The organism is Agrobacterium sp. CCNWLW32, assembly GCF_037083425.1.
Taxonomy (GTDB): domain Bacteria; phylum Pseudomonadota; class Alphaproteobacteria; order Rhizobiales; family Rhizobiaceae; genus Agrobacterium; species Agrobacterium radiobacter.
Genome location: NZ_JBAOJM010000003.1, coordinates 57,672 through 512,995, shown reverse-complemented (window position 1 = coordinate 512,995; position 455,324 = coordinate 57,672). Strand labels below are relative to the sequence as shown.

Genomic DNA, 455,324 nt, shown 5'->3' with positions numbered 1-455,324 from the left:
ATCGGAAAAGAATCGCAAAACAGGGACTTGCTGGGGAGATATGATTCAGACCTCCAACCGGATCCACCGGAGACCGATCTGATGATCCGCAAGCACTCCGCGACGTTGCACGGCCACCGCACCAGCATTTCACTCGAGGACGCCTTCTGGGACGAGCTGAAAATCATTGCGGACAGACGCAAGATCAGTTTCGCGGCCCTGCTTGCCGAAATAGATGACAACCGCGCCGCCGACAGCAATCTGTCCTCGTCGCTGCGGGTTTATGTGCTGAACTGGCTGAAAAACCGCTGAGATTTTCTGACGTACGGTAAAGACACGCAATCGATCACGACCTGCGATGCCTCTATCCGGATTTGTCGTCCTAGACTACAAAAATTACTGCCGAAAACTCGTAACGCCGTGAAAGCATTCATTAAACATTAGCGGCCTAGTCTGCGCTGCAAGGCATTTCCCGTATTGCGTAGCCTTGCTTTCAAATACTGTTTCCAGACCTTTCCCATCCACCACGAGGCGTTCCGGGGCTCCCCCCGTTAGGGAACGAGTTTGCCGTGAGATTCTCGGCTCATGCTCGAGGATGATGCAACGTTCCGGGACAGGTTTCCGCACTTTCGCAATATGAAGGCCGATCAGCCTTACCCTGCCCGCAAGCTTACGGCGTGGCAGGAGCGTTTTCCGGCGCCAGTTGCCGGATGGCGTTTTCCGTCGGAGGCACCACCAGAACCGGCGCGGATTGCCGCTCGGGTACCGGCTGTTGCCCCTGTTCCTGCTGCTGTTGTTGCAACCGCTCCTGCTGTTCCTTTTCCTGGCGCAGACGTTCTTCGGCTGCCGCCTTCAGACGCGCCTCTTCGTCAGCCTTGGCCTTGGCTTCCGCCTCCGCCCGCTCCTTCTCGGCCTGCCGCTCGGCCGCCTGAGAGCGATAAAGCGCGACTTCGCGGCGCAGGCGCTGCTTTTCAAGAACACTCGCCTGCATGGCCTCCACCCGGCGGCGTTCCTTTTCGAAAGCCCTGAGCGACAGGTAATTGCTGAGCGCTGAAACATCGGTCGTCAAAGCCGGCGCGGCAAGCGGACCGTTATAGTTGAGACGCACCGATGGCTCGGCCCCTGCGACCGTTTCGGTACCGGGATTGAACAGAAGATCGAGGTCGCCATTCACGGTCGAAGCCGCAAGATCAACCGTCGCGTCGGCCGTCAGCGTTACGGGATCGATCCCCGCACGCAGATTCTGGAAATGAAGCGCGCCGCCATTCAGCGAGAACGGCAAGGCCACATCGCCAAGCCCGATTTCACCCTGCCACAGGCTCTGGTCCACCAGCGGCCGCACCTTGGGCGCGTCGATCGGCTGCTGCAAACCATCAGCCGCCTGCAGGATCGGCGGGAAGGCACCGGGATTAAGTCCCTTCAGCACAAGCCCGCTGGCCCTAATTTCACCCGATCCACCCGCTGATTTCAGCATCTCACCGACACTTTTGCCCGTCGATTCGGCCGTCAGGTCAACGGCCACCCGACCTGTCGCAACCGGCCCGTTGGCATTGGCCCAAAGGATCGGCTCCGGATTGGCATCGGTCACCGCGATCTTGGTGCGGAAAATGCCCGCACCTTCGCCCGTCGACATGGCAAGCCGCCCCGTCAGCTTACCGCCCATGAAGGTGCCGGCAACGTCATCGAGCGACAGACTGCCCGCATCATGCGTGACCCTGGCCGAAACACCGGTGACGGTACCAAAGGGACCGGCCTCGAAGCTTTCCGCTTTCAAGGCGAGCGAAGCCTTGAGCTGCGGGAAGGCTGGCATGGCCAGAGGCTTGGCATTGAGCGCTCCGGTTTCCGGGTCGATCACCGGCCCATAGATCGCATCCCCCAGCCAGGCGAGTTCGACGGTTCTGACGGAGAGATCACCGTCTACAGGATGGGGCGTGGCACGCTGGAATGTCAGATTGCCCGAGAAAGGGTTTCCGCCCGCCTGCCCGCCGATCGAGGAAAGTGCGATCTTTTGCCCGTCCACCGCCACTTTCGCATTGGCCTTCAGCGCCATGCCGCCGCCAAGCTGCGGCAGACCGACAGCGTTCATGATGAGGTATGGCTCGATGTCAGCGCTTTCGAGCGCCACATCGGCGCTGCCCTCGCCGAAATTGGCGGCCGAAACGGCAAAGGAACCGTTCATCGAAAAATGCGTCCGTTCCGTCGAGAAGCGCAGCTCCGTCTGGGCGGGTGAGCCGAGCGTGCCGTTGAGCTTGACCGAGAGAAGTCCTTCGCCATCCGCATCAAAAGGCAGCGGATCAAGCCCCGCCTGCCCGAACAGGATTGCGGTCGACTGGTTCTTCAGGACGGCTTCCAGCGACATGGCCGTATCATCGGTGATCGACAGGAAATCTGGCATCTTGGCAACGGCCGAGAGCCGGCTGCCATTGACGGTGCCGGAGACGGCGACATTGGCCCCGCCATTTTCGCTGTTGACGGAAACATCCATGGCAAGGTCGGAATTGGCGTACCATGGCGCGCTCGCCGCCAGACGGCTGAGGAATGGATGGTTTGGCAATTTCTGCTGCAGCATGGTGAAGAAAGGCTGCATGTCCGCAGCATGCAGGTTCACCGTGCCCTTGCCGGAATAATTCAGCAGCGAACCCTGCAATTGCCCTCTGGCCTTCACCTCCGCGCCGGCAATATCGCCGGCCGTCATGTTTTCAAGCGAGAGAATCCCGCCGGCCATGGTGAAGGCGGTTTCGACGTGATTGGCGGTCACACCGGCCATGTTGAACCGGTCGGCCTTGAATTTTGCGGTAATGCGGTGGTCGAGGACGGAACTGCCGACCTGATCGCCAAGCGCCAGACTGCCGAGCGCCCTCAGCGCATCGAGATCGATTTCGTTGCCCGACAGATCAATGGAGAGATTGGAAGTCTTGCCGTCGGAACGCCGCTCCAGCTCGCCCTTCAGCGAGGCATCGCCGATCGCAAGCTCCAGATTGTCGAAACGCTGATTGAGCGTCGTCAGTGAAACATCGGCGGAAAAACCGGCGGCATTGAGCTGGCGGATCGCCGGATCGACGGAACCGGAAAGCCAGTTCGCCAGCCCCGAAGGCTGGTTGGAGGCGAGCAGCAGATTGCCGTTGAAAGCGGGGCCGCCAAGCAGCGTCAGCGATCCCTTGGCTTCAAGCTGGGTCCTGCCCGGCAGCGTCGCCACGGCATTCACCACCTGCCAGCCACTGCCTTCCGGGCGCACATCCAGCCGGATGTCGCGGATGGTCGTATCGTCGGAAACGAGTGCGGGAAGGCTGATGCTCGCTTTGCCCGGCACCGGCGGAACCGGGATGCGGGCCACCATGGCCGCAAAGGCTTCAATGCGCTGGCGAACCGAGGCGGTGGGCTGGCGTGAGGTCTTGCCCGTTTGCACGACAGGCGGCGCGAAGCGGGCGACATCTATCTGCTGGCCGTCGGCCGTCAGCAGGAACTCTGGCTTGGCGCCGGTATCGAGCGTCGCCTCGCCCGTCACGACATAGGGATTTTCGCTGCCGCCGAGTTCCATGCGGTAACTCGGGATACGCACGCTTTCATTGGTCAGTTCAAAACTGCCGCGGGTGCGCGGCGAAGAAAACAGCGATTGGCCCGCCTGCTGCTTCTGCTTTTCATCCTCACGGAAACTGAAGGAGAAAGAACCGCTATAAGCGGGCTTTCCCGCCGTTGCAGCAATCGCACCATCGAGATCGACCTCGACCGGATGTTCGTCAGGCACCACGCGGACCCTGAGGCCCATGCGGCCGGCGGCATAATCCGGCTCGCTGCTGGAGAGCGAGAACGACCCCGGATGCCCGTCAATGGCGGCGCGCCCTTCGGCCTTCCACGGCCCGGCCAGCGAATTGGCGGACATGTCGGCGTTGAGACCGGTCACCACGCGATTGCGGCCGGATTGCTCGTCGATGAATTCGATCTGCCCGCCTTCGATCTGCACGCTTTCCAGAACCACGGTGCGGGCGGGAATTTCCGCCCGGCTGCCGCGCATCCAGTCCAGCGTGCCATCTTTCAGCAGCCTGATCTTCGCCTTGGGCTCCTCGATGCGCATGTCGAAGATGCGGGCCTCGCCCGAAAGGAAAGGCGCAAGCTCGGCATCCATGGAAAAACGCGCGACCTGAATGAGCGGCGATCCATCCGCATCCGTTCCGGCGCGCACATCATGCAGCGTTACCGAGGGGAAAGGCAGGATGCGGGCCTCAACGCGGCCATGCACAACCACCTTCTTGCCGAGAATACGGCTCGCCTGGTCTTCAAAATCGCGGCGGAAATCCGTCCAGTCGACGAAATAGGGAATAAGCAGCGCCGAGAACAGCACCACGGCCAGCAGTCCGCCCAGAAAAACCAGAATACGCCCGAGCACTGACCTGCATCTCCCTTCGCGAACGCTGCAAACCTATTCTTTTCTGCCTTAACGGCAAGCAGCCTTTTGTACCAATCAATTGTGAGGATGATCAGACAAGCCGGAACAACTTGCCCGGATTGAAGATATTATCCGGATCGAGCGACGTTTTGATGGCGCGCATCACATCCAGTGCATTGCCGGCCTCTTCGGCAAGAAAACTCATCTTGCCCTGGCCGATGCCGTGTTCGCCGGAGCAGGTGCCGTCCATAGCAATGGCGCGGCGGTTGAGACGGGCGACAAAGGCTTCGGTTTTCGCGACGCTTTCGGCATCCTTGCCATCAAACAGAATAAGGACGTGGAAGTTCCCGTCGCCCGCATGACCGACGATCGGCGCGAGAAAACCGTTCTCCTCAATATCCCGCTGCGTTTCCACCACGCAGTCAGCGAGGCGCGAAATCGGCACGCAGACATCGGTGGACAACCCATCGAGATGCGGTGCGAGCGCCCGCGACGCCCAATAGGCGTCATGACGCGCTTTCCAGAGCTTGTTGCGCTCGGCGGCATCGCTCGTCCAGCGGAAGTCGACGCCGCCGCATTCCGCCGCGATCTCGGCAAACTGCTGCGATTGCAGAGCCGCCGTCTCCTCGGTCCCGTGGAACTCCACGAAAAGCGTCGGCTTCTCCGCGTAGTTCAGGCCGGAATAGGCGTTGCACGCCCGCACCTGCACCTCGTCAAGCAATTCGATGCGGGCAACCGGAACGCCCATCTGGATCGTCATGATGACGGCATCGCAGGCCGCCTTGATCGTGTCGAAGGTGCAGACACCGCCGGCGATCTTTTCCGGAATGCCCTGAAGCCGCAGCGTCACGGACGTGATGACGCCGAGCGTCGCCTCGGCCCCCACGAAAAGCCGCGTCAGGTCGTAACCGGCGGAGGACTTGCGGGCGCGGCGCGCCGTGCGGATTTCCTCGCCATTGGCGACAACAGCCGTAACGGCAAGCACATTGTCTTTCATCGTGCCATAACGAACGGCATTGGTACCGGAGGCGCGCGTCGAGGCCATACCGCCGATCGAGGCATTGGCGCCCGGATCGATCGGGAAGAACAGGCCGGTATCGCGCAGATAGACGTTGAGGTCCTCACGCGTCACGCCCGGCTCCACCGTCACGTCAAGATCTTCGGCATTCACCTCAATGATGCGATTCATCCGGCTGAAATCGATGCAGATTCCGCCGTTGGGCGCATTGACCTGCCCTTCAAGCGAAGACCCCGTTCCGAAGGGAATGACCGGAACCTTGTATTGGGCGCAAGCCTTCACCACGGCCTTCACATCATCGGCGCTTTCGGCAAAAACGACCCCGTCAGGCGCCTGCAGGGTCAGATAGGTGGTGGTGTGCCCATGCTGCTCGCGAAACGCCTGGCCCGTCTGGATCTTATCGCCCAACTGCTGCTTCAGCACCGCGAGCACAGACGCAATGCCCTCTTCATTCCGCTCACCCGCAACAACGTCTTTCAGCGCCATCATCCATCTCCACCGCAACATCTGCCCGTAACGGATTCGATCCGTTACGAAATTCCGTCAGGTGGTATGGGATAAGGTTAACGCTTTGTCCAGCATCGCGATTGCGCCGAATGTGGTTTGGCGAAAACCCCGTCCTATTCCGCTGCGAGCAACGGCTTGTCCTCCTCCAGCGCCTTACGGCGGGCGGCAAGTTCAAGCTCGCGATGGAGGCGGATTTCCTCATCCGCCTGCGGCTTGGCAAAGCGGGCGATGAGCAGATAGGAGACCGGCGTGATATAAAGCGTCACCAGCGTCGCGAAACCGAGACCGCCGACAATGACCCAGCCGAGCGCGATGCGCGCTTCCGCGCCCGCGCCCTGCGCCAGCACCAGCGGCACGCCACCAAGAATGGTGGCGATCATCGTCATCATGACAGGGCGCAGGCGGATGCTGGTGGCCTTTTCGATGGCTTCCCGTACGGTCGCGCCCTGATCGCGCAGATGATTGGCGAATTCCACGATCAGGATGCCATTCTTGGCCATCACGCCAACAAGCAGCACAAGACCGATCTGACTATAGACGTTGAGGCTCGATCCGGTGACCAGCAGCGCGATGACGGCGCAGGCAAGGCCGAGCGGCACCGTCGTCATGATGATGACTGAGCTCAGGACACTTTCGAACTGCGCGGCCAGCACGAGGAAGATGATGGCAATGGCAAAACCAAAGGTCAGCAACATGCCGCTGGAGTTCTCCTCAAGCGTCGCCGCCTCACCGAGCGGCAGCAGGCGGGCGCCGGGCGGCAGGATGGATTGCGAAAGCTCGTTCACCTTTTCCAGCGCCTGACCGAGCGAAACCCCGTCCTTCAGATTGGCCGTGAAGCCGACGGAGGGCAGCTGCTGCTCGCGGTTGAGCTGCGGCGCAACCGCATTTTCCTTCAGCGAAGCAATGACCGACATCGGCACGATCTTCCCGTCGCCCGTTTTCAGGAAGACATTTTCAAGATCGGTCGGATCATTGATCGGCCGGGTGGAAGACAGGAGCCGCACCGGGATTGCATCGCCATCCACGAAAACGTCAACGACCGAGCGTCCTTCCAGCAACGACTGCATGGCGCGCGACAGCCCGGTGATATCGATGCCGAGATCGGAGGCGCGCTCGCGGTCGATGGAAACGGAAAGCTGCGCCTGATTGGGCTCATTGTCGAAACGCGGCGTATCGAACAGGCCGCTTTCCTCCATGGAAAGCAGCAGTTTCTGCGTCGCCGCCGTCAGCGCCGCATAGTTGCTGCCGACCATCGCCATCTGCAAACCGTTGCCGGCGCCACGAATACGCAGGCTGTTCGGCTGCATCGCACTGCCGCGCAGCGCCGGCACCTTGTTGGCGGCGGACGTGACGTCAGCGGCGATCTGATTCTGGGTGCGCTCGCGATCGGCCCAAGGGGCGAGCGTCAGCACCATGAAACCGGTATTGGAGGAACCGTTCATGCCCGTGATGGAATAGATATTGCGGATTTCCCCGCTGTCGCGCAGCGGTTGCAGATTTTCCTCGATGCGCTGCAGCTGGTCGCGGGTATATTCAAGGCTGACGCCCTGCGGCGCGGTAACCCGCATCATGATCGAGGCACGGTCCTCGCGCGGCGTCAGCTCGTTCTGGATCATGCCGAAGGCAATCCACGACAGACCCGAAAAGATCAGCGCCACGATAATCACGATCAGCGGATTGTTCAGGCAGGCTGAAAGCGTCGACTTGTAGGTGGAGGCAAAGACATTGCCAAACCAGGCGAGCGGTCCCGTCTGTTCCTTCAACCCCTCCTTCAACATGCGGGAAGCCAGCATCGGGCAGAGCGTCAACGCGACGATGGAGGACAGGCCCACGGCGAAGGCCAGCACGAAACCGAATTCGCGGAACAGGCCGCCAAGCTGGCCCGGCAGGAAGGAGAGTGGAATGAAGACGGCCGCAAGCGTCGCCGTCGTTGCGATGACCGCGAAGAAGACTTCCTGCGTGCCGAGAACGGCAGCGGCCCGCGGCCCCATGCCTTCCGCCCGGCGGCGCACGATATTTTCCAGCACCACGATGGCGTCATCGACCACCAGGCCGGTCGCCAGAACGATGGCGAGCAGCGTCAGAATATTGACCGAAAAGCCGACCATGTAGATGGCGACAATGGTGCCGATCAGCGCCACCGGCATGGTGATCGCCGGAATGAGGGTGGCGCGCCAGTCGCGCAGGAAGAGATAAAGCACGACGACGACGATGATCGCCGAAAGACCGAGCGCCAGTTCGACCTCGTGCAGCGCGCCTTCGATGAAGACGGCGTCATCACTGGTGACGACGATGCGTGTGCCTTCTGGCAGATTGGCCGACATGGCATCGACGGCGGCCTTCACGCCGGTGGAAATATTGAGCGTGTTGGACTGCGCCTGACGGATGACGCCAAGACCGACACCCTGCACGCCATTGGAGCGCAGCGAGGTGGATTCGTCATCCGCACCGAGCATGACGGTTGCCACGTCGCGAAGGCGGATATTGTTCTTGATGAGAAGGTTGGAAAAGTCCTCCGGCTTCGTCAGGCTCGCCGTGGCGCGCACGACGATGTCCTGCGTCGTGCTTTTCAGCGATCCCGCCGGCACGTCGAGTGCCGCGCTGGCGAGCGCGTTGGAAACATCGGTCACAGTCAGACCACGGCTGGCGAGTGCTGCCTGATTGAGATCGACGCGAAAAACCTTTTCCTGATCGCCATAAAGCTCGACATCGGCAACGCCGTCGACAGCAGCCAGACGGTCGATGATCTCGTCATCCACCAGCTTGGTCAGATCTTCCATGCTGAGCGTCGACGAGGTGACGGCAAGGCGCATGATCGGCTGGCTGTCGGAATCCGCCTTGATGATCTGCGGCTCGTCGGCATCATCGGGCAGCTGATTGGTGACGCGGCCGATGGCGTCACGCACATCGTTAGCCGCAACGGCCATGTCGACATTGTCGCCAAATTCCATCGTCACGCGGCTGGTGCCGAATTGCGAGTTGGAAGCGATGGATTTGATGCCGCTGACACGCGCCACCGCACCTTCGATGGTCTGCGTCACTTCCTGGTCGATCGTCTCAGGCGCAGCACCTTCATAGGTGGTCCTGACGCTGATCGACGGCCGGTCGACGTCAGGCAATTCGCGCACCTCGACGCCAACCAGAGCGGCGAGGCCAGCCACGACCAGCAGCGTGTTGAGGACCGCCGCCAGGATAGGCCGGCGCACGAACAATGCGGTGAAAGCGAGCTTGGAATCCTGACCGGAAGGCGACTGCGTCATTGGCTGGCGACCTCCTCCGGCTTCGGCTGTTCGCCGACGCGGACGGCACCGCCTTCACGCACGCGCTGAAGGCCCTCGATCACGACTGGCTCGCCTTCCGCCAGTTCCGCCTTGACGAGAACCGCATCAGGGTTGCGCTGCACGATCTGCACCCGCACCTTGTTCGATTTGTTGTCGGTGACGCGCCAGACATAGGAGCCTTCCGCATCCCACTGCACGGCCAGAGGATCGACCGAAGCATAGGTCTCCCCGGCAAAACGCATGGTAACGCCGAAGGACATGCCGGCCCTCAGTTCGTCCTTCTCGTTACCGAACTTCGCCCGGATGCGGATCGTGCGGCTTGCTTCATCGACACGGTTGTCTACAGCTTCGATTTCACCCTTGAAGGTTTCGCCGGGACGCGAAATGGAGGTCGCCTCCACCGGCATTCCGACCTTGATCACGGTTGCAAACCGCTCGGGTGCCCAGAAATTGACGAGAATTTCCGACCGGTCGTCGATGCTGACGATGGTTGACTGCGTGGTGACGTTGTCGCCAATATTGGCGGCGACGATACCGGCCACACCCTCAATCGGCGCGACGATGTCGCGGCGCCTGAGATTGAGTTCGGCAGTGCTGAGCGCCAGCTTGGCGGATTCTTCGGCAATCTGCGCATCCATCACATCGAGGCGGGAAACGGATTTCAGGTTCTTGTAGGAACTGGATTTTTCAATCGCGCTGCGCAGCGCGACCTGCGCCTTGTCGCGTTCGATCACCTGCTCTTCGTCATCGAGCCGCGCAAGCACCTGCCCCTTCACGACACGCGCGCCGGCGGCCGTGCGGATTTCTGAAAGCGTGCCCGATGTCTGCGGCATGACGACGACTGACTGGATCGCCTGGCCGTTGCCGATGGCGTTCAGCCGATCATTGACCGTGCCCTTTTTCACCGGAGCCGTCACCACCAGGGTGGCGTTGCCGTTGCGCCGCGAACCACCATTCTGGCCTGTGGGCGAACCGGCCGTTGCGACCTCTATCGCGCCTGCCGGCGTTTTGCCGAGCCCCATGCTGGCGAGCACATTGCGGGCTTCGGGCGAATAAAAGCCCCAGAGACAGAGCCCTGCCCCCACCACGGCCAGACTGACACCCACCTGTTTCCAGACCCGCATATAGTTCTCCGGTTGATCATCGCAGCATAAAGCAGCCCCTGAAGCGTAGGCTTCGGGACATCAGCAGTATTCCCCCTCGTTTAAAACGAGGCAACGCACAAATCCGTTTCTTACGTAATTGTAATTTGTGATGGATTCTCGTCGAGCACACGACGAAGGCCATTTTTATCGCAAATATTCTTCAGCGCGGTAATCTGCCCCCAGGAAAAGAGCCGGAGGAAGCCATGAGCACCGTAACGAAAGTACAAAATCCCGAAGCCGATCCGCGCGTCAAGGCGGTATTTGACGACATCCGCACCACCCGCAAGTCGGACTTCATCAATAATATGTGGCTCTACCTCGCCTTCGATCCTGACCTTCTGGAAAAGACATGGGCCGAGGTCAAGGCGGTGATGGCGACACCTTCGGCGCTCGACCCCGTGGTCAAGGAAATGCTTTATATCGCGGTGTCCGTCACCAATGGCTGCTCCTATTGCGCCCATTCCCACACGGCCGCCGCCAAAGCCAAGGGCATGACCGGCGAGCAGCACGCCGATCTCCTGCGGGTCATCGCGCTTGCCGCCAAGACCAACCAGCTTGCGGTGGCGCTGCAAGTCCCGGTGGATGCCGCTTTTGATGCCGACAGGCAGGCATGATGCAAAAAATGCCTTGGAATAGGCGTTTTGACTGACGATACCGGAATAAAAGCAGAACGCGGTTCTGGCCTTTATATCCCGAATCACTACATTGGGCCGCATGAGCAACAGTTTCGACGATATGCCGTTCTTCGATGAAGAACCCGTGACGCCGCGCAGGGCGACGAATAATGCAGGCGCAGAAAGCGCCGGCGGGCTCGGCATTGCCGCCCGCGCGATGGCTGCGCGCGATCAGACGCGTGCCGCGCCCGATTATCTTTCCGGCCTCAACCCGGAACAGCGCGACGCCGTGGAAACGCTTGACGGACCCGTTCTTGTCCTTGCGGGCGCCGGCACCGGCAAGACCCGCGTTCTGACGACCCGCATCGCCCATATTCTCGCGACCGGCCGTGCCTATCCCAGCCAGATCCTTGCCGTGACCTTCACCAACAAGGCGGCCCGCGAGATGAAGGAACGTATCGGCGTTCTGGTCGGCGGCGCTGTCGAGGGCATGCCCTGGCTTGGCACCTTCCATTCCATCGGCGTCAAGCTTCTGCGCCGCCATGCCGAACTCGTCGGCCTGAAATCGGATTTCACCATTCTCGATACGGACGACGTGGTGCGGCTGATCAAGCAGCTCATTCAGGCCGAAGGTCTCGATGACAAGCGCTGGCCGGCAAAGCAGTTTGCCGGCATGATCGACGGCTGGAAGAACAAGGGGCTGACGCCGCCGGATATTCCGGAGGGCGACAGCCGCGCTTTCGCCAATGGCAAGGGTCGCGAACTTTACACCGCCTATCAGAACCGCCTGAAAACACTGAACGCCTGCGACTTCGGCGATCTTCTGATGCACCCGATCAGCATCTTCCGCCGCCACACGGATATTCTGAAGGAGTATCACCAGAAGTTCCGTTACATTCTGGTGGACGAATATCAGGACACCAATACGGCGCAATATATGTGGCTGCGGCTTCTCGCGCAGCGCGCCAAGGACGAGCCGCAGAACGTCTGCTGCGTGGGTGACGATGACCAGTCGATCTATGGCTGGCGCGGCGCGGAAGTGGACAATATCCTCCGCTTCGACAAGGATTTTCCCGGCGCCAAGGTCATCAAGCTTGAACGCAACTACCGCTCCACCGAGCATATTCTCGGCGCAGCCGGGCATCTGATCGCCCATAATGAGGGCCGTCTCGGCAAGACGCTGTTCACCGAACGCAGCAGCCCTGACGATGAAAAGGTCGTGGTGCATGCCGCCTGGGATTCCGAGGAGGAAGCCCGCGCGGTCGGCGAGGAAATCGAACAGCTTCAGCGCAAGAACCACAAGCTGAACGACATGGCGATCCTCGTTCGCGCCTCCTTCCAGATGCGCGAATTCGAAGACCGTTTCGTGACGCTCGGCCTCAATTACCGCGTCATCGGCGGCCCACGCTTTTATGAGCGCCTCGAAATCCGCGACGCCATGGCCTATTTCCGCCTCGTCTGCCAACCGGCCGACGATCTCGCCTTCGAGCGGATCGTCAATACGCCGAAGCGCGGCCTCGGCGATACGACCATCCGCAACCTGCACGACTATGCCCGCGCCCGTGATATTCCGATGCTGGCGGCAGCCGCCGATATCATCGAGACCGACGAGCTGAAACCGAAGGCCCGCAAGGCGCTGTTCGATGTGGTGCAGGATTTCCGCCGCTGGCAGGGTCTCCTGGAAAATACCGAGCACACCACGCTTGCCGAGCAGATTCTCGACGAAAGCGGCTATACCGCCATGTGGCAGGCCGACAAGACGGCCGAAGCGCCAGGCCGGCTGGAAAACCTAAAGGAACTCATCCGCTCGATGGAAGCCTTCGAGAGCATGCGCGGCTTCCTCGAGCATGTCGCGCTCGTCATGGATGCCGAGCAGAACGAAAATCTCGATGCCGTCTCCATCATGACGCTGCATTCCGCCAAGGGCCTGGAATTCGACACCGTCTTCCTGCCCGGCTGGGAAGAAGGCCTGTTCCCGCACCAGCGGGCTCTGGACGAAGGTGGTCGCTCCGGTCTGGAGGAAGAACGCCGCCTCGCCTATGTCGGCATCACACGCGCCAAGAAGCTCTGCCATATCTGGTTCGTCTCGAACCGGCGCATTCACGGGCTGTGGCAATCCACCCTGCCCTCGCGGTTCCTTGATGAACTGCCGTCGGCCCATGTGGATGTCGCGGCATCCGACAGCAATTACGGCGGTTATGGCGGACGCGGCGGCTACGGCCAGTCGCGCTTCGACAAGGCCGACCCCTTCACCAACAACTATTCCACCCCCGGCTGGAAGCGCGCGCAGCAGAACCGCAGCGACGCCACCCGCGACAATTGGGGCACCCGCTCCGGCCATGCGGTGGAACGAATCGGTTACGGCGAAAGCGGCCCGCGCACCCGTACGATAGAGGGCGAGCTGGTGGCGAAATCCGTCGCGGACAAGCCGTCGAAATTCTTTGTCGGCGACCGCGTTTTCCACCTCAAATTCGGCAACGGCAATATTTCCGCCATCGAAGGCAACAAGCTGACGATCGACTTCGATCGCGCCGGACAGAAGCGCGTGCTGGATGGATTTGTGGAAAAGGTTTGATTCGACAACTATGAGTGCCCGCAGACCGCTTTTTCCGTAGCCCACGTCATGCGGTTGCAATAAAAGAGTTGCAATGGGGATGTGAAAACCGGGTGAGGACTGCTTTGCATATATTACCGAAAAGCCAGCGCAAGCTTGCGGTTTTCCTGATCAACATGGACAGCGCCACCAAACGCCTCGCGGATATGAACGCCCGCCTTGACGCCATGGGGCTGAAGGCGGAGCGCGTCCCCGGCGTCAATGGCAGGGAGCTGAATTACCCGATCCCGGAATTCAGCGAGATTTCGTACATGCTCATGCATGGCCGCCGCACCTCGCCGCCGGAGATTGGCTGCTACCTCAGCCATGTCGCCTGCGCCCAAAAATTCATGGCGGGCGATGCCGATATCGCGCTCATCCTTGAGGATGACGTGGTCTTCGATGATGATTTTCTCAACGCCATCGATGAGGCGGTGCTGAACGGCGGCGACTGGGATCTGCTGAGGCTGACAACGGTCAGCAATGGCCGGAAATTTCCGTTCCGCCCGCTTTCCAATGGTCGTTCGCTCGCCATTGCGATCACGCGGGAAAAAGGGTCGGGAGCCTATCTCGTCAACCGCCGCGCCGGAAAATGGATATCGAAACTGATCCCCATGCGGCTCGCCTATGACATCGCATTCGATCTGGAATATCTCGCGGGCCTCAAGGCGGCGTTCATCTCCCCGCTTTGCGCCACGCAAGATGCGGACGGAGAAAGCCAGATCCAGAACAATCTGCGCATCTACCGCCTCCCGCGCTGGCGTTATTTCACCGTACTGCCCTATCGCGCCTTTCTGGAAACCAGTCGTTTCCTGCTGCGCGGCATCCGCTTCGTCATGGCGAAGGCGAAGGTGGCTATGGGAGGCGGCAAGGGCAAGACCGCTCCAGCCAGTCATTGAATTATCTGTCTTACACTTCGCCGGGCGTGAACCCGACAAGATAGACGGCCGCGACCACGGCTGCGATAAGGAAAATCGAAACGACGAAAATCGTCATCCGGTTCAATGGTTTGCGCGTCGTTTTCTTCATGCTGCAATAATGCGCGGCAGGGTGGCTTGTTCCGCAACGCACAGGATAATGTCGCGTGAAGCAGCAAAGCGGCGCAATTCGATTCCGCTTCAGGCACATATCGGCTAAAGCTCGGGTTCCTCTTCAGCTTTCCGGCCCGCCATGACAGACACGACGCATCCACGCCTCAACCCGCTGCATCTTGCCGCCGCCTTCGCCAGCGGTTGCCTTTTGACATTGATGGTGCATTTCAACGGTCAGCTTGCCCATTACGGCAATGCGCTGTTTTCCTCCTGGACAGCGCATGGAACCGGCACGGTGGCCGCCCTGATCTATCTCGCCATCATGCGCCCGAAGAAAGACGCAGCAGCACCGGCAAAACCGAAAGCGCCGCTCTGGGCCTATTGCGGCGGGGTGGTGGGTGCCGCCATCGTCATCCTCACCTCCACCGCCGTCAATTCGCCGCTGGCGCTTTCCGGCACCATTGCGCTTGGGCTTGGCGGACAGGTGATTTTCAGCCTCCTGGCTGATCTTTTCGGCCTCTTCGGTCTGCCCAAAAGAAAGCCGGACCTGCGGGACATGGCGGCGGTGGCGCTGATCCTGTGCGGCAGCGCGCTTATCATCCTTGTGGGGAGAACGGCATGATACTCTGGATCGCCATGGCCTTTGCCGGCGGCGTCTTCGTGGCGCTGAGCCGCCAGATCAACGGCCGCCTCAGCCTGTCGAACTCGCCGCTCATCGCCTCCTTCTGGAACCACATTGTCGGTTTTGGTGTGCTGACCGTCATCGGCCTTATTGTCGGCGGCCTCATTCCGCCGGGCGCCGCCGATGCGCCATGGCTCGCCTTTATCGGCGGCCCGATCGGCGTCGTTTTCATCGCTTCGGGAAGCTGGCTCATACCGCGCATCGGTGCGGTCAATACCGCCCTTCTGGTCATCAGCGGCCAAATGGTTTCAGGCGTGGTTCTTGATCTTTTCAGCGATCATCCGCCGAAAATCTGGGCAAGCGCACTTGGGATTCTGTTGATCCTGGCCGGCATGGTGCTGACACAGCGGCGCAGTCGCTAAAGCATTTTCAGTAAAAATGCGCAGCGGTTTTACGTCCGGAAAATGCGTAGAACTTAAGAAAGCTCAGGAGTCGCTGCCTCGCGAGAACATGCCGATCAGGGTCTTGCCGCCGCTTTTACCGCCGCTGCTGGCAAGTGTCGGCCGGTTACCGTTCAGTTTCGGCACCACCACCATGCGCTTGACTTCGCCGCGTTTGAAGGCCGCAAGGAAGCGCGAATAATCGCGGAACACAACGCAGCCGTTCGATTCACCGCGTTTTGCCAGCATGTAGGTGTGCGCCAGAAGACCGTCGCGGCCGTGCGGGTTGACGCCGCTTTCCGGTGTCAGACGAATGGCTTCGACTCCGTGGAACCGCGCCTCGCGCATCGTCAGACGATAGCTGGAGGGCGGCGTCGAACCGCGCATTCTCACATGCACGTAATCGGGGTTGTCGCGCATCTTGCCGATGCCGGAATGCGCTTCCAGCTTCTCGCCGTTCGGCATGTGCACGACACCGGAGGAAATATCGTAGATCGCCGTGCCGTTGCCGCGATCCGGCCACGGAACCGCATCCATCTTGCTCGGCTCGCGTATCGGATTATCAGGCTTTGCAAAGGCGAGCATGGCGCCGGTGCTCTGCTTGGGCGGCGCAGGTGCGCGCAGGGGAACCGGCGCATCAAAAGCAGGCGCCGAAGCAACCTCGGCCCTGGACGGTGTGGCAGGACGCGGTGACGGCTCGACCGCCTGAGCCGTCGCGACTTCAGGCCGGAAACTCGGCAGCGGCACATCATCGGGCAGCAGGCTGCTTGCTTCTTCCTCGATCTGCGGCCGCGCCAGCGCCACTTCAAATGCCGGATGCTGCGGAACGGCGCTCTGATAGGCGACCTCGGAGGTGCGTCCAAGCGCCGAATCGACGATTGCCGAAGGCTTGAGCGCGGCGAGTTCCTTAACGGTCGCCTGCCCTTTCGCGTTCGCTGCCGCGCCGAAGCGCTCGCCGAATTCCTTCGCACCAATCTCGGGCATGATGCCGGCAAGGCGAACAGCCTTCTGCTGGCCGTGGCTATGGTCACTCAAACGGGAAAACTTGCGGATGTGAATATCTCGCGCGGCCGTGCGGACAATCGCCGTTTCAGCCGAATCGAGCCTCGTCACCAGGGTCTTTTCAAACTGTCCGACACCATGCGAGGCAGCGGCCATGCTATGCAGCGAGGCAAAGGCTGCGACTGCGAAAAGGCTGGCAAAAACGCCGCCGCCGAGAAGCGCGGACATCCGTCCGAGCGAAGAGGATTTGCCTCTCTTGGCGGAAGACGAACCGGCAAAGCCGGCACCATTATAGGCCGCAGCAGAAAACGCCATGATACTCGTTACTCGAACCGTTCACGCATACCCGGCCGACGCCGGAGGGATTTTGGGACATCCGAAGAGCGGGCGGACACCACGCCGGTTTCGGAATTGACTGGTTCGAAGCATGACGAATTATGGTAACCAAAGTGTTTACGAGTCCCTGCAAAAATATTTCGTTAAGGTCTGCGCATTGTAAGGCGAAGGCAAAACAATGACTTGCGCGGGTACTGCGTGCATCCGCACTGCATCGTCCCGGGAAATACCCCTTAAAGGAGCGCCATCGGCCTAAAAATTTCCGTCGCCGCATTGTCAGGTAAATTCCGACTTGGCCGGAAATTTGCTGCAAATGCGGCAGGACTGCGACAGGGCAAGCCCCTGCCGGAAACACCCATGCTTACCGGAGAAATCGAAAGGGGCTTGATCCGCCAAAGCCGGCTTGGCATCCTGCCCTCAAAAGGGAGGCACATCATGAAGGCGCTGCTGCTCATCGATATCCAGAACGGGTTTTGCCCGGGCGGCAATCTGGCCGTTGCCGATGGCGACAGGGTCGTGCCCATCGCCAATGCCCTGATCGACAATGGCGGCTACGATCTCATCGTCGCCTCGCAGGACTGGCACCCGGAAAATCATGGCAGCTTCGCCTCGCAGCATCCCGGCAAGAAACCTTTCGACATGGGCGAACTCTCCGGCAAACCGCAGATGATGTGGCCGGACCATTGCGTGCAGGGTACACCGGATGCGGAATTCCACCCTGATCTCAAGACGGAAACCTTCGATTACATCCAGCAGAAGGGCGAAAACCCCGCCGTCGACAGCTATTCCGCCTTTCGCGACAATGATCAGGGCGCGACGACGGGACTGGCCGACTATCTGAACCGCCAGGGTATCACGCAACTCGACGTCTGCGGCCTCGCCACCGATTACTGCGTCAGCTTTTCGGTGCTCGATGCCCTCGACATGCTGCCTGATGTGAAGGTGCGTTTCATCGAGGATGCCAGCCGCGGCATCGATCCGCAGGGCATCAAGGCCGCGATTACCACCATGCGGGAAAAGGGCGCAATCGTTCTCAAAAGCCGCGACATTCTGCGGGACTGAAGAACACTGGGCTTACCACTCTCCTCATCCCTGTGCCCGTCACAGGAATCCAGCCGACGCGCGTCTGCGCGGCGAGAGAGTCTTTCCAGCCCAAGGACTTGGGCTGGCTGGATCCCTGTGACGAGCACAGGGATGAGGAAGGAGAGTGCCGTTACCGCGGCTTCGGTTTCTCCAGAACGTCGATATCGCCTGCTGCATCCTCAAGGCGTCTCAGGATCGCGGCATGCGCATCCCTGAGCCCCTCATTATAAAAAACATGCCCCAGCTCCTCTGCCAGAAAGTCGACGAAGATCTCCGCCTGCAGATGGCCGATCTCGGTTTCGGTCTCACGGGCAAGATAATCCCTGATACGTGCGGCCAGCGCGGCCTTTTCCTGCTTTTCCAGCATCGATCTTCCATCGTCTGACTGTTGAGGTGCACGAGAAGACGGCGGTGAAGCCGGCCCGGCACCGGCCATATGGGGCGATACCGTAACGGAAGCTTCAAGTTAATCAATCGATCCATTCATGCAATTCGTTTGCCAGCCGGACGGGACGGCGATAGAGCGGCGGCAAGGAGTTTCCAGACATGTTCAATGCAGATTTTCGCGAGGGATTGAAGAGCGGTTTCCCGATCGCCCTCTCCGCCGCCCCCTTCGGTGCGCTGTTCGGCGCCGTCGCAGTCGATAACGGGCTGAGCGTCACCGAAGCCACGATCATGAGCGGCACCGTCTATGCGGGTGCAAGCCAGCTCGTTGGTATCGAACTGTTCGGCCAGAAGGTTGCCCCCTGGCTGATCGTTCTTTCCGTCTTCGCCGTCAATTTTCGCCATATCCTCTATTCGGCCGCCATTGCCCGGATGATCTCGAACTGGTCATTCCTGCAAAAAGCCGCTGGTTTCTTCGTGCTGGTGGATCCGCAATTCGCCGAATCGGTCAGGAAATATGAAAATACCGGCACGGTCGGCTTTTCCTGGTACATGGGCTTTGCCGCGCCCGTTTATGTGCTGTGGCTGGCCATGACCATTCTCGGCGCATCGCTCGGCAATATGGTCGGCGATCCGAAAGCCATTGGCCTCGATGTGCTGCTGCCGATCTATTTCATGGGCATGGTGCTGAGCTTCCGTCAGCGGGAGAATTTCTACCCTGTCATGCTGGCAAGCGCGGTTGGCGCAACGGTTGCCTATCACATCGTCGGCTCCCCGTGGCATGTGAGCCTCGGCGCGGTCGCCGGAATTCTCGTTGCGGTCCTTTATCCGCCAAAACCGAACGGCGCATCGAATTCTGAAAACGGGGTGGAAACGCCATGAGCGACATGCTGCACGCCGATACGCTGATCCTGATCGCGCTCGCCGCCATCGCCACCTACCTCACCCGCATCGGCGGCTATGTTCTGATGACGCGGATGAAATCCATCCCGCCACGCATGGAGGCGGGACTGAACGCCGTTCCGGTCGCGGTTTTGACCACGCTCGTCGCACCCGCCTTTTTTGAAGGCGGATACGAGGTGAAGATCGGCATGGTGGCAGCACTTCTGGTCTGTCTGCGGTTTCCCGGCCTGACGATGCTGGCCGTCGGCTGGGCCATCGTCATCGCCATCAGGCATTTCGGGCTGCTTTAAGCGACCCGCTCCAATGGCTTCGTTGCGGCAACGAGCCACGCCTTAACCTCCTCGTCGGTGATCAAGGGAGAAAGCTTCTCCAGAACCCCGGCGTGATAGGTGTTCAACCAGTCGAGTTCTTCGTCGGTCAAGAGAGCGGTGACCACCAGCCTGCGGTCGATAGGGCACCATGTCAACGTCTCGAAGGAGAACATCGGCTGGTCACCGCCGGCGACCTCTTCCGCCTCGCGCACATAGATGAGGTTCTCGATGCGGATGCCAAAAGCGCCGGGCCGGTAATAGCCCGGCTCGTTCGACAGGATCATGCCGGACAGCAGTTCCTGCGTCGAAAGCCTTGAGATACGCTGCGGCCCCTCATGCACCGAAAGATAAGAGCCGACGCCGTGGCCGGTGCCATGGGCGTAATCCGCTCCCGCTTTCCAGAGCGCGATGCGCGCCAGCGGGTCGAGATCGCAACCACGCGTTCCCTTGGGAAACCGTGCGGTGCTGATGCCGATCATGCCTTTCAGCACCAATGTGAAGAAACGCTTCTGCTCCTCCGGAACGGCGCCGATCGCAATCGTGCGGGTGATGTCAGTGGTGCCGTTGACATATTGCGCACCGGAATCGACGAGGAACATCTCCCCATCCGCAAGTGTGCGGTCCGTATCCGTCGTGACGCGGTAATGGATGATGGCGGCATGTTCGCCGGCACCTGAAATCGTGTCGAAAGATACGTCCTTGAGCGGGTTTTGCAGCCCCTGCCCCACCTTGACCCGAGCGGCCTCGAGCGCCCTGACGGCGGCAATTTCGGTGACGCTGCCGGGCTGCTGACGGTCCAGCCAGCAGAGATATTCGACCATGGCCGCCCCATCCTGCACATGAGCGGCTGCCGAGCCGGCCAGCTCCGCCTTGTTCTTGCGCGCGCGCGGCAAGCGGACAGGATCAGCCTCCTCGATCAGGGTGCCGCCCGCCGCGGTAATCGCGCCGGTCAGCGCCACCGGCGTCAGATCGGCATCCACCATGACGCGACCTTTAGCGCTGGCAATGGCATGCAGGCGGTCGGCGATTTTCGAAGGCGGCAATTGTGTCGCGAGCTGCGCCAGATAAGCCTCGGTCTCAATGCCGGTCTTCCGCTTGTCGAGAAAAATATCCGCCCTGCCATCCGCATAGATGATGGCGCGCGCGAGCGGATGCGGCGTATGCGGCACGTCATTGCCGCGAACGTTGAAAATCCAGGCAATGGACGACGGATCGGTAACCAGCAGGGCATCTGCGCCCTTTGCCGAGACCGTTTCCGCCAGCGAGGCGATCTTTTCCTTCGCCAGCTTGCCGGTAAAGGCCTCGGGCTGGATAACGACGGGCTCCAGCGGCTCGGATGGACGGTCCTGCCACAGGACATCAAGCGGGTTCTTTTCGAGGAGAACGACCGAACCGCCTTTGCCGGCAAGCACCTTTTCCAGTCGCTTCAACTCCGCGCCGGTGTGCAGCCACGGATCGATGCCGAGCCGGAAACCCTGTGGAGCATGTTCGGCCAGCCAGACGGAGGGCGGCGCGCCAACCAGATCGCCGCCGCTGAAGATCGATTGATCGACCTGCGACTTGAGTTGCGTTGTGTAACGGCCATCGACAAAAACCACCGCCTCCGCGCGCGTCACCAGCGCAATGCCGGCGGAACCGGTAAAGCCGGTCAGCCATGAGAGGCGCTCGGCGCACTCAGGCACATATTCTCCCTGATATTCATCGGCGCGCGGCACCAGAAAACCGTCGATGCCGAGGGCGTCGAAACTGGCGCGCAGCGCCTCGACACGGGCCTTGCCGAATTGCGGCGCGGATTTGTTTTCGAAGGTCTGGAACATGAGCGTCTTTCGGGAACTGTCATGAGAAAAACTGTATGATCGCGCCATCAAACCGTTGGCGCGGCACGACAATGCCATGCGGACAAAGCCGGTTTCAAGCCATATATGACAGATGGGATTGCGACGATAAATTGTGCATGTTTCGCGAAATAAGTAATACTCAAGGCAATATGTCATGCGAAAAACGCATATCTACCCTGAGATATCCCCTCTAACCAAACAAAAACACATCGCTTATCTTCAGGGCAACACAGCGAGAGAGACACTCTCATGGCAAACAAGGATTTGAAGCAATGGCAAAATCTTTCCTCCGCACCGCCTTCGATCGCGTCGTTGAAGCACGCGAGCGTCAGGTCAGCCGCCACGTCAACGCCGCCCTTCTGAACCTCGACGACAAGTCGCTGGAAGCGCTCGGCATGAACCGCGCCGATCTGCGTCGCAAGGCAAAGTCCAGCTACGTATTCTGATAGTGTCCGGTGCGGAGATCCTCCCTCCGCCGCGCCGAACAGGAATACGTCGACCCGCTTGAGCAAACTCCTCCCATCTGCTCGCGGGTTTCCAGGCGGCGCGAAAGCGCCGCCTTTTCTTTTACCCCGAAAGGGATGCTGGGGAAGCTTCAGTCCTTGCGCAGGTGCAGCGTCACCCAGCCATTACGCCAGATCGTGCGGACATGGGAAAGCCGCGCGCCATTATAGGCGGAAAGCACTTTCCAGCGCTGTGACGCCAGAATGCCCGACAGGATGACGGTGCCGCCGGGCGCCAGATGCGTGACGAGCTGCGGTGCCATCTTGATAAGCGGCCGCGCCAGAATATTGGCAATGATGAGATCGAACGGGCCATGCTTGCGGAAAGCGTCCGAGTGGAAACCCGGCGCGGTCTCCAGCGCAAGCCCGGAGACGATACCGTTCAGCCGCACATTCTCCTTCGCCACCTTCACCGCGATGGGGTCGATGTCGGTTGCAAGCACGGGAATTGGACGCATCTTGCGTACAGCAATCGCCAGAACGCCGCTGCCGGTGCCGAGATCCAGCGCATTGCGCACCGTTCTCGCCCGCAGAACTTCCTCGATCATCTCAAGGCAGCCGGCCGTCGTGCCATGATGGCCCGTACCGAAAGCCTGCCCCGCCTCGATTTCGATTGCCAGATCGTTCGCCTGCACCTTATCGCGATCATGGGCGCCATACACGATGAAGCGCCCTGCCCTGACCGGCTTCAGCCCCTCGAGCGACTTGGCGATCCAGTCAACGTCAGGAACGGTCTCCTTCTCGATGACGAGACCGGGAAAGGCAGGAGCAAGCAGCGCGCTGACACGCTCGCGGAACTCTTCTTCCTGTTCAGCCATCAGATAGACCGAGGCTTCCCAGATATCGCGCTTTTCATCCACCTCGGTGGTGGCAATCGCGACATCCTCCTCGCCGAAATAGTCCGACATGAGATCGAGGATTTCACCCGCCTGGATTTCGGTCGTGGTGACGTAAAGTCGGATTTCGCTCACGGCGGGCTGCTTTCTCTGGCTAATAGTTCTGTGTCTGCCTTTGCCACAAAACCGCAGTCAGTCCAATAAGCCGCGCGTAATTAAACCTTCGTACCCTTCAGAAGATTCTGAAGTTTCTGCTCGGCGACATCGGGATTTTCCCCATAGGCAATCGTCCCCGCAAAGCGGCCATTGGCATCGAGCAGGATGACGGACGCCGTGTGATCCATGGTGTAATCGCCATTCGGATCCTTCTCGTCCACCGGCACCTTCTTGGCATAGATGCGGTAGCCCTTCAGCGTCTCGGCAATCTTGTCGGCCGGGCCGGTGATGCCGGTGATCCGCTTCGAGACGTTGGAGACATATTGCTGCATGATCTCAGGCGTATCGCGCTCGGGATCGACGGAGACGAAATAGGCCTGCAGCTTGTCGCCGGCCGGGTCCACCTTCTCCATCCAGCCGTTCAGCTCGAACAGGGTTGTAGGGCAGACCTCCGGGCAATGGGTGAAACCGAAGAACAGCGCTGTCGGCTTACCCTGAAAGGCTTTTTCGGTAATCGGCTGGCCGGTTTGCGCCGTCAGTTCGAACGGCACGCCATAGGCCGTCTCCACCATCTGCTCCCGGGTTTTCGTCATTTCGATCGTCAACCAGCTGACGACACCGGCGAGAACGAGCACGACAGCCCACAATACGATGCGAATATTTCTCATTTTCCAATCCTACCCCGAAAGCCGGCGGCATATCGCAGGCTCTGGCAGACAGATAACGAAAGGCGGTGGCGACGGCAAATCAACTGGACGTATTTGAGCCGACCGCGCTGATTTGTCACAAATCCGCAGCCGAAAAAACGTCAGAGGCACCAGGCGATGCCGCTCTGCACCGTAGACAGGAAAATATCCGTGCCGTGCCGCACCCAGCCGTCAAAGGCAAGAAGCACGATGGCAAGCGAGGCCACAGCCGCAAGACTTGCCAGAATAAACTTCAGCGGATGGGAAACGAGCGCGTTCATATGCCTATCATAACCTGTTTGCGTGGGCGCGAAAACCGCCAAAATACTGGGTTTTGCCGGCAGGCGCGGGGCAATTGTTAGGGAAAGTTTAAAATCTTGCTGTGCATTATGACCATAGCGGTTTTTAAGCCTCGACATGATGTCTCCCGGTCCATTATCCGGCTACCGCATAAAGCTCAATCCTGCGCGGGCCTGTTAGAGAGCCATCAGAGGAAACCTGCCGTCATGTCCAACGCCATCAAGCAATCCGGCGCATATCTCGAAATCGTTTCCTTCCATCTGAGCGATCAGGAATTCTGCATCGACATCATGGCGATCCGCGAAATCCGCGGCTGGGCGCCGGTTACCCCGATGCCGCACACCCCGCCCTATGTTCTCGGCCTCATCAACCTGCGCGGCGCCGTCATTCCCGTCATCGACATGGCCGGCCGCCTTGGCATGAAAATGACCGAGCCCTCCGAACGCTCCGCTATCATCGTCACCGATATCGGCGGCAAGCTGGTTGGCCTTCTGGTGGAGCAGGTCTCCGACATGATGACCATCCGCTCCGAAGACCTGCAGCCCGCGCCCGATATCATTCCGGAAGAGCAGCGCAGCTTCTGCCGCGGCATCGTCGCGCTGGAAAAGAGCATGGTCTGCTTCCTCAACCTCGACACGGTCATTGCCGACGAGCTGGCGCGCGAAGCAGCCTGATCCAGGCATCAATAACGCAATTGCGAGGGGGCGAGCCTTACGGCTTGCCCTTTTCCCATGTGACCTGCTGGTTATAGAGCGGCACCGTGGAAATCGCCATCTTGGCCGAACCGTCAGTCAGCTCCCGTGCATGCACCAGATAGATAAGCGTGTCATTGGCCTTGTCATAGACGCGGCTGACGACCAGCTTCTTCCAGACCAGCGACATGCCCTGCCGGAACACCTCTTCCCCGCCCTTCGAGAGATCGATATCGCCGATCTCCACCGGCCCCGTCTGGCTACAGGAAATGGCGTTGTTGGATGGGTCTTCAAACCAATTGCCGTTCTTCAGCCGGTCGATCACGCCGCGCTCGAAATAGGTCACATGGCAGGTCACGCCCTTGATCTTCGGATCGGCAATCGCCTCGATGACGATGTCGTTGCCGATCCAGTCGACGCCAACCTCACCCACGACCTGCGAATGCGCGGCAGTGACCGGAAGCAATGTCAGAAAGCCCGCAAACAAACCCGACAGAGTTTTCGTCGTCATCGCATCTTCTCCGTTACGCTGCTTCAAACATAAGTGCGCGGAACGGTTACGCAACCCGGGAGACGGCGCGTTTTTTCATGCTGCAGGGCTGGTAACCGGTGGAGGTGAGACGGCCTGCGACCATGCCGATCTTTTCCGGCAGGTCGCGAACATGGGTGACGCGCAGCGCCTTGGCCGCCGCAATCGACGCTGCCGCGCAGACAACGGCATCTTCGGCGGCATTATGGTGCACGAAACGCAGCTGGAGGTGATGGGCAATGACATTCAGCTTATGCGATTCCAGCTGCGGCCAGACGTGCCGGGCGATCTTGACGCTGCACAGATAAGAAAGATCGGGATAGGACTGCCGGTACTTGTCGAACGACGCCCGCATGACACTGAAATCGAAGGCGGCATTATGGGCGATCATCGTCGCACCGTGGAAGTCGTCGATGAACTCCTCCATCACCTCAGGGAATTCCGGCGCGTCCTCGACATCGGCAGGGCGAATCCCGTGGACGGCGATGTTGAAGGGCGAAAACCGCATGTCCTTCGGCCGGATGAGACGCTCCTCGACGCGAACGATCTCGCCGCCCTCTATCCACGCAAGCCCGACGGAGCAGGCGCTGCCCCGCTCCTCATTGGCGGTCTCGAAATCGATGGCGATGGTTTTCAAGAGTGATTCCCGTTGTTTCATTCCGGCATAAACCGGATTGACCTCAAAGAGAACCGGCCTCGGCTGAACGCGCTTCCGAAAGCATCCAGTCGATGAGCGTCACCAGATCGGGATTATCGAGCATACGCCTGGGATAAACGAGGAAATAGGCAAGCGTGCTGGCCATGTCCTTGCCGAAGGGGGCGATCAATGCGCCTTCCGCAAGCTCGCGGGAAACGAGCGAACGCCGGGTCAGCGCAATGCCGTGCCCGGCCTTGGCCGCATCCAGCGCGCCGTTGCTGTCGATGAAGACGGTGCCGCCGGTGGCATCGACATCAGATGCCCCCGCCGCCTCCAGCCACCGCCGCCATTCATTGCGGTTTTCATCATGCAGCAGGGGAACGGACTTCAGATCACCCGCCTCCTGAAGCGGCCCGTATTTTTCAAGAAGCTGCGGCGAGCAGACCGGCAGCGTGCTGTCATCGATGAAGCGGATACTCTCAAGCCCTTCATACCGGCCAAAACCATGCCGCACCGCCAGATCGACGTCGTCCCTTGAAAAATCCACCAGCCGGTTCGTCACGCTGATGCGGACATCCACATGCGGGTGTTGCTGCTGGAAGGCCGGCAATCGCGGCATTAGCCATTGCACGGCGAAAGTCGGGGTGCAGCTGAGCGTCAGAACGGTGATCTCAGATCGCGCCGTCAGTTCCGCCGTCGCCTCGCGCATCATCCGGAAGGCCGTGCGAAGCGCGCCGTAATAACGTTCCCCTTCACGCGTCAGCTGGATGCTGCGCGGTTTGCGGGAAAAAAGCTGCACACCAAGCCGCGCCTCCAGCTCCCGGATTTGCAGGCTAACCGCGCCGGGCGTGACATTCAGCTCATTGGAGGCAAGCGTGACGCTGCGATACCGCGCTGCGGCCTCGAAGGCCTGCAGTCCTTTCAGAGAAGGAAGTTCGGCTGCCATGATTTAGCTCACCTCAATTATCGCACGAGAAACAATCGTTTGAAAACACCATAAAACAGGGAGTAAATAGACGCAACAAGACCTGAAATGCAGTGAAAGCCATCCAACTTCGATTTGAGCTAAACTCAACCGATATCGGGTGGATGGCGGCGGTCCCGTCTGCGATCATGTCGATGCTCATGCTTTGGGAGATGATGATGGCGATACAGAAACAGATGGATGCCCGCGAATGGGCGATGCTTGTCGCGCTTTCGCTCCTGTGGGGCGGATCGTTCTTTTTCATCGGTGTCGCGGTCAAGGAATTGCCGCCGGTCACCATCGTTACGCTGCGGGTCACCCTTGCCGCCACAGCGCTTCTAATCGTCTGCCGCATCATGGGCCTTCGCCTGCCGCGCGAAGGGGCGGTGTGGCGTGCGTTTTTCGGCATGGGCCTGCTGAATAACATCATTCCCTTCTGCCTGATTGTCTGGGGCCAGACCCATATTGCCAGCGGGCTTGCCTCGATCCTCAATGCCACGACGCCCCTCTTCACCGTCATCGTCGCGCACTTTCTGACCGCCGACGAGAAGATGACCGGCAACAAGCTCACTGGCGTGCTGATCGGCTTTGCCGGCGTGGCGACCATGATCGGCCCGGTCGCCTTTACCGGCTCATCCGGTCTCTGGGGCCAGATCGCCATTCTTGGCGCGGCCGTCTCCTATGCCTTTGCCGGCATTTTCGGCCGCCGCTTCAAGGCCATGGGCGTGCCGCCACTGATGACCGCCACCGGCCAGATTTCCTCTTCAACGCTGATGCTGATCCCGGCCGCCCTTCTCATCGATAAGCCTTGGACACTCGCCATGCCGAGCCTTGGCACCTGGGGCGCGCTGATCGGCATCGCCCTGCTGTCGACGGCGCTCGCCTACCTCATCTTCTTCCGTATTCTTGCCAGCGCCGGCGCCACCAACCTTGCCCTCGTCACCTTCCTCATCCCCGTCAGCGCCATCCTGCTCGGTTCGCTGCTGCTCGGCGAGCAACTGGAAATGAAGCACTTCGCCGGCATGGCAATGATCGCCGCCGGTCTTGCAGCGATCGACGGCAGGCTGCCGGCGAAACTCAGAAGCCTGCTGCGCAACGCACCGGCTTGACAGCGCTACACGGCAAAAGCATTCTGCGCGCATGATCGCGAAACAGAACACCACCCGTCGCCATACCATCACCGGCCACCCGGCAGGGAAAGGTATGTCGTCGCGTTAAGCGATCCATTTCCACCCTGCCATTAGAGCAGGGTTCGCAAGCCTGCTCCCATACGCCCCAAGGAGACAGGCATGCAGAACGTGAAATTTGCCGATAATGAAGATGATCAGTTCCAGTTACGCGACATCCTCCTGCGCGCACCGCGCCTGGATGATGCCGAAGCCCTGACCGAACTGTTCAACCTGCCGGGCGTCCGTCACGGCACGCTACGGCAACCTTTCCAGTCTGTGGAAAAGACCAGAAAGGCAATGGAGAACCGCGGTCCGAACGATATTTCGATCATAGGCGAATGGCGCGGAAAGATCGTCGCCAATGGCGGGTTGTTTCGCAGGGCAGGACGACAGGCCCATATCGCCGACCTGGCGATCAGCGTTCACGACGATCTCGCGGGAAAAGGGGTGGGGTCGCACCTTCTTGGGGCGCTGATCGACACAGCGGATAACTGGCACGATATCCGCCGCATCGAGCTCAACGTCTTCACGGACAATCTCCCGGCAATCCGGCTCTACGAGAAATTCGGTTTCGAGCGCGAGGGCACCCTGCGCAACGATGCCTATCGTGATGGAAAATACGTCGATGCCCATGTGATGGCACGACTTCGATAGGCGCTTTCAGCGTAGAAGGTGATCCGCAAACACTTCCCGAATGGTCCGCCGCGACCATTCGGCCATTCTTTCGTTCCGCCCGCGCTCGGCATCCAGCACGATCAACGCCTTCCACAGCGCCCAGCCGCGCCCGCGCTGCCATGTGGCATCATCAAGCTCCAGCGCCTGACGAAAAACGGCACGGCTTTCGGCATTGAGCACATTCCAGGCGAGAATGAGATCGGAAGATGGATCGCCGACGCCGGAACTGCCAAAATCGATGACGGCTGAAAGGCGGCCGTTCTGCACCAGCAGATTGCCCTCGGCAATGTCGCCATGCACCCAGACACCCTGCCCCTGCCAGCGGCTGGAAAGCGCCAGCTGCCAGATCTCCATGGCCAGCGCATGATCCACCTCATCGGCAAGGCGTGCTGCCGAGGCCCGCGCCTCCCCGTCATAGACCGAGAGGGACCCGCCGCGATGAAAGTTATGCGCGCCCGCGCGTGGGCCATCCGAAGCATCCACGCCGTGCAATGTTTTCAAAAACGCTGCAATATCAATAGCGACAGTCGAAAGATCGACGCGCTCCAGATGCCGTGCGAGAGGTTCGCCCTCAAGCCAGCGATAGACGGACCAGCAGAACGGATAGCCTTCTCCCGGCTGCCCCAGCGCCAATGGTGCAGGGATCGGAAAAGGCAGGAGCGGTGTAAGCGCCGGCAGCCACCGGTGCTCCTTTTCCACCTGCGCAACATAACGGGCGGCACTTGGCATGCGGATCAGCATGTCGCCACCAAGGCGAAAGCTGCGATTGTCCCAGCCGCTCAGTTCCACCGGCCGGACCTCGAGATCGGCCCATTGCGGAAACTGGTTGGTGACCAGCGCCCGGACCTGCTGTGTGGTGACGACGATGCGGTCATCCATGCTGTGCTCTCCGTCTCAGGCGCAAAGCTTTAGCGGCAGAGGACAACATTGCCATGACGGCGCATCAGCCGCCGATCAGCGCCAGCCACTCGTCTTCATCCATGGTCTGAACACCCAGTTCCGCCGCTTTGGCAAGCTTGGAACCGGCTCCCGGTCCTGCGACCAGAATATCGGTCTTTTTCGAGACGGAACCCGCAACCTTGGCGCCGAGGCTTTCGGCCCGGGCCTTAGCCTCATCGCGGGTGAACTTTTCCAGCGAACCGGTAAACACAACCGTCTTGCCTGCCACCGGGCTGCCTTCGGTAGAGGGCTTTTCGGCCTCCTTCGGGCGAAGCTCCCGTATCAGACGGTCGATGACATCGAGATTGCGCGGTTCCTTGTAGAACTCGATGATGGCGCGGGCCACCACCTCGCCAATGCCGTCGATGCTGTTGAGTTCGGCCCAGGCATCGCTCGCCGGATCGGCCGCCGCCTTCATGCTCTCTTCGAAATGTTCGTAAGTGCCATAGGATCGCGCCAGAAGCTTCGCCGTGGTCTCGCCCACATGACGAATACCGAGCGCGAAGATCAGCCGGTGCAGATCGATCTCGCGGCGGGCGTCGATGGCATCGAACAGCTTCCTGACGCTGACCTTGCCGAAGCCGTCGATATTCTCGAGCTTGGTGAGCGTAGACGCCTCCTGCCGAACCTTCAGCGTAAAAATATCCGGTGCGGTCTTGATCGACAGGGTGGGATCGTCGCTTTCGAAGAAGAAGTCGATCTGCTTGGTGCCAAGCCCTTCGATATCGAAGGCATTGCGCGAGACGAAATGTTTCAGGTGCTCTACGGCCTGCGCCCGGCAGACGAAACCGCCGGTGCAGCGCGTGACCGAATCGAGCTTGCCGGTCTTTTCGTTGCGCTCCCGCACCGCATGGCTACCGCAAACCGGACATTTCTCCGGGAAGGCATATTTCGCCGCCTCGGCCGGGCGCTTCTCCAACAGCACATCCAGAACCTGCGGAATGACATCGCCGGCGCGTTGCACAATGACCGTGTCGCCAATGCGGATATCATGATCCTCCGGGCGGATGCGCTCGCCGCTATTGCCGATACCTTCGATATAATCGGCATTATGCAGCGTCGCATTGGTGACAACGACACCGCCGACGGTGATCGGGGTGAGACGCGCGACCGGCGTCAAGGCGCCGGTACGTCCCACCTGAATTTCAATGTTCTCAACCGTCGTGAATGCCTGCTCGGCCGGGAATTTATGCGCGGTCGCCCAGCGCGGGCTGCGCGAGCGGAAGCCCAGTCTCTCCTGAAGGTCGAGCCGGTCGACCTTATAGACCACACCGTCGATATCATAATCGAGATCGGGCCGCGCAACGCCGATTTCATTATAATGTTCAAGCAATTGCTGGGCGGAGGTGAATCGCTTCATCAGCGGATTGACCGGGAAGCCCCATTCCCTGAACTTCTCGACGATGCCGTATTGCGTATCGGCAATCCGCGTCGGCTGGCCGCCATTCGAAACCTCACCCAGGGCATAGGCAAAGAACCTGAGTTTGCGTTTCGCCGTCACATTGGCGTCGAGCTGGCGCAGGGAACCGGATGCCGTGTTGCGCGGGTTCACATAGGTCTGCTTGCCTTCCGCTTCCATAGTCGCATTGAGCGCCAGAAAGTCGCTCTTCGCCATATAGACCTCACCACGAACCTCCACCACATCGGGCGCGTCCGAAGGCAGCTCGTTCGGGATTTCCTTGATGGTCCTGATATTGGCGGTGACGTTTTCGCCCGTCGTGCCGTCACCACGCGTCGCCGCGGTCTTCAGCCTGCGGTTCTCGTAGCGGATCGACATGGAAAGCCCGTCGATCTTCGGCTCGGCGGTAAAGGCGATGGAATCATCAGGCAGATGCCCGAGGAAGCGATAGACAGAACTCACGAAATCCCGCAGATCCTCTTCCGAAAACGTATTGTCGAGCGACAGCATCGGCCGCGCATGCACGATTGGCGCAAAGGTCGGAAGCGGCGCGAAGCCGACTTTCTTCGATGGGCTATCGGCCCGCACCAGCGCTGGAAAAGCCGTCTCGATGGCATCGTTGCGCCGCTTCAGCGCATCATAATCGGCGTCCGAAATCTCCGGCGCGTCCTTGCCGTGATAAAGGGCGTCATGGCGAGCAAGCTCGGCCGCCAGAAATGCGAGCTCGGAAGAGGCTTCAAGCTCGGTGAGGTTTTCGACGGATTTCTGGTCTTTCGACATGACGGCCTCTTTTCGGAATTACCGAACGCTTTTAGCCGAAATAACAAACATTAAAAACAGTTTTGCCGCTGGACTCACAACGCCGAAAGGCGCTCCAACGGCATTGTCGCGAACGATCAGTCCTTGGCGGCAAGCAGACGAGCGGCCGCAGCCCTCGCCTCGTCCGTTACCGATGCGCCGGCGAGCATGCGGGCGATCTCTTCGGTGCGGTGTTTCGGCTCCATGGTGGCCACGCGCGTGGCGATGCGCTCGCTGCCGTCGCCGGATGGGCCTTTGGAAATGAGGAGATGAGTGGCAGCCCGTGCGGCCACCTGCGGCGCATGGGTGACGGACAGGACCTGCACGGTTTTCGACAGGCGGCGCAGCCGCTGGCCGATGGCATCCGCCACAGCGCCGCCAACACCCGTATCGATTTCGTCGAACACCAGCGTCGGCGCCGATCCGCGATCGGCGAGCGCCACTTTCAACGCCAGCAGGAAACGGGACAGTTCGCCGCCCGAGGCCACCTTCATGATCGGACCGGGGCGCGTGCCCGGATTGGTCTGGACGTGAAACTCCACCGTATCGATACCGTCAGCCGTCGCCTGCTCGGGATCGGAGGTCACCTCGACGGTAAACCGCGCCCGCTCGAGCTTCAGCGCCGGAAGCTCGGCCATGACAGCGTTGGAAAGCGCTTCCGCCGCATTGCGGCGTTTGTCGGAAAGCGATTGGGCGGCACGGTCAAAATCGGCCTTTACGACGCCGAGATTGGCCTCGAGCTTGCCGAGTTTTTCTTCACCGGCATCGAGATCGGCGAGATCGGCCACCATTTTTTCGGCAAGAGCCGGCAGGTCTGGCACGGCGACATTATATTTACGGCCCGCCGCGCGCAGCGCAAAAAGCCGCTCTTCCACCCGCTCCAGCTCACGCGGATCGAATTCGGTGCGGCGCAATGCCGCTTCCACTTCCATCTGCGCATTGGAAAGGCTGTCCAGTGCTGCATCCAGCAATTGCACGGTGTCTTCAAGCAGGCCGGGAGCCTCGTGGCTCTTGCGCTCGAGCCGGCGCATCATCGATGCAATGACAGGCACGGGCGAGGCATTGCCGTTCAGAAACTCGCTGGCCTCAGCGATGTCGCCGGCAATGCGTTCGGATTTCTGCATCGCCGCCCGGCGCTCGGCCAGTTCTTCCTCTTCACCGTCACGCGGCGAGAGCGTTTCCAGTTCCTCAACGGAAGAGCGCAGGTAATCCGCCTCGCGCGCCGCCGCCTCCACCTTGGCGCGGTGCGTCTTCAGAGCCCGGTCAGCATCTTTCCAGGTGCGGTAGAGGCCCTGAACAGCGCGAGCCTCATCGCTCAGCCCGGCAAAGGCATCCAGCAGCGTCCGGTGTGCATCGGTGTCGACAAGCGCGCGATCATCATGCTGGCCGTGGATTTCGACCAGGAATTGACCGAGCTGGCGCATCATCTGCACGCTGATGGCCTGATCGTTGATATAGGCCTTGGTGCGCCCGTCAGAGGATTGCACCCGGCGGAAAATCAGGTCGCCGTCGTCATCGAGACCGTTTTCGCGCAGGAGAAGCCGGGTCGGGTGATTGTTCGGGACTTCGAAAGTGGCAGTAACCTGCCCCTTTTCTTCACCGTGGCGCACAAGGCCGCCATCGCCGCGGCCGCCAAGCGCCAGCGAGAGACTATCGAGAAGAATGGATTTGCCCGCACCCGTCTCGCCCGTCAACACGGAAAGGCCTGCCTCGAAACCGAGGTCAAGCCTTTCGATCAGAACGATATCGCGAATCGAGAGCTGGACCAGCATGGCCTATGCCCCGGTCTCAGGCGCCGATAAGCTTCTTGCCGGCGCGCGAAATCCAGGACCCCTTGTTTTCACGCGGCTCCAGCCCCTGACCCTTCAGCAGCTTGTAGGAATCCGCATACCATTGGCTATCAGGATAGTTGTTGCCGAGAACGGCGGCCGCTGTCTGTGCTTCATCCACCAGGCCCATAGCGTAATAGGCCTCAGTCAGACGCGCCAGCGCTTCCTCGATCTGGTTGGTGTTCTGGTACTGCTCGACGACGATGCGGAAACGCGAAACGGCGGCGAGATATTCCTTGCGCTCAAGGTAATAACGACCGACCTGCATTTCACGGCCGGCGAGCTGGTCGCGGGCGAAACGGATCTTGGCCTGCGCGTCAGCGACATATTCCGAATCGGGATAGTCATTGACGACCTTGTTCATCGCCTCGACGGTGCGCTGTGCTGCGCGCTGATCCTGCGTCACGTCGGAAATCTGCTTCGAATAGGCAAGGCCGATCATGTACTGAACATAAGCGGCGTCCTTCGAGCGTGGATATTGCCGCAGGAAGCGGCTGCCGTTCGTGATGGCCACATCGTTCTTGTTGGTGCGCGTGGCAATGAAGGTCTGCATGACAAGCGCCTTCTGGCCCCATTCGGTAAAGGGATATTGCTTGTCGATCGCCTCGAACTTGCGTGAGGCCTCCGTCATGTTGCCGGCGTTCATGTTGGCAAGCCCCTGCTTGTACAGAACGTCAGGCGGATCGGTCTCGACGCCGAGCTTGGTAATGTCGATATCCGGATCGGACTGGCAGGCCGTGACGACGACACTCGCGCCGACCAACATCAACGAAACGGCGATCCCCCGCATCGTACCCTTCATTGCACCAGACCCTACATGCTTCATTCGACAGTTCCCACTTCCCGCGCAAATACATAAGCATCGGCTTTGCACTGGCGTTCTAGCCATAAAAGCATCCGCAGGGCAACGCAATGATGACGCATTAACGCATTTTTATGGCATCGACCCATGCAATCGCATGAATATCAGACGATATAACGCAACTTCTTGTTCGCATCACGAAAAAGCCGCCCCAAGGGGAGCGGCTTTTTCTGTCAATTGATAGCCTGCGAAGGAACTCAAGCAGACCAGGGTGCGAATTCCGGCATGTTGACCGCAACGAATTCGCGGGCGCGCACCATCTGGTTGCGGGCAGCCGGAGCCTCGACGATCTCGTAAGCGGTGCGGTCGCTCAGCAGGGCCTTCAGCGCATTCGCATTGACCTTGTGGCCGCCGCGATAAGAGCGGTAACAGCCGATGAACTGCGCGCCGGCAAGCGCCAGGTCGCCCACGGCGTCCAGCGTCTTGTGACGGACGAATTCGTCCTTGGCGTAACGCAGGCCTTCCATGTTGATGACGCTGTTGTCGTCGGAGATGACGACCGAGTTCTCAAGCGAGGAACCGAGCGCATAACCGGCGGCCCACAGACGCTCCACGTCACGCATGAAGCCGAAGGTGCGGGCGCGCGACAGTTCATTCTTGAACGTATCCGCCGTCAGGTCGCCCTTCCAGGACTGCTTGCCGATCAGCGGCGTGTCGAAATCGATGTCGACTTCAAAACGCGTGCCGTCATAGGGACGGAACTCCGCCCAGGAGGCACCCGAATCGATGCGCACCGGCTTGGTGACGCGGATGTAACGGCGCTTCACGCCCAGGTTCTTGATGCCAACAGATTCGATCGCCTCGATGAAAGGTGCGGAGCTGCCATCCATGATCGGCGCTTCCGGACCGTCAACCTCAACGACGAGGTTGTCGAGGCCCATGGCGTAGATGGCAGCCATGACGTGCTCGATCGTCGCTACCGACTGGGAGAGCGAACGGCCGAGCACGGTGCACAGATCGGTATTGCCGACATTGGCCGAAACCGCCTTAAGCTCTGTAACACTGCCATTATCGTGAAGGCGGTGAAAGACGACGCCCGTTCCGGCTTCTGCAGGCTGGAAGGTCATCGAGACCGGATTGCCGGAATGCACGCCAATGCCTTTAAGCTGAACAGCATGTGCGATAGTTGTCTGAAATCCGAGCAGTCCGATAGTCATGCGTCTATGCCTTTTTTGCAAACCGCGCTGCTTCAGCCAGCGCCGTTCAAGTTTTTCAAGCCGGTTTTTAACGACCGGAAAAGTCAATCTGTTCCTTCACCCAGCCTCATACATACGCACATGTAGGTGCCACGACAAATCACTGTTCGTTTCGGATTGTTACATGCGTAAGCCATTGAAAACGCGAATTAATTTAGTATTAACAACGTAAAATAAACAAAACGCCCGGATCGTGTGATCCGGGCGTTTCAAGAGGCTTATGGAATCGCCTTTAGTTCGACTGGCGGCGCAGGAAGGCCGGGATTTCCAGCTGGTCATCGTCGTGATGGCTGGACGAGGCAGGCGTTGCACGGCCGTGGTCGTCAAGCTGGCCACGACGCGGTGCGTAGAGGCTTGCTTCCGGCGAAAGCGGTGCGCGGCGCTGCTGCGGAGCCATGCTCGGCGCATCCATCATGTCGGAAGGAACTTCTTCCTCTTCACGGCGACCAAGCGAGTTGGTGATGCGCTTCAGAAGACCCATCGGGCCACGCTCTTCCTGTGCGGCAGGAGCGGCATGGGTGCGGTGGTCCAGCTCGGCCTTCACGACCGGCGGGAAGTCTTCGACCTTCGGCATGCGAACCGGCTCAGGCTGACGGGCAACCGGCGCGGGTTCCTGGTAGACAGGAGCCTGCGGCTGCTGCATCCGCGGAGCCTGAGCGGCAACCTGTTCCGGAGCGTGATAGACCGGCGCCTGCGCAACCGGTGCCGGAGCGGCCTGCTGAACCGGCTGGGCCGGACGGAGGGCAGCCGGTGCTTCAGCCGGGGAAGATGCGAACAGCTTGCTCTGCGGACGGAAATCCTGGGCGGGCTGCTGGTGTGCGGCGAAACCGAGTTCACGTTCCATTTCGGCTTCCGCCGAACGGATGGTCTGGGCGATCGGGTCTACGGCCTTCTGTGCCTGCGAGACTGCTGCAGGCTGTACTGCGGCCGGTGCGGGAGCAACGGCCGCGGAAGGACGGATAAGCGGCTTGGCAACAGCAGCTGCGGCGCGCATCTCGGCAATGTTCTGTTCGCCAACGCCAGCAACGCGGTCAATGCCGGTTGCGACGACGGAGACGCGGATGAGGCCTTCAAGCGCTTCGTCGAAGGTTGCGCCGAGGATGATGTTGGCATCCGGATCGACTTCTTCGCGGATACGGGTCGCCGCTTCGTCGACTTCGAAGAGGGTGAGGTCGCGACCACCGGTGATGGAGATCAGGAGGCCCTGCGCGCCCTTCATCGAGGTTTCGTCGAGCAGCGGGTTAGCGATCGCCGCTTCCGCAGCCTGCATTGCGCGGCCCGGACCGGAAGCTTCGCCGGTGCCCATCATTGCGCGGCCCATTTCGCGCATGACCGAACGGACGTCGGCGAAGTCGAGGTTGATAAGACCTTCCTTCACCATCAGATCGGTAATGCAGGCAACGCCGGAGTAAAGAACCTGGTCGGCCATGGCGAAGGCGTCCGCAAAGGTCGTCTTGTCATTGGCAATACGGAAAAGGTTCTGGTTCGGAATGACGATCAGCGTATCGACGGACTTCTGCAGTTCCTCGATGCCCTGTTCGGCAAGACGCATGCGGCGGCCGCCTTCGAAGTGGAAAGGCTTTGTGACGACGCCGACCGTCAGGATGCCCTTGTTGCGCGCAGCCTGTGCGACGACCGGGGCAGCACCCGTGCCGGTGCCGCCGCCCATGCCGGCGGTGACGAAGCACATGTGGGTACCGTTCAGGTGATCGATGATCTCGTCGATGCACTCTTCAGCAGCCGCGCGGCCGACTTCCGGCTGGGAGCCGGCGCCGAGGCCTTCGGTGACGTTGACGCCGAGCTGAATGACCCTGTCTGCCTTCGTCATGGTCAACGCCTGAGCATCCGTGTTGGCGACGACGAAGTCGACGCCCTGGAGGCCAGCCGTGATCATGTTGTTGACAGCGTTACCACCACCGCCACCGACACCGAAGACGGTGATGCGTGGCTTCAGCTCTGTGATATCAGGCTTCTGCAGCTGTATCGTCATTTTAACATTCCTTCTTTCTCTGGCCGCATCGCCCCGCTGGCCGATTCTTGAAACTCAACTCTGAAACCTCCGACTTGCGCCACGAGGCCACTCAAAAACTCTCTTTCAGCCATTGCCCCACCCGGGCTATCCGGCCGCTACCGTTACCAAACGGCGAGAACATTCCGCCTTGCGCCGCATGAATTTCGATGTCCGCCACCTGCGGGTAGATCATCAGTCCGCAGGCGGTTGAAAATGCCGGTCCCTTCGCCGCCACCGGAAGACCGGCAACCCCCATGGGGCGGCCGATGCGAACGTTGCGGGCGAGAATGCGCCGTGCCGTTTCCGGCAGCCCCGTCAGCTGGCTTGCGCCGCCGGTCAGGACAACGCGCTTGCCAACGATGGGACTGAAGCCGGACTTCTGGATACGATCACGGATCAATTCCAGCGTCTCTTCGATACGCGCCCGCACGATGCGGGTTACAAGTGCTCTTGAAACTTGCGATGGTTGATCGCGATCATCTTCGCCAATCGGCGGGATCGAAATCATGTCGCGCTCATCCGCGCCATTCAGCAAAGCCGAACCATGCACCACCTTCAGTCTCTCCGCATCTTCGATTCGTGTCGAGAGGCCTCGTGCAAGATCTGTCGTGACGTGATGGCCGCCAAGGCCGATTGCGTCGGTGTGAATGAGACGGCCTTCGGCAAAAACAGAGATCGTCGTGGTGCCGCCACCCATGTCGATGGCCGCGCAGCCAAGCTCGACTTCATCGTCCACCAGAGCGGCAAGACCGCTGGCATAGGGCGTCGCCACCATGCCTTCCACGGAAAGATGCGCGCGGTTGACGCAAAGCTCGAGGTTCTTCAGCGCCGTGCGTTCGACAGTCACGACATGCATATCGACGCCGAGAAGATCGCCATACATCGACAGCGGATCACGAATGCCGCGCTCGCCATCCAGCGAATAGCCCGTCGGCAGAGAATGCAGGATCGCCCGGTCCTGACGCATGGACTGCTGGCTTGCCGCCACCAGAACCTTGCGCAGGTCACTTGCTTCCACTTCCTGACCGCCGAGATCAATGCTCGCGGTATAGATATCGCTCGCCAGTCTTCCAGCCGAAACATTGACGATCAGGCTGTCGACGGTAAGTCCCGCCATACGCTCGGCCGCATCGACCGAAAGACGGATCACGCCTTCCAACGCGTCAAGATCAGCAATCACGCCGGATTTCACGCCACGCGAACGCTGGTGGCCAATGCCGATGATTTCGACCTTATGGGTGCGGCCGGGCAGGATTTCGCTTTCCTGGCGCGGCGTCAGCCGGCCGATCATGCACACGACCTTGGTCGAACCGATGTCCAGCACCGAAACGATATGGCTGCGTTTGGAAGAAAGCGGCTTCAGGCGAGGCAGGCCGAAATGGGAAGAACCGAAAAAGCTCATGTGTTCTTCTCCGCCTTCTTGAGAGCCTTGGTGCGCGCATCGACAGCGGCCTGGCGGCGCTCCGTGGCGCCCTCGGTCAGCTGGATCGTGGTGCGGTCCGCAAGCCGGAGATCGACGGCGGCGACATCGCGCGACAGCACCTTTTCCTCGAGATCGAGCCGCGCCAGCAATTGCAGCGCCTGCGGCAGGTTTTCTTCCGGCAGCTTGACGACGATGCCGTTGTCGAGGTGCAGATCCCAGCGGCGACCGGCAATGCGCACATAGGCGCGGACGCGGTTGCGGATTTCCGGCCAGTCGGCCAGCTGCTCGACGAAACCGGCAGCGCCCGTTTCCGCGTCGCGTCCAACGAACAGCGGCAGGGAAGCGAATTTATTGTCACGCAGCGGCGCGATGACGCTGCCGCTCTTTTCGATCAGCGACAGTTCCGAGCCATGCTGCCAGATGCCGAAGGCCTGGCGTTCTTTCAGGCGAACCTCGATCGTCTTCGGGTAGACCTTGCGGATATCCACGTCTTCCACCCAGGGAAGCTGCACGAGCTTGCGGCGCGCCGCATCGATGTCGAGTGCAATCAGCGAGGTGCTGCCATCAAGGCCGAGAAGCTGGAAGACATCGATTTCGGAGGTCTGCAGATTGCCGGAGACCTTCACGTCCTCAACGGCGAAACCCGCAGCAGAGGTCGTCGCCTGCGTAACGATATTCGTGTGGCCGCCGAGCGACATGCCATAAAGGCCAGTCACCGCGTAGAAGGCGACGGCCGAAATCGTGCCGGTATGGGCGGGAATATGGATGCGTCCGGTCGCAAGGCTGACGCAGAAGCGCACGACACGACGCAGCGGGCGCGGCAGCACCATGCGATCGTCGGCATTTGCCGTCGCTGCGAATTGCTCGCGCTTTTTTGCCGTCGACTTTTTGCCGGTCACCGCAAACACGAAGCGTCCTCCACCATCCAGCTGACAAGGTTACCAAAGGAGCGGCCAGCGTGGGCCGCCATTTCCGGCACCAGGGAGGTCGGCGTCATGCCCGGCTGCGTATTCACTTCAAGCCAGATAACTTCGCCATCTTCTGAGAAGCGGTCGTCGTAACGAAAGTCTGAACGGCTTACGCCACGGCACCCGATCGCCCGATGCGCCATAACCGCCAGTGTTTGAATTTTTTGGTAAATTTTCGGTGAAATTTCTGCCGGAATGACATGTTTCGAGCCACCAGCAGCGTATTTAGCGTCAAAATCATAGAAATTGTGACCGAGCGGCACCACTTCGGTGACGCCAAGCGCCTCGCCGTCGAGCACGCCGCAGGTCAATTCGCGGCCATGGATGTAGCGCTCGACCATCACCTGATCGCCATAACGCCATTCCGACGAAGTGAGGATTTGCGGCGGATGCGATTGGTCTTCCTTGACGATGACAACGCCGAAGCTCGAACCTTCACGCACCGGCTTCACCACATAGGGTGGAGCAAGCGGATGTTCGCTGGTGAAATCGAAGCGGTTCATGACGCGCTCGGCAGCAACCGGCACCCCGGCAGCCGCAGCGACTTTCTTCGCCTGCGCCTTGTCCATGGCGAGTGCGGAAGCCAGCACGCCGGAATGTGTATAGGGAATGGCCAGATATTCGAGAATACCCTGAATGGTGCCGTCTTCACCGAAGGGACCGTGCAGCGCATTAAAGGCGACATCCGGGCGCAGCTCATCGAGCACGGCCGCGACATCGCGCCCCACATCGACCCGGGTGACCTTGTAGCCCTCGCCCTCAAGCGCGAGCGCGCAGGCATTGCCCGACGACAGGCTGACTGGCCGCTCCGACGAAAACCCACCCAAAAGAACAGCTACGTGCTTGCCGCCCATCGATACCTCTGACACCAACTCTCCGTTACGAACCACGCTCCGAACCGACCGAATTTGAAGAGCGGTGATTCTGGCACATGACCCTTGAGATCAGTTAAACGCCATTAAGGTTAATGAATCGTTTACTTTCGTTAACCACCGCGCCCAACGTGCCGAGTTCCGTTAAAGAATCAGCACCGATCCGGATTCCCTCCTTGGAATCAGAGAGTTGCATGGATTGCAACATGCAGGTTTTCAATGATCGGAAATAAAATCGCACGAGCGCAACTGCTGCTCCGCGATAAAGGCAAGATCGAAACGTTAACGGACGGGATTATTCCCCAGGGAAAATTATCTGGCGTTTCAGCGTTTTAAAACCGCAGCCTGAATCAGTCTCTCAATCGCCGAAGCGCATCCGGCAGCACGCAGCCGAGCCTGTCGCATTCATCAATCACATTATTTGCATTATTTCTTTTTTAGCATTCCATAGGAACAAAAATTGCGTTAACGCAGACATCGCCTCCCAAGGCATGACATTGCAATCATCCAAAATGGAAACAATACCATGACCGACGCGATATCTCCGGTATCGCCGACCGCTGACAATTCGAACGCTGTAAAGACAAATTCGCCTGCACGAGTTCTCACTGCCAGCCTGGTCGGCACGACCATCGAGTTTTTCGATTTTTACGTTTACGCCACGGCCGCAGTGCTCGTGTTCCCCGCCTTGTTCTTTCCGAACAATGACCCGATGACGGCGCTTCTGGCGTCCTTCGCCACCTTCTCCATCGCCTTTTTTGCCCGTCCGCTGGGTGCTGTGGTCTTCGGTCACTATGGTGACCGCGTCGGCCGCAAGACGACACTTGTCGCCGCGCTACTGACCATGGGTGTATCGACCGTCGTGATCGGCCTCCTGCCCTCCTATGAGACCGCCGGCGTCCTTGCACCGCTGTTGCTGGCGCTGTGCCGCTTCGGCCAGGGCTTTGGCCTTGGCGGCGAATGGGGCGGCGCCGTCCTGCTCGCCACGGAAAACGCGCCTCCCGGCAAGCGCAGCTGGTACGGCATGTTCCCGCAGCTTGGCGCACCTGTCGGCCTGTTCCTCTCCTCCGGCGTGTTCTGGATCCTGCTGCACTTCATGTCGCAGGAAGCGTTGCTCAGCTGGGGCTGGCGCATTCCCTTCGTCGCTTCGATCATTCTGATCGCGGTCGGCATGTGGGTTCGCCTGTCGATCACCGAGACGCCCGACTTCCAGAAGGCGATCGAGAAGGAAGAACGTGTGGCCGTTCCGGTCGCGGAACTGTTCCGCAACCACAAGCGCAGCCTCGTGCTCGGCACCTTCGTGGCGCTGGCCACCTTTGTGCTCTTCTACATCGGCACCGCCTATCTGCTGTCCTATAACGTCAAGGTCCTGAAAATCCCGTTCCTTGACGCGCTGGAAGTGCAGATTCTCGGCTCCATCGTTTTCGGCATCTTCATCCCGATCGCCGGCAAGCTCGCCGAAAAATTCGGCCGTCGTGAAATTCTGATCATTACGACGGTGCTGATCGGCCTGTTCTCCTTCCTGCTGCCCGGCCTGATGACCGGTAGCGAAGGCTCCATCTTCGTCTTCGCGGCCCTTGCCATGATGCTGATGGGCATGACCTACGGCCTGATCGGCACGGCGCTCGCAGCCCCCTTCCCGACCCGGGTGCGCTACACCGGCTCGTCGATCACCTTCAACATGGCCGGCATCTTCGGCGCATCGCTGGCGCCTTACATCGCCACATGGCTGCAGGTGAATTACGGCATGGGTTATGTCGGCTACTACCTCTGCGTATCCGCCATCATAACGCTGGCCTGCATTCTGCTTTCCCGCAAGGACGAAGTCTGAGCCACACAAGCGTTCCGAATATGGGAAGGCCCGCGAAACCTGGCGTTTCACGGGCCTTTTGCTATTCAGCATCTTTTACTGGAAACGCTCTAGGCGACGGACTGACGGATATCCCGCTGGCCCGCCACGCAGATACGATTACGCCCCGCGCCCTTTGCCTGATAAAGCGCAAGATCGGCATTATGCAGGACTTTTTCAAAGACTTCGGCGTCCTTCCGGAAAGCCACTCCGATCGATATGGTGACACCGATCCGCATATCCTGATAGTCGACCGGCACCGCCTCGATGCTCGCCCGCAGCCTTTCGCAAACATCCAGAAACGATGACGACCCTGTCTCGCGCACGACGACGAATTCCTCGCCGCCTATTCTGGCGACTTTGGCAGAGGCGTCAAAGGAAGCACGTATCCGCTGTGCGACGCTGGAAATCACCGCGTCACCGGCCAGATGGCTGAACCTGTCGTTCACCGACTTGAAATGATCGATATCGAGGAACGCGACGCAATAATGCTGACCGAGATTCATGCATCCGGCATAAAGCCCGAGCCGATTGCTGAGGCCAGTCAATGCATCGGTATGGCTCAGATGCAAAAAACGCTCGTGCGATTGCGCAAGAATCTTCACTTCCCTGGCATTGAGCCAGCAGACCAGCCACGTCATCGTGAATGCGATGACGGAACACAAGGTCACGCCGAGTATAAGACCGTTGACAAGGTCCGTCACCAGCCCGAACTGCGCCAGGAGAACCAGACCGCCGGAACATATCAGCAGAGCCAGGATCGTTGTGACACAGGCAACCCGAAACGAAAATTCCAAAGGTTCAAGCCGCCTGCGGCCCTCTGGCGTCGCAATCGAAAAACTCATCATTTCGATCAGTTTTCTCCAGAGATCCAAGACCGTCTCCAATAGTACCTAAATCAAATCACTGAAAATTCTTGTCAAACACCCTTTGATCGACGAGCGGCATGCTATCTGAGATAACATGCCGCTCGTCGCTTATGTCAAAAAACTATAAGATACAACTATTGACCGACCGTTACGGCCAACGCCAACGGTCATATGACGGAGAAGCCCCTGTAAGAAAATCGGAAGCCAAAAACTCAGCTTCCCAGAAAAGGCTCCACCTCACGGCCCGGCATGAAAAGCCCCAGCCGCTTGATTTCCCACTCCAGCCGGATACCCGACTTCTCGAACACGCGCTTGCGGATGGTCTCACCCAGATATTCCAGATCGTAGCCGGTCGCATGGCCGGTATTGATCATGAAATTGCAATGCAGTGATGACATCTGCGCGCCGCCGATGACCAGACCGCGGCCGCCCGCCTCATCGATGAGTTCCCATGCGGAATGACCTTCGGGATTCTTGAAGGTCGAACCACCAGTCTGCTCACGGATCGGCTGAACTGTTTCGCGATGGTGACGCACGGCGTCCATATCGGCGCGGATTTTCGCCTTGTCTTCCGGATAACCCTCGAACAATGCGCCGGTGAAGATCAGGCCCTTGTCGGCGCCGGAATGGCGGTAGCTGTAGCCCATATCGGCATTGGACAGCACATGCTGTTTGCCCTGACGGTCAACCGCATAGACTTCCACCACGCGCTCGCGCGTCTCACCGCCGTTTGCGCCCGCATTCATACGCAGCGCACCGCCGATGGAGCCGGGAATGCCGTAATAGAAATGGAAGCCGCCAATGCCGTTATCCATGGCCATGGCCGCAATATGCTTGTCCGGGCAGATCGCACCGGCCTTGATGCGGTTTTCGCCGGCAAGCTCCACCTGGCCGAAACCTTTGGCCGACAGACGGACGACAACGCCCGGGATGCCGCCATCGCGCACCAGAAGGTTGGAGCCGACGCCGACCACCGTCAGCGGCACGTCTTCCGGCAGAATTTTCAGGAAGGCAATCAGATCATCGGTATCGTGCGGCTGGAACATGACTTCCGCCAGACCGCCGGCTCTGAACCACGTCACGCGGTCCATGGGCGCATCCGGTGTCAGACGTCCCCTCAGTTCGTTTACCCCGTCGCCGAGCCTCCCCAGCAATTTAACCCCATCGACCTGTCTCATTCAGACTTTCCTGATATGCTCTTCAATTCCGAAGGCAGCGCTGCTGCCCATTGCGTGATATTTCCAGCCCCCAAGAGAACCACGAAATCACCCGGATTCGCAATGCCTGCAACCACTGAGGCGAGATCTTCCCGTTTCTCAAGAAAACGGGCGTCACGATGGCCGGCGGCCTTGATGGCCGAAACCAGCGCTTCCGAACTTGCGCCTTCGATCGGATCTTCGCCCGCAGCATAAACCGGGGCAAGAAGAATCGTATCCGCATCGTTGAAACAATGCGCGAAATCGTCAAACAGGCTGGAAAGGCGGCTGTAGCGGTGCGGCTGATGCACCGCGATGATACGGCCATTGCAGGCTTCCCGCGCCGCCGCCAGCACAGCCTTGATCTCGACCGGGTGATGACCGTAATCGTCGAAGACCTGTACGCCATTGGCTTCGCCCGTCAGCGTGAAACGCCGCTTGACGCCTGCGAAGGAGGCGAGACCCTTCTTGATGTCAGCTTCCGAAATACCGAGACGATTGGCGACGGCAATCGCGGCCGTCGCGTTCGAAACATTGTGTCGGCCGGGCATCGGCAGGACGAGATCCTTGAAGGAGAATATCTTGCCGGTACGACGACGGCGGATTTCCACGTCGAAAACCGAGCGTGTGCCATCGATGCGCACATTCGAAAAACGCACGTCGGCCTGCGGGTTTTCACCGTATGTGATGACCTTGCGATCCTCGATGCGGCCGACCAGCGCCTGCACTTCCGGGTGGTCAAGGCACATGACGCCGAAGCCGTAGAACGGCACGTTCTCGACGAACTGGCGGAACGCCGCGCGCACAGCATCAAAATTGCCGTAATGGTCCAGATGCTCCGGATCGATATTGGTAATGACGGCCACGTCGGCCGGCAGCTTCAGGAAGGTGCCGTCGGATTCGTCGGCTTCCACCACCATCCACTCGCCCTCGCCCATACGCGCATTGGTGCCATAGGCATTGATGATGCCGCCATTGATGACGGTCGGGTCGAGATTGCCGGCTTCCAGCAGGGTCGCGACCATCGAGGTGGTCGTCGTCTTGCCGTGGGTGCCGCCAATGGCGATGGCGTTACGGAAACGCATCAGCTCGGCCAGCATTTCGGCACGGCGAACGATCGGCAGGTGTTTTTCCCGCGCGGCGATGAGTTCCGGATTGTTCTTCTTGATGGCGGTGGAAACGACCACGACCTCGGCGTCACCGAGATTGTCCGCCGTATGGCCGACGAACACCTCGATGCCCTTGTCGCGCAGACGCTGCACATTGGCGCTGTCGGCCTGATCCGACCCCTGAACGCGGTGGCCGAGATTGTGAAGCACTTCGGCAATGCCGCTCATGCCGATCCCGCCTATGCCGATGAAATGGACAAGGCCTATGGCTTTCGGCATCTTCATGCCCCAACTCCTTCATTCTTCTTCTTGAATTCCTGTACGGACTGGCCGGAAGCAATGGCCTCCACCAAATCGGCCAGCACATCCGCCGCATGCGGTTTACCCGTTGCCTTGGCCGCCGCTGCCGTTGCCGAAAGACGATCCGGTTCCGAAAGCGCCGAGGACAGGAGGCCGGAGAGCTTCTGCGGCGACAATTCCGCCTGCTTGATGACGCTAGCCCCGCCCGCCGCCGAAAGTGCTGCCGCATTGGCGGCCTGATCGTGATCCAGCGCATGCGGATAAGGCACGAGAATGGACGGGCGGCCGATCACCGACAGCTCCGATACCGTCGAAGCGCCCGAGCGGCTGATCACCAGATCGGCCTCGCCGATGCGCGACGCCATGTCGCCGAAGAAGGGCGAAACGTCAGCCTTTACGCCAAGCTTCTGGTAGGAGGCGATGACGCTGTCCTTGTCTTCAGGACGCGCCTGCTGGGTGACGACGATGCGCTTACGCTGCTCGTCTTTCAGCAGGCAGATAGCCGCAGGCACCGCGCTCGAAAAGAACTGCGCGCCCTGGCTGCCGCCGAACACGACAAGCTGAAAAGTTTCACCCGTCTGCGACGGGGTATAGGGAATTTCAGAAGCCGCCAGCACCGCCGGGCGCACCGGATTGCCGGTCGCCACCGTCTTGTCGGAATATTGGCCATTGGCGGGCGGCAGGAAGCCGCCGGCGATCGCCTTCACACGGCCTGCCAGCGCCTTGTTAGCGCGACCCATCACTGCATTCTGCTCATGAATGATGGAAGGCACGCCAAGGCCGGTGGAAGCCAGAAGCGGCGGCACGGTGGGATAACCACCGAAACCGACAACCGCGACCGGCTTCAGTTTCGCCACCAGCCGGCGCGCCGCGCGCAGGCCAACCCAGAGCTTCCAGAGCGAACGCGCCACGGAAATCGGGTTTTTCGAGCCGATGGTGGCAGACGGCACCACATGGATTTCATCCGCCGGGAACTTGCCGGCATAACGCTCAGCGCGGCTGTCGGTGACGAGATGCACCTGATAACCGCGCGCCTTCAGCGTATGCGCGAGCGCCTCCGCCGGAAAAACATGGCCGCCGGTTCCCCCGGCGGCAAGAAGAACAATACCCTTGCTCATGATCGTTTACTCCGCGGGAACGCCGGAACCGACGCGGAAGAAACTCCGCTCCTGCGCCCGCTTTTCGGGTCTGTGGCGTGTCAGCGCCAGAAGGAAGCCGGCGGTCACGCAGATCGCCATCATCGACGAACCACCATAGGAAATCAGCGGTAGCGTCATGCCCTTGGCGGGCATCAGCTCGAGATTAACGCCGATATTGATCATCGACTGCATGCCGATCTGCAGCACGAGACCGGCCACGGCAAAGCGGCAGAAATCGTCCTTCTCCTTGAAGGCGTGCGACAGGCCGCGCAGCACGATGAAGGCGAAGATCGCAACGAGGAACATGCAGAAAACGATGCCGAATTCTTCCGCCGCCACCGAGAAGATGAAGTCGGTATGGCTGTCGGGAATGATGCGCTTGACGATGCCTTCACCCGGTCCGCGACCGAACCAGTCACCACGAATGATCGCTTCGCGTGCGGTATCGACCTGAAACGTATCGCCCTCACCCGTCCAGAACCGGTCGATACGACCGGCGACGTGCGGCAACATGAGATAGGCAGTCACAATGCCGCCGACGCCAAGGCCGCCAAGCATGATGATCCAGAACCACGGCACGCCGGCCATGAAGAACATGCCGCCCCAGACCACGGATGTCAGAATTGTCTGGCCGAAGTCCGGCTGGGCGATCAGGAGTGCCGCCACGATGCCGAAAGTGATGATGGCGAAGAGATTGCCCGGAATTTCCGGATGGCGCGCCCGCTCGGCAAAGAGCCATGCGCAGACGATGACGAAGGCCGGCTTCATGAATTCCGACGGCTGGATCGAGAAGGTGCCGATGGAAATCCAGCGCCGCGCACCCTTGACCTCGATGCCGAAGAACAGCGCGAAGATCATCATCAGCAGCGAGGCGATCAGCATGATGACCGCCACACGGCGCACCTGGCGCGGTGACAGGAAGGAAAGGCCGACCATGATCGCCAGCGACGGCACCATGAACATCGCCTGACGTTCCACGAAGAAGAAGCTGTTGAGACCGATACGCTCGGCAACCGCAGGCGACGCTGCAAAGGACAACATCAGGCCAATGCCCATCAGCGCGATGAACGCCGCCAGAAAGAAACGGTCGATGGTCCAGAACCATTCCGCGACCGGACCTCGATCAACTCGGCTTACCATGGCCTTCAGCCCCCTTTTCCAGAGTCAACCAGCATCGTCATGCCATCGAGCGCCGCGACCTGCGCGACGAACGAATCACCTCTGATTTCAAAGTTCTTATATTGATCGAAGCTTGCGCAAGCCGGAGACAACATCACGATATTGCCGGCCGTCGCATCTTTTTCCGCATCCGCCGCCGCATGCTGCACCGCTTTGTCCAGCGTGCCGGATATTTCGTATGGCACGGCCTCGCCAAGCGTTGCGGCAAATTCCGCCGCCGCTTCACCGATCAGATAGGCTTTGGCGATGCGCGGAAACAGCGGCGAAAGGCTGGTAATGCCGCCCGCTTTCGGCAGACCGCCGGCGATCCAGTAAATGCGGTCGAAACTCGAAAGCGCTGGCGCTGCCGCATCGGCATTGGTCGCCTTGCTGTCGTTGACGAAAGTGACATTGCCGCGCCGGCCGACCGGCTGCATGCGATGTTTGAGGCCGGGGAAGGATTTGAGACCGGCGCGGATTTCCTCTTCCGAAACACCCACGGCAAGGCAGGCGGCAATTGCGGCCGCCGCATTCTGCGCATTGTGGCTTCCACGAAGAGTCTGGATACCGTCGAGATCGACCAGCAGCAAGAAGGTGCCGCCATGCGCCCGCAGGATGTGGCTGCCTTCGGCATAAAGACCTTCGGAAACAACATTGCGTTTCGAAATGCGCTCGACCTTCACGCCGGCACGCTCGATGCGGTCGGCAATCAGCGTCGAATGGCTGTCATCCACACCGACGATAGCCGTGCCGCTGCCCGCCACCAGCCGTTCTTTGACGTCGGCATAATGCTGCATCGTGCCATGCCGATCGAGATGGTCAGGCGTGAGGTTAAGCAGAATGCCGGCAGTCGGATTGATCGTCGGCGCCAGATCGATCTGGTAGGACGAGCACTCGACCACGTAAAAGCGCTGCGCCTTCGGTGGATCGAGGCTCAGCACCGCCGTGCCGATATTGCCGCCGAGCTGCGTATCGCGGCCCGATGCCTTGAGAATATGCGCGATCAGCGCCGTCGTCGTCGACTTGCCGTTGGTGCCGGTGATGGCGATAAAAGGGCAATCCGGCGCATGGGCGCGCCGCTCGCGGATGAAAAGCTCGATATCACCGATGATCTCCACGCCCGCTGCCTTCGCAAGGTCGACCGACCAGTGCGGCTTCGGATGCGTCAACGGCACGCCGGGCGCCAGCACAAAGGAAGAAAACGAGGCCCAGTCTATCGTGTGCAGGTCCGCCGTGGTGATGCCTTCGGCCTCGGCCTTCGCGACGCTGTCGGGATTGTCGTCGAAAGCAACGACATCGGCTCCGCCGGCAACCAGCGCCCGGGCGGTAACGAGGCCCGAACCGCCGAGCCCGAAGAGAGCGACTTTCTTACCCCTAAACGACGTGACCGGGATCATCGCTCACCTCAGCTTCAGGGTGGCGAGGCCGAGCAGCGCAAGGCCCACGGAGATGATCCAGAAACGGATCACCACCTGGCTTTCCGTCCAGCCTTTTTTCTCGAAGTGGTGATGGATCGGCGCCATCAGGAAAACGCGCCTGCCGGTGCGCTTGAACCAGAATACCTGGATGATGACCGACAGCGTTTCCATCACGAAGAGACCACCGACAATCACCATGACGATCTCGTGCTTGGTGGCGACAGCGATCGAGCCGATCAGGCCGCCGAGCGCCAGCGAACCCGTATCGCCCATGAAGATGGCGGCAGGCGGCGCGTTGAACCACAAGAAGCCGAGGCCCGCGCCGATGACCGCGCCGACGATAACGGCAAGCTCACCCGTGCCAGGCACGAAATTGATCTGCAGGTAATTGGCAAAAACCGCGTTGCCGGCGAGATAGGCGATCACGCCGAAGGTAGCGGCAGCGATCATGACGGGCACGATGGCAAGCCCATCGAGACCATCCGTCAGGTTCACCGCGTTACCCGCACCGACGATGACGAAAGCACCGAACAGCACGAAGAAATAACCGAGATTGATCACGAGTTCCTTGAAGAAGGGAAAGGCGATGGAGCTGCCGAGCGTGCCGCCATGCGGTGCGGAAGCTAGCGCCATCTTCATCATGAAGAACACGGCAATCGCCGCAATCAGGAATTCGATGCCGAGACGGGCCTTGCCGGAAAAACCCTTGTCGCTCTGTTTCGTGACCTTGAGATAATCGTCGTAAAAGCCGATTGCCCCGAAACCGAGCGTCACCATCAAAACGGCAACGACATAGACATTCGAGAGGTCGCCCCAGAGCAGCGAACCGCCGAGGATACCGGCAAGGATCATCAGCCCGCCCATGGTCGGCGTGCCGGCCTTCTTGAAATGCGTCTGCGGCCCATCGGCACGGATCGGCTGGCCCTTGCCCTGACGCACGCGCAGCGAGTTGATGATGGCCGGTCCAAACAGGAAGACGATCAACGCAGAGGTGAACATCGCCGCCCCCGCCCGGAAGGTGATGTACCGGAAGAGGTTGAAGACTTGAATTTTATCCGACAGTTCGACGAGCCAGATCAGCATAATTGCCCTTTCAAAAGGCTATTTCAGACTTGGCGTTCCGTCTCGGGGAATGCCGGATACTTGTCAAGCAGCGCGGCGACAATCTTGCCGAAACCGAGGCCAAGTGACGATTTTACCATCAGCGCGTCTCCCGGTTGCACCCATTGCAGGGCGAAATCGGTGAGTTCCGCCGTCGTCGGGAACCAGATGACGGTCACGCTATCAGGCAGCGCATCGCGCAGCGCCGCCATTGCCTCGCCCGCAAGCCACACATGTTCGATACCGGCTGCGAGCAACGGCCCGGCCAGTTCCTCATGCAGCTGCGCGGAAAACTCACCCATCTCCAGCATATCGCCGAGAACGGCGACGCGCCGGCCGTGACCCTGCGTTTCCGTTTCCGCCAGCACGGCAATCGCGGCGCGCATGGAGGCCGGATTGGCATTGTAGCTTTCATCAATCAGCAGGAAGGAGCCGCCATTGATGGAGAGATGGTGGCGCTGGCCACGCCCCTTCACCGCCTCGAGCGATCCCAGCGCCTCAAAGGCGCGGTCGAGATTGGCGCCCGTTACGGCAACCGCGCCAAGGACCGCCATGGCGTTATCGGCGATGTGCCGGCCGGGAATATTGATGTGCAACTCGCTGGTTTCGCCGTTCAGTATCGCCCAGATCGTCGAGCCCGTCGCCGTGCTCTCGAAATCCGCGAGGCGGAAATCCGCCTTGGCGTGCTGCCCGAAGGTGAGGATATGTTCGATGCCCTGTTCCTGCGCCGCCTCTTCAAGCTGCTCGAACTGGGCATTATCGCGGTTGAGGATGACGGAACCACCCTCCTCCAAACCTTCGAAAATCTCGGCCTTGGCTGCGGCGATCTCTTCGATATTCTTGAAATTGCCGAGATGGGCAGGCGCAATCGTGGTGATGATCGCCACATGCGGGCGGACCATCTTCACCAGCGGCCGGATTTCGCCGGAATGGTTCATGCCGATTTCGAACACGCCGAATTCCGTATCGGCGGGCATGCGCGCCAGCGTCAGCGGCACACCCCAATGGTTGTTAAAGGAAGCCACTGCCGCATGCACCCGGCCGGATGGGGCCAAGGCCTGCCGCAGCATTTCCTTGGTCGTCGTCTTGCCGACCGAGCCGGTCACCGCGATGATGCGCGCTGACGTTCTTTCACGCGCCGCGATGGCGAGTTTACCGAGTGCGGTAAGAACATCTTCCACGACGATCATCGGCACCGTCAGACGGCCAAGAGCCGGCAGTTTGCCTTCGGCCACGACGAGCAGACTGGCCCCGTTGGCGACGGCAAAACTCGCATAGTCATGGCCGTCAACCCGGTCGCCCTTGATGGCGAAAAAGGCCTCGCCGGCTTTGACAGTCCGGCTGTCGATGGAAATGCCGGTGATTCCGGTCGACAGGTTGCCCACGGGGCGTCCTGCCGTAATGGCGATCATGTCGGCGACTGTCCATAACCAGCTCAAATTTTCGATCCTTCCAGCCCTGCCAGTGCAGCGCGCACCTGTTCATGATCGGAAAACGGCAGCGTCACGGAACCGACGATCTGCCCCTCCTCATGCCCCTTGCCCGCGACGATCAGCGTATCGCCATGCGACAGCATCGACACCGCATGCCGGATCGCCTCCGCCCTGTCGCCGATTTCCAATGCGCCGGGTGCCGCCGCCATGACTTCCGAACGGATCGTCGCGGCGTCTTCCGAGCGCGGATTGTCGTCGGTGACGATGACGATGTCGGAAAGCCGCGTCGCAACCTCGCCCATGATCGGGCGTTTGCCCTTATCACGGTCGCCGCCGCAGCCGAAGACGGTGACGATGCGGCCAGAGGTGAAAGGCCGGACCGAGGTCAGCACGTTCTCCAGCGCATCCGGCTTGTGGGCGTAATCCACATAGGCGAGCGCACCGTTCCCCGTCTGGCCGACAAGCTCCAGACGTCCGGCAGCACCGATCAGCTTCTCAAGCGCCTTGAGCGCTGTTGTCGCGGCAACGCCGGTGGACATGGCGAGACCTGCAGCGACGAGAGCATTCGCAACCTGAAAATCACCCGCCAGCGGGATGTCGACTTCATGGATCACGCCGTCATGATGCACTTCGATCATCTGCTTGTGACGGAAGTGCTCCACCCGTTTCAAGGTCAAATAATCACCCTTGCGGCCGACGGTGCGCACATCGAGACCCGCTTCGCGCGCCGCCCGGATTGCCTGGTCCGACCACGGATCGTCAGCAAAGATCACTGCGGGAGAGCCCTTCTCCATCAGCGTATCGAAGAGCCGCATCTTCGCGGCCATATAGTCCTCGACGGTCGGATGATAATCCATGTGGTCGCGGCCAAGATTGGTGAAACCGGCGGCTGCCAGCTTCACTCCATCGAGACGGCGCTGGTCAAGACCATGGCTGGACGCCTCCATCGCCGCATGGGTCACGCCTTCGGCCGCAAGTTCGGCGAGAAGCGCATGCAGCGTCACCGGATCGGGCGTGGTGAGCGCGCCATAATCCTCGCGGCCGGGAGCGATGACGCCCGTGGTGCCGATCTGGGCGGCGGCATGGCCGGCGAAAGCCCATATCTGCCGCACGAAGGAGGCGACGGACGTCTTTCCGGCAGTGCCGGTGACGGCGACCATGGTTTCCGGCTGTTTTCCGTAAAAACGGGAAGCGGCAAGGGAGAGATAAAGGCGTGGGTCCGTGACGGAAAGCACCGGCACATCAGCCTCCAGCGCGTGTCCGGAAACGACAGCAACCGCACCCTTGGCAACCGCGTCCTTTACATAGGCCGCGCCATCCGCCCTGGTGCCCGCAACCGCCACGAACAGGCTGCCGGGCGCAGCCTTGCGGCTGTCTGCGGTGATCCCCCCGATTTCGATCGCCCCGATCTCAGACAGGAGCAATTCTTTCAATTCCGGAAACGCATTTCCGGATATATCTCGCAAATTCATCGACTGTGTCCGTCTTGTCCCCCCGGCGCGAATCGCCGGAATATCATAAGCTAACAATCAATAAGACACGAGCAAGGCCGAGCCATCCTTGCCGAACTTCGGCTTCACGCCCAGCACCGCCGCCGTGCGGGTGATGATATCGCGCACCATCGGCGCCGCAGAGGTGCCGGCAAGCGCTGCGCCGTTGCCCTTGTCCGTCTTCGGCTCATCGATGAAAGACAGCACGACATATTGCGGATCGTCCATCGGAAAGGCCGAGAGGAAGGCGTTGAAGTTCTTGTCGTGCACGTAACGTCCGTTGACGACCTTGTCGGCCGTACCGGTCTTGCCCCCGACGTTGAAACCATCGACGCGCGCGTTGCGGCCCGAACCGTTGACACCATTCCATTCAAACAGAAAACGCATGTCCTTGCTGGCGCCGGGTTTCAAAACCTGCTTCGCCACCTGATCGGCCTGTTCGCGGGTACGCGGCAGGAAAGTCGGTTCGATCAGTTTGCCGCCATTGACGAGTGCTGCACCGGCGACTGCCGTCTGCAGCGGCGTCGTGGAAACGCCGTGGCCGAAGGAAATGGTGATGGAGTTGATCTTCTTCCATTCGCGCGGCTGCGACGGCAGCGCCACTTCAGGCAATTCGGTCTGCATGCGGGTCAAAAGGCCAAGCCGCGTCAGGAATTCCTTGTGGCCTTCCGTTCCCACGGTGTCGGCGATCTTGGCCGTGCCGATGTTGGACGAAAACTGGAAGATTTCCGGCACCGAAAGCATTCGGCCCTTGCCGTGGAAGTCCTTGATGGTGAAACCGCCGATGCGGATCGGATAACGCGCATCGAAAGTATCGCCGAGACGGACGCGGCCCGAATCGAGACCCATGGCAATCGTGAAGGACTTGAAGGTGGAACCCATTTCGAACGTGCCGTTCGACATGCGGTTGAGCCAGCCTTCCTTGGCACCTTCGGCCGGGTTGTTCGGGTCGTAATCCGGCACGGAGGCCATGGCGAGCACTTCGCCGGTATGCACATCCAGAACCACCGCGCCAGCGCCGATCGCCTGGAACTTGGTGATGGCCGAGGTCACGACTTCACGGACAATGGACTGCACGCGCAGATCGATGGATAGCTTCACCGGTTCCAGCGGCTGGTCGCTGGTCATGCCGAGCGCCGTCAGATCGGCAAGGCCCTGGCTGTCGACGTAACGTTCCATGCCGGCAACGCCACGGTTGTCGATGTTGACGTGGCCGACGACATGCGCAGCGGTCGGCCCGCCGGGATAAAAGCGGCGCTTTTCCGGACGGAAGCCGACGCCGGGAATACCGAGCGCAAGAATCTGGCTTTGCTGCTTCGGCGTCAGCTGACGGCGCAGCCACTGAAAGCGCGAATTGGAAGAAAGCTTCTGATAGGTGCCGCGCTGGTCGAGATCCGGCAGGACAGTACGCAGCTTCTCAATGGCCTCGTCGATATCGACGATGCGATGCGGTTCGGCAAACAGCGAGACGGTGCGGATATCGGTGGCCAGAACCTCGCCGTTGCGATCAAGAAGATCGGGGCGCGACGCCATCAGCCGGTCTGCGGGCGCGATGCTCGACACTGTTTCCTGTTCCGCCATGCCATATTGCACGAGACGGCCGCCCACGACGGCATAAAAGGCGACAAAACCGAAAATCAGAAGGCCAACGCGGCTTTTCGCCTGGGCGGCCCGCTTCTTGCGGGCGCCCTCAAACGCCGCATGGTCGGTATAGACACCGGTGGTGCTGGCGGAAAAGTGAGCCTTGCTCTTCAAAACCATGACGCGGGAGAGAAAAGACATCAGCGGTTCACCGATCCTGTTATGGTTTCATCCATATCGCCGGTTTCATCACCAGCGGCGGCGGAGGCGACCGGTACAGGCGCCGGTGCCGGACGTGAAACGCGCGCACGTGGCGTGGGCACCGGAACGCCGTTGACAGCGATCTGGCCCGCAGGCGGCGATTTGGGCTTCGAAGCGCCACCGAGGGTAGCCCCCGGCTTGGAGCCATTGACGGCGGCGGCGATGACATCCTCGACGCTCATACCTTCAGGCTCAGGCGGCTGCGGCAATTGCGAGCGCAGCATGGGCAACTCGCGCGGCTGCGCCAGCTGCGTCGGCAGCGTCGGCGAAAGACCGAGTTCCGTTTGATAGGCATTCACCAGACGGTGCAGACGGTTCGGCTGCGTCAAGAGCGCCCAGTCGGCCCTCAAAAGATCGATCGTATCCTTTTCAAGCTTGATCTCGGCCTCCAGCTTGCGGACTTCCTCAAGCTTCAGATCGGCCTTGTGCTTGATCGAATAGGTCACCACAGCCGCAGCGACCATGACCCCCATCAAGATGACATCGAAAGTGCGCAGCATATCAGCCTCCCATCTTTTCAAGGCTGGCGAGATCAGGAAGCTCGAAAATCGAGAAATCTGCAGCGCGCGCCGGGGCTGTGGTGCGCAGGCCAGCGCGAAGCTTGGCCGAGCGAGCCCGCGGATTAAGTTCCGCCTCCTCGTCGCTGGCGGCGATCATTGGCTTGCCGATGTTCTCGAAAATGGCCGGCTTATCCTCCACCATCGGCAGATGCCGGGAACCGGCGGCCTTGCCCGAACGGTCGGAGAAGAATTTCTTGACGATACGGTCTTCCAGCGAATGGAACGTGACGACGACCAGCCTTCCGCCGGGCTTCAAAACCTGCTCGGCGGCAAACAAAGCCTGCGCCAGCTCGCCCAGCTCATCATTGACGAAAACGCGCAGCGCCTGAAACACGCGCGTTGCGGGATGGATCTTGTCCTTCGCCTTGCGCGGCGTGACGATCTCGATAAGGCCCGCCAGATCACGGGTGGTTCGGAACGGCTCTTCCGCCCTCTTCTTTTCAATGGCGCGGGCAATGCGGCCGGGCTGCTTCTCTTCACCGAGAAAACCGAAGATGCGGATCAGATCGCTGACCTTGGCGCGATTGACGACATCGGCCGCCGAGACGCCGGAAGCGGACATGCGCATATCGAGGGGGCCGTTTTTCTGGAAGGAAAAACCGCGCTCGGCCTCGTCGATCTGCATGGAAGACACGCCGATATCGAGAACGACGCCGTCAAGCCCGCCTTCAGGCGCATGCTTCGCGAGATCGGAAAACTGAGACTGAATAAGCGAGAGCCGGCCGCCATTGGCGGCAACCATGGCCTGGCCGCCAGCGATCGCGGTCGGATCGCGGTCGAGCGCGATGACATTGGCGCCCTGATCGAGAATGGCCTGGCTATAACCGCCGGCGCCGAAAGTACCATCGAGAATGATCTTGCCGGGCGCAGGCTCCAGCGCGGCAATGACTTCGCGAAGCAGGACAGGGATGTGACGCTGAGGTCCGCCATCGGCATCAGAAGATCGTCCGCCAGAATTCGCCGCCATCCCGTGTCCCCGTCCTATGCGGGGCGAGCAGCCGAAAAACCGCGCCCCGCTCTTGCTTCCGCCTGCGCCGCCAAAAACGCATCCGGTTGCCAAAGCTGAAAATGATCCGCCCGCCCAACGAAGGTGACCTCGGTGGATATGCCGGTGAATTCCCGCACAAAATCCGTCACCATCAATCGACCTTCCTGGTCGAGCTTCATGAAAACGCCGCCGCCGTGAACCAGCAGCGACATTGCGTTCGCCTCTGGCGAGAAAGCATCCATGGACGCAATCTGCCGCTCGTAGCGCTCCAGCAAATCCGGACCGCCGACACTGATTGCCGGAAACGCAAAATCCTGGAGACAATAAAGCTCCTGAATGCCGCGCTTCGCCAGCACCGAACGAAACGGAGACGGAACCGAGACGCGCCCCTTGGCGTCGATCCTGTTCGTCACGTTCGATAAAAAGCGGTCCATTACTCAACTCGCCAAAACCGCATGCCGCAAAGCGATCCATCCGCTCCGCAGCCGACACCGGTACGCACGACACATCGCCAAGCGCCAGGGCGACATGCCCTGCAGCAGCCCCTCGTAGGCTCCTCACTCGTTTCAGCGATTGCGGGTCAAAAACACGACCCAATGTGGTGTGCATTTGGGATATCATGGGACACTATGGGCGTCAATGGGAGAAGCCGGCACGATACCGACTTCGCATCGGAAATTCATAAGCCGTTAAGTTTAACGAATGGTTTACTTGACGCGCGACGATGCGCTTTCGCTGCGTGAAAATTCGCCGCAAAACAACAATTTCTCTTTTATGAAACAACGGGATAACTAAATCCCACACGAGACCTGCACTTCAGTGCCGGAAAGGAAAATTCGCCAGTTGGCCTGTAAGCCGGGTTCTGTATGGCCCCGGTTTGACCCGGAACGTGGCAGCCATTCATCTGGGACGGCATTTGCATGCCGCCTCGCGCAACCCACCCGGATGACGGGCCTGGAAACCGGCTGTGAACGGGCTTTCGCCCATCCCGTGTCATCCCTATTCGGTCTTGCTCCCGGTGGGGTTTACCTTGCCGCCGCTGTTACCAGAAGCGCGGTGGGCTCTTACCCCACCCTTTCACCCTTACCATGCGATGCATGGCGGTTTGCTCTCTGTGGCACTTTCCCTGGGGTCACCCCCGCCGGACGTTATCCGGCACCGTATTTCCGTGGAGCCCGGACTTTCCTCACCTTACCGTCTTTCGACATTGGTAAAGCGCGGCTGCCCGGCCAACTGGCATGGGCTCCATAACCATGTTCCGGGGCGAAAGCCACCGAAAAGCGCAGGCAAGGACTAAAGAAATGCGGGTTTGAAATCCGTTGAGAAGGCCCCGTCGGCGATTTCTCCGTCCCGCAGCAGCACAGCGCCAAGCCGGCCGATCTCATCGGAGCTCTTGGCCGCCGTGCCGTTGCCGCCGGTCAGAACCGCGATGCGCGACGAGGCGGTGAAACCGATGGCCGGATAACCGCTCCCCGTTTTGGAGACGACGCAGGCGGCCATCGAGACACGCGAGAGATCAATGGAAGGCACCAGCGTTCCGACGATGTCAGAGAGATGATCCCGCACGCTTTCACGTCCGCCGGAGCGGAACCATTCCCGGATTTCCGGATCGCTGCCCAGCCTCTTGTCATCGGGATCGCCGCCGATCTTCAGGTAGAATTTGCCATCGGGATAGCGCACCGGCGGCAGCAGATAGATATGTTTTGTCGGCTCTCGCGGCTCATAGATCAGCGATGGCATGTCCGCATATTGCGCAAGGTCACCCTCGTCTATCTCGAAGAAAGCGACGGTGCGTGCATAGACATTAAGCGCCACCGGCTGCGGCAGAAGATCTTTCATGATCGAGAAGCCGCCGGCCGCCACCAGCACCCGGTCTGCGGTATAAACCGCGCCCGAGGCCGTCTGAACCGATGCCCGGCCACCCTCTTCCCGCGTCGAGACGACGATATCATCGATAAGCGAGACACCTGCCTTTTCAGCGAGAACAGCCTGCGCCTTCACCAGCGCACGCGGATTGACGTATCCGGCATTGTTCCTCTCGAACACTCCCTCACAACCCGGCTCGAAGGAGAAATAGGGAAAGCGGTTTTCGAGGTTTTCCCCGTCCAGCAGTTCCGTGGAAACGCCAAGCCGTGCCGCCGCCGTGCGGACATCATCGACAAAAGGATTATCGCCGCCCCGTTCGGGCCCCACCATCAGGCAGCCGACCGGTGCATAAAATTCAACGCCGCTTCTTGCGGCAATATCGGCATAACGCGCGATCGAGCGATTGGCGAGCAGCGCCCAGTCGGCGTCACCATCGATGGTGCGGGTAATCCGCGCTTCATCATAGTGGCTGGCGAAGACACCCTGATGCGATTTGATGTCGGCAGGTTCACCGGGACCGATCAGCGCGACGCCATCCGCCGTTTCCGCCAGATGGCGGGCGGCGGCCGCACCCATCATGCCGCGACCCACGACAATATATTTGAAATGTCCCGACATGCCGCCCTCTTTACCCGCTCACTTCCGTCGCAACCTTTTAGCCGCTTCGTCCGTAAATGTCAGACGAAAACCGGCGACATTTCAGCGGCGAATTCATCCTCGGTCAGCTGGCCGTTCAGAAGCAGCACAGCACCCAGCCGTCCAATCTCGTCCGAAGACTTGGCGGAGACGAAATTGCCGCCGGTCAGAACCGCGATATTGGAGGATTGCGTATAGCCGATATAGGGATAGCCGCTACGGGTAATGGAGGCGACACAGGAGCCGGAGGTCACGGGGCAGCCGGCAAGCTCCGGCATCAGGGATAGCGCCCGCTTTTTCAAAAATTCCACCTCACCCGGCGTACCGTCCGAGTGGAACCAGTCTACCGCTTCGGTGAGCGTTTCAAGCCTGCCCTTCTCGCTTTCTCCGCCGATCTTCAGATAGACATTGCCATCGGGATAACGCACCGGCGGCAGGATATAGACGATGTCGTCCTCGGTTTCCGCGAGCACGATGGTGGAAGGCATCGCACCGAACAGGGCCTGCCTCGCCTCATCCAGCTCGAAAAACACGATGGTACGGCCCGTTGCCGCCATATCGACCGGCGATGGAAGAAGTTCCGCCATGTTGGTAAAACCGCCCGCCGCGACAATGACCTTTTCGGCGGTATGGACGGCCCCTTCGCGGGTCGAAACCTCCACGCCATGGGAGGTGTCGCGAATATGCGCCGCCGTCTCACGCAGCAGTTTCGCGCCCTGCACCTCGGCAACGGCGCACTGCGCTTTCACCAGGGCGCGTGGATTGACGTGACCGGCATTCTGCGCCTCGAAATAACCGCTGTGATCGGCCGGCAGGGAGAACATCGGAAACCGGTCTACCAGCACATCACGGCCCAGCGTCTCTACGCCGAGATCAAGACGGTCGGCCGAGGAAAGGGCGCGCGAGACATAATCTCCCGCAAGACCCTTGCCGTTGCCGGTGAAAAGGCAGCCTGCTTCAGTGAAAAAGCGGATACCGCTTTTGGCCTCGATCTCCGCATAACGGCGGATGGAGCGTTGCGCCAGTTCCGCCCAGACCGGATCGCCGTCAAACCCGCGTGTGATGCGCGCCTCATCGTAATGACTTGAAAACACACCTCGATGGGTCTTGCGATCGGCGGGTTCGCCCGGTCCGATCAGCGCCACGCCATCCGTTTGCGCCGAAAGATGCCGCGCCGCGGCCGCTCCCATCATCCCGGCCCCGACGACGATATATTTGAAATCCGGCATGTCATGCTCCGTATCAGCTTTGCTTCTGACTACAGCATGCCGGGCCGAACCGGAATCGCTTTTCGCAATTTAACAAGCAATGCAAACCGGCCTCAGCCGGCCAGCAGCGCCTGCACCTTGCCGCAATAACGCTTGGAGACCGGGTTCATGCGGGTGGCGCCATGGCCGGCATTGTAACGCAGGATCGTGCTGCAGACCTGGCCCCCGCCCAGCTGGTGCGCCGTCGCCAGATATTGCATGCCCCAGCGAATATTGGTCTCGGGATCGTAGAGCGCCTTGGTGGTGCCGCGATAGCCCATCATCCGCGCCGTTGCCGGCTTGATCTGCATCAGCCCGACCTCGCCTGCGCTGCCGCGGGCCTTCGGATTGAACTTGCTTTCGACCGAAACCACGGCATGCGCCAGATTGGTGGGAACGCCGTAACGCTTGGCATATTTGACGATCAGATCGGAATAATCGTTCCTGAGCGAGGAAGGCAGGCTCTTTTCGGGGATGGGATAACCGGGCTTGCGGAAGAAGGTCTCCAGCGTCACGGTTTTGGTCTTGACGTCCTCGTCTTTGGCAAAAGCAATCCCCGCCTGCGAAGCGAGCATAACAACGCCCGCCACGACAGCAACAACAACCCTGTTCATATGTAGAAAAATTCTCCAGATCGGATGACCGGAACAATGAAGCGACACAAATAGTCTGCGCCCGGAAAGTCGATCGCGACCTTCCGCTGTCCAGTCTCCTTGATTGATATTGACGGTAAGTTCCCCTGAAGAACGACACCGCATGCAGTGACGTTCTTAAACTTCCTCAATGCGGATTAACTGTGGCACAAGAAAAAAAGCGACTTGAACACGCTGGAAAAGCGGGAATGCTTTTCCAGAATCGGCGGTTAAGCGCCCGAAAATCTCGGCAGGCTGGCGATCAGCCGGTGCAGCGTGTCAATGGTGGAGAAATCCGCGATGCCATCCACCAGAGCGGGGCGGAAATGCCGCTGGAAAGCAGCCACGGCGCCTTCGGTTTTTTCGCAATAAGCGCCTGTTATTTCAACGCCATAACCATAAATGGACAGCATCGACTGCAGCGCTTCGACCGGCTGGCCATGGTCCCCGCGCTGAAAAAAGCGCCCGCCACGGATCGGCGCAGGCTCCACCCAATGGCCGACACCTTGCTGCGACAGGATGTCCCACGGGAATTTTTCACCCGGATCGACCTTGCGGATCGGGGCGACATCCGAATGCGCTAACACCCTTTCAGGGGCGATATTCCAGCGCTGGCCGCAATCGCGACACAATTCGATGACGGCTTCGATCTGCTTTTTCGGAAATTCCGGCAGGCCGCCTGGATGGCCCTGATTGGCAATTTCGACACCAATAGAGCGGGAATTGATGTCTTCGTCCCCCGCCCAGGTACTTTTGCCCGCATGCCAGGCACGGCGGGTTTCCGACACGAGCTGGATGACGCGCCCGTCCTCGAAGACGAAATAATGGCTGGAGACCTGGCTTTCGGGATTGCAGAGCCATGACAGCGCACCATCGGCCGTCGTCATGCCGGTATAGTGCAGAAGAATGATGTCAGGACCGGCTACACCCAGCCTTTCGCCATGATTAGGCGAAGGCGCAACGGCTGCGCCCCCGAAATCCGGGGTAAAATCCGGCAGACATTCACTCATGCGACGCGGCGTTCTTTCTCAATGGCCGCATAAGCGGCGTTGAGAGCCGCCATACGCTCATTCGCGGCCGCATGCAATTCCATGGGAACGCCGCGGGCGATGAGCTTGTCGGGATGGTGTTCGGCAACCAGCGTTCGGTACCGCTTGCGGATATCCAGAAAATCGTCCGAAGGTGAAACACCGAGTACGCGGTAAGGGTCGCGCCCGTCCATGTGGACGTGCCGCGCCATGATCGTTTCGAAATGATCTTCGGTGATACGGAAGATTTCCGCGATCCGGCCGAGGAAGGCCAGTTCCCGCTCGTGGATCAGCCCGTCGGCCTTGGCGATGTGGAACAGGCCGTCGATGACACTTTCCAGCATCTCGCAATTGGCGTGCCCGGAACCGCAAAGACCCGCCAGCCGCTCCGCATAGGCTTCGTAACCTGCAACGTCCTGACGCGCGAGGTTATAAAGACGAGCGACGTTCTTGGCTTCTTCTTCCGGGAAATCGAAAATCTGCCGGAAAGCGCGAACCTCGGCATCGTTGACGACCCCGTCGGCCTTCGCCATCTTGGCGGAAAGTGCAATGATGGCCACGGAAAAGGAAACCTTGCGGCGGGTTTCCGGATCACCTTCGAAAAGGGTGCGGATGGCTTCCACCACGCGCCCGAGTGCACCGCCTGCCGCGTCGCCGATTGCGCCGAGCAGCCGTTCCCACAGGGATGAAATTTGCAGACACGCGAAATCGAACATCATGCGACAAGCATGACGGGATATTGCCGCGAATGCAATATGTCCAGCGGTCCGGCGGCATTAACTTTTATTCATCTTTGCGACAGTTTTGCTTCAGGAACAAGAGCGCGGCAGACGATGGGACCACGGTTTTCCACAGACGGCAGATAGCCGGCCACCGGCTATGCCGATTGAAACGATTATATTCCACCACTTTGCTCAAGCCGCTGAAAAACCGCGAGAAATCCGCGTTTTTCTTCATAAATTCACTTTACACCTACACGCGGCTGTCGCATCCATTTGCCAGACATGTCTTTGGGTATATGTGAAAAGGAGAGCCATGATGGCCAAACAGAAAGTCGCAATGCTGACCGCGGGTGGCCTTGCGCCCTGTCTCTCTTCGGCCGTGGGCGGCCTGATCGAGCGTTACAGCGACATTGCGCCCGAGATCGACATCATCGCTTACCGCTCGGGTTATCAGGGCGTGCTTCTGGGTGACCGTATCGAAATCAACAAAGACATGCGGGAAAAAGCGCATCTGCTGCACCGTTACGGCGGCTCGCCGATCGGCAACAGCCGCGTCAAGCTCACCAATGCCGCCGATTGCGCCAAGCGCGGTCTGGTCAAGGAAGGCGACAATCCGCTGCGCGTCGCCGCTGACCGGCTGGCGGCCGACGGCATCACCATTCTCCACACCATCGGCGGTGACGACACCAACACGACGGCTGCGGACCTTGCCGCCTATCTCGGCGCGAACGGCTATAACCTCACCGTCGTCGGCCTGCCGAAGACGGTGGATAATGACGTGGTGCCGATCAAGCAGTCGCTCGGCGCCTGGACGGCCGCCGAAGTCGGCGCCTCCTTTTTCGACAATGTCAGCAACGAGCAGAGCGCTGCACCGAAGACCTTCGTCATCCACGAAGTCATGGGCCGCCATTGCGGCTGGCTGACGGCCGCCACCGCCCGCGCCTATATCCAGAAGACCAGCGGCAATGAATATGTCGAAGGCCTGATGATGAACACGCAGATGAAGAACATCGACGGCATCTACCTGCCGGAAATGGCCTTCGACATCGAGGCGGAAGCCGAGCGCCTGAAGGAAATCATGGACAAAAACGGCTATGTCACGCTGTTCGTGTCGGAAGGCGCCGGCCTTGATTCGATCGTTGCCGAACGCGAAGCGTCCGGAGAGGCCGTCAAGCGCGACGCCTTCGGCCACGTCAAGATCGACACGATCAATGTTGGCGGCTGGTTCCAGAAGCAGTTCGCCAGCCTCATCGGTGCTGAACGCTCCATGGTGCAGAAATCAGGCTATTTCGCCCGCTCCGCCGCCGCCAATGGGGACGATCTGCGCCTCATCCAGGGCATGGTCGATCTCGCGGTCGAAAGCGCGCTCAACAAGGTCTCCGGCGTCACCGGCCATGACGAAGACCAGAATGGCAAATTGCGGACGATCGAGTTTCCGCGTATCAAGGGCGGAAAGCATTTCGACCTCTCTGCAAAATGGTTTACCGAAGTGATGGAACACGTCGGTCAGCCGTTCACAGCGGCCTGATTTTACGATAGTCTAAAATAAGACGGCGACAGGGAGGGCAAGGAGGAAGAGAATGTCTGGACAGGCCTGGCTGATTTTTTGTGCAGCATGTGCCGTTGTGTTCGCACTCCCCTCTCCCCTTGTATTCTCTGTTGCCTCCTATGCCGCCATCGGCGGCAAAAAGACGGTCTTCGCCTCCGCTGTCGGCGGCGCGCTCGGCATCGTCACGGCCATGATGATTTCGGCCATTCCGGTGGCCGGTCTCGCCTACCTGCCGCAATCCTTCGTGGAAATCGTGCAATGGGCCGGCATCGGCTGGCTGATGCTGTTTCTGTTGTGGACCTTCGCCACGCCGGCCGCCCAAGCGGCCAATGCCGATAATGACAATCTGCCGGGCAAATCCTGGAGCGGCATTTTCCGCGATTGTTACGCCATTGCCGCTTTGCGCCCGCGCTACTTCACTTTCTTTCTGGCGCTGTTGCCACAATTCGTTTCCACGTCAGGCAACACAATTGAAACGCTCGCCATGGCGCAGGCCGCCATCCTGCTTCTGGCGCTTGTGATTCTGACCGCGCAGGCGCTGTTTGCAGGCCCGACGCTCGCGCTGGTGCGCCGCATGTCGGGCGACAAGAAAATCCGGCCGAAATACCGCACTCACTTCATTTCCGGCCGCGCTGTCAGCGCCGGATACAGGCGCATCGCAGCCTGAAAAACCGGGCCGCCACGTCCCGGCTTGCCGCTATCCTTACAATAGGTTAATGAAGGCTCGACGGGACACTGCCTGCTTCGCTCGACGCGGGGGTATCGAAAGACAGGCATAACGAAGGCGGCAACATGCGAAATTCGGGCAAATTCCGCGGAAGAAGTGCACTTCTTCTGTCTTCCACCGTGGGTCTGGCACTGGCATTGAGCGCATGCACAAGCGTCGAATATACCGCGAAGGAAGGGCCTAACGGCCCGAAGATCGCGACGGTCAATCCCGCTACCACTCCTGCGCAAACATCGACGCAGCCGGCAACGGCCGAAGCCGCAGCGGGCGCAACCTCGGCAGCATCAGCGGTGCAGACCGCCGAAACCGCAACCTCTTCCCAGCCAGCAGCACTTCCCACTGCCGTCGCCGTCAAGGGCGGACGCGTGGCCCTGCCGCCGGCGTCCGAAATCGCAGCCGCCGCAGCCATCACCGCCCAGATGCAGCCGCACCAGACGGAAGTGGCTCAGGCCGCAGGGGCGACATCCGCACCCACCGCCGTTGCAGCACTCGCGCCGACAGGTGCCGCTCCCGCGGCAGCAGCCATCGAAACGGCGGCCAAGCCGGCTGCCCACAATGCCGCCGCCGATCTGCCGCAGGTGGTTGCCATCAAGGGCAGCTTCCCTCCCGCACCGCCGCCGCCCGGCTCGCCCTCCATCGGCACCGAACTGACGGCGGAACGCAAAGTCATTCCGCTACCGAAGCCGGACAGCACGGTTCTGGCTTATGCCGCCGGCCCCACCAATGCCGCACTTGCCGCCATCCGGCAGAACGAATCAATGACGGCGCCGCTCAATTCCGCGCCGGCTGGACGCGAAAAGCTGAGCGGCCTTATTACCAAATACGCCACCATGTATGATGTGCCGGAAGATCTGGTTCACCGCGTGGTGCAGCGCGAGAGCCGATACAATCCCGGCGCCTATAGCAGCGGCAATTTCGGCCTGATGCAGATTCGGCACGCCACGGCCCGCTCCATGGGCTTCGATGGCCCCGCCTCCGGCCTCTTCGATGCCGAAACCAATCTCAAATACGCCGTCAAATATCTGCGCGGCGCATGGGTTGTGGCTGGTAACGACCGCGACAATGCCGTCCGGCTTTACGCACGCGGTTATTATTACGATGCCAAGCGCAAGGGCATGCTGCACGTTCTGCGCAAGTGATGGCCTCTGGCGGCGCTGGGAGCGCCGTGCAGCTAAGCGGCTTTTCCAAATAAACGCCGCGACGTTTTTTCGTCATCCTCGGGACCAGCCCGAGGATGACGCCGTATCCAATGGAAGCTTATCGGCAATCCGAGATAAGGGCTGGTTTTCCACCGTCTCCTTTATTCCCCGCCTTTGCCCACAGCCCCTGTCATCAAATTGTAGTGTCACGGCTGTAGACGCCTCTCAATCGACTGAGAGGTGAACATATGACAAGTGCGGCACCCAAGACCGGCTTCAGCAAGAACACAAAACTGAAGTCCGCATTGCTCCAGCACAAGGCGCTCTCAAAAAGCGGATTGTCCGAGCGCTTCTTCGGCGTCCTCTTTTCCGGCCTCGTCTATCCGCAGATCTGGGAAGACCCTGAGATCGACATGGAAGCGATGGAGCTTGGCGAAGGCCACCGCATCGTCACCATCGGCTCAGGCGGCTGCAACATGCTGGCCTATCTCTCCCGCAACCCTGCCAGCATCGATGTGGTTGATCTCAACCCGCATCACATCGCGCTGAACAAGCTGAAGCTTGCCGCGTTTCGCCATCTGCCGGCCCATCAGGATGTGGTGCGCCATTTCGGCCGCGCCAACACCCGCAGCAACAGCCACGGTTATGACCGCTTCATCGCCGAGCATCTCGACGCCACGACCAAGGCTTACTGGTCGAAGCGCACCCTTTCCGGCCGCCGCCGCATCTCGGTGTTCGACAGGAACATCTACCGTACCGGCCTGCTCGGCCGCTTCATCGGCGCCGGCCATCTCATGGCCCGGCTGCATGGCGTGAAACTCACCGAAATGGCCAAGACCCGGACGCTGGACGAACAGCGCCAGTTTTTCGACAACAAGGTCGCACCGCTATTCGACAAGCCGGTAGTGCGCTGGCTGACGAAGCGCAAAAGCTCGCTTTTCGGCCTCGGCATTCCGCCCCGACAATATGACGAGCTGGCAAGCCTTTCCGACGACGGCACGGTTGCCTCCGTGCTGAAGGAGCGGCTCGAAAAGCTCGCCTGCAACTTCCCGCTCAGCGACAATTATTTCGCCTGGCAGGCCTTCGCGCGCCGTTACCCGGAGCCGCATGAAGGCGCACTGCCTGCCTATCTCAAGCCGGAATATTACGAGACGATCCGCAACAACACGGCGCGCGTCGCAGTGCACCACGCCACCTATACCGAGCTTCTCTCGCGCAAGCCGGCAAGCGCCGTCGACCGCTACATCCTCCTCGACGCGCAGGACTGGATGACGGACGTGCAGCTCAACGAATTGTGGTCGCAGATCAGCCGCACCGCCGCCTCGGGCGCACGCATCATCTTTCGCACCGCCGCCGAAAAGAGCGTCATCGAAGGTCGGCTTTCCCCTGATATCCGCAACCAGTGGGTCTATCTCGAAGAGCGCTCCAACGAGCTCAACGCCATGGACCGCTCGGCCATCTACGGCGGCTTCCATATTTACGAGAGGGCTATGGCATGAAAACCATCGGCGAGAATGTGGGCCTTGCAGACAGCGCGCATGCGAGCCTGATGGACCGCATGTATCGCCACCAGCGGCATATCTACGATATAACCCGCAAATATTACCTTCTCGGCCGCGACAGGACCATTTCCGGCCTCAACGTGCCGAAGGGCGGCACGTTGCTGGAAGTGGGCTGCGGCACCGGTCGCAACCTGCTGCTGGCCAGCCGCAAGTTTCCGGACGCGAAACTGTTTGGCCTCGACATTTCCGCCGAAATGCTACTGACCGCCTCCGAGAATTTCGCCGGCAAGGCGGAACGCCCCATTCTGCGCGTGGCCGATGCCACCGCCTTCCGTGCTTCTGAATTCGGCCAGTCCGAAGGCTTCGACCGCGTCATGATCCCCTATGCGCTGTCGATGATACCGGACTGGGAAAAGGCGATCGAACAGGCGCTCACGGCGGTAAAACCAGGCGGTTCGCTGCATATTGTCGATTTCGGCCAGCAGGAACAGTTGCCGAATTGGTTCCGCACGCTTCTGCAAGCCTGGCTCACCCGCTTTCACGTTACGCCCCGCGCCAATCTCCGCTATGTTCTGGCCAATATGGCCGGCCGTTTTGACGGTAACCTCGAATTCGAGGAAATCGCCCGGGGCTATGCGTGGCGGGCTGTCATCACACTTCCGGTCGTTGAAGCGCAGCAGCCGAAAATCCACCGCATATTGGCCGACGCCTGATTCCCGGGGGCGGTGCGAATCTTTGGGGGCCAAAGGGGGGGCGACCTCAAGGCTCCTGCCGGGCCAGATTTCGGCGTTAAAACCGCAAACCGCTTCGAATCCAGCGACTTGCGGGGTGCAAAAAGCACGTTGCCCCTTGCCATATCAGTTTGTTTACCATGTTATGCATAAATCGGGAGATACGGCGCGCCATTTTGCTGCCGTGGGATGGGCAACATTTTCATCAGGATTCCAATGCGGCTGCGTTTATCGGCACTATTGTCGGCTTTGCTGTTGATCGGCGGCTGCACCTCCACCAGCTATGACCTGCTGGAAACCGCATCCGTTTCCAAACCGAAATTTTCCGATACCGATCCGCAGGATTTCGGCATGAACAACCCGCACCGTCATGAGGTGCACGGCATCGACGTGTCCAAATGGAATGGTGATGTCGACTGGCAGACCGTCCGCAAGTCAGGTGTTTCCTTCGTCTTCATCAAGGCGACAGAGGGATCGGACCGCATCGATCCGAAGTTCGGCGACCATTGGCGTAGCGCGGCAGCCGCGGATATTCTGCACGCGCCCTATCATTTCTATTATTTCTGCTCGACAGCGGATGCCCAGGCGGACTGGTTCATTCGCAACGTGCCAAAGGATGCCGTCACCCTGCCGCCGGTTCTCGACGTGGAGTGGAACCCCTCCTCGCCCACCTGCAAGACGCGCCCGGCGCCGGGCGTCGTTCGCACCGAGATGCAGCGTTTCCTTGATCGTATCGAGGCCCATTATGGCAAGCGCCCGATCATCTATACCTCTGTTGATTTCCACCGCGACAACCTCGTCGGTCAGTTCAAGGATTACCATTTCTGGGTGCGTTCCGTTGCCGCCCATCCGGCCAAGATCTACGAAGATCGCAAATGGGCCTTCTGGCAATATACGGCAACCGGCGTCGTGCCCGGCGTAAACGGTCCAACCGACATCAATGTCTTTGCCGGCACGGAGAAAAACTGGCGGAAATGGATTGCTTCGGCCAAATAAGACGGCCAAGAAGCAACACTTTCGAAAAATCGGCGTTGTTCTGCAACGTCAGATCGCACGGTCCGTTTTTTTGTCGCAAACATATGGGTAAAGCGGGCTAACAACCTATCGAGGAAATTCCCATGCCCACGTTCCGGTCGCGCAGCATCGTTTTTGCCGCCGCTTTGTCGCTTCTTTCCACCGCCTCCGCCTTCGCCACCCCGCCCGTTGCCTCGCCTGAGGATCCCAAGCAGGTTGCCTGCGGCGGCGATCTCGGCGCATTCCTTGAAGGCGTGAAAGCCGATGCGCTCGCCAAGGGCATTCCGGCCGATGCTATTCAGAAGGCGCTTGCGGGCGCGCAGATCGATCCGAAAGTGCTCTCGCGTGACCGCGCCCAGGGCGTCTTCCGCCAGACCTTCCTGGAATTCTCCCAGCGCACCGTCAGCCAGGCCCGTCTGGATATCGGCCGCAAGAAGCTGCAGGAACTCTCCTCCACCTTCGCCCGCGCCGAAGGTGAATATGGTGTACCGGCCGGCGTCATCGCCGCCTTCTGGGCCATGGAGACGGATTTTGGCGCCGTGCAGGGCGATTTCAACACCCGTAACGCGCTGGTGACCCTTTCGCATGATTGCCGCCGCCCGGAACTCTTCCGCCCGCAGCTACTGGCATTGATCGAAATGGTCCAGCATGGCGATCTCGATCCCGCTGCCAACACCGGTGCGTGGGCCGGTGAAATCGGCCAGGTGCAGATGCTGCCCAAGGACATCATCGCCTTCGGCGTCGATGGTGATGGCGACGGTCACATCAACGTCAAGAGCAGCGCCCCGGATGCGATCCTGACGGCTGCGAAATTCATCCAGCATCTCGGTTTCAAGAAGGGCGAACCCTGGATCCAGGAAGTGTCGCTGCCGGAAAACCTGCCCTGGGAAAAGTCCGGCCTTGGCGGCCCGCTGACCGCCGGTGACTGGTTCGCGCTGGGCGTAACCCCGCGCGACGGCAACAAGAACTTCGCCACCCTGCCCGCGGCCCTCATCATGCCGCAGGGGCGCAAGGGACCGACCTTCATCACCTATCCGAACTTCAACATCTATCTGGAATGGAACCAGTCGTTCATCTACACGACCTCGGCCGCGTATTTCGCCACCCGCCTGATGGGCTCCCCCGTTTACAACAAGGGCAATCCGGAGCCCGGTTTCGATGACGCGACGATGAAGGAGCTTCAGACCAAGCTCGAAGCGCGCGGACACAATGTCGGCAAGGTGGATGGCATTCTCGGTTCCGGCACCCGCGTCGCCATCCAGAAGGAGCAGCAGCGTCTCGGACTGCCCGCCGATGGCTGGCCGTCTACCGCACTTCTGCAGGCGCTTTAAGCAATCTTAACGGCGCCTTCCGGCCTTTAATCTATCGGCCGGAATCAAGGCATAAAGTGTTAATCTCGACCTGATGACTGGGGATAACACCCCGGTCATTTACTTTTTTTAAACATATGAAGCACTGCGTGATAAGAAAATAATCTTTTATTTTCAATTAATTACAGAAAATCCTTTTTTATATCGCCTGGCGACGTGCTGCACTGCATCACAAAAACCGCTTTTCAACCGCCACAAAACGGTCATATTATCGAACCTGTCAACAAGAGGAGGCACCCATGGGACTTACAAAATCTCTCAATGCCTTGGCAGTCGGTTTGGCGTTTTTGTTCGTAGCGATGATGCTTTTCATCTGACGCGACGTGAAGACCAAACGCAGATAAGAACCGTAGATGACACGAGTTTAAAAAGCGCAGGCCCCGAGGGACCTGCGCTTTTTTCATGTCGGTACTCTGCTGCTTTAAGTCAGGCGGCGCTGCGGCGCAGACGCTCCAGCCCAAGATTTTCAAGCACAGCGTCGACCAGCGGCGCGCGGTTCATGGTGTAGAGGTGGAACTCATTGACACCGCGACGCTGAAGATCGGCGATCTGTTCGGCGGCAACCTCCGCAGCCACGCGGGCACGACCCTCCAGATCGTCGTCATAGCCTTCAAAACGCTCATCCAGGAAACCGGGAACGCTGGTGCCGCAACGGCCGGCGAAACGCTTGAGCTGGGTGAGGTTCTGGATCGGCATGATGCCCGGAACCACCGGTATGGTGATCCCCGCCGCCGTCACCCGCTCCATATAGCGCTCGAACACGTCGTTATCGAAGAAGAACTGCGTCAGCGCACGCGTCGCGCCATTATCCGCCTTGCGCTTCAGCATATCGATATCAACGGCATCGCTCGCGCTCTCGGGATGTTTTTCCGGATAGGCCGAAACGGAAATCTCGAAATCGCCGATCTCGCGCAGTCCCTTCACCAGAGCCGCCGCGTTCTCGTAACCTTCCGGATGCGGCTGGTAAGCCGTGCCGATGCCGGTGGAGGGATCGCCACGCAGCGCCACGAAATGGCGAACGCCGGCGTTACGGAACTCTTCTATGACCTGATGCACGTCCTCACGGCTGGCATCCACGCAGGTCAGATGTGCTGCGGTCGACAGATGGCTGTCACCGATCATGCGGCGCACCGCATCCAGTGTCGGCGCTTTTGTGGATCCACCGGCGCCATAGGTGACGGACACGAAATCCGGATCCCACTTCTTCAGCTCGGCAACCGTTTCCCAGAGCTGGGTTTCCATCTCGGCATTCTTGGGCGGGAAAAATTCGAAAGACAACCGGATATCGCCATCACGGCGTGCGGTTTCCGACCTCAACATATCATGCCCTCCCGGCAGCAAGTAAAACGGCCTCTTGCACCACATCGTCTGCCATCAGCAGCCGCTGGTCTCGGGCAACCCAGATCGTCACGTCCAGAGCTTCGTCAGACGCTTTTTCAGAATGAAGATCGACGGCGCGGTCCGGAGCAAGTCCGGCCTTTTTCAGCCATTCTTCCATCAGCGGATGCGAGAAACCGAGCCGCACATGCGCATGTTCATCGCGCAGATATTCGAAGGAATGCGGCGCAAGGTCGATGACGATCAGCCGCCCACCGGGACGCAGCATGCGCGCGGCTTCCGAAAGCGCGATTTCCGGCTGGTCGAGGAAATGCAGGACCTGATGGATAACAATCAGATCGAAATCCTGTCCTTCCAGCGGCAGATTGAGAATATCGCCATGACGGACCGAGGCATTGACCACGCCCGCCTTGTCGAGATTGGCACGCGCCACCGACAGCATGTCACGGCTGGCATCGACGCCGATCGCGCGGCGATAGATGCCGCTCAGAAGCTGCAGGATACGGCCGGTACCGGTGCCCAGATCGAGAAGCGAATCGACAGGCGTGGTGCCCACCAGCTTCAGGAGCGCGCCTTCCACGGCCTCGTCACTGACATGCAGGCGACGCAGTTCGTCCCAGGCGGAAGCATTGCGGCTGAAATAATCCTGCGCCCGCTCCGCCCGCACCCGCTTGACAGTGGCAAGCCGTTCACTGTCACGCTGGAGAACGGCATCCGACGGCGACGCGGCGCCAAGCAGCTGCCGAACGACACCCGCAGGTTCGCCATCCTGCCGCAAACGGAAATAGGCCCATGCGCCTTCCTGATAACGCTCGATAAGCCCCTCTTCCGTCAAAAGCTTGAGGTGACGGGAGATACGCGGCTGCGACTGGCCGAGGATTTCGGTAAGATCGGTAACCGTCAGATCGCCTGCCGCCAGAAGCGCAAGCAAGCGAAAGCGTGTCGTCTCACCCGCCGCTTTCAACAGATCCACCAATTTGTCCAGACCGAACGTCACTCTGCCGTGCCTCGCAAGCTAATCAAGATATAAAGATATCTTTATGTCGATGTGGCGTTCGATGCAAGCGTAAAGTGTCGTGCGAGACGATCATGTCCACTTATTACACGGAAAAAGGCCCGCTTTACGGCGGGCCTTTCTTGAAGAGATGATGAAAGGATCAGCGTGTCAGGCGCTTGTAGCTCACGCGGCCGGGCTTGATGCTTTCCGGGCCGAGGCGGCGGACCTTGTCCTTTTCGTAGTCTTCGAAGTTGCCTTCGAACCATTCCACATGGCTGTCACCCTCGAAAGCGAGGATGTGGGTGGCCAGGCGGTCGAGGAACATGCGGTCGTGGCTGATGATAACGGCGCAGCCGGCGAAGGCTTCCAGCGCTTCTTCAAGCGCTGCCAGCGTTTCCGTATCAAGGTCGTTGGTCGGTTCGTCGAGCAGCAGCACGTTGCCGCCGGCCTTCAGCATCTTGGCGAGGTGCACGCGGTTACGCTGACCACCCGAGAGGTTGCCGACCTTCTGCTGCTGATCGCCGCCCTTGAAGTTGAAGGCGCCGCAATAGGCGCGCGAGTTCACTTCGAACTTGCCGAGCTTGATGATGTCGTTGCCGCCGGAGATTTCCTCCCAGACGGTCTTGTCACCCGCCAGCGTATCGCGGCTCTGGTCGACATAACCGAGCTGAACCGTCTCGCCGACAGTTACCGAACCGCTATCCGGCTGTTCCTGACCGGTGATCATCTTGAACAGCGTGGACTTACCCGCACCGTTCGGACCGATAACGCCGACGATGCCGCCGGGCGGCAGCTTGAAGGAAAGGTTTTCGATCAGCACGCGGTCGCCATAGGACTTGGTGAGGTTCTCGGCCTCGATGACAACGCGGCCAAGACGCTCGGCAACCGGAATAACGATCTGCGCGTCGCCGGGACGGCGGTTTTCAGCTGCTTCCACCAGTTCGTCATAGGCCTTGATACGGGCCTTGGATTTCGTCTGGCGTGCCTTGGGGCTGGAGGCGATCCACTCGCTTTCGCGGCTGATTGCCTTCTGGCGCGATGCATCTTCGCGGGCTTCCTGCTGCATGCGCTTGGCTTTCGCCTGCAGGTAAGCGGAGTAGTTGCCTTCATAGGGAATGCCGCGGCCGCGGTCGAGCTCGAGAATCCAGCCCGTGACGTTGTCGAGGAAGTAGCGGTCGTGGGTGATCATCATCACGGCGCCGGGATAGTCGCGCAGGTGCTTTTCAAGCCACGCAATGGTTTCCGCATCAAGGTGGTTGGTCGGTTCGTCGAGCAGCAGCAGGTCCGGCTGCGACAGCAGCAGGCGGCACAGCGCCACGCGGCGGCGTTCACCACCGGAAAGGCCTGTTACGGCTGAGTCACCGGGCGGGCAACGCAGGGCGTCCATGGCCATTTCGACCTGGTTTTCGAGGTCCCACAGGTTCTGGCTGTCGATGATGTCCTGGAGCTTCGCGCCCTCATCCGCCGTTTCGTCGGAATAGTTCATCATCAATTCGTTGTAGCGGTCGACGATTGCCGTCTTGCTCGCCACGCCTTCCATGACGTTTTCCATCACGGTCTTGTTTTCGTCGAGCTTCGGCTCCTGCTCGAGATAACCAAGCGTCGCGCCTTCGGCCAGCCATGCCTCGCCGGTATATTCCTTGTCGAGACCGGCCATGATCTTCAAAACAGTCGACTTACCGGCGCCGTTCGGGCCGAGGATACCGATCTTGGCGTCGGGGTAGAAGGAGAGATGAACGTTCTCCAGAACCTTCTTCGCGCCATAGGCCTTGTTCAGCCCGGCCATGTGATAGATGAATTGACGTGCCATTGTAGCGAATGCTCCACATCGGATTTTTAAGAGTACGTATCGGGAAATTTGCCGCTATGTAGGGTAATTAGGGCCTTGGGGCAACCTCTGGCACGATTATGACCCCATGATTATGACAAGGGATGTTATGGCAGGACAGGCGCGATCATGAATGAAACGACCGACGACTTGGCCTTCAGCCGTATTGAGAGACTGGAAGCCCCCTCCGGCGCATCCATCGCCTTTCGCCACCAGCCCTCCGCCCTTTCCCCGGCGCGCGGCGTGCTGATGATCTGCCACGGGCTGGTTGACCATGCAGGCCGCTATCGCCGGTTCGCGGATGTGATGTCGAAGCAGGGTTTCGAAGTCTATGCCCACGACCATCGCGGCCATGGCCGCACGAGAGCGGCAGATGCGCCTCTCGGCCGTTTTGGCTGGAAGGACGGCGCGGAAAAGGTCGTTGCCGATGTCATGGCGATGCGCCGGATGGTTGGCGAAAGGCACCCCGGCCTGCCGGTGATCCTGTTCGGCCATTCCATGGGTGGCCTCGTGGCGCTTAACACCGCCGTCAGCCATCCGGATGCCTTCGACGGCCTGTCGATCTGGAATTCCAATCTCAATCCCGGCCTCATGGGCCGTGTCGCGCAGGTGCTGCTGCGGCTGGAAAAAATGCTGAAAGGCTCGGATGTGCCGAGCGCCATTCTGCCGAAGGCAACCTTCCGCGCATGGAATGCCCGAATGCCGGAAAGGCGCACCCATGCCGACTGGCTGAGCCACGACAGGGCGGCGGTGGACGCCTATGTGGAGGACCCGCTCTGCCAGTTCGAGGCCAGTGTTTCCCTGTGGCAGGATGTTTTCCAAATGTCCTTTCGCGCACCGAAACTCATCGGGCGCCTGCCAAAAGCCTTGCCGCTTCTGCTTGTCAGCGGCGATCAGGACGCCGCCACCAATGACGGCCAAGAGATCGTCTGGCTGGCGGAGCGTTTCCGGGAGGCCGGTTTCAGCCATGTCGAGCACACGATCTACAAGGGCATGCGGCACGAGACCTTGAACGAGATCGGCTGGCAGGCCGTGGCGGCGGATTTCGCCGCCTGGTGCGGGCGCGTCGTCGGCGATTGAGGCGGCCTTTGCCGAAACGGAATAAGTCCATGAGATAAAATCACATGCGACGCGGCAAGCAGCGGTCTATAAACCGGCAGACACAAATACCGGGGGACAGATGACCGACATGCCGAACAGGAAACCGCCGCTATCAGGCATTCGCGTCATCGAGCTGGCGCGTGTTCTGGCCGGTCCCTGGGCAGGGCAGATGCTGGCCGATATGGGCGCTGATGTCATCAAGGTGGAAAACCCCGAGGGCGGTGACGATACCCGCGCATGGGGCCCGCCCTTCGTCGAAGATGCCGATGGAGAAAACCTCTCCGCCGCCTACTATCACGCCACCAATCGCGGCAAACGCTCCATCGTTGCCGATCTGAAGACGCCCGAGGGTTGTGAGCTGGTGCGCCGGCTGGTGCGCACCGCCGATGTCGTCATCGAGAATTTCAAGCGCGGCGGGCTTGCCAAATATGGCCTCGATTACGAGAGCCTGCGGGCGCTCAATCCGAAGCTGATCTATTGCTCCATCACCGGCTTCGGCCAGACCGGGCCTTATGCCGATCTCGCCGGATACGACTATATCGTGCAGGGCATGTCCGGCTTCATGTCGATCACGGGCGAAGCCGACGGACAGCCGATGAAGGCGGGTGTTGCGGTTGCCGATATCTTTACCGGCATCTATTCCGTGTCAGCCATTCAGGCAGCCCTGATCCACGCCATTCGATCAGGCGAAGGCCAGCACATCGACATGGCGCTTCTCGACGTGCAATCGGCCGTGCTGGCCAACCAGAACATGAATTACCTGATTTCCGGCAAGCCTCCCGTCCGACTCGGCAACGCCCACCCGAATATTTCCCCCTATGAGGTGGTGCCGACGGCCGATGGCTTCCTCATCCTCGCGGTCGGCAATGACGGCCAGTTCCGCCGCCTCTGCAATATTCTCGGCATCGGTGCGATTGCCGATGACGAACGTTACGCGACGAACAAGGCCCGCGTGGCCCATAAAGCAGAAGTCCGGCAGATCGTGTCCACGGAAACCTTGAAATGGCAGAAGCGCGATCTTCTGACCGCCTGCGAAAAGAACGCCGTCCCGGCCGGGCCGATCAACTCCATCGAGGAAATGTTCGCCGATCCACAGGTTCAGGCACGTGGTCTTCGCATTGATCTGGAGGCCGAAGACGGCACCGTCATCCCCGGTGTCCGCACACCGATTATCATGTCGCAAACGCCGCTGCGCTATGAACGCCCGAGCCCGAAGCTCGGCGAACATCAGGCGCAGGTGCTGGCCGAACTGGAAAACATCGAAAGGACCACGACGCCATGACTGCAGCCGGAATGAAAAGAACAGGCGGGCAATTGATCGTCGAAGCGCTGAAAGCCAATGGCGTCTCCCGCGTTTCCTGCGTTCCGGGCGAAAGCTATCTCGCCGTGCTGGATGCGCTTTATGAAAGCGGCATCGAAACCGTGGTCTGCCGCCAGGAAGGCGGCGCCGCCATGATGGCCGACACCTGGGGCCGGCTGACCGGCGAACCCGGCATCTGCATGGTGACCCGCGGTCCGGGCGCAACCAACGCCTCGGCCGGCCTGCATATCGCAAGGCAGGATTCCATTCCGATGATCCTCTTCATCGGCCAGGTGCAGCGCGAAGCGCGTGAGCGCGAGGCCTTTCAGGAAGTGGAATATCGCCGCGCCTTCACCGAATTCGCCAAATGGGTGGGCGAGATCGACGACGCCCGCCGCATTCCCGAATTCGTCACCCGCGCCTTTGCCGTCGCAACCTCCGGCCGCCCCGGCCCGGTGGTGCTGACGCTGCCCGAAGACATGCTGGTGGAAGAGGTCGAAGCGCCCCAGGCGAAGCCCTACACACCCGTCGAGGCACATCCCGGCCCGTCGCAGATGGCCGCCTTCACAAAAATGCTTGATGAGGCAAAGCGCCCGGTCTTCATCATCGGCGGCACGCGCTGGTCCGAGGAAAGCGTCGCAGGCTTCAAGGCTTTTGCGGAAAAGCACAAACTTCCCGTCGGCTGCTCCTTCCGCCGCCAGATGCTGTTCGATCATCTGAGCTCCTCCTATGCGGGCGATGTCGGCATCGGCATCAACCCGGCGCTGGCGAAGGAGATCAAGGAATCCGACCTCGTGGTTCTGCTCGGCGGCCGCCTCTCCGAAATGCCGTCTTCCGGCTATACGCTGCTCGACATCCCCTACCCGTCGCAGAAACTCGTCCATATCTATCCGGAAGCGGAAGAACTTGGCCGCGTTTATCGACCGGATCTGGCAATCTGCGCCGCGCCGGATGATTTCGTTAGCGCCCTCTCCTCGCTCACGCTTTCTGCAAATGCCGCATGGGCGGACCGCACCGCCGCCATGCATGCGGCCTATCTGAATTGGTCCACGCCACCACAGACCGGCCCCGGCGCGGTGCAGATGGGTCCGATCATGGACTGGATCGAGGCCAATGTGCCCGAGGATGCGATCTTTACCAATGGCGCGGGCAACTATGCGACCTGGGTGCATCGCTTCCATCGTTTCCGTCGCTACAACACGCAATCGGCGCCAACATCAGGCTCGATGGGTTACGGCCTGCCGGCGGCGGTTGCCGCGAAGCACCTTTTCCCGGAGCGTGAGGTGATCTGCTTTGCAGGTGACGGCTGTTTCATGATGCACGGACAGGAGTTCATCACCGCCGTGCGTTACGGGCTGCCGATCATCACCGTGCTGGTCAATAACGGCACCTATGGCACCATCCGCATGCATCAGGAGCGGGAATATCCCGGCCGTGTCAGCGGCACCGATCTCGTCAATCCGGATTTCAACGCCTTTGCCAAGGCCTATGGCGGCCACGGCGAAACGGTGGAAAAGACCGAAGACTTCGCCGCCGCCTTCGAACGGGCCCGTGCAAGCGGCAAGCCGGCCATCATCGAAGTAAAGCTGGATGCGGAAGCGATCACGCCGACACGTACCCTGACGCAGATCAGGACCCGCACCTGACATTGCCCTCCGATATTGGTGATGGACACGGCTCCGGCATGGTGTAAATCCTGACTGAGACTCACAGCTTAGGATACGACATGCCGGACGCAGCCCCTCCCGTCATCACTCCACGCGGCGCGAAGATCGAACCCTCGGCCGGCGCGCCTTTCGAGGCGGTGCGCGTAGCCCGCGACGTGCTGCACACATCCCGCACGGCAGCGCTCGCCACTCTCGATCCCGTCAGCGGTTATCCCTATACGACCGCAACCAATATCGGCATCGAGCCGGATGGCACGCCGTTCTTCTTCGCGGCCGGGCTGACGCTGCACGCCCGCAACATGGAGGCCGACCCGCGCATCTCGCTGACACTCGCCCCCTTCGGCAAGGGCGATGCGTTGACGCTGCCAAGGCTGACACTGGTGGGCAAGGCGGAACAAATCGGCCCGGATGAAGTTCCACTCGCCATCGGGCGCTACATTGCCCGTTATCCCAAGGCCAAGCTCTATCTCTCCCTGCCCGATACGCGGCTTTACCGGCTGCGGACAGAGGGCGTGCAGATCAATGGCGGCCCGGCCCGCAACGCCAGCAACATCACGCCAGCCGATCTGCGCACCGATCTATCAGGTGCGGAAGAGTTGATGGCGGCGGCGGAAAGCGAAGCGACCCGCCTCAACGCCATCAAGGGCGAAGCATCCCGGCTTGCCGTTCTGGCCGGCGCAAAATCAGGCCGCTGGACGATCACCTCCATCGACCCGGATGGAATCGATCTCGCCTCGGCCAGCGATCTGGCGCGGCTGTGGTTTGCTGAGCGGGTGACGACGTTGAAGCAATTTGAGAAGGCGCTTGCTTAGCCGGTGAGGTGACAGGCGCAAGCGATTCAAAAACCATGAAATTGCTTCTACTTGGCATTTTGTGGCCATGTCGCCCCGTCACCCCGGACTGGATCCGGGTCCAGCGCGATCAAGTCTTTGATCGCAGAAGACTCTTTTTACGGCGCAGGCGCGGCGTGGCTGGATGCCGGGTCAAGCCCGGCATGACGGGGAGAGTTTTTTGACCCCATCCCATCAAAAAAGGCCGGGCTGCAATCCGCAACCCGGCCTTTTCTCAGAAATCAAACCGTTGCTCAGAGAGCAGCGGTCACGATGAATTCAACCTTGTAGTCCGGCGTCGCAAGCGCTGCTTCGCTGGTGGCGCGGGCCGGCGGGTTTGCCGGGTCGATCCAGCCTTCCCAGACGGCGTTCATTTCGCCGAAGGTGGACATGTCGGAGAGGTAGATGATGGTCTGCAGGATCTTCGACTTGTCGGAACCGGCAGCGGCCAGCAGGCGATCGACTTCAGCGAGAGCCGACTTGCTCTGCTCGGTCACACCAGTGCCTTCGCCAACCTGGCCGGCCAGGTAAACGGTGTTGCCGTGAACGACGGCGCCGCTCATGCGCTTGCCCGGCTCGATACGCTTGATGGTCATGGAAAACTCCTGTTGATTGGCATTAAAAATCTAGATGCGCGGAAAATCAGCCGCGCAGGTGATGGGTCTTTTCGTAGATCGCCGTCGAGCGCGCGCCGGAGCGGCAATAACCAAGCATCGGGCGCTGCAATTCGTCCAGCGCATCCACCATGCCCGTAACGGCATCGGCGTCGACGCCGTAACGTCCAACAGGCACATGCATGATGGTGAGGCCAAGCTGCTCGGCACGCTCGGCAATATCGGCAAAAAGCGGCTGGCCCTCTTCTTCGCCGTCGGGGCGGTGGCAGACGATCGACTTGAAGCCGAGCGCCTTGATCTCGTCCAGATCAGCAACGCTGATCTGTCCCGTTACCGAATATTCGTCGTCTATGCGCCTGATATCCATGTCATACCTCCGCTGAAACCGGCGTCCGCGCCGCTGGCTGTCATCCTTAAATCCGCATCCGATGTAAGCGGTCAAACCCCATGCGTCAATGATGCGTGGCCTTCATTCGGTACAGCTCAGAGGATGGAAAAGCGCAGGCCGAAGGAACGGCTTTCGCCCGGCTGAAGAATATTGAACTCGCCCGCCGCCTCAAGCTGGCTACGCCCCACCCAGCGATGCGAAACCGGCTCGATGCCGAGCACATTGGCGGGCTCCTGCTGGTTACGCCACATCTGCAGATAGGGCAGCGTGTCCGTGCGAAAACGCACGGTCAGCGTCTTCCCGCTGATGGCCGCAATCGGCCCAAGCTTCAATTCCGCCCATTCATCTTTTCCAGCAGAGACACAGAAAACATTGCCCGGCTCCTCGCCAAAACGCCAGCCATGGCCGCCGCCCTCCAGCATCGCGCCTTCGAGCCGCACGGCATCGTCAAACAGGCGGGCGCCGACATTCATGTGATACATCAGGAACACCGGGATCGGCCGCTCGGACGTATTGACGATCCTGTCATCAAGGCTGACTTCACCGCTTTCGCCATCGATGCTCCATGTCCGTTCCAGCAGCGCTGTGCCACCATCGGCAAGCTTCACGGGAACCTCGACACGCGCCAGCGCATTGGACTCCTGAACATCAAAGACGATGATCGTCGCGGGATGCGAGGAGAAGGAGCCATGCAGCGGATATCGACGCCCCTCACCGTCGCCGTCGATCGGTTCGGGATGGCGGATATGGTCGGGACCGCAGGTGAACAGAAAGCCTTCCAGCGAATGGTCGATACGCGCATCGCCATCATCGGGAATGGCGCGGCCGGGCGCGATATCAATGCCATCGACGACGCAGGCGCCGATATCGAAAACGGAGGTTTCATCGAGGAAAATGCGTGGCGACCTGCCAGCCTGAAACGAACGCAAGATAACCTCCCTGTGGCACTAAAAACGCATGGTTCACGGAAACGCTACTAACCGTGACGGAAATTAAGATTGCATTAACCGCGAATTCACCTTTTTCACAATAGGGTCAAGATTGCGGTGTGTTTATCGGTGAACAAGCAAGGGATAGCAGAATCGTGAAACAGTTTCTTAACGCAGCTCTGGGTCTGACGGTCGCGCTGGTGGCGGTTTTCGCCCCGCTGCAGGCTGGTGCGCAGCAGCGTTATGGCGACCAACAGCAGACAATGCTGGTCACTCCGGACGGTCGTGTGCTCGACTTCATGCCGGAGCGCGGTGATATCGTCATCAGCCGTGATGCGATGGGTCGCACGGTGTTTTACGACCAGTACGGCAATCTCCTGGCCACCGAAATGCCCTCCGGTTATCAGCAGCGTCAGCAGGCACGCCAGCGCGACACCACCTATTATCCGCCCGCCCCCGGCGGCCAGTATCGCGAGCCGCAGCGCGACTATGGCTATCAGGACAATGGCAGCGTGCGCGATTACCGCGAATATCGCGGCGACGGCTCCGACGACAATTTCTATACCGGTTCCGTTCCCGCGCCCGGCGCGGTTGAAAGCGGCCCACTCGGTCAGCCGATGCCCGGCGAGAGCACCACGGCCGCCGTTCCGCAGCCGGATCACCTGATTGAGCGGCATACGCCGGTGACCACACCGGTCAACCGCTCGCGTCAGGAAATCGTCGCGCTGCAGACCTTCCTTGATCGCGAGGGCATCTCGCCCGGCGTCATCGACGGCAAGATGGGCGACAACGTCAACAAGGCGATTGCCGCCTGGCAGGACATGACCGGCGAAAAGCTCGATCCGAACAACTCCGATGATATTCTGGAGCGGCTTCGCGCCTCCGGCGGCATGCCGATCGTGGATTATACGATTACCGCCGCCGACGCCGCCGGTCCCTATGTCGCCTCCATTCCGGACGACTATGCCGCAAAATCACAATTGCCGGCCCTCTCCTTCACCTCCACGTCCGAGGCGCTGGCCGAACGCTTCCACATGGATGAGAACTACCTGAAGGAACTGAACCCCGGCATCGATTTCTCCGTGCCCGGCACCATCATCAAGGTGGTCAATCCGGGTGAGACGAAGAAGGGGCAGGTCGCCCGTATCGTTGCACACAAGGGCATCAAACAGGTCTTCGCTTATGGTCAGGACGGCAATCTGATCGCCGCCTATCCCGCCACCATCGGCTCCACGGATACGCCGTCGCCGAGCGGCACGCATACGGTGGAGCGCATCGCGCTCAATCCGGGCTACACCTATAATCCGAAGATCAACTTCAAGCAGGGCCAGAACGACAAGATCCTGCAGATCCCGCCGGGTCCGAACGGCCCGGTCGGCACGGTCTGGATTGCCCTGTCGAAGCCGACCTACGGCATTCACGGCACGCCGGAACCGTCCAAGATCGGCAAGACCAACAGCCACGGCTGTATCCGCCTGACCAACTGGGATGCGACCGAACTGGCGAAAATGGTCCGTCCCGGCGTGGTGGTCGAATTCGCGGAATAGATTGACTGGAACAAAAAAAGAAAAAGCCCGGCGGTTTGGTCCGCCGGGCTTTTTTCGTTGATGGAGTTTCAGTCGCGCTTTTCCGTCAGGAAATATAGAAGGGCCGCCACCGGCAAGGCGAAGCCGATCCACGAGGCGGCCTGCCATTCGCCGACAGCATAGGCCCAGCCGCCCACGGCGGAACCGATCGCACCGCCCATGAAGAACGTCGCCATGTAGATGCCGTTCAGGCGGCTGCGGAATTCCGCTCCGAGCGTAAAGATCGCCCGCTGGCCGAGCACCAGATTGGTGGTGACGCCGAAATCCAGAACGATGGCAGCGACGACCAGAATGGCGAGCGCCAGATGTGAGCCTTCAGGCGCCAGATGGGTGACGGCGAAGGAGAGCGCCACCGCCACCAGTGCAAAGAAGGTGGCCGCACGCGTCCAGCCGCGATCGGCCATCCGCCCGGCGATTGGCGCGGCCACGGTGCCGGCCGCACCGGCCAGTGCAAAGAGCGCAATCTCACCCTGGCTCAGATTAAAATGCGGTCCGCTCAGATAAAGCGGCGTCGTGGTCCAGAACAGGCTGAAAGCCGCAAACAGGAAGGCATGATAGATCGCCCGCCGCCGCAGGATCGGCGTGTGAAGCGCCAGCCGGCCCATCGAGGCCATCAAGGCCCCATAGCTCAGCCGCGCATCGGGCATGCGGGTGGGCAGAAGCCGGAAAAGCACCACGGCAAGAAGCGCCATGACTGCCGCAGATGTCAGAAAAACACCGCGCCATGACACCACTTCCGACAGGAGGCTGGATACCGGCCGCGCCAGCATGATGCCGGCCATCAGCCCGCTCATGACATTGCCGACGACCCTGCCGCGAATGGCGTGCGGCGCCATATGGGCGGCATAGGGAACGATGACCTGTACCGCGACCGAACTGACGCCGACGAGAAAGGCCGCAATCAGAAACGGGGCCGCATGCGGCGCGAATGCCGCTCCCACAAGGGAAAGCACCGCCATCGCGACGGAACTGACGACCAGCTTGCGGTTTTCAACGAGATCGCCGAGCGGCACGACAAACAGCAGACCGATACCGTAACCGATCTGCGTTAGCGTCACGATAAGGCCGGTAGCGCCGGCGGAAAGACCAAGTTCCGCCCCGATAATGCCGGCAAGCGGCTGGCCATAATAAAGGTTGGCGGCAATCAGTCCGCAGGCTGTCGCCAAGAGGAAAGTCAAAGCCGGGGAAATGGATGTTGCCTCAACATCATCCCCTTCAATTACACGCGTCGTCATCATTTTCTCCAATATGGAAACAATCGTTTCCTAAATAATCACAAAAATCACTCGGCAAGCCTCATGGCGATATCCACCACGGCCACCATGTCTTTGAGGCTGCGCCCCGTCTTTCCCACCACGCGCATGCCGTACATCATGCACAACATCGCCCGGGCGAGATCATCGGGATCAGCCTTTGAACCTACGGAACCATCCTTCTGCCCTTCGGCAACGAGACGGGCGACGATGCGCTCCCTCGCCTTCACAGCCCGCTCGACCACAACTGCAATGTCGTCATCCAGGGCCGCCAGATCGGCAGCAGCACCAACCACCAGACATCCGTCAGAACCGACACCACCATGCGACCGTTCCGCATAGAACATCAGGCCTGCCCTAAGGCGCTCGTAACCGGTATCGAAACCGGCCACCGCTGCCTCGAAACGCTCGGTCTGTACGATCCTGTAGCGCTCCATCGTGGCGATGAACACGGCCTTCTTGTCCTTGAAGGCCTTGTAAAGACTGCCCTGCGCCAGTTCCATCGCATCGGTGAGATCGCCAACGGAGGTGGCGTGGTAACCGCGTCTGGAAAAGACACGGATCGCGCCATCAAGCGCATGATCGAGATCGAACTCGCGTGGCCTGCCGCGATGGCGCTGTTCCTGAGAATTGGGTTGGGCGATATTGGTCATGGCCGCAATATAGGAAACGATCATTTCCAAATCAAGCAGATAATTTGTCGCCTGCGCCCGGTTAGTCGGATGAAGCCGGGCGTCTCGCTATTTCCCGATACAACGCCTCGGCAGAAACGCCTATTTCAGCTGCGAGGCCCTTCCATTGACCCTTGGGCGGAAGCCTGCCTTCGTTGACGGTGATCCATGCATCGAGCCGCGCACTGACCGAGCGCAGCGCCAATATTTCCGCACGCGTTCTGACATTTTTCAGCTCGCCGGAAATATGGCTTATCCATTCCAGCGCGAATGCTGGCTCGCGTTCAAGCAATTGCCGCAGCGTGCCGATTGGCACGAACAATGCGCGCCCTGCCGTCATCGCAATGGCGTCGCAGTGATATTGCTGCGAGAAGACCGAGGCTTGGGCAAGAATCGCCAGGGGCCCCGCGCGCTGCAACACCGCACTATGTCCATCCGCCTGAAACCGCATCAGGTGGACGTAACCCTCGGCGACCAGCGCCAGCATGTGAATGGGGTCGCCCTGATGAAAAAGGTATTCACCTTTTTCAAAGGATCGGGAGATGGACGCCCTCGGGCGAAGCTGGTCAAAAATCGAACTCGACATGATTTCTATCATGTCCGGCAAACCGGCCGGCTGGCAAGCTCAGGGGATCGCAACAGCTCGGACAGCACCCATGAAATTCACGGTTCCTGTATTTCTCATCGCTTTTCTCCCCCTCTCCACTATTGCGGAAGAGCAGCATCGCCACCAGTCTCCCTATGCGGGCCAGCAGAGCCGAACCATCAAAAGCCTCTCGGCCGAGGATATTGCCGAACTGGAACAGGGAGGTGGATGGGGCTTTGCGAAGGCCGCCGATCTCAACGGCATGCCGGGTCCCTCACATGTCGGAAAGATGGCGACCGAACTGGCGCTGACGGCGGAGCAGACCGCCGCCGTCGAGCAGCTGTTTCAAACCATGCGAAAAGATGCCGCGACAGAAGGCAGGCAAATGATCGCCGGCGAAGCGGCGCTGGATGCGAGCTTCCGTAACGGCGCAATCGATGCGGATCAACTGCGCGCGCAGCTCGACCGTATTGAAGAAAGCCGCGCCAGGCTGAGATACATCCACCTTGCCGCTCATCTCGAAACGGTGAAGCTGCTGACCAAGGAACAGATCGCACGTTACAACAAGCTGCGCGGCTATGCGCCTTAACGAGCCGGAAAATGTCCTCTGGCCTTAAGCAGGCGGATGGAGCCGCCCTGCCCTGGGGGCAGCTCTCAGGCGGCCTGGCGGGTGAAAAGGCGCGCAGGTTGCGTGCCGAGCCGCAGAAGCCGTTGCGGCAGAAGGCCGACGACCTCCGTCGCGAAGGCTTTCGCATTCTCCACGGCCTTGTCGATATTGCTGACCTTGTCCTTGTCGAGACAGAGAAGCGTGCCGCCGTAATCGAAAATATCGCGATAGGCCGCTCTCTCGACAATCGGTGTATTGAGAACCGAGACGTTCTTTTCCGCGAGCAGCATCTTGACGAGCAGTAGGGAGCGTGTCGCCACCATGGCATTGACCCGCGTCAGCACGATGGAATGGGCTATCGCCTTGCCCATCTTGCGGTTCAGGAATTCGATATGATCGAGAACCTCGGCGGCGCCGCGCGCATCCATGGCTGAGCCCTGTACCGGGATCAGTACATGATCGGAAATACCGAGCGCCATCGTCAGAAGCGGCGTTTTCGCTCCCGGAAGGTCGATGATGAAACAGTCGGTGTTGGCCTTGTTTTCGCGAATATGGCCCTCGAGCGAGGCCATCGTCACATGCGAAATCACCGAAAGATTTTCGATCTCGCCTGATAATTCGTGCCAGCGGGAAATCCACAATTGCGGATCGGCATCCAGCACCGTCACACGGTGGCCGCTGCGGGCAAGTTCGGTTGCCAGAAGCAGTACGGCGGTGGTTTTTCCCGCGCCGCCCTTGGTGTTGGCAAAAGTAATGACAGGCATGATATTCCCGATTGATCAGAGCCGTTTAATGCTCATTCACGCACCGAAGCAATTCATGGTGCTTTCCGTAATCTTAACGAACAGGGTTAATAAAAGGCTAAGAACGGTTATGCCGCGCAACGAAAAGCCCGCGATGGAGTATCGCGGGCTGTCGATAATTGGCAGCGTCCTCTTCGGGCTTACATCGCACGGCGTGAAGGCGCGGCATATTTCCTCTCCCCGCCGGGGAGAAGCCTCTCGAGCTCTCACAAGCCTGACGAATAAAGGCTATCCCTAAAAGCAGTCCTCGAACAGTTTCCTGGTATTCTCCAGCGTCATCGGCACCGGATTGCCGCCGCAGCTCGGATCCTTGATCGCTTCCGCCGCCAGCTCATCGATGCGATCAGGCTTGATGCCCATGGCGGTCAGGTTATCAGGCACGCCGAGTTCCTTGCGAAGCTCCAGCACATAGTCATAGAACCCATCGAAACCGCCGGAAATGCCGAGATAGGCAGCCGCGCGGGCAATCTTGTCTTCGATGGCCGGGCGATTGAAGCGCAGCACCGCAGGCATGACAACAGCATTGGTCATGCCGTGATGGGTGTTGTAGACCGCACCGATCGGATGCGAGAGCGAGTGAATGGCGCCAAGTCCCTTCTGGAAGGCAACCGCCCCCATCGCTGCCGCCGCCATCATATTGGTGCGTGCTTCGATGTCAGTACCATCCTTATAGGCGCGCGGCAGGAATTCCTTGACGAGACGCAGACCCTCAAGTGCCACACCGGCACTCATCGGATGGAAGAACGGCGAGGAATAGGCTTCGAGGCAATGGGCAAAGGCATCCATGCCCGTTCCCGCCGTGATGACCTTCGGCATGCCGACCGTCAGCTCCGGATCGCAGATGACGACGCCGGGCAGCAGCTTCGGATGGAAGATGATCTTTTTCACATGGGTCTGCGAATTGGTGATGACGCTGGCGCGGCCGACTTCCGAACCGGTGCCCGCCGTCGTCGGCACAGCGACGATCGGCGCGATCTTGGCGGCGTCCGCCCGCGTCCACCAGTCGCCGATATCCTCGAAATCCCAGACCGGGCGCGTCTGCCCGGCCATGAAGGCGATGGTCTTGCCGAGATCGAGGCCCGAACCGCCGCCGAAGGCGACGACGCCGTCATGGCCGCCATCGCGATAGGCTTTGACGCCGGCTTCCATGTTGATCTCGTTGGGGTTCGGATCAACATCGGCGAAGATCGCCCGGCCAAGGCCAGCCTCTTCCAGCACGTCGAGCGCATGTGCGGTGATCGCCATGTTGGCAAGGCCGCGATCGGTCACGAGCAGCGGCTTTTTGATGCCGAGCGTCTTGCAGGCTTCCGCCAGTTCCTTGATCCGGCCACGGCCAAGCTTGACGGCGGTGGGATAGCTCCAGTTGGCGACGATATTCATTTCGTGACTTTCTTCAGATGGTAGGATTTCGGTCGGGTCAGGTTCTGGAAGCCGAGAATGGAGAGCGAGCCGCCGCGGCCCGTTTCCTTCACACCGGTCCAGCAAAGGGCGGGATCGAGATAATCGGCGCGGTTCATGAACACGGTTCCGGTTTCGATCTCACGGCCGATCCGCCCGGCGCGTGCGGCATCCTGCGTCCAGAGCGAGGCGGTGAGGCCATATTTGCTGTCGTTCATCAGCGCGATGGCTTCGTCGTCATTTTTGACCTTCATGATGCCAAGCGCGGGGCCGAAGGTTTCTTCGGTCATGAACTCCATGGAATGATCGACATTGACGAGGATTTGCGGCGCGACATATGCCCCCTCGCCGTCATCGGCGGGGAAAAGCTTCGGATCGACCAGAGCCTTGGCACCCTTTGCGACGGCGTCTGCGATCTGCGCGCGCACCACCTTGGCGAAACGTTTGTTGGCCATCGGCCCGAGCGTCGTTTCCTGTTCCAGCGGATTGCCGAGCTTGTAGTTGGACACCCAGGCGACGGACTTCTCGACGAATTCGTCATAGAGGTTTTCATTGACGTAGATACGCTCGATGCCGCAGCAGCATTGCCCGGAATTATAGGTGGCGCCATCCATCAGCGTATCGACGGCGGCGTCGAGATCGGCGTCCTCCATCACATAACCGGGGTCCTTGCCGCCGAGTTCAAGACCGAGGCCGGTGAAAGTGCCGGCAGCGGCACGCTCGATGGCGCGGCCGCCTTCCACCGAACCGGTGAAGTTGACGAAATTGAACAGCCCTTCGGAAATCAGCGCCGAGGTCGTGGCATGGTCGAGGAAGACATTGATGAAGACATCGTCAGGCACACCGGCCTCGACGAAAGCCCGCACCATGCGCTCGCCGACCAGCAGCGTCTGCGCCGCGTGCTTGATAACAACCGTATTGCCGGCCATCAGGGCAGGCGCGACGGTGTTGATCGCCGTCATGTAGGGGTAGTTCCACGGGGCGATGACGAAGACCACGCCATGCGCCTCACGCTCGATGCGGCGTTCGAAATTGCCGCTCTCCTCGATGACGAGGGGTGCCAGCGCATCGGCCGCGATGGAAGCGACATAGTTGGAGCGCTCATTGAAACCCTTGAACTCGCCACCATAACGAACCGGACGGCCCATCATATGCGCCAGCTCCGGCACAACTTCGGCCACCATTTCGTTAAGGCGCGCCACGCCTTTCAGAACCAGCTGAACGCGGTCCTCAAGCGGACGTCGCGCCCAGTCCTTTTGCGCCTTGCGCGCTTTCGAAACGGCGGCGCGCGCCGCTTCCAGCGACATCGCCTCCCGTTCGGCATAAACCGAGCCGTCGATGGGCGAGATATTCTGGATCATGGTCATGATGTTTTCCCGTAATGATTAGGCTCGTTCGAAACCGCGCGCCACTTCCCAGTCGGTCACGCGGCGGTCGTATTCTTCCTGTTCCCACCGTCCGGCATGGACATAATGGTCGATCACGTCGTCGCCGAAGGCCTTTCGCAGCATTTTCGATCCGTCCAGAAAGGCGGTGGCGTCACGCAGGGTCTTGGGTATCTCGCGCACGTCCTTGCCGCCATAGGCGTCGCCGACAAAAGCGGGCTCAAGTTCGAGTTTATTTTCGATGCCGTCAATGCCTGCCGCAAGCAAAGCCGCCATGGCGAGATAGGGATTGAGATCGGAGCCGCCGACGCGGCATTCGATGCGGATGCCCTTGGTGCCTTCGCCGCAGAGGCGATATCCCGCCGTGCGGTTGTCGAGGCTCCAGATCGCCTTGGTGGGCGCAAACGTGCCGGCCATGAACCGCTTGTAGGAATTGATATAGGGGGCGAGGAAATAGGTGATCTCGCTGGCATGAGCGAGAAGCCCGGCAACATAATGCCGCATCAGCTCCGACATGCCGTGCTTGGCGTCCTTGTCGAGGAAAGCAGGCGTCTTGCCGTCGACGCTCCACAGCGACTGATGAATATGCGAGGAACTGCCGGCGGCATTGTAGTTCCACTTCGCAAGGAAGGTCACAGCCTTGCCCTTCGACCAGGCGATCTCCTTGGTGGCGTTCTTGATGATGGCGTGCCGGTCGGCCATGGTCAGCGCATCGGCGTAACGAACGTTGATTTCCGCCTGGCCGGCGGATGCTTCGCCCTTGGAATTTTCGACCGGAATGCCGGCGCCCTGCAAGCCCTTGCGCAGCGCCCGCATGACATCCTCTTCCTTGGTCGTCTGGAAGATATGATAGTCTTCATTATAACCGCTGGCGAGGTTCAGCCCCTTGTAGCCGTTGGCGCGCGCCGCATCGAAGGTCTGGTCGAACAGGAAGAACTCCAGTTCCGTCGCCATATAGGCTTTCAGCCCCATGGCCTCCAGCCGCGCCACCTGCTTTTTGAGAAGCGCGCGCGGCGAATGCGGCACTTCTTCATGGGTGTGATGGTCAAGCACGTCGCACAGCACCAGCGCCGTGCCTTCCAGCCAGGGCACCCGCCTTAGCGTCGAAAGATCGGGCTTCAGCACATAATCGCCGTATCCCTTTTCCCAGCTTGAGGATTTGTAACCGGGAACGGTTTCCATCTCCATGTCGGTGGCAAGCACATAGTTGCAGCTATGGGTTTCCTCAAAGGCGCTTTCGACGAAGAATTCCGCCTGGAACCGCTTGCCCATCAGACGCCCCTGCATGTCGACAAGGCAGGCCAGAACCGTGTCGATGCGCCCCTCGGCGACATCCATTTTAAGCGCGTCGAATGTGTAGCTCGTCATTTTTGTCCGTTCCCTTTTATTGTGGCGATCGGGCGGCCGGGATGCGGCCGCCCGTTTGTTTGTGCATCAGGCCTTTGCAGCCGCTGCGGTAACCGCAGCCTGCTTGTGCTCCATCGCGAATTCCTCTTCCGGCGACAGGATGAGGCGATGGCGTCCGACAAAGGCAAAATAGGCGATCGCCACGGCAAACCAGACGGCGACCCAGAGCACGCCCTTGGTGAAGTTTGGATCCTGGATCTGGTAAAGCAGCGTGACGATGGCGATGATAACAGTCAGCACCGCGCCCGGAATGCCGAAGGGCGAGCGGAACGGCCGCTCGATATGCGGCAGGTTTTTCCGCAGCAGAATGAAGGAAATCGCCTGCATGATGTAGGAGAACATCGCGCCGAACACTGCCATGTTCAAAAGCACGCTGCCGATGATGCTGCCGCCCTGTTCCGCACCCAGCGAGAACCAGATGACAAGCATGACAGCGAGGCCGACAATTGCGCCGGAGATATTGGCAACATACGGTGTGCGGTATTTGGAGTGTGTGATCGACAGAACGGTCGGGAAATAACCCGCACGCGACAGCGAATAGATCTGCCGGCCCTGCGCATAAAGGATCGTATGGAAGCTGGCGATCAGGCCGGTCAAGGCAACGAGACCCAGTACCACCACGCCGCCATCGCCGTAGATCGCCTTGAAACCATCAAGCAGCGGCTCGAGCGAGGAGCTGAGATGGAAAGCGCCAACGCCCGGCAGGGATGGGTTGAGCAGCACGATCATGAAGGCCGAGACCATCAGCGTCACCATGCCGAGAATGATGCCCTTGGGCATGTCTCGTTTGGGATCGACCGATTCTTCAGCCGCCAGCGGCAGCTGCTCGATGGCGAGGAACAGCCAGACCGCGAAAGGCAGCGTGGCGAGAACGCCCGAGAAACCGAAGGGGAAGAAGGAACCGCCACCTTCCGGCAGCTCCACCGCCTTGCCATCAGGTCCGACACCGATATTGAGCGCGAAACGCGAAAAATCGATATTGGGAATGGCGCTGATCCAGAAGAACACCAGAACGGCGAGCGAAATCAGTGTGATAACAAGTGTGACCTTGAAGGAAAGCTCAAGTCCGAAGACATTGAGCGCAAGAAAGATCAGATAGAACGCTATCCACACGAAGGGTGAATAGGCCGGATCAAGGCCGAGAATGGAGTTCACATAGGCCGTGATGAAGGTGACGACAACCGCCGGCGTCAGCACATATTCGACATTCTCGCAAAGTCCGGTGATGAACCCGCCCCATGGACCCATGGCCGTGCGGGCGAAGGAATAGGCCGCACCCGTATGCGGCAAGGCCGGGCTCATTTCCGCGATCGAAAATGTCAGCCCGAGATACATGATGGCGATGATGATGCCCGCCACCAGCATGCCGCCCCAGCCACCGGTGGAAAAGCCGAAATTCCATCCGGAAAAATGGCCAGAAATAACCGCGCCGACGCCGAGTGACCAGAGTGACCACACGCCCGCATAACGGGATAGTCCGCGTTTTTCGAAATAGGATGCATCAGCCTTCTTGTAGCTGACGCCTGATGATGAACTGTCCATGCCCTTCTCTCCTGATAAGAAAAAAACAAGCCAGTCAGCCGTTATTGGCCGATTGTGCCCCAGTTTCCGGCTTCACGCGGGTGCTTCCCTCGCTCTGCCGCACGCACTTGCTGTTCCCTTGCCGCTTCGCGCCTTTCCGGCTTTATTGAATGGCGGCAGTCTCGTCTCAATGGCCGGCCCCGGTGCTTCACCATCGGCCAGCCCTTGCTCCCTCACCCGTCAATCGATGAGAGCGCCTTCTCCATGAGCTCATGGAGAAAACCGGCAATGGCCGCCTGATCTCCTTCATTGGCGATGAGATCGTTGCGGATTTCGATCATGACGTTCAAAAGCCCGTCCGGCAGCGCATGCAGCCGTAGCGTATGCGTCACACCGTCTTCCGGGCCATAAGGATCATTGCGATTGACCCTGAGCGAAGATCCTTCGGCGCCCGCCAGCATCGCATCCGCCAGGCGGCTGTCGCTATCGTGCAGGATGCCGATCTCAACCTCGCGGAACCGGCCGTGATAAACGGGCGTGAAACTGTGAATGGTTACCACAACCGCCTTGCGGCCATCCGCCTGCCGCTTAGCGATGATCTCGCTCACCCGATCATGAAACGGCACATAAAGCGCTGACGTGCGGGCGAACCGCTCCGCTTCGCTGAGCTCGAAATTGCCGGGAATATCGTAAATCTCGCTTTTCACCGGCATGGCGGAAGGCGATTCGGGCGGCCGGTTACAATCATAAACGAGACGCGAAAACCGCTGGTAGACGAGCGTGGCGTCAAATTTTTCAGAAAGCAGCCGGGCAACGGCGAGAGCGCCCGGATCCCAGGCCGCATGGCTCGAAAGCACCTCCGGCGAAAGACCCAACGTGCCGTATTTCTGCGGGATGGTGGCGGAGGCATGCTCGCAGACGAGAAGGACATCGCCTTTCGCCGCCGCATTCTCAACGCCGACGGCCTGCCCTTCCGCTTCTGTGAAAAACCGTGAACGCACCGTCATGCACGAACCCCACCCGGAAACCCCGTGTTCCGCCAATGACGAAAAGAATTCTTCACATTATTGCGAGTGTCAAATGGAATTTTGAAATTTTCTCTTCATTTTCCCCATTGACTCGATAGCTGGCACAGATGTTTATTTTAGCCATGCACCGGCAGAAGACCGGAAAGGGGAAAAATTTGCGCAGCACGACGGCGACCGTGTCGGATGTCATCCATGCCCATTACGGCGCGCTGACCCGTTCGGAAAAACGGCTGGCGGAAAGCCTGCTCGGCAACTACCCCGTCTCCGGCCTCGGCAGCATCACCACGATCGCGGAAAATGCCGGCGTTTCGACGCCAACGGTGGCGCGCATGGTGCAGAAACTCGGTTATAAGGGCTATCCGGAATTTCAGGCGCATCTGCATCAGGAACTGGAAGCAACGATCTCCGGACCCGTCGCCAAACACGATCGCTGGGCCACCAATGCGCCCGGCCTGCACATTCTCAACCGCTTCGCCGACGCCATTACCGGCAATCTGCGCGATACGCTGAGTGACCTCGACACCGCTGTCTTCGACAATGCCGCCGCGCTGCTTTCCGACCGCAAGCGCAGTATCTATTTCGTGGGTGGGCGCATCACCGGCGCGATTGCCGAATATTTCTTCACCCATATGCAGGTGATCCGCCCGAAGACGACGCTGATGTCGTCCAATTCCAGCGCCTGGCCGCAATATATGCTGAACATGAGCGCCGGCGACGTGCTCGTCATATTCGACATCCGACGCTACGAGCACGACATGACGACGCTCGCCGAGGTGGCCAAGGCCAACGGCGTGCAGATCATCCTCTTCACCGATCAATGGACATCGCCGGTGGCGCGCCATGCGCTGCACATTTTCCGCGTCAGGATCGAGGCTCCCTCGGCATGGGATTCCTCCGTTGTCACCCTGTTCGTGGTCGAAGCCCTGATCGAGGCGGTGCAGAGCGGCACCTGGGATGAAACCAAGGAACGCATGAACGCGCTGGAAGGCCTGTTTGAACAGACACGGCTGTTCCGCAGGCCGGAAAGAACATGAATTTGCATAGCCGGCATACGACTTGACGCGGATGCCGCACGCTGATTGGATACCTGTCATCGCCACCAGCACGATAAAACAGGGGAAAACACCAAGCTGGGGAACGCATCTGGTCTAACGGACGACAACGGGCAACTCCCGCAATTACAGGCATACAATCCTGATAATGGCGGAAAACGAGTGTAAAGTGGCGGAATCCGGATAAATAATTTGTAATCTGGCCGTCACATTAGCTTCATCGAGAATCCGTATCAGCGTCCGCAATATGAGAACACGAAGAGGAGAAAAAAGTGATCTCTCACTGCCGCCGACTGCTTGCTACGACCACCGCGCTGGTCATCGCCTCCACCGCGATTGCCGCCGCTGAACCGAGCGCCGAACTGATCGCCGCCGCCAAGAAGGAAGGCATGTTGACCACCGTCGCGCTGCCGCACGACTGGTGTGGTTACGGCGACGTGATTGCCGCTTTCAAGGCAAAATACCCGGAAATCACCGTCAACGAGCTGAACCCCGACGCCGGCTCCGCCGATGAAGTCGAAGCCATCAAGGCGAACAAGGACAACAAGGGCCCACAGGCTCCTGACGTCGTTGACGTCGGTCTCGCCTTCGGCCCGCAGATGAAGGCCGAAGGCCTGCTGCAGCCTTACAAGGTCTCCACCTGGGACGAAATTCCTGACAATGTGAAGGATCCGGAAGGCTACTGGTACGGCGACTATTACGGCGTCATGTCGATGTTCGTGAACAAGGACCTCGTCAAGAACACGCCGAAGGACTGGGCAGACCTGCAGAAGCCGGAATATTCCGGTCAGGTAGCGCTTGCCGGCGATCCGCGCGCCTCCAACCAGGCGATCCTCGGCGTTCTCGCCGCCGGTCTTTCCACCGGTGCGAAGTCTGGCAAGGAAGCCGGTGAAGCCGGCCTGAAGTATTTCGCCGACCTCAACAAGGCGGGCAACTTCCTTCCGGTCATCGGCAAGGCCGGCACGCTGGCCCAGGGTGCGACCCCGATCATCATCGCCTGGGACTATAACGCCCTTTCCTGGAAGAAGACGCTGAACGACAACCCGCCGACGGAAGTTGTCGTTCCTGAGAAGGGCGTTCTCGCCGGCGTGTACGTTCAGGGCATTTCCGCCTACGCACCGCATCCGAACGCTGCAAAGCTCTGGATGGAGCATCTCTACTCCGACGACGGTCAGCTTGGCTGGCTGAAGGGCTATTGCCACCCGATCCGCTTCAACGCCATGGTCAAGGCCGGCAAGGTTCCGCAGGAACTGATCGACAGCCTGCCGCCGGCAGCAGCCTATGAAAAGGCGATCTTCCCGACGCTCGAGGAAGTGGACGCCAACAAGGCTGCCGTCACAGGCGGCTGGGACAAAGTCGTCGGCGCGAACGTGAAGTAAACTGTTGAAAAAGCACCCCGGCCGATCAAAGCCGGGGTGCTTCTTTTATAATGAATACCTTAATAGACAGACCGTTTTGAAAGCGGCGTTTGGGGACAAGGCATGTCATCGACCAACACCGGCGGACCATCCGATGCGGGCAGGAAACTGCCTCTTCACTGGATAGGGATCGTACCTTTTGCCGTTTTTGTTCTGCTGTTTCTGATCCTGCCGACGATGAAGATCGTCATCGGCGCGTTTCAGCAGACGGATGGCAGCTTCACGCTGGAAAACATTGCCGGGCTTTTCACCTCATCGATCCTTGCCGCTTACTGGATTTCGATCAAGATCAGCCTTGCCTCGGCAGCGCTCGGCTGCCTGATCGGCTTTGCCGTGGCCGCAGCCGTGGTGCTGGGTGGCCTGCCGCAGCGCATCCGCGGCCCGCTTCTCACCTTTTCCGGCGTCGCTTCGCAATTTGCCGGCGTGCCGCTCGCCTTTGCCTTCATCGCCACGCTCGGTCCGGTCGGCCTGCTTACCGTTTTTCTGAAGACGCAGGTCGGCGTTGATCTCAGGCTTTTGGGCTTCAACATCCTGTCTTTCTGGGGCCTCACCGTCACCTATCTGTTCTTCCAGATACCGCTGATGATCCTCATCATCACGCCGGCACTTGATGGCCTGAAGCGCGAATGGCGCGAAGCGGCGGAAATTCTCGGTGCAACCGGCCTGCAATATTGGCGCATGGTTGCCTTCCCCATCCTTTTGCCGTCGTTGCTTGGCACCATGTCGCTGCTGTTTGCCAACGCCTTCGGCGCGGTGGCAACCGCGATCGCGCTCACCGGTTCCTCGCTCAATATCGTTCCGATCCTGCTTTTCGCGCAGATCCGTGGCGACGTTCTCGGCAATCCGCATCTCGGTTATGCGCTTGCCTTCGGCATGATCGTCGTCACAGGCATCGCCAATGCACTTTATATCTGGCTGCGCGCCCGCAGCGAAAGGTGGCTGAAATGAAGCGTTTCTTCGCCTGGGGCGCGCTGATTTTCGGCCTGCTCTATTTCGCCCTGCCGCTGATCGGCATGACCAACTTCTCGCTGAAAATGCGGCGCGGCGAATATTCCTTCGACGCCTATGCAAAGGTGCTTACCGATCCGCGTTTTCAGGAGACCTTCAGCTATTCCGTCGTGATGGCGCTGTTCACCATCGTCTTCGGCGTTCTGCTGGTCGTGCCAACGGCCTATTGGGTGCGTCTGAAACTGCCGGGCCTGCGGCCCTATATCGAATTCATTACTCTTCTGCCGCTGGTCATTCCTGCCATCGTCATCGTGTTCGGTTACATCAGGCTTTACAACACCTCCAGCTGGCTGCCGCTGACCGGCACGACCTTCGGCACAAACCTTCTTCTGATGTTCGGATATGCCACGCTCGCCCTGCCCTACATGTACCGCGCCGTCGACACCGGTCTCAGGACCATCGACGTCTCGACGCTGACGGAAGCAGCGCAAAGCCTTGGCGCGGGGTGGACGACCATCCTGTCGCGCATCATCCTGCCCAATGTTCTGGTCGCGGTGCTCTCGGGCGCGTTTTTGACCTTCGCCATCGTCATCGGTGAATTCACCATGGCGGCCCTTTTGAACCGCCCGGCCTTCGGCCCCTATATGCAGCTGCTCGGCGCCAACCGCGCCTATGAACCCGCGGCCCTTGCCGTGATTTCCTTCGGCATCACCTGGGGTTGCCTGGGTCTGATCCAACTCGTTTCACGCTACCAGAAGGGCGCGCCTCCCAAGGCCTGAGGACAAGATTTTCATGAGCTTTTTGACACTTAGCAATATCAAGAAATCCTTCGGCTCCGTGCAGGTCGTGCATGATTTCAACATGGCCATCGAAAAGGGCGAGTTCGTCTCCTTTCTTGGACCATCGGGCTGCGGCAAGACCACCGTGCTGCGCATGATCGCCGGTTTTGAAATCCCGACTGGCGGATCGATCGTCATCAATGGCAAGGACCAGACGACGCTGAGACCAAACCAGCGCAATATCGGCATGGTGTTTCAGGCCTATGCGCTGTTCCCGAACATGAATGTCTACGAGAACGTCGCCTTCGGGCTCAAAGTCGCCGGCAAGCCGAAAGCCGAGATCGATGCGCGCGTAAAGGAAATGCTCCAGCTTATCCATCTGGAACATCTGGCGGACCGCTACCCCTATCAGATGTCGGGCGGCCAGCAGCAGCGCGTGGCGCTTGCCCGCGCTCTGGCCCCGAAGCCGGAAGTTCTTCTGCTCGACGAGCCGCTTTCGGCGCTCGACGCCAAGATTCGCGTCTCACTGCGTGAGGAAATCCGCCAGATTCAGCAGAAACTCGGCATCACCACCATTTTCGTGACCCACGATCAGGAAGAGGCCCTGTCGATTTCTGACCGTATCGTCGTCATGAATGGCGGCCGCGCCGACCAGATCGGCACGCCCTTCGATATTTACAACAAGCCCGCGACCCGCTTCGTCGCCTCCTTCGTCGGTACGCTCAACCTCATCGACGCGACCATCGTGGATTCCTCCTCCAACACCATCCGTGTCGGAGAGCAGCAGATCACCCTCCACAAGCCGGTCGATGCGGCGAACGGCGAAAAAATTACTCTTGCCCTGCGACCGGAAGCGGGCTCGCTCGGCAGTGATGCGAAAGGCGATGTCGCCATTTCCGGCACGGTCACCTCCAGCCAGTTCCTCGGCTCCGTCATCCGCACCCGCCTCGATCTTGGCGGCTCGACCCTGTCTTTCGACATGTTCAACGATCCCGGCACAGCGCCCCCCGCCGTCGGTGAGCCGGTGACGCTGAAATTCGCGGCCGGCGACCTGATGGTCATCAAGGACTGAACCACCTTTCCGGATGCAAAACCGCTCCGCCCCCTTGCTGGAAATGGTAGAGCAGGTATCACTTCGAACCTGCATACCAACGATGTGAGGCCATGATGCGCGCGCTTTATTACGAACGATTCGGCGAAACCCCGGTAGTCGCATCCCTGCCCGATCCGGAACCGACCGATGGCGGCGTCGTCATCGCGGTGAAAGCGACGGGCCTGTGCCGGAGCGACTGGCACGGCTGGATGGGGCATGACCCGGATATTCGCCTGCCGCACGTTCCCGGTCATGAATTTGCCGGCGTCATCGCCGCAGTCGGCAGACACGTCACCCGCTTCAAGACCGGCGACCGCGTTACCGTTCCTTTCGTGTCCGGCTGCGGCCATTGCCATGAATGCCGTTCCGGCAACCAGCAGGTCTGCGAAGCACAGTTCCAGCCCGGCTTCACCCATTGGGGTTCCTTCGCCGAATATGTCGCCATCGACTATGCCGACCAGAACCTCGTGCATCTGCCTCAATCGATGAGCTACGCCACCGCCGCTGGTCTTGGCTGCCGTTTCGCCACCTCCTTTCGTGCCGTGACCGATCAGGGACGCCTGAAGGGCGGCGAATGGCTGGCGGTTCATGGCTGCGGCGGCGTCGGCCTCTCCGCCATCATGATCGGCGCTGGTCTTGGCGCGCAGGTCGTCGCCATCGACATCGCCGAAGACAAGCTTGAGATGGCTCGGCAGCTCGGCGCGACCGCGACAATCAACAGCCGCACGGTTGCCGATGTTGCCGAAGCCGTGCGCGAGGTGACAGGCGGCGGTGCGCATGTCTCGGTCGATGCCCTTGGCCACCCGCAGACCTGCTGCAACTCCATCAGCAACCTGCGCCGGCGTGGACGTCATGTACAGGTGGGCCTCATGCTCGCCGACCATGCCATGCCCGCCATTCCCATGGCCCGGGTGATCGCCCATGAGCTGGAAATCTACGGCAGCCACGGCATGCAGGCGTGGCGTTACGAGGATATGCTGGCCATGATCGAAAACGGCAAGCTCGCGCCGGAAAAACTGATCGGCCGGCACATTACGCTTTCCGAGGCCGCAACCGCCATCCCCGCCATGGACAGCTTCAGGGAAAGCGGCATCAGCATCATAGACCGGTTCGAATAGTCCGGGTCCTGCGGCAGTTCGCGGTCGGAGCCGGGTCAGGCTCAGGCGTTCCTGCGCCCGAAAGCCCGGACAGGAGCGCTGGCCCGGGAAGGCGCCTGCCCTGAAGAAGGTGCAGGCACACGTGCGCCGGGATTCGCCTCGCTGTCGCTCCATTGGCGGTTCAACAGTTGTTTCTTGCGAATTTCCAGCGGGTCGGACACGGCGTCCGCCGAGCCACTGTCAGTGACGGCTGGTGTCGTCAGTGACCGCGCAAACCACCGTATGATCTGTAGCCCCTTGTGGATGAACACAAAAAAGCCGACCACGAGCACGGCGATGAAAATCACGAAGCCCCAGCGGCTGTTCTGCTCGTCACGGGCTGCCCGTTCCATGCGGTGTTTGGTCGTTGGATCAAAACCAAGCGTCGCCTTCAGGCTCGTAATATCCGCATGGCTGAGCTTGGTATAACGGTCGCCGTTATACAGAACATAGCCGCTAGTGCTACCATTCAGATAACCGAGATCGAGGGCATTCCCGTCCCGAAGGAAAGCTGGAGTGTTCGGCAGATCATAGACGAGATCGATCGTCTCACCGCCGCCAAATCCGGGTATGGCAAATAATCGAACCTTCCGCGCCTCTGCCCCACTCGCGAATATCGCGGAAAAAAGGGTCACGGCGGAAAATAGTGCAATGTAATTCATCCATTCCCCACAACAGCAATGAGAATGCATGACGATTGACATCACTGTATTAATACGGAGTATATATCTGGTTTAGTCTTTTAATTACACAATAGTTATTATATCCAATCGTATATATGAAATCATACTATATTACAAGTTATGAATTATTATTTTATAATACACTAAGAAATATAGCCCTGCAAAGCCGAATTGAGACCGAACAGTCCGGCGCCATTGGCGCAGGCCGCAGACCACGTTAAACTGCAGTCCTACTGACACACCTCGGGTCTCCAAGACGCGCCGAGGCTCACCACCTCCGCACAGGATGGATATTGGCAAGGACTGCGACATGCTGTTTCTCGACAGCGTAACCATGAAGGAAAGCACGGGCGGGAGGGATGATTACCCTTTCTCGGTTCCGGCGCTGCGCCATCTGGAACGCCTCGAATTCAAGACGCCAATCACCTTTTTTGCCGGCAATAACGGCTCCGGCAAATCGACGCTGCTGGAGGGGCTGGCGGCGGGGATGACGGCTTATGCCATCGGCAATCACGGCCAGGTGGCCGGCGACCTCTATCTCCAGCATGCCGAGACCGTGGCGAAGTCTTTCTATTTCGCCCGTAAGAAATATCCGAAGATTCGCATGTTCCTGCGCGCGGAAGATGTCCTCGGTTATGTCCGTCGCCAGAATGAGGAGGCGCTGGACGATTTTCGCTGGGAGCGGGAGAAGGCTCTGAAAAAAGGCGAAGACTTTCCCGAGGAAACTCCGGAGACGTTTCGCGGGATCATCAGGAACAATGCCATAGACCGGCGGTCGCATGGCGAGGGTTTTCTCGACATTCTGCACCGGCGGGTCCATGGCGCCGGCCTCTATTTTCTCGACGAACCGGAAAGCCCGCTTTCGCCGCAAAAACAGCTCGAACTGGCGGCCCTCATCCGTGACGCCGCCGATAGTGGCGGCCAGTTGATCATCGCCACCCATTCACCGGTGCTCTTGGCCATTCCCGAGGCGACGATTTATTGTTTCGATGAGGATGGCGTCACCGAGCGCCTCTATGACGAGCTGGAGAACATCAGCTTCCTGCGACGCTTCCTCGACCGTCCCTCGAAATACCTGAGCGATTGAACATCGATAAGGCTTGAAATCGCGCTGCGCTTGCCGCATGCCCATAAGTAATACGTAATTTAGAAAAGAAGCAGCTTCATGTCTCCCACCACCACACCGGCAGCAGCCCGGCCACTCAACAGCCAGGATTACAAAACTCTCGGTCTTTCGGCCCTGGGCGGTGCGCTCGAATTTTACGACTTCATCATTTTCGTATTTTTCGCGACTGTCATCGGCCATCTGTTTTTCCCGCCGGAAATGCCCGACTGGCTGGTGATGATCCAGACCTTCGGCATCTTCGCCGCCGGTTATCTGGTGCGGCCGCTGGGCGGCATCGTTCTCGCGCATTATGGCGACCGTTATGGCCGCAAGCGCGTCTTTGCCTTCTCGATCCTGCTGATGGCCCTCTCCACGCTGGGCATGGCGCTGATGCCGACCTACGCCACCATCGGCGTCGCCGCCCCCATCCTGCTCATCATCCTGCGCATGCTGCAGGGTGCTGCCATCGGCGGTGAAGTACCGGGGGCCTGGACCTTCGTTGCCGAACACGTGCCGTTCCGCCGCGTCGGGCTTGCCTGCGGTTTTCTCACATCCGGCCTCTCTTTCGGCATCATGCTGGGCTCGCTAATCGCTTTCGCCATCAACTCGCTCTTCACACAGGAAGACGTGGCCGGTTACGCCTGGCGCATTCCCTTCCTGCTCGGCGGCATTTTCGGCCTCATCGCTGTTTATCTGCGCCGCTGGCTGGAAGAAACGCCGATCTTCATGGAGATGAAGAAGTCAAAATCGCTGACGGACAAGCTGCCGCTCGGGCTGGTACTGAAGCACCATATGCGTGGCGTAATCATCTCCGCTCTGCTGACATGGGTTCTGTCGGCCGCCATCGTCGTCACGACGCTGATGACCGCCACCTTCCTGCAGAAGCTCTATGGCTACACCCCGACGCAGGCGCTCGCCGGCACCAGCTTCGGCACGCTGTTCCTGATCTTCGGCGTCATCATCGCCGGCGCCCTGATCGACCGTATCGGCTCCGGCCTCTTCTTCATGGGCGCGAGCATCTTTTTCGGCATCGCCACCTTCACCTTCTACAGCTACGCCGGCACCTCGCTTCAGACCATGTTCGTGCTTTATGGCGTGATGGGCCTCTCTGTCGGCATGGCGGGTGCGGTGCCCTATGTCATGGTCCGCGCCTTCCCGGCATCGGTCCGTTTCTCCGGCCTATCCTTCGCCTACAACGTCTCCTATGCCGTCTTTGGCGGGTTGACGCCGATCGGCGTGACGACGGCGCTTGCGATCAATCCGATGGCCCATGCCTGGTATCTGGTCTTCATCGCCATCCTCGCCTTCGCGATCGGCCTCTACCTCTATCTGCGCGGCAGCGAGATCGAGAGCCATGTCGGCATCGAGGAACTGGCGGCGTTAAGGTCGTAAGTTCAACAGTTAACAAAAAAAGCGCGGGCAAAACCCGCGCTTTTTTATTTCAACGACGATGAGTGAAACCTCACGCAGCGCTGTCGATTTCCTCGGCAGCATTCGTCGGCACGTAGTTGAGAACAGGCCCGAGCCAGCGCTCCACCTCTTCCACCGGCATATCCTTGCGGCGTGCATAATCCAGCACCTGGTCGCGCTCCACCTTGGCGACACCGAAATAATAGCTCTCGGGGTGGCCGATATAGAGGCCTGACACCGACGAGCCGGGCCACATGGCATAGCTCTCCGTCAGTTCCACGCCCGCCGCATTGGTGGCGTCGAGCAGGGCAAACAGCGTCTTCTTTTCGGTGTGATCGGGCTGGGCCGGATAGCCGGGCGCGGGGCGGATACCGGCATAGGCCTCGCCGATCAGCTCGTCGCCGGCAAACGCTTCGTCCGGCGCATAACCCCAGAACTCCTTGCGCACGCGCTCATGCATGCGTTCAGCAAAAGCTTCCGCAAAGCGGTCGGCCAGCGCCTTGACGAGGATGGACGAATAATCGTCATTCGCCCGCTCGAAACGCTCGGCAATCGCCACTTCCTCGATACCCGCCGTCACCACGAAACCACCGACATAATCGGCAACGCCGCTATCGACAGGCGCCACGAAGTCGGACAGCGCCACATTGGGACGACCGTCGCGCTTGGAAAGCTGCTGGCGCAGCGTGAAGAAGGTCGCAAGCTCTTCCTTGCGGCTCTCATCCGTGAACAGCCTGATATCGTCGCCCACCGCATTGGCGGGCCAGAACCCGATTACCGCGCGTGGCCGGAACCAGTTCTCCTCGATGATCTTCTTCAGCATGGCCTGCGCATCGCTATAAAGCTGACGCGCCGCTTCACCCTGCTTTTCATCCTCGAGGATCGCCGGGAAACGGCCCTTCAACTCCCAGGTCTGGAAGAACGGCGTCCAGTCGATGTAACGGGAAAGCTCCTCAAGATCGTAGGTTTCGAACACCTTGGTGCCGAAGAACTGCGGCTTGACGGCGCTATAGCTCGACCAGTCGATCTTGTGCGCATTCTCCCGGGCACGGGAAAGCGGCAGGCGCAGCTTTTCGCGCTCGTTGCGGGCATGGGCCTCCGCCACCTTGGCATATTCGCTGCGAATGCCATCGATATAAGCGGGCTTCTGCTCGGCGGAGAGAAGTGCCGACACGACGCCGACCGCGCGCGAAGCATCGGTGACGTAGATCGCCTGACCCTGCTCGTAGCGCGGATGAATTTTCACGGCCGTATGCACGCGGCTCGTCGTTGCGCCGCCGATCAGAAGCGGAATGTCGAAACCCTGCCGCTCCATTTCAGCCGCCACATGCACCATCTCATCCAGCGATGGCGTGATGAGGCCCGAAAGGCCGATCACGTCAACCTTTTCGGCAATAGCCGTTTCAAGGATTTTCGTCGTCGGCACCATCACGCCAAGATCGATGATCTCGTAATTGTTGCAGGCGAGGACGACGCCGACGATGTTCTTGCCGATATCGTGCACGTCGCCCTTCACGGTTGCCATCAGCACCTTGCCGGCAGCACTACGCTCAGACCCGCCATTGAGGCGTTTTTCCTCTTCCATGTAAGGAAGCAGCACGGCCACGGCCTGTTTCATCACGCGGGCGGATTTCACCACCTGCGGCAGGAACATCTTGCCCGAACCGAAGAGGTCGCCGACCACATTCATGCCGGCCATCAGCGGCCCTTCGATGACGTGCAGCGGACGCTCCGCCTTCTGGCGCGCCTCTTCCGTATCGGTCTCGATGAAATCGGTGATACCGTTGACCAGCGCATGTTCCAGACGCTTCTCGACGGGAAGTTCGCGCCAGGAGAGGTCCTGCACCTTGGTGTCCTTGGCGCCTGTGCCGCGGAAACGCTCAGCCACCTCGAGCAGACGCTCCGTCGCGTCGTCGCGGCGGTTCAGCACCACGTCCTCGCAGGCCTCGCGCAGTTCCGCATCGATATTGTCGTAAACCGCAAGCTGCCCGGCATTGACGATGCCCATATCCATGCCAACCTGAATGGCGTGGTAGAGGAACACGGCATGCATCGCCTCACGCACCGGCTCGTTGCCGCGGAAGGAGAAGGACAGGTTGGAAACACCGCCGGAAATATGCGTGAGCGGCATGGTTTCGCGGATGGTCTTGGTGGCCTCGATGAAATCAACGCCGTAATTATTGTGCTCTTCGATACCCGTCGCCACCGCAAAAACGTTCGGATCGAAGATGATGTCTTCCGGTGACAGGCCGGCCTTTTCGGTCAGCAGCTTATAGGCGCGCGAGCAGATTTCCACCTTGCGCTGATAGGTGTCGGCCTGCCCGACCTCGTCAAAGGCCATGACGACGACCGCCGCACCGTAATTGTGAACGAGCCGCGCCTGCTGGAGAAACTTCTCCTCGCCTTCCTTCAGCGAAATCGAGTTGACGATGGGCTTGCCCTGAACGCATTTCAGGCCGGCTTCGATGATCTCGAACTTCGAGCTATCGATCATGACAGGCACGCGGGCGATGTCAGGCTCGGCGGCGATGAGGTTCAAAAACTCCACCATCGCCTTTTCGGAATCGATCAGGCCTTCATCCATGTTGATGTCGATGATCTGCGCACCGTTCTCCACCTGGTCACGGGCAACGGCGAGAGCCGCCGTGTAGTCGCCAGCGGTGATGAGCTTACGGAACTTGGCCGAGCCGGTGACGTTGGTGCGTTCGCCGACATTGACGAAGGGAATGTCCTTGGTCAGCACGAAGGGCTCAAGGCCGGAAAGCGACATGAAGGGCTTGTGCTCGGGAATCGGGCGCGGCTTGTAATCCTTGACCGCTTCGGCAATCGCCCGGATATGCTCGGGCGTCGAACCGCAGCAGCCGCCGACGATGTTGACGAGACCGTCGCGCACGAAGCCTTCCACCTGCCGCGCCATCATCTCAGGCGTTTCGTCATACTGACCGAATTCGTTCGGCAGGCCGGCATTGGGATAGGCGCAGACGAAGGTATCGGCGACGTCAGACAGTTCCTGCAGATGCGGACGCATCGCATCCGCACCAAGCGCACAGTTCAGGCCGATGGTGAAGGGGTTGGCGTGACGCACCGAATTCCAGAACGCCGAAGGCGTCTGACCGGAAAGCGTGCGGCCGGAGAGGTCGGTAATCGTGCCTGAGATCATCACCGGCAGGCGGATGCCCTTGGCCTCGAAACGCTCCTCGCAGGCGAATATCGCCGCCTTGGCGTTCAGCGTATCGAAAATCGTCTCGATGAGGATGATATCGGCACCGCCGTCGATCAGGCCGTCGATCTGCTCGCCATAGGCAATGCGCAGATCGTCGAAGGTGACGGCGCGGTAACCGGGATTGTTCACGTCAGGCGAAATAGAGGCCGTGCGGTTGGTCGGGCCGATGGCGCCGGCCACGAAACGGCGGCGGCCGTCTTCCCGCTCGGCGCGCTGGGCGGCGCGGCGGACAATCTGCGCCCCTTCGCGGTTGAGATCGTAGACCGCATTTTCCATCTCGTAATCGGCCTGCGCGATGCGTGTGGACGAAAACGTGTTGGTCTCGAGAATATCCGCACCCGCCATGGCGTAGCGGTAGTGAATTTCTTCGATGGCGTCGGGCTGGGTCAGGATCAGAAGGTCGTTATTGCCCTTCTGGTGACAGGCGCAGCCGATGAAACGGTCGCCGCGAAAATGGTCTTCGTCAAAACCCAGACCCTGGATCTGCGTGCCCATGGCACCGTCGAGAATGAGGATGCGTTCGCTGGCAGCCTCGCGCAGCGCCTTGAAAATTTCCGCGCCGTCGCGCTTTGCCCCTTCAGGGCCAAACAGATCGTCAAACACGGGCACACTCCTCATTTCGATTTGCAAGATCGCAAGTCGTCAAGTCACATAAAGATATGTTTATGTCAATATATCTTCAAGGGACAGGCATGGCTTTGCGTCGTTGCGTCACGTTACGAAATATCGCTGACAGATGACAGGTTTATACGGCAAGGATATAAGCCGAAGCAGCAAACGCATGGAGGACGCAATGCCCGAAGACGATCACAACAGCCGCAACTGGAATACCCTGCCCTGGCACCGCCAGTGGCTGGTGAAACAGGCCGAGGGACTTTTCGACTTCTTCCAGTATCGCGCCCTCAATCCCGCCGGCGGTTTCTTCGATCTCGACGCCAAGGGCGCGCCGCTGCAGGCAAACGATCCCGTGCGCGGCATCCATGCCTCTGCGCGCATGGTGCATTGCTTCTCCATCGGCCACCTGCTTGGCCGGCCGGGCTGCGGCGATATCGTCGATCACGGCATGACCTATCTCTGGAACAAGCACCGCGATGGCGAACATGGTGGTTATTTCTGGCAGGTGAACGATGCCGGCCCAGTGGACGCCACCAAGCAGGGTTATGGCCACGCCTTCGTGCTTCTGGCCGCCTCTTCCGCCAAGACCGTCGGCCACCCGCTGGCCGACCCGATGTTGGCTGATATTACCGAAGTGCTGGAAAGTCGTTTCTGGGAAGAAAAACATGGCGCCATCGCCGAGGAATTCAATCGCGACTGGTCGCCCATCGACAATTATCGCGGCCAGAACTCCAATATGCACCTCACCGAAGCGCTGATGGCCGCCTATGAGGTGACCGGCGACAATAACTATCTCAGCAAGGCCGAACGCATCGCCGATCTCGTCATCCGTCGCCGCGCCGGCGAGCTGGATTTCCGCGTGCCCGAGCATTTCGACGACAACTGGACGCTGGACAAGGACTATCGCGGCAACGAAATGTTCCGCCCCTCCGGCTCCACCCCCGGCCACTGGCTGGAATGGGCGCGTCTCATCCTGCAATTGTGGATACTGGGCGAACGCCGCCACGACTGGATGCCGGTCGCGGCCAAATCCCTCTTCGTGCAGTCCATGGCGCTGGGCTGGGACCGGGAAAAGGGCGGCTTCTTTTATACGCTGGACTGGAATGACAATCCCGACAAGCGGGCAAAGCTCTGGTGGCCCATGTCCGAGGCGGCGGGTGCGGCCCATTTCCTCAACGAGAACCTGCCGGCGGATGGCTTCTACGAAGACAGCTATCGTCGCATCTGGAGCACCATCGCCAACAACTTCATCGACCATGCCAATGGCGGCTGGCATGAAGAACTGACGGAAGATCTGGTTCCCGCCCACACGCTATTCCCAGGCAAGGGCGATATCTATCATGCGCTCCAGGCCTGCCTCATCCCGCTTTTCCCGGCGACGGGCAGCCTGACGAAGGTGATCAAGGAAAGCGGCGGGGATTATTAAGGCGCTCTGCGGCCAATAGCCCCTCTGCCGTCATGCTCGGGCTTGTCCCGAGCATCTGCGGCCTATGTATCGGACGCAAAGTGGCTGGATCCTCGGCACAGGGCCGAGGATGACGTCGAGCATAAAGCAACCCTCAAAACCCGATGGTTTCCTCGAAATCATCCCAGGACTGGTACATTTCATAGCGCCCGATTCCGGGGATCGGCACATGCCCGTAATAGGGCGAAAGCTGAAACTCGGCTGCCGCTTCGCCCTTGCCAGCCACAGCAGCCACATAGATGGCGGAGGCAAGCCCGGTGCGGTTGGCGCCATGTTCACAGTGGATGAGAACAGGCTTTTCCGCATTGCGCAGCACGGCCGCCAGCGTTTCCGAATCCTCCACCGAGACCTTTTCGCTTGAACTCAGCGGATAATCGACAAGCCGGATGCCATTGTTTTTCGCCGCGCGGCTTTCGGCTTCATACCAGCCTTCACGCTTTTCATCGCGCAGGTTGATGATCGTCTTGATGCCATAGGCCTTGGCATAGGCCGCGATGTCCTTGCCGCTCGGCTGGGCCGAACGATAGAGTTCGCCGGGAATGACTTCATGGAAATTTCCGGTCAGCTGGCCGATGCCCATATGCGCACCCGCCAGAACCGGCAGGGCGACAAGGCCAATGGCCGTTATTTTCAGAAACTTCAAAACAATACGCAAAACATCAACCCGCGACATCAATCGAATGAAGGGGGAAGTGGCATCGCAAATGGACGAAAACAAGTCAGCGACCATCCCGACCCGTTCCGGCGCGGACGATGGAAGTTGACCTTTCCGCCCGAAGCAACTGTGATGCAAGGGTTTTACGACGGCCGCTCACCGGAGTGAAAATTCTCAAAATACCGTGATCGCCGGAAGCAGTCGAACCGTTCAGTCGAATTCTGCGGATATGACGGTAACGCGCCATTCCAGACGTTGCGGCTCTACCCTTTCATTGTTGCGCAGCCTGAAGGAACGGCAGGCCGCGAACGTCTCCCCGGCCTCGATCCGTCTTTCGCTCACCTGATAGGGATCGAAGGTGACCGAGGCGCGGAAGGCCGGTTCGAACCCTTCGAGCGTATAGGTCAGCCGCTGCACCGCGACATTATTGTCGTTGCGGAAGCTGAGGCGGATTGGCAATGCCGCATCCGGGCAGGCCGCGTCGAAGCCGGCGGTCGCGACGATATGGTCAAGCCGCTGGTTGCCGCGCCGCCAGTCATAAATCACAAAGGCGGCGGTGGTCGTCCAGATCAGCAACAGGCAGATGACAACGGATTTGAGATGCCGCGGAAACGCAATGAGGGTGAGGAGAAGAATGGCGCTGAGAACGGCTCCGACAATCACGTCGTCCCTCCTCCGCTAAAATAAAGCCTCATGTGAACTCATCCTCCCATGCCCTTTCCGCCCGCAACGATCCCCCTCACCGGGAGGTCGCGACGGTGTACTCTCAGCCGCAGCTTATGCCGCTTCTGGCGCAGCGCAAAGCACCGGCCCGCCGTGGTCAACCACAACTCTATGGTCGCGTCCCCCGCTGTCAAGACAACCAAGCGTGACACCCGCCCACCACTTTTCCGGACCTTTGACGAAACACCAAAGGGAACCAAACGCGGCTGAAGGCGTTCGCAGCATCAGAACAGCATGGCGGGGCGATAAAACGCCGCGAACCGGGGCAAAGGCGGCAGCAAGGCCGGGAGGACACGAGCGCCTCTTGGAACCGCCGAACCCCGCCCCATATTAAAAGCAGCTAATCTATGCTATGGATGTCAGTCAGCTCAGGGAGAAAACCGATGAAAACGCTGATCGTAACGTCACTCCTGGCCCTGTCGGCCAGCACCGCAATGGCCGCGGATGCCGTCTACGAAACGCCCGCACCTCCGGTCGCGCAGGAAACCCTGCCGGTCTTCACCTGGTCTGGCCCCTATCTTGGTATTCAAGGCGGCGCGGGCTGGGCAAATGGCGATTTTTCGGCCGGCGGCCCGGTCGCCTCGGATAATTTCGATGGCGGCATTCTCGGCGCCTTCGTTGGTTACAATTACCAGTTCGACAATAATCTGGTGCTCGGCATCGAAGGTGATGTCGATTATAACTGGAACGACAATGACTATGCCGGCGTGCAGATCGGTACCGACTGGCAGGGTTCCGTTCGCGGCCGCGTCGGCTATGCCTTCGACCACGCCCTGCTCTATGCCACCGCTGGCTGGACCGCGACACGCGGCTTCATCGAAACGCCCGGAGCCGGCAAGGACAGCACCACGTTCAACGGCTATACCGTCGGCGCGGGTCTGGACTATGCCTTCACCGACAACGTGTTCGGCAGGCTGGAATATCGATACAACGACTATAGCGACAAGGACATCTTCGGTATCAACACCGATGTCGACCAGCACACTGTGAAAGTGGGTCTCGGCGTGAAGTTCTGATCGCGACCGAAGGATTTCGACAAGAAGCCCGGCCGTCCGCCGGGCTTTTTTATTGCGGAAAGCGTGCATCTTCCGCGATCCTGCAGTCGGAAATCAGGAAAATATGAACCGCTTGAAAATGAGATATTCACAGGCCGTTCACCCGTCCCGTGCCATCATCCGGGCATAATGAGCCTCTATCTCCCGAAGCAGGCTTATGGAGTAGCCCCCGATGAAAAAGATAATTCTTTCCACTATTGCCGCGCTGGTCGCCACCGGCAGCATTTTTGCATCCTATGGCACCGCTGCCGCGCAGGACTATCCCTATCGCCCGCGCTACGACCGGGGTTATGACCGTGGCGGCCCACCTCCGCCGCCCTACCGCGAACATCGCCGCCACAATGATGGCGCAGCGATTGCCGGCGGCCTCGCCGCAGGCGTCATCGGCGGCCTGATCGGCGGCGCCATCGCCAACGGCAACGGCGGCCCCCGCTACTACGAACCGCCACCGCCGCCCCCGCCGCGCTGCTGGTTCGAAGACCGCCGCGTTCCCAATTCTTATGACGGCGGCTGGCATACGGAGAGTATGCGGGTTTGTAACTGACCCGATAGCTGAAAACTCAATCTAGATGATCCGATCAGCCTAACCGGCTGGTCGGATTTTTGTTGGATGGAACAAAAAATCCAGAAGAGGGCGATGATCGATAAAATAGGGATCCGCTGCCTGGAATCTCGCTATTTTGTCTAAAATATGAGAAAAATGGTGGGCCCGGAGAGACTCGAACTCCCAACCAAGCGGTTATGAGCCGCCGGCTCTAACCATTGAGCTACAGGCCCTTTCGGAAAACCGATCCGAAACACCGGCTTCGCAATGGTTCGAATCCGGTGGTCACGCTCTAACGTAATTTTTTGAGCCCGACAAGCCATTGATGCTTTCCCAAAACAGCGCCGCCGTATTAGCTACACAATCTAAGGCAATACCCTTCAAAGGGACTCAATCAACGAGGAAACACCATGAAGACAAAAACGGCCCGCCTTTTCGCACTCACCGCAATGACCGCAGCTGCCATGATGCCGCTCGCCGCCCAGGTGTCTGCGCAGGAGGCTTCCCCGCGCGAAGCCACCATCAGTGTTTCCGGTGAAGGCCAGGCGGCCATTGCCCCTGATATGGCGATCCTGTCCTTCAGCGTCGTCAAGCAGGCGGAGACTGCGGCTGCGGCTCTTACCGAAAATTCCAAGGCGCTCGCCGACGTTCTGAAAGCGCTGAAAGAGGCCGCCATTGAAGACCGCGACCTGCAGACCAGCAATTTCTCCGTGCAGCCGCTCTACAAGCACTATGAACCCAAGGACGGCGTCTATGTTGCGCCCGAGATCACCGGCTATCAGGTATCCAACGGCCTGACCGTGCGGGTGCGCGACCTGAAGAAGCTCGGCACGATCCTCGATACCTCCGTCAAGCTCGGCATCAACCAGGGCGGCGACATCACCTTCACCAATGACAAGCCCGAAGCGACGGTGACCGAGGCCCGCAAGCAGGCCGTCGCCGATGCGCTGGCCAAGGCGAAGACGCTGACGGAAGCGGCGGGCGTGAAGCTTGGCCGTGTCATTCAGATCAGCGAAAACTCGCAGCGCCCGATGCCGGTACCGGCGGGCGTGATGCGTGCTTCGATGATGAAGGAAGCCGACAGCGTGCCGATCGCGTCGGGTGAGAACAGCTACAGCGTGGTGGTCAACGTCACCTTCGCTCTCGAGCAGTAAGATCGGCGGCGGGCGGCACTCCTGTGCCGCTCCTCCTCCATCCTGAATTCAGCCATTGGCATGATGCAAAACGAAATGCCCCTCGCCTGCCTTTCCGGACAAGCGAGGGGCATTTTTTAATCGTTCTGCCCGACGGGGATATCAGCAGATCGATAAGACTGGCCGCTGTTAGCGCCGGATCACCGGGCAACCGCGCTCATTGGCGAAAACGATACGATCACGGCCGCGACGGTCAAAGCCTGCCACCACGACCCGGCGCGGCGATACATCAACCACGCGGGCGCGGCGAAGACCCATGCGGCTTGCCTTTTCTTCCGCAAGCGAAACCGAGCAGCCGCGGCGCGGGCGGTCCGGACGGCCCCAGCCGGGACGATGACCATAGCCGTCCTGAACCTGAACTCTGAACTGGACATCCGAGCCTGCGGAAGCCGCTGGCGCCGTAAAGGAAATTCCACCGAGGGCTATGAGGGTAGCCAGGCCGGCTTTTGCAAAGGTGCTGAACATGAACTTCACTCCGTTTGTTTCTTTGCCGACAGGGGAACATCCCCCGGCGATTGACGAGACCCTAGACCCGCCCGTCTGAATATCAGCAGAACCGAATGTTCAGCAGGCGTTCAGAGAGGTTAACGCGCAATACATCAATCCGGATCCAGACATCACGGCGAGATATGCAGCACGATTTCCCGCCGATGCGGCTGGTCGCGATGTTCGAAAAGATAAAGGCCCTGCCAGGTGCCGAGCACAAGCCTGCCGTCGCTGATCGGCACACCGATGGAAACCGTGGTCAGCGCCGATTTGATATGGGCGGGCATATCGTCGGGGCCTTCCAGCGTGTGGATGATCCATCGCATGGAAGGATCATCGGAAGGCGGCACGAGCCGGGAGAAAAACACCATGAGATCACGCCGCACATCGGGATCGGCATTTTCCTGAATAAGCAGCGAGCAGGATGTGTGCCTAACGAAGATTGTCAGCAGGCCTTCCTCCACCCCGGCATGATTGACGAATGCCCTGGCCTCGGATGTGAACTCGTAAAGGCCCTGTCCATGGGTGGGGACGATCATCTTCTTCTGCGGCACAATTTTTCCTTCAAATAACTTGGAACAAAATCGACGCTGCCAACGTTGCAACATGTCAAATTGTATCCGATGACATCACGGATACGACAATCGCATGACGGCGGCTCATAAAAGCACAACGGAAAACCGGCGTCACAGTTGCAAAAATCGGGGAAGGGTTGGCACTATCAGAATGGACTATTCAGGCTTTCCCATCTCACGACAACCAGATTATCTTCGGCACAGACAGACACAGGGTGCGAAAGACTGATTCATGGCACCCAGTGACTATCAAGTCGACCTGACCAATTGCGACCGCGAACCCATCCACATCCCAGGCTATATTCAACCGCATGGCTGTCTCATCGCCTGCGATAACGCCATGCGCATGGTGGTGCGGCATTCCGAAAACTGCCGCGAACTGCTGGGCATTGACGGCGATATCAATGGCAAAACCGCCGAGGACGTGCTCGGTAAAAAACTCGTCCACGATCTTCGCAATGCGCTGACCGTCACCGGCAGAACCACGCGTCCCGCCATGCTGCCGGCCATGGAAATGAGCGACGGCCGCAGCTTCGATATTTCGCTTCACCGCTACAAGTCCACCACGATCATCGAATTCGAGCCCTCCGGCAGCGAAACGCAGCCGCTCGGCACGGCGCGCAAGATGGTGGACCGCATCCGCGAGGCGGACAGCGTTGAAAGCCTGATTTCCAGAACGACGCGGCTGGTAAAGGCGACGCTCGGTTACGACCGGGTGATGATCTACCGTTTCGAGGAAGATGGCGCCGGCAAGGTCGTGTCGGAGGCGAAGCAGCCGGAACTGGAAAGCTTTCTCGGGCAATATTTCCCCGCCAGCGACATCCCGCAGCAGGCCCGTGCGCTTTATCTCAAGAATACGCTGCGCATCATCTCCGATGCCAGCGGCGCCCGCGTTCCTGTCCTGCCGGCCGTCGATGCCTCCGGCGAGCCGCTCGATCTGTCCTTCGCGCATCTGCGCAGCGTCTCGCCCATCCATTGCGAATATCTCCGCAACATGGGTGTCGGCGCTTCCATGTCCATTTCGGTGATTGTCGACGGGGCCCTGTGGGGCCTCATCGCCTGTCATCACTATTCCCCGCGCGTGCTGACCATGCCGGTCCGGATCGCCGCCGAAATGTTCGGGGAATTTTTCTCCATGCATCTGCAGGTCCTGAAACAGAAGCGCAGGCTCGATACCGTCAACCACGCCCATGCCGCGCTCGACCGCTTTCTTCGGCTTGCCGCGCATCACGCCAATATTGAAGAACTGCTGATCGACAGTTTCCAGGATTTTGCCGATCTGATGCCGTGTGACGGCGTTGGCCTGTGGGTGGGAAACAACTGGCACTGCCATGGCGCAACGCCGCCGCATGACGCCATTCCAAGGCTGGCGCGTTTCGTCGCCTCGGCTTCCGAAGGCAAGGTCTGGGCGACCCATGCGCTGTCGCAGGCGATACCGGAAGCGGAAATCTACGCCGGCACCGCGGCCGGAATGCTCGCCATTCCACTCTCGCAGGTAAAGAACGACTATCTCCTGTTTTTCCGCAAGGAGATCGTGCAGAACCTGAACTGGGCCGGCAATCCGGAAAAATCCTATGAGACCGGCCCGATGGGGGATCGTCTCACGCCGCGCAAAAGCTTTGCGATCTGGAAAGAGACGGTGCGTCTGCAGGCGCAGCCCTGGTCGGAAGCCGACCGGGAAATCGCCGAAGCCGCCAGAATTGCGCTGGTCGAGGTCGCATTCCATCACAGCGAGCTGATGGCTGGCGAAAGGGAACGCGCCGAAGTGCGCCAGCGCATGCTGAACGAGGAACTCAACCACCGCGTCAAGAATGTTCTGGCCATCATCAAATCGCTGGTCGGCAATCCCTCGCAGGAGGGCAAGACCCTGCAGGAATATGTCACCGCGCTGAAGGGCCGCATTCAGGCTCTGTCCTTTGCTCATGACCAGATCATACGCGGTGAAGGCGGCGGCGCGCTTCGCGATCTTCTGGACGCCGAATTGTCGCCCCATCGCTCGCCGGAAACGACGGTGAAACTTGAGGGGCCTCAGGTCACGCTCGATTCACGCGCTTTCTCCGTGATGGCGCTGGTTCTGCACGAACTGGCGACGAATGCCGCCAAATACGGCGCGCTTTCGCAAAATGGCGGGCAATTGCATGTGCGCTGGCAGATCAGCGAAAACCGCGATTGCGAGATTGGGTGGCGCGAAATCCTGCCCACCAAACTGCCTACCCCGTCGCGCGCCGGTTTTGGCACGGCGCTCATCAGCCGCAGCATCCCCTACGATCTCGGCGGGCGCAGCACGATGCGCTATTTGCCTGATGGGCTGGAGGCGGAAATTTTCCTGCCCGCCCGTCACGTCTCATCGGCGACGGTCGCATCCAGCGCGCAAACCGAGGATGAAACCGCACCACAGCCCAGACGCTATAACCGGGAGGAGCCGTTGAAAGTATTACTCGTTGAAGATCAGATGCTGATCGCCATGGATGTCGAGAACATGCTGGAGGATAACGGCATCAAGACCATAGAAACGGCAACCTCGTCGGCAATGGCGATTGAAAAGCTGAAGAGCTATGTGCCTGACGTGGCCATTCTCGACATCAATCTCGGCTCAGACACCTCGATCCCGGTCGCGAGAGAACTTCACCGCCGCGGCGTCCCGTTCCTCTTCGCCACCGGCTATGCGGATGGCAGCATGGTGCCGGATGAATTCGGCAATGTGCCGGTTATCCGCAAGCCCTATGATGAGGATGCGCTGATGGCGGGCATTGGGCTACTGGTGGGTGATACGGAGCGGGTGTGAGATAGCTCTCTAAGCACGCACCCCTTGCAGCCACATGGAGTACGACACGATGCTTCCCGGCTGGTGTATAGGGAGGCCGTTTTGCAGCGCACTTCCCTCCCTCATCTCTGTGCTTGTCACAGAGATCCAGCCAGCCCAAGTCCTTGGGCTGAAAGGACGTTCTTCGCCGCGCGGACGCGCGCCGGCTGGATTCCTGTGACAAGCACAGGAATGAGGGAGAAGGGATGGAATCGACGAATGGAACCTTTGTTTCACTTACCCTCGCGAGGGACAAATGGTCTGCTACCGCCCCGTGAAACCTCGTTTCTTTGCTTCAGCCGCCGTAATGACATCACCTATTTTAAATCTGAAGGCCGTCACCGCGTAATTCTCGACATCCACCTCACATTGAAACGTGACATCGCGCCAGACGTCGCCGACGTTGAATGCACCTCCGGTAGCGTCAAGTAGATTGCCGGATATGCGTCCACCGGTGTCGGAAAAGCCGTACATGCCTCGGGTGGCCGTATAAACCTCTCTTATTTGGGCCAATGCTTCCGCCTGACAAAGTTGCACGATGCGACGACGGGGCGGTAGATCGCCAAAAATCTGCCGTCGCTGCGCTGGAGTTAACACAGCAGACGACAATAAGCTTTTGGCCGCCGGAAGTTTCGCGGGCTTCTCTTCCGCCACCTCCGCAGGCTTTTCCTCAACCGGCTTTGCCTGCGGCACTGGCGGCTGATCCGGCTGCGATTCTTCCTTGATAGGTGAAACCGCGATTTCCCCCTGCGCGGCGGAAGCCTGAAGATCGCGGTTGGCGGCGGGCGGCGCGGGCTTTTCCTCGGCCGCCTTTTCAGGCTGGCTTGCGGGCTCCTCGGAAGGCTCGGTCTTTTCCGCTTCTTCCGCCTTTCCCGGCTTGTCCTCGCGATCCGCCTGCATTTCCTCAGGCCTCATGGCGATGGCCGGCAACGTCGCCTGCGGCTGCGGCAAAGGTTTTGCCTCTTCCGCCGGTGGGGCCGGCGGTGGTGGCGGAGGTTGCGGCTTTTCCTCTTTCGCCTTCTCTTCACCCGGTGGCGGCGCCTCTTCCGCCTTTTTCTCCTCGGGCGGCGGCACCAGATCGACGCTGATGCTCTCCGGCTCCTGCGGTTCGACTATCCGCTCGGGCAGTTCGAAAAGGAAGATCGCAACGACGGCAAGATGCAGGAGAACGGAGACGGGCACAGCCCATCCCTTCCACCGCCATCTGCCTGCCGAAACCTGTTGCATCTCATCGAACCAAATCGAACCGGAGCATTTCCAATAAAAGCGGAATGCCTGTTTTCACACATAAGGCTTGTCGCAGAGTTCGCCAGTGCGGGAAACAAAAAACCCGGCCAGAGGTGACTGACCGGGTTCAATTTTAAAGGAAGCAAAAGCTTAGCTGTCGAGGAAGCTGCGGAGCTTTCTGGAGCGGCTCGGATGCTTCAGCTTGCGCAGCGCCTTCGCTTCGATCTGACGGATACGTTCGCGGGTAACCGAGAACTGCTGGCCGACTTCTTCCAGCGTATGGTCGGTGTTCATGCCAATGCCGAAGCGCATGCGCAGAACACGTTCTTCACGCGGCGTCAGCGAGGCCAATACGCGGGTCGTCGTTTCGCGCAGGTTCGCCTGAATGGCGGCGTCGATCGGCAGCAGCGCATTCTTGTCCTCGATGAAGTCACCGAGATGCGAATCCTCTTCGTCACCCACGGGGGTTTCGAGCGAGATCGGCTCCTTGGCGATCTTCAGAACCTTGCGCACCTTCTCAAGCGGCATGGCCAGCTTCTCGGCCAGTTCCTCCGGGGTCGGCTCGCGGCCGATCTCGTGCAGCATCTGGCGCGAGGTACGAACGATCTTGTTGATCGTCTCGATCATGTGCACCGGAATACGGATGGTGCGCGCCTGGTCCGCGATCGAGCGGGTGATCGCCTGCCTGATCCACCATGTCGCATAGGTCGAGAACTTGTAACCGCGGCGATATTCGAATTTGTCGACCGCCTTCATCAGGCCGATATTGCCTTCCTGAATGAGATCGAGGAACTGAAGACCACGGTTAGTGTATTTCTTCGCAATCGAGATCACGAGACGCAGGTTGGCCTCAACCATCTCCTTCTTGGCGATACGCGCTTCGCGCTCACCCTTCTGCACCATCGAAACGATGCGGCGGAATTCGGCGATGGAAATGCCGGTTTCCGTGGAGAGGTTCTGGATTTCCTGACGGATTTCCCGGATCGTGTTGCTTTCCTCGCGCGCGAATTCCTTCCAGCCGCGGGCGGCCAGATTGGCGATCGACTTCATCCAGTTCGGATCAAGTTCCGCACCGTGATACTGCTCGAGGAAGCTGTCGCGCTTGACGCCGTAGGATTCGGCAAGGCGCAGCAGACGGCCTTCGTTCTGCATCAGGCGCTTGGAAATGTCGTAGAGCTGCTCGACAAGGCTGTCGATACGGTTCTGGTTCAGCGACAGCGACTTGACGGCCGTGATCAGCTGATCCTTCAGTTCCTTGTAACGACGCTCCTGGCCGGAAGACAGCGTACCGGTGCAGGCAAGACGCGCCTCGACCTGCTGATCCTGAAGCTTGCGCAGCTTCTTGTAGGTATCGGCAATGGTGTCGAGCGTTTCCATGACCTGCGGACGCAGTTCGGCTTCCATCGCGGCAAGCGAAAGATTGGACTCGTCGTCGTCCTCTTCTTCCTCTTCCGGCGGAAGGCCATCGCCGCCCACATCAGTCACATCTTCGTCACCGGTCGGCGCACGCAGCTTGCGGGTCTTTTCCTTCTCTTCGGCGGCCTTGCGGTCAGCCTCGATCTTTTCCGGGCTCTGGAACTGGGGAGCCGCCTTGGCTTCCGGACCGGAATAGGTCGTTTCGAGATCGATGATCTCGCGCAGAAGCGTCGTGCCCTCATTCAGTTCGTCGCGCCAGATGATCAGCGCCTGGAACGTCAGCGGGCTTTCGCAAAGGCCCGAAATCATCGTTTCGCGGCCGGCCTCGATACGCTTGGCGATGGCGATTTCGCCCTCGCGCGACAGAAGCTCGACGGAACCCATTTCGCGCAGATACATGCGCACCGGGTCATCGGTACGGTCGGTCGGTTCTTTCTTCTTCGCGGTCGCAAGCGCGGTGCCGCCGGAGGGGGCGAGTTCGCCACCTTCGGACTCTTCGCCATCGGAATCGTTGTCGTCGTCGCTCGCGGTTGCCTCTTCGGCATCCTCGTCCTCGATGACATTGATGCCCATGTCGGACAGCATCGCCATCGTGTCTTCGATCTGCTCGGAAGTCACCTCTTCGGACGGCAGGACGGAATTCAGCTCGTCCATCGTCACATAGCCGCGCTTCTTGGCGGCCTTGATCATTTTCTTGACCGCGTCATCCGAAAGGTCGAGAAGCGGGCCGTCCGTCGCACCGTCGCGTTCGTTTTCTGCTTCTTCGTTTTCTTTGACTTTGGTTGCCATCTATCTCGTCGCTTTCCCTGACGCTAACACCTGTTCCGCCGCATCGCCGTCCGCCCCTTGAGCATCCAGCGGTTTGCCGCGAATCACTGTCAGACACCTAACGGAGTGATCTTTAATTGCCGATTAACCACGGCAGCCTCAGGCAGAATGCAAAGACAGTGCACCCGGAAATGCTTGCTCATGCAATTTCTATCCGCCAAGGCTCATTCCACCTTACTTTTCCTGAAATGGTGATTCCCGCTATTTCCCGCCCCGTCAAGCCTTTGCGGGCGAGACAGACACGGAAATTCTTAAAAAGAGCCGCATTTTGCGGGTTATCACCAAACTATCCCCTATTTAGGACGCTTGCCGCAAAAGGCAACCCCAAACACCTTTCAATTCTGCCGACCATCATCAGCCATGGCCAACAGCCGGCCCCTTCACCCGGCCGGACATGACCCCGAAACCATCGATGATCGCTTCCTGGTTTTCCATGCGGCCGATTTCCAGCTGGACCTCGGCCAGAGCGCGCACCAGAAGTGTGCCGCGCTCATCATCCGTCGCTTCGGCTATTTCCCGCTCCAGCTCGCGTTTCTGCCAGAGCAGGGATTTTGTCCGTTTGTGGAGGGAAAGCGCCTGCACGTAACCTTCACGCGCATCCTCCATCGCCGCCTGTTCAGTCGCGGTCCACAGGCGGGCATTGCGTACCTGCTGGTCCATGGCTTTCAAAAGCACCTCGAACTCGTGCTGCGACAGCCGCTCGATCAGCCCTGCTCGCGAAATCTCCGCAGCACTTTCCGCCGCATAGGTCAGCACCGTCGACCACAGGCGCTGCAGATCGCGGTTCTCGTAATCGATGGCGGCGATCTCGTCATATTCCTCGAGCAGCAGTTCGGGATGGTTGACGATGGTGATGGCGAGAACGCTTTCCCGGAGCGAAGGCTTGGTTTGATAGCCCCTGACAAGGCCCGATTGCGCCAGGCGATCGGAAATGCTGCTGGTTGGTGCTGCCATCGCCCCGCCACGCCCTGGCGCATTGCGCTGGAAGCCACGTCCCGTCGGCTGCGCGCCATTGCGGCGGAAATTGCCGTTCTGTGTCCCGCCCTGCTGAAAACGTGGCTGGAAAAAGCCATTCAGCCTGTCACGCATATCCTGCTGGTAAAACCGCCGCACGGCCTCGTCGCCGATCACGGCAACAATCTGCCGCAGCCGGCTTTCGAGCTGGGCGCGTTTTTCCGGCGTATCAAAGGCGACGCCTGACGTCTCGCGGCTCCAGATCATCGCCGCAAGCGGCTTGGCCTCGGACAATACCCGGTCAAAAGGCGCGCGCCCCTCCAGCCGCACGAGATCGTCCGGATCCTTGCCATCGGGCAAAAGCGCAAAGCTGACGGAGCGATCCGGCTTGATATGCGGCAAAGCGAGATCGGCGGCACGGTTGGCGGCGCGAATGCCGGCACCGTCACCATCAAAGCAGAGGATCGGCTGTGGCGACATTTTCCAGAGGAGATCGAGCTGGCTTTCCGTCAGCGCCGTGCCGAGCGGCGCGACGGCATTTTCGACACCCGCCTGATAAAGCGCGATGACGTCCATATAACCTTCGACGGCAATGACAGAACCGCCTGCCGCCTGCGACGCACGCCGGGCGCGGGCGAAATTGTAGAGAACATTGCCCTTGTGAAAGAGTTCAGTCTCGTTGGAGTTCAGATATTTCGCCACGGCATCCGAAGCCATCGCGCGACCGCCAAAGGCGATCACCTTTTCCCGCGAGGACAGGATCGGGAACATGATGCGATCGCGAAACCGGTCATAGGAGACCGGTACGTTCTCATGCACCACCAGCCCGCAGGCCTCCATCTGTTCCTTCGACACGCCCTTGCTCGCCAGATGCTCTTTCAGCGCATTACGGCTATCCGGCGCATAACCGAGCCGAAAGGTCTCGATGGTGCGCCCGGTCAACCCGCGATCGCGCAGGTAAGCCCGCGCCCGCGCGCCAAGCGCCGTCTGCAGCTGGTCCTGAAAGAACAGCGTCGCCATTTCCATGACGTCCTGAAGCGAGGTCCGCTCGCGCTCGCGCTTTTCCGCCTGCGGATCGGGCTGCGGCATGGAAATGCCGGCCATATCGGCGATCTGCTGCACGGCCTCCGGAAAACTCAGCCCCTCAAGCTCCGTCAAAAAACGGAAATGGTCGCCCGAAACACCACAGCCAAAGCAATGGTAGCGGCCCTTACGGTCCTCGCAGTGAAAGCTCGGGCTTTTCTCGCCATGGAACGGGCAGCAGGCCCAATAATCCCCACGCGACGTGTTGGTCTTCTTCTTGTCCCAGGACACACGTCGGCCGATCACATCGGAGATGTGCACGCGGTCGCGTATCTCATCGAGGAAAGAATTGGAAAAGCGCATGGGTTACCTGTTCGAGGCCAGTCTTTCATATAAGCGCATAACAGCCGCAATACAAAATGGAGAGATAAACAATACCCACTATTCACAGGCGGAATTGACATCGGTGTATATACAGAAGAATATACGAGTGTATATACATACTCGGTGCATGAGTGCCTATGAACTGACATCAGGTGTAGGCAGCGCATGGAAATCGTGATGAAGGATTTCATCTCCTTTGAATGGGATGAAAACAAGCGGCGAAATAACATTCAGAAGCATGGCATCGATTTCGAGGACGCAGTCGAGGCACTGTTCGAGCCTCATATCGAAGTACCTTCTGACCAAAATGGAGAGGTTCGCATACGCGCTATTTGTCCGTTCACGGGGCGCCTTATAGCTGTCGTTTACACGATGCGGGGCGAGACATGTCGGATCATATCGGCGCGCGCGGCGCGAAAAAATGAGCAACAACTCTATTACGCGAACTACCCTGGAAGAAATTCACGCTAAGCGCGCTCGCGGCGAGAAGAGCGCGACCGACTGGGCGCGCGTCGATGCCCTGACCGACGAGGATATCGACCGCGCCACGCGCGACGATCCCGACTGGGCCGGCTTTGAGGATATCGACTGGTCGAAGGCCGAAGTGGTTTTCCCTACTCCCAAACAGTCAATTTCCATTCGCGTCGATCAGGATGTCGTGGATTTCTTCAAGGCCACCGGGAAAGGTTATCAGACCCGCATGAATGCCGTCCTGCGCCACTATGTGCATGAGCAGAAAAAGCGGCAGGGCTAAGCGTGGCAACGCCCTTTGCGCCTGCTTCGGGCAAATTTGTGGCGCCGCAACCTCACCAAAAATTATGTTTTTGTAATTTGAGTGCCACGCAGCCGCGATGTAAAAACATACTTACAGACAGAGCGATGAATTTTCGCAGAAATCTGCCGACGCCCGCAGGCACGTCCCCCGAAAAAACGCCTGCGCTTGAGAGCATTCTGATCCGCCGGAATGCGTTTTCGTCGACAGAAAAAAGGCAGGGCAGCCCACATCTGCCCTGCCTTTACTTTTTTCGGCATTGCCGATTTTACTTCAGCAAGTCCTTGACGACGCCGGAGGCTTTCGCGAAGTCGATCTGGCCCGGATAACGCTCTTTCAGCGCATTCATGCACTTGCCCATGTCGCGCAGACCGGAAGCGCCGGTCTCCGTGATGACGGCCTGGCAGAGTTCGCGCACCTTCTCGGCCGGGATTTCTTCCGGCATGAATTCCTTGATGATGACGATTTCCTCGCGCTCCTGAGCGGCAAGCTCGGGACGGCCGGCACCTTCATAGATGGTGGCGGATTCTTCCCGCTGCTTTACCATCTTGGTCAGGATCTGCATGATATCTTCATCGCTGACGGGGTCCTTGCCCACGCCGCGATTGGCGATATCGCGATCCTTGATGGCCGTCTGGATGAGACGCACGGTCGATGTACGTCGGGCGTCACGAGCCTTCAGTGCATCTTTCAAAGTATTAGCGAACACGTCGCGCAGCATTTTTCTTCTCCTTGGGAAAGCCCGTTCCGCAGCTTCCTGATCGGCAAACTTTCCGCCTTATTTTTCGCAACGACATAAACGAGCAAACACGCTCAAGCAAATCAATTGCATAAGCCCTTGAATCTACGACAGCTTAAATCCGCGTAAATCTTGGACCTGCGGTTGACCGCTTGGGCTGCTTTCGTTATTTTCCGGCACCTGCACGAGATTTTAACGAAGGGTCGGAACGCGAGCTTTATCGCGCGCCCCTTTATGTCACGAAGCCTGCGACAAAAATGGCCCCTTACCCCCTGCCTTTCAAGAGGCGGGGTGCGAAGCGGCAGAAACGGAACGAGATGACCGAGACAGCGCCCTGGACTACCCGCAAACCGACCGCAATGCTTGTTCTTGCCGATGGCACAGTGATCGAGGGAACAGGCATCGGCGCAACCGGCAAGGTTCAGGCCGAAGTCTGCTTCAACACGGCGCTCACGGGTTACGAGGAAATCCTCACCGACCCTTCCTATCTCGGCCAGATCGTCACCTTCACCTTCCCGCATATCGGCAATGTCGGCACCAATGAGGAAGACATTGAAGACCTGACGCCTGCCGCCCGCCGCGGCGCTGTCGGCGTCATCTTCAAGGCCGACATCACCGATCCCTCGAACTTCCGCGCCGCCAAGCATCTGGATGCCTGGCTGAAGGCCCGCGGCGTCATCGGCCTTTGCGGCATCGACACGCGCGCGCTGACGGCATGGATTCGCGAAAACGGCGCGCCGAACGCGGTCATCGCCCATGACCCGAACGGTGTCTTCGACATCGAAGCGCTGAAGGCGGAAGCCAAGGCGTGGAGCGGCCTCGTTGGTCTCGATCTCGCCATCGAAGCGACCTCCGGCCAGTCCTCCACCTGGACTGAAACCCCCTGGGTCTGGAACAAGGGTTACGGCACGCTCGGTGAAGCCGATGCCAAGTATCACGTCGTCTGCGTCGATTTCGGCGTCAAGCGCAACATCCTGCGCCTCTTTGCCGGTTTGGATTGCAAAGTCACCGTCGTTCCAGCCCAGACTTCGGCCGAAGACATCCTGGCGCTGAAGCCGGATGGCGTGTTCCTGTCCAACGGCCCGGGAGACCCGGCCGCGACGGGCGAATATGCCGTGCCTGTTATCCAGAACCTCATCAAAAGCGATCTGCCGATCTTCGGCATCTGCCTTGGTCACCAGATGCTCGGCCTCGCCGTCGGCGCCAAGACCGAAAAGATGCATCAGGGCCACCACGGCGCGAACCATCCGGTCAAGGACTTCACGACAGGCAAGGTGGAAATCGTCTCCATGAACCACGGCTTTGCGGTCGATACCAAGTCGCTGCCCGAAGGCGTCGAAGAGACCCATATCTCGCTGTTCGACGGCACCAATTGCGGCCTGCGCATCGTCGGCAAGCCGGTCTTTTCCGTCCAGCACCATCCGGAAGCATCGCCCGGCCCGCAGGACAGCCATTACCTCTTCCGCCGCTTCGTCAACCTGCTGCGCGAGAACAAGGGTGAGGCAGCGCTCGCCGAGCGCTGATACCTCCGGAGATCAGGAAAGATTATGCGGCCCGCTTTTCAGCGGGCCGTTTGCATTTCACGCTTCACCAGAAGCACGAAGCGAATGGTGAGCAGAACAGCCGCCGTTGAAAGGCCGATCACGAAACCGAACCAGACGCCGCGTCCGCCAAAGCCGAGCGGAAAAGCCATGATCCAGGCAAGCGCCAACCCGATCGGCCAATAGGAAATCAGCGCCAGCATCGCCGGAATGCGCGCATCCTTCAATCCGCGCAGCAGACCTGCCGTCACAGCCTGAATGCCGTCGACCAGCTGGAAGATACCGGCGATCACCACGAGGCTGCTGGCATAGGCAAGCACTTCCGCCGCCTCGGGCAATTTCGCATCCAGGAACCACTTCGCCAGAAATTCCGGCACGGCCGCAAACAGGATGCCACCGCAAATCGCAATACCGCAGGCGATCGCATAAATCATGATGGCGGCGCGGATGAGATTCTTGAAATCGCCCTGACCGCGGGCGATGCCCACCCGCACGGTCGCCGCCTGCGACAGGCCGAGCGGGATCATGAAGGCGATGGAAGCAAGCTGCAGGGCAATGCCATGCGCCGCAAGCTGCACGGTGCCGATTTGCCCCATCAGGATCGAGGCGGCGGCAAACAGCGTCACTTCGGCGAGAATGGTGATGCTGATCGGCAGACCAAGCCGCAGCACTTCAAAAAGCGCGTGCCAGTCCGGCCGCCAGAAGCGCACGAACAGCTCGTATTTCCTCGTTTCCTCGCGCGTCTGCACATAGGCGACGATGAAAATGAAGCTGAAGGCATTGACGATGACGGCAACGACAGCCGCACCATTCATGCCCATCGCCGGCAATCCGAAATGGCCGAATACCAGCATATAGGCCAGCACGCCGTTCATCACGAGCATGATGATGGTGACATAAAGAATGATGCCCGCACGCCCGATGGCGCTGACGAGACTGCGCAGCACGTAAAACAACAGCGCCGGCAGGAGGCCGAACTTGGCGATGGCGAGATAATGCCCAGTCAGCGCCGCAACATTGGGGTTCTGCCCAAGCGAAACGAGAATGCGCTCCGCATTAAAGAAGATCGGCAGGGCAAGCAGCCAGTAGGCAATCGCCACCCACATGCCCATGCGAAGTGAGCGACGGGCCGCCGTCGCATCACCCTGCCCGTAGGCCTGCGCCACCATCGGCACCACGGCGACGGAAAAACCAGAGCCGAAAATGAAGACGACAAAGAAGAACTGCCCGGCCAGCACCATCGCCGCCAGTTTTTCGGCGCCAAGCTGGCCGACGATGATCATGTCAGTGGTGTGGATGCCAAGCTGCGCGAGCTGAGCGCCGATGAGCGGAATTCCCAGCACAAGCGTAGCCTTGAAATGCGAAAACCACGACCCCGATCCGGACGGAACGGTTCCTGCAACAACCGACGAAGACATTGTAATTCACCTGAACCTTGGCCGTTGCCCGCGAATTGCGCAACGGCAGCATGGTGATGAATAAAATATTCCCTTCCTGCACGCAACCTTTGCAGATCGATGATCAAAATTTACGCAAAACGGCAATCTGGCGCGCCGCGGCCGAGCCCGACTGACATAAGACAAATTTAGCTGAATTTTACCATTTCGCTTTACTTATTAGAATATCGCGTAGTTCTTCTAAACCACAAGCTGCATGACGCAGAATATTCCCGCCTTTGAGGCATGTCTTTCCCACCATTTTCCAAGATGAACCGAACGGGTTCACCCGGTTTCAAGGACGTGTAGCTTGCCCAAGAAAACCAATCTCATGACGCGCATTCTCGTTGCGGCGTCGTCACTTGTCGTCGCCGCCTTTGCCGGTTTCTCTTTCTACATCGACAGTCTTCAGCACCGGGTCACGACGGAAGCGGTGGCGGAGAATATCGATTCTTCCGGCAAGCAGGCCGCGCAAAGCATCGCCAACTGGCTGAATGGCCGCATCATGCTGACCGAAACGGTGGCAAAGACGCTCGCCAAGCTGCCTGATGACGAGGCCAAGCTGCGGTTTCTGGAAAACGACGTTCTCACCGCCCAGTTCATGTCGACCTATTTCGGCAATGCCGACACCGGCAGCTTCACCACCTTCCCGAAAACACCACTGCCTGAGGGTTATGATCCTCGCAAACGCCCGTGGTATCTGGATGCGGTGAAAGCCGGTAAGACCGTCCTGACCGAACCCTATAATGATGCATCGACCGGCGGCCTCATCATCACCGCCGCCATTCCCGTTTCCATCGATGGCAAGCTTGCCGGCGTGACGGGCAGTGACTTCTCGCTGGATTCGCTGGTGAAGATGATCAAGTCGGTGGATGCCGGCACGGATGGATACGCTTTCCTCGTCAGCAAGGATGGCAAGATCCTCATCCATCCCGATCCGAAATTCGTCGACAAGCCGCTGGCCGACCTCTTCAAGGTCGACACACCGGCTATTTCCTCCGCCATTTCCCAGACCGAGATCGACGGCAAGGGCAAGATCACCAGCTTCATTCCGGTCGCCGGCCTGCCCTCGGTTGACTGGTATCTCGGTTTCGTCGTCGATTCCGATGTTGCCTACAGCGCAATCGGCCAGTTCCGGTTGGCGGCAACCATCGCCACGATCCTCGCAGCCACGATCATGATCGGACTTCTCGCAACCGTCCTTTCACGCTTCATCGTCCGCCCCGTCACGCAGATGACCTCGGCCATGGAAGGCCTTGCAGCCGGCAATCTCGATGTCGCCATTCCCGGTCAGGAGCGCACCGACCAGATCGGCTCGATGGCGGCAGCGGTTGCCGTGTTCCGGTCGAACGCCATGGAACGTCTGCGCCTCGAAGGCGATGCCGAGCAGAACCGCACGCTTTCCGAACAAGAACGCAGCGACCGCGAGAGACTGGCGGCAAAAGACGCGGCGGACATCCAGTTCGCGGTCGATTCGCTTGCCAAGGGACTGGCTCATCTTTCGAACGGCGATCTCAACTATCGCATCGACACGCCCTTCGTGACCCGCATCGACCGCCTGCGCGACGATTTCAACAATTCCGTCGCCAAGCTGAACGCGGCGCTCAGCACCGTCGGCCAGAATGCCCGCGCCATCGACGCCGGCGCCGGAGAAATCCGCCAGTCGGCGGATGATCTCGCACGGCGCACCGAACAGCAGGCAGCCTCCGTGGAAGAAACGGCGGCGGCGCTTGAGGAAATCACCACGACGGTGAAGGATTCCGCCCACCGTGCGGAAGAAGTCGGCCGTCTGGTCGATCGCGCCCGCAACAATGCCGAACAATCAGGCGTCATCGTGGAAGATGCCGTGCGCGCCATGGAAGGCATTGAAAAGTCATCGTCGGAGATCAGCAACATCATCGGTGTGATCGACGAGATCGCCTTCCAGACCAACCTGCTGGCGCTGAATGCCGGTGTGGAAGCCGCCCGCGCCGGTGAGGCGGGCAAGGGTTTTGCCGTCGTCGCACAGGAAGTGCGCGAGCTTGCCCAGCGCTCCGCCAATGCCGCGAAGGAAATCAAGACGCTGATCAACGCCTCGACATCGCAGGTGCAGTCCGGCGTCGATCTCGTCGGCAATGCCGGCAAGGCGCTGGAAACCATCGTCCGCGAAGTGCAGGAGATCAACCGTCATATCGACGCCATCGTGACCTCGTCGCGCGAGCAGTCGACCGGGCTTCAGGAAATCAACACCGCCATCAACACCATCGATCAGGGCACGCAGCAGAATGCCGCGATGGTCGAGGAACAGACGGCGGCAAGTCATGGGCTGGCGTCCGAAGCGGCGGCGCTTAACGATCTACTCGCACAGTTCCAGCTCGCCACGGCCACGCGGCGGCAGGCGGAATATGGGCGTGCTGCTTAAGGAACCGCCTGATCGTTTGGCGGAGGCAAAGCATACAAACGCCGTCACCCCGGACTTGATCCGGGGTCCAGCGCGATCAAGTCCTTGATCGCGAAAGACTCATTCCCCACGGCGCAGACGCGCCGTGGCTGGATGCCGGATCATCCTCGGGCTTGTTCCGGGGACCGGCATGACGGAGGAGAGGTTTCAACCTCTTTCATGGCCGGAGCGATCCGGCCATTTTTATTTGCCGCGCGAACGATACCCGGTTCTCTCTACCGGCCCGATCCGCTAGAGCTTGATCGATCATGATTTGCGGAGGGATCTATGCTGGATTTGATTTGGCGCGGCATTGCCATGGGCATTGGCGGTACCGTGTTTATGGACATATGGGCAATCATACTGCACCGGTTTTTTGGCCAGTCCGCCCCCAACTGGGCGCCGGTCGGCCGCTGGTTCTGGCATGTGCCGAAGGGCAGGATATTTCACGACAGCATCGCCACGGCGGCACCTTACGAGCATGAGCTCGCGCTCGGCTGGATTTCGCATTACGCCGTCGGCATTCTCTATGGCATCATTCTTGCGCTGGTGGTCCCGGCCGCGTGGTTTGCAAACCCGTCCTTCATTGAGCCGTGGATCATCGGCATCATAACGGTGGGCGCGGGCTGGTTCCTGCTGCAGCCGGGTCTCGGCATTGGCTGGGCCGCATCGAAAACGCCGAACCCCACGAAGGTTCGCGTCCTCAACCTCGTGGCCCATACCATCTTCGCCCTCGGCATGTATGCCGTAGCGCTTTTGATGCGTTGAATGAAAAGGGGGCTGAAAAGCCCCCTCTCCTTAGATATTCGCCGAGAACGTATCGCAATCCTCGACACGGCCGCTCTGGAAACCGCGCTTGAACCATTCCGCGCGCTGTGCCGAGGTGCCGTGGTTGAAACTGTCAGGCACAACATAGCCTTGAGTCTGCTTCTGCAGCGTATCGTCGCCAATCTGGTGGGCGGCATTAAGCGCTTCCTCGAGGTCGCCGGTTTCGAGAATGCCCTTCTGTTCGGTAAACTTGCCCCAGATGCCGGCATAACAATCAGCCTGAAGCTCGACTCGCACCGACATCTTGTTCGCGTCCACCTGGCTCATGGACTGGCGGCGGCGGTTGAATTCCGGCAGAACGCCGGTCAGGTTCTGGATGTGGTGGCCCACCTCATGTGCAATCACGTAAGCCTGTGCGAAATCGCCGGCCGCACCGAAACGCTTGTCCAGTTCATTGAAGAAACTGGTGTCGAGATAGACCTTGCGGTCACCCGGGCAATAGAACGGGCCGCTGGCGGCAGAGGCATAACCACAGGCGGATGACACCTGCCCGGAGAACAGAACCAGCGTCGGTTTCTGATAGGTCTCCCCGGCGGACTGGAAGATGCCGCTCCAGGTATCTTCCGTCTCAGCCAGCACGGTGCGCACGAAAGCCGTCGTCTCGTCCGACGATTCGCCCTGCGGGCGTGTGCCGGATTGCTGGGTGCCGGATTGTTGCGTCGTGCCACCGCCGTCCATCGAGATGTCGCCACCCGTAAGCAGCGTCAGCGGGTTGATGCCAAGCACCCAGCTGATCAGCAGGATGACTACAATGCCGCCGATACCGATGCCGCCACCGCGACGCCCGATCGGCACGCGCATTCCGCCACGGGAAAAAGGATCGTTACCGCCTGGCCCCGATCCCGCCGACATGCCACGCCGATCCTCGATATTGTCCGACTGGCGGCGCCCTCTCCATTCCATGCTATTCTCCCGGCGGATACCGCCTTAACAAGCTGCCATATAACGGCACTATAATACATCTTGTTCCGGAAGAAAGCAGAGGCGGCGAACGGAGTCTCTCAAGCGGCTCTGCGTCTTTGTTTCAATACGGTCAGAAACAGGAAGGCAAACACGAGAGCGCCGGCGGAAAGGGCCGCAAAACCGGCTTTGCCATCACCAAAAGCAACCTCATGCATGAGGCGACCGGGAACGAAGGTGAAACCTCCGGCAACAACGATGCCGCCGAGATAAACGCTCTGCATGATGCGCATATGGCGTCTGATATCGCCGCGCCGGGCGAAATAGACCGATTGCAGACAGCCATAGAGGGTGAAGGCCGAGAGCAGATGGATCGGGCTGAAACCGTAAAACACCCTCAATTCATGGATGAAGAACGTCGAAACGGAAGTCGTGACCATCAGCATCACCCAGATCTTGCCGAGCAGCCGGTGGATGGCGGTTCCCTTGCGGCGCAGGAAGATGAAGGCGCCGAGAATGGCTGCGGGCACGACGGTGGCGACATGGAATTGCACGGCGAGCGGTGCGTCTAACAATGGCTGGAATGACATGGTTGCTGTTTCGGCTCGGTTGAAATCACCGGCAATTTCGGCAAAACATGCGCTCAAGAAAAACGGATTGACGCCAACCGCAGGAAAACTTCGTGGATCACCCGTATCTGCAATCCACGCTTCGTGAAATGCACGCCGTCCTGCAATCGCGCAGGCTGTGGCTGACATTTCTCGCCGTGCTGGCGATCTTCATCGTGACCGGGCCTTTCGGCACGAGCGAAACCATGAGTTTCGCCGACCGGTTGCTTTACTGGACAATCATACAGGCCGTCGCCTGGACATTCGCCATATCCTTTTCCATCATCGCCAACAGCACCCTTGCCGGCAGCATCGAAAACATGCTGACGCGCATGATGATCGGTTCGCTGACGGCCACCCTGCCGATCGGGCTCATGCTCACCGTCACGAACCGGGTATTTTCAGGTAAGGAAATGGGTTTCGGCCCCTTTTTAGAAAGCAGCCTGTCGGCCCTGCCTCTCTGTGCCATCTTCTGCCTGCTGAGTTATCTCACCACCGGCCAGTCGCTCGAAACAACGGCCAACGCCGTTACGGACACAGACGATGATACCAAGCGTGAGGTGAAAGGCGTCGCGCCGCTGCTGGAGCGGCTGCCACCGCAAAAGCGCGGAGAATTGCTGCGGCTTTCGGTGCAGGACCATTATACGCAGATCGTCACCACGCGCGGGCGTCAGCTCGTTCTGCTGCGTTTTGCCGATGCTCTGAAAGAGATTGGCGAGACGCAGGGCTTGCAGGTACACCGGTCGCACTGGATCGCCGATGCCGATGTCGTCGCGCTGCGTAAACAGGCGGGCCGTCTGCTTCTCATGACAAGGGACGGTTCGGAAATCCCCGTCAGCCGCTCTTATAATGCAGCGGTGCAGGCCCGTTTTGCGGCCCTTGCCCCAGCCCGTTAAGAGTTTCTGTCGATTCCGGAATTTATGGGGTTCCGTTCTCAAAAACATTTGCCTATAAGCCGCTTCTAGCCTGAAAACTTTGAATTGCGCGCCCCGGCCGGTGATCTTTCACCCTGGCTGGTGTTTTGCGCAACCAAAACGCGGAACGAGAGAGCCATGCCGAAGCGCCAAGATATCAAGTCCATCCTCATCATTGGCGCAGGACCGATCGTCATCGGTCAGGCATGTGAATTCGACTATTCCGGCACGCAGGCCTGCAAGGCGCTGAAGGAAGAAGGTTACCGGGTCATTCTGGTCAACTCCAACCCGGCCACCATCATGACCGACCCCGGCCTTGCCGACGCCACTTACGTTGAGCCGATCACGCCTGAAGTTGTCGCCAAGATCATCGCCAAGGAGCGCCCGGACGCGCTTCTGCCGACCATGGGCGGCCAGACCGCGCTCAACACCGCGCTTTCTCTCAAGCGCATGGGCGTTCTCGACCGCTACAATGTGGAAATGATCGGCGCGAAGCCCGAAGCCATCGACATGGCCGAAGACCGCGCCCTCTTCCGCGAGGCCATGGCTCGCATCGGCCTCGAAACGCCGAAGTCCATGCTGGCCAACGCCACTGAAATCAAGGACGCCGACCGCAAGAAGCACGAAGCTGCCCGCGCCGAACTCAAGGCGAAGCTTTCCGGTGCGGAACTGGACAAGGCGCTGGACGATCTGGAAAACCAGTGGAACCTTGGCGAGACCGACCGCAAGCAGCGTTACATGGCGCATGCGATCGCAATCGCCGCCCAGGCGATCGACCATGTCGGCCTGCCCGCCATCATCCGCCCATCCTTCACGCTCGGCGGCACCGGCGGCGGCATTGCCTATAACCGCTCCGAATTCTTCGACATCGTCTCCGGCGGCCTCGACGCTTCGCCGACCACCGAGGTGCTGGTCGAAGAATCGGTTCTCGGCTGGAAGGAATATGAGATGGAAGTGGTCCGCGACACCGCGGACAATTGCATCATCATCTGCTCCATCGAAAACATCGATCCGATGGGCGTCCACACCGGCGATTCCATCACCGTTGCGCCAGCGCTGACGCTGACCGACAAGGAATACCAGATCATGCGCAACGCCTCGATTGCGGTGCTGCGTGAGATCGGCGTGGAAACCGGCGGCTCGAACGTGCAGTTCGCCGTCAACCCGAAAGACGGCCGCCTCGTCGTCATCGAAATGAACCCGCGCGTTTCGCGCTCGTCCGCTCTCGCCTCCAAGGCAACCGGCTTCCCGATCGCCAAGATCGCCGCCAAGCTCGCCATCGGCTATACGCTCGACGAGCTGGAAAACGATATCACCGGCGGCGCGACGCCTGCCTCGTTCGAACCGTCGATCGACTACGTCGTCACCAAGATCCCGCGTTTCGCCTTCGAGAAGTTCCCGGGCGCCTCGCCGATCCTCACCACGGCCATGAAGTCCGTCGGTGAAGTCATGGCCATCGGCCGCACCTTCGCAGAATCGCTGCAGAAGGCGCTGCGCGGCATGGAAACCGGCCTCACCGGTCTCGATGAAATCGAAATCCCCGGCTTTGAGGAAGGCGAAGGCTCCAAGAACGCTATCCGCGCCGCCATCGGCACGCCAACGCCGGATCGCCTGCGCATGGTCGCACAGGCGCTGCGCATGGGCATGACAGCGGAAGAAGTTCACGAAAACTCGAAGATCGACCCCTGGTTCATCGCCCAGTTCAAGGCAATCGTGGATATGGAAGCCCGTATTCGCGAGCAGGGCCTGCCGCAGGACGCCGAGAACCTGCGCATGCTGAAGGCCATGGGCTTTTCCGACGCCCGTCTCGCAATTCTGACGGACAAGCGCCCGAAGGAAGTGGCGGAGCTGCGCAACAGCCTCAACGTCCGTCCGGTCTTCAAGCGCATCGATACCTGCGCGGCCGAGTTCGCTTCGCCCACCGCCTATATGTATTCGACCTATGAAATTCCCTTCGTCGGTGCTGCCCGCTCTGAAGCGCAGGTTTCCGACCGCAAGAAGGTCGTCATCCTCGGCGGTGGCCCGAACCGTATCGGCCAGGGCATCGAGTTCGATTATTGCTGCTGCCATGCCGCCTTCGCGCTGAAGGATGCCGGCTTCGAAGCGATCATGATCAACTGCAACCCGGAAACGGTTTCCACCGACTACGACACCTCCGACCGTCTCTATTTCGAGCCGCTGACGGCCGAAGACGTAATCGAGATCATGCGCGCCGAGCAGGAAAAGGGTGAACTGGTCGGCGTCATCGTGCAGTTCGGTGGCCAGACCCCGCTGAAGCTGGCCGAAGCGCTGGAAAAGAACGGTATCCCGATCCTCGGCACCGCGCCTGACATGATCGATCTTGCCGAAGACCGCGACCGCTTCCAGAAGCTGCTGATGAAGCTCGATCTCGCCCAGCCAAACAATGGTATTGCCTATTCGGTCGAGCAGGCACGCCTCGTCGCCTCCGAAATCGGCTTCCCGCTGGTCGTGCGTCCGTCCTACGTTCTGGGTGGCCGCGCCATGCAGATCATCCATTCGGAAGGCCAGCTGCAGACCTACCTGCTCGATACGGTTCCGGGTCTCGTGCCTGAGGACATCAAGCAGCGTTACCCGAACGACAAGACCGGCCAGATCAACACCCTGCTCGGCAAGAACCCGCTTCTGTTCGACAGCTACCTGACCAACGCCGTCGAAGTGGACGTCGATGCGCTGTGCGACGGCGAAAACGTCTTCGTTTCGGGCATCATGGAACATATCGAAGAAGCCGGCATCCACTCGGGCGACTCGGCCTGCTCGCTGCCTTCGCGTTCGCTGAGCAAGGAAACGCTCGACGAACTGGAACGCCAGACGACGGCTCTTGCCAAGGCGCTCAACGTCGGCGGCCTGATGAACGTTCAATATGCCATCAAGGATGGCACCATCTACGTTCTCGAAGTCAACCCGCGCGCCTCGCGTACCGTGCCTTTCGTCGCCAAGACCATCGGCGCGCCGATCGCCAAGATCGCCGCCCGCGTCATGGCCGGTGAGAAGCTCGATGCGGCGATTGCCGCTTATGGCAAGAAGCCGGATCCGCGCAACCTGAAGCACATCGCCGTCAAGGAAGCCGTATTCCCGTTCGCGCGCTTCCCCGGCGTCGACATTCTGCTCGGACCGGAAATGCGTTCGACCGGTGAAGTCATCGGCCTCGACACGGATTTCGCGCTGGCCTTCGCCAAGAGTCAGCTCGGCGCCGGCGTCGATCTGCCCCGCTCCGGCACGGTCTTCGTTTCCGTGCGTGACGACGACAAGGAAGGCGTTCTGCCGGCCATCCGCATTCTGGTGGAAAGCGGCTTCAAGGTTCTCGCAACCGGCGGCACCCAGCGTTTCCTTGCTGAACAGGGCATCAATGCCGAAAAGATCAATAAGGTGCAGGAAGGTCGTCCGCATATTGAGGACGCCATCCGTAACCGTCAGGTCCAGCTCGTCATCAACACCACCGACAGCAACAAGGCGATCTCCGACTCGAAGTCGCTGCGCCGCGCAACGCTGATGCAGAAGGTGCCCTACTACACCACGATGGCCGGTGCGGAAGCCGCAGCCCTCGCCATCAAGGCGCTGAAGGCCGGCAATCTGGAAGTGAAGCCGCTGCAGAGCTACTTCAACTAAGTTTCTGCGGAAAAAGTCCGCAAGATTGAAAACAAAACGCCGCGGATCGCCATGTCCGCGGCGTTTTGCATCGCGTAATCCCGCTGCAATCCGTTGCGGGTATCAAAAAGACATCATTCCCACGCGAGGCCCATGATGTCTTTTCCTACACCTGAAAAATCCGCCCCCGCCAGCGGTCGCATGATTTCCCTGAACTTGAAGCTGCAGGGTTAACTCATGGCTGGACGTCCGCCAGGCCCGGAGCGCGTGGCTTTTCCGCTGCGGATCGAACCGGCAATCTTGAATGAAATCCGCCACACCGCGAGCGATGAACTGCGCAGCATCAATGCCCAGATCGAGATATTGTTGAAAGAGGCCCTACGGCATCGCGCCGCGATGGATGCGAGTGCGCCGAGCGGCTGAGCCGCAAGCTGCCAGCCGCAGAAACGAGGATGCCCCTAGGCCGCCAGCGCCTCGCGGACGCAGTTGCGCCCTTCGGTCTTTGCCCGGTAAAGCGCACGATCCGCCATTTCGGCAAGCGTCTGGAGATCGCAGCGCATGTCGCCGGTGGCGGCAACGCCGATGCTGATCGTCACTCCGACACGCAGACCGCCGCAGTCGACCTCGCTGACCGCAATCGCATCGCGAATACGTTCGCCGATCATGCAGGCCTTGTGAACGCCGGCGCCAGGCAGATAGATGATGAATTCCTCACCACCGTAACGCGCCAGCACATCCCCACCACGAATGCTACCGCCAATGCGCTTTGCCACTTCCTGCAGCACGCTATCGCCGACGGCGTGGCCGAAACGGTCGTTGATCGACTTGAAGTGATCGATATCGAGCAACATGGCCGCGTCGGCGGGATGAGGCGTCGCGGGCATGGTCTGGAAGAAGAAGCGCCGGTTCTTAACGCCGGTCAGGGGGTCCGTATTGGCAAGAACCAGCAATTTCCGTTCCGACCGCTCGGCAACCAGCATCATCACGAACAGGGCGATCGCGAAGTTCAGCATGATGATGAAGAAAAACGCATTGACCAGATTGAGGGTGGCATAGCCGGGAAAAAGCACACTTTTCATCACCGCCAGCGAAATGAGACCGGAGACGCCGGTAATCGCACCAAGCGCCAGACGGGAAAGCAGCGGCTCCCTGCGCCATCCGGCAAAAAGCACCAACGCCCCGGCGATATAGGCCAGCGACGCGCAGCCATTGAAGAGCGCCGCGCGAAGCGCATTATTGTCCGCCACCTGATGCGCGACGACCATCGTCAGCACGGCGATAAAACATACAAAGGATAGGATTCGCCGGTCTACGGCGCGTCCATCGCTCAACGTCTTCAAGCCGAGCCAGATCAGCGCATAACCGACAACACCAAAAACGACACTGCCCAGTTGCCATAAAGCCGGCGACAATATTCCCCATTCTCCGTAACCGGCAAGCGTGGAGCCAATCGCCATCGTCGCAAAACCCGCCGCGAGAGGAATGGGACCGCGCAAATCGCGATTGGTCATTTTCAGGTAGATAAAACTCAAAAGCCCAACGATGTAGGAACACTTTTGCATCAATATGACTGTCGTAAGGTCGAGCTCACCCAACATGATTTGTCCATATAAATTCGGAGGACTTAATTATAATATTAAGTATAAAATTTTAATAAAAATAACATATAAATAATCAATAAATTATACTACTGTAAGTTAATATTCGCCCATTGAAATAAATCTCCAATCGTAGACAGAAATCTATTCGAACGTTCTAATAAAATGCATATCCTTTGTGAATCTTGCCATCTCCGCCTCTTTCGCCTGCGTATCGACAAGGCGCAGTAGATAGGACGGGTGCACAGTGACAAAAAGCGTCCGGCCCTCCTCCATTGGCAAAGGACGCCCCCGTATCTCCGTGACCTTTTCCTTGCCGCCGGTCAGCGCATAAAGCGCCGTTGCGCCCATGGCAACGATCAGTTTTGGCCGAACAAGCGCGATTTCCTGATTGAGCCACCAGCGGCATTGCTCCACTTCGCCCGCATTCGGACGCTGATGAATGCGCCGTTTGCCGCGCGTTTCGTATTTGAAGTGCTTGACGGCATTGGTGACGTAAAGCTTTTTGCGTTCGATGCCGATTTGGGCGAGAGTCCGGTCAAAGAGCTGGCCGGCCGGGCCGACGAAAGGTTTGCCGGCGAGATCCTCGTGATCGCCCGGCTGCTCGCCCACGATCATGATGTTCGCATCCTCTGGGCCAGAGCCGAAAACCGTCTGCGTGGCGTTGCAATGCAGGGGGCAGCGGGTGCAATGGCCCGCCTCCCGCGCCAGCGACGCGAGCGTACCATCCGGCACCGGTTGCGGCGTCTCCCGTGCAGCGGCCGCAGCCTGCAGGCGGTGGTGAAACGGCTGCGGCTGGCTTGCCGCTTTGGCGGCCATCTCCAGCACCCGCGCCTCTGCTCCGAGAATCAGACCGGGAATGAGATCGGCTTCCGGCAGGTTCTTCCAGTATTTCTTTGGCATCTCCGCCGTCATGGCTTTGATCTTCAGGCGGGCCGGATTGAATATATTGGCATAATAGGTCCGCCAGAGTTCATCCGTCTCGTCCGTCAGATCAGGCTTTTCCGCCGCTTCCCGCGATGTCTCCAGCGCGTTTCCGTCCCACCGTGCAGAGCCCTTCGGCGTGGCGATCAGCCAGTCCATGTCGGTAAACCGCCGCTGGAAAAACGCGGCCGTGCGCTCGACGATGAAATGGTCAGGCTCAAACCAGGCAATAAACCGCCGCCGCCCGCCCTGCCCCTGAGGCAAGGGCACTTCCTTGAAACGGACAAAAGCAGTCATCTTGTGACAATCGCGTCTGACGGATTTCTCAAGCAGCCGGACCTCTGAAACATCCGGATCGGACTTGAACTGCAACAGTGCGCGATCCTGCCTCAGCCGCCACAACAGCCGGTAAAGCAGTGCAAAACGGCCTGCATCGCTATGACAGATGACGGCCTGCGCCAGCGCCACGAACGAAGCTGGAACGGAAACCTGCCCGGACCCAGAACCGGCCGCCGGCAAGGGCTCGCCGGCAAAATCCAACAGCCCTGCCCCGTCATCCCGCAACCGCCAGTCAATCATCTCGGGTCGAATATCGGCGGCAAGCGCCGCGCGGGCGGCATCGCGCCACTCGCCGAAATCACCCCGCCCTTCCAGAACCGGGCCGTACATCACAGGAGCGACAATTGCTCGGGCTGCGGCGCAAACATCGCCCGCAAATCCGGCCGCTCGGTCAGCTTGCCCGGCGTCCAGCCCTCTGCGACGATGAAGGCCTTCACCTTTTTCAGGGAAACACCAAAGCGGGCGATATCCTCCAGCCGCAACCGCCGGAACCGTCGCGACGACAGAATGGATGCGACCGTTTTCGTACCGAAACCGGGCACGCGCAGCAGCATTTCCCGATCCGCCACGTTGACGTCCACAGGGAAACGCTCGCGATGCTTCAGCGCCCAGGCGAGCTTCGGGTCGATATCGAGATCGAGCATGCCATCGCCCCCGATCGCGGTTATCTCACCGATGTCGAAGCCATAAAAGCGATACAGCCAGTCGGCCTGATAAAGCCGGTGTTCACGCATGAGCGGCGGCTTGATGAGCGGCAGGTTCTTCGACGAATCCGGAATGGGGCTGAAGGCCGAATAATAAACGCGCCGCAAACCGTAGCTGCCATAAAGCCGGGCGCTGGTGGAGAGAATGGTGCTATCGTCTGCGCCATCGGCCCCCACGATCATCTGCGTGCTCTGACCGGCCGGCGCAAAGCGCTTGGTCTTGCGTGTCCGGACGGTCGGCTCCCCCGCCTCCTCGATCTTCAAACGGATATCGGCCATGGAGCGGCGAATATTGGCGGGCTGCTTTTCCGGCGCGAAACGGCCAATGCCGCTATCGGTCGGCAATTCGATATTGATCGAAAGACGATCCGCATAAAGCCCCGCCTCCTCGATCAGCCTGGGCGACGCTTCGGGAATGGATTTCAGGTGGATATAGCCGCGAAAACCATGGGTAACGCGCAGTTCACGCGCCACGCGCACCATCTCTTCCATCGTGTGATCGGAGGAGCGGATGATGCCGGAGGACAGGAACAGCCCCTCGATATAGTTACGCCGATAAAACTCCAGCGTCAGCCAAACCACTTCTTCTGGCGTAAACCGCGCTCGCTCGACATTGCTGGAAGAGCGGTTAATGCAATAGGCGCAATCATAGATGCAGAAATTGGTCAGCAGAATTTTCAGGAGCGAAATGCAGCGCCCGTCCGGCGCATAGGCATGGCAGATGCCCGACCCTTCCGTGGAGCCCAGACCGCCTGACACTGCGGAGTTGCGTTTTGTCGTGCCGCTCGATGCGCAGGAGGCATCATATTTCGCCGCGTCGGAGAGAATGGCCAGCCGTTGCCTGATCGACTTCTTCATAGCAATGTTCACTATATGTTCCATTGAAGAATGTCAATAATGGCAGTCAAGCCTTTGATTGAATGAGGAAATACTCACACCTCAAATTTGCTGGCATTTCGCTGTCGTCTTCTGATATAGTCGGCTCAGTTATGATTTTGGCATGGTTCCGGAGTTCCTCTCCGGAACCTGTTTCTTTTTGTGTCTGCAAGTAAAGCGACCGGAATGCGAAGGATAAAAAAATGGTAGAAAAAGTACCGATGACTCAGGGTGGATTCGTCAAGCTGCAGGAGGAGCTGCGCTTTCGCCAGCAGGAGGAGCGTCCCCGTATCATCGAGGCAATTGCGGAAGCGCGCGCCCATGGCGACCTTTCGGAAAACGCCGAGTACCATGCTGCCAAGGAAGCCCAGAGCCACAATGAAGGCCGCATCACCGAACTCGAAGACCTGACCGCACGCGCGGAAGTCATCGACCTGTCCAAGATGTCCGGTTCCAAGATCAAGTTCGGCGCCACCGTCAAGCTGATCGACGAAGATAGCGACGAGGAACGAACCTACCAGATCGTCGGCGACCAGGAAGCCGATGTGAAGGCTGGCCGCATCTCCATCTCCTCGCCGATTGCCCGCGCCCTGATCGGCAAGGAAGTCGGCGACAGCATCGAAGTCAACGCGCCCGGCGGCGCCAAGGGCTACGAGATTCTCGCGGTACAGTGGGGCTGATTGCCCCGACGTGCAATGCGCCCCACACGGGCGCATTGCTTTTTGACGTATTGAATCTCCAAACCAGCCGTAGAGACGGAAGCCCATCTTGTCCCACGTCAGTCTGAAAGATGTGCAGGTGCTTGCGCCGAACTTCAAGCGCAGGCTCTCCGGCGTCACCTCCACCATCGTCCAGCTGATACCGGTGCAGAACCGGCTGGGACAGAAGGTGGCCACCATCGGCCCCGGCCTGCCGCCGCATCTGCCGCATGTGCGTTTCCGCGATCTGTCGCGGCTCTGGCAAAACGGCCCGCAGGGTGGCCCGCGCATCTGGCATGCCCGCCGCAACCTCGAAATGCTGCCGGGTCTTCTGATGCGCGATGTGCTGCGCATGAAGGTGAAGCTGCTCTTTACCTCCGCGGCACAGAGGCGGCATTCCGCCTATACCCGTTTTCTGATTTCGAAGATGGATGCCGTGGTTGCGACCAACGCCCGCTCCGGCTCGTTCCTGGAAGTGCCCCATCGCGTCGTCATGCATGGCGTCGATACCGACCTTTTCCACCCGGCCACCGGTCCGGAAGATACGATCGCGGCAACCGGCCTGCCGGGCCAATATCTGATCGGCTGTTTCGGACGCGTGCGCCACCAGAAGGGCACCGATCTATTTGTGCGCGCCATGATCGAACTTCTGCCCAACCATCCGCAATGGACAGCTGTAGTGTCCGGCCGCGTCACGGCGGAACACAAGGCCTTCGGTGATGCGCTCAAGGCCGATGTCGCCGCAGCCGGCCTTGCCGACCGCATCGTATTTCAGGGCGAAGTTGACGACATCAAGCCCTGGTACCGGCGGCTGACGCTCTATGTCGCCCCATCCCGCAATGAAGGTTTCGGCCTGACACCGCTCGAAGCCATGGCCTCCGGGACGGCCGTTGTCGCCAGTAATGCCGGCGCTTACGAGGAAATGATCGTCACGGGCGAGACCGGGGCGGTTGTCGATGCGGGTGACTATGCCTCGCTGAGAGACGCGATAAAGACCTATCTCGCCGATCCTGCTCTGGCCAAAGCCCACGCAAGTGCCGGACTTGCGCATGTGCGCAGCACTTTTCCGCTGGAAAAAGAAGCGACAAGTCTCGGCGAAGTCTATGAGGCGTTGCGGCGGGGGTAATGCCCCCCGAAGCCGACAAAAAGCCGGCCGATCAGATTTCCACCAGACCGACGCGCTTGACCTGACGGATGGTGAGCATGGTGCGCACCGTATCGACATTTTCGTCCGCCGTCAGAACCTCGATGACGAAATCCTGAAATTCCGTCAGGTTCTTGGCGACGCAATGCAGCAGAAAGTCGCTTTCGCCCGACACCATCCAGGCCTGCCGCACCAGCGACCAGCCGGCAGTTGCCGCCGCAAAAGCCTTCAGATTGCTGTCCGACTGGCGCTTGAGACCGATCATGCAGAAGGCGACGAGGTCGAAACCGAGCTTCGGGGCGTTCAACATGGCGTGATAACCCTCGATCACGCCCGCCTCCTCCAACTTGCGGACCCGCCTCAGGCAGGGCGGCGCGGAAATACCGACCCTTTCGGCCAGTTCCACATTGGTCATACGCCCGTCGCGCTGCAATTCGCGCAGGATTTTCAGATCGATGGCATCGAGTTCGACGCTGGTCACGGAGGAGTACCTCGTTAAGCTGGAGAACTTCCTTGTACTATTCGGCGCGGGATTCGCAACATTATGCCACCTCCCGGTCACAAAATTGCGCGCGCATCCACAACTGCCTTGTTGGTAACGCAAGGCTGCCCTTGAATAAAGACACTAGACAACCTTAAATACCGGGCAATGAAGGGGTTGTGGCCTGTCCGCCGTGTTGCGGCTGGAAGGTCTTGCTGCTGAAAGGCCCCGCTACCGTAAAAAGGAATGTTTCCATGTCTGCCCGCCATACCAAGGTATTGATCATTGGCTCTGGTCCCGCCGGTTATACCGCGGCGATCTACGCGGCCCGCGCAATGCTGAAACCCGTGCTGATTGCCGGCATGGAACAGGGCGGCCAGCTGATGATCACCACCGATGTCGAGAACTATCCGGGCTTTGCCGATCCGATCCAGGGCCCTTGGCTGATGGATCAGATGCTGAAGCAGGCGACCCATGTGGGTGCGGAAATCGTCAGTGACCTCGTCACCGAAGTTGAAACCAATGTACGGCCTTTCGTGGTCAAGACCGATTCCGGTCAGGTCTGGACCGCCGACACGCTGATCATCGCAACCGGCGCCAAGGCCAAGTGGCTGGGTATCGAGAGCGAACAGCATTTCCAGGGCTTCGGCGTTTCCGCCTGCGCCACCTGCGACGGCTTCTTCTATCGCAACAAGGATGTGATCGTGGTCGGCGGCGGTAACTCCGCCGTGGAGGAAGCGCTCTATCTCGCCCATATCGCTAAATCTGTGACCGTCGTGCACCGCCGCGACAGCTTCCGCTCGGAAAAAATCCTTCAGGAACGGCTGTTCGCGAAGGAAAACGTCAAGATCCTGTGGAACACGGAAATCGCCGAAATCACCGGCGCTCCCGCCAAGCCGCCAATGCCGCCCTCCGTCTCGGGCGTGAGGTTGCGTGACACCAAGACCGGCGCGATCAGCGACACGCCGATCGACGGCGTCTTCGTCGCCATCGGCCACGCGCCGGCGGTTGAACTGTTCAAGGGCAAGGTGAAGCTCAAGGACAACGGCTATATGTGGACCGCACCCGATTCCACCGCAACCGATGTTGAGGGCATTTTCGCTGCCGGCGACGTCACCGACGACATCTACCGTCAGGCAATCACCGCCGCCGGCATGGGCTGCATGGCCGCCCTCGAAGCAGAACGGTACCTCACCGCGCAACAACCGCTCGCGGTAGCAGCGGAATAACCGAAAGGCAGGATAGGCATGGCAATGCCATTGGACTGGGATAAACTGCGCATTTTTCATGCCGCAGCCGAAGCGGGGTCTTTCACCCATGCTGCCGACAAGCTGCATTTGTCCCAGTCGGCCATCAGCCGTCAGGTCAGCGCGCTGGAACAGGATGTCGGCGTCAAGCTGTTCCATCGCCACGCCCGAGGCCTGATCCTCACCGAACAGGGCGAGCTGCTTTATCGCACCGCCCATGACGTGCTGCTGAAGCTCGAAACCGTCAAGATGCAACTGACGGAGACGACGGAGAAGCCGAGCGGCAAGCTGCGCGTGACGACGACCGTCGGTCTCGGCCAGGGCTGGCTGACGGACAAGGTGCAGGAGTTCCTGCAGCTCTACCCGGAAATGTCGATCCAGCTCATCCTCGACAATGAGGAGCTGGACGTGAACATGCGCCACGCCGATTGCGCCATCCGTCTGCGCCAGCCGCAGCAGTCGGACCTCATCCAGCGCAAGCTGTTCACGGTGCATATGCACGTCTATGCCGCGCCGTCCTACATCAACCGTCACGGAGAGCCGCAGTCGATCGAGGATCTCGACAACCACCGCATCATCTCTTTCGGCGAGCCGGCGCCCAACTATCTCCTTGATGTCAACTGGCTGGAAAATGCCGGACGGTCTTCCGACAATACGCGCACGCCGCATCTGCAGATCAACAGCCAGACATCGATCAAGCGCGCCTGCCTGTTGGGAATCGGCATCGCCTGTTTGCCTGACTATATCGTCGGGCGCGATCCCGGCCTCATCCAGCTGTCGCTCGCCGCAGATATTCCGTCATTCGATACCTACTTCTGTTATCCCGACGAGATGAAAAACGCTGCAAAGCTGAAAGCCTTCCGCGACTTCATCGTCGCCAAGGCGCGGAACTGGAACTTCTGACGTTAAAATAGACGGTGCTTGGCTATCGCGCTTTAATTTCAACAGCTTACGCAAAGCGTTGCGTGAGCGGAATGCTTGCGCTCTCCGGCAGCATTGCACATAAAATATACCGGAAATATCGAGGGCTGCGTGGTACGCATGCCTGACCTGCACAAAAAAGAGTTGTTTCGTGCACAAAAAAGCACCATATCGCTCTCAGCTGATGCACACGGTGGCTTTTCCTCCCAGTTCCACCGCATCAGCTGTTCCCCTCTGGAGGTTTTTGACCTTCACACTTAAAGGGCCCTGGATCTATCCGGCGGCCCTCTTTTTTTACCCGCAAGAATTTTCTCCAAATTGGCGAAATATCGCATGATGCAACCTTGTTTTGCATTATTGCCGCTCCCATATTTTAGTTGGCTGTCACGCTCGCCCAAGGCACGCGACAGCTGTTCCCCTCTGGAGGTTTTGACCTTCAAACTTGTCAGGCCGCGGAGACATCCAGCGGCCTTCTTTTTTGGAACCGCCTGCCCACTCCCCACGGTCCTCACAGAGACGTGACTTGTATATCGAAAATGACCGATATAAATATCGTTCATGTCAGATATTAAAGAAACCCAGATGAACCCGGAGGAAATCCTCAAGGCCCTTTCGCACCCTGCAAGGCTGAAATTTCTGGAATGGCTGAAGCGCCCGGAAAGTCACTTCTGTCAGGAGCACCCGCTCAGCATGGGGGTGTGCGCCAACCAGTTTCAGATCAGCGGCCTGTCGCAATCCACCGTCTCGTCGCATCTGGCGGTGTTGCAGACAGCCGGTCTCATCAGGTCGAAAAAGGTCGGGCAATGGGTGTTTTTCGAACGCAACGAGGAAACCATCGACGCTTTCCGCAATTATCTGCAAGCCAATCTCTGAGCCTCCCAAGCTTTGAGCCCCGGGGTGCCGGACAGGAACCGCAACGCGGGTTTCGATCCGGCACCCGACCCAGATAGCGCGCCTGCCGCGCAATTTCGCCAACCGACCAGAAAGTGAAGTCGCATGACCAGTCTTTTCGAACCGGCACAGGCCGGCGATATCGCACTCGCCAACCGTATCGTCATGGCCCCCCTCACCCGCAACCGCTCGCCGGGCGCAATTCCCAACAATCTCAACGCCACCTATTACGAGCAGCGCGCCACAGCCGGGCTGATCGTCACCGAAGGCACGCCGATTTCCCAGCAGGGTCAGGGTTATGCGGACGTTCCGGGTCTCTACAAGCGGGAAGCGATCGAAGGCTGGAAACAGGTCACCGATGGCGTGCATTCAGCCGGCGGCAAGATCGTCGCGCAAATCTGGCATGTGGGCCGCATTTCCCACACCTCGCTGCAGCCGCATGGCGGTCAGCCGGTTGCTCCTTCCGCCATTCCCGCCAAGTCGAAGACCTATATCATCAATGATGACGGCACCGGCGCCTTTGCCGAAACCTCAGAGCCCCGCGCGCTCACCATCGACGATATCGGCCTCATCCTCGAGGATTACCGCAGCGGCGCACGCGCGGCTCTGGAGGCCGGTTTCGACGGCGTCGAAATCCATGCCGCCAATGGCTACCTGATCGAGCAGTTCCTGAAATCCAGCACCAACCAGCGCACGGATGAGTATGGCGGCTCGATCGAAAACCGCGCCCGCTTCCTGCTGGAAGTTGTCGATGCGGTGGCGGAAGAGATTGGCGCGGGCCGCACCGGCATCCGCCTTTCCCCCGTTACCCCCGCCAACGATATTTTCGAGGCCGACCCGCAGCCGCTCTACAATTACGTGGCGGATCAGCTCGGCAAGCGCAATCTCGCCTTCATCCATGTGGTTGAAGGCGCAACCGGCGGTCCGCGCGATTTCAAGCAGGGCGACAAGCCTTTCGATTACGCAGCCTTCAAGGCCGCCTATCGCAATGCCGGCGGCAAGGGCCTGTGGATCGCCAATAATGGTTACAACCGCGAGAGCGCCATCGAAGCCGTCGAAAGCGGCAAAGTCGATGCCGTGGCCTTCGGCAAGGCATTCATCGCCAATCCGGATCTGGTGCGCCGCCTGAAAAACGATGCGCCGCTCAACGAGCCGAACCAGCCGACCTTCTATGGCGGCGGAGCCGAGGGTTATACCGACTATCCGGCGCTCGCCTGATAAAGGACCAAGCAAATACGCCGCACTGCTTGAGAGCGGTGCGGCGTATTTCTTTCAGCGCAGGCTTCGCGCCTGCCGTGCGGCAAAATCGGAAAACGCGCCCATGACGAAGGCGTTGGGCACATGCAGCGCCTGCAGAAAGCCATTGCCCGTTTCCCGGCCGATGCTCATCAGCGCCACCTGAAGACAATAAAGACCGAGCAGGACCAGCGCGCGGGCAAGGTTAGGCCGCAGCTCGTCATATCGCAGAGCGAGGACCATCAGCGACAGGATCGGAACGGCGATCAGGAAACCGAGCCCCTTGTGCAGCGAAAGCAGCGATCCATCATAATAGAGCGAAAGCCCGGCCAGCAGCACCTGCGCGAAGATCAGCACCGGCACGCTTGCCGAAATTACGGCAAACAGGCGACGCCGAGCCGACATTCCATTCGCAGCCGTCGCCATCACACCCTGCCCCCGGCATCCGCCGGATGAGGAAGGCTCGTCGGGTCCTGCCTCTGCTCAAGGCAGCCGAGGCTCGCCAATGTCGCGGATACCGCGACATCGATTGGTGTTTTGGGTTCCGTTCCAAGGAAATCCGTCAGCTTGCGATTGCTCATCCGGATCGGCATCTGCCAGAGATATTGCATTTCCAGCACTTCGCGGAACAGGGGAACGAAAGGGGCGGCCAATTTGATGCCCGACCAGAATAGCCGCCTCCGCTTGACCGGATGCCCCACAACCCGCTCGATCGCGTCAATCAGCTGCAGCCCATCGAAATCCCAGAAACCTTCCATGTGATAGACGGCGAAAGCCGGAAGCTCGCCTGCCCGGTCCAGCAGCCGGCCAATCGTCTCCGCCACGTCAGGCAGATAGGCCCATTGATGCCCCGCATGAGGGGCGGCGGGATTCTGGACGCTGCGGACCGGCTTTCCCGGCCTTACCAGCATCTGCGAAAACCAGTTATTTCTCGCATCCGGCCCAAAGAAATCCCCCGCCCGGACGATCAGTACCGGCACGCCACGCATCGACGCCATTTTCAGCCGCCGCTCCATTTCCACACGCAGTGTGCCCTTGCGGGTAAAGGGCTTTTGTGGGCTCTCTTCCGTCAGGAGAGGAAAAGCATCCGGGCCGAAATTATAGACGCTGCCCGGAAAGACGATCCTCGCCCCGCAGGCCTCGGCAGCGGCGATGGTATTGTCCAGCATCGGCAATACCTGCCTGTCCCAGTTGCGATATCCCGGAGGATTAACCGCATGGACGATCAGCCGCGCATCCTTTGCCGCGTCCAGAACATCCTGCCGGTTCATGGCGTCTCCGGTTACGAACTCGACATCACCATTTGTACGGGACGCCGTTTGCTGCCGTGTCATCGCCCTCACCCGCCAGCCGCGTTGCTGCAGCATCCTGGAGACCTGACTGCCGACACCGCCATTCACCCCCAAAATCAGGGCCAGAGGCCGGTCATTCGCCGCTGTATCTGCGTTGTTTTCATATATCATCGCCGTACTCCTTGTTGTGGGCTGGAGTATCGTCCCGTTCTACGATATACGAAATTATCCAAATGAGTGGAGCAGCTATACAAAATCTTATGACCAGAAGCCGTGACATCAGCTGGGATTTTTATCGCACCTTCCTCAGCGTGCTGAGCGACGGTTCGCTTTCCGCCGCCGCGCGCGAACTCGGCATCACCCAGCCGACGGCGGGACGCCACATCGGCGCTCTGGAAGAAGCCGTCGGTTTTCCGCTGTTCATTCGTTCGCCCCATGGATTGATGCCGACGGAAGCAGCGCTTGCGCTCCGTCCCTATGCGGAAAATCTAGCGGCGACGACCGCAGCCCTCATGCGCGCGGCCTCCGGTGAGGTCGGCAAGATCGAAGGCACCGTGCGCATCAGCGCCTCTGATATCATCGGCGTGGAAATGCTGCCGCCGATCATCACGGCCATGCAGGAGGTGCACCCGCGGCTTGAAATCGAGCTTTCGCTTTCCGATACGCTGGAAGACCTTTTGCGGCGTGAGGCCGATATCGCCATTCGCATGACCGAACCGCAGCAGGATGCGATCGTCATGCGTTACATCGGTAATTTCCGTCTGGGATTTCACGCGACGCGCGACTATCTCGCGAGAGCCGGCGCTCCGAAGAGCATGGAAGATTTGAACCATCACCGCATGGTCGGCTTCGACCGCAAGACGCCTTTCATCCGGGCGGCCATCCAGCGGATGCGCTCGCTCGATCCTGAAATACCCGATATTGAGGAAATTTCCTTCGAAATCCGCGCCGACAGCAACCTCGCCCAGCTTGCCATGATCCGCGCCAGCGCGGGCATCGGCGTCTGTCAGATCGGTCTGGCGCGCAAGGACCCTCGGCTTGTGCAGGTGCTTCCGAAAATCGACATCCCGCTCCACACCTGGGTCGCGATGCATGAAAATCTCAAGACTTCACCGCGATGCCGTGCCGTCTTCAGCGCCCTCGTGGAAGGCCTCAAGGGTCATCTCAAAGAAACCGATCCGGGTGCTCCGCCGAAACGGCGCTAGCGCCAGTCCAGCATCGATACCGCAAAACTCGCTCATCAAAACGGTCTGGCCGGCTGTGACGTCTTGTCGACCACCTCGGCTTCCGGCCGATCGCCGCCCTGGCTATATTCCTCATGCCAGTGGCCGCTCTCATCCTGATAGCTGATTTCCTCGTCATCGCCTCCCACCTGCTGTTCGGCGGCAACGATGCGCGCGGCCTCGACCGCATCGGCATAGGTAGGAAATGTTTCGGAATAAGCGCCGTTCATGCGGTAGGCGAAGCCTCCGTCATGTTCGACGATTTCATACACCACTTTGGTCATGCATGGTCCTCCTGTCTCGGTAGGCGACATGGCAACCACAACCGCGTTTCAAGCATTGCACCCGATGGGACAGCGCGGCATGAGCAGCATGTCCTGCGACACCACTATCCTACCAAAAGCATTCAAGCGCAAATCCTGCTTGATCTCACGGACGATACGTCACAGCCTGGGTCTGACAGGGGAAGGGAAATCAATGGCGGGTTCTATTCTGAAACAGGAGCGGATGCTGCTGCTCGCGATACCGGCGGCAATCATCGCCTATATGACCGAGCATGCCATATTCGAAGCCGGAAAAACGGCGGCGCTCATTGCCGCAATCGTGCTGATCGGACTGATCGTTCACATCTCGATGCGGGTCGCCCATCACGCCGAAATCCTCGCCGCCAAGGTCGGCGATCCCTATGGAACGATGATCCTCACCCTCTCGGCGGTCGCCGTGGAAGTGCTGATCCTCGCCATCATCATGAGCGAATCCAGTTCACCCACCCTCGTGCGCGATACGATCTATTCCGCCGTCATGATCGACATCAACGGCATTCTGGGCCTGGCCGCCCTGCTCGGCGGTCTTCGCCATGGCGAGCAGCCCTATAATGACGATTCCGGCAAGACCTATGGCGTGATGATCCTCACGGCCATGGGTATTTCGATGATCGTGCCGGAGTTCATTCCAGAGCAGAGCTGGCACGTCTATTCCGCCTTCACCATCGTCGCGATGATCGCGCTTTATGCGCTCTTCCTCAAAATGCAGGTTGGCCCTCACAGCTATTTCTTCAGCTACGCCTATCCCCGCAAGGCGCATCCGGCCGGCCAGCCGTCACACGGTCATGCCGAGGAGGAAGACGAAGGCAGCGTTCCGCTTTCCATCGGCCTCATCATCGCCGGCGTGGTGCTGATCGGCGTGCTGGCGGAATTCATGTCGACCTTCCTGAGCGAAAGCCTCGAGGGCACCAGCGCACCGCCCGCACTGATGGCGGTCGTGGTGGCAACAATCTCGGCATCACCGGAAATCCTCACCGCGCTCCGCTCCGCATTGCGCAACCGCATGCAGGCCGTGGTCAATATCGCCATGGGCGCATCGCTCTCGACTGTTATCCTGACCGTGCCTGTCATGGAGGGCATCGCGCTCTATACCGGCCAGCCCTTCATCATGGCCATGACGCCGGTTCAGACCGTCATGGTCTTCATCACCCTCATCGCCGCCGCCATCAACCTCAATGACGGTGAAACCAACGCGATCGAGGGAATGACGCATTTCATCCTTTTCGCCACCTTCATCATGCTGCTGTTTCTTGGGCTTTAAAAAACGGGCGTCGCGCCTGGATTTCAGGCATCTGACAAGGCGTAGAAACCTCTCCTCCGTCATCCTCGGATCAAGCCCAAGGATGACGTCTAGCGTGCGGAAGCCCCATCGAACAAAAAAGCCCGGCATCGCTGCCGGGCTTCTTTCAAGACTGTATCAACCGATCAGCGGCAATCGGCGCAGAAGCGCTGGATGCGCTTGCAGGCTTCTTCCAAGAGCGCTTCCGACGTGGCGTAGGAAATGCGGAAGTTCGGGCCGAGGCCGAAAGCCGATCCCTGCACGACAGCGACGCCTTCGGCTTCCAGAAGCTCGGAGACGAAATCCACATCCGACTCGATGACCTTGCCCGACGGCGCGGTCTTGCCGATCATGCCGGCGCAGGACGGGTAGACGTAGAACGCGCCTTCCGGTGCCGGGCAATTGATGCCCTTGGCCTGGTTGAGCATGGAAACGACGAGATCACGACGACCTTCGAAGATTTTCTTATTGGTCGGAATGAAATCCTGCGTGCCGTTCAGCGCTTCGACAGCTGCCCACTGTGCGATGGAGCTCGCGCCCGAGGTCTGCTGGCCCTGGATCATGTCCATGGCCTTGATCAGCGGCAGCGGGCCGGCTGCGTAGCCGATACGCCAGCCGGTCATGGCATAGGCCTTGGAGACGCCGTTCATCGTCAGCGTACGGTCATAAAGCGAAGGCTCTACTTCCACCGGGGTGACGAATTTGAAATCGCCATAGGTCAGGTGCTCATACATGTCGTCAGTCAGCACCCAGACATGCGGATGCTTGACCAGCACGTCCGTCAGCGCCTTCAGCTCGTCATGCGAATAGGCAGCGCCCGAGGGGTTGGACGGCGAATTGAAGACGAACCACTTGGTCTTCGGCGTGATCGCCTTTTCCAGCGCTTCCGGCTTCAGCTTGAAATTGTCTTCGAGCGTCGTGTCGACAAAAACCGGCGTACCACCGCAAATCGCCACCATTTCCGGGTAGCTCACCCAGTAAGGCGCGGGAATGACAACTTCATCACCCGGGTTCAGCGTGGCCATGAAGGCGTTGAAAAGGATCTGCTTGCCGCCCGTGCCGACAATCGTCTGCTCCGGCTTGTAGTCCAGGCCGTTTTCACGCTTGAACTTGTCGGCAATGGCCTTGCGCAGTTCCGGAATGCCGGAAACAGGCGTGTATTTCGTTTCACCGCGCTTGATGGCGTCGATGGCCGCTTCCTTGATATTTTCGGGCGTATCGAAATCCGGCTCGCCGGCGCCAAGGCTGATCACATCGCGGCCCTTCGCTTTCAGCTCACGGGCTTTCTGGGTAACAGCGATGGTGGCGGATGGCTTTACGCGGGAGAGAATGTCGGCAAGGAAGGCCATTTTTAATCGGTCCTATTGGGGTTGACATCAGCAGAGGTTGGAAAACTTGTCATCTGCGGCATTTTCTATGTCGAAAGACAGGCCTTCTTTCAAGGTCAAAAGCCGGCTTATGTGCCGCTGCAGAGAATTTAACCTTCCTTAACCCGGAAGTAACGCTTGATACGCTACATTCGCGAGCCTAGAGGTCGTGTCTCTATAGCTGGTTGAAAAATGGCGCTCAAAAGCATCTTTTCCAGTCTTGTCCGCGAGGTCGATGGCACATGGTCCACGGCCTATCGCACCTTTAACCTGAAATCGGCACTGCAGCCCATTTTCCGCCGCACGATGAGCGGGGTGCTCGACATCGATTCCTTCGAGGGTCTTGTGCGTCCCCACCGCAATGGCGAGCCGGTGACGCCGGGCGAATTTTTCTCGCTGGTCGCGCCGGAAGACATCGAAAATATCGACAGCATCCTGCGCACGATCCATATTCTCAACACCGGCAGGCTCAACCGTTCCCGCGCCCGCATCTTCGTCAACTTCCATCCGGGCCTGTTCCAGACGCCGGCCAAGATGCGCCAGGAAGTAGAGCGCATGCGGCTTGCCGCCCACGAGGCCGGCATGACGGCGGATCGCATCGTCTGCGAAATCTCCGAGAAAAAGGCCTCCGACACACAGATGGTCGCGGACTTCGCTTACCACATGCACGATATCGGCTTTCGCGTGGCGCTTGATGACTATGGCGCCGGCGATTCCGACATCGACCGGGTAAAACTCATCAAGCCGGATTATGTGAAATTCGAAGCGGGCTGGGTGCGCGATTTCATGCAGAATTCGGCGGGCGCCGCCCTTCTGCGCGTCATCGTCCACCAGTTCCGCGACGATGGGATTGAGCCGGTCTTCGAAGGGCTGGAAACAGGCTGGCAAGTCGATCTCTGCGAGGAACTCGGCGTCCTGCTCATGCAGGGTTACGTGCTGGCGAAGCCCGAACTTGCCCCGACCAGTTTCGACGCACGTTTCCCGGAACTCGGCAGTGAATATTTCGCCCCGTCAAGGGCGGAGAGAAACGCTGCACCACCCACATTTTCAAGGGAAGACCGCCCGGTCGATCCGCATCCTCTGCGCCAGGTCAGGACCTTCGGAAAACGCGGCCTCTGACGTCATATCCGGCCAAAAGGACGCCATATCAGGCTTTGCCACAATATTGCCGCAATAAATGCTGCGGAACGCCAGAATTCGGTCTCCAAGCCGTCCATTTCGAAGCCTCTTTTATCCTTTAAGAACAGGGACAAGAGGCGACAGCCATGTTTACCAACGATCGGACTTCCGTTGAAAGGTTAAGGGCGCAGAGAACGCTGTTTTCCCTCTGGATGGCCGTTGCGGCTTTTCTTGTCATCGTCACCATGGCCGCCGGCATCGCAACCTCGGCCAATGCGGCTGCTCAGGCGATCGACACCCCGCACACCTCCGCCATCCCTCAGGTAGCGGCAACCACGAAGGCCGGCCCTCACATCCTGCTCATCGTCCTGTCAGCCGCAGCCTTCATCGGCCTCGGCATTGGCGGCCTGACGCTCACCCGGCGCAGCCTGAAGGACGAGGCCCGCCGCTACAAATAAGCGGCCTCCCCCCTCGACTTGCGGCCTCGGCATGTTGCTGCTAAAGCACCCGGGAACAGTCGTCCGCGTCGCCGGATCGACATTCCAGAAATCCCCTGTTTGCCACGGCCGTGACTGAATGATCTCTCGGCCCTGCTCTGCTGGTGCCAACAATGACGCGTATTCAGGCCAATATGCTGCTTCTGCTCGCCGCAGCAATCTGGGGAGGCGGCTTTGTCGCGCAATCCTCCGCCATGGCCTCGATCGGCCCGTTCTGGTTCGTCGGTCTGCGTTTCGCCATTGCCGCCATCGCCGTGCTGCCCTTCGCGCTCATGGAAACACGGTCGCTGAAATCGCCGCCGCGCCGGCGCGAAATCGGCAGTTTCATTCTCGTGGGCCTCGCCCTGTTCGGCGGCGCCACCACCCAGCAGGTCGGGCTCCTGACCACGACCGTCACCAATTCCAGCTTCCTGACCGGGCTCTACGTCATCTTCGTGCCCGTGATTGCCGTCGTGCTTTACCGGCGTCATCCCCACTGGATCGTCTGGCCATGCGCGCTGATGATGCTGGGCGGCATATTCCTGCTCTCCGGCGGCGCCTTCGAGACGCTGACAACGGGTGATATTCTCAGCATCATCTGCGCCTTCTTCTGGGCGATCCAGATCACGCTGGCCGGACGCTTCGTTTCCGAAAGCGGAAGGCCGCTGGCGCTTTCCTGCACCCAGTTCGCCGTTTGCTCCCTTCTTAGTTGCATGATCGGTGTCGTGTTCGAACCGATCAGCATGGCCTCCATCGAGGCTTCGCTCGCGGAAATCCTCTATGTCGGCCTCGTCTCCTCCGGCCTCGCCTTCGTGCTGCAGGTCATCGGCCAGCGTTACACCACGGCCCCGCAGGCTGCGATATTCCTGTCTTCGGAGGCGCTTTTCGGCGCTTTGCTGGCCTCGATTTTCCTCAAAGAAACCATTTCGGGCGCCGGCTACATCGGCTGCCTGATCATATTCGTCGCGATCCTGATCGTCGAACTGGTGCCGGAACTGACGCGCAAACGGCAAAAACCCATGGCCGGAGCGGCCTGACGCAAAAAGAACTTATTTTTCTTATTCCGCCATAAATGCGGGGTACGGCATTCAAATTTTGCCGTGAAATCCTGCGGCAAACGGCAATTATTTCATCAATTGTCGCCCCTGCAGAAAAAATATGCGATTGCGCGATGTTATTCTACCGCAGGTTTTTTATCTGACAAAAAGCCCGTGAAAACTTTTGCTTGCCAATTTTTGATAAACGCATCACTCTACCGCGGTTCGGGCAATTTGCGAGCATGGGAAGGCCTATAAATTTGCGCACTGGGGACGCTATAAACCTCGGGCGGTGGGACGAAAAACGTTGGATGAGAACGCCATTACTTCCTGCTGCGAAGGTCCATTTTCTCAATAGTCAAAAACTGCCTGCCAACGCCCACGCGGGGCAAAACTGTAATGCTGCCTGTAGCTGAACGCGGGCAGAGCGAAAAGGACCTGATGCATGGCCGAAACTGGCACCGTAAAATTCTTCAATACAGACAAAGGCTTCGGCTTCATCAAGCCAGACAATGGTGGCGCTGATATCTTTGTTCACATCTCTGCTGTACAGGCTTCCGGCCTGTCCGGACTTTCAGAAAATCAGAAAGTGAGCTTCGACACGGAACCGGATCGTCGCGGCAAGGGCCCGAAGGCAGTCAATCTGCAGATTGCTGGCTGACCCTAAAACGGCTTTCTTTTCTAGTTGAAGCCCGGCAGGAATGCCGGGTTTTTTTGTGCCGTCCATAGGCGTAAATCGCCGGGACCTCAGATACCCTTGAGATAGGGATTGTTACGCCGCTCGTCGCCCAGCCGCCCACCGGGGCCATGGCCGCAGATGAAGCCGACATCATCGCCGAGCGGCAGCAGCTTGTCGCGAATGGACGCCATCAATTGTTCGTGGTTTCCGCCCGGCAGGTCCGTGCGCCCAACCGATCCCGAAAACAAGACGTCGCCGACATGGGCGAATTGCTGGTCGCGGTTGTAGTAAATGACATGGCCGGGTGCGTGGCCCGGGCAATGATAGACCTCGAAGACGTGGTCTCCGAAGGATACCTTGTCGCCATCCTTCAGCCATTTGTCGGGCACGACATTCTTCAAACCGCTGATACCGTATTTTTCGGCCTGCACCTCGATCCTCTCCAGCAGCGGCCGGTCGTCCTCATGCGGCCCGATGACTGGCAAAGAGAGCTTCTCGCGCAGTTCGTCGGCACCGCCGGCGTGGTCGAGATGCCCGTGCGTCAGCCAGATTTCCTTGAGCGTGATGCCGTTTTCAGCAACGACCTGAAGAATGATGTCCACATCCCCGCCGGGATCAACGACGACGCCCTCCTTGGTGTCCTGATCGAACAGGATGGTGCAATTCTGCTCGAATGGCGTGACCGGAATAATGCCCGCCTGCAACTTTCCCATATCCTGCATCTCCTGTCTGAAAGGTTGCGCCTCCTATAGCCCGCGACCGCCTTCGGCACAATGGCAGCGGAAATGACACCCGCTTTCAGTGACCGCCCACTCTAAAAATAACCATGAAATACAGCAAGATAACAAGAAATCCTCCGCATATCTCGGGAATTGCCGGCGAAAAATGTGGAACGCCCTGATGGCTGCGACGTTCTAGCTACAGTCTTGAAAAGGAGTGAGACACATGGACAAGACGCTTAAAATGCTCATAGCTGGCGGCGCCTTCGCCCTGATGGCAGGTTACGCGAACGCCGCCATGGTCGCCACGACAGCATCGGATATTTCCGTTCGCTCGGGCCCCGGTGAAGACTATCCCGAAGTGGGGCTGGCCACCCGCGGCAGCAATGCGGTTCTGGATGGCTGCATGGAAGGCAGCAGCTGGTGCCGCATCGAAGTCAACGGTCTGCGCGGCTGGGCTCATGCGGATTATCTGAATGTCATGTATGAGGGCTCTCCCGTCATTCTCGAACAGCGCCGCTCGGACCTCAGCGTGCCGGTGGTCACCTATGAAAAGACCTCGAGCGTGCAGGCCGAACCCAATCCCGGCGATCCAAACCTCGGTCGCGTTGGCGAGGTGGACCCGCCGCAATCGGTGATGACCTATATTGACGAGCATCCAGCGGATACCGTCACTTATGACGGCGACATAGCTGTCGGTAGTGTATTGCCGTCAGATACACGTCTCGTCGAAATCCCCGACTACCAGTATCGTTATGTCCGGGTGAACGATGTGCCGGTTCTCGTCGAACCTTCGACGCGGCGGATCGTCTACGTTTATCAGTAGAGGTTTCTGCCGGGCAAATCGCCCATCGGGCGACATGAAACAAATGAAGAGCGCGGGCTTTCCGCGCTCTTTTCTATTTCCGGTAAAGGCCACTCAGGATTCCAGTTGCACCGGCACCCGCAGCATATTATCCACCGCAACAGAAAATGATCGCGGCATTCTCCCGAGCGGACGCATTTTCGGCTATGTTTACAGAATATTGGCGCATCGACGTATGTCAGCCGCAGAATATGAAGGAACCGCAGTGCCACCGCAATCGCTCAAAACCGCAGCCGCCAGACAGACACCGGCACTTCCGAAGGTGGATGACGGCAAGATCGACTTCGACACGATCGAGGCGCTGTTTTTCGCCTATCGCGATTTCGTCTCCGATCCCGATGTCATTCTGTCGAAGCTGGAATATGGCCGGGCGCATCATCGGGTGGTCTATTTCGTCAGCCGGCAGCCGGGCATGACGGTGGCGGATTTGCTCGACACGTTGCAGATCACCAAGCAGAGCCTTGCCCGCGTGCTCAAGCAACTGATCGACGACGGTTACATCCGTCAGATGGCAGGCCCGGAAGACCGTCGCCAGCGCAGGCTTTATCCGACGCTGACGGGCCGCGAACTGGCGCTGGCGCTGAGCGAGCCGCAATCGCGCCGCATCGACCGGGCGCTGGAAGGGCTCGGGCCTGACGCCCGCGCCTGCGTGCGCAAATTCCTGGCGCAGATGCGCAGCCCGACAACCGTGGAAGGCGAGTGACGATGGCGCAAGCTCCGACAAAACGACCGCCGGCGGATGACGATGCGGCCCATCTCCTGATCGTCGACGACGACGCCCGCATTCGCGATCTCCTGCAGCGCTTCCTTGGCGACAAGGGTTACCGCATCTCCGTGGCAGCCGATGCGGCCGAAGCACGGCGTAAAATGATAGGCATCCGCTTCGATCTGCTCATCCTCGACGTGATGATGCCGGGCGAAAACGGGCTTTCACTGACCCGCTCGCTGAACGAGGACAAATCCGTGCCGGTCATTCTTCTGACCGCCCGTTCGGAGGCGGATTCGCGCATTGCCGGGCTGGAAGCGGGCGCGGACGACTATCTCGCCAAGCCCTTCGATCCGCGCGAACTCGTCCTGCGCATCAACAACATCCTGCGGCGCAACACCTCGCCAGATACGCCCAAGATCGAACAGATCATGTTTGGTCCCTACAGCTTCTCCATTCCGAAGAAGGAATTGCGGCGCGGCCCAGAAACGATCCGCCTGACAGATCGCGAACAGGAGATCATGCTGCTTTTCGCACTGCGCGCCGGCGACACCATTCCACGCCACGAACTGGTGGAAGCGGAATCGGAAGTGGGCGAAAGAACCATCGACGTGCAGATCAACCGTCTTCGCCGCAAGATCGAGGACGACCCTGCCAATCCTGTCTATCTGCAAACGGTGCGCGGCATCGGTTACCGCCTGAGCGTGGACTGACGAGCACCAAAGGAAAGGCGAACGCACGGCCATGGCGAGCCTCGATTTTCTGAGCACGGTCAAAAAAAGCGGCGTGGCCAAGGCCTGGCGCCTTTCCGGCAGATGGTTGCGCCACTGGCTGCCCACCGGCCTTTACACCCGATCCCTGCTCATCATCATCCTGCCGATGATTTTGCTTCAGGGCGTGGTCGCGGCAGTCTTCATGGAACGCCATTGGCAATTGGTGACCGAACGCCTCTCCTCTGCCGTGACGCGCGATATCGCCGCAATCATCGAGCTTCTGCAGACGGACCCCGAGGAAGACGACTATCAGCGCGTCATCCGCATTGCGCGCGACAAGCTCGGTCTGAGCGTCTATATCGAACCAAAGGCGGATCTGCCTGCTCCGAGACCTGAGCCGCTGTTTTCGATCCTCGACAGAATTCTGGCGGATCAGTTGACGCAGCAGATCGGCAGGCCGTTCTGGATCGATACCTATGGCAACGGCTCGCTGGTCGAAATCCGCGTCCAGCTGGAAGACAAGACCCTGCGCGTCTTTACCAGCCGCAGCGCGGCCTATGCCTCCAACACTCATATCTTCCTTGTCTGGATGGTGGGTGCATCGCTGGTGCTGATCGCCATCTCCATTCTGTTCCTGCGCGGCCAGATCAAGCCCATCGAAGCGCTTGCCAAGGCTGCCGAGAACTTTGGCAGAGGCCAGAAGATCACCGCCTATTCCCCGCGCGGCGCGGACGAAGTGCGGCGTGCGGGCCTCGCCTTCATATTGATGCGCGAGCGTATCGAGCGGCAGATGGAGCAACGCACCGCGATGCTGAACGGCGTCAGCCATGACCTGCGCACCATCCTCACCCGCTTCAAGCTGCAACTGGCGCTCGCCGGCGACAATCCCGACCTTGAGGGGCTCGACAAGGATGTCGAGGACATGCAGTCAATGCTGGAGGCCTATCTGACCTTTGCCCGTACTGATGTCGAAGAGGATGTCGGCACGCTGGAGCTTCCAGCCCTTCTCGAAAAAATCGGCCATGATTTCGAGCTGCACGGCAAGAAATTCAGCTACGAACTCTATAATATCGAGCGGATCATCGCGCGGCCAAATGCGCTTTCACGGCTCGTCGCCAATCTCGCCGAAAATGCGCGGCGCTATGCCAGCAACCTCCACGTCGATATCCGCAAGGCGCCACGCTCCATCATCATGACCTTTGACGATGATGGCCCGGGCATTCCGGAAATCTCACGCGAGGATGTGTTCAAGCCGTTCTTCCGGCTGGACGAGGCGCGCAACCTCAATGCCTCGGGCACGGGCCTTGGCCTCTCCATCGTCCGCGACATCGCCCGCAGCCATGGCGGCGACGTATCGCTGGATGAAAGCCCGATGGGCGGATTGCGGGTAATCGTCAAAATTCCGGCTTAGCGGCATAGCGCCGGTCAGCACATCTTCTCGCCGTTCGGCACCGGCCGCTCAACCGCGGCAAGCACGATATCGCCATTGGCATCGGCAAAACCTAGCGTCAGCACTTCGGACCGGAAAGGGCCGATCTGGCGCGGCGGAAAATTCACTACGCCCAGAACCTGCCGCCCGACAAGACTTTCCGGCGTATAATGCACCGTGATCTGCGCCGAGGATTTCTTGATGCCGATGTCCGGCCCGAAATCGATCTTCACCTTGAAGGCCGGCTTGCGCGCTTCGGGAAAAGGTTCTGCTTCGACAATGGTGCCGACGCGGATATCGACCTTCTCGAAATCGGCATAGGAAATTTCACCGCTCATCGCTCGCCCCTTCAGCCCGCCAGCTCTTCGGCGCGCGTTTTCGCGGCAGCGACCGCCCTGTCGAACAGGGGCTGCATGCCGTCCTCAGCCATCAGCACGGACAGCGCCGCAGCTGTTGTGCCGCCCGGCGAGGTCACATTCTGGCGCAGGCGCGCCGCCTCGTCGGAAGACTGGTGCAGGAGTTCGCCAGCACCGGCCACGGTTTCACGCGCCAGACGCATGGCGACATCCGCCGGCAGGCCGGCCTTGCGCCCAGCCTCGGCCATGCATTCCACGAGATAAAAGACATAGGCAGGGCCACTACCCGAAACCGCAGTCACCGCGTCGATATCGCTTTCGGCATCCACCCATTCAACCGGACCGCTGACCTTCAGCAACCCGTCCACAACGGTTTTAAGCTCGGGCGTCACCAGGTCGTTGGCATAGGCCCCCGTCACGCCGCGGCCGACCATGGCCGGCGTGTTGGGCATGGCCCGCACAGCGGCAACCGAACCGAAATGCGAAACGAAGGTGGCAATGGTGGTGCCCGCCGCGATGGAGACCACAACCGTTTCCGGGCCCAGCAGAGGCTTCAGCGACGGCAGCACGGCTTCCATCATCTGCGGCTTCACCGCCACGAAAAGAATGCCGGCCTTCACGCCCCCAGGCACGCTTTCGGCGTGGGTGGCGCCGGCTTCCGCAATCGTCGTGCGCATGGCGTCGGAAGGGCGCGGGTCGATGACGATGACCTGCGATCCCGGCACACCCTTTTTCAGCCAGCCTGAAAGCATGGCGCCGCCCATATTGCCGGCGCCAACGAGGACGAGAGGCCCGGAAGCCTTGTACACCATGTTACGCTTCTCCCACGGTCTCAAACATGACCGCTTCGATTGCACTTTTCGCATCCAGCCCCGACCAGACGACGAACTGGAATGCCTGGTAATATTGCTCGCAGGCCTCAAGCGCGCTGGAAAGCAGCACTTCAACCTGCTGGTTGTTCGGTTCGGCGCCGCCGGCCAGAAGCAGGGACTGGCGGAAGATCACCACGTCTTCCTGCCGCCACAGATCGAAATGACCCATCAGCACCTGACCATTGACCTGCGAGAGCAGACGAATGACTTCGTTGACGCGCTGGTCCGGCACCTTGATATCGAAGGCGCAGGCCAGATGCAGCGCCTCGAATTCTTCCATCCATGAAAAGGAGACGTGATAGTCCGCCCAGTGACCAGCGACAGTCATGGCGATCTCGTCTTCACCGGAGCGCTCGAAAGACCAGTCGTTCGAGGCAGCGACAATCTCGATCATGTCCACGGGATTGGACTGACGCTCAATTTCAAATTCTATCAGACTCATGCGGCACCTTCTCAGCCGGTAGGGATGTCCTGTTTTGAACGCCGGGCACAAAACGCACATACAAACCGGGATAAACATTTGAGACGATTGCCCGACACCACCAGAATTACGCATTCACCCTGTCTGGAGCTTACCAGGTCTTTTCGAATCATCATTTAAAATCAGTGTATAATGGCCGAGTCCTGCTGCCACCCCTTCCCCGCCATTTTTGCTTTTTGAACAGTGGATATCTTCTCCCCCATCACCTCAGGCGAGATACATAAGCGACTCTGCCGACTGCGTTTTTTGGAAGTGTCCACAGGCCCAAAAAATTCGCGTCCGAGGCCCGTTTTTTAACAACCGGGAGTCATTTCGGGCGCTATGAGCCGCAAATAAAAAGTCCCGGAATCGCAAGCGATCCGGGACCCGTCAGAAAAGGCGCTAAAAAAATCAGTCCTTGGCGGCGGAAAGCTTCGCTTCCAGAGCCTCGATACGGGCGCGCAGCGCGTCGTTTTCATCACGCGCCTGAATGGCCATTTCGCGAACCGCATCGAATTCCTCGCGGCGGACAACGTCCAGACTGTTCAGCCAGCGATCCGCCTGGGCATGAAAAGCCGCTTCGGCTTCCTTGCGCACGCCCTGCGCCGCGCCGGCCGCGTCGGTCATCAGCTTGGCGAATTCATCCAGAAAACGATTGGTGCCTGTCGTGCTCATGGCGCTTGTCCTTCGTCGGTTCAGGGGCATCGTCTTGCCCGCTGTTGATAGTCTTCAGGTAGGCACTCCACCGCCGCCTTGCAAGCGAAATCGAAAAATCGCAAGAGCTTGCGTGGCCTTCGGTATCTTAAGCAGCAGCTTGAAGAATCACCTTGACCGCCGCCACCGCAATCGCCATTTTCCTTGGCGTCAGGGAGACCGGTGAGCATCATCGCCCGGCCCCTCTTGAGGCAATGGATCGTTCCGTTGTCCGCCCAGCAACGATGACGGAATATACGGATTGTTAGCCGCTCCCACCCAACTCGCCATCATGCCCTTCCCCAATATCGATCCGGTGGCGCTGTCCCTCGGCCCGCTCTCGATCCACTGGTACGGCATTGCCTATGTTGCCGGCATCATGCTCGGCTGGTTTTACGCCCGCCGCCTCGCCCGCACGGATCGCCTGTGGCCGAACGATGTGTCGCCCGTCTCGGCGCAGCATCTTGATGATTTCATCCTCTGGGCAGCCGGCGGCATCGTACTCGGCGGGCGCATCGGTTACATCCTGTTTTACGATATGGCAGCCGTGGCCGCCAACCCCATCAGGGCGATCGAGATCTGGAACGGCGGCATGTCGTTCCATGGCGGCCTGATCGGCACGACCATCGCCATGATCCTCTTCGCCCGCAAGAACGGCATTCCGGTCTGGAGCATGTTCGACGTCGTCGCCGCCGTCGCGCCCATCGGCCTGCTGTTCGGGCGCATCGCCAATTTCATCAATGGTGAATTGTGGGGCCGCATTGCCGACGTGCCATGGGCGGTCGTGTTCCCGACGGGCGGCCCCTTTGCGCGGCACCCGAGCCAGCTTTATGAAGCGGGCCTCGAAGGGCTCGTGCTCATCATCATCCTGGCAATCGCCATCTACGCCTTCAGGGCGCTGAAGACGCCCGGCACCGTCACCGGCATCTTCGTCTGCGGTTACGCGCTGTCACGCATCTTCGTGGAATTTTTCCGCGAGCCAGACGCCCAGATCGGTTATCTCGCCGGCAACTGGCTGACAATGGGCATGGTGCTCTCCACCCCGATGTTCGCTCTCGGCCTCTGGGCGGTCCTGCGGGCGCGCAGCGCGACAAAAAGCGCCTAAGCGGTATGATTGCCCATGACGACACCGCTTGCGCAACGTATCAAATCACTTATCCGGCTCAACGGTCCGCTCAGCGTTACCGACTACTTTTCACTCTGCCTCGCCGACCCTGAACACGGTTATTACAAGAGTCGCGACCCCTTCGGCCGTTCGGGTGATTTCATCACCGCGCCAGAGGTCAGCCAGCTTTTCGGCGAAATGCTCGGGGTCTTCGTGGTGCATGCCTGGCAACGGCATGGCGCGCCCGCACAAACGCAACTAGTGGAAATCGGCCCCGGTCGTGGCACCATGATGTCGGATATGCTGCGCGTCATCCGCCGCATCGCGCCGCCGCTTTATGAGACGATGCGGGTGCATCTGGTCGAAACCAGCCCCCGCCTTTCCACTATCCAGAAGGAAACGCTGGCCGAACATGCGGACAGGCTGACATGGCATGACAGTTTCGACGACGTGCCGGATGGTTTCCTGCTGCTTGTCGCCAACGAACTCTTTGATGCCATTCCGATCCGGCAATTCGTCAGGACGCCGCAGGGTTTCCGCGAGCGCGTGGTCAGCCTCGATGCCAATGACGAACTCGTCTTCTCGACGGGTCTTGCCAGCATAGACCCATCCCTGCTGCCGCCGCAGCCCGAACAGCAGCCGCTCGGCGCCATATTCGAGATTGCACCGGCCCGCGAAGCCGTGATGACCGCAATCTGCCAGCGCCTGTCCGCCCATGGCGGCACGGCGCTCGCCATTGATTACGGCCATCTGGTCGCCGGTTATGGCGACACGCTGCAGGCCATGCGCAACCACGCCTTCGACCCGGCGCTTGCGCATCCCGGCGAAGCCGATCTCACCAGCCATGTCGATTTCGAAAGCCTTGTGAAAACAGCCGAAGCGACCGGCGTGCATGTCAACGGCGCGCTGCGACAGGGCGATTTTCTGTATGGCCTCGGCCTCAAGGAAAGAGCAGGCGCGCTTGCGGCGAAGGCGACGCCCGACCAGACGCTTGAAATTGCCGAAGCGGTCAATCGCCTCGCCGGTGAAGGCGCCGGCAAGATGGGGGAACTTTTCAAGGTCATCGCCGTTTCAAGTCCCGCGCTTCATCTTCTGCCGTTTCGCGCGGTGGATTGACAGCGCAACAACCTCTGGGCCAACATCGCCGCGACACACGAAGCAGGCACACTGCATCACACGCGCCGCGCAACGCCGCGGCAACCGGAAACATCTCGCTTAACCGTAGCTCACTGGCCAACAGCGATATTCTCCAAGGAACTCCCGCACCATGCAGAACGCAACGCTGCCGCTCCCGCTCCAGTCCCCCCTGCTCGCCGCGTCAGGTGAAAACCGTGTCCGCCACGGTTTCTTCACACGGCAGGGCGGCGTCTCGGAAGGGCTCTATCAGGGCCTCAATGTCGGCCTCGGCTCCCAGGATGAACCCGAAAAGGTGCAGGAAAACCGCCGGCGCGTGACGCAATGGTTCGGCCTGCCCTCAGGCCGCCTCGCCACCGTGCATCAGGTCCATTCCCCCGATGTCCTCGTGGTCGATGACACCTATGACGGCAGCCGCCCGCAGGCGGACGCCATGGTGACGGCAACGCCGGGTTTCGTGCTGGGCGTGCTGAGCGCCGATTGCGGCCCGATCCTGTTTGCCGACGTGGAAGCGGGTGTCGTGGGTGCCGCCCATGCCGGCTGGAAGGGCGCGCTCTTCGGCGTGCTTGAAAATACCATCGAGACCATGACGAAGCTCGGCGCCAGCCGCGAGCGCATCGCTGCCTCGCTCGGGCCTTCCATCAGCCAGAGCAATTATGAGGTCGGGCCGGAATATGTGGCGCGCTTCACCGATATCGATCCGGCCTATGCGGATTATTTCGCCGAGACGGAGAAACAGGGCCACGCCCTGTTCGACCTCAAGCAATTCACCATAGACCGCCTGACCAACGCCGGCGTGAAGGCGGAAAATCTCGGCCTCTGCACTTATCCGGACGAAGAGCGGTTCTATTCCTATCGCCGCACGACCCACCGCGCCGAACCCGATTATGGCCGGCAGATTTCCGCAATCGCAATTCTGGAGGACTGATATGGCCCTGCATTTCGAGCTTTCGGAATTCGATGCCCGTCGCGAGCGGCTGCTCGCGAAAATGGCCGACGAGAAGCTGGACGCGCTGCTGCTTTTCGCGCAGGAAAGCATGTATTGGCTGACCGGCTATGACACTTTCGGCTACTGCTTCTTCCAGACGCTGGTGGTCAAGTCGGACGGCTCCATGACGCTGCTGACCCGTTCAGCGGATCTGCGGCAGGCCCGCAATACCTCCATCGTCGAAAATATCCTCATCTGGGTCGATCGGCCAAATGCCGACCCGACACTCGACCTGAAGAACCTGCTGAGCGATCTCGACCTGCTCGGCGCAAAGATCGGGGTGGAGTACGACACCCATGGCATGACCGGCCGTGTCGCCCGGCTGCTGGACAACCAGCTCGCCAGCTTCTGCCAGATGAGCGACGCCTCCTATCTCGTCAGCACGCTCAGGCTCGTCAAAAGCCCCGCCGAGATCGCCTATGCGCGCAAGGCAGGCCAACTGGCCGACGATGCGCTGGACGCGGCTTTACCGCTGATCAAGCCCGGCGCGGACGAAGCCGCGATCCTGGCGGCGATGCAGGGCGCGGTGCTGGCCGGCGGCGGCGATTATCCCGCCAATGAATTCATCATCGGCTCCGGCGCGGATGCGCTGCTGTGCCGTTACAAGGCAGGCCGTCGCAGGCTCGACGCCAAGGATCAGCTGACGCTCGAATGGGCTGGCGTCAGCGCCCACTACCATGCCGCCATGATGCGCACGGTGGTGATCGGCGAACAGGATTTCCGCCAGAAGGAGCTTTACAGCGCCTGCTTGCAAAACCTCACCGCCATCGAAGAAGTGCTCCACCCCGGCAAGACTTTTGGCGATGTCTTCGACGTCCATGCCCGCGTCATGGACGAACGCGGATTGACCCGCCACCGGCTGAACTCCTGCGGTTATTCGCTGGGTGCGCGTTTCTCGCCCTCCTGGATGGAGCATCAGATGTTCCACGCCGGCAATCCGCAGGAAATCACCGCCGACATGACGCTGTTCGTGCATATGATCGTGATGGATTCCGATTCCGGCACGGCCATGACACTTGGCCAGACCTATCTGACCACCGACGGCGCGCCGGAGCCACTCTCGCGACACAACCTCGATCTTCTCACAGCTTAAATCGCCACCGGGTTTGACAGAGCGGGAAAACCGCCCTTACATTGCGCCACCTTGGGCAAGAAGGAGCGGAACATGAGAGGGAAAATCGCATGAGCCGGACGGGGTACCCCCCCCTTTGTCTGGCCGTCATTGTTCCAGCGCTTGTCCTGGCCCTGTCAGGCTGCAACACGACGGAAGCGCTGACACCGCAGGTGGATGTCGGCCATAACGCTTCGCAATCGACGCCGGTAACGCAGGGCGATCTCGATCAGATGGCGGCCGCAGCCGACCGCGCCCCCACCGGCACCCCGGCAACCGCGACATCCGTTCCCGCCTATGCACCGCAAAACTCGTTGCAGGCGCAGGCACAGGCGCTGTCCAATGGCAGCCAGTATGGCGAACCGCTTCGCCAGAACCAGACCGCAGCCCAGCCCGCCGCAACCGCGCAATCCGCCCCCTCGCAGCAGACGGCGTCACTTGCGCCCGCCTCCTCGGCAAACTCGATCCGCTTCCTGCCCATCATCGGCGCACCCGTTCAGGCGGTGACGCCGCTATCGCGTCAGCTCGGGGCCGAAGCGCGGGCGAAGGGGTTGACCATCCGCGCCTCAAACGACAATTCGGCCGAAAATATCCTGAAGGGATATTTCTCCGCCTTTGCCGATGGCGGCAAGGTCAATATCGTGTACGTCTGGGACATTCTCGACGCCAATGGCGTGCGGCTGCATCGCCTGCAGGGACAGGAGGCGGTGGCGGCAAAAGGCAGCGATCCATGGGCCGCCGTGACCGACAGGGTCATGCAGGATATCGCTGCAAAAACACTCAACGATTATTCGTCATGGAAGCAATCTCAACGCGGATGAGGTGAATCGACGGGAGAAGTCACAGAGATTTCACGAAAATCATTGCGAAAGCGCGGAGTCCTCTTGCAATCGGAAGCAACAGCGCTATTAAGGCGCGCATGGCAACAAGGCGTATCCGGCAAAGGCTTTTCAGCCGGATGTTCCTCCCCTTGAACGACGCTTGGTTACGGTGGATTGAGCCCCGTGGCGCAAGGCGATGGCATGGAAACAGGCGGCCGCAATGAAGGTTTTCGCAGGCAATTCGAACCGGCACCTTGCCGAAGCGATCTGCAAGTATCTTAATGTTCCTCTCGGAAATGCCACTGTAAAGCGGTTTGCTGACCAGGAAATATTCGTAGAAATCAGCGAAAATGTGCGTGGTGAGGACGTTTTTATCGTCCAGTCCACCTCTTTCCCGGCAAATGATCACCTGATGGAACTTCTCATCATGATCGATGCCATGCGCCGCTCCTCGGCCAAGCGCATCACGGCGGTGCTACCCTATTTCGGTTACGCCCGCCAGGACCGCAAGGCCGGGCCCCGCACCCCGATTTCCGCCAAGCTCGTTGCCAATCTGATTACCGAAGCCGGCGCCGACCGCGTTCTCACCCTCGATCTTCATGCCGGCCAGATTCAGGGCTTCTTCGATATCCCCACCGACAATCTCTTCGCAGCACCAATTCTCGCCCGCGACGTGAAGGACCATTACGACACCAACAATGTCATGGTCGTTTCACCAGACGTCGGCGGCGTGGTCCGCGCCCGCGCACTCGCCAAACGTCTCGACTGTCTTCTGGCCATCGTCGACAAGCGCCGTGACCGTCCGGGCGAATCCGAAGTCATGAACGTCATCGGCGATGTCTCCAGCAAGGACTGCATCCTCATCGACGATATCGTCGATTCCGGCGGCACGCTCTGTAACGCCGCGGAAGCATTGCTGAAAAAGGGCGCGACCAGCGTCACCGCCTATATCACCCACGGTGTGCTTTCCGGCGGCGCGGTTGCGCGTGTGGCTTCCTCGAAGCTGCGCGAACTCGTCATCACCGACAGCATCCAGCCGACCACCGGTGTCCAGTCCGCGCATAATATCCGCGTGGTCAGCACCGCAGGCCTGCTCGGCGAGGCAATCAACCGCACCGCACAGGAACAGTCGGTTTCCGGCCTGTTCGACTAAAGAACTTCGCCAATCGCCCTTAGCGCTGCCAACTGCTGTCCGGTTTAATTTCCGGGCAGGCTGCCGATCGGGCTAACATTCTCTCGGCGTCATCCTCAGCCCTGTGCCGAGGTTTCAGTCACGTTGAATAAAATCATTAGGTTGCAAATCCTCGGGACAAGCCCGAGGGTGACGCAGGAGCGTCTGGCGTTCGTCGCCATTCATCGCATGGATGCAGCGCCCGACCTTCCGCTTAAGACGAGGCCGCACCCGCATCCGGCGGCCGCTGCAGACGGGAGGCGGCGGCCTTGATTTTCGGCCACCAGCGCCGAACCCGGGTCAGGACGGCATGGCGACCATTGCGCCAGATGCTGACCGTATCGGCCGAGACGGCATTACCCGTGAACAGGTGACGGTGGCGGTTTACCGCCAGCACCCGGTAGAGAAACAGGGTCGTCAGGGCGGAAAACAGGATGGACATCACCACATCGCTGAGGAAATGCCCACCGGCCGCGATGCGCAAGCCGGACATGAGGATGATCATGCCGGCGGCAGTGCTTCCCATCACGAACCGTCCGCGCCATTGCAGCCGGGGCCAGACGAGCACGCAGAGCGGCAGGAAGAAACTGGCGATCAGGGCGGTTTCACCTGAGGAAAACGAGCAGTTTGAATAACATTGCGTGCTGAACTGGAAAGGCGGCGTGAAAAGCTGCTGCCCGCCGAACTCGGTAATGCTGAACGGGCGGGCGCGACCGATGGTCGCCTTCAGCACGCCATTGACGAAAAGACCGGCACAGAGGATCACGGGCCCGCACAGGAAGGCCCAGACGCGCCATCCGGTTCTCTGTAGAGTACCCAGCCGCAGATTGCCGACAAGGATCACGAAAACCAGAAGAGTGGCAAGCTCCGTACCTTCACGCAGCGTATCCCGCAGCCATTCGGGAAACGGTTCACGGCCGGACCATGGCTGCTCGACGGGAGAGAAAAACAGCGCGGAGAACCTGAGATCGATGGAGGGAAAAGTCGCAAACAGGATGACGATCGCCAATGTGGCGAGTGTCAGCCAGATCGTGATCCGCATATGCGAAAGATCATTGTCCATTGCTGCCCTCCGGCATGCATTTCGGTAGCAGGCGCCAGAGGCCGATTTCCCTGCCCTCGAGGAAACCCGGCCCGGCGGTCCAGCGCGCAACCGGCGCTTCGCCGACAAGGCAGGCCGGCAGGCCATCCGCGCTTGCCAGGAACAGGGGATTTTTCGCCTCGCCAGCTTTCAGCGGATAAAGAAGAGCATAGTGACTGGAGGGCACGCCGGTTTCGGGCAATGCCCGCGTCAGCACCTGTTTTTCGTCCCGCAATTGATAAAAAAGCTCGGCCAGTATCGAACGATCATTGGCGACGATGGCATCCGCCCCCGCCTCACGCGCCCGTGACAGGCCGGTCGACACCAGCTCGGCGCGCCCGAGATACCGCGCCATCGCCAGTTCACCTTTCGGCAGGCGCAATTGCGTTCCGGCAATGGTCATCAGCGGCAGCACGACGGCCACGATGCCACCAAGCACGAGGGTGGACACGGTGAGCCAGCGCCGCGACGCCAGCACCGGCACCGCCAGAAGCACGCCGGCCGCATAGGCTCCGACCGCCCAGTTGGCGAGCGCCCGCGACATCAAACCCTGCGCGGTGATCAGCAGAACGATCGGCACCGAAAGCGCGACCAGCGCCCGGGCTTCACCGGTCCTGGCGCGGATTGTCGCGACGATCATGCCAGCGAAAACGAATGGTCCGACCACGCCCGCCTGCGAGAAGAAGAACTCCAGCGCGGAGCCGATCTTCAACTGGACGCCATGCCAGTTCGCATTGTCGGCCGTGTGGCGTGCGGTCATGAAATCATGCGCAGCGTTCCACCACAGATTGGGCGCGATGACGGCAACGCAGACCAGTGCCGCAATCGCCGCGTCACGCAGCCGGATGCGCCATGCCTCGCAAAGCCAGCCGGCGGCGATGAAGCAGGGCAGAAAATAGATCATCGCATATTTCGACATCAGCCCGAGGCCGAAAGAGAGACCGAGAGCGATGCTCCAGCCCAACGCCGGCCTGCCCTCGCCGCGGACGAGCGCAAGCTTGCGCACGGAGATCATCGACAACGCGATGAACAGCATCATCGGCGTATCGGTCGAGATCAGCAGGCTGCCGAGCGTCACGGCCGGCAAGGTCAGATAGATCACCGCAGCCAGCGAGCCCAGCCTGACATCGTAGATCATACGCCCCAGCACAAGGATCGCCGCCGCCGCCACGCCGTGCACCACGGGTGCGGCCAGCCGCACCTGAAAAGTGCCCTCGCCGCCGCCCAGAATGGTTGCCGCGCGAATGAGCCAGCCGATCAGCGGCGGCTTGGAATAGGCGCCGAGCGCCATCTCGCGGCCCCAGAGCCAATATTGCGCCTCATCGACAAAAAGGTCGGTGCGGTTGAAGGCCAGACCAAGGACGCGCAGGGCGGTTACGAGGACAATCGCTGAAAACGCAAATGTCAGCCATCGGCGCTCATCGCCTGCCTGCGCATAAGGCATCGTCGCCGCCTCATGCATGCTGGCGGCGTTCTGCATGAATCAACCAGAGATTTCGGGCATAGATGAAAAGGCCGGAGGCCTGCCCGATGATAAAGACCGGATCGCGCCGCCAGATGGCGTAGGACAAAAGCACCAGACCGCCAATAACGGAAAAATACCAGAACGCCACGGGAATGACCGAGCGGTTGGCCCGTTCCGAGGAAATCCATTGAACCAGAAAACGCATGGTAAACAGCATCTGGCCCATGAAGCCGGTGCAGACCCACAGAAATTCCTTCCAGCTGTTCACATGCAGCATGGACCATAAAGCCGGTGCATTCACGGCAATGTCTCCGTTTTGAAAGTTTCAGCCCAGCTTGACCGCTTGCGCCGGCGCAAAAGCCAGGCGACACCGATCAGATCGTGGATGCCGACAAGCGCGCGGCCGATATTGGTGTAATGGGAATTTCCATGTAGCCGCGCCCGGTGCGTGACGTCGACATGGGCAACCTGCCAGCCGTCGCGACTGAACAGCGCCGGAAAATAGCGGTGGTGATGATCGAAATAGGGCAAGGCGAGATAGGCGTCGCGGCGGAAGGCCTTGAGACCGCAGCCTGTATCGCGCGTGCCATCCTTCAATATCCGCGCCCGAAGCCCGTTGGCGAAGCGGGAGGAAAGGCGTTTTCCAAGCGTATCACGCCGGCCGACACGCTGGCCGGCGACGAGGCCGAGCCGGCTCGAGGCGCTGGCGGAGAGAAGCGGCGCAAGAAGTGCCGGCAGATTGTCCGGCGGGTTTTGCCCGTCTCCATCAAGCATGCAGATGACAGCCGCTCGCGCCGCCTGCACGCCGCTATGGATCGCCGCCGATTGCCCGCCCTGGCGGTCATGCCGGACGAGCCGCAACATCGGATAACGGTCACCGAGCGCAAGCACCGCCTGAACCGTGCCGTCGGCAGATGCGTCGTCCACCACCACGATCTCGAAGGCGCCAACCGGCTGGCAGGCAGCAACGATCTCAGCCACGAGCGTTTCGACGCTCGCTTCCTCATTGTGCATCGGCACGACAACGGCGAAATCCGGCCTCGGTCTCACGCTGGCTCCGTTATATCCGTCTGCATTCAGTCCGCAGACATCATTGATAGTGGCGAGAGAAGGAGCGCGAAAAGCTTGCATGAACATGAACAGCCGTTGAACTTCACCCGATATGCGCCCGTTCTATTGCAGTTTTATTACGGGAAACGCCTCAGTGGCGGCCGGTTATTTTTTCACGGTATGCGGGAAATAATCGTACAATTCGCAGTGCTTTTAACGCGGCCGTAAGCAATTTTTGTCACCGTGCGCTCACGTTTTTTTGGGGGAGGAAACAGGATGCCGGGTGGGAATCCGACTGCTGTAAAAGCTAAATCATTGTCGATAAAAGCTAAATTTGCTGCGCTCGTCACGGGTGCAACGCTGGTTTCATGCCTGTCCGTGGGGTTATTGTCCTACGAGATGGGCAAGTCGGGCCTGATCGACGCCAGCGAAATCAGGCTCGAAACGGTTGCAAGCAACCAGTCCAAACAGCTTGACGCCTATACTTTGCGTGTCGAACAGAGCATTTCCGAACTGTCGCAAAATGCCGCGGTCGCGCAGGCGCTGGAGACGATGACCACGGTCGTGCCGACGGAAAGGGATGCGATCCTTCAGGCGTTCCGTCGCGAGGGCGTCTCCGAGGAGGAGCGCGCCTCCTTCAACGGCGAAGGTCTGCGACTGCTTTACGCCATTCGCCATGCCACCATCAACTCCACCATCGCCAGCGTCTGGCGCAACACCCGCGTCAGCGACATCTATGTGATCGACAAGAGCGGTCTCATTATCTACACCGTGACCAAGGGGAAAAACTTCCTGACCAGCGTGACGGAACCGCAGAACGCCGCGATCAAGGAGCTGTTCGACCGCATCGAGGCCGGCAAGGACGGTGTCGTCAGCACCACCGGCTTCAGCGGCGGGGAAAATGATTCGGCCATGATCGGCATGCCGCTCGCCGTCTCCAACTGGGGCCAGCTGCAGCGCAAGGGCGCCGTCATCATGCGCATCGCCGCCGATCGCATCGGTGCGGTCGTGACGCCTGAGGAAACCGGCAAGACCATCGATGACGCCGTTCTTCTGAATGCCGACGGCAAACGACGGGCTGGCGTTCTTTCGGGCGGCGCGGATGCCGCCGTTTCCGAAAGCCTCGCGGCTCTTTCCAACGCAAACGACGCCGGAACGGTGATGGCGCAGACACCTGCGGGCAACATCTTCTATGCCTATCGCCCGGTCTCCGTCTTCGGACAGAAACATCTTCTGGCCATCGGTCAGCAGGAGAGCAAGGTTCTCGCCGCCGCCAACGATCTCGCCTTCTGGGCGACGCTTGCGACACTGGCCGTGCTTGCGATCATGACGCTGATCGGCATTTTCGTTTCCGCTGGTCTCACAAAACCGCTGACCGGCCTTGCCGGGCTGATGGAGCGCCTGAACGGCGGCGAGAACAATATCGAGATCAAGGCCGTTACGCGCGGCGATGAGATCGGCACCATGGCGCGCGCGCTGGAATCCTTCCGCCAGGGCATTCTGGACAAGCAGCGCATGGAAACGGAAGCCCATCGCAAAGGCGAGGAACTGGATGAGGAACGCGCCCAGCGGGAGATGGAAAAAGCAACAAGCGCCAGGGAACTGGAAGAAGCCGTCGATGCCCTTGCCACCGGCCTTGCCAATCTTGCCGCCGGCAGGCTCGATCTTCGCATCGAGAAATCCTTTGTGCCGTCACTCGATCACCTGCGCGTCGACTTCAACAACTCCATGGCGGGCCTGGAAGCGACGATCTCCAATATTGGCGAAAGCGCAAACGCCATCCGCTCTGGCTCCGGCGAACTGAAAAGCGCATCGGAAGACCTGTCGCGGCGCACGGAACGCCAGGCCGCAGCCCTTGAGGAAGCGGCCGCCGCACTGGGAGACATGACGCAGGCTGTCAATGTGTCCTTGTCGCGCTGCAATGTCGCCGTCGAGGCGACGGCGGGCACGATGCAGGACGCCCATAAATCCACGGCTGTCGTGAAAGAAGCGATCGTCGCGATGGAACGCATCGAGACCTCGTCGGCAAAGATCCGCCAGATCATCGACGTCATCGACCAGATCGCCTTCCAGACCAATCTGCTGGCGCTGAATGCCGGCGTGGAAGCCGCCCGCGCCGGCGAAGCCGGAAAGGGCTTTGCCGTTGTGGCGCAGGAGGTTCGTGAGCTTGCCCAGAAATCGGCAGCCGCCGCCCGTGACATCACGACGCTGATCGCCACATCTGCGGGTGACGTGGAAAGCGGCGTGGCGCTGGTGCTGAAGACCGGTGAAAGCCTGGAGCAGATCCAGAAGCGCATCCAGTCGGTCAATGACCAGATCGGTGAAATCGCCACCGCATCACGCGAACAGTCCGGCCGCCTCAGCGAAATCAATGCTTCCGTCAACGAACTCGACCATGTGACGCAGCAGAATGCGGCCATGGTGGAAGAAACGACGGCCGCAGCCTTCTCGCTATCCAGCGAGGCGGACGGCCTGACGGAACAGGTGGGGCAATTCTCCGTCGCCGCCATACGGCAGCGGGACCAGCGTTACGCGGCATAAACCGCAACGAAAAAGGCCGGAGGCAAAACCTCCGGCCTTTTATTTTGCCTGACAACCCGATCCGGGCTCCCAGGGGCCGGAGCCCCTGGGAACACGCCGGCTTGATCGTGATGATCCGTCGCCGGCTTCCGGGGAGGAACTCAGAAGAAGCCGACCTTGTTCGGGCTATAGGACACGAGCAGGTTCTTGGTCTGCTGATAGTGATCGAGCATCATCTTGTGGGTCTCGCGACCGATGCCCGACTGCTTGTAACCGCCGAAGGCGGCACCTGCCGGATAGACGTGATAGCAGTTCGTCCACACACGGCCCGCCTCGATGCCCCGGCCGGCCCGGTAGGCAATGTTCGTATCGCGGCTCCACACGCCCGCGCCCAAACCGTAAACCGTGTCATTGGCGATTTCGAGCGCTTCTTCCACCGTCTTGAAGGTGGTGACGGAGACAACGGGACCGAAGATTTCCTCCTGGAAAATCCGCATCTTGTTGTTGCCTTCAAAGACGGTTGGCTGAATGTAATAGCCATCCTTCAGATCACCCGTGAGCGTCTTGCGGTCGCCGCCGGTCAGAACCTTGGCGCCTTCCTTCTTGCCGATCTCCAGATAGCTCATGATCTTGTCGAACTGTTCCTGCGACGCCTGCGCGCCCAGCATGGTCGACGGATTGAGCGGATCGTCCTGGCTGATGGCCTGAACTCGCTTGATCGCCTTTTCCATGAAGCGGTCATAAATCGATTCATGAACCAGCGCTCGTGAGGGGCATGTGCAGACCTCACCCTGGTTAAGCGCAAAGAAAGCGAAACCTTCGAGCGCCTTGTCGAGGAAGGCGTCGTCCTCGTTCATCACGTCGGCAAAGAAGATGTTCGGCGACTTGCCGCCAAGCTCCAGCGTGATGTTGGTGACGTTATCGGCTGCATAGCGCATGATTTCCTTACCGACCGAGGTGGAGCCGGTAAACGCGATCTTGGCGATGCGGTTGCTCTGCGCCAGCGGCTTTCCGGCTTCCAGGCCCGTGCCGTTGACGATGTTGAGGACGCCGGGCGGCAACAGATCTTCGATCAGTTCCATCACGACAAGAATGGAGGCCGGCGTCTGTTCGGCCGGCTTCAGCACCACGCAATTGCCGGCGGCAAGCGCCGGCGCAAGTTTCCACGCGGCCATCAGGATCGGGAAGTTCCACGGAATGATCTGGCCGACGACACCCAGCGGCTCATGGAAGTGATAGGCGACCGTGTCATTGTCGATTTCGCCGATCGTGCCTTCCTGTGCACGAATGCAGCCCGCGAAATAACGGAAATGGTCGATCGTCAGCGGAATATCCGCATTGGTCGTCTCGCGCAGCGGCTTGCCATTATCCCAGGTTTCGGCCCGTGCGATGAGATCGAGATTGTCCTCGATACGCTGGGCGATCCTGAGCAGGATGTTGGAGCGTTCGGTTACGCTGGTCTTGCCCCACTTCTCTCTTGCCTTGTGGGCGGCATCCAGTGCGAACTCGATATCAGCCGCATCCGAGCGGGGAACTTCGCAGATCTTGTGGCCGGTGACCGGCGAAAGATTATCCATGTAGCGGCCGGATTTCGGCTCCACCCATTTGCCGCCGATGTAATTGCCGTATTTCAGCTTGAAGGGCGCTTCGCCCGCTTTCTGCTGAACCTGAATATTCATGATTTCATCCTCCCTGATGAAAACGATCCGCGACGGACCGCATGGGAGAAAGGTGGGCCTAGATGGCGCTGTTCGGTAGAGGGGCGGCGCTGTTCCGCAGCGCACATTGTCTCACATCTGCGACAAAGGCGCTCCGATCCGGCATGATTGGCCGGATCGCAACCGCCTGGACCTCAATGCACGTCGAATTTCTTCATCTTGCGATGAAGCGTGGCGCGGCTGATGCCGAGCAGCGAGGCGGCCTGCGTGACGTTGCCGTTGGTGCGAGACAACACACGCCGAAGCGCCGAGCGTTCCGCTTCCGCAAGGTCGGAACCGCTGTCGTGGCGCTGCTCCTGCAGAATATCCGCAGCGGGCAGGCCCTGCGCGATCAGGGTATCATCGAGCTTCAGCGCAAGGCGTGCGGCGCGGGTTGCACCCAGCACAAGATCGTCCTGATCCACCGCAAGCAAAGAAAGCGCCGCGCCAAAACCACTCGGCACCACAACGATGCGCGCGCCCGGAAAGGCGCGACGGAAAAGATTGCCCTCGATGCGCTGCGCCGCATCCTTCACCGCCTGGGTGACGAAAGAGAAGGTCATCTCGTTGATGTCATCGCGGCAGGTGGAAATATCGAGTGCGCCCGTCACCCGGCCGGTATGGTCACGAATGGGCGCCGTGGTGCAGCAGAGTTCGGTATTCGACGTGAAGAAATGCTGGTCGCGATAAACCACCACCGAACGCTCATCGACGAGCGCCGTGCCGATGCCGTTGGTGCCCACGCTCGCCTCGCTCCAGACAGCGCCGGACCAGAGACCAAGCGCTCGGAACTCTCGGTCATCGCCGGCCGCACCGCGTCTTTCCAGGGCAACACCATGCGCATCGGTCAAAAGCAGGCAGCAGCCGGATTTGCCGACACTTTGGAAAATGCGGTCAAGTTCATCCGTGCTTTCGGCAATCAGGCCGGCCGCACTTTCACGGGCGCGGCGGAATTCATACTCGCTGAGAAAGATCGGCTTGCGGTTTTCCTCCGGTGCAAGATGATGTTTGACCATGCAGCGACGCCAGGAGGCGACAATCGGAGAACTTGCGGCGGCGGAACGGTGGCGCGCAGTTTCATACACGCGTTCCGCATGGGCGATGTCTGTCGGCATACGCTCCTCCCAAAGCTTTTCGGCGATGGTGCGCTGGAAGCGTTCACGTTTCAACAAAAAATTTCGCGACCACCATTGCCGGGCGCAACCGCGGGCTGCGCCAGACTATCGGACCGCCTTGAAATAACGCCGGCCGGCGCTCGCTTCCGTTTCATCCTCGGTCGAGAGAAACGTATCGTCCACGAGATTGGCGATGGAGGTCAGCGGTCCGGGCTTGCCGAAGAAGAAGCCCTGAACCTGCAGGCAGCCTTCGCGCCGCAGGAACTCGATATGGGCCTTCGTCTCTACCCCTTCCGCAAGCACCGGAATATTGAGGCTGTGCGCCAGAATGAGCGTCGAGCGAACGATCGCCTCCGACTGCACGTTGGTCGACAGGCCATCAATGAAGGCGCGGTCGATCTTGATCTTGTCGAAGGGGAAACTCTGCAGGGTCGAAAGCGAGGAATAACCCGTGCCGTAGTCGTCCATCGCGATCTTGACGCCGAGCGACTTGAGTTTGCGGATGGTAAGGAGCGCGTGGCGATGGTCGGCGATAATGCTGCCTTCGGTGATTTCCAGCTCGAGCCTTTCCGGCGCAAGCCCCGTCTCGACAATAATTTTCTCAACCTTGTCAGGGAAATCATTATCCGCAAGCTGCTGCGGCGCGACGTTTACGGCGATGGCAAGCGATTTTTTCCACTGAGCGGCCTGCACGCAGGCTTCTCGCAGAACCCATTCGCCCAGTTCGACGATAAAGCCGGTCTGTTCCGCGATCGGAATGAATTCGGTCGGGGAGACCATGCCGCGTTCCGGATGGTTCCAGCGCAAAAGCGCTTCGAAACCAACAATGCTGCCGCTTTTGGTGTCGTTCTGCTGCTGGTAATAAAGCTCGAACTCGTTATTGGCGAGGCCGCTGCGCATGGCGACGGCAAGCACGTTACGCTCACGCGCGGCCTCGTCCATGGATTTGTCGTAAAAGCAGATCGTATCGGAAGTACCGCTTTTTGCCCGGTACATGGCGACGTCAGCCTGGGCCATCAGCGTATCGGCATCGATGGAGCCGGTATTGCGAACCGATATGCCGACACTTGCGCCGACCGAAAATGTCTGCCCGTTCCATTCCACCGGCTTGCTGATCTGCTCGATCAATCGCTGGGCGAACTCCGCACCGTCGGCGCGGGTATAATAGGAATGGGTCATCGCCACGAATTCATCGCCGCCCATGCGGGCCAGGAACTCCCCGGCTTTCAGCACGGAACTCGCACGGTCGGCGATGGCGCGCAGCACCGCGTCGCCCGCCGCATGGCCATGCACGTCATTGATTTCCTTGAAACGGTCGAGATCGATGGACAGAAGCGCGGTATGCGCGCCCAGCGAGACATGGCGCGTGCGACGATTGAGATGCTCGATGAATGCCGCCCGGTTGGGAATGCCCGTCAGCGGATCGTGCAGCGAAAGATGACGATAGCGGGCAACCGCCTGCTGGGTGGACTGGGCGTCGATGACATAGGTGGAAAGCCCGAGCGCCAGAAGCAGCAGCGTCACCGCAATGGCGCCTCCGCCCATGATGGCCGGCGGCAGCAGATTTTCCGGAATGATGATGCGCGGGTCAAACGCGAAGGACATCGAGGCCATGCCGGTATAATGCATCGAGGCAATGGCGAGGATGAGAAACGCCACCGCGCTATATTGGCAGAAACGGTTGAGAGGCCGGGCAATGCGATTGACCGCAATGGCGCCGAACACCGCCCCTAGCACCAGCGAGGCGATGACATAGGCCTGATCCCAGAAAATCATGCCCTGAACATTATAGGCCGCCATGCCGGTGTAATGCATGGCCGCAATGCCGAGGCCGAGGATCATGCCGCCAGCTTCCACCAGCACGCTGCGCCCGCCATAGGCGGAAATGCCGAAGCCGGCAGTCGTTGTGGTAATGGCGATCAGAAGCGATAGCCCGGTCAAATAGGGATCGTATCCTACATCACCCGCGGCGACATAGCCCAGCATCGCCACGAAATGGGTGGTCCATATCGCCGCCCCGCCGTTGACGCCCGCCAGAAACAGCCAGTTGACCTTCTGCACCCCCGTTGCCAGACGTGCTTTCGAAAAAAGGCGCATCGAAACGAAACTACCCAGCATGCAGACGAAGACCGCTGCGACGGTGTATCGATAGTCGTGATCGATGGTGAGGCACTGGAGAACTTTGAGCATTGTCATCTACGCAATTGGAATTCTGCGCAGCCATATCATTCGCCAAGTTTTCACCCGGTTTATGTGGATGGATAAGCATATATTAAAAGTTGCAACACACGGATGAATTAGTGAATACTAATAAAATTATAAAGCGGCACCCGTGAAAACGGGGCCACTCTTGTCTTTGGCTTCCGTTTGTATTATAGCGCCCGCACCCGTGTAGACACCCTTGGAGGCAACGCGGGCGGGATGGCCCTTGGCCTCTCCGGTTCAGGCCGCTTCGTTCGGCATGAACTCTCCATATAACCTCGAAAGGAATTGCCATGAGCAAAGAATCGTATGAGCTCAAGGCCGAGGCGCGCGAACGAGTTGGTAAGGGGTCCTCTCGTGAACTTCGCCGCAACGGTTTGATTCCCGCTGTCATCTATGGTGACAAGCAGGCCCCCATTTCCATCGCCCTGTCGACCAACGAAGTCACCAAGCGTATCCATGCTGGCGGTTTCATGACGACGGTTGCGATCATCGACGTCGACGGCAAGAAGATCAAGGTTCTCCCGAAGGATTACCAGCTTGATCCGGTCCGCGACTTCACCATGCACGTCGACTTCCTGCGCGTTTCGGGCAACACGCTCGTCAACGTTGAAGTTCCGGTTCACTTCGTCAACGAAGAAAAGTCGGACATCAAGATCGGCGGCGTTCTGAACATCGTTCGTCACACGGTGGAATTCCACTGCCCGGCCAACGACATTCCGGAATTCATCACTGTTGATCTCGCTGGTCTGAAGATCGGCGACAACGTTCACATTTCGAATGTGAAGCTGCCGAAGAACATCACGCCGGTTATTGCCGACCGTGACTTCACGATCGCAACGATCGTTGCTCCGGCTGGCGGCGTCGCAGAAGAAACGACTGAAGAAGCTTCCGAGGAATAATCGGCGGCCGCAAGGCCCGATAGCTTTGAAGAATGAGGCCCGTTCCGTTTTCGGAACGGGCCTTTTAGTTTTTATGAACTTTAAAACCAGAAAGCTTGCCGCCCACGCATGATACGGAACCCGTTTCAGCGTCGATTAACACTTCCATGAAACGATACCCTTGCGCTGTCGTGGAACACCGGCCGGGCTGAGGAAATGGGATGGGAAAACAGGCTCTTGCCGAAAACCTTCGCAAAACCTCTCCGGACAGACGAAACGGGCGCAGCAAGTCTGGGGCAAAGGGTAGCTGCAATCGAACATGGCTCATTCCGTCGAAAGTCGCTTTATCGCGATTGTTTCCGGCGCACTTCTTACAGTGGTCGCCCCGCTCTTCACGCTTTTGCTGACGCTTTCCTACCACGAAGCCATTCGCAGCCAGCGTAACCACCTTGAAATTCTGCTGTCGACCAATGCACAGGCGCTTGCCCGCCCCCTGTGGGACCTTGATGACGACACCATAAACCAGATTACCGGCACCCTCGTTTCCGACCCCGTGATCCGCATGGTCGAGGTCAAGGACACATCCGGCCAGCTCGATATCGTCCAGACCGCCGGCAGCGACATCATTCAGGATGCCGCCTCGACGACGCGTGAGGTGACCTACAAGACCACGAAAGGCTCCGTCACGGTCGGGCAACTCACGGTCTATTATGACGATATCAGCCTTCTGACCTCTCTCAGCCGCAACGAACTGGCCTTCATCACGATTTTCATCCTCGCCGTCCTCGCCATCGTTCTTGCCGCCATCGCCGGCAACCGCTTCATGGTCATCCGCCCGCTGATGCGGCTGGCGGCCGCGATAGAGGCAACGCGGCGTCTCGGTTCGCGCCATCACGTCGACTGGCGCTCGAAGGACGAAATCGGCCGGCTGGCGAAAAGCTTCAACGAAATGCAGACACAGCTCGAAAAGGAAGAGCTGGAGATCAAGAACGCGCACGAGCGAAAGACGGAAATCTACAACCGTACACCCGCCATGCTGTTCTCACTCGACAGGCACGACCGCATCGCCGCCGTCAGTGACTATTGGGTACAGGCGACCGGCTACGACCGCACCCGGATACTCGGGCTGAATTTTGCCGATCTCATCCATCCCGATGACCGGCTTCTGTTTCAGCAGCGCAAGATGGCGCCCCCCTTGCCCGATACTTCGCATAGCGGCATCACCGTGCGTTTCCATTGCATGGATGGCAGCGTCATGGACGCACTCATCCTCGAAAAGGCCCTTGATTCCGGCGATGCGGCGCATCAGAGCACATGCCTCTGCGTCATGACCGACGTGACCGAACTGCGCCAGTCGGAAAAGCGCAATCGCCAGCAGGCCATTTCCGACCATCTGACCGGCCTCTTCAACCGTCAGGGCTTCGAGGCCATTCTCGATCTGCAGATCCGCGATGCGGACCGCAACGGCAGCGAACTCGCCTGCCTCTTCATCGACCTCGACCGGTTCAAGGCGATCAACGACAATCTTGGCCATGCCGCAGGCGACGCTGTTCTCAAACAATTCACGCTGAAGCTCGAGCCGCTGCTGACGCCGCTGGACAGCGCATCGCGTCTTGGCGGTGACGAATTTGCCATTCTTCTGGCCGGCGACAAGGTGGAAGAGCGCGCCCTGCAATTCTGCGAGCGTATCTGCACCATGCTGGATACGCCCTTCGAGATCGAGAACAACAGCATACGTCTCAGTGCCAGCATCGGCATGGCGGTCTATCCCCTGCACGCCTCCAGCGCGTCAGAGCTTTTGCAGAATGCCGACATGGCGATGTATACCCGCAAGCGGACGGGCAAGAACGGCTCGCAGGTCTTCGACAGCTCGATCATGGACCGGGCCCGGGAACATGCAGAACTGGAGCGGGATATCGCACAGGCGCTTTCCGAGGACTGGTTCGAGGCCTATTTCCAGCCGATTCAAGATCTTTCAACCGGCCGGACGGCTGGTTTCGAGGCGCTGCTGCGCCTCAACCACCCGGACAAGGGCCTGCTTTCTCCGGCCGCCATTGTCAGCCTCGCGGAAGAAAACGGCACCATCCAGCGCATCGGCAATGTCATTCTCGATCAGTCGATCGCCAATCTCGCCAGATTGTCGCGCCTGCCGGGCATGGAACAGACCTATGTGGCCGTGAATTTCTCGCCGCTGCAGTTCGAGCCGGGATTGCCGACGCGCATCGCCGGTGTTCTGCACCGCTACGGCATTCTTCCCAGACGGCTGGTGGTCGAGATCACCGAAGCCGTCATCATGAAGGACGATCCGCAAATCCGGGCGATCCTCAATGCCATCCACCAGTTGGGTTGCCGCATCGCACTGGATGATTTCGGCACGGGTTATTCCTCACTCAGCTATCTCAGCCGTTTTCCGGTCGATATCGTCAAGATCGACCAGTCCTTCACCCGCTCGATCTGTGATGACACGATGGAAATCAGGCAGCGCAACCGCATGCTGGTCGAAGGCATCGCGGCCATCTCGCACAAGATGAATTGCGTCGTCATTGCAGAGGGCGTCGAGACGGAAGAGCAGAAGGGACTTCTGACCGATATAGGCGCGGATTTCGGGCAGGGTTATTTCTTCGCACGCCCGCAGCCGGTCGAAAGGCTGATCACCTCCCTCGACATCGCGTCCGGGAAAAGCCGCATTGCGGCGCGGCAAGCGTGAACCGGCAGGGGGCCGCAATGGGATTGATCCGCTTTTGCCTGATCTTTCTTGCTCTCGCCGCTCCGGCCAGCGCGGCCAAGCTCTTCCTGACGACCGAGGTCTACCCACCCTATAATCTGCAGGCGAGCGACGGCAGCGTGCGCGGCGTCTATTTCGACCAGCTCAAGATCGTGCTCGAGGATACCGGCACCAGTTACGAGGTCGCCGTCATGCCCTGGGCGCGAGCCATTGCGTTGGCCAGCACACAGGCCATGCATTGCGTCTTTGCCGCTGCGAGAACACCGGAGCGGGAAAAGCAATTCAAATGGGTCACGCCGATCCATATCGACCGCAATATCCTCGTGGCGCGCCGCAAGGCGAATGTCGAAGCCTCCAGTCTTGATGAGGCCAGGAAATATCGGGTGGGAACCCAGCGTGGCGACTACACTGAAGCGCTGCTGCAAAAGCTCGGTTTCCCGCAGGTGGATGTCGGTGCGGATTTCGAGATCACGCTTCACAAGCTGGAAGCCGGCCGCATCGACCTGATGCCCATGTCTGAAAGCACTTTCAAAAGCCTGCCCGCCGACACGTTCAGGGAGGTGATAACGTTTACGCGGCAACAGCTTGGGCTTGCCTGCAACAAAAGCGTGCCCGACGAGGTCATCGCAAAATTACAGGCTCGGCTGGACCGGCTGATCGCCGATGGAACGCAGCAGCGGATATTCGACCGCTACAATCTCGTCAGCCCCTGACCCATCCAAACTGCATAAAAAGCCCTAAATCCATAAAAAGATTGACAGCCGGCGGATTTCGGGGTGGTGACAACAGCATCATCTGGCAACATGCGGACATGCCCCATGAAGATCATCGCAGGACTCGGCAATCCCGGCGCGCAATATGCGGGAAACCGCCACAATATCGGCTTCATGGCCGTCGATGCGCTGCAGCGCCTGCCTTCTTTTGCGCCCTGGTCGAAGAAATTCAAGGCGGAGATTTCCGAAGGCGAGATCGGTGGCGAAAAGGTCCTGCTGATGAAGCCGCTGACCTACATGAACCTTTCGGGTGAATCCGTCGGCGAAGCCATGCGCTTCTTCAAGCTTGCACCCGCAGACATCATCGCCATTCATGATGAACTTGATTTGCCGGCCGGCCGCGCCCGCATCAAGACTGGCGGCGGTCATGGCGGCCACAACGGCCTGAAATCGCTCGACGCCCATTGCGGCAAGGAATACCGCCGTCTGCGCCTCGGCGTCGGCCATCCCGGCGACAAGGAGCGGGTGCACGGTCACGTCCTCGGGGACTTCGCCAAGGCCGACCGCGTCTGGCTCGATCCGCTTCTGGACGCCATTGCCGACAATGCCGCAATGCTGGTGAAAGCAGAGGATTCGCAACTGATGAACAAACTGGCGCTCGCCACGGGCAGTAAGCCGGAAGCCGAGAAACCGGCCAAGGCAGCCAAACCCGCCGCGCAATCCCATATCCATCAGGCACGCAACAGCGCCCAGCCGAAAAAACTGCCGGAAACCGGCCCGATGGCCGAAATGTTGAAGCGTATGTTCGGCAAGAAGGACTAGATCACGAATGTCTTCGGAGACCATCGTCCTGCGCGAAGCCCAAGCCGGCGATCTGGCTGGACTGCTTGAACTTTACCGGGCGCTCAGTCCGTCCGATCCGGAAATGACGACAGAAGAAGCAGATACGGCTTTCGCGACCATGCTCGCCCAGCCGGGCCTGACCGTGTTTCTTGCGACCGAAGGCGGAGAAGCGGTCGCCACCGCCACGCTGCAGATTGTTCCGAACCTGACGCGCGCCGCCCGTCCCTATGCCCTTATCGAAAACGTGGTGACGCTGGAAACCCGTCGCGGCCGCGGATATGGCCGGGCGGTCGTGCGCCATGCCGTCGAGGTCGCTTTTGCGGCGAATTGCTACAAGGTGATGCTGCTGACCGGCCGGCAGCGCCCGGAGGTCCATGCATTTTATGAAAGCTGCGGCTTCGTGCAGAACAAGACGGGTTTCCAGATAAGGCAGGATTAACGCTCACTCCTCGGGCTCGGTGGTGAACATCAGCGGAAATCCCGCTTCCTTGCCGAGATCGGTCGCTTCCTTGGCCTTGGTCTCGGCAATATCGCGCTCGCAGACGACGACAACCGCGCTGCCGAAGCGATGCGCCGTCATCATCACCCGGTGGCCGGTCTCCTCGCTCATACGGAAGATGGCCTTCAGGACCACGGTTACGAAATCGCGCGGCGTATAGTCATCATTCAACAGAATGACCTTGTAGAGCTTCGGCCGCTCCAGCTTTGGTTTGACTTTCGGTTTTGGCTTGAGATCGACAGGACTGTCACTCATCATGGCCGCTCGTGCCTGTCGCTCATCGCGGTTGTTCATGGGAAACCCCGTTGATGACGAAAGATCGATCTCTTGACCCGCTTATATTGCGCCGCAACCACGCCATCGGCAAGCCTGCCCGAAATTCCTCACCATTAAAGGGGCTTTGCCCACCCAAATCGGCGCGCGGGCTTGACCTTGCCCTGCCCTTTCCGCAAAAGGCTCCTCAACGAATTCTTTCAAACGGACAGGTTTCAAGCCATGGGCTTCAAATGCGGTATCGTTGGATTGCCAAATGTCGGCAAGTCCACTCTCTTCAACGCGCTGACGAAAACGGCAGCGGCACAAGCCGCCAACTATCCCTTCTGCACCATCGAGCCGAATACCGGCGAAGTGGCGGTTCCGGATGCGCGCATGAAAATCCTCGCCGACATTGCCGGCTCGAAGGAAATCATCCCTACCCGCATCTCCTTCGTCGACATCGCCGGCCTGGTACGCGGTGCATCGAAGGGCGAAGGCCTCGGCAACCAGTTCCTCGCCAATATCCGCGAAGTGGACGCCGTGGTTCACGTTCTGCGCTGCTTCGAGGATGATGACATCACCCACGTCGAAGGCCGCATCAACCCCGTGGCCGATGCCGAAACCATCGAGACCGAGCTGATGCTCTCCGATCTCGAAAGCCTTGAGCGCCGCACGGAACAGACCCGCAAGCGCGCCACCGGCAAGGACAAGGAATCGCTGGCGCAGCTGCCGCTGATGGAAGCTTCGCTGAAGCTTCTGAACGAAGGCAAGCCGGTCCGCACCCTGCTCTCCACGCTCGATGCCGAAGAACTGCGCATCCTTCAGGGCCTCAACCTCCTGACTGCGCACCCGGTTCTCTACGTCTGTAACGTCGCGGAAAGCGACGCCGTCGACGGCAACGAACACACCAAGGCCGTTGCCGAAATGGCGAAAGCCCAGGGCGCAGAATCCGTCGTCATCTCCGCGGCGATCGAATCCGAAGTCGCACAGCTTCCCGATGAAGAGTCGAAGGAATTCCTCTCCGCCCTCGGCCTCGAAGAAGCGGGCCTCGACCGTCTGATCCGCGCTGGCTACAAGCTGCTTGACCTCATTACCTATTTCACCGTTGGCCCGAAGGAATGCCGCGCCTGGACCATCGAGCGCGGCACCAAGGCCCCGCAGGCCGCCGGCGTCATCCACTCCGATTTCGAACGCGGCTTCATCCGCGCCAATACCATCGCTTACAACGACTATGTCGCCTTCAAGGGCGAAGTCGGCGCGAAGGAAGCCGGCAAGGCCCGCGATGAAGGCAAGGAATATGTGGTTCAGGATGGCGACGTCATCCACTTCCGCTTTAATACCTGATCCGGCCCGGAGCAGGGAAAGGCCAAGTCGTTTCTTTTAACGTCCAGGGTGGCACCGCGTCGCCACCGTTTCTTCTCCCGCCGGGGAGAAGGTGGCCCGAAGGGTCGGATGAGGGGGCTAGCTCTCCTGATATCACGACCCTTGCCCCCTCATTCCGCTGCCGCGACCTTCTCCCCCTCGGAGAGAAGGCGAAAGGCGCACCCGCTCGCCCAAACGCCTCTTCACGAATATGACCGCACCCTAGATTTGACCTTTACGTAAAGGGAAAAATCATCTTAGATGCGCCGACCTTGACTGTGCGAAGGGAGGACGCCATGACGCCGGTCGCGACTTATGCCTATGAGGATTTTCCCGTAGGGCAGGAATTTCCCCTTGGACCGCAATCGATTTCCGCAGAGCAGATCGTTGCTTTCGCCAGTGAATTCGATCCCCAACCCATGCACCTGTCCGAAGAGGCCGGGCGCCAGAGCATTCTCGGCGGGCTCGCCGCTTCCGGCTGGCACACCTGCAGCCTGCTGATGCGGATGATGGCCGACAGCTATATCTCGGACTCGACCTCACAGGGCAGCCCCGGCATCGACTACGTCGACTGGAAGAAACCGGTTCTGGCTGGTGATACGCTTTCGGGAAAATCCATCGTGCTGGAGCAGCGCCCTTCCGCTTCGCGCCCCGGCATCGGCCTCGTGAAATTACGCCACGAGCTTTATAACCAGCGCGGCGTTCTGGTGTCGCACGGGGAAAACACCGTCATGTTCCTGATGCGCGGTAATGGAGGCGTTACGGCATGAAACTGGCAGAACTTTCCCCGATCGGCGAACGCGTCACCCTCGATACGCTGCATTTTTCCGCCGAAGACATTATTCGCTTCGCCCGCGATTTCGATCCGCAGCCTTTTCACCTCGATGCCGAAGCAGCCAAGAACAGCGTTTTCGGTGGGCTTTGTGCTTCCGGCTGGCACACCGGTGCAGGCTGGATGAAATGTTTTCTCTCTCACTGGATGAAAGAGGTAAAAAGGTTGAAGCAACAGGGCCTGGAGCCGCCAAAACTCGGCCCCTCCCCCGGCTTTCGCGAACTCAAATGGAAAAAACCGGTCTTCGCCGGAGACGATGTCACCTACTTCGTCACCCTGCTCGACACCCGCCCATTGGAATCAAGGGCCGGCATCTGGTTAAACACGACCTTCAATGAGGGCGTGAACCAGTCTGGAGACACGGTGCTGACCTTCCGCAGCGGCGTGCTGGAGTTCGAATAGGGGCTGGCCCATATCACCCCGCCGCGATAGCTTCAAAGCAGGCATCACGGCGGGCAAGTCAATATGGATGATATTCTCAAGGGTTATGCCGAGGCGGCAACGCCGGAGCTGATTTCCAGATTCGATAATCTGGACTGCCGGGAGATTTACACGCCCGTCATCGACCTGCTGCCGTCGACACCGTGCCGGATCGCAGATATCGGCAGCGGCACCGGCCGCGACGCCGCATGGTTCGCAGCGCAGGGTCACGATGTTCTGGCAGTCGAGCCCGTCAGCGAGCTTCGCGAACCCGGCATGCAATTACATCCATCGGATAAGATTACGTGGCTGGATGACAGCTTGCCCGGCCTCGCGAAAGCCCGTCTGCACGGCGTCTTCGATCTGGTCGTCCTGTGCGGCGTCTGGCACCACGTCGACTACGAGGCAAGGCCAGCCGCGATGGAGAGCCTTGCGGAAATGACGGCGACGGGCGGCTTGCTGATCATGTCGCTGCGTCACGGCCCCGCCCCCGAAGGTCGCCGCGCCTTTGCCATTTCACCGGCGGAAACGACAGGCGAAGCCGCCCGTCTCGGTTTCACGCTAATCCGGCACGCGGAAGTCGCCTCCATTCAGGCAGGAAACCGCGCTCTGGGCGTCCGCTGGACTTGGATTGCCTTACGGAAGACGGGATGAAAAGAGCGGGCTGCCGCAGCAGCCCTGATCAGTCTTTCACCTTAATGGCCGGAAAATTCCACCAGCGTCCGCACCTCGACACCAAGGTCTTCCAGCTTCTTGCGGCCGCCGAGATCAGGCAGATCAATGACGAAGCAGGCGGAAACGATCTCCGCACCCATCTGCCGCAAAAGCTTGACCGCGCCTTCAGCGGTGCCGCCGGTGGCAATCAGGTCGTCAACCAGAATGACCTTTTCGCCCGGCTGTACCGCGTCCACATGCATTTCCATTTCGTCGACGCCGTATTCAAGGCTGTAGGCGACACGCACGGTGGTGTGCGGCAGCTTGCCCTTCTTGCGGATCGGCACGAAACCAGCCGACAGCTGATGCGCCACCGCCCCGCCCAGAATGAAGCCGCGTGCTTCCATGCCGGCAATCTTGTCGATCTTCGTTCCCGCATAGGGCTGCACGAGTTCGTCCACCGCGCGGCGGAAAGCCCGTGGGTTGCCGAGCAGTGTCGTGATGTCCCTGAAGATGATGCCCGGCTTCGGATAGTCGGGAATGGAACGGATGGCAGCGGAAAGCTCCGAAGCGATAACGGTCATGGTATTTCCAGTTAAGACAAGGGAAGTGGATCAGAAGGTTCGGATTACCCTATCAACTTGACGGCTGCGGACCAACTAAAAAGGACCGGCGCTCACTCCGCCGGTGACATTCCCTTGATCCGCGCCCAGGCCGGGCAGACATCCTCGAAGGAATGCGACAGGGGCCGCAACGCCTCATCATCTCTGTCATCGAAGCTTCCCGAGACCAGCGCGACGGTCGGTGCGTCATCAATGGCGCCGAGCGTGCTGCCGCAGACCGGGCAGAAAGCCCGGCTGGAATAATCGGAGGATCGGAAAGTCGAGGGCGCGCCGCCCTCTCCCGTCCATGTCACCGCATCCCTCTCGAACTCCACCCAGGCAAGGCTGGGGGCGCCGGAATGCCGCTGGCAGATATCGCAGGAGCAGGTGTGTGGATTGCCGGGCTCGCCCGTCACTTCAAAACGGATGGAGCCACACAGGCAACCGCCGCTGCGAATTTTCGTCATTTCCACCATCTCCCCCTGAACACATGAAAAGGCCCCCGCGGAAGACCGTGGGGGCCGATGATTGGCAGGCATCTGAATGCCGATCAATGTTCCTTGTTGGCGTAGACCGATTTCTTGGTGAGATAGATCAGCGCCGTGAAGATGAACAGGAACACCATGACCATGAAACCGGTGCGCTTGCGCTGTTCCAGATGCGGCTCTGCGGCCCACATCAGGAAGGCGGAGACATCCTTGGAATATTGGTCCACGGTCTGCGGCGCGCCATCGTCATAGGTCACCTGATCGGCACTGATCGGCGGCGCCATCTTCAGCGACGCCGCGCTGACGAAATACGGGTTGAAATGCGTGCCTTCCGACACTTCAACACCGGCCGGCGGGTCCTGATATCCGGTCAGCAGCGCGTGGATATAGTCCGGGCCGCCTTCCTGATAACCACCGATGATCGGGATCATGTCGATGACGAATTGCGGGAAGCCGCGCTCCACGCCGCGCGCCTTGGCGAGCAGCGACATGTCGGGCGGCGCAGCGCCACCATTGGCGGCAGCGGCCGCCTCATGGTTCGGGAACGGCGAAGGGAAATGATCTGATGGCACGGCCTTGCGATTATACATTTCGCCGTCGGCGTTCGGACCGTCCTGGACTTCATATTCCGCGGCGAAAGCCTTCACCTGCTCGTCCGAATAACCGAGATCCCCCAGCGTGCGGAAGGAAACGAGGCTCATGGAATGGCAGGCGGAGCAGACTTCCTTATAGACCTTCAGGCCGCGCTGCAGCTGGCCCTTGTCATATTTGCCGAAGGGTCCGGCAAAGGACCAGCTCTGCTCTTCGGGCTTGATCACCGGGAAGTGGCCCCCGGCAATCGCATGTTCCGTCTTGGTGGCGAGATCATGGCTCTCCTCCGCCGCCGAGGCGACGGTGACGGAACAGCCGATGGCGGCGAAAAGCGCGATGCTTGTTACAAGCTTCTTCATTGTCGTCATCCTTCCTTCGCGCTCAGACTTCTGTGGCCGCAGGCGCGGCACCCGTCTTGGCGGCGTTCTTTGCAAGAACGGCCTCGGTAATCGAATTCGGAATACGCCGCGGCGTTTCGACCAGACCGAGGATCGGCATGATGACGAGGAAGAAACCGAAGTAATAAAGCGTGCCGATCTGCGACATGATGACGTAGATGCCTTCCGCCGGGCGCGAGCCCAGCCAGCCGAGCATGATGGCATTCACCACGAACAGCCAGAAGAACATCTTGTACCAGGGACGATAGACGGCGGAACGAACCTTCGACGTATCGAGCCAGGGCAGGAAGAACAGCACGATGATCGCGCCGAACATGACGAGAACGCCGCCGAGCTTGGAATCGATGATCCAGATGTTGAAGGTGATGGCGCGCAGCATGGCGTAGAACGGCAGATAATACCATTCCGGCACGATATGCGCCGGCGTCTTCAGCGGGTCCGCCATGATGTAGTTATCAGGGTGGCCGAGGAAGTTCGGCATATAGAAGATGAACCACGCATAAGCGATGAGGAACACCGAAACGCCGAGCGCATCCTTCAGCGTCGCATAGGGCGTGAAGGGAACCGTGTCGGTCTTGCTCTTCACTTCCACACCGGTCGGGTTGGTCTGGCCGGTCACATGCAGCGCCCAGATGTGCAGGACGACGACACCCGCGATCATGAAGGGCAGCAGGTAATGCAGCGCGAAGAAGCGGTTCAGCGTCGGATTATCCACGGCAAAGCCGCCGAGCAGGAACTGCTGGATCCATTCACCCACGAGCGGGAAAGCCGTGAAGAAGCCGGTGATGACGGTCGCGCCCCAGAAGGACATCTGACCCCAGGGCAGAACGTAGCCCATGAAGCCCGTCGCCATCATCAGGAGATAGATCACACAGCCGAGAATCCAGAGGATTTCGCGCGGCGCCTTGTAGGAGCCGTAATAAAGGCCGCGGGCAATGTGCAGGTAAACCGCGATGAAGAAGAACGACGCGCCATTGGCATGCATGTAGCGCAGCAGCCAGCCGTGGTTGACGTCACGCATGATCTTTTCGACGGAATTGAAGGCAACCGTCGTTTCGGCCGCATAATGCATGGCCAGCACGACACCGGTGAGGATCTGAACGATCAGCATCACGGAAAGCATCGCGCCGAAGGTGTAGGCGTAGTTCAGGTTACGCGGGACAGGATAGGCAACGAAGCTGTCATAGATCAAGCGCGGCAAGGGAAGCCGCGAATCGATCCACCTTTCGATGCCGGTGGACGGCTGATAACTGGAATGACCACTCATGAATAACTGTCCCCTTATCCGATCTTGATCACGGTATCGGATGTGAATGCAAATGTCGGGATGGCGAGGTTTTCCGGCGCCGGACCCTTACGTATGCGGCCCGCCGTATCGTAGTGCGAGCCATGGCAGGGACAGAACCACCCGCCGAAATCGCCGGCCTGGCCGAGCGGAACGCAACCGAGATGGGTGCAGGAACCGATCATGACGATCCAGTTTTCCTTACCCTCGCCGGCGGAACGGTCGATATCCGTCGCCTGCGCATCGGGGGCAACATTGGCATTGCGCGCCACGGGATCCTTCAGATCGCCGAGAGCGACGGCCTTGGCTTCCTCGATTTCCTTTTCCGTGCGGTTGCGGATGAAAATCGGCTTGCCGCGCCACTTGACGGTGAGCGACATGCCCGGCTCGACCGCCGTGACATCCACCTCGATGGAGGCGAGCGCCAGCGTCGATGCATCGGGACGCATCTGGTCAATAAAAGGCCATGCAACTGCGGCGGCACCGACGGCGCCCGCCATTCCCGTCACTAGGTAAAGAAAATCGCGACGGGTCGGTTCACCCGAAGCGTCGTGATTGGTTACGTGCTCGCTCACCGCTACACCATCCTCTGCGCTGTTTTTGCCGTAAATCGCATGAGTCCTCCCGCTATGATTTGATCCAGGACAAACTCCGTCCCATCGTCCTGGACACAACTGCGGCATTAAGAAACCGCGTCACTCTGTTTGATCGCAAAATATTGACCGACTTGGCAAGAGCAAAGCACACAAAGCCGCCGTAATTCTGCCGGAGGGGGCCGATTTGGCTCGCATTTTTTCGCCGCCCTTGGCAGGCGGGCAACATTGTGCGCATCCATGCCCCATGTTAGGAGACTTCAAGGGAGAGCTCGGAAAGCAGGGATTCGGATGACGGCGAAGCTCTCTTGCATGGTCTCCACGGCAGTGGCTGCCGTTCTGTTTATCGCCAGCCTGCGCTACGTCACCGATTTCTGGCTTCTCGCCTTCGTCACCAGCTTCCAGCTTCACATCGCGCTCGCCTGTATCCTGCTGTCATGCCTCGTCTTCTGGCTGACGCGCGATGCGGTTTCGGCTCTGCTTGTGGTCTGGTCGCTGGCGCTCGCCATCCATGCCGTGGCGATGCTGATGGAATTTTCCACATCCGCCACCGCTGCGCCTGATGCAAAGCCGTTTCGGCTGCTATCCTTCAACGTCTTGATGGACAATGCCGCCAATGCGGATGCGATTGCCGACAAAATTCTCGAATCGGGCGCGGATGCCGTCTATCTCTTCGAGGCGGCGGCATTGCAATCGGTTCTGCCCCGTCTGCAGCAAACCTACCCGCACAGGCTGGGCTGTTACACAGGCACATCCGGATGCGATCTGGTCATCCTGTCAAAAAGACCATTGCAGGAAGGCCGTTTCCACAGTCTCAGCGATCTGCGTCGCGACCGGTTTGCCATCGCCCATATCGACCTCGACGGCACGGAACTGACGCTTGCCGCCGGGCATATCACCAAGCCTTATTTCGACGATTATCATCGCGATGAACTGGATGAAGTCAGCGAAATCCTCTTTCGCGTCACCGGCCCGCTCATTCTCGCCGGAGATTTCAACTCGTCCAGCATAGCGCCCGATATGCGCGCCTTTCTCGCCGCCAACGACCTGAAGAAAGCCACCTTCGAACCCGCCACATGGCCGACGGAGGCCGGTCGTTTCGGCATCGCCATCGACCATATCTTCGCCCGCGAACCGGCAACGCTCATGAAAATCACCCGCCTGCCCGATAGCCTCGGTTCCAATCATTATGGCCTGATGGCGGATTTCATGATCGGGAAATAGTCGAAGGCCTTACTGCGCCGCCTCGTCCGCAGCGAGGAAGCCGCCCGACTGCCGCGCCCAGAGTTCCGAATAAAGACCGCCCTGCGCGACCAGATCGGAATGGCTGCCCTGTTCCACGATGCGCCCCTGATCCATCACGATCAGTCGGTCGAGAGCCGCGATGGTCGACAGGCGGTGGGCGATGGCCAGAACCGTCTTGCCCTGCATCAGCTCATCCAGATTGCTCTGGATCGCCGCTTCCACCTCCGAATCGAGGGCCGACGTCGCCTCATCGAGCACGAGGATCGGCGCGTCCTTCAGCATCACGCGGGCAATGGCGATGCGCTGGCGCTGGCCGCCGGAAAGTTTCACGCCGCGTTCGCCCACATGCGCGTCGAACCCTTTGCGCCCACGTTGATCCTCGAGCCTTGCGATGAAGTCGTCCGCCTTGGCGCGGCGCGTCGCCTCCTGCAATTGCGCTTCGGTCGCGTCGGTGCGGCCGAACATGATGTTGTCTCTGATAGAACGGTGCAGCAGCGACGTATCCTGCGTGACCATGCCGATATGGGCGCGCAGCGATTCCTGTGTCACCCCGGCGATATCCTGACCGTCGATCAGGATACGGCCTTTTTCGACATCGTAGAAACGCAGGATGAGATTGACGAGGGTGGATTTTCCAGCGCCGGAGCGCCCGACGATGCCCACCTTTTCACCCGCCCTGATATCGAGATTAAGATGGTCGATGACGCCGTTCGCCCGCCCGTAATGGAAACTGACATTTTCGAAACGGATGCTCGGCTTCTTGACCTCCAGCGCCTTCGCGTCAGGCCCATCGACGAGACCGATCGGCTGCGAAATCAGCTCGGCGGCATTCTGCACCGTGCCGAAATTGCGCATGATGCCGTTGAACTGCGTCATCAACCGTCCGAGCAGGAAGTTGAGGCGCAGCACCAGCGCCAGCGTGAAGGCGACCGCACCCGAACTGATCCTGCCGGAAAGCCACAGATCGATGCAGAGCGCCGCCATGGAAGTGATCATCACGCCAGACAGCAGCGCCATGGAAGCGCGCACGCCGGTGATGAAGCGCGTGAACGTCATGGTCGCATGCTGGAAAATATCGAAGCCCTGCCGCATGTAGCGGTCATTGGCATCATCGCGCCCGAACAGCCGGAGCGTCTGGATATTGCTATAGGCATCCACCATGCGACCGGAAAGCATGGAGGCGGCTTCCGCCGTTTCTTTGGAATGGTAGCGGATGCGTGGCACGAAATAACGCGCCAGCAGCGAGAAGATCGCCACCCAGACGAGGACGACGACCGCAAGCCGCCAGTCCAGCCCACCGATCAGGAACAGCATGGAGACCGAATAAATGCCGACGAACCAGACGCTTTCCATCAGCGAAGTGACGAGATCGCCCGCCGCCTGCCCGCCCGACCAGACCTTGGTGACGATGCGGCCTGAAAAATCATTCTGGAAGAAGGTCAGCGATTGCCGCGCCACGTGCATATAGGATTGCCAGCGCACCAGATTGTAAAAGCCGGGCGTGATGATCTGCTGGTCCACCAACGCCGTCACCATGGTGACGATAAAACGCACGATGCCGATCAGCACCAGCATGCCGACCAGCTCGCCGCCGTGGGCCGCAAGCAGCCCTGCCCAGCCCTCTTCCGGCTTCACGGTGGCGAGAATATCGACGAGACGTCCGACGAACCAGAAAAGCGCCGCCTCGATGGCCGCCGTCAGCCCGCCCAGCACCAGCATGGCGAAAAAGGGCGCCTTGGCCTGCGAGATATAGAACCAGATGAAGGCCAACGTGCTTTCAGGCGGCCGCAAATCGTCCTTGCGGGCGAAGGGCTTTATCCAGTTCTCGAAAAACTCGAAGATGCGGGTAATAACCATGATCCGGATATAGGAGGATTCCCGGAGCGGGAACAGCCGCCGAGGCTGCGGGAAGAGATTATATTTCGGTAACATTGCCCAAATGAAAAAGAGCGGGGAATGTTCCCCGCCCTTTCGCTTTTCCTCACTCAGCGGCCACTTCCGCCTCATGGTCGGCGATGAAGCCGCCGGACTGGCGCCGCCACAGGTCGGCATAAATGCCGCCCATTGCCGCCAGTTCCGCATGGCTGCCCGCTTCCACGATCCGGCCCTTGTCGAGAATGATGAGCCGGTCCATCTCGGTCAGCGTCGAAAGGCGGTGGGCGATCGCAATCACCGTCTTGCCTTCCATCAGCGAGAACAGGTTCTCCTGGATCGCCGCCTCGACTTCGGAGTCGAGCGCCGATGTCGCCTCGTCCAGCACCAGGATCGGGGCATTCTTGAGGAAGACGCGGGCGATCGCGATACGCTGGCGCTGACCGCCGGAGAGCTTGACACCACGTTCACCCACCTGGGCATCGAGGCCCTGACGACCGTGCATGTCGACAAGCGTCTCGATGAAGTCCCAGGCATTTGCCCGCTTCGCCGCCGCAATCACCTGTTCGTCGGTGGCCTCGGGGTGGCCGTAGGCGATGTTGTCGCGGATCGAGCGGTGCAGCAGCGAGGTATCCTGCGTCACCACCCCGATCAGCTCGCGCAGGCTGTCCTGCGACACCTTCGAGATGTCCTGGCCGTCGATGGTGATCCTGCCGCCTTCCAGATCGTAGAAGCGCAGAAGCAGGTTCATCAGCGTCGTCTTGCCCGCACCCGAGCGCCCGACCAGACCGACCTTCTCGCCCGGCTTGATATCGAGCGTCAGCCCGTCGATCACGCCCTTGTTCTTGCCGTAGTGGAAGCGGACGTTGTCGTAACGGATGGCGCCCTGCGGGGCGGCAAGCTCAGGCGCCTTGGGAACATCTACGATATCGTGCGGCTTCGTCATCATCGACATGCCGTCATAGACCGTGCCGATATTTTCGAACAGCGAGGTGACTTCCCACATGATCCATTGCGACATGCCGTTGACGCGCATGGCAAGGCTGATGGCGATGGCGACCGAACCGGCCGTGACCGAACCCTGCATCCAGAAATAAAGACCGAGCGTTGCAGTGGAAAACAGCACGACCGCATTGTTGAGGTCGATCAGGATGTTGAAGCCGGAAATCTTGCGCATCTGGCGGTGAACGGTCCCGAGAAACACGTTCATGCCCTCGCGCGCATATCTTTCCTCGCGGCCCGCATGGGAAAACAGCTTTATCGTCGAGATGTTGGTGTAGCTGTCGACGATCCGCCCCGTCATCATCGAGCGCGCATCGGCCTGTTCCTGCGCCAGCCGGCCGAGTTTCGGCACGAAATAAGCAAGAATTCCCATATAGATGCCGAGCCAGACCAGCAGCGGAATGACCAGCCGCCAGTCCGCCGCCGCAACCATGAACAGCATCGAAACGACGAAGCTGATCGCGTAGACGAACACGTCGATCACCTTCAGCGCCACTTCGCGGATCGCCAGCGCCGTCTGCATCACCTTGGTCGAAACCCGGCCGGCAAACTCGTTGGCGAAGAAGTTCATGGAGTGGCGTAGCAGGAAACGATGCATCTTCCAGCGCGCGATCATGCCGAAATTGCCGGCAAGCGTCTGGTGCATCGTCATGGTATGGATCGCGCCCATCAGCGGCAGCAGGAATAGCACCAGCCCGGCCATGACGATCAGATGCCACCCCTCGTCGGCAAAAAACGTCTCGCGATTGGCCGTGGAAAGCCAGTCGACGATATTGCCGAGGAATTTATAGAGCATGGCTTCGGCAATGGCGATGCCCATGGACATCAGGCCAAGCAGCAGCAGCCATGGCCATGCGGGCTTCACATAGTGCCACAGGAACGGCAAAAGCTTCTTTGGCGCCACGGAGGGCGCCGAAGCGGGAAAGGGATCGAGGCGTTTTTCAAACCAGCCAAACATAGGCCAAGCTCCGGCAATCAATCGCTCCATCGTGACATGGTGAGCGGACACAAATATGGCTCACGACGGAACGGAAAAGTCTTTGAACATGGCCGCAACAGCCACATGGTGAGTCGAAATATGGGAAACGCGGCCGGGCCGCAGAGTAACACCTAGGCCAGCAGCGGAACTACTGGGGCCGGGAGGCGAATACGAATGTCATTTGGCATGAGAACCTCCCTTGGCTGGTGTTGAAGACATGGCCTTGTAGCGCAAAAATTAAGCAATGACCAGCCGGAAAGACACCGAATACGCGAGAAAACACGCAAGTGCATCCTATATGGCGAACGGACGGAGATGACCCGCAAGGTCTCCGCCCGTTAAACGATGCCGACATCGCCTTATTCGGCTGCGTCCTGCGCTTCGCCGCTTTCATAGTCCGCAATCAACTCGGCCATTCCGGCCTGCGTATGACGCTTCAATTCCCGACGATCGCTGGGCTGGGGCGCAAAAGTCACGGTCAGGCCCGTATCCCTTATCGTGCCGATGGCGAAAGACGCGCCGGACACCATGCGCACGCCCTCATGCAGCCATAGCGGGTCAGTGGCGAAATGCTGGCCGATGCCGACCACGACGGGAATACCCTGCCAGTGCGACATGCGGTCGTAATGGATGTGGCCCGCCAGAATGCCGACGACATCATGCTCGAACAGCAGCTCGTCCAGAATCTCGGTATCGTCAAAGGAGAGGGATTCCCACTCCGCATCGGGACGGTCGAAATCAAGCGCCGGCGCATGGTGCATCACCAGCAGCTTCGGCAGTTCGGGGTGGTTTTCCAGCTCATCCTCGAGCCATTCGATCTGCCCGGGCTCGAAAGCCCCGCCGACCTTGCCGGGAATGCTTGTATCCATGACGATGATGTGGATGCCGGCAATGACTTCGGCATGATCATAGGGCTCATCCAGATCCTCATGGCGACCGAGCATCACCGGATAAAAACCATCGCGACGATCGTGATTGCCGAGCGCGAAGAGCACCGGCACATCCAGTTCGGCTTGCGCCATCAGGCGCTTGAGTTCTTCATAGCTGCCGGCATCGCCCCTATTGGTCAAATCGCCGCTGACGACGATGAATTCAGGCGGCGGCACGAGCGCCTTGATCTGCGCGAGCGTCGCGGAAAGCGTGGCCGAGGTCTCGGAATAAAGATCATCATCCTGCACCTGCGGATTGCCAATATGCAGATCGGTCAGATGGACGAAATTCACCCGTTCGGACATGGAATCCTCCTGTTGTCGCGTGCAGAAAATCCGACTCGAAATGGCCTGTCCCGACCATTCATGATCGTCCGGACAGACCTGACAATGTGTTGGTGAATGGGTAGCTGCGCTGTGTGTCACGCGAATGAATATCCGCTCGGGAACAACGCCTGGGAGGGACTTTTCCCAACGCACCTGTCGCTCGCCCCGCGCCCGTGATAATCGGACGGACGCTCCAACCGCAGTGAGAAGTCCATGCCCGACATCAGGATTGCCCTTTACCAGCCCGATATTCCCGGCAATACCGGCACCATCCTGCGGCTGGCCGCGTGTCTAGGCCTCGGCGTGGACATCATCGAGCCGGCCGGTTTCGATATTTCCGACCGCAATCTGAAACGGGCGGGCATGGATTATATTGCAGCGGCGGCGCTCACGCGCCATGTCAGCTGGGACCGTTTCGAGCAATGGCGGGCAACCACCGGCCGCCGGCTCGTTCTCGCCTCCACCAAGGCCGCCCTGCCCTATACTGACATCACTTACCGCACGGATGATATCCTGCTTTTCGGCCGTGAAAGTGCTGGCGTACCGGACCATGTGCATGAAAAGGCGGATGAGCGAATCATCATCCCGATGGTCGAGGGCCAGCGCTCCATCAACGTCGCCATGTCGGCGGCGATGATCACCGGCGAGGCTTTGCGCCAGACGGCATGGGCGTAAGCGCCATCTTTAACGCCAATTTTTCGGGCAAATACAAAATTTGACCGTTTTTACTTCAAAACTGTCGCAACCCGGCCTGTACCGGGGGCGTTGAGGCTCCTATACTCTTTAGCCGGACAATAAAAATCGCCCTCGCCGGAACCATGCCCCGGCGGGTGTGAGGAGACGTCGCATGCAATCCACCATTGTCATCGTCAACCTTCTCGGCGCAGTCGCACTGCTGCTGTTCGGTCTGTCCCAGGTCAAGGACGGCGTTACCCGCGCTTTCGGCATGAAACTGCGAAGCGTGCTGGCCACCGGCACCCAGAACGGTCCACGTTCCTTCTTTTCCGGATTTTTTGCGACGGTAGCGCTGCAAAGCTCGACGGCGACCGCGCTCACCGTCGCCTCCTTTGCCGAGCGTGACCTCATCAAGCCGCGCATGGCGCAGGTGGTGCTGCTCGGCGCCAATGTCGGCACCGCCGTTACCGCATGGATCGTGGCGGCCGGGGTGGAATGGCTGTCGCCGTTGCTGATCCTTGCCGGCATCGTACTGAAAAAGGGCAGTTCCAACGCCAGACAGGGCGGCGGGACAGCGCTGATCGGCATCGGCCTGATGCTTCTGTCGCTGCATCTTCTGAGCGGCGCGACCGAGCCGATGCGGGCCTCGCCGGCGCTCGGCGTCTTTATCGGGCTCCTTGATGGAGCATGGCCCGTCGCGCTGATCTTCTCCGCCGTGCTCGCCTTCGTCTCCTCTTCCAGCCTCGCGGTCGTGGTGCTCATCCTGTCGCTGGCCGCCACCGGCACGCTTTCCACCGGCCTCATCATCGTTCTCATTCTCGGCGCCAATCTCGGCGGCGCCATTCCGCCTGTTATCGCCACGCTTTCCGGCCCCGCCTCGGCGCGGCGCATCACCATCGGCAATCTTGTCGTGCGCACCATCGGCTGCCTCATTGCCATGCCGCTCGCCTCCTATGGCGCGGAACTCCTGCAGCAATTGCCGCTTTCGCCCACGAAATTGCCTGTTGATGCCCACCTCATCTTCAACGTCATTCTGGCGGCGCTGGCCTGGCCCTTCTCTGGCCTGATATCCGACCTGATGGCGAAACTGGTGCCGGGCGATCCCAAGGCTGAAGACGGCCCGAATTTCCTCGACCAGCAGGCGCTGGATATGCCGGTTGTCGCGCTTGCCAATGCTACCCGTGAGGTCCTGAGCGTCGGCGACAGCATCGAGCGGATGCTGATCCGCGCCGAAAACGCCTTCAAGCACAATGATCTGGCGCCGCTTCAGGAAGTCTCCCTGCTCGAAAAAAAGGTCGACCGCCGTCAGCAGGAGGTGAAGGTCTATCTGTCGCAACTGGGGCGCAAGGGGCTTTCCGACGAGGAAGCCCGCCGTTCGATCGCCATCATCGATTACGCGATCAATCTCGAACATATCGGCGATATCATCGAAAAGGGCATCTGCGAGCAGATCCGCAAGAAGGTGCTGAACAGCTTCAAATTTTCCGACGACGGTTATGAGGAGCTGAAGACGCTGTTCGACATGACCATCGAAAATCTGCGCGCTGCCCAGAGTATTCTGGTGACTGGTGATTTCGATCTCGCCCGCCGGCTGATGGAAAGCAAGGTGGATATACGCCGCCTCGAAAAGCTGTCCTCAAACCGCCATCTGGAGCGGCTGCGCGACGGACTGACGGAAAGCATGCAGACCAGTTCGCTGCATCTAGACATGCTGCGGGATTTGAAGCGCATCAACGCCCATATTGTTTCGGTGGCGCATCCCATTCTGGATGAAAGCGGCGTGCTGATCGAAAGCCGCCTGCGTTACGCCGAACCTCACTCCTGAAGGAAAATCTCAGTCAGCCGAGGGAAGCCGCCGCATGGTGAATTCTATGCGGTCGCCTTCCAGCTGCCGCCAGCTTTCCACTTCCGTCCAATAGGCCGCTTTGGGAAAGCTGTCGAACCATTCGCGCGCCTTGGCGCGGGCTTCCTCGCGGCCGAGACAGAAGGTCTGGCGCACGAACATGCCGTCACGCTTTTGTTCACCGCCGGCGCTTTCGCGTTCCTTGCGATGATTGGCGATCCTGCGCCTCAGCCCATCAAGGGGCGGCGGTCCGGCAAATTTCGTCATGATATTCACCTCTGGCACCTACATCGATAAAGATAGTGTCGGCGCGCCGCCTTGGCGAGTCGTATTTGTGCGCGGCGCAAACACCTGCTAGAGGCGGCGGGAGCAGACTTCACCGCAGGAGAAAGAAGATATGGAACGGCCAATCTTGCCGAAGGGCTTGCCCGAGGACATCGAAGACAAGAAGGCCACAGCCGAAGCCTGGTTCCAGCATCTGCGCGACACCATCGTCGCCTCCTTCGAGACCCTGGAAAACGATCTTACCGGCCCTCTTTCCGATCAGGAGCCCGGCCGTTTCGTGCAGAAAGACTGGCTGCGCGACAATGGCGAAGGCGGCGGCGGCAAGATGTCGATGATGGAAGGCCGCGTCTTCGAGAAGGTCGGCGTGCACACCTCCACCGTCCATGGCGAGTTTTCGCCCGAGTTCCGCAAGCAGATACCGGGTGCGGAAGAAGACCCGCGCTTCTGGGCCTCCGGCCTTTCGCTCATCGCCCATCCGGTCAATCCCAATGTGCCCGCGGTACATATGAATACCCGCATGGTCGTCACCACCAGCCACTGGTTCGGCGGCGGCGCGGACCTGACGCCGGTTCTCGGTCGTCGGCGGACGGAACAGGACCCGGACACCCAGCTTTTCCATCGCGCCTTCGAAATCACCTGCAACCGCCATCCGGTTGCCGATTACCCGCGATACAAGACGTGGTGCGACGAGTATTTCTTCCTGAAGCACCGCAATGAACCACGCGGCACCGGCGGCATCTTTTTCGACTGGCTGCACGCTGATGAGGAAAAAGGCGGCTGGGACGCCAATTTCACCTTCGTGCAGGATGTCGGCCGCGCCTTCAATCTCGTTTATCCGAAAATCGTCCGCGCCAATTTCAACCAGAACTGGACGGAAGAGGACCGCGACGAGCAGCTTATCCGCCGCGGTCGCTATGTGGAATTCAACCTGCTTTATGACCGCGGCACGATCTTCGGCCTGAAGACGGGCGGCAACGTTGAATCGATTCTGTCCTCGCTGCCGCCGGTGGTGCGCTGGCCTTAAAAAATCTCACGCAAATTTGACGCTCATCAGCCATTTTGTCGCAAATAGCGCAAATTAGGACTTATGGAAAAATCAAGGCAGTGGTAGTCTCCTCCCGCAGACGTACTGGAGGAGCTATCGTCATGATTACTTCGAACAGCATGCCTATCTCTGCTTCCGTCGAGGAAGCGCCGCAATCCATCGATACCCCTGATCTGATCGACCGTCTGGCAGCGGAAATGCGCGCCACGGGTGATCGTGAACTGCCGCATTCCTTTTATGTCGAACAGGTGAAACGCTCCCTTGCCGGACAAAAAACGGCACGGCGGGCAGCCAATGACGAAATGCCTCGTACAAAAATTCCGGCAGCTGGCACATCCTCTGTGTTCCAGTGCTGGGCAATGCCCGAATAGGGGGCCCGAATAGGGGCCCGAACAGGGTTGAAGGACGCCGCTCTGGAACATAAGCGGCGAACTTTCGTTTCATGACCGAAGGACAGCATGTCACTTCAATGCTGTCCTTCGCTGAAACAGGGAGGCAAGACCATGAGACTTTTTGAATGCGGAACGCTCGTGCCCGGCTGTGCCTGGCATACGCGCGCAGATGACGACGCTGAAGTCGTCCGCCGCACGGTGGAGCACATGCGCTCGGCCCACGGCGAAACCGTCATCCGCGAAAACATGATCGAGAACATCAAATCCCGCATCCGCGACGAAGCGAATGCGGCGTAAGCCGCAACGCCTTCGTTGCTGCGACTTCAATTCTCCAGCATATCCTTCAGCCGGGCGGTCAGCGCTGCCCGGTCAAGGGAGAAATTGACGTCGATCCACTTTTCCTCAAGGCTTTTCAGCACTTCGCCCACCTTCGGGCCAGCCTCGACGCCTGCCGCCATCACATCCACGCCGCTCAGGGGGAATCCGGGCTTGTGGAATTTTTCCGCCCGCGCCAGCAGGGTCGAAAGCCGCGCCACCTTCTGCATGGCCGTGTCGCCAGCCGAAACATCTGCACGGGCGGCGGCAAGCGCAAGCTTCAGCCGTGTCTTCACCCCTTCTACACCCTGACGGTAAAGCAGCCGGTCAAGCGCCGTCTCCTTCAGTTCGGGGTCAGCCGCCGGTGCCGAAGCCCAATGGGTAAGATAGGCAGCTTCGGCCTTTGACAGCCGGAGGCGCGCGGCAAGGGCGACCAGCCTGTCCCTATCGGGCGGCAGGATGGCGGAAAGCCGCAGCATCGGGTCCACCGCCCAGCCAAGAGCCTGTTCCGTCGCCACCAGCCCGTGAATGGCGTCGATACCCCATTTCTCGGTCTCGGGAAGAATTTCCGTCAGCACACCCGATTGCCGCATCCATAAAAGAGCGCGGGAGGGATCGCGCGCGGAAAGCAGCTTTTTCAGCTCGCTCCAGACCCGCTCGGCCGAAAGGGTGCCCAGCTTGTCCTTGGCCCGCGCGCTGGCCCGCAAGCCATCGGCATCAGGACGGCCGGAGCCGTAGTGGGCGAAAAAGCGGAAAAAGCGCAGAATCCGCAGGTAATCTTCCGAAATCCGCATCGCCGCATCGCCGATGAAGCGCACGGTTCCGGTTTCGATATCGGGTAGCCCATTGATAAGATCGATGATCTCGCCCTTTTCATCGGCATAAAGAGCATTGATGGTGAGATCGCGCCGCTCGGCGTCGGTCTGCCAGTCGGTGCCGAAAGCCACCTGTGCATGACGCCCATTGGTCTCGACATCACGGCGCAGCGTCGTTACCTCGAAACCTTCGCCATCGATCACCAGCGTTACCGTGCCGTGCTCTATGCCTGTTGGAACCGCCTTGATGCCCGCAGCCTTCGCCCGCGCCACCACCACATCGGGGGTGAGCGTCGTCGCCAGGTCGACATCGACGACCGGCAGGTCCATCAGCGCATTGCGCACCGCGCCGCCGACGATCCGCACCTCGCCGCCATCGGCATTCAGAAGCGCAAAGATGCGCTTCAGCGCCGGTTTTTCGAACCAGTCCCGCCCGGCAAGGCTGCTCATGAATAAAACCTCTCGTAAATCGTCCTGACGATGCCCGCCGTAATGCCCCAAATGTAGCGTTCGCCATAGGGCATTTCATAGAAAAACCGCTCCTTCCCCTGAAAGATGCGGCTGCCGCGCCCGTGATTGGCCGGGTCCATCAGGAAGGACAGCGGCACCTCGAAAACCTCATCCACTTCCGTTGGATTAAGCGTCAGGTCAAAACCGGGACGGACGACCGACAGTACCGGCTTGATGCGAAAACCCGTCCCGGAAATATAGTCCGGCAGGCGCCCCACCGTTTCCACGAAAGACCTGGAAAGGCCGATTTCCTCTTCCGTTTCGCGCAGGGCCGCCTCCTCCGGCGTGCGGTCTTCGGCATCGATGCCGCCGCCCGGAAAGGAAATCTGGCCGGAATGTTTGCGCAAAGTGGAGGTGCGCTGGGTGAAGATCACCCGCGCATCGTTGCCGTCATCGATAACGGGCACCAGCACGGCGGCATCCTTCAGCCTGATGCCGTTCCCAGAGAGAACCACGCCCGGATTGAGCACATGGTCGCCATTTTCGCGCTCGGCCACGCCCTCGCCTTCCTGCAACACCCGGCGGCGGAAATCGCTAGCGGTAAAAGCCTTGAGGCCCGTTGTCGTCATAGTCATTGCGAAAGCCGTTCCAATTCATTGGCGGGCATCACCGGAAAGACGACCCCGCCCGAGCGTACGGCGAACATGTCGATACCATCAACGTCGATCACTTCACCGAGCGCAACGAGATCATACATCACCGCCCGCGAGATCAGTGCCTCCAGCCGGCCGCGCACCAGAAGATAGGGTTTCAATTCGCGGTTCTCACCGAAAATTTCAAACCGCAGCGGATACTCCGGCCCCGCCTCCACCACATCACCGACATTGGTGCGGAAGGTGAGCAGCGGCTCGCCATCCTTCTCACCCGCGGTCACCTTCATTTCGACGGCGACGAAAGGCGCATCGACGACCCGGATGCCGACTTTTTCCACAGGAGTTACGAGATAGGTTTTGCCGTCCTCATCCTTGCGCAGAACGGTGGAAAACAGCCGCACCAGCGGCGCCCTACCAATGGGCGTGCCGAGGTAGAACCATGTGCCGTCGGCGCGGATTTCCATGTCGAGATCGCCGCAAAAGGGCGGATTCCAGCGTTCCACCGGGGCCGGCCCGCGTTTGGCATCGCCAGTCTGTTCGGCGGCGCGGGAAATCATCGCCGCCAGCCCCGCCGCATCACCTGCCGAATTTATCGTCTCCGCTGCCATATTCGAGTCTCGCTTTGCCGATAAGGAAATACTAAGTCACGACATAGTCATTCGAATGGCGCTTGTCAGCGGCCAAGAGAGCAATAAGCTATATGCAGCGCAAAATCCGTCCCGGCCAGCGGCCAGCAAAACCGGGATGCGACTGTGACAGCGGCGAAGGTATGAGGAGAGCGACATGGGCGTGATGAATACCGGCGAAACCCTCGATGAAAAGGCCATCGTCGCCTCGGCCGAAAAGGCGCTTTCCGACATTGCGGCCATCCGCACGGAAGTCTCCAAGGTCATTTTCGGCCAGGAAAAAGTGGTGCAGAACACGCTTCTCGCCATCCTCTCGGGCGGCCACGCATTGCTCGTCGGTGTTCCCGGCCTTGCCAAGACCAAGCTCGTCACCACGCTCGGCACCGTGCTCGGCCTCGATGCCAACCGCATCCAGTTCACGCCTGATCTCATGCCGTCGGATATTCTCGGCTCCGAAGTCATGGATCAGGACGAAAACGGCCGCCGTTCCTTCCGTTTCATCAAGGGCCCGGTTTTCGCGCAATTGCTGATGGCCGATGAAATCAACCGCGCCAGCCCGCGCACGCAGTCCGCTCTTCTGCAGGCCATGCAGGAATATCACATCACCATGGCCGGCCAGACCTATGAGCTGCCGAAGCCGTTCCACGTCCTGGCCACCCAGAACCCGCTGGAACAGGAAGGCACCTATCCGCTGCCCGAAGCCCAGCTCGACCGCTTCCTGCTTCAGGTGGATGTCGGTTATCCCGAACTTGCCGCGGAGCGCCAGATCCTGCTCGATACGACAGGCACCGCCTCTGGCGAAGCACGCGGCGTGATCGATGCCGAACGCCTGATGGAAGTTCAGGCCCTCATCCGCCAGATGCCGGTCAGCGACAAGGTCGTGGACGCGATCCTTTCGCTCGTCCGTTCCGCCCGCCCCGGCCATGGCAACAAATTGACCGACAAACACGTTGTCTGGGGCCCGGGCCCGCGCGCAGGACAGTCGCTGATGCTGACCGCCCGCGCCCGTGCGCTCTATGAAGGCAGGCTCGCACCGTCGCTGGACGATGTCTATGCGCTCGCCGAGCCGGTGCTGGAACACCGCATGGCGCTGACGTTTGCGGCCCGCGCCGAAGGCATGTCGGTGCGCGATGTCATCGCAGCCCTCGTGGAGCAGGCGAAGAACTGAACGCACGTTCGCGAAAGGACTGCATGTGGCATCCATCGGCCAGATCGTAGACAAGACGCCGGGTAGCGAAGTTCTGGCGCGTGCGCGCCAGCGCGCCGCACTGGTGCCGGACTGCATGGTCGAGGCAAAACGCATCGCCAACACCGTCACCGCCGGCTGGCACGGCCGCCGCAAGCGCGGCACCGGTGAGAATTTCTGGCAATTCCGCCCCTATGCCGAAGGCGAGAGCCTGTCGCGCATCGACTGGCGGCGCTCGGCCCGCGACGATCATACCTATGTGCGTGACCGGGAATGGGAAGCCGCCCACACCATCTGGCTCTGGGCCGACATGTCGCCGTCGATGATGTTCAAATCCACCCTCGGCTCCGTTTCCAAGGAAAGCCGGGCGCTGGTGCTGATGCTGGCGCTGGCGGAAATCCTTGCGCGCTCGGGCGAGCGCATCGGCTGCCCCGGCATCATGGAGCCGGTCTCGGCCAGAAATGCCGCCGAACGGCTGGCCACCGCCATCATGCATGCGCCGCTGACAACAGGCATGCCGGAAACGGGCATGATCCGCGGCGCGAGCGATATCGTCCTCATCGGCGATTTTCTCGATGATGCGAAAAATGTGATGGAGCGGATTTCGCCACTCGCGCGGCGGGGCTTACGTGGCCATGTGGTGGAAATCGCCGATCCGGCCGAGGAAACCTTCCCTTATTCCGGCCGCACCGAATTCACTGATCCGGAAACCGGCGAAAAACTCGTGTCCGGCCGCGCCGAAACCATTCGCGAGGACTACACTCGCGCCTATCTCGCAAGGCGCGAGGCCTTGTCCTCATCGCTGCGCCGTCTCGGCTGGAACTTCGTGTTCCACCGCACCGATCACCTCGCTTCCGAGGCGCTCGTCGCTGTTCACATGTATCTTTCCGGCGCGCCCGCGCAAGGCGGTGGCCATCGATGAGCGCGTTGCCTTTCGTGTTTACCAGCCCCTACATCCTCTTCGGCCTTCTGGCGCTGCCCGCCATCTGGTGGCTGCTGCGGCTCACGCCGCCGCGCCCCAAGGCGGAAGTCTTTCCGCCGCTGAAGATTCTGGCGACGGTGCTGAAACGCGAGGAAACGCCGTCGAAAAGCCCGTGGTGGCTGACCCTTCTGCGCATGGCGCTCGCCGCCGCCGTGATTTTTGCCTTGGCGGACCCGGTCGTGAACCCGCGCAACAGCAGCATCGCCGGCAGCGGTCCGCTGGTGCTCGTGGTCGATAATAGCTGGGCCTCCGCGCCCGACTGGGAGCGGCGCGTGGCAACCGCGCAAGCTCTGATCGGAGATGCCGAACGGGCTGAACGCCCGGTTTCCATCGTTTTCACCGCCGACGCCGAACATGACGCCGTGCCGGGAACGACAGCCGTGGCGCTGGACAAGCTCGCCGCAGCAAAACCGAAGCCGCTGGTTCCCGATCGTATCCGCACGGCAGAGGCCATCACCGAAGCGCTGAACGGTACGCCCCCCGGCACGCTCGCCTATATCACCGATGGCGTGCAGAGTGCGCAGGATGAAAGCGCGATGAGAACGCTTGCCAGCCTCTCGCCCGCCGAATTCCGCATCGTGAAGGGCGATGGCAAGGCGATCACCGCCATATCAGGCGCCACCAACAATGCCGACGCCATGAGCGTCACGCTTTCACGGCTGGATACCGCCGAAGCCGCGCGGCTGACCGTGAATGCGCAGGACAGCCAGGGCCGCATCCTCGCCAATGGCACCGCCAGCTTCGCGCCCGGCGAGGCCGAGACGACGGCGACGGTGGAAGCGCCCTTCGAACTGCGCAACGATTTCGCCCGCCTTTCCCTCGAAGGTGTCTCGACGGCGGGTGCGGTGCATCTTCTCGATGACGGCTTCCGCCGCCGCCGCGTGGCGCTGCTGGCCGGCGAAACCGGCAATGATTTCCAGCCGCTGCTGCAGCCGCTTTATTATATCAGCCGCGCCCTGCAGCCTTTTGCCGATCTCATTCCGCAGCGGCAGGCCGATCTGGCGCAGGCGATCCCGGAAATCCTGCAATCCAACCCCTCCGTCATCGTCATGGCTGATATCGGCCGCCTGCCGCAGGAAACCTATGAGCCGATGCAACGGTGGCTGGCCGGCGGCGGCACGCTGATCCGTTTTGCCGGACCGCGCCTTGCCGCGGCCCCAGCCGACGATCCGCTGGTGCCGGTAACACTCAGGCAGGGCGAGCGTGCGCTCGGCGGCGCGCTCTCCTGGGCCGAGCCGCAGCCGCTTGCCGATTTCCCGAGTTTTGGCGCCTTCGCCGGCATGCCGAAGGCCGATGGCATTCTCGTCAAACGCCAGGTTCTGGCCGAACCGACACCGGATCTGGCTGAGCGCACCTGGGCCAGCCTTGCCGATGGCACGCCGCTCGTCACCACCCGTAACGTCGAGGCAGGCCGCATCGTGCTCTTCCATGTCAGCGCCGAAGCAAGCTGGTCCGACCTGCCGATCTCAGGCCATTTCGTCGATATGCTGCGCCGTATCGTGCAATTGTCGAAGGCGGGCGGCGCTTCCGCCAACGCCAATGCCCCGGCGGCCGCCCTGCCGCCCTTCCGGCTGCTCACGGCCGAAGGCGCACTGTCGGCCGAAATCGGCACTGCCCGGCCGCTCGAAATGCGCGCCGGCCAGCCGCCCCGCACCGGTTTCGACAATCCCCCCGGCCTTTACGGCACAGAGGATGGTTTCGTGGCTCTCAATCTCTTAGCCGCTGGTGCGACGCTGCGCCCCCTCGACACGTCGGCCGCCGGTATCAGCACGTCAAACGAAGCGCTGATCGGCGAAACGGCAAAATCCCTGCGCCCCGCCCTCTTCATCGCCGCCTTCCTGATGCTGATTGCCGATAGCCTGATCGTGCTCTTCATGAACGGCGCATTCGCCCGCCTGCCAAAAGCCCGCAGCGCCACCGCCGCCACCCTGCTTCTGGCGCTTGGCGCCTTTGCCACCATGTCGCCAACGGACGCGCGCGCCGACGATCCGAAACCCGGCGACGAGCAGATATTCGAGCGGCTGGACACTACGCATCTCGCCTATGTCCACACCGGTGAAGACGATGTCGACCGCATTTCCGAGCAGGGCCTGCAGGGTCTCAGCGAATTCCTGACCTGGCGCACGACGCTGGAGCCCGGCCAGCCGGTCGGTCTCGATATTTCCAAGGATGAATTGTCCTTCTATCCCATCATCTACTGGCCGGTTTCCGCCACGGCACCGATGCCGTCAAGCGCCGCCATCTCGCGTATCGACGCCTACATGCGCGCCGGCGGCACGGTACTGTTCGATACGCGCGACCAGTTCTCTTCGCTCGACACCGGCGCGACCAGCCCTAACGGCGAACGCCTGCAAGCGATCCTCGCCAATATCGACATTCCGCCCTTGGAGCCCGTGCCGGAAGACCATGTTCTGACGCGCTCTTTCTACCTGCTCACCAATTTCCCCGGTCGTTACAACGGCTCGCCGCTCTGGGTGGAATCGCGGCAGGGCGCGGCCAAGACCACGTCGGGCCTTTCCTCCTCCGGTGATGGCGTGACGCCGATCATGATCACGGGCAATGATTTTGCCGGTGCATGGGCCGTCGATGCGCAGGGCGCGCCGGTTCTGCCCACCGTGCCGCCGGACGAGATGCAGCGCGAACACGCCTTCCGCTCCGGCGTCAACATCATGATGTATATGCTGACCGGCAACTACAAGGCCGATCAGGTCCACGTTCCCGCACTTCTCGAACGGTTGGGGCAGTGACATGACATTGACCTTCGCCCCCTTCCTGCCGTGGATCGTAATCGCCGTTCTGGCAGTCGCAGCCCTCGCCCTTTCCTTCATCGGCCTGTGGCGCGGCGTGCGCGGTGCATGGCTGCGCGGGCTGGCGCTTGCCGCGCTGCTTGCCGCCATCGCCAATCCGCTCCTGACACAGGAGGAGCGCGAGCCGCTCTCCACCATCGTCCCCGTCATCGTCGACCGCTCGCAGAGCCAGGACGTGCAGGACCGGCCGCAGATGACCGATACGGCGCTGGAGACGCTGAAAGACCGGCTCTCGCGCTTCCCGCGCATCGAACCGCGCATTGTTGAAGTCCGCGACAATGGTGAGAGCGATTCCCCCTCGACACAGCTTTTCTCGGCGCTTTCCTCTGCCGTCTCGGATGTCTCACCATCCCGCGTCGGCGGCGCGATCTTCCTCAGCGACGGCCAGATTCACGATATTCCCAACGCCTTGCCCAATGCCGAACAGGCGCTGGGCTTCCGCGCGCCGGTCCATGGGCTGATCACCGGCAAGGCCGATGAATTCGACCGCCGTATCGAGATTGTCCGCGCCCCGCGCTTCGGCATCGTCAATGAAGAACAGCAGCTGACACTGCGCGTCTTCGATGACGGCCGCCCCGCCGGCGGCGGTTCCGCGGAAGTGACCGTGAAGATGAATGGCGAAGAAATCGCCACGCTGCAGGCCACGCCCGGCCAGCCGACGCCGTTCAGCTTCAAGGTTCCGCGTGGCGGCAACAATGTCATGGAGTTTTCCGTCGCCGAGCTTCCGGGCGAAGTGACGGCCGCCAATAACCGTGCCGTTCACCTCATCGAAGGCATACGACAGAACCTGCGCGTGCTGCTCGTTTCCGGCGAACCCCATGCCGGTGAACGCGCCTGGCGCAACCTCCTGAAATCCGACGCCTCGGTCGATCTGGTGCATTTCACCATTCTGCGCCCGCCCGAAAAACAGGACGGCACGCCCATCAACGAACTCTCGCTGATCGCCTTCCCGACCCGCGAACTGTTCGTTGAGAAGATCAATGATTTCGACCTCATCATCTTCGACCGCTACCAGCATCGCGGCGTGCTGCCGATCCTTTATTACGATTACATCGCCCAATATGTCGAAAAGGGCGGCGCGCTTTTGATCGCCGCCGGGCCGGAACATGCCGGTCAGGATTCGATCGCCATGACGCCTTTAGCCTCCGTGCTGCCGGCGCAGCCGACGGGTCAGGTGCATCAGGCCGCTTTTTACCCCCGTCTTTCGGAGGCGGGCAAGAAACACCCCGTCACTCGCGGGCTGGAAGGCTCCGGCAACGAGCCGCCGCAATGGGGCCGCTGGTTCCGCACCATCAGTGTCGACCCGCCGCAGGGCCAGACCGTGATGCTGGGCGACGGACAGGACCCGCTGCTGGTGCTGAACCGGCAGGGCGAAGGCCGTGTCGCCATGCTGCTGTCGGATCAGGGCTGGCTGTGGGCGCGCGGTTACGAAGGTGGTGGCCCGCATGTGGCGCTTTACCGCCGCATCGCCCACTGGCTGATGAAGGAGCCGGAGCTTGAAGAAGAGGCGCTGACGGCGCGCGCCAACGGCCGCACCCTGCAGATCACCCGCCAGACCATTGGCGACGATCCCGGTCAGGCGAGCGTGCGTTTCCCTTCCGGCAAAACGGAAAATATGGCCTTCACCAGCGCCGAGCCCGGTCTTTACAGGATCGAGCGCCGCATGGATGAAACCGGCCTGTTCGAAATCAAGAACGGCGATTTCACCACCCTCGTCCATGTCGGCGCGGTGGATGCACCGGAATTCAAGGCGATGATTTCGACGACCGAAACCCTGAAACCGCTGGCAGACGCCACCAAGGGCAGCGTGCACCGTGTCGCCGATAGTTCCGGCCGTATCGCGCTGCCCGATATATTGCCCGTCCGCGGCGATATCAGGGTTGCCGATGAGGATCGCATGCTGATACGCATGACCGACGAGACGGTGCTGAAAGGCGTCAACACCCTGCCGCTCTTTGCCGGTTTTGCCGGGCTTGCCGCCCTGCTGCTCGCCTTCTCCGCGCTCTGGTGGCGTGAGGGCCGGTAAGGGCGTTTCGGCCCGGCGGCAGCGCCGGGCTTTCCCGTCTCCGATTGGAAATCGAAAGCGGTCGCCACCCCGGCGTCTGGAGAGAAACCATGAATTTCATTTTGAGCGACGTCGCGGATCCAGAAGCCGAAAAGGCCATCCGCGATCCGCTGGTGGCCTATAATCTCGCCCGTTTCGGCGAAAGCGACAAACGCGAACTCATCATCACCATCCGTGACGACGAAAACATTGTTACCGGCGGTCTGGTTGGCCATACCGCCCGCGGCTGGCTTTACGTGCAGCTTCTTTTCATACCGGAAACCATGCGCGGTCGGGGCACGGCCCCCAAGCTGCTTGCAATGGCCGAGGAAGAAGCCAGAAAACGCGGCTGCATGGGCGCCTATATCGACACGATGAACCCGGATGCCCTGAGAACCTATGAACGCTACGGCTTCACCAAAATCGGCTCGCTTGGCCCCCTTTCCAGCGGCCAGTCGATCACCTGGCTGGAGAAGCGGTTCTAAATTGCATAAAGCTGCTAAGCCGCGATCCCCGATACCTCACCATCCACCGTCCGGCCCATAGCCTCGCGAATCTGCTGGCGAAGCCACACGGCCCCGGCATCCGCGTCGGTCTGCAGGGCCCAGACCATGGCGACGGGTGGGAAATTCAACGCCACCGGCACCGGGCTTATTTCCAGCCCCAGCAACGGCGCATAACGCAGCGCGATACGCGAGGACACGGTGGCCAGCACCGCCGAAGATCGCGCCGTTGCCAGTACCGAAAGAAAATCCGGCGCGGCGGCAACGACGTCGATCTCCAATCCGCTCAGCTCCAGCGCGTCCTTGATGCAGCCGTGCAGGCTGTCCGTCTGCGATATGACCGCATGTTTGGCCGCCACATAGGCGTCCAGTCCCACGGGATTGGGCAGATCAAGGAGAGCCGGGTTGAAACAGCAGAATACGCTGGAAGAATAGAGCGGTTCGCAATGGTGGCGCTGCTCTTTCGAATAGGTGCATCCGACAGCCATGTCGATCACACCCGTATCCAGCATCGCCGTGATTTCCTGCTCCTGCCCGTTGCGGGCGAGAATACGGATACCGGGCGCAATCTCCCGCAGCCGCGCCGTCAAATCCGGCAAAAGCAACAGTTCCACCTCGCTCGACATGCCCAGCCGGAATGTGCGGCGCTCCGTTGCCGGATCGAACACATCCGCCGTCAGCACCGCCGCCTGCGCCTGCCTGAGCGCCTGTCTCACCGGCCCGGCCAGATTGAGCGCCCGCGCCGTCGGCTTCATCTCCTGCCCCACGCGGATGAAAAGCTCGTCTTGAAACAGGGTCCGCAGGGTGGAGAGATTATGGCTCATGGCCGGCTGCTGGATTTTCAGCCGCCGCGCGGCGCGCGTGACATTCATTTCCTCCATCATCGCATCGAAGGCGATGAGAAGGTTGAGGTCGAAAGAACGAAGATTGAAATGATCGATAGTTTGCATAAGTCACATCGATTTGATTGCTGACCTCTCTACACTTAGCTGGAGTACGGAAAGTTTCAAGACGTTCCCCAACCCAGGAGCCCTCAATGCCGTCACGTCGCTCACTTCTCAAAGGCGCCGCCAGCGCCATCATCGCCGCCCCCTTCGTTGCACCCTCCCTCGCCTTCGCCAAGGCGCCGCTCGCCGCCACACAGGCACCCGGCTTTTACCGGCTGATGGTCGGCAAGGTGGAAGTCACCGCGCTTTCGGACGGCGTCATCGCGCTGCCGCTTGCCAAAATCTACACCAACACCACGCCGGAACATGCGACAAAGGTGCTGCAGGATGCCTTCCTGCCGGAAGAAACGCCCACCTCGGTCAACGCGTTTCTCGTCAACACCGGCGACAGGCTGGTGCTGATTGATGCCGGCACCGGCACCTATCTCGGCCCAAGCCTCGGCCGGCTCGTCGCCAATATCGAGGCCTCAGGCTACAAGGCGGGGGAGATAGACGATGTTATCCTCACCCATATCCATACCGACCACTCCGGCGGGCTGTCTGCGGATGGCAAACGCGTCTTTGCCAATGCGACCCTGCACGTCAACAAGCGCGAAGCCGCTTTCTGGCTTGATGAGGCAAAGGCCAAGGCGGCGCCCGAAGCGCTGAAGAAGGGTTATGCCGAAGCGAAGGAAAGCATCCAGCCCTATATCGATGCCGGCAAGTTCGAGACATTCGGTGATAGTGCCGCGCCGGTTCCCGGCCTCGGCTCTATCCTTTATGCCGGCCATACGCCGGGCCACAGCGGCATCGTTCTGGAAAGCGACGGCCAGAAAATCGTCTTCTGGGGCGATATCACCCATGGCGATATCCTCCAGTTCGATGAACCTGATGTCGCGATCGAATTCGACGTCGACCAAGAGGCTGCCGTCGCCGCCCGCGATCTGGCATTCCGGCAGGCGGTGGAAGGCAAATATCTGGTGGCAGGCGCCCATATCGCCTTCCCCGGCATAGGCCATGTGCGCACCGACAGCACCAATTACGATTGGCTTCCGGTCAATTACACGACGCTTTAACTGCAGAGCGGAATGGCCTGATCGTGGATCGGATCAGGCCATCACCCCTGAGCGGCAATCAGGTCAGCGCTACCTGCCGCGTTTCCGCATTGATCATCGTGGCCGCAATGGCGGCCAGCACCAGCAGCCCGGCAAATATGCCGATTGCGACACCAAAACCCTGCGCAATGGCATAACCAAGCAGAGACGGCGCAAGCAGGCCGCCAAGCCGCGCCATGGCGCCCGCGGCCCCCATGCCGGTCGCCCGGGATTCGGTTGGATAAAGCTCCGGCGTATAGGCATAAAGCGCTCCCCAGGTGCCGAGCAGCGCAAAGCTCATAATAAGCAGTGAGGCGGCAATCATTGCGCCGGCCGAAGCGAGCGTGAAGAGCAGGCATCCGAGCGCGGAGAGCAGGCAGAAGCCGATCAGTGTCGGCTTGCGGCCCCATTTTTCAACGCCATAGGCGGCAAGCGCATAACCGGGGATCTGCGCCAGCGCCACCAGCACTAGAAAACCATAACCACGCACGAAGCCGAAACCATCACCCGCCAGTTTCGCCGGCATCCAGGTGAAGACACCGTAATAGGAGACCGAAACGAGGAACCAGATGGCAAGGATCATGATGCTGCGCTGCCGGAGTGCGGGTGAAAATATCCCCTGCCCCTTGGCCACGTCAGGCTGGAAAAGCCCGGTTCCGGCATCGAGCGGCGCGCGGCCATTCGTCACCAGCATGCGGTTGACGACAGCCTTTGCTTCCTCTGACCGACCGCTGCGCAAGAGGTAAAGCGGCGATTCCGGCACCAGAAAGCGCAGGCCGAGACCGAGGACGGCCGGAAAGGCCGTCACGGCAAAAATATAACGCCATGCATCGGCGACACCGGCAAGGCTGGCGCCCCAGGCCGCAAGCGCCACGATCAGCGTTCCGACAGCCCAGAAGCCTTCCAGAAAGACCAGCCAGCGCCCGCGATTTTTGGCGGGCAGGAATTCCGCCATCATCGCATAATCCACCGGCAGCGTGCCGCCCACGGCAGCCCCGGTAAGAAAGCGCAGAACGAGCAGAATGGTGAAATCAGGCGAGAATATCGAAAGCACACCGAACAGCGCATCACAGGCCACGGTGACGATCAGCACCCGGCGACGCCCGTAACGATCCGCCAGCCGCCCGAAACCGGCAGCGCCGAGAAGCATGCCGAAAAAGAACGCCGTGCCGGTCTGCAGCGCCTGCGGCACCGTCAGGCCGAAGGTTGCGGCAATCGAGGCGGCGGTGAAGCCGACGGCCAGAACCTGCATGGCATCCGCCGCCCAGACGAGACCGAAAATGCCCATCAGCCTGCGCTGATAGGCGCCTGCGCCCGCGCGCTCCAGCGCCTCATTCATGGTGATTGCCGTCATGCCCCGCCCCTCTGCAGAAATCGACTTTCACTTGCTATCGCATGGGGGGAGGAAACGGAATTGAATTCTGTGGAGGGGTGCGCACGGTTGGAACGAAATGCTCGGCGCAACGATAGGCGAACCCCTGCGCCTCCGCCCTCATCCCTGTGCTTGTCACAGGGATCCCGCCAGCCCAAGTCCTTGGGCTGAAAAGAGTCCTCTCGCCGCGCAGATGCGCGTCGGCTGGATTCCTGTGACAAGCACAGGAATGAGGGAAGACAGAAGCGCTGGCGAGAAAAGGCAAAGCTGCCTTGCAGAAAGACCCTCAGCCGTAAACCCGAAGAGGCTCCTCAAAACCCTCATCTTCCGCAGCTGCGGCAGGCATCACGGCCTCGCAGTTGCGCCAGCCGATCTTGCCCTTCAACCGCTGATGAACGTCATTGCCAAGCGGCGCCACCAGCACCCGGTTCGGATCAACCGGTCCCGGAAAATCGAGCGCCGCATAAGCGACCTTCTCAAAACCGAGCGGCATGTAATAGGGCGGATCGCCGATCAGGATCACGGCCTCGGAGCCCTTCCGCCTTGCGGCCGCAATGGCGATCCGGACGAGTTCCCGGCCTATGCCCTTGTTTTTGTGCGAAGGCCGAACCGCAAGCGGGCCAAGCATATGGCCCTTCACCCCGCCGGCCAGGACGGGCGTCATGCGCACCGAAGCGATCGTCTCACCATCATCAGCGCAGACGAAGGACAGCGACCGGTCATGCGGACCCTGCTCACGGATGCGCGCCGCCGCACGGGTGTGCCGGCCGGGACCAAATGCTTCTTCGTTGATGACTTCGATGATGGCGTCGTGCGACGCGTCCTCGGTGAGGTAGACAAGATCGTGCTTGGACATAAAGAGACCGAAACTTCCAGAATGCGGATGCGACAATAGATGACGGCTGCGCCGGTAAGGGCGTTCAGGAGCGTCAGCGTCGTCGGAGCATCCGTGGTTCGATCATAGCCTGCAATTTCCTCAGATTTGTGAAAATCGCAATTATCAGGAAAATCACCCCCCGTCCAGAACAAATCTCGACGCTCCTCCTTTCAGCCTGTGCGGGACCGGAAACGCATTGTTCAATGCCTTGCGGGTTCGCGGGATTGAGCGAAACGGGTAGTATCGCCGTCAAGGAAACAATCAAGGAGATCATCATGGGCATGCTGGTGGAAGGTGTGTGGAAGGACGTCTGGTACGACACCAAGGAAACCAAGGGGCATTTCAAGCGCAGCGCCTCGCAATTCCGCAACTGGATCACAGTGGATGGCGCACCCGGCCCTTCCGGAGAAGGCGGTTTCGAGGCGGAGAAAGATCATTACCACCTCTATGTCTCCTTCGCCTGCCCCTGGGCGCACCGCACCCTGATCTTTCGCAAGCTGAAAAAGCTGGACGACCTGATCTCGGTCTCCGTCGTTGATCCGCTGATGCTGGAAAACGGCTGGGAATTCAAGCCGCCGGGCGAACGCACGCCGGGCGCGACCGAGGATCACCTGTTCGGCTCCTCCACGCTCTGGCAGGTCTATACCAAAGCGGACCCCAAATATTCCGGGCGCGTCACCGTGCCGGTGCTCTGGGACAAAAAGCGGGGCACCATCGTTTCCAATGAATCCGCGGAAATCATCCGCATGTTCAATACCGCCTTCAATGACCTCACCGGCTCGCAGGAGGATTATTATCCCGAAGCGTTGCGCGCCGAGATCGATGCGCTGAACGACGTGATCTATGACACCGTCAATAACGGCGTCTACAAGGCCGGCTTCGCCACGACACAGGACGCCTATCAGCAGAATGCCGTGAAGGTCTTCGAAACGCTCGATATGCTGGAAGATCGCCTGAAGGACCGCCGTTTCCTGTTCGGCGCGGAGCAGACGGAAGCGGACTGGCGTCTGTTCACCACTCTGGTGCGGTTCGATCCCGTTTATGTCGGCCATTTCAAGTGCAATATCCGCCGCATCCACGACTATCCGCACCTGACGGGTTACCTGCGCGATCTTTACCAGACACCGGGCGTGCCTGACACGGTCGACATGCGCCACATCAAGGAACATTATTACCGCAGCCACCGCACCATCAACCCGACCGGCATCGTGCCCGTCGGTCCGGAGCTGGACCTGACCATGGCGCATGGACGCGAGACGCTGGTCTGACGAAATACGCCGCTACCAGTAGTCGGCAATCGCCGCTTCGCCGGCAAGTTCGGCAAGGCGGCGGCGGGTTGCCGCCGTCACCCCTTCGGGCAGATTTGAAAGATCGAAAAAGCCGCTCTCGGCAATCTCATGATCCGGCTTTTTCGGTTTGGTCTGGGTGACATCAAGCCGATAAAGCGCGACATGGTCGCGATTGCTGCCTTCCAGATTAAGGTAAACGTGGAAAAGCTCCGGCTTTGAGGCAGCTTCGAGATTGCCTTCCTCGCGGATTTCCTTGTGCAGCGCCGCGAGCAGGGTTTCGCCGCGCTCCACCCCGCCGCCCGGCAGATACCAGCCCGGAAGATAGGTGTGCCGCACGAGAAAAATCCTGCCCTTTTCATCGAAGCAAGCCGCACGCACACCAAGAGTTGCGCCGCGCGTGAACAGAAAAACGAAATGCAGAAAGCGGATGAAGACACGCATATGGAACGGACGGGCCTGCCGCCCGGTTGTTTCGTCATTCACCCTGGTTTCTCCCCGCCTGCCGGCTTTTATTGGACGCGCGGCATATCATAGGTTATCTCTGCCGCCATGTTCAAACTTGCCCATATTTCAGACGTCCATTTAGGGCCACTGCCAAAACTCACTTTCCGGGAACTTGCATCGAAACGGATTACCGGTTTCGTCAACTGGCACCGCAACCGCCGCAAGCATCTCTTTACCGATACACTGGAAAAGCTGCTCGACGATCTCGAGGCAAAATCACCCGATCATCTGGCTATTACCGGCGATCTCGTCAATCTTGCGACGGGCATCGAAATCCGCGCCGCCGCCGACTGGCTTGAGGAAGTGGGCGACCCTGAGAGAACCTCGGTGGTCCCAGGCAATCACGACGCCTATGTTTCCGGCGCGCACGACAAGGCCATGCAGGCCTGGTATCCATACGTGCGTGGCGATGGCGACCCAGCGGAATGGGACGACGACCGCAAGATTTTCCCCTATATGCGCGTGCGCGGCCCCGTGGCGCTGATCGGCTGCTCCACCTCGATTGCGACACCACCCTTTTCGGCCACCGGCTATTTCGGCAACCGGCAGGCGCGTGCCACGGCGGAACTCTTAAAAAAAGCCGGTGAACAGGGGCTGTTCCGCGTGGTGATGATCCATCATCCGCCCATCCGGGGCGCTTCCCCCACCCACAAACGCATGATCGGCATTCGCCGTTTCGCGGCCGCACTCGGCGTCGGCGGTGCGGAACTCGTGCTGCACGGTCATACCCATCTCAACACGGTTTACTGGTTGAATACCCACCACGGGGAAGACCACATCCCGGTCGTCGGCATTTCCTCGGCCAGCCAGGGGCCGGGCGGTGAAAAACCGCGCGCGGCCTATAATCTCTTCCATATTTCCGGTGGGCCCGGCACATGGAATGTCGCCTGCGAACGCCATAGCCTCGATGAGACGGCGACGGGTGTGGCGCTGGAAGATGTGCGGGTGTTTTATGAAAACGGGCGACCGCTGGGGTTTTCTCTACCGAGGGAATAAAACCCGCGTGCGTGGAGCGGAGGAGGGCTTTACCCCCCTCTGCCCTGCCGGGCATCTCCCCCTCAAGGGGGGAGATCGACCTGAGGCTAGGTCTTGCCCATATCAAAGCCCGAGAATGAAGCTGCGGGAAAGCGTCTTGCCGATCTCCCCCCTTGAGGGGGAGATGTCCGGCAGGACAGAGGGGGGCCTCCCCCACCCTCAAAGCAAGCTTACTTAGCCCGCTCTTCCAGCACCCGGTTGGCCGCCGAAACAATCGCTTCCAGCGACGCACCGACGATATTCGTGTTAACCCCGGCGCCAAACAGCTTGCCGCCCGGATGCTCCATCTCGACATAGGCAATGGCCGAAGCATTCGAGCCATGCTGCAGCGAATGCTCGGAATAATCGTTCACCGACAGGTCGATGCCGAGATAGACCGACAACGCATTGATGAACCCGTCGATCGGACCGGTGCCCTTGCCCTCGATACGCTTCACCTCGCCATTATCGGTGATCTCGGCGGCAACGATGCGCACGCCCTTGAAATCGCCGGCCGGATAGGTGTGGTGATCGACGAACTTGATGCGCGCATTCGGCTGCGTCACATAACGCTCCATAAAGCGCTCATAGATGCGCTTGGCCGGCAGTTCGACGCCCTCTTCATCGGTAATGCGCTGGATGTCCTCGCGGAATTCCACCTGCAGGTTGCGCGGCAGGTTGATGCCGTAATCCTGCTGGAGAATATAGGCGATGCCGCCCTTGCCGGATTGCGAGTTGATGCGGATGATCGCCTCATAGGAGCGGCCGACATCCTTCGGGTCGATCGGCAGATAAGGCACTTCCCAGACGGGGTGATTGGCGACCTTGATCGCCTTCATGCCCTTGTTGATCGCATCCTGATGCGAGCCGGAAAACGCCGTGTAGACCAGTTCGCCGACATAAGGATGGCGCTCGGGGATCGTCATCTCGTTGGAATATTCATAGACCGCCTTGATGCGTTCGATATCGCGGCAATCCAGCTCGGGGTCGACGCCCTGCGTATACATGTTCAGCGCCAACGTCACGACGTCGACGTTGCCGGTGCGCTCGCCGTTGCCGAACAGCGTGCCTTCGACGCGGTCCGCACCGGCCATCAGAGCCAGCTCGGTCGCGGCAATGCCCGTGCCGCGGTCGTTATGCGGATGCAGCGAAATGATGACGTTTTCGCGGTTGTCGATATTGCGGCACATCCATTCGATCTGGTCGGCATAGATGTTCGGTGTCGCCATTTCCACCGTCGACGGCAGGTTCAGGATCAGCTTGTTGTCGGCCGTCGGCTTTACGACCTCGACCACGGCGTTGCAGATTTCCAGCGCCACTTCCAGCTCGGTGCCGGTAAAGCTCTCAGGCGAATATTCGAAGCGGAAACCTCCGCCGGCCTTGGCGGCCATGTCGGTGATCATCTTGGCGGCATCAACGGCAATCTGCTTGATGCCATGCACATCCTTGCCGAACACCACGCGGCGCTGCAATTCCGAGGTGGAATTGTAGAAATGGATGATCGGCTTGTTGGCGCCTTCCAGCGCTTCAAACGTGCGGGTAATCAGCTCCGGGCGGCACTGCACCAGCACCTGCAGGGAGACATCGTCAGGCACATTGCCTTCCTCCACGCACCAGCGGGCGAAATCGAAGTCCGTCTGCGAGGCGGAAGGAAAACCGATCTCGATTTCCTTGAAGCCCATTTCGAGCAGCAGCTTGAACATGCGGGCCTTGCGGTCGTGCCCCATGGGGTTGACCAGCGACTGGTTGCCGTCGCGCAGGTCCACCGAACACCAGATCGGCGCCTTGTCGATGGTCTTGCCCGGCCATGTACGGTCAGGAATATTGATGGTCGGGTAAGGGCGATACTTCACGCTCGCGTCCGACATGCCCTTGGAAATATTGGTGATCTTGCCGTCCATTTCGCTTCCTCCTTGCGCAGTCCGCGGGCTTCTCGAGCCATCGGCGGATGCGCGGCCCTCAAGGGCCTAAATCCAGTATAAAATGAGATTTCGAGATGAGGAGCGTTTGCGCCAGCGGGCTTTCGGCCGCCGGGCGCTCCTCACTGGACCCGGCAACCGCGTGTAAGGTCGAGGCTAAGAAGCGAGAGTGCACCGCGCGGAGAGGCGTTCGCAGAAATCTGCGCGCTCATGCCGGAAATGGTTGCGATGCTGTTGCTCATGGCGATGTGTATAAACAGCGGCTGGCGGTCTGACAAGTGATCTTGTGCCGTGCGCCGGTTATTTTCCCTGCCTGCCGCTCTCAAGCCTTTCTGCCTAACCGCGCTTCACCACCCGCTGCAACGCCATCATCAGCCCCCCGCCGATCAACCCCCAGAAGGCCCCGGAAACGCCGCCGAAGGAGAGGCCGGAGGCTGTGATGAGGAAAGTGATGGCCGCCGCCTCGCGGGTTTCCGGCTCCTTGAAGGCTGCCACTGCGGAGCCGGAAAAGGCGCCGACCAGCGCCAACCCCGCCACCGCCTGAATGAGGATGGGCGGCGCCAGCGCCACGAAGGCCGTGACCACGCCGGCCAGCAGGCCGAAGATGATATAGCCGACGCCTGCGATGATCGCCGCCCAGTAACGCCGTCTCGCATCAGGATGGGCATCCTCGCCCGCGCACATGGCCGCCGTGATGGCGGCAAGATTGACCGCATGGCCGCCAAAGGGCGCGGAAAGCAGGGAGAAAAAGCCGGTCGCCGCGAAAAGCGGGCCGGGCTGCGGGTCGTAGTGATTGACCTTCAGCACCGCGATACCGGGAATATTCTGCGAAGCCATGGTGACGATGAAGAGCGGCAGCGCGATGGAAACGACGGCGTGCAGGCTGAAGACGGGCGTTACCCACTCAATCGGCGGTGTCAGCGATTGCGCCACGCTATCGAGCGCGCCCTCGGGAATATCGACACCGAAGATCATGACAAGCACGAAGGCGGCAAGGGCCGCGGGCACGGCGAACAGCCGTTTAAAGGCACCAACAACGATCCAGGCGAGAATGATGGGTAATCCGAGCGCCGGGTTGAAGCCGATTGCCTTGATCGGCGCGAAACACAGGCCGATGATGACGCCTGACAGCATGGCATTGGCAAGCGGCGCGGGAATGGAGGCGACCGCCTTTCCAAGTGGCCTGAACAGGCCTGCGATGATGATCAAAATGGCGCAGATGACGAACCCGCCAACGGCTGCCGGGAAGCCACCCTCAATGACGCCGGTGGTGGCAAGCAGCGCGGCGCCCGGCGTCGACCACGCGATGCTGATGGGAAGCCGGGTTGTGACGGAAAGAGCTATGGCGCAAAGCCCCATCGCCACCGAAAGCGCCATCAGCGCCGACGCCGCTTCGAAATCCGTCGCACCGACGGCTTTCAGCCCCTGCAACACAACGGCGAAGGAGCTGGCGAAACCGACAAAGGCGGTAAGGCAGCCCATGAACAGGCTCTGGACGGAAAAATCTTTCAGCATGAAGCACTCTGCGGCCTGCGGCCTGTCGCAAACAACCGCAGCGGTCTGCATTGGCGACAGGCAGAAAAATTGAAGCGTGATGCGCGAATCCGGGGATGGCGACACGCCTTGGATGAAGCGTGGTTATATTCAGGATCAAAAAAGACGCGACTTGGCAAGATGGGCCACCAGACTTCAGGTACGGCGGCATGGAAAACGTCATCAAAGTTTAGCGGCGAGGCGCTAATCCTGCCCGCATCACAACAGGTCATCCGCCACGAGAGGGACCCTCGCCATGCTCCGCATCGTCACCATTGCCGCCTGCTGTTTTGCGGCTCTTCCCGCCACTGCCCAGACCCCGCCTGCGCCGGCCTTCCTCGGCCAGATCGTCATTCCCTCGGGCCTCTCCATCAATGGCGTTACCTTCGGCGGCATTTCCGATCTCGCCTTTGACAGCGAAACGGGCCGTTATTTCGCAATTTCCGATGATCGCGTGGAAAAAGGTCCGGCCCGCTATTACGAGCTGGAGCTGGCCGTAACGGAAGGCGCCGCCACGCTCAACATCGCCGCCATCCATGAATTGAAAGACGAGACCGGCGCGGCCTTTGCGCCGAAGAGCATCGATGCGGAAGGCATCGCGCTCGACCGCAAGGGCGGCAAGCTCTATTGGTCCTCCGAACGCGACCTGAAGAACCAGCCGGCGCTTTACGTCTCGGACATCGACGGCGGCAATGTGAAGCGGCTGGAACTGCCGGACGCCTATCTCGTCGACGACGCGAAGACCAAGGGCGTACAGAACAACCTCGCTTTTGAAGGCCTGGCCCTGATGCCCGGCCGGCTGATCGCCGCCACCGAAAACGCTCTCATCCAGGACGGCCCCAAGGCAACGCCGCAGGCGGGCAGCCCGGCCCGTATCCTCGTCATCGACACGGCGACGCTGAAACCGGTCGCCGAGCATGTCTATGTCACCGAGGCGATCTCCAAGACCCCAACCGCCGCCGAGCCGAAATATAACGACAACGGCCTTTCCGCCATTGCAGCCCTGCCGGATGGCCGTTTTGTCGCCGTCGAGCGCAATTTCGCCTCCGGCGTCGGCAACCACATCCGCTTCTTCATCGTCGACATGTCCCGCGCCGACAATATTCTCGGCAAGGACAAGATCGATCCGGCTTCCGTGGCTACCGTATCGAAATCACCCTGGTTTGAAATCAACGAAGGCGATTTCGGCCTCGATATCGACAATATCGAGAGCTTCGCCTTCGGCCCTGTGGTGGATGGCAAGCAGCTTTTTGTCATCGCCTCCGACGACAATTTCAACACAGGCAAGCAGTTCACCCAGTTTGCGGCATTCGCAATTCCCGCCAATCTGGGTCAGTGAAATCCACCGAAACAGAATGCCGGCTCTGGACAATGTCCGGGCCGGCATCGGCAACCGAGACGGATGCCTGCCTTACCAGCGGAGCAGACGTGAACCGGCGAAAGCGCCGATGATACCGGTCAAGAGAATGCCCAGGGAATACCAGATCAACACGAAAGCCATGCCGTTTTCGGTGCAGAACCACGAATAGACCCACGCCCCGGCCGCACCTGCGGCGATGCCAGCGGCAAAACCCGCAAGCGTGGGATCAGCGGGGGCCGACCGCCTGAGAACCGCGAAATTCGCCAGAAACAGCGGCAGCGCGAAAGCAACGATCAAAAACGGGCAATGCAGCGCCGACGATCCGAGAATGAGGGTGCTGTAGGTGCTGGGCACGGCAAATCCAAGCTGGACGAGCGCGATCAGCGCCATGGCGGCAAAAATCAGCGCAAGCCACACAAACAGGCAACCCCTCTCGCCTTCCGGCCGCGCAAGACGCATGACGGCAAAAAATGCAATGAGGGCCAGTAGGGCATTATAGGCGGATTTGACCCAGAAACCCGGCTCGGTCATGGCCTCGCTCATGTCGACGCGAAGCCCCAGAATGACGACCATCAGCACGAGCGAAAGGCCGAGCGCGGGCAATGCCGCGAATGCCAGCCTGCGCTCCAGCGCGAAAGCGGGGACAGGTTTCAGATCACCCGCCAGTTGTTCGATGATGTCTTCCGTTTTCCTCACCTGTCCCCCCGCAACTTCGCCGCCAGGACTTTCAGCGTTCTGTGAATGCCGACCCTTGCCGCAAGCTCGGTCTGGCCGGATTTTTCCGCCGCTTCGGCAATTGACTGGCCTTCGAGTTTCACTCTTCGAATGAGATCGCGTTGCCGCTCCGGCAGGTCGTCGAGCAGCCGCTCCACATCCATGCGGGCCATGACCGCATCGACGGAGGGTTCCGCCTCCAGCGTCTCATCGAGTTCGACTTCCGCCAGCATTCGGGCGCCCCTGCCCCGATAATGATCGATGAGCTTGTAGCGCGCTATCGAGAAGAACCACGCCGTGAAAGGTCTTGCACGGTCATAGGTCTCCCGCTTGGCGTGAAGCGACAACAGGGTTTCCTGCACAAGATCTTCGACATCGCCTCTGGAGGCGGCCGCCATGCGCCGGCTGAAATAGGCGATCAGCAGCCGCCTCAGGGCATGAAGCAAATGCCGGTAGGCGCCTTCGTCCCCATCGAGGGAACGCAGCATCAGCATTTTTAATGTCTCTTCCGAAAGGCTGCCTGTCATCGTCACTATCGGGTTATTCGCAGTCGGCAGGATATTGTTACATAGTGGCTTTAAAAAAATCTCGCCCGAACTTGTCGTCACAAGCGCGTGAAGATGTAACGGGCGGCGGGTCGCGCCCGAATGGACAATCGTGAGCCCCGGCACAATGCCGGCGGACATGCAACGACGTCCAGAGGAGACCCTTCATGACCCGCATTCTTACCGCCATTGCCGCCGCTTCCCTGTTCTCCGCTCTTTCCTTCGCAGGCATCGCCCATGCCGACAGCATGAAAACCGATACGATGAAGAAGGACACCATGCATAGCGACGCCATGAAGGCCGAGACCATGAAAAAGGATGGCATGTCCATGGCCAGCAAGAAGGACTGCATGGACAAGGCCGGTATGGAAATGGACAAGATGAAAAAGGCCGACATGATGAAGGCCTGCGACATGATGAAGTAAGGCCGGCCTGAACGAAAAAAGCCCGCACCGGTTTTGACCGATGCGGGCTTTCTCAAATGAAAATCGAAAACTCAGAGTTCCGACTGGCTTTCGACGATCTTGCCGACGAGGCCGTAATCCTTGGCCTCTTCCGCTCCGAGCCAGTAATCGCGATCGATGTCCTTGGCGATCTTTTCTTCGCTCTGGCCGGTGGCCTTGGAGAAGATCTTGATCAGGCGCTGGTTCATCTTGATGATTTCGCGGGCCTGGATTTCGATGTCGGATGCCATGCCGCGCGTGCCGCCGGAGGGTTGATGCAGCAGGAAGCGGGTGTTCGGCAGGCAAAGGCGGCGTTCCTTCGGTACCGAAACGTAAATCAGCGCACCGGCGGAGGCGACCCAGCCCGTGCCGATGATGTAGACCTTCGGCTTGATGAACTTGATCATGTCGTGGATGGAATCACCCGATTCGACATGGCCGCCCGGCGAATTGACGTAAACGCGAATGTCGTCGTCACTGGCGGCGGCAAGAGCCACGAGCTGCGTGCAGACCTTCTGCGCCAGTTCCTGCGTGATGCCGCCATAGATGAAGATCGAACGCGACTTGAAAAGATTCGCTTCCGTTTCCTTGCCGATCGGCAGTTCCTTGCTCTTGTCGTCTTCGTCTTCGTTCATCAACGGCTCTCCAGCGTAATTCATGCATGCCCTTCGGACATAGTGCGACTTGTTACGTAAGGCAATGAGCGAAAAAGGCAAGGTTTGCCCGCCAACAATAAACACCACCCCCGGCAGATGACGCATGGACAGCCTCTTGGCCTTCGCGATATCGTCAGCGCCTCATTGCAGCGCCGCCCGCCGCGGGAAGCCCAAGATCCCGCCGCTGACGGCAACAATTTCAAGAGGGAACCATGCTGAAAAGACTAAGCCTCGCCGCCGCCGCGCTCGGCCTCACCACCCTGCCCGCTTTCGCCCATCTGAACCCGGAAGAACACGGTTCCTTCATGGCCGGTGTCTCCCACCCCTTCTTCGGTGCGGACCATATTCTGGCGATGGTGGCCGTCGGCATCTGGGCCTCGCAGATCGCCTTTGCCCGAAACGACCGCAAGGCGCTGTGGATCGTGCCCGCCGCTTTCGTCGGCACCATGGCCGCAGGCTTCCTGATGGCGGTTTACGGCATTGACCTTCCCTTCGTCGAACCCGCCATTCTCGCCTCCGTCATCGGCCTTGGCCTGCTGGTTGCGATGGCGGCAAGGCTTCCCACGGCAGCGGCAGCGGCCGTTGTCGGCGCTTTCGCGCTTTTCCACGGCCATGCCCATGGCGGTGAACTCGGCAGCGCGGGCACACTTCAATTCGGCATCGGCTTCATGATCGCCACCGCCATCCTGCATGCGGCCGGCATCGCGCTCGGCCTCGGCATTGCCCGTTTCGGCTCGGCCGCAAGCCGCACCGTCGGCGCGCTGACGGCGATTGCGGGTCTCTCGCTCGCCTTTGGCGGCTGAGGATCATTACCGAAATTTAAAATTTGGACCGCTTTGAAAAGCCTGAATTCTGGCCTACCTCCTTATCGTGGATTTACGCTTCACGGTAAGGAGGCAGCATATGTCACCGGAAGAAAGCCAGCTTCTCAAGGCCCTGTTCGACAGGACCAAAACCGCATCCGCCACCCCGCGTGACCGCGAGGCGGAAACTTTGATCGCAGACGCCGTGCGCGATCAACCCGCAGCCCCCTATTATCTCGCCCAGGCGGTGATCGTTCAGGAAAAAGGTCTGGAAGCGGCAGCAGCCCATATCAAACAGCTCGAAGACCGCATCCACGCACTGGAAAGCGGTAATAGCGCCCCTCAGGCGGCGGCGCAGGGCGGTTTCCTCAGCTCCATCTTCGGCACCGGCCAGCCGCAACCACCCGCACCGGCACCAGCCCCTGCGGCCGCGCCGAGCTCATGGCGCAACGATACCGCCGGCCAGACGGCCGGCCCTTGGGGAGCGGCAGCCAATCAGCAGCAGCCCGGTGGCCCATGGAGCCAGGCCGCCGCAGGTGGACGTTCAGGCGGTGGTTTTCTGCAAGGCGCGCTCGGCACCGCTGCCGGTGTTGCGGGCGGCATGCTGCTGGCCAATTCGCTGAGCGGCATTTTCGGCAGCCACATGTCGTCGCTCGGCCTTGGCTCGCCCTTCAGCGGCGGCAATGCCGCTGGCAACGCACCCGTCGAGGAAACCGTCGTCAACAACTATTACGGCGACAGCGCAAGCCCGCAGAATAACGACGATGACGATATCCAGCAGGCCGATTACGACGACAGCGCCGATGATGCGGATGCTGATTCAGGCGACGACGGTTCGTTCGCCTGAACCTTGCATCACATAAACAGCCGGATCAGCCGCGGCCGCGATAGGTGGCAACGCCCTGATCCGGCAGCCACACGCCTTCAGGCGCCGGTCCGGTCTGCCAGAACACGTCAATCGGAATGCCGCCGCGCGGATACCAGTAAGCACCAATGCGCAGCCATTTCGGCTGCAGCAGTTCTACCAGCCGCTTGGCGATATAGACCGAGCAATCCTCGTGGAATGCGCCGTGGTTGCGGAAGGACTGCAAAAACAGCTTCAGCGACTTCGACTCCACCAGGAAATCGCCCGGAATGTAATCGATGACGATATGGGCGAAATCCGGCTGGCCGGTCATCGGGCAAAGCGAGGTGAATTCGGGCGCGGTGAAGCGCACGACATAATCGGTGCCGGCATTGCCGTTCGGCACTTTTTCGAGAACAGCCTTCTCCGGGCTCTCTGGCGTATCGACCTTCGTGCCCAGCTGCGACAGGCCGGAAACATCCGTCACGGACATGGAAAACTCCTGTTTATTTAAACAATCACTTTGACGCCATGCGCCTTTTCGCCTTCCGGCTCGACGTGAATGGCAAGGCTGGCGCCCGGTATGACGTCCCTTATGGCATCTTCAAGGCGGTCGCAAATATCATGCGCCTCCCGCACCGTCATGACGGCGGGAACGACGACGTGAAAATCGATGAAAGCGGCCGAACCGGCGCGGCGGGTTCTAAGATCATGCACGCCGATGACGCCGCCGGAATTTTCCGCGATCGCCTTCTTGATCGCCTCGTCCTCCTCCGGCTCCACCGCACGGTCCATCAAGCCGCCAAGCGAATGCAGAATGACTTTCGAGCCCTGGAAGAGGATGTTGACGGCCACCAGAATGGCGAGCAGCGGATCGAGAATGGCGTAACCCGTAAAAAGCGCCAGAACGAGGCCGACGAGAACGCCTGCCGAGGTCACGACGTCAGACATGATGTGATGGCCGTCAGCCGCGAGCGCCGGTGAGGCATATTTCTTGCCGACGCGAATGAGGATCGTAGCCCAGACAGCATTGATCGCACCCGCCGCCGCATTGATGACCAGACCGAGAACCGGCGCTTCCGGCAGCCTCGGATTGAAAAGAGCACCCCAGGCCTCCTGTACGATCAGGAGCGCGGCAACCACGATCAGCACACCCTCCACGACGGCAGAAATATACTCTGCCTTGTGGTGGCCGAACTGGTGGTCGTCATCGGCGGGCTTCTGCGCATAGCGAATGACGAAATAGGCGATGAAGGCCGCGACCACATTGACGGTCGATTCCAGACCGTCAGATAAAAGCGCGACCGAGCCCGTGACCCACCAGGCCACGAGTTTGAGGCCCAGCACACCGAAAGAAAGCGGAATGCTCCAGAATGCGAGCTTCCTTACCAGCGCATTGCCTTCACTGTTCATTTTTGCCCCCGTGCGGATGCGAACGAATTGCATGACCGACTGCCAAAACGCACGAACCGCGCGCACGGGGTCTCCGTGCGCGCGGTTCGCTATTTGAGCGTTCTATCGTTCAAACGGAGCACAAGGTCAAGGGCATTGCGCTCACGCCAAAAGCATCACTCTTCGCTCTTCTGCTCGCAGAAACGAATGCGGTTGCCGAATGGATCGGTCACTTCCATCACATCGCCCCAGGGCAGTTCTTCAACACCCGGTTTCAGGAAGCGATAATCCTTCGCCGCCAGTTCCTGTTGATAGGTGTGAACGCCGCGCATGGTAGCGAAAATGTTGGAGCCCGGCGTCGCATCACCGTGATGACCGCTGAGATGAAGGCCCATTCCGGCCCGTGAAACCTGCATGTAGAGCGGGAAATTATCGCCGAAGCGGTGTTCCCAATCGACCTCGAAACCGAGAAAATCGACATAGAACTCCCGCGCCTTGGCTTCGTCGAATATCCTGACGATCGGGAATATCCGCTCGAAGCTGATGTCTCCAGCGTTTTGTGTCCCGGCATCACCCATGCTGCCTCAACCTCTTTTCGGACCCATAAAATGAAACCGGCCGCAACAGGTGCGGCCGGTACAGTCAGCTTATTCGGCTGCGACGATCTTGCCGTCCTGCCACTTGAACAGCGAGAAGGCCTGCGACGTCAGGTCGCCGTTTTCGCCATAGGTGACCTTGCCGATTGCCGTCGGGAAAGCGTCGCCGCTCTTCAGGGCCGTGGCGACCGCTTCGGAATCCTTGGCGCTTCCGGCTTTCTCGATGCCGGCCTTCAGGACTTCAACGGCAGCGTAAGCGTTGAGCGTGAAGGCTTCCGCCGGAATGTTGGCGGCCTTCAGCGCTTCGGCAGCAGCCTTGGAGTCGTCGTTCTTCAGCGCGTCGGAAGCGTTGGTGAAGATCGTGCCTTCGCCAGCCTGCGAACCGATGTTCCAGAACTCGCTGTTGGACAGGCCGTCACCGCCGATAACGGCAGCCTTGGAACCAATGTCCTTCAGCTGGCGCACCAGAAGACCTGCTTCCGGGTGGTAACCGCCGAAATAGACGATGTCGGCATTGTCGGACTTCAGACGAGCCGTCAGCGCGCCGAGATCCTTTTCGCCTGGTGTCAGCGCATCATAGAGAACTTCGGTCACGCCACCGGCATTCAGCGTCGCCTTGAAGGAGTCTGCCAGACCTTTGCCGTAAGCGCCCTTGTCGTGAATGATGGCGATCTTCTTGTCCTTGAGGTTGGAAAGAACATATTTCGCCGCAACCTCGGCCTGCTGGTCGTCACGGCCGCAGGTGCGGAAGACGTTGGCAAGGCCGCGGTTGGTCAGGCCCGGCGCGGTCGCCGTCGGCGTCACCATCAGGACGCCATTTTCGGCAAAGACATCCGATGCCGGAATGGCGACGCCCGACGTCACCGGACCGACGACGAAGTGGATGCCTTCGGCAACAAGCTGGTTGGCAGCGGAAACGCCCTGCTTGGGCTCGCCGCCATCATCAGCGAGCTTCAGCACGACCTGTTCGCCGAGGATGCCGCCCTTTTTGTTGATTTCATTGACTGCCGTCTGGGCGCCGTTCTTGACCTGGTCGCCATAGGCGGCGACAGGACCGGTGAGCGGCGCAATCAGGCCGATGATGATTTCGGCATGAGCAAGGGGTGCGAATGCGAAGGACGCTGCGAGCGTCACGCTGGTCAATGTCTTCAGTTTCATCCTGGTGTCTCCTTAAAGGGGGTCGCGGACCCGGTGAGCGCCATGGGCGCCGACCGAATGAAACTATCGGACGCCTCCCGGCGAAAACTCGTTCCATTTTTGAATTCCGAGCCTTCCACTCAACTCATACGGAAGGTTTGATGATTTATGCAAGTCACTTTGCTGGATTAGGTCTATTAGCGGTAAATCATTCGCCGGATCGGCCGTGATTGCGCCGTCTGAACGGACAAATCGACCTTCCGTAAACGCTTGGCGTTTGGCCGCCGCTGGAGGATAATACGCCATGATCGCAGCAGATGAAGAATTTCTGGCGGGCCTTCCCGTCTTCCGGCATTTTGAAGACGTGGCCGACCCGGCGCTTTATCGCGCCCTGCCGCCGGGATGGGGGCTGGCCATCGCCGATATCGTTGATTCGACCGCGGCGATCGGTACTGGCCGATACAAGGCCGTCAACATGGCTGGTGCGGCGGTCATTTCAGGCGTTTCGAACAGTCTCGGACGTCACGACCTGCCCTTCGTTTTCGGCGGCGACGGCGCCGCCGTTGCCGTACCGCCCCAGGGGCTGCCTGTGGCGCGTGCAGCACTTTCGAATGTGCAGCGCTGGGTGAAGGATGACCTCGATCTTGCAATGCGCGTGGCCCTGGTCCCCGTCGAAGATATCCGCAAGAATGGTTTCGATATTCGCGTCGCCCGCTTTCAGGCAAGCGAGGATGTTTCCTACGCCATGTTTTCGGGCGGCGGTAACAGCTGGGCGGAAGCCCGGATGAAGGAGGGACAATATGCCCTGCCCGCAGCCGAAGCAGGCGAGCGCCCGGACCTGACGGGACTTTCCTGTCGCTGGAACCCCATTCCCGCCACCCGCGGCAAGGTGGTATCGATCATTGCCGTGCCGGGGCCGTCGCGGGACATGCCTGCATTCCGCCAGCTGGTCATCGATCTCGTCGATCTCGCCGAGCAGGACGCAAGACACGGCCATCCCGTGCCGGAGGATGGCCCAAAACTCGGTTTCGTGGGTGAGGGTCTCGGTCTGGAAGCCCGGGCCGGGGCTGCCTATCACGATGTCTGGGGCAAGATGCGCCGCTCGTTTCGCATTCTCGGCGAGTCCCTGCTCGTCAATCTTCTCAGCGTGACGGGGCTGTCGTTCGGACCGTTCAATGCGGTGCGCTATCGGCGCTCGGTCGCAAGCAATACTGATTTCAGAAAATTTGATGACGGACTGAAGATGACGGTGGATATCGACGCCTCACGGCTCGAAAAAATCCGCACGCGGCTCGAACAGGGTCGCCTATCGGGAAGCTGTTATTACGGCCTGCACGAACAGGATGCCGCCTTGATGACCTGTATCGTGCCGTCCCCGCTTTCCAGGGACCATATGCATTTCGTGGATGGCGCGGACGGCGGATATGCGGCTGCGGCAAGCCGCCTCAAGCAGCAGATACAATCTGCTGCGACGGGCTGAATACCACGCCGATACCAGCCCTCAATCTCTGTGCCTGGATGCACTACAGCGAAAGCCGACGAAAAGAAAAAACCGGCGTCGTGCGCCGGTTTCAATGGAGTGATGCTGCCGGACCTTAACACGGCCGTGGGATCAGGCTGCGGTCTTGCTGCTCTTCTGCGCCTGGCAGTAAATTTCCTCGAGGGAGGCGAGGATTTTTTTCACGGATTCGGAGTTGCTGGAATAGTAGATGGTCTGCGCATCGCGTCGTGTCTTCACTAGTCGCTGGGCACGCAACTTCGAAAGATGCTGCGAGAGAGCGGACTGGCTGAGACCAACCTGTGAAGCGAGAACACCAACCGGCACTTCCGTATCCACCAGCGTGCACAAGATCATCAGGCGCTTTGGATTCGCCATAGCTGAGAGCAAGTCTGCAGCGGCGATGCTATGTTCCGACAGAGATTGGTTATCCATACGCTCAAGTCTCCTGATGACAGTCGAAAAAGACGGTCATGGTGGCTATTATAGGTGTTCCAAAAGGTGTTTTTATAATTCAGTTGATACGTTGTATATACCTAAATCTTGCTTATATCGTGTCCCTTTCAAAGACTATTCTTCATCGGTTATTTACTTAAGATATTGTGATAAAATTATCAGCTTTTTGCTCGTTTTTTCACAGTCTAAGGATAAAAACATGTATTAGCAGCAGTATTTATAAGCAATAAACGATCAAAATTTGAGCGCTTCAATCTTAACACCCGGCGCCGGATTTTGGGGTGACAATCTATTACCACCTTAAATTTAGCAGCGAGCTAAAGAATCTAGATTAACTTTGCGCAATTTTCTCTAAGTTTGCAATATGATTTTTATTAGTAATTATTTTCATGCATAACTTGTGATATCAAAAATATTCTTTGCTACCGTGGGAAGGTATAACTTGCGCTGCAAAGATCTTGTAGAAACAGAAAAAGGGCCCTCCATGAAGGCCCTTTCTTTTTTCAGACGGGCGAATCACTATTTTTTGCGGTGACGCGTCAGCCCTGCCACGACTTCATCTGCGGAAATCGTGCCTATGATCGCGCCATTGTCGACGACGCCGATCGCTCCGGAGTTTTTTGACAGCGCATCGAGAATATCGATCAGCGGCGATGATGGACGGGCGGTGGCGGCGACGTTCATCTGGCCGTTGCGTTCGTCCACGCCCCGCTTCATCACATCGGCAGCAGTCAGCATGGAAATCGGGTTCATGTTCTGCACGAAATCCGCGACATATTGCGTGGCCGGCTGCTTGACGATCTGCTGCGGCGTTCCGCACTGGATGATGCGTCCGCCTTCCATCATGGCGATACGGTTGCCGATACGGAAGGCCTCGTCCAGATCGTGGCTGACGAAGAGGATAGTTTTCTTCAGCCTGCTCTGGAATTCCAGAAGCTCGTCCTGCAGGCGGCTTCTGATGAGGGGGTCAAGCGCCGAGAACGGCTCGTCCATCAACAGGATCGGCGCGCCGGTGGCAAACGCTCTCGCCAGCCCCACACGCTGCTGCATGCCGCCGGAAAGCTCTCCCACCTTGCGGTCGGCCCATGCGGAGAGATTGACCAGTTCCAGCTGCTCGGCCACCATGCGCTTGCGCTCGGCTTCCGGCACGCCGGAAAGCTCAAGCCCGAAGCCGACATTGTCGGCCACATTGCGCCAGGGCAGAAGACCGAACTGCTGGAAGACCATGGAAACCGTGTGCATGCGCAGATCGCGGAGCGATTTCGCCGGGCAGCGATAGGGATCGACATAGCCGGACTTGGTCTTCACGCCGACATTGCCGCGCACCACGGGCGCAAGCCCGTTGACGGCCCTGAGCAGGGTCGATTTGCCGGAGCCGGAAAGCCCCATCAGCACGAGTATCTCGCCTTCGCTGACCGAGAGCGAGGCATTGGCGACACCGAGAACCAGTCCGGTTTCGGTATTGATCTCGTCCCGCGTGCTGCCCTTGTCGATCAGCGGCAGCGCCGCATCGGGCCGGTCGCCGAAAACGATATCGACATTTCCGAAGATGATGGCGTCACTCATAGATCATCCTCCGCGCCGGGAAGGCGGAAAAGCCGGTCGAGAACGATCGCCAGGATGACGATGCACAGTCCCGCTTCGAAGCCCATGGCGATATTGACGGTGTTCAAGGCGCGCACGACAGGCACCCCGAGACCATTGGCGCCCACCAGCGCGGAAATGACCACCATCGACAGCGACAGCATGATCGTCTGGGTGAGGCCGGCCATGATCTGCGGTGCGGCGAAGGGAAGCTCCACCTTGCGCAATACTTGCGAAGGCGTCGCACCAAAGGCGACGGCCGCCTCGACCAGCGACGGCGGCGTCGAGACGATGCCGAGGCGGGTGAGGCGCACGGGAGCCGGAATGGCGAAGATGACGGTGGCGATGAGGCCCGGAACCATGCCGAGACCGAACAGCACCAGCGCCGGAATGAGATAGACGAAAGTGGGGATGGTCTGCATCAGATCCAGCGCCGGGCGCATGCCGGCATAGATCCACTTGCGTCGGGCCGCCAATATGCCGAGCGGTATACCGATGATCATGCACACGGCGCTGGCGGCGATGACCAGCGCCAGCGTTTCCGTCGTCGCTTTCCAGTAGCCGAGATTGATGATGAGCAGCAGCCCGAGCGCGGTAAAGATGGGCATGCCGACGGAGCGGCGCGTCCAGGCCGAAAGCGCCGTCAAGATCACGACGATGACCAGCGGATGCGGTGCCTGCAGCACATAAAGCAGGGCGTTGATGACGCTTTGGAAAATGAAGGAAAGCCAATCGAAGAAAAAAGCGAGATTGCCGGTCAGCCAGTCAATGGCCTCCTTGGCATATCGGCCGACGGGCAGGCGGTTTTCAGGAGCGCTGAGCCATTCCACGGTAAGAAAAGACCTTTCGTGAATTAAAACAATTCCAGCAAAAATGCGTAGCGGTTTTGCGTCCGGAATTGCGCAGACAACAAAGGAATGGAGCATCGTCATCCCGTTTTACCGGAATTGCTCCAATGCAGAAATGACGGCCGGCAATAAAACTGCCGGACGCGGTGCTGGCGCATGACCTTCAATGTCTGAAAATTCACAGGCAAGGTCATGCATGGGCATCGTTATTTCCCGCTGATCCGGCCTGCCATGCAGGCCGGATGCAGTCATGCATAGTCTTGCGGTTTAAAGGCCGAGAGCCTTCTTTACGGTGGGCAGGGCGTCGGCGCTGCCGTCCTTGGTCTTGACGTTGGCGAGCCAGGGTTCGATCGCCGCCGGGTTGGCCTTCAGCCAGGCGGTTGCAGCCGCCTCGCCCTCAAGGCCGTCATTCAGGATCTTGCCCATGATCTCGTTTTCCATGGGCAGGGAAAATTGCAGGTTCTTGAGGAAAGCGCCGACATTCGGGCATTCCTCGACGTAACCCTTGCGGACATTGGTATGGATCGTCGCGCCGCCGAGGTTGGGGCCGAAGACCTCGTCGCCGCCGGTCAGATAGGTCAGCTTGAAATTCGCATTCATCGGATGCGGTTCCCAGCCGAGAAAGACGATCGGCTCGCCGGATTTTTCCGCGCGGGCCACCTGGGAGAGCATGCCCTGCTCGGACGATTCGACCACCTCGAATGATTTCAGTCCGAAACTGTCCTTGGTCACCATGTCGAGAATCAGGCGGTTGCCGTCATTGCCGGGTTCGATGCCATAGATCTTACCGCCAAGATCAGCACTGTGGGCGGCGATATCCTTGAAATCCTTGATGCCGAGTTCGGCGCCCTTGGCGTTGGTCGCCAGCGTGTATTTGGCGCCGGTCAGGTTTTCCCGAAGCGTCTCGACAGACTTGTCTTCGCGATAAGGCGCAATATCGCCTTCCATGGTCGGCATCCAGTTGCCGAGGAAGACGTCAATGTCCTTGTTTTTGAGGGACGTGTAGGTAACGGGGACGGAGAGAAGCTTGACGTCCGTTTCATAGCCAAGGCTTTTCAGAAGGACGGTGGCTGTCGCCGTTGTGGCGGTGATGTCGGTCCAGCCCACATCGGAAAAACGCACCGTGCCGCAACTTGCCGGTTCGGCGGCGCTGGCCGCGCTGAACGTCATGGAGGAGATTGCTGCGGCCAAGACCAGACAGCGACTTCTATTTGCAAACATCGCTTGCTCCCTGTTTTTTCGTTCCCTTGCCATTATCAATATCTGCCGGACACAATCAACTCGCGTGCATTTGCGTGCTTTGGCCCACCGTTTGCGACAAAATGGTGAAAATGTCGGTATTCAGCGGTGCAATGTCGAAAAAGGGCAGGCCGTAGAAATCTGTGTTTTTCCCACGGCCATACTTTTCAATCCGCGTCTTCCTCGTCAAAAGACGCTGTATGCAACATCGGCTGGAGAACCGGAACCGGTTTGTGAGGCGCGGTGTGCCGATTGAAGAGGTTGGAGCATTCAAACGCGGGTGCTCCGGGAGTGGATAATGGCAAAACTCTATTTCAATTATTCGACGATGAATGCCGGCAAATCGACCATGCTGCTGCAAGCGTCCTATAATTATCACGAACGCGGCATGCGCACGCTGATCTTCACGGCGGCCTTTGACGACCGGGCGGGCGTCGGTCGCGTTGCCTCGCGCATCGGCCTCTCCTCCGACGCCCTGACCTTCGATGAAAATACCGACCTGTTCGCCGAGGTATCGGCCCACAATGCCGAAGGGCCGGTCGCCTGCGTTTTTGTCGATGAGGCCAATTTCCTCTCCGAACACCATGTCTGGCAGCTTGCCGAGATTGTCGACCAACTGAACATTCCGGTCATGACCTACGGCCTGCGCACGGATTTCCAGGGAAAGCTTTTTCCTGCCTCGAAAGAACTCCTCGCCATTGCCGACGAGCTTCGCGAAATCCGCACCATCTGCCATTGCGGCCGCAAGGCAACGATGGTGGCCCGCTTCGACAATGAAGGAAAGGTCGTGACCGAAGGCGCGCAGATCGATGTCGGCGGCAACGAGAAATATGTTTCCTTCTGCCGCCGCCACTGGGTGGAGACGTTCAAGGGCGAGTGAGCATCTGCGTCCGGTTGCCGCATTTGATTTTCCGCAAAGATGGCTGCCCTGCTCCCGGGCTAAGACGACAGCGACACATTCGCGTGGATGTGCTTTCTCTCAGGAGCAAAATTATGCAGAACAGAACTGCCAAATTCGCCGGCCTCGCCATTCTCGCAGGTCTTTTCGCCTTTCCCGCCCTTTCTGCCGAAATCGAAGTGAAGATGCTCAACAAGGGCAGCGACGGCCAGGCGATGGTTTTCGAACCCGCGACCGTCAAGGCCGCCATCGGCGACGTCATCACCTTCGTCCCGGTCGACAAGGGTCATGATGCGGCAGCCGTGAAGGACATGATCCCTGAGGGTGTCGCCGACTTCAAGGGCAAGATGAACGAGACGGTGAAGGTGACTGTCGAGAAGGAAGGCGCCTACGTCGTCAAATGCACACCGCATCTCGGCATGGGCATGATCGCGCTCGTCGTCGTTGGCGATGCGGCACCGGCCAATCTGGACGCCGTCAAGAACGGCAAACTGCCGAAAAAGGCGCGCGACCGGCTGAATGACGAGATCGCCAAGCTCGGCCTCTAACCGCATATCCCTTCGGTTCCGCGGCGGCCGTTGTTCCACAATCGGTGTGGAAAGCCATAACGGCCGGCGCGGACCGCAGGTTGAGAAAAGTTTCGCAATCATGTTGTATCCCGGTTGACCGGGACATATCTGGAAGACAGTAAATGACCGCGGTTTATACGAAGCGCCGAAGGGTGCGGCCGGACCGAGGTTCTTTCTTCCGGCGTCCAGCCCCACGGGCAGAGGAGACTATGACGACATGATCGACCGGATCACCGCCTGGATTCAGGCAGCCTTCAGCGCCATCGGCAGGGCCGCCGGTCTTCTCGTCGCCTGGCTTTTGTGGCCCTTCATGGCTGCCCATGGCTGGTATCAAGGCCGCAACTGGATCATCAAGGGCCCGATCGCTCTGGTTCTCATCCTGCTTGCCGGCTTTTACGGATATTTCGTCTGGCAAACGCAGGTCTGGAGCAATTTCGATCCGGATTACATTTCCCGCTACAAGCTTGCCGAACGTACCGTGCCGCCCGGACAGGAATTGCCGGCCGCCAGCCCGACTTCGCCCGCCGGCGCAACGGGTGCCGCCGCCAACACATCCGCGCCTGTTTGCCAGCGTTCGGCCATCGTCGACGCCGCCGCGGATCTCACCGATTTCAACGTCAACCAGAACGCCTGGATTTCCTCCATGCTGCTCTATCGTCTCGGCCTCTTCGGCATGGACTGGGACAGCACGCCGTTTCTGGACAACAAGGCCTCGTTCCAGCGCGGTGTAAACCAGGCCGTGCGCCGCACCTCTGTTGAACTGGTGGATACGCTCGGCCGCGTGCGCGGAACCTCCGGCATCAATAACAATCTCCAGGAAGCGCGCGGCAACATGCAGTTCAGCGAATATTCCTGGTATTTCGGTCTCGATCCCTTCGGCCCGAAGACGCCGACCCCCAGCTATTACCGCGCCGCCATCCGCAGCTTCCAGGCCTTCAACGGCGAACTCACGGCCTGCAAGGCGGTCTTCGATACCCGCGCCGACAACCTGATCCAGTTCATCGACCGTATCGCCGGCGACATCGGTTCGACATCGGCGATCCTGCGCGAGCGTTCGGAAAACTATAATGGCGGCTGGTTTGACACCCGCGCCGATGACCGTTTCTGGTTCGCTTATGGCCAGCTCTACGGCTATTATGGCGTGCTTTCCGCCGCTGGATCGGACTTCGCACAGGTCATCCGCGAGCGTAACCTGACCAACCTGTGGAACGACACGCTGTTGCAAACCCGCGCGGCGCTGCGCATCCAGCCGGCGATCATTTCCAATGGTGAGGAAAGCGGCTGGATCATGCCGTCGCACCTCGCCACCATGGGATTTTACGTTTTGCGGGTGCGCTCTAATCTCGTCGAGCTTCGCTCGGTTCTCGACCGGTAGGGCAGAGGCCTCCCCCGGACGACAGGATCGATCAGTCTATCAGGCCAAGGCGTATGGCCTTGGCCACGAGCTGGGTGCGGTTGACGCAGTCGAGCTTGCGGATGGCGTTGTTCATATAGGCATTGACGGTATGTTCCGAGATGGAGAGAAGCTCGGCGATCTCCACGGAGGTCTTTCCCTGCGCCGTCCAGCGCACGACGTCGAGTTCCCGTTTCGTCAGTGGCGAGGGACCCCTGGAATTGGCGCGACAAAGGCGGTCATAAACCTCCAGCGCATGCAGCACGATCATGCTCAGCTCGTTCAGCGAGGCTTGCGGCAGGACATCGCGATCGCCTGCGAAATTCATCAGATGCCGGTTGCCGTACATGCCGTGCACCGGCACCATGAGACCGGAGGTAATGCCCATGCTGCTTAGCGAGGCCGCCGCATGCAGCAGCGGTCCACCGGCAATATCCGGGTCCTGCAGCGACCAATATTGCGGCATCATCGATGACGCGCCGCGCTTGATGACGGGACAATCCCCAAGTGCGCCATCCTTGGTCATCGCATTCACAACCCAGATCGGCAGGCTGCTTTCAACGACCGTGGGCAAGGCATAAACATTTTGGCCGCCGGGTAACCGCAGCAGGGTCACATAGGCGTAACCGAAGGCGCGCATCACCTCCCGCAGCGCCTCCAGCCATTGGGATTTGTCGGCCGCAGCCGACAGATCGTCACAAAGTCTGGCCTGGCGCTCCGTCTTCGCCATTCACGCGCCCTCGCCGCGCCGGGACGCGCTGCCCGGAGCGAGAAACATGCAGCATGGCCAGGACGGGATTGCGACCTTCATATCGGCTGGACCATCCTGATCAAAGCACCGGCTTTTCGGATTTGTCCTTCGGCTTTGCCATCAGTTTTTCGAGGAAACCGAGCATGACCGCCGAGACGACAAAAGCCAGATGAATGATGGTGAACCACATCAGCTGGCTGTCCGTATACTGGCTGGCGTTGAGGAATATCTGCAGCAGGTGGATCGATGAAATCGCCACGATCGACGACGCGACCTTGATTTTGAGGCTGCCCGAGTCGAGCTTGCCCAGAAACGAAACCTCGGCATCCGACTCGTCGAAGCGGCTGACGAAGTTCTCGTAACCGGAGATCATCACCATGACGATCAGGCTGGCGACCAGCGCCGCATCGATCAGCCCGAGCATGGCAAGGATCATATCCGCTTCGTCGTAAGTGAAGACGTTTTTTGCAACCTTCAGAAACTTGAGCATGAAGGAAAATGCATAAACCGCGAGCGCCGCGACGAGCCCGAGATAAAAGACCACAAGCAGCCAGCGGCTGGAGAGAATGATCCGCTCGACGAGCAGTTCAAGAGACTTCATTTCCGTATCCGATTAATAATCTGTTTATTGTTTCGCCATGTAAACTGGCTGCGAATATCCTAGCAAGCGGCAATGTCGGGACTTTGACCGTATCGCGGCGTTTTCGCACCCATTCACCAGCCGGACTCCGCCGAGGATAGGCGTCGTATTTTTGCAACATACCGTTATGCTTTAAAACATGATGTAAAAAGTCATATATAATATGTTGACAGTTATCATCATGTTTTTTAGTCCTCGCTTATCGGCTCGCCCGTAACAATCAAAACAGTTTCAGCCGCGGCGGCAAACGCGGCGTGCTTTCGCACGCCGTGGCCCATTCGCGCGCCTACCTGGGGGTACTTCATGTCCATTTCGCGCACGCAGTCTGCGTTGCTTCTGTGCACTGCCATCTCTCTCCTGCCGCTTGCCGGCCCCGCACGGGCACAGGATGCCGCTTCGCAGGCGGACGGCACCACCGCGCTTGAAAAGATCGTGGTCAAGGGCAAGCGTGTCAAAAGCGCCAATGCCGTCGCCGACACGCCGCTGGCAAGCCAGACCACAGCGGAAGACATCCGCAAGAAGGACATCGCCAGCATCAAGGACCTCGGCAACAGCACGGAACCGGGCGTCGATTACGTGGATGCCAAGCCCGGCAGGCCCGGCGGATTGTTCATTCGCGGCCTCGGCGGCGCGCGCGTCGTCACTTTGATCGATAATATTCCTGTTCCCTACTTCAACAATTTCGCCCGTCAGGGCCAGGCCACCACCACTCTCAGTGATACGAATTCGAGCTTCGATTTTTCCTCGCTTTCGACTGTTGATGTGGTGCGCGGCGCCGATTCCAGCCGCATCGGCTCCGGTGCTCTCGGCGGCGCGCTCGTGCTGCGCACGCTCGAGCCGGAAAACCTGATCGGCGAAGGCAGGGACTGGGGTGGTGTGGCCAAGACCACCTATGACAGCGAAGACAGAAGTGTCGGCGGATCGATCGCCGTCGCCAAGAAGATCGAGAACACCTCGGTCCTGTTCCAGGGTTCCTACAAGCGCGGCAACGAGACGGACAACAAGGGTACGGCCGACGTCTACGGAACGCGCCGCACCAAGCCCAACCCCGCCGATACCTATGAAAGCAACCTGATGTTCAAGATCCGCCAGGATCTTGAAGGCGGTCACCGCATCGGGCTGACGGCCGAGCGTTATTCGCTGAGAGACCGCAGCGACATGAGGACCCTGCAGGGCGTCAGCGTATCGGGATCGACCTACCGGATCGGCGACTACCGGGGCTACGAGGACACCGAGCGTGACCGCGTATCGCTCGATTATGAATACGAGGCGCCCTCGACCGACGGCGTGATCGACGCCGCCAATCTCTCGCTTTACTGGACGCGCCTTTCCAAGGAGTCCGGCGCGGGCGACCGCCTGACCAACAATTCGCTCTATATTCGCGAAGACAGCATGCGCAATAGCGCATTCGGCATCGTCGGCGGCCTCGAATCCGGTTTCGAGCTTGGCGGCGTGCAGCACACAGTCCGCTTCGGCGGCAACGCCATGACGACCGATTTCAGCCAGGAACTGTTCGCCAATACGGCCGGATCGACCTCGTCTTCGCAATCGGACATGCCTGACGTGAGCGGCAAGAGCCTCGGCCTTTATCTCGATGACGAAATCGCCTTCGGCAACGGCTTCCGTCTTACCCCTGGCCTGCGCTTCGATTCCTACGACTACGACCCTGACGGTTCGGTTTCCAGCAATGGCGGCTACAGAACCTTCGGCCTGCCGAGCGGCAACAGCGGCTCGCGCTTCTCGCCGAAGCTTCTTGCAACTTACGACGTCACCCCGGAACTGCAGCTCTTCGCACAATGGTCGATGGCCTATCGTGCCCCGACGATCAACGAACTGTACCTGAACTTCTCCAACATCAGCTCCGGTTACGCTGTTGTCGGCAATTCCGCCCTCAACCCCGAGACCAGCAATGGTTTCGAAATCGGCGCGAACTATGCCTCCGGCGACCTTACCGGAAGCCTGACGCTGTTCCACAACAAGTACAAGAACTTCATCGAGCAATACACGACCTCGACCACCCTGTTCCCCGGCTTCGGCGGCAGGGGCAACGGATCGCTCTTCACCTATCGCAACCGCAACAATGTCGAAATCTCCGGTGTCGAAGCCAAGGTCCGCAAGGATCTCGCAAACGGCTTCTTCGCCCATGCCTCGCTTGCCTACGCCTATGGCAAGGACACCGATACCAACGAGTTCATTCGCACGGTCGCGCCGTTCAAGTCCGTCCTCGGCGTCGGTTATGCGCAGGATGTCTGGGGTACGGAACTGACCGGCGTCTTCTCGTCCGGCGTGCGTGACGACAGGGTGGCCAACACCTTCGATGCCCCCGGCTACGGCGTCTTCAACCTGACCGGCTGGTGGGAGCCGGAACAGACCAAGGGCCTGCGCATCCAGGCCGGCATCTACAACCTGTTCGACAGGAAATACTGGAATGGGGTCGGCGTCCGCGACGTGAACCCGAATTCCGTCAGCACCGTCAACCAGCCGGTCGATTTCTATACGGAAGCAGGCCGCACCTTCAAAATCTCCCTGACCCAGAAATTCTAAATCCGGGCGGAAATATCATCTCCAGTCGGGGCGGCCTTCGGGTCGCCCCTTTTTTGTCAGCGGCAATAGAGATAGCTGCCCTTGCGTTCCAGCACGTCGAGATGCAGGTGATCCTGATGGGTCGCGTCGCTGCCGGGCGAAAGAACCGTGCGGAAGAACAGGCAGGCGGCGGCCGTAATCGTGCGCTGGAAAGCGCCTTCCGGCGTCCCGTCCTCGACCCGCGGCTTCATCACCAGCGGCTCGCCCTTGTCGAAGGAAATGGTGGAAATATCCACGGCATTGCCCTTGGCATGTTCGGAAATCTTGCCGTTTTCCGCGCTGTTGCGGTTGCGGCAGATATAGGTCGAGGCATTGGCGATGGCCGTCACCTTTTTCTCCGGCAAAGCGAGAGCCGCCGCCGGCAACATCATCTCCTTGGTCCAGCGGGAAAGCGCAAGCGCGGTTTCGCAACGCATGGTGCCCGATGGTTCCAGCTTGATACCGGGCAGAACCACGGAAAGCTCGACAGGCGCTTCGATGCCGCAGCCCTGCTCGGCATCGCGGATCGGCTCAAGCTGCTTGAACTCAGCGCCGATCTCCTTCAACGCGCCAAGGCATGCCTGAAGTGCGGCCGGATCTTCCGGTTTCACCGGCTCCGGTGGTTTCTCGTCGGGTTTGGCCGCCTCGTCACCGGGCTTCTTACGCTCCCCGTCGTCCTTGCCCTCGCCTTCCTTTCTGGCGTCATCGGAACCTTTATCAGCGGGTGTCTTTTCATCATCCGATTTCTGCTCCTCCGAAGCCTGCGGCTTCGCGTCCGGTTTCTGCTCTTCCGGGCGCTGCGGTTTAGGGGCCGGTTTCGGCGCTTCCGCCGGGCTTTGCGGCATCTCGTCCGATGGTTTTTCAGAGGGGGTGGAGGATTGCCCCTCGCCCGGTTTTGGCTGCGGCACCGGTACCTGCGCCGGCGGTTCAGAGGCGGAAATCAATGCGAGGGTGGCTACCAGAAGACACAGACGATGAAGCATTTTTCGGGGCACTCCTGACCGTTTCGGCAGGAGAGCAACGCAGCGGCGGCCGGTAAGGTTCACTCCCTTGCCGAAATCCGCTTGCCAAGGCGGATCGTGCACGCTAACAATTTTCCCATGAATATCGTGTCTAAGAACATTGCTAACTGGTGGTGGGGCAGCTTTTCGCGGCCTTGACCAGTCATGTCTTCAGACAAAGTCCAAGCCGCCCGAATTTTCAGGCGGCTTTTTTGTTATTTTGCCGCCTGTCATCGGGCCTGAACAACAGGAAGTACGAAAGAAATGGTAACGATCATTCAGGATGACGGAGCGGAAACCTACGAGACGAAAGGCGGCATCAAGGTCAGCCGAAAACGCCGGCCCGCCGACTATGCCAACGCCATCGATAATTATATCGAAAAGCTCGATTCCCATCGCGGCGCGGTATTCTCGTCCAACTATGAATATCCCGGCCGTTACACCCGCTGGGATACGGCCATCATCGATCCGCCGCTCGGTATCTCCTGTTTTGGCCGCAAGATGTGGATCGAGGCCTATAATGGCCGTGGCGAAGTGCTGCTTGGCTTCATCACCGAAAAGCTGAAGGCGACGCCCGATCTCACGCTTGGCGCTTCCACCACACGCCGCCTCGATCTCACCGTCAACGAGCCGGACCGCGTCTTCACCGAAGAAGAACGCTCGAAGATCCCGACCGTCTTCACCGCACTGCGCGCCATCGTCGACCTCTTCTATTCGAATGCGGATTCGGCCATCGGCCTGTTCGGCGCTTTCGGTTACGATCTCGCTTTCCAGTTCGACGCGATCAAGCTGTCGCTGGCGCGGCCGGAAGACCAGCGCGACATGGTGCTGTTCCTGCCCGATGAAATCCTCGTCGTTGACCACTATTCCGCCAAGGCCTGGATCGACCGCTACGATTTCGAAAAGGCCGGCGTGACGACGGACGGCAAGTCCTCCGAAATCACACCCGAGCCGTTCAAGACCACCGACACGATCCCGCCCAAGGGCGATCACCGTCCCGGCGAATATTCCGAACTTGTCGTGAAGGCCAAGGAAAGCTTCCGCCGCGGCGATCTGTTCGAGGTCGTTCCCGGCCAGAAGTTCATGGAACGCTGCGAAAGCAATCCATCAGCGATTTCGCGCCGCCTGAAGGCGATCAATCCCTCGCCCTATTCCTTCTTCATCAATCTCGGCCATCAGGAATACCTGGTCGGCGCGTCGCCGGAAATGTTCGTGCGCGTCTCCGGCCGCCGCATCGAGACCTGCCCGATCTCAGGCACCATCAAGCGCGGTGACGATCCGATTGCTGATAGCGAGCAGATCCTGAAACTGCTCAACTCGAAAAAGGACGAATCCGAGCTGACCATGTGCTCGGATGTGGACCGCAACGACAAGAGCCGCGTCTGCGAGCCAGGTTCGGTGAAGGTCATCGGCCGCCGCCAGATCGAGATGTATTCGCGCCTCATCCACACGGTCGACCACATCGAGGGTCGCCTGCGCGACGATATGGACGCCTTTGACGGCTTCCTCAGCCACGCATGGGCCGTCACCGTCACCGGTGCGCCCAAGCTGTGGGCCATGCGCTTCATCGAAGGCCATGAAAAGAGCCCGCGCGCCTGGTATGGCGGCGCGATCGGCATGGTCGGCTTCAACGGCGACATGAATACCGGCCTGACGCTGCGCACCATCCGCATCAAGGACGGCATCGCAGAAGTGCGCGCCGGTGCGACGCTGCTCAACGATTCCAACCCGCAGGAAGAAGAAGCCGAAACCGAACTGAAGGCATCCGCCATGATATCAGCCATTCGCGATGCAAAGGGCACCAACTCGGCCGCCACCAAGCGCGATGCGGCCAAGGTGGGCAACGGCGTCAAGATCCTGCTCGTCGATCACGAGGACAGTTTCGTGCACACGCTGGCGAATTATTTCCGCCAGACGGGTGCCACGGTTTCCACTGTCAGATCGCCGGTCGCAGCTGATGTGTTCGATCGCTTCCAGCCCGATCTGGTCGTGCTCTCGCCCGGACCGGGCAGCCCGACGGATTTCGACTGCAAGGCGACGATCAAGGCCGCCCGCGCCCGTGACCTGCCGATCTTCGGCGTCTGCCTCGGCCTTCAGGCGCTGGCGGAAGCCTATGGCGGCGAGCTTCGCCAGCTTGCGGTGCCGATGCACGGCAAGCCCTCGCGCATCCGCGTGCTGGAACCCGGCCTCGTCTTCTCCGGTCTCGGCAAGGAAGTGACCGTCGGCCGTTACCACTCGATCTTCGCCGACCCCGCCACCCTGCCGCGTGATTTCATCATCACAGCGGAAAGCGAGGACGGCACGATCATGGGCATCGAACACGCCAAGGAACCCGTTGCCGCCGTTCAGTTCCACCCGGAATCGATCATGACGCTCGGCCAGGACGCCGGCATGCGCATGATCGAGAATGTCGTGGTGCATCTGACCCGCAAGGCGAAAACCAAGGCGGCATGATGGTGGCTACCGACGCCATCAGCATCGAACCCATCCGGGCGGAGCACGTTGAAAGCTTTCACCGTGCTCTCGATGCGGTATCGCGCGAGCGGAAATATCTGAGCTTCCTGGAGGCGCCGCCGCTCGATTCGGTTCGCGCCTTCGTTCTCGACATGATCGAAAACGACCATCCGCAATTCGTGGCGATTGCGGATGGGGAGGTGGCCGGCTGGTGCGATATTCGCCGCCAGAGCAGAGCAACCCGCGCCCATTGCGGCACGCTCGGCATGGGCATCCTGCCCGCCTATCGTGACAAGGGACTTGGCGCGCGGCTGATGCGGCGGACACTCGATGCCGCCCGTCAATGCGGGCTGCATCGTGTCGAGCTAAGCGTACATGCGGACAATGCGAGAGCAATTGCGCTTTATGAAAAGATCGGTTTTGTGCATGAAGGCCGAGCGCGCGACGCCGTCCTGATCGACGGGCGTCACATCGACAGCCTCAACATGGCGATCATCTTCGGCAGCTAACCCCTCGGCAGCGAGGCCGAAATACACAGGGCAAACTTTTTCAGAAGCTGCATGTCGAAATGCCCCTCCCGGCGCAGCATCCATGTCAGCGCTTCATTCGCCGTCCACGGCTTCTTGTAGGGCCTGACCGAGGTCACGGCGTCATAGACGTCGCAGACCGCCGCGATACGGGCGTAAAGGCTGATCTCGCCACCCGCACGGCCACTCGGATAACCGCCGCCATCCATCCGCTCATGATGATTGAAGCAGACATCAAGCACCATTGATGGCATCTGCGCGTTGCGCGACAATATATCCCGGCCGAATGCCGGGTGAAGATTGATGATCTCCCGCTCGCTGGCGCTCAATCCTTCCGCCTTGTTGAGGATCGATGAGGGGATTTCCACCTTGCCGATATCATGCAGCAACCCGCTGATGCCGAGCAGATTGACTGTTCCCCTGTCGAGCCCGAGATAATTACCGAAAAGAATCATCAGGCCGCTGACGGAGACCGAGTGCACAAAGGTCGTTTCGTCTTTCGATTTCAGGCGGGTGACGCCGATGAAAATCGCCGGGTTCGACTGCACGGCATCGGAAATCTTGCCCGCCGCCGCAGCCATGCCCTTCAGCGAGACACTGCCGCCGGCTTCAGCGGAGGCAAAGGTTTCGGCAATGGTATCGGCGGCCGAGCGTACGGCATGAGTAACGGCAGCCACGGTTTCCGGGCAATTGCACAATGGCGGTGAAACGGCTGCAGAACGCTTGCTGCCTTCGGTGTCGTGCCCCTTGGCCGTGTTGATGACGATGCTTTCGGCGCCGCTCAATTTCAATTGACGCATTAATTCCTCATGCCGCAAAAGAAAGCGGTGCCGCTTTAAAAATCCCTGGTTCGAAAGCGTTCCTTCGACCGCTTCGATAAACATGCCAAGCGTCAGTTGCTGGGTGGAAATTCGTTTGAGCATCAGATGCTTTTATTTTCCTTCCCGGGAATGATAGCCTGAAACCGTAATTCGTAAAAATGCCGGCGTGTAACCGGTTAAACTACAAAGGTGAAGTCAAGCCTTCCCAATTTGCCTAAACTTGAACCTCGAAAGATTAGATAACACAAATATGAAAATTTTTTACTCCGGATATATTTAAAACCCAAAGAATCAATCCAAATAGACCAAGAAACAACCTTAGAATGTAAATAGTGAAAACTATCGCATACGACGCAAACCAGGAGCCGAAGAAACCCGCATGAATTCCAGACTTGAAACGCGCATCGACCAGGGTACGGGCCGTGAACCGGCGGACATGGTTCTCAAGGGCGGACGCTTCTTCGACCTCGTTACCGGAGAACTCGTCGCGTCGGATATCGCCATATGTGGCGACACCATCGTCGGCACCTGCGAGAACTACAAGGGCCGACAGGAAATCGACATTTCCGGAAAAATCGTCGTTCCGGGTTTCATCGATACGCATCTCCACATCGAATCGTCACTGGTGACACCGCACGAATTCGACCGCTGCGTTCTGCCCTATGGCGTTACCACCGCCATCTGCGACCCGCACGAGATCGCCAATGTTCTCGGTGTTGAGGGGCTTCAGTTCTTCCTCGACAGCGCCATGGAAACCATCATGGACATTCGCGTGCAGCTCTCCTCCTGCGTGCCCGCGACCCATCTGGAAACATCAGGCGCCGATCTGCCGATCGAAAAGCTGCTGCCGTTCCGCGATCATCCGAAGGTCATCGGCCTTGCCGAATTCATGAATTTTCCCGGCGTCATCCACAAGGACCCGGTGTGCATGGCAAAGCTCGAGGCCTTCCAGGGCCAGCATATCGACGGGCACGCGCCACTTCTGTCCGGAACGGCGCTGAACGGTTATCTCGCCGCCGGCATCCGCACCGAACATGAATGCACCAGCGCCCCGGAGGCGCTGGAGAAAATCCGCAAGGGCATGCATATTCTGGTGCGCGAAGGCTCGGTCTCGAAGGACCTGCACGCCCTGATGCCAATCATAACCGAGCGACTGTCGCCCTATCTGGCGCTCTGCACCGATGACCGCAACCCGCTCGATATCGCCGAACAGGGCCATCTCGACTATATGATCCGCACGGCGATCGCCAGCGGCGTCGAGCCGCTCGCCATCTACCGCGCCGCCTCGATTTCCGCCGCCAAGGCCTTCGGTCTACGCGATCGTGGTCTCGTTGCACCGGGCTGGCGCGCCGATCTCGTGGTCGTCGACAGCCTGCAGAACTGCAAGGCCAGCATGGTGCTTTCCGGCGGCCGGATCGTCGATGACGCCCTGTTTGCCACGCGCAAACCAGTTGCACCCGTCGGTCTCGACAGCGTCAAGGCAAGGCCGGTGCTGGCGGCCCATTTCGGCGTGCCGGTCACGGAGGGCGAAAGCCCGGTCATGGGCGTGCTTCCCGGCAAGATCATTACCGAGCACCGCCGCTACAAGCTGCCGACGGATGGCAACCAGACCACCGTCGATCTTGAGAACGACATCATCAAGGTTGCCGTCATCGAACGCCATGGCAGGAACGGCAACCACGCCAATGGTTTCGTTCAGGGCTTCGGCCTGAAGAAGGGCGCGATCGCCTCAACCGTCGGCCATGACAGCCACAATATCTGCGTCGTCGGTGTCAACGAGGACGACATGGCGCTGGCCGCCAACCGGCTCGGCGAAATCAAGGGCGGTTTCGTGGTGGTGGAAGACGGCAGGGTCACCGGCGAGATCGCTTTGCCCGTGGCCGGGCTGATGAGCCTCGAACCCTATGAGACCGTTCGCGATACGCTGCACACACTCAGAAAAGCAGCCTATGCGCTCGGCACGACGCTGGAAGAACCCTTCCTGCAAGTGGCCTTCCTGCCGCTACCCGTCATTCCGCATTTGAAGATTTCGGATATGGGCATGGTGGATGTGGATCGGTTTGCGCTGATCTGATTGGCGGAAAATGCCTCGGCGGAAGACGGGAAACACGCATGAAACGCCAGCCTCATTCCTGTGCTTGTCGCAGGAATCCAGTCGACGCGCGTCTGCGCGGCGAGAGAGTCTTTTCAGCCCAACGACTTGGGCTGGCTAGATTCCTGTGACAAGCACAGGAATGAGGGAAGCATCTGCTGTGCCTCTGCCCCTCAATCCGAAGGCAGAAGCTTGCGGAAATAAACCACCCGCTCCGTTTCCTCAAATCCCAGCGCCGCATGCATGCGATGGGAATCGACATTTGCAATATCGGCATCGGATGCGAGTTCGGTGACGCCCTGGCTGATGGCCCAGCGGGTTACTTCGACCACGAGCGCTGCGGCAACGCCCTGTCTGCGAAACGTCTCCTCGACATAAATTCCCTCGAGAAACGCCACGGGCGACGTGTCGCAGCCGTTGACGTAATCCCGCCGCAGACTGACCTCGGCAAAACCAATGGCCGCTCCCGCCGGATCGTGGACAATAAATCCAGCCCCGGCGTCGGAGACGTCCTGCAACTCCGCCCTATGTTCGTCAGGCGTGGTATCCGGCCACAGGCGGTGTCGCAAAAGACACCAGTCATCCCGATAGTCGGCAGCGTTTCCGATGACGAATGGACCGCTCATACAACTGTCCCGCAAAACACATCCAGCCCATCGAGCTTGACAATCCCCGCATCGAACAGCGGCGCGAAACCCGGCATCGGCAGGATATCCGTGACCCGCATGCCTTTCGGTATCGGAAATTCCAGGGCGTCGCGCGTCAGGTTGAAAACGAACAGCAGTTTTTCGTCGCCCTTCTGGCGCGTGAAGGCCAGCACATCGAGATTGGTCTTGATGAAGTGCATGTCCCCATCGCGCAGCGCGCCGTGACCTTTGCGGAAAGACAAAACCGCACGATAGTGGTTCAGAACCGAATCCGGCTTGCGCTCCTGCGCATCCACGGCCTGCATGGCATGGACATAGGGCACCGGCAACCAGGGCTTTTCAGCGCTTGAAAAGCCGGCATTCGGCTTGCCGGTCTCCCACACCATCGGCGTGCGGCACCCGTCACGGCCCTTAAAGGCGGGCCAGAAGCGGATGCCGTAGGGATCGCGCAAATCCTCGAAGGCAAGTTCGGCCTCGGTCAAACCCAGCTCCTCGCCCTGATAAAGGCAGATGGAGCCGCGCAGGCTGGCGAGGACACAGATGGCGAGCTTCGCAACCCGTGTCTGTTCTTCAGTACCTTCAGAAAACCGGCTGAGGTGTCGCACCACGTCATGGTTGGAAAAGGCCCAGCAGACCCAGCCATCCGTTACCACCTTGCCGAAGGTCTCGACCGAACCGCGTAAGTGTTTGGCGCTGAAATCCGGTCCCAGCAGATCGAAGGTGTAGCACATGTTAAGCTTGTCGTTGCCGGACGTATAGGCCGCAACCGTCTTCAGCGACCGAGCCCCGTCACCCACCTCGCCCACCGTGGCGCGGCCTTCATATTCATCGAGCAGCGCGCGGAAACGCTTCAGGAAAGCCACGTTTTCCGGCCGGGTCTTGTCGTAGAGATGATCCTGCATGCCATAGGGATTGACGTCGGACGCATCGAGACCAAAACTTTCCTCGTCGAAAAGCGGCGGGTTGTCGCGCAAAAGCTTGTCGTGGAAATAGTGGTTGACGGTATCGAGCCGGAAACCGTCCACGCCGCGATCCAGCCAGAAGCGCACGGTTTCGAGAAGAGCATCCTGAACCTCGGGATTGTGAAAATTCAGGTCCGGCTGCGAGGCGAGGAAGCTGTGCATGTAATATTGCTTGCGCACGCCGTCCCATTCCCAGGCCGGTCCGCCGAACACGGAAAGCCAGTTTGTCGGCGCCGTGCCATCCGGCTTGGGATTGGCCCAGACATACCAGTCGGCCTTGCTGTTGGTGCGGCTGGCACGGCTGTCCACGAACCAGGGATGCTGATCTGAGGTGTGCGAAATGACCTGATCGATGATGACCTTCAAGCCCAGCCGGTGCGCCTCGGCCATCAGGGCGTCGAAATCGGCAAGCGTGCCGAACATCGGATCGACATTGCAATAATCGGAAACGTCATAACCCATATCGGCCATGGGCGAGGTGAAGAAGGGCGAGAGCCAGATGGCATCGACACCGAGCGAGGCGATATAGGGCAGACGTTTCGTCACCCCGGCAAGATCGCCATATCCGTCACCGGTCGTATCCTGAAACGAGCGCGGATAAACCTGATAGATCACCGCTCCCTTCCACCAGTCCGATTGCGCTTGGGGTTTGTGGACCGGGGCATGGGTTAGCGGCATGGGCGATCTCCTGATGGTTTGAGCGGAGAATATAAAGCCGACGCGGCCGCGTAAACCGGAACTTCGCACATGCACAAACGGCCAAAACCGCCCTTGTCAGCGGCACGCACTCGTCGTAAGCCGCATGGCTGGAAAAAACGGGAGGATGACAGCGTGGGCGGACGGTTTCTGTCGATTGGCGAATGCATGGTGGAACTGTCGCAGGCCGGCGACGGGCTGCTGCGCAAGGGTTTTGCGGGCGATACGTTCAATACCGCCTGGTATGCCCGCGCCTGCCTGCCGGAAGACTGGTCGGTCGATTATTTCACCGCACTCGGCGACGATCCGCTTTCGGAAGACATGCTGGCCTTCATTGCCGATGCCGGCATCGGCACCGAAAAAATCCGCCGTATCAAGGGCGGCACACCCGGCCTTTACCTCATCAACCTGAAGGATGGCGAGCGCACCTTCAGCTACTGGCGCAACGCCGCCGCGGCAAGACAGCTGGCCGCGGACGCGGATCATCTGCGCAAAACGGTCGAAAGCGCCGATGTTGTCTATTTCTCCGGCATCACGCTCGCCATTCTCGCCTCCGCGCATGATGTCGATACGTTTCTGGCGGAACTGCGCCGCGCCAAGGCGGCGGGCAAGCTCGTGGTGTTCGACCCCAACATCCGCCCGCGCCTGTGGGCGGACAAGGACAACATGCTCGAGACCATTTCCAACGGTGCGCGCGCCGCCAAGCTTGTCATGCCGAGCTTCGATGACGAGGCGAGCCATTTCGGCGATGCTTCCGTTGAAGCGACCATCGACCGCTATCGTTCACTCGGCGTCGAAAACATCGTGGTCAAGGACGGCGCCAAGGGTGCGACGCTCGATTTCGGCGGCAGCCGCAGCCACGCCCCGGCGGAAAAGGCCGTGGACGTGGTGGATACGACAAGCGCCGGTGACAGCTTCAACGGCGCGTTCCTCGCCCGTTATGTGACCGGCAGTTCCCCGGAGGAAGCGGCCACCTTCGCCGCAAGGGCGGCGGCAACCGTCATCGGTCACCACGGCGCGCTGATCAGCCCCGAGCTGCTTCCGCTGGTGGGATAGCCCCCTATCTGCCCCTCATTCCTGTGCTTGTCACCGGAAACCGGCCGACGTGCGTCTACGCGGCGGAGAGCCTCCTCTCAGCCGCTTCCCCGCTGTCAAAAGCCCTGACATGATCCTGTAACACGCACGCCGCATATACGGACAGAAGCCGGGCAATGGGGATTCGCCCGCGCGCAGATGAGCAGGATCAGTGTTTCATGACGAGAATCACGATTGTCACAGATGCCTGGCACCCGCAGGTCAACGGCGTGGTTCGCTCGATAGAAAATACCAACACCGAACTGGCGCGGCTGGGTGTGGATGTGCGCATGGTCACGCCGCAGAGTTTTTACAGCATCCCCTGCCCCACCTATCCGGAAATTCGCCTCTCCGTCGCCGGCTATCGCCGTGTGGCGGCGGAGATCGAAAAAAGCCAGCCCTCCTTCGTGCATATCGCGACGGAAGGGCCGCTGGGCTTCATGGCGCGGCGCTGGTGCGTGAAGAACCGCATGCGTTTTTCCACCAGCTATCACACACGCTTTCCCGAATATGTGGCGGCGCGTTTCCCCGTCCCGGAAAGCTGGCTTTATGCCTTCGTGCGATGGTTCCACAATGGCGGCAACACCTGCATGGTGGCCACCCCGAGCCTTGAGACCGAGCTGGAAGCGCGCGGCGTGCGCAACCTGAAGCGCTGGAGCCGCGGCATCGACGCCGAGCTTTTCCATCCCCGCCCGAAGGCAAAGCTGCCTTTCGACCTGCCGAGGCCGATCTTCATGACGGTGGGACGTGTGGCGGTGGAGAAGAACCTGCCGGAATTTCTCGACCTCGACCTGCCGGGCTCGAAGATCGTCATCGGTGACGGCCCGGCCCGCCATGAATTGCAGGAAAAATATCCTGATGTGCTGTTCACTGGCGTCAAGACCGGTGAGGACCTCGCCGATGCCTATGCGCAGGCCGATGTCTTCGTTTTCCCCTCGAAGACCGACACATTCGGCAACACCATTCTGGAAGCGCTGGCAAGCGGCGTGCCCGTGGCCGCCTTCCCCGTTACCGGACCGATCGACATTCTTGGCGGCAACCCCGCCGCCGGCGCGCTGGACGACAATCTTCGCGATGCCTGCCTGGCGGCGCTTCATTGTTCGCCACAGGCGGCGCTGGCGCTCTCCAAAAGCTACAGCTGGGAAAAGGCCTCAAGGCAATTTCTCGACAATGTCATCCACGCCGCCGGGAAATCGCTGCCGCTGTTATCCCGTTCCCAACTTGCATGAAGGCAATCCCCGAGATTTTCTTTGGGAACAGTGGACGAAACCGAGCGGGAATGTCACAAGGCGATCAGGACGCGACTGCCGTTATCTTTAGAACGGGGTCGGGCTGCTGATTGACGTCAGGCGGCTGCCGCGAGAACACGCTGGCCGTCCTTTTTGCGGATGATACCCCGCCACATCCCTCGAGATGCCGCTTCAGGATAAGGGCAGAAGCTCTTTTTGCTGGGCAGCGCACCAGTGATTGATCTTCTCGACAACATCCTTTGGCGCGATCGGCAAGGCACTGCTGGGTATCACGACCACCGTCCCATGGAAAACCAGCACCAGACTATCCGGTGGCGTGATTGCGAGATGATAGCGCGCCCAGCTCAGTTGCACGGTGTCCAGCCGTGTGACCTGCTTGTAGCCCTGAGGCCCGATCTCGATCTGCGTTTGAGGTGAATACATTCGCTCGTGGGCGATATTCCAGTGAGCGAGAACCTCATAATAGGATTTCGCCTCCCGTCTCGCGCCCTGCCAGATAATAAACCAGATGGCGAGAGCCACGATCGGTGCGGGGGCGAACACCCAATAACCGACCACCGGCCAGACGCCCGGAAACCACGGCAGGCTTATGGAATAGATGAAAGCCGCAGCCAGCCCCGAAAATATCGACAGCTTGACTCGCGCTGAGGAAAAATGGCGAGCCCAGGACTTGTCGAAAATCATGCTGTAATTTTCATAAGCCTGATTTTGATAGCCGTAGACATAGGAAGGGACATGTTTCGGGTCGGGCGTGAAGCTTATTGAAATGGTGTCATCGGCCATAGGAGCACGTCGATCCCGTTCCTGTTGCAGCTCAGTCTGCGTAGCACCGGCGCCCTTATAAATCAAAAGGCCTTTCCCTACCAAACCTTCGGGATCGACGCCGTACCGCGTAACCTGCCTTCACCATGCTCCGGCAAGCGTTTGGCCGGACAGCGGCACGGTCCGCGCCTTGCCATCCCGATCCGTTACCGAGAGCGACGCCGCCATCTGTTTGGGCGATTTGCGGAACCAGTTGGCGGCAACGCTCGCCATATCGCCGATCATCGCCTGTTTGTGCCAGTCGGCGAAGCGCTTGGCCGTGGCTTCCGGCTCGGAGCGGTAAAAGAAATCGCCGGATTGCCCGAGATCGTTGATGGAGGCCGCCATGGCCGAGAGCGGCCGCTGGAACATCTTTGCCGGTACCGCAAGCGTATCGGCCCCTTGCGAAAAAGCGGGCGCCATGAAATCGATCGCCCATCCATCCGCCTCCACCCAGCAGTGGAAATTCTCGCCCGCGCCAGTCACATAACCGTCTTCGCGATGATCGGCGAACAGCAAAACCGTTCCGCCGAGATTATAGGCCGCGAGCCCGCCCTTCGGCACCGCCTTCACCTTGTAATGCTGCTGCAGGATGAACGCGCCGAAGGTGCTGAAATACATGGAGGCCGAAGCAGGATCGGCATTCTGGCTGAGGAGCAGGCTGTTGATGACCCGGTAAATCCTGAAATAGTCGGTCTGCTTGATCAACATGGTTTTTACTCTTCAAAACCGGACAGTGAAATTGGAGCGAGCTGGTGCCCCTTGTTTCTTCTCCCCGCCGGGGAGAAGGTCGCCGCAGTGGGATGAGGGGGCGACGGTCGTGATATACGGAGAGGTTGCCCCCTCATCTGACCCTTCGGGCCATCTTCTCCCCACGGGGAGAAGAAATACGCCGCAGCGCCGAGCTTCAAAAGCGGCGGCCGATTACCGCCTCTTCTTCGCCTTGCTCTCAAACGGATTGTCCGACCCGCGATAATGCACCCGGATCGGCACGCCCGGCATGTCGAAATCCTTGCGCAGACCGTTGACGAGGTAACGCGTATAGCTCTCGGGAATGGCTTCCGGCCTCGTGCAGGAAATCATGAAGGCCGGCGGGCGGGCCTTTACCTGCGTCATATATTTCAGCTTCAGGCGGCGGCCGGAAACGGCCGGCGGCGGATGCTGCGTCGTCTGCGAATCCAGCCAGCGGTTCAGCTTGGCGGTCGAGATGCGGCGGTTCCAGATCTTGTCGGTATCGATGATATTCTGCATCAGCCGGTCGAGGCCATAGCCCGTCTGGCCGGAAATCGGCACGGCGCGGATGCCGCGCGCCTGCGGCAGAAGCCGCTCGGTCTTTTCGCGCAGATCGGCAAGATAGGCCTGCGGGTCTTCGACCAGATCCCACTTGTTGAAGGCGAGCACGGCGGCGCGGCCTTCGCGGATGACGAGGTCAACCAGCTGCAGATCCTGCTTTTCGAACGGGATGGTGCTGTCGAACACGATGACGACGGTTTCCGCAAAGCGGATGGAACGCAGCGAATCCGCGACCGAGAGCTTTTCCAGTTTCTCCGTCACCTTGGCCTTGCGGCGCATGCCCGCAGTATCGAACATCTTGATGGTGCGGCCGCGCCAGTCCCATTCGACCGAGATGCTGTCGCGGGTAATGCCGGCTTCCGGGCCGGTCAACAGGCGGTCTTCACCGAGGAAACGGTTGATGAGCGTCGACTTGCCTGCATTTGGCCGGCCAATGATGGCGACGCGCAGCGGCTTGGTCTCGTCATAAACCGGCTCTTCGTCTTCTTCGTCCTCGCTGCCCGGCTCGCCGCGTGGCAGAACGATATCCGTCTCCGCCTCATCCACCTCAGGCGGGAAAGCGGCGTCTTCGCCGATTGCCTCGACAATGGCGTCACGCAGGTCGATCATGCCCTGGCCATGTTCGGCCGAAATCGGGCAAGGGTCACCGAGACCCAGCGTGAAGGCATCGTAGAAACCGGCGTCGGAACCGCGCGCTTCCGACTTGTTGGCCACCAGCACCACCGGCTTGCCGCGACGGCGCAGCATTTCGGCCAGCGTCTCATCGGCCGGTGTCAGGCCCGCCTTGGCGTCCACGACAAACAGCGTCACATCGGCTTCGTCAATCGCCGCTTCGGTCTGTGCCCACATGCGGCCCTGAAGCGTTTCCGGCCCGGATTGCTCCAGACCGGCGGTATCGATGATGGTGAAACGCAGGTCGACCAGCTTCGCCTCGCCGGGGCGGCGGTCACGGGTGACACCCGGCGTGTCGTCCACCAACGCCAGTTTCTTTCCGACCAGACGGTTGAAAAGTGTGGACTTGCCGACATTGGGGCGCCCGACTATGGCGACGGTGAAGCTCATTGATCTTGGTTCCCTAGAGCAAGTCTGCCCAAAACGTTACCTGTTTTGGGCAAAAGACATGCGTAAAATAAAGAGTTGGATCGCTTTGGCAATGCGAAGAAATGCCGGAGCGATCTTACGTGGCGAAGCGGCTTTAAGCAGCCTTGCCCGAAGCGGTGATGTTGTCGAGCATGATCTGCGCGCGGTTCGTCACGTTGCGCGGCGCCTGCGTGTCGCTGATGATCTGCTCGAACCATTGTTTGGCCTTGGCGAAATCGCCAGCCTTATAGGCGGCAAGACCCAGAGCCTCACGGGCAGACGCCCGCATGGTCTGGCCGTCGGTGCTCAAGGGCTCCGCAAGGGCGACGACCTGGTCATAGGTGCCGTTGTCCACCAGCAGCCATGCCGCACGCACCTTGGCGGTATCGCGGAAGACCTGCGGTGCGGAGGTGTCGTTGCCGATGGCGGTGAAGGCGGCGATGGCGCCGGCCGCATCGCCCTTCTGCGAAAGCAGCGTGGCCGAGCGGAACTTCGCCAGAACAGGGTAATTGCCGTGACCGGAGGTTTCGAGATCGGCGAAGGCCTTCAGCGCCTCATCCGTCTTGTTTTCCGAGGCAAGTTTCAGCGCCACGAGGAACTGGTCGCCGGAGTTGGAAGCGCGGCTGGTGTTCCAGTATTCGTAGATACCGGCGCCGGCGGCGCCCACAACCACGAGAATGGCGGCGCCGACGACCACGATACCGTAACGGCCCCAGAAGCGCGACAGCTGCTCGGAACGGATCTGCTCGTTCACTTCGCGGATAAAGGTATCATTTTCGTTTGCCATCAAATTCTCCGTTACCCGCGCGGAGATCGTCGCCGATCCATCCGTTCGCGGACATACCAAGCCGCTTACCCGGGTCAACGAAAGTCAGGCCAACCGGGTCATGGTCGGCCTTCTAGCCTATTTTGCCTGATATGTAAGGGGGAAACGTTGATTTCCTACATGGCGATGGGCTGAACGCCGATCAACCATTCGTGCAGTTTCAGGATGAAAGCACCCCACAGAACGATGCCGCCGACAACGGCCACCAGATCATAGCGGCTTGAAACGAAGTCGCGGACCACTTTTTCACCCGCGCGTTCCCGGCGCTTCAGCGAAATCCGCATCACCACGCCCCAGGCGAGAAACGATGCGAAGAGGAGGATCGAAGACGTCTCGCCATTCGCCAGAAGATGGGCGAGCGCCCAGATCTTGACGGAAAGGACCATCGGATGCTTGGTCTTCGTCGCAATATGGCCAGCCGGTATGAGGCTGGCGATAAGACAGATCATCGCGGGCAGCATCAGGGTCACGGCGATATGGCTCATCCAGACCGGCGGATACCACAACATGCCCGTCTCCTGCCTTGCTTCGCCGAAGGCATAGATGACAAGCCCGAGCGTGACGAGGCTGACGACGGAATAAACGCCCTTGAAAGGGCCTTCGCCCATCGTCGCGATCATGCGGGCGCGAAATTGCGGCGCGACCACCTTCAAAAGATGCGTCAGCAAAAACAAGGCAAGACAGAGTGCGAGAAAAAGCATGGAACACGGTCCCCCGGTGGAACGAAGCGGCCCTATCACCGCAGTTGAGAACAGGAATTAGGCCGAAAGTCATGAAAACGCCAGACTATTCAAAGCTTCGCCTTATTCCACCCGCAAAAGGCCACGGTGTTTCATATGACGGATAACTGATGTTTCGCCCATTTACCGCTTTTTCCCTGTCGCTTCTCGCCGCCCTTCCCGCATTTGCCGAAGAGGCGCAGAAGCCGAAGCAGCTCGTCATCGTGTCCTTCGACGGTGCGGGCGACAATACGCTGTGGGAAAGAAGCCGGGCGACGGCGAAGGAGGTCGGCGCGCATTTCACCTATTTCCTCGCCTGCACGCTGGTGATGGACAGGAAGACCAGCGCCAAGACCTATCAGGGTCCCGGCCAGAAGGCCGGCCGTTCCAATGTCGGTTTCGGCCAGTCGCCGGAAGAGGTGGAGACAAGGCTTAGAAACATCTGGGCCGCCTATCGCGAAGGTCACGAGATCGGCAACCACACCTGCGGCCATTTCGATGGCGGCCAGTGGACCGCGGAACAATGGGATGGCGAATTCACCACCTTCACAAGCACGCTGGAAAACGCCTGGCAGATGATCGGCAAGAAGGGCGAAGAGCCCGAAGGCTGGCGCGAGATGGTCAAGAACATCAACGGTTTCCGTGCGCCCTATCTCTCACAGGGCCCGGCGCTGACCGCCGCGCAGAAAAAACACGGCTTCGTTTATGACGCCACCAGCATCACCAAGGGACCGGAATGGCCGGTGGAGCGCGAAGGCATCGAACATTTCGGCCTGCCCCTCGTTCCCGAAGGACCGGGCAACCGCCCGATCATCGCCATGGACTACAATCTCTTCATCCGCCACTCCATCGGCATCGAGACGCCGGATCGTTCGAAGGAATTCGAGGAACGCGCCTATGCCGCCTTCCGCACCGCTTTTGACAGGCAGTATAATGGCGAGCGCATTCCCCTGCAGATGGGCTTTCACTTCGTGAAGATGAATGGCGGCGCCTATTGGAATGCCTATGAGCGGCTGCTGCGCGAGGTCTGCCACAAGACCGATGTCGCCTGTGTGAGCTATGCCGAAGCCATGCCGATGATCGAGGCGCGCAAGAAGCAGAAGACCGAAGGTTAAACCCGACCGCGGATCATCCTCGGGCTTCTTCCTTGGACCGAAGCAACAGGTGCAAAAGGCGGCCGAGGGGCCGCCTTTTCTTACTCAGGGCTTGTTGGCCGCCAGTTCACCGGCTTCCGCTTCCCGCTTCAGATAACGCTCATCAATATCCGGCAGGGGCTTGTCGTCAATCGCAGCCTCAAAGGCCACAAGACGCTTGTGGATTGAAAGCAGCTCGATGATCGTCGTCCAGGAATTGACGAGATACTGGAACGAATTGCTGACCTGACCGAAGGCCGTGGCGATCTGCTGGTAGATACCATAGGTGATCTTGCCCGCCACGATGGTCGGAACGAGCATCAGAAGCAGGAACACCGCATCGGCCTGAATGTAGAAATATCGTGCGACGTTGAAATAGAGATAGTGCCAGTACATGCGGAAATAATTCTTCCGCACATTGGAGTAGAGTTCCTTGACTGTCGGCGGCTGAGCGCGGTCGGCGTGGTCCTCGCCATAGACGAGCTCCTTGCGGTAAGCCGCTTCCACACGCTGGTTGCGGAAGTTCAGGCCGGGCAGTTTGATGCCGACCGTCGCCAGAAGCACCGTACCGAACACCGACCAGACAATCGCCAGCCAGAACAGCGCATGCGGCACTTCGCCGAGGATCGGCAATTCAGAGACATAGGACGACAGCGCAAACAGGATCGGCAGGAACACAACGAGCGTCATCACCGAATTGATCAGCGTGATGCCCAACCCTTCGAGCGTCGAGGAGAACCGCATCGTATCTTCCTGAACGCGCTGGGACGCACCTTCGATGTGACGCAGCTTTTCCCATTTCGACATGTAGAAGTCGTTCATCGCGGTTCGCCAGCGGAAGATATAATGGCTGGTGAAGAAATCCGTCAGGATCGAAACGGCCATGCTGAGAAAGGCGATCTTGGCGAAGACGATTTGAAGACTGTAGAAATCCCAGACCTCGATACCCGGCTGTTTCGAAAGGGCATTTTGCAGAAGATCGCCGAAAGGCCGCCGGAAATTGTTGATCACGACGGAAATCTGAACGCCGAAATAGGTCACCGCGATAATCAGCAACGATCCCCAGATGGACCAGTATTTCCAGGGATGATCCTTGGCGATAACGGTCCACACGCCGCCGAACGCCGCCAGGCACAAGGCGAGATAGCCGTAAAAGAACAGATTCGCCGGGACCAGGAAGTAGCTGAGATCGTAGGGTTCCTGTTCAGGCATTACATAGCCCCAAGACCGACCTAACCCTTCAACGATGAAGTACCATCCAAGAATGGCGAAAAAAGCCCAGATAATGGCCGACGTGAAGAAGATTTTCGGTTTGGGAAAGAAGGAATGAAACACGTTTCGAACTCACGCGCGTTTGAAATCAGCCATTATTGGCGAAGCACTAGATGGCCCGAACCTAGGGCAGAAATTTGTGCACAGCAATGAAGAAGCGCTGACCTTAACAAGATGTAAGGCGTGCGCGGCGGACAATCCCCAAGGGAAACACCAGATTAAAGGCAGGAAAAGACGACCCGTGGCCTAGCTCCGCCGCTCCGTGGCGAGCACCGGCAGCATCAGGAGAATGCTGACGACGAGCACGGCCGAAGCGAGAATGCTGGGCGCGGTAAAACTTCCCGTCACCTCAGCAATCCAGCCGGCGGCAAGCGGCCCGACAATCTGGCCCGTGCCGAAAGCGGCCGTCATCAGCGCAAAGGCGCGGCGCGGGCTCGGCCCGGCAAATTCCCGGCCGAGCTGCAGGCCATAGGCGGTGATGACCATGAAGGTCAGTCCGAGAAGCAGGCCGCCGGCGAGAACACCCGGCACGGGCGGCAGCATCACCGAAGCGAAGACGCCGACGGCTTCCAGCGCCAGCACGATCACGAAAGCACGTTTCAGCCCCTGCGATTTCAGCACCGGTTTCCAGAGGAAAAGCGAAATGGCGGCGGCGCAACCGGTGATGAACCAGGCGAGAAACTCAACGAAAGCACCGGCGGCGGCCATGCGCGCTATCGCCACGATGAAAGTGGCGGTGATGACGTAACCGAAGCCGAAAAGCCCGTAGGCGAGCGTCGTCAGAACCAGCGGCCGTGTCCAGCGAAGCGGCGGCTCCGCCACCGCGGATGCATGCCGCGGCGGGCCAGCGGGAAGCACGCGAAAGACGAGAAGAAATGTGACGAAGGAAAAGACCGCGCCCGCAATCCATTCCTCTCTCCACGAGGAACCACCGCCGTCAAAAACGACGCCGATCAGATAGACCGCAAGCGAAGAAATCGCGATACCCGCGCCGACGCCGCCATAATGCAGCGCCTGGATCGTGTCCCTGCCCGCCTTCATGGCGTGGCCGATAACGATTTGCGAGGTGAAGATCATGGTCATTGCACTGGCGACACCGGCAAGAAACCGGATGACGGTGAAAGCCGCGACGGAACTGAAAGCGGCCATGGCAAGAAGCAGCGCAGCGGTGGAAAAGAGGCCGCAAAGGGCCACCAGCCGCTCCCGCCCCGACCCCCATGAATAGGCGGCCAGAACCGCACCCGCCAGATAACCGGCGAAGTTGCCAGCAGCCACGATCCCCGCATCCCCCGCCGAGAGCGGAACATCCGCCATCATGCCGGGCAGGATGGGCGTGAAGGAAAAACGGCCGAAACCCATGGCGGAGGCCATCATCAGCGCCCCGGAAAATCCGAGTGCGGTCAGATGTTTGGCGGAAAGTGGCTTGTCGATGCTCATGCATGGCTTATCGCAACGGGGCAGATAAGGGACAAGCGAGTTATTTTGATCGGCGTCATAAGCGGTCGTTATCGGTGCGAGACCTCAGGTGAAGGATACGGCACCGCGCCCTCCAACCCTCATTCCTGCGCTTGTCACAGGAATCCAGCCGACGCGCGTCGGCGCGACGAGAGGGCTCTTTTCAGCCCAAGGACTTGGGCTGGCTGGATCCCTGTGACAAGCACAGGGATGAGGAGATGGAAACCCGACAGCCCCACCCTCACTCGGCCAGCGTCAGCACCAGCGGCCCGTTCTTCGTCGCCACAACCGTGTGCTCATACTGCACCGTCGGCGCACTCGGATCGCTATAGAGCGTCCATGGATCGTCATCACCGTCCTCGGCCCAATAAGCTCCCGTCGACAGAAATGGCTCGACGGTGAACACCATGCCTTCCTGCATGATGCGGCGCTCGTCCTTGTCCGGCCAGGTCGCCAGCTCCTTCGGCTCCTCATGCAGCGAGCGGCCGATGCCGTGGCTCGCCAGATTGGTGATCAGCGTATAGCGGTTCTTTTTCGCGAAAGCGCCGATGGCATTGCCGATATCGGCAAACGGCCTGCCGGTCTTCACCTGCTGAAGACCCGTCCACATGGCGCGTTTGCCATCGCGGCAGAGGCGCTCGATTTCCTTCTTCACCGGCGGCACGGCAAAAGACGAACCGGTATCGCCGAAGAAACCGTTCTTCACGGCCGAGACATCGATATTGACGAGGTCACCCGCCTTGATGATACGCGGTCCCGGAATGCCGTGGGCCACTTCCTCGTTAACGCTGATGCAGGTTGCCCCGGGGAACTTGTAGCAGAACTCCGGCGCCGATTGCGCGCCATTATCCTCCAGCACCTTGCGGCCGATAGCATCCAGCTCGGCCGTGGTGATGCCGGGTTCCAGCGCGTCCGCCATGGTCTGCATGGCAACGGCGCAAAGGCGACCGATATCCTTGAGCAGAACCAGTTCTTCTTCGGTGGAAATGACCATGTCTCTGTCCGTCGTTCTGTCTGGCGGGTCTGAAAGCGCCCGCCTTGTAATAATCAGGCCGTGGCTTTCACCGGATCGGCGCTCCCCGTCAATTCTTTTCTGACGATCGGGGCGACTTTCGTACCATAAAGCTCGATGCCGCGCATGATCTGGTCGTGCGGCATCAGGCCGATGGCCATCTGCAGCAGGAAGCGATCATTCCTGAACACGCCATGCGCCTTGATGATCTTTTCCGCCACCAGCTCCGGTTCGCCGAGGAAGAGATTGCCCTCCGGTCCGCGCGCCGCATCGAAATGGGCACGGTTCGTCGGCCCCCAGCCGCGTTCGCGACCGATGCGGTTCATCACCTCCGCCTGCGGGCCGTAAAACTGGTCGGCCGCCTTGTCGGTGGTGTCGGCAATGAAACCATGCACGTTGATGCTGGTGCGCAGCTTGGTCTTTTCCTGACCCGCCCTGCGCGCAGCCTCATGGTAAAGATCGAACAGCGGCGCAAAGCGACGATATTCACCGCCGATGATGGCAAGCGCCACCGGCAGCCCCATCGCGCCAGCCCGCGCCACCGATTGCGGCGTGCCGCCGACGGCGATCCACACCGGCAGACGCTCCTGCAACGGACGCGGATAAACCCCACGCCCATTGATGGCCGGGTGCTTGGTGCCGGACCAGGTGATGATTTCCTGTTCGCGCAGCGCCAAGAGCAGATCGAGCTTTTCAGCGAAGAGCACGTCGTAATCTTCGAGATCGTAACCGAACAGCGGATAGGATTCGATGAAGGAACCACGCCCGGCCATAATCTCGGCCCGGCCGTTCGACAGGAGATCGACGGTTGAGAATTGTTGGAACACCCGCACCGGATCATCCGAACTCAGCACCGAAACGGCGCTCGTCAGGCGAATGTTCTTCGTCTTCACGGCGGCTGCCGCCAGCACAGTTGAGGGCGAGGACACGACATAATCCGGACGGTGATGCTCACCGAGGCCAAAAACATCGAGCCCGACCTGATCGGCAAGCTCGATTTCCTCCAGCAGATGTTTGAGACGGCGCGCGCCTTCCGGCCCGCGACCATCGGCGGGGTTGGGATTGACATCCGCGAATGTGTAAAGACCGAGTTCCATAAACGATACCTCTGTTTGCTTGCCTCAGAGATAGGGGCCGACGCCCCCGCAGGCAAATGCAAAATCTGGCGCAAAATCTGGATGCTTAGCTTCGAAAAAATGGATGGGCGTGGCCGGATTCACCCCTCTGTCACCCTCACCCGAAATCGCGATTGCCAGCCCGCCCCCTTTGGGCATACGCTGCTTAAACATGTGCGAAGTAATGCAAAAAGGGGAAAGCATGCATCGGACAGTTATCGTGACAGGCTCTACAAGCGGTATCGGTCTTGCCATCGCGCAGAGATTTGCGCGGGAGGGCGCCAATATCGTACTGAACGGCTTCGGCGACGAAGACGAGATCGAAAAACTGCGGCTGTTGCTGGAAGCCGAAAGCGGCGGGCGTGTGCTTTACCACCCCGCGGATATGACGAAACCGGACGAGATCGCCGACCTCATCCAGTCCTCGCACGAAAAACTCGGCTCGGTGGATGTGCTCGTCAACAATGCCGGCATCCAGCATATCGCGCCCATCGAGGAGTTTCCGACGGAAAAATGGGACTGGATCATCGCCATCAATCTGACCAGTTCCTTCCATACCATGCGCGCCGCGATACCGCTGATGAAGAAGGCCGGCAAGGGCCGCATCATCAACATTTCCTCGGCCCACGGTCTCGTCGCCTCACCGTTCAAATCGGCCTATGTGGCGGCCAAACACGGTATCATGGGCCTGACGAAGACGGCAGCGCTTGAGCTTGCCCAGACCGGGGTTACCGTCAACGCCATCTGTCCCGGTTATGTACTCACGCCGCTCGTCGAAAAGCAGATACCTGAGATGGCCAAGGTGCGCGGCATCAGCGAAGAAGCGGTGAAGAACGACGTGATGCTGGAGCTGCAGGCGACCAAGCAGTTCGTCACCGTCGATGACGTGGCCGCCGCCGCCATATTTCTGGCCAGCGACGCCGCAAGCAACATCACCGGCACCCATATTTCCGTGGATGGCGGCTGGACGGCGCAATAATTGCCAGATTTTCTTTCCGTTATGGAAACAATGAATTGCCAAAACGGAAATCGATATGCGCGCAAGAGCGTGCATAGATACGTCAAGATAATCACAAGAAACCGGCTCGGCAGCTGGTCAAAACAGCAGGGCATTGCATGAAGGACGCGATCAGCTTCATCCTCAACAACGAAACGGTTTCGTTGAAGGATTTCGGACCGACGGACACGCTTCTCGATTACCTCCGCATCAGCAAGCGGTTGACCGGGACCAAGGAAGGCTGCGCGGAAGGTGACTGCGGCGCCTGCACGGTGCTGGTCGGGCGGCTGCTTGATGGTTCTCTGCGTTATGAAAGCGTCAACGCCTGCATCCGCTTTCTGGGCTCGCTGCACGGCACCCATATCGTGACCGTTGAGCATCTGGCCGCCCGCGACGGCACGCTGCACCCCGTGCAGCAGGCCATGGTGGATTTTCACGGCTCGCAATGCGGTTTCTGCACGCCGGGTTTCATCATGTCGCTTTATGGCCTGTGGCTTACCAGCGAAAACCCCGGCCGCGCTGATATCGAAAAGGCGCTGCAAGGCAATCTCTGTCGATGCACGGGCTATGAGCCGATCGTGAAGGCCGCCGAAAAGATCGCCACTGCGCGCCCAAGCGCGCTGTTCGACCCGCTGCAGCGCGACCGCACCGACATCATGGCAAGGCTCTGGGCGATCCGCGAAAACGAGACGATCACCGTCGTCAGAGGCGAGGATCGCACCATCATTCCGGCAACGCTTTCCGATCTGACCGAGATTTACGCTGCCGAGCCGAAGGCGACCATCGTTGCCGGCTGCACCGATGTCGGCCTATGGGTGACGAAGCAGATGCGGGCGCTGAACCCTGTCATCTTCATCAACAATCTCGGGGATCTGCAGACCATCGCTGTGGATGAGAACGGCATCACGCTCGGTGCCGGCGTTACGTACAGCCAGGCCTTCAAGACCATTGCAGAACATTTTCCGCCGCTTGCCCGGCTGTTTGACCGGCTCGGCGGCGAGCAGGTGCGCAATATGGGCACGATCGGCGGCAATATCGCCAACGGTTCGCCCATTGGCGACACGCCCCCCGCCTTGATCGCACTCGGCACGACGCTCACCCTGCGCTCGTCTTCCGGCAACCGCAGCCTGCCGCTGGAAAGCTATTTCGTCGATTACGGCAAACAGGACCGGCTGAGCGGCGAATTCGTCGAAAAACTCTTCATTCCGTTCCGGAAGCCGGAAAGCCGTTACGCCGTCTACAAGATTTCCAAGCGGCGCGACGAGGATATTTCCGCGCTGTGCGCCGCCTTCAACCTGACGCTTGACGCCGATGGCGCGGTCGAAGATATCCGCATCGCCTTCGGCGGCATGGCCGGCACGCCGAAACGGGCCGCGCATCTGGAGGCAGCGCTTCTCGGCAAAGAGTGGTCGCAGGAAACGATCGATGCGGCGCGCGATGCGCTGGATGAGGATTTCACGCCACTGACGGACTGGCGTGCGACGGCCGAATATCGGCAACTGACGGCCAAGAACCTGCTGACGCGGTTTTTCCTTGAGACTTCAGGGGAGAAGCAGGAACTAACACGCTTCACTTTGGAGGAGGCTTGAACCATGGACACCACAAGCTTCGACAAGACGAAGACCGAAATCGACGGCCCGATGCATGCCTCGCTCCGGCACGATTCCGCGCATAAGCATGTGACCGGCAGCGCCGAATATATCGATGATATTCCCGAACCCGCCGGCCTCGTTCACGGCGCGCTCGGCCTTTCCGACCGCGCGCATGCCGAAATCGTCTCCATGGACCTGTCAGAGGTAGAAGCCACACCGGGCGTGCTCTGGGTGATGGTTGGCAAGGATGTGCCCGGCGAAAACGATATATCTTCCGGCGGCCGTCACGACGAACCGCTGCTGGCCGAAACAAAGGTGGAGTTCCACGGCCAGCCGATTTTCGCAGTCTTCGCCGAGACCCGCGATATCGCCAGAAAGGCGGCCCGCAAGGCGAAGATCACCTATAAGGACCTGCCGCATTTCACCGATATCGACACGGCGATTGAAAATGGCGGTGCGCTCGTCATCGATCCGATGACGCTGACACGCGGCGATGCCAAGCTGGAAATGGATGTGGCGCCCCGCCGCCTCACCGGCACGATGCGGATCGGCGGGCAGGAGCATTTTTATCTCGAAAGCCACATTGCCATGGCTGTGCCCGGTGAGGATGACGAGGTAACGCTGTGGAGCTCCACCCAGCATCCCAGCGAAATCCAGCACATCGTCAGCCATATGCTTCAGGTGCCGTCCAACGCCGTCACGGTGCAGGTGCGCCGCATGGGCGGTGGCTTCGGCGGCAAGGAAACGCAGGGCAACCAGTTTGCCGCCCTCTGCGCCATTGCCGCCAAGAGGCTGAACCGAGCCGTTAAAATCCGCCCCGATCGCGACGAGGACATGACGGCGACCGGCAAGCGCCATGATTTCCGCGTCGATTACGAGCTGGGCTTCGACGAGGAAGGCCGCATCCACGCCGTTGACGCCACCTATGCGGCGCGCTGCGGTTTTTCCTCCGATCTGTCAGGCCCGGTAACCGACCGCGCGCTCTTCCATGCCGACTCCAGCTATTTCTATCCGCATGTACACCTCACCTCCCGGCCGCTGAAAACCCATACGGTTTCCAACACCGCCTTTCGCGGTTTCGGCGGTCCGCAGGGCATGCTCGGGGCTGAACGTTTCATCGAGGAAATCGCCTATGCCGTCGGCAAGGACCCGCTTGATGTCCGCAAGCTGAATTTCTACGGAGAGACCGGCTCCGAGCGCACCACGACGCCCTATCATCAGGAGGTCGAAGACAACATCATCGCCCGCATCGTCGAGGAACTGGAAGCTTCCAGCGAATACCGTGCGCGCCGGCAGGCAATCGTCGAGTTCAACAGGACGAGCCCGATCATCCGCAAGGGCATCGCGCTCACCCCTGTCAAATTTGGCATCTCCTTCACCATGACCGCATTCAATCAGGCGGGTGCCTTGGTGCATATCTACAATGACGGCTCGATCCACCTGAACCATGGCGGCACAGAAATGGGCCAGGGCCTTTATACCAAGGTGGCGCAGGTGGTGGCCGATGCCTTCCAGGTGGATATCGGCCGGGTGAAAATAACGGCCACGACCACGGGCAAGGTGCCGAATACCTCGGCCACCGCCGCCTCCTCCGGCTCCGATCTCAACGGCATGGCGGCCTATGACGCCGCCCGCCAGATCCGCGAGCGGCTCGTCAAATTCGCCGCCGAGAACTGGAACGTGCCGGAAGAAGAAGTCGTCTTCCTGCCGAACCGGGTGCGGATCGGGCTTGAGGAAATCGCCTTCAACGACTTCATCAAAAAGGCCTACTTCGCCCGCGTGCAGCTTTCCGCCGCCGGTTTTTACAAGACCCCGAAAATCCACTGGGATCGCGCCGCCGGTCGCGGTACGCCGTTTTATTATTTCGCCTATGGCGCGGCATGCTCGGAAGTGTCGATCGATACGCTGACCGGCGAATATATGATGGAACGCGCCGATATTCTCCACGATGTCGGCAAGTCGCTGAACCCGGCCATTGATATCGGCCAGATAGAAGGCGCCTTCGTGCAGGGCATGGGCTGGCTGACGACCGAGGAATTATGGTGGGACGGCAAGGGGCGGCTGCGCACCCACGCTCCCTCGACCTACAAGATCCCGCTCGCCTCCGACCGGCCGAAGAGCTTTAACGTCAAGCTGGCGGAATGGTCGGAAAATGCCGAACCCACCATCGGCCGCTCCAAGGCCGTGGGCGAACCGCCCTTCATGCTGGCGATCTCGGTTCTCGAAGCGCTCTCCATGGCCGTCGCCTCCGTCGCCGATTACAAGGTCTGCCCACGGCTTGACGCGCCGGCAACGCCCGAACGGGTGCTGATGGCGGTGGAACGGCTGAAGAAGGTGTGAGGGGGCCAGCGCCAATGCCTGATATCCCCCTGTCCGCGTTCCTCGCCCGCCTTGTCCCCGCAATCCTCGTGGAAATCGAGGCTGTGAAAGGCTCATCGCCGCGTGAGGCTGGCACCTTCATGCTGGTCTCGCAAGACGGCATGTGGGAAACCATCGGCGGCGGGCAGTTTGAATATATGGCGATAGACCACGCCCGCGCGATGTTGAGGAGCGGTGCCGCCGAAGACCGCATGGATATTCCGCTCGGCCCGGAAATCGGCCAATGCTGCGGCGGGCGCACCCTGCTCCGGTTCCGGCGCGTAACAGCGGAACTCGCGGCAACGCTCGAGGCAAGGCTGAAGGGCGAAGCCGCACAACAGCCGGCCATCTTCATTTTCGGGGCGGGTCACGTCGGCAAGGCACTGGCGCAGGCTCTGTCGCTCCTGCCCTTGACCCTGACTGTTGTGGAAACCCGTGAAAACGAGTTGCACGGTCTTCCGCAGGAGGTCACATCCGTGCTGACCCCCATGCCGGAGGCGCTCGTTGCGAGAATTCCGGCAAACGGGGCTGCGATCATCGTCACCCACGATCACGCCCTTGATTTCCTCATCGCCAGGGAAGCGCTGGCCCGCGACGATCTCGCTTATGTCGGCATGATTGGCTCCAAGACCAAACGCGCCACCTTCGCCCATTGGCTGGAACGGGAGGGAGAACCCCCTTCCCGCCTTGAAAAACTCGTCCTGCCCATCGGTGGCAATGGCGTCAGGGACAAGCGGCCTGCAATCATAGCGGCCCTTGTGGCAGCCGAGTTACTGCAAGCATTTTCCGCTGCCGAAACCCGTCGCAACGAAAATCAACGCGGCCATCCTCAAGACCAAGATCACGCCTGAGCCCATCCGGCAGACTTTCATCCGCCAGATTGTCTGGCGCAAGGCTTTCAAGGGTAAACCGTTCCGCTGTCCGCAGACCCGCACGCAGGCGGGACCACGCGCGCAAAAGTGCTGTGCGCATGTTCGTCTCCATTCAAAAATGTCAGAAGCTCAGTTGATGAATTGAGCTAAAAATGCTCTGTTTTCCGAATAAAAACCAATGAAACCTTTGGCCGCTGACATAAAGAGAACTTATCCATGAAAATGTCCCGCCAGTTCCCCCTGAATGCCCTGCGCGTGTTCGAAGCCGCAGCGAGGCATCTGAGCTTCACCAAGGCCGGCGAGGAACTGGGCATGACGCAGACGGCGGTCAGCTATCAGGTGAAACTGCTGGAGGAGAATGTTGGCGAGCCGCTCTTCATCAGAAAGGCGCGGCAGGTTGTGCTGACCGAGGCCGGGCAGAAACTGGCGCCGAAGGTTGCGGAAGCCTTCAACACTTTGCGGGAGGCCGTCGATAATGTGCGCGACACCTCCGACACGACCCTGACAATCCATTCCACCGCGACTTTTGCGTCGCGCTGGCTTTCGCGGCATCTGGGCGCCTTCCAGCTGGAACACCCATCAATCGCCGTGCGGCTCGACACATCAAGCACATTGATCGATTTTTCCCAGTCAGACTGCGATGTCGCCATTCGCTGGAGCAAAGATAACGGCAAAGGGCTGATCTACCATCAACTGCTGCGCGGCGTTTATACGCCGATGCTGCATCCGAGCCTTGCCGAAAGCATCGGCGGATTGCACAAACCGGAAGACCTGCTGCGCCTGCGCATTATCGATCCCGGCGATGTCTGGTGGAGCCAGTGGTTTCAGGAAGTGGGCGTCGAAAATCCCGGCCTCGACCGTTATCCCCGCAGCCGCCTCAATGTGCAGGCCTTCGAAGCCGCCGCGGCAATCGCCAGCCAGGGCGTGGCCATGCTCACCCCTGAACTCTACGCCGATGAGATTGCCCTCGGTCGACTTTATCAACCCTTCGAGCACCTCAGCAGCGAAGGAAAGAACTATTGGCTGGTCTACCCTGAAAACCGTAGGAACATTCGCAAGATAAGGCTGTTTCGCGACTGGATACTGAAGCGGATCGAGGAAAGCCGGCAGCAACAACCGCCTCAAAACCCCATGTCCGGCGCATAGAAACAGCGCGGCGTATCCTCATCCGGAAACAGGCAGAGATGATATTCGCCATCTTCTGATCGTCTTGCCTCGCGCTGCGACCAGCTGAAAACGTGGCGTCGGGTGACCATGCGGTGATCGCCGGGTGCGAGCGAGACCTCATAACCGTCAGGCGTCACACGAACGCTTCGCGTGGGAATCATCTGGCAGTCGCCGGTTTCGGCGTCACCATTGCAGCAGTAGCTTTCATATTTGAACCCCTTGTGGGATTCATGCGCAAGCGCGGTGGCGCTGAATGCCAAAAGCAGGAAGAGGACCGTCAGAACAAGGCGCATCGGCATGGTCTCCGTTGAAACAACGGCGGCCGCCGGAAGATCATTGCGTCCCTTTATTCAAATTTCACATCAACACCCACCCGGACACAACGGCACCGGGAACTGCGATACCTGCCCCCTGATCTGCCCCACCCAGGGTTCGCAGCGCCCGCTTTCGGAAGAACCGCCAGCGAAACATGTCATTGAAACCCTGCGCATCGGCGTAAAACCGGAATGGATTTCCGACGAGGCGCGCCCGCGGGCTCCGCAGCCTTATATTTTAGCACATCAGCAGACTGCACAAAGGATAATAGCTGAGTCGCGTTAGCCAGCTAAGCACAAACTGCGACAGGAATGAGCGGCTGCAACTTTACCGGGCCAGCCCGCGTGCATGGGCGAACCGAAACGAGATTGCGGACACAAAGGCATCGGATTGTGAACAATCACGTTCCAACCTTTGCTTTTCACTTTCCTAACGGTCAAATTTCTCGCAAGGTGCGCTGCACAAGGATCAGGGGAACCGCATGTACGAATACGCCATTGCGTGGGAATGGATGGCTTTTGCCGTCCGCTGGCTCCACGTCATCACCGCCATCGCCTGGATCGGCTCATCCTTTTATTTCATCGCGCTCGATCTCGGGCTGGTCAAACGGCCGCATCTGCCGCCGGGGGCCTATGGCGAGGAATGGCAGGTACATGGCGGCGGTTTCTATCACATCCAGAAATATCTGGTCGCCCCCGCCCAGATGCCCGAGCACCTGACATGGTTCAAATGGGAAAGCTACGTCACCTGGCTTTCCGGCTTCGCCATGCTCTGCATCGTTTATTACGGCGGCGCGGATCTCTTCCTGATCGATCATTCGGTACTGGCGCTTACCCAGTTCCAGGCCATCTGTCTTTCGCTCGCTTCGCTTGCCATCGGCTGGCTGTTTTATGATTTCCTCTGCAAATCGCCGCTCGGCAACAATACCTGGGGCCTGATGATCGTGCTCTATGTCGCGCTGGTGGCGATGGCGTGGGGTTATACTCAGGTTTTCACGGGCCGCGCCGCCTTCCTGCATCTCGGTGCGTTTACCGCCACCATCATGTCGGCGAATGTGTTCTTCATCATCATTCCCAACCAGAAGATCGTGGTTGCCGATCTGATCGCCGGGCGCACGCCGGACCCGAAATACGGCCGCATCGCCAAGCAGCGCTCGCTGCACAACAACTACCTGACGCTGCCCGTCATCTTCTTCATGCTGTCGAACCATTATCCGCTGGCTTTTGCCACGCAGTTCAACTGGATCATCGCCGCACTCGTCTTCCTCATGGGCGTCACCATCCGCCACTGGTTCAACACCACCCACGCCCGCAAGGGCAAACCGACATGGACCTGGCTGCTGACTGCGCTGATCTTCATCGTCATCATGTGGCTTTCCACCGTGCCGAAAGTGCTGACCGGCGAAGAGGAACAGAAGGCCGCCACCCTCTCCCCCATGCAGCAGCAATTCGTCAGCGACGCCCATTTCGCCAAGGCGCGTGATGTGGTTCAGGGCCGCTGTTCCATGTGTCATGCGGCCGAGCCGGTGTGGGAAGGCGTGCCCTTCACACCCAAATCCCTGAAGCTCGAAACCGACGAACAGATCGCCGCCCACGCGCGTGAAATCTATTTGCAAGCCGGGCGCAGCCATGCCATGCCTCCCGGCAACATCACAGCCATCACCCCGGATGAGCGCAAGGTGCTGACCGCCTGGTATGAAAGCGCGGTGTCCGGGACAGGAAAAGCCGAAGGAAAGACTGAATGAGCATGGTTCTGCTGCGTGGCCGCCTGCTGAGCTTCCGCCGCGCGCCGCTCTCGATCGACGATACGCAAAGCTATCTCTATATCGAAGATGGCGGCCTGCTTCTCGAAAACGGCAAGATTGCCGCCATCGGCGATTATGCCGATATTCGCAGCCAAGCGCCTGATGACATCGAGGAAAAGGATCACCGGCCGCATCTCATCGTGCCCGGCCTTATCGACATGCACCTGCATTTTCCGCAAATGCAGGTCATCGGCTCATACGCTGCCAATCTGCTGGAATGGCTGAACACCTATACCTTCCCGGAAGAATGCCGTTTCGTTGAAACCGCGCATGCCCAGCGCATCGCCACGCATTTTTACGACGAACTCCTGCGCCACGGCACCACCACTGCCGCCGCCTATTGCTCCGTGCACAAAACCTCCGCCGACGCCTTTTTTGCCGAAGCCATGAAGCGCGACATGCTGATGGTTGGCGGCAAGGTGATGATGGACCGCAACGCCCCGCAGGGCCTGCTCGACACGCCGGAGACCTCCTACGACGAGACGCGGGCTGTCATCGCCGACTGGCACGGCAAGGGCCGCAACCACGTCGCCATCACGCCCCGCTTCGCCATCACCTCCACGCCGAAGCAGATGGAAGCAGCCCAGGCGCTGGCGCAGGAATTTCCCGATCTCTTCATCCAAACGCATCTCTCGGAAAATCTGGACGAGATCAAATATACCTGCGAGCTTTACCCCGAAGCGACTGATTATACCGATATCTACGTGCGTTACGGCCTGATGGGCAAAAAGACCCTGCTCGGCCACGCCATCCACCTCTCCGAGCGCGAAGCGGACGTGCTCTCGGAAACTGGCGCCGTGGCCGTGCATTGCCCCACCTCGAACCTGTTCATCGGCTCCGGCCTCTTCCCGATGAAAAAGCTGCAGCGTCGCGAAAAGCCGGTGCGGATCGCGGTTGCGACCGATATCGGTGGCGGATCGAGCTATTCCATGCTGCGCACCATGGATGAGGCCTACAAGATCCAGCAATTGCTGGGCGAACGCCTGAACCCGCTGGAAAGCTGGTATCTGATGACGCGCGGCAATGCCGAGGCGCTTTCCATGGTCGACCGCATCGGCACCCTGGAAGCCGGCACGGACGCCGACATCACGGTGCTCAACGCCTCTTCCACCCCCGCCATGGCGCTGAAGATGGAAGTAGTGAAAAGCCTGACGGAAGAACTGTTCCTGATGCTCACCATGGGCGACGACCGCACCGTCGTCGAAACCTACGTGGCCGGCAAGGCGATGAAAAGCACGCTTGCATAGTTCGGCTTGGGCCGAAGCACTTAGCCACAAACTCATTTACACAGTCACATATTGAATCGAGCGGGTGCCGCGTCTTTCTTCTCCCCGCCGGGGAGAAGTCCGCGGCAGCGGGATGAGGGGGCAAGGGTGGTGAGATACGGCAACGTCGCCCCCTCATCCGACCCTTCGGGCCACCTTCTCCCCGGCGGGGAGAAGAAACCGTGCCGCACCCGCTCGCTTTCTATGTCTGGCTGGCACCCCCGGCCAAAATGCGAATGACCTCTGGAGTGCGCCCGTGCCGGATTTAGACACAACCACCATGCTGATGGTTTTTGCCACCTTCACCGTCGCAGGCATCGTCAAGGGCGTCACCGGCATGGGGCTGCCCACCGTCGCCATGGGCGTGCTCGGCCTCTTCATGCCGCCGGTTGTTGCCGCAGGGCTGCTCATCCTCCCTTCCTTCATCACCAATATCTGGCAATTGCTGGCCGGCCCGGATTTCAGGGCTATCGTGGCGCGGCTCTGGCCGATGATGATCGCCATCGCCGCCGGCACGCTTCTCAGCGTCCGGCTGATGACGGCAGGCGCCGGCATCTGGACCACGTCGGCGCTCGGTTTGTGCCTTGCGGCGTACGCGGCCTACAGCCTCTTCGCAAAGCCCTTCGCCATTCCTGCGAGACTGGAACCGAAGCTCTCCCCGACCATTGGACTGGCGACCGGCCTGCTGACCGGCGGCACCGGCATTTTTGTTGTTCCCGCCGTGCCCTATATCCAGTCGCTCGGCTTCAGCCGCGACGATCTCGTGCAGGCGCTCGGCCTTTCCTTCACTGTTTCCACCGTCGCACTCGCCGCAGGCCTCGCCTCGCAGGGCGCCTTCCATGTCGAGCATCTGTCGCTGTCCGCGCTCGCCATCCTGCCGGCACTTCTCGGTATGTGGCTTGGCCAGAAGATCCGTAACATCGTCAGCCCTGCGACATTCCGGCGCTGGTTCCTCATCTGCCTGCTTTTATTGGGAGCCGAACTGTTTTTGCGGGCTTTCTGGTGATCAACCCCGTCGATTTTGATGTTGCAGCCATCCCATTCATGTTATGTGAAGCCATCATTCAAATGTGAAGGCTTTATCCATGGGCAAAATCCTGACCATAGCGGACCTGAAGCAACAGGCTCAGCGCCGTGTGCCAAAAATGTTTTTCGACTACGCCGATAGCGGCGCTTGGACGGAAGGCACCTACCGCGCCAATGAGGATGATTTTTCGAAGATAAAGCTGCGCCAGCGTGTGCTGGTTGACATGACCGACCGGTCGCTGGCGACCGAAATGGTCGGCCAGAAGGTCTCCATGCCGGTAGCGCTCTCCCCCACCGGCCTCACCGGCATGCAGCATGCCGATGGCGAAATGCTGGCCGCCAAGGCTGCGGAGGAGTTCGGCGTGCCCTTCACGCTCTCCACCATGAGCATCTGCTCCATCGAGGATGTCGCCTCCGTCACCTCGAAACCCTTCTGGTTCCAGCTTTACGTGATGAAGGACCGGGACTTCGTCAACAATCTGATCGACCGCGCCAAGGCCGCCGGATGCTCTGCGCTGGTGCTGACCCTCGACCTGCAGATTCTCGGCCAGCGCCATAAGGATCTGCGCAACGGCCTGTCCGCCCCGCCGAAATTCACCCCGAAACACATCTGGCAGATGGCCACGCGGCCGAAATGGTGCATGGACATGCTGCGCACCAAGCGCCGCAGCTTCGGCAACATCGTCGGCCACGCCAAGAATGTCTCCGACCTGTCATCGCTCTCCTCCTGGACGGCGGAACAGTTCGATCCGCGCCTGTCCTGGAAGGATGTCGAATGGATCAAGCAGCGCTGGGGCGGCAAACTGATCCTCAAGGGCATTCTTGACGAGGAAGATGCGCGCGCCTCTCTCGATACCGGCGCCGACGCCATCATCGTCTCCAACCATGGCGGCCGCCAGCTCGACGGCGCGCATTCCTCCATCGCGATGCTGCCGAAGATCGTCGACGCCGTCGGCGATAAGGTCGAGGTGCATATTGATGGCGGCATCCGCTCGGGTCAGGATGTGCTGAAAGCGGTCGCGCTCGGCGCCAGGGGCACCTATATCGGCCGGCCTTTCCTTTATGGCCTCGGTGCCGATGGCAAACAGGGCGTGACGACAGCGCTCGAGATCATCCGCAAGGAGATGGATGTCAGCATGGCGCTTTGCGGCAAGCGGCTGATTACGGATGTGGATCGCAGTATTCTGGCGTGATGGTGACAGAGGGCGGTAGTCTCTCTTCCGTCATGCCGGACTTGATCCGACATCCAGCCACAGCGCGTCTGCGCCGTGAGAAATCAGCCTTTCGCGATCAAGGACTTGACCGCACTGGACCCCGGATCAAGTCCGGGGTGACGGAGTGTGTATATCGCCCTCTGTCACCAATCCCACATGCAAATAACCACCCTCAATGCCCCACCGTCTTCGAAAACACATTCACTATCACCACGCCGGTGATGATGAAGCCGAGGCCGACCACGGCGGCGAGATCAAGCGTCTGCCGGAAAACAAAATACCCGATGCCGGAAATCAGCACGATGCCGAGCCCGCTCCAGATCGCATAGGCCACACCGACCGGCAGCGCCCGCAGCGTGAATGACAGCAGATAAAATGCCGCACCGTAAAACAGCGCCATCAGCACTGTCGGCAGCAACCGGGTGAATTGCTGCGACTGCTGCAGGAAAGAGGTGGCGATGACCTCGCAGACAATGGCCGCGACGAGCGCCCCATAGGTGAAGATTGCCGCGTTCATCGTTCCATTTCCTTCTTCGTCTGGGCGATCATCCGGGCCTTGAGAGCCGCCCTGTCGCCACCTGCCCTGCCGTCATCGGCCAGAAGATCGGCAAACCAGATGCCGTCAGCTGCAAGCCTTACGAGCTCCAATACCACCCCCTCATCCGTTTCCTTGTGACGGATGAGACGTCCTTCGTACCAGCTGGTCCACATGCGCCGAAGCGACGGTTCACCGACCATCGATACCGATAGCGCAGCCCACTGCCTGCCCGATTCCCGGTCGCGATCGGCAAAAACCGCGTTCACATAGGCCCGGGTGAAGCATCCATGGGCTTCACGATCCTGTGAGATGAGCACGTCGATTTCCGCATCCAGCGCCGAAAGAAGGTCCGCCATGACAGCTTCCAGCAACGCCTGCTTGGAGGCGAAATGGTGAAACAGCCCACCCTTCGTCACCCCCGCCGCGTCCGCCACCGCCTGCACGGAAAGCGCCGCAACACCTTGGTCAGCAGCAAGTTTCGCCGCGCAATCGAGAAGATTGCGGCGCACGATCTCAGGCTGCTTCTTGCGTTCATGTGCATTTGTCATGACAGTAAACATACCGGATGGTTGGTTTCTTTTCAAGAAAATTGTGAGGGCAGCCATCGGGTTGAAATTCATACTTAATTAAGCATGAAAACGATCTCTAAAGTTTTAGCGGTTTTGTTGCCGGAAAGTGTCAGTAAAACTTCGTCCATCGCGGCGATCGAACAAAAAGGGGTGGATTATGTCGGGAACGGTCAAACGGGGAATGGCGGGTGCATGGGTTTTCGCACTCACCTTCTTTTGCGCGATCCTCTCATTGCAGGCATCCCCTGCGCAGGCCGGCTATGCCCATTTCATCATGGATGCCAATACCGGCAAGGTTCTGGCCTCCCGAAATGCCGATGTGCTGAACCACCCGGCATCACTCACCAAGATGATGACGCTTTACATGACCTTCGAGGCGCTGCACGCCGGGCGGCTTCGCTGGGACCAGAAGATAACGATGTCCAAGAATGGTGCAGCCGTTATCCCCTCGAAGCTCTATGTGCGACAGGGCAAGACCTTCACCGTGCGCGAGGCTGTTTATGGCATGATCGTCAAATCCGCCAATGACATGGCCGAAGGCATGGGCGATCACCTCGGCGGCTCCGAAGCGCGGTTCGCCGACATGATGACCCGCAAGGCCCGCCAGCTCGGCATGACCAAGACGGTGTTCCGCAACGCCTCCGGCCTGCCCAGCAAATCGCAGGTGACGACCGCGCGCGACATGGCCAAGCTCGGCCTTGCGCTGCAGCGCGACTTTCCCAAGGAATATGGCCTCTTCGCCATGGAATCCTTCAGTTTCCGGGGAAAACGCATCCGTGGCCACAACAATCTGATGTATCGTTATCAGGGCATGGACGGCATCAAGACCGGTTATACCAATGCCTCCGGCTTCAACCTCGTCAGCGCCATCAATCACAATGGCCGCCGCGTCGTCGGCGTCGTGCTGGGCGGCAAGACCGCGCGCAGTCGCGATGCGCAGATGGCCGCCCTTCTCGACAAGGCCGTGCCGCAGGCATCGAGAAGCCGCAATACCGAACAGCTCGTCGCCAGCGCCAGTGTCAGCCGCACCTTCGATGTGCCGCCCGCAGCCGTGCCGCTCCCCATGTTCGCCGAACGCCGCTCCGACCCGGTCGCCATGCAGATCGCCACGGCCAACAACCAGATGGCCGACATGATCCAGGTCTCCGCCATTCCGAAACCCGCACCCGCCGCTGCCATTGGCCAGCCCACGGGCCAGAGAAGCCGCTGGGAAGTGCAGATTGCCGCAACCGACAGCGAAGCCGCCGCACGCTCGCTGCTCGCCAATGCCCGTTCCAACATCGGCAGCTATGCCGGGATCGCTCCCTATACCGAAGCAGTACAAAGCGGATCGGCGACGCTCTACCGCGCCCGGTTCACCGGCTTCGAAGATCAGTCTTCGGCCGTTTCCGCCTGCAAGGAACTGAAGGCGCAATCCTACGCCTGCGTGGTGATGACCAGCGAGGGGTGATGACTAGCGCTTCAGCCAGCCGTTCTCCAGTGCATCAGCCAGATAGGGAATGCCGTTGACCCGCGCCATTTCGGACATGGCCAGATTGTCGTAACGGATATTCCGGAAATAGACCTGCCAACCGCGCCCGGTCTCTTCCAGCACGGCATAGGTGGCGAGCGGATGGCCGGCCTCGACGTGATGGTCGAAAGGCGTGTCGTCCTTCCAGCCGGGGCAGCCGACGCTGCCGGGATTGACGATCAGCCGGCCATCGGAAAGCTGCACGGCACGGGGAATATGCGTGTGGCCGCACAGCATCAGCGGCTGGGTGATACCATCAGCCATGGCTTCGATTTCGGCGAGCGGCCGCAGTTTCAAAACGCCTTCCGGCGAAAGCGTCTCGAGCCAATATTCCAGATCGCCGCGCGGTGAGCCGTGGCAGCAATAGGCGACGTCCTTGAACACCATGCTGAACGGCAGCGTTTGCAGCCAGTCCATATGGGCTGGGCTCAGCTGCGCATGCGCGGGTCGTTCCCAGCTCCCCATCTCCTCCGGCGCGCGCTCGATCAGCTCGCGGTCATGATTGCCGCGAATGCTGGGTATCCAGTTGCCAACAAGCACATCGCCGGTAAATCCCGCTTCCAGCGGACCGCTGAAACAATCACCGAGATTGACGATGTCCTTGATGCCAAGCCTGGCGATATCCTCCAGCACGGCTTCGAGTGCGGCGCAGTTTCCGTGAATATCGGCAATGGCGGCAAAGATCATGGCGATCAGCTTCCTCGATAGGTGGAATAGCTATAGGGCGAAAGCAAAAGCGGCACATGGTAATGGCCGCTCTCATCAGCAATGCCGAAACGGATCGGGACAATGTCGAGAAAGGCCGGTTCCGGAAGCGCGATGCCCTTGCCGCGCAGATAATCACCGGCATGGAAAACCAGTTCATATTCGCCGGCCTTGAAACTGTCGCCGACAAGCAGCGGCCCGCCATCGACACGGCCGTCGCTATTGGTCTTAACCGTCTTCAGCTTCTCGCGGCGATCACCGGAGAGCCGGTAGAGCTCGATCGTCAGCCCTTCGGCGGGTGTGCCATGGGCGGCATCGAGGACATGGGTTGTCAAACCGGTCATAGGCTGGGCTCCGCGATCATATAGGGCTTATCGAAAAAATACTCTTCCAGATTGTCGCCCGGTCCCTCGCGGTCGGCAACCAGAAAATCCGAAACCGCCTGCAACGGCATCAGCGGATAATGCCAGACATTGCGGCGGTAATTCACACCCTGGTCCCCGCGCGCCAGAAATACCTGCGGCCGCGCCGGACGGCCTCCGTCATCTTCCGCAACGACGACGAGGAAAGGCCTGCTGGACAGCGGCGAAAAACTCTGGCTGCCGAGCGGATGCCGCTCCATCATCTCGATGTTATGCGGGAACACCCGCGGCTGCCCCCGGAAGATGTTGAGGATGATGCATGCGCCCTCGCCCGCAGCCTCGGGTGCGGCAAGCGCATGATGCCGTTCGGTCTGGCCGCCATTGATGTGCCGCATGGAGGAAGGCGTGATTTCGATCACATCGCCGAAGGATGCGAATGCCTCTTTGGTGAGGGGTTTTACGTCGAGAAAATCGGTCAAATGTCATTCACCTTGGGCATGCCAGTTTTGCAGAAGTAAGAGTCTGTCCAGAAGATCCGGTATCGCCGTCTGTGTCGTATCCCAAACGGTTTCCAGATTGATGCTCAGATATCCGTGCGCGATCCTGTTCCGCATGCCGCGCATCTTGACCCACGGGATATCCGGAAAATCCGCCACGAAAGCCGGAAACTCTTCCATTATCCGCGCCGTCGTTTCGCCGATAATCAGAAGGTTCATCGCCACCGCCCGTTGACGGACCAGGTCAGCCAGAAATTCGTCCTTTGTCTTCAATCGAACGAAGTCGATGGTTTCCGAAGCAATCTGTCTGATGTCCTGAAGATAAACATGCAGTCGCTCGGCGCTCATACGGGCTTCGCTTCCTGTAGAACCTTCACACGGACGCGCTCGGGAAAGTCCCCCGGCGTCAATAGATGAATTTCCGTGCCGCGCATGATGGCCGATAGCTCTTCCAACAGGCCGCCCAGATCGAACAAGGTTGCCCCCGGCAGCGCATCCACGAGAATATCGAGATCGCTGTCCGGCCGGTCCTCGCCACGGGCGACGGAGCCGAACACGCGCGGGTTTGCCGCGTTGAAGCGCTTTGTCGCTTCGCGGATCGCTTCCCTGTTCTTTTCCAGCACCTCGGAAGGTCTCATGATCTCCATCTCCAGTCAGCGCGATTCTAGCAGAACGACCCCAACTCGCCAATTCAGCCTTCCGGCAGCATCGCGGAAAGACGCAGCCAGGCGATCTTTTCCACCTGCGCCGTCGCAGTCTCAAATTCTTCGGCCGCATCATTGCCGATACGTGTCTCGAACGCCGAGAGAATATCGTGCCTGTTCAGCCCCTTGACCGCGATGATGAAGGGAAAGCCGAATTTTTCGGTATAGGCGCTGTTCAATTCGGTAAAACGGGCATGTTCTTCCGGGGTAAGACGGTCCAGCCCCGCACCGGCCTGTTCGTTGCGGCTGTCGGCTGTCAACTCGCCCGCGATCGCCAGCTTGCCGGCAAGATCGGGATGCGCCCGCAACACGCCGAGCCTTTCCGCCTCGGAAGCGACGCGAAACTGCCCGCTAAGCGCAGCGTGAACCGCCTTCGCCGTCAGTTCCAGGCCCGCTCCGCCGGCATCATAGGCCCGTTCTGCGATGAAGGGCGAATGTTCGAACACGCCGCCGAAGCGGGCGACAAAGTCCTCACGGGTCACCATCAGAGCGCCTCCGGCTTGTGATGCTCATGCCAGTGACGGGCGATCTCGATGCGCTGCGGGATCCACACTTTCTCGTGGCCGAGCACATATTCGATGAAACGGCGAAGCGCCGCCGCACGGCCGGGGCGGCCGACAAGACGGCAATGCAGGCCGACGCTCATCATCTTCGGCGCGCCTTCAATACCTTCCTGATAAAGCACGTCGAAAGCATCTTTCAGATAAGTGAAGAACTGGTCGCCGGAATTGAAACCCTGCGGCGTGGCGAAACGCATATCGTTGGTTTCAAGCGTATAGGGAATGATCAGGAAAGGCTCGTCCTTCACGCCCTTCACCCAATATGGCAGATCGTCGGCATAGGAGTCCGACGAATAGAGGAAACCGCCATCTTCCATGACAAGACGCAGCGTGTTGTCCGAGGGCTTGCCCTGATACATGCCATAGGGACGCTCGCCGGTAACCTCCGTGTGCAGACGCACGGCCTCGACTATATGCTTGCGCTCTTCCTCTTCGGAAAAATCCTTGTATTCCAGCCAGCGGTAACCGTGGCTGGCGATTTCCCATCCCGCTTCCTTCATCGCCGCAACGGCTTCGGGGTTGCGGGCCATGGCTGCCGTCACGCCATAAACGGTGGTGGTGACGCCGAGACCGGTGAACATGCGCCACAGCCGCCAGAAGCCGGCGCGCGAGCCATATTCATAGATCGATTCCATGTTCAGGTTGCGCTGGCCGGGCCAGGGCTGCGCACCGACGATTTCCGACAGCAGCGATTCCGACGCCTTGTCATTATCGAGAATGCAGCTCTCGCCGCCCTCCTCGTAATTGATGACGAACTGCACGGCGATGCGCGCACCGCCCGGCCATTTCGGATCGGGAACATTGCGGCCGTAGCCCACCAGATTACGGGAGTAATTTTCGGAAATCATGCAGCCACCCAGAACATCTCTCCCAAAGCGGAAACCGATTAGGGAGACATAAAACAGACCTCCAAAACGCGACGACCCGGAAAGGGCACAACAGACGCTTCAGATATGCGATATCCGAACGGTAGCATCCGCATCCGGAATGTCGAGATCAATCTTGCCGACATTCCGATGCTTTTTTGTATACGATTGCGGCGATGTGCTCTTCAGGCAATCTTGCGGGCGGAAACGCGACCCATGGGGTGAAGCGAGTGTACGCGGAAAGGCGCGCCCGGTTCATCCTCGATGAAAAGCGCAAGGCTGGAGAACTGCAGGGACCGGGTCAGCAACGGCTCGAAAACCTTGCGCACGGCCCGCTCGATCCTCTGGGTGCTGGAAGCTTCCACTCCGCCCGTCAGCGACATCTGGAACCGGAACTCGTCCATCACATGCGGGCTGCCCCAGCGATGCAGATTGGTGAGCTGCGAGGCCGAAAGCCGGTCGGGATCCGCCCGCTCGATTTCCGCCTCGGAAAGCGGCGCACGGTAGCGGTCGAATTCCTGCACCACGCGGGCGGCAAAAAAATGCAGCACTTCGCAGGGACGCTCGGGAACAAGACTGAAGACATTATCGTGCCTTGCCACCACCAGTTGTGGCAACATGAAAGGATCCTGCCTGCCGGAAAAATACATCAGGTCCCGCAAAAGCGCTGCTTCGGAATGGCCTTCGGCAAGGCGGAAGGGAGCCTTGATCGTGCCATGGAAACCATACCGGCGCGGCAGGGCCGTATGGTAGGAAATCTCCTGCATGCCGAGGTCGATCGTGCCGGGCGGCTCCACCGCCTGACCGGAATAGACATCGCGCCCCAACCACGCGGCGGCCGCCTGCGTCAGGGGGTCATTGGGGGAAGGCGTGAAATGAATGGCGTATCGCATGCGCTGTCACCTCGCCGCAAATGCGGACAAACCGGCCTCTTTGCAGGCCAGCAGATAAGTGATTTGCGTGACAGATTAACGACGTGGGCGGCCTGATCAGAACTTTCTAAAGTCCGCGACGGCAATACTCACGTGTTGTTGAAGGTGAAAGCCTGAGGGGATGACAGGCGTGTGACCACACACGGTCTGCAATGCCGCATCGGCAAGAAAATGCGCAAGACCGAAGCTGACCTTGAAGCCACCGGTCAGCGCAACGAGCTTCGGATGGCCGGGGATCGCGCCCACCATCGGGTCCCTCCCCACCGCCTTCGGCCGCAGCCCGGCCCAGCGTTCCAGCACCGGCGCGCCGGCAAGCGAGGGAACAACGGCAGACGCGTCGGCAAGCAGTTTTTCAAGCTTTTCATCGGTACTTAAGGGATCGGAAAAACAATCTTCGCTGGTACTGCCGATCGCAACGGTGCCGTCTTCATGCGGCACGATATAAAGTCCGTTCAGGAACACGACCGGCATCGCCGGGTCGACCGCCGCGTCGAGAAGCGCCGCCTGCCCCTTCACCGCCTGCCCGAGCGTAACGCCCGCCTCCAGACCGAGAGCATCGCGGATCAAGGGAAAAGAATCATGCCCGTTGGCAACAATGACATGGCCGAAAGCAACCTCGTCGCCTGACGACAGCACCGCCCGCCCGGCATCCGCGTCAAGCGAAAGGACGCGGCAACCCTGCGCCAGCCGCACATGCCGCGTCTTGCCAAGAAAAGCCGAAAGAAGGGCGATCATCGCACGCGGCGAGACCCGCGCCGCCAGCGTATCGAACACGAAACCTGCCTCACCCGCCGCATCATCCACCCAGCCCGCGACCGAAGGGCTGTCGCCGACATGCCAATGGAACCGGCGCTCACCCGACACCCAGTTCTCCAGCGCATCCCGTTCGTGTCGCCCGGCAATGGCGCGCAGATGCGGCTTCGGCAGTGGAATGATCCGGCCTGAGCGGCGGTAGCCCGCCGAAAGCCCGGTCTCCGCCTCCAGCCCGGCGATCTCTTTTTCCAGCGCAACGAGGGCATCGAACTGGAACTGCTTCTTGTCCGACCAGCGATCCGGCATATGCGGCATCAACGCGCCCAGCAGCCCGCCGCTGGCGCCGCCGCCGGGGCGATCCGCCTCCACCAGCAACGTCTCGATGCCGAGCCTTTCCGCCTTGACGGCGGCCCACAGCCCCATAATGCCGCCGCCGATGATGAGGAGCGGCATGGAAGCCGGCAATCTTGGCGATTGACCCTGTTCGAAACCGGGATTATCGGCTTTAGCCATGAAACATTCCAACGACACTTTCACAGATACTGGCCCAGAGACCGGCGCTGCGACCGGTTCACCGGCCGGAGAAAGCCACACCGCGCTCGACTGGCGTGACGGGGATATGCCCTATTCACTGGCCTTTGACGACCATTTTTATTGCCAGACGGACGGCAGGCTGGAATGCGGCCATGTCTTCCTGTCCGGAAACGGCCTGCCAGAGCGCTGGCTCGAACGGGAGGGTGTCTTCCGCATCGGCGAACTCGGCTTCGGCACCGGGCTTAACCTCTGCGAGACATGGCGCCAATGGAAAGAGGCCCGCAACGGCCGCTCCAGGCTGCATTTCATCTCCTTCGAACTCTACCCGATGAAGGCGGAGGAAATCGACCGGGCGCTTTCCCGATGGCCGGAAGTGGATGCCGAACGCAAGGCGCTCACCGCCCTCTGGCCTGCCGAGCCGAAAGGCCGGGTCGAGATCCAGCTCGATGACGAAACGCAGCTGACGGTGGTTTGCGGCGAGGCGCTCGCCGGCATTTCCGCAAGCGCGGAAAGTTTCGACGCCTGGTTTCTCGATGGCTTCGCACCCGCGCGCAATCCGGACATGTGGTCGCTGGAGATCATGCAGGCGCTTTTCGCAAAGACGATGCCGGGAGGCACATTCGCCACCTATGCCGCCGCCGGATTCGTTCGCCGCAACCTCATCGCCGCCAGTTTTGAGCTGGAGCGCCGGAAAGGATTTGCCGGGAAGCGCGAGATGCTCTGCGGCACCAAGCCCTTCGGCTGACGCCAGGCAGAAGCATATTCTAGTCGGAAACTCAGACGCCCGGCGCGTCGCGGCGCGGCATGTTTTCGCCCAGCCATTGCGCGATCTTGTCTTCAAGCGTTTCCGGGCTGATGGGCTTCGACAGATAATCATCCATGCCCGCCTCCAGGCATAGTTCCCGATCCGCCTCCTGCGTATGGGCGGTAACGCCGATGATCGGCACATGCCTGCCGTCGGCGGCGGTCTGTTCGGCCGCGCGGATGGCCTGCGTCGCCTGATGCCCGTTCATGACCGGCATCGAGACATCCATCAGGATGATGGCAGGATTTTTCTCCTGCCACGCCTGTACGGCTTTCTTGCCATTACCGACGATCAGAAAACGCAGACCCGCCTGCTGCAATATCTGGGTGAAAACAATCTGGTTGACGTCATTGTCCTCGGCCACCAGCACATCGACAAGGCTGGGCCGATGCCGCGCCGGCACCGCCGGTGATATATCAGCCCGCTGTTTCCTTTCGACGGCGCCGTTTTCCGGCCGGATGGCGCCCTCACCGCGGCCTGTCTCACGCGGGGACGGAGCCTGCCGGGCGCGCTTCAGCCGCACATCCCGCACCACATCGAACAGAGTGGAGCGCAGGAGCCGCGCCCGCGCCGGCTTCATCAGATGCGCCTGCACGTTGAGATCGGTAAAGAGCGTCTCGTCACCGACAACATCCATGGAGGTCAGGAAAACAATGGCGATGTCGTCAAAGCGCGCATCCGCCCGGATGCGCTCCACTACATCCAACCCGTTCATGACGGGCATATGATAATCGAGAATGATGGCGTCGAGGGAAAATCCGAGCGAAGCTGCCTCCTGCAGCACGGCGATGCCGGAAGGCCCGTCTTCCACCGCATGGCCGTCTACGCCCCAGCTTCTCAGCTGCTCCGTCAATATGCGGCGATTGACATCGTTATCGTCGATCACGAGCACACGGATATCGTCGATCGCCACGGAAAGAAGCGGAAGCTCGCGCTGTCTCTCGATCACCTGAAACGGAATATTGACCTCGAAGGTCGATCCCTTGCCGACGCCGCTGACGACATTGATCGCGCCATCAAACAGACCGACGAGGCCGACCGTGATCGCCAGGCCCAGCCCCGTTCCCTCGTGCCGGCGCGTCGCGGAGCCATCGACCTGGCTGAACTTGTCGAAGATGGTTTCGAGCTTGTCGGCCGGAATGCCAATGCCGCTGTCTTCGACGCGCAGCGACAGGATGGCCTCGGACGCTTCCGCCGACCGCGCCGAAAGCTCGACCAGCACATGCCCCGTTTCCGTAAACTTGACGGCGTTTCCAACGATATTGGTCACGATCTGCCGAAAGCGCCCGGCATCGCCGATGACCTTGCCGAAAACCGAAGCATCGATACGGACGATCAGCTCGATGTCCTTTTCCAGCGCCGCCGAGGACAGGAGGGACACCACATCCTCGACCGCCTCCGCCGGATCGAAAGGCACGCTGCGCAGCCTCATCTGCCCGGCCTCGATCTTCGAGAAATCGAGAATATCGTTGATGATCGTCAGAAGCGCGTTGCCTGACTTGACGATGATATCGGTAAAGGTCTTCTGCCGCGTATCGAGATTGGACTTGGCCAGAAGCTCCGCCATGCCGAGAACGCCATTCATCGGCGTGCGGATTTCATGGCTCATATTGGCCAGGAATTCCGATTTGGCCCGATCGGCCGCCTCCGCGCGCGACAGCAGCCGCTGCAACTCCTCTTCACGCAGCTTCATCTCGGTCACATCGGTGACGATGATGAGCCAGTAATTGCCGGAACTGTTGGTGGCTTCCAGATTGAGCCAGCTTTTGCCGGCGACATGGATCAGCCAGGAAAACGGCCGGTTGGCGGCGATATTCTCCCTCCAGGCGGCAAGCGTCCCGGCCGCTTCGTCAGTCGTGCCGAAATCCCCGCGCCCGGCGCAATGGGCGAAGAAGCCCGACCAGTTGCAGCCCTTTTCCAGGAGATGCGGCGGCACGTCGAACATGCGCGCCATCGCCTCGTTGGACATGATGATCGTGCCCTGCTCGACCAGCACCAGCCCCTGCGCCATGGCGCGCGTGGCGCCCTGCATATATTCGCCGACCCGCTCCAGTTCGGCCTTTGCCTTGCTGATCTCAACATCGCGCATGCGCACATCGGTGACATCGGCATAGGTGCTGAGGATTTTCCCGCCTTCGAGCCGGGTTTTCGAAATGACGGTAACCTTGCCGCTTTTGCTGCGCACCTCACGTGGCGCAAAAACCTCCTCCTGCAGAAGCCGCTGCACCCGCTCGCCATAGACCTCATCGAAAGGTCTGTCGCCATAGTCATAAAGGCCGCTGTCGAAATTCATCTCCATGAATTCGCGATAACTTTTGCCGACCAGCGACTTCTCGCCGCCGATCTCGCCCCAGACCTCATAGAAGAACGGATTGACATATTCGATGACGAGATCGGCGCTGAGCAGCAGCACGCCCACCGGCAGGGCATGGAGAACCGCTTCGAGCTGGCGGTGCAGCGCCTCAGCCTCGGCCTGTGCCGCGATCAGCGCCTTTTCCCGGTCCTGCAACAGGCTGGCATCGGTGACCGAGCCCACCAGATAATATTCATCGTCAGGCGTCGCCACCCGGCCGAGCCTTGTGATGACGGGAACGACCCTGCCATCCGAAAGCGGAACGCTTCCCGTCTTTTCAACGGCCTCTCCGGTTCGCAGAATATGCTCGTTTTCCCGCTGGAACTGCAGGCCTTCCTCCGGAAACATCTCGCATTCGGTCTTGCCGATATGGTCGGCGAGGCTGCCGCCCAGATATTTCTCATAGGCCGCATTGGCAAAGGTCAGCCGCCTGTCCTGATCCCTCAGGAACACGCCGACCGGCAATTGCTCCAGTGCGGCGCGCAGAAGCCAGGTCTCGCGGATCTGCGTGCTCAGAAGCGTCTCATGCGCCTTGAACTCGGTGACATCCACCCGCAGCCCGACAAGCATGCCGTTTTCCAGCCGCTTGTTGACCATGCGCACCCAGCGGCCATCGGCAAACTGCTCCACCCTTTCGAGATAGGGCAGGGAAAACTCCCGCAACTGCTCCTGCATCCACCCTTCGAATGCCGGATCGTCTTCTTTCGCATCGCGGTAGCCGCTCGAAAAATAAATGGCCCTCATCAGCGTCTCGAGCGGGACGCCGGCCTTCAGTTCGACACCGAGGGCGCTGTAGAACTCCCTGAACCGGGCGTTGCAGTAGACCAGCCGGTTTTCGCGGTCATAAATGACGATACCCGCATCAACGAGATCGATCACGCCGCTGTCAAACAGCAGGTCCGAAGCGCTGCCGGCGTCAGGAAAAATCTCCACGACGGCGGACGGCATGTCCTCGAACACTTCGAACAGGAACAGATTGCCATCGTCACCGGTGAAACGTTCGCAACGAAGCGTATATGGCCCGGACGAATCCGCGCCATGGCAGGCGATCATCTCATCCGTGGCGAAGACCAGCGAGCGGCGCTCCCTGTCCTCCCGCTCGGCATCGCGAATATCGGCGGAAAGGGAAAGGCTGGTGTATCCTTTGAACGCTCCGGACGGGCGTCCCATGACCCGGCCATAGGCGGCGTTGACCGCGACATAGCGCAGCTCGCTGTCCTTGATGCACGCGGGCAGGTCCAGGGCGGCCACAGCCCTGCAAGCCTTTTCCAGCAACCCGCAGCCTTCGGTCAATCGATACTCCACACCCTGCAGTCCATTCTTGTCGAATCAAATAGTTCTGGACGCCGTCGCAAAAACGTTATGTGAGAAAATCGATCTTTGCTATGTATCCGACGGTGCCGTTACCCTTTTTTAACCATAATTCTTCGCCTGCGCCTGTGCCGTCACGGTATTCGCCGGCCACCGAGATGCATGGCTGCCATGCGCCCTCCTGCGGCCGTGTTACAAAACTATTGCTTGACTTTGACGCACAAAACGCCCACATGCCCCTCAAGCTTTCACCTTTGGCAGCCGCGTGAGCTGCAGCGTATGACCAGAAAAACTTCCTTAAAAAAGGAATCTGGCCCGCATGAAGGAAAAGCGCAAAGAATACAGAAGACGGCATGTGCCGCACTGATGCGCAGAAAGTTATTCCAACCCACAAGTTCCCAATTCACGCGGGGTTCTTGACGCCGAGACCACCGGACAGCAGCCCTGCTCCGGATGAGTTTGTTTTGGCGCCCCGAAAGGCATTATATTGACCAGTTTTAGCGAACTCGGCCTCTCCGAAAAGATCGTGGCCAGCGTTACCCAGCTTGGCTATACGACCCCTACTCCCATTCAGGCAAAGGCCATTCCGCTGCTGCTCGAAGGCCGCGACCTGATCGGCCTCGCACAGACCGGCACCGGCAAGACCGCCGCTTTCGGCCTGCCCATCATCGAAATGCTGATGAAGCAGGCGGACCGCCCGGCAAACCGCACCTGCCGCACCCTTATCCTCGCCCCGACGCGCGAGCTGGTGAACCAGATCGGTGAAAACCTGCGCTCCTTCGTGAAGAAGACGCCGCTGCGCATCAACCAGGTGGTCGGCGGCGCATCGATCAACAAGCAGCAGCTCCAGCTCGAAAAGGGCACGGACATTCTGGTGGCGACCCCCGGCCGCCTGCTTGATCTCATCGCCCGCAACGCCATCTCGCTCTCCAAGGTCACCTATCTGGTGCTTGATGAAGCGGACCAGATGCTCGATCTCGGCTTCATCCACGACCTCCGCAAGATTTCCAAGATGGTCCCGGCCAAGCGCCAGACGCTTCTGTTCTCGGCCACCATGCCGAAGGCGATCGCCGATCTGTCGCATAACTACCTGACCGATCCGGTCAAGGTCGAAGTGACGCCTCCGGGCAAGGCTGCCGACAAGGTCGAGCAGTACGTGCATTTCGTGGCCGGCAAGAACGACAAGACCGATCTCCTGAAGAAGTCGCTCAACGAGAACCCTGATGGCCGCGCCATCGTGTTCCTGCGCACCAAGCACGGTGCCGAGAAGCTCTACAAGCATCTCGAACATATCGGCTTCAAGGTCGCCTCCATCCACGGCAACAAGAGCCAGGGCCAGCGCGAGCGGGCACTGAAGGGCTTCAAGGATGGTGAGATCAAGGTACTGGTCGCAACCGACGTCGCTGCCCGCGGCATCGACATTCCGGCCGTAACGCATGTCTTCAACTATGACCTGCCGGAAGTGCCTGACGCCTATGTCCACCGCATCGGCCGTACCGCCCGCGCCGGCCGCGACGGCATCGCCATCGCATTTTGCGCACCGGACGAAACCCGTCTGCTGCATGACATCGAAAAGCTGATGAAGATCGATATTCCGGTCGCATCCGGCGAACGTCCGGCCGGTCTCGCCAGCCCGACGCGCCCCAACAACAACCGCGGCGGCCGCAACAACAATGGTGGCCAGCAGCGCGGCCCGCGTGAAGGCGGACGTCACAATGGCGAGTCCCGCCCGTCCCGCCACCATGCACCGCGCGATGCCGACAACGATCTGGAAGTCACCTCCGACTTCAAGCGCGTCAAGACGGCGGAAGGCGATGCAGGCCGCCCGGCCGGCCCGCGCAAGCAACGCCGCCCGGCCCGCAAGCCCGGCGGCAGCGGCGCCAACCGCCACGCCCCTGCCGGCGGCAACGGCCAGGAAAAGCGCGCTTCCGGCAACGGCCATCGCGGCCGCAACCGCTAAGTTGCACGGAGTGGATTGAGGACGCGCGGCATTGCCGGGCGTCCTTCTCCCCGACGGGGAGAAGGTGGCCCGAAGGGTCGGATGAGGGGGTAACGTTGCCGTATCTCACCACCCTTGCCCCCTCATCCCGCTGCCGCGACCTTCTCCCCGGCGGGGAGAAGAAACAAGCGGCACGCACTCGCCAATAATCTAGCCCCGCAGCCACAGCCGACCAGCGGATCTTTGCTTTACCCTCACCCACCCTGCACGACCCGACGACGCCTTGACGGCAGGGTCATGGCCAGCACACCGGCAATGACGCAGACAAGACCGACCCACATGGCAGGCGTCGGCATCTCCCCCAGAAACGCCATGCCGATGGCGACGCCGACCGGCACCCTGAGATAGGCCTGCGAGGTGGTGCCGACCGAACCAAGCGTCTGCATCAGCCGGAAATAGATCATGAAGGCGAGCGCGGTCGAAAAGACGCTGAGGCACACCAGTGCGGTCAGTGACGCCGCCGAAGGCGACAACGTCCAGGGTCGGTCAACGATCAGGCTCACGGGCAATAGCAGGACAGCACCGCAGATGAGTGAACCGGCGGCCGGCATGACCGGATCAAGCCCTTTGAAATTTTTACTGAAAATGGCCGCGCAGGCATAGGAAAAAGCTGCCGTCAGCACGGCGAGCTGGCTCCATATCGCCTCCCCCGCACCGCTTAAGGCTTCGACACCGATGATGAGGCACACGCCCGTCATGCCGGCGATGGTGCCAAACAGCTTGCGCCCGCTGACCGGCTCGTGCCGGATCACAAGCGCTGTGAGAAGAAAGGTGAAGATCGGCGTCGTCGCATTGAGAATGACGGCGAGACCGGCATCGATGCTCTGTTCCGCCCAGGCAATCAGCGTGAAGGGCAGAACGCTGTTGATACAGGCTTGAATGAAGAACAGCCGCCACGTCGCAAAATCCGTGGGCAGGCGCAGCCCGCGCAGCCGGATCACCACGTAGAGCAGCAGACCGGCAATCAGCGTGCGCAATGCGATGAAGGTGATGGGCGGTATCGTCTCCACCCCGATCTTGATGAAAGTGTAGGATGCAGCCCACAGCGTGGACAGCAGGGCGAGAAGCAGCAATTCGCGGGTGATAGTGTTCTGAGGGGTCACGGATCAATTTTCCTACTGCGTTCAGGATGGCGCGTTCTAACCTGAAAACAAGCTTCTATGCTTCGGCCGCGGCCGAAGTTTCAATCCTTTTCAAAAAAAGAAGCTCCGCATGGCGTGACCATGCGGAGCTTCGGCAAAAGAGATCGATGACAGTTCGGGCAGATCAGGCCCGGCGCTCATCCACCGAGAAGGCGCCCGGACCGGCAACGAACAGATAGAGGAAGATGAAGCAGAACAGGATGGCGGCATCACCACCGTTCAGGGCCGGGAAGAAGTTGCTCGGCGCGTGCGCCATGAAATAGGCGACCGCCATCTGGCCGGACAGGATGAAGGCGACCGGGCGCGTGAACAGGCCGATCAGCACGAGAATGCCGCCGATGAGTTCCAGAAGCGCCGCCACCAGCAGCATCGTCGGCAGGGAGCCATCCATCTGCGATGCCGGAAAACCGAACAGCTTCTGCGTTCCATGCGCAATGAAAAGCAGCGCCGTCATGATGCGCAGCGCTCCGAGTGCCTGCGGGCGATAGCGGGAGAGAGAGTCGAAAGTTGCCATGGTCATGTGTCCCCGTTGAAGTGATGCCGCGCTCGATACAGCGCATTTAAGCCTTTATGGATACACGTCTCGAACACCGGAAATCACGTTTCCGATATAGCAGAACTCCCTTAAATACCTAAAGAGAGGCATTCTACACATGGTTGATTCTTCAGCATAAAATTGGCCTTCCGCCGAAAAAATCAACCCAAGGGTACAGGCATTTTCTTGCGTGGAAAAGGCGGAAAAATCCGCCTTTACGTCACGCCTGCAAGACGACGACCTTCGAACCCACCGGCACGCGGCTGTAGAGATCGATGATATCGTGGTTCAGCATGCGGATGCAGCCGCTCGACATGGCGTGGCCGATGGATTGCGGCTGGTTGGTGCCATGCAGGCGGAACATGGTGTCGTTGCCGCCGCGATAGAGGTACAGCGCGCGCGCGCCGAGCGGATTGCTGGGGCCACCGGGCATGCCGGCTGCGAATTTCAGATTGCGCGGATCACGGCGCATCATATTGGCGGTCGGCGTCCAGGACGGCCATTCCGCCTTGCGGCCGATATAGGCATCGCCCTTCAGCGCAAGGCCCTGACGACCGACACCGACGCCGTAGCGCATGGCGCGACCATCGCCCAGAACGTAATAGAGCCGCCGCGCCGGCGTATCCACCACAACCGTTCCGGCCGGGTGTCTGGTGTCGTAAGTGACTTCCTGCCGGCGGAGCTCCGGCTTGACCTTATCGAGATGCATGGCGGGAAGCGGGAATTTCTCTTCCGGCTTTGCCCCATAATTCAGCCTTTGCTGGCCAATACCCGTATTGGCGCAGCCGGCCAGAAACAGCGGCAATCCGAACAGAACACCACGACGTGAAATAGACATGTAACCCCCGCCAAATCTTTGGATTAACGAGAGGTATAATTTTATGGTTAACAAACCCCTAATATGCGGTTGTAGTAATTAACGTACAACAACCGTTGCGGCAGGTTTGCGGTTGGCGAGATAGACCCCCGTCACCGCCAAAACAGTGCCGGCAATCATGGCCGGTGTCAGTGTTTCGCCGAAAAGCAGCGCAGCTTCCACGGCCGCAAGCGGCGGCACGAGATAGATCAGCGAAGCGGCCCGCGAGACCTGCCCGCGCCGGATCAGATAAAGAAGCAGCGCCACGGCGCCAATGGAGATCGCACCCACGGACCAGGCGAGCGTGGCAGCAAGGCCGAGGCTCCAGTCCACATGTCCATCCTCCAGCAAAAGCGCGAAGGGAACCGTCACCAGCAGCGCACCGACATATTGCAGCGTTGCCACCGCCATGATGTTTCCGCCATGGACATATTTCTTCTGGTAGAGGGTGCCATAGGTAACCGACGTCATGCCCAGCACATTCACCGCCACGGCGTAAAGCGGCACGGAGAGGCCAAATGCGCCCGTCGCCATGACCTTCGGCAGCACGGCAATGGCGATGCCCACAAATCCAAGCAATAGGCCCGCGCGCTGCAAGGGCGAGATTTTCTCGCCGATCATGTAGCGGGCAGCCACCGCCGTCATCAGCGGCTGCAGACCGGCGATGATGCCGCCGATCGCCGCCGGCACGCCCTGCCCGATCGCCCACCAGATCATGCCAAGATAAAGACCGTGCAGGAAGACGCCGGACAGGATCGCCCGGAAAAGGTCGACGCGCCGCTGCGGCCACTGGATGGAGGAAAAGCGGCAGATCGCCCACAGCAGCGCTCCCGCCAGAAGATAGCGCAGACAGAGAAAGGTCAGCGGCCCGGTATAATAGACCGCATATTTGGCGGTGACCCAGCCGGTCGACCAGAGAAAGACGAAGATGGCCGGAGCCAGACGGTCGAGTGACATGGGAACATCCACTGTGCCGCATGATGCCGTAACCGGGACAGGCGGCGAATTGATATTTCTGCGGCTTCACGCAAACCGGCGAATGATCGAACCGGGTATCAGCATGGCGGTATCCGCATCCCGACCCAAGGTCAAAGGCGTTTTCGTGATCGCATCTTTCAGATTTTCTGATGCGACGCCGGATATTCATCAACCGAAAGCGAACGAACAAAATTTATGCATTCGCCCACGGCGCACACAGCGACACCACCCCATTACACCCCTCGTCACCGCGCAACCAATTTGCCGATGCCGCATTTATAGGCTGAAACCGAAAAAACGCTTCTTTTTTAAAACTCTAGGGCGGTAAAAAATCTTCTCGGGGAGGCCTGCATAGTTCTTGCATTGCATTTGGCGTTGTATTCATATGGCAAAAAAGGGGACATCGAAGTTGGCATTTGACGAAATGATAAATGCGGACGACACGCCGCGAAGCCCATATGAAAACTATAACGAGTGGTACAGCCGACAGGACAGGGCTCACCTGATCCAGAAATCAAAAGACGCGGAAAACATCTTTCGGAAAACCGGTATTACTTTCGCAGTCTATGGCCATGCCGATAGTTCAGAAAAACTGATCCCCTTCGATATCATCCCGCGCATCATCTCCGGCCGCGAGTGGCGCAAACTGGCCCAGGGCATCGAACAGCGCGTTCTCGCCCTCAATGCTTTCCTCGACGATATCTACCACAAGCAGGAAATCATCCGCGCCGGGCGCATTCCCCGCGAAATCATCGAGAAAAACGAAGCCTTCCTGCCGGAAATGATCGGCTTCACTCCGCCCGGCGGCGTTTATACCCATATTGTCGGCACTGACATTGTCCGCACCGGCGAAGACCAGTTCTACGTTCTGGAAGACAATGCCCGCACCCCCTCAGGTGTCAGCTACATGCTGGAAAACCGCGAGACGATGATGCAGATGTTCCCGGAACTCTTCCACGAAAACCGCGTGCGCCGGGTGGAGGATTACCCCTATCTGCTGCGCCAGTCGCTCGCTTCGCTCGCACCGCCCGGCTGTTCCGGCAAGCCGCGCGTCGCGGTGCTGACGCCCGGCATCTATAATTCCGCCTATTACGAGCACTCCTTCCTCGCCGACATGATGGGCGTGGAACTGGTGGAAGGCTCCGACCTGCGCGTCATGGACGGCAAGGTCAAGATGCGCACCACGCGCGGCTACGAAGCGATCGACGTGCTCTACCGCCGCGTCGATGATGATTTCCTCGATCCGCTGACCTTCCGGCCGGATTCGGCGCTCGGCGTGCCCGGCATCATGGATGTCTATCGCGCCGGCAACATCACCATCGCCAATGCGCCCGGCACCGGCATTTCCGATGACAAGGCTATCTATTCCTACATGCCCGAGATCGTCGAGTTCTATACCGGCCGCAAGCCGCTTCTCGAAAACGTGCCGACCTGGCGCTGTTCGGAGCCGGACAGCCTGAAATACGTACTCGACAACCTCGCCGATCTCGTTGTCAAGGAAGTCCACGGTTCGGGCGGTTACGGCATGCTGGTTGGCCCAACCGCGACGAAACGCGAGCGCGCTTTGTTTGCAGAAAAACTGAGGGCCCGCCCCTCCAACTATATTGCGCAGCCGACGCTGTCGCTGTCCACCGTGCCGATCATGGTGAAAAACGGCATTGCGCCGCGCCATGTCGATCTGCGTCCCTATGTGCTTGTCTCGGACAAGGTGCAGATCATTCCCGGCGGCCTGACCCGTGTTGCCCTCAAGCAGGGCTCGCTCGTGGTCAATTCCAGCCAGGGCGGCGGCACCAAGGATACATGGGTACTGGAGGATTAAGCCATGCTGGGCAGAACGGCAAACGGGCTCTACTGGATGTTCCGGTATATCGAGCGCGCTGAAAACATCGCCCGGCTGATCGATGCGGGCCTGCGCGTTTCACTGACACGCAGCGGCAGCGGCGATGAGGATTGGGACGGCGTGTTGCAAAGCGCCGGCGTGCACGACGAATTTCTCGAAACGCGCGAGAAGGTGACGGCGGCGAATGCGATCGATTATCTGTTGCGGGACAAGGCCAACCCTTCCAGCGTCATGTCCTGCATCGAGGCGGGCCGTAACAATGCCCGCATGGTGCGCACGGCGCTGACGCGCGAGACATGGGAAGCCACCAACGAATTCTGGATCGAGCTGAAGAACATCCTCGGCCGCAAGCTCAGCCACGCCGAGCTGCCGCAGACCATCGATGTCATCAAACATCGCGCCGGTCTGGTGCGCGGCGCTTTCCACGGTTCAATGCTGCGCAACGATCTCTATAATTTCTCCCGTATCGGCACCTTCATCGAGCGCGCCGACAACACCGCCCGCATTCTCGATGTCAAATATTACGTGCTGCTGCCGGCGGTGGCGCATGTGGGGTCGTCGCTCGACAATGCGCAGTGGGAATCCATCCTGCGCTCGGTCTCGGCCCACCGCTCCTATGGCTGGGTCTATGATGCGGAATACAAGCCGTCCAATATTGCCGACTTCCTCATTCTCAACGGCCGCATGCCGCGCTCGCTTGCCTATTGTTATGAAAAGATCGCCAGCAACCTCAACTACATCGCCGAGGACTACAGCGAGAGGCACAAGGCGCATGACACGGCCGAGAGCATTCGTGACAGCCTGCGCACGACCACCATCGGCCGGGTGATGGATGAGGGCTTGCACGAATTTCTGGAGAGATTTGTCAACCGCAACGGACAATTGGGACAGGAAATCACGGAAGGCTACCGCTTCTATCAATAAGCGCGTGGACGGGGACAGCTTATGCGTCTGAAAATCACCCATACGACGGAATATGTCTATGACGAGCCGATGCCCTATGCTTTGCAGCGGCTGCGCCTGACACCGCAGACCGGCCCAAGCCAGACGGTCGAAGACTGGGATGTCTCGGTCGATGGCGCCACCGTCGAAGTGAGCTATGACGACCATTTCGGCAACCGCGTCGCGCTGGTGGAAACCGAAGGCCCGCAAAAGCGGGTGAAGGTCGTGGCAAGCGGCACGGTGAGCACGCAGGACAAGGCCGGCGTTGTCGGGCACCACATCGGCAATGCACCGCTCTGGCTGTTCCTGCGGGAAACACCGCGCACGAAACCGGGAAAGCTTGTGCGCGAACTGGTGAAGGTGAGCGTGGGCGAAACCGAGCTTGCCCGCCTGCATAACCTCATGGAGAATATTCACGACAAGGTGGACTATGTTCCCGGCTCGACCGACATCGAAACCACGGCGGAAACGGCGCTGGAAGCGGGCAAGGGCGTCTGCCAGGACCATGCCCATATCCTGATTTCCGCCGCCCGGCTGATGGGCCTGCCCGCGCGTTATATTTCCGGTTATCTGATGATGGAAGAGGTGGAGGAACAGACCGCCACCCACGCCTGGGCCGAGGTGCATCTTCAGGGGCTGGGCTGGGTGGGCTTCGACGCCGCCAACAATATCTGCCCCGACGACCGTTATGTGCGCATCGCATCCGGTCTCTGCTACCGCGACTGCGCGCCGATATCAGGAATGCGCATCGGCCCGGCGGGCGAGACGCTGAGCGTTTCGGTCACCGTGCAGCAGTCGCAGAGCCAGTCACAGAGCTGAGATGATGGCCGGCAAGGACGACGATACAATCGGCTTTTATACTGATAACGCCGCAGCCTATACATCACGGGGACAGGCGGCGGACCGCCCGTATCTGGAGACATTTCTGGCGCGCTTGCCAGAGGGCGCAAGCATTCTCGAACTGGGATGCGGCGGTGGTCAGGACAGCGAATTCATGCTGGCCGCCGGTTTCGACGTTCATCCCACCGATGGAACGCCTGACATCGCGAAAGCGGCGGAAATCCGGCTCGGCATTCCCGTCAGGACATTGCTGTTCGAGAATATCGATGAGCGTGAGCGATATGACGGTGTCTGGGCCAATGCCTGCCTGCTGCATGTGCCCCGTCCCGCCCTGCCGGGCATTATCGGCCGCATCCACACGGCGCTGAAACAGGGCGGCGTTTTTTATGCCAGCTTCAAGGCGGGAGAGACGGAAGGACGCGACATGTTCGGCCGTTACTACAATTATCCTTCGAAGCCTTGGCTGAAAGACGTTTACGGACAGTTTGACTGGACGGCGGTGGAGATTGAGGCGCGGCAGGGCAGCGGTTACGACAATCTCCCGACCGCATGGCTGCATGTGACGGCAACGAAATCCTGATCCGGCGCGACAAGTTGGCGGTTGCGAAACCCCTTCCTACCCGGTTTAATCTCCGCATCGATTTGAAAGCATGATCCGGCTTCCGCCCGCGGGAGGAAAGCCGGCCAGGAGACGGCCTTGTACAGCATTTCCGACTATCGCGACTGCCAGTCGCATGGACCCGTCATCGCCGAGCGGGTCTGGACGGCATGGTGGCAGGATAGCGGTCTTCAGGTGGGCGACGTCGCCGAGCACCTGAAAGACATGACCAACCCCCATACGCTGCCCACCGGTTTCGTTGCCCATGACGGCGACGACTATGTCGGCTCCGCCTTCCTCATCCATTGCGATCTGGAAGAGCGGCCGCAATATCTTCCCTGGGTCGCCGCCCTTTGGGTGGAGGAAGATCGCCGGCGCTCAGGCGTGGCCCGGGCGCTCATGCAGGCGGCAACACAAAGGGTCGCCGAACTCGGCCACGAGACCAGCTATCTCTGCTGCCAGCGCGGTCTGGAAACTTATTACACCGGTTGCGGCTGGACCGTTCTGGAACGTGGTGTCGGCAAACACGATCTGACGGTGCTCACCTACAGCGCGAAAATTTAAAGCCGTCTGTCCCCGCACCGGACAGCCCATGGACTACCGGAGGAAACCATGCGCCCACCAGCCGCCCTTATGGAAACCGCGATTTACGCCGATGATCTCGATGCCGCCGAGGCCTTTTATCGGGATGTCTTCGGGCTGGAGGTGGTGCGCAGGCTGCCCGGGCAATTCATCTTCTTCAGATGCGGGCAGCAGATGCTGCTGATCTTCGACCCGCAGCAATCCCGCCGGGCCGACCCCGACAATCCGATCCCGCGCCACGGTGCGGTGGGGCAAGGCCATTTCTGTTTTTACGCGAAGGACAAGTCGGAAGTGGACGGCTGGAAGACTCGTTTCGAAAAGCTTGGAATTCCCATCGAACATTACCACCGTTGGCCTAATGACAGCTATTCCGTCTATATCCGCGATCCGGCGGGTAATTCGGTGGAGGTTGGGGAAGGCAAACTGTGGGGGTTCGGATGAGGCAAGCGCCTGAAAGTTACCCGACGCGAAAGGGACAATGAATGGGATGAAAGAGCTATCATCTTGCGTCATCCTCGGGCTTGTCCCGAGGATCTATCCACGTCGCGTAAAATCAATCGGTCGCAGATCCTCGGGACAAGCCCGAGGATGACGTCGAGGGAGGGATGACCCACCCCCGACCATTTTTCACGCGCAGTCCGCAGATCAGATCTGGCGAACGGTGATCTCTTCTTCCGCATCAACCGCAAGCGGGTTCTTCAGCGGCAGGCCGAAACCGGCGGCCTCGATCTCGAAGACATCGCCCGCTTCCGGCTTGATGCCTTCTGCGAAGGAGAGCGTCGCCGTTCCGAACATGTGCACATGCACATCGCCCGGTGCACGGAACAGGCCGTATTTGAAGTGGTGATATTCAAGGTTCGCGAAGGTGTGGGACATGTTGTCCTCACCCGAAACGAACGGCTTTTCGAAAATCACCTTGTCGCCGCGGCGGATGCGCGAGGTGCCGCGAATATCGGACGGCGGAGCACCGACGCGGATTTCCGGGCCGAAGCTTGCCGGGCGCAGCTTGGAATGGGCGAGGTAGAGATAGTTGATCCGCTCGGTGACGTGATCGGAAAACTCGTTCGAGACGGCAAAGCCGATGCGCACCGCCTCACCCTTGTCCGAGATCACGTAGATGCCGGCCATTTCCGGCTCTTCGCCGCCATCGAGCGCAAAGGACGGAGAGGTGAGAGCCGCGCCGGGCGCCGCCGCCACATGGCCGTTGCCCTTGTAGAACCATTCGGGCTGAACGCCCTTTTCGCCGGCCTTGGGCTTGCCGTTTTCGAGACCCATGCGGAACATCTTCATGGAATCCGTCAGGCTTTCCTCGGCGGCTTCCGTGGTCTTCTTGTGCATGCTGTCACGGGTCGCAGCCGAACCGAGATGGGTAAGGCCAGTACCGGTCAGATGCAGGTGCGCCGGATCGGGATGGGTGATCGGCGGCAGGAAGCGACCTTCGGCGTAGGCCTTTTCAAGATCGACAGCATCGCCCAGACCATGGGCGGAAATGACATCGGCAAGGCTCTTGCCGCCATTGGCGGCTTCCATGGCGAGTGCGTAAACCGACTCCGCACCTTTGACGGCGTGCGCCTGCCCGCCCTCTTCGCGAACCGCTACGGTGATTTTGCCACTGGCATCTTTGATCTGTGAAATGAGCACGGGATTTCCTTCCTCCGGCGCAAAGCGCCTTGTCTCTTCTACGCGGCGCATAACGCCTGCATCTTATGAAAGTGGCCGGAAACCGGCCACTTTTTTGACTGCGATAGGGTTGGGGCCGATCAGCCCTTGTTCTTGTTGTAGACGTCGAAGAACACGGCGGCGAGCAGCACGAGGCCCTTGACCATCTGCTGGAAATCGATGCCGAGGCCGACAATCGACATGCCGTTGTTCATGACGCCCATAATGAAAGCGCCGATAACCGCGCCGGTAATCTTGCCAACGCCGCCGGAAGCCGAAGCACCGCCGATGAAGCAGGCCGCGATCACATCGAGCTCGAAGCCCACGCCAGCCTTCGGCGTTGCCGAATTGAGGCGTGTCGCGATGATCATGCCGGCAAGACCGGCCAGCACGCCCATGTTGACGAAGGTCAGGAAGCTCAGGCGTTCGGTGTTGATACCGGAAAGCTTGGTCGCCTTCTCGTTGCCGCCCATGGCGTAAACGCGGCGGCCGATGGTCGTGCGGCGCGTCACGAAGCTGTAGAGCGCAATCAGAACCAGCATCACGATCAGAACGTTCGGCAGGCCGCGATAGGTGGACAGCTGGTAACCGAGGAACAGAATAGCACCTGAGATCAGCAGATTCTGCACAATGAAGAAACCGAACGGCTCGACGTCGATGCCATGCTTCACGTTCACCACGCGACGGCGCCAGGCCAGATAGAACAGCACGACCGTAATCAGCAATGTCAGGATCATCGAGGTGGTGTTCAGACCTTCGATACCACCGATATCAGGCAGGAAGCCGGTGCTGATGATCTGGAAATCGGTGGGGAACGGGCCAATGTTCTTGCCACCCAGCACGAACAGCGTCAGGCCGCGGAACACCAGCATGCCCGCCAGCGTCACGATGAAGGACGGAATGCGGTGATAGGCGATCCAGTAACCCTGGGCAGCACCGATAATGCCGCCGATGACGAGACAAATCAGCGCCGCAAGAAACGGGTTCATGCCCCATTGCACGGTCAATATGGCCGCGATCGCACCGACGAAGGCGACGATGGAGCCGACCGAAAGGTCGATATGCCCGGCCACGATGACGAGCAGCATGCCCAGCGCCATGATGACGATGAACGAGTTCTGCAGGATGAGGTTGGTCAGGTTCACAGGGCGGAACAGGATGCCGCCGGTGTAGAACTGGAAGAAAACCATGATAGCGACGAGCGCGATCAGCATGCCGTATTCGCGGATATTGGAGCGAATATACGACCCGACCGAGATGACGTTGCTTTCTTCGTTTGTGGTGTTTGCCGAACTCATGAGTTCTTCTCCCCTGAGCGCATGATAGCGCGCATGATGCTTTCCTGGCTCGCCTCTCCCTTCGGCAATTCAGCGACGATGCGGCCTTCGTTCATGACGTAGATGCGGTCGCAATTGCCGAGCAGTTCGGGCATTTCCGATGAGATCATCAGAACGCCTTTGCCGTCGGCAGCGAGCTGGTTGATGATGGTGTAGATTTCGTATTTCGCGCCGACATCGATACCGCGGGTCGGTTCATCGAGGATCAGCACGTCAGGATTGGAGAACAGCCACTTGGAGAGCACAACCTTCTGCTGGTTGCCGCCCGAAAGATTGACCGTTTCCTGGAAGATGCCCGACGAGCGGATGCGCAGGCGCGTGCGGAAATCGCTCGCCACCGTCATTTCCTTGATGTCGTCGATGATGCTGGCATTCGACACGCCGGCCAGATTGGCGAGCGTGGTATTGTGCAGGATGTTGTCGTTGAGCACGAGACCGAGATGCTTGCGGTCTTCCGTCACATAGGCGAGACCGGCATCGATCGCCTTGCGCACGGTGCTGACGTCAACGGGCTTGCCGTCGATCAGCACTTCGCCGCTGATCTTGTGGCCATAGGACTTGCCGAAAACGCTCATCGCAAATTCGGTTCGCCCTGCCCCCATCAGACCGGCAATGCCAACCACTTCGCCCTTGCGCACGGTGACATTGATATCATGCAGAACCTGACGGTCGCGATGCTGCTGGTGATAGGCGTTCCAGTTCTTGACTTCGAGAATGGTCTCGCCGATCGGCACATCGCGCGGCGGATAACGATCTTCGAGATCGCGCCCCACCATGTTGCGGATGATGACATCCTCGCTGATTTCTTCCTCGTGACAGTCGAGCGTCTTCACCGTCATGCCGTCGCGCAGCACGGTGATCTGGTCGGCCACCTTGCGCACTTCGTTGAGCTTGTGGGTGATGATGATCGAGGTCATGCCCTGCTTGCGGAATTCCATCAACAGGTTCAGCAGCGCCTCGGAATCGCTTTCGTTGAGCGAAGCCGTCGGCTCATCGAGGATGAGCAGCTTCACGCTCTTTGACAGCGCCTTGGCGATTTCGACCAGCTGCTGCTTGCCAACGCCGATATCGGTGATCAGCGTCTCCGGCGATTCCTTCAGACCCACCTTCTTCAGAAGTTCGCGGGTACGGTTGAAGGTCTGCTGCCAGCTGATGACGCCGTTCGAGGCGACCTCGTTACCAAGGAAGATGTTTTCCGCAATCGACAGAAGCGGCACGAGCGCCAGCTCCTGGTGAATGATGATGATACCAATATCTTCACTGTCGTTGATGGCGCGAAAATTCCGCACTGCGCCTTCATAGTGGATTTCGCCCTCATAGGTGCCGGCGGGGTAAACACCGGAAAGGACCTTCATCAAGGTCGACTTCCCCGCGCCGTTCTCACCGACGAGTGCGTGGATCTCACCCTCCTTAACCTTGAGGTTGACGTTCTCAAGCGCTTTCACGCCCGGAAACGTCTTGGTGATGTTCCGCATTTCGAGAATGGTATTGGCCATATCGCAATCCAGCGCCCGATTAATTCCGGCGTTTTTATTTTTATGGAAAAACGGGGATGACGCCAAGTCATCCCCGCATGTGTCTTCAGCTTATTTCAGCTGGTCTTCCTTGTAGTAACCGCCATCGACGAGAACCTGCTTGTAGTTCTCCTTGGTAACGGCAACCGGCTTCAGGAGGTAGGACGGAACGACCTTGACGCCATTTTCATAGGTCTTGGTGTCGTTCACTTCCGGCTCCTTGCCCTGCAGAACAGCGTTGACCATGTTCACGGTCACCTTGGCGAGTTCGCGGGTGTCCTTGAAGATGGTGGAATACTGTTCGCCTGCAATGATCGACTTGACGGAGGGAACTTCAGCGTCCTGACCGGAAACGACTGGCAGCGGCTGGTCCTTCGTGCCATAACCAACGCCCTTCAGCGAGGAGATGATGCCGATGGAGAGACCGTCGTAAGGCGACAGAACGGCGTCAACCTTGGCGTCGGTGTAATAAGCGGACAGAAGGTTGTCCATGCGGGCCTGGGCCGTTGCCGGATCCCAACGCAGCGTGCCGACCTTGTCCATGCCGGTCTGGCCGGACTTCACGACGAGCTTGCCGCTGTCGATGTAAGGCTGGAGAACCGACATTGCGCCGTCATAGAAGAAGAACGCATTGTTGTCGTCAGGAGAGCCGCCGAACAGCTCGATGTTGAACGGGCCCTTGCCGTCCTTCACGCCAAGCTTGTCGACAATCGAAGTCGCCTGCAGAACGCCAACCTGGAAGTTGTCAAAGGTTGCGTAGTAGCTGACATCGCCGCTGTTGCGGATCAGGCGGTCATAAGCGATGACCTTGATGCCCTGCTCGCCAGCCTGCTTCAGGACGTCCGACAGCGTCGTGCCGTCGATCGATGCGATCACGAGGACCTTGACGCCCTTGGTGACCATGTTTTCGATCTGGGAAAGCTGGTTCGGAATATCGTCATCGGCATACTGCAGGTCGGTCGTGTAACCGGCTTCCTGAAGCTGCTTCACGATGTTGTTGCCGTCGTCGATCCAGCGTGCGGACGACTTGGTCGGCATGGCGATACCAACGGAACCCTTGTCCTGTGCAAAAGCCGGCACTGCGAAAGAAGCAGCACCGATGGCACAAGCCGCCATCAGCGAAATAATGGACTTCATTAACTCTCTCCCTTGAGCCCTTCTCTGGAGCCCGCATGTTGCGGTGCACCATGAAATTCATGCCGTCAGAGGAAGAAGCCGCGTTGCGCTCACCCCGATTTCGCAATTGCGAAATGGAACAGCTGCCGCTCCTCCCCGGCATTCCGCAAATTGTTCTGAATCCATATAACTGTCAAATAGAATAAATCAGTTTCCATATATCAATTATGATATATTAAATCGATACAAAAACCGATGAGGGGTATAAAACCACGAATGAACAACCAAAAAGTGTATGAGCAGGCGCAAACAACAGAGGCCCTTTTCGTCTTTGAGGACAACCCTTTGCTGCGGGCCGGATTGAAGATGAGCCACCTGCGCATGCTGGTCATGATCGAGGAGCACGGGCAGGTCAGCGCAGCGGCGGCCGCCATGAACATGACGCAGCCAGCAGCCTCGCGCATGCTCGCGGAAATGGAGGCGATCGTCAAATCACCCCTTTGTCAGCGGGCCTCGCGCGGGGTGGTGCTGACGAAATTCGGCGAGGCGCTGGCGCGCCGCGCACGCACCATCCTGCTGGAACTGCGCGAGGCGAGCCGCGAGCTCAACCAGATGAAGTCAGGCAGCGGCGGCTCGGTCTATATCGGCGCCGTCACCGCGCCTGCCATCAGCCTCGTGGTTCCCGCCATAAGGCGCGCCATGGACACCTATCCCGGCATTGAAATCAACGTGCAGGTGGAAAGCAGCAACGTGCTGGCGCGCGAACTGCTGGCCGCGCGCCACGATTTCATCATCGGCCGCATTCCCGATGATTTCGACCCCGGCCTCTTCTCCATCCATGAAATCGGCATCGAGCGCGCCTGTCTTGTCGTGCGCGAAGGCCACCCCCTGCTGCGCGGCGAGCCCGTGACCCTGCAGGATCTCTCCGGTTACGACTGGGTTTTCCAGCCGCCCGGCGCGCTTTTGCGCAGAACCATGGAGGATGTCTTTCTGACCCACGGCGTCACCATGCCGCGCAACATCATCAACACGCCCTCCATGCTTTTGACGCTCGCCCTCATCTGCAACACCGATGCGATTGCGCCGATCGCCCAGGACATGGCCGAATTCGTTGCCGGCCAGCAGGCCGATATCGGCCGAACCCGCATATTGCCGACAGATTTCGAACTGGTTGTGAAGCCCTACAGCATCATCACCACCAAGGGCCGGGTTTTGCCGCCCAGCGCCCGCCTGCTCTACGATCTGGTTCTGGATGAGAGCCGCAAGCTGACCGGCCCGTAACGGCGGCAAGCCAGACACCACCTTCACAGTGCATAAAGGCCGGATAGTCAGACCGGCGAGGGAACAGCCGCATGCTCTTCGGACAATCCGTTTTCCAATCGGTCGTCGAAAGGCTGAAACAGGAAAAAGAAGAGGAAGGCGTGGAACCGCCACCGCCCGCCGGTCACCGCATTGCCGGTTTCAGCTCGGGTTTCGTCCTCGACACGCATATCGAAGCGCCGCTGCCCTCGAACGGCAATCTCGATGCCTATCTCGCCTTCATGGCTGAGCCCGCGCCACCGCCGGAACCTCAACCGGAGCCCGAGCCGGAAGCAATGCCGGCTCATCTCGAAAAGACCTCGCTTGCCGATGTCTCCGCGGAACTGGCGATCCACGAAACCGACACGGCCGCAACGCTTGCGGAAAAGCGGCGCGCTTTTGCCCGCCTCAATCATCCCGACCGGGTGAAGCCGCAATTCCGGCACAATGCGACGCTGCGCATGACGGCGGCCAATCTCCTGATCGACCAGGCGATCCGGATGTTGCGAACGCGCGAGCATTTCCGCTGAAAATGCCGGGTCGCCTTATCTCGGAAAATATATAAAACGGAAGATGAGCGGCGCTTCAGCCCGCATCGTTCTTATCGGTGGGCGTGCTTTCGGCGGCGGGCTCATCCGTGCCATTCCCGCCCTTGTCGGCATCGCTTGCGGGTTTGAACTTCAGCAGCAATTCATAGGCCGCATAAGCCCCGACGCCGGCAACGATAGTTCCCCAGAAAAACTCGCGATTGACGAATTCGATGACGGCCCATGCGGCGCAAAAGCCGACAATGAGCAACCGGACCCACAGGGGGCGATAAAGCGGATGACTCGTATCGATATTCAGCATGGCGTTCCCGTCCCGGGCCTTTCCAGTCGATCGCATGATTGCGCCTTCACGCCACAAGACGTGAAGATGCTTATGCGTCTTGGCGGTTTCGCGGGAGAATTGCAACGCAATTCGGCCCGCTGCCGATCAGGCTGACGTGAAAGACCAGCGCGGGAAGATGGTTGCCGATATCGCAAACCATGGAAAGACGGGAACATCAGGCCGCACCCTGCAGCCGCCCAGCACCCGGACTGCCCAAGGCTCTCTTCGACGGTCAGTCGCGCAGGCGTCCGAGCAGAGCCAGAAGCTGATCGCGCGCCTTCTTGCCGCCGATCCGGTCGATGAGCTTTTCCTCACGGTCCCGCCAGGTATTGGAAAGCCGGTCGAGAAGGCTGCTGCCTTCCTCCGTCATGTCGAGGAAATGAACGCGCCTGTCCTCTTCCGATTTGCGGCGGACAAGCAGCCCCTTCTCTTCCATGCTGTCGACGATCGCGACGAAATTGGCCCGCTGTATGCCGAGCGCTTCAGCCACATCGCTCTGTTTGAGGCCCGGATTACCGCCGACGATGACGAGCACGGAAAAATCGGCGGGCCGCAATCCCTGCTCGGCCAGCACATCGGCAAAGCCATTTGCCACGGCAAGTTGCGAGTGCCGCAAGTGATAGCTGATCGCAGTCGTCAGCAACCCATAGTCGATCGCCGTGAGGTGCGCCGCTTCCGCGCTGCCGCTTTCGGCCTTTTCCGTCCGCGGCCCGTTGCTGTGTGCCAATCGCAAAGCCATCCGATCCCCCGCCTGATTCGTTCCTTTACCTTGCCGAAATCATAACCGACAACGTTGCGAAACTGTATCCCAAATAAATGTAGATGATACTAATATTGTATAATAATTTGACAGTTAATCGCCGGCGAAGCAACCACGGACTCCGGATCGCGGTTGGCAAAACAGAAAAAGTATGACTATTTACCCACCAATTTTGAGGGGCTAAAATCGACTCCCGCGCCGTGTTTGAAAGGCATTGCAGCAATCCGGCCGCCACTTCGATAATAGGGCAGGACAACGGTCTGGCTCGGCGATAACATACTACTTATAAGGGAAAATCTATTCCGGTAAAAACACAATACGTCAAACGACGTAACGCCCCGCCGCCACGGAAAAGCGTGCGATGACCTCACAACACGCCCTCACGCCCGGCCCCGCCCGAAAACAGGCTAACTTTCGCAAATCTTTGATTTTTAGACGTTGATGCGGAAACAAAGCTGAGGTATGAACCAACCGCTGCACGCGATTCAAGCGTGACTGCTGCACCCGTAGCTCAGCTGGATAGAGTGTTGGATTCCGATTCCAAAGGTCACAGGTTCGAATCCTGTCGGGTGCGCCATTTATCTTACCCTGACATCGTTTATGGCAATCCTCCACTTAGAAGGCTGCATAGAGCTTTATGCCTGTCTTCCAAAGCGACTAACCCCTTCGGCGCGGGTTCTGTGAACATATTCCTGTAATCACCCGGATGTATTTGCCGCAATATGGCTACAATACTCCTGATCGACGGGTCTGGTTGGGTTGCTCCAGCATGAGCCATCTGGCGGGGTAAAAGGGAAAGTTAATCCATGAAAATCAAGGCAATTATTGCTGTATCCGTATCAGTTCTCATCCTTTCAGGGTGCCAGACGAACCCCAGTTTCGAAAGGGATCAGGAAGTCATAGGAGGAAGTCCCGCCGTCAAACGCAGGGCGGTTCAAAATTGCTATGAAACAACCAAGAAAAAGTCCAAGAGTTCCAAGATTGCCGTGGCTGAAGCCATGAATGTCAGCCCGAACAGCAACGTCGACATGATCTTCTGCACGCGATTAATCGACGCCATCGCAAGCAAGCGAATTACATACAACGATTTGGATAGCGGAAGCCCAGCCTTTATTCGCGCCATGCAGGCCAGATAATTTCCGATCCGGCAAATCTTTCGGATAGGAACGGCGGTCTGCGGAAAAGTAAATAATTCCGACATGCAGCGCTCAAAAAATGCCGCGCGGGAGATCAGGCCCGTGCGGCATTTTTCGTTCTCAGGCGGGCGGGCGATATCAGGCCCGCCAACCCCAGTCATACACAACCCGGCGCCAGGACCATGGAAGCGCCCTGAAATAGCGATCAGAACTCCTGCCAGTCGCCCTTTGTATCGACAGCGGCGTTGCCCGAAAACGCCGAGGCGATCTTGCGACCCAGCGCGCGGACGGGGGATGCCACATATTTGTCGTTGCCGGCGGCGCTGCGAACCGGAGCAGGCTGGCTTTTTTGCTGATAAGCGCCATCGGCGAGCCTGAACTGGGAGAGCAGCTGGTTGAGCGACGCCACTTCCTTGGCCAGGCTGTGGCTCGCGGCATTGGTTTCTTCCACCATCGCCGCGTTCTTCTGCGTGTCCTGGTCCATCTGGTTCACGGCCGTATTGATCTGCTGCAGGCCGGAGGATTGTTCCTGCGCAGCCTCCACGATGGAGACGACGTGCCGGTTGATTTCCTGCACTTCAGAAACGATGGTCTCCAGCGCCTTTCCGGTGTCACCGACCAGCTGCACGCCCTGCTGCACCTGGTCGTTCGATGTGGTGATCAGGGCCTTGATCTCCTTCGCCGCGTTGGCGGAGCGCTGGGCAAGCTCACGCACCTCCTGCGCCACCACGGCAAAGCCCTTGCCGGCCTCGCCCGCACGGGCGGCTTCCACACCGGCATTCAGCGCAAGCAGGTTGGTCTGGAAGGCGATCTCGTCGATCACGCCGATGATGTTGCTGATCTCATTGGCCGATTTGGCGATCTGCTCCATGGCGACCACGGCGCGGCGCACCACCTGGCCGGATTGTTCGGCGCCCGCCTTGGCGCGGCTGACGATCTGGCCCGCCTCCTGCGCGCGTTTGGTGGAATCCCTGACCGTCGTGGTGATTTCTTCAAGCGCAGCGGCTGTTTCCTCCACGGCTGCGGCCTGCTGCTCGGTGCGCTTGGCCAGATCGTCGGCGGCAGACTTGATCTCGTCCGCGCCCGCACCGATGCCGCTGGCGTTCTGCGCCACCTTGGTCAATGCCGCCTGCAGCTTTTCGGCGGACGTGTTGAAATCGTTGCGAACGCCATCCAGCGTCGCGGTAAAAGGCTGGCCGATGCGATAGGAAACATCGCCTTCCGAAAGCTTCGAGAGGCCGGCTGCGAGATTGTCGACGGCGAATTTGACATCGGCCGCCTCCGTTGCCTTCTGCTGCTCCCGCTCGATCCGGTCTTTCTCCGAGAGGCTGCGATTGGCTTCGGTTTCCTGCTCGAGACGAATGCGCTCGACGGCGTTTTCGCGGAACACCTGAACGGCTTTCGCCATCTGGCCCACTTCATCCCGGCGCGCCGTGCCGTCAATCTCCGAGGCCGTTTCACCGCCGGCAAGCGACACCATGCGCTCGCGCAGACGGGCAATCGGCGTTGTGATACCACGAGACGCCACGAACAGCGCCAGAATGATGCCGATCGCAAAAGCAATGCCGACAACCACCAGGGAAGTGAAGATGGTCGAATTGGTCTTGTCGGTCAGATCGTCGCTTCCCTTGACAACACCCTTGGCAAGCTTGTCCAGAAGGGCAGAGATTTCATTCCCGGTCGAGCGGATCAAAGCGTCGGCCTTCATAAGTTCAGCGGCAGATTCCTTGTTGCGATCGGTCGAACCGAATTCCACGGCTTTGTCGGTCGAGGTGATTATGCCCTGAGCCTGGCCCAACAGCTTGTCCAGCCCCGCAGCTTCCTCCGGAAAAATGGTTTTGACATGGTTGAGGCGCGATATCAAAGCCACCTTGTCTGTCTCGTATTCGTGCTTGACGATCTTGAAGTCAGGAATGTTGGTGTCGTAAGCCATGACCTGATAGGCGCCATAAGCCATGGCCTGCAGGTTGCGGTTTGCCCGCGAAAGCTCCACCAGAGCGGCGTTGTCGTTGGCAATAAAATACGAATAGGCCGTGTCCGTCCGCTTGTAGTGCATGGACATGAAGGCTGTGGCGCCAAGGCCGACAATGCAGAGCGGGAGAATGAGCGACAGGATTTTGATGCGGATACTGGCGTTTTGAAGAAAAGACACGGGAACCTCAGGTCATTGAAAAACCGCTCCTTCCCCGTGCCGGAGGTGTTCGGCGAGACTGACATTGCACGTCAAGCGCCTCGATCATCGAAGCTCCGCTAGCCGTATCATCGGCTCTCAACGCATCTGCTTCATGCATGCGCCGGGAAAGCCGCCTGTCCCTTCAAATACGGACAGGCCGCGCCGCCCTAGATGGCATGGCGGCTCCGCAAGCAAAGCGGAAACGCCACGCCGAATTTCGAGGAAGGGAATGAAATCAACCGGTTCTTCAGCCGGTGCACCTTCCGTTTGTTTTCCAGAAAAATGATTATAGTCAAAAACTTTATAATTCCTTCACGACCACCGGTGTCAGCGGCTAGAGGCAAAAGAACGCGATCTTCGTGCGTCGCTCCGTCGCTGGAAGATCAGGGCGACAAGGGCAAGCCCGGCCATGGCGGCGAATATCAATGCTATGTCGCGATAGGCGCCTGCAAAACCGACCCGGGCAATCCATGGCTGGCTTGCCAGCGGCGAGATGAAATGCCCGAGAAACATCGAAGCGGTGACGATGCCGGCGATACGCCCGCGCAGTCTGAGCGGCGCCAGCATGATGGTGGTGGACATGATGCCCGGCATCACCACGCCAAGGCCAAACCCCACCACCGCAAGCGATGACAGCATGGCAACCAGCCCTTCGGCCATGGCAAGCAGCGCAAAACCCGTCGCCATCGACACCAGCCCGGCGGCAATGATGGCGGTCACGCTGACCCTTGCCCGCAATCGCCCGAAATTGAGCGCCGCCAGCGCCCCGGCCAGATTGAAAATGCCGATGGCGTATCCCGCAATGCTGCCGGAAAACACTCCGAGCTCCCGCAGGAAGAACGGCAATTGCGAGGGAATGGTGTAAAACAGGGCATTGACGAGAAACACCGCCAGCGCCAGCACACCCACCAGTAGCCAGTTGACCGCAAAGTCCTGTTCGCCGCCGGCTTTTATACGGCTGTCGCTCCTCACCGGTTCCGACAGAAAGAACAGGGCCGCCGGCAGAATGAACAAGGCGACGGCATAGACCGCGAAGGGCGCACGCCAGTGCAGATCCGCCAGCAAACCGCCCGCCACCACAAAAACCACGCCGCCGATCTGGGTGAAGGCCTGTTGCAGGCCGAGATAACGCTCCCGCGCCGGGCCTTCGAAATAATCGCCCACCAGCGCCGTGCCGATCGTCATGATGGCGCCGATCGCCAACCCCAGAAAAGCGCGCCCGACGAGCAGGCCGACAAGGCTATCGGCAAAAAGGCCGGACATGCCGGAAAGGCTGTAAAGCAGGATCGCGCCGAGCAGCAGCCGCTTGCGGCCGAAGCGATCCGCCAGCACACCGGCAATGGGCGCGCAGAAAGCCACGAAGACCGAGGGCAATGTCAGCACCATGCGGCTCATGATATCCACATGCGGCGTCGACAGGAAAGTCTGCTCGATGGCCGGCAGCGAAGGTGCGACCGTGGTTCCGGCCATGATGGTGAGCGTGGCGACGAACAGGAGCGTCACTTTCAACGCGAAGGATTTTTCGGTCATTCTCACGCCCCCTTGTAAGGTGTTGCGGACCGCGCCTGTTTCAGCGCCCGCGCCCACCAGCCAAGCTTGTTCATCATCGTCTCCAGCGCGCCTGCCGCCGCCGCGCCGGCATCGAGCTGGCCGGCGGCATCGACACGATCCCAGGGATTGGCGAAGCTGACGACATCGCGGATCGTTACCGCATGCAGTTCCGCAAAGACGGGGCGAAGCTGCTCGGTGGCGCGCAGGCCGCCGGAAATCCCGCCATAGGACACGAAGGCCACCGGCTTGGCGCCCCATTCGTCATAGGCGGAATCGATCAGCACCTTCAGCGCGCCGGGGTAACTGCGGTTATATTCCGGGGTGACGACGATGAAGGCATCGGCGCCATCGAGGCTTTGCCGAAGCTGCCGCACCGAGGCGCGCTCGGGCGCGTGGTCCTGCGGCAGATCGAGTTCGCGCGGGTCGATGACCGCCAGCTCCAGTCCCGGCAGAGCCCTCAGCTGGTCAAGCAGCCATTGGCCGACAACATCGCAGAAGCGCGGGTTGCGGGCGCTGCCAAATATGATCCGTATGGAAAGTGTATCATCGCTCATGGAACGTCCTTCAACAGTGTTCCATGTCCTGATAATTCCTCAACTATAGTTGAGGTCAATAGCCGCGTACAAAAAAAGCGGCAGGTTTTGAAACTGCCGCTTTGATTTATGATGGTGGCGTTGAAAAGCGACGCCGGGCTTCAGGCCGCCGCGCGCCGCAACGCTGTGGCAACCTTGTGGATATGCGCCGCACCAATGCCGCAGCAGCCGCCGATCATGGTCGCGCCCGCATCCGCCCAGGAGCAGGCAAAACGGGAATAAACATCGTCTGTCAGATCGGCGCGCGTGTCATGCAGCCCTTCATTGGCGGCGGAATCACCCTGCTCGCCTTCAAAGGCATTGGCATAAACGCCGATTTCCAGTGACACACCCTTTTCCGCGAAGACGGCGGCGGCCGTCTCAACCGCGGCTTTCATGACTTCCGGCTTGCTGCAATTGAACAGAAGGGCGGCCGCGCCCGATTGCGCCGCCCATTCGGCGGCCGCCTTGACCGTTTCACCGGAGCGAAGCGCAGGCTCGCCGCCGGTCGCAGCCGCATCATCATTGAGCGTGAAGGAAATCCAGAACGGTTTGCCAGTCGCGGCAACGGCTTCACGCACCGCCTCGCCCTCGGCGATCAGGCTGAGCGTCTCGCCGAGCCAGACGTCGACATGAGGCGCGAGATTATCGACCAGCACCTTCAGATAGGCCTGCACCCGGCCCGCATCGAAATTCTGCGGCTCATAGGAACCGAAGATCGGCGGCAGCGAACCCGCCACCAGCACCTTGCGGCCGGAGGCATCCACCGCTTCGCGCGCCAGCTTACCCGAAAGGGCGATCAGCGATGCGCCGTCCTTCTGGAAACGCTCTTCGCCGATGTGGAAGGGCACCAGCGCATAGGAATTGGTGGTGACGACATCGGCGCCGGCTTCGATGAATTCCTGGTGCACCTGCCGCACGATCTCAGGCGCGTCGATAAGCGCCAGCGCAGACCATTCCGGCTGTTTCAGCACGGCGCCGAGCCGCTGCAATTCGCGGCTCATGCCGCCGTCGAGGATACGGATTGTGCTCATGGTCATAACTCCCTGAATATTTATCGCCGGACGGGCACCTGCTGTTCGATAAGGCCGAAACAGCGGGCGATGATGGCGGTGAGAATGAGATAAAAGACGGTGACGACGATCAGCGGCTCATAGACGAGCAGCGTGTCCTGCCGCACCTTGTAGGCGACGGCGTAGAGATCCATGACAGTCACGGTGAAAGCAAGCGGCGTCGCCTTCAGCTGCATCACCACCTCGCCGGCAATGGTCGGCAGCGCGATGCGGATGGCGCGCGGCAGCCAGATGCGGCGAATGAGGGTGAAGCGGCCCATGCCGAAAGCCCTGCCCGCCTCCAGCTCGCCTTTCGGCACGGCCAGCAGCGCGCCGCGCAGAACTTCCGCCTCATAAGCCGCATAATTCAGCGTGAAGCTGACGGCCGCGAAGAAGAATCCTTCACGCAGCACCGGCCACATGAAGCTTTGCCTGATGCCGGGGATCATCGGCAGAAGCGAGCCGACGCCGTAATAAAGCAGCCAGAGCTGGATGAGCAGCGGCGTGCCCCGGAAGAAGGTGCAATAAGCCCGCGCCAGGATTTTCGTCGTCCGCCCGCCGCTCACCTGTGCGAAGGCGAGCCCGATGGCCAGAAGAAACCCGATGCTGACGGAGATGACAAGCAGCGCCACCGTCTGCCATGCACCCGAAAGAAGAAGCGGCCAATATTTCGCGACCCATGAAAAATCCATGCCGTCCCCTCCTCAGGCCAGGGCCGGCTGGCCGCGCCGCACGCGGCGTTCGACCAGCGAAAAAACGAGGTTCGAAACAAGCGTGATGGCAAGGTAAAGCAGGGCGGCGGCAAGGAAGAACAGGAAATATTGCTTGGTGCTGGCCCCGGCCAGCCGCGTCGCGAGCGCCAGTTCCTGATAACCGACGACCGCCACCAAGGCGCTGTCCTTGGTCACCGCAAGCCAGAGATTGCCAAGCCCCGGCAAGGCGTTGGGCAAAAGCGCCGGCAAGACCACCCGGCGGAACCGTAGGGCGGGTGACATGCCGAAGGCGCGCGCCGCCTCGATCTGCCCGCTCGGAATGGCAAGGATCGCACCGCGCAGCACCTCGGTCATATAGGCGCCCTGCACGAAGCCCAGAACCGCAACGGCGGCAACGAAACCGTTGACCTCCAGCGGCGGCATACCAGCCAGCAGCAGCAGCCGGTTGAGACCGTCAGTACCGGCATAATAAAGCCCGACGATGAGGATCAGCTCGGGAACTGCGCGGATCGCGGTGGTGTAGAGGCTGAGCAGCAGGCCAAGCGGCCTGTTGCCCGAAAGCTTGCCGAGCGCCCCCGCCATGCCGATGGCAAGGCCGATCAGATAGGCGCCGGCGGAAATGGCAAGCGTCGACGCCGCACCCTTCAACAGGGTGCCGCCCCATCCCGGAGGATAGGGAGACAGAAGTTGCAACGTGGTTTCAAGGCTTGCCATATGCGTGACCGATCAGATCGAATTACTGCCCGTAAATATTGAAGCTGAAGTACTTCTTGCTGATCTCGTCATATTTGCCGCTGGCGCGTACGGCGGCGATTGCCGCATTCAGCTTGGCCTTGAGTTCGGTGTCTTCCTTGCGCAGGCCACCCGAAACGCCGAGACCGAGGATTTCCTTGTCGTCGGCGACATCGCCCATGTCGGCGCAGCAATCCTTGCCCGCATCGCTCTTCACGAAAGCGTCGAGGACGATGGAATCGCCGAAGACATAGTCGATACGGCCAGCCGCGAGATCCTGAAACGCCTCGTCCAGCGTCTGGTAGGTCTTCTCATCGGCGACACCGGCGAAGTACTTCTTGTAATATTCAGACTGGATCGTGGCCACCTGAATGCCGATGGTCTTGCCCTTGACGTCCTCGGCCGTCGCACCCGCCTTTTCGCCCTTGGCGCCGATCAGCTTGCTCGGCGTGTTGTAATATTTATCGGTGAAATCGATGATCTTCTGACGCTCTTCCGTGTTCGACATGGAGGACCAGATGACGTCGAATTTCTTCGTCTGCAGCGCCGGGATGAGACCATCCCAGGACAGTTCCACGATCGAGCATTTTTCCTTCATTTCGGCGCAGACGGCGTCCATGAGGTCGATTTCCCAGCCCTGCCACTTGCCGCTGGCGTCCTTGGCGAAGAAGGGCGGATAGGCCTCGTTCATGATGCCGAAGCGCACATCGGCGCTGGCGGTGAAGGCGGAAAACGCAAATGCCGTTCCGGCAAGCAGCGTGGCGAAGAATTTCATTCAAGTCTCTCCTGTTAAAACGGACTGTCAGGCAAAAGGGTCAATTGGCCAGCGCGCCGGTGAATTCCCGGCAGCGGGCGCTCGTGGGGTTGCCGAACACCTGCGCCGGCGGCCCCACCTCCTCCACCCGGCCCTGATGCAGAAACACGACCTGGGAGGACACATCGCGCGCAAAGCGCATCTCGTGGGTGACGAGCAACATGGTGCGGCCTTCCTCGGCCAGATCGCGGATGACCTTCAGAACCTCTCCCACCAGTTCCGGATCAAGCGCCGAGGTGGGTTCGTCGAACAGCATCACCGCCGGTTCCATGCAGAGAGCACGCGCAATGGCGGCGCGCTGCTGCTGTCCGCCGGACAGGAATGCCGGATAGGCGTTTTTCTTGTCGTAGAGCCCGACCTTGTTCAGCAGGGCTTCGGCCTTTTCAACCGCCTCCTGCCGCTTGACGCCGAGAACATGAACGGGCGCCTCGATGACGTTTTCCAGAACGGTGCGATGGGCCCAGAGATTGAAATTCTGGAACACCATGCCGAGACCGGTGCGCAATTTTTCCACCTGCCGCCAGCTTTTCGGCACGGCCTTGCCGTCGCGGCCGGTTTTTGTGGCGATTTCCTCGCCATTGATGATGACACGGCCGCGATCCGGCGTTTCGAGAAAATTCATGCAGCGCAGAAAGGTGCTTTTGCCGGAACCGGAAGACCCGATGATCGAGATGACATCGCCCTTATGGGCCTGCAACGAAACGCCCTTCAAAACTTCATGCGTGCCGAAGCTCTTGTGGATGTCATCCGCTTCGAGCGCGCAGGCGCCTGTATCTGCCATCGATTGACCTAGCCGATCCGTTTTTTAGTGCCGCCGCGTCGATACCCCCGGGGGTTGCGATGCGACTTGCACAATAACAAAGACTTGAGCCGCGCATGTTTAGCGAAAATAGCTGCAGACGCGCGCAACAATCGGCTCTTTTACATATTCGCAACGAAAAATCATTTCAAAATATCACCTGGAACGAACAACCGGGGAAACCTGCCGCCGTTGGGGTATCGGGGCCGCCCCAGTTCTGTCCGGTTCCCCCTCCGCCTCGTCCTCCACGAGGCTGGCATTGGCCTGCAGATGCAGGCCCATCACCGCCACGATGAGGAAGAACCAGACGAACCCGGTGCTGAGGAAAAACAGCGTTTCCAGAAAGCCGTAGAGCAGCACGTAAAGCCATACACCGACATAAAGCCGCGTCAGCGGACTGTTGCGCGTGGCGTCATTCATTTTGCCGAGATACTGCAGCGGCAGGAGATAGATCCACACCATCACCAGCATCAGACCCGGCACGCCGCCGGCCAGCAGAAGGTCGAAATAACCATTGTGCGAATCCGGCGCGGTCGTCGCCCAGGTATTGTTCTCGGTAAAACTCGACATCAGGGCGTCGCTGCGCCAAAAGGCCTGATAGCCATATCCGAGGAGCGGGCTTTGCCTGATATAGTCGATGGCGACGGTCCAGATATCCCTTCTGCCGGTAAAGCTGGCATCAAGCCCCAGCTTCGTCAGCATCTGCGAAAAGACAGGATCGACGGTGGTACCGACGGTCACCAGCGCGAAGACCGCCAGAAACAGGGTTACGACCGGGTAGCGCCAGCGAGGCCAGCGCAGGATGAACCAGCCTGTCGCAATGATGATCGGCATCAGCCCAAGCGCGGTCTTGCCGCCGGACTTGACCAGAAAGACCAGCGACAGCAACAGCACCGACAGCCCGCCGATGAAAGACCAGCGCTTGCTGAGATAAATGCCGACGATGATCAACACCGCCATGACCGAGGCGGCCTCGTTCTTGTGGCGGAAAACCCCGCGCCAGTCTCCCGCCAGAAGCGGTTCCAGCGCATCGCTTGCCTGGTGGATCGAGCGCGAGGGCAACACGGTGATTCCGAAATAGCACAGGAACAATATGATCAGCGCGCATGTGGCGAGCAGCGTCGTGAAATGCCGCTCCGTGCGCGGCAATTGCAGGAAACCGCCGGCAAGCACACAGATAATGGCGCACATGACAAGCCGCCTGAGCGAAAACAGCGGCGCTTCGCCCGCCACCGAAGTCAGGACAAACCAGCCGAAAATCGCCGCCATCAGCAGGCGCGGCATGAAGAGGATGGAAAACGACCGCTCCTTCGCCATGAAGGCCAGGAAACTGAAAAACAGGATGATCGCCGTCAACTGGTTGAGCAGGTTGGACCCGGCCGCCATGGCGGAGCCCTGATAGGTCGATGAGAGCGAGATATAGGGCGAAAAGCCGACCGTGAAATACAGGAAAGTCACGTAAAACAACGCGTCCCGCCAATAGCCCCGCCGCTGTTCTTCATGCGCTGCATCCATAAGGGGTTTTTCTCTCCCTCTTTCCTGAAGCCACCCGCATTAAAACTCGTGCTTCTCATATTCGATAATACGAATATCCCCCGCAAATCCTATTTTTTAGTTATCCGTGATGCACGGGCAAATAGCACCGCGATCGTCCGCTTTTTTCTCAGGAAACCGAAAGCGGGAGGCAAAGGACGAGACAGTCATTTCCAAAAGTTAAACTTCAAAACCCAAAAAAGCGTCCGCGAAAATTGGTCCATATTTCATCCTTCGGTTGCTTAACTAAGTATATTTTGTTAACCTCAAATGAGGCAGGGCCAGTAAAGTAACAAGCTGATATAATAACATTTTATCTTAATACGAACATTTCCGGACCTAGTGGATTGCCGGTTTTATATCTATATTAATACATTCAAATATACGCTTCCTATGGTTGATTTCATCAATGCGCGAAAGCTGGAGGCCGAGGGTGGACGTTCCGATACACACCAATATGGGCGATGGCGATAGTGGGCAGTCGCCACAACGCCCGGTTCAGCCAGGTGTCTCCGGTGTTCGCCCCATGCGCAGGGACGACGTTCCCGCAGTCGAGGCCGTGCTCAACAGCGCTTTCAAGAAGAACGGGCAAGAACGGAACTTCAATTTCCGCTCCTATATCGAGAAACTGTTTTTCGGCAGTCCCGCCTTCAGCCCGGAGAACGGCAGCGTTGTCTACGACGCCGGGGAGAACAGGGTCACAAGCGTCATCCTCGCCGTGCCCATGCGTTTCGTCGCGAACGGGAAAACCATTACCGCAAGGCTGCTCTGCGCCTTCGCATCTGATGGGAAACAGGGTGCGCTCGGCGCGGCGCGCCTGTCTCGGGGCATGCGGGCATCCAAACACGACATGCTGTTCTCGGACACGGCTTCACCCGTTAGCGCCGATCACTGGGTGGCGACCGGGGGCAACATGTTGCCGATTGAAAGCCTGCAATGGCACAAGGCGCTCAAGCCCTTCTGCACCATTGCCCTGCGCATGCCGCGCCGTTCCAAACTGGCCAAAACCACACTTGCCCTGACCACGCTCGGTTTCGTGGATGGAATCCTCAGACGCTGGAAAAAGGGTCTGAGACCGCAGGAGGCGGCCGGCGCCACGGTAAAAACCGTTGACTACGAAACCTTCCGCCGCAGGGCGCTCACGATGATCGAGCGTTTTTCCATTCGCCCGGAATGGTCTCACGAGGAATTCCACTGGCTGATAGAGATGAGCAGGGCCAATGAAAGCCTCGGTGAACTGAAGGGCGTGATGATCGAGAATGCCGAAGGCCATGCCATGGGTGCTGCGCTGTTTTTCGGCCAGCGGGGACGAACGGCCTATGTGCTCAATCTCGTCTGCGATGCCGGCTGCGAAAACGATGTGCTCAACACCCTGTTCCGCCATTTCGATGACGAGAACTATGCCCATGTCACCGGCATGTCGCAGCCGTTTCTCATCAACGCGCTTTACCGCCAGAACCACATGAGCTTCCGCCATGACGGTTATTTCTGCATGGCGACCCGGGATGACGAGCTGAGGGAAAAGGCGCTGGCCGGCGATATCTATATTGGCGGGCTGTGCTCGGAAAGCTGGAGCAAGCTCATAACAGACTACTGAGGCCTCCACCCGGCAACGGGACGGAGCGCCGACTGGGCACCCTCAAGCCTAGCTGAACCGCCCGACGTTGGCCGAGATGAGATGGCGCAGCGCTTTCGCATAACGTTTGGAGCGCGTCTTGGCAGCCAGCGCGCTGGTCCAGTCCACCATCGACCCGTTGATATCGAAATCGCCGAGCTGTCCCTCGGGAATATCGCCCTTTTCGATGCGCTCGACGATGGACGCGAGTGCCGCATAAAATTCCGGCGAGCGATAGGGCGGATGCAGCGAATACATGCCCTTGCCCGTGCCGAGAAAATCGAGCCGGTGGACGCCGCTGCGCATCATGTTGGTGCTCAGCACTTCCTCGGCGGGCATGGAGACCGGCTGCTGGTTATAGGCATAGGAGCGGATGCGCCGTTTGACATCGGGCCGCAGCAACTCCAGCGAACCGATCCGCTTCGCAAAACGATCCATGTCGATCAAGAAAAGGCGGGTGGACACCGTGGCGAAACGCCAGGTGGGAATGCGTGACGGCAACTTGCGCGGCTCAGGGATGTTCTTCACGCCGGGCATGCCGACATGGCGGGAAATATCGAGATCGCCGCGCACCGTCGGCGGCCCCGAAAAGGGCGTGATGCACAGCGCATCCGGATTGGCCTTCTGCAGCGCGATCGCCTCGGCGAACCAGCTCTGGCTGCCGCCGCCGAACATCATGTCGCTGTCCATATGCAGCACATAACGGGCATTGGCGCGTTTGATACCATGGAAATAGACATGGAAAGGCCCGCCGTCGAAAGCCTTGGCGGGATAGGGAATGGGTGAGCGGGAAAAGAAGGTCTGCGTCACCGCGCTGCGCGCCGCATCGCTGTAATCGACGATATCCACATGCAGATGCGGATAGTTGGTCTGCATTTCCTCCAGCATGTCGAAGAGACGCTGGCGCGCCGCATCAAAACCGTTGCCCTTGTAGCGGCCTGCCCCCACCTGGCCCGTATCGACGGTCAGGAGAATGCGATCCACCTGTCCGCCCCAGACCCTGAGCTGATGCGGCAGGGTCAGGGCCGCATGCGGAGCATCGAAGGGATGGAGGTTGATTTGCAGCGCCTTTTGCACGGGAGGAAGCGGCATTTCAGCATTCATAGTCATGCACCACGGTTCCGGAATTCATTGATGACGGCCATCATGGGTTTTTCGTTGAAACTCCAGTCGAGCGGCAGCGGCCGGTTGGCGGTGCCGTCGCGACGCGGATAGGCCCAGCGGATCCAGCTATATTGATCCGAAATGCCCCATGTGGTGATGGAGGAAAGCGGGCCGCCTGCAGAAGCTGCTTCCAGAAACTCGCGGACCTGGCCGGTGATCAGCATGTCGCGCTCGGCCTCCGGCGCCGGCAGCGTCTGGTCCATCACGTCAAGTTCCGTCACCAGAACGGCAAGACCGTAACTGCGCATTTCCGTCGTGAAGGCGGCAAGCTCGTCCTTGGCGATCGGCCAGCCGCCGCGCAAATGCCCCTGGAGGCCGATCGCGTTGATCGGCGCGCCCTTTTCGAGCAGTTCGAGGATGAGATTGCGGAAAGCGGCGCGTTTGGCCGGCGATTTCTCGGCGGCAAATTCGACGTCATATTCGTTGAGCACGAGCTGCGCCTTCGGATCGACCGCATGGGCGATCTCGAAAGCCTTCTTGATGGCATCAGGCCCCGCGCCATAATACCAGGCATCACGCCGCGCACGCACATTGCCCGGCACGTCGGGGATCGGTTCGTTGACCACGTCCCAGCTGTGGATCACGTCCTTGTATCGCTCCATCACGGTAACGATATGGGTCTCCATCAGCTTTTCGACCTTCATGCCGCCGCCGATGCTCGCAAGCCAGGGCGCGTTGGAGGCATACCAGATCAGCGGATGGCCATGCATGGAAAGCTTGTGCTGACGCGCGAAGTTGGCGATTGCATCCGCAGCGGTGAAATCGAACGCTTCAGCCGAAGGCCGCAGAACCTCCCATTTCATTTCGGTGACGGGGGTGATGCGCGAGCAATATTTCACCACCGCCTCGCCGATGCGGCTATCGGCGGTGAGGTCAGGCAGGTAGACGGCCGCGCCATAGGGGGCGGTTTTGATCGTGGCTTTCTTCTGCGCGGCAAAGGCCGGGCCGGCCACGGCATGCAGCAGGCCAGCGCTTGCCGCACCACCCAGAAAATTCCGCCGCCCGATCCGCATCAACCCGCCTCCGCAACCCCGGCGCATCGGCGTCCGGAAGGACGCACCGCGCTTTCATTCTCAAAACATAACATTCCAATCATGCCAAAAGGATATTAAAGATTTGCAAGGTTAACCGACGCTATACCACGTCATAATTGGTGAGCTCCGCTTAATGCGGTAGTAACTTCACTGTGAGAATGCTTGGGCCGCCCCTCATGGAGTTGAAAAGCTTGGTCTCCGTTTCGATTGTCATTCCCGTTCGCAATGGCGAGCGTTACATCGTGGAAGCGATCGAAAGCGTGTTGCTGCAGGGCGAGACCATCCGCGAAGTGCTTGTTGTCGATGACGGCTCCACCGACACCACCGCGCAAAAGGTGGAAGGTTTTTCCGATCCGCGCGTGAAACTTCTGGCCCGGCCGCAGGGAAGACAGGGCGTTTCCGCCGTGCGCAATTTCGGCCTGTCGCAGGCGCGCGGCGAATGGACGATGTTTCTCGATGCCGACGACCGTCTGAAACCGGGCGCCATCGCAGCGCTTTGCGCCGGCATTTCCGGCCCTGAAGTCGTCGCCGTCTATGGCGATTACGAGCGCATCGATGAAAACGGCGTCAAGATCGGCCGGCGCAATCTCATTCGCCGCCGGGAAAAGCCTGACGGTTTTATTCTCCAGCCGCTGCTCGGCGGAAACTTCATCGTCAACGGCGGCATCATGCTGGTCAGGACCCGCATCTTTCAGGACTTTGGCGGTTTCGACGAGACCTTGCGTTATGCGGAAGACTGGTACGGCTGGTGCAGGCTCGCCGCCGCCGGCCGTTTTGCCTATCTGCCCGGCCGCCATGTGCTCGACTACCGGGTGCACAGGACGAGCGTGATGATGAACAGGCTTTTGACCTTCCGGGATTGTGAACCGGCCATCGAAGCCGTGTTTTCCGATCCCGCCATCATCGCAGCCGTCTCCCCGCAGGAACTGCGACGGCTTCGCCGCAAGTCCGAAAACCACATGAATGCCTATACCGTGGCGCAGGCCTTTCGCGCCCGCCGCTACCGCGAGGCCTTTTCGGCGCTTGCCGATACCTTCCTCAACCGCCCGCGCCAGAGCCTCAGGGCCGTCGTTTTTTCCGCCGCCGCACTTGCCGGAATTTAGGAGTTTCCATGTCCGAGATCATGCCGGAAGCGGTGGTGTGCATTCCAAGTTTCCGCCGGCCGGAAGGCCTGAAAAAGACGCTCGCATCGCTCGCAGCCCAGAAGGTCGATTTTCCCTTCGCCGTCGTCGTTGTCGATAATGATGGCGCAGGCCAGCAGGGTCTCGCCGTCGCGCGCGCCTTTTTCGCCGAGAGCGGCATGGCCGGTCAGGCGCTGGTGGAACCGACGCAGGGCAATTGTTACGCCATCAACACGGCCTTCCGTACCGCCCGGCAGACTTATCCTTCGGCTGAGTGGTTGCTGATGATCGATGACGACGAGGCCGCCTCCCCCCAATGGCTTGCCGAAATGGTTTCGGCTGCAAAGTCCTTCGGCGTCGATATCGTCGGCGGACCGGTCAACCGCGAATTCGACGCCCCGGCTTCGAAGGCGGTTTTATCGCATCCACTGTTCGGCTCCATCGAAGCGCCGACCGGCCGGGTCGAGCAAATCCACGGATCGGGCAATTGCCTGATCTCCCGGCGGGTGTTCGAAACCCTGCCGAAACCGGAATTCGACGTGCAGTTCAACTTCCTCGGCGGCGGCGACATGGACTTCTTTACCCGCTGCCGCAAGGCCGGTTTTAAATTCGCCTGGAATGCGCAAGCCGTCATTATCGAATATGTGCCGGAAAGCCGCATGGCGCCGCGCTGGATCATGGAGCGCTCGCTCCGCACCGGCATCATCAATTACAGCATCGACCGCGCCCGCCGCCCCGGCCTGAAAGGCGGACTGCAGCTTGCCGCCAAAAACGCCGTCAGCCTGTGCCTGTCGCTGGTGCGCGCCGTTTCCGCCGGGTTGAAAACCGGCGCACTGCTGCCCGCCACCCATCCGCCGCTGATGTCCATCGGCCGGGTGATGGCAAGCCTCGGCATCACGCTGACGCCTTACAAGGCGCCGGCGAAGAAGACCTGAAGTCTCCAATCACTCCAGCCGTGGTTAGCTCAGGGTCTTTTCCCTGCCGAGCGAGATTGTATTTATAAGCCGTTTCTGCAAACCGAACGACGAAAAGGCCGTCGCAAGGACGAGCAGCGGCACGAGCACCGGCCAGAAGAAACAAAGGACAATGCCGGTTACCCGATAAAAATCCCAGCTCTTATCGCGGCGGGCGCCTTCGATATAGGTCATGGCGAGAGAGGTAACGGTGCCAATTCCATATATGAAAAGAGAAATGGACGTAATCACCATTGGTGGCCTCGAAATATCTCTGATTCGAATAAATTTATAATATTTGTGCAGTGTAGCGCACCCGTTCGCAGTTGCAACGGGTTTCGGCGGCGAAGCGCATCGATTCAATATGTTAGAGAAATCTCAAATTATCGGGCGGGAGAGGCGCAATGCTCTAGCGATTTTGCCCCGACGCCCCGAAGCGGTACTTCAGCAGCGAATATATGGCGATCGGATTGGTCAGCAGGTAACGTTTTCCAAGACGCTTCGGCTCAAGCATCGCCCGGTAGAGCCATTCCAGCCCCATATCCTGCATCCATTGCGGCGCCCGGCTGTTCTTGCCGGCGAGAAAATCGAAAAGGCCGCCGCAGGTCTTGATGACAGCGATGCCGGAAAGCCTGTCCAGATTGCGCGAAACGAAACGCTGCTCCAGCGGTATGCCGAAACCAACCCAGAGAATATCTGTCCCGGATGCGGCGATATCGGCGAGGATCGCCTCTTCCTCGGCCCGGCTGAAATAGCCGTTGCGCCGCCCGGAAAAGACGAGGCGCGGATAAAGTCTCTGCATTTCCTCGACCGCCGCACGGTTCACCTCTTCGGAGCCGCCGAGGAAATAAAACCGGCTGCCCGTCTCTTCGGCGCGCTTCGCCACCGCATGGACGAGATCAGTCGTCGCGACTCGTTCCCTCAATGCCCTGGGGCAGAATTTGCGGGAGAAGATCACCAGCGACATGCCATCGGCGTGGATCTGGTCCGCCTGCCGCAGCATGGCGTCGAATTCCCGATCGTGATGGCAGAGCGCAATGACCTGGCCGTTTGCCGACGTCGAATAAAACGGTCTTGCACCGGCGGCGCGCGCCGTCGTCGCACGCAGGATGAAATCCCGCGCCGTTTCATCGATGGTCGCGTCAGTGATGGGTAACGCCGCAAGCGGAATAACCGGCCAGACCTGACCAGTCCCCTCCGCATCCGGCATCTCTCTCCCTGTCATGATCTGTCCGGTGTCCAATATAGGCATCGTTTCATTGTTATATTCACGCTTATGCATAGGGTATAAGGCTTCAAACACTACGAAGAACTATCATTAATATTTTTATAAATCCCCGTATGCCGCAGGCATTTTACACGCCTGAAGGTTGTGCGCCACATTTTCTGCCTATTCCGGTTTTCCAGCCGATGGGTTAAGGGACGCGGAAATCAAACCACGGAAGGGCTCCGGCCATGGAAACAATCTCGATCGACAATCGCGGCGATTTCGGCCTCTGGGCGATAGAACGGGCAAAAGAAATCGTGGCCAACGAGGCCTCCGATCTTGCGATTTCGGTTCGCGACGGTGACGAGGCCGGCATTCGCGATGCCGGCAATGCGCTGGGTGCTGCCATCGCCGCCGCCCTGCTCGAAGTTTATGACGGTCTTATCTCGGAAGAATAACTCGGCACGAGCCGCCTTACGGCTTAACGCGCCACGGCTTCCGCATGATCGTCCCGGCGCAGATAACCCCAGAGGCCGAGAGCCACGGCAATTCCGAGACCGAGGAACAGGCCCCCGACGCCACCGGCAATCAGGAAGGTCAGCTTGCCGGGCGGCCAGCTTCTGGAATTGGGTGCGACCGGCTGCGAAATCACCCGCACATTGGTGGAATCGATCGACTGCTGTTCGGCCAGCTGGCGCGAGCGGGTCAGATAGGTCTCGTAGATCGCCGCCGCCGAGCGGGCGTCGCGATCAAGATCACGCAGCCGCACCTGGGCGTCATTGTCGGTAAAGACATTGGCGCGTTCCGCCACGGCCTTCAGCCTCAGCGCATCCAGCGAGGAGCGCGCTTCGGCGACATTGATCTTGGCCGCCTGCAGGATGCGCCGCGCCTCGTCCGCCATGCCGCGTTCCAGCATCGCCCGCTCCGCACCCGCGGTTGCAAGACGCGGATGGCGGGCGCCATAGGTCAGCGTCATCGCGCCGATCTGCTGCTGCAGGGTACTATATTGGGCGCGGATGGTGTTCATGGTCTGGCTGTCGAAGATGGCGTCGCTCTGGGTGCGGTTCTGGGCAATCGCCGCCTCCATCTGCTTGAGACGCGATTCTTCCTGAATGAGGCGCTGCTGGGTCGCAAGCACCTGCGCATTCAGCTCGCCGGATGCGAGATTGCTGACGAGCTGGCCATTATTTTCCTGCAGGCCGTTCTCGCGACGGAAATCGGCCACGCGCTTTTCGGCGATGGTGACATTCTCGCGCATTTCCTCGAGCCGCTTCTTGAGATCGTCGACGACGCGCTGGCTGCTATCCGAGGTCGTCTGGAACAACTCGCTTTCGAAGGCCTTCACGATGGCCTTGGAAACCGTCACGGATTTTTCCGCATCATTGGTCCAGACCGAAAGCGTCACGACAAAGGAACGCGGATCGCGTTCCGCCGCCACCCTGTCGCCAAGCGAGCGAAGCGCACCGACCCGGTTGTCGCCATCGTCAGGCGCGGAAGAGAACATCGCCTTCAACCGGGCAAGCAGTGGTGGCGTTATGAATTCACGGTCCTGATCGAGCTTCAACTCGTCCACCACCCGCGCCAGCACGTTGCGTGAGGTGATGGTGCGCAGCTTGCTTTCCACCTCGAGGATCTGCGTGTCGCGCTGCTGGTTGGGTGAAAACACCCCGTCATTGACGACATTCAGATTGGAGGGATTAACGACGATATCCGTATAGGCCTTGTAGCGCGGCGGCGTCATATAGGCGTAGGTAAGTGCGCCGGCGACGCAGAGAATGATCGCCAGCACGACCCAGATGATGCCTTTGCGAAGCCAGAGGATGACGTCATCCACACCGATCCTGTCGATATATTTCAGACCGGGCAGCGCAGCCGCCAGACTGCCGCTCGGCGAAGTCGTCTTCACCGGCGTCTCGGCCGGAGCCGGCTCGGCAGCAGTCGCCGCCGGTTTCGGCTCAAGATGCTCCTTCAGCACCGTGCGCTCGAAAACCTCGTCCTCATCCACCAGATCGTCCAGCAGGGAACCATGGGGTTTCGCGGCGGGCGCCGTTTTTTCATCGAGCGGACGTGCCTGCTTATGTCCCGCCTTTTGAAGCCTGTACATCAGCCAATCCAACTCGAACGAACCACAAAAAAGGCCGGCAACACATGGTTCTCATCGTCGCCAGAGCCGCTATCGACAGACAAGTTTAAATATGACGGGTGAATTTTAGGTTACCCGCATTTGTTTGCACCATCATCGCCTATTCGCGGCCGCCATGAAAGGGATGATTGACTTGAATGGATCGATACGGTTCTTTCAACCGTTATATTTTTGCATTATCCATTTGACCCTCAAAAGATTTTATCGAAACGGAGTTTGGCATGAGCCTGAAATTTGGAACGAGCGGCCTTCGCGGCCTCTCTGTCGATCTGAAAGGAAAAGCCTCGGCCGTCTATGCCACGGCATTTGCAAGGCACCTTCTCACATCGGGTCAGGCAAAGGCGGGTGATCCCATTCTCGTCGGCCGCGATTTCCGCGATTCGAGCCCGGATGTTTCCGCCACCTGCATCGCTGCGCTGAAAAAAGCCGGCCTGACCCCGTTCGATTGCGGTGCGGTGCCGACACCAGCGCTGGCGCTTTATGGTCTTTCGCTGAAGGCGGCAGCGCTGATGATAACAGGCTCGCATATCCCGGCCGACCGCAACGGCATCAAGTTCTACCGCCCGGACGGCGAAATCGACAAGCAGGACGAGACGGCGATTGCCGCTCTCGCTGCTGAAATCGAGGCGGAGGGCGTAAGCGCCGAGGCGGCGACGGCGGAGGACCATTCCGCCATCGCAGCCGAACTATTCTACGAGCGCAACATCGCGCTGCTGCCTGAAAAAGTGCTCGCCGGCCTCAAGATCGGCGTTTATCAACACAGTACCGTGGCGCGCGATCTCTTTGTCGATGTGCTTGCCCACTATGGTGCGGATGTCGTTCCGCTCGGCCGCTCCGAAACCTTCATCCCCGTCGATACCGAAGCGGTTTCGCCGGAAACGCTGGCGCTTCTCAAAAAATGGTCGCCGGAGCACGGTCTCGACGCCATCGTTTCCGCAGACGGCGACGGCGACCGCCCGCTGCTGACCGATGAAAACGGCGTGCCGCTGCGCGGCGACCTCATCGGCCTGATCACCGCCAATTTCCTCGATGCCGGCGTGGTCGTCACCCCCGTGACCTCCAATTCGGGCATCGAGGCAAGCGGCTCCTTCGAGGTCATCCGCACCAAAGTCGGCTCGCCTTTCGTCATCGCCGGCATGACTGAGGCGCTCGCCGCCGGCAGGAACGGCGTCATGGGTTTTGAAGCCAATGGCGGCCTGCTGACGGCCTCGGCCTTCACACTCAACGGCAGGCCGCTTTCACCATTACCGACGCGGGACAGCTTCCTGCCGATCCTCGCCGTGCTGCTTCTCTCGGCCGAACAGAAAAAGCCGCTGTCGCAGATCGCCGCCGCCTATAATCTGCCGGTGGCCGCCGCCGACCGTCTTGAAAATTTCGCCCAGGAAAAAAGCGCCGCCCTGATGACGCATCTGCGCGCCTCGCGGACCAATCTCGACGCCTTCCTCGCCCCGGTCGGCTCCGTCAAAGCGCTGAGCGACATTGACGGCCTGCGCGTGGCGCTCACCGACGGCAGCACCATCCACTTCCGCCCTTCCGGAAATGCTCCGGAAATGCGCTGCTACGTCGAGGCCGCCAATCAGGATGAGGCCGAAACGCTTCTGAACAAGGGGCTCGATCTCATCCGTAATTTCGGATGATGTTTTGCATGATGCCGGGCTTGCCCGGCATCTGTCCTCTTTGACCTGTCGCAAATGTCGCACCCCGCCAGTGCCCTGTTGCTCTTCCGGCTCTGCGGAGCGATAAGGACCGGAGGGCCACAAGAGGCGGATTATGAGCGGCGAGACCATTACCCTTTATGAAGCGATCGGTGGCGATGCGACCGTCAGGGCGCTCACCCGGCGCTTCTACGAATTGATGGATACCCTGCCGGAGGCAGCGCGCTGCCGCGCCATCCACCCTGCCGATCTCTCCGGCAGCGAGGCGAAGTTCTACGATTATCTGACGGGATATCTTGGCGGACCGCCCGTCTATGTCGAGAAACACGGCCATCCGATGTTGCGGCGACGCCATTTCGTCGCCCCCATCGGCCCCGCCGAGCGGGATGAATGGTTGCTCTGCTTCCGCCGCGCCATGGACGAAACCATCGAGAACGTGAAGCTGCGCGAGATCATCTGGACGCCGGTGGAACGGCTGGCCTTTCACATGCAGAACCAGGAGGCAGACAGCCAATGACCACGCAGAGCGCGACCATCGCAAGCGTTCCCCGTGAAAGATTGCGGGCCTTCATTCTGTTGCTGGGCGGCCTGCTGGGCGCGGCCGGGGTCATGCTTGCAGCCGCAGCCACCCATACCGGCGAAACCTATATGCTCGGCAATGCCTCGGCGATGGCGCTGGCCCATGCGCCGGTTCTGGTGGCGCTGCATATCGGTGCGGGTCGCATCAGAACCGCCATTCCGGCGGGCCTGATCCTCGGCCTCGGCACGGCGATCTTTGTCGGCGATCTCGTTGTCAGGCATTTTTCCGGCCACAGCCTGTTTCCCTACGCTGCACCAACGGGCGGCCTCGGCATGATCGTCGGGTGGCTGGTACTCTGCGCGGGAGCGTTTCTGAAGCCGAAGGGCTAGCTTTCAGCCCTAACGCCGCTTCCAGCGAAACGATAGAATATTGCGGCCCTCTTCAGCCGCCGCGCCTATTTCGAAAGCCGGTGTTTCACCCGGCTGGCGGGTAAGCAGATGGGGAAAAATCACAACATTGCCGCCGCTTCTGGCAACGCGGTTGCGTCTCTCCCGTTCACCGACGATTTCATAGATGTCCGTCAGGACGGGGTCGCCGGCCTGCTCGGCCATCTTGTGCAGTTCCACACGGCAGGCTTCTGCTACCGCGGGATCTTCATCGTGGAAATTACTGCGCTCGTCGCTCATCGCTGGAGGTCCGTTCATTCATCGTCTGCAGCGCCCGCTCCAGACTGGATTTGCTGCCATTGCGCAGCGGAATGAACGTCTTGCCGAATTTCTTGCAACCCGACTTCACCCGCAGACACGCATCGTGGCTGATACAGTCGATCGGGCAGAAAACGCAGTCGACGGAGGGAAGGACGGTATCGATGCGGGAGACGGCCTCGCGCAGGCCGCCATCATGATGAATGAGTTCCGCACCGAAATTGCTGGCGATCTGGCGAAGATGCGCAACCTGACAGTCACGGCCGCCGACATAAAGAAAGCTTTTCGGCCCGGAAAGCTGCTGTTCGGCCACGTCCTTTTCGGTCTGTGGCGCGCCCTTGCCCTGCTTGCCGCCGCGTTCGGCCTTCTTCTTTTCCTTGCGTGCCATTCCCTCACCTGCCGGTTGATTTTTCAATGCCCCGGACGTTCGGGATGCCGGCACCATAATAAAGATGAGTTTTGGAGTAAAGTATAAAGGTGATAATTTTCCTCATGTTTTGACATAAAGAATCGATCACATATTCGCGAGAACGGTCCCGTTCAGCCGTTTATCCGCAATCCGCCCATGAAAAGCTGCTCCAGATGCCGGGCCGCATCTTCGAAACGGCCTTCGCCACCATTCTTGTCACCCAGCACCGCCCGCACCTGCACGTCGAAATCCGCATAATGCTGGGTGGTCGACCAGATCGAGAAAATCAGGTGGTAGGGATCACATTTGGCCATCCGTCCGGCCTTCACCCAGGCGCGGATGACCTCGGCCTTCTCATCCACCAGTTGTTTCAGCGGTCCTTTCAGCTCGTCCTCAATATGCGGCGCGCCCTGCAGGATCTCATTGGCGAACAGGCGGCTCTCACGCGGAAAATCGCGCGACATTTCCAGTTTGCGGCGAATATAGGAGCGGATCTCGCTTTCGGGATTGCCCTTGGCGTCGAAAGCCCTGAGCGGGTCAAGCCATGTATCCAGCACCCGCTCGATCAGCGCGCGATGCATCGCCTCCTTGGTGCGGAAATAATAAAGCACGTTCGGTTTCGACATGCCGGCGGCCTCGGCAATCTGGTCGATGGTGGAGCCGCGAAACCCGTTCGTGGAAAAAACACTGAGCGCGGCTTCAAGAATCGCTTCCTGCTTTTCTTCCTGAATGCGGGTCCGCTTCTGTGTTTTCGCTGCTCGCGGTATGGCCATTCTCAGCTCTCTGTTTCTTTTCAATGCAATTGCCGCTACAGTATGATTAAAAAATAATCGCCGCGTACAGTTTAGGCAAAATTAGTGCGATTCGTCACGAAAATCCCTTGCTGACGCCATGGCGAATTTGCAATGTTTACCAGCCGGTCAATTTATCCCCCATCGCCATCACAAGGCAATGGCTGTTATCTTAACCGGCAAAAAAGGGAACGGCACAAGCTTTGCTTCGATAAAAAACAAAACAGGTGAGGACGACACTGCATGACGGCGGGTAAAAACTTGACGGTCAATGGCGACCGTCTGTGGGACAGTCTGATGGACATGGCGAAAATCGGCCCCGGCATCGCCGGCGGCAATAATCGCCGCACGCTGACGGATGAGGATGCGGAAGGCCGCCGCCTGTTCCAGCGCTGGTGCGAGGCGGCGGGCCTGACGATGGGCGTCGACCGCATGGGAACCATGTTCGCCACGCGCCCCGGTGAGGACCCGGAGGCTTTGCCGGTCTATATCGGCAGCCATCTCGACACCCAGCCGACCGGCGGCAAGTTCGACGGCGTGCTCGGCGTGCTGGCCGGGCTGGAAGTGGTGCGCAGCCTGAACGATCTGAACATCAAGACCAAACACCCGATCGTCGTCACCAACTGGTCCAATGAGGAAGGCGCGCGCTTCGCGCCCGCCATGCTGGCCTCCGGCGTCTTTGCCGGCATTCACGATCTCGATTACGCCTATAGCCGCACCGATACCGACGGCAAGACCTATGGCAACGAACTGAAACGCATCGGCTGGCTGGGCGAAGAAGAGGTGGGCGCACGCAGGATGCACGCCTATTTCGAATATCATATTGAACAGGGGCCTATCCTCGAAGCGGAAGGCAAACAGATCGGTGTCGTCACCCATGGTCAGGGCCTGTGGTGGCTGGAAGTTACGTTGACCGGCAAGGAGGCGCATACCGGCTCGACGCCGATGGCGATGCGCGTCAATGCCGGCCTAGCTGCCGCCCGCATCCTCGAAAAGGTGCAGGAAGTGGCGATGGCCCACCAGCCGGGCGCTGTCGCCGGCGTCGGCCAGATGATCTTCACGCCCAATTCCCGCAACGTGCTGCCCGGCAAGGTGGTCTTCACCATCGACCTCAGAACGCCCTCACAGGCGAAACTCGACAGCATGCGCGCCATCTTCGAACGCGAGGTGCCCGCAATCGCCGAAGAACTCGGCGTCGGCTGCTCGATCGAAGCCATCGGCCATTTCGATCCCGTCACTTTCGACGCCGTTCTGGTCGGCCGCGTGCGCGCCGCCGCCGAAAGACTGGGCTACAGCCACATGGATATCATCTCCGGCGCCGGCCACGATGCCTGCTGGACGGCAAGGGTCGCCCCCTCCACCATGATCTTCTGCCCCTGCGTGGACGGGCTTTCCCACAATGAGGCCGAGGAAATTTCACCGGAATGGGCAGCCGCCGGCTGCGATGTGCTGCTGCATGCGGTGCTGGAGACTGCGGAGATCGTGCAATGATCGTACCCACGATGGCAAGCCCCCTCATCCGGCCCTTCGGGCCACCTTCTCCCCGGCGGGGAGAAGAAACGCGCGGCAATGTTTTCGCCACCACCACCGACGTCATAAAAACCTGCAACGGTGTCTCCCATTTCTTCTCCCCGCCGGGGAGAAGGTGGCCCGAAGGGTCGGATGAGGGGGCAAGCATCATGGCCGATCACACCGGCAAAAAAGCATCGAAACGCCATTCCGGCAAAACCCCGCAAGCCCGTAAACTCCGCCGCGAGGAAACCGATGCGGAATACCGCCTCTGGTACGAACTGAAAAATCGAGGACTCAACGGCTTCAAATTCAGCCGGCAAGTTCCTCTTGGCCATTACATCGCGGATTTCGTCTGCCGCGAGAAAATGCTGATCGTCGAGCTGGACGGATCGCAACACGCCTCTTCCACACATGATCGGCAGCGGACGCTATGGCTGAATAAACAGGGCTATTCGGTGCTGCGGTTCTGGAACCATGAGGTTTTTGAAGAGCGTTCCTCTATGCTCAATACCATCCTGGCCGTCCTGAACGCCGAGACTTTCCTGCCCGATCATCCCGACCGTTATTCGCCAGTCCTCGTTACCGGGAACATCCACCAATGACCGCCACCATCATCAAGAACGGCATCATCGTCACCGCCGACCTCACCTACAAGGCCGATGTGAAGATCGAAGGCGGCAGGATCACCGAGATCGGGCCCGATCTGACCGGCGGCACGGTGCTCGATGCCACGGGATGTTACGTCATGCCCGGCGGCATCGATCCGCATGTGCATCTGGAAATGCCCTTCATGGGCACCTATTCCGCCGATGATTTCGAGAGCGGCACGCGGGCGGCCCTTGCCGGCGGCACAACCATGGTGGTGGATTTCTGCCTGCCCGAGCCCGGCCAGTCGCTTCTGGACGCGCTGGCGCGATGGGACAACAAGGCGACCCGCGCCAATTGCGATTACTCCTTCCACATGGCCGTCACCTGGTGGGGCGAACAGGTCTTCGACGAAATGAAGACGGTGGTCCGGGAAAAGGGCATAAACTCCTTCAAACACTTCATGGCCTATAAAGGCGCGCTGATGGTGAATGACGACGAGATGTTCGCCTCGTTCTCGCGCTGCGCCGAGCTTGGCGCCATTCCTTTCGTGCATGCGGAGAACGGCGATATCGTCGCACAGATGCAGGAAAAGCTGATGGCGGAAGGCAATGTCGGACCGGAGGCGCATGCCTATTCCCGCCCGCCCTCGGTGGAGGGCGAGGCCACCAACCGCGCCATCATCATTGCCGATATGGCCGGTGCGCCGCTTTATGTCGTCCACACATCCTGTGAGCAGGCGCATGAAGCGATCCGCCGCGCCCGCCAGAACGGCATGCGGGTCTATGGCGAACCGCTGATCCAGCATCTGATCCTCGATGAAAGCGAATATGCCAACCCCGACTGGGATCACGCCGCCCGCCGCGTGATGTCGCCGCCCTTCCGCAACCGGCAGCATCAGGACAGCCTCTGGGCGGGTCTTGCTTCCGGTTCGCTGCAATGCGTGGCGACCGACCATTGCGCCTTCACCACCGAGCAGAAACGCTTCGGCCTCGGCGATTTCCGCAAGATACCGAACGGCACCGGCGGGCTGGAAGATCGCATGCCGCTGCTCTGGACCCATGGCGTAACCACCGGCCGCCTGACGATGAACGAATTCGTCGCCGTCACCTCCACCAACATCGCCAAGATCCTCAACATCTATCCGAAAAAGGGCGCTATCCTCGTCGGCAGCGATGCGGATATAGTCGTCTGGGATCCGCAGCTGGAAAAGACCATCAGCGCGGCAAGCCAGCAATCGGCCATCGATTACAACGTATTCGAAGGGCGGAAGGTCAAAGGCCTGCCGCGCTACACCCTGTCGCGCGGCCTCGTCAGCATCGAGGAGGCCACCATCGAAACACAGCCGGGCCACGGCCAGTTCATTGCCCGCGACGCTTATCCAGCCGTCAGCCGGGCGCTTTCCACCTGGAAGGAACTCGTTTCGCCGCGCAAGGTGGAACGCGCAGGCATTCCGGCATCGGGTGTATGACCGTGAACACTGAGCCGAAACGCGAAATCGTCATCGCCGCAGCCGTTCTCCTCAACGAGCGGCGGCAGATGCTTGTCGTGCGCAAGCGCGGCACCACGCAGTTCATGCAGCCGGGCGGCAAGATCGATCCTGGCGAAACGCCGGAACAGGCGCTTCACCGCGAACTTGCCGAGGAAATCGGCCTGATGCTTCCCGAAAATGCCGTGCGTTACGAGGGCGTCTTTCGCGAGGAAGCCGCCAATGAAACCGGCGCCGATGTCGTCGCCCATACCTTCATCGCAAGGCTCTATACCGATGTCACGCCACAGGCGGAGATAGAGGAAGTGCGCTGGCTCGATCTCGACCGCCACCCCGGCGTGACGATCGCCAGGCTTACGGAAACCCAAATGCTGCCGCTGGCGCGCGCGGCGCTCACGGAAAGCGACAATCAGCCAAGATGAACCAGGCCTCTCCCTATTCCGTCGTTTCCGCCAGAAAACTGGGCCTCACCTTCGAAACGGGGGATGGCCCGGTCCATGCATTGTCCGATGTCGATCTGGATGTGGGAAAGGGCGATTTCGTCTCCTTCATCGGCCCTTCCGGCTGCGGCAAGACCACTTTCCTGCGGGTCATCGCCGATCTTGAAAAACACACGTCAGGAGAAATCACCGTCAACGGCACGACACCGGAAAACGCCCGCAAGGACCGCTCCTATGGCTATGTCTTTCAGGCCGCCGCGCTTTATCCCTGGCGCAGCATCGAAAAAAACATCGCCCTGCCGCTTGAAATCATGGGTTACAGCAAGGCGGAACAGCGCGAGCGCATCGACCGCACGCTCGATCTCGTCAACCTCAGCGGTTTCGGCAAGAAATACCCCTGGCAGCTCTCGGGCGGCATGCAGCAGCGCGCCTCCATCGCCCGCGCGCTCGCCTTCGATGCCGACCTGCTGCTGATGGACGAGCCTTTCGGGGCGCTGGATGAGATCGTCCGCGATCACCTGAACGAACAGCTGCTGAAGCTGTGGGACAGGACCGGCAAGACCATCTGTTTCGTCACCCACTCCATTCCCGAAGCGGTCTATCTCTCGACGAAAATCGTCGTCATGTCGCCTCGGCCGGGGAGAGTGACTGACGTGATCGAATCCACCCTGCCGCGGGAAAGGCCGCTGGAGATCAGGGAGACGCCGGAGTTTCTGGCGATTGCGCACCGCGTGCGTGAAGGGTTGAAGGCGGGGCATGGCTATGAGGGGTGAGGTCAGCGCCAGCATTACCCCCCTCTGCCCTGCCGGGCATCTCCCCCTCAAGGGGGGAGATCGGCAGGAGGCGCGATCACCGCTTCATTCGCAAACATTGAGATGGTTGAGACCCAACCGCGAGTCGATCTCCCCCCTTGAGGGGGAGATGCCCGGCAGGGCAGAGGGGGGTAAGCCGCACCCACGGAGTAAGCGTAAATCCCACCCACAGAGGGCTCCCCAATGACCCTCCTCCGCCACCGCATCCTCCCCATCCTCACCGTCCTCCTCGCCATCCTCATCCTCTGGCACCTCGCCGTCATCTACCTCAACATGCCCTTCGCCCGCGACCAGGCCACCCGCGCCGGTCAAACGCCAAGCTTCTCCGAACTCCTGCCGCAAACCTTCGCGCAGGAGCGTCCGGTCCTTCCCGCCCCGCACCAGATCGTCGCGGAACTCTGGGACACCACCGTCAACAAGGCCATCACCTCCAAGCGCAGCCTGATCTACCACGCCGGCGTCACGCTCTCCGCCACCCTGCTGGGTTTCGCCATCGGCGCTGTCCTCGGCATCCTCTTGGCCGTCGCGATCATTCATAACCGCGCCATGGACCGCTCCGTCATGCCGTGGATCATCGCCAGCCAGACCATCCCGATCCTCGCCATCGCGCCGATGATCATCGTCGTCCTGAATTCCATCGGCATTTCCGGGCTTTTGCCCAAGGCGCTGATCTCCACCTACCTTTCCTTCTTCCCCATCGTCGTCGGCATGGTGAAGGGCCTCCGAAGCCCGGAAACCCTCCAGCTGGACCTGATGCACACCTATAATGCCTCACCGGCGCAGATCTTCTGGAAGCTGCGCTGGCCCTCGGCGCTGCCCTATCTCTTCACCTCGCTGAAGATCGCCATCGCCATTGCGCTGGTCGGCGCCATCGTCGGCGAATTACCGACCGGGGCTGTCGCCGGGCTCGGCGCGCGCCTGCTTTCCGGCTCCTATTACGGCCAGACGGTGCAGATATGGGCGGCGCTGTTCATGGCAGCCGGCGTCGCGGCCCTGCTGGTGTCGATCATCGGCATCGCCCACGCAGCCGTCCTCAAGAGAATGGGAGCCCGGCCATGACGAATCCCTTCTGGTTTTTTGGCGCGATCCTGTTCTGGCTTGCCGCCTGGGCCTTCAACGAATGGCTGGTGCGCCACAGCTTCTCGTCACCGGCGGCAAAGCGCATGAGCCGCATGGCAGTGCCACTCCTCTTCGGGCTGGCCATTCTCGCCTTGTGGGAAGGCGTGGTGCGCGGTTTTGCCGTGCCGCCAATCCTCTTGCCGGCACCGAGCGCCATTCTTGCCCGCCTTCTCACATCCCTGCCGATCCTCTGGGCCGATTTCCGCCAGACCTTCCTCAAATCGGTGCTGACAGGCTATGTGCTCGGCTGCGGTCTTGGCTTCATCGTCGCCATCCTCATCGACCGGTCTCCCTTCCTCCAGCGTGGGCTGCTGCCGATCGGCAATTTCGTCTCCGCTCTGCCTGTTGTCGGCATCGCGCCGATCATGGTCATGTGGTTCGGTTTCGACTGGCAGTCGAAAGTGGCCGTCGTCGTCATCATGACTTTCTTCCCGATGCTGGTGAACACGGTTCAGGGACTTGCCGCTTCCAGCCACATGGAACGCGACCTGATGCGCACCTATGCCGCCGGCTGGGGGCAGACGTTGATAAAACTGCGCCTGCCCGCCGCCTGGCCTTTCATCTTCAACGCGCTGAAGATCAATTCCACGCTGGCGCTGATCGGCGCCATCGTCGCGGAATTTTTCGGCACGCCGATCGTCGGCATGGGTTTCCGCATCTCGGCGGAAATGGGCCGCAGCAATGTCGATATGGTCTGGGCCGAAATCGCCGTCGCGGCGCTTGCTGGTTCAGGCTTTTACGGTCTGGTGGCGCTCGCGGAGCGGGCCGTCACCTTCTGGCATCCGTCCGTCCGTGGGGGACGAACGTAAATAACGAAAAAGGGAACAGCGATGAAAATGAAACTTGCATCCATGCTTCTTGCCGGCGCGTCACTTCTGACGGCGGTGAGCGCCGAGGCCGCCGACAAGATCACCCTGCAGCTGAAATGGGTGACCCAGGCGCAATTTGCCGGTTATTACGTCGCCAAGGACAAGGGTTTCTATGAAGCAGAGGGCCTCGATGTCGATATCAAGCCCGGCGGCCCTGATATTGCGCCGGCGCAGGTTCTGGCCGGCGGCGGCGCGGATGTCATCGTTGACTGGATGCCCTCGGCACTTGCCACCCGCGAAAAGGGTGTTCCGCTCGTCAACATCGCCCAGCCGTTCAAATCGTCAGGCATGATGCTGACCTGCCTGAAAGAAACCGGCATTACCAAGCCGGAAGATTTCAAGGGCAAGACGCTCGGCGTCTGGTTCTTCGGCAACGAATACCCGTTCCTGTCGTGGATGGCGCACCTGAAAATCCCGACCACCGGCAGTGCGGATGGCGTCACGGTTTTGAAGCAGGGCTTCAACGTCGATCCGCTGCTGCAAAAGCAGGCCGCCTGCATTTCCACCATGACCTATAATGAATATTGGCAGGTCATCGATGCCGGCATCAAGCCGGAGGAACTCGTCACCTTCAAATACGAGGCGGAAGGCGTGGCAACGCTGGAGGACGGGCTTTACGTTCTCGAAGACAAGCTCAAGGACGCCAAGTTCAAGGAAGACATGGTCAAATTTGTCCGCGCTTCCATGAAGGGCTGGAAATGGGCGGAAGAAAACCCTGACGATGCCGCCGATATCGTTCTCGAAAACGACGCCTCCGGCGCCCAGACCGAAAAGCACCAGAAGCGCATGATGGGCGAAGTCGCCAAGCTGACGGCCGGCTCGAAAGGCGCGCTGGACAAGGCGGATTACGAGCGCACCGTCAAGACGCTGCTCGGCGGCGGCTCCGATCCTGTCATCACCAAGGAGCCGACAGGCGCCTACACCACCGAAATCACCGATGCGGCGCTGAAGTAGTCGAATTTACCCTGGATGCATGGAACGCGCGGCACCGTCCGCGCGTTTTTTTCACTGGTAACCCTTTTGATGAATTGCAATATCCCGACCTATACAAAAATGTATACCAACCATCGCGGCTATGCGGATTGATTTGTACGACAACAAGAATTACAGTCCCGCCCACAAGACTGCCAAATTTGATCTTGTAAAGAAAGCACTCGGCAAAGGTGCTTGAGATTCGCGTTGAGGGGCGTTTGAATCGGGAGGATCGAAAAGGAAGTATTGTGATCCCTTGTTTCACATTCGCTATCGCATGACCTTCTAATATACGCCGCAAGGCTGCAGGACATGCGATCGAATATTGCGCGAGCCAAGACACATGCAGCATAAATTCACGTTTAACCGCTTTGTATTCCTTCTTCTTTCCGCAACGGCGCTCCCCCTTTCCGCAGCAGCCGAGGGAGAGGCGCAGGCACCGGTCAAACAGCAGAACCTGCCTTCCATCGTCGTCGCACATGCCGCAAAACGCGATCTCGTGGACCGTATCATCGCGACAGGCACGATCCGCCCCGTGGACGAAATCTACGTCCAGCCGCTGGTCGATGGCCTGTCGATCGACACGCTGAACGTTGATATCGGCGACAGGGTGGAAGCGAATGCGGTTCTGGCCGTGCTTTCTTCCGACAGCCTCATCCTGCAGAAAAGCCAGCTGGAAGCCAACAAGGCAAAGGCAGAAGCTGCCGTCGCCCAGGCCAAGGCGCAGGTGCTGGAAGCCGAAGCGAGCGCGAGCGACGCGAACCGCCAGCGCGACCGCGCCGCAAAGCTCGGCCAGAGCGGCTCCGGTTCGGTTTCGCAGGTGGAACAGACCCAGGCACAGGCCGAAGTGGCCGCCGCCAAGCTCAACGCCGCCCGCCAGGCCGTCTCCGCCGGCGAAGCCGACATCAAGGTGGTTGACGCCCAGATCGCCGACATTGATCTGAAGCTGACGCGCACCGGTGTAAAAACCCCGGTCACCGGTATCGTCTCGGCCAAGAACGCCAAGGTCGGCGCGATTGCCAGCGGCGCCGGAAACCCGCTTTTCACCGTCATCAAGGACGGCGCGATCGAACTCGTCGCCGATCTGTCCGAGACCGATATCCAGAAGGTGAAGGTCGGCCAGAAAGCTTATTTGACGGTTGCCGGCGGAGCTGAGAAAATAGAGGGCAAGGTGCGCCTCGTTTCGCCCACCGTCGATCCGACGACGCGCCTCGGTTCCGTGCATGTCGTTCTGCCCGAAAACAGCCCGGCGCGCTCGGGCATGTATGCCAGCGCGGCGATCATCGTCGAGGAGACGAATGCGCTCGCTTTGCCGCTGTCGGCCGTCACCTCCGGGCGCGAAGGCTCGACCACCCGCAAGGTGGAAGGCGATATCGTCAAGCAGGTGAAGATCGAGACCGGCATTGAAGACGGCGGTTTTATCGAGATTGTCAGCGGTCTTGCTGCTGGAGACAAGGTTGTCGAGAAAGCTGGAGCATTCGTGCGTGATGGTGACCGGATAAGACCGGTGGAAGCCCCTGCGGCTGTGTCCAACTGACTGAGGGAATGAAATGAACTTCTCCGCATGGTCAATCCGTAACCCGATTGCGCCGCTGCTTGGCTTCGCGCTTTTGATGATCCTCGGCATGCAGGCGTTCAACACCCTGCCGATCACCCGTTTTCCGAACATCGACGTTCCCGTCGTGGCCGTCACCGTGACCCAGAGCGGCGCTTCGCCCTCCGAGCTGGAAATGCAGGTGACGAAGGAGATCGAGGATGCCGTCGCCGCCATCAGCGGCGTCGACGAAATCCAGTCCACCGTGGTCGACGGCCAGTCGACGACGACAGTTGTCTTCCGCATCGAAAAGCCGACGGAAGAAGCGGTTCAGGACACCAAGGACGCCATCGACAAGATCCGCAGCGATCTGCCTTCCGATATCGAAGTGCCCGTCGTCAGCAAGATCGACGTCGAGGGACAGGCGATCCAGACCTTTGCCGTCTCCTCACCGAACATGACGCTGGAAGAACTGTCCTGGTTTGTGGATGACACGATCAAACGCTCGCTGCAGGGCCAGTCCGGCATCGGCAAGGTCGACCGCTATGGCGGCGCCGACCGCGAGGTGCGCGTTTCGCTGAGCCCCGAAAAGCTCGACGCCTATGGCATCACCGCAACCGAGGTGAACAGCCAGCTGCGCGGCACCAATATCGACCTCGGCTCCGGCCGCGGCCAGGTCGGTGGCAACGAGCAGACCATCCGCACGCTCGGCGACACACGCGATGTGAGCCAGCTTGCCAACACCACGATTGCGCTTTCCAACGGCCGTTTCGTCAAGCTTTCCGAGCTCGGCACGGTCACAGACACCTATGAGGAGCAGAAGTCCTTCTCGCGGTTCAACGGCAACCCCGCCGTCACCTTCGCGGTGTTCCGCTCCAAGGGCGCCAGCGAGGTCTCGGTCGCCGAAACCGTGGCGGCAAGCCTCGATCAGGTGCGCAAGAACCATCCTGATGTCTCGATCGAAATGGTCGATGACGCCGTCTATTTCACCTATGGCAACTACAAGGCGGCGCTCGACACGCTGATCGAAGGCGCTATCCTCGCCGTCATCGTGGTCCTGCTCTTCCTCCGCAACTGGCGCGCAACCCTGATTGCCGCCGTGGCGCTGCCGCTCTCCGCGATCCCGACCTTCTGGATCATGGATATCATGGGCTTCTCGCTCAACCTCGTCAGCTTCCTCGCGCTCACGCTCGCCACGGGTATTCTCGTGGACGACGCCATCGTGGAAATCGAGAACATTGCCCGCCACATCAAGATGGGCAAGACGCCCTATCGCGCGGCACTGGAAGCGGCGGACGAAATCGGCCTCGCCGTCATCGCCACCAGCTTCACCATCATCGCCGTCTTCGTGCCTGTCTCGTTCATGCCCGGCATTCCCGGCCAGTACTTCATCCAGTTCGGTCTGACGGTCGCCTTCTCGGTATTCTTCTCGCTCGCGGTCGCCCGTCTCATCACGCCGCTGATGGCGGCCTATCTGATGCGCGCCGAAGACGCGATGGACGATCACCACGATAATGACAGCCGGCTGATGAAGGCCTATACGCGCATGGTGACCGCCACCACCCGCAAATGGTGGGCGCGGTATCTGACGCTGCTCGGCGCGATCGCGTTTCTCGTCGCCTCCGTCATGCTGTTGAGCCAGGTACCCGGCAGCTTCCTGCCGCCGGACGACGCCTCACGCGTGACACTTTCGGTGGAACTGCCGCCCAATGCGACGCTTGACGAGACAGATCGGACGACGACGCAGATCTATCACGCGCTGCGGGACATCAACGGCGTGGAAAGCGTCTTCATCCTTGGCGGCGCGTCGCCCAAGGGGGACCTGGAGCTTCGCCGCGCCACCGTTAACGTCATTCTGCAGCATATCGACCATTCGCTGCTCAAGCTGGTGGTCAACAAGGGGCTCGGCTCCATTCCGCTCATCGGCCAATATCTGCCGAAGGTGGAGGAAAAGGGCCGCGTACGTCCGCAATGGGATGTGGAACGGGATATTTTCGCGCAGGTTCGCGGCATTCCGGATGTCCGCATCATCAAGCTGAACGACCGTGCGGAACGCGAACTCTCCTTCAACTTCCTCTCCACCAATGAGAAGGACCTGAACGACGCCGTCGGCATTCTCGAAAGCCGCCTGCGCGCCTCGCCCATCCTTGCCAATGTCAGCTCGGAAGGTGCATTGCCCCGCCCCGAACTGCAGATCCGCCCGCGCAAGGACGAAATCGCCCGCCTCGGCATCACGCCGCAGCAGATTTCGCAGACGGTGCGTGTCGCCACCATCGGTGACATCGACGCCCAGCTGACGAAGATTTCGCTTGATGACCGGCAGATCCCGATCCGCGTGCAGGCCTCGCTCGATACACGTCGCGATCTCGCCACCATCCGCGCGCTGAAGATCAAGACCGCCTCCGGGTCGCTGGTGCCGCTCTACAGCGTTGCCGATATCGACTATTCGGAAGGTCCAAGCTCGATCAAGCGCAACGACCGCAACCGCGTGGTCTCCATCGGCTCCGACGTCCCGTTCGGCACGGCGCTGGATACCTCGACGGCTGAGTTCAAGCGCATCGTCTCGGAAACCGACCTGCCGGCAAGTGTTCGCCTTGCCGAAAGCGGCGACGCCAAGGTGCAGGGCGAAATGCAGCAGGGCTTCGTAAACGCCATGCTGCTTGGCCTGATGCTGGTGCTGGTCGTGCTCATCCTGCTGTTCAAGGATGTCATCCAGCCCTTCACCATCCTGTTCTCGCTGCCGCTTGCCATCGGCGGCGTGGCCGTCGCACTCATCATCACGCAGAACGCGCTCTCCATGCCCGTTCTCATCGGCATCCTGATGCTGATGGGCATCGTGACGAAGAACGCCATCCTGCTGGTGGATTTCGCCATCGAAATGCGCCGACACGGCATGGAACGGGTGCATGCCATGGTGGAGGCCGGCCGCAAGCGCGCCCGCCCGATCATCATGACCTCCATCGCCATGTCCGCGGGCATGTTGCCCTCGGCGCTCGGCGTCGGCGAAGGCGGTTCGTTCCGCGCGCCGATGGCGATTGCGGTGATCGGCGGCATCATCGTTTCGACGGTGCTGTCCCTGATCGTGGTCCCGGCCTTCTTCCTGATCATGGACGACCTGTCGCGCCTGCTCGCCCACCTCTTCGGCCGCTTCGTCGGCAAGAAGGAAGAGGAGGAAGAAGCGCTCTCTAACGAGAAACTCTCGGAGATCGCCCGCGAAAACAGCCTCGCTCTCTCTTCGCTGGAGGCACGGGTGGCCGGCATGGAAAAGGGCAGCGGCGACAAGGCCGGTGACAAGGGCAGCAATATATTGCGGTTGCCGCCGCTTGCTGCGGAGTGAAGTTTGCAGCGTAACGATTGAGACGCCGGGCCATGTGCCCGGCGTTTCTTTTTGGGTGGACGTTTAAGGACAAAGCGCCGCCTCTTGTTTCTTCTCGCCGAGGGGGAGAAGGTGGCCCGAAGGGTCGGATGAGTGGGCAAGCTCTCCGGACATCGCTACCCTTGCCCCCTCATCCCGCTGCCGCGGACTTCTCCCGGCGGGGAGAAGAAATATGTGGCACTCGCCCGCTCCATATTCCTCCTCACATTCTTGAGCAGGAATGGTCTCGCAGCATTCCCGCTGTCCCAAATGACAACTCAAATCCTGTTTGATCGAAATCAATTCGCTTTCCAGGTGAACTGCTAATCTCCCTCGCATCGGGAATTGCCGGTCGAGGGATAATGCGATGAGTTCTGTGCAGATAGGCGTGAGGGAGAAGGAACTTCCCCGGTTTCGTATCGCTTCGGACAGCCCGGCAAAAGGTTTGAGCGGGAGCCGAATGGACGTGAACAAGACCGTGAAGCTGAGCAACAGGGACAGGAACATTCTGCTGCGCGCGCCCTTGATCGGGATAGCGGATGATGCAGCGGCGCTGAAGCTGATGGAAGCGGCGACCATCACCAATGTGAATGCCCGCCATGTGCTCTTCAAGGAAGGCGAAGCCGCGCAGCATTTCTACTGCGTGCTGTCGGGTTACATCAGGCTTTACCGGCTGGACAGGCACGGGCGCGAGGCGGATGTGCGCGTCAGCGGCCCCGGCGATACCTTCAACGAATGCCTGATTTTCGGCAGCGATACCTATCGTTACAGCGCGCAGGCGGCGGAAAGCTGCACCGTGGCGCGGTTCGAACTCACAAGAATCCGCAGCCTGATCGATCAGGAACCGGCAATCGCCAAGGCCGTCATGCGCTGCCTGTCCAACAGCCTGCTGGCCAGCATGGACTGCATCGCCAATGACCGGTTGCAGACAGCGCCGCAGCGTGTCGCCCATTACCTCATCAATCAGGGACCGCGCGACGCCACATCCTTTTCGCTGCGGCTGCCGTTCCAGAAAAGCCTGCTTGCCGGCAAGCTTGGCCTTGCACCGGAAGCACTCTCACGCGCCTTCTCGGCACTGAAGAAAGCTGGCGTCACCGTGCGCGGCCGCATCGTGCAGGTCAATGATGTTGCGGCGCTGAAGCAGATCTGAAGACACCGGGAGAGGACGAAGGGCGGGATGCCTTAGGGTATTCCGCCCTTCTGCATGTCCGAAATCGAAAAATCAGTCCGGCTGCGACACAAAGCGGAAGCTGTCACCCTGCCGCTCGACACGGAAAAATCCACCGAGATGACCGCCGGAAACCAGCCAGCCGTGATCGGCGGCCTCGGCCAGCGCCTCAAGGCGTGTTTGGTAAGCAAGCGCAGAATCGATATCGTAGACGAAACCGACACCGGGATCCTTCACCTGCAAGTCGCTCACATGCAGAACATCGCCCCATAATAACAGCCGCTCATCACCATTGCCGATCAGGTACCCGGCATGTCCCGGTGTATGGCCGGGCATGGCGATGGCTTCCACGTCCTCGGCAATCCTGCCTGTCGGGATCGGCCGCAACATCGGGCCACAAATGTCGAGCAGCCGCGCGGCAAGATCGAAGCCGCCCTGCCGGGCCGGCGGCAGGGTCTTGCGCGCCTCCGCACTGCTGAAAAATCCGAGATCGGCCTCGGGCACCCAGATATCGGCATTGGGAAAATAAGGCCGGTCGCCATCGATGAGGCCAAGCGCATGATCGCCATGAATATGGGTGAGGATGACACGCCCTACATCGGCCGGCTGAATACCGGCGGCTACCATCGCCGCGCGGGCATGGCCATAGGCAGCACCCCAGGCGGTGCCGCAACCGGCATCGATCAGCCAGATGCCGTCAGGCCCGGACAATGCGAAGCAGTTGACGTCCATATCCACCGTTTCGCCCTGATGGCCGGCAAGGGCAGCGGCCAGCGCTTCGGCACCCTGACGGTGGATGAGATGGCCGACCGGCGCCTTGTAGACACCGTCGACAAAACGGGAAACCTCGTAAGCGCCGAAACGGCGGGATATTGCCATATTTCAGAGACCGCCCTGCTCTTTCAGGAAACCGACGATGCGCTCCACGCCATCGCCGCGTTTCATATCGGTGAAGACGAAAGGCATGGCGTTGCGCATGCGGGTCGCATCGCTGTCCATGACGGTCAGATCGGCCCCGACATAGGGCGCTAGGTCCTTCTTGTTGATGACCAGCAGGTCCGAGCGGGTGATGCCCGGCCCGCCCTTGCGCGGAATTTCCTCGCCCTGACAGACGGAGATGACATAGATGGTGATATCGGCAAGGTCGGGCGAAAAGGTCGCGGCGAGATTGTCGCCGCCGGATTCGATGAAGACCACGTCGAGATCGGGAAAGCGCGCATTAAGCCCGGCAATCGCCTGCAGATTGATCGTCGCATCCTCGCGGATGGCCGTATGCGGGCAACCGCCCGTTTCAACGCCGACGATACGCTCGGAAGGCAGCGCCTGCATGCGCACCAGCGCCTCCGCATCTTCCTTGGTATAGATATCGTTGGTGACGACGGCGACGGAATAATCGGCGCTCATCGCCTTGCAGAGCTTTTCCGTCAGCGCCGTCTTGCCCGAACCGACTGGCCCGCCAATACCGACGCGCAGCGGGCCATTGCCCGATTTCATGCCCGATTTCACCGCTCTGTTCCCTTCGATATGCTTTGGTATTATTTCACCATAGTCCGCCAGCCGGACGCTTCAAGATATGCAAGGATCGTGCCGCTTGTTTCTTCTCCCCGCCTGGGAGAAGAAACTCGTGGCACCCGCTCGCTCGTCAGGACCGGAAAAGCCGGGTGCCCTGCGTTTCATGCCGCATGGCCGCCGTGTCAGCGATGATCGTCGCACTGCCGAGATCGTCGAGCGTGGACTGCATCGCCCGCGCCGCCATCTCCGCGATGATCGCTTCACTTGCAGCCAGAATGGCGACGCCATCCTTCTGTCCCGCGACCCCGAGGCGGATGCCCGCCGACACGATCTGCGAGACGCCGGCATGCAAAAAGGCGGCAATCGTGTCCCTGAGCGGCACCGCATGACCGGCGGCGACTGCCCCGACAGCGATGGGATAGGGAACGTCTTTGGGCAACACGTCCAGAACCGCATGCGGCCAGGCACCGGCGGCGGCAACGAAGGCATCGCCCAGAAGCACCGTCTCGCGGTATCGCTCCGCCGAACCGGCCAGCGCCCGCGCCAGATCGGCCGTTTCGCTCAAGACGGCGGCGTCCTCGGCATTGCGCCAGGCATGTGCCAGAAACACCGCATCGTTCCAAAGGCTGCCGCAGCGCAGAAGCGTTTCGAGCCAGTCGCGCAGAGCCGCTGCATCCCCGACGCGCCGATCCTCCACCGCCTTTTCAAGTCCACCGGAATAGGAAAAACCGCCAACCGGAAAGGCAGGCGACATCCAGGCCATGAGCCGCAGCAGCGCGGCAACGCCGCGATCTTCGCTCACGGCTCAGCCGTGATCGTGATGGTGGTGGCCGTGATCATGGCCGTGGGAATGCCCGCCATGGGCATGATAAGCGCCACGGGCCGGCTGGAAAGGCTCTTCGACATCACGCACGGTAGCGCCAAGACCTTCCAGCATGGCGCGGATGACGTGGTCACGCAGGATGAGAATACGCTCCTCCTCGATCTGCGCGGAAAGATGCCGGTTGCCCAGATGCCAGGCAAGCTCGATCAGGTGAAGGCGATCCTTCGCCTTGATTTCGAAGAGCTTTTCGTCAGCCGCGCGGACCTCGATCAGGTCGCCGTTTTCCACCACGAGAAGATCGCCATGGGCAAAAAGCACCGCTTCCTTCAGGTCCAGCATCACCATCTCGTCATTCTGCAGATGCAGCAGCTTGCGGCGAAGATGCCGCTGGTCATGCGCCAGAGTGACATAACCGGAAGGTTCGTCGGCAGGGGTTCCGGCCGGATGATAGGAGGTGACGCGCAGCATGGGATGATCCGTTTCAGAAACAGTCTTGGGGTCTGATTTTTGACGGATAGACGGGGGGATTTCAAGGCACGATTTAGGGACACATGGCCGCCAGAACGACAAAGCCCGGCATTGCTGCCGGGCCAAGCGTAAACCTTTCTCCGCCTTCGACGTCATCCTCGGGCTTGACCCGAGGATCCACGCCTCGGGCGCTTATGGATCCTCGCCTCAACGGCGAGGATGACGGAGGAGAGATTTTCGCCTCCTGCCGATAGCCCGAAGACACGACATCGCTGCCGGGCCTGCGCAAACCCACAATCAGGCCGCAGCGCGGCTCTTGAGGTTTTCCAGAATGTTCTGCGGCGCGGAAACGCCATAGGGGTCGGATTCGCAATTGTCCTGATAGCCCTCTTCCTCGAACCACTGCTCGACGACGCCATCATTGACGACGGCGGCGTAACGCCAGGAGCGCATGCCGAAACCGAGATTGTCCTTGGCGACCAGCATGCCCATCTTGCGGGTGAACTCGCCCGAGCCGTCAGGGATGACCTTGACGTTTTCGAGGTTCTGGCCCTTGGCCCAGGCATTCATGACGAAGGCGTCGTTGACCGACAGGCAATAGATTTCATCAACGCCGAGCGCCCGGAATTCCGGCGCCAGCTTTTCGAAATCGGGGAGCTGGTAGGTCGAGCATGTCGGCGTGAAAGCGCCGGGCAGCGAAAACAGAACGACCTTCTTGCCCTTGAAATAATCGTCGGAGGTCATGTCCTGCCAACGGAAGGGGTTCGGGCCACCAACGGCCTCATCACGAACGCGCGTGCGGAAGGTAACGGCGGGCACTTTTTTGCCGAGCATGTCTTGTCTCCTGTTCTGGCGTTTTACAGGGATCACTTGGGATCGATCCCTGCATAATTCTTTTGCCGTTTCCATAACGCAAGACGCGCTGCGGTGCAGCATAAAAATAGGCTTTGTCAGAGGAAAACCACGGCTTGCGAGGATCAATCATGCAGCGCCACCGACCAGCGCAGAAACGGCGGCAATGGTGTCCACCAGCCGGTGCGAATGCCGGCCTCACGCAACATGGCAGCCGACCATGTATTGCAGCCGACAAGGGCGTTGAACCGGCCATTCGCCTCGAAAAACGCATCCGTCAGGCCATAAGCGACGCCCGGTATCAGCCGCACCTTGCCATTGTCGCGCGAAAAGCTGGCGCGAATGGCCGCCACGAGGCGCTGATATCCGGCTTCGGAAATGCGAAGGCGCTTTACCCCGGCAAGATCGGCGGGAAAATCTCCCGTCACATCCACATGCATCACCGACTGGTCAAGCGTCAGCGAGCGCAAGACCGGCATGGGCTTCAGATCGGCCCAGGTGGGTGTCTCGGTATAAAACGACCGGCCGCCCCAGCCGAACACCAGATAAGCGGCCGCCGGGTGGTTGACGGCAATGCCGTCCTCCTGCAATTCGGAAAAGACCCGCCGCAGATCGTCATCGATCGGCAACGCAATATCGGTGTGGATCGGGTTGGATAACAGCAGGATTTCGCGGTCTTTCACGCCCCCGCTCACCTCATCGGCGAAAAACGGGCGCGGCAGGACAGTACCGAGCAGAAGGAGCAGGAGGAGCAGCAGCATGCCGCCGCCGATCCACCTTGTGATAAATCTCACCATGAAATGCCGTTAAAACAGGAAATAACGCTGCGCCATTGGCAGCACCGTGGCCGGCTCGCAGGTCAAAAGCTCGCCATCCGCCCTCACCTCATAGGTTTCCGGATCGACCTCGATATGCGGCGTCAGCGAATTATGGATCATCGACGCCTTGGAAATGCCGCCGCGTACATTCTTCACCGGCAGCAGCTTTTTCGCCACGCCGAGGCGTTGGGCAAGGCCGGCATCCAGCGACGCCTGCGAAACGAATGTGACCGAGGAATTGGTGCGCAGCTTGCCATAGGCGGCAAACATCGGCCGGTAATGCATCGGCTGCGGTGTGGGAATGGAGGCGTTCGGATCGCCCATCGGGGCCGCGGCAATGGAGCCGCCGAGCAGCACCATCTCCGGCTTCACGCCGAAAAAGGCCGGGTTCCACAATACCAGATCGGCGCGCTTGCCGACTTCGATCGAGCCGATCTCATGGCTGACGCCCTGGGCGATGGCCGGGTTGATGGTATATTTGGCGATGTAACGGCGGACACGGAAATTGTCGTTTTCGCCGGTCTCTTCCTTCAGGCGGCCGCGCTGGCGCTTCATCTTGTCGGCTGTCTGCCAGGTACGGATCGCCACCTCGCCGACACGGCCCATGGCCTGACTGTCGGACGAAATGATCGAAAACGCGCCGATATCGTGGAGAATATCCTCCGCCGCAATGGTTTCCTTGCGGATGCGGCTTTCGGCAAAGGCAATGTCTTCAGGGATTGACGGCGACAGGTGGTGGCACACCATCAGCATGTCGAGATGTTCGGCCAGCGTATTGACGGTATAGGGCCGCGTCGGATTGGTGGAGGACGGAATGACGTTCGGGTTGCCGCAGACCTTGATGATATCAGGCGCATGGCCGCCGCCCGCACCTTCTGTATGGAAGGCATGGATGGTGCGACCTCTGATGGCGGCGACAGTGTCTTCCACGAAACCGCTTTCGTTCAGCGTATCGGTGTGGATCATCACCTGCACGTCGTATTCATCGGCCACCGTCAGGCAATTGTCGATGGCGGCAGGCGTCGTGCCCCAGTCCTCATGCAATTTCAGCGAGGAAGCGCCGGCAAGGATCATCTCTTCCAGAGGCGCTGGCAGCGAGGCATTGCCCTTGCCGGCGAGCGCGAGATTCATCGGGAAGGCATCGAAGCTCTCGATCATGCGCTCGATATGCCATGCGCCGGTGCAGGTGGTGGCGAGCGTGCCGTGCGCCGGGCCGGAACCGCCACCGAGCATGCAGGTGACGCCGCTCATCAGCGCCTCTTCGATCTGCTGCGGGCAGATGAAGTGAATATGCGCATCCATGCCGCCGGCGGTCAGGATCTTGCCTTCACCGGCAATCGCCTCCGTCGAGGGACCGACGATGATCGTCACGCCCGGCTGCGTATCGGGGTTTCCCGCCTTGCCGATGGCGTGAATGCGGCCGTTCTTCAGGCCCACATCCGCCTTGTAGATGCCGCTATGGTCGACGATCACCACATTGGTGATGACGGTATCGACCGCCCCTTCGGCCCGCGTCGCCTGACTCTGGCCCATGCCGTCGCGAATGACCTTGCCGCCGCCGAATTTCACTTCCTCGCCATAGGTCGTGTGGTCCTTCTCGATCTCGATGAAGAGTTCGGTATCGGCAAGGCGCACCTTGTCGCCCACGGTCGGGCCAAACATGCCGGCATAGGCGGCGCGGGAAATCTTGTAAGGCATGGGCTCAGGCTCCTTCGGACGCGGAGAAAATCGATGTGGGAGAAATTCGTGTGAGCTGGCCCTCGCCCGCAAGGGCTTCTACCAGCTGTTGTTCGGCAGCAAATGGATGGCCGCTCCAGCCCTGATGGCCGAAGCCGGCAATCGCCACTTCGTCACCATCGCCGCTCACGTTCTCAAGAACATGGGCGATGGTGACAAGGCCTGTGCTGGGGCAGACATAGGGCGCGGGCGCATAGGCTTCGAGCGCAACATCGAGCCTTTCATGCACACCGCGCGGAATGACGATGTGGCTCTTGCCGGTCTCGCGGGCGATGGCGGCAAAGCTTTCGGTGTAATCGGCGCAGAAATCGGTCAGTTCGGGCCAGCGTGCGCGTATGTCCGGTTCCATTTCGGAAAATTTTGCGGGATCCCGCACGGACCAGATGGCAGCGGCCTGTCGCACACCGTCACTCTCGCGCCATTCGGTTCCCTCGGTCATTTCGAGGCCCGGCCGCCCGGTGTTGCACACGGCCACCACATCGGTGCGCGTGCCACCCAGCCCCAGCGACCGGCAATCATTGAAGCGGATGACGATGTCGGAACGGTCGATGAAATCAGCCACGCCCGGCGGCAGTTCCCCGTTTCCGACGATCGTGATCCGCCGCCCCATGCGTTCAGAAGCCTTCCGACAGCTGACGCAGTTCTTCCGCCCGCTTGCCGCTCATATCGGCCATGCAGGAAGAAATCAGCATCGGTTCCATCGAGCCGCCGCGCGCCTGAAAGCCTGAAAGAGCACAATTGGCGTCACGAAACGCCACCCAGGCGCGCTGGGCAGCCACCAGAGCGTCGGTCGCACCCTTGCCGTCCGCATCGGCTGTCTTGTCGCGCTCCGCGAGCAGCTTGCGCAGCTTCTGATATTCGGCGTTCAACTGCTTGTCGGCCTTTTCGTAATCCTTGCCGGCGCAGATGGTCATGTCCGCCTGCGTCTGCGGCGCCTTGCAGTCCGGCTCGCTCTGCGCTGCGGCCGGCATGGAAAATCCGGTGGTCGCGCTGAGAAGCACGGCCGCCATGAAGACGTTGTTTCGGCTCATCTCCATCGCTCAGGCCGCCGCGCCATCGAAAGCCTGTGGCTTCAGCGCCCGGGGATCAACACCATCGAGACAATTGGCGTTCACTGCCACCATCGGCGTTCCATCCGGCCCGTCGGCATAAGCAAAACTCTCGATGCCGCAGGTGGAGCAGAAAAGATGATGGATCTTGTGTTTGTTGAAGAGATATTCCGCCAGCTTGTCCTCGCCGGAAAGCAGCGTGAACTTGTCACGCGGCGCGAAAGCGAGCGTGGAGCCAAGACGCTTGCAGCGCGAGCAATTGCAGACAACAGTGTGATCGAGATCGGCATCGACCTCGAAGCTGACGCTGCCGCACTGGCAGCTTCCATGATAATGCGCCGTCGCCATTTCATAACCTCCCCATGACCTGTTGACGGAAACCATAAACCTCACGCTTGCCGGAAAGCGGCACCAGCGTCACTTCCCGCTTCTGGCCGGGTTCGAAACGAACCGCCGTGCCCGCGGGAATATCGAGACGCATGCCGCGCGCCCTGTCGCGGTCGAAGATGAGACCCGCATTGGTCTCGAAGAAATGATAATGGCTGCCCACCTGCACCGGCCGGTCGCCCGAATTGGCCACCTCGATCGTCACGGTCGGCTGGCCGGCATTGAGTTCGATGGTGCCTTCTGCGGCAATGATTTCGCCTGGTTTCATGGTGCTCCCCTTGTCTTTCTCACGCGGCCGTGGCTGCCGCGCAGCCTTCCGCTTTCAGCACCCGCTTCGTCGATGCCGGGTTGTTGATGAGCCTGGCCGCCGGACGAACGGGCCTGCGAACCAGCTCGCCGCCGCAATTCGGACAGGCGCCATCAAGCACGCCGGTCACGCAGTCGACGCAGAAAGTGCATTCGAACGAGCAGATCATCGCATCCCTGTTATCGGGCGCAAGATCGCGGTCGCAGCATTCGCAATTGGGCCGAAGTTCCAGCGCCATATCAACCCCTCAACGGATCGGTTCGTGAACGGTCACCAGCTTGGTGCCGTCAGGAAAGGTCGCTTCCACCTGCACATCATGGATCATCTCGGCGATACCATCCATCACCTGATCGCGGGTAATGACATGCGCGCCGGCTTCCATCAGGTCGGCCACAGCGCGACCATCGCGGGCGCCCTCGACCACGAAATCGCTAATCAGCGCAATCGCTTCGGGATAGTTGAGCTTCACGCCGCGTTCCAGCCGGCGGCGCGCCACCATGGCGGCCATGGAAATCAGCAGCTTGTCTTTTTCTCTTGGGCTAAGGTTCATCGTGGTCCCGCAGCTTGGCGCCTGCCCCGCAAACAGCGCGATTGCGGCAGGCAGATCCGACGTATTGACAGACCCCGAAGGACGCCTGTCGCGGGGCAACCTTAAGGGTTTACAGATTCCAGACTTTCGGCACTGGCGCGCCGTTTCGCAAGAGCGAAATGATCGGAAAAAGCAATTTTCTCAAGGAGAAACCATCTTCGGCAGAGACGCGAACGACAAGCTTGCCCTGCCATTCGCTGGCGCCGCCGCTTTCACCGGCAATAGCCCGGATTTTAGGCAGAAGCGCCTCAGCCAGCGGCCCGATATAAAGAAGCGTGGCAAAGGCGACCTGACCAGCCAGAACCGCCGGTTTCGCCGTCAGCGCCGCCACCTCGCCCTGAAGCACAAGTTCTTCCGCATGCACCAGCCTGCCTCCATGGCGAATACGCCAGCGGTCACGAAAGAGACCATGCGTCATCGCCTCGCCCATGGCCTTACGGCCGAGCAGCACGGCTTCGACAGCGATGAATTCGGAGGATTGGTCGAGATCGGCTTCCAGCCGGCGGGTCAAGGAAGCACGGTCGAAGAGGATGGTTTCCTGCGGCAGCCAATGCAGCTTCGCACCCGGCCCGGCGGAAACGCGGGCGGTCACGGTGGCGGTGCCTGATGATGCCTTGTAGACCTTTTCGCAGGCCTGCGTGGTCACAACAAGCGAGGTGCCGGCGCCGGCCGTGGCCTGCCATTCGATTTCGTCTCCGCCGGTCAGGCCGCCGGAGGAATTGATGAGGATGGCTTCCGCTTCGTTTGAGAAGGTTTCCGGCAGGCGGATTTTCGCGCAGCCTTCCTGGAACAGTTCGTCCAGCCGGCTGCGGCCCTCAACAGCCTTTGTTACAACGCGTCCTCTGCCACGGGCGCGTTGCTGCCGGACAGGTTGAGCGTCTTGGCGACCGGAAGGGCCGATGGCTTGCTGTTGCTGCTGCACGCGGTCTCCGAAACAGTTGCGGAAGCGGACGAGGTCTTGACGCCACAATCCTTCTTGACGACGGCATCCACGACAAGCTGCCCTTCCGTATTGCGGAAGAAATCCCACATTCTTTCGGCCGCATCAACCGTGCGCGTCACTTCGCCTGTGGGCATCTTGCGCTCCACGGCCGGTTCCGCCTTCGGTGTCTGCTCGCCGCCCGGCTTGCGGGTGACAACGGCGTTAGCGGCCAGAACCTCGGCCTTCATGGTGGCGCGCGGCCAGGCGTGGTCCCAGTCGTTGATGACATAGGACTGGATGCGTGCGCCAGCCTTGCAGACATCATAGGAATTGACGGTGAAGCTCTCTCCCACCTTGCTTTTGGCAGCGCCCTTGCACCCATCCATTTCGGCCCAGCGCTTCAACGCCGTTTCGCCGCCATATTGCCAATAGGACTTGCCGCCGCCCTGATAGGGATTGGCGGGGTCTTTCAGCCCGGCAAAGGCGATGATCGACATTGGCCGCACAGGCTGGCAGCTTGCCGCATCCGGTCCCCATTTGCCTTCCGTCTCCAGCGGATAACCGGCGCGCAGCGAAGCAACGAAGCCGGCAGCGTTAAAGTCCGCGTTGCCGCTGCAGATGAATTGCGACAGCATGCGCCCGCCGCCGGAATAACCGGAGCCATAAAAACGCTCCTCATCCACGCAGAACTTGCCCTTCACCATGGTGATGGCATCGCGGATGAAACCGACTTCATCGAGCCCGCCCGGCCGCTTGGTGACGCCGGGAACATTCCAGGCACGGGTGCCCGGCAATTCGCCGCTCAGGCTGCCGGCCAGCGCCACGACCATGAGACCGTCACGCTCGGCAAGCTTGTCCCAGCCGCTGCGGTTCAGCTGACCATGCGGATTGCTGTTGGAACCATGGAAATCGAACACGACCGGCAGCGGCTTATTTCCATCATAGGCCGATGGAACAAAATAGACGCCGTCGCGTTTTTCACCGTTGGAGAGAATGGAAAAGTCGTGCCGACCCGGTTCCATGCCGGGGCCAATACCCTGACCGCAGGTCGATGCCGACGCTGCGGCCCCTGCGCTTGCGCTGATCACCAGCCCGAGGAACAGGCTGCGTGCGGAACGCACCAACCGGGAAGCCCGGCCCACTGCAAAGTCTTGAATCATTGACACGCCTTTATTGGCACAGTTTCCCGACGATACGTCGAGCGTGCAGGAAATGTAAGGGATCAACAGTCGCGGCGTGCGAATAGACTTCTTCTGTGTCTCGCATGCAGCATTTCATGCGCCCAATACCATAGGCTTTTACTTAATGAAACGCTAAAATTACGCATGAAAGCCATGCACAGGCGCATAGACTTTCAAAATATTAATCGGCCGTTTTTATGCCGTGATCGGCGTGCTCAACGTTACACTGTCAGATGCCGCCGCGCTTCCGGCGTATCCAGCGTTTCGGCCAGCCCCTCATGCACGATTTCACCGCGGTCCATGATGTAGACGTAATCGGCAAGCTCGCGGCAGAAATCCAGATATTGCTCGACCAGCAGGATCGCCATGCCGGTGGAGTCGCGCAGATATTTGATCGCCCGGCCGATATCCTTGATGATCGACGGCTGAATGCCCTCGGTCGGTTCGTCGAGAACAAGGATTTTCGGCCGCGTCACCAGCGCCCGGCCAATCGCAAGCTGCTGCTGCTGGCCGCCCGAGAGATCGCCGCCGCGCCGCGACAGCATGGTTTGCAACACTGGAAACAGGCTGAAAATATCGTCCGGGATGAAACGCTCCCTACGCGGCAGCGGCGCATAACCGCTCTCCAGATTTTCCTGCACGCTGAGCAGCGGAAAGATTTCCCGTCCCTGCGGCACGTAACCCACCCCGCGCTTAGCCCGCTGGTAAGGTGCGAGCCCGTCGAGCGCCGCATCGCCGAAACGGATGGTGCCGGCGCTGGTGGCCTGCTGGCCGGTGACGGCACGGAGCAACGAGCTTTTGCCGACGCCGTTGCGGCCGAGAACACAGGTGATCTTGCCCATCTCCGCTTTCAGCGACACGCCGCGCAGGGCCTGCGCCGCGCCATAGTGGAGGTTGATGTTTTCGACTGTCAGCATGATAAAACTCCATTGGCGGTATGGTGGGCGGCGTTACCCCCCTCTGCCCTGCCGGGCATCTCCCCCTCAAGGGGGGAGATCAGATGCCGTTCCCGCTCGTCCCATCGCCTACTGGTCATGAGGCAGGGTGTTAGCCGCTTGCCGATCTCCCCCCTTGAGGGGGAGATGCCCGGCAGGGCAGAGGGGGGTAACGCCGCAAACACCACCATCACCGCCCCAGATAATTCTCGATCACCTTCGGATCGCTGGACACAAAATCGATCGACCCTTCGGCCAGCACCGAGCCTTCGGCAAGACACGTCACCTTCACGCCCAGCTCGCGGATGAAGCCCATATCGTGCTCCACCACGACAACCGAACGGGTCTTCGCGATCTCCTTCAAAAGCACGGCGGTTTCCGCCGTTTCCGCATCCGTCATGCCGGCGACAGGCTCGTCCACCAGCAGCAGTTTCGGTTCCTGCGCCAGCAGCATGCCGATCTCAAGCCACTGTTTCTGGCCATGCGAAAGGTTGGCGGCGAGATCGCCGCGGCGGTGGCCGAGACGCACGGTGGCGAGGATTTCCTCGATGCGCGCCTTGTCCTCCTGCGTCAGCCGGTAGAACAGCGTGGCGAAAACGCCGCGCTTGCGGTTCAGCGCCAGTTCCAGATTGTCCCAGACGGTATGGCTTTCAAACACCGTTGGCTTCTGGAATTTACGCCCGATGCCGAGCTGGGCAATATCCGCCTCATCCTTTTTCGTGAGGTCGATGCTGTCTTCGAACAGCACCGTGCCGGTATCCGGCCGGGTCTTGCCGGTGATGATATCCATCATCGTCGTCTTGCCGGCGCCATTCGGGCCGATGATGGCCCGCAGCTCGCCCGGCTCCACCACGAAGGAGAGCGAATTGAGCGCCCTGAACCCGTCGAAGGAAACGGAAACACCGTCGAGATAAAGCAGGCTTTTGGTTCTGTTTTCGGAAACCGTGTTCATGTCAGCCTCACTCCGCCGCCTGTTGCGCCGCTGTTGCAGCACTGTCATTACCCGGTTGTCCGGCTGCACTTGCCGCCCGCGCGACCCGCTTTTCACGACGCCCGACGAGATAATGCTGCACGGTGCCGACAATGCCCTTCGGGAAGAACAGCGTTACCGCGATAAAGAGACCGCCCAGCGCAAACAGCCAGAATTCGGGGAAAGCACCGGTGAAATAGCTCTTGCCGCCATTGACCAGAACCGCGCCGATGATCGGCCCGATCAGCGTGCCGCGCCCGCCCACCGCCGTCCACACCACCACCTCGATGGAGTTGGCGGGGGAAAATTCGCCGGGGTTGATGATGCCCACCTGCGGCACGAACAGCGCACCGGCAATGCCCGCCATCATGGCTGACACAACAAAGGTGAAGAGCTTGATGTTTTCCACCCTAAACCCAAGGAAGCGCACCCGGCTTTCGGCATCACGCACGCCCACCAGCACCTTGCCGAATTTGGAATTGACGATGCCGGAGGCAATCAGCAGCGAAAGCGCCAGCATCACCGCCGTCATGGCGAACAGCACGGCGCGCGTGCCATCCGCCTGCACGGAAAAGCCGAGGATATCCTTGAAATCGGTAAGGCCATTATTGCCGCCGAAACCCATATCGTTGCGGAAGAAGGCAAGCAGCAGGGCATAGGTCATGGCCTGGGTGATAATCGAGAGATAAACGCCGTTGACGCGCGAGCGGAAGGCGAACCAGCCGAACACGAAGGCGAGCAGGCCCGGTACGACAAGCACCATCAACGCCGCAAACCAGAACATGTCGAAGCCGTGCCAGAACCACGGCAGTTCCTTCCAGTTGAGGAAGACCATGAAGTCAGGCAGCACGGGATGGCCATAGACCCCGCGCGTACCGATCTGCCGCATCAGATACATGCCCATGGCATAACCGCCGAGCGCGAAGAAGGCGGCGTGGCCGAGCGAGAGAATGCCGCAATAACCCCAGACAAGATCAAGCGCCAGCGCAAGCAGCGCATAGGAGAGATATTTGCCGAGCATCGACATGATGTAAGTCGGGATGCGGAATGCGCTGTCTACTGGCAAAAGCAGGTTGGAGGCGGGCACCAGCACGGCGATGGCCAGGATGATGCCGATGGCGATGGAAATGCGGCGATCGAGCGCGCGCAGGAGGAAGCCGGTAATCATGCTTCGATCGCCCTTCCCTTGAGTGCGAAGAGACCACGCGGCCGCTTCTGGATGAACAGGATGATGAGGACAAGCACGAGGATCTTGCCGAGCACGGCGCCCACCGTCGGCTCAAGGAACTTGTTAAGCACGCCGAGCGACAGCGCACCCACCAGCGTTCCCCAGAGATTGCCGACACCGCCGAACACCACCACCATGAAACTGTCGATGATGTAGCTCTGACCAAGATTGGGCGAGACATTGTCGATCTGCGACAGCGCCACGCCGGCAAGACCTGCAACACCCGAACCGAGCGCGAAAGTGAAGGCATCGACCCAGGGTGTGCGGATGCCCATGGAAGAGGCCATGCGGCGGTTCTGGGTCACGGCACGCATCTGCAACCCGAAGGAGGAGCGCTTCAAAAGCACCAGCAGCGCGAAGAAGACCGAGAGCGAGAAACAGACAATCCACACCCGGTTCCAGGTGAAATTGAGATAACCGACGCTGAAGGAGCCGGACATCCAGCCGGGGCTGCCAACTTCCCGGTTGGTCGGGCCGAAGATGGAGCGCACGCCCTGTTGCAGGATGAGTGAAATGCCCCAGGTGGCCAGCAGCGTTTCCAGCGGCCGCCCGTAAAGGAAGCGGATGACGCCACGCTCCATGATGAGACCGACGAAGGCCGTCACCAGAAAAGCAGCTGGCAGTGCGATGGCGAGCGACCAGTCGAACAGGCCGGGGAAATGGCTGCGGATCACCTCCTGCACCATGAAGGTGGAGTAAGCGCCGATCATCACCATCTCGCCATGGGCCATGTTGATGATGCCCATCACGCCGAAGGTGATGGCAAGGCCGATGGCGGCCAGCAGCAGCACGGAACCGAGCGACAGGCCGTACCATACATTCTGCGCGTAATCCCAGAAGGCGAGCGCGCTTTCGATGCTGGAAATGGCCTCGTCTATATCGGGTTTCAGGCTTTGATCGACGGAAGCGGAGGCCGCCATCAGAATGCCGATGGCGTCGCGCCCTCCCAGCTTCTTGATGGTCGCGATCGCATCCTTCTTCTCAGCGAGCGACCGGTCGGAGGAGAGCAGCGAGACAGCCCGCGCCTCCTCCATCCGGGTCCGCACCTCACTGTCGGTTTCCTTGGCGATGGCCGCTTCCAGCAATTCGAGATTTTCGGCGCTCGGCGCTTTCAAGACGGCATCCGCCGCCGAAAGCCGCACGGATTTTTCCGGGCTGAGCAGGGTCAGACCGCCGAGAGCGGCACGGATGACGCGGCGAAGATTGTTGTTGATCTTGATCTTAGAGACGGCGGCCTTGGGCGCTTCGCCGGCGCTTTCTCCCGAAAGCGGATCGATCAGTGTGAAACTCGACCCTGCCGGCTTCGTCATGAACACCAGATTATCGGTCTTGCGCACGTAAAGATCACCCGCCGCGAAAGCCTCGAGCGCCGGCACGACCCGCGCATCGCCGGTGGCGGCGATCTGCCCGATCAGCGTTTCGGCCTGTTTGAAGTCCGCCGTGCCGAGTTGGTCGATCAGCGCCTTCGGATCGCTTTGCGCGAAGGATTGCGCCGCGATCCCGAGGGTGAGCCAGAGAAAGATGGCTCCGAGAAAAGATCGGATCGTCATGTCGGGTTCCTTGGAGCGTTTCCGATAAAAGCGCCGTCTGTGGGTGCCGCCACCCCCCTCTGCCCTGCCGGGCATCTCCCCCACAGGTGGGGAGATCGGCAAGGGGCGCCTGCATCGCTCTATCTCAACCGATGAGGAGGGCGGGGCGCCTTGCCGCGAGTCGATCTCCCCACCTGTGGGGGAGATGCCCGGCAGGGCAGAGGGGGGCATGCTTGTTCAGTTCGGGCGATAGGAGTGCAAAGTCACCGCCCCCGACAAGGGGCGGCAACCAACCGTCGCTATCAGCTACCCTTGCCGCCGCACTTGCCACTGGCCACATTGAAGTTGCCGCAAGACATCGGCTTCCTCCAGTCCGAGATCAGATCCTTCGAGTCCGGCAGGTAATCCGACCATTCATCACCCACCACCTGCGGCGTCTGCTGCACGATCTCAAACTGCCCATCGGCCTGGATTTCGCCGATCAGCACCGGCTTGGTGATGTGGTGGTTCGGCATGACGGTGGAGTAACCGCCCGAAAGGTTCGGCACCGAAACGCCGATGATCGAGTCCAGAACCTTGTCCGTATCGGTCGTGCCGGCGGATTCGACGGCCTTTACCCAGGCGTTGAAACCGATATAGGCCGCTTCCATCGGGTCGTTGGTCACGCGCTTGTCGTTTTTCGTAAACGCGTGCCAGGTCTTGATGAACTCGGCATTGACCGGAGCATCGACAGACTGGAAGTAGTTCCAGGCGGCAAGGTGGCCGACGAGCGGTGCGGTATCGAGACCGGCAAGCTCTTCTTCGCCAACAGAGAAGGCGACGACCGGAATGTCTTCCGCCTTGATGCCCTGGTTCGCCAGTTCTTTGTAGAAGGGCACGTTTGCGTCGCCGTTGATGGTGGAGACCACGGCGGTCTTCTTGCCGGCCGAGCCGAACTTCTTGATGTCGGAGACGATCGTCTGCCAGTCGGAATGACCGAACGGCGTGTAGTTGATCATGATGTCCTCTTCCTTGACGCCCTTCGACATCAGGTAGGCCTTCAGGATCTTGTTGGTGGTCTGCGGGTAGACATAGTCCGTACCGGCCAGAACCCAGCGCTCCACACCTTCGGTGCTGGCGAGATAATCGACGGCCGGAATGGCCTGCTGGTTCGGTGCCGCACCCGTATAGAAGATGTTGCGCGAGGATTCTTCACCCTCGTACTGAACCGGGTAGAACAGGATCGAATTCAGTTCCTCGAAAACCGGCAGCACGGATTTGCGCGAGGAAGACGTCCAGCAGCCGAAAACGGCGGCGACCTTGTCCTGCGAAATCAGCTGGCGGGCCTTTTCGGCAAACAGCGGCCAATCGGAGGCCGGATCGACCACGACGGCTTCGAGCTTCTTGCCGAGAACGCCGCCCTTCTTGTTCTGCTCGTCGATGAGCATCAACATGGCGTCCTTCAGCGTCGTCTCTGAAATCGCCATGGTACCGGAAAGCGAATGCAGCACGCCGACCTTGATCGTGTCATCAGCTGCAAACGCGCCGTGGAAGGCGGTGGTGGACAGGATCGCGCCAAGCAGCGCGGCACTAAGCGTCTTGCGGAACATCATCGGAAGAACCCCTCTCCTTGTTGGCCTCTCATCGAGGCTCAGCGGCATCTGCGGCCGCTGCTGGGAGGGACTATCGATCTCGCGGACGCGAAACCGTATACGTCAATTGACGTAGGCGGGGTGGCGAAAGATGCAGGGAAGGAGATTTGGGAGAAAGCTCGGTCTAAACATCCGCCGGCTTTTATGTTCGACCGTCCCGCCTATTCGACGTCATCCTCGCCCTTGAGGCGAGGATCCATAGGCGCTCCCATCGTGGATCCTCGGGTCAAGCCCGAGGATGACGCAGAGTGGGCCTGAAGAGTTGAAGACGCAAACGTGGCTAGGCCCACCGCAATCGGTAAAACTTCACAAGAAGCCAGATCAGGAATGCGGCTTGTCGTTCCGTTCTTCGTCGCGGATCGCATCATCGTGATACCAGGAACCGAAGTCGATATGCGGTTCCTGCGCCTGGCGCTCGAGGTCGTTCAGGCCGCTGCTGCGGAACTTCGAAAGACCCGCGCGCCCGCCGACCGGGAATTGATAGATCGTTGCCGTCTCGCGATGAATGCCAGTTGCCATTTCGATCATCTCACTTTGTTTGCATCGAAGCACTTTTTGTATGGAGCAAACCCGCAAGCGCCGGATTCGCTCCGTTTGATTAAAAAAAAATCACGTTGCGAAAAATATAGGCATTAATCGTCTCATATACAAGAAAAACCATTCCGAAAGCGCCGGTTTTTGGGGCAAATGCCGATCCCTCGCGCGCAATTGAAATCATTGCACCGCAGCAGGGCATTTCCCCGCCAGACGTCGGCTATCTATCAGGATTCAATGATGAAACATGAGGGGTGAATTTGCCTGCCGCAGTGCAGCAGAAGCGGACCGAGGTGATACCGCAGCCCCTGCATGACAGGGCCCCTGAAAGATTTTTCGAAGAATTCGCCCGATATCGCCAATCTGGCACGCGGCATGCATCTAACCCGTCAGCCCTTGAACGCGAATGCGCTTCCGGTGGTCAAAGCCACGGGAGGCCTCAAGGCTTCGCATTGTTACCTATGAGAGGTTCGTAATGACTAAGTTCAAACTCGAGTACATCTGGCTGGACGGATACAAGCCGGTCCCCAACCTGCGCGGCAAGACACAGGTCAAGGAATTCGACGAATTCCCGACGCTCGAGCAGCTGCCGCTTTGGGGTTTTGATGGCTCGTCCACCCAGCAGGCCGAAGGCCACTCGTCGGATTGCGTGCTGAAGCCCGTTGCGATCTATCCCGATCCGGCCCGCACCAACGGCGTACTCGTCATGTGCGAAGTCATGATGCCTGACGGCGTCACCCCGCATGCATCGAACAGCCGCGCGACCATCCTCGATGATGAAGACGCATGGTTCGGTTTCGAGCAGGAATATTTCTTCTACCAGGACGGCCGTCCGCTTGGCTTCCCCGAGCAGGGCTACCCGGCTCCGCAGGGTCCGTATTACACCGGCGTCGGCTTCAAGAACGTCGGCTCGGTTGCCCGCGAAATCGTTGAAGAACATCTCGACCTCTGCCTCGAAGCCGGCATCAACCACGAAGGCATCAATGCCGAAGTGGCCAAGGGCCAGTGGGAATTCCAGGTATTCGGCAAGGGCTCCAAGCGCGCCGCCGACCAGATCTGGATCGCCCGTTACCTGCTGCTGCGTCTTTGCGAACAGTACGGCATCGACGTCGAATTCCATTGCAAGCCGCTCGGCGATACCGACTGGAACGGTTCGGGCATGCATTGCAACTTCTCCACCAAGTTCATGCGTGAAGTTGGCGGCAAGGAGTATTTCGAAGCCCTCATGGCCGCTTTCGCCAAGAACTGGCAGGAGCATATCGACGTTTACGGTCCGGACAACCACCTGCGCCTGACCGGCAAGCACGAAACCGCTCCGTGGAACAAGTTCTCCTACGGCGTTGCCGACCGTGGCGCCTCGATCCGCGTTCCGCACTCCTTCGTCAACAACGGTTACCGTGGTTACCTCGAAGACCGTCGTCCGAACTCGCAGGGCTGCCCTTACCAGATCGCTTCCGTTGTTCTGAAGACGATTGCAGAAGTGCCGCTCGCAAAGTCGGCTGCTGCCTGATAACCCAAGACATGGCGTCGCCCGCAACCGGGCGACGCCATTTTTATGTCCACCGAACGGCCGGACCGGACAGGCGACCTTTCGCCCTCTGCCCTGCGTGGAATATTCTTGCCTATGCGCAAACTCGAAGACGTTGCGTGGCTTTGACCAACCGCATCGGCTTTTCCGAAACCGCGACACGGTTTTCGGTCCGATGCTCTAAAGCAAGAAGGTGAGCGATGGGCATTCTCAAAAAATTCTCTCTCGAAAACCGCATCGCCATCATCACAGGCAGCGGCCGCGGCCTCGGTTTCGAAATCGCCAGGGCCTTTGCCGAGGCTGGCGCCCATGTGTGGCTGACCGGCCGTAACGCCGAGGCGCTGGAACAGGCAGCAGGCACACTTCGGCAAGCCGGCGGAAAAGCCGATTATGCCGCTTTCGACATTGCCGATACCGCCGCCGGAACTGCCCTCGTCCACCGCATCATGGACGAATTCGGCCATCTCGATATCCTCGTCAACAATGTCGGCGCACGCGACCGCCGCCCGCTTTCCGAATTCAGCGACGAGGACGTGCTGGAGCTTATCCGCACCGACCTCACCTCCTCCGTCTCGCTGTCGCGAGACGCCGCGCAAGCCATGAATTCCAACGGTTACGGCCGCATCATCACCATCACCTCCATTCTCGGCCACATCGTCAGGCCGGGCGATGCGATCTATCCCGTTGCCAAGCAGGGGCTGACCGGGCTGATGCGCGCAATAGCTGTCGAATATGGTGCGCGCGGCATCACCAGCAACGCCATTGCACCCGGCATGTTCGCCACGGAAACCAATGCGGCCCTTGCCGAAAACCCTGACATGGTCGCATTCGCCAAACTGCGCGTGCCGCTGGAACGCTGGGGCAGGCCGGATGAAATCGCCGGTGCAGCCCTGTTTCTGGCCAGCGACGCCTCCTCCTTCGTCAACGGCCATGTGCTGACGGTGGATGGCGGCATGTCGGTGCGGCTGTGAGAATGGCAAAACACCTTTTGCGGAAAGGGGCTGGATCCTAGGCATGGCCGCACGGCAACGCATCATCCCCGTCAGGCGCGAATATAACCGCTGGGTCGCCAACCAGACGCTGGAAGATTATGCGCTGCGCTTCACCGCTAAAAGCGCCCGGCAATTTTCGTCCAACCGCATCTCCCACACCGCCATCGGCGCTATTTCCTTTCTGGCACTCGAAGCCATCGGCGGCGCGATCACGCTGTCATACGGCACCACCAACGCCTTTTACGCCATCATCGTCGCGGCCATTGCCATGCTTGCCGTCGGCCTGCCGATCAGCCGTTACGCCATCCGTCACGGCGTCGATATCGATCTCCTGACACGCGGCGCGAGCTTCGGTTACATCGGCTCCACCATCACCTCGCTGATCTACGCCGCCTTCACCTTCATGCTCTTCGCCATAGAGGCGTCGATCATGTCCGGCGCGCTGGAGCTGGCGCTCGGCATTCCGCTCTGGATCGGCTACATCATCTCCGCCGTCATGGTCATTCCGCTCGTCACCCACGGCGTGCGCCTCATCAGCCGTTTCCAGATCATCACCCAGCCCTTCTGGATCGTGCTGAACGTATTGCCCTTCATCTTCATCGCTTTGATGGACTGGGAAAAATACGATCTGTGGCGGGCCTTTTCCGGCATTCATCACGCCTCCGGTCCGCCGGGCACCGTGGCCCATTTCAATCTGGTGGAATTCGGCGCGGCGTCTGCCGTCATCCTCGCGCTGATGTCGCAGATCGGCGAACAGGTGGATTTCCTGCGCTTCCTGCCCGCCGAGGGACAGAGCCGCCTGCGCCATCGCATCGCGGTCTTTCTGGCGGGTGCCGGCTGGGTCGTCGTCGGCGTGCCGAAGCTGCTGGCCGGTTCCTTCCTCGTGGTCTTGACCTTCAGTTCCGGCGTCTCGGTGGACCGCGCCGCCGATCCGGCCCAGATGTACCTGACCGCCTTCGGCTACATGATCCCCAACCATACGGCGGCTATGCTGCTGATGGTCGCCTTCGTGGTGGTCTCGCAGCTGAAGATCAACGTCATGAACGCCTATGCGGGCTCGCTCGCCTGGTCCAACTTCTTTTCCCGCCTCACCCACAGCCACCCCGGCCGCGTGGTCTGGCTGGTCTTCAACGTAGTGATCGCGCTGCTGTTGATGGAACTCGGCATCTATCGCCTGCTGGAAGAAACGCTCGGCATTTTTTCCATCGTCGCCATGGCCTGGCTCTGCACCATCTCGGCCGATCTGTTCATCAACAAGCCGCTCGGCCTTGCCCCACCGGGCATCGAGTTCAAGCGCGCCCATCTCTACGATATCAATCCCGTCGGCGTCGGCTCCATGGCGCTTTCGGCCACCATTGCGCTGATGGCGCATTTCGGCACCTTCGGCGCACTCGCTGCCTCGCTTGCGCCCTATCTCACCCTCATCGTCGCCTTCATAGCCTCGCCGCTGATCGCCTGGGGCACGAAGGGCAAATTCTATCTGGCCCGCAAGCCGCGCCAGAAATGGCGCGAGCTGAGCGCCATCACCTGCTCCATCTGCGAACACCCGTTCGAGCCGGAAGACATGGCATGGTGTCCAGCCTATGCGGCGCCGATCTGTTCGCTCTGCTGCTCGCTGGACAGCCGCTGCCATGACATGTGCAAGCCGAAGGCCAAGCTCAACTATCAAGTCGCGACGGTCGCAAAATCTTTCCTGCCCCACCAATTGGTTGCAAAACTCGCCACAAGGCTCGGACGTTATGGCATGGCGGCGGCCATCGCCGTCACCGCCATTGGCGGCATATTGGCGCTCATCGCCCATCAGGTCGGCACCGCCTCGCCGGCAACGGCTGACGTGGTCAACCGCACCATCCTCATCGTGTTTTTCGTCTTTGCCGTCATTGCCGGCATCGTCTGCTGGTTTCTGGTTCTTGCCCATGACAGCCGGGTGGTTGCGGAAGAGGAATCCTCACGCCAGAACACGCTGCTGTTGAAGGAAATCGCCGCCCACAAGAAGACCGACGCCGCCCTTCAGGACGCCAAGGAAACGGCTGAGGCCGCCAACCGCGCCAAGAGCCGCTACGTGGTCGGCCTCAGCCACGAATTGCGCACGCCGCTCAACGCTGTTTTGGGCTACGCCCAAATCCTCGAACGCGATGAGACCATTCCCGCGCCGCGGCAATCGGCCATCAAGGTCATTCGCCGTTCCGCCGACCATCTCTCCGGCCTGATCGACGGGCTTCTGGATATTTCCAAGATCGAGGCTGGCCGCCTGCAGGTCTATTCCAACGAGATCAATATTCAGGATTTCCTCGACCAGATCGTCGACATGTTCCGCCCGCAGGCGCAGGCCAAGGGGCTGGAATTCCGGCACGAACGCGCCCATTCCCTGCCGCAATATGTCCGCACGGATGAAAAGCGTCTGCGCCAGATTCTCGTCAACCTGCTCTCCAACGCCATCAAGTTCACCGATGAGGGCAGCGTCACCTTCGATGTCGCCTATCGCAGCCAGGTGGCAAGCTTCACGGTGTCGGATACCGGGCGCGGCATTGCCGAAAAAGACCTCGCCCGCATCTACGAGCCTTTCCAGCGCGGCGAGGCCGAAAGCGTGCGCCCCATGCCGGGCCTCGGCCTTGGGCTGACAATCACAAGGCTTCTGACCAACACGCTGGGCGGCGAGATTTCCGTCTCCAGCGAGAAGGACAGCGGCTCCACCTTTCGCGTCCGCCTCATGCTGTCTGCCGTGCATCGGCCAAGCACCGCGCCTGCGGCAGAAAAGACCATCCGCTCCTATTCCGGCCCGCGCCGCACCATCGTGGTGGTTGATGACAATGAGGATCACCGCGAGCTGATGCGGCAGGTGCTTTCGCCGCTCGATTTCGTGGTGCTGACCGCCCAGAGCGGACCGGAATGCCTGACACTCATCGAAGGCGTGCAGCCCGACCTCTTTCTCATCGATATCTCCATGCCCGGAATGTCCGGCTGGCAGCTTGTGACGAAGTTGCGTGAAGCAGGGCAGACGGCTCCGCTCATCATGCTCTCGGCCAATATCGGTGACGGCACCGTAGCGGGTGCCGGAGAAGACAATCACAACGACGCCATCGCCAAGCCGGTCGATATCCGCCACCTGTGCGACAGGCTTGCGGTGCATCTCGGCCTGAAGTGGATTTACGATACCGACCTTCCCCCGGCACCCATCCCCCAGCCGCCGGCGCAGATCGTTCATCCCGGCGTAATTCATATCAAGGATTTGCAGAGGCTCGGCGAAATAGGCTACATACGCGGCATAGAGGCAAAACTCGCAGATCTCGCCCGCAACACCAACAACCTGCCCTTCACGCAAGAGCTTGGCACCTATGTGCAGGCCTTCGATCTGGCCGGTTACGCCCATTTTCTAAAGCGGTTTGAAGAGAACGACAGGGGAGACGGCAAGGCATGAGCGGGCAAGGCGCAGCACTGCCGAGAGACATTGTATTGCTGGTGGATGACAGTCCCGAAGCGCTGGGGTTCCTCACCGATGCGCTGGAACAGTCAGGCTTTTCGGCGCTGATCGCCACATCCGGTCAGGCCGCGCTCAACATTGCCGAACGCATCACGCCCGATATCATCCTGCTCGATGCGGTCATGCCGGCCATGGACGGTTTCGAAACCTGCCGCCGCCTGAAGGCCAACGCCGCCGTGGCCCAGGTGCCTGTCATCTTCATGACCGGGCTGACGGAGACCGAACATGTGGTGCGGGCGCTCGAATCCGGCGGTGTCGACTATCTGACCAAGCCGATCAACATCGATGAGCTGCGCGCCCGCATCCGTGTGCATCTCTCCAATGCCCGCTCGGCGCAGAGCGCCCGCGTGGCGCTGGATGCCGCCGGTCGGCACCTGCTCGCCGTGCGCGCCAACGGCGCGATCCACTGGTCCACACCACAGGCAACCCGGCTGGTCAACGCCGCCACCGGCCGCGATGATGGGCTGGAGATTGTCGTTGCCCATATTTCCGGCTGGCTGGCCGACAGGACAACGGTGGATTCCGCCCGCGATGCACCGCTGACGATCACCGAGGCCGGGCGGCCCGCTTTGCAGCTATCCTTCCTCGGCGCAATGGGACCGGACGAATATCTCTTCCGTCTGACAGCCGCCAATGAGAAATCCGACGACCACCTGCTGAAGGACCACTTTGCCCTGACAACGCGGGAATCGGAAGTTCTGCTGTGGATTGCCAAAGGCAAATCCAACCGCGATATCGGCGATATTCTCGGCCTTTCCGCCAGAACCGTGAACAAACATCTGGAACAGATCTATGTGAAGCTCGGCGTCGAAAACCGCGCTTCGGCGGCCGTCAAGGCGGCGCATATTTTGCATCAGGGCTGACGAGCACAATTAGTGCGGTAAGGTTCAGCAAACATATATTTTCTGCTTGAATGCAGAGTATCCGCTTCCGGCCGAGCGGATGCCCCTTGTTTCTTCTCCCCACCGGGGAGAAGTCCGCGGCAGCGGGATGAGGGGGCAAGCGTCGAGATATTCGGAGAGCTTGCCCCCTCATCCGACCCTTCGGGCCACCTTCTCCCCGACGGGGAGAAGAAACCTGCCTCACCCCTGCCTGCCGAAAAATCACCACCCGATCCACCTGATCCCCAACACAGGAGAAACGCCCATGAACCGTTTCATCATCCTTTCCGGCTGCTCCGGCGGCGGAAAATCCACCCTCCTCGCAGAACTTGCCCGGCGCGGTTTCGTAACCGTCGAGGAGCCCGGTCGGCGCATCGTCATCGAAGAAACCCGCAATAACGGCACCGCCCTGCCCTGGATCGACATCGAGGCCTTCGCCCGCCGGGCGATCACCATGGCCCTGGAAGACCGGCAAAAGGCGCCAGCGGATGGCCTCGTCTTTTTCGATCGCGGCCTGATCGACGCCGCCTCTGCGCTACGCCATGTCGGCGGCGATGGCTTCATCGATACGCTGAAAAACACGCACCGCTATAACCGTCTGGTTTTCCTCACCCCGCCCTGGCCTGAAATCTATCGGGGCGACGATGAACGCCGGCATGATTTCGACGCGGCGGTCGAGGAGTATGAACGTCTTGTCCGGGACTATGAAGCGCTTGGCTACGATAGCGTCGTGCTTCCAAAATCAGGCATCGAGGAACGTGCCGACTTTATTCTGGCGCGGATCGGCTGAACAGCCACAGGTTCGGCAGCGATATCAGAGCAATTGCGCGACGGTAACAAACTCGAACCCGCGTTGACGAAGGCCATCTATGATCAGGGGCAGCGCCTGCCGGGACACCTCGCGGCTTCGATACATGACATGCATGATGATGATCGAGCCGTTTCTCGTTTGCTCGATGACGTGACTGGCGAGGGCGGCCGCATCGTCGGCGACATCGGGAAACGATTCCGGTTCGACATCCCACATGATGGTTTTCCGGTCATGCCGTGAAAGATACCAGGGCAAGGTGAGCAGCTTCTTGCCATAGGGCGGCCGGAACATGATCTCGCCTTCGTAGCCCGCAGCGCGAATAGCCGCATCGGTGCGCTCGATCTCCTCCCTGATCCGCGCCGGCCCCATGAACATCATGTTGGAATGCGTATAGCTATGGTTGCCGAGCTGATGCCCCTCGCTCACGATCATGCGCGCCTGCGGCAGGTTTTCTTCGGTCTCCTTACCGGTCAAAAAGAAAGTCGCTTTTACCCCGCGCTCCCTCAGGATCGTCAGGACATCAGGCGTAAAACGCACCGACGGCCCATCGTCGAAGGTCAGCGCCACCACCGGCCTTTCCGTTTCGACCCTTGCGATGATGCCACCAAATAATTGCGTCGTTCGGGATTTGCTGAAGAAATGCACGCCTATCAGCACCGCCGCCAGCCCAGCAAGAACAAGGAATAGAGACACGGTTCGCTTTATCGTCATTGCTACCCCTCATTGCAGTTTTCCCGAGAGGCTTTGTTTCCCGCCTTGTTGTCTCCAGTATGGCAAGCCGGACCACAAAAAGAAAAAGCCCGGCATCGCTGCCGGGCTTCGATAGGAAGTCACAGAAGAGCTTAGCTGCCCTGCTGGATGTAGGTGAACTTGCCGTCCGGACCCTTCTTCCATTCGTACATGACGTAGCCGGGAAGCTTCGGGTCGCCCTTCTCGTCGAAGGAGATGTCGCCAAGCGCGGTCGGGAAGGTGCCGGACTTCAGGGCCTCGGCAACCTTTTCCGGCTCCACGGAACCGGCAGCCTTCGCCGCACCGGCAATCGCCTGCATCGCGGCGTAGGAGTAGAGCGTGTAGGCTTCCGGGTTGAAGCCGGCGGCCTTGAACTTCTCTACCAGCTCCTTGTTTTCCGGGCGCAGCGTCGGATCGGGGCCGAAGGTGTTGAGCGTGCCTTCAACGGCGTCGCCGGCGATGGAAGCAAGTTCGTTCGAGACGATACCGTCGCCCGAAACGAGCTTCGCCTTCAGGCCCTGGTCAGCCGCCTGGCGGATGATGAGACCGGCTTCGGTGTGCAGGCCGCCCCAGTAAATGATGGAAACGCCGGCTTCCTTCATCTTGGAGATCAGCGCGGAGAAGTCCTTGTCGCCGACGTTGACGCCTTCATACATGACCTCAGTCACGCCGGCGGCATTGGCAGCCTTCTTGGTTTCATCGGCAAGGCCCTGACCATAAGGTGTCTTGTCGTGAATGATGGCGACCTTGGCGTCCTTGAAGTGGTCGGCCAGGTACTTGCCGGCGATGCCGCCCTGCTGGTCGTCACGGCCGCAGGTGCGGAAAGTGTTCCACAGGCCGCGTTCGGTGAAAACAGGGTTGGTTGCGGCAGGCGTGATTTCGAGAATACCGTTTTCGGCGTAAACTTCAGAGGCCGGAATGGAAACGCCGGAGTTGAAGTGACCGACAACGAATTTCACGCCGTCAGCAACGAATTTGTTGGCAACCGAAATACCCTGCTTGGGGTCGGATACGTCGTCGCCCAGCACGATCTTGATCTGCTCGCCATTGATGCCGCCGGCGGCATTGATGTCTTTCGCAGCCTGTTCGGCACCCTTCTGGATCTGAGCGCCGAAAGCAGCGTTTGGGCCGGTCAGCGGTGCGCCGACAGCGATCACGACATCGGCCCAGGCCGAACCGCCAAACGCGACCATGGCGGTCAGCGCAACAGCGGAAAGAAGAGACTTCTTCATTACTTTACTCCCAGTTCCTTTGGATGGGTTGATTGCAAGGACCTGTTCAGTACCCACCTTCACTGAACAGGAAACCGTTCCACTCTGACGAGCATTGTGCAGTCGGAAAAATCCGCCTGTCAATCTTTCTTCTTGTAGGAAAATGCCGACGTCCGGTCGTAGAGCCAATAGTAATTATTGACCATCTGGCTCGTCCTGCGCATGCGGAAACCGATGCTGGAAAAGACCAGAAGAAGAACGACGTCAAACACGTAATAGAAGCCGTTGATGAACGGCCCGTTGAAGAGCGCGTAATGCAGAAACCGCATGACGAGCCCCAGTGCGAGCGTATAGATCACCACCCGCGTATAACCGCCCCAGCCATCGGCCACCGATCTGCCCGTGCGCCACGCCGTCCAGAAACCCAAGAGAACAACCAGTGCGCGCAGAACATAACGCACGCCGTTATCGGTTTCGAAAAAAAGGCCCTGCATCTCTTTCCCCATCAGTGCCGGGCGGAAACGCCCTGGCCCTGCCTTGTCTGTCGTCCCGTCGTTTCCCGCCGGGCATTTTATTGTTTACGCCCCACCAGGGATCCTTAAGGTTTGGCCGAAAGGACGGCAGGCCGCCGTTTGCAGTCTTGCGCCGCAAGATTTCCGGCGCAAGTAAAATCTTTCAGTGCCGTCCGCCTTCGAGATAGGCGGCGCGCACCTGCGGATCGGCGAGCAGTTCCCTGCCCGAACCACTCATCGTCACCTTGCCGTTGACCATCACATAAGCGCGGTCGGAAAGCTTCAGCGCGGCAAAGGCGTTCTGCTCCACGAGGAAGACGGTCAGCCCCTCTTCCTGGTTGAGTTTCTTGATCGCCTCGAAAATGCCCTTGACGATCAGCGGTGCAAGACCGAGTGACGGTTCATCAAGCAGCAGCAGCTTCGGACGCGCCATCAGCGCGCGGCCGATGGAGAGCATCTGCTGCTCGCCGCCGGAAAGCGTGCCGCCGCGCTGGCTCTGGCGCTCTTTCAGACGCGGGAACATCGTGAAGATCTTCTCGACGTCCTCTTTGAAATGCTTGAGATTATCGAGATTGGCGCCCATCTGCAGGTTTTCCAGCACCGTCATGCGCGGGAAAATCCGGCGGCCTTCGGGAGACTGGGCGATGCGCTTGCGGGCGATGAGATGCGTTGGCAGATGGGTAATGTCCTCACCGTCGAAGATCACCTGACCGGCGCGCGCCTGCGGGCTGCCGCAGATGGTCATCATCAGCGTCGACTTGCCGGCGCCATTGGCGCCGATCAGGCTGACGATCTCACCCTTGTTGACCTCGACATCGACACCGGCCAGAGCCCGGATATTGCCATAATAGGTTTCGACACCCTGGACTTTGAGAAGCGATTCACCGGGCATCAGGCCGCTCCTCCGTCGAGTTCTTCCGCAATCACGTCTTCCACTTCATCATCCTCGACACCCAGATAGGCGGCGATGACCTTCGGGTCGTTCTTCACATGGTCCGGCGAACCGTCGGAAATCTTCTGGCCATATTCCAGAACCACAACATGGTCGGAAATCTGCATGACCACGGACATGTCGTGCTCGATAAGAAGCAGCGACGTGCCTTCATCGCGGATGCCGCGCAGCAGCGCATTGAGCGCCAGCGATTCCTTCGGATTGAGACCGGCGGCCGGCTCATCGAGGCACAGAAGCTCCGGCCCCGTGCACATGGCGCGGGCGATTTCCAGACGGCGCTGCGCGCCATAGGGCAGATCGCCGGCCGGATCGTCGGCGCGGTCGGTCAGATCGGCCTTGTCCAGCCAGTATTTGGCCTTTTCGATCGAATCATCCACCGCCCGCCGGTAAGCGGGCAGGCCGAGAAGGCCGAGAATGGTGTAACCCGAGGCCTTCATCAGCGCATTGTGCTGCGCCACCAGCAGGTTTTCCAGAACCGTCAGACCCGAAAACAGGCGGATGTTCTGGAAGGTGCGCGCCACCTTGGCCTTCTTGGTGATCTCGAAATCCGGCAGGCGCTCGAGAAGATGCGCCTCGCCACTCTGCTGGCGCATGGTGATCATGCCCATCGTCGGCTTGTAGAAGCCGGTGATGCAGTTGAAGACCGTGGTCTTGCCCGCACCGTTGGGGCCGATCAGCGCCGTGATCTCGCCGCGCTTCGCCTCGAAGGAGAAGTCGTTGATGGCCATCAGGCCGCCGAAGCGCATCGAGAGATGTTCGACCTTGAGGATCGTATCGCCAGTGGTGTTTGGTGTCATGTTCGTCATTCCGGAAGCCATCAACCGTGACCTTCCTTGGTAAAGCTGCCGGAGACGGCCTTGCGTTCTTTAAGGAAGGCCGTGGGTTCACGCGAGCCGACGAAACCGCGCGGCTTGAACAGCATGACGATGACCATGGCGAGACCGAAGAGCAGCATGCGGTAAAGTTCCGGTGTGAAGTCAGGCCCGAAGACATGCTTCAGGAACTCCATCTCACGCAGAAGCTCGGTGCCGCCGACCATGACGAGGGCGGCGATGGCGATGCCTGTCAGCGAACCCATGCCGCCGAGAACGACGATGGCGAGGATGACGGCCGATTCCAGGAAGACGAAGCTTTCCGGCGAAACGAAACCCTGCCGCGCGGCGAAGAAGGAACCGGCGAAACCGCCGAACATCGCGCCCGTGGCAAAGGCGGTGAGCTTGGTGATGACGGTGTCGATGCCGAGCGAACGGCAGGCGATTTCGTCCTCGCGCAGCGCTTCCCATGCACGGCCGATCGGCATGCGGCGCAGCTTGATGGTGACGTAAGCCGTCAGCATGCACAGAAGCAGGATCACGTAGAACAGGAAGATCTTGTAATAGGCCGACGACATCGACAGGCCGAAGGCCTTGGCGAAATTGTTCGGCGCGGCGACATCGAAGGACCAGATGCCGAAGACCGAAGCCTTGGCGATGCCGGAAATGCCGAAGGTGCCCTTGGTGACGGCCGTCCAGTTCAAAAGCACGAGGCGGATGATCTCACCGAAGGCCAGCGTGACGATCGCCAGATAGTCGCCGCGAAGGCGCAGAACCGGGAAACCGAGAATGATGCCCCAGAAGCCGGCGAGAATGCCCGCGACCGGCAGGAGCACCCAGAAGGACAGGCCGAAATGGCTTGACAGCAGCGCATAAGAATAGGCGCCGACCGCGTAAAAGGCCACATAACCGAGATCGAGCAGGCCGGCGAGGCCGACGACGATGTTCAGGCCCCAGGCCAGCATCACATAGATCAGGATCTGGATGCCGAAATTGTCGACGAATTTCAGCGAGCCCTGAAAGCCGAACAATTGCACGGCGATAACAGGATAAAGCAGCAGCAGGACGAGCGCCAGCTTCAGGAAGTGCTTGTGGAAAAATCCTTTTTCCTCGGAGATTTCCAGAATGCCACTTTTCGCCTTGGCAAGCCGGCGGCGGTCCAGCGACGGCTTGATGAAGCCGACCACGAGAAAGCGGCCGACCGCGGCAATGCCGACGAAGATCGCCAGAAGCCCCCAGCGGGTGCCCCAGATCAGCTGGTTGTTGATATCCTGATAGGTGACGATGCCGACATAAAGAATGAACATGCCGAACGAGATGAGGCCCGCAATCAGGCCCTCCTTCACGGCCGTCGCCATCAGGCTCGGGCTGGAAGCGGCGTTTTCGGAAGCGATATTGGTCATGGGATCACACCTTCTCGACTTCCGGACGACCGAGAATACCGGTCGGCTTGAAGATCAGCACGAAAGCCAGAATGCCGAATGCCGCGACATCCTTGTAGGCGATGGAGAAATAGGCCGACCACAGCGATTCAATGAGACCGATCAGCAGACCGCCGAGAACAGCGCCCGGAAGCGAGCCGATGCCGCCGAGAACGGCCGCGGTAAACGCCTTGACGCCGGGAATGAAGCCGTCGCTGAACGAGGCAACGCCATAATACATCAGATACATGGTGCCCGCGACCGCAGCCAGCGCCGCACCCATGATGAAGGTGATGGAGATGGTCTTGTCGACATCAACGCCGAGCAATGCGGCCATCTTGCGGTCCTGTTCGGTGGCGCGCTGCGCCCGGCCGAGCGGGGTCTTGTTGACGATATACCAGAAGGCGAAGAGCAGCACCGAGGTGACGACCATGATGATCAGCTGCTTCAGCGAGACGGTAATGGCGCCGAAATGATAGCTTTCCGTCACCATGGACGGGATCGGCTTGTTGCGCGGACCCTGGGTGACCTGGATGAAGTTGGACAGCGCGATCGACATGCCGATGGCAGTGATCAGCGGTGCAAGACGGAACGAACCTCTGAGCGGGCGGTAGGCGACGCGCTCGATCACCCAGTTCCACAGGCCGGTCATCAGCATGGCGACGACCATCATCAAAAGCAGAAGAAGCGCCACCGGAATGCCGGCGACAAAAGATGTCACGATCAGGAAAACGATCAGGGCGGCGAAGCCGCCAAGCATGAAAATATCGCCATGGGCGAAGTTGATCATGCCGATGATGCCGTAAACCATCGTATAGCCGATAGCGATGAGGCCGTAGATCGATCCAAGAGTCAGCCCGTTGATGAGCTGCTGGATAAAATACTCCATGTCTTTCCCCCGGGCACGACCTCGAATGGGTCACGCCTCGTTATGTTAATTATAGGGGAAGCCTTTCAGGCAGACCCCCACCCTCAAAATGCATATCGTGTTCGTTAAAAATGTGAAGTCAAAAACGGGCGATCCTGCACAAAATTTGGAATTTCCACATGGACTGCCGCTTTCCCGGTCAAAAGAGCCATGATTTTGGCAGGAAGTGCTGAAAAAATGACGGTTGGATGCTTATTTTAGCATTGTCCAATGCCATTATTTGACGGGCAGCGGGCAAAGGAGTAGCGAATATCGGAACGGCGATATCCCGCAGACGGGATACAATTGGCAAAGAGATGATCGACATATTGACGAAAGCGGCGCTGGACGCCGGGCAGGCCATCATGGCGGTCCATCGCGCCGGCCCACATGTGTCATACAAGGACGACTGTTCGCCCGTGACCGAGGCCGACCAGCGTGCCGAGGTGATCATCCTTGCGGCGCTGGCCCTCCATTTTCCTGACATCCCCGTGGTGGCCGAAGAGGCTGTCTCAAACGGCATCCTGCCGGAAACCGGTGCGGAATTCTTTCTCGTCGATCCGCTTGACGGCACCAAGGAATTCATTGCCGGCAAGGACGATTTCACCGTCAATATCGCGCTCATCCGCAATGGCATTCCGGTGGCCGGCGTCGTTTACGCCCCCTGCCGTGGACAGGCGTGGACGGGTGAAGAAAACGCCGCCGAAAAGCTCGCAATATCAGGCGAAGGCGCAATCCTTTCGCGCCACCCCATCCGGGCGCGTCAGCGCGGCGCTTCGCCCGTGGCGCTGATCAGCCGCTCGCATTGCACGGCGAAGACGGAAGCCTTCGTGGCCGAACACGGGCTGAAAGACTGCATTTCCGTCGGCTCCTCGCTGAAATTCTGCATGCTGGCGGAAGGCGCTGCCGATATCTACCCCCGCTTCAGCCGTACCATGATGTGGGACACGGCCGCCGGCGACGCCGTGCTGCGCGCCGCAGGCGGCAGGACGCTCGATTGCGAGGGCAGGCCCCTTGTCTATGCGGTGAGGGGCGATGGCGAGGATGCGCTGGCCAATCCGGACTTCATTGCCGAGGGGGCGATGGCGGTGGAACACGCGGGGTAACAGGCGCTCGGCGCGTTTCCTCGGCTCTTGCAAAGCGCGGATCGATCTCCGCTTCGGCGTATGAGGCTTCACCCCCCTCTGCCCTGCCGGGCATCTCCCCTTCAAGGAGGGAGATCAGCCGGAGGCACTACCACCACTTCATTCGCAGATGCTGAGATGGGCGAAGCCTGCCCGCGAGTCTATCTCCCCTGTTGAGGGGGAGATGCCCGGCAGGGCAGAGGGGGTAAGCCGCGCCCACCAAGGCCCAACAAAAAATAATCCATCCCCACTCATCCCCACCCCACGTCCCCCCGTCACAATGCCCCGCAAGGAAACACAACAACGCGGAAGGCACATCATGACGGAACAGACGGCGAGACTTCGGCTTCCTTACATCCTACCCTCACAGGCCCAAAAACACGTCACCCACAACGAAGCCCTGCAAAGGCTGGATGCAATCGTGCAGCTCACCATCAAGGCTGCCGTTGCCGCCCCGCCCGAGAATGCGTCCGAAGGCGATTGTTTCCTGCTGACGCCGGGCGCCACCGGCGATTGGGTCGGCAAGGGCGGCAGGCTCGCGTTCCGGCAGGATGGCGCGTGGCTCTTTATAGTACCGCAGCCGGGCTGGACGGCATGGTTTGCGACCGAGAGCAAATATCGCCTGCTGCAGGACGGGAGCTGGCGCGACCTGCCGCTGCCGGCCACCGGCCGGCAGGAGCGGCTGGGGATCGGCGCGGAGGCCGATGACACCAACCGGCTGGCGCTCGCCTCCCCCGCCAGCCTCTTTACCCATGCCGAGGAAGACGGCAGCCACCGCATGACGATCAACAAGGCGGCAAAGGCCGATACCGCCACGCTGCTGTTCCAGTCCGGCTGGAGCGGCCGGGCGGAAATGGGCCTTGCCGGCCATGACGGGTTTTCGATCAAGACCAGTGTGGATGGCACCTCCTGGCACACGGCGCTTCTGTGCAGCGGCGATGGCCGGGTCTCGATGCCCAACCGTCCGCTTGCCGTCGCCGGCATGCCCTCTGGCACGACGAAACCCACCAATGGCTCGGCGGCGGGTTTTTCCGTGCTCTTCATCGCCGAGGGCGGATTTGCGCTCGGGGAAACCCTGGGAACCGGTGGGCGTGAACTCGTCGTTCCGGCAAAGGGCCTTTATCTGGCAGCATTGTCGCTCGCCGTGGTCTCCTCCTCCGGCCACCGGGTGACGCTTTTCATCAACGGTGCGGCGGCCAGTTTCGGCATGGCAGGAAATGCATCGACCTCAGGCACACAGCAGTCGGCAACATCGATCCTTCCGCTCGATGCCGGCGACCGCCTGCGGCTGCAGCATGAGGGAACGGCGGAATTTACCCAGGGCAACGGGAAAACGTGCCTTTCGCTTGCGGCACTCTGACGGAAACAACCGATGAGAGAGAAAAAATGCGATTTTTGGAAAAATTTTTTCCCGGCAAAATAAGGCGACTCGAACAAATCAGGCGAAACCGTTCAAATTCTTAATAAATTGTCACGAGCTGCTTAGGCAATTTTTAAAGGTACCGGGATAGAGTTCCCGTCATATGGTCTTGAGTTTGTATAGAGTGTCCAATGACCGAAATGATACGCCCACGAGTTAAATATGTCATCGGCCCCGATGGCAGCCCTCTGACGATTGCGGATCTTCCGCCTGCCAATACCCGTCGCTGGGTCATTCGCAGAAAGGCGGAGGTGGTTGCCGCGGTACGCGGAGGACTGCTGAGCCTCGAGGAAGCCTGCGAGCGTTATACGCTCACCGTTGAAGAATTCCTGTCCTGGCAGTCCTCGATCTCCGATCATGGCCTCGCCGGTCTGCGCACCACGCGCATTCAGCAATATCGCCACTAAACAGTGCGCCGGCGCGGTAACGCGCCCCAAACCGAATTCCAGAACGCCCCGCCGGATCATCGACGGGGCTTTCGGTTTGATTTCGGATTTCTCCTGAAAACTGCCCGACAGAGCCGGTGATTGTCGCCGGTTTGTGTCCGCTGCGTTCGCTATCGCGCTGTTTCAATTCAGGCGCAAGCCGTTAGAGTGGCGAAAACGAACAGCAATGCGGAGGCAGAGACCATGGACATCAAGACCACCGAAACCGGATCGCGCGGCGAATATTCGGCGACCATCGACGGCCACAAGGCGGAGATGACCTATTCGCGCACCTCCCCTTCCCTCATCATCATCGACCATACCGGTGTGCCCGATGCGCTGCGCGGCAAGGGTGTCGGCCAGACGCTCGCCGCCCATGCGATTGATGAAGCCCGCAAGGGCGGCTGGAAGATCATTCCGCTCTGCCCCTTCTTCAAGGCCCAGACATTGCGCCATGCCGAATGGGCGGATGTGATCCAGGGGTAAAATGGCAGACATAAAGAGCCTTATGGCAGCTATCTACGGGTGTTTTGGCCAAAACGGAGCATCCACACTCCGTCACCCCAGCCTTGAGCCGGGGTCCAGCAAGCTCAAGTCATTGAGCTGAAAAGACACTTCTCGTTGCGCAGGCGCGCGTCGGCTGGATGCCGGATCAAGTCCGGCATGACGGCGGAGAGATTTTCAGGTGTACCAGCAATCACGCCACCTTCAACGGCGGCGTCCCGGCATGCATGCTCCGGCGGACTTCTTCACGGAATTCCAGCGTATCCTCTGCGCCATGCACCGCCACGGCATGTTGCACGGCCGCTTCCATAAGCTCTTCTTGAGAATCGGCGGAAATGGCAACGGTGCATCTGCTGTCACTGGGGAATTCACGGCAATCGATATATTGGCGGGCCATTTTTTCCTCCCTGCAATAGCCGCCCGCGCCTGCACGGGGCGCGTGCGCGTAAAAGCCTCCGGCTCACGGTCGGAACCCCCGTAAAATACGCCTTTCCCAACTTCCGGACAATCGAAATCGGGCATGACCGTCCCGGCGGGAAACACCGGCGACGCCGCAAAACAAAAGGCCGCCCTTAAGGAGCGGCCTTTTAAAAAAATGCATGGCGTCCCGTCATTGAAAGCCGCCTCCTGATCCACCGGCAGCCGTCAATGAGGACGATCATTCGTCAGCTTTTGCGCCTGTGGTCAGGCGCGGGCGCGGATGGCTCCGTCGCGGTTTTCCAGTGCGGCGGCCTTTTCATATTCGGCCTGCACCTCTTCCAGCGAAGCCTCGGCGGCCTCCTGCTGGGCCTTCAGCTCCCGGATCGAGACCTGAAGATTATCCGCCCGCTGGCGCGCGGCCTTGGCGAAGGTCGGATAGGCGAAATGTGTCGGATCGGTAATGCCCGACTTGCTCTCTTCCAGAGAGATCTGATGCACCAGTTCCTTTGCCATCCGCTCAAACTCGGACATCATCTGCTGCAGCTGGTTAAGCTGCCGGCGTTTTTCATTGACCTGAAATTCCTTCAGGCGAACCAGGCTGTCACGCGACTTCATACGCAATACTCCATGGATAGCGAGACCCGGATCAAAAAAGGCACTATGCCCCCTGACCGGCCCGTTTAACCCGCCCGTTTTTCCGTAAGGGTTGACCCCTGTCCCGGAATGATTCCCAAAAGTTACCCGACGTTAATAAAAAACCGCCGTCGTTAACCTTTCGTTTACGGGCATCGTTAATGATAAACACGATCATTTAAGGGTCGGTAAATGCCAGGTCCAAAAAAACGGGCCAGACGATGTAAGAGTCGATTGAATCACTTAGCGGGAAATCCTCACGTTGAGCTTCAATTTTGGCGATGGTGGATTCACGTGCAAAAACAGCGAAATGCCTTCTTTGCTTAATAAATTCGATACACCTTGCCAAAGGCAATTAGAATTTGTTAACCATTTGGTGGCAGCCTGCAAATCAGGCAACGTCTGGATCCGCATCGCGCGAGGCAATGATTTACCGGTTCGCGGGCGGCAAAGGGGATAATTATGCGGGTTCTACTTATTGAAGACGACAGCGCAACAGCGCAGAGCATTGAACTGATGCTCAAGTCGGAAAGCTTTAACGTCTACACGACCGACCTCGGCGAGGAAGGCGTGGACCTCGGCAAGCTCTACGATTACGATATTATTCTTCTCGACCTCAACCTGCCCGACATGTCGGGTTACGAGGTTCTGAGAACGCTTCGCCTCTCCAAGGTCAAGACGCCGATCCTCATCCTGTCCGGCATGGCCGGCATCGAGGATAAGGTTCGCGGCCTCGGCTTCGGCGCAGACGATTACATGACGAAGCCGTTCCACAAGGACGAACTTGTTGCCCGCATTCATGCCATCGTCCGCCGTTCCAAGGGCCATGCGCAGTCGGTCATCGCCACCGGCGAGCTTATCGTCAATCTCGATGCCAAGACGGTTGAAGTGGGCGGCCAGCGCGTTCACCTGACCGGCAAGGAATATCAGATGCTTGAGCTGCTTTCGCTGCGCAAGGGCACGACGCTGACCAAGGAAATGTTCCTGAACCACCTCTATGGCGGCATGGACGAACCGGAACTGAAGATCATCGACGTCTTCATCTGCAAGCTGCGCAAGAAGCTCGCAAACGCCGCCGGCGGCGCAAACTACATCGAAACCGTCTGGGGCCGCGGCTATGTTCTGCGCGAGCCTGACGGCGCCACGGAATTCCTCGAAACCGCCTGATCCAATCCGGAACAGGACAGTTTTTAAAAGACCCGCTGGAAACGGCGGGTTTTTTGTTGCGATTTTCTCTCCCTCATTGCTGTGCCTGTCACAGGAATCCAGCCATCCCAAGTCCTTGGGTTGAAAGGACTCTCCGCCGCGCAGACGCGTCGACCGGATTCCTGTGACAAGCACAGCAATGAGGAGAGAAAGACCTGGCCACGCATCGCCAAAGGACGCCGGTACATGAACCACGCCATCCCAACCCTCAAGACGGATCGCCTGACGCTGCGCCCGCTGACCATGGCGCATTTCCCCGCCTATCGGAACTTCATGACGTCGCCGCGCTCCATCGGTGTCGGCGGACCATACGACCTGCCCTCAACATGGGGCGTGTTCTGCCACGATCTCGCCAACTGGTACTTTTTCGGCCATGGCGCGCTAATGATCGAGCTTGGCGAAACGGGGGAATGTATCGGCCAGGTCGGCATCAATCACGGTCCGCTGTTTCCGGAAAAGGAACTTGGCTGGCTGCTTTACGAAGGCCATGAGGGGCGCGGTTATGCCGCTGAAGCCGCCTCGGCGCTGCGCGACTGGGCCTTCAGGACCCTGAGCCTGCCCACGCTTGTTAGCTACGTCTCGCCGCAAAACCGCAAATCAGCGGCCGTCGCCGAACGAATCGGCGGAAGGCTCGATCCGGCAGCACCTCGTTCCGATCCCGAAGACCTCGTTTATCGGCACTATCAGGTAAACGCTGTTTGAAAGAGGGACGCCTTGCGGCCATTACGGTCGCGAGGCGTCCCGAAAATCCAACTTAGCGCATTTCCACTTTCAGAAAGCCGAGGATTGCCTCCGCGATCTGCGCATGGATGGCCACGCGGTCCCTGCCGCCGCCATCCCGGCAGACGAAACCCTCACCCGGTGAAAGTTCCTCCACGATCTTTTCGCCGTTCGGCTTGCAAATCTGCATGAAGCTGAAATGGCTGGCATCCGGTATGTCCCGATAAACCGTCGTCGCCTTTGGCAGATGCCGGGCGATATATTCGGAATCGGCCTTGATAGCGGCGATCTCTGGTGTCTCCACACCTGCCGCCAGAACCAGAACCGGTACGCTGACGGCCTGCAGCGTTTCCGGCAGGAAACCCGCGGCCGGCCCGAGATCCAGCGCGATGGCAGCGCGGATGCGGGCATCCTTCAAATCCATCGAAAGCCGCGGATCGGCCTTGCCGTCACCGACAACCCCGACTTTGGCTAGCAGCCGGGGAGCCTTGCATTGCGGCGGGCGCTTCTCTGCGCCGCAATCCCTCAGGGCAAGATCGGCGCTGTATCGCGCGCCAACCAGTTCCATCGCGGTCCAGCCGCCGAGGGAATGGCCGATAACCGCGATGCGCGTCCCATCGATCCTGCCGGCGAATCGATCATCGCCAAGCAAGGCCGTCAGCGTTCTGCTGATGTCGCGCGGCCGTTCCCACAATGGAACGATCTCGGTCGCATTTTCTTCGGTAAATGATTCGCCGCCGTGATCCGGAGCGGCCACGACATAACCTTCCCGAACAAGCTCGCCGGCAATCCAGTTCAGGTTGCGCCAGCTACCGCCAAAACCGTGCGACAGCAGCACGAGCGGACGAGAATCCTTAAGAAAAGAGGCACCCGGTTGAACCTCAAGACCGTAAAATGCGGCATTTTCGCCGACGATCTCGCTTTTGCCCGAGGGCGCGGCCGGGTACCATAATGAAACGGCAAGCGTTCTCGCGCCCCCCTCATCCGGCAATTCGATCTGTTTAAAGCCGATACCGCTTTCCGCCCTTGCGGCCTGAGCAGTGGAAAAGATGACGAGTATCGCCAGAATGAAATAGCGCATGGGATGCTCCAGGAGTTGATATGGACCAACCCTTGGTTCAAACCGCCGCCTGCCGAGACCTCAAACAGGTTTCAGGTCGTCCTGAAACGCAATCGAGACAGCGGCTCGCTCGCAAACGCTTCCTGTTATGCCGAGCGCTAGATATCCGCGATCCGCTCGAAAAGCCGCACGGGACTGTCGCGGAAGGTCGTTTCCCGGAAAGGACAGAAGCCGAAACGGGCGGCGATCGCGAGCGACGGCGCATTCAGCGGATCGATCATGCAGACGATCCGGTTCGATATGCCCTTGGCATCAAACCAGCCAAGGGCGGCCTGTACCGCTTCGCTGGCCACACCCTTGCCGGTCAGATCCCTGTCAATCTTCCACATGGCCTCCGGCGCGGTGTCGAAATCCGCGCCATGTCCACGGCGCATATGGGCCAGCCCCACCTCGCCGACGATTCGTCCCGTGGCGGTTTCCTCCACCACGAAGGGGCCGAAACCGAAGACGGACCAGTGGCCGATGAAACGCAGAAGCCGCGCGAAGGCGAGTTCGGGATCGAGCGGCGCGATCGAGCTCACGCCCGGGATCGGATGAACATCCGCGCTCCAGAAGGAGCAATAACGTGCTTCGTCCTCGATGGCATGCGGCCGCAGCAGGAGACGCGCGGTTTCGACACGGATCATGAGACCTCCTCCTCTGAAAAGAAAAAGGCCGGGCACTGGCAAAAGCCGGCCCGACCCCTGATGGCGTCACTGTCGCATCGAAACGATCACTCCGTAATCGTCTTCGCCGTAAACACGATGCGATCGTCATGCACCTTGTATTCCACCGCCATATTGGCCTCTTCGGCCAGAAGCAGCGTGTAATAGGGCTGGACGGAATGGGCGTCGACCGCCTCTTCCAGCCTGCCTTCATAAATTTCCGCGAACTTGGCCGGCACGCGCATCATCCGGCCCTTGACGGTGATTTCGAACCTGGCGTCGCCGTCGGGGCTTTCCAGCAGCACATCCACATTGCCGCCACGCGGAATGGCGCCGTAAGCCACGAGGAAAAGGTTGAGCAGAAGTTTGACACGATTCTTCGCAACGATGGCGCGCGGGCCGTTCCAGCTCACTTCCGCCTTCTTTTCGGCGGCAGCGAAATCCTGGGCAGCCTTTTCGGCCTCACCGGTGTCGATGGACGCGCCGGCGGAGCCGGAAGCACCGAAAGCAAGGCGGGCGAACTTCAACCGCACGGATGCGTTAAGGGCTGACGTGCGGATGAGATCGAGCGCATCGTCATCCGTGCCGCCCTCGTCCAGAAGTTCGAGGCCGTTATTGATGGCGCCGACAGGAGAAATAACGTCATGGCACACACGGCTGCACAGAAGAGCCGCCAGATCGGGACCGGACAGCGTGATATTGAGTTTGCTGGTCATAAAATTCTCTCCTGCGCAAGGGAGGCGCGGACGGTGTGGAAATTGTTAAGCCATAATGACACCATATTTGGTAAACCGATTGTTAATAGGATGGTTTCAAAATGCCAAATGCCTTAACAGGCCACACTGGAGCCCCGTGTATCCGCAAGGATGCGCGAAACATGCTGTAGAACTTTGACTCTGCGCGACCGGCCCTTTCGAAAACCGATTCGGATTTTCGGGCTTATGCGCTAACGAAACAGACGGACGGACATGACGATGCGCCTTACGAAAACCCGCACCATTGCACGCCTCGGACTGGGAAAGATTGTCGCGCTCCTTGCGAGCCTCTTGATGTGGGTCGCACCGGCCTCGGCCCAGAACAGCGATCAATATTCGTTCCAGGAAGTCGTGGATGCAGGCCACGGATTCTTCGGTGAAACCACCGGCGGTCTTGCCAAGGTGGTGGAGCGCGCCTTCCAGCAATACGGTCTTCCAAACGGTTACATTCTCGGGCAGGAAGGCTCCGGCGCTTTCGTCGCGGGCCTCACCTATGGCGAAGGCACGCTTTACACCAAGAACGCCGGCCAGCACCCCGTCTTCTGGCAGGGCCCGTCGCTCGGCCTCGATTACGGCGGCCAGGGCACCCGCGCCATGATGCTGGTCTATAACCTGCCCTCCGTCGATGCGCTTTACCGCCGTTACGGCGGTGTGAGCGGCTCCGCCTTCATCGTCGCCGGCGTCGGCATGACCTATCTGAAGAGCAGCGACGTGACCCTCGCGCCCATCCGCACCGGCATCGGCGCGCGCCTCGGCATCAATGTCGGCTACCTGAAGCTCACCCAGCAGCCGACCTGGAACCCCTTCTGATTCGCTAAAGCCGGGGCGGGAGGAAATAACGGGCCGGTTTTGACGGTGCGACACCCCTCCCCACGGTTGCAATAATAGCGTAACGTGCTTTCGCGCCCCTCTTTCCGAATGCGCGCGTATCTGAGTTTCGGAGACTGTCCCGCGTGATCGAATATGCCATTCTCTTCGGATTGGGTTTTCTCACCGCAACCCTGCTGGCCCTGCTGATCGCACCCGCGATCCATCGCCGCATCGTCGCCTATACGGAAAACCGCATACGCGCGACAATGCCCATCAGCCCGCAGGAAGTCCGCGCCCAGAAGGACATGGCGCGTGCGCTCTACGCCGCCGAAAACGCCAAGGTCCGCCAGGAACTGGATACGGAACGGGAAAAGAACACCTCGCTGCGCCTCGCCAACGAAGCCGCTTCCAGCGATGCCTATCGCCTTGGCGAGCAGAATCGCAGCTTCTCCCTGAAAATCGAGGAGCTGACGCTGGAAATCGGCGAATTGCGCGCAGCGCTTGATGCCAGCGAAGAACGCGCCGGCATCATACAGGCGAACCTCGCACAACAGGAGCAGGCCGCCAACGAGCGCGCCAGCCAGATGTCCGATCTCACCGCCCGCCTCACCAATCTGACGCGCGAACTGGATGATTCGAAAATCCTCGCTGCCACCCGCGATCTGGAGGCAGAACAGGCCAAGCAGAGCGCCACGCGCTTCCGCAAGGAAGGCGAGACGGCGACCCGTGAACTGCAGGACGTGGCGGCCCGTAACAAGGAAGCCATGACGGCGGTTGCGCGCGAAAGCCGCAAGGTCACCCGGCTGGAAGAACAGGTCGCTACGCTCATGGCGAAAAACGCCGATCTCGACACGATGCTGACGCTGCGCAACCAGGAAGCCGCCCGTCTCAAGGAACAGCTTGCCGCAACCGGCGGCCGCGCCAACGACATGATCATTCGTCTGCCGAACCCTGCCGTGCCGGTTGAGAAGGCGGTAAACCCGCCGCCACAGCCGGCCCCAGCCGCCGCGCTTGAAGTCGCACCCGTCGCCGAAGCAGAGGCGACACCGGCGGTCGCCGCCGAGGAGGCAGCCATCTCACCGGTTGAGAAGACAACGGCGCCGGCGTCAGAAGGTCTGGAACAGGAAATCGAGGATATCCGCAATCAGGGCACCGCGCTCACCGAGCGCCTGCTGAATGTGCGCGGCACCGGCAATGACGAACCGATCCGCCGCGAAATCGCCCGCATCGCCGCTGAGATGATCGCGCTCACGGCGGCGCAGGAGGGCGAGACATCGCCCATTCCAGGGCTGCTTGCCAAGGCCTCCGGCTCATCGGGGCGGGACAGCCTTGCGAAGCGGGCGAAGGTGGTGATGGAGAAGCGGAAACACTGAGGGTGTGGTTTTACCCCCCTCTGCCCTGCCGGGCATCTCCCCCTCGGGGGGGAGATCGGCAAGAAGCACTAACATCACTTCATTCTCAAACGTCGAGATGGCCGAAACCTGGCCGCTTGTCGATCTCCCCCCTTGAGGGGGAGATGCCCGGCAGGGCAGAGGGGGGTAAACCACACCCACCGATGGCCTAAACCCGCCCGATCACCCCCGCCATCTGATAAAGCGCCAGCCCCGAAGCCGTCCCCGCATTCAAGCTATCCAGCTGCGGCGACTGCGCGATCCGTGCCGTATGAAACCGCGAGAGCACCGATTGCGGCAACCCCTCGCCTTCCGTGCCGATGACAAGCGCCATGCGCTCGGAGCGGGGGATATTGCGGATCTCGGTCTCGCCACCAGGCGAAAGGCTCCAGATCGCAAACCCGGCCTCAGAAAGCCGCTCCAGCATCTCCACCGCACCGCCGCCGCGATGATAGGGAACCGAAAGAACTGATCCGACGGAAACACGCAGCGCCTTGCGATAGAGCGGATCGCAGCAGGTCTCGTCGAGAAACACCGCATCGGCATAAAAGGCCGCCGCATTGCGGAACATCGCCCCGAGATTATCGTGATTGGAAATGCCGCAGCCCACGAGCACCAGCGAAGACGGAGGAAGCGCCGCCGTCATTTCGGTGAGCCCGCGATCCTGAACCCGGCGGCCGAGCGCCAGAATGCCGCGATGCAGGTGAAAACCGACAATGCCGTCAAGCACCGGCGCTTCAGCCACGTAAACAGGCACATCATCAGGGAAATCGGCAAGAATATCCGCAACACCGGACAGCCGGTTGCGCAGGATGAGGATGCTTTCCGCCGCAAAGGCACCGCCCGCTTTGTGGGCGGCGGCCAGCATGCGCAGCACCACCGTGCCTTCGGCAATGAAACGGCCCTGCCGGCCGGTGAGGTCGCGCTCGCGAATATCGCGAAAGGCGGCGATGCGCGGATCGGCGGGATCTTCGACCGGGATCAGCGCCCGCCCATCCAGCCGGTCAGCGCCCTCACTGGCCATCAACAGTCACATCGGCAAGGAACCGGCCGGCCGCGACGTTGAAGACCAGCGCCTTGCGGGTGCCATTGGCCAGCCGGCCGTAAAACAGCATGTCGCCGCCGGAATAGCTGACATTGTCGATCACAAAGCCTTGCGGCAGGCTCGCGGTGACGGCAAGCGGGCCATTACCGGTCGGGACGGCAAGGTTTGGCGCTTCGTTCTGGGTCTGAACCGCTTTCGACGGCCCCATCGCCTTGTAGACAACCGCACCGAAGACGGCCATAAGGCTGATAAACATCACGGAGCCCGACACGATCTGCAAACGGATCATCTTGCGGCGAACTTTTTCCATGGCCGGATCAAGCGGCTTGTCTTCCTGTTCGTCTTGCTCGATCTGCGTCATCGGGTTCCCTGAAATGCTGATGGATCGGAAAAATAAGAATGAACGACCCCTTTAAACAAGGCGGAGACGCAAGGAAAGTCCTGATTGCCGGGGAAGACGCCGAAGGCCGCCTCGATTCCTGGCTGGCGGGCGAGGTGAGCGGCGACTTCTCCCGCAGCCGCCTGAAGGCCCTGATCGAGCAGGGCGCGGTTTCTCTCAACGGCCAGCCGGTGACGGAGCCGAAAAAGAAGGTGCATCCCGGCGATCGCATCGAGATCGTGATGCCGGAACCGGAAGACCCGGAACCCAAGGGCGAGGACATTCCGCTCGACGTGGAATATGAGGATGAAGACCTGATCGTGCTCATCAAGCCCGCCGGGCTCGTCGTGCATCCGGGCGCCGGCAACTGGACGGGAACGCTGGTCAACGCCCTCATCCACCATTGCGGCGACAGCCTCTCCGGCATTGGCGGCGTCAAGCGGCCGGGCATCGTGCACCGGCTGGACAAGGAAACGTCAGGCGTCATGGTCGTGGCGAAGAACGACAATGCCCACCGGCATCTCGCCGCGCAATTTGCCGATCACGGCCGCACCGGACCTTTGGAGCGGGCCTACAAGGCCATCGTCTGGGGCCGCCCGCGCACCCTGCGCGGCACCATCGACGCAGCACTCGGCCGCAGTGCCGACCGCACCAAACGCGCCGTCAAACACGAGGATTCGGATGACGCCCGCGAGGCGATCACCCATTATGAGGTGATGGAGCGTTACCATGAACGACCGGACGCCACCTGCCTCGCCTCGATGGTGGAATGCCGCCTGGAAACCGGCCGCACCCACCAGATCCGCGTGCATATGGCCCATATCGGCAATCCGCTGATCGGTGATCCCGAATATGGCGCCGCCTTCCGCACCAAGGCGAACCTGCTCGAAGAACCGGCAAAAAGCACCGTTGGCCGCTTTCCGCGCCAGGCGCTGCATGCCTATCTGCTCGCCTTCGAACATCCCCGTACAGGCGAGGTGATGGAGTTCGAAACCGACCTGCCGGATGACATGGAAGCGCTGCTCGCCGCATTGCGCGGCTGAAAAACCTGCATGGCGCGGTCAAAAAAACTGCGCCATGTATTTCGCCGGAAGCCCCGGATAATAAAAAAAGATTAGCGGATAGCGATATTCCGCAGTCGGTCCTTTTTATAGACCGCCCCAATTTCGCTTCAATCGTCACACCTCCTCGGCCCCGCAAAGCTTGAAACCGCCGCCGTGAAAACCGTGGCCGCACAAGAGCTTGGCGACCACTGACGCCGCAGGAAACGCCGAACGTTCAATTCGCCTCCCTCGAACGGAACCGGCATGATGACGGGATCTCTCGCGAATGAATATCGAAGACCGCCGGTTTATATTTCAGGAGTTGCGCAGCGTCGAAGGCTATATCGATCCGCCCGATGCGCTTGTCTTCAAGGCGCTGTTGCAGGCGCAGACGAGCCGGGGGCTCGATGGCGGCATGGCGGAAATCGGCGTTTATTATGGCCGCTCCTATTTCCTGCTGCGCAAATTCGCCCAGGCACAGGAAAAGGTACTGGGCGTCGACCTGTTCGATCTCGACCCGCCCGAAGATGGCAGCCTCGATCAATATGAGCGCCTGATGGAAAACGGCCGCCGGCTGGGTTTTGCGATGGATAAGGAACTGATCATCAGGGGTGACAGCACCCGGCTGGCACCCGCCGACATCACCTCGAAGATCGGCCCGGCCCGTTTCTTCAGCATCGATGGCGGCCACCACCTGCACCATGTGCTGGCCGATGCAAAACTGGCGATGGAGGTGATCGCGCCGCACGGCGTCATCGTCTTCGACGACACCTTCAACCCCGCCTGGCCGGAGGTGACGGTGGGCGTCGCCGATTTCCTTCGCACCCATGGCCATAACCTCGTCTGCTTCGGCATGACCAAATACAAGACCTATGTCTGCCGGCGGGAATTTCACGCGACCTATGCCGGCGCGATTGCCGCCGATCCCGATCTGCAGGGGTTGGGCCATGTCGAGACGCAGTTCCTCGGCTCGAAGGTGGTTCGCCTTCATAATCCCATGCGCCGGCGGGTCATGTATGAGCTGATGGTGCGCTCCGGCCTTGGCGGTTTTTCGGAACGAATCTACCGTTCGAAAGTTAAACAGGTCAAAGAGGGTGTCGCCCCAACATAACGCATGTGTGAACGCAGCGTTCGCTTGAAACGCGGCGGACGCGTACATATCTGTCACATGGGTTCGTGCGGGGTCGGTAACGACCCGCCACTAGCGGTGTGCCTTGGGCGAGTAATCGCCAATCCATGAGGGTGCCGTTCCAGACCATAGATAAGGGGGTGCTTTATGGCCCGCAATAGTTTGCCTACGATTACGGCCGGCGAAGCCGGTCTCAATAGATATCTCGACGAAATCCGCAAATTCCCGATGCTGGAGCCGCAGGAAGAGTACATGCTTGGCAAGCGTTACGCCGAGCATGGCGACCGCGACGCCGCCCATAAGCTCGTCACCAGCCATCTGCGTCTCGTCGCCAAGATCGCCATGGGTTACCGCGGTTACGGCCTGCCGATCGGCGAAGTCGTCTCCGAAGGCAATGTCGGTCTGATGCAGGCGGTCAAGAAGTTCGATCCGGAACGTGGTTTCCGTCTGGCCACCTATGCCATGTGGTGGATCAAGGCTTCGATCCAGGAATATATCCTGCGCTCGTGGTCGCTGGTGAAGATGGGCACGACGGCCAATCAGAAACGCCTGTTCTTCAACCTGCGCCGGCTGAAAGGCCGCATCCAGGCGATCGACGACGGCGATCTGAAGCCGGAGCACGTCAAGGAAATCGCCACCAAGCTGCAGGTTTCCGAGGAAGAAGTCATCTCGATGAACCGCCGCCTGCACGGCGACGCGTCGCTGAATGCGCCGATCAAGGCGTCCGAGGGCGAATCCGGCCAATGGCAGGATTGGCTGGTGGATGACCATGAAAGCCAGGAAGCCGTGCTGATCGAGCAGGACGAACTGGAAACCCGCCGCCGCATGCTGGCCAAGGCCATGGGCGTGCTGAACGACCGCGAACGCCGCATCTTCGAGGCCCGCCGGCTTGCCGAAGACCCGGTGACGCTGGAAGAACTCTCCTCCGAGTTCGACATCAGCCGCGAACGCGTGCGCCAGATCGAGGTTCGCGCCTTCGAGAAGGTGCAGGAAGCGGTGCAGAAGGAAGCGCTGGAAGCCGCGCGTGCTTTACGCGTGGTGGATGCTTAAGGCGGCACTCTCTTAAGGAGAGCACGCCATCCACGAACGACATCATCCTCGGCCCTCGGCCGAGGATTTTTTATGTGTGAAAGCCAAACGGGGATAAATGTCCGGCAACGCCCGTTGCCAACCGTTGAGTCCTCACCATGACAACCCATCGACCGTCATACCGGCCTTGAGCCGGAATCCAGCCGACGCGCGTCTACGCGGCGAGAAGAGTCCTTTCAGCCCAAGGGCTAGGGCTGGCTGGATACCGGCTCAAGGCCGGTATGACGGAAGAGGGAATCTCGCCGGGCAATAAGCCAGTGCTTGGATATGTTGAAATGTTAAGGGCGGCCTGAGCCGCCCTTAAATCATCACTGTCCGGTCGCCGGCGCTGCCGCCGCCCATTCGCTGAGCGCCTTGTCGAAGGCGGCGATGCCGTCATTGCCCTTTTGCAGGGTCAGCAGCGCACGCCGGCCATTGCGGTACGACACCGGAATGTCGATCCAGTTGCGGCTCTTCAGCAGCTCCAGATTGGTCTTCATCGCATCCGGGAAGTCGTTGAGCGCGATCATGTGGAAATCGTCGGTGATCTTGGCCGGAACCGCGATCAGCGCGTTGCCGCGATCCTGCTCGGTGCTCTTCATCGCAATGCGCTGGACACTGTCGATGGCCCCACCTTCGAAGCCGGGCGAAACCGAGAAGACGATCTCGATCAGATGGCTCGCCGGCAGCGACGGATCGGTATTGCGCTTGAAGGTGATGAGCGCGCTGAGGCCACGGCCAGGAACCGTGATCTGGCCCTGCACGGTGGGCGAAGGTTTGCCTTCGCCGTCACTTTCCTGCTGCAGCGACCAGGAAACGCTGCCCTGAATGGCGGTCGGCACCGTCTGGCCCAGCACTTCCTCATAAAGGAACATGCGGTCACCGGTGGCGGCAGCGGCAGGCTGCTGTGCCGGCGGCGTACCCGCTGGGGTTCCGGCGGGTACGCCGGCATTATTGGCCGGAGCCTCGCCCGCGGGCGGCGGCGCGACATTCTGCTCATAGACCGACTGGCCTTCGGCCGTCACCGGCTGGCCGTTCGCACCGGCGGCAGGTCCCTCGTCACGCTCGGTGCCATCGGCCAGAAGCCGCTGGGTAAACTTGGTGCCGGTGACGGAGCCGTCATCGCCATGGGTCGGGGTCTGATGGTTGGTCGGGGTTGTCGGCTGCTGCCCGGTGGCGGGCGGCTGCTGGGTCGCCGGCGGTGTCGGCGTCTGCGCCTCACCCGTGCCGTTCGAAGAGGTCTGAGTGTTGCCGCCGTTCTGTGCGGAACTGACCAGCCCGCCGACCATATCGTTCAGCGCATCGCGGTTCATCCACACGGCATAACCGCCGCCGGCAAGCAGCGCCACGCCGACAAGGGCAAGCACCAGCGACGCATAGTTGCGACGCGGCTTCTTCTTGACCATATAGGCGGGCGTCGCGGCGGCAGCGCCCACGCCATTCGTTTCGTCCGAAGCCTGACGGGTGGACGGCGACGCGCCGTCATAACCGATCAGCTCGTCCAGATCGTCCCAGGGTGTGCGTTCCTTATTGTCCTTTGCCGCGGCCTGATCACCGAAGGGATCGTTATCCGCGCGCGGCAGCGCCGGCGCGTCCTTGGCGGGAATGGCAATATCCGCATCCTGGAAATAGGACGAGAAATCCTCGACCACGGCTGCCTTTTTCGGAGCCTGCTCTTCCGTCTGGCGATGTTCGTCAAAATCGTGCCGGCCACCAAAGGCGGGCGCGTGCTCCACGGCGGCAGGGCCCAAATGGTCGTCCGCCTCGCGACGCTCATCGTCTTCGTAAGGGGCCGGCTCGAAGCTTACTTCCGGTTCCTGATAATGCTGCGCAGCGTAACCGGCAACGAGCGGACGTTCGTCGGTCTCGTTGCGAACCTCTTCATATTCCTCGGCGGCCGGACGCAGATCGTCATCCCGCGCTTCATCGAGCTTGCGCCAGTCATCCTCATCCACCGGCTGTGCCCAATGGGAAGGAACGGAATCATCGGCGGGGCCGGGCGCCGTTTCAGGCTCCGGCTGTTGAGCCGGCTCTTCATCCGCCCGCGTGAAATAGGTGCCAACGGCCTCGTCGGAAACGTGTACCGGGGCCGGAGCGGCATGAACCGTTTCCGGCGCATCATAAAGCTCTTCCGGCTCGTGTTCGCCGTGACGCTGCTCCTCATCGGCAACGGCTTCGACGTGCCGGGGCTCTTCCTCTTCAGCCGGTTCTTCGTAAACCGGCTCCGGCTGTGCAGGCGCGGGCTCTTCATAGACCGGCTCGTGCCGTTCCTCTTCCTGCTCAGCCTGTTCCACAGGTTCGGCAGCGCGGGCCTCGTCTGCGTCGGCAGCATCCTGCTGGTAGTAGGATGCCGCCGTCTCTTCGGCTGCCGGGGAGATAGCGTCATCATCCTCAAGCGCGGGAAGCGCCTCGGCATATTCGCTGTCCACCTCGGCGATGGCGGCGTCCAGCTTGGCGATCTGCCGGCGCAACAATTCTTCCGGCGGACGTGGCTTCATATTCTCGAGTTGGCGCACAACCGCACTGCGCGCCTTGTCGTAAACCTTCGCCCGGTTTTCGGGAGTATTGTTCGCCAAGCCATCCACGGCCTTGCGAATGACTGCTACAAAATCCGCCATAAGCACTTTCTCGTCGTGACCGGCGACGTACCGGCCCGATATGGTTTATGAATCTAGATCGCCGAGGACATTAATCCTCAAACGGATCAGTCACAAGTATGGTGTCGTCACGCTCCGGACTTGTCGACAGAAGCGCGACAGGTGCCCCGATCAATTCCTCGACCTGACGGACATATTTGATTGCCTGAGCAGGCAAATCCGCCCATTTTCGGGCACCGACGGTAGATTCCTTCCAGCCTTCCAGCGTGACGTAGATCGGCTCGACGCGCGCCTGCGCGCCCTGGCTGGCCGGAAGATGATCGATTTCCTGCCCGTCCAGCTTGTAGCCGACGCAGATTTTCAGCTCATCGAGACCGTCAAGCACGTCAAGCTTGGTGAGTGCGATGCCGGTAATACCATTGGTGGCGACCGACTGGCGCACCAGTGCGGCGTCGAACCAGCCGCAGCGGCGCTTGCGGCCGGTGACGGTGCCGAATTCATGACCCTTTTCGCCCAGGAACTGGCCGATCTCGTCATTCAGTTCGGTCGGGAACGGGCCTTCGCCAACACGGGTGGTGTAAGCCTTGGTGATGCCGAGAATGTAACCCAGCGAACCCGGCCCCATGCCCGAACCGGCAGCGGCCTGGCCGGCAACCGTGTTGGAAGAGGTCACATAAGGGTATGTGCCATGGTCGATATCGAGCAGCGAGCCCTGCGCACCTTCAAACAGGATGCGCGCACCGGCGCGGCGCTTCTTGTCGAGCAGCAGCCACACGGTTTCGCTGAACGGCAGGATGCGATCGGCAATCGAGCTCAACTCTTCCATGATGGTTTCATGCGACACTTCAGCGGCGCCGAAACCACGACGAAGCGCATTGTGATGCGTCAGGATACGATCGACCTTGGCGGAAAGCGCCTCCATGTCGGCGAGATCCATGACGCGGATGGCGCGACGGCCAACCTTGTCTTCATAGGCCGGGCCGATGCCGCGGCGGGTGGTGCCGATCTTGGTGCCGCTGTTGGAGGCGGCGTCTTCGCGCATGCCGTCCAGTTCGCGGTGCAGCGAAAGAATGAGCGTGGCATTGTCAGCGATACGCAGGTTTTCCGGTGTCACCTTCACGCCCTGCGCTTCCAGACGGCCGATTTCGGCGATCAGCGCATGCGGATCGACCACGACGCCATTGCCGATGACGGCAAGCTTGCCGGGACGCACGACGCCGGACGGCAGAAGCGAAAGCTTGTAGCTGACACCGTCGATGACAAGTGTATGGCCGGCATTATGACCGCCCTGATACCGCACGACGACATCTGCCCGCTCGGACAGCCAGTCGACAATCTTGCCTTTGCCTTCGTCGCCCCATTGCGAGCCGACCACCACAACATTCGTCATTTCTTGCTTTCCTGCTCATGGCGCTTGCGCGCCCGATAACCCGATGGGAAACCCAAACCCGCGAATGTATACTGTGTTGTTTTACGGAAAGCGACCCTGTTTCTTATGGAGAATTTTGCTTTTTCCGTGACAAGGCGCGGATTTCCCGCATTATCTCGCCCCGTGGGGGCCAAGCGCGGGCGCAAGACCGCCATTCACCCCTTAGCCGTTTTCCCGCCCCGTGAAGAAGCGAAACATCAGCGTGCCCTCCAAAGCCTATATCGCCCTCATCATCGCCACGCTCTGCTGGGGCGGCAACACCGTTGCCGGCAAGCTCGCCGTCGGCCACATCAGCCCCATGGCCTTCACCTTCCTGCGCTGGGTCTTTGCCGTCGCCATCATCTTCGCCATTTCCGTGCCGCAGCTCATCAAGGACTGGCCGGTGGTGAAAAAGCGCCTGCCCTATTTCCTCGTGCTCGGCAGCGTCGGTTACACAGCCTTCAACGTGTTTCTCTACACGGCCCTGCAGCACACCTCGGCCATCAACGCCGCCGTCATCCAGGCCGGTATTCCCATGGTTATCTTCGTGCTGAACTTCATCCTGTTCCGCACCCGCGTGCTGTTCGGCCAGATCGCCGGTTTCTGCCTCACCATTTCAGGCGTGGCGCTGCTCGCGTCGCATGGCGATCCGGTCTCGCTGCTGCAGCTGGAAATGAATGTCGGCGACGCCGTCATGCTGCTCGCGGTTCTGGTCTATGCCATCTACACCGTCATTCTGCGCTGGAAACCCACGGTTGACTGGCGCACGCTGATGGCCATCCCCGCCTTTTTTGCCCTTCTCACCTCCGTCCCGCTGGTTTTCTGGGAAATGTCGCGCGACAGCGTCATCTGGCCGGATCAAAAGGGATGGGTGCTGGTGGTCTATGCCGCCATTTTTGCGTCCCTCATCGCGCAGATCCTCTACATCAAGGGTGTGGAACAGATCGGCGCCAACCGCGCCGGCCTCTTCATCAACCTCGTGCCCGTCTTCGGCACGCTGCTGTCCGTCTTCGTGCTCAGTGAAACCCTGCACACCTATCAGATCATGGCGCTCATCATGGCGCTGGCCGGCATTGCCGTGGCGGAACGAAAAAAATCGCCGGCTTCCTGAACCCATACGGGTCAGGAAAACCGGCGTAGTCTGGCAGGCATGAAAGAATGGAGCATCGGATCGAAAACTGTTTCCGATGCTCAAACCAAAGGTCAGAGCGCGGTTTCGCGCTCAGCCGGAGAAAGGACGGCGTTGCCGAGGACGATATCGCCCTTGTCGGTGGTAACGATCAGCACTTTTTCGAGCGATCCGTCATTGTTCAGCGAAAAGGCAAGGCGCAGGGCGCTCGAAGACCAGCCGGCGCCGGCGAGCGCAGCACGCTTGATCGCGGCGCAATCACCGCAATCGCCAAGGCTTAACGACGGCGTTGCCGGAACATCGGCTGCAAAACCGGAAAAATAATCATCGAGCGCACCCATTGTGGCGTTCACATCGCGGTTGACGCGCAGCAGTTCCTCGCGACGCTCGCCCGTCAGCGGCGCGGCGATGGTGGAAACGCATTGGCCGGCGGAAAGAACGCAGCCATCAAAACCGCCCTGCGCGGAAATGCCGATCTGTGTCACGGCGGACTTCTCGACGGCGGCAAAACCACGGGCAAAACCGGCAGCACCGGCCGCATCGGCATGGGTGGACATGGAAGCAACGGCAATTCCGCAGATGGCGGCAGCAATAATCTTCTTCAGCATTTCATACCCCGTTTTGCGATCCGCCGGCTTGTGCCGGTCTCGATTTCTGTTTCGTGGAAGCGTCTCTTTCAAAGGCCGCTCCCCGTCTGTGATCCCACAATGGCACACGACTGTTTTCAGCCGCTTTAAGCCGATTGCTACAATTTTATCGGTTTTCATTTTTGTACAGAGAACGCTTTTTTCGAATATGCGCCGGTATCGTTGCCGCGAATTCCGGGGCAACGTCGGGAAGCGATAAAGGGGCCGCATCGCTGCGGGGGTATCAAAGGGTAGTGCAGGGTTTGCAGACGATGCGGCCCCGGCTTCACATATGACCCGCCCGCCAAACCGGTTCCTGTTTGGAGGATGGGCATATGCCGGCCGCCTCAACCGTGACATCGGGAAACTCCCCGGTTTCGGCCGCCTGCCCCGCCCATCCTGCGCCGCGCGCACGCCTGATGACCGGGATGGGCCGAGTATAGCCGGGCCGGCGGGACCGGGGATGCGCGGGGATAAACGCATCTTGAAAAAGGCGCTCGGGAGGCGGTTTCGCCCCATCCCGGACACAGGAATTTTCAGCGGGTTAACAGGCCCTTGATCGGCGGCATTTGAATTAACCTTGTCTTAAAACCCGACGTTAATGGTTAGCAATTTAAGAATAGCGGAACGAAAGGGTTCCGTTATGCGTGGCGTATCTGCCGTTGTTTTCCTGATGCTCGTTCTCGCCGGCTGCGCCACCGCACCGTCGCAGGTGACCAATGCCTGTGCGATTTTCGAGCAGCGGAACGGCATCTTCAACAATTGGCGGCGCGATGCAAAAGCGGCCGAGCGCGAGTTCGGCGTGCCCGTGCCTGTCATGATGGCGACGATCTACACCGAATCCGCCTTCCGCCCCTATGCACGGCCGCCCCGCACCAAGCTTCTGGGCTTCATTCCGTGGAAACGCCAGTCGACGGCCTATGGTTATGCGCAGGCGCTTGATGGCACATGGAGTGTTTACCAGCGTGAAACAGGCCGCTGGTCGGCGAGCCGCACCGATTTCACCGACGCCATCCACTTCGTCGGCTGGTATCACGCCAAGAGCCGGCGCGAAAACGGCATTTCGCTGAACGACCCCTACAATCTCTACCTCGCTTATTATTCCGGCCATGGCGGTTATGCGAAGGGCAGCTGGCGCAACAATTCCGCGGTCCAGAAGGCCGCCCGCCGCTCCGCCAACATGGCGATGCGTTACGAGGCGCAGCTGCAGCAATGTGGATATCGCTGAGGCTGGGGCGGGAATAGCCTAGTCTGCGGTTGCTAGTGCCCAAACCTCTCCTCCGTCGTCCTCGGATCAAGCCCGAGGATGACGTCGAGTTTGTGTGACGCTTTGTCAGGAACTGACATGCGCCTGAGTTCCCCACCTGAGGGAGAAAGCCGATAGTAGCGGCGCACTTTACGCCCCATAAGCCGCCAGAAAACCCCTGACCGCATCGATCTCGCCGGAGCGGATTTCATGCCCACCCGGGTGCCACACGGTTTCCACCGTGCCGCCCTGCGCCTTGAGGTTCTGTTCCAGCGCCTTGGTCAGCGGTACGGGGCAGATCGGATCGCGCTCACCGGCGGTGATCAGCACCCGGCGCGTGGCTTTGGCGGGGGAGGTCTTCGGCTCGAACGGGATGAGCGGATGCATCAGCACCGCAGCATCGAAAAGCTCGGGCTGTTCGATCAGCACATTAGCAAGAATATTCGCGCCATTGGAAAAACCGAGGCCGATGACCGGACCGGCCTGATAATGCTCCCGGTTCGCCTTGACGAAATCGGCGAGCTTTTCGGTTGCGCGCTGAAGGTCGGCCATGTCGTAGACGCCCTCGCCCGTACGCCGGAAAAACCGCGCCGCGCCGTGTTCGGAAACATCGCCGACCGGCGAGAGAATGGTGGCCTCAGGCAACAGACGCGAGCCGAAATCGAAGAACTGGTTTTCATCACCGCCGGTGCCGTGCAGCAAGACGAAAAGCGGAGCACCCGCAACGCCGGCGCGGGATTTGTGGAAATAGCTGTCCTTGGTCATGGGAGAATCCTTTCTGAAAGGAGGAGATTCAACGGCTTCCGCGCGGCCTCTTCGGCCAGGCGGGGCGATCAGATGGAGCAAACGGATGCGGCTTGTTTCTTCTCCCCGCCGGGGAGAAGGTCGCGGCAGCGGGATGAAGGGGGCACGGGTGCGATCTATAGCTGACGTTGCCCCCTCATCCGACCCTTCGGGCCACCTTCTCCCCAAACGGGGAGAAGAAATACGTGGCAATGTCCTGCCAAACGCTATCGAGCGGTTAAACCGCCTTCTCGTCGCCCAGCGGCTCCAGATGCTCTTCCAGCACGGAGCGCAGATGCGCATGCTGGGTCGGCAGCTTCAGCGCCTCGCCGAGATGGGCGGTGTCCTCGTCGCGGTCGAAACCGGGCTCGTTGGTGGCCACCTCGAACAGCACGCCGCCCGGGGTGCGGAAATAGATCGCCCAGAAATAATCGCGGTCGATGACAGGCGTCACCTGATAGCCGGTATCCATCAGCGCTTTGCGCACCTCCAGCTGCTTTTCGCGGTTTTCGACCGCAAAGGCGATGTGGTGCACGGACCCTGCACCCAACCGCGCGCCAGAGATATTCGGCATGGTTTCGATGTCGATAAAGTCAGCACCGTTACCGCCGGGCATACCGAGGCGCAGAACGCCGTCCTGGCGATCCACTTCCTGATAGCCCATGAATTTCAAGAGCTCGGCCGTCGCACCTTCATCGCGAAGTCGCAACGAGGCACCCTGAAAGCCGTGGATCGCCTGATCCGCGCCGACGCCGTTGCCGATCCACTGCGCACGATTGTCGTCCCTGACTTCAACCAGCGCAAAACCGTCTCCATCGGGACCTGCGAAATGCAGGCGCTTGTTGCCAAAGGCTTCATCGGCCTTCAGGCCATCCACGCCGGCCTTGGAAAGACGGTCCTGCCAGTAGCCGAGCGATCCCTCGGGAACGGAAAACAGCGTCGTGCCCACTTCGCCGGTGCCGGGACGGCCACGAGCGATATGCGGGAACGGGAAATAGGTCATGACGGAGCCGGGCGTGCCGACTTCATCACCATAATACAGGTGATAGACGTCAGGCGCGTCGAAATTGACCGTCTTCTTCACCCGGCGCAGGCCGAGCGTATCGGTGAAAAAACTGTTGTTCTGACGCGCGCTCGCCGCCATCGACGTGACGTGGTGCAGGCCCTTGATCTGGTTGAGCATGATAAACCCCTTTTTGCCTGGCGAGCCTCATGGTTGGGCCTGCCCTGTTCATGGCGTAAAGATGGGGTAACAGCGCTCTCAGGCATAGAGTGGACAACGGGAACGGATTGTTCCCGAATGGTGAACGATAAAACCGACTGTTCAACGAGCCCGATGGGGCAGTTCAATGATCGTCAGCGACGCCCAGGGTCCAGTAGCCGACGGCGCGCAGCGACGCTTTCGGGAAAGAAATCTCGTCGGTGAGGAAGGATTTTGCCGCCCTCGCCTCGGATTTTTCGCAGGCGACAAAGACGTGCAGGCCTTCATGATCCGCGCTCCAGGCATGGTCGCGCAACGCCTTTTCAATGAGGCCGGCGGTGCCGGCGGGCTTGCCGCGGCGATAAAGCCATGTCCACTCGACATTCGCCGCGCAGACGATCTCCTGCCGCTCGGCTTCGTCATCGACTTCAGCATAGACGTTGAGCTTTTTCCCAGCCGGCATTTCGGCTGCCATGCGCAGCATCACCGGCAGCGCCGTCTCGTCACCGGCGAAGACATAACGCCCGGCTTCCGGGCAAACACCGCTCGGGCCGATGATGCCGAGAACATCGCCGGGCTTCGCCGTCGCACCGAAGGTCGCGCCCGGCATGTGGTCGCCCTCATGCATGACGAAGTCGATATCGACTTCACCACGCGCGATATCGCCAGAACGGATGGTGTAGACGCGCCGTGTGAGAAGATCATCGCCCGCCGGCCAGACGATCGCCCCGGTGGGCGCAAGATAAGGCCAGACCGGTGCGCGGGCCTGATCCGGCACCAGAAGCAGGCGCACATGCATGCCGCCGGTCAGCAGCCTTTCGATGCCGCTTTCGACCGATACCACCAGCCGGCGCATATGCGGTGTCAGATTATAGGCGCGGGCGACCTTGCCGACGAAAAGATTGGGCAGTTCACGCTGCTGCGCGCCATGGCCGCTCCAGCGGAAATCCAGCCCCGTCTCGCCGGAGAATTCGACGATATGCTCGGCCACCATGGCCTTTACCGACATCAATATATGTTCGGAAATGCAGCTGACCCTTGCAGCGAAATGGCCGCCTTCGGCGCTGAAGCTGCCATGGCCATATTCGGTCTTGAACCGCACTGTCGCACCGTCGCGTTCCATCTCCATATGCTCGGAAAAATGATCCTCAAAAGCATCGACGATCGACAGCGGATCGGACAGCGAGACAGAGGTTTCGGCAGACAGGAGAGACACGGGCATAATCCTTCACTTTGTAGTCCGGTTATCTTTAATCCCGACAACCGCAAAGCGTAAAGACATTTTATGAGTATCTAGAGAAGGTTTTTGTCACTGCCCGCCGTTTCAGGCAATTGCCAGTCGATCGGCTGGCGGCCATGGGAGACGAGAAAGGCGTTTGCCTTGGAAAAATGGCCATTGCCGAAAAAGCCGTTATGGGCCGAAAGCGGGGACGGATGCGGCGAGCGCAGCACGAGGTGCTTGCGCTGGTCCACGAAGGCCGCCTTCTTCTGGGCATAGGAGCCCCAGAGCAGGAAGACGACATGGTCGCATTCGTCGTTGACAGCGCGGATGACGGCGTCGGTGAATTTTTCCCAGCCCTGCCCCTGATGCGAGGCGGCGCGGGACTCTTCCACTGTCAGCACGCTATTGAGCAGAAGCACGCCCTGTTTCGCCCAGCTTTCCAGAAAGCCGTGACCCACCGGGCGAATGCCGAGATCGGCCTGCAATTCCTTGTAGATATTGACGAGCGAAGGCGGAATGCGCACGCCTGGCTGGACGGAAAAGCACAGCCCATGCGCCTGGCCAAGCCCGTGATAGGGATCCTGGCCTAAAATGACGACCTTCACCTCATCGAGAGGCGTGAGATCGAGAGCGCGGAAATATTCCGCGCCCTTCGGGAAGATGCGCTTGCCGGCGGTCTTTTCGGCAAGCAGGAACTCTTTCAGCTTGAGCATGTAGGGGCTGGCGAATTCGCCGGAAAGAACGCGCTTCCAGCTGTCTTCGAGTTTGACGCCTGCCTCTGCCATGCCTGCCTCCATCAGAGCTTATTTGAACCGGTTGCCGCGCTGCAGCACTTCGATCTTGTAACCATCGGGATCGCAGATGAAAAAGTATTTTGCGAAAGGCTGGCCCTTATAATCGGCCTCGATGATCTTGCCGGGAGAAAGGCCGACCTCGATGAAGCGCTGGTGTTCGGCGTCCACATCGGCAACGCTGACGGCAAGGTGGCCATAACCGTCGCCCAGCGCATAGGGCACTTCGCGGCCACGGTTGACGGTCAGTTCCAGCTCGAAATCGCCCTCGGCATTGCTGAGATAGATCAGCGTGAAATTCTCGAACTCGGCGCGTTCCGCAATTTCAAGGCCGAAAGCCTGTTTGTAAAATTCCACCGAACGCTTTTCGTCCAGCACCCGGACCATCGAGTGGATCAGCTTGGCCATGGTGTTTTCCTTCTTCTTCCTGTTGACGGCCCGGTTATGCTCCGGGCATCGCGGCCCAAGGGGATAAAGACTGAGCGTCGCGCTTTCAACCCTAAAGGCACTCTGCGACAGGACGTAGCGGCCCGATCACGGCAAATGTGATGGCAAAAAACCCTTGGTTTTTCAGGTGCGGCCGGAACCTGCGGCAACGGGACCGCATGGTTTTGGGCCCGCCGCTCTATCCTGAGTGCTGAACTCATGATACCGGCTAGGCATGCGCCTTTTATACCTCTGTCTTGGCTGGCTAATGGTCGCGACCGGCATTGTCGGCGCGTTTCTTCCCGTTTTGCCCACCACGCCGTTCCTGCTTCTGGCGCTCTGGTGTTTTTCGCGCTCTTCACCAAAACTCGAGGCGTGGCTGCTGGCCCACCCCAGATTCGGCCCTTCCCTGCAGCGATGGCGCGAACGCGGCGCAATCGCCCGCAACGCCAAGATCGCGGCGCTTTCGGCCATGTCCGTCAGCTACGCCGCTTTCTGGTTCCTGAGCGAGCCGCCGCCGCTACGGGCAGCCATCGTCGCCGCCGTCATGCTGGGCTCTGCGCTCTTCATCGCCACGCGCCCGGAAAGCTAAGAGCGCTCCTAACGATGCCGCGACTGCGGCAGCACGTAGGGAATACGCCGCGCGGGCAACCGGCCGACGACGCCGCCAATGCCATAAACCCTGGCGATGGTCTCGTCGTTGATCGTTTCCAGCGAAGGACCGCTCGCCGTCACCCGGCCGCCATGCATGACGATAAGTTGATCGGCAAATTCCGCCGCAAGATTGAGATCGTGGAGGATGGCGAGCACCAACCCACCGCCGCTTGCAAAGTCGCGCGCCGTTTCCAGCACGGCGATCTGGTGGCCGATATCGAGGCTGGCCGTCGGCTCGTCGAGGAAGAGCGCCCGCGCCTCACCATTTTCCACCGGAAAAGGCACCTGCGCCAGCGCCCGGGCAAACTGCACCCGCTGCTGCTCGCCGCCTGAGAGCATGTTGTAGGACCGCTGCTCGAAACCGCGCAGCCCGGCCTTGGCAAGCGCCCGGCGGGCCTGCTCTTCCGGCGCGCGCGACCCCTGTGCGACAGCCCCCATGCGCACGATTTCGAGCGCCGTGAAAGGAAACGCAAGCTGGGTGCTCTGCGGCAGCACGGCCCTGAGACGCGCAAGCTGGACCGGTGTGAAGGCCGGCAGGTCGATGTCATTATAGGCCACCGAGCCGCTCTCGGCGCGCATCTCGCCCGAGAGAACCTTCATCAGCGTGGATTTGCCGGCACCGTTGGGGCCGATGATGACATTGACCTTGCCGGGCTTCAGATCGACGCTGACCGTGTCGAGCAGCCGGCGGCCGGAGCGGATGAGGGTGAGGTTTTCGGCCCGGATCATGACATGTTCCGCATGGAAAAGCCGCCGCGTCCCAAGAGCAGGAACAGGAAGACCGGCGCGCCGATGAGCGCCGTGACGACGCCGATCGGCAGTTCCGCAGGTGCGGCCACCGTGCGGGCGAAACTGTCGGCCAGCAGCAGAAGCGCCGCCCCGCCAAGTGCCGACGCCGGCAGCAAAAAGCGGTGCGACGGGCCAATGGCAAGGCGAAGCAGATGCGGCACGACGATGCCGACGAAGCCGATGGAACCGGCCGCCGCCACACTCGCCCCGCAGGCGGCGGCAACGGCCAGAATGACGATCCGTTTTAGCCGCTGCACCGGAATGCCCATGTGAAAGGCAGCCGCATCCCCGAGGATCAGCGCATCGAGCCCGCGGGCAACGAAGGGAATGATGGCGAGAACGACGATGATGAAAGGCAGGGTCGCGAGCACCTTGGCGGGCGTTGCACCGCCGAGCGAACCGAGCGACCAGAAGGTGATGTCGCGCAGCGCCCGGTCATCCGCCACGAAAATCATCAACCCGGTCAGCGCGCCGCTGATTGCCGCCACCGCAATGCCGGCCAGAATGAGCGTGGTGGTGGAGGTCGCGCCGTCCTTGGTGGCGATCAGGTAAAGCACCCAGGTGTTCAGCAGCCCGCCGAAGAATGCCATGATGGGCAGGAAATGCGGGCCGAAAAACACCGCCACCGTGGCAAGCGCGCCTTCCCCAAGGGAAATCGCCGCGACCGCAAACAGCGCCGCACCCGAGGTGACGCCGACAATGCCGGGATCGGCCAATGGATTGCGGAACAGGCCCTGCATCATCGCCCCTGAAACGGCAAGCCCGGCGCCGATCAACATGCCGAGCGCGGTGCGCGGCAGGCGCACGGCCTCGAGAATGATCCTGTCGCGCGCATCGAGCTGATCCGCGCCGCCGGTAAGATAGGCAATGAGCTCTGAAATGCCGACGCCCGTGGGTCCGCTGACAAGCGACACGCCACAGGCAAACAGCAGGATGCCGACGAGCACGGCAAGGGCGACAACCCCCTGGCGGGATCTGTCGCCGGCAACGCCGCCCTCGGTGGAACTCAAGATCGCAAGGCTCACGGCTTCACCACGTCAGGGTAGAGCTTGTTTGCCAACTCGCGACCGGCGGCAGGCGTGCGCGGGCCGAAACCGATGAGATAAAGCCCATCCATGCTGATGAGCGTCTTGCTTGCGGCAGCAGGCGTGGACTGGAAAGCGGGAAGCGCGAAAGTCTCATCCGCCTTGGCGGCGTGGTCGCCGCGCGCCATGGTCAGCACCACGTCGGGTGCCGCAGCAATGACCGCCTCATCCGTCAGCGGCTTGTAACCCGTGATCTCCTGAGCCGCATTGATGCCGCCCGCCATTTCGATGATCGCCGCCGCTTCGGTATCCTTGCCCGCCGCCATGATGCGGCCGCCGGCGGTGGAGAGCACGAAGAGAACACGCTTCCTGCCCTTTTCCGGGATGGCGGAGACATCCTTGGCGAGTGCATCGAGCCCAGCCCTGGTCTCGGCAGCCAGCGCCTTCGCCTTGTCCGAGAGACCCACGGCCGCGCCGACATCCTCGATCTTCTTGGGAATGGCGTCGCCGCTCGGCGGCGTATCGACGGTGACGAAAGGCACCGCACTTGCCTTCAGGATGGCGATGACATCGGCCGGGCCGGAGCCGTCTTCCGAAAGAATGAGATCCGGCTTCTGCGACAGGATGCCTTCCGACGACAGCGCTCGCATGTAACCGATGTCAGGCTTGGCGAGCGCATCGGCCGGATAGCTGCTGGTGCTATCGCGCGCCACGATACGATCTCCTGCACCCAGCGCATAAAGGATTTCCGTCACCGTGCCGCCCACTGCGACGATGCGTTTCGCCTCCGGATTACCCTTGTCCGAAGCCATGGCAGCCGGCGCGGCAAAGGTGATTGCGGCGGGCACGAGGGCGGCGAGAACGAAGGAACGAAGGCGGGAATTCAACATGGCGTTATCCTGAAACACGACCCGGCGCCGGTTTGCCCGCGCCACTAATCTTGAGTTCTTTACACATGTTTATACACCGCGCAATCGATAAGTGGAGTAAATTTGTTCGCTTTGTCGTGAACCCCTTCCCAACCCCATCCGGGCCGGATATCCTGACTGAAACAGGAAACTTAAAGGGAGACTTTCATGTTTATCGCAATGAACCGCTTTCGTGTCGTGCCGGGTTATGAAGACACCTTCGAATCCATCTGGCGCGAGCGCAAATCGCACCTGAGCGAATTGCCGGGCTATATCGAATTTCACATGCTGAAAGGCCCGAAGGCGGACGACCATACGCTTTACGCCTCGCACACCGTCTGGGCCACCAAGGACGACTTCCTTGCCTGGACGAAATCCGAACAGTTCCGCGCCGCCCACGCCAAGGCCGGCGAAAACCGCGGCAAGGTGGAATATCTTTCCGGCCCGCATTTCGAAGGCTTCGACGTCATCATCCATGAAGACAAGAATGGCGAGCGCCGTTCGATTGCCGCCTGAGGCCGTCCGATGAGCATTGCAGCCCAGAAGACCGATGACGACAGGCAGGCCCGCGCCGCATCAGCCCTTGCCGAAAAGCCCGATGGCATCGTGGAGGCCATTGCCGCCAAGGCCGAGGTGACGCCTGCCGAAATCCTGGCGATCCTGCCCGAAGGTGCGGCCGTTTCCGCCGCCGCCGACCAGTTCGACGCCATCTGGAACGAGATGCGCGGATGGGGCGAAGTCCTGATGATCGTGCAGACCGGCGACATCGTGCTGGAAGTGCCCGGCCACCTGCCGGAAGGCAGCGAAAGCCATGGCTGGTTCAACATCCACGGCGACAGCCCCATCGGTGGTCACATCAAGAAGGACAATTGCGCCGGCATCACCTTCGTCGATCGCGGCTTCCACGGTCGTCGCTCCTGTTCCGTCTGGTTCATGAACGCCGCCGGCGGCGCCATGTTCAAGATTTTCGTCCGCCGCGACGAGAACAAGGAACTGCTGGCCGGGCAACTCGCGAAGTTCGAAGCGCTGCGGAACGGTTTCCGCGGCTGAGCAGGCGCAGGGCTGCCACGGCAAAGTAGCAGCCTCTTCCGAGATCGATTATCCACCGACGGAAGGACACTGCCTCAAAATAAATAATTATCGTTTTACAATAAAAAATGTTGAAAAATCGATGTTCCTGATTGAGATTGGCCGCCGTCGGCCGATCCAGCCGTCATTTGAAAAAAGGAATCTCGATGATGAAGAAATTATTCACCGCCGCCGTGGTGAGCGTGGTGCTGCAGGCCTGCCTTGTCTCACTCCCCGCGCAGGCAGCGGGTGGTCAGGACCCGGCCTCCGCGGAACGCACACTCAGAACCGTTCTCGAGGAAGCACGCAGCGGCAACCTCAACCTCTCGCGCTTCGAAGATGACATCGTCGCCGATGTCCGGGCCAATGCGGGCGCGGTTTCGGATGAAATCAGACGCCGTGGCAAGGTGACGGCCATGCAATATCTCGGAAGACAGGCGACCGAGGCGGGTGATCTTCACAGATTCAAGGTCACCTTCGAAAAGGGCCAGATGCGCTGGTCGCTCATTCTCAACACGCGCGGCCAGATCGCCAATATCGACATGGAAGCCCCCTGACCCCTTTTTCGTGTGCCGGTGGGATGCAAAGCGCGCCCGCCGGCAGGCATGAGCGGCATCATCAGCCCAGCAAGATGGCCTGCGGTCTCGATTGACGTTATAAATTTATCGTCTTACAGGAATTAAAGGACAAAAAACCACCGGATCACCTGATGACAGACCCATCCATCAGCCGCCGCATCGCCCGTGTCAGCCGTATCCTGATATGGCTTTCCTTCGTTTTTGCAGGCACCCTCATCGCCGCTTATGTCGCCATATGGGCCGATACGGAAACCCTGCGGACGGTGATTGAAGGGCAGATCCTGCCGCCTGCCACACCTTACCTGCTCACCGACACCGTGCGTGTCACCGGTTTTGTCGTCGGGCTTCTGCCGCTTCTGGCCGTGCTTAGCGGGCTCTGGTTTGCCGTCCTTCTTTTCCGGCTTTTCGAAAGGGGCGAGGTCTTTACGCAGACGTCAGGCAAAAGGCTGATCCAGGTCGGTGTCGCGCTTGCCGCATTGCTGCCGGCACAGATCGTCATGACCGGCTCTGCTTCCTTTCTGCTGACGGTGGGCAATCCCGTTCCGAGCATCTCCTTTTCTTTTGAGAGCACGCAGATGCTTGTGGGCTTTGCCGGCGGGTTGATGATTGTCGTTGGCTGGGTGCTGGGGGAAGCGACGCGCATCGCCGACGAAAACCGCGAATTCATCTAGGAAACGACCGTGCCGATCATCGTCAATCTGGATGTCATGCTTGCAAAACGGAAGATGCGATCAAAGGAGCTCGCGGCCCGTATCGGCATTACCGAACAGAATCTTTCAATCCTGAAATCCGGCAGGGCGAAAGGCGTGCGCTTCGAAACCCTCGAAAAGATCTGCGAGGCGCTGGACTGCCAGCCCGGAGACCTTCTCGAATACAGGCACGGCCCCTCTGTCGTCACCGAGGAGGTGACGGACGAAACCTGAAAGCGACGGGCAGTCCCGTCGGTTCATCGCCCGTTCAGTGCCGTTTTCTATCATCCGTTGAAATTCGAACGGAACCAGCACGGAGCAAGCACCATGACCGACCACCGACCTCTTCTTTCGCGCCGCAGTTTCGCCGGGCTTGTCGCGCTTGCGCCGCTTTTTGCGGCAAGTGGTGCGGTCGCCGCGCCGGCAAGCCTGCGTGGCAGCGTCTCCTATCGCGAGCGCATCGCCCTGCCGCCGGGCGCGACCGTCACCGTGCGCCTGATCGATGTTTCGCTGGCGGATGCGCCGTCGCAGACGATTGCCGAAACCACCATCCGCCCGCGTGGCCAGGTGCCGGTGCCTTTTGTACTGCGTTATGACGACCGCGACATTCGTGGCCGCCGTTCCTATGCGCTGAGCGCCGAAATCCGCGACCGCGACCGTCTGCTCTTCACCACCACCCGCCGTTACTCCGTCCTGACCGGCGGTCGCGACGATACCGATCTCGTGCTGGAGCGTGTCGGCGCGGGTCCGGGCAGACCGGAGCCGGAAGCCGGCATCGATGGACGCTGGCTGGTGCAGGAGATCCGCGGCGAACGGATTCGCGGCCGCCGCCAGGCGACACTGGAAATTACCCGCGAGGGCCGCGTTTCCGGCAATGCCGGCTGTAACGGCATCGGCGGCGAGGTGAAGATCAGCCGCAACCGCGTCGATTTCGGCCGGATGATCTCCACCCAGATGGCCTGCGCGCCCGACATCATGCGCCAGGAGCGGCAGTTCATCGAAGCTCTGGAAGGCGCGCGCTCCTTCCGGCTGGAACCGCGTCGCGGCACGCTGGAACTGATCGACGGCCGCGGCCGCCCGGCCATGCGTCTGCGCCGCGCCTAACCGGCGCAGCCCTCCCCCTCAGAATGCCGGCGCCGCCGTGCTGGCCATGGAACATTCCATGTCGCTTCCGGCACGGCGCGCGCCCGTTTCCCGCCCTATGACTTTGGCTACGTCGCCTTGGCGCTTTGCTCCGCCGCCAAGCTGCGCTATGGAACGCGCCGAACTGTGCCGGCCGATGCCGGCGTGAAGTCTTTGAGGGAAAACGAATGACATCCTATGTTCTGACCGTAGCCTGCAAATCGACCCGTGGCATCGTCGCCGCGATTTCCGGTTATCTGGCGGAAAAGGGCTGCAACATCGTCGACAGTTCGCAGTTCGACGACCTCGAGACCGGCAAGTTCTTCATGCGCGTCTCCTTCATTTCGGAAGAAGGCGCTTCCCTTGAAGCCATCACCGAAGGCTTTCAGCCGGTGGCGAAAAAATTCGGCATGGAAGCGGATATCTATCCGGACGGCCAGCGCATGAAGGCAATGCTGATGGTGTCGCGTTTCGGCCATTGCCTCAATGACCTCCTCTATCGCTGGAAGATCGGCGCGCTGCCGATCGATATCGTCGGCGTCGTCTCCAACCATTTCGATTACCAGAAAGTGGTGGTCAACCACGACATTCCCTTCCACCACATCAAGGTGACGAAGGAGAACAAGCCGAAGGCCGAAGCGCAGCTGATGGACCTGGTCGAAACGAGCGGCACGGAACTCGTGGTGCTGGCCCGTTACATGCAGGTTCTGTCCGATGACCTCTGCCGCAAGATGTCGGGCAAGATCATCAACATCCACCACTCCTTCCTGCCGAGCTTCAAGGGCGCAAACCCCTACAAGCAGGCCTATGAGCGCGGCGTGAAGCTTATCGGCGCAACGGCGCATTACGTCACCGCCGATCTCGACGAAGGCCCGATCATCGAGCAGGACACGGTGCGCATCACCCATGCACAATCGGCCGACGACTATGTCTCGCTTGGCCGCGACGTGGAAAGCCAGGTGCTGGCTCGCGCCATCCACGCCCATATCCACCACCGCACCTTCATCAACGGCAACCGCACGGTCGTCTTCCCGCCGAGCCCCGGCAGCTATGCTTCCGAGCGGATGGGGTGAAACCTTCGTCATTGACGAAATGACAACCACAGTTTACATTGCACCATGCTCACGATCCGGGAAACAAGCGAGTTTGCCGACTGGCTGGCGGGTCTGCGCGATGTGCAGGCGCGCGCCCGCATCGCACGCCGCATTTACCGGCTGGCGGACGGCAATCCCGGAGACGTGAAACCGGTTGGCGAAGGCGTCAGCGAACTCAGGATCGACCTTGGACCCGGATATCGGGTCTATTTTGTCCGGCACGGCGATGTCGTCATCATATTGCTGTGTGGCGGCGACAAGGCATCGCAACCCCGCGACATCGCCAGAGCCAAGAAACTGGCCAGAGCGCTCAAGGAGTGAGACCATGCCACTTGTGACACGCGATTACGATGCTGCCCGCTACCTTGATAGTGACGAATCGCTTGCCGCTTACATCGCCGACGCCACAGAGAGCGGCGATGCACAGGAGCTCGCCCATGCGCTGGGCGTCGTGGCGCGGGCCAAGGGTATGACTGACCTTTCGAGACAAACCGGCCTTCCCCGCCAGACCTTGTACAAGGCGCTGAGCGGCGAGGGAAATCCGGAACTGGCGACGATTGCCAAGGTCGCCGACGCGCTGGGCTACAGGCTCTCGCTGGTGGCGAAACCGCCTGCAGACACGGCCGCCTGATAAACCCGGCGGGCTACGGCGCCTTTTCCACGCCACCAAACACCACCCGCGCCCTCAAACCGCGCCCGCCCGCGCCGTCCTCCAGCATCAGTCGCCCGCCAAAAAGCCCGGCGATCTCCTCGATGATCGCAAGGCCGAGGCCGGCGCCGGGGGCGGCGTTGGCTTCGCCGCGGGCGAAGCGCTGGCGCACCATGGCGCGTTTTTCCGGGGGTATGCCGGGGCCGTTATCTTCCACTTCCAGCCAGACAGCGCCCGCTTGCCTGCCGACGCGCACGGTGACTTCCGCCCCGCGCCCGGCATAATTGATGGCATTGGAAACGAGATTGCCGATCAGTTCGCCGATTAGGAGCGGCTCGGCGGGAATTGTCGCTTCGCCTTCACCTTCGAAACCGAGATCGATGCCGGCGTCGGCCGCGCGCGGCACGAAATCGGCGGTTACGTTCTGCGCGACGGCCACCAGGTCTATCGCGGAAAAATCATGTTTTTCGCTCGAACCGGCGGCATCGATATTGGCCATGCGCAGCAGCTGGGCGAGGATATGTTCGGCATGGGCCACCGAAGCGCCGCCCTTCAGCGCCGCCGCCTGCGCCTCTTCAAGGCTTGCGGCGCGGGCGGAAAGGGCCAGCTGGGTGCTGATGATGGCGAGCGGCGTGCGCAGCTGATGGCTGGCATTGCCGGTGAAATGCCGGAGCGCATCGAGCGCCGATTGCAGCCGCACCATGAAGGAATTGACCGTCTCAACCAGATTTTCCACCTCCACCGGCACGGATTGGCGGATGGGGTGCAGGTCGTTCGGGCTGCGCTCGGCAATGGCTTCGCTGAGCCGGTAAAGCGGCCGGAGCGAAATCGTCACCGCGATCCAGACGATGATCGCAGCCCCCACGATCATCAGAAGCAGGCGAAGCGCGGACCGCAGGATGATCGCCTGCGCCAGCTGGCTGCGGGCAATCGTGGTTTCGGCAACGGTGACGGAAAAGGGCACGGAATTGATGCCGGTGGAAGCGAAACGCCTGATAGCGGCGATGCGGATCGGTTCATCGCGGAACACGGTATCGCGATAGGCGGGCGTATCACCCGCCGGGTTCGCAACCGTCGGCAGGTTCTGGTAACCCGTGAGGAATTGCCCGTTCGGCCCATCGACGCGGTAGAATACCCGGTCCTGCGCCGCCGATGTCAACATCTCCAGCGCGACATAGGGAATATCCACTTCCAGTGACCCGTCCTCGGCAACCACCACGCGTTCGGCAATGGCCAGCGCCGAACCTGAGAGCACCCGGTCGGAGACGACATTGGCGGTGTTGACCGCCTCCCGCCAGGTATCGGTGAGCGCAACGCAGCCGATAATGGCGGTGGAGATGAGAAGCCAGCCTAGAAGTCGCCGCCTGAGCGAATAGGCGGCCTGTATCATTCAGCCATCTCCGGCAGCTTTTCGAGATAATAACCGATACCGCGCGCCGTCTTGACCGTCAGCCCGTGGGGCGCGAGCCGCTTGCGCAGGCGGCTGACATATTGCTCGATGGCATTGGCGGAAATATCGTCGTCGAAGCCGGTCAGCGACTGCACGATCGCCTCCTTGGCGACAACCTTGCCGGCCCGCATGAACAGCACCTCAAGCAGCGCCACCTCGCGCGCCGGAATATCGAGCGGGCGCCCATCTGCGGAAAAGGTGCGGGAATTGAGATCGAAAAGCACCTTGCCGAAACTGAGGGCGGAGGAACGCAAGCCGGCATTGCGGCGCAGCAGCACCCGCACACGGGCCTCGAATTCCGTGATGTCGAACGGCTTGATCATGTAGTCGTCGGCGCCGAGATCGAGCCCCTTGACCTTTTCTTCCGGCGTGCCGCGCGCCGTCAGTATCAGCACCGCCGCCTTGTCCTGACGCGAGCGCATGGAGCGCAGCACCTCGATGCCATCCATTTCCGGCAGGTTGAGATCGAGAATGACGAGGTCGAAACTTTCCGCTGCAATCGCCGCATCGGCGGAAGCGCCATCGGAAACCACGTCCACCGCATAACCGCTGCCGCGCAGAAGTGCGGAAAGCCCTTCCGACAGCACCTGATTGTCCTCGACCAGCAAAATACGCAAATCTTCCTCCCGCAATCCGCCGAATTTAACCAAGCCCTTGCCGCTTGTGAATGGCAAGCGCGTGCGGCATGATCTTTTCCATGCGTATCTGCCTTTTTCTCTGCCTCTGTCTTTGCATGGCCTCGCCCGCGCTTGCGCAGGTCGCCATTTTTCCCGCCCCATCAGGCAAGGCGGGTGCGGAAACGCTGGTGGTCTATTCCTCGCTGGATGAGCCGCTGGCGACGCCGATGATCGAGGGTTTCCAGAAGGCCAATCCCGATATCGCCGTCCACTACGAGGATATGCTAACCGGCGAAATCTACGACCGCATCGTGAAAGAAACCGATGCGGGCAAGAAGACCGCCGATTTCGCCTTTTCCTCCGCCATGGATCTGCAGGTGAAGCTGAGCAATGACGGTTATGCGCAGCGCTCCGATCTTGCCATGAGCGCCCGCTGGCCCGCCTGGGCGAACTGGCGCAACACCGCCTATGCGCTGACCTTCGAGCCGGCTGTTTTCGTCTATCACAAGCCGAGCTTCACCACGGAAAAGCCGCCCGCCACCCGCGCCGAATTTGTCGATTATCTCGAACGCCACGCCAGGCAAGTGCATGGCCGCATCGCAACTTACGACATCGAACGCTCCGGTGTCGGCTTCCTGTTCATGTCACGCGATCAGGAGCAGTTCGGCGATATATGGAACGTCATCAAGGCCATGGGCGCGGCGGGCGTGAAGGTCTACTCCACCTCCTCCGCCATTCTGGAGCGGGTCTCCGACGGCCGCTTCGTGCTGGGATACAACATTCTTGGCTCTTATGCGGCCGACTGGGCCTCGCGCCACCCCGATGTCGGCATCGTGCTGCCGAAAGACTATACCGTGGTCATGTCGCGTATCGGGCTGGTGCCGGAAGCCGCCGCCAACCCGGCGCTCGGGCGTCGTTATCTCGAGTTCTTCATGTCCAAGGAGGGCCAGACGATCATGGCCCGGCAATTGCAGATTCCCGCCGTCAGCCCTGAGGTGGCGGGCGAAAACACCGCCAACACCATGCAGGCCATCCACGGCGCACAATTGCGCCCCGTACCCGTCAGCCCCGGCCTGATGGTCTATCTGGATCAGGTGAAACGCAGCCGCCTGATCGAGCGCTGGAACGAGGCGCTTCGCTCACAGTAGTTCGAGGATGCCGGGTGCGCTCACCTCCCTCATCCCTGGGCTTGTCACAGGGATCCAGCCAGCCCAAGTCCTTGGGTTGAAAGGAGTCCTTCCGCCGCGCCGGCGCGCATCGGCTGGATTCCCGTGACAGGCACGGGAATGAGGGTGGAGCAAGCTTCAAAAGCGCAAAACAAAGTCGCCCACACACGCCACAGTAGACGTCCGACGGAAATTAATAGAGAGTAAATGAGCAAGGACTTGCGTAGCGTCAGTTAGATGACAGCTTTTTGTGATGCTCTGCAATCCTTCTTCATTCCGTGGAGGCGGAAGAAGATGCGGGAGGAAATCCAGGACGATTGCCAAGCACCACGCTGACTATTCAGCGCCGGCACAGACGCGTCCTGAAAGCCCCCCGCATAAACGAAAAACGACGCCCAAAAAGGGCATCCTGAGGAGGGTTTTCTACGTGAAACATTTTCTTATCGGCACATTTCTGGCGGGCATGATCGCTCTTCCGGCCGCTGCAGCGGATTACACCATCATTGCCCCGGCCAATCCCGGCGGCGGCTGGGACCAGACCGCGCGTTCCCTGCAGAGCGTGCTGCAGGAAGAAGGCATTTCCAAGAGCGTTCAGGTACAGAACGTACCGGGCGCCGGCGGCACCATCGGTCTTGCGCAGTTCGCCAGCCAGCAGAAGGGCAACCCGAACGCCCTCATCGTCGGCGGTTACGTGATGGTCGGCGCCATCCTCACCAACAATGCGCCCGTCACGCTTAAGGAAGTAACGCCGATCGCCCGTCTGACCGGCGAATATGAAGCCATCGTCGTTCCGGCATCCTCGCCGCTGAAGACCATCGGCGACCTCGTCGACCAGCTCAAGAAGGACCCGGGCAGCGTTTCCTGGGGCGGCGGTTCCGCCGGCGGCACCGACCATATCGCCGTTGGCCTGATCGCCAAGGCGGCCGGCGTCGATCCGACCAAGATCAACTACATCGCTTACTCCGGCGGCGGCGAAGCGCTTGCCTCGATCCTCGGTTCGCAGGTAACGGCCGGCATTTCGAGCTACGGTGAATTCGAAAGCCAGGTGAAGGCCGGCACGCTGCGCCTGCTCGCGGTTTCCAGCGAAGAGAAGCTGGAAGGTGTCGACGCACCGACCTTGAAGGAAAGCGGCCTTGATGTCGTCGTCCAGAACTGGCGCATGGTCGCCGCTCCTCCCGGCCTGACGCCGGAACAGGAAAAGGCCGTTAATGCGGACATCGAGAAGTTGGTGAAATCCGCCAAGTGGCAGGAAACCCTGAAGACCAAGAGCTGGATGGACACCTATCTTGCCGGTGACGAATTCAAGGCGCAGCTCGCCAAGGATACCGACGCCACCGCCGCCATCCTCAAAGACATCGGACTGGTAAAATGAGCCAGGGTTCCAACCCTTCTGAGCATCAAAAGCGCCGCCCTGACTGGGCGGCGCTGGCGATCGCCGTCTTCCTCGTCCTCATCGCAAGCGTGATCTTCTGGGACAGCGCCCGTCTCGCCAGCGTCACCGGTTATTCGCCGGTCGGCCCGGCAACCGTGCCTTACGCCATCGGCTTCTGTCTCATCGGCCTGGCGCTCTGGACGGCCATCGAAGCATGGCGCGGCGATTTTCCCGAACGCGACAGACAGGAAATTGCCCCTGTTATCTGGGTTGTCGCCGGTCTTGCCGCGCAGATGCTGCTGCTGAAGGTGGCGGGTTTCTCCATTGCCACCGGCCTGCTTTTTGCCTTCACGGCGCGCGCCTTCGGCAAACGCAAGCTCTGGTATTCGATCCCCATCGGCATCGCCCTCAGCTTCGTCATCTGGTTTATTTTCGCGCGGCTGCTGCAGCTTTCACTGCCCGCCGGGCCTCTGGAACGGCTGTTCTTCTGACGGCCATTCCGACCAAAATTCGAGATCACAGGAAACCGCAGGCGCGCGATGACGCATACGCCAGCCGTTCCGCCCGACAGGGGGACATCTGTCCATGAGTACCTTTGAATTCCTGCTGCACGGTCTTGAGGTTGCCGCCCAACCCATGAACCTGCTCTATGCGCTGATCGGCGTCACACTCGGCACCGCCGTCGGCGTTCTGCCCGGCATCGGGCCGGCGCTGACCGTCGCGCTGCTTCTGCCCGTCACCTACAGGCTCGATCCCGCTGGCTCGCTCATCATGTTCGCCGGCATCTATTACGGCGGCATGTATGGCGGATCGACCACCTCGATCCTGCTCAACACGCCGGGCGAAAGCGCCTCGATCGTCACCGCGCTCGAAGGCAACAAGATGGCCCGCAAGGGCAGAGGCGGCCCGGCCTTGGCCACCGCCGCCATCGGCTCCTTCGTCGCCGGCCTCATCGCCACCATCGCGCTCGCGTTTATCGCGCCATACATCGTCAAGCTGGCGTTGGTCTTCGGCCCGCGTGAATATTTCGCGCTGATGGTGCTGGCCTTCGTGACCGTTTCCTCCGCTTTCGGAGATTCGGCGTTGCGCGGCCTCACCTCGCTGTTCATCGGCTTTGCCCTTGCCATCGTCGGCATCGACCAGCTGACCGGCCAGACCCGCATGAGCTTCGGCATTCCCGATCTGCTTGACGGCGTGGAAGTAACGACGCTTGCGGTGGCCATGTTCGCCATCGGCGAAACACTGTTCATCGTCGCGCAGGGCAGCACCGGCCCGGACAAGGTCGAGGCCGTCAAGGGTTCGGTCTGGATGAGCGCGCAGGACTGGGCGCGTTCCTGGAAAGCCTGGCTGCGCGGCACGCTGATCGGCTTTCCTATCGGCGCCATGCCAGCGGGCGGTGCTGAAATCGGCACCTTCCTGTCCTATGCCACCGAAAAGAAGCTGACCAAATATCCGGAAGAATTCGGCCATGGCGCCATTGAAGGCGTGGCTGGTCCGGAAGCCGCCAACAACGCGTCCGCCGCCGGTACGCTGGTGCCGCTGCTGACGCTCGGCCTGCCGACGACGGCGACCGCCGCCATCATGCTCGCCGGTTTCCAGCAATACGGCCTGCAGCCCGGCCCGCTGCTGTTCGCCACCAATCCGCAGCTGGTCTGGGGCCTGATCGCCAGCCTGTTCATCGCCAACCTGATGCTGCTGGTGCTCAACCTGCCGCTGGTCGGCCTGTGGGTGAAGCTGCTGACCATTCCGAAGCCATGGCTCTATGCGGGTATTCTGTTGTTCGCGACGCTCGGCACCATCGGCGCCAACCCGTCCGTGTTCGAACTCGGCATGCTGCTCGCCTTCGGTATCCTCGGTTACATCATGCGCATCTTCGGTTATCCGATTGCACCTGCGGTGGTCGGTCTCATCCTCGGCCCGCTTGCGGAACAGCAGCTGCGCCGCGCGCTCGCCATCGGCCAGGGCGACCCGACGGTGCTGTTCACCTCACCGATTGCCGTTGGCCTGTTCCTTGTCGCGGCAGCCGCCTTCATCATTCCGCTGATCATGCGTATTCGCGGCCGCGGCGAGGTGCTGACGCAGCTTGCCGCCAACGAGGACTGATAAACCGGAAACCTCCCAGGGCAACTGGCCCCGTATCTTCGGATGCGGGGCTTTTTTATTCACGCCAACGGGATGTGTGGCGCAGACGCGGCCATGATATGATTCCGCTCCAAACGCAGGAGAAAAACATGCGCAAGATCGCGATCTTGATGGTTCTGGCCCTCGTCGGCTGCGCCACCGCCGCACCCGACGTGGAGCCCATTCCCGGCAGCATCACCTATGGCGGACAGCCCCGCACCAAATTGACCAAATCTCCCATCGGCAGCACGCTCAGTAATGAATTCGTCATGGGCGACGGACGGCTGGCGATTGAGACCTACCGAATACAGCCAGACCGCTCCCTGAAGCTGGAGAGACGCGAAATCGTTGGTGACTGGCCGCCGGAGTGAGCGCGGCTGTCGTGACGGGTAAAACAGACGGATAAAAGGGCACCCACGACATTGGCCCCGGCCTCTCCTCACCCTCAACGTCATCCTCGGGCTTGACCCGAGGATCCATCACCCCAGCACAGTGGATCCTCGGGTCAAGCCCGAGGATGACCGGGAAGAGGTTTGAGCAAATGTTTCACTGTCCCCACATTTCCCGCTCACCGCAATTCAGAACCGTTCTAAAACATATTTTTGATTTCCGCATACCTTGCCAATAAAGCTGATAGCGAACGTCAAGTTAACCCTGCGGGAGCACTTCCGCCGGTTCAGAACCATATTGCAAGGGACATATAAGTGGCCATCAACTTCACCTTCCCCGTTCGGCTGCTGGCGGCAGCGGCCTTCAGCCTTGGCGCGATGACTGCGGGCGCTGAGGAAATGACGATCAAGCACGCGCAGGGCGAGACCGTGCTGAAGGCGGCACCGAAGAAGGTTCTGGTTCTCGATATTCCCTCGCTCGACAATCTCGATGCGCTCGGCGTCGAGCCAACAGGCGTCGTCGGCTCCAACCTGCCGACCTACCTGCAGAAATATGCCGACGGCAAATATCTGAAGGTCGGCACGCTGTTCGAACCCGACTACGAGGCTATCAATGCGGCGGAAGCCGATCTCGTCATCGTCGGCGGCCGTTCGCGGGCGAAATATCCTGACGTTGCGAAGATCACGCCCGCCATCGACATGTCGATCGATTCCAAGGAATTCATCAACAGCGTCAAAGGCAACATCACCAAGCTCGGCGATATCTTCGGCAAGCAGGAAGAAGCAAAGAAGCTGGATGCCGTCATCGATGAGAAGGTCGCGAAGCTGAAGGAGATCGCTCCCAACTCCGGCACGGCGATGATCCTCGTCACCAATGCCGGCAAGGTCGGCGTTTACGGTCCAAGCTCGCGCACCGGCTGGCTGCACACCGAAATCGGCTTCAAGCCCGTTGCCGCCGATATTGACGACCGCTTCGACCGCGGCGACGTCGTGTCCTTCGAATATCTGGCCGAGGTCAACCCCGAATGGCTGTTCGTGATCGACCGCGATGCCGGCATCGGCCGCGCCACCGATCCGGGCAAGGCAGCCGCGCAGGTGCTGGATAACGAGCTGGTGCACCAGACCAATGCCTGGAAGAAAAAGCAGATCGTCTATCTCGACCCGCAGGCGGCCTATATCGTCAGCAGCGGTTATACGGCGCTCACCACCCTGCTCGATCAGGTCTACAAGGCCGTTTCCGAGAAGAAGTCGTAAAAACTGCTGGGCACTCGCTCCTGAAGGCTGCTCCACACTCCCAGTCATCCTCGGGCTTGACCCGAGGAGGACCAAGGAGAGGTCGGACGCCTGTTTCGGCAGCCTGCCAAGCCACCGGGAGCTTTCGCTATTTTCGAAATACCACCAACGTGAAATCCCTGTCTCTCATCCTTGCCCTTCTTCTGGCGCTGACACTCGCAATCGTCAGCCTGTTCGTCGGTGTGAGCAACGTTTCTCTGGCCACGCTTTTTGCACCTGACACAAGCACGGATGCACTGCGCGTGCTGCTCGTCAGCCGCATTCCGCGCACGCTGGCGCTGATACTGGCCGGAAGCTCGATGGCGATTGCCGGTCTCATCATGCAGATGCTGGTGCGCAACCGTTTCGTGGAGCCTTCGACGGCGGGCACCACCGAATCCGCCGGTCTCGGCCTGCTCACCGTCACCCTGATTGCACCCGACACGCCGATCTTCGGCAAGATGCTGGTGGCCGCCGTTTTCGCGCTCGCCGGCACCGCGCTGTTCCTGCGTATCCTGAGACAAGTGCCATTGCGGGACGTGCTGCTGGTGCCGCTGATCGGCATCATGCTGGGCGGCGTCATCTCCGCCGTCACCACCTTCTTCGCCTATCGTTTCGATCTCTTGCAATCGCTCGGCGCATGGATGACGGGGGATTTTTCCGGCGTGCTGCGCGGCCGCTATGAATTGCTCTGGGTCGGTTTCCTCTTCGCCATTGCCGCCTATCTCGCCGCGGACCGGTTTACGGTGGCTGGCATGGGGCGCGACTTCACCACCAATCTCGGCCTCAACTATCGCCGGGTGATGGCGCTCGGCCTCACCATCGTCTCGCTGGTCAGCGCCGTTGTCGTCGTCACCGTCGGCATGATCCCCTTTCTCGGGCTGATCGTGCCGAACGTCGTCAGCCTGATGATCGGCGACAATATGCGCCGCTCGGTTCCATGGGTGGCGACGCTTGGCGCAGTCTTCGTTCTCTCCTGCGACATCATCGGCCGAACCGTGCGCGCGCCTTATGAAATACCGATCGGAACCGTGGTCGGCGTCATCGGCAGCGTGCTGTTCCTTTATCTCCTGCTGCGGAAACGCCACCATGCGTGAGAGAAACCCCGAAAGGCGCGCAAAAACCGTTCTGCTCGTGCTTGCGGCATTCGCGCTCCTCTCCATGGCCGCCTTCATGACGCTCGGCGCAAAGGGAAGCTGGAGCTTCGTGCTGCCGTTTCGCGGCATCAAGCTTCTGTCGCTTTTGCTGGTGGCCTATGCCATCGCGGTCTCCACCGTGCTGTTCCAGACGGTCACCAACAATCGTATCCTCACCCCTTCGGTCATGGGCTTCGATTCGCTTTACGTGCTGATGCAGACGGGGCTGATTTTCGTCTTCGGCTCGGCAACCGTCGTGATGATCGATCCGCAACTGAAGTTTCTCGTCGAAACCGGGCTGCTCGTCGCCTTTTCCGCCCTGCTCTATCGCTGGCTGTTCGTCGGCGCGGAACGCAGCCTGCATCTTCTCGTACTGGTCGGCATCGTCTTCGGCGTGTTTTTCCGCAGCCTCTCGGGCTTCATGCAGCGCGTGCTCGACCCCAATGAATATACGGTGCTGCAGGATGTGCTGTTCGCCAGCTTCAATTCCATCGATCCAACCCTTCTCATGGTCTCCGCCGTCATCATCGGCGTGGTGACCATCATCGGGCTGAGGCTCATGCACACGCTCGATGTCCTCTCGCTCGGCCGTGCGACGGCCATCAGCCTCGGCGTCGAATACAAGCGCACGGTCACCATCATCCTCGTTCTGGTCTCCGTGCTCGTTGCCGTCTCCACCGCGCTTGTCGGCCCGGTCATGTTCTTCGGGCTGCTGGTTGCGGCCCTTGCCCATTATCTCACCGGCAATGGCAAGCACGCATATGTGCTGCCGGCCGCGATCCTCATCGCCGTGATCTGCCTCGTGGGCGGTCAGGTGGTGCTGGAGCGGATATTCGCCTTCGATACGGCGCTCTCGATCATCATCGAATTTCTGGGCGGCATCGTCTTTATCGGTCTTATTCTGAAACGAGGTGCGCGATGATCATCGCCAATCAGATCAGCAAATCCTATGGCGACACGGTTGTGATAGACGGCGTCTCCGTCTCCATTCCGGCAGGCGGCGTCACCTCCATCATCGGGCCGAACGGGGCGGGAAAATCGACGCTGCTTTCCATCGTGGCGCGGCTGATGTCGATGGATGCCGGGACCGTCACGGTCGACGGGCTCGATGTTACGAAAACCGCTTCCGACACGCTGGCGAAGCGGCTTTCTATCCTGCGGCAGGACAACCACATCTCCTCGCGCCTGACGGTGCGCGACCTCGTCGATTTCGGCCGCTACCCCTATTCAAAGGGCCGCCCCACCATCGAGGACAAGGTCCATATCGACCGGGCGTTGGAATATCTGCATCTCGAACCCCTTGCCGGCCGGTTTCTGGATGAGCTTTCCGGCGGCCAGCGCCAGCGCGCCTTCGTGGCCATGGTGCTGTGTCAGGATACGGATTATGTGCTGCTCGACGAACCGCTCAACAATCTCGACATGAAACACGCCTCCAGCATGATGAAGATCATGCGCAAGGCCGCCGACGAGCTGAAAAAGACCGTGGTTCTGGTGCTGCACGACATCAACTTCGCCTCCTGGTATTCCGACACCATCATCGCCATGCGCGAGGGCCGCATCTGCCATCACGGACCTGCAGAAGAGATCATCCGCCCCGAGATTCTCCAGGAAATCTACGACATGCCGATCCGCGTCAATGAGATAGACGGCCGGCGCATCTGCCTGTTTTACGAATGACATGATGATTGTGCAGGATTTTTACTGTCCCAGTGCTTAGCATGGAACAGGGCCACAGGCCCGGACGTTAAACGACGGACTTTTCCAAAGCGGCATTCCGTCCGCAACTTCAGGAGACATCGATGAAGACGCACAAGACGAAGAACGACCTGCCTTCCAACGCCAAGTCGACCGTAATCGGCATTCTGAATGAATCGCTCGCTTCCGTCATCGACCTTGCGCTCATCACCAAGCAGGCGCACTGGAACCTCAAGGGCCCGCAATTCATCGCCGTCCATGAACTTCTCGATACGTTCCGCACACAACTCGACAATCACGGCGACACGATTGCCGAGCGCGTCGTCCAGCTTGGCGGCACGGCGCTTGGCAGCCTGCAATCCGTCTCCTCGACGACCAAGCTCAAGGCCTATCCGACCGATATCTACAAAATCCACGACCATCTGGATGCGCTGATCGAGCGTTATGGCGACGTGGCGAACATGATCCGCAAGGCCATCGACGATTCCGACGAGGCCGGTGATCCGACGACGGCCGACATCTTCACCGCCGCCTCGCGCGATCTCGACAAGTCGCTTTGGTTCCTGGAAGCGCATGTGCAGGAAAAGAGCTGAGCGGAAAAATCCGCCACCCCAACAACAAAGCGCCCGGATGATCCGGGCGCTTTTTTCTCGTATTCAAGCGTCAGTGGCGCCGCAGAACGGCAAGCCCGATGTCCCGCAGCATCTCGTGATCGAGAATGCCCCGCTGGGCGCTGCGGATAAGAACCGCTGCGCACTCATTGGCAACGTGGCTACTGCGATCTTGAAAACACTCGAAACATACGCCATCGAAAATATTCTGCAGATCGGTAATCTGCTCCGGCGACAATTGTGCGCCAACCCGTTCAAAAGCTGCGTACGACAAGGCTCATCCTCCTGATGATATGCCAAGTATCGTTTCTTTTTTTTCGTGGACATCAAATTTGTACACCCGAACGAATCACTTGTCGAATCAGATTTTAACCAAATGTAAATAGGTTATTTTCTGGCCTCCTCCACCGCCATATTCCGTAGGAAGGAGATAAAACCCAATCGAAACAACATCTTCTCCCTGGCGCGCTCTTGTTTCGGTTCCCGGCCGCCCTTGCACTGCGGAAAAACGTGCAGCCGCGTGGATTTCCACCGAAACCGCAAAAGAAACTGTTGCATTCCAAAAACGATTGAGCGATATAGCACCCGTCGCCGCTTCGGTGGCCCACGGTTCAGCGAACTACCCCGGACCGGTGGATTTGAGCGGGTGTAGCTCAGGGGTAGAGCACAACCTTGCCAAGGTTGGGGTCGAGGGTTCAAATCCCTTCGCCCGCTCCAGTTTTCCCAGCAGATACAGAACTATCAAAAAAGAATTTCAGCTCTGCACCATGATTGGCTGTGCCACAGGCATGGCGTTCAGCCGCATTGCGCGTTGAACAGAGGCCGGAAGATGCCACTGATCACCTCACTCCATCAAAGTATTATTCATTACTTTTACATAATTTATTCAAAGTAAAAATGAATATTAAATGCATATCCGCTAATAATACATAATTATTTCTTAATTTGCCAAGTATATAATTCCCCATCAAAGTGCATGATGCCGACACAGAACCCATGAAGGGATCAATTTCCTATCGGAGTTGTTGCCATGAGAAATATTCCTGTCGTTGGAAAATTCCTGACGGTATTTGCGCTGTTCGGCATTTGCGCAATCTTGATCGCGGCTTATTCCGCAGTGCAGATCAAGACAATCGACAAGAGCTATAGCGACCTTATCGAGCATGACAGCGCGGCAGCCCTCAACCTGGCACTGGCAAACCATGCCTTGTTGAACGGACGCGCCGCTTTGGCCGATATGATGATTGCCTTTACGGAAGAGGGCAATGCCGCCGCCGAAGTCGAGGCAAAGGCCACGCGTGGGGAATTTGCCCAGTTGATGGATAAGGCCATCGCCTCGGTCCCCGGTGACAGCCGTCTGCCCGCACTCAAGGACGAAGCGCTGAGACTCTACAATGTTACGTGCAAGAATGCCTGGAATCTGGGCCGCACCGCATCGAACGTGGAGGAGGCACTGGCATCGCAAAAGGCATTCGGCATGGAATGCCAGCCGGTCTTCGCCAGGATCGGCGCGAAACTGACGCAGATCGCCACGGAAATCACAACCCGCAACGACACGGAGAGCGGCGCTCTGACGGAGACGAGCGACCAGACCGCGCTGATTACCGTCGTAGCGGTCATCCTCGGTTTCCTTACGGTGGTCGTCGCCGGATATTTCGCGATCCGCACCTGGCTTGTCACGCCGATGCAGGGGCTTGCCGGCACCATGCAGAGGCTTGCCAATGGCGACCTTTCCGCCAACATCGACGGAACGGACCGGCGCGATGAGGTCGGCACCATGGCCAAGGCCGTGCAGATCTTCAAGGACAACGAGCTGAAGGCCCGCCGGCTGGAAGCGGATGCGGCCCAGGTGCGCGACCAGTCCGAAGCGGACCGTCAAAGGGCCGCCGATATAGACCGCAGGCGCGCGGCGGAAATGGCGGAGGCGACAAGCGGTCTGGCAGGCGGCCTGAAGCATATGGCCGACGGCGACCTCTCCTATCAGCTGACGACGCCTTTCGCGGCGGATTTCGAAAGCCTGCGGGCGGACTTCAATATGGCCGTCGGTCAGTTGAACAAGACATTGCTCTCGGTTGCCGAGGTCACGGCGACGATCGATGGCGGCTCGCAGGAACTGAATTCGAGTGCGGGAGACCTGTCGCACCGCACCGAAACACAGGCCGCTTCGCTGGAGGAAACAGCCGCCGCGCTCGACCAGATAACCAGCAACGTCAGCAATTCGACGAAGCGCACGGAAGAGGCGCGAAGCGTGGCGGTGGAGGCGAACCGATCGGCGCAAACCTCCGGTCAGGTCGTCGCAAATGCGGTTGACGCCATGAAGCGCATCGAGAGCTCCTCAAGCCAGATTTCCAACATCATCGGCGTCATCGACGAGATTGCGTTCCAGACCAACCTTCTGGCGCTGAATGCAGGAGTCGAGGCAGCCCGCGCGGGTGAGGCGGGCAAAGGTTTTGCGGTTGTCGCGCAGGAAGTGCGTGAGCTGGCGCAGCGTTCGGCGCAGGCGGCCAAGGAAATCAAGGAGCTTATCCGCAACTCCGCCGACGAGGTTCAAAACGGCGTCAAACTCGTGACCGCCACGGGCGATGCCCTGAAGGTTATTGAAGGCCACGTCATCGCCATCAATACGCAGCTCGACGCCATCGCAACCTCCGCAAGGGAGCAGTCGGTCGGCCTGGCCGAGGTCAACAGCGCGGTCAACCAGATGGATCAGGTGACACAGCAGAATGCCGCGATGGTCGAAAGGGCCAAGGCCTCCAGCACATCGCTTGCCGGCGATGCCGAGACGCTCCGCGAAATCATCGGCCAGTTCAGGCTCGACGGCACCGCCGCAACCGCCCGCAAAACCCGAAACGCCCATCAGCCATCGACGCAGCTGCGCGTTGCGGACAATGCCCAGCCGAGACCATCGCCGGCACGGCGCATGATGGGCCAGGTGGCCGCGGCACTCGGCGTATCGACCGCGTCAAAAGAGCAGAGCTGGGCGGAATTCTGATCCCACCCGCTCAAAAGACACCCGGATCACTATCCGGGTGTCGTGAAGTTGGTGACAAAGGTTGAAAACCTCCTCCGTCATGCCGGGCTTGACCCGGCATCCAGCCATGGCGCGTCGGCGCCATGAAAGGAATCTTCCACGATTAATGACTTGATCGCACTGGACCCCGGATCAAGTCCGGGGTGACGGCACTAGGAGTTCCCATGCCGGCCCTGATAATCAGGCAGCCTCGTCCCACTCAGGCGCGAGCCCATCCGGCGAGACAATGCGGCCATCCTGCTTGGCGAGCGCATGGATCGCCGCCATTTCATCGGCCGAAAGCTCGAAATCGAAGATGGCGAGATTTTCATCGACACGGGCTTCGCTGACCGTTTTCGACAGGGCGACGACACCCTGCTGCTGCACGAGCCAGCGCAGCACCACCTGCGCCACCGACTTGCCTCGGCCTGCGGCGATCTCGTTCAGCACCGGGTCGGCAAAGACCTTGCCATCGGCCATGCCGTAATAGCCCGTTACCGACATGCCGGCAGCCTTGGCGGCAGCGATAACCACATCCTGATCGATATAGGGGTGGTATTCGATCTGGTTGGTCACGATCGGAGCCTTGGAAAGCTTCACCGCCTCGGCCATCAGCGCCGTATTGAAGTTGGAGACGCCGATATGGCGCACCTTGCCGGCTTGCCTCACCTCGTTCAGCGCTCCGATCTGTTCGGCAAGCGAGACCGCGTCGTTCGGCCAATGCAGCAGCAGCAGGTCGACATAATCGGTCTTCAGCTTTTTCAGGCTCTCGTCGACGGAGGCGAGGAAGGCCTCGTGCTTGTAGTTCTCGACCCAGACCTTGGTGGTGAGAAACACCTCGCCGCGTGCAATGCCCGAAGCAGCAATGGCTTCGCCGACCTCGGCTTCGTTGCCATAGATCTGGGCGGTATCGATATGACGGAAACCGGCCTTCAGCGCATGCGGAACGATGCGCAGGACATCGGGGCCGGGAATGCGGAAGGTGCCGAAGCCGAGCGCCGGGATCGAAGCGCCATTTGCGGTGACATCAAACATATATTTTCTCCTTTGAGGTTGCCCGGCCAGCCTGGGACATGGCCGGGAATTTTGTGAAAAGCTCAGGCGGTTTTCAGCGTCAGCGCGGCACGGCGGTCGAGCGCGCTGCTCCAGAGGGTCAAAAGCAGGGCGATGGCGACGAGGATGGCGCCGACCCAGGGCGTTGCAGCAAGGCCCATCGGCGATTCCACCACCAGACCGCCGAGCCATGCGCCAATCGCGATGCCGAGATTGAAGGCGGCGATATTGAGCGCCGAGGCGACATCGACCGCGCCGGGACGGTGTTCCTTGGCAAGCTGCACGACATAAAGCTGCAGGCCGGGAACATTGGCGAAGGACAGGAAGCCGAGCGCGGCAAGCGTGATAAGCGTCAGCACCGGCGAGAAGGCCGTGAAGGAGAAGACGAGCAGCACGATGGCCTGCGCCAGGAAGAGACCGATCAGCGCCTTGGCCGGGTTATGGTTGGCGATCCTGCCGCCGCCAATATTGCCGGACGCAATGGCGATGCCATAGAGCACGAGGATCAGGCTGACGCTCTTTTCCGAAAAGCCGGTCACATCCTGCAGGATCGGCGCAAGGAAGGTGAAGGCGACGAAGGTGCCGCCGTAACCGAGCGCGGTCATGGCGAAAACGATGAGCAGGCGGCCGGAACCGAGAACGCGGACCTGATCGAGGAGGCTTGCCGGCGGCGCTTTCTTGAGCGTGTTCGGCAGAAGCGTGGCGATGCCCAGGAAGGCAATCACGCCAAGGGCGGCAACAGCCCAGAAGGTTGCGCGCCAGCCGAAGACCTGCCCGATATAGGTGCCGAGCGGAACCCCGGTGACGATGGCGACCGTCAGCCCCATGAACATCATGGCGATGGCCGAGGCGCGGCGGTTTTCCGGCACGAGATCGGCGGCGATGGTGGAGCCGACCGAGAAGAAGACGCCATGGGCGAAGGCGGCAATGACCCGGGCGACGAGCAGCATCTCATAGCTCGGCGACAGGGCCGCAGCGCTGTTGCCGACGATGAACAGGGCCATGAGGCCGAGCAGCAGCGGCTTTCTTTCGATCCGGCCGGTCAGCGCTGTCAGGATCGGCGCACCGAAGGTGACGCCAAGCGCGTAGACGCTGACGATGAGACCGGCCAGCGGCAGGGTGATGTGAAGATCGTTGGCAACCGTCGGCAGCAGGCCGACGATGACAAATTCCGTTGTTCCGATCGCATAGGCCGCGATCGTCAGGGCAAATATGGCCAATGGCATGATGACTACCTCTCCGCCCGGAGCGGGATCGCGGGCGTTCTGGACAGCAGGGCTGTCGGTTTGGATCATTTGGACAGCGGCGCTGTCCGGTTGGATCAAATCTATGGATGCAATATGGGCGAAGGGGACTTGCATGATAATCGGCAAGATTGGATAAACGCCTTTGAATTGATTTCACAGATGGTGAGGTGATGGACAACAGGGCCGGAGAAATGGAAGTCTTCGTGGCAGCGGCGGAACTCGGCAGCTTTTCCGCGGCCGGGCGCAGGCTGAAGCTTTCCCCCTCGGCGGTGAGCAAGCTTGTCACACGCATCGAAGACCGCCTCGGCACGCGACTGCTGGCCCGCTCCACCCGGCTTGTCACGCTCACACCGGAGGGCGAAGTCTATCTGGCTAGGGCAAGGCGCATTCTCGCCGACATCACTGAAACGGAGCAGATCGTGGCGAGCGGCGGCAAGGTGGTGCCGCGCGGGCTGCTGCGCGTCAACGCGACGCTGGGCTTCGGGGAACGTTATCTCCTGCCGCTTGCGCCGGAATTTCTGTCGCTTTATCCGGAGATCGAACTGGATATCTCGCTTACCGATGGCGTCATCAGCCTGATCGAGGAGCGCACCGATATTGCGATCCGCTCCGGCGCCATGGGCGATTCATCCCTGAAGGCAAGAAAGCTGAAAGAAGTCCGCCGCGTCATCGTCGCCTCCCCTGCCTATATCGAAAAACACGGCATGCCGGAAAAACCGCAGGATCTGGCGCAGCACAATTGCCTGAGCTTCAATTTCAGCCGCAGCCTCAACGAATGGCCCTTCCGCGATCCCGGATCGACGGAAGTGTATCGCCTCCCCATCACCGGCAATGCATCGGTCAATAGCGGCATGGCGATGCGCAGGCTTTGCCTGGCGGGGCTGGGGCTCGGACGTGTTGGTGAATTCCACGTCGAGCCCGATATCAGGGCCGGCCTGCTCGTTCCCGTGCTGGAGGAGTATAGCGCCGAGGACATGGAGGTGATCCACGCGGTTTATGCCGGCCACGAGCATCTCGCCGCCCGCGTGCGCGCCTTCATCGATTTCCTCGCCACAAGGGTCGGGCGCTGATTGGGCCGGAAGGTGATTGGCCGTCTCACACCAGGCCGTGAACGAGCTTTGCCAGCCAGTCGACGAAAACGCGGACCTTGTTGGTCACATGCCGGGTTTGTGGATAGACCACATAGATCGGCATGGCCTCGCGCCGCCATTCGGAAAGCACCGGCACCAGTTCACCCCGCGAAAGCGCATCCCTCACCATGAAGACGGGAAGCTGCACGATGCCCATGCCGGCCAGTGCCGCGTTGAGATAGGTACGGCTGTCATTGACCGAGACGACATAGTTCGGGGTCAGTTCAACGCTGCGCACACCATTGTCGAAGGAGGCCGGCATGATCTGGCCGGTGGTGGCATTGAGGTAGCCCACCGAATAATGATCCTTCTCCAGATCCTCCGGTTCTTGCGGCATGCCGAAGTTTTCGATGTAGGATGGCGAGGCAAATGTCTCGAACCGGAGTTCGCCCACTTTTCGGGCAATCAGCGACTGATCGCGCAGCACGCCGACGCGCAGCGCACAGTCGACATTCTCCGCTATATAATCGACCAGACGGTCGCCGACACCGAGATCGAGACGGATATGCGGATAACGCTGGTAAAATTCGCAAAGATGTGGGATAACCACCAGGTCCGCGAAGACACCGGCCATTTCCACCCGCAACCGGCCGGATGGCTGCACCTGTGCGCTGGACATGCTGCCGTCAAGTTCTTCGATTTCCGATAAAATCTGTGAGGCCCGCTCATAATAGAGAGCGCCGTCCGTTGTCAGCATCACCCGGCGCGTGGTGCGGTTGAGAAGTGTGGTGTGCAAATGCGCCTCAAGCGCCTGCACCATGTTGGTGACAGTGGTTTTCGGCATGTTCAGCGCGGTGGCGGCGCGGCTGAAATTGCCGGTTTCCACAACTCGCGTAAAAACCCGCATGGCGGAGAGCTGATCCATTCACTGCCTCGGAGATGTGATTATCCGTGATTTCGGAATAGTGTTTTCAAATTTGCATGCTTGATCGTTTCGATCCGAACAATAATATGGATTTCAGATTTTGCAATACGATCCGCCTATTGGTGGCGGCGCAAAGGATCTGGAGTCATGAACGCGCATTGGGAAAACATCGGCAGCAGCGAGGCGTCCGCGCCGAAGCTCTCCGTGCGCCGTTATGAAGGTTCCTGCCTCTGCAGCCATCCGCCTGTCGTGCTTTATCTGCGCGGCGGATCCTTTCTGGAACCCGGCCTCGAGCCGGGCGGCAATTGCCCCGAGCTTCCGGTGGCCCGCGCGCTTGCGGAAAGCGGTGCAGTGGTCGTGGAAGCCGATTACAGCAAGCCGTCCGGCAACGAGTTTCCGATGGTGATCGACTGCGCCTATGAGGCGCTCGATCATCTGAGCCGGGATCGCAAGCACTATGGCGGCGCGAAATCGCTGCTGTTTGTGGCCGGCGAAGAAGCAGGCGGCAATGTGGCGGCGGGGCTTGCCTTGAAGGCCCGTGACCGCATGCCGGGCAAGCTCGCAGGCCAGATTCTTCTGTCGCCCATGATCGACCCGATGATGACGACGGAATCCTTCCGTGATGCGGACAGGATCGGCATGCGCCAGCGTTGGGCCGATGGCTGGAGCCATTACCTTGCCAAGGCGTGCGGGTTCTTCCACCCCTATGCCGCGCCCTGCCAGTGCACGCGGCTGAACCGGGTGGCGCCGGCGCTGATCTTTACGGCCGAGGACGACCCTCTGCGCGACGAAACGGTCAATTATGCAGACCGCCTCATCGCCTCAGGCGTCAGCGTCCGGCAGCATGTTTTTCCCGCCGGCGTCGGCTGGACGGGGCTCTATCAAGGAGAGGGCGGCGGATGGGTCTCATCCGTCTGTTCGGAATTCAAGACCTTTGTTGACCAGTTGAAACACTGAATACCGCATTTATTGAGAAACTGACCGGCTCCTGATCCGAGCCAAGGAGAAACCCATGACGCTGAACACCAAGCGCCGGGCCCTGACGGGTGCCGGTTTCGGGCTGGCTATGTCTGTTGCAGCCGCAGCATTGTTTTTCGACCTCCCCACCAGCCGCGATGCAACGGCCGCTTCCACCCCGGCTGAAACACCGGCGATCCCGGTTACCGTCGCCAAGGTGGAAAGCCGTGACGTGATGCGCTGGGAAGAATTTTCCGGCCGTCTCGAAGCCGTTGACCGGGTGCAGATCCGCTCCCGCGTCGCCGGCCAGATCAAGGCCGTGCATTTCCGCGAAGGCGCGCTGGTGAAGGAAGGCGATCCCCTCTTCACCATCGATCCGGCCCCCTATCAGGCTGCCGTTGCAGGCGCTGAAGGACAGGTCGCTTCGGCCGAAGCCAAGGTCAGCCTTGCCAAGACCGAACTCGACCGTGGCCGCAGGCTTTCCGACAATCGCACCATCTCCCAGAGCGATCTCGACCAGCGCCAGAGCTCGTTTGCGGATGCCGAAGCCCAGCTTCGCGCCGCCCGCGCAGCACTGACCACGGCCCAGCTTGATCTCGGTTATACCGAAATCATCGCACCGGTTTCCGGCAGGGTCGGCCGCATCGAAATCACCGCCGGCAACCTCGTCGCCGCCGGTTCCACCTCGCCTGCGCTGACGACGCTGGTATCGGTCAACCCGATCTATGCCAGCTTCAACGCCAGCGAAGGAACGGTTGCGAAGGCGCTTGCCGAACTGCCGAAAACCGATGGCGCCCTGCCCGCTCTCGAACAGATCCCTGTCGAAATCGGCACGCTTTCGGATGAGGGCACGCCGATCAAGGGCACGCTGCACCTGATCGACAACCAGGTGGATTCGGCAAGCGGCACCATCGGTGTCCGTGCCATCTTCGACAATCCGGACGGCAGGCTCATCCCGGGCCAGTTCGTGCGGGTGCGCATGGGCGAACCGAAACCGGAAAACCGCATCGTCATCAGCGACCGCGCCATCGGCACGGATCAGGACAAGCGTTTCGTCTTCGTGGTCGATGCCGAAAACAAGGTGAGCTACCGCCAGATCAAGCCGGGTGCACCGGCTGATGGCCAGCGCATCATCGACAGCGGCCTTGCCGCCGGTGATACGATCGTCGTCAACGGCCTGCAGCGCATTCGCCCCGGTGCAACCATCGCACCACAGGCGGAGGACAAGGTTGCTGCCTCGCAGTAAGTAACCCGCCTTTTTGATCAATAAGCGTCCCGCCCTCCCGCGAGACGCCCCTTCAGACAGAACCGGCCTTCACCGGCGGCAGAAAAGCCGCCGGAACGGCCTTTGCATTCCAAAATATACCCGGAGAGGGACTGGATATGAATATTTCCAGATTTTTTGTCGACAGGCCGGTATTCGCCGGCGTTCTGTCGATCCTGATTGTGGTGGCAGGCCTTCTTGGCATGCGCGCCCTGCCGATTTCCGAATATCCGGAAGTCGTTCCGCCATCCGTCGTCGTCCGCGCCACCTATCCGGGTGCGAACCCGGCCGTTATCGCTGAAACCGTCGCCACGCCGCTTGAAGAACAGATCAACGGTGTCGAAGGCATGCTCTATATGGGCAGTCAGGCGACATCCGACGGCGTGCTGACGCTGACCGTGACCTTCAAGCTCGGTACCGACCCCGACAAGGCGCAGCAGCTGGTGCAGAACCGCGTTTCGCAGGCCGAACCGCGCCTGCCGGCGGAAGTCCGCGCACTCGGCATCACGACGGTCAAGAGCTCACCCGACTTCATCATGGTCGTCAATCTGGTGTCGAAAACCGACGCCTATGACATCACCTACCTGCGTAACTACGCAACGCTGAACGTCAAGGATCGCCTCGCCCGCATCGAAGGCGTGGGCCAGGTGCAGGTCTTCGGCGCAGGTGACTATTCCATGCGCGTCTGGCTCGATCCGCAGAAGGTCGCCGAACACGATCTGGCTGCCAGCGACGTCTCCGACGCCATCCGCCAGCAGAACGTACAGGCGGCAGCCGGTGTCATCGGCGCTTCGCCGAGCCCCAACGGCGTCGACCTGCAGCTCAACGTCAATGCCCAGGGCCGTCTGACGACGCCGGAAGAATTCGGCAACATCATCGTCAAGAGCGGCGCCAACGGCGAAATCACCCGCCTGCGCGATGTCGCCCGCATTGAACTCGGTGCTGCCGATTACACGCTGCGCTCGCTGCTCGACGGTGAACCCGCCGTGGCTGTGGCAGTTCTCCAGGCCCCCGGCTCCAACGCCATCGAAATCGCCGACAATGTCCGCGCCACGATGGACAATCTGCAGCTGGCAATGCCTGACGGCGTGAAATACGAGATCGTCTACGACACGACGAAATTCGTGCGCTCCTCCATCGAAAAGGTCGTTGATACACTCCTCGAGGCCGTTGGCCTCGTGGTGCTGGTCGTCATCCTCTTCCTGCAGACATGGCGCGCATCGATCATTCCGCTGATCGCCGTTCCGGTCTCGATCATCGGCACCTTCGCCGTCATGTATGCTTTCGGGTTTTCCATCAACGCGCTAACGCTGTTCGGGCTGGTGCTCGCCATCGGCATCGTGGTGGATGACGCGATCGTGGTCGTCGAAAACGTCGAACGAAACATCGAAAACGGGCTCTCGCCGCGTGACGCCACCTATAAGGCGATGCGTGAAGTGTCCGGACCAATCATCGCAATCGCGCTGGTTCTGGTTGCGGTCTTCGTGCCTCTTGCCTTTATCTCCGGCCTCTCAGGCCAGTTCTACCGGCAGTTCGCACTGACCATCGCCATCTCCACCGTCATTTCGGCGATCAATTCGCTGACGCTGTCACCCGCTCTCGCGGCACTGCTGCTCAAAGAGCACGGTGCACCGAAAGACTGGCTGACCCGCTTCATGGACCGGATTTTCGGCTGGTTCTTCCGCGGCTTCAACCGCGCCTTCGGCGCCGCCTCAAACGGCTATGGCAAGACCGTGGGCGGGCTGGTGACGCGCAAGAGCCTGGTGATGCTGGTCTATATGGCGCTGGTGGCTGCAACCTACGGCATGTTCACGACCGTTCCGAGCGGCTTCGTGCCGGCGCAGGACAAGCAGTACCTGATCGGCTTTGCCCAGCTTCCTGATGGCGCAACACTCGACCGGACGGAAAGCGTCATCAAGCGGATGAGCGATATCGCCATGGAAACGCCCGGCGTCAGCCACGCCATCGCCTTCCCGGGCCTGTCGATCAACGGCTTCACCATCGGCTCCAACTCCGGCATCGTCTTCGCGATTCTCGATGACTTCGAAAAGCGCAAGACGCCGGAACTGTCCGGCGGCGCCATCGCCATGCAGCTGAACCAGAAATATGCGGGCATTCAGGATGCCTTCATCGCCATGTTCCCGCCGCCGCCGGTCAACGGTCTCGGCCAGACGGGCGGCTTCAAGCTGCAGATCGAGGACCGCGCCGGTTACGGCTACCAGACGCTTGACGAAGCGGCGAAAGCCGTGATCGCCAAGGCATACCAGACGCCGGAGCTGGCGGGCATCTTCTCCAGCTTCCAGATCAACGTGCCGCAGCTCTTCGCCGATCTCGATCGCGCCAAGGCCGAGCAGCTGGGCGTTTCGGTCAGCGACGTCTTCCAGACGCTGCAGATCTATCTGGGTTCGCTCTATGTCAACGACTTCAACGCCTTCGGGCGGACATACAGCGTGCGTGTGCAGGCGGATGCGCAGTTCCGCGCCCATGCGGAAGATATCGGCCGCCTGAAGGTTCGCTCCGCAACGGGTCAGATGATCCCGCTTTCGACGCTGCTGAAGGTGGATGCGACGACGGGACCGGAACGCACCAACCGTTATAACGGCTTCCTTGCAGCCGATATCAACGGCGGTCCGGCACCGGGCTATTCCTCTGGACAGGCGCAGGCGGCGATGGAGAAAATCCTCGCGGAGAACCTGCCGGCCGGGATTGACTACGAATGGACGGACCTGACCTACCAGCAGATTCTGGCCGGCAACTCCAGCATCGTGGTCTTCCCGCTGGCGCTGCTCTTGGTTTACCTCGTGCTGGCTGCGCAATATGAAAGCCTCACATTGCCGATCGCGATCATTCTGATCGTGCCACTCGGTGTGCTCGCGGCCCTGACCGGCGTCTGGCTGACGGGAGGGGATAACAACATCTTTACGCAGATCGGCCTTGTCGTCCTTGTGGGCTTGTCGGCGAAGAACGCGATCCTGATCGTGGAATTCGCCCGCGAGCTGGAATTCGAGGGACGAACGCCGCTTCAGGCGGCGGTCGAGGCAAGCCGGCTTCGCCTTCGCCCGATCCTGATGACCTCGCTCGCCTTCATCATGGGCGTGGTGCCGCTGGTCGTCTCGACAGGTGCGGGTGCCGAAATGCGCGCGGCCATGGGTGTCGCTGTCTTCTCCGGCATGATCGGCGTGACGTTCTTCGGCATCTTCATGACACCGGTCTTCTACGTGCTGGTGCGCAAGCTGTCGGGCAACCGCCCGCTCATCCAGCACAAGCAGGAAGAACCGGCCAATTCGGACTACAAGCTCGAAAAGGCCGGCTGAGACCATACTCCCATCCACCGCCACCTTCGACGCAAGCCCGCCGCGCATCCCCCCGGATGCGCGGCGTTTTTCATGGGCGGGAACGTCTATGCAACCATCCTGAAATAGAATCAGATTCAAATGCTTAAGTGACAAATACGCCTATATTGTCCCACTTTAAAACCGTCAAAAATCAATATAGCGCCATCACACGAAGAGAACCGCAAGAAACAGCGCTATTTTATGCTTTGTATTTTGTGGTAATTTCCAAGAACAGGGTGATTCGGACTAAATGATTTAGTTCAGGGGCTACATGATGGAGCAGGACTACGAAAGCTGGGCAACGACCGTTGCCTATTCGATAGTGATGCATGAGGGTCTTGATCTCGCGCTTTCCGCGCAAAATCTCGACAGAGGCAAGACCAGAAACAATCGCGAGCGGTTGATGGAAGCCATTCGCACATCCTTGCTGGAAGCGCGCTCGCGTAGCCACTTGACGGCGGTGCAGCGGATTTAACGCCGGCCTGGCTCCGGACTTTGCCTGCGGCATAGCTTGCCGTGGCAAGATCAGATCGGAAGCAAGTCGGTCCGAACCGCGGCCTTCAGCGGCAGATGGTCCGAGGCGATACGCGCCAGCGCGCTGTCATGCGCCTCCACCTGCTCGATCAGCCCTTTTCGATTGGCGATGATCCTGTCGAGCGCCAACACCGGCAGGTTGGACGGAAAACTCGGCACCGCCGGAGGCAGGGCGCCGAAAGCATCCCGGAACGTATTGAGCGACGAACCGTTGCCGAGACGCCATTCATTCAGGTCTCCCATGAGAATGGTCGCGCATTCGTTGCGCGCTTCCAGAAGGCCGATCAGCGCTTTCGCCTGCTGGGCGCGGGAATGCCTGAGAAGGCCGAAATGGGCGGCGATGACCCGCAGCGTGCCGCCGCTTTTCAGATCCAGTTCCACGACGAGCGCGCCGCGCGGCTCCAGCCCCGGCAATTTCAGCGTATGCACATCCCTGACGGCGCCTTCCTTGAACAGGACGACATTGCCGTGCCAGCCATGGGCCTTCACACCGGCCAGCACCGGCACTGGGATGAGGCCGCTTTCCCGCTCCAGCCGGGCGAGATCAAGCAGGCCGGTGCGTTCGCCGAAACGGCTATCCGCCTCCTGAAGCGCGATGATGTCAGCACCGATTTCCTGAATGACGCGGCTGGTGCGATCGGGATCGAACTTGCGGTCACGGCCAACGCATTTATGCACATTGTAGGAGGCGATCACCGGAAAGGAGTGATCTTTCGTCGCCGGTGCCGCACTCTGCCGCTGACGGCGGTCGCGCAGCGACTGCATGACGAAAGCGGACAGGCTGGTGTTTTTCGTCAAAGCCGTTTTTTCATCCTCCAGCAAACCGTTCTTTTTCACGCGTTTATGCCTCCGGTCTCGCGCTGCGCCCTGTCGGACGCACCGCACTCTAAAGATAAGGCGAAGCGAGCCACAGGACACGCTCCACAAAACGGACAACGAATGGCCGCGCATTCAGTTCGCTGAGCCGCACGGGCAAGGCGGTCGCACGTGCATCCCGGATGCGCTTCCCGATCGTTGCTGCGAATTCCTCATCCATAACTTCGAGATCGATCTCAAAGTTCAACCGCAAAGAACGCGGATCGAGATTGGAAGAACCGATGTAGCTCCAGCGCCCGTCGATCACCAGAAGCTTGGAATGGTTGAAAGCCCCCGTCGCCCGCCAGATGCGGCAATAATTCTTCAGCATCTGGTCGAATTGCGCCGTCATCGCCCTGTCCACAAGCACCAGATTGTTGCTTTTCGGCACGATGATATCCACCACGACCCCCCGCCTCGCTGCGGTAATGAGCGCCGAAATAAGCTCCCGATCGGGGAGAAAATAGGGCGACATGATGAGAATGGAGGAACGGGCGACGGAAAATGCCCCCATCAGCATCTTGTGACTGGTCTCGATGCTCCTGTCCGGCCCCGAGGAGCAGACGCGGGCGACGATCTGCGAGCCCGGCACGCCGTCGGGAATGGCGATATCCCAGACCGGCGCATCCAGAAGCTCCTTTGTCGTGAAGCGCCAGTCCTCCGCCGCGATGGAGAAAAAATCCGATACCACCGGTCCGGTGATCTTGAAATGCGTGTCGTGCGACTGGCTTTCGCCGCCAAATTCCAGCGTGAACCCCTCGCGGATATTCATGCCGCCGCTAAATGCAATGCGCCCGTCCACCACGAGGATTTTGCGGTGGGTGCGCAGATTGGCATAGGGCAGCCGCAGCCCCATGATGACATTGCCGTTGAAGACATCGCAGACGATGCCCTTTTCCCTGAGCGTCGGCAGGATGCTCGGCACGGAATAACGCGCGCCCACCGCATCCACCAGCACACGCACCTCCACGCCGCGAAACTTCGCTCTTTCGAGCGCCGCGACAAAACGGGCGCCGATCCGGTCATTGTCGAAAATATATGTTTCGAGAATGATCGACCGCTTCGCCTCCCCGATCGCCTCCAGCATGGCGGCATAGGCCGCGTCTCCGGTCACAAGCGGCTCGATACCGTTGCCGGTCGTCAACGCATGGCGCGTCACCCGGTCGCCCAGCGTCTTCATAGCCTCGAAACGCCGTCCGAAGCGCGCGGCGATCATGTCCCCGCTCGCATCCAGACGCGCCACGCGATCCATGATCTCGTCCAGCATGAAGGACCGCTTCTGCGTGATATTGGACCGGCGGATGCGGTTGATGCCGGCAATCGCATAGATGACCGCGCCGACGATGGGCGACAGCACGATAACACCGACCCAGCCAAGCGCGGAGCGGACCTCCTCCTTCGTCATCGTGGCATGCACGGCCGCCACGGTTCCCATCAAAATCGAGAGAACGGCAAGGATATGCGGCCAATAGGCAATGACGAGATCAAGCATGGTACAACTATAGAGTACTTCGGCAATCCCGCAATGACACGCAGGTGACGCTGGCAGAGACAAAGAACCTGACCGCGCCATGCTTTTGCGGGACAGACCCTTGCGGGATTAACGGTGGAAACCGGGCTTGCGATATGTCATGAGAGCGCATCTTGATCTTTGGCAGTGGCAGGGCGAGGTGCACTTGCGGGCTTTCTGCCTCGTTTGAAAGCAAGAAGGCCGTGATGCAGGAAAATACACAGGGCGCTGTCATCGTCATTTCCAGCCATGTCATGCGTGGCTCCGTCGGCAACCGCGCGGCGGTCTTTGCGCTTGAGACGCTGGGTTATCCGGTCTGGGCGGTGCCCACCATCGTCATGCCCTGGCATCCCGGCCACGGCCCGTCCACCCGCATGCGCTTTCAGGACGACGATTTCGACAAGGCAATGACCGACCTCGAAAACGCCAAATGGATCGGCGAGGTCAAGGCTGTCCTGACCGGTTATTTCGGCAGCGCGGCGCAGGTGCGCTCCGTCGCAAGGCTGATCCGCAATCTGAAGGAAAAGAACCCGTCGCTGATTTATGCCTGTGACCCGGTCATGGGCGATCTGGGCGGGCTTTACATTCCCCTTGAGACTGCCGAAGCCATCCGTGATCACCTCATCCCGCTTGCCACGGTCGCCACGCCAAACCGTTATGAACTGGCCTGGATGAGCGGCGCCGAGCTTGAGACCAACAATGCCATCATGGATGCCGCACTTTCCCTCGGCCCGCCGAAAATGCTGGTCACCTCAGCCGTGCCGATGATGACGGGCGGCACCGGCAACCTCTACCTCAGCGGCCGCCACGCACTGCTTGCCGAACATCGCGCCATCGAAAATGCGCCGAACGGTCTCGGCGACCTGATGTCGGCGCTGTTCCTCGCCCGCCTGCTGGAAGGTCTCGATGATGAAAAGGCGCTGCAGCTGGCAACCGCCAGCGTCTTCGAAATTCTGGCCCGCACCAAAAAACGCGACATGAACGAACTGACGCTGGAGACCGACTCTTCAAGTCTCTCCACACCCATGGCCATGGTGCAGATGCGTCATCTCTTGCATCCTTCGCGCAGCAAGCGCAAATAGCGACTAGAGCATTTCCAGGAAAAGTGGCCCCCGGTTTTCCGGCTGGAAATGCGGAAACAAGGAGTTGGAGCGGCTTCGCGGTTCGAAGAAAAGCGAAAATGCTCCAAAGGATTGGTCTTCAACGCACCGAGTTCTTCTCTTGATCTTGGTCCAAGCACAACGGTACTGCGATAGATGAAAGATTTTCCGGAAAACCTTCTCAACGGCTACAAGAACTTCATGAGCGGTCGTTATGTCGACGAACGCGAAAGATATCGCGTTCTGGCCGAGACCGGACAGAAACCGCAGACCCTGTTCATTGCCTGTTGTGACTCCCGTTCGGCGCCGGAAACCATTTTCGACTGCGGACCGGGAGAGCTTTTCGTCATGCGGAACGTCGCCAACATGGTGCCGCCCTATGAGCCGGATGGACAGTACCACGCCACCTCCGCCGCCATCGAATATGCCGTGCAGGTTCTGAAGGTGAAGGACATCGTCGTCATGGGCCACGGCCGCTGCGGCGGCATTCAGGCAGCACTCGATCCCAATCTCGAGCCACTATCACCCGGCGATTTCATCGGTAAATGGATGAACATGGTCAAGTCGGCGGCCGAACAGATCCAGAGCAACGACATCATGACCGCCTCCGAGCGTCAGACGGCACTGGAGCGCGTTTCCATCCGCAACTCCATCGCCAATCTGCGCGGCTTCCCCTTCGTCAAGGCGCAGGAAACCGCCGGCAAGGTGAAGCTGCACGGCGCATGGTTCGATATTTCGACCGGAGAATTGTGGGTGATGGACAGCAAAACGGGCGACTTTCGCCGCCCGGACCTGTGATTGAAGCGGATTGAGAGAGCGAGACGTCCTGGGTGGCCATTAATCTGCCCGGCAATCAAACCTCTCCTTCGTCATCCTCGGGCTTGACCCGAGGATGACGTCGGTTATGCGGGAAACCTCTGTCGGACGCTACGTCGCCGGATGCCGGATCAAGTCCGGCATGACGAAAGCGAAATTTTAGTCCGCAGAAACAGCCTTATTGGCCGTCGATCGCCTTGCCGATGAACGCAATGGCCTGCTGGTAGACGCTTGCAGCGTTCCAGCCCTGAATGGCGGCATAGTTCGCCTGACCCTGCTGATAGCCCGCACCACGCTGCCAGCCATGGCCGACGAGGAAGTTCGCGGTGGAAGCCAGCGCATCGGCGCGCGAGCCGACGAGATCGATACGGCCGTCGCGGTCGAAATCCACGCCATAGCGCACGACGTTCAGCGGCAGGAACTGCGTCTGGCCGATTTCACCATGGGCAGCGCCCTTGGCGTTGACGTTCAGCGAGCCGCTGCCAACGAGCTTCAGCGCCGCATAAAGCTGCTCGGTGAAATAATCCGAACGACGGCAGTCGAAGGAAAGCGTCGCAACGGCGGAAAGCGTATGCTGGTTGCCCATGAAGCCGCCAAAACCGGTTTCCATGCCCCAGATGGCGAGCAGCGGACCAGCCGGCACGCCGTAAGCGCGTTCGATGGACGCAAACAGAGCTGCATTGTTCTTCTTCATGGTCTTGCCGCGTGAAATGATCGTCTGACCACCGCGCTTCTGCATGAACTGTTCGAAGGACAGCTTGAAGCTGTGCTGACCGCGATCGGCGCGGATCGTCGCCTGGTTGTAGGAGACGCCGGAGAAGGCACGGTCAAGCACCGAGGCGCTGACGCCGCGGCCCGCGGCTTCCTGCTTGAAGGCGCCGACCCAGGCATCAAAGCCCGCCGAGGTGTTGCTGCATTGTGCAGCCATAACCGGCGTCGCTGCCAGAACCGAAACCATGGCCACACCAGCCAGAATTACCTTCATTGCCCGCATCAAAATCTGCCTTCGATATCCTTTGGGGAATTTTTCCCGAGAACCAAACCGTCAATACTGTATGATTCAGGTGCCAAAACTGTCTTTTGGCGGCCTAAATTGCCTTTCGACAGCAAGGCCTGCAAATAAACTGGCCGTGATCTCGCCAATTATAAAACCCGCCTGCCCCACACAGAACAGACGGGTTATACTTAACGAACCTTAAAAAATCGTATCGTAGATCAGGCAGCCGCCTTGCGGGGCTTGATGAGACCACGATTGACCAGGAGTTCGGCGATCTGGATGGCATTGAGGGCAGCGCCCTTGCGCAGATTGTCCGAAACAACCCAGATGTTGAGGCCGTTTTCAACCGTCGCATCTTCGCGGATACGCGAGATGTAGGTTGCGTCCTCACCGGCGGATTCGACCGGGGTGATGTAGCCGCCATCTTCATGCTTGTCGATGACGAGGCAACCCGGCGCTTCGCGCAGGATGTCACGCGCCTGATCGGCGGTGATCTCGTTTTCGAACTCGATGTTGACAGATTCCGAATGACCGATGAAGACCGGAACGCGCACAGCCGTGCAGGTTACCTTGATCTTCGGATCGAGCATCTTCTTGGTTTCCGCCAGAACCTTCCACTCTTCCTTTGTATAGCCGTCTTCCATGAAGACATCGATATGCGGAATGACGTTGAAGGCGATACGCTTGGTGAACTTCTTGGTTTCGACCGGATCGGCCACGAAGACGGCGCGGGTCTGCTGGAACAGCTCGTCCATGCCTTCCTTGCCGGCGCCGGAAACGGACTGGTAGGTGGAGACAACGACGCGCTTGATCTTGGCGAAGTCATGCAGCGGCTTCAGCGCGACGACGAGCTGTGCCGTGGAGCAATTCGGGTTGGCAATGATGTTCTTCTTGGTGAAGCCCGCTACCGCATCAGCGTTGACTTCGGGAACGATCAGCGGAACGTCCTGATCGTAGCGCCATGCGGACGAGTTATCGATGACGACGCAGCCCTGCTGGCCGATCTTCGGCGACCACTTCTTGGACACATCACCGCCGGCAGACATCAGGCAAATATCGGTGTCGGAAAAATCGTAGTTTTCGAGGTTCGAGACCTTCAGCGTGCGATCGCCATAGGAGACTTCCGTGCCCTGCGAACGGGCGGAAGCAAGAGGCACGACTTCATCGGCGGGAAAACCGCGTTCGGCCAGGATATTGAGCATTTCGCGACCGACGTTGCCGGTGGCGCCTGCAATTGCAACTTTGAAACCCATGATCAAGCTCTCTTTCTGTCTCTCCTCTTTTTGGTGAGGTGGGAACCCGCATTAGATCGCGGCTTCCACGATCCCCGGCCAAACCGGGGAGAGAGCGGTGGCCAGAGACGTCAGACGGTTTTAATCGTCGTTTTGGCCGTAATTCGGATAGAATAAGAAAGGCGCGGATCATCGCCGGCGGATTGTGCCGGTCCTTCCATGACGAACATGTCTGCAACATGCATGCGCAAGGTGATGCTCCTTCTTCGCCAGAAGCTATTAGAAGGTTTCTTGTTTGTGTCAAGAAAAAAGGCGCGTTTCAGGCCATCCGGTGCGGGCAGGCCAAAACCGCCCTGCGACATTTTTGCACATTATACATTAGACTAAAGTCATAATCCGAAAGCATCGCTCTTATTGGGGTTAATTTTCTGTCACTCTGACATCACGCGCATTGCAGCCGCAAGGTTTGCCCGGAGGAGAGAGATGGGCTCCGCAATGCGCCGATTGGGACATCTGTGGAGGACAGACAATGGCAAATGTTGCAGCCGTAAGCGGCGCAGCCCGTCCGATGACGGGTGAAGAGAAGAAGGTGATTTTCGCCTCTTCTCTCGGAACGGTCTTCGAATGGTATGACTTCTATCTATACGGCTCGCTCGCGATCTATATCGGCGCGAACTTCTTCAGCCAATATCCGGAAACGACACGTAACATCTTCGCGCTTCTGGCTTTTGCCGCCGGCTTCCTCGTGCGCCCCTTCGGCGCGCTGGTATTCGGGCGTCTGGGCGATATCGTCGGCCGCAAATATACCTTTCTGGTCACGATCCTCATCATGGGCGTCTCGACCTTCCTCGTCGGCGTGCTGCCCAGCGCATCGCAGATCGGCATTGCCGCTCCGATCATCCTGATCGCGCTGCGCATGCTGCAGGGTCTGGCGCTTGGCGGTGAATATGGCGGTGCTGCAACTTACGTGGCCGAACACGCGCCCAACGGCCGCAGGGGCTATTACACCTCGTGGATCCAGACGACGGCGACGCTCGGCCTGTTCCTCTCGCTGGTGGTCATCCTCGGTGTGCAGTTCGCACTCGGCAAGGAAGCCTTCGCCGCCTGGGGCTGGCGCATTCCCTTCCTCGTTTCCGTTCTGCTGCTCGGCGTATCCGTCTGGATCCGTCTGAAAATGAACGAATCCCCCGCCTTCAAGAAGATGAAGGAAGAGGGCAAGACCTCCAAGGCCCCGCTCAGCGAAGCCTTCGGCCAGTGGAAAAACGCCAAGATCGCCCTGCTTGCCCTCGTCGGCGCCGTCATTGGCCAGGCCGTCGTCTGGTACACCGGCCAGTTCTACGCGCTGTTCTTCCTGCAGAGCATTCTGAAGGTGGACGGGCAATCGGCCAACATCATGGTCGCGGCAGCGCTCATCCTCGGCACCAGCTTCTTCGTGATCTTCGGCTGGCTTTCCGACAAGATCGGCCGCAAGCCGATCATCATGGCCGGTCTCGTTCTCGCAATGCTGACCTACTTCCCGCTGTTCAAGGCGCTCACCTGGGCGGGCAACCCGGCACTTGCGCAAGCGCAGGCCAGCGTTCGCGCCACCGTGACCGCAGCTCCGGGCGACTGCAAATTCCAGTTCAATCCGACAGGCACGGCGAAATTCACCACATCCTGCGATATCGCCACCTCGTTCCTGACGCGCAACTCCGTTCCCTATGACGTCGTTGCGGGAGCGGCCGGCGAACCGGCGAGCGTCAAGATCGGCGACGCCACCATCGCCAGCTACGACGCCATCGCAGCCGGCGCGGATGCATCTGCAAAGGACAAGGCCTTCCAGAAGCAGGTCAACACCGCGTTGCACAACGGCGGCTACCCGCTGGTGCGCGGTGCGGCACAGGTGCCGGATGCGAAACTGGACGCCTTCATCGCAGCCAACCCGGAGCTCAACCTCAATGCGGTAGCCGTTCGTGCCGCCGACAAGAAGATGGTCGCAACCGACAAGCTGGTGGCGGACAAGCTGCTGACGCCGGCCGAGACCGCCGGAGCGACTGAGATGGCCGTCTACACCATTGCCGGCGGCGGCGCCTTCGCCATGGTGGCCGATCCGGCCGCCGTGAACTGGGTCGTCATCATCGCGGTCCTGACCGTGCTCGTCATCTATGTGACGATGGTCTATGGCCCGATCGCGGCCCTGCTGGTCGAACTGTTCCCGACCCGCATCCGCTACTCCGGCATGTCGCTGCCCTATCACATCGGCAACGGCTGGTTTGGCGGCCTTCTGCCTGCCACCGCCTTCGCGATGAGCGCGGCGAAAGGCGACATCTATTACGGCCTCTGGTATCCGATCGTTTTCGCAGGCATCACGCTCGTCGTCGGCCTGCTGTTCCTGCCGGAAACCAAGGATCGCGACATCCACACCATGGATTGAGCGACAACCTGAAGGACATTTTCGGAACCCGGCGCGCAGGCGCCGGGTTTTTTTATTGCGCCACGGGCCAGCATATCGAACGAGCCTGTCGCAGGGGGCTGTCATTCCGTCGCAGGCAAGACAAAATCAATATGGAGACAAAGCCCCCCTGAATGGGTTATGACCCCCCTGTATTTTCAGGCAGAGGGAGAGCCATTTTGAAGATCGGGACGCCTAAGGAATTATATGAGGGCGAAGCGCGCGTCGGCATGACGCCCGACAGCGCCCAGGCATTGCAGAAACTCGGATATGATTGCATCCTCGAAACCGGTGCAGGCAAGGCGGCGGGATTTTCCGACGACGCCTATCGCGCAGCCGGTGTCACCATCGTCGATAGCGCCGAAGCGCTTTACGCCGGCGCTGATATCATCGCCAAGGTTCGCCCGCCGGAAACGTCGGAGATTGATCGCCTGTCTTCGGACAAGACGCTGATCTCGTTCTTCTATCCCGCCCAGAACAAGGACCTTCTGGAGCAGGCCAAGGAAAAGGGCGCAAATGTCATCGCCATGGACATGGTGCCGCGCATTTCCCGCGCCCAGAAGATGGACGCGCTGTCCTCCATGGCCAACATCGCCGGTTATCGCGCCGTCATCGAGGCGGGCAATAATTTCGGCCGCTTCTTCACCGGTCAGGTGACCGCCGCCGGCAAGGTGCCGCCCGCCAAGGTGCTGGTCATCGGCGCTGGCGTTGCCGGTCTTGCCGCCATCGGCACGGCCACCTCGCTCGGCGCCATCACCTATGCCTTCGACGTGCGCCCGGAAGTAGCCGAACAGATCGAAAGCATGGGCGCTGAATTCGTCTATCTCGATTTCGCCGAACAGAGCCAGGATGGTGCCGCCACCGGCGGTTATGCCGCCCCCTCCTCGCCGGAATTCCGCGAGAAGCAGCTCGAAAAGTTCCGCGAACTCGCTCCGCAGATCGATATCGTCATCACCACCGCGCTCATTCCGGGCCGCGACGCCCCGAAGCTGTGGCTGGCCGACATGGTGGCGGCAATGAAGCCGGGTTCGGTCATCATCGACCTTGCTGCCGAGCGCGGCGGCAATTGCGACCTGACGGTTCCCGACCAGCGCGTCGTTTCCGACAACGGTGTCATCGTCATCGGCTACACGGATTTCCCGAGCCGCATGGCGACGCAGGCCTCGACGCTCTATTCCACCAACATCCGTCACATGATGACCGACCTGACGCCCGCAAAGGACGGCAAGCCGGTTCACAACATGGAAGACGACGTCATCCGCGGCGCGACCGTCACCTATCAGGGCGAGATCACTTTCCCGCCGCCGCCGCCGAAGATCCAGGCCATTGCCGCGCAGAAACCCAAGGAAAGAGCAAAAGAGCTTACGCCTGAGGAAAAGCACGCCAAGGAACGCGCCGAGTTCAAGGCGCAGACGAAAAGTCAGGTCGGCCTGCTGGTCATCGGCACGGCGGTTCTGCTTCTTGTCGGCCTCTATGCGCCGGCAAGCTTCATGAGCCATTTCATCGTCTTCGTGCTCGCCTGCTTTATCGGCTTCTCTGTCATCTGGAATGTCAGCCACTCGCTGCACACGCCGTTGATGGCGGTGACAAACGCGATTTCCGGCATCGTCATTATCGGCGCGCTGCTGCAGATCG

At 60.0% G+C, this 455,324-nt stretch carries 427 protein-coding genes, 3 tRNA genes, 1 other RNA gene and 1 pseudogene (1 of these 432 only partly in view); 200 read left to right on the top strand and 232 right to left on the bottom strand.

Annotated elements, in window-relative coordinates; all coding sequences use genetic code 11:
* The first annotated feature begins 81 nt into the window (after positions 1-81).
* Complete coding sequence (locus V6R85_RS09735) at positions 82-291, top strand: ribbon-helix-helix domain-containing protein (protein WP_003507527.1); 210 nt, start codon at positions 82-84, stop codon at positions 289-291.
* 358 nt (positions 292-649) lie between these two features.
* Here the strand turns inward: V6R85_RS09735 and V6R85_RS09730 are convergent, their stop codons facing one another.
* The 4 genes from V6R85_RS09730 to V6R85_RS09715 form a co-directional block, all read right to left on the bottom strand.
* On the bottom strand, positions 650-4,363 hold the full coding sequence (locus V6R85_RS09730; protein ID WP_111834742.1) for an AsmA family protein: 3,714 nt from the start codon (positions 4,361-4,363) through the stop codon (positions 650-652).
* 91 nt (positions 4,364-4,454) lie between these two features.
* Complete coding sequence (locus V6R85_RS09725) at positions 4,455-5,867, bottom strand: FAD-binding oxidoreductase (RefSeq protein ID WP_111834741.1); 1,413 nt, start codon at positions 5,865-5,867, stop codon at positions 4,455-4,457.
* A 134-nt stretch (positions 5,868-6,001) separates the two neighbouring features.
* Positions 6,002-9,148, bottom strand: coding sequence for an efflux RND transporter permease subunit (locus tag V6R85_RS09720; protein ID WP_003507521.1), 3,147 nt, complete (start codon positions 9,146-9,148; stop codon positions 6,002-6,004).
* Positions 9,145-10,293 (bottom strand): efflux RND transporter periplasmic adaptor subunit, encoded by a 1,149-nt coding sequence (locus V6R85_RS09715; protein ID WP_003507520.1) that lies wholly within the window; start codon positions 10,291-10,293, stop codon positions 9,145-9,147. Before V6R85_RS09715 ends, V6R85_RS09720 begins: the two co-directional genes overlap by 4 nt.
* 224 nt (positions 10,294-10,517) lie before the next feature.
* Between V6R85_RS09715 and V6R85_RS09710 the strand changes: the two genes are divergently transcribed.
* The 5 genes from V6R85_RS09710 (at position 10,518) to V6R85_RS09690 (ending at position 15,596) form a co-directional block, all read left to right on the top strand.
* On the top strand, positions 10,518-10,928 hold the full coding sequence (locus V6R85_RS09710; protein WP_003507518.1) for a carboxymuconolactone decarboxylase family protein: 411 nt from the start codon (positions 10,518-10,520) through the stop codon (positions 10,926-10,928).
* 100 nt (positions 10,929-11,028) lie between these two features.
* Positions 11,029-13,503: an ATP-dependent helicase gene (locus V6R85_RS09705; protein WP_107675916.1), complete on the top strand. Its 2,475-nt coding sequence runs from the start codon at positions 11,029-11,031 to the stop codon at positions 13,501-13,503.
* 104 nt (positions 13,504-13,607) lie between these two features.
* Positions 13,608-14,420, top strand: a complete 813-nt coding sequence (locus V6R85_RS09700) for a glycosyltransferase family 25 protein (RefSeq protein WP_111834740.1) — start codon at positions 13,608-13,610, stop codon at positions 14,418-14,420.
* 271 nt (positions 14,421-14,691) lie between these two features.
* Positions 14,692-15,174 carry a DMT family transporter gene (locus tag V6R85_RS09695; protein ID WP_111834739.1) on the top strand — a complete coding sequence of 161 codons (483 nt, stop codon included), beginning with the start codon at positions 14,692-14,694 and terminating at the stop codon, positions 15,172-15,174.
* A complete protein-coding gene (locus tag V6R85_RS09690) occupies positions 15,171-15,596 on the top strand; it encodes a DMT family transporter (RefSeq protein WP_111834738.1) in 426 nt (141 codons plus the stop codon). The genes V6R85_RS09695 and V6R85_RS09690 overlap by 4 nt, the downstream gene beginning before the upstream one ends.
* Positions 15,597-15,659: 63 nt before the next feature.
* Here V6R85_RS09690 and V6R85_RS09685 read toward each other — a convergent pair whose 3' ends face one another.
* The gene (locus V6R85_RS09685; RefSeq protein WP_099086068.1) at positions 15,660-16,931 is read right to left on the bottom strand and encodes a DUF2778 domain-containing protein; all 1,272 of its coding nucleotides are present in this window, start codon (positions 16,929-16,931) and stop codon (positions 15,660-15,662) included.
* Between the two features lie 456 nt (positions 16,932-17,387).
* On the opposite strand from V6R85_RS09685, the gene pncA reads away from it, so the two are divergent.
* Positions 17,388-18,014, top strand: coding sequence for a bifunctional nicotinamidase/pyrazinamidase (pncA, locus tag V6R85_RS09680; protein ID WP_111781808.1), 627 nt, complete (start codon positions 17,388-17,390; stop codon positions 18,012-18,014).
* 151 nt (positions 18,015-18,165) lie between these two features.
* On the opposite strand, the gene V6R85_RS09675 is transcribed toward pncA, so the two are convergent.
* Positions 18,166-18,402, bottom strand: coding sequence for a DUF2164 domain-containing protein (locus tag V6R85_RS09675; protein WP_004430806.1), 237 nt, complete (start codon positions 18,400-18,402; stop codon positions 18,166-18,168).
* 179 nt (positions 18,403-18,581) lie between these two features.
* Here V6R85_RS09675 and V6R85_RS09670 point away from each other — a divergent pair, with 179 nt between their 5' ends.
* Both V6R85_RS09670 and V6R85_RS09665 read left to right on the top strand, forming a co-directional pair.
* Positions 18,582-19,301, top strand: a complete 720-nt coding sequence (locus V6R85_RS09670; RefSeq protein WP_060725086.1) for an AzlC family ABC transporter permease — start codon at positions 18,582-18,584, stop codon at positions 19,299-19,301.
* The gene (locus V6R85_RS09665; RefSeq protein ID WP_004430802.1) at positions 19,298-19,612 is read left to right on the top strand and encodes an AzlD family protein; all 315 of its coding nucleotides are present in this window, start codon (positions 19,298-19,300) and stop codon (positions 19,610-19,612) included. The genes V6R85_RS09670 and V6R85_RS09665 overlap by 4 nt, the downstream gene beginning before the upstream one ends.
* Here V6R85_RS09665 and V6R85_RS09660 read toward each other — a convergent pair.
* Entirely contained in the window at positions 19,609-21,450 is a 1,842-nt protein-coding gene (locus V6R85_RS09660; RefSeq protein ID WP_111834737.1) for an aminopeptidase P family protein, read from the bottom strand. The two genes, V6R85_RS09665 and V6R85_RS09660, sit on opposite strands and share 4 nt — an antisense overlap.
* A gap of 293 nt (positions 21,451-21,743) precedes the next feature.
* Here V6R85_RS09660 and V6R85_RS09655 point away from each other — a divergent pair, with 293 nt between their 5' ends.
* Positions 21,744-21,917, top strand: coding sequence for a hypothetical protein (locus V6R85_RS09655; protein ID WP_003522343.1), 174 nt, complete (start codon positions 21,744-21,746; stop codon positions 21,915-21,917).
* Between the two features lie 149 nt (positions 21,918-22,066).
* Here V6R85_RS09655 and V6R85_RS09650 read toward each other — a convergent pair whose 3' ends face one another.
* From V6R85_RS09650 to V6R85_RS09640, 3 genes are all read right to left on the bottom strand, one after another.
* The gene (locus tag V6R85_RS09650) at positions 22,067-22,945 is read right to left on the bottom strand and encodes a 50S ribosomal protein L11 methyltransferase (protein WP_004430796.1); all 879 of its coding nucleotides are present in this window, start codon (positions 22,943-22,945) and stop codon (positions 22,067-22,069) included.
* 80 nt (positions 22,946-23,025) lie between these two features.
* Complete coding sequence (sco, locus tag V6R85_RS09645) at positions 23,026-23,634, bottom strand: cytochrome oxidase assembly protein Sco (RefSeq protein WP_004430794.1); 609 nt, start codon at positions 23,632-23,634, stop codon at positions 23,026-23,028.
* 140 nt (positions 23,635-23,774) lie between these two features.
* Entirely contained in the window at positions 23,775-24,071 is a 297-nt protein-coding gene (locus V6R85_RS09640) for a hypothetical protein (protein ID WP_223564867.1), read from the bottom strand.
* Positions 24,072-24,158: 87 nt separating this feature from the next.
* Between V6R85_RS09640 and V6R85_RS09635 the strand changes: the two genes are divergently transcribed.
* Complete coding sequence (locus V6R85_RS09635) at positions 24,159-24,626, top strand: chemotaxis protein CheW (RefSeq protein ID WP_004430791.1); 468 nt, start codon at positions 24,159-24,161, stop codon at positions 24,624-24,626.
* A 37-nt stretch (positions 24,627-24,663) separates the two neighbouring features.
* Here the strand turns inward: V6R85_RS09635 and V6R85_RS09630 are convergent, their stop codons facing one another.
* Genes V6R85_RS09630 through gcvA form a run of 3 tightly spaced genes read right to left on the bottom strand, consistent with a single transcriptional unit; the run spans position 24,664 to position 26,756 of the window.
* A complete protein-coding gene (locus V6R85_RS09630) occupies positions 24,664-25,155 on the bottom strand; it encodes a CreA family protein (RefSeq protein WP_004430787.1) in 492 nt (163 codons plus the stop codon).
* A 46-nt stretch (positions 25,156-25,201) separates the two neighbouring features.
* The gene (locus tag V6R85_RS09625) at positions 25,202-25,810 is read right to left on the bottom strand and encodes a 3'-5' exonuclease (protein ID WP_004430786.1); all 609 of its coding nucleotides are present in this window, start codon (positions 25,808-25,810) and stop codon (positions 25,202-25,204) included.
* Positions 25,811-25,853: 43 nt separating this feature from the next.
* The gene (gene gcvA, locus V6R85_RS09620) at positions 25,854-26,756 is read right to left on the bottom strand and encodes a transcriptional regulator GcvA (protein ID WP_020809655.1); all 903 of its coding nucleotides are present in this window, start codon (positions 26,754-26,756) and stop codon (positions 25,854-25,856) included.
* A 197-nt stretch (positions 26,757-26,953) separates the two neighbouring features.
* Between gcvA and V6R85_RS09615 the strand changes: the two genes are divergently transcribed.
* Entirely contained in the window at positions 26,954-27,883 is a 930-nt protein-coding gene (locus tag V6R85_RS09615; protein WP_162695564.1) for a DMT family transporter, read from the top strand.
* A gap of 180 nt (positions 27,884-28,063) precedes the next feature.
* A complete protein-coding gene (locus V6R85_RS09610) occupies positions 28,064-28,597 on the top strand; it encodes a GNAT family N-acetyltransferase (protein ID WP_020809657.1) in 534 nt (177 codons plus the stop codon).
* Between the two features lie 6 nt (positions 28,598-28,603).
* Here the strand turns inward: V6R85_RS09610 and V6R85_RS09605 are convergent, their stop codons facing one another.
* From V6R85_RS09605 to V6R85_RS09565, 9 genes are all read right to left on the bottom strand, one after another.
* Positions 28,604-29,497 carry an aminoglycoside phosphotransferase family protein gene (locus V6R85_RS09605; protein WP_111834736.1) on the bottom strand — a complete coding sequence of 298 codons (894 nt, stop codon included), beginning with the start codon at positions 29,495-29,497 and terminating at the stop codon, positions 28,604-28,606.
* Positions 29,498-29,561: 64 nt separating this feature from the next.
* Positions 29,562-31,736, bottom strand: a complete 2,175-nt coding sequence (gene ligA / locus V6R85_RS09600) for an NAD-dependent DNA ligase LigA (protein ID WP_111834735.1) — start codon at positions 31,734-31,736, stop codon at positions 29,562-29,564.
* A 116-nt stretch (positions 31,737-31,852) separates the two neighbouring features.
* Positions 31,853-33,526 (bottom strand): DNA repair protein RecN, encoded by a 1,674-nt coding sequence (gene recN / locus V6R85_RS09595; RefSeq protein WP_111834734.1) that lies wholly within the window; start codon positions 33,524-33,526, stop codon positions 31,853-31,855.
* Positions 33,527-33,542: 16 nt separating this feature from the next.
* Entirely contained in the window at positions 33,543-34,409 is an 867-nt protein-coding gene (locus tag V6R85_RS09590; protein ID WP_060725092.1) for an outer membrane protein assembly factor BamD, read from the bottom strand.
* A 233-nt stretch (positions 34,410-34,642) separates the two neighbouring features.
* The gene (gene lpxC, locus V6R85_RS09585; protein ID WP_004430769.1) at positions 34,643-35,602 is read right to left on the bottom strand and encodes a UDP-3-O-acyl-N-acetylglucosamine deacetylase; all 960 of its coding nucleotides are present in this window, start codon (positions 35,600-35,602) and stop codon (positions 34,643-34,645) included.
* A gap of 271 nt (positions 35,603-35,873) precedes the next feature.
* Positions 35,874-37,631 carry a cell division protein FtsZ gene (gene ftsZ / locus V6R85_RS09580; RefSeq protein WP_020809663.1) on the bottom strand — a complete coding sequence of 586 codons (1,758 nt, stop codon included), beginning with the start codon at positions 37,629-37,631 and terminating at the stop codon, positions 35,874-35,876.
* 91 nt (positions 37,632-37,722) lie between these two features.
* Positions 37,723-39,054 carry a cell division protein FtsA gene (ftsA, locus tag V6R85_RS09575; RefSeq protein WP_004442783.1) on the bottom strand — a complete coding sequence of 444 codons (1,332 nt, stop codon included), beginning with the start codon at positions 39,052-39,054 and terminating at the stop codon, positions 37,723-37,725.
* A complete protein-coding gene (locus tag V6R85_RS09570) occupies positions 39,051-39,983 on the bottom strand; it encodes a cell division protein FtsQ/DivIB (RefSeq protein ID WP_004430763.1) in 933 nt (310 codons plus the stop codon). The genes ftsA and V6R85_RS09570 overlap by 4 nt, the downstream gene beginning before the upstream one ends.
* Positions 39,971-40,897, bottom strand: a complete 927-nt coding sequence (locus V6R85_RS09565; RefSeq protein WP_004430761.1) for a D-alanine--D-alanine ligase — start codon at positions 40,895-40,897, stop codon at positions 39,971-39,973. The genes V6R85_RS09570 and V6R85_RS09565 overlap by 13 nt, the downstream gene beginning before the upstream one ends.
* Before the next feature lie 544 nt (positions 40,898-41,441).
* On the opposite strand from V6R85_RS09565, the gene V6R85_RS09560 reads away from it, so the two are divergent.
* Positions 41,442-42,746, top strand: coding sequence for an MFS transporter (locus tag V6R85_RS09560; protein WP_004430756.1), 1,305 nt, complete (start codon positions 41,442-41,444; stop codon positions 42,744-42,746).
* Positions 42,747-42,835: 89 nt separating this feature from the next.
* On the opposite strand, the gene V6R85_RS09555 is transcribed toward V6R85_RS09560, so the two are convergent.
* The 19 genes from V6R85_RS09555 to V6R85_RS09465 form a co-directional block, all read right to left on the bottom strand.
* Positions 42,836-43,639, bottom strand: coding sequence for a GGDEF domain-containing protein (locus V6R85_RS09555; protein WP_111834733.1), 804 nt, complete (start codon positions 43,637-43,639; stop codon positions 42,836-42,838).
* Positions 43,640-43,845: 206 nt separating this feature from the next.
* Entirely contained in the window at positions 43,846-44,811 is a 966-nt protein-coding gene (gene murB / locus V6R85_RS09550; RefSeq protein WP_004430753.1) for a UDP-N-acetylmuramate dehydrogenase, read from the bottom strand.
* Complete coding sequence (gene murC, locus V6R85_RS09545; RefSeq protein WP_004430751.1) at positions 44,808-46,223, bottom strand: UDP-N-acetylmuramate--L-alanine ligase; 1,416 nt, start codon at positions 46,221-46,223, stop codon at positions 44,808-44,810. Before murC ends, murB begins: the two co-directional genes overlap by 4 nt.
* On the bottom strand, positions 46,220-47,356 hold the full coding sequence (gene murG / locus V6R85_RS09540) for an undecaprenyldiphospho-muramoylpentapeptide beta-N-acetylglucosaminyltransferase (protein WP_004430750.1): 1,137 nt from the start codon (positions 47,354-47,356) through the stop codon (positions 46,220-46,222). Before murG ends, murC begins: the two co-directional genes overlap by 4 nt.
* A 6-nt stretch (positions 47,357-47,362) precedes the next feature.
* Positions 47,363-48,517: a putative lipid II flippase FtsW gene (gene ftsW / locus V6R85_RS09535; RefSeq protein ID WP_004430748.1), complete on the bottom strand. Its 1,155-nt coding sequence runs from the start codon at positions 48,515-48,517 to the stop codon at positions 47,363-47,365.
* 5 nt (positions 48,518-48,522) lie between these two features.
* The gene (murD, locus tag V6R85_RS09530; RefSeq protein ID WP_336377049.1) at positions 48,523-49,932 is read right to left on the bottom strand and encodes a UDP-N-acetylmuramoyl-L-alanine--D-glutamate ligase; all 1,410 of its coding nucleotides are present in this window, start codon (positions 49,930-49,932) and stop codon (positions 48,523-48,525) included.
* A gap of 3 nt (positions 49,933-49,935) precedes the next feature.
* Positions 49,936-51,036 (bottom strand): phospho-N-acetylmuramoyl-pentapeptide-transferase, encoded by a 1,101-nt coding sequence (mraY, locus tag V6R85_RS09525; RefSeq protein WP_004430746.1) that lies wholly within the window; start codon positions 51,034-51,036, stop codon positions 49,936-49,938.
* A 23-nt stretch (positions 51,037-51,059) separates the two neighbouring features.
* A complete protein-coding gene (locus tag V6R85_RS09520) occupies positions 51,060-52,493 on the bottom strand; it encodes a UDP-N-acetylmuramoylalanyl-D-glutamyl-2,6-diaminopimelate--D-alanyl-D-alanine ligase (protein WP_004430744.1) in 1,434 nt (477 codons plus the stop codon).
* A complete protein-coding gene (locus V6R85_RS09515) occupies positions 52,490-53,959 on the bottom strand; it encodes a UDP-N-acetylmuramoyl-L-alanyl-D-glutamate--2,6-diaminopimelate ligase (protein ID WP_060727410.1) in 1,470 nt (489 codons plus the stop codon). The genes V6R85_RS09520 and V6R85_RS09515 overlap by 4 nt, the downstream gene beginning before the upstream one ends.
* A 57-nt stretch (positions 53,960-54,016) precedes the next feature.
* On the bottom strand, positions 54,017-55,759 hold the full coding sequence (locus V6R85_RS09510; RefSeq protein WP_004430740.1) for a peptidoglycan D,D-transpeptidase FtsI family protein: 1,743 nt from the start codon (positions 55,757-55,759) through the stop codon (positions 54,017-54,019).
* Positions 55,759-56,319 (bottom strand): cell division protein FtsL, encoded by a 561-nt coding sequence (gene ftsL / locus V6R85_RS09505; protein ID WP_004430738.1) that lies wholly within the window; start codon positions 56,317-56,319, stop codon positions 55,759-55,761. Before ftsL ends, V6R85_RS09510 begins: the two co-directional genes overlap by 1 nt.
* A 1-nt stretch (position 56,320) precedes the next feature.
* A complete protein-coding gene (gene rsmH, locus V6R85_RS09500; RefSeq protein ID WP_004430736.1) occupies positions 56,321-57,346 on the bottom strand; it encodes a 16S rRNA (cytosine(1402)-N(4))-methyltransferase RsmH in 1,026 nt (341 codons plus the stop codon).
* A 14-nt stretch (positions 57,347-57,360) separates the two neighbouring features.
* The gene (gene mraZ / locus V6R85_RS09495; protein ID WP_004430734.1) at positions 57,361-57,801 is read right to left on the bottom strand and encodes a division/cell wall cluster transcriptional repressor MraZ; all 441 of its coding nucleotides are present in this window, start codon (positions 57,799-57,801) and stop codon (positions 57,361-57,363) included.
* Between the two features lie 401 nt (positions 57,802-58,202).
* Positions 58,203-58,604: RNase P RNA component class A (rnpB, locus tag V6R85_RS09490), an RNA gene on the bottom strand.
* 56 nt (positions 58,605-58,660) lie between these two features.
* Positions 58,661-59,851 (bottom strand): FAD-dependent oxidoreductase, encoded by a 1,191-nt coding sequence (locus tag V6R85_RS09485; RefSeq protein WP_111834731.1) that lies wholly within the window; start codon positions 59,849-59,851, stop codon positions 58,661-58,663.
* A 59-nt stretch (positions 59,852-59,910) separates the two neighbouring features.
* Positions 59,911-61,098 carry an FAD-dependent oxidoreductase gene (locus tag V6R85_RS09480; RefSeq protein WP_080866298.1) on the bottom strand — a complete coding sequence of 396 codons (1,188 nt, stop codon included), beginning with the start codon at positions 61,096-61,098 and terminating at the stop codon, positions 59,911-59,913.
* A 92-nt stretch (positions 61,099-61,190) separates the two neighbouring features.
* Entirely contained in the window at positions 61,191-61,730 is a 540-nt protein-coding gene (locus tag V6R85_RS09475) for a lytic transglycosylase domain-containing protein (protein WP_003522187.1), read from the bottom strand.
* A gap of 248 nt (positions 61,731-61,978) precedes the next feature.
* Complete coding sequence (locus V6R85_RS09470; RefSeq protein ID WP_035263585.1) at positions 61,979-62,758, bottom strand: N-acetylmuramoyl-L-alanine amidase; 780 nt, start codon at positions 62,756-62,758, stop codon at positions 61,979-61,981.
* On the bottom strand, positions 62,755-63,495 hold the full coding sequence (locus V6R85_RS09465) for a J domain-containing protein (RefSeq protein ID WP_004430712.1): 741 nt from the start codon (positions 63,493-63,495) through the stop codon (positions 62,755-62,757). The genes V6R85_RS09470 and V6R85_RS09465 overlap by 4 nt, the downstream gene beginning before the upstream one ends.
* 319 nt (positions 63,496-63,814) lie before the next feature.
* Here V6R85_RS09465 and V6R85_RS09460 point away from each other — a divergent pair, with 319 nt between their 5' ends.
* From V6R85_RS09460 to V6R85_RS09430, 7 genes are all read left to right on the top strand, one after another.
* Positions 63,815-65,026, top strand: a complete 1,212-nt coding sequence (locus V6R85_RS09460) for a pyrophosphate--fructose-6-phosphate 1-phosphotransferase (RefSeq protein WP_004430709.1) — start codon at positions 63,815-63,817, stop codon at positions 65,024-65,026.
* 52 nt (positions 65,027-65,078) lie between these two features.
* Entirely contained in the window at positions 65,079-65,714 is a 636-nt protein-coding gene (locus V6R85_RS09455; RefSeq protein ID WP_111834730.1) for a LysE family translocator, read from the top strand.
* Positions 65,715-65,839: 125 nt separating this feature from the next.
* Positions 65,840-66,913: a lytic transglycosylase domain-containing protein gene (locus tag V6R85_RS09450; RefSeq protein ID WP_020009278.1), complete on the top strand. Its 1,074-nt coding sequence runs from the start codon at positions 65,840-65,842 to the stop codon at positions 66,911-66,913.
* Between the two features lie 248 nt (positions 66,914-67,161).
* Positions 67,162-68,412, top strand: a complete 1,251-nt coding sequence (locus V6R85_RS09445) for a DUF3419 family protein (RefSeq protein ID WP_060727415.1) — start codon at positions 67,162-67,164, stop codon at positions 68,410-68,412.
* Complete coding sequence (locus tag V6R85_RS09440) at positions 68,409-69,128, top strand: class I SAM-dependent methyltransferase (RefSeq protein ID WP_004430702.1); 720 nt, start codon at positions 68,409-68,411, stop codon at positions 69,126-69,128. Before V6R85_RS09445 ends, V6R85_RS09440 begins: the two co-directional genes overlap by 4 nt.
* Positions 69,129-69,362: 234 nt before the next feature.
* A complete protein-coding gene (locus V6R85_RS09435) occupies positions 69,363-70,142 on the top strand; it encodes a glycoside hydrolase family 25 protein (RefSeq protein ID WP_060725255.1) in 780 nt (259 codons plus the stop codon).
* A gap of 122 nt (positions 70,143-70,264) precedes the next feature.
* Positions 70,265-71,491: a lytic murein transglycosylase gene (locus tag V6R85_RS09430; RefSeq protein WP_004430698.1), complete on the top strand. Its 1,227-nt coding sequence runs from the start codon at positions 70,265-70,267 to the stop codon at positions 71,489-71,491.
* A 465-nt stretch (positions 71,492-71,956) separates the two neighbouring features.
* On the opposite strand, the gene metF is transcribed toward V6R85_RS09430, so the two are convergent.
* From metF to ettA, 3 genes are all read right to left on the bottom strand, one after another.
* Positions 71,957-72,850 (bottom strand): methylenetetrahydrofolate reductase [NAD(P)H], encoded by an 894-nt coding sequence (gene metF, locus V6R85_RS09425; protein ID WP_004430696.1) that lies wholly within the window; start codon positions 72,848-72,850, stop codon positions 71,957-71,959.
* Position 72,851: 1 nt separating this feature from the next.
* Complete coding sequence (locus tag V6R85_RS09420; protein ID WP_004430694.1) at positions 72,852-73,865, bottom strand: ArsR/SmtB family transcription factor; 1,014 nt, start codon at positions 73,863-73,865, stop codon at positions 72,852-72,854.
* A 160-nt stretch (positions 73,866-74,025) separates the two neighbouring features.
* Positions 74,026-75,675, bottom strand: coding sequence for an energy-dependent translational throttle protein EttA (ettA, locus tag V6R85_RS09415; RefSeq protein ID WP_004430692.1), 1,650 nt, complete (start codon positions 75,673-75,675; stop codon positions 74,026-74,028).
* Between the two features lie 147 nt (positions 75,676-75,822).
* Here ettA and V6R85_RS09410 point away from each other — a divergent pair, with 147 nt between their 5' ends.
* From V6R85_RS09410 to V6R85_RS09395, 4 genes are all read left to right on the top strand, one after another.
* Positions 75,823-76,773 carry an alpha/beta fold hydrolase gene (locus tag V6R85_RS09410; RefSeq protein WP_162692596.1) on the top strand — a complete coding sequence of 317 codons (951 nt, stop codon included), beginning with the start codon at positions 75,823-75,825 and terminating at the stop codon, positions 76,771-76,773.
* 100 nt (positions 76,774-76,873) lie between these two features.
* Positions 76,874-78,076 carry a CaiB/BaiF CoA transferase family protein gene (locus V6R85_RS09405; RefSeq protein ID WP_111834728.1) on the top strand — a complete coding sequence of 401 codons (1,203 nt, stop codon included), beginning with the start codon at positions 76,874-76,876 and terminating at the stop codon, positions 78,074-78,076.
* Positions 78,073-79,740 carry a thiamine pyrophosphate-dependent enzyme gene (locus tag V6R85_RS09400; RefSeq protein WP_162695563.1) on the top strand — a complete coding sequence of 556 codons (1,668 nt, stop codon included), beginning with the start codon at positions 78,073-78,075 and terminating at the stop codon, positions 79,738-79,740. The genes V6R85_RS09405 and V6R85_RS09400 overlap by 4 nt, the downstream gene beginning before the upstream one ends.
* A gap of 80 nt (positions 79,741-79,820) precedes the next feature.
* Positions 79,821-80,573, top strand: a complete 753-nt coding sequence (locus V6R85_RS09395; protein WP_004430685.1) for a HugZ family pyridoxamine 5'-phosphate oxidase — start codon at positions 79,821-79,823, stop codon at positions 80,571-80,573.
* A gap of 272 nt (positions 80,574-80,845) precedes the next feature.
* Here V6R85_RS09395 and V6R85_RS09390 read toward each other — a convergent pair whose 3' ends face one another.
* The 3 genes from V6R85_RS09390 to V6R85_RS09380 form a co-directional block, all read right to left on the bottom strand.
* The gene (locus V6R85_RS09390) at positions 80,846-81,187 is read right to left on the bottom strand and encodes a RidA family protein (RefSeq protein ID WP_006310481.1); all 342 of its coding nucleotides are present in this window, start codon (positions 81,185-81,187) and stop codon (positions 80,846-80,848) included.
* Between the two features lie 46 nt (positions 81,188-81,233).
* Positions 81,234-81,572 carry a TIGR01244 family sulfur transferase gene (locus tag V6R85_RS09385; RefSeq protein WP_004430682.1) on the bottom strand — a complete coding sequence of 113 codons (339 nt, stop codon included), beginning with the start codon at positions 81,570-81,572 and terminating at the stop codon, positions 81,234-81,236.
* A gap of 116 nt (positions 81,573-81,688) precedes the next feature.
* A complete protein-coding gene (locus tag V6R85_RS09380; RefSeq protein WP_111797218.1) occupies positions 81,689-82,522 on the bottom strand; it encodes an aldose 1-epimerase family protein in 834 nt (277 codons plus the stop codon).
* Between the two features lie 155 nt (positions 82,523-82,677).
* Here V6R85_RS09380 and V6R85_RS09375 point away from each other — a divergent pair, with 155 nt between their 5' ends.
* The gene (locus V6R85_RS09375) at positions 82,678-84,069 is read left to right on the top strand and encodes a L,D-transpeptidase family protein (protein ID WP_004430680.1); all 1,392 of its coding nucleotides are present in this window, start codon (positions 82,678-82,680) and stop codon (positions 84,067-84,069) included.
* A gap of 68 nt (positions 84,070-84,137) precedes the next feature.
* Here V6R85_RS09375 and V6R85_RS09370 read toward each other — a convergent pair whose 3' ends face one another.
* The 3 genes from V6R85_RS09370 to V6R85_RS09360 are packed head-to-tail and all read right to left on the bottom strand — an operon-like array spanning position 84,138 to position 86,630.
* A complete protein-coding gene (locus tag V6R85_RS09370) occupies positions 84,138-85,343 on the bottom strand; it encodes an MFS transporter (RefSeq protein ID WP_004430678.1) in 1,206 nt (401 codons plus the stop codon).
* Between the two features lie 47 nt (positions 85,344-85,390).
* Positions 85,391-86,038: a TetR/AcrR family transcriptional regulator gene (locus V6R85_RS09365; protein ID WP_111834727.1), complete on the bottom strand. Its 648-nt coding sequence runs from the start codon at positions 86,036-86,038 to the stop codon at positions 85,391-85,393.
* Positions 86,039-86,075: 37 nt separating this feature from the next.
* The gene (locus V6R85_RS09360; protein WP_004430675.1) at positions 86,076-86,630 is read right to left on the bottom strand and encodes a Crp/Fnr family transcriptional regulator; all 555 of its coding nucleotides are present in this window, start codon (positions 86,628-86,630) and stop codon (positions 86,076-86,078) included.
* Positions 86,631-86,688: 58 nt separating this feature from the next.
* Here V6R85_RS09360 and V6R85_RS09355 point away from each other — a divergent pair, with 58 nt between their 5' ends.
* Positions 86,689-87,207, top strand: coding sequence for a Spy/CpxP family protein refolding chaperone (locus tag V6R85_RS09355; protein ID WP_111834726.1), 519 nt, complete (start codon positions 86,689-86,691; stop codon positions 87,205-87,207).
* A 65-nt stretch (positions 87,208-87,272) separates the two neighbouring features.
* Here V6R85_RS09355 and V6R85_RS09350 read toward each other — a convergent pair whose 3' ends face one another.
* The 6 genes from V6R85_RS09350 to V6R85_RS09325 form a co-directional block, all read right to left on the bottom strand.
* Entirely contained in the window at positions 87,273-87,989 is a 717-nt protein-coding gene (locus V6R85_RS09350) for a ParA family protein (protein ID WP_099086046.1), read from the bottom strand.
* Between the two features lie 273 nt (positions 87,990-88,262).
* Complete coding sequence (locus V6R85_RS09345; protein WP_080866307.1) at positions 88,263-89,408, bottom strand: iron-containing alcohol dehydrogenase; 1,146 nt, start codon at positions 89,406-89,408, stop codon at positions 88,263-88,265.
* Positions 89,405-90,793, bottom strand: coding sequence for an aldehyde dehydrogenase family protein (locus V6R85_RS09340; protein ID WP_080866308.1), 1,389 nt, complete (start codon positions 90,791-90,793; stop codon positions 89,405-89,407). Before V6R85_RS09340 ends, V6R85_RS09345 begins: the two co-directional genes overlap by 4 nt.
* A gap of 18 nt (positions 90,794-90,811) precedes the next feature.
* Complete coding sequence (locus V6R85_RS09335) at positions 90,812-92,179, bottom strand: glutamine synthetase family protein (RefSeq protein WP_004430664.1); 1,368 nt, start codon at positions 92,177-92,179, stop codon at positions 90,812-90,814.
* Between the two features lie 66 nt (positions 92,180-92,245).
* Positions 92,246-93,760: an amino acid permease gene (locus V6R85_RS09330; protein WP_004430663.1), complete on the bottom strand. Its 1,515-nt coding sequence runs from the start codon at positions 93,758-93,760 to the stop codon at positions 92,246-92,248.
* Positions 93,761-93,972: 212 nt separating this feature from the next.
* Entirely contained in the window at positions 93,973-94,746 is a 774-nt protein-coding gene (locus tag V6R85_RS09325) for an N-formylglutamate amidohydrolase (RefSeq protein ID WP_020813584.1), read from the bottom strand.
* A 176-nt stretch (positions 94,747-94,922) separates the two neighbouring features.
* Here V6R85_RS09325 and V6R85_RS09320 point away from each other — a divergent pair, with 176 nt between their 5' ends.
* From V6R85_RS09320 to V6R85_RS09295, 6 genes are all read left to right on the top strand, one after another.
* Positions 94,923-95,801 (top strand): MurR/RpiR family transcriptional regulator, encoded by an 879-nt coding sequence (locus tag V6R85_RS09320; protein ID WP_026363416.1) that lies wholly within the window; start codon positions 94,923-94,925, stop codon positions 95,799-95,801.
* A gap of 290 nt (positions 95,802-96,091) precedes the next feature.
* Positions 96,092-97,198: an ABC transporter substrate-binding protein gene (locus tag V6R85_RS09315; protein WP_004430660.1), complete on the top strand. Its 1,107-nt coding sequence runs from the start codon at positions 96,092-96,094 to the stop codon at positions 97,196-97,198.
* Between the two features lie 102 nt (positions 97,199-97,300).
* A complete protein-coding gene (locus tag V6R85_RS09310; protein WP_004430658.1) occupies positions 97,301-98,185 on the top strand; it encodes an ABC transporter permease in 885 nt (294 codons plus the stop codon).
* Positions 98,182-98,964: an ABC transporter permease gene (locus V6R85_RS09305; RefSeq protein ID WP_004430656.1), complete on the top strand. Its 783-nt coding sequence runs from the start codon at positions 98,182-98,184 to the stop codon at positions 98,962-98,964. The genes V6R85_RS09310 and V6R85_RS09305 overlap by 4 nt, the downstream gene beginning before the upstream one ends.
* Positions 98,965-98,977: 13 nt before the next feature.
* Positions 98,978-100,036, top strand: coding sequence for an ABC transporter ATP-binding protein (locus tag V6R85_RS09300; protein ID WP_004430654.1), 1,059 nt, complete (start codon positions 98,978-98,980; stop codon positions 100,034-100,036).
* A gap of 95 nt (positions 100,037-100,131) precedes the next feature.
* Complete coding sequence (locus V6R85_RS09295; RefSeq protein ID WP_111834724.1) at positions 100,132-101,175, top strand: zinc-dependent alcohol dehydrogenase family protein; 1,044 nt, start codon at positions 100,132-100,134, stop codon at positions 101,173-101,175.
* A gap of 41 nt (positions 101,176-101,216) precedes the next feature.
* Here V6R85_RS09295 and V6R85_RS09290 read toward each other — a convergent pair whose 3' ends face one another.
* Positions 101,217-101,855, bottom strand: a complete 639-nt coding sequence (locus V6R85_RS09290) for a hypothetical protein (RefSeq protein ID WP_111834723.1) — start codon at positions 101,853-101,855, stop codon at positions 101,217-101,219.
* A 331-nt stretch (positions 101,856-102,186) separates the two neighbouring features.
* Here V6R85_RS09290 and V6R85_RS09285 point away from each other — a divergent pair, with 331 nt between their 5' ends.
* Positions 102,187-102,963 carry an AAA family ATPase gene (locus tag V6R85_RS09285; protein ID WP_060725257.1) on the top strand — a complete coding sequence of 259 codons (777 nt, stop codon included), beginning with the start codon at positions 102,187-102,189 and terminating at the stop codon, positions 102,961-102,963.
* Between the two features lie 78 nt (positions 102,964-103,041).
* A complete protein-coding gene (locus V6R85_RS09280) occupies positions 103,042-104,373 on the top strand; it encodes an MFS transporter (protein ID WP_111834722.1) in 1,332 nt (443 codons plus the stop codon).
* A gap of 70 nt (positions 104,374-104,443) precedes the next feature.
* On the opposite strand, the gene metH is transcribed toward V6R85_RS09280, so the two are convergent.
* The gene (gene metH, locus V6R85_RS09275) at positions 104,444-108,217 is read right to left on the bottom strand and encodes a methionine synthase (RefSeq protein ID WP_111834721.1); all 3,774 of its coding nucleotides are present in this window, start codon (positions 108,215-108,217) and stop codon (positions 104,444-104,446) included.
* Between the two features lie 178 nt (positions 108,218-108,395).
* On the opposite strand from metH, the gene V6R85_RS09270 reads away from it, so the two are divergent.
* Positions 108,396-109,655, top strand: a complete 1,260-nt coding sequence (locus V6R85_RS09270) for an AGE family epimerase/isomerase (protein ID WP_004430639.1) — start codon at positions 108,396-108,398, stop codon at positions 109,653-109,655.
* A 133-nt stretch (positions 109,656-109,788) separates the two neighbouring features.
* Here V6R85_RS09270 and V6R85_RS09265 read toward each other — a convergent pair whose 3' ends face one another.
* Complete coding sequence (locus V6R85_RS09265; protein ID WP_035212709.1) at positions 109,789-110,349, bottom strand: dual specificity protein phosphatase family protein; 561 nt, start codon at positions 110,347-110,349, stop codon at positions 109,789-109,791.
* Between V6R85_RS09265 and V6R85_RS09260 the strand changes: the two genes are divergently transcribed.
* A complete protein-coding gene (locus V6R85_RS09260; protein ID WP_162690287.1) occupies positions 110,242-110,517 on the top strand; it encodes a hypothetical protein in 276 nt (91 codons plus the stop codon). The two genes, V6R85_RS09265 and V6R85_RS09260, sit on opposite strands and share 108 nt — an antisense overlap.
* Before the next feature lie 42 nt (positions 110,518-110,559).
* On the opposite strand, the gene V6R85_RS09255 is transcribed toward V6R85_RS09260, so the two are convergent.
* Positions 110,560-111,012: a hypothetical protein gene (locus tag V6R85_RS09255; RefSeq protein WP_080866314.1), complete on the bottom strand. Its 453-nt coding sequence runs from the start codon at positions 111,010-111,012 to the stop codon at positions 110,560-110,562.
* A 443-nt stretch (positions 111,013-111,455) separates the two neighbouring features.
* Here V6R85_RS09255 and V6R85_RS09250 point away from each other — a divergent pair, with 443 nt between their 5' ends.
* Both V6R85_RS09250 and V6R85_RS09245 read left to right on the top strand, forming a co-directional pair.
* Positions 111,456-112,088: an outer membrane protein gene (locus V6R85_RS09250; RefSeq protein ID WP_004430633.1), complete on the top strand. Its 633-nt coding sequence runs from the start codon at positions 111,456-111,458 to the stop codon at positions 112,086-112,088.
* Positions 112,089-112,299: 211 nt separating this feature from the next.
* Positions 112,300-112,671, top strand: coding sequence for a hypothetical protein (locus V6R85_RS09245; protein ID WP_004430631.1), 372 nt, complete (start codon positions 112,300-112,302; stop codon positions 112,669-112,671).
* A 157-nt stretch (positions 112,672-112,828) separates the two neighbouring features.
* On the opposite strand, the gene V6R85_RS09240 is transcribed toward V6R85_RS09245, so the two are convergent.
* A tRNA-Ile gene (locus tag V6R85_RS09240) sits at positions 112,829-112,904 on the bottom strand.
* 177 nt (positions 112,905-113,081) lie between these two features.
* Here V6R85_RS09240 and V6R85_RS09235 point away from each other — a divergent pair.
* Entirely contained in the window at positions 113,082-113,825 is a 744-nt protein-coding gene (locus tag V6R85_RS09235; protein WP_004430464.1) for an SIMPL domain-containing protein, read from the top strand.
* Positions 113,826-113,993: 168 nt separating this feature from the next.
* Here the strand turns inward: V6R85_RS09235 and V6R85_RS09230 are convergent, their stop codons facing one another.
* Together V6R85_RS09230 and V6R85_RS09225 are read right to left on the bottom strand one after the other, a co-directional pair.
* Positions 113,994-114,329 (bottom strand): hypothetical protein, encoded by a 336-nt coding sequence (locus V6R85_RS09230; protein ID WP_004430463.1) that lies wholly within the window; start codon positions 114,327-114,329, stop codon positions 113,994-113,996.
* 152 nt (positions 114,330-114,481) lie between these two features.
* Positions 114,482-114,904: a secondary thiamine-phosphate synthase enzyme YjbQ gene (locus tag V6R85_RS09225; RefSeq protein ID WP_060725123.1), complete on the bottom strand. Its 423-nt coding sequence runs from the start codon at positions 114,902-114,904 to the stop codon at positions 114,482-114,484.
* Positions 114,905-115,157: 253 nt separating this feature from the next.
* Here V6R85_RS09225 and V6R85_RS09220 point away from each other — a divergent pair, with 253 nt between their 5' ends.
* Positions 115,158-117,710, top strand: a complete 2,553-nt coding sequence (locus tag V6R85_RS09220; RefSeq protein WP_111834720.1) for an HWE histidine kinase domain-containing protein — start codon at positions 115,158-115,160, stop codon at positions 117,708-117,710.
* Between the two features lie 282 nt (positions 117,711-117,992).
* Here V6R85_RS09220 and V6R85_RS09215 read toward each other — a convergent pair whose 3' ends face one another.
* The 3 genes from V6R85_RS09215 to dnaG all read right to left on the bottom strand — a co-directional run bounded on the left by V6R85_RS09215 (position 117,993) and on the right by dnaG (position 123,539).
* Entirely contained in the window at positions 117,993-118,910 is a 918-nt protein-coding gene (locus V6R85_RS09215) for a DUF930 domain-containing protein (RefSeq protein ID WP_060725258.1), read from the bottom strand.
* Between the two features lie 195 nt (positions 118,911-119,105).
* Positions 119,106-121,160: an RNA polymerase sigma factor RpoD gene (rpoD, locus tag V6R85_RS09210; RefSeq protein ID WP_060727426.1), complete on the bottom strand. Its 2,055-nt coding sequence runs from the start codon at positions 121,158-121,160 to the stop codon at positions 119,106-119,108.
* Positions 121,161-121,553: 393 nt separating this feature from the next.
* Positions 121,554-123,539 carry a DNA primase gene (gene dnaG / locus V6R85_RS09205; protein ID WP_087744632.1) on the bottom strand — a complete coding sequence of 662 codons (1,986 nt, stop codon included), beginning with the start codon at positions 123,537-123,539 and terminating at the stop codon, positions 121,554-121,556.
* Between the two features lie 198 nt (positions 123,540-123,737).
* Here dnaG and V6R85_RS09200 point away from each other — a divergent pair, with 198 nt between their 5' ends.
* Both V6R85_RS09200 and V6R85_RS09195 read left to right on the top strand, forming a co-directional pair.
* Positions 123,738-124,031, top strand: a complete 294-nt coding sequence (locus tag V6R85_RS09200; protein ID WP_087744634.1) for a BrnT family toxin — start codon at positions 123,738-123,740, stop codon at positions 124,029-124,031.
* A complete protein-coding gene (locus tag V6R85_RS09195) occupies positions 123,982-124,314 on the top strand; it encodes a BrnA antitoxin family protein (RefSeq protein WP_099086038.1) in 333 nt (110 codons plus the stop codon). Before V6R85_RS09200 ends, V6R85_RS09195 begins: the two co-directional genes overlap by 50 nt.
* Positions 124,315-124,600: 286 nt before the next feature.
* Here V6R85_RS09195 and V6R85_RS09190 read toward each other — a convergent pair whose 3' ends face one another.
* Positions 124,601-125,053 (bottom strand): GatB/YqeY domain-containing protein, encoded by a 453-nt coding sequence (locus tag V6R85_RS09190; protein WP_004430448.1) that lies wholly within the window; start codon positions 125,051-125,053, stop codon positions 124,601-124,603.
* A gap of 335 nt (positions 125,054-125,388) precedes the next feature.
* Here V6R85_RS09190 and carA point away from each other — a divergent pair, with 335 nt between their 5' ends.
* Complete coding sequence (gene carA / locus V6R85_RS09185; RefSeq protein WP_004430447.1) at positions 125,389-126,594, top strand: glutamine-hydrolyzing carbamoyl-phosphate synthase small subunit; 1,206 nt, start codon at positions 125,389-125,391, stop codon at positions 126,592-126,594.
* Between the two features lie 38 nt (positions 126,595-126,632).
* On the opposite strand, the gene V6R85_RS09180 is transcribed toward carA, so the two are convergent.
* On the bottom strand, positions 126,633-128,030 hold the full coding sequence (locus V6R85_RS09180) for an MATE family efflux transporter (RefSeq protein ID WP_020808732.1): 1,398 nt from the start codon (positions 128,028-128,030) through the stop codon (positions 126,633-126,635).
* Positions 128,031-128,358: 328 nt separating this feature from the next.
* Between V6R85_RS09180 and mcpU the strand changes: the two genes are divergently transcribed.
* Both mcpU and V6R85_RS09170 read left to right on the top strand, forming a co-directional pair.
* Positions 128,359-130,449: a methyl-accepting chemotaxis protein McpU gene (mcpU, locus tag V6R85_RS09175; RefSeq protein ID WP_111834719.1), complete on the top strand. Its 2,091-nt coding sequence runs from the start codon at positions 128,359-128,361 to the stop codon at positions 130,447-130,449.
* Between the two features lie 306 nt (positions 130,450-130,755).
* Positions 130,756-131,235 (top strand): DUF2938 domain-containing protein, encoded by a 480-nt coding sequence (locus V6R85_RS09170; RefSeq protein WP_020808734.1) that lies wholly within the window; start codon positions 130,756-130,758, stop codon positions 131,233-131,235.
* 30 nt (positions 131,236-131,265) lie between these two features.
* Here the strand turns inward: V6R85_RS09170 and ypfJ are convergent, their stop codons facing one another.
* Positions 131,266-132,198, bottom strand: coding sequence for a KPN_02809 family neutral zinc metallopeptidase (gene ypfJ / locus V6R85_RS09165; protein WP_004430442.1), 933 nt, complete (start codon positions 132,196-132,198; stop codon positions 131,266-131,268).
* A 98-nt stretch (positions 132,199-132,296) separates the two neighbouring features.
* On the bottom strand, positions 132,297-132,785 hold the full coding sequence (locus tag V6R85_RS09160) for a DUF2306 domain-containing protein (protein WP_060725259.1): 489 nt from the start codon (positions 132,783-132,785) through the stop codon (positions 132,297-132,299).
* A 92-nt stretch (positions 132,786-132,877) separates the two neighbouring features.
* Here V6R85_RS09160 and V6R85_RS09155 point away from each other — a divergent pair, with 92 nt between their 5' ends.
* From V6R85_RS09155 to V6R85_RS09145, 3 genes are all read left to right on the top strand, one after another.
* The gene (locus V6R85_RS09155) at positions 132,878-133,699 is read left to right on the top strand and encodes a LytTR family transcriptional regulator DNA-binding domain-containing protein (protein WP_162695562.1); all 822 of its coding nucleotides are present in this window, start codon (positions 132,878-132,880) and stop codon (positions 133,697-133,699) included.
* A gap of 156 nt (positions 133,700-133,855) precedes the next feature.
* Positions 133,856-137,344, top strand: a complete 3,489-nt coding sequence (gene carB / locus V6R85_RS09150; RefSeq protein WP_111834773.1) for a carbamoyl-phosphate synthase large subunit — start codon at positions 133,856-133,858, stop codon at positions 137,342-137,344.
* A 216-nt stretch (positions 137,345-137,560) separates the two neighbouring features.
* Positions 137,561-137,746 (top strand): hypothetical protein, encoded by a 186-nt coding sequence (locus V6R85_RS09145; RefSeq protein WP_020011319.1) that lies wholly within the window; start codon positions 137,561-137,563, stop codon positions 137,744-137,746.
* Positions 137,747-137,781: 35 nt separating this feature from the next.
* Here V6R85_RS09145 and V6R85_RS09140 read toward each other — a convergent pair whose 3' ends face one another.
* The 3 genes from V6R85_RS09140 to V6R85_RS09130 form a co-directional block, all read right to left on the bottom strand.
* The gene (locus V6R85_RS09140) at positions 137,782-138,921 is read right to left on the bottom strand and encodes a GGDEF domain-containing protein (protein WP_111834718.1); all 1,140 of its coding nucleotides are present in this window, start codon (positions 138,919-138,921) and stop codon (positions 137,782-137,784) included.
* 144 nt (positions 138,922-139,065) lie between these two features.
* Positions 139,066-140,514 carry a UdgX family uracil-DNA binding protein gene (locus tag V6R85_RS09135; RefSeq protein WP_111834717.1) on the bottom strand — a complete coding sequence of 483 codons (1,449 nt, stop codon included), beginning with the start codon at positions 140,512-140,514 and terminating at the stop codon, positions 139,066-139,068.
* A complete protein-coding gene (locus tag V6R85_RS09130) occupies positions 140,514-141,746 on the bottom strand; it encodes a putative DNA modification/repair radical SAM protein (RefSeq protein WP_111834716.1) in 1,233 nt (410 codons plus the stop codon). The genes V6R85_RS09135 and V6R85_RS09130 overlap by 1 nt, the downstream gene beginning before the upstream one ends.
* A 221-nt stretch (positions 141,747-141,967) precedes the next feature.
* Between V6R85_RS09130 and greA the strand changes: the two genes are divergently transcribed.
* Positions 141,968-142,444 (top strand): transcription elongation factor GreA, encoded by a 477-nt coding sequence (gene greA / locus V6R85_RS09125; RefSeq protein WP_004430419.1) that lies wholly within the window; start codon positions 141,968-141,970, stop codon positions 142,442-142,444.
* Positions 142,445-142,532: 88 nt separating this feature from the next.
* Entirely contained in the window at positions 142,533-143,588 is a 1,056-nt protein-coding gene (locus V6R85_RS09120; protein WP_111834715.1) for a glycosyltransferase family 4 protein, read from the top strand.
* Positions 143,589-143,619: 31 nt separating this feature from the next.
* Here V6R85_RS09120 and V6R85_RS09115 read toward each other — a convergent pair whose 3' ends face one another.
* Positions 143,620-144,087 carry an Lrp/AsnC family transcriptional regulator gene (locus V6R85_RS09115; RefSeq protein ID WP_004430414.1) on the bottom strand — a complete coding sequence of 156 codons (468 nt, stop codon included), beginning with the start codon at positions 144,085-144,087 and terminating at the stop codon, positions 143,620-143,622.
* 254 nt (positions 144,088-144,341) lie between these two features.
* Between V6R85_RS09115 and trxB the strand changes: the two genes are divergently transcribed.
* The 4 genes from trxB (at position 144,342) to V6R85_RS09095 (ending at position 148,364) form a co-directional block, all read left to right on the top strand.
* The gene (gene trxB, locus V6R85_RS09110) at positions 144,342-145,316 is read left to right on the top strand and encodes a thioredoxin-disulfide reductase (protein WP_004430412.1); all 975 of its coding nucleotides are present in this window, start codon (positions 144,342-144,344) and stop codon (positions 145,314-145,316) included.
* Between the two features lie 24 nt (positions 145,317-145,340).
* Positions 145,341-146,237, top strand: coding sequence for a LysR family transcriptional regulator VtlR (locus V6R85_RS09105; RefSeq protein WP_020011327.1), 897 nt, complete (start codon positions 145,341-145,343; stop codon positions 146,235-146,237).
* 600 nt (positions 146,238-146,837) lie between these two features.
* Positions 146,838-147,128, top strand: coding sequence for an ArsR/SmtB family transcription factor (locus V6R85_RS09100; RefSeq protein ID WP_004430405.1), 291 nt, complete (start codon positions 146,838-146,840; stop codon positions 147,126-147,128).
* A gap of 123 nt (positions 147,129-147,251) precedes the next feature.
* The gene (locus V6R85_RS09095) at positions 147,252-148,364 is read left to right on the top strand and encodes an alkene reductase (protein ID WP_060725136.1); all 1,113 of its coding nucleotides are present in this window, start codon (positions 147,252-147,254) and stop codon (positions 148,362-148,364) included.
* Positions 148,365-148,418: 54 nt separating this feature from the next.
* On the opposite strand, the gene V6R85_RS09090 is transcribed toward V6R85_RS09095, so the two are convergent.
* Both V6R85_RS09090 and V6R85_RS09085 read right to left on the bottom strand, forming a co-directional pair.
* Complete coding sequence (locus V6R85_RS09090; RefSeq protein WP_004430402.1) at positions 148,419-148,808, bottom strand: DUF6220 domain-containing protein; 390 nt, start codon at positions 148,806-148,808, stop codon at positions 148,419-148,421.
* Positions 148,808-149,845: an NAD-dependent epimerase/dehydratase family protein gene (locus tag V6R85_RS09085; RefSeq protein ID WP_111834714.1), complete on the bottom strand. Its 1,038-nt coding sequence runs from the start codon at positions 149,843-149,845 to the stop codon at positions 148,808-148,810. Before V6R85_RS09085 ends, V6R85_RS09090 begins: the two co-directional genes overlap by 1 nt.
* Positions 149,846-149,934: 89 nt before the next feature.
* Here V6R85_RS09085 and V6R85_RS09080 point away from each other — a divergent pair, with 89 nt between their 5' ends.
* A complete protein-coding gene (locus tag V6R85_RS09080) occupies positions 149,935-150,879 on the top strand; it encodes a LysR family transcriptional regulator (RefSeq protein WP_004430398.1) in 945 nt (314 codons plus the stop codon).
* A 35-nt stretch (positions 150,880-150,914) separates the two neighbouring features.
* On the opposite strand, the gene V6R85_RS09075 is transcribed toward V6R85_RS09080, so the two are convergent.
* On the bottom strand, positions 150,915-151,181 hold the full coding sequence (locus V6R85_RS09075) for a DUF2188 domain-containing protein (RefSeq protein WP_004430396.1): 267 nt from the start codon (positions 151,179-151,181) through the stop codon (positions 150,915-150,917).
* A gap of 193 nt (positions 151,182-151,374) precedes the next feature.
* Here V6R85_RS09075 and V6R85_RS09070 point away from each other — a divergent pair, with 193 nt between their 5' ends.
* Positions 151,375-152,481: a calcium:proton antiporter gene (locus V6R85_RS09070; RefSeq protein ID WP_112958660.1), complete on the top strand. Its 1,107-nt coding sequence runs from the start codon at positions 151,375-151,377 to the stop codon at positions 152,479-152,481.
* Between the two features lie 164 nt (positions 152,482-152,645).
* Here the strand turns inward: V6R85_RS09070 and V6R85_RS09065 are convergent, their stop codons facing one another.
* Positions 152,646-153,848, bottom strand: coding sequence for a pyridoxal phosphate-dependent aminotransferase (locus V6R85_RS09065; RefSeq protein ID WP_004430390.1), 1,203 nt, complete (start codon positions 153,846-153,848; stop codon positions 152,646-152,648).
* A gap of 210 nt (positions 153,849-154,058) precedes the next feature.
* Between V6R85_RS09065 and V6R85_RS09060 the strand changes: the two genes are divergently transcribed.
* The 4 genes from V6R85_RS09060 (at position 154,059) to V6R85_RS09045 (ending at position 157,159) form a co-directional block, all read left to right on the top strand.
* Positions 154,059-154,985 (top strand): EAL domain-containing protein, encoded by a 927-nt coding sequence (locus tag V6R85_RS09060; RefSeq protein ID WP_087744662.1) that lies wholly within the window; start codon positions 154,059-154,061, stop codon positions 154,983-154,985.
* A gap of 146 nt (positions 154,986-155,131) precedes the next feature.
* Entirely contained in the window at positions 155,132-155,443 is a 312-nt protein-coding gene (locus V6R85_RS09055) for a hypothetical protein (RefSeq protein ID WP_111834712.1), read from the top strand.
* Positions 155,444-155,595: 152 nt separating this feature from the next.
* Positions 155,596-156,498, top strand: a complete 903-nt coding sequence (locus tag V6R85_RS09050) for a DMT family transporter (protein ID WP_060725141.1) — start codon at positions 155,596-155,598, stop codon at positions 156,496-156,498.
* 445 nt (positions 156,499-156,943) lie between these two features.
* Entirely contained in the window at positions 156,944-157,159 is a 216-nt protein-coding gene (locus V6R85_RS09045; protein WP_003494703.1) for a cold-shock protein, read from the top strand.
* Between the two features lie 86 nt (positions 157,160-157,245).
* Here V6R85_RS09045 and V6R85_RS09040 read toward each other — a convergent pair whose 3' ends face one another.
* Positions 157,246-157,890, bottom strand: a complete 645-nt coding sequence (locus tag V6R85_RS09040) for an MBL fold metallo-hydrolase (RefSeq protein ID WP_111834711.1) — start codon at positions 157,888-157,890, stop codon at positions 157,246-157,248.
* Between the two features lie 232 nt (positions 157,891-158,122).
* Here V6R85_RS09040 and V6R85_RS09035 point away from each other — a divergent pair, with 232 nt between their 5' ends.
* The 4 genes from V6R85_RS09035 to V6R85_RS09020 all read left to right on the top strand — a co-directional run bounded on the left by V6R85_RS09035 (position 158,123) and on the right by V6R85_RS09020 (position 161,591).
* Positions 158,123-158,722 carry a DUF1236 domain-containing protein gene (locus tag V6R85_RS09035; protein ID WP_111834710.1) on the top strand — a complete coding sequence of 200 codons (600 nt, stop codon included), beginning with the start codon at positions 158,123-158,125 and terminating at the stop codon, positions 158,720-158,722.
* Between the two features lie 214 nt (positions 158,723-158,936).
* A complete protein-coding gene (locus tag V6R85_RS09030) occupies positions 158,937-159,464 on the top strand; it encodes a MarR family winged helix-turn-helix transcriptional regulator (protein WP_020011340.1) in 528 nt (175 codons plus the stop codon).
* A gap of 2 nt (positions 159,465-159,466) precedes the next feature.
* Positions 159,467-160,180 carry a response regulator gene (locus V6R85_RS09025; RefSeq protein WP_020011341.1) on the top strand — a complete coding sequence of 238 codons (714 nt, stop codon included), beginning with the start codon at positions 159,467-159,469 and terminating at the stop codon, positions 160,178-160,180.
* A 31-nt stretch (positions 160,181-160,211) separates the two neighbouring features.
* Complete coding sequence (locus V6R85_RS09020; RefSeq protein WP_004430353.1) at positions 160,212-161,591, top strand: ATP-binding protein; 1,380 nt, start codon at positions 160,212-160,214, stop codon at positions 161,589-161,591.
* 14 nt (positions 161,592-161,605) lie between these two features.
* On the opposite strand, the gene V6R85_RS09015 is transcribed toward V6R85_RS09020, so the two are convergent.
* From V6R85_RS09015 to V6R85_RS09000, 4 genes are all read right to left on the bottom strand, one after another.
* Entirely contained in the window at positions 161,606-161,947 is a 342-nt protein-coding gene (locus tag V6R85_RS09015) for a tRNA-binding protein (protein WP_060725144.1), read from the bottom strand.
* An 11-nt stretch (positions 161,948-161,958) separates the two neighbouring features.
* The gene (proC, locus tag V6R85_RS09010; protein ID WP_060727431.1) at positions 161,959-162,777 is read right to left on the bottom strand and encodes a pyrroline-5-carboxylate reductase; all 819 of its coding nucleotides are present in this window, start codon (positions 162,775-162,777) and stop codon (positions 161,959-161,961) included.
* A 1-nt stretch (position 162,778) separates the two neighbouring features.
* The gene (locus V6R85_RS09005) at positions 162,779-163,279 is read right to left on the bottom strand and encodes a YbjN domain-containing protein (protein WP_003522870.1); all 501 of its coding nucleotides are present in this window, start codon (positions 163,277-163,279) and stop codon (positions 162,779-162,781) included.
* Positions 163,280-163,708: 429 nt separating this feature from the next.
* A complete protein-coding gene (locus tag V6R85_RS09000) occupies positions 163,709-163,972 on the bottom strand; it encodes an accessory factor UbiK family protein (protein ID WP_003522871.1) in 264 nt (87 codons plus the stop codon).
* Between the two features lie 310 nt (positions 163,973-164,282).
* Between V6R85_RS09000 and lgt the strand changes: the two genes are divergently transcribed.
* From lgt to V6R85_RS08970, 6 genes are all read left to right on the top strand, one after another.
* The gene (gene lgt / locus V6R85_RS08995) at positions 164,283-165,095 is read left to right on the top strand and encodes a prolipoprotein diacylglyceryl transferase (RefSeq protein WP_162695566.1); all 813 of its coding nucleotides are present in this window, start codon (positions 164,283-164,285) and stop codon (positions 165,093-165,095) included.
* A 15-nt stretch (positions 165,096-165,110) separates the two neighbouring features.
* Positions 165,111-166,211, top strand: a complete 1,101-nt coding sequence (locus V6R85_RS08990) for a class I SAM-dependent methyltransferase (protein WP_060727432.1) — start codon at positions 165,111-165,113, stop codon at positions 166,209-166,211.
* Between the two features lie 151 nt (positions 166,212-166,362).
* Positions 166,363-167,157, top strand: a complete 795-nt coding sequence (gene pgeF / locus V6R85_RS08985) for a peptidoglycan editing factor PgeF (protein ID WP_004430337.1) — start codon at positions 166,363-166,365, stop codon at positions 167,155-167,157.
* 1 nt (position 167,158) lies between these two features.
* The gene (locus V6R85_RS08980; protein ID WP_065695263.1) at positions 167,159-168,310 is read left to right on the top strand and encodes a M24 family metallopeptidase; all 1,152 of its coding nucleotides are present in this window, start codon (positions 167,159-167,161) and stop codon (positions 168,308-168,310) included.
* Between the two features lie 89 nt (positions 168,311-168,399).
* Positions 168,400-169,149, top strand: coding sequence for a hypothetical protein (locus tag V6R85_RS08975; RefSeq protein ID WP_111834708.1), 750 nt, complete (start codon positions 168,400-168,402; stop codon positions 169,147-169,149).
* Positions 169,150-169,369: 220 nt separating this feature from the next.
* On the top strand, positions 169,370-170,302 hold the full coding sequence (locus V6R85_RS08970) for a ribose-phosphate pyrophosphokinase (protein WP_111834772.1): 933 nt from the start codon (positions 169,370-169,372) through the stop codon (positions 170,300-170,302).
* A gap of 232 nt (positions 170,303-170,534) precedes the next feature.
* Here V6R85_RS08970 and V6R85_RS08965 read toward each other — a convergent pair whose 3' ends face one another.
* From V6R85_RS08965 to V6R85_RS08950, 4 genes are read right to left on the bottom strand one after another with little or no spacing between them, the layout of a single operon-like run.
* On the bottom strand, positions 170,535-171,383 hold the full coding sequence (locus V6R85_RS08965; protein WP_111834707.1) for a phosphatase PAP2 family protein: 849 nt from the start codon (positions 171,381-171,383) through the stop codon (positions 170,535-170,537).
* Positions 171,373-172,881 (bottom strand): ArnT family glycosyltransferase, encoded by a 1,509-nt coding sequence (locus V6R85_RS08960; protein ID WP_162695561.1) that lies wholly within the window; start codon positions 172,879-172,881, stop codon positions 171,373-171,375. Before V6R85_RS08960 ends, V6R85_RS08965 begins: the two co-directional genes overlap by 11 nt.
* Positions 172,856-173,143, bottom strand: coding sequence for a lipid-A-disaccharide synthase N-terminal domain-containing protein (locus V6R85_RS08955; protein ID WP_020011353.1), 288 nt, complete (start codon positions 173,141-173,143; stop codon positions 172,856-172,858). The genes V6R85_RS08960 and V6R85_RS08955 overlap by 26 nt, the downstream gene beginning before the upstream one ends.
* A gap of 20 nt (positions 173,144-173,163) precedes the next feature.
* A complete protein-coding gene (locus tag V6R85_RS08950) occupies positions 173,164-174,003 on the bottom strand; it encodes a glycosyltransferase family 2 protein (RefSeq protein ID WP_035212672.1) in 840 nt (279 codons plus the stop codon).
* Positions 174,004-174,192: 189 nt separating this feature from the next.
* Between V6R85_RS08950 and V6R85_RS08945 the strand changes: the two genes are divergently transcribed.
* Entirely contained in the window at positions 174,193-176,457 is a 2,265-nt protein-coding gene (locus V6R85_RS08945) for a methyl-accepting chemotaxis protein (RefSeq protein WP_336377048.1), read from the top strand.
* 140 nt (positions 176,458-176,597) lie between these two features.
* Here the strand turns inward: V6R85_RS08945 and adh are convergent, their stop codons facing one another.
* The 3 genes from adh to V6R85_RS08930 all read right to left on the bottom strand — a co-directional run bounded on the left by adh (position 176,598) and on the right by V6R85_RS08930 (position 181,438).
* The gene (gene adh, locus V6R85_RS08940) at positions 176,598-178,115 is read right to left on the bottom strand and encodes an aldehyde dehydrogenase (protein WP_004430297.1); all 1,518 of its coding nucleotides are present in this window, start codon (positions 178,113-178,115) and stop codon (positions 176,598-176,600) included.
* A 173-nt stretch (positions 178,116-178,288) separates the two neighbouring features.
* The gene (locus V6R85_RS08935; RefSeq protein WP_111834770.1) at positions 178,289-179,248 is read right to left on the bottom strand and encodes a helix-turn-helix domain-containing protein; all 960 of its coding nucleotides are present in this window, start codon (positions 179,246-179,248) and stop codon (positions 178,289-178,291) included.
* A 105-nt stretch (positions 179,249-179,353) separates the two neighbouring features.
* On the bottom strand, positions 179,354-181,438 hold the full coding sequence (locus tag V6R85_RS08930) for a putative bifunctional diguanylate cyclase/phosphodiesterase (RefSeq protein ID WP_111834705.1): 2,085 nt from the start codon (positions 181,436-181,438) through the stop codon (positions 179,354-179,356).
* A 305-nt stretch (positions 181,439-181,743) separates the two neighbouring features.
* Here V6R85_RS08930 and V6R85_RS08925 point away from each other — a divergent pair, with 305 nt between their 5' ends.
* The 5 genes from V6R85_RS08925 to V6R85_RS08905 all read left to right on the top strand — a co-directional run bounded on the left by V6R85_RS08925 (position 181,744) and on the right by V6R85_RS08905 (position 187,051).
* Positions 181,744-182,352, top strand: a complete 609-nt coding sequence (locus V6R85_RS08925) for a 50S ribosomal protein L25/general stress protein Ctc (protein WP_004430287.1) — start codon at positions 181,744-181,746, stop codon at positions 182,350-182,352.
* Positions 182,353-182,650: 298 nt separating this feature from the next.
* Positions 182,651-185,038, top strand: coding sequence for an EAL domain-containing protein (locus V6R85_RS08920; protein ID WP_111834704.1), 2,388 nt, complete (start codon positions 182,651-182,653; stop codon positions 185,036-185,038).
* A 17-nt stretch (positions 185,039-185,055) separates the two neighbouring features.
* A complete protein-coding gene (locus tag V6R85_RS08915) occupies positions 185,056-185,769 on the top strand; it encodes a substrate-binding periplasmic protein (protein WP_004430279.1) in 714 nt (237 codons plus the stop codon).
* A 105-nt stretch (positions 185,770-185,874) separates the two neighbouring features.
* Positions 185,875-186,591 (top strand): aminoacyl-tRNA hydrolase, encoded by a 717-nt coding sequence (gene pth, locus V6R85_RS08910; protein WP_020011362.1) that lies wholly within the window; start codon positions 185,875-185,877, stop codon positions 186,589-186,591.
* Between the two features lie 7 nt (positions 186,592-186,598).
* On the top strand, positions 186,599-187,051 hold the full coding sequence (locus V6R85_RS08905) for a GNAT family N-acetyltransferase (RefSeq protein ID WP_111834703.1): 453 nt from the start codon (positions 186,599-186,601) through the stop codon (positions 187,049-187,051).
* Between the two features lie 3 nt (positions 187,052-187,054).
* On the opposite strand, the gene clpS is transcribed toward V6R85_RS08905, so the two are convergent.
* Positions 187,055-187,366 carry an ATP-dependent Clp protease adapter ClpS gene (clpS, locus tag V6R85_RS08900; protein ID WP_026363868.1) on the bottom strand — a complete coding sequence of 104 codons (312 nt, stop codon included), beginning with the start codon at positions 187,364-187,366 and terminating at the stop codon, positions 187,055-187,057.
* Positions 187,367-187,606: 240 nt separating this feature from the next.
* On the opposite strand from clpS, the gene ychF reads away from it, so the two are divergent.
* The 4 genes from ychF to V6R85_RS08880 all read left to right on the top strand — a co-directional run bounded on the left by ychF (position 187,607) and on the right by V6R85_RS08880 (position 190,634).
* On the top strand, positions 187,607-188,710 hold the full coding sequence (gene ychF, locus V6R85_RS08895; protein WP_004430264.1) for a redox-regulated ATPase YchF: 1,104 nt from the start codon (positions 187,607-187,609) through the stop codon (positions 188,708-188,710).
* A gap of 314 nt (positions 188,711-189,024) precedes the next feature.
* Complete coding sequence (locus V6R85_RS08890) at positions 189,025-189,498, top strand: MaoC family dehydratase (RefSeq protein ID WP_004430261.1); 474 nt, start codon at positions 189,025-189,027, stop codon at positions 189,496-189,498.
* Positions 189,495-189,962, top strand: coding sequence for a MaoC family dehydratase (locus tag V6R85_RS08885; RefSeq protein WP_004430258.1), 468 nt, complete (start codon positions 189,495-189,497; stop codon positions 189,960-189,962). The genes V6R85_RS08890 and V6R85_RS08885 overlap by 4 nt, the downstream gene beginning before the upstream one ends.
* 63 nt (positions 189,963-190,025) lie before the next feature.
* Complete coding sequence (locus V6R85_RS08880; RefSeq protein ID WP_111834702.1) at positions 190,026-190,634, top strand: class I SAM-dependent methyltransferase; 609 nt, start codon at positions 190,026-190,028, stop codon at positions 190,632-190,634.
* A 41-nt stretch (positions 190,635-190,675) separates the two neighbouring features.
* Here V6R85_RS08880 and V6R85_RS08875 read toward each other — a convergent pair whose 3' ends face one another.
* The 5 genes from V6R85_RS08875 to petA all read right to left on the bottom strand — a co-directional run bounded on the left by V6R85_RS08875 (position 190,676) and on the right by petA (position 194,573).
* On the bottom strand, positions 190,676-191,218 hold the full coding sequence (locus tag V6R85_RS08875; RefSeq protein ID WP_003494623.1) for an adenine phosphoribosyltransferase: 543 nt from the start codon (positions 191,216-191,218) through the stop codon (positions 190,676-190,678).
* A gap of 92 nt (positions 191,219-191,310) precedes the next feature.
* On the bottom strand, positions 191,311-191,703 hold the full coding sequence (locus tag V6R85_RS08870; RefSeq protein WP_020809884.1) for a GFA family protein: 393 nt from the start codon (positions 191,701-191,703) through the stop codon (positions 191,311-191,313).
* A gap of 83 nt (positions 191,704-191,786) precedes the next feature.
* Complete coding sequence (locus V6R85_RS08865; RefSeq protein ID WP_004430247.1) at positions 191,787-192,674, bottom strand: cytochrome c1; 888 nt, start codon at positions 192,672-192,674, stop codon at positions 191,787-191,789.
* A gap of 22 nt (positions 192,675-192,696) precedes the next feature.
* Positions 192,697-193,980: a cytochrome b gene (locus tag V6R85_RS08860; protein ID WP_004430245.1), complete on the bottom strand. Its 1,284-nt coding sequence runs from the start codon at positions 193,978-193,980 to the stop codon at positions 192,697-192,699.
* A gap of 14 nt (positions 193,981-193,994) precedes the next feature.
* Positions 193,995-194,573 (bottom strand): ubiquinol-cytochrome c reductase iron-sulfur subunit, encoded by a 579-nt coding sequence (petA, locus tag V6R85_RS08855; protein ID WP_035212667.1) that lies wholly within the window; start codon positions 194,571-194,573, stop codon positions 193,995-193,997.
* Between the two features lie 309 nt (positions 194,574-194,882).
* Between petA and V6R85_RS08850 the strand changes: the two genes are divergently transcribed.
* Positions 194,883-195,815 carry an endonuclease/exonuclease/phosphatase family protein gene (locus V6R85_RS08850; protein WP_111834701.1) on the top strand — a complete coding sequence of 311 codons (933 nt, stop codon included), beginning with the start codon at positions 194,883-194,885 and terminating at the stop codon, positions 195,813-195,815.
* Between the two features lie 9 nt (positions 195,816-195,824).
* Here the strand turns inward: V6R85_RS08850 and V6R85_RS08845 are convergent, their stop codons facing one another.
* From V6R85_RS08845 to V6R85_RS08835, 3 genes are all read right to left on the bottom strand, one after another.
* A complete protein-coding gene (locus tag V6R85_RS08845; protein ID WP_336377047.1) occupies positions 195,825-197,693 on the bottom strand; it encodes an ABC transporter ATP-binding protein in 1,869 nt (622 codons plus the stop codon).
* A gap of 124 nt (positions 197,694-197,817) precedes the next feature.
* Positions 197,818-199,668, bottom strand: coding sequence for an ABC transporter ATP-binding protein (locus V6R85_RS08840; RefSeq protein WP_111834700.1), 1,851 nt, complete (start codon positions 199,666-199,668; stop codon positions 197,818-197,820).
* 380 nt (positions 199,669-200,048) lie between these two features.
* Positions 200,049-200,924, bottom strand: a complete 876-nt coding sequence (locus tag V6R85_RS08835) for a phosphodiesterase (protein ID WP_111834699.1) — start codon at positions 200,922-200,924, stop codon at positions 200,049-200,051.
* Between the two features lie 234 nt (positions 200,925-201,158).
* Between V6R85_RS08835 and V6R85_RS08830 the strand changes: the two genes are divergently transcribed.
* Positions 201,159-201,620, top strand: a complete 462-nt coding sequence (locus tag V6R85_RS08830; RefSeq protein WP_020808686.1) for a tRNA (cytidine(34)-2'-O)-methyltransferase — start codon at positions 201,159-201,161, stop codon at positions 201,618-201,620.
* Positions 201,621-201,792: 172 nt separating this feature from the next.
* Positions 201,793-203,445 (top strand): Na/Pi cotransporter family protein, encoded by a 1,653-nt coding sequence (locus V6R85_RS08825; RefSeq protein ID WP_111834698.1) that lies wholly within the window; start codon positions 201,793-201,795, stop codon positions 203,443-203,445.
* A gap of 9 nt (positions 203,446-203,454) precedes the next feature.
* Here the strand turns inward: V6R85_RS08825 and V6R85_RS08820 are convergent, their stop codons facing one another.
* A complete protein-coding gene (locus tag V6R85_RS08820; RefSeq protein ID WP_087744717.1) occupies positions 203,455-203,730 on the bottom strand; it encodes a hypothetical protein in 276 nt (91 codons plus the stop codon).
* Positions 203,731-203,860: 130 nt separating this feature from the next.
* On the opposite strand from V6R85_RS08820, the gene hemF reads away from it, so the two are divergent.
* From hemF to V6R85_RS08805, 3 genes are all read left to right on the top strand, one after another.
* A complete protein-coding gene (gene hemF, locus V6R85_RS08815) occupies positions 203,861-204,772 on the top strand; it encodes an oxygen-dependent coproporphyrinogen oxidase (RefSeq protein WP_111834697.1) in 912 nt (303 codons plus the stop codon).
* Positions 204,773-204,894: 122 nt separating this feature from the next.
* The gene (locus V6R85_RS08810) at positions 204,895-205,164 is read left to right on the top strand and encodes a hypothetical protein (protein WP_020011380.1); all 270 of its coding nucleotides are present in this window, start codon (positions 204,895-204,897) and stop codon (positions 205,162-205,164) included.
* A gap of 132 nt (positions 205,165-205,296) precedes the next feature.
* Positions 205,297-205,482, top strand: a complete 186-nt coding sequence (locus tag V6R85_RS08805; protein ID WP_003523091.1) for a DUF1059 domain-containing protein — start codon at positions 205,297-205,299, stop codon at positions 205,480-205,482.
* A gap of 26 nt (positions 205,483-205,508) precedes the next feature.
* Here the strand turns inward: V6R85_RS08805 and V6R85_RS08800 are convergent, their stop codons facing one another.
* Genes V6R85_RS08800 through V6R85_RS08790 form a run of 3 tightly spaced genes read right to left on the bottom strand, consistent with a single transcriptional unit; the run spans position 205,509 to position 208,026 of the window.
* Positions 205,509-206,765 (bottom strand): CCA tRNA nucleotidyltransferase, encoded by a 1,257-nt coding sequence (locus V6R85_RS08800; protein ID WP_111834696.1) that lies wholly within the window; start codon positions 206,763-206,765, stop codon positions 205,509-205,511.
* Positions 206,762-207,400, bottom strand: a complete 639-nt coding sequence (locus V6R85_RS08795; protein ID WP_004430201.1) for an NUDIX hydrolase — start codon at positions 207,398-207,400, stop codon at positions 206,762-206,764. Before V6R85_RS08795 ends, V6R85_RS08800 begins: the two co-directional genes overlap by 4 nt.
* Complete coding sequence (locus V6R85_RS08790) at positions 207,397-208,026, bottom strand: DUF1285 domain-containing protein (RefSeq protein WP_060725159.1); 630 nt, start codon at positions 208,024-208,026, stop codon at positions 207,397-207,399. The genes V6R85_RS08795 and V6R85_RS08790 overlap by 4 nt, the downstream gene beginning before the upstream one ends.
* Positions 208,027-208,201: 175 nt before the next feature.
* On the opposite strand from V6R85_RS08790, the gene V6R85_RS08785 reads away from it, so the two are divergent.
* The 5 genes from V6R85_RS08785 to V6R85_RS08765 all read left to right on the top strand — a co-directional run bounded on the left by V6R85_RS08785 (position 208,202) and on the right by V6R85_RS08765 (position 215,548).
* Positions 208,202-209,212 carry an AAA family ATPase gene (locus V6R85_RS08785; protein WP_004430195.1) on the top strand — a complete coding sequence of 337 codons (1,011 nt, stop codon included), beginning with the start codon at positions 208,202-208,204 and terminating at the stop codon, positions 209,210-209,212.
* Between the two features lie 25 nt (positions 209,213-209,237).
* Positions 209,238-210,152 carry a DUF58 domain-containing protein gene (locus tag V6R85_RS08780; protein WP_111834695.1) on the top strand — a complete coding sequence of 305 codons (915 nt, stop codon included), beginning with the start codon at positions 209,238-209,240 and terminating at the stop codon, positions 210,150-210,152.
* The gene (locus V6R85_RS08775) at positions 210,149-212,959 is read left to right on the top strand and encodes a DUF4159 domain-containing protein (protein WP_111834694.1); all 2,811 of its coding nucleotides are present in this window, start codon (positions 210,149-210,151) and stop codon (positions 212,957-212,959) included. Before V6R85_RS08780 ends, V6R85_RS08775 begins: the two co-directional genes overlap by 4 nt.
* Before the next feature lies 1 nt (position 212,960).
* On the top strand, positions 212,961-215,045 hold the full coding sequence (locus V6R85_RS08770) for a hypothetical protein (protein WP_111834693.1): 2,085 nt from the start codon (positions 212,961-212,963) through the stop codon (positions 215,043-215,045).
* Positions 215,046-215,134: 89 nt separating this feature from the next.
* Positions 215,135-215,548 (top strand): GNAT family N-acetyltransferase, encoded by a 414-nt coding sequence (locus tag V6R85_RS08765; protein ID WP_087744731.1) that lies wholly within the window; start codon positions 215,135-215,137, stop codon positions 215,546-215,548.
* 14 nt (positions 215,549-215,562) lie between these two features.
* Here V6R85_RS08765 and V6R85_RS08760 read toward each other — a convergent pair whose 3' ends face one another.
* Positions 215,563-216,516 carry a LysR substrate-binding domain-containing protein gene (locus V6R85_RS08760; protein ID WP_020808569.1) on the bottom strand — a complete coding sequence of 318 codons (954 nt, stop codon included), beginning with the start codon at positions 216,514-216,516 and terminating at the stop codon, positions 215,563-215,565.
* 86 nt (positions 216,517-216,602) lie between these two features.
* Between V6R85_RS08760 and V6R85_RS08755 the strand changes: the two genes are divergently transcribed.
* Positions 216,603-217,568, top strand: coding sequence for an MBL fold metallo-hydrolase (locus V6R85_RS08755; RefSeq protein WP_111834692.1), 966 nt, complete (start codon positions 216,603-216,605; stop codon positions 217,566-217,568).
* A gap of 58 nt (positions 217,569-217,626) precedes the next feature.
* Here the strand turns inward: V6R85_RS08755 and V6R85_RS08750 are convergent, their stop codons facing one another.
* Together V6R85_RS08750 and V6R85_RS08745 are read right to left on the bottom strand one after the other, a co-directional pair.
* Positions 217,627-218,940, bottom strand: a complete 1,314-nt coding sequence (locus V6R85_RS08750; RefSeq protein ID WP_020808571.1) for an MFS transporter — start codon at positions 218,938-218,940, stop codon at positions 217,627-217,629.
* Positions 218,941-219,244: 304 nt separating this feature from the next.
* Positions 219,245-219,814: a GNAT family N-acetyltransferase gene (locus V6R85_RS08745; RefSeq protein WP_004430175.1), complete on the bottom strand. Its 570-nt coding sequence runs from the start codon at positions 219,812-219,814 to the stop codon at positions 219,245-219,247.
* Positions 219,815-220,110: 296 nt separating this feature from the next.
* Between V6R85_RS08745 and V6R85_RS08740 the strand changes: the two genes are divergently transcribed.
* On the top strand, positions 220,111-221,103 hold the full coding sequence (locus tag V6R85_RS08740) for a glutathione S-transferase family protein (RefSeq protein WP_111834769.1): 993 nt from the start codon (positions 220,111-220,113) through the stop codon (positions 221,101-221,103).
* 12 nt (positions 221,104-221,115) lie between these two features.
* On the opposite strand, the gene V6R85_RS08735 is transcribed toward V6R85_RS08740, so the two are convergent.
* On the bottom strand, positions 221,116-221,607 hold the full coding sequence (locus V6R85_RS08735; protein WP_111834691.1) for an NUDIX domain-containing protein: 492 nt from the start codon (positions 221,605-221,607) through the stop codon (positions 221,116-221,118).
* Positions 221,608-221,673: 66 nt separating this feature from the next.
* Between V6R85_RS08735 and V6R85_RS08730 the strand changes: the two genes are divergently transcribed.
* Entirely contained in the window at positions 221,674-222,624 is a 951-nt protein-coding gene (locus V6R85_RS08730) for a metallophosphoesterase family protein (protein ID WP_004430171.1), read from the top strand.
* Between the two features lie 209 nt (positions 222,625-222,833).
* On the opposite strand, the gene leuA is transcribed toward V6R85_RS08730, so the two are convergent.
* Positions 222,834-224,543 carry a 2-isopropylmalate synthase gene (leuA, locus tag V6R85_RS08725; RefSeq protein WP_111834690.1) on the bottom strand — a complete coding sequence of 570 codons (1,710 nt, stop codon included), beginning with the start codon at positions 224,541-224,543 and terminating at the stop codon, positions 222,834-222,836.
* A 354-nt stretch (positions 224,544-224,897) separates the two neighbouring features.
* A complete protein-coding gene (locus V6R85_RS08720; protein WP_111834768.1) occupies positions 224,898-226,076 on the bottom strand; it encodes a benzoate/H(+) symporter BenE family transporter in 1,179 nt (392 codons plus the stop codon).
* A gap of 274 nt (positions 226,077-226,350) precedes the next feature.
* Between V6R85_RS08720 and V6R85_RS08715 the strand changes: the two genes are divergently transcribed.
* The gene (locus V6R85_RS08715; protein WP_020808577.1) at positions 226,351-227,433 is read left to right on the top strand and encodes an esterase-like activity of phytase family protein; all 1,083 of its coding nucleotides are present in this window, start codon (positions 226,351-226,353) and stop codon (positions 227,431-227,433) included.
* Positions 227,434-227,505: 72 nt separating this feature from the next.
* Here V6R85_RS08715 and V6R85_RS08710 read toward each other — a convergent pair whose 3' ends face one another.
* Both V6R85_RS08710 and V6R85_RS08705 read right to left on the bottom strand, forming a co-directional pair.
* Complete coding sequence (locus tag V6R85_RS08710) at positions 227,506-228,150, bottom strand: NrsF family protein (protein ID WP_004430161.1); 645 nt, start codon at positions 228,148-228,150, stop codon at positions 227,506-227,508.
* On the bottom strand, positions 228,147-228,662 hold the full coding sequence (locus V6R85_RS08705) for a sigma-70 family RNA polymerase sigma factor (RefSeq protein ID WP_031233355.1): 516 nt from the start codon (positions 228,660-228,662) through the stop codon (positions 228,147-228,149). Before V6R85_RS08705 ends, V6R85_RS08710 begins: the two co-directional genes overlap by 4 nt.
* 218 nt (positions 228,663-228,880) lie before the next feature.
* On the opposite strand from V6R85_RS08705, the gene V6R85_RS08700 reads away from it, so the two are divergent.
* Entirely contained in the window at positions 228,881-229,138 is a 258-nt protein-coding gene (locus V6R85_RS08700; RefSeq protein WP_087744748.1) for a pentapeptide MXKDX repeat protein, read from the top strand.
* Positions 229,139-229,209: 71 nt separating this feature from the next.
* Here the strand turns inward: V6R85_RS08700 and V6R85_RS08695 are convergent, their stop codons facing one another.
* Positions 229,210-229,791: an ATP-dependent Clp protease proteolytic subunit gene (locus V6R85_RS08695; protein WP_003523060.1), complete on the bottom strand. Its 582-nt coding sequence runs from the start codon at positions 229,789-229,791 to the stop codon at positions 229,210-229,212.
* 233 nt (positions 229,792-230,024) lie between these two features.
* Here V6R85_RS08695 and V6R85_RS08690 point away from each other — a divergent pair, with 233 nt between their 5' ends.
* Both V6R85_RS08690 and V6R85_RS08685 read left to right on the top strand, forming a co-directional pair.
* Complete coding sequence (locus tag V6R85_RS08690) at positions 230,025-230,615, top strand: HupE/UreJ family protein (RefSeq protein WP_087744751.1); 591 nt, start codon at positions 230,025-230,027, stop codon at positions 230,613-230,615.
* Between the two features lie 100 nt (positions 230,616-230,715).
* The gene (locus tag V6R85_RS08685) at positions 230,716-231,462 is read left to right on the top strand and encodes a DUF2076 domain-containing protein (protein ID WP_004430152.1); all 747 of its coding nucleotides are present in this window, start codon (positions 230,716-230,718) and stop codon (positions 231,460-231,462) included.
* A gap of 25 nt (positions 231,463-231,487) precedes the next feature.
* Here the strand turns inward: V6R85_RS08685 and queF are convergent, their stop codons facing one another.
* The 4 genes from queF to V6R85_RS08665 all read right to left on the bottom strand — a co-directional run bounded on the left by queF (position 231,488) and on the right by V6R85_RS08665 (position 234,605).
* Positions 231,488-231,952: a preQ(1) synthase gene (queF, locus tag V6R85_RS08680; RefSeq protein WP_004430149.1), complete on the bottom strand. Its 465-nt coding sequence runs from the start codon at positions 231,950-231,952 to the stop codon at positions 231,488-231,490.
* Between the two features lie 17 nt (positions 231,953-231,969).
* Complete coding sequence (locus tag V6R85_RS08675; protein WP_035212697.1) at positions 231,970-232,872, bottom strand: cation diffusion facilitator family transporter; 903 nt, start codon at positions 232,870-232,872, stop codon at positions 231,970-231,972.
* 155 nt (positions 232,873-233,027) lie between these two features.
* Positions 233,028-233,429: a glyoxalase superfamily protein gene (locus V6R85_RS08670; RefSeq protein WP_004430143.1), complete on the bottom strand. Its 402-nt coding sequence runs from the start codon at positions 233,427-233,429 to the stop codon at positions 233,028-233,030.
* A 69-nt stretch (positions 233,430-233,498) separates the two neighbouring features.
* Positions 233,499-234,605, bottom strand: coding sequence for a branched-chain amino acid ABC transporter substrate-binding protein (locus tag V6R85_RS08665; protein ID WP_004430140.1), 1,107 nt, complete (start codon positions 234,603-234,605; stop codon positions 233,499-233,501).
* 283 nt (positions 234,606-234,888) lie between these two features.
* Between V6R85_RS08665 and V6R85_RS08660 the strand changes: the two genes are divergently transcribed.
* Positions 234,889-236,064, top strand: a complete 1,176-nt coding sequence (locus tag V6R85_RS08660) for a DUF3095 domain-containing protein (RefSeq protein WP_004430138.1) — start codon at positions 234,889-234,891, stop codon at positions 236,062-236,064.
* A 132-nt stretch (positions 236,065-236,196) separates the two neighbouring features.
* Here the strand turns inward: V6R85_RS08660 and V6R85_RS08655 are convergent, their stop codons facing one another.
* The 4 genes from V6R85_RS08655 to V6R85_RS08640 form a co-directional block, all read right to left on the bottom strand.
* Positions 236,197-236,517, bottom strand: coding sequence for an ArsR/SmtB family transcription factor (locus V6R85_RS08655; RefSeq protein ID WP_003524068.1), 321 nt, complete (start codon positions 236,515-236,517; stop codon positions 236,197-236,199).
* Between the two features lie 540 nt (positions 236,518-237,057).
* Entirely contained in the window at positions 237,058-238,104 is a 1,047-nt protein-coding gene (gene choV / locus V6R85_RS08650) for a choline ABC transporter ATP-binding protein (protein ID WP_004430131.1), read from the bottom strand.
* Positions 238,101-238,952, bottom strand: coding sequence for a choline ABC transporter permease subunit (gene choW, locus V6R85_RS08645; RefSeq protein ID WP_035212696.1), 852 nt, complete (start codon positions 238,950-238,952; stop codon positions 238,101-238,103). The genes choV and choW overlap by 4 nt, the downstream gene beginning before the upstream one ends.
* Positions 238,953-239,237: 285 nt before the next feature.
* Complete coding sequence (locus V6R85_RS08640) at positions 239,238-240,191, bottom strand: choline ABC transporter substrate-binding protein (protein WP_060725174.1); 954 nt, start codon at positions 240,189-240,191, stop codon at positions 239,238-239,240.
* Between V6R85_RS08640 and V6R85_RS08635 the strand changes: the two genes are divergently transcribed.
* The 4 genes from V6R85_RS08635 (at position 240,094) to V6R85_RS08620 (ending at position 243,051) form a co-directional block, all read left to right on the top strand.
* On the top strand, positions 240,094-240,465 hold the full coding sequence (locus tag V6R85_RS08635; protein ID WP_162686907.1) for a hypothetical protein: 372 nt from the start codon (positions 240,094-240,096) through the stop codon (positions 240,463-240,465). The genes V6R85_RS08640 and V6R85_RS08635 overlap by 98 nt on opposite strands.
* A 42-nt stretch (positions 240,466-240,507) precedes the next feature.
* On the top strand, positions 240,508-241,089 hold the full coding sequence (locus V6R85_RS08630) for a thymidine kinase (protein ID WP_004430120.1): 582 nt from the start codon (positions 240,508-240,510) through the stop codon (positions 241,087-241,089).
* Positions 241,090-241,202: 113 nt separating this feature from the next.
* Positions 241,203-241,655 (top strand): pseudoazurin, encoded by a 453-nt coding sequence (locus tag V6R85_RS08625; RefSeq protein ID WP_060727445.1) that lies wholly within the window; start codon positions 241,203-241,205, stop codon positions 241,653-241,655.
* Between the two features lie 238 nt (positions 241,656-241,893).
* Positions 241,894-243,051, top strand: coding sequence for a DUF2333 family protein (locus V6R85_RS08620; protein WP_004430117.1), 1,158 nt, complete (start codon positions 241,894-241,896; stop codon positions 243,049-243,051).
* A gap of 31 nt (positions 243,052-243,082) precedes the next feature.
* On the opposite strand, the gene V6R85_RS08615 is transcribed toward V6R85_RS08620, so the two are convergent.
* Both V6R85_RS08615 and V6R85_RS08610 read right to left on the bottom strand, forming a co-directional pair.
* Entirely contained in the window at positions 243,083-243,799 is a 717-nt protein-coding gene (locus V6R85_RS08615) for a helix-turn-helix transcriptional regulator (protein ID WP_004430116.1), read from the bottom strand.
* Positions 243,800-243,899: 100 nt separating this feature from the next.
* Entirely contained in the window at positions 243,900-244,421 is a 522-nt protein-coding gene (locus tag V6R85_RS08610; RefSeq protein ID WP_004430114.1) for a TIGR00645 family protein, read from the bottom strand.
* Between the two features lie 342 nt (positions 244,422-244,763).
* Between V6R85_RS08610 and V6R85_RS08605 the strand changes: the two genes are divergently transcribed.
* The gene (locus V6R85_RS08605) at positions 244,764-247,004 is read left to right on the top strand and encodes a TonB-dependent hemoglobin/transferrin/lactoferrin family receptor (RefSeq protein WP_112958657.1); all 2,241 of its coding nucleotides are present in this window, start codon (positions 244,764-244,766) and stop codon (positions 247,002-247,004) included.
* Between the two features lie 56 nt (positions 247,005-247,060).
* Here the strand turns inward: V6R85_RS08605 and V6R85_RS08600 are convergent, their stop codons facing one another.
* On the bottom strand, positions 247,061-248,005 hold the full coding sequence (locus V6R85_RS08600) for an extensin-like domain-containing protein (protein WP_111781823.1): 945 nt from the start codon (positions 248,003-248,005) through the stop codon (positions 247,061-247,063).
* 282 nt (positions 248,006-248,287) lie between these two features.
* Between V6R85_RS08600 and V6R85_RS08595 the strand changes: the two genes are divergently transcribed.
* On the top strand, positions 248,288-250,477 hold the full coding sequence (locus tag V6R85_RS08595; RefSeq protein ID WP_065695268.1) for an anthranilate synthase: 2,190 nt from the start codon (positions 248,288-248,290) through the stop codon (positions 250,475-250,477).
* A complete protein-coding gene (locus V6R85_RS08590; RefSeq protein ID WP_162695560.1) occupies positions 250,474-250,986 on the top strand; it encodes a GNAT family N-acetyltransferase in 513 nt (170 codons plus the stop codon). The genes V6R85_RS08595 and V6R85_RS08590 overlap by 4 nt, the downstream gene beginning before the upstream one ends.
* On the opposite strand, the gene V6R85_RS08585 is transcribed toward V6R85_RS08590, so the two are convergent.
* A complete protein-coding gene (locus tag V6R85_RS08585) occupies positions 250,983-251,927 on the bottom strand; it encodes an HD-GYP domain-containing protein (protein ID WP_080866346.1) in 945 nt (314 codons plus the stop codon). The genes V6R85_RS08590 and V6R85_RS08585 overlap by 4 nt on opposite strands.
* A 277-nt stretch (positions 251,928-252,204) precedes the next feature.
* Here V6R85_RS08585 and ade point away from each other — a divergent pair, with 277 nt between their 5' ends.
* Entirely contained in the window at positions 252,205-253,899 is a 1,695-nt protein-coding gene (gene ade / locus V6R85_RS08580; protein WP_004430092.1) for an adenine deaminase, read from the top strand.
* Positions 253,900-254,090: 191 nt separating this feature from the next.
* On the opposite strand, the gene aac(6') is transcribed toward ade, so the two are convergent.
* Entirely contained in the window at positions 254,091-254,543 is a 453-nt protein-coding gene (gene aac(6') / locus V6R85_RS08575) for an aminoglycoside 6'-N-acetyltransferase (protein ID WP_111784868.1), read from the bottom strand.
* On the bottom strand, positions 254,540-256,204 hold the full coding sequence (gene bglA, locus V6R85_RS08570; RefSeq protein ID WP_111792264.1) for a beta-galactosidase BglA: 1,665 nt from the start codon (positions 256,202-256,204) through the stop codon (positions 254,540-254,542). Before bglA ends, aac(6') begins: the two co-directional genes overlap by 4 nt.
* A 153-nt stretch (positions 256,205-256,357) precedes the next feature.
* Between bglA and V6R85_RS08565 the strand changes: the two genes are divergently transcribed.
* Positions 256,358-257,278, top strand: a complete 921-nt coding sequence (locus V6R85_RS08565; protein ID WP_004430082.1) for a sugar kinase — start codon at positions 256,358-256,360, stop codon at positions 257,276-257,278.
* Positions 257,279-257,475: 197 nt separating this feature from the next.
* Positions 257,476-258,525, top strand: a complete 1,050-nt coding sequence (locus tag V6R85_RS08560; protein WP_004430079.1) for a bifunctional monoglucosyl/glucuronosyl diacylglycerol synthase — start codon at positions 257,476-257,478, stop codon at positions 258,523-258,525.
* Between the two features lie 192 nt (positions 258,526-258,717).
* Here V6R85_RS08560 and V6R85_RS08555 read toward each other — a convergent pair whose 3' ends face one another.
* The 5 genes from V6R85_RS08555 to V6R85_RS08535 all read right to left on the bottom strand — a co-directional run bounded on the left by V6R85_RS08555 (position 258,718) and on the right by V6R85_RS08535 (position 263,247).
* Entirely contained in the window at positions 258,718-259,329 is a 612-nt protein-coding gene (locus V6R85_RS08555) for a hypothetical protein (RefSeq protein WP_162695559.1), read from the bottom strand.
* A gap of 120 nt (positions 259,330-259,449) precedes the next feature.
* Positions 259,450-260,058 (bottom strand): DUF2026 family protein, encoded by a 609-nt coding sequence (locus tag V6R85_RS08550; RefSeq protein WP_111834688.1) that lies wholly within the window; start codon positions 260,056-260,058, stop codon positions 259,450-259,452.
* Between the two features lie 213 nt (positions 260,059-260,271).
* Positions 260,272-261,702, bottom strand: coding sequence for a ribosome biogenesis GTPase Der (gene der, locus V6R85_RS08545; protein ID WP_111781828.1), 1,431 nt, complete (start codon positions 261,700-261,702; stop codon positions 260,272-260,274).
* A 133-nt stretch (positions 261,703-261,835) separates the two neighbouring features.
* Complete coding sequence (locus V6R85_RS08540; protein ID WP_003510369.1) at positions 261,836-262,507, bottom strand: tetratricopeptide repeat protein; 672 nt, start codon at positions 262,505-262,507, stop codon at positions 261,836-261,838.
* Positions 262,508-262,662: 155 nt separating this feature from the next.
* Positions 262,663-263,247: an NnrU family protein gene (locus tag V6R85_RS08535; protein WP_060725187.1), complete on the bottom strand. Its 585-nt coding sequence runs from the start codon at positions 263,245-263,247 to the stop codon at positions 262,663-262,665.
* Between the two features lie 149 nt (positions 263,248-263,396).
* On the opposite strand from V6R85_RS08535, the gene V6R85_RS08530 reads away from it, so the two are divergent.
* Positions 263,397-264,380: a polysaccharide deacetylase family protein gene (locus V6R85_RS08530; protein WP_111834687.1), complete on the top strand. Its 984-nt coding sequence runs from the start codon at positions 263,397-263,399 to the stop codon at positions 264,378-264,380.
* 84 nt (positions 264,381-264,464) lie between these two features.
* On the opposite strand, the gene sbmA is transcribed toward V6R85_RS08530, so the two are convergent.
* From sbmA to V6R85_RS08510, 4 genes are all read right to left on the bottom strand, one after another.
* Positions 264,465-265,733 carry a peptide antibiotic transporter SbmA gene (gene sbmA / locus V6R85_RS08525; protein ID WP_060727457.1) on the bottom strand — a complete coding sequence of 423 codons (1,269 nt, stop codon included), beginning with the start codon at positions 265,731-265,733 and terminating at the stop codon, positions 264,465-264,467.
* Between the two features lie 183 nt (positions 265,734-265,916).
* Positions 265,917-267,107, bottom strand: coding sequence for an MFS transporter (locus V6R85_RS08520; RefSeq protein ID WP_111834686.1), 1,191 nt, complete (start codon positions 267,105-267,107; stop codon positions 265,917-265,919).
* A 259-nt stretch (positions 267,108-267,366) separates the two neighbouring features.
* Entirely contained in the window at positions 267,367-268,119 is a 753-nt protein-coding gene (gene map / locus V6R85_RS08515; RefSeq protein WP_003510360.1) for a type I methionyl aminopeptidase, read from the bottom strand.
* 53 nt (positions 268,120-268,172) lie between these two features.
* Complete coding sequence (locus tag V6R85_RS08510) at positions 268,173-269,234, bottom strand: LLM class flavin-dependent oxidoreductase (RefSeq protein ID WP_003510358.1); 1,062 nt, start codon at positions 269,232-269,234, stop codon at positions 268,173-268,175.
* A 220-nt stretch (positions 269,235-269,454) separates the two neighbouring features.
* Between V6R85_RS08510 and V6R85_RS08505 the strand changes: the two genes are divergently transcribed.
* The 5 genes from V6R85_RS08505 (at position 269,455) to V6R85_RS08485 (ending at position 276,217) form a co-directional block, all read left to right on the top strand.
* Positions 269,455-270,231 carry a 3-hydroxybutyrate dehydrogenase gene (locus V6R85_RS08505; protein WP_003510356.1) on the top strand — a complete coding sequence of 259 codons (777 nt, stop codon included), beginning with the start codon at positions 269,455-269,457 and terminating at the stop codon, positions 270,229-270,231.
* 137 nt (positions 270,232-270,368) lie between these two features.
* Positions 270,369-271,838, top strand: coding sequence for a xanthine dehydrogenase small subunit (gene xdhA / locus V6R85_RS08500; RefSeq protein WP_111834685.1), 1,470 nt, complete (start codon positions 270,369-270,371; stop codon positions 271,836-271,838).
* 3 nt (positions 271,839-271,841) lie between these two features.
* Positions 271,842-274,181, top strand: a complete 2,340-nt coding sequence (gene xdhB / locus V6R85_RS08495) for a xanthine dehydrogenase molybdopterin binding subunit (protein ID WP_162695558.1) — start codon at positions 271,842-271,844, stop codon at positions 274,179-274,181.
* A 14-nt stretch (positions 274,182-274,195) separates the two neighbouring features.
* Positions 274,196-275,050, top strand: coding sequence for a xanthine dehydrogenase accessory protein XdhC (xdhC, locus tag V6R85_RS08490; RefSeq protein WP_162695557.1), 855 nt, complete (start codon positions 274,196-274,198; stop codon positions 275,048-275,050).
* Between the two features lie 237 nt (positions 275,051-275,287).
* Entirely contained in the window at positions 275,288-276,217 is a 930-nt protein-coding gene (locus tag V6R85_RS08485; RefSeq protein WP_060725195.1) for a LysR substrate-binding domain-containing protein, read from the top strand.
* On the opposite strand, the gene V6R85_RS08480 is transcribed toward V6R85_RS08485, so the two are convergent.
* On the bottom strand, positions 276,193-276,531 hold the full coding sequence (locus V6R85_RS08480) for a hypothetical protein (RefSeq protein ID WP_003510346.1): 339 nt from the start codon (positions 276,529-276,531) through the stop codon (positions 276,193-276,195). The genes V6R85_RS08485 and V6R85_RS08480 overlap by 25 nt on opposite strands.
* A 503-nt stretch (positions 276,532-277,034) precedes the next feature.
* Between V6R85_RS08480 and puuD the strand changes: the two genes are divergently transcribed.
* The 4 genes from puuD (at position 277,035) to V6R85_RS08460 (ending at position 281,841) form a co-directional block, all read left to right on the top strand.
* Positions 277,035-278,297: a urate hydroxylase PuuD gene (gene puuD, locus V6R85_RS08475; protein WP_111834683.1), complete on the top strand. Its 1,263-nt coding sequence runs from the start codon at positions 277,035-277,037 to the stop codon at positions 278,295-278,297.
* Positions 278,294-279,604, top strand: coding sequence for a guanine deaminase (gene guaD, locus V6R85_RS08470; RefSeq protein ID WP_111834682.1), 1,311 nt, complete (start codon positions 278,294-278,296; stop codon positions 279,602-279,604). Before puuD ends, guaD begins: the two co-directional genes overlap by 4 nt.
* Before the next feature lie 304 nt (positions 279,605-279,908).
* Positions 279,909-280,628 carry a sulfite exporter TauE/SafE family protein gene (locus V6R85_RS08465; protein ID WP_111834855.1) on the top strand — a complete coding sequence of 240 codons (720 nt, stop codon included), beginning with the start codon at positions 279,909-279,911 and terminating at the stop codon, positions 280,626-280,628.
* 79 nt (positions 280,629-280,707) lie between these two features.
* Complete coding sequence (locus tag V6R85_RS08460; RefSeq protein ID WP_162695579.1) at positions 280,708-281,841, top strand: alpha-hydroxy acid oxidase; 1,134 nt, start codon at positions 280,708-280,710, stop codon at positions 281,839-281,841.
* Positions 281,842-282,034: 193 nt separating this feature from the next.
* On the opposite strand, the gene V6R85_RS08455 is transcribed toward V6R85_RS08460, so the two are convergent.
* Positions 282,035-282,379, bottom strand: a complete 345-nt coding sequence (locus tag V6R85_RS08455) for a DMT family transporter (protein WP_003509523.1) — start codon at positions 282,377-282,379, stop codon at positions 282,035-282,037.
* Entirely contained in the window at positions 282,376-282,960 is a 585-nt protein-coding gene (locus V6R85_RS08450) for a TetR/AcrR family transcriptional regulator (protein WP_111834852.1), read from the bottom strand. Before V6R85_RS08450 ends, V6R85_RS08455 begins: the two co-directional genes overlap by 4 nt.
* A gap of 190 nt (positions 282,961-283,150) precedes the next feature.
* Here V6R85_RS08450 and V6R85_RS08445 point away from each other — a divergent pair, with 190 nt between their 5' ends.
* Positions 283,151-284,419, top strand: a complete 1,269-nt coding sequence (locus tag V6R85_RS08445; protein WP_031233541.1) for a D-alanyl-D-alanine carboxypeptidase — start codon at positions 283,151-283,153, stop codon at positions 284,417-284,419.
* Positions 284,420-284,422: 3 nt separating this feature from the next.
* Here the strand turns inward: V6R85_RS08445 and V6R85_RS08440 are convergent, their stop codons facing one another.
* The 9 genes from V6R85_RS08440 to V6R85_RS08400 all read right to left on the bottom strand — a co-directional run bounded on the left by V6R85_RS08440 (position 284,423) and on the right by V6R85_RS08400 (position 290,371).
* Positions 284,423-285,166, bottom strand: coding sequence for a metallophosphoesterase family protein (locus V6R85_RS08440; protein WP_060725201.1), 744 nt, complete (start codon positions 285,164-285,166; stop codon positions 284,423-284,425).
* Between the two features lie 5 nt (positions 285,167-285,171).
* Positions 285,172-285,528 carry a hydroxyisourate hydrolase gene (gene uraH, locus V6R85_RS08435; protein WP_111834850.1) on the bottom strand — a complete coding sequence of 119 codons (357 nt, stop codon included), beginning with the start codon at positions 285,526-285,528 and terminating at the stop codon, positions 285,172-285,174.
* Positions 285,525-286,025 carry an ureidoglycolate lyase gene (locus tag V6R85_RS08430; RefSeq protein ID WP_111834849.1) on the bottom strand — a complete coding sequence of 167 codons (501 nt, stop codon included), beginning with the start codon at positions 286,023-286,025 and terminating at the stop codon, positions 285,525-285,527. The genes uraH and V6R85_RS08430 overlap by 4 nt, the downstream gene beginning before the upstream one ends.
* A gap of 3 nt (positions 286,026-286,028) precedes the next feature.
* Complete coding sequence (locus tag V6R85_RS08425) at positions 286,029-286,391, bottom strand: HepT-like ribonuclease domain-containing protein (protein ID WP_111792579.1); 363 nt, start codon at positions 286,389-286,391, stop codon at positions 286,029-286,031.
* Entirely contained in the window at positions 286,388-286,681 is a 294-nt protein-coding gene (locus tag V6R85_RS08420; protein WP_003509513.1) for a nucleotidyltransferase family protein, read from the bottom strand. Before V6R85_RS08420 ends, V6R85_RS08425 begins: the two co-directional genes overlap by 4 nt.
* 53 nt (positions 286,682-286,734) lie before the next feature.
* A complete protein-coding gene (uraD, locus tag V6R85_RS08415) occupies positions 286,735-287,232 on the bottom strand; it encodes a 2-oxo-4-hydroxy-4-carboxy-5-ureidoimidazoline decarboxylase (protein WP_060725203.1) in 498 nt (165 codons plus the stop codon).
* Positions 287,232-288,155 carry an allantoinase PuuE gene (gene puuE / locus V6R85_RS08410; RefSeq protein ID WP_111834848.1) on the bottom strand — a complete coding sequence of 308 codons (924 nt, stop codon included), beginning with the start codon at positions 288,153-288,155 and terminating at the stop codon, positions 287,232-287,234. Before puuE ends, uraD begins: the two co-directional genes overlap by 1 nt.
* 203 nt (positions 288,156-288,358) lie before the next feature.
* Complete coding sequence (locus V6R85_RS08405; RefSeq protein ID WP_020011455.1) at positions 288,359-289,066, bottom strand: DUF1045 domain-containing protein; 708 nt, start codon at positions 289,064-289,066, stop codon at positions 288,359-288,361.
* Between the two features lie 96 nt (positions 289,067-289,162).
* On the bottom strand, positions 289,163-290,371 hold the full coding sequence (locus V6R85_RS08400; protein ID WP_162695578.1) for an NAD(P)/FAD-dependent oxidoreductase: 1,209 nt from the start codon (positions 290,369-290,371) through the stop codon (positions 289,163-289,165).
* Between V6R85_RS08400 and mnmD the strand changes: the two genes are divergently transcribed.
* A complete protein-coding gene (gene mnmD / locus V6R85_RS08395; RefSeq protein ID WP_111834847.1) occupies positions 290,370-291,137 on the top strand; it encodes a tRNA (5-methylaminomethyl-2-thiouridine)(34)-methyltransferase MnmD in 768 nt (255 codons plus the stop codon). The genes V6R85_RS08400 and mnmD overlap by 2 nt on opposite strands.
* A gap of 31 nt (positions 291,138-291,168) precedes the next feature.
* On the opposite strand, the gene V6R85_RS08390 is transcribed toward mnmD, so the two are convergent.
* A complete protein-coding gene (locus V6R85_RS08390) occupies positions 291,169-294,843 on the bottom strand; it encodes a PAS domain-containing hybrid sensor histidine kinase/response regulator (RefSeq protein WP_162695577.1) in 3,675 nt (1,224 codons plus the stop codon).
* Positions 294,844-295,348: 505 nt separating this feature from the next.
* On the opposite strand from V6R85_RS08390, the gene V6R85_RS08385 reads away from it, so the two are divergent.
* Positions 295,349-296,821 (top strand): DEAD/DEAH box helicase, encoded by a 1,473-nt coding sequence (locus V6R85_RS08385; protein ID WP_080866364.1) that lies wholly within the window; start codon positions 295,349-295,351, stop codon positions 296,819-296,821.
* Between the two features lie 233 nt (positions 296,822-297,054).
* Here the strand turns inward: V6R85_RS08385 and V6R85_RS08380 are convergent, their stop codons facing one another.
* The 4 genes from V6R85_RS08380 to V6R85_RS08365 all read right to left on the bottom strand — a co-directional run bounded on the left by V6R85_RS08380 (position 297,055) and on the right by V6R85_RS08365 (position 300,350).
* On the bottom strand, positions 297,055-297,963 hold the full coding sequence (locus V6R85_RS08380) for a DMT family transporter (RefSeq protein ID WP_020809410.1): 909 nt from the start codon (positions 297,961-297,963) through the stop codon (positions 297,055-297,057).
* Between the two features lie 163 nt (positions 297,964-298,126).
* Positions 298,127-298,516, bottom strand: a complete 390-nt coding sequence (locus tag V6R85_RS08375) for a DoxX family protein (RefSeq protein ID WP_031233598.1) — start codon at positions 298,514-298,516, stop codon at positions 298,127-298,129.
* A gap of 241 nt (positions 298,517-298,757) precedes the next feature.
* Positions 298,758-299,375, bottom strand: a complete 618-nt coding sequence (locus tag V6R85_RS08370; protein ID WP_003509494.1) for a L,D-transpeptidase — start codon at positions 299,373-299,375, stop codon at positions 298,758-298,760.
* Between the two features lie 78 nt (positions 299,376-299,453).
* Positions 299,454-300,350, bottom strand: a complete 897-nt coding sequence (locus V6R85_RS08365; RefSeq protein ID WP_003509492.1) for a DMT family transporter — start codon at positions 300,348-300,350, stop codon at positions 299,454-299,456.
* 430 nt (positions 300,351-300,780) lie between these two features.
* On the opposite strand from V6R85_RS08365, the gene V6R85_RS08360 reads away from it, so the two are divergent.
* The 6 genes from V6R85_RS08360 to V6R85_RS08335 all read left to right on the top strand — a co-directional run bounded on the left by V6R85_RS08360 (position 300,781) and on the right by V6R85_RS08335 (position 305,614).
* Positions 300,781-302,190, top strand: a complete 1,410-nt coding sequence (locus V6R85_RS08360; RefSeq protein WP_003509490.1) for a circularly permuted type 2 ATP-grasp protein — start codon at positions 300,781-300,783, stop codon at positions 302,188-302,190.
* 3 nt (positions 302,191-302,193) lie between these two features.
* Positions 302,194-303,135: an alpha-E domain-containing protein gene (locus tag V6R85_RS08355; RefSeq protein WP_003509488.1), complete on the top strand. Its 942-nt coding sequence runs from the start codon at positions 302,194-302,196 to the stop codon at positions 303,133-303,135.
* Positions 303,136-303,156: 21 nt separating this feature from the next.
* On the top strand, positions 303,157-303,972 hold the full coding sequence (locus tag V6R85_RS08350; protein ID WP_003509486.1) for a transglutaminase family protein: 816 nt from the start codon (positions 303,157-303,159) through the stop codon (positions 303,970-303,972).
* A gap of 4 nt (positions 303,973-303,976) precedes the next feature.
* The gene (locus V6R85_RS08345; RefSeq protein WP_020809406.1) at positions 303,977-304,573 is read left to right on the top strand and encodes a class I SAM-dependent methyltransferase; all 597 of its coding nucleotides are present in this window, start codon (positions 303,977-303,979) and stop codon (positions 304,571-304,573) included.
* A 117-nt stretch (positions 304,574-304,690) separates the two neighbouring features.
* Positions 304,691-305,155, top strand: coding sequence for a GNAT family N-acetyltransferase (locus V6R85_RS08340; RefSeq protein WP_111834147.1), 465 nt, complete (start codon positions 304,691-304,693; stop codon positions 305,153-305,155).
* Positions 305,156-305,203: 48 nt separating this feature from the next.
* A complete protein-coding gene (locus V6R85_RS08335; protein ID WP_111834148.1) occupies positions 305,204-305,614 on the top strand; it encodes a VOC family protein in 411 nt (136 codons plus the stop codon).
* Positions 305,615-305,818: 204 nt separating this feature from the next.
* Here V6R85_RS08335 and araD1 read toward each other — a convergent pair whose 3' ends face one another.
* The 4 genes from araD1 to chvE all read right to left on the bottom strand — a co-directional run bounded on the left by araD1 (position 305,819) and on the right by chvE (position 310,820).
* Complete coding sequence (gene araD1, locus V6R85_RS08330; protein ID WP_162691836.1) at positions 305,819-306,814, bottom strand: 2-keto-3-deoxy-L-arabinonate dehydratase AraD1; 996 nt, start codon at positions 306,812-306,814, stop codon at positions 305,819-305,821.
* Between the two features lie 119 nt (positions 306,815-306,933).
* Positions 306,934-308,130, bottom strand: coding sequence for a sugar ABC transporter permease GguB (gguB, locus tag V6R85_RS08325; protein WP_020809403.1), 1,197 nt, complete (start codon positions 308,128-308,130; stop codon positions 306,934-306,936).
* Complete coding sequence (gene gguA, locus V6R85_RS08320) at positions 308,127-309,665, bottom strand: sugar ABC transporter ATP-binding protein GguA (protein ID WP_111834150.1); 1,539 nt, start codon at positions 309,663-309,665, stop codon at positions 308,127-308,129. The genes gguB and gguA overlap by 4 nt, the downstream gene beginning before the upstream one ends.
* Positions 309,666-309,755: 90 nt before the next feature.
* Positions 309,756-310,820, bottom strand: a complete 1,065-nt coding sequence (gene chvE, locus V6R85_RS08315; RefSeq protein ID WP_060725212.1) for a sugar ABC transporter substrate-binding protein ChvE — start codon at positions 310,818-310,820, stop codon at positions 309,756-309,758.
* Positions 310,821-311,075: 255 nt separating this feature from the next.
* Between chvE and V6R85_RS08310 the strand changes: the two genes are divergently transcribed.
* Together V6R85_RS08310 and V6R85_RS08305 are read left to right on the top strand one after the other, a co-directional pair.
* Positions 311,076-312,080: a LysR family transcriptional regulator gene (locus V6R85_RS08310; RefSeq protein WP_003509470.1), complete on the top strand. Its 1,005-nt coding sequence runs from the start codon at positions 311,076-311,078 to the stop codon at positions 312,078-312,080.
* 71 nt (positions 312,081-312,151) lie between these two features.
* Positions 312,152-312,628 (top strand): hypothetical protein, encoded by a 477-nt coding sequence (locus V6R85_RS08305; protein ID WP_111834151.1) that lies wholly within the window; start codon positions 312,152-312,154, stop codon positions 312,626-312,628.
* 55 nt (positions 312,629-312,683) lie between these two features.
* Here the strand turns inward: V6R85_RS08305 and V6R85_RS08300 are convergent, their stop codons facing one another.
* Both V6R85_RS08300 and V6R85_RS08295 read right to left on the bottom strand, forming a co-directional pair.
* On the bottom strand, positions 312,684-312,947 hold the full coding sequence (locus V6R85_RS08300) for a hypothetical protein (protein WP_107675885.1): 264 nt from the start codon (positions 312,945-312,947) through the stop codon (positions 312,684-312,686).
* Between the two features lie 253 nt (positions 312,948-313,200).
* Positions 313,201-313,707, bottom strand: coding sequence for a MarR family winged helix-turn-helix transcriptional regulator (locus tag V6R85_RS08295; RefSeq protein ID WP_020809385.1), 507 nt, complete (start codon positions 313,705-313,707; stop codon positions 313,201-313,203).
* Between the two features lie 521 nt (positions 313,708-314,228).
* On the opposite strand from V6R85_RS08295, the gene V6R85_RS08290 reads away from it, so the two are divergent.
* Both V6R85_RS08290 and V6R85_RS08285 read left to right on the top strand, forming a co-directional pair.
* Positions 314,229-314,305 (top strand) — tRNA-Arg (locus V6R85_RS08290).
* Between the two features lie 229 nt (positions 314,306-314,534).
* The gene (locus V6R85_RS08285) at positions 314,535-314,864 is read left to right on the top strand and encodes a hypothetical protein (protein ID WP_060725215.1); all 330 of its coding nucleotides are present in this window, start codon (positions 314,535-314,537) and stop codon (positions 314,862-314,864) included.
* Positions 314,865-315,069: 205 nt separating this feature from the next.
* Here the strand turns inward: V6R85_RS08285 and V6R85_RS08280 are convergent, their stop codons facing one another.
* The 9 genes from V6R85_RS08280 to uppW form a co-directional block, all read right to left on the bottom strand.
* Positions 315,070-317,016 (bottom strand): methyl-accepting chemotaxis protein, encoded by a 1,947-nt coding sequence (locus V6R85_RS08280; RefSeq protein WP_060725216.1) that lies wholly within the window; start codon positions 317,014-317,016, stop codon positions 315,070-315,072.
* Between the two features lie 348 nt (positions 317,017-317,364).
* Positions 317,365-318,567 carry an MFS transporter gene (locus V6R85_RS08275; RefSeq protein WP_111834152.1) on the bottom strand — a complete coding sequence of 401 codons (1,203 nt, stop codon included), beginning with the start codon at positions 318,565-318,567 and terminating at the stop codon, positions 317,365-317,367.
* Between the two features lie 2 nt (positions 318,568-318,569).
* On the bottom strand, positions 318,570-319,142 hold the full coding sequence (locus V6R85_RS08270) for an NADPH-dependent FMN reductase (RefSeq protein ID WP_003509456.1): 573 nt from the start codon (positions 319,140-319,142) through the stop codon (positions 318,570-318,572).
* A gap of 140 nt (positions 319,143-319,282) precedes the next feature.
* On the bottom strand, positions 319,283-320,194 hold the full coding sequence (locus V6R85_RS08265) for a homocysteine S-methyltransferase family protein (RefSeq protein WP_111834155.1): 912 nt from the start codon (positions 320,192-320,194) through the stop codon (positions 319,283-319,285).
* Between the two features lie 20 nt (positions 320,195-320,214).
* Entirely contained in the window at positions 320,215-320,904 is a 690-nt protein-coding gene (locus V6R85_RS08260) for an ABC transporter permease (protein WP_020809379.1), read from the bottom strand.
* 12 nt (positions 320,905-320,916) lie between these two features.
* Positions 320,917-321,639, bottom strand: a complete 723-nt coding sequence (locus V6R85_RS08255) for an ABC transporter permease (RefSeq protein ID WP_035213481.1) — start codon at positions 321,637-321,639, stop codon at positions 320,917-320,919.
* A 22-nt stretch (positions 321,640-321,661) separates the two neighbouring features.
* Positions 321,662-322,432 carry a transporter substrate-binding domain-containing protein gene (locus V6R85_RS08250; protein WP_003509438.1) on the bottom strand — a complete coding sequence of 257 codons (771 nt, stop codon included), beginning with the start codon at positions 322,430-322,432 and terminating at the stop codon, positions 321,662-321,664.
* Positions 322,433-322,472: 40 nt separating this feature from the next.
* A complete protein-coding gene (locus V6R85_RS08245) occupies positions 322,473-323,252 on the bottom strand; it encodes an ABC transporter ATP-binding protein (RefSeq protein ID WP_111834153.1) in 780 nt (259 codons plus the stop codon).
* Positions 323,253-323,426: 174 nt separating this feature from the next.
* Positions 323,427-324,785 carry a Wzy-type polysaccharide biosynthesis protein UppW gene (gene uppW / locus V6R85_RS08240; RefSeq protein ID WP_020809376.1) on the bottom strand — a complete coding sequence of 453 codons (1,359 nt, stop codon included), beginning with the start codon at positions 324,783-324,785 and terminating at the stop codon, positions 323,427-323,429.
* Positions 324,786-325,329: 544 nt separating this feature from the next.
* Here uppW and V6R85_RS08235 point away from each other — a divergent pair.
* Positions 325,330-326,400 carry a hypothetical protein gene (locus V6R85_RS08235; RefSeq protein WP_060725220.1) on the top strand — a complete coding sequence of 357 codons (1,071 nt, stop codon included), beginning with the start codon at positions 325,330-325,332 and terminating at the stop codon, positions 326,398-326,400.
* A 48-nt stretch (positions 326,401-326,448) separates the two neighbouring features.
* Here the strand turns inward: V6R85_RS08235 and uppG are convergent, their stop codons facing one another.
* Together uppG and uppI are read right to left on the bottom strand one after the other, a co-directional pair.
* Positions 326,449-327,522 carry a polysaccharide biosynthesis glycosyltransferase UppG gene (uppG, locus tag V6R85_RS08230; protein ID WP_060725221.1) on the bottom strand — a complete coding sequence of 358 codons (1,074 nt, stop codon included), beginning with the start codon at positions 327,520-327,522 and terminating at the stop codon, positions 326,449-326,451.
* Between the two features lie 2 nt (positions 327,523-327,524).
* Positions 327,525-328,595, bottom strand: coding sequence for a polysaccharide biosynthesis UDP-hexose transferase UppI (uppI, locus tag V6R85_RS08225; protein WP_003509427.1), 1,071 nt, complete (start codon positions 328,593-328,595; stop codon positions 327,525-327,527).
* Between the two features lie 212 nt (positions 328,596-328,807).
* On the opposite strand from uppI, the gene uppH reads away from it, so the two are divergent.
* Positions 328,808-329,719, top strand: a complete 912-nt coding sequence (gene uppH, locus V6R85_RS08220; protein ID WP_236762497.1) for a polysaccharide biosynthesis endo-1,4-beta-xylanase UppH — start codon at positions 328,808-328,810, stop codon at positions 329,717-329,719.
* 8 nt (positions 329,720-329,727) lie between these two features.
* Positions 329,728-330,672, top strand: coding sequence for a polysaccharide biosynthesis UDP-hexose transferase UppJ (uppJ, locus tag V6R85_RS08215; RefSeq protein ID WP_065695276.1), 945 nt, complete (start codon positions 329,728-329,730; stop codon positions 330,670-330,672).
* Between the two features lie 24 nt (positions 330,673-330,696).
* On the opposite strand, the gene V6R85_RS08210 is transcribed toward uppJ, so the two are convergent.
* Positions 330,697-330,945 (bottom strand): hypothetical protein, encoded by a 249-nt coding sequence (locus V6R85_RS08210; RefSeq protein WP_060725224.1) that lies wholly within the window; start codon positions 330,943-330,945, stop codon positions 330,697-330,699.
* A 154-nt stretch (positions 330,946-331,099) separates the two neighbouring features.
* On the bottom strand, positions 331,100-331,900 hold the full coding sequence (gene uppL / locus V6R85_RS08205) for a polysaccharide biosynthesis UDP-hexose transferase UppL (protein ID WP_111834154.1): 801 nt from the start codon (positions 331,898-331,900) through the stop codon (positions 331,100-331,102).
* Between the two features lie 245 nt (positions 331,901-332,145).
* Here uppL and V6R85_RS08200 point away from each other — a divergent pair, with 245 nt between their 5' ends.
* Positions 332,146-332,355 (top strand): hypothetical protein, encoded by a 210-nt coding sequence (locus V6R85_RS08200; protein WP_003509414.1) that lies wholly within the window; start codon positions 332,146-332,148, stop codon positions 332,353-332,355.
* 23 nt (positions 332,356-332,378) lie between these two features.
* Here V6R85_RS08200 and uppM read toward each other — a convergent pair whose 3' ends face one another.
* Positions 332,379-334,001, bottom strand: a complete 1,623-nt coding sequence (gene uppM, locus V6R85_RS08195) for a polysaccharide biosynthesis protein UppM (protein WP_162695499.1) — start codon at positions 333,999-334,001, stop codon at positions 332,379-332,381.
* Positions 334,002-334,261: 260 nt separating this feature from the next.
* Between uppM and uppO the strand changes: the two genes are divergently transcribed.
* The 3 genes from uppO (at position 334,262) to V6R85_RS08180 (ending at position 336,604) form a co-directional block, all read left to right on the top strand.
* Entirely contained in the window at positions 334,262-335,677 is a 1,416-nt protein-coding gene (gene uppO, locus V6R85_RS08190; protein ID WP_174054492.1) for a polysaccharide biosynthesis phosphomannomutase UppO, read from the top strand.
* Positions 335,678-335,810: 133 nt separating this feature from the next.
* Complete coding sequence (locus V6R85_RS08185; protein WP_060725227.1) at positions 335,811-336,212, top strand: globin domain-containing protein; 402 nt, start codon at positions 335,811-335,813, stop codon at positions 336,210-336,212.
* The gene (locus V6R85_RS08180; protein WP_060725228.1) at positions 336,209-336,604 is read left to right on the top strand and encodes a DUF423 domain-containing protein; all 396 of its coding nucleotides are present in this window, start codon (positions 336,209-336,211) and stop codon (positions 336,602-336,604) included. Before V6R85_RS08185 ends, V6R85_RS08180 begins: the two co-directional genes overlap by 4 nt.
* 9 nt (positions 336,605-336,613) lie before the next feature.
* Here the strand turns inward: V6R85_RS08180 and V6R85_RS08175 are convergent, their stop codons facing one another.
* From V6R85_RS08175 to rutR, 3 genes and pseudogenes are all read right to left on the bottom strand, one after another.
* Positions 336,614-336,901 (bottom strand): hypothetical protein, encoded by a 288-nt coding sequence (locus V6R85_RS08175; protein WP_111834101.1) that lies wholly within the window; start codon positions 336,899-336,901, stop codon positions 336,614-336,616.
* A pseudogene (locus tag V6R85_RS08170) lies at positions 336,882-337,205 on the bottom strand (DUF2325 domain-containing protein); the annotation flags it as partial. The gene V6R85_RS08175 and the pseudogene V6R85_RS08170, both read right to left, overlap by 20 nt.
* A 254-nt stretch (positions 337,206-337,459) precedes the next feature.
* A complete protein-coding gene (gene rutR, locus V6R85_RS08165) occupies positions 337,460-338,101 on the bottom strand; it encodes an HTH-type transcriptional regulator RutR (protein ID WP_003509395.1) in 642 nt (213 codons plus the stop codon).
* A 261-nt stretch (positions 338,102-338,362) separates the two neighbouring features.
* Between rutR and V6R85_RS08160 the strand changes: the two genes are divergently transcribed.
* The 11 genes from V6R85_RS08160 to V6R85_RS08110 all read left to right on the top strand — a co-directional run bounded on the left by V6R85_RS08160 (position 338,363) and on the right by V6R85_RS08110 (position 351,956).
* On the top strand, positions 338,363-339,610 hold the full coding sequence (locus tag V6R85_RS08160; RefSeq protein ID WP_060725231.1) for a Zn-dependent hydrolase: 1,248 nt from the start codon (positions 338,363-338,365) through the stop codon (positions 339,608-339,610).
* Positions 339,607-340,233: an endonuclease domain-containing protein gene (locus tag V6R85_RS08155; RefSeq protein WP_245364689.1), complete on the top strand. Its 627-nt coding sequence runs from the start codon at positions 339,607-339,609 to the stop codon at positions 340,231-340,233. The genes V6R85_RS08160 and V6R85_RS08155 overlap by 4 nt, the downstream gene beginning before the upstream one ends.
* Complete coding sequence (gene hydA / locus V6R85_RS08150) at positions 340,230-341,687, top strand: dihydropyrimidinase (RefSeq protein ID WP_060726797.1); 1,458 nt, start codon at positions 340,230-340,232, stop codon at positions 341,685-341,687. The genes V6R85_RS08155 and hydA overlap by 4 nt, the downstream gene beginning before the upstream one ends.
* On the top strand, positions 341,684-342,127 hold the full coding sequence (locus V6R85_RS08145) for an NUDIX hydrolase (protein ID WP_162695495.1): 444 nt from the start codon (positions 341,684-341,686) through the stop codon (positions 342,125-342,127). The genes hydA and V6R85_RS08145 overlap by 4 nt, the downstream gene beginning before the upstream one ends.
* Positions 342,124-342,918, top strand: a complete 795-nt coding sequence (locus tag V6R85_RS08140; protein WP_112958708.1) for an ABC transporter ATP-binding protein — start codon at positions 342,124-342,126, stop codon at positions 342,916-342,918. The genes V6R85_RS08145 and V6R85_RS08140 overlap by 4 nt, the downstream gene beginning before the upstream one ends.
* Before the next feature lie 222 nt (positions 342,919-343,140).
* Positions 343,141-344,016, top strand: a complete 876-nt coding sequence (locus tag V6R85_RS08135) for an ABC transporter permease (protein WP_003510111.1) — start codon at positions 343,141-343,143, stop codon at positions 344,014-344,016.
* The gene (locus V6R85_RS08130; protein ID WP_107675894.1) at positions 344,013-344,885 is read left to right on the top strand and encodes an ABC transporter permease; all 873 of its coding nucleotides are present in this window, start codon (positions 344,013-344,015) and stop codon (positions 344,883-344,885) included. Before V6R85_RS08135 ends, V6R85_RS08130 begins: the two co-directional genes overlap by 4 nt.
* Before the next feature lie 21 nt (positions 344,886-344,906).
* Positions 344,907-345,899 carry an ABC transporter substrate-binding protein gene (locus tag V6R85_RS08125; RefSeq protein ID WP_060725234.1) on the top strand — a complete coding sequence of 331 codons (993 nt, stop codon included), beginning with the start codon at positions 344,907-344,909 and terminating at the stop codon, positions 345,897-345,899.
* A gap of 361 nt (positions 345,900-346,260) precedes the next feature.
* Positions 346,261-347,454 (top strand): efflux RND transporter periplasmic adaptor subunit, encoded by a 1,194-nt coding sequence (locus tag V6R85_RS08120; protein WP_111784205.1) that lies wholly within the window; start codon positions 346,261-346,263, stop codon positions 347,452-347,454.
* Positions 347,455-347,467: 13 nt separating this feature from the next.
* Entirely contained in the window at positions 347,468-350,788 is a 3,321-nt protein-coding gene (locus V6R85_RS08115; protein ID WP_060725235.1) for an efflux RND transporter permease subunit, read from the top strand.
* Positions 350,789-351,266: 478 nt separating this feature from the next.
* Positions 351,267-351,956: a Crp/Fnr family transcriptional regulator gene (locus tag V6R85_RS08110; protein ID WP_111834098.1), complete on the top strand. Its 690-nt coding sequence runs from the start codon at positions 351,267-351,269 to the stop codon at positions 351,954-351,956.
* Positions 351,957-352,028: 72 nt separating this feature from the next.
* On the opposite strand, the gene aidB is transcribed toward V6R85_RS08110, so the two are convergent.
* From aidB to V6R85_RS08000, 21 genes are all read right to left on the bottom strand, one after another.
* Positions 352,029-352,853 carry an AidB family quorum-quenching N-acyl homoserine lactonase gene (gene aidB, locus V6R85_RS08105; RefSeq protein WP_111794464.1) on the bottom strand — a complete coding sequence of 275 codons (825 nt, stop codon included), beginning with the start codon at positions 352,851-352,853 and terminating at the stop codon, positions 352,029-352,031.
* A 3-nt stretch (positions 352,854-352,856) separates the two neighbouring features.
* The gene (ureG, locus tag V6R85_RS08100) at positions 352,857-353,468 is read right to left on the bottom strand and encodes an urease accessory protein UreG (RefSeq protein ID WP_020813394.1); all 612 of its coding nucleotides are present in this window, start codon (positions 353,466-353,468) and stop codon (positions 352,857-352,859) included.
* 148 nt (positions 353,469-353,616) lie between these two features.
* Complete coding sequence (locus V6R85_RS08095; protein WP_020813393.1) at positions 353,617-354,288, bottom strand: urease accessory protein UreF; 672 nt, start codon at positions 354,286-354,288, stop codon at positions 353,617-353,619.
* Between the two features lie 3 nt (positions 354,289-354,291).
* Positions 354,292-354,777: an urease accessory protein UreE gene (ureE, locus tag V6R85_RS08090; RefSeq protein ID WP_020011584.1), complete on the bottom strand. Its 486-nt coding sequence runs from the start codon at positions 354,775-354,777 to the stop codon at positions 354,292-354,294.
* Positions 354,778-355,074: 297 nt separating this feature from the next.
* Positions 355,075-355,611 carry a peroxiredoxin gene (locus V6R85_RS08085; protein ID WP_003510133.1) on the bottom strand — a complete coding sequence of 179 codons (537 nt, stop codon included), beginning with the start codon at positions 355,609-355,611 and terminating at the stop codon, positions 355,075-355,077.
* A 143-nt stretch (positions 355,612-355,754) separates the two neighbouring features.
* A complete protein-coding gene (locus V6R85_RS08080; RefSeq protein WP_162695494.1) occupies positions 355,755-356,426 on the bottom strand; it encodes a TIGR02117 family protein in 672 nt (223 codons plus the stop codon).
* A gap of 9 nt (positions 356,427-356,435) precedes the next feature.
* Positions 356,436-358,145 carry an urease subunit alpha gene (gene ureC / locus V6R85_RS08075; protein ID WP_020813390.1) on the bottom strand — a complete coding sequence of 570 codons (1,710 nt, stop codon included), beginning with the start codon at positions 358,143-358,145 and terminating at the stop codon, positions 356,436-356,438.
* 4 nt (positions 358,146-358,149) lie between these two features.
* Entirely contained in the window at positions 358,150-358,794 is a 645-nt protein-coding gene (locus V6R85_RS08070) for a Urease operon accessory protein (RefSeq protein ID WP_111781863.1), read from the bottom strand.
* A gap of 4 nt (positions 358,795-358,798) precedes the next feature.
* On the bottom strand, positions 358,799-359,221 hold the full coding sequence (locus V6R85_RS08065) for a lysozyme inhibitor LprI family protein (protein ID WP_111834097.1): 423 nt from the start codon (positions 359,219-359,221) through the stop codon (positions 358,799-358,801).
* Between the two features lie 3 nt (positions 359,222-359,224).
* A complete protein-coding gene (locus tag V6R85_RS08060) occupies positions 359,225-359,581 on the bottom strand; it encodes a GFA family protein (RefSeq protein WP_003510140.1) in 357 nt (118 codons plus the stop codon).
* Position 359,582: 1 nt separating this feature from the next.
* The gene (locus tag V6R85_RS08055) at positions 359,583-359,888 is read right to left on the bottom strand and encodes an urease subunit beta (RefSeq protein ID WP_003510142.1); all 306 of its coding nucleotides are present in this window, start codon (positions 359,886-359,888) and stop codon (positions 359,583-359,585) included.
* 19 nt (positions 359,889-359,907) lie between these two features.
* Positions 359,908-360,165: a DUF1272 domain-containing protein gene (locus tag V6R85_RS08050; RefSeq protein ID WP_003510145.1), complete on the bottom strand. Its 258-nt coding sequence runs from the start codon at positions 360,163-360,165 to the stop codon at positions 359,908-359,910.
* Between the two features lie 9 nt (positions 360,166-360,174).
* The gene (locus tag V6R85_RS08045; protein WP_111834096.1) at positions 360,175-360,477 is read right to left on the bottom strand and encodes an urease subunit gamma; all 303 of its coding nucleotides are present in this window, start codon (positions 360,475-360,477) and stop codon (positions 360,175-360,177) included.
* Positions 360,478-360,586: 109 nt separating this feature from the next.
* The gene (locus tag V6R85_RS08040; protein ID WP_162695493.1) at positions 360,587-361,438 is read right to left on the bottom strand and encodes an urease accessory protein UreD; all 852 of its coding nucleotides are present in this window, start codon (positions 361,436-361,438) and stop codon (positions 360,587-360,589) included.
* Positions 361,345-362,598, bottom strand: a complete 1,254-nt coding sequence (locus V6R85_RS08035; RefSeq protein WP_111834095.1) for an alpha/beta hydrolase family esterase — start codon at positions 362,596-362,598, stop codon at positions 361,345-361,347. Before V6R85_RS08035 ends, V6R85_RS08040 begins: the two co-directional genes overlap by 94 nt.
* Positions 362,599-362,840: 242 nt before the next feature.
* Positions 362,841-363,536 carry an urea ABC transporter ATP-binding subunit UrtE gene (gene urtE / locus V6R85_RS08030; RefSeq protein ID WP_003510152.1) on the bottom strand — a complete coding sequence of 232 codons (696 nt, stop codon included), beginning with the start codon at positions 363,534-363,536 and terminating at the stop codon, positions 362,841-362,843.
* A 208-nt stretch (positions 363,537-363,744) separates the two neighbouring features.
* Positions 363,745-364,506: an urea ABC transporter ATP-binding protein UrtD gene (gene urtD / locus V6R85_RS08020; protein WP_006314997.1), complete on the bottom strand. Its 762-nt coding sequence runs from the start codon at positions 364,504-364,506 to the stop codon at positions 363,745-363,747.
* Between the two features lie 7 nt (positions 364,507-364,513).
* The gene (gene urtC, locus V6R85_RS08015; RefSeq protein ID WP_111834783.1) at positions 364,514-365,692 is read right to left on the bottom strand and encodes an urea ABC transporter permease subunit UrtC; all 1,179 of its coding nucleotides are present in this window, start codon (positions 365,690-365,692) and stop codon (positions 364,514-364,516) included.
* Positions 365,689-367,302, bottom strand: a complete 1,614-nt coding sequence (gene urtB, locus V6R85_RS08010; protein WP_111834782.1) for an urea ABC transporter permease subunit UrtB — start codon at positions 367,300-367,302, stop codon at positions 365,689-365,691. Before urtB ends, urtC begins: the two co-directional genes overlap by 4 nt.
* Before the next feature lie 281 nt (positions 367,303-367,583).
* Positions 367,584-368,873 (bottom strand): urea ABC transporter substrate-binding protein, encoded by a 1,290-nt coding sequence (gene urtA, locus V6R85_RS08005; RefSeq protein ID WP_003510158.1) that lies wholly within the window; start codon positions 368,871-368,873, stop codon positions 367,584-367,586.
* Positions 368,874-369,233: 360 nt separating this feature from the next.
* On the bottom strand, positions 369,234-369,440 hold the full coding sequence (locus V6R85_RS08000) for a DUF2735 domain-containing protein (protein WP_003510163.1): 207 nt from the start codon (positions 369,438-369,440) through the stop codon (positions 369,234-369,236).
* Positions 369,441-369,921: 481 nt separating this feature from the next.
* Here V6R85_RS08000 and V6R85_RS07995 point away from each other — a divergent pair, with 481 nt between their 5' ends.
* The 5 genes from V6R85_RS07995 (at position 369,922) to V6R85_RS07975 (ending at position 377,118) form a co-directional block, all read left to right on the top strand.
* Complete coding sequence (locus V6R85_RS07995) at positions 369,922-370,956, top strand: glutamine synthetase beta-grasp domain-containing protein (RefSeq protein WP_003510168.1); 1,035 nt, start codon at positions 369,922-369,924, stop codon at positions 370,954-370,956.
* A 218-nt stretch (positions 370,957-371,174) separates the two neighbouring features.
* Complete coding sequence (locus tag V6R85_RS07990) at positions 371,175-371,945, top strand: SDR family oxidoreductase (RefSeq protein WP_065687522.1); 771 nt, start codon at positions 371,175-371,177, stop codon at positions 371,943-371,945.
* Positions 371,946-371,988: 43 nt separating this feature from the next.
* Entirely contained in the window at positions 371,989-375,384 is a 3,396-nt protein-coding gene (locus V6R85_RS07985) for an ATP-binding protein (protein ID WP_111834781.1), read from the top strand.
* Positions 375,381-376,310, top strand: coding sequence for a response regulator (locus V6R85_RS07980; RefSeq protein ID WP_013636721.1), 930 nt, complete (start codon positions 375,381-375,383; stop codon positions 376,308-376,310). The genes V6R85_RS07985 and V6R85_RS07980 overlap by 4 nt, the downstream gene beginning before the upstream one ends.
* A gap of 283 nt (positions 376,311-376,593) precedes the next feature.
* Positions 376,594-377,118, top strand: a complete 525-nt coding sequence (locus V6R85_RS07975) for an AAA family ATPase (RefSeq protein WP_111834780.1) — start codon at positions 376,594-376,596, stop codon at positions 377,116-377,118.
* Between the two features lie 24 nt (positions 377,119-377,142).
* Here V6R85_RS07975 and V6R85_RS07970 read toward each other — a convergent pair whose 3' ends face one another.
* The 7 genes from V6R85_RS07970 to V6R85_RS07940 form a co-directional block, all read right to left on the bottom strand.
* Positions 377,143-377,850, bottom strand: coding sequence for a polysaccharide deacetylase family protein (locus V6R85_RS07970; protein WP_004430067.1), 708 nt, complete (start codon positions 377,848-377,850; stop codon positions 377,143-377,145).
* A gap of 131 nt (positions 377,851-377,981) precedes the next feature.
* Positions 377,982-379,100 carry a branched-chain amino acid ABC transporter substrate-binding protein gene (locus tag V6R85_RS07965; RefSeq protein WP_004430064.1) on the bottom strand — a complete coding sequence of 373 codons (1,119 nt, stop codon included), beginning with the start codon at positions 379,098-379,100 and terminating at the stop codon, positions 377,982-377,984.
* A 119-nt stretch (positions 379,101-379,219) separates the two neighbouring features.
* Positions 379,220-379,573, bottom strand: coding sequence for a DUF6867 family protein (locus V6R85_RS07960; protein WP_004430061.1), 354 nt, complete (start codon positions 379,571-379,573; stop codon positions 379,220-379,222).
* Positions 379,574-379,754: 181 nt separating this feature from the next.
* Positions 379,755-380,483, bottom strand: a complete 729-nt coding sequence (locus tag V6R85_RS07955; protein WP_004430059.1) for an ABC transporter ATP-binding protein — start codon at positions 380,481-380,483, stop codon at positions 379,755-379,757.
* Positions 380,483-381,361 (bottom strand): ABC transporter ATP-binding protein, encoded by an 879-nt coding sequence (locus V6R85_RS07950; RefSeq protein WP_004430053.1) that lies wholly within the window; start codon positions 381,359-381,361, stop codon positions 380,483-380,485. The genes V6R85_RS07955 and V6R85_RS07950 overlap by 1 nt, the downstream gene beginning before the upstream one ends.
* Positions 381,361-382,758 carry a high-affinity branched-chain amino acid ABC transporter permease LivM gene (livM, locus tag V6R85_RS07945; RefSeq protein ID WP_004430051.1) on the bottom strand — a complete coding sequence of 466 codons (1,398 nt, stop codon included), beginning with the start codon at positions 382,756-382,758 and terminating at the stop codon, positions 381,361-381,363. The genes V6R85_RS07950 and livM overlap by 1 nt, the downstream gene beginning before the upstream one ends.
* 4 nt (positions 382,759-382,762) lie before the next feature.
* On the bottom strand, positions 382,763-383,665 hold the full coding sequence (locus V6R85_RS07940) for a branched-chain amino acid ABC transporter permease (protein WP_004430050.1): 903 nt from the start codon (positions 383,663-383,665) through the stop codon (positions 382,763-382,765).
* A gap of 335 nt (positions 383,666-384,000) precedes the next feature.
* Between V6R85_RS07940 and cysQ the strand changes: the two genes are divergently transcribed.
* The 4 genes from cysQ (at position 384,001) to V6R85_RS07920 (ending at position 387,138) form a co-directional block, all read left to right on the top strand.
* Positions 384,001-384,789, top strand: coding sequence for a 3'(2'),5'-bisphosphate nucleotidase CysQ (gene cysQ / locus V6R85_RS07935; protein ID WP_004430047.1), 789 nt, complete (start codon positions 384,001-384,003; stop codon positions 384,787-384,789).
* 337 nt (positions 384,790-385,126) lie between these two features.
* Positions 385,127-386,167: a DUF2793 domain-containing protein gene (locus V6R85_RS07930; RefSeq protein WP_004430045.1), complete on the top strand. Its 1,041-nt coding sequence runs from the start codon at positions 385,127-385,129 to the stop codon at positions 386,165-386,167.
* Positions 386,168-386,358: 191 nt separating this feature from the next.
* Positions 386,359-386,634 (top strand): CtrA inhibitor SciP, encoded by a 276-nt coding sequence (gene sciP / locus V6R85_RS07925; RefSeq protein ID WP_004430042.1) that lies wholly within the window; start codon positions 386,359-386,361, stop codon positions 386,632-386,634.
* 222 nt (positions 386,635-386,856) lie between these two features.
* Positions 386,857-387,138, top strand: coding sequence for a GNAT family N-acetyltransferase (locus tag V6R85_RS07920; protein WP_004430028.1), 282 nt, complete (start codon positions 386,857-386,859; stop codon positions 387,136-387,138).
* Between the two features lie 211 nt (positions 387,139-387,349).
* On the opposite strand, the gene V6R85_RS07915 is transcribed toward V6R85_RS07920, so the two are convergent.
* Positions 387,350-387,553 (bottom strand): DUF1059 domain-containing protein, encoded by a 204-nt coding sequence (locus V6R85_RS07915; protein WP_004430026.1) that lies wholly within the window; start codon positions 387,551-387,553, stop codon positions 387,350-387,352.
* 287 nt (positions 387,554-387,840) lie between these two features.
* Positions 387,841-388,191, bottom strand: coding sequence for a flagellar export protein FliJ (locus V6R85_RS07910; RefSeq protein WP_003491821.1), 351 nt, complete (start codon positions 388,189-388,191; stop codon positions 387,841-387,843).
* A 480-nt stretch (positions 388,192-388,671) separates the two neighbouring features.
* On the opposite strand from V6R85_RS07910, the gene ctrA reads away from it, so the two are divergent.
* Together ctrA and V6R85_RS07900 are read left to right on the top strand one after the other, a co-directional pair.
* A complete protein-coding gene (gene ctrA / locus V6R85_RS07905) occupies positions 388,672-389,376 on the top strand; it encodes a response regulator transcription factor CtrA (RefSeq protein WP_003522926.1) in 705 nt (234 codons plus the stop codon).
* 225 nt (positions 389,377-389,601) lie between these two features.
* Positions 389,602-390,117 (top strand): GNAT family N-acetyltransferase, encoded by a 516-nt coding sequence (locus V6R85_RS07900; RefSeq protein ID WP_087744881.1) that lies wholly within the window; start codon positions 389,602-389,604, stop codon positions 390,115-390,117.
* 52 nt (positions 390,118-390,169) lie between these two features.
* On the opposite strand, the gene V6R85_RS07895 is transcribed toward V6R85_RS07900, so the two are convergent.
* The 3 genes from V6R85_RS07895 to chpT all read right to left on the bottom strand — a co-directional run bounded on the left by V6R85_RS07895 (position 390,170) and on the right by chpT (position 392,615).
* Positions 390,170-391,216, bottom strand: a complete 1,047-nt coding sequence (locus tag V6R85_RS07895) for an alpha/beta hydrolase family protein (protein ID WP_161974130.1) — start codon at positions 391,214-391,216, stop codon at positions 390,170-390,172.
* A 137-nt stretch (positions 391,217-391,353) separates the two neighbouring features.
* Positions 391,354-391,881, bottom strand: coding sequence for a GNAT family N-acetyltransferase (locus V6R85_RS07890; RefSeq protein WP_004430003.1), 528 nt, complete (start codon positions 391,879-391,881; stop codon positions 391,354-391,356).
* A gap of 86 nt (positions 391,882-391,967) precedes the next feature.
* Positions 391,968-392,615, bottom strand: a complete 648-nt coding sequence (gene chpT / locus V6R85_RS07885) for a histidine phosphotransferase ChpT (RefSeq protein ID WP_060723657.1) — start codon at positions 392,613-392,615, stop codon at positions 391,968-391,970.
* Between the two features lie 252 nt (positions 392,616-392,867).
* On the opposite strand from chpT, the gene V6R85_RS07880 reads away from it, so the two are divergent.
* Both V6R85_RS07880 and V6R85_RS07875 read left to right on the top strand, forming a co-directional pair.
* A complete protein-coding gene (locus V6R85_RS07880; RefSeq protein ID WP_020011624.1) occupies positions 392,868-393,464 on the top strand; it encodes a DUF1134 domain-containing protein in 597 nt (198 codons plus the stop codon).
* 143 nt (positions 393,465-393,607) lie between these two features.
* On the top strand, positions 393,608-394,837 hold the full coding sequence (locus V6R85_RS07875) for a hypothetical protein (RefSeq protein WP_112958707.1): 1,230 nt from the start codon (positions 393,608-393,610) through the stop codon (positions 394,835-394,837).
* Positions 394,838-395,024: 187 nt separating this feature from the next.
* Here V6R85_RS07875 and V6R85_RS07870 read toward each other — a convergent pair whose 3' ends face one another.
* On the bottom strand, positions 395,025-395,879 hold the full coding sequence (locus V6R85_RS07870) for a TrmH family RNA methyltransferase (RefSeq protein ID WP_111834093.1): 855 nt from the start codon (positions 395,877-395,879) through the stop codon (positions 395,025-395,027).
* Positions 395,869-396,261, bottom strand: a complete 393-nt coding sequence (locus tag V6R85_RS07865) for a membrane protein (RefSeq protein ID WP_020011627.1) — start codon at positions 396,259-396,261, stop codon at positions 395,869-395,871. Before V6R85_RS07865 ends, V6R85_RS07870 begins: the two co-directional genes overlap by 11 nt.
* Positions 396,262-396,299: 38 nt before the next feature.
* Here V6R85_RS07865 and V6R85_RS07860 point away from each other — a divergent pair, with 38 nt between their 5' ends.
* The 3 genes from V6R85_RS07860 to rpoH all read left to right on the top strand — a co-directional run bounded on the left by V6R85_RS07860 (position 396,300) and on the right by rpoH (position 399,501).
* Complete coding sequence (locus tag V6R85_RS07860; protein ID WP_004429992.1) at positions 396,300-397,322, top strand: RluA family pseudouridine synthase; 1,023 nt, start codon at positions 396,300-396,302, stop codon at positions 397,320-397,322.
* A 286-nt stretch (positions 397,323-397,608) separates the two neighbouring features.
* Positions 397,609-398,433, top strand: a complete 825-nt coding sequence (locus V6R85_RS07855) for a class I SAM-dependent methyltransferase (protein ID WP_111834092.1) — start codon at positions 397,609-397,611, stop codon at positions 398,431-398,433.
* A gap of 165 nt (positions 398,434-398,598) precedes the next feature.
* Positions 398,599-399,501 carry an RNA polymerase sigma factor RpoH gene (rpoH, locus tag V6R85_RS07850; RefSeq protein ID WP_003491840.1) on the top strand — a complete coding sequence of 301 codons (903 nt, stop codon included), beginning with the start codon at positions 398,599-398,601 and terminating at the stop codon, positions 399,499-399,501.
* Positions 399,502-399,848: 347 nt separating this feature from the next.
* On the opposite strand, the gene V6R85_RS07845 is transcribed toward rpoH, so the two are convergent.
* Together V6R85_RS07845 and V6R85_RS07840 are read right to left on the bottom strand one after the other, a co-directional pair.
* A complete protein-coding gene (locus V6R85_RS07845; protein ID WP_162695492.1) occupies positions 399,849-402,137 on the bottom strand; it encodes a hypothetical protein in 2,289 nt (762 codons plus the stop codon).
* 70 nt (positions 402,138-402,207) lie between these two features.
* Complete coding sequence (locus tag V6R85_RS07840; RefSeq protein WP_060723663.1) at positions 402,208-403,506, bottom strand: adenylosuccinate synthase; 1,299 nt, start codon at positions 403,504-403,506, stop codon at positions 402,208-402,210.
* Between the two features lie 241 nt (positions 403,507-403,747).
* On the opposite strand from V6R85_RS07840, the gene V6R85_RS07835 reads away from it, so the two are divergent.
* Positions 403,748-404,635 (top strand): DMT family transporter, encoded by an 888-nt coding sequence (locus tag V6R85_RS07835; RefSeq protein ID WP_162686294.1) that lies wholly within the window; start codon positions 403,748-403,750, stop codon positions 404,633-404,635.
* Between the two features lie 92 nt (positions 404,636-404,727).
* Here V6R85_RS07835 and V6R85_RS07830 read toward each other — a convergent pair whose 3' ends face one another.
* Positions 404,728-405,261 carry a transglutaminase-like cysteine peptidase gene (locus tag V6R85_RS07830; RefSeq protein ID WP_111834090.1) on the bottom strand — a complete coding sequence of 178 codons (534 nt, stop codon included), beginning with the start codon at positions 405,259-405,261 and terminating at the stop codon, positions 404,728-404,730.
* Between the two features lie 661 nt (positions 405,262-405,922).
* On the opposite strand from V6R85_RS07830, the gene V6R85_RS07825 reads away from it, so the two are divergent.
* Positions 405,923-406,507 carry a transglycosylase SLT domain-containing protein gene (locus V6R85_RS07825; protein ID WP_004429977.1) on the top strand — a complete coding sequence of 195 codons (585 nt, stop codon included), beginning with the start codon at positions 405,923-405,925 and terminating at the stop codon, positions 406,505-406,507.
* 168 nt (positions 406,508-406,675) lie between these two features.
* Here the strand turns inward: V6R85_RS07825 and V6R85_RS07820 are convergent, their stop codons facing one another.
* From V6R85_RS07820 to V6R85_RS07800, 5 genes are all read right to left on the bottom strand, one after another.
* A complete protein-coding gene (locus V6R85_RS07820; RefSeq protein ID WP_111834089.1) occupies positions 406,676-407,290 on the bottom strand; it encodes an alpha/beta hydrolase in 615 nt (204 codons plus the stop codon).
* Between the two features lie 256 nt (positions 407,291-407,546).
* Positions 407,547-408,491: a VOC family protein gene (locus V6R85_RS07815; protein WP_004429973.1), complete on the bottom strand. Its 945-nt coding sequence runs from the start codon at positions 408,489-408,491 to the stop codon at positions 407,547-407,549.
* A gap of 163 nt (positions 408,492-408,654) precedes the next feature.
* Positions 408,655-409,731: a siderophore-interacting protein gene (locus V6R85_RS07810; RefSeq protein WP_111834088.1), complete on the bottom strand. Its 1,077-nt coding sequence runs from the start codon at positions 409,729-409,731 to the stop codon at positions 408,655-408,657.
* Positions 409,732-409,802: 71 nt separating this feature from the next.
* Entirely contained in the window at positions 409,803-410,516 is a 714-nt protein-coding gene (ung, locus tag V6R85_RS07805; RefSeq protein ID WP_031233587.1) for a uracil-DNA glycosylase, read from the bottom strand.
* 18 nt (positions 410,517-410,534) lie between these two features.
* Positions 410,535-410,930, bottom strand: a complete 396-nt coding sequence (locus tag V6R85_RS07800; RefSeq protein ID WP_004429967.1) for a VOC family protein — start codon at positions 410,928-410,930, stop codon at positions 410,535-410,537.
* Positions 410,931-411,183: 253 nt separating this feature from the next.
* On the opposite strand from V6R85_RS07800, the gene V6R85_RS07795 reads away from it, so the two are divergent.
* Positions 411,184-411,540, top strand: a complete 357-nt coding sequence (locus V6R85_RS07795) for a YbaN family protein (RefSeq protein WP_020809365.1) — start codon at positions 411,184-411,186, stop codon at positions 411,538-411,540.
* Between the two features lie 8 nt (positions 411,541-411,548).
* Here V6R85_RS07795 and V6R85_RS07790 read toward each other — a convergent pair whose 3' ends face one another.
* From V6R85_RS07790 to V6R85_RS07780, 3 genes are read right to left on the bottom strand one after another with little or no spacing between them, the layout of a single operon-like run.
* Complete coding sequence (locus V6R85_RS07790; RefSeq protein ID WP_111834087.1) at positions 411,549-412,331, bottom strand: heme ABC transporter ATP-binding protein; 783 nt, start codon at positions 412,329-412,331, stop codon at positions 411,549-411,551.
* Positions 412,328-413,416, bottom strand: coding sequence for a FecCD family ABC transporter permease (locus V6R85_RS07785; RefSeq protein WP_060723669.1), 1,089 nt, complete (start codon positions 413,414-413,416; stop codon positions 412,328-412,330). Before V6R85_RS07785 ends, V6R85_RS07790 begins: the two co-directional genes overlap by 4 nt.
* Positions 413,413-414,306: a heme/hemin ABC transporter substrate-binding protein gene (locus V6R85_RS07780; protein WP_111834086.1), complete on the bottom strand. Its 894-nt coding sequence runs from the start codon at positions 414,304-414,306 to the stop codon at positions 413,413-413,415. Before V6R85_RS07780 ends, V6R85_RS07785 begins: the two co-directional genes overlap by 4 nt.
* Positions 414,307-414,492: 186 nt before the next feature.
* On the opposite strand from V6R85_RS07780, the gene V6R85_RS07775 reads away from it, so the two are divergent.
* The 9 genes from V6R85_RS07775 to V6R85_RS07735 all read left to right on the top strand — a co-directional run bounded on the left by V6R85_RS07775 (position 414,493) and on the right by V6R85_RS07735 (position 419,506).
* Positions 414,493-414,840 (top strand): antibiotic biosynthesis monooxygenase family protein, encoded by a 348-nt coding sequence (locus tag V6R85_RS07775; protein ID WP_004429958.1) that lies wholly within the window; start codon positions 414,493-414,495, stop codon positions 414,838-414,840.
* A 9-nt stretch (positions 414,841-414,849) separates the two neighbouring features.
* A complete protein-coding gene (gene hutX, locus V6R85_RS07770) occupies positions 414,850-415,374 on the top strand; it encodes a heme utilization cystosolic carrier protein HutX (RefSeq protein WP_020809370.1) in 525 nt (174 codons plus the stop codon).
* Positions 415,375-415,559: 185 nt separating this feature from the next.
* Positions 415,560-415,949, top strand: a complete 390-nt coding sequence (locus V6R85_RS07765; protein WP_233282764.1) for a hypothetical protein — start codon at positions 415,560-415,562, stop codon at positions 415,947-415,949.
* Between the two features lie 152 nt (positions 415,950-416,101).
* On the top strand, positions 416,102-416,641 hold the full coding sequence (locus V6R85_RS07760; protein WP_060723673.1) for a DUF2975 domain-containing protein: 540 nt from the start codon (positions 416,102-416,104) through the stop codon (positions 416,639-416,641).
* A gap of 9 nt (positions 416,642-416,650) precedes the next feature.
* Positions 416,651-416,893 carry a helix-turn-helix domain-containing protein gene (locus tag V6R85_RS07755; RefSeq protein ID WP_080866411.1) on the top strand — a complete coding sequence of 81 codons (243 nt, stop codon included), beginning with the start codon at positions 416,651-416,653 and terminating at the stop codon, positions 416,891-416,893.
* Positions 416,894-416,986: 93 nt separating this feature from the next.
* A complete protein-coding gene (locus V6R85_RS07750) occupies positions 416,987-417,763 on the top strand; it encodes a YbaY family lipoprotein (RefSeq protein WP_020809374.1) in 777 nt (258 codons plus the stop codon).
* Positions 417,764-417,969: 206 nt separating this feature from the next.
* The gene (purU, locus tag V6R85_RS07745; protein ID WP_087744912.1) at positions 417,970-418,854 is read left to right on the top strand and encodes a formyltetrahydrofolate deformylase; all 885 of its coding nucleotides are present in this window, start codon (positions 417,970-417,972) and stop codon (positions 418,852-418,854) included.
* A 45-nt stretch (positions 418,855-418,899) separates the two neighbouring features.
* Positions 418,900-419,196 (top strand): type II toxin-antitoxin system RelE/ParE family toxin, encoded by a 297-nt coding sequence (locus tag V6R85_RS07740; protein ID WP_020011654.1) that lies wholly within the window; start codon positions 418,900-418,902, stop codon positions 419,194-419,196.
* A gap of 4 nt (positions 419,197-419,200) precedes the next feature.
* A complete protein-coding gene (locus V6R85_RS07735) occupies positions 419,201-419,506 on the top strand; it encodes an addiction module antidote protein (RefSeq protein WP_004429917.1) in 306 nt (101 codons plus the stop codon).
* A gap of 13 nt (positions 419,507-419,519) precedes the next feature.
* Here V6R85_RS07735 and V6R85_RS07730 read toward each other — a convergent pair whose 3' ends face one another.
* Both V6R85_RS07730 and V6R85_RS07725 read right to left on the bottom strand, forming a co-directional pair.
* Positions 419,520-420,914, bottom strand: coding sequence for a sensor histidine kinase N-terminal domain-containing protein (locus V6R85_RS07730; protein WP_111834085.1), 1,395 nt, complete (start codon positions 420,912-420,914; stop codon positions 419,520-419,522).
* Complete coding sequence (locus V6R85_RS07725; RefSeq protein ID WP_003491888.1) at positions 420,911-421,591, bottom strand: response regulator; 681 nt, start codon at positions 421,589-421,591, stop codon at positions 420,911-420,913. Before V6R85_RS07725 ends, V6R85_RS07730 begins: the two co-directional genes overlap by 4 nt.
* Positions 421,592-421,641: 50 nt before the next feature.
* On the opposite strand from V6R85_RS07725, the gene V6R85_RS07720 reads away from it, so the two are divergent.
* From V6R85_RS07720 to dps, 10 genes are all read left to right on the top strand, one after another.
* Positions 421,642-422,739 (top strand): ABC transporter substrate-binding protein, encoded by a 1,098-nt coding sequence (locus V6R85_RS07720; RefSeq protein WP_371412712.1) that lies wholly within the window; start codon positions 421,642-421,644, stop codon positions 422,737-422,739.
* A gap of 481 nt (positions 422,740-423,220) precedes the next feature.
* Positions 423,221-424,129 (top strand): Bug family tripartite tricarboxylate transporter substrate binding protein, encoded by a 909-nt coding sequence (locus tag V6R85_RS07715; protein ID WP_153463847.1) that lies wholly within the window; start codon positions 423,221-423,223, stop codon positions 424,127-424,129.
* A complete protein-coding gene (locus tag V6R85_RS07710; protein WP_004429909.1) occupies positions 424,126-424,620 on the top strand; it encodes a tripartite tricarboxylate transporter TctB family protein in 495 nt (164 codons plus the stop codon). The genes V6R85_RS07715 and V6R85_RS07710 overlap by 4 nt, the downstream gene beginning before the upstream one ends.
* A 94-nt stretch (positions 424,621-424,714) precedes the next feature.
* A complete protein-coding gene (locus V6R85_RS07705) occupies positions 424,715-426,232 on the top strand; it encodes a tripartite tricarboxylate transporter permease (RefSeq protein ID WP_004429907.1) in 1,518 nt (505 codons plus the stop codon).
* A gap of 128 nt (positions 426,233-426,360) precedes the next feature.
* Positions 426,361-426,621, top strand: a complete 261-nt coding sequence (locus tag V6R85_RS07700) for a hypothetical protein (RefSeq protein ID WP_060723731.1) — start codon at positions 426,361-426,363, stop codon at positions 426,619-426,621.
* A gap of 333 nt (positions 426,622-426,954) precedes the next feature.
* On the top strand, positions 426,955-427,893 hold the full coding sequence (locus V6R85_RS07695; RefSeq protein ID WP_020808784.1) for a siderophore ABC transporter substrate-binding protein: 939 nt from the start codon (positions 426,955-426,957) through the stop codon (positions 427,891-427,893).
* 149 nt (positions 427,894-428,042) lie between these two features.
* Positions 428,043-429,008, top strand: coding sequence for an ABC transporter permease (locus V6R85_RS07690; protein WP_004429900.1), 966 nt, complete (start codon positions 428,043-428,045; stop codon positions 429,006-429,008).
* A complete protein-coding gene (locus V6R85_RS07685; protein WP_099085885.1) occupies positions 429,001-429,969 on the top strand; it encodes an iron chelate uptake ABC transporter family permease subunit in 969 nt (322 codons plus the stop codon). Before V6R85_RS07690 ends, V6R85_RS07685 begins: the two co-directional genes overlap by 8 nt.
* Positions 429,966-430,724 carry an iron ABC transporter ATP-binding protein gene (locus V6R85_RS07680; protein ID WP_111834084.1) on the top strand — a complete coding sequence of 253 codons (759 nt, stop codon included), beginning with the start codon at positions 429,966-429,968 and terminating at the stop codon, positions 430,722-430,724. The genes V6R85_RS07685 and V6R85_RS07680 overlap by 4 nt, the downstream gene beginning before the upstream one ends.
* A gap of 122 nt (positions 430,725-430,846) precedes the next feature.
* A complete protein-coding gene (gene dps, locus V6R85_RS07675; protein ID WP_004429894.1) occupies positions 430,847-431,335 on the top strand; it encodes a DNA starvation/stationary phase protection protein Dps in 489 nt (162 codons plus the stop codon).
* A 70-nt stretch (positions 431,336-431,405) separates the two neighbouring features.
* Here the strand turns inward: dps and V6R85_RS07670 are convergent, their stop codons facing one another.
* Positions 431,406-431,627, bottom strand: a complete 222-nt coding sequence (locus V6R85_RS07670) for a hypothetical protein (protein WP_004429892.1) — start codon at positions 431,625-431,627, stop codon at positions 431,406-431,408.
* A gap of 368 nt (positions 431,628-431,995) precedes the next feature.
* Between V6R85_RS07670 and V6R85_RS07665 the strand changes: the two genes are divergently transcribed.
* Positions 431,996-432,070 (top strand) — tRNA-Gly (locus V6R85_RS07665).
* A 313-nt stretch (positions 432,071-432,383) separates the two neighbouring features.
* Entirely contained in the window at positions 432,384-434,345 is a 1,962-nt protein-coding gene (locus V6R85_RS07660) for a methyl-accepting chemotaxis protein (RefSeq protein ID WP_111798237.1), read from the top strand.
* A 219-nt stretch (positions 434,346-434,564) separates the two neighbouring features.
* Here the strand turns inward: V6R85_RS07660 and V6R85_RS07655 are convergent, their stop codons facing one another.
* Both V6R85_RS07655 and V6R85_RS07650 read right to left on the bottom strand, forming a co-directional pair.
* Entirely contained in the window at positions 434,565-435,398 is an 834-nt protein-coding gene (locus V6R85_RS07655) for an aldo/keto reductase (RefSeq protein WP_080866417.1), read from the bottom strand.
* A gap of 62 nt (positions 435,399-435,460) precedes the next feature.
* On the bottom strand, positions 435,461-436,642 hold the full coding sequence (locus V6R85_RS07650; RefSeq protein ID WP_112958741.1) for an MFS transporter: 1,182 nt from the start codon (positions 436,640-436,642) through the stop codon (positions 435,461-435,463).
* A 191-nt stretch (positions 436,643-436,833) separates the two neighbouring features.
* On the opposite strand from V6R85_RS07650, the gene V6R85_RS07645 reads away from it, so the two are divergent.
* Positions 436,834-437,733: a LysR family transcriptional regulator gene (locus V6R85_RS07645; protein WP_111834248.1), complete on the top strand. Its 900-nt coding sequence runs from the start codon at positions 436,834-436,836 to the stop codon at positions 437,731-437,733.
* Between the two features lie 25 nt (positions 437,734-437,758).
* On the opposite strand, the gene V6R85_RS07640 is transcribed toward V6R85_RS07645, so the two are convergent.
* Positions 437,759-438,658 carry a LysR family transcriptional regulator gene (locus tag V6R85_RS07640; RefSeq protein ID WP_060726767.1) on the bottom strand — a complete coding sequence of 300 codons (900 nt, stop codon included), beginning with the start codon at positions 438,656-438,658 and terminating at the stop codon, positions 437,759-437,761.
* A gap of 147 nt (positions 438,659-438,805) precedes the next feature.
* Here V6R85_RS07640 and V6R85_RS07635 point away from each other — a divergent pair, with 147 nt between their 5' ends.
* From V6R85_RS07635 to V6R85_RS07620, 4 genes are all read left to right on the top strand, one after another.
* The gene (locus V6R85_RS07635; RefSeq protein WP_020011674.1) at positions 438,806-439,615 is read left to right on the top strand and encodes an alpha/beta hydrolase fold domain-containing protein; all 810 of its coding nucleotides are present in this window, start codon (positions 438,806-438,808) and stop codon (positions 439,613-439,615) included.
* Between the two features lie 55 nt (positions 439,616-439,670).
* On the top strand, positions 439,671-440,861 hold the full coding sequence (locus V6R85_RS07630) for an efflux RND transporter periplasmic adaptor subunit (protein ID WP_003504056.1): 1,191 nt from the start codon (positions 439,671-439,673) through the stop codon (positions 440,859-440,861).
* A 137-nt stretch (positions 440,862-440,998) separates the two neighbouring features.
* Entirely contained in the window at positions 440,999-444,193 is a 3,195-nt protein-coding gene (locus V6R85_RS07625; protein ID WP_003504054.1) for an efflux RND transporter permease subunit, read from the top strand.
* Positions 444,194-444,485: 292 nt separating this feature from the next.
* Positions 444,486-444,689 carry a hypothetical protein gene (locus V6R85_RS07620; RefSeq protein WP_162692635.1) on the top strand — a complete coding sequence of 68 codons (204 nt, stop codon included), beginning with the start codon at positions 444,486-444,488 and terminating at the stop codon, positions 444,687-444,689.
* Positions 444,690-444,739: 50 nt separating this feature from the next.
* On the opposite strand, the gene V6R85_RS07615 is transcribed toward V6R85_RS07620, so the two are convergent.
* Both V6R85_RS07615 and V6R85_RS07610 read right to left on the bottom strand, forming a co-directional pair.
* Positions 444,740-445,585: an endonuclease/exonuclease/phosphatase family protein gene (locus V6R85_RS07615; RefSeq protein WP_111835092.1), complete on the bottom strand. Its 846-nt coding sequence runs from the start codon at positions 445,583-445,585 to the stop codon at positions 444,740-444,742.
* Between the two features lie 49 nt (positions 445,586-445,634).
* On the bottom strand, positions 445,635-447,095 hold the full coding sequence (locus V6R85_RS07610) for a phospholipase D-like domain-containing protein (protein ID WP_111835093.1): 1,461 nt from the start codon (positions 447,093-447,095) through the stop codon (positions 445,635-445,637).
* 224 nt (positions 447,096-447,319) lie between these two features.
* Between V6R85_RS07610 and pdxY the strand changes: the two genes are divergently transcribed.
* Both pdxY and V6R85_RS07600 read left to right on the top strand, forming a co-directional pair.
* Positions 447,320-448,195 carry a pyridoxal kinase PdxY gene (gene pdxY, locus V6R85_RS07605; RefSeq protein ID WP_003504045.1) on the top strand — a complete coding sequence of 292 codons (876 nt, stop codon included), beginning with the start codon at positions 447,320-447,322 and terminating at the stop codon, positions 448,193-448,195.
* Positions 448,196-448,369: 174 nt separating this feature from the next.
* Complete coding sequence (locus tag V6R85_RS07600; RefSeq protein ID WP_003504043.1) at positions 448,370-449,011, top strand: carbonic anhydrase; 642 nt, start codon at positions 448,370-448,372, stop codon at positions 449,009-449,011.
* Positions 449,012-449,207: 196 nt separating this feature from the next.
* Here the strand turns inward: V6R85_RS07600 and V6R85_RS07595 are convergent, their stop codons facing one another.
* From V6R85_RS07595 to V6R85_RS07585, 3 genes are all read right to left on the bottom strand, one after another.
* The gene (locus tag V6R85_RS07595) at positions 449,208-450,023 is read right to left on the bottom strand and encodes a lytic murein transglycosylase (RefSeq protein ID WP_003504041.1); all 816 of its coding nucleotides are present in this window, start codon (positions 450,021-450,023) and stop codon (positions 449,208-449,210) included.
* Between the two features lie 221 nt (positions 450,024-450,244).
* The gene (locus V6R85_RS07590; RefSeq protein ID WP_003504038.1) at positions 450,245-451,279 is read right to left on the bottom strand and encodes an aspartate-semialdehyde dehydrogenase; all 1,035 of its coding nucleotides are present in this window, start codon (positions 451,277-451,279) and stop codon (positions 450,245-450,247) included.
* Between the two features lie 110 nt (positions 451,280-451,389).
* Complete coding sequence (locus tag V6R85_RS07585) at positions 451,390-451,620, bottom strand: hypothetical protein (RefSeq protein ID WP_003504036.1); 231 nt, start codon at positions 451,618-451,620, stop codon at positions 451,390-451,392.
* A gap of 167 nt (positions 451,621-451,787) precedes the next feature.
* Between V6R85_RS07585 and V6R85_RS07580 the strand changes: the two genes are divergently transcribed.
* On the top strand, positions 451,788-453,671 hold the full coding sequence (locus tag V6R85_RS07580) for an MFS transporter (protein WP_003504034.1): 1,884 nt from the start codon (positions 451,788-451,790) through the stop codon (positions 453,669-453,671).
* Positions 453,672-453,868: 197 nt separating this feature from the next.
* Positions 453,869-455,324 carry the 5' portion of a Re/Si-specific NAD(P)(+) transhydrogenase subunit alpha gene (locus tag V6R85_RS07575; RefSeq protein ID WP_111834176.1) on the top strand. The gene runs 119 nt beyond the window's last position, so 1,456 of the gene's 1,575 nt are visible here — the first part of the coding sequence; its start codon is at positions 453,869-453,871; the stop codon falls past the right edge of the window.

What these genes read in the sequence shown, in the direction of transcription:
- V6R85_RS09735 (WP_003507527.1), top strand. Translation starts at nt 82, where the DNA reads ATGATCCGCAAGCACTCCGCGACGTTGCACGGCCACCGCACCAGCATT.
- V6R85_RS09725 (WP_111834741.1), bottom strand. Translation starts at nt 5,867, where the DNA reads ATGGCGCTGAAAGACGTTGTTGCGGGTGAGCGGAATGAAGAGGGCATT.
- V6R85_RS09720 (WP_003507521.1), bottom strand. Translation starts at nt 9,148, where the DNA reads ATGACGCAGTCGCCTTCCGGTCAGGATTCCAAGCTCGCTTTCACCGCA.
- V6R85_RS09715 (WP_003507520.1), bottom strand. Translation starts at nt 10,293, where the DNA reads ATGCGGGTCTGGAAACAGGTGGGTGTCAGTCTGGCCGTGGTGGGGGCA.
- V6R85_RS09710 (WP_003507518.1), top strand. Translation starts at nt 10,518, where the DNA reads ATGAGCACCGTAACGAAAGTACAAAATCCCGAAGCCGATCCGCGCGTC.
- V6R85_RS09705 (WP_107675916.1), top strand. Translation starts at nt 11,029, where the DNA reads ATGAGCAACAGTTTCGACGATATGCCGTTCTTCGATGAAGAACCCGTG.
- V6R85_RS09695 (WP_111834739.1), top strand. Translation starts at nt 14,692, where the DNA reads ATGACAGACACGACGCATCCACGCCTCAACCCGCTGCATCTTGCCGCC.
- V6R85_RS09690 (WP_111834738.1), top strand. Translation starts at nt 15,171, where the DNA reads ATGATACTCTGGATCGCCATGGCCTTTGCCGGCGGCGTCTTCGTGGCG.
- V6R85_RS09685 (WP_099086068.1), bottom strand. Translation starts at nt 16,931, where the DNA reads ATGGCGTTTTCTGCTGCGGCCTATAATGGTGCCGGCTTTGCCGGTTCG.
- pncA (WP_111781808.1), top strand. Translation starts at nt 17,388, where the DNA reads ATGAAGGCGCTGCTGCTCATCGATATCCAGAACGGGTTTTGCCCGGGC.
- V6R85_RS09675 (WP_004430806.1), bottom strand. Translation starts at nt 18,402, where the DNA reads ATGCTGGAAAAGCAGGAAAAGGCCGCGCTGGCCGCACGTATCAGGGAT.
- V6R85_RS09670 (WP_060725086.1), top strand. Translation starts at nt 18,582, where the DNA reads ATGTTCAATGCAGATTTTCGCGAGGGATTGAAGAGCGGTTTCCCGATC.
- V6R85_RS09665 (WP_004430802.1), top strand. Translation starts at nt 19,298, where the DNA reads ATGAGCGACATGCTGCACGCCGATACGCTGATCCTGATCGCGCTCGCC.
- V6R85_RS09660 (WP_111834737.1), bottom strand. Translation starts at nt 21,450, where the DNA reads ATGTTCCAGACCTTCGAAAACAAATCCGCGCCGCAATTCGGCAAGGCC.
- V6R85_RS09655 (WP_003522343.1), top strand. Translation starts at nt 21,744, where the DNA reads ATGGCAAAATCTTTCCTCCGCACCGCCTTCGATCGCGTCGTTGAAGCA.
- sco (WP_004430794.1), bottom strand. Translation starts at nt 23,634, where the DNA reads ATGAGAAATATTCGCATCGTATTGTGGGCTGTCGTGCTCGTTCTCGCC.
- V6R85_RS09640 (WP_223564867.1), bottom strand. Translation starts at nt 24,071, where the DNA reads ATGTCGAGGCTTAAAAACCGCTATGGTCATAATGCACAGCAAGATTTT.
- V6R85_RS09635 (WP_004430791.1), top strand. Translation starts at nt 24,159, where the DNA reads ATGTCCAACGCCATCAAGCAATCCGGCGCATATCTCGAAATCGTTTCC.
- V6R85_RS09630 (WP_004430787.1), bottom strand. Translation starts at nt 25,155, where the DNA reads ATGACGACGAAAACTCTGTCGGGTTTGTTTGCGGGCTTTCTGACATTG.
- gcvA (WP_020809655.1), bottom strand. Translation starts at nt 26,756, where the DNA reads ATGGCAGCCGAACTTCCTTCTCTGAAAGGACTGCAGGCCTTCGAGGCC.
- V6R85_RS09615 (WP_162695564.1), top strand. Translation starts at nt 26,954, where the DNA reads ATGGCGATACAGAAACAGATGGATGCCCGCGAATGGGCGATGCTTGTC.
- V6R85_RS09610 (WP_020809657.1), top strand. Translation starts at nt 28,064, where the DNA reads ATGCAGAACGTGAAATTTGCCGATAATGAAGATGATCAGTTCCAGTTA.
- V6R85_RS09605 (WP_111834736.1), bottom strand. Translation starts at nt 29,497, where the DNA reads ATGGATGACCGCATCGTCGTCACCACACAGCAGGTCCGGGCGCTGGTC.
- ligA (WP_111834735.1), bottom strand. Translation starts at nt 31,736, where the DNA reads ATGTCGAAAGACCAGAAATCCGTCGAAAACCTCACCGAGCTTGAAGCC.
- recN (WP_111834734.1), bottom strand. Translation starts at nt 33,526, where the DNA reads ATGCTGGTCCAGCTCTCGATTCGCGATATCGTTCTGATCGAAAGGCTT.
- V6R85_RS09590 (WP_060725092.1), bottom strand. Translation starts at nt 34,409, where the DNA reads ATGAAGCATGTAGGGTCTGGTGCAATGAAGGGTACGATGCGGGGGATC.
- lpxC (WP_004430769.1), bottom strand. Translation starts at nt 35,602, where the DNA reads ATGACTATCGGACTGCTCGGATTTCAGACAACTATCGCACATGCTGTT.
- ftsZ (WP_020809663.1), bottom strand. Translation starts at nt 37,631, where the DNA reads ATGACGATACAGCTGCAGAAGCCTGATATCACAGAGCTGAAGCCACGC.
- ftsA (WP_004442783.1), bottom strand. Translation starts at nt 39,054, where the DNA reads ATGAGCTTTTTCGGTTCTTCCCATTTCGGCCTGCCTCGCCTGAAGCCG.
- V6R85_RS09565 (WP_004430761.1), bottom strand. Translation starts at nt 40,897, where the DNA reads ATGGGCGGCAAGCACGTAGCTGTTCTTTTGGGTGGGTTTTCGTCGGAG.
- V6R85_RS09560 (WP_004430756.1), top strand. Translation starts at nt 41,442, where the DNA reads ATGACCGACGCGATATCTCCGGTATCGCCGACCGCTGACAATTCGAAC.
- murB (WP_004430753.1), bottom strand. Translation starts at nt 44,811, where the DNA reads ATGAGACAGGTCGATGGGGTTAAATTGCTGGGGAGGCTCGGCGACGGG.
- murC (WP_004430751.1), bottom strand. Translation starts at nt 46,223, where the DNA reads ATGAAGATGCCGAAAGCCATAGGCCTTGTCCATTTCATCGGCATAGGC.
- murG (WP_004430750.1), bottom strand. Translation starts at nt 47,356, where the DNA reads ATGAGCAAGGGTATTGTTCTTCTTGCCGCCGGGGGAACCGGCGGCCAT.
- ftsW (WP_004430748.1), bottom strand. Translation starts at nt 48,517, where the DNA reads ATGGTAAGCCGAGTTGATCGAGGTCCGGTCGCGGAATGGTTCTGGACC.
- murD (WP_336377049.1), bottom strand. Translation starts at nt 49,932, where the DNA reads ATGATCCCGGTCACGTCGTTTAGGGGTAAGAAAGTCGCTCTCTTCGGG.
- mraY (WP_004430746.1), bottom strand. Translation starts at nt 51,036, where the DNA reads ATGCTGATCTGGCTCGTCGAACTGTCGGATAAAATTCAAGTCTTCAAC.
- V6R85_RS09515 (WP_060727410.1), bottom strand. Translation starts at nt 53,959, where the DNA reads ATGAATTTGCGAGATATATCCGGAAATGCGTTTCCGGAATTGAAAGAA.
- V6R85_RS09510 (WP_004430740.1), bottom strand. Translation starts at nt 55,759, where the DNA reads ATGTCTTTTCTCTCCCGCGTCATGGTTTTGAAGAGCAAGGCTCACTTT.
- ftsL (WP_004430738.1), bottom strand. Translation starts at nt 56,319, where the DNA reads ATGCTGCGCACTTTCGATGTCATCTTGATGGGGGTCATGGTCGCTGCG.
- rsmH (WP_004430736.1), bottom strand. Translation starts at nt 57,346, where the DNA reads ATGGCGGCGAATTCTGGCGGACGATCTTCTGATGCCGATGGCGGACCT.
- mraZ (WP_004430734.1), bottom strand. Translation starts at nt 57,801, where the DNA reads ATGGACCGCTTTTTATCGAACGTGACGAACAGGATCGACGCCAAGGGG.
- V6R85_RS09485 (WP_111834731.1), bottom strand. Translation starts at nt 59,851, where the DNA reads ATGTCGGGACATTTCAAATATATTGTCGTGGGTCGCGGCATGATGGGT.
- V6R85_RS09480 (WP_080866298.1), bottom strand. Translation starts at nt 61,098, where the DNA reads ATGCCGGATTTCAAATATATCGTCGTCGGGGCCGGGATGATGGGAGCG.
- V6R85_RS09475 (WP_003522187.1), bottom strand. Translation starts at nt 61,730, where the DNA reads ATGAACAGGGTTGTTGTTGCTGTCGTGGCGGGCGTTGTTATGCTCGCT.
- V6R85_RS09470 (WP_035263585.1), bottom strand. Translation starts at nt 62,758, where the DNA reads ATGAGTGAATGTCTGCCGGATTTTACCCCGGATTTCGGGGGCGCAGCC.
- V6R85_RS09465 (WP_004430712.1), bottom strand. Translation starts at nt 63,495, where the DNA reads ATGATGTTCGATTTCGCGTGTCTGCAAATTTCATCCCTGTGGGAACGG.
- V6R85_RS09460 (WP_004430709.1), top strand. Translation starts at nt 63,815, where the DNA reads ATGGCCAAACAGAAAGTCGCAATGCTGACCGCGGGTGGCCTTGCGCCC.
- V6R85_RS09455 (WP_111834730.1), top strand. Translation starts at nt 65,079, where the DNA reads ATGTCTGGACAGGCCTGGCTGATTTTTTGTGCAGCATGTGCCGTTGTG.
- V6R85_RS09450 (WP_020009278.1), top strand. Translation starts at nt 65,840, where the DNA reads ATGCGAAATTCGGGCAAATTCCGCGGAAGAAGTGCACTTCTTCTGTCT.
- V6R85_RS09445 (WP_060727415.1), top strand. Translation starts at nt 67,162, where the DNA reads ATGACAAGTGCGGCACCCAAGACCGGCTTCAGCAAGAACACAAAACTG.
- V6R85_RS09440 (WP_004430702.1), top strand. Translation starts at nt 68,409, where the DNA reads ATGAAAACCATCGGCGAGAATGTGGGCCTTGCAGACAGCGCGCATGCG.
- V6R85_RS09435 (WP_060725255.1), top strand. Translation starts at nt 69,363, where the DNA reads ATGCGGCTGCGTTTATCGGCACTATTGTCGGCTTTGCTGTTGATCGGC.
- V6R85_RS09430 (WP_004430698.1), top strand. Translation starts at nt 70,265, where the DNA reads ATGCCCACGTTCCGGTCGCGCAGCATCGTTTTTGCCGCCGCTTTGTCG.
- metF (WP_004430696.1), bottom strand. Translation starts at nt 72,850, where the DNA reads ATGTTGAGGTCGGAAACCGCACGCCGTGATGGCGATATCCGGTTGTCT.
- ettA (WP_004430692.1), bottom strand. Translation starts at nt 75,675, where the DNA reads ATGGCACGTCAATTCATCTATCACATGGCCGGGCTGAACAAGGCCTAT.
- V6R85_RS09410 (WP_162692596.1), top strand. Translation starts at nt 75,823, where the DNA reads ATGAATGAAACGACCGACGACTTGGCCTTCAGCCGTATTGAGAGACTG.
- V6R85_RS09405 (WP_111834728.1), top strand. Translation starts at nt 76,874, where the DNA reads ATGACCGACATGCCGAACAGGAAACCGCCGCTATCAGGCATTCGCGTC.
- V6R85_RS09400 (WP_162695563.1), top strand. Translation starts at nt 78,073, where the DNA reads ATGACTGCAGCCGGAATGAAAAGAACAGGCGGGCAATTGATCGTCGAA.
- V6R85_RS09395 (WP_004430685.1), top strand. Translation starts at nt 79,821, where the DNA reads ATGCCGGACGCAGCCCCTCCCGTCATCACTCCACGCGGCGCGAAGATC.
- V6R85_RS09390 (WP_006310481.1), bottom strand. Translation starts at nt 81,187, where the DNA reads ATGACCATCAAGCGTATCGAGCCGGGCAAGCGCATGAGCGGCGCCGTC.
- V6R85_RS09385 (WP_004430682.1), bottom strand. Translation starts at nt 81,572, where the DNA reads ATGGATATCAGGCGCATAGACGACGAATATTCGGTAACGGGACAGATC.
- V6R85_RS09370 (WP_004430678.1), bottom strand. Translation starts at nt 85,343, where the DNA reads ATGACGACGCGTGTAATTGAAGGGGATGATGTTGAGGCAACATCCATT.
- V6R85_RS09365 (WP_111834727.1), bottom strand. Translation starts at nt 86,038, where the DNA reads ATGATCGTTTCCTATATTGCGGCCATGACCAATATCGCCCAACCCAAT.
- V6R85_RS09360 (WP_004430675.1), bottom strand. Translation starts at nt 86,630, where the DNA reads ATGATAGAAATCATGTCGAGTTCGATTTTTGACCAGCTTCGCCCGAGG.
- V6R85_RS09355 (WP_111834726.1), top strand. Translation starts at nt 86,689, where the DNA reads ATGAAATTCACGGTTCCTGTATTTCTCATCGCTTTTCTCCCCCTCTCC.
- V6R85_RS09350 (WP_099086046.1), bottom strand. Translation starts at nt 87,989, where the DNA reads ATGCCTGTCATTACTTTTGCCAACACCAAGGGCGGCGCGGGAAAAACC.
- V6R85_RS09345 (WP_080866307.1), bottom strand. Translation starts at nt 89,408, where the DNA reads ATGAATATCGTCGCCAACTGGAGCTATCCCACCGCCGTCAAGCTTGGC.
- V6R85_RS09340 (WP_080866308.1), bottom strand. Translation starts at nt 90,793, where the DNA reads ATGACCATGATCCAGAATATCTCGCCCATCGACGGCTCGGTTTATGCC.
- V6R85_RS09335 (WP_004430664.1), bottom strand. Translation starts at nt 92,179, where the DNA reads ATGACGAGCTACACATTCGACGCGCTTAAAATGGATGTCGCCGAGGGG.
- V6R85_RS09330 (WP_004430663.1), bottom strand. Translation starts at nt 93,760, where the DNA reads ATGGACAGTTCATCATCAGGCGTCAGCTACAAGAAGGCTGATGCATCC.
- V6R85_RS09325 (WP_020813584.1), bottom strand. Translation starts at nt 94,746, where the DNA reads ATGACGGTGCGTTCACGGTTTTTCACAGAAGCGGAAGGGCAGGCCGTC.
- V6R85_RS09310 (WP_004430658.1), top strand. Translation starts at nt 97,301, where the DNA reads ATGTCATCGACCAACACCGGCGGACCATCCGATGCGGGCAGGAAACTG.
- V6R85_RS09305 (WP_004430656.1), top strand. Translation starts at nt 98,182, where the DNA reads ATGAAGCGTTTCTTCGCCTGGGGCGCGCTGATTTTCGGCCTGCTCTAT.
- V6R85_RS09300 (WP_004430654.1), top strand. Translation starts at nt 98,978, where the DNA reads ATGAGCTTTTTGACACTTAGCAATATCAAGAAATCCTTCGGCTCCGTG.
- V6R85_RS09295 (WP_111834724.1), top strand. Translation starts at nt 100,132, where the DNA reads ATGCGCGCGCTTTATTACGAACGATTCGGCGAAACCCCGGTAGTCGCA.
- V6R85_RS09290 (WP_111834723.1), bottom strand. Translation starts at nt 101,855, where the DNA reads ATGAATTACATTGCACTATTTTCCGCCGTGACCCTTTTTTCCGCGATA.
- V6R85_RS09285 (WP_060725257.1), top strand. Translation starts at nt 102,187, where the DNA reads ATGCTGTTTCTCGACAGCGTAACCATGAAGGAAAGCACGGGCGGGAGG.
- V6R85_RS09280 (WP_111834722.1), top strand. Translation starts at nt 103,042, where the DNA reads ATGTCTCCCACCACCACACCGGCAGCAGCCCGGCCACTCAACAGCCAG.
- V6R85_RS09270 (WP_004430639.1), top strand. Translation starts at nt 108,396, where the DNA reads ATGGAGGACGCAATGCCCGAAGACGATCACAACAGCCGCAACTGGAAT.
- V6R85_RS09260 (WP_162690287.1), top strand. Translation starts at nt 110,242, where the DNA reads ATGGAAATTTCCGGTCAGCTGGCCGATGCCCATATGCGCACCCGCCAG.
- V6R85_RS09250 (WP_004430633.1), top strand. Translation starts at nt 111,456, where the DNA reads ATGAAAACGCTGATCGTAACGTCACTCCTGGCCCTGTCGGCCAGCACC.
- V6R85_RS09245 (WP_004430631.1), top strand. Translation starts at nt 112,300, where the DNA reads ATGAAAAAGATAATTCTTTCCACTATTGCCGCGCTGGTCGCCACCGGC.
- V6R85_RS09235 (WP_004430464.1), top strand. Translation starts at nt 113,082, where the DNA reads ATGAAGACAAAAACGGCCCGCCTTTTCGCACTCACCGCAATGACCGCA.
- V6R85_RS09230 (WP_004430463.1), bottom strand. Translation starts at nt 114,329, where the DNA reads ATGTTCAGCACCTTTGCAAAAGCCGGCCTGGCTACCCTCATAGCCCTC.
- V6R85_RS09220 (WP_111834720.1), top strand. Translation starts at nt 115,158, where the DNA reads ATGGCACCCAGTGACTATCAAGTCGACCTGACCAATTGCGACCGCGAA.
- rpoD (WP_060727426.1), bottom strand. Translation starts at nt 121,160, where the DNA reads ATGGCAACCAAAGTCAAAGAAAACGAAGAAGCAGAAAACGAACGCGAC.
- dnaG (WP_087744632.1), bottom strand. Translation starts at nt 123,539, where the DNA reads ATGCGCTTTTCCAATTCTTTCCTCGATGAGATACGCGACCGCGTGCAC.
- V6R85_RS09200 (WP_087744634.1), top strand. Translation starts at nt 123,738, where the DNA reads ATGAAGGATTTCATCTCCTTTGAATGGGATGAAAACAAGCGGCGAAAT.
- V6R85_RS09195 (WP_099086038.1), top strand. Translation starts at nt 123,982, where the DNA reads ATGAGCAACAACTCTATTACGCGAACTACCCTGGAAGAAATTCACGCT.
- V6R85_RS09190 (WP_004430448.1), bottom strand. Translation starts at nt 125,053, where the DNA reads ATGCTGCGCGACGTGTTCGCTAATACTTTGAAAGATGCACTGAAGGCT.
- carA (WP_004430447.1), top strand. Translation starts at nt 125,389, where the DNA reads ATGACCGAGACAGCGCCCTGGACTACCCGCAAACCGACCGCAATGCTT.
- V6R85_RS09180 (WP_020808732.1), bottom strand. Translation starts at nt 128,030, where the DNA reads ATGTCTTCGTCGGTTGTTGCAGGAACCGTTCCGTCCGGATCGGGGTCG.
- V6R85_RS09170 (WP_020808734.1), top strand. Translation starts at nt 130,756, where the DNA reads ATGCTGGATTTGATTTGGCGCGGCATTGCCATGGGCATTGGCGGTACC.
- ypfJ (WP_004430442.1), bottom strand. Translation starts at nt 132,198, where the DNA reads ATGGAATGGAGAGGGCGCCGCCAGTCGGACAATATCGAGGATCGGCGT.
- V6R85_RS09160 (WP_060725259.1), bottom strand. Translation starts at nt 132,785, where the DNA reads ATGTCATTCCAGCCATTGTTAGACGCACCGCTCGCCGTGCAATTCCAT.
- carB (WP_111834773.1), top strand. Translation starts at nt 133,856, where the DNA reads ATGCCGAAGCGCCAAGATATCAAGTCCATCCTCATCATTGGCGCAGGA.
- V6R85_RS09145 (WP_020011319.1), top strand. Translation starts at nt 137,561, where the DNA reads ATGGCTGGACGTCCGCCAGGCCCGGAGCGCGTGGCTTTTCCGCTGCGG.
- V6R85_RS09140 (WP_111834718.1), bottom strand. Translation starts at nt 138,921, where the DNA reads ATGTTGGGTGAGCTCGACCTTACGACAGTCATATTGATGCAAAAGTGT.
- V6R85_RS09135 (WP_111834717.1), bottom strand. Translation starts at nt 140,514, where the DNA reads ATGTACGGCCCGGTTCTGGAAGGGCGGGGTGATTTCGGCGAGTGGCGC.
- V6R85_RS09130 (WP_111834716.1), bottom strand. Translation starts at nt 141,746, where the DNA reads ATGAAGAAGTCGATCAGGCAACGGCTGGCCATTCTCTCCGACGCGGCG.
- greA (WP_004430419.1), top strand. Translation starts at nt 141,968, where the DNA reads ATGGTAGAAAAAGTACCGATGACTCAGGGTGGATTCGTCAAGCTGCAG.
- trxB (WP_004430412.1), top strand. Translation starts at nt 144,342, where the DNA reads ATGTCTGCCCGCCATACCAAGGTATTGATCATTGGCTCTGGTCCCGCC.
- V6R85_RS09105 (WP_020011327.1), top strand. Translation starts at nt 145,341, where the DNA reads ATGCCATTGGACTGGGATAAACTGCGCATTTTTCATGCCGCAGCCGAA.
- V6R85_RS09100 (WP_004430405.1), top strand. Translation starts at nt 146,838, where the DNA reads ATGAACCCGGAGGAAATCCTCAAGGCCCTTTCGCACCCTGCAAGGCTG.
- V6R85_RS09095 (WP_060725136.1), top strand. Translation starts at nt 147,252, where the DNA reads ATGACCAGTCTTTTCGAACCGGCACAGGCCGGCGATATCGCACTCGCC.
- V6R85_RS09090 (WP_004430402.1), bottom strand. Translation starts at nt 148,808, where the DNA reads ATGGCGACGGCTGCGAATGGAATGTCGGCTCGGCGTCGCCTGTTTGCC.
- V6R85_RS09085 (WP_111834714.1), bottom strand. Translation starts at nt 149,845, where the DNA reads ATGATATATGAAAACAACGCAGATACAGCGGCGAATGACCGGCCTCTG.
- V6R85_RS09080 (WP_004430398.1), top strand. Translation starts at nt 149,935, where the DNA reads ATGACCAGAAGCCGTGACATCAGCTGGGATTTTTATCGCACCTTCCTC.
- V6R85_RS09075 (WP_004430396.1), bottom strand. Translation starts at nt 151,181, where the DNA reads ATGACCAAAGTGGTGTATGAAATCGTCGAACATGACGGAGGCTTCGCC.
- V6R85_RS09070 (WP_112958660.1), top strand. Translation starts at nt 151,375, where the DNA reads ATGGCGGGTTCTATTCTGAAACAGGAGCGGATGCTGCTGCTCGCGATA.
- V6R85_RS09065 (WP_004430390.1), bottom strand. Translation starts at nt 153,848, where the DNA reads ATGGCCTTCCTTGCCGACATTCTCTCCCGCGTAAAGCCATCCGCCACC.
- V6R85_RS09060 (WP_087744662.1), top strand. Translation starts at nt 154,059, where the DNA reads ATGGCGCTCAAAAGCATCTTTTCCAGTCTTGTCCGCGAGGTCGATGGC.
- V6R85_RS09055 (WP_111834712.1), top strand. Translation starts at nt 155,132, where the DNA reads ATGTTTACCAACGATCGGACTTCCGTTGAAAGGTTAAGGGCGCAGAGA.
- V6R85_RS09050 (WP_060725141.1), top strand. Translation starts at nt 155,596, where the DNA reads ATGACGCGTATTCAGGCCAATATGCTGCTTCTGCTCGCCGCAGCAATC.
- V6R85_RS09045 (WP_003494703.1), top strand. Translation starts at nt 156,944, where the DNA reads ATGGCCGAAACTGGCACCGTAAAATTCTTCAATACAGACAAAGGCTTC.
- V6R85_RS09040 (WP_111834711.1), bottom strand. Translation starts at nt 157,890, where the DNA reads ATGGGAAAGTTGCAGGCGGGCATTATTCCGGTCACGCCATTCGAGCAG.
- V6R85_RS09035 (WP_111834710.1), top strand. Translation starts at nt 158,123, where the DNA reads ATGGACAAGACGCTTAAAATGCTCATAGCTGGCGGCGCCTTCGCCCTG.
- V6R85_RS09030 (WP_020011340.1), top strand. Translation starts at nt 158,937, where the DNA reads ATGTCAGCCGCAGAATATGAAGGAACCGCAGTGCCACCGCAATCGCTC.
- V6R85_RS09025 (WP_020011341.1), top strand. Translation starts at nt 159,467, where the DNA reads ATGGCGCAAGCTCCGACAAAACGACCGCCGGCGGATGACGATGCGGCC.
- V6R85_RS09020 (WP_004430353.1), top strand. Translation starts at nt 160,212, where the DNA reads ATGGCGAGCCTCGATTTTCTGAGCACGGTCAAAAAAAGCGGCGTGGCC.
- V6R85_RS09015 (WP_060725144.1), bottom strand. Translation starts at nt 161,947, where the DNA reads ATGAGCGGTGAAATTTCCTATGCCGATTTCGAGAAGGTCGATATCCGC.
- proC (WP_060727431.1), bottom strand. Translation starts at nt 162,777, where the DNA reads ATGGTGTACAAGGCTTCCGGGCCTCTCGTCCTCGTTGGCGCCGGCAAT.
- V6R85_RS09005 (WP_003522870.1), bottom strand. Translation starts at nt 163,279, where the DNA reads ATGAGTCTGATAGAATTTGAAATTGAGCGTCAGTCCAATCCCGTGGAC.
- V6R85_RS09000 (WP_003522871.1), bottom strand. Translation starts at nt 163,972, where the DNA reads ATGAGCACGACAGGCACCAATCGTTTTCTGGATGAATTCGCCAAGCTG.
- lgt (WP_162695566.1), top strand. Translation starts at nt 164,283, where the DNA reads ATGCCCTTCCCCAATATCGATCCGGTGGCGCTGTCCCTCGGCCCGCTC.
- V6R85_RS08990 (WP_060727432.1), top strand. Translation starts at nt 165,111, where the DNA reads ATGACGACACCGCTTGCGCAACGTATCAAATCACTTATCCGGCTCAAC.
- pgeF (WP_004430337.1), top strand. Translation starts at nt 166,363, where the DNA reads ATGCAGAACGCAACGCTGCCGCTCCCGCTCCAGTCCCCCCTGCTCGCC.
- V6R85_RS08980 (WP_065695263.1), top strand. Translation starts at nt 167,159, where the DNA reads ATGGCCCTGCATTTCGAGCTTTCGGAATTCGATGCCCGTCGCGAGCGG.
- V6R85_RS08975 (WP_111834708.1), top strand. Translation starts at nt 168,400, where the DNA reads ATGAGCCGGACGGGGTACCCCCCCCTTTGTCTGGCCGTCATTGTTCCA.
- V6R85_RS08970 (WP_111834772.1), top strand. Translation starts at nt 169,370, where the DNA reads ATGAAGGTTTTCGCAGGCAATTCGAACCGGCACCTTGCCGAAGCGATC.
- V6R85_RS08965 (WP_111834707.1), bottom strand. Translation starts at nt 171,383, where the DNA reads ATGGACAATGATCTTTCGCATATGCGGATCACGATCTGGCTGACACTC.
- V6R85_RS08960 (WP_162695561.1), bottom strand. Translation starts at nt 172,881, where the DNA reads ATGCAGAACGCCGCCAGCATGCATGAGGCGGCGACGATGCCTTATGCG.
- V6R85_RS08955 (WP_020011353.1), bottom strand. Translation starts at nt 173,143, where the DNA reads ATGCTGCATGTGAACAGCTGGAAGGAATTTCTGTGGGTCTGCACCGGC.
- V6R85_RS08950 (WP_035212672.1), bottom strand. Translation starts at nt 174,003, where the DNA reads ATGTTCATGCAAGCTTTTCGCGCTCCTTCTCTCGCCACTATCAATGAT.
- V6R85_RS08945 (WP_336377048.1), top strand. Translation starts at nt 174,193, where the DNA reads ATGCCGGGTGGGAATCCGACTGCTGTAAAAGCTAAATCATTGTCGATA.
- adh (WP_004430297.1), bottom strand. Translation starts at nt 178,115, where the DNA reads ATGAATATTCAGGTTCAGCAGAAAGCGGGCGAAGCGCCCTTCAAGCTG.
- V6R85_RS08935 (WP_111834770.1), bottom strand. Translation starts at nt 179,248, where the DNA reads ATGCCGACAGACATCGCCCATGCGGAACGCGTGTATGAAACTGCGCGC.
- V6R85_RS08930 (WP_111834705.1), bottom strand. Translation starts at nt 181,438, where the DNA reads ATGCTCAAAGTTCTCCAGTGCCTCACCATCGATCACGACTATCGATAC.
- V6R85_RS08925 (WP_004430287.1), top strand. Translation starts at nt 181,744, where the DNA reads ATGAGCAAAGAATCGTATGAGCTCAAGGCCGAGGCGCGCGAACGAGTT.
- V6R85_RS08920 (WP_111834704.1), top strand. Translation starts at nt 182,651, where the DNA reads ATGGCTCATTCCGTCGAAAGTCGCTTTATCGCGATTGTTTCCGGCGCA.
- V6R85_RS08915 (WP_004430279.1), top strand. Translation starts at nt 185,056, where the DNA reads ATGGGATTGATCCGCTTTTGCCTGATCTTTCTTGCTCTCGCCGCTCCG.
- pth (WP_020011362.1), top strand. Translation starts at nt 185,875, where the DNA reads ATGAAGATCATCGCAGGACTCGGCAATCCCGGCGCGCAATATGCGGGA.
- V6R85_RS08905 (WP_111834703.1), top strand. Translation starts at nt 186,599, where the DNA reads ATGTCTTCGGAGACCATCGTCCTGCGCGAAGCCCAAGCCGGCGATCTG.
- clpS (WP_026363868.1), bottom strand. Translation starts at nt 187,366, where the DNA reads ATGAGTGACAGTCCTGTCGATCTCAAGCCAAAACCGAAAGTCAAACCA.
- ychF (WP_004430264.1), top strand. Translation starts at nt 187,607, where the DNA reads ATGGGCTTCAAATGCGGTATCGTTGGATTGCCAAATGTCGGCAAGTCC.
- V6R85_RS08890 (WP_004430261.1), top strand. Translation starts at nt 189,025, where the DNA reads ATGACGCCGGTCGCGACTTATGCCTATGAGGATTTTCCCGTAGGGCAG.
- V6R85_RS08885 (WP_004430258.1), top strand. Translation starts at nt 189,495, where the DNA reads ATGAAACTGGCAGAACTTTCCCCGATCGGCGAACGCGTCACCCTCGAT.
- V6R85_RS08880 (WP_111834702.1), top strand. Translation starts at nt 190,026, where the DNA reads ATGGATGATATTCTCAAGGGTTATGCCGAGGCGGCAACGCCGGAGCTG.
- V6R85_RS08875 (WP_003494623.1), bottom strand. Translation starts at nt 191,218, where the DNA reads ATGACCGTTATCGCTTCGGAGCTTTCCGCTGCCATCCGTTCCATTCCC.
- V6R85_RS08870 (WP_020809884.1), bottom strand. Translation starts at nt 191,703, where the DNA reads ATGACGAAAATTCGCAGCGGCGGTTGCCTGTGTGGCTCCATCCGTTTT.
- V6R85_RS08865 (WP_004430247.1), bottom strand. Translation starts at nt 192,674, where the DNA reads ATGAAGAAGCTTGTAACAAGCATCGCGCTTTTCGCCGCCATCGGCTGT.
- V6R85_RS08860 (WP_004430245.1), bottom strand. Translation starts at nt 193,980, where the DNA reads ATGAGTGGTCATTCCAGTTATCAGCCGTCCACCGGCATCGAAAGGTGG.
- V6R85_RS08850 (WP_111834701.1), top strand. Translation starts at nt 194,883, where the DNA reads ATGACGGCGAAGCTCTCTTGCATGGTCTCCACGGCAGTGGCTGCCGTT.
- V6R85_RS08845 (WP_336377047.1), bottom strand. Translation starts at nt 197,693, where the DNA reads ATGGTTATTACCCGCATCTTCGAGTTTTTCGAGAACTGGATAAAGCCC.
- V6R85_RS08840 (WP_111834700.1), bottom strand. Translation starts at nt 199,668, where the DNA reads ATGTTTGGCTGGTTTGAAAAACGCCTCGATCCCTTTCCCGCTTCGGCG.
- V6R85_RS08835 (WP_111834699.1), bottom strand. Translation starts at nt 200,924, where the DNA reads ATGTCCGAACGGGTGAATTTCGTCCATCTGACCGATCTGCATATTGGC.
- V6R85_RS08830 (WP_020808686.1), top strand. Translation starts at nt 201,159, where the DNA reads ATGCCCGACATCAGGATTGCCCTTTACCAGCCCGATATTCCCGGCAAT.
- V6R85_RS08825 (WP_111834698.1), top strand. Translation starts at nt 201,793, where the DNA reads ATGCAATCCACCATTGTCATCGTCAACCTTCTCGGCGCAGTCGCACTG.
- V6R85_RS08820 (WP_087744717.1), bottom strand. Translation starts at nt 203,730, where the DNA reads ATGACGAAATTTGCCGGACCGCCGCCCCTTGATGGGCTGAGGCGCAGG.
- hemF (WP_111834697.1), top strand. Translation starts at nt 203,861, where the DNA reads ATGGAACGGCCAATCTTGCCGAAGGGCTTGCCCGAGGACATCGAAGAC.
- V6R85_RS08810 (WP_020011380.1), top strand. Translation starts at nt 204,895, where the DNA reads ATGATTACTTCGAACAGCATGCCTATCTCTGCTTCCGTCGAGGAAGCG.
- V6R85_RS08805 (WP_003523091.1), top strand. Translation starts at nt 205,297, where the DNA reads ATGAGACTTTTTGAATGCGGAACGCTCGTGCCCGGCTGTGCCTGGCAT.
- V6R85_RS08800 (WP_111834696.1), bottom strand. Translation starts at nt 206,765, where the DNA reads ATGAGCAGCCTTGCCGGGCGGGACTGGTTCGAAAAACCGGCGCTGAAG.
- V6R85_RS08795 (WP_004430201.1), bottom strand. Translation starts at nt 207,400, where the DNA reads ATGACTATGACGACAACGGGCCTCAAGGCTTTTACCGCTAGCGATTTC.
- V6R85_RS08790 (WP_060725159.1), bottom strand. Translation starts at nt 208,026, where the DNA reads ATGGCAGCGGAGACGATAAATTCGGCAGGTGATGCGGCGGGGCTGGCG.
- V6R85_RS08785 (WP_004430195.1), top strand. Translation starts at nt 208,202, where the DNA reads ATGGGCGTGATGAATACCGGCGAAACCCTCGATGAAAAGGCCATCGTC.
- V6R85_RS08775 (WP_111834694.1), top strand. Translation starts at nt 210,149, where the DNA reads ATGAGCGCGTTGCCTTTCGTGTTTACCAGCCCCTACATCCTCTTCGGC.
- V6R85_RS08770 (WP_111834693.1), top strand. Translation starts at nt 212,961, where the DNA reads ATGACATTGACCTTCGCCCCCTTCCTGCCGTGGATCGTAATCGCCGTT.
- V6R85_RS08765 (WP_087744731.1), top strand. Translation starts at nt 215,135, where the DNA reads ATGAATTTCATTTTGAGCGACGTCGCGGATCCAGAAGCCGAAAAGGCC.
- V6R85_RS08760 (WP_020808569.1), bottom strand. Translation starts at nt 216,516, where the DNA reads ATGCAAACTATCGATCATTTCAATCTTCGTTCTTTCGACCTCAACCTT.
- V6R85_RS08755 (WP_111834692.1), top strand. Translation starts at nt 216,603, where the DNA reads ATGCCGTCACGTCGCTCACTTCTCAAAGGCGCCGCCAGCGCCATCATC.
- V6R85_RS08750 (WP_020808571.1), bottom strand. Translation starts at nt 218,940, where the DNA reads ATGACGGCAATCACCATGAATGAGGCGCTGGAGCGCGCGGGCGCAGGC.
- V6R85_RS08745 (WP_004430175.1), bottom strand. Translation starts at nt 219,814, where the DNA reads ATGTCCAAGCACGATCTTGTCTACCTCACCGAGGACGCGTCGCACGAC.
- V6R85_RS08740 (WP_111834769.1), top strand. Translation starts at nt 220,111, where the DNA reads ATGGGCATGCTGGTGGAAGGTGTGTGGAAGGACGTCTGGTACGACACC.
- V6R85_RS08730 (WP_004430171.1), top strand. Translation starts at nt 221,674, where the DNA reads ATGTTCAAACTTGCCCATATTTCAGACGTCCATTTAGGGCCACTGCCA.
- leuA (WP_111834690.1), bottom strand. Translation starts at nt 224,543, where the DNA reads ATGGACGGCAAGATCACCAATATTTCCAAGGGCATGTCGGACGCGAGC.
- V6R85_RS08720 (WP_111834768.1), bottom strand. Translation starts at nt 226,076, where the DNA reads ATGCTGAAAGATTTTTCCGTCCAGAGCCTGTTCATGGGCTGCCTTACC.
- V6R85_RS08715 (WP_020808577.1), top strand. Translation starts at nt 226,351, where the DNA reads ATGCTCCGCATCGTCACCATTGCCGCCTGCTGTTTTGCGGCTCTTCCC.
- V6R85_RS08705 (WP_031233355.1), bottom strand. Translation starts at nt 228,662, where the DNA reads ATGCTGATGCTGCGTTCCCTCGATGGGGACGAAGGCGCCTACCGGCAT.
- V6R85_RS08700 (WP_087744748.1), top strand. Translation starts at nt 228,881, where the DNA reads ATGACCCGCATTCTTACCGCCATTGCCGCCGCTTCCCTGTTCTCCGCT.
- V6R85_RS08695 (WP_003523060.1), bottom strand. Translation starts at nt 229,791, where the DNA reads ATGAACGAAGACGAAGACGACAAGAGCAAGGAACTGCCGATCGGCAAG.
- V6R85_RS08690 (WP_087744751.1), top strand. Translation starts at nt 230,025, where the DNA reads ATGCTGAAAAGACTAAGCCTCGCCGCCGCCGCGCTCGGCCTCACCACC.
- V6R85_RS08685 (WP_004430152.1), top strand. Translation starts at nt 230,716, where the DNA reads ATGTCACCGGAAGAAAGCCAGCTTCTCAAGGCCCTGTTCGACAGGACC.
- queF (WP_004430149.1), bottom strand. Translation starts at nt 231,952, where the DNA reads ATGTCCGTGACGGATGTTTCCGGCCTGTCGCAGCTGGGCACGAAGGTC.
- V6R85_RS08675 (WP_035212697.1), bottom strand. Translation starts at nt 232,872, where the DNA reads ATGAACAGTGAAGGCAATGCGCTGGTAAGGAAGCTCGCATTCTGGAGC.
- V6R85_RS08670 (WP_004430143.1), bottom strand. Translation starts at nt 233,429, where the DNA reads ATGGGTGATGCCGGGACACAAAACGCTGGAGACATCAGCTTCGAGCGG.
- V6R85_RS08665 (WP_004430140.1), bottom strand. Translation starts at nt 234,605, where the DNA reads ATGAAACTGAAGACATTGACCAGCGTGACGCTCGCAGCGTCCTTCGCA.
- V6R85_RS08660 (WP_004430138.1), top strand. Translation starts at nt 234,889, where the DNA reads ATGATCGCAGCAGATGAAGAATTTCTGGCGGGCCTTCCCGTCTTCCGG.
- V6R85_RS08655 (WP_003524068.1), bottom strand. Translation starts at nt 236,517, where the DNA reads ATGGATAACCAATCTCTGTCGGAACATAGCATCGCCGCTGCAGACTTG.
- choV (WP_004430131.1), bottom strand. Translation starts at nt 238,104, where the DNA reads ATGAGTGACGCCATCATCTTCGGAAATGTCGATATCGTTTTCGGCGAC.
- V6R85_RS08640 (WP_060725174.1), bottom strand. Translation starts at nt 240,191, where the DNA reads ATGTTTGCAAATAGAAGTCGCTGTCTGGTCTTGGCCGCAGCAATCTCC.
- V6R85_RS08630 (WP_004430120.1), top strand. Translation starts at nt 240,508, where the DNA reads ATGGCAAAACTCTATTTCAATTATTCGACGATGAATGCCGGCAAATCG.
- V6R85_RS08625 (WP_060727445.1), top strand. Translation starts at nt 241,203, where the DNA reads ATGCAGAACAGAACTGCCAAATTCGCCGGCCTCGCCATTCTCGCAGGT.
- V6R85_RS08620 (WP_004430117.1), top strand. Translation starts at nt 241,894, where the DNA reads ATGATCGACCGGATCACCGCCTGGATTCAGGCAGCCTTCAGCGCCATC.
- V6R85_RS08615 (WP_004430116.1), bottom strand. Translation starts at nt 243,799, where the DNA reads ATGGCGAAGACGGAGCGCCAGGCCAGACTTTGTGACGATCTGTCGGCT.
- V6R85_RS08610 (WP_004430114.1), bottom strand. Translation starts at nt 244,421, where the DNA reads ATGAAGTCTCTTGAACTGCTCGTCGAGCGGATCATTCTCTCCAGCCGC.
- V6R85_RS08605 (WP_112958657.1), top strand. Translation starts at nt 244,764, where the DNA reads ATGTCCATTTCGCGCACGCAGTCTGCGTTGCTTCTGTGCACTGCCATC.
- V6R85_RS08600 (WP_111781823.1), bottom strand. Translation starts at nt 248,005, where the DNA reads ATGCTTCATCGTCTGTGTCTTCTGGTAGCCACCCTCGCATTGATTTCC.
- V6R85_RS08595 (WP_065695268.1), top strand. Translation starts at nt 248,288, where the DNA reads ATGGTAACGATCATTCAGGATGACGGAGCGGAAACCTACGAGACGAAA.
- V6R85_RS08590 (WP_162695560.1), top strand. Translation starts at nt 250,474, where the DNA reads ATGATGGTGGCTACCGACGCCATCAGCATCGAACCCATCCGGGCGGAG.
- V6R85_RS08585 (WP_080866346.1), bottom strand. Translation starts at nt 251,927, where the DNA reads ATGCTCAAACGAATTTCCACCCAGCAACTGACGCTTGGCATGTTTATC.
- ade (WP_004430092.1), top strand. Translation starts at nt 252,205, where the DNA reads ATGAATTCCAGACTTGAAACGCGCATCGACCAGGGTACGGGCCGTGAA.
- bglA (WP_111792264.1), bottom strand. Translation starts at nt 256,204, where the DNA reads ATGCCGCTAACCCATGCCCCGGTCCACAAACCCCAAGCGCAATCGGAC.
- V6R85_RS08560 (WP_004430079.1), top strand. Translation starts at nt 257,476, where the DNA reads ATGACGAGAATCACGATTGTCACAGATGCCTGGCACCCGCAGGTCAAC.
- V6R85_RS08555 (WP_162695559.1), bottom strand. Translation starts at nt 259,329, where the DNA reads ATGGCCGATGACACCATTTCAATAAGCTTCACGCCCGACCCGAAACAT.
- V6R85_RS08550 (WP_111834688.1), bottom strand. Translation starts at nt 260,058, where the DNA reads ATGTTGATCAAGCAGACCGACTATTTCAGGATTTACCGGGTCATCAAC.
- der (WP_111781828.1), bottom strand. Translation starts at nt 261,702, where the DNA reads ATGAGCTTCACCGTCGCCATAGTCGGGCGCCCCAATGTCGGCAAGTCC.
- V6R85_RS08540 (WP_003510369.1), bottom strand. Translation starts at nt 262,507, where the DNA reads ATGGCAAACGAAAATGATACCTTTATCCGCGAAGTGAACGAGCAGATC.
- V6R85_RS08535 (WP_060725187.1), bottom strand. Translation starts at nt 263,247, where the DNA reads ATGCTTTTTCTCGCACTCTGTCTTGCCTTGTTTTTGCTGACGCATCTT.
- V6R85_RS08530 (WP_111834687.1), top strand. Translation starts at nt 263,397, where the DNA reads ATGTTTCGCCCATTTACCGCTTTTTCCCTGTCGCTTCTCGCCGCCCTT.
- V6R85_RS08520 (WP_111834686.1), bottom strand. Translation starts at nt 267,107, where the DNA reads ATGAGCATCGACAAGCCACTTTCCGCCAAACATCTGACCGCACTCGGA.
- map (WP_003510360.1), bottom strand. Translation starts at nt 268,119, where the DNA reads ATGGTCATTTCCACCGAAGAAGAACTGGTTCTGCTCAAGGATATCGGT.
- V6R85_RS08510 (WP_003510358.1), bottom strand. Translation starts at nt 269,234, where the DNA reads ATGGAACTCGGTCTTTACACATTCGCGGATGTCAATCCCAACCCCGCC.
- V6R85_RS08505 (WP_003510356.1), top strand. Translation starts at nt 269,455, where the DNA reads ATGCATCGGACAGTTATCGTGACAGGCTCTACAAGCGGTATCGGTCTT.
- xdhA (WP_111834685.1), top strand. Translation starts at nt 270,369, where the DNA reads ATGAAGGACGCGATCAGCTTCATCCTCAACAACGAAACGGTTTCGTTG.
- xdhB (WP_162695558.1), top strand. Translation starts at nt 271,842, where the DNA reads ATGGACACCACAAGCTTCGACAAGACGAAGACCGAAATCGACGGCCCG.
- xdhC (WP_162695557.1), top strand. Translation starts at nt 274,196, where the DNA reads ATGCCTGATATCCCCCTGTCCGCGTTCCTCGCCCGCCTTGTCCCCGCA.
- V6R85_RS08485 (WP_060725195.1), top strand. Translation starts at nt 275,288, where the DNA reads ATGAAAATGTCCCGCCAGTTCCCCCTGAATGCCCTGCGCGTGTTCGAA.
- V6R85_RS08480 (WP_003510346.1), bottom strand. Translation starts at nt 276,531, where the DNA reads ATGCGCCTTGTTCTGACGGTCCTCTTCCTGCTTTTGGCATTCAGCGCC.
- puuD (WP_111834683.1), top strand. Translation starts at nt 277,035, where the DNA reads ATGTACGAATACGCCATTGCGTGGGAATGGATGGCTTTTGCCGTCCGC.
- guaD (WP_111834682.1), top strand. Translation starts at nt 278,294, where the DNA reads ATGAGCATGGTTCTGCTGCGTGGCCGCCTGCTGAGCTTCCGCCGCGCG.
- V6R85_RS08465 (WP_111834855.1), top strand. Translation starts at nt 279,909, where the DNA reads ATGGTTTTTGCCACCTTCACCGTCGCAGGCATCGTCAAGGGCGTCACC.
- V6R85_RS08460 (WP_162695579.1), top strand. Translation starts at nt 280,708, where the DNA reads ATGGGCAAAATCCTGACCATAGCGGACCTGAAGCAACAGGCTCAGCGC.
- V6R85_RS08455 (WP_003509523.1), bottom strand. Translation starts at nt 282,379, where the DNA reads ATGAACGCGGCAATCTTCACCTATGGGGCGCTCGTCGCGGCCATTGTC.
- V6R85_RS08450 (WP_111834852.1), bottom strand. Translation starts at nt 282,960, where the DNA reads ATGTTTACTGTCATGACAAATGCACATGAACGCAAGAAGCAGCCTGAG.
- V6R85_RS08445 (WP_031233541.1), top strand. Translation starts at nt 283,151, where the DNA reads ATGGCGGGTGCATGGGTTTTCGCACTCACCTTCTTTTGCGCGATCCTC.
- V6R85_RS08440 (WP_060725201.1), bottom strand. Translation starts at nt 285,166, where the DNA reads ATGATCTTTGCCGCCATTGCCGATATTCACGGAAACTGCGCCGCACTC.
- uraH (WP_111834850.1), bottom strand. Translation starts at nt 285,528, where the DNA reads ATGACCGGTTTGACAACCCATGTCCTCGATGCCGCCCATGGCACACCC.
- V6R85_RS08425 (WP_111792579.1), bottom strand. Translation starts at nt 286,391, where the DNA reads ATGAGCGCCGAGCGACTGCATGTTTATCTTCAGGACATCAGACAGATT.
- V6R85_RS08420 (WP_003509513.1), bottom strand. Translation starts at nt 286,681, where the DNA reads ATGAGACCTTCCGAGGTGCTGGAAAAGAACAGGGAAGCGATCCGCGAA.
- uraD (WP_060725203.1), bottom strand. Translation starts at nt 287,232, where the DNA reads ATGGTGACCCGTGAGGACTTTGTCGCCCGCTTCGGCGGCGTGTTCGAA.
- puuE (WP_111834848.1), bottom strand. Translation starts at nt 288,155, where the DNA reads ATGATTTCCGAAAATTACTCCCGTAATCTGGTGGGCTACGGCCGCAAT.
- V6R85_RS08405 (WP_020011455.1), bottom strand. Translation starts at nt 289,066, where the DNA reads ATGCGATACGCCATTCATTTCACGCCTTCCCCCAATGACCCCCTGACG.
- mnmD (WP_111834847.1), top strand. Translation starts at nt 290,370, where the DNA reads ATGAAACATTCCAACGACACTTTCACAGATACTGGCCCAGAGACCGGC.
- V6R85_RS08400 (WP_162695578.1), bottom strand. Translation starts at nt 290,371, where the DNA reads ATGGCTAAAGCCGATAATCCCGGTTTCGAACAGGGTCAATCGCCAAGA.
- V6R85_RS08375 (WP_031233598.1), bottom strand. Translation starts at nt 298,516, where the DNA reads ATGGCAACTTTCGACTCTCTCTCCCGCTATCGCCCGCAGGCACTCGGA.
- V6R85_RS08370 (WP_003509494.1), bottom strand. Translation starts at nt 299,375, where the DNA reads ATGTCTATTTCACGTCGTGGTGTTCTGTTCGGATTGCCGCTGTTTCTG.
- V6R85_RS08365 (WP_003509492.1), bottom strand. Translation starts at nt 300,350, where the DNA reads ATGTCACTCGACCGTCTGGCTCCGGCCATCTTCGTCTTTCTCTGGTCG.
- V6R85_RS08355 (WP_003509488.1), top strand. Translation starts at nt 302,194, where the DNA reads ATGCTGGGCAGAACGGCAAACGGGCTCTACTGGATGTTCCGGTATATC.
- V6R85_RS08350 (WP_003509486.1), top strand. Translation starts at nt 303,157, where the DNA reads ATGCGTCTGAAAATCACCCATACGACGGAATATGTCTATGACGAGCCG.
- V6R85_RS08345 (WP_020809406.1), top strand. Translation starts at nt 303,977, where the DNA reads ATGGCCGGCAAGGACGACGATACAATCGGCTTTTATACTGATAACGCC.
- V6R85_RS08335 (WP_111834148.1), top strand. Translation starts at nt 305,204, where the DNA reads ATGCGCCCACCAGCCGCCCTTATGGAAACCGCGATTTACGCCGATGAT.
- gguB (WP_020809403.1), bottom strand. Translation starts at nt 308,130, where the DNA reads ATGAGTTCGGCAAACACCACAAACGAAGAAAGCAACGTCATCTCGGTC.
- gguA (WP_111834150.1), bottom strand. Translation starts at nt 309,665, where the DNA reads ATGGCCAATACCATTCTCGAAATGCGGAACATCACCAAGACGTTTCCG.
- chvE (WP_060725212.1), bottom strand. Translation starts at nt 310,820, where the DNA reads ATGAAGTCCATTATTTCGCTGATGGCGGCTTGTGCCATCGGTGCTGCT.
- V6R85_RS08310 (WP_003509470.1), top strand. Translation starts at nt 311,076, where the DNA reads ATGAACAACCAAAAAGTGTATGAGCAGGCGCAAACAACAGAGGCCCTT.
- V6R85_RS08305 (WP_111834151.1), top strand. Translation starts at nt 312,152, where the DNA reads ATGCTCTTCGGACAATCCGTTTTCCAATCGGTCGTCGAAAGGCTGAAA.
- V6R85_RS08300 (WP_107675885.1), bottom strand. Translation starts at nt 312,947, where the DNA reads ATGCTGAATATCGATACGAGTCATCCGCTTTATCGCCCCCTGTGGGTC.
- V6R85_RS08295 (WP_020809385.1), bottom strand. Translation starts at nt 313,707, where the DNA reads ATGGCTTTGCGATTGGCACACAGCAACGGGCCGCGGACGGAAAAGGCC.
- V6R85_RS08285 (WP_060725215.1), top strand. Translation starts at nt 314,535, where the DNA reads ATGAAAATCAAGGCAATTATTGCTGTATCCGTATCAGTTCTCATCCTT.
- V6R85_RS08275 (WP_111834152.1), bottom strand. Translation starts at nt 318,567, where the DNA reads ATGACCGAAAAATCCTTCGCGTTGAAAGTGACGCTCCTGTTCGTCGCC.
- V6R85_RS08270 (WP_003509456.1), bottom strand. Translation starts at nt 319,142, where the DNA reads ATGAGCGATGATACACTTTCCATACGGATCATATTTGGCAGCGCCCGC.
- V6R85_RS08265 (WP_111834155.1), bottom strand. Translation starts at nt 320,194, where the DNA reads ATGAGCACAATCCGTATCCTCGACGGCGGCATGAGCCGCGAATTGCAG.
- V6R85_RS08260 (WP_020809379.1), bottom strand. Translation starts at nt 320,904, where the DNA reads ATGGATTTTTCATGGGTCGCGAAATATTGGCCGCTTCTTCTTTCGGGT.
- V6R85_RS08255 (WP_035213481.1), bottom strand. Translation starts at nt 321,639, where the DNA reads ATGGCAAGCCTTGAAACCACGTTGCAACTTCTGTCTCCCTATCCTCCG.
- V6R85_RS08250 (WP_003509438.1), bottom strand. Translation starts at nt 322,432, where the DNA reads ATGAAATTCTTCGCCACGCTGCTTGCCGGAACGGCATTTGCGTTTTCC.
- V6R85_RS08245 (WP_111834153.1), bottom strand. Translation starts at nt 323,252, where the DNA reads ATGGCAGATACAGGCGCCTGCGCGCTCGAAGCGGATGACATCCACAAG.
- uppW (WP_020809376.1), bottom strand. Translation starts at nt 324,785, where the DNA reads ATGGATGCAGCGCATGAAGAACAGCGGCGGGGCTATTGGCGGGACGCG.
- V6R85_RS08235 (WP_060725220.1), top strand. Translation starts at nt 325,330, where the DNA reads ATGCGCAGGGACGACGTTCCCGCAGTCGAGGCCGTGCTCAACAGCGCT.
- uppG (WP_060725221.1), bottom strand. Translation starts at nt 327,522, where the DNA reads ATGAATGCTGAAATGCCGCTTCCTCCCGTGCAAAAGGCGCTGCAAATC.
- uppI (WP_003509427.1), bottom strand. Translation starts at nt 328,595, where the DNA reads ATGCGGATCGGGCGGCGGAATTTTCTGGGTGGTGCGGCAAGCGCTGGC.
- uppJ (WP_065695276.1), top strand. Translation starts at nt 329,728, where the DNA reads ATGTCCGAGATCATGCCGGAAGCGGTGGTGTGCATTCCAAGTTTCCGC.
- V6R85_RS08210 (WP_060725224.1), bottom strand. Translation starts at nt 330,945, where the DNA reads ATGGTGATTACGTCCATTTCTCTTTTCATATATGGAATTGGCACCGTT.
- uppL (WP_111834154.1), bottom strand. Translation starts at nt 331,900, where the DNA reads ATGCCGGATGCGGAGGGGACTGGTCAGGTCTGGCCGGTTATTCCGCTT.
- V6R85_RS08200 (WP_003509414.1), top strand. Translation starts at nt 332,146, where the DNA reads ATGGAAACAATCTCGATCGACAATCGCGGCGATTTCGGCCTCTGGGCG.
- uppM (WP_162695499.1), bottom strand. Translation starts at nt 334,001, where the DNA reads ATGTACAGGCTTCAAAAGGCGGGACATAAGCAGGCACGTCCGCTCGAT.
- uppO (WP_174054492.1), top strand. Translation starts at nt 334,262, where the DNA reads ATGAGCCTGAAATTTGGAACGAGCGGCCTTCGCGGCCTCTCTGTCGAT.
- V6R85_RS08185 (WP_060725227.1), top strand. Translation starts at nt 335,811, where the DNA reads ATGAGCGGCGAGACCATTACCCTTTATGAAGCGATCGGTGGCGATGCG.
- V6R85_RS08180 (WP_060725228.1), top strand. Translation starts at nt 336,209, where the DNA reads ATGACCACGCAGAGCGCGACCATCGCAAGCGTTCCCCGTGAAAGATTG.
- V6R85_RS08175 (WP_111834101.1), bottom strand. Translation starts at nt 336,901, where the DNA reads ATGAGCGACGAGCGCAGTAATTTCCACGATGAAGATCCCGCGGTAGCA.
- rutR (WP_003509395.1), bottom strand. Translation starts at nt 338,101, where the DNA reads ATGGCCATACCGCGAGCAGCGAAAACACAGAAGCGGACCCGCATTCAG.
- V6R85_RS08160 (WP_060725231.1), top strand. Translation starts at nt 338,363, where the DNA reads ATGACGGCGGGTAAAAACTTGACGGTCAATGGCGACCGTCTGTGGGAC.
- V6R85_RS08155 (WP_245364689.1), top strand. Translation starts at nt 339,607, where the DNA reads ATGATCGTACCCACGATGGCAAGCCCCCTCATCCGGCCCTTCGGGCCA.
- hydA (WP_060726797.1), top strand. Translation starts at nt 340,230, where the DNA reads ATGACCGCCACCATCATCAAGAACGGCATCATCGTCACCGCCGACCTC.
- V6R85_RS08145 (WP_162695495.1), top strand. Translation starts at nt 341,684, where the DNA reads ATGACCGTGAACACTGAGCCGAAACGCGAAATCGTCATCGCCGCAGCC.
- V6R85_RS08140 (WP_112958708.1), top strand. Translation starts at nt 342,124, where the DNA reads ATGAACCAGGCCTCTCCCTATTCCGTCGTTTCCGCCAGAAAACTGGGC.
- V6R85_RS08135 (WP_003510111.1), top strand. Translation starts at nt 343,141, where the DNA reads ATGACCCTCCTCCGCCACCGCATCCTCCCCATCCTCACCGTCCTCCTC.
- V6R85_RS08130 (WP_107675894.1), top strand. Translation starts at nt 344,013, where the DNA reads ATGACGAATCCCTTCTGGTTTTTTGGCGCGATCCTGTTCTGGCTTGCC.
- V6R85_RS08125 (WP_060725234.1), top strand. Translation starts at nt 344,907, where the DNA reads ATGAAAATGAAACTTGCATCCATGCTTCTTGCCGGCGCGTCACTTCTG.
- V6R85_RS08120 (WP_111784205.1), top strand. Translation starts at nt 346,261, where the DNA reads ATGCAGCATAAATTCACGTTTAACCGCTTTGTATTCCTTCTTCTTTCC.
- V6R85_RS08115 (WP_060725235.1), top strand. Translation starts at nt 347,468, where the DNA reads ATGAACTTCTCCGCATGGTCAATCCGTAACCCGATTGCGCCGCTGCTT.
- V6R85_RS08110 (WP_111834098.1), top strand. Translation starts at nt 351,267, where the DNA reads ATGGACGTGAACAAGACCGTGAAGCTGAGCAACAGGGACAGGAACATT.
- aidB (WP_111794464.1), bottom strand. Translation starts at nt 352,853, where the DNA reads ATGGCAATATCCCGCCGTTTCGGCGCTTACGAGGTTTCCCGTTTTGTC.
- ureG (WP_020813394.1), bottom strand. Translation starts at nt 353,468, where the DNA reads ATGAAATCGGGCAATGGCCCGCTGCGCGTCGGTATTGGCGGGCCAGTC.
- ureE (WP_020011584.1), bottom strand. Translation starts at nt 354,777, where the DNA reads ATGCTGCGCGTCACCTCCTATCATCCGGCCGGAACCCCTGCCGACGAA.
- V6R85_RS08085 (WP_003510133.1), bottom strand. Translation starts at nt 355,611, where the DNA reads ATGCTCGGCAAAAAAGTGCCCGCCGTTACCTTCCGCACGCGCGTTCGT.
- V6R85_RS08080 (WP_162695494.1), bottom strand. Translation starts at nt 356,426, where the DNA reads ATGGTGAGATTTATCACAAGGTGGATCGGCGGCGGCATGCTGCTGCTC.
- ureC (WP_020813390.1), bottom strand. Translation starts at nt 358,145, where the DNA reads ATGCCTTACAAGATTTCCCGCGCCGCCTATGCCGGCATGTTTGGCCCG.
- V6R85_RS08070 (WP_111781863.1), bottom strand. Translation starts at nt 358,794, where the DNA reads ATGGGGCGGCGGATCACGATCGTCGGAAACGGGGAACTGCCGCCGGGC.
- V6R85_RS08065 (WP_111834097.1), bottom strand. Translation starts at nt 359,221, where the DNA reads ATGGAGATGAGCCGAAACAACGTCTTCATGGCGGCCGTGCTTCTCAGC.
- V6R85_RS08060 (WP_003510140.1), bottom strand. Translation starts at nt 359,581, where the DNA reads ATGGCGACGGCGCATTATCATGGAAGCTGCCAGTGCGGCAGCGTCAGC.
- V6R85_RS08055 (WP_003510142.1), bottom strand. Translation starts at nt 359,888, where the DNA reads ATGAAACCAGGCGAAATCATTGCCGCAGAAGGCACCATCGAACTCAAT.
- V6R85_RS08050 (WP_003510145.1), bottom strand. Translation starts at nt 360,165, where the DNA reads ATGGCGCTGGAACTTCGGCCCAATTGCGAATGCTGCGACCGCGATCTT.
- V6R85_RS08045 (WP_111834096.1), bottom strand. Translation starts at nt 360,477, where the DNA reads ATGAACCTTAGCCCAAGAGAAAAAGACAAGCTGCTGATTTCCATGGCC.
- V6R85_RS08035 (WP_111834095.1), bottom strand. Translation starts at nt 362,598, where the DNA reads ATGATTCAAGACTTTGCAGTGGGCCGGGCTTCCCGGTTGGTGCGTTCC.
- urtE (WP_003510152.1), bottom strand. Translation starts at nt 363,536, where the DNA reads ATGCTGACAGTCGAAAACATCAACCTCCACTATGGCGCGGCGCAGGCC.
- urtD (WP_006314997.1), bottom strand. Translation starts at nt 364,506, where the DNA reads ATGAACACGGTTTCCGAAAACAGAACCAAAAGCCTGCTTTATCTCGAC.
- urtC (WP_111834783.1), bottom strand. Translation starts at nt 365,692, where the DNA reads ATGATTACCGGCTTCCTCCTGCGCGCGCTCGATCGCCGCATTTCCATC.
- urtB (WP_111834782.1), bottom strand. Translation starts at nt 367,302, where the DNA reads ATGACGATCCGATCTTTTCTCGGAGCCATCTTTCTCTGGCTCACCCTC.
- urtA (WP_003510158.1), bottom strand. Translation starts at nt 368,873, where the DNA reads ATGATGTTCCGCAAGACGCTTAGTGCCGCGCTGCTTGGCGCGATCCTG.
- V6R85_RS08000 (WP_003510163.1), bottom strand. Translation starts at nt 369,440, where the DNA reads ATGATCGAAATGGCAACTGGCATTCATCGCGAGACGGCAACGATCTAT.
- V6R85_RS07995 (WP_003510168.1), top strand. Translation starts at nt 369,922, where the DNA reads ATGACTAAGTTCAAACTCGAGTACATCTGGCTGGACGGATACAAGCCG.
- V6R85_RS07990 (WP_065687522.1), top strand. Translation starts at nt 371,175, where the DNA reads ATGGGCATTCTCAAAAAATTCTCTCTCGAAAACCGCATCGCCATCATC.
- V6R85_RS07985 (WP_111834781.1), top strand. Translation starts at nt 371,989, where the DNA reads ATGGCCGCACGGCAACGCATCATCCCCGTCAGGCGCGAATATAACCGC.
- V6R85_RS07980 (WP_013636721.1), top strand. Translation starts at nt 375,381, where the DNA reads ATGAGCGGGCAAGGCGCAGCACTGCCGAGAGACATTGTATTGCTGGTG.
- V6R85_RS07975 (WP_111834780.1), top strand. Translation starts at nt 376,594, where the DNA reads ATGAACCGTTTCATCATCCTTTCCGGCTGCTCCGGCGGCGGAAAATCC.
- V6R85_RS07970 (WP_004430067.1), bottom strand. Translation starts at nt 377,850, where the DNA reads ATGACGATAAAGCGAACCGTGTCTCTATTCCTTGTTCTTGCTGGGCTG.
- V6R85_RS07965 (WP_004430064.1), bottom strand. Translation starts at nt 379,100, where the DNA reads ATGAAGAAGTCTCTTCTTTCCGCTGTTGCGCTGACCGCCATGGTCGCG.
- V6R85_RS07960 (WP_004430061.1), bottom strand. Translation starts at nt 379,573, where the DNA reads ATGCAGGGCCTTTTTTTCGAAACCGATAACGGCGTGCGTTATGTTCTG.
- V6R85_RS07955 (WP_004430059.1), bottom strand. Translation starts at nt 380,483, where the DNA reads ATGCCCGGTGAATCGCTTCTCAAAGTCCAGGGTGTCGAAACCTATTAT.
- V6R85_RS07950 (WP_004430053.1), bottom strand. Translation starts at nt 381,361, where the DNA reads ATGGCTTCCGGAATGACGAACATGACACCAAACACCACTGGCGATACG.
- livM (WP_004430051.1), bottom strand. Translation starts at nt 382,758, where the DNA reads ATGACCAATATCGCTTCCGAAAACGCCGCTTCCAGCCCGAGCCTGATG.
- V6R85_RS07940 (WP_004430050.1), bottom strand. Translation starts at nt 383,665, where the DNA reads ATGGAGTATTTTATCCAGCAGCTCATCAACGGGCTGACTCTTGGATCG.
- cysQ (WP_004430047.1), top strand. Translation starts at nt 384,001, where the DNA reads ATGATCGACATATTGACGAAAGCGGCGCTGGACGCCGGGCAGGCCATC.
- V6R85_RS07930 (WP_004430045.1), top strand. Translation starts at nt 385,127, where the DNA reads ATGACGGAACAGACGGCGAGACTTCGGCTTCCTTACATCCTACCCTCA.
- sciP (WP_004430042.1), top strand. Translation starts at nt 386,359, where the DNA reads ATGACCGAAATGATACGCCCACGAGTTAAATATGTCATCGGCCCCGAT.
- V6R85_RS07920 (WP_004430028.1), top strand. Translation starts at nt 386,857, where the DNA reads ATGGACATCAAGACCACCGAAACCGGATCGCGCGGCGAATATTCGGCG.
- V6R85_RS07915 (WP_004430026.1), bottom strand. Translation starts at nt 387,553, where the DNA reads ATGGCCCGCCAATATATCGATTGCCGTGAATTCCCCAGTGACAGCAGA.
- V6R85_RS07910 (WP_003491821.1), bottom strand. Translation starts at nt 388,191, where the DNA reads ATGAAGTCGCGTGACAGCCTGGTTCGCCTGAAGGAATTTCAGGTCAAT.
- ctrA (WP_003522926.1), top strand. Translation starts at nt 388,672, where the DNA reads ATGCGGGTTCTACTTATTGAAGACGACAGCGCAACAGCGCAGAGCATT.
- V6R85_RS07900 (WP_087744881.1), top strand. Translation starts at nt 389,602, where the DNA reads ATGAACCACGCCATCCCAACCCTCAAGACGGATCGCCTGACGCTGCGC.
- V6R85_RS07895 (WP_161974130.1), bottom strand. Translation starts at nt 391,216, where the DNA reads ATGCGCTATTTCATTCTGGCGATACTCGTCATCTTTTCCACTGCTCAG.
- V6R85_RS07890 (WP_004430003.1), bottom strand. Translation starts at nt 391,881, where the DNA reads ATGATCCGTGTCGAAACCGCGCGTCTCCTGCTGCGGCCGCATGCCATC.
- chpT (WP_060723657.1), bottom strand. Translation starts at nt 392,615, where the DNA reads ATGACCAGCAAACTCAATATCACGCTGTCCGGTCCCGATCTGGCGGCT.
- V6R85_RS07880 (WP_020011624.1), top strand. Translation starts at nt 392,868, where the DNA reads ATGACGATGCGCCTTACGAAAACCCGCACCATTGCACGCCTCGGACTG.
- V6R85_RS07870 (WP_111834093.1), bottom strand. Translation starts at nt 395,879, where the DNA reads ATGGCCAGTGAGGGCGCTGACCGGCTGGATGGGCGGGCGCTGATCCCG.
- V6R85_RS07865 (WP_020011627.1), bottom strand. Translation starts at nt 396,261, where the DNA reads ATGACGCAGATCGAGCAAGACGAACAGGAAGACAAGCCGCTTGATCCG.
- V6R85_RS07860 (WP_004429992.1), top strand. Translation starts at nt 396,300, where the DNA reads ATGAACGACCCCTTTAAACAAGGCGGAGACGCAAGGAAAGTCCTGATT.
- V6R85_RS07855 (WP_111834092.1), top strand. Translation starts at nt 397,609, where the DNA reads ATGAATATCGAAGACCGCCGGTTTATATTTCAGGAGTTGCGCAGCGTC.
- rpoH (WP_003491840.1), top strand. Translation starts at nt 398,599, where the DNA reads ATGGCCCGCAATAGTTTGCCTACGATTACGGCCGGCGAAGCCGGTCTC.
- V6R85_RS07845 (WP_162695492.1), bottom strand. Translation starts at nt 402,137, where the DNA reads ATGGCGGATTTTGTAGCAGTCATTCGCAAGGCCGTGGATGGCTTGGCG.
- V6R85_RS07840 (WP_060723663.1), bottom strand. Translation starts at nt 403,506, where the DNA reads ATGACGAATGTTGTGGTGGTCGGCTCGCAATGGGGCGACGAAGGCAAA.
- V6R85_RS07830 (WP_111834090.1), bottom strand. Translation starts at nt 405,261, where the DNA reads ATGCTGAAGAAGATTATTGCTGCCGCCATCTGCGGAATTGCCGTTGCT.
- V6R85_RS07825 (WP_004429977.1), top strand. Translation starts at nt 405,923, where the DNA reads ATGCGTGGCGTATCTGCCGTTGTTTTCCTGATGCTCGTTCTCGCCGGC.
- V6R85_RS07820 (WP_111834089.1), bottom strand. Translation starts at nt 407,290, where the DNA reads ATGACCAAGGACAGCTATTTCCACAAATCCCGCGCCGGCGTTGCGGGT.
- V6R85_RS07815 (WP_004429973.1), bottom strand. Translation starts at nt 408,491, where the DNA reads ATGCTCAACCAGATCAAGGGCCTGCACCACGTCACGTCGATGGCGGCG.
- V6R85_RS07810 (WP_111834088.1), bottom strand. Translation starts at nt 409,731, where the DNA reads ATGCCCGTGTCTCTCCTGTCTGCCGAAACCTCTGTCTCGCTGTCCGAT.
- ung (WP_031233587.1), bottom strand. Translation starts at nt 410,516, where the DNA reads ATGGCAGAGGCAGGCGTCAAACTCGAAGACAGCTGGAAGCGCGTTCTT.
- V6R85_RS07800 (WP_004429967.1), bottom strand. Translation starts at nt 410,930, where the DNA reads ATGGCCAAGCTGATCCACTCGATGGTCCGGGTGCTGGACGAAAAGCGT.
- V6R85_RS07795 (WP_020809365.1), top strand. Translation starts at nt 411,184, where the DNA reads ATGCGCCTTTTATACCTCTGTCTTGGCTGGCTAATGGTCGCGACCGGC.
- V6R85_RS07790 (WP_111834087.1), bottom strand. Translation starts at nt 412,331, where the DNA reads ATGATCCGGGCCGAAAACCTCACCCTCATCCGCTCCGGCCGCCGGCTG.
- V6R85_RS07780 (WP_111834086.1), bottom strand. Translation starts at nt 414,306, where the DNA reads ATGTTGAATTCCCGCCTTCGTTCCTTCGTTCTCGCCGCCCTCGTGCCC.
- V6R85_RS07775 (WP_004429958.1), top strand. Translation starts at nt 414,493, where the DNA reads ATGTTTATCGCAATGAACCGCTTTCGTGTCGTGCCGGGTTATGAAGAC.
- hutX (WP_020809370.1), top strand. Translation starts at nt 414,850, where the DNA reads ATGAGCATTGCAGCCCAGAAGACCGATGACGACAGGCAGGCCCGCGCC.
- V6R85_RS07765 (WP_233282764.1), top strand. Translation starts at nt 415,560, where the DNA reads ATGATGAAGAAATTATTCACCGCCGCCGTGGTGAGCGTGGTGCTGCAG.
- V6R85_RS07760 (WP_060723673.1), top strand. Translation starts at nt 416,102, where the DNA reads ATGACAGACCCATCCATCAGCCGCCGCATCGCCCGTGTCAGCCGTATC.
- V6R85_RS07750 (WP_020809374.1), top strand. Translation starts at nt 416,987, where the DNA reads ATGACCGACCACCGACCTCTTCTTTCGCGCCGCAGTTTCGCCGGGCTT.
- purU (WP_087744912.1), top strand. Translation starts at nt 417,970, where the DNA reads ATGACATCCTATGTTCTGACCGTAGCCTGCAAATCGACCCGTGGCATC.
- V6R85_RS07740 (WP_020011654.1), top strand. Translation starts at nt 418,900, where the DNA reads ATGCTCACGATCCGGGAAACAAGCGAGTTTGCCGACTGGCTGGCGGGT.
- V6R85_RS07735 (WP_004429917.1), top strand. Translation starts at nt 419,201, where the DNA reads ATGCCACTTGTGACACGCGATTACGATGCTGCCCGCTACCTTGATAGT.
- V6R85_RS07730 (WP_111834085.1), bottom strand. Translation starts at nt 420,914, where the DNA reads ATGATACAGGCCGCCTATTCGCTCAGGCGGCGACTTCTAGGCTGGCTT.
- V6R85_RS07720 (WP_371412712.1), top strand. Translation starts at nt 421,642, where the DNA reads ATGGCAAGCGCGTGCGGCATGATCTTTTCCATGCGTATCTGCCTTTTT.
- V6R85_RS07715 (WP_153463847.1), top strand. Translation starts at nt 423,221, where the DNA reads ATGATCGCTCTTCCGGCCGCTGCAGCGGATTACACCATCATTGCCCCG.
- V6R85_RS07710 (WP_004429909.1), top strand. Translation starts at nt 424,126, where the DNA reads ATGAGCCAGGGTTCCAACCCTTCTGAGCATCAAAAGCGCCGCCCTGAC.
- V6R85_RS07705 (WP_004429907.1), top strand. Translation starts at nt 424,715, where the DNA reads ATGAGTACCTTTGAATTCCTGCTGCACGGTCTTGAGGTTGCCGCCCAA.
- V6R85_RS07700 (WP_060723731.1), top strand. Translation starts at nt 426,361, where the DNA reads ATGCGCAAGATCGCGATCTTGATGGTTCTGGCCCTCGTCGGCTGCGCC.
- V6R85_RS07685 (WP_099085885.1), top strand. Translation starts at nt 429,001, where the DNA reads ATGCGTGAGAGAAACCCCGAAAGGCGCGCAAAAACCGTTCTGCTCGTG.
- V6R85_RS07680 (WP_111834084.1), top strand. Translation starts at nt 429,966, where the DNA reads ATGATCATCGCCAATCAGATCAGCAAATCCTATGGCGACACGGTTGTG.
- dps (WP_004429894.1), top strand. Translation starts at nt 430,847, where the DNA reads ATGAAGACGCACAAGACGAAGAACGACCTGCCTTCCAACGCCAAGTCG.
- V6R85_RS07660 (WP_111798237.1), top strand. Translation starts at nt 432,384, where the DNA reads ATGAGAAATATTCCTGTCGTTGGAAAATTCCTGACGGTATTTGCGCTG.
- V6R85_RS07655 (WP_080866417.1), bottom strand. Translation starts at nt 435,398, where the DNA reads ATGTTTGATGTCACCGCAAATGGCGCTTCGATCCCGGCGCTCGGCTTC.
- V6R85_RS07650 (WP_112958741.1), bottom strand. Translation starts at nt 436,642, where the DNA reads ATGCCATTGGCCATATTTGCCCTGACGATCGCGGCCTATGCGATCGGA.
- V6R85_RS07645 (WP_111834248.1), top strand. Translation starts at nt 436,834, where the DNA reads ATGGACAACAGGGCCGGAGAAATGGAAGTCTTCGTGGCAGCGGCGGAA.
- V6R85_RS07640 (WP_060726767.1), bottom strand. Translation starts at nt 438,658, where the DNA reads ATGGATCAGCTCTCCGCCATGCGGGTTTTTACGCGAGTTGTGGAAACC.
- V6R85_RS07635 (WP_020011674.1), top strand. Translation starts at nt 438,806, where the DNA reads ATGAACGCGCATTGGGAAAACATCGGCAGCAGCGAGGCGTCCGCGCCG.
- V6R85_RS07630 (WP_003504056.1), top strand. Translation starts at nt 439,671, where the DNA reads ATGACGCTGAACACCAAGCGCCGGGCCCTGACGGGTGCCGGTTTCGGG.
- V6R85_RS07625 (WP_003504054.1), top strand. Translation starts at nt 440,999, where the DNA reads ATGAATATTTCCAGATTTTTTGTCGACAGGCCGGTATTCGCCGGCGTT.
- V6R85_RS07620 (WP_162692635.1), top strand. Translation starts at nt 444,486, where the DNA reads ATGATGGAGCAGGACTACGAAAGCTGGGCAACGACCGTTGCCTATTCG.
- V6R85_RS07610 (WP_111835093.1), bottom strand. Translation starts at nt 447,095, where the DNA reads ATGCTTGATCTCGTCATTGCCTATTGGCCGCATATCCTTGCCGTTCTC.
- pdxY (WP_003504045.1), top strand. Translation starts at nt 447,320, where the DNA reads ATGCAGGAAAATACACAGGGCGCTGTCATCGTCATTTCCAGCCATGTC.
- V6R85_RS07600 (WP_003504043.1), top strand. Translation starts at nt 448,370, where the DNA reads ATGAAAGATTTTCCGGAAAACCTTCTCAACGGCTACAAGAACTTCATG.
- V6R85_RS07595 (WP_003504041.1), bottom strand. Translation starts at nt 450,023, where the DNA reads ATGCGGGCAATGAAGGTAATTCTGGCTGGTGTGGCCATGGTTTCGGTT.
- V6R85_RS07590 (WP_003504038.1), bottom strand. Translation starts at nt 451,279, where the DNA reads ATGGGTTTCAAAGTTGCAATTGCAGGCGCCACCGGCAACGTCGGTCGC.
- V6R85_RS07585 (WP_003504036.1), bottom strand. Translation starts at nt 451,620, where the DNA reads ATGTCGCAGGGCGGTTTTGGCCTGCCCGCACCGGATGGCCTGAAACGC.
- V6R85_RS07580 (WP_003504034.1), top strand. Translation starts at nt 451,788, where the DNA reads ATGGCAAATGTTGCAGCCGTAAGCGGCGCAGCCCGTCCGATGACGGGT.